Raw genomic sequence first — 457,745 nt, 5'->3', positions numbered from 1 at the left:
CACCCTCGTCGGCACGGACTCGCACACCACGATGGTCAACGGCCTGGGTGTCCTGGGCTGGGGCGTCGGCGGCATCGAGGCCGAGGCCGCGATGCTCGGCCAGCCGGTCTCCATGCTCATCCCGCGTGTCGTCGGCTTCAAGCTGACCGGCGAGCTGCCGGCCGGCACCACCGCCACCGACCTGGTCCTCACGATCACCGAGATGCTGCGCAAGCACGGCGTCGTCGGCAAGTTCGTCGAGTTCTACGGCGAGGGCGTCGCCGCCACCTCGCTCGCGAACCGCGCCACCATCGGCAACATGTCGCCGGAGTTCGGCTCCACCGCCGCGATCTTCCCGATCGACGACGAGACGCTGAACTACCTGCGTCTGACCGGCCGTGACGCCCAGCAGGTCGCGCTCGTCGAGGCCTACGCCAAGGAGCAGGGCCTCTGGCTGGACCCGGCCGCCGAGCCCGACTTCTCCGAGAAGCTGGAGCTCGACCTCTCCACGGTCGTCCCGTCGATCGCCGGTCCGAAGCGCCCGCAGGACCGCATCGTCCTCGCGAACGCCGCCGAGCAGTTCAAGACGGACGTGCGCAACTACGTGGCGGACGACGAGGAGGCGGGCAAGGAGTCCTTCCCCGCGTCCGACGCCCCGGCCGCCACGAACGGCGTTCCGTCGAACCCGGTCACCGTGACCGCCCCCGACGGCTCGACGTACGAGCTGGACCACGGCGCCGTCACCGTCGCCGCGATCACCTCCTGCACCAACACCTCGAACCCGTACGTGATGGTGGCCGCCGCCCTCGTCGCGAAGAAGGCGGTCGAGAAGGGCCTGACCCGCAAGCCGTGGGTCAAGACCACGCTCGCCCCGGGCTCGAAGGTCGTCACCGACTACTTCGACAAGTCGGGTCTCACCCCGTACCTCGACAAGGTCGGCTTCAACCTCGTCGGCTACGGCTGCACCACCTGCATCGGCAACTCGGGCCCGCTGCCCGAGGAGGTTTCGAAGGCCGTCAACGACCACGACCTGGCCGTGACGTCCGTCCTCTCCGGCAACCGGAACTTCGAGGGCCGCATCAACCCCGACGTCAAGATGAACTACCTGGCGTCCCCGCCGCTGGTCGTCGCGTACGCCATCGCCGGTTCGATGAAGGTCAACATCACCAAGGACGCCCTCGGCGTCGACCAGGACGGCAAGCCCGTCTACCTGGCCGACATCTGGCCGACGGAGGCCGAGGTCAACGACGTCGTCGCCAACTCCATCGGCGAGGACATGTTCAACAAGTCCTACCAGGACGTCTTCGCGGGCGACGCCCAGTGGCAGGCCCTCTCGGTCCCCACCGGCAACACCTTCGAGTGGGACAGCGAGTCGACCTACGTCCGCAAGCCCCCGTACTTCGAGGGCATGGAGATGCAGCCGGCCCCGGTCGAGGACATCTCCGGCGCCCGCGTCCTGGCCAAGCTGGGCGACTCGGTCACCACCGACCACATCTCCCCGGCCGGTGCGATCAAGGCCGACACCCCGGCCGGCAAGTACCTGTCGGAGCACGGCGTCGAGCGCCGCGACTTCAACTCGTACGGCTCGCGCCGCGGCAACCACGAGATCATGATCCGTGGCACGTTCGCCAACATCCGTCTGCGCAACCAGATCGCGCCGGGCACCGAGGGCGGCTACACCCGCGACTTCACGCAGCCCGACGCCCCGGTGTCGTTCATCTACGACGCCTCGCAGAACTACCAGGCGCAGGGCACCCCGCTCGTCATCCTGGGCGGCAAGGAGTACGGCTCCGGTTCGTCCCGTGACTGGGCCGCCAAGGGCACCGCGCTCCTCGGCGTCAAGGCCGTCATCACCGAGTCGTACGAGCGCATCCACCGCTCGAACCTCATCGGCATGGGCGTCCTGCCGCTCCAGTTCCCGGAGGGCCAGTCGGCCGAGACACTGGGCCTGACCGGCGAGGAGACCTTCTCGATCTCCGGCGTGACCGAGCTCAACAACGGCACCACGCCGTCGACGGTGAAGGTCACGACCGACACCGGTGTCGAGTTCGACGCGGTCGTCCGCATCGACACCCCCGGTGAGGCGGACTACTACCGCAACGGCGGCATCCTTCAGTACGTGCTGCGCAGCCTGATCAGCGAGTAAGCAGGTCGGCCGCAAGGCAGTCGAGGGCCGCATCCCCTGGTTCGGGGGTGCGGCCCTCCGCCCGTTCTAGGAGGCGTCCGGGCCCTGCGCCCGCACCCGCCGCACCTGTTCGAGGGACTCGCTCAGCTCGCTCAGCCAGTCGTCGGCATGGCGCTGCACGAGCCGCACGCACCACCCGAGCGCGTCGCTTCGGCTCCGCGCCACGCCCCCGGCGACCAGCGTGTCGAGCACCTGCCGCTCCGGCTGCCGAAGGCGGGTCATCACCGGGGCGGACACGTGCGTGAACAGAGCCTGCTCGGTGCCGCAGCGCACGCCCCACGACACCTTCTTGCGGAAGCGGTGCTCGGCTTCGCGTGCGACGCCGACGCGGTCCTCTCGCGTGCGCTCGCGGAATTCCTGGATACGGCCCTCGACGGCGGCGGACCGCTCCGCGTCGGAGGCGTCCTCGGCGAGGGGCGGCTCGGCGACGGGCCCGACGACGGTGATCTCCTCGCGGTCCACGGTGATGTCGACGGGCCCGTCGAAGAGCCCGTCGGGCAGACGGCCGGCGAACCAGCCGCGCAACTTCTCGTGCTGTTCGGCTGTAAGCATGTAATCAACGTTGCACCAAGGGGAGTTGGCGGCAACCCCCGGCGCCCGTCAGGATGCGCGCGGTCGCTCCGCGGGCAGCGGGGCGAGCTTCGGCCAGCGGGTGAGCATGGTGGCGCGCAGGTCCGCGGCGAGCCGCCCGAGCGCCGGGAGCCCGTCGCTGTCGGCCACGATCCCCAGCCGGTGCGCGAGGCGCTGCCGGGCCGTCGCGGTGCCCCACTCCCAGTCGCCGGCCGCCACGCGGGCCAGGTGGTCGACGGTGCCGCGCTCCGCCCTCGGCACCAGCGCGTCGCCGCGCAGCAGCCATCCGGCGCACGCGTCCGTGACCTCGCCCCGCACCTCGGTGCCGGTGGCCTCCCGCCACGCCGCCCGGTACGCGGCCTCCGCCTCGGCGAGTTCTTCCGGGGGCGGGGACGTGGAGCACCAGCAGGTCGGGAAGCCGATCCGGAGATAGGCGAGTTCGACGAGGCCGTCGCCGAGTGCGGCCTGCTCGAAGTCGATGAACCGTATGCCGTCGGCGCCGTGCAGATCGTTGCCGGGACACGGGTCGCCGTGCAGCAGCGCCCGGTTGGCGGCCCCCGCGAGGCGGCCCACCAGGGCCTCCAACTCCGTTCGTACGCCGCCGGGTTCGGGTACGCCGAGCGTGGCGGCGAGCCGGAGGAACGCGTCGACGTCGTCGCCGGTCGGCCCCGCCCACACCGGCAGGGCGCGGGTCTCGGCCTCCGTGGCGGTGTGCCCCGCCGCGTGCAGCCGCGCGAGCGTCGCCGCGTAGTCGACCCGCCAGTCCGGGCCGGGGTGCCGGTGCTCCACGTACTCCAGGACGAGTACGCGTTCGTCCGGGTCGGTGTCGAGGAGGCGCGGGACGACGGGCGGGTCCACGGTGGCGGCGAGCCGCAGGGCGGCCACCTCGCGGGCGTACCGGTCGGCGGCCTCCGGGGCGTCGACCAGTTGCTTGACCATCACCGGGGCGCCGCGGAACTCGGCGCGCCAGAGCCGCGACCGGGGACCTTCCAGCTCCCGGACCCGCCGGACGGAGTCAAGGCCGAACGGCTTCAGCCTCGACCGCCGTCGAGGAACGCGGTCCACGCCTCGGGCGCGACGGTGAAGTGCGGGCCGCCGTCGGCGTTCTTGGAGTCACGGACGTGGACGGCGGTGGGTTCAGTGGCGACCTCGACGCAGGCGCCACCTTCGCTGCTGCTGTAGCTCGACTTGAACCAGGTAAGTGCGGTGCTCATGGCTCTCCTAGGAGGCGATCCAGAAGGCCCTTGGTGGCTTTCGGGGTGAGGGCCTGAGATCGCAGCATCGCATACTTGCACGCCAGGATGGACACCTCGTCGGCGTCGGAAACCCACTGGCTGCCGCGCTGCGACTCGGTGTAGGCGAGGTGCTGGTGTTCCGGTGTCTCCAGGAGGATGAACGGGCCCGCATCTCCGGAGTTCTCCGGCGCGTCCAACGGCAGCACCTGGAACGACAAGCCAGGCAGGTCCGCGCACTCGCGCAGAGACCTCAACTGCTGCGAACGCACCAGCGGTTCGGCGAACGCCATCTTCAGCGCTGGCTCCCACACCACGAAGCTCATCGTCGGCGGAACCTTGCGGTGAAGGATCACCTGGCGGTCCACACGGGCCGCCGTCTTCGCCTCGACCTCGTCCTCGCTGTACGCGGGCACGCGCTGCCCCAGCAGCGTCCGGGCGTATTCGGCGGTCTGGAGGATGCCGGGCACGACCAGCGCGTCGTACCACGACAGGGCGATGGCCTCCCGCTCGTGCTGGATGTACGACTCCGCCCACAACGGAAACTGGTCCACCTCCGGCATCGCCGCGACGGCCGTCGCCAGCGCCCCCTTGGTGTCCAGGAGTTGGTCCATCGACGCCGCCAGCTTCGGCACCAGTGGGCGCCGGGCCTGCTCGATCGCCGCGATCGTCGACTCGGCCACTATCAGCCGATCCGCGAGCGCCGCCTGGGTGTAACCGGCGGCCTTCCGGAAGAGGGCGACGAGGTCGGCGACCAGCCTCATCGCCGACGGATTCCTCGGCGGATGTTGCGCAGGGCTCATGACGGGCAATCTCCCCGCCCCCGTTCCTTCTTGACCCCACTCGGACCCCGACAAAAAATCTGTCGGGGTCGGCTCACTGTCGCCAGTCAATCACTCTCCGCGACATTCCACTCGTGAACCACGAACCCCGCGAGCGCTTCTTCCGCCGCGAACGTCAAACCGTCCCCGCCGCCCGGGAGTTCGCCCGCGCCGCGCTCGCCGACTGGGGCGTGGGCGCCGACCGGGCGCACGACATCACGCTGTGTGTCAGCGAACTCGCCACGAACGCCCTGCTGCACGGCGTCCCGCCCGGCCGCGGCTACCTTCTGCGCCTGCTCCCCGCCGAGGAGGCGCTCCGCGTCGAGGTCCACGACAGCGGCAACGGTGTGCCGCGCGTGGTGCGGCCCGACGACGGTGGCCGCGGACTGATCCTCGTACAAGCGCTCGCGGACGCGTGGGGCGTGGGGGAGCGGGACCCCGGCAAGATCGTGTGGTGCGAGTTCGGGCACCTGTCGCTCCGGCCTCGTACACGTATGGTGGAGGACACGTGGGCGACGGGGGTGAGCGGTGGAACTGGGCGCAATGGGGCTGAAGCTCGCGTCCTCGGTGGTGGTGCCGCTGCTGAAGCGGTTCGTGCTGCCGCCGGCGAAGGCGGCGGGCGCCGAGTTCCCCGGTGAAAAACCCATCCGCGTACGGTCGTTGCTCTCCTTCGTGGGCGATCACCCCGCTCTCAGCCGCGACGACATGCACCGGCTCTCGCGGGAGCTGGTGCGCCGCGCCGTGCGGGCCGCGCCGCCGCGCGAGGCCAGGCTGCCGGACGACGAGCACGACGCGGTGGGTCAGGCCCTGACCCGTACGCTCTTCGCGCTCGGTCAACTCGACATGAACGACGTCGACCTGGTGCTGCTCGGGCCCGAGGAGCTGGCCGCCACGCTGTCCAGCGCGGCGGAGCGGGACATCAAGGGGCTGCTCACCGCGGACGCGGCCCGCTTCCACGACGCGCTGCTCGTCACCGCCTGCGTGCACCTCGTGCGGTTCTTCACCGAGCGGCCCGGCTTCGAGGCCCGCGCCCAGCTGTCGAACTCCCGGCAACTCCGCGAACAGAAGGAGCAGTTGGACCGCGTGGTGCGGATCATTACCGGCGAGGACCACCAGGCCGCCGACCTCCGCTTCGAAGAGGCGTACGCCGACTATGTCGTCAAACGGCACGGGCGGCTCACCATCTACGGCGTCGACCTGCGCGACCCCGCGGGCCCCGAATGGCCGCTCGACGACGCCTACTTGAGCCCCACCGCCGTACCGCTCGCGGCGGCCGAGGAGGAGGACGGCGACTATGAGACCGTGCCCGAGGAGAGCGTCGAGACCGCGCTCGCCGGGCGCGGCAAGATCGTGCTGCACGGCCTCGCCGGGACCGGCAAGACGACGCTCGTGCAGTGGCTCGCCCTGACCACCGCACGGCAGGAGGCCGTGCCCGTCGCGCTCCCGCAGCTGATCGGGCGGGTCCCGTTCGTGCTGCCGCTGCGCACCCTCGCCCGGCAGGGGGCCGAACTGCCCATGCCGGAGCAGTTCCTGGAGTGGATGCGCTGCGGACTCAGCGGCAGCGAACCCGACGGCTGGGCCGTCCGCGTCCTCCAGAACGGCCGCGCGGTGCTGCTTGTCGACGGTCTCGACGAGATCCCCAAGGCGGACCGGCGCCGCGCCCGCCAGTGGCTGCGCGACCTCGTGAACGACTTCCCGGGCAACCTCTGGCTGTGCACCACCCGGCCGTCCGCCCTTGAGCCGGGCTGGCTGCGCAGCGAGGGCTTCTACGAGCTGAGCCTCAACCCGCTCAGCCCCGCCGACCTGCGCCGCTTCATCGAGCGGTGGCACATCGCGGCGGACGCGCCCGAACGGCTCGCCGAGGAGCTCGTCGAATCCCTGCGCTCCAACCCCGAACTGAGTCGCCTCGCCACCAACCCCCTGATGTGCAGTCTCATCTGCGCCCTGCACCGCGAACGCCGGGGCTTCCTGCCGAACGGCCGGGCCTCCCTCTACCGGGCGGCCCTGTCCATGCTCCTGGAGCGGCGCGACGTGGAGCGGGACCTGTACGGGCGGGGCGACGACCGGCCCCGGCTCGACGAGGAGTCCGCGACCGAGCCGCTCAAGCGCCTGGCGTACCGGCTGATCCGCAACGACGACACGCAGATGGAACGCGACGACGCCATCCATGAGCTGCGCAGACTCCAGCCGCAGGTGCCGAGCCTGGAACGGCTGGGCGGACCCGAGCACGCCCTTGAGTACCTGCTGGAGCGCTCCGGGCTGCTCCGCGAGCCCGCGCCGGGCACCGTGGACTTCATTCATCGTACGTTTCAGGACTACCTGGGTGCCAAGGCTGTTCTTGAGGACCGTGACTTCGGCATGCTGGTGAAACACGCTCACATGGACCAGTGGGAGGACGTGGTGCAGATGGCCGTCGCGCAAGCCGATCACAACGGGCGGGCCGACCTGCTGATGCGCCTGAGCGACCGCGGAAAGCGCGAGAAGGACGTGACCGTCCAGGCCAGGATCCGCCTCCTGGCGCTCGCCTCCCTCGAACAGGCCACCCGGCTGGAACCCGTCGTACGTCAGACCATCGAGGCCGAGGCCGCGAGCATGCTCCCGCCGCGCAGCCTGCGCCAGGCCCGCGTCCTCGCGCGCACCGGACCGCTGCTCCTCGGGCTGCTCCCGAGGGCCGACGAGCTGGACGGGGACGCCGAGCTGGCGACCGCGCACGCCATCTGCCAGATCGGCGGCGACGCGGCCATCCCGCGGCTGCGCGAGTTCCTCACCACCTCGCAGTCCACCGTGCGCGCCCAGCTCCTCGGCCACTGGGACCGCTTCGACACTGAGACGTACGCCCGCGAGATCATCGCCCCGCTCCTCGAACGCGCGCCCGGCGAACCCGTCACCGTCCGCTCCCGCGCCGAACTCGACGCCCTGTCCCGGCTGCCCGGCTGCGAGCGCGTCGGCATCCACGGCGACTTCGACCCCGATGCCGTCCGCGCCGCCCTGTCCCCCGAGCACCTGCGCGAACTGCGGCTGCGCGGCGCGCTGGGGATCGACGACCTCTCCCTGCTGCACGACTTCCAGCACCTGGAGAGCCTCACCCTCCAGGGCTGCCGCAACGTCAAGGACCCGGAACCGCTCACGGGCCTGCCCCGGTTGCGCAGCCTCGTCCTGGAGAACGTGCCGCAGTTCGAACCGCTGGAGCAGCTCGACCAGTGCGCGCGGCTCGAAACCCTGCACATCGGCGCGGGCGTCCCCTGGCGCGGCGTCGGCGAACTGCCCAGGCCCGGCCGGCTCAGGATGCTGTCGCTGCCGCCCGGCACCTCTGACCTCTCCGAGATCACCCGGTGCGTGGCCCTGGAGGAACTGCACCTCCAGGACGCGAGCAGCCGGCTGCTCCCCGACGGCTGGGGCGGGCTGCTCGGCCGCCTGCCCGCGCTGCGCACGCTCTGCCTGTCCGCCGAGCAGCTCAGCACGCTCCTGTTCAACCCGGCCAGCCAGATCCCGCAACTGACCAAACTCTTCGTCTACGCCCAGCAGGGCACCCCGCTGCAACTGCGGCGCATGTCCCGTCGCCTGCAAGGACTCGAGGAGCTGCATGTGACGCAGGGCGGCGACATCGACCTCTCCCCGCTCAAGGGCATCACGTCGCTGCGCCGGGTCCGGATCGCCTACCCGGGCGGCGTCGTCCAGGGCGCCGAAGAGCTGCCCGAGGGTGCCGAGCTGGAGATTTATCCGCAACCGTGAAGAGGTCCGCGGCCTTGCGGACCATCTGGCAAGAGATCGGCGCCACCGGTAAGTTCTGGGGTTCACAAAGAAGTTGACGATCCCTAGGGAAGCAGGACAGCCGAAGATGGCCCGGCCCAAGGCGCCCTTTCTGTACGGGCGCGAACCCCTGGTGGGATCGCTCGTTCCCTCGCTCACCGGGCTTGCGTTCCACGAACGCGCCCGCGCCAAGCGGGAATTCGGGTCCGACGTGCCCGTCGTGCTGCTCACCGGCGAGCACGGTACCGGACGCAGCGCCCTCCTCGACGCCCTCGCCCGCGGCTACCGGGGCCGCCTCCCGCTCGCCCACGTGCGTGCCGTCGTGCCGGGCTCACCTGCCGCATCCGGCCTCGCCGAGGAGGTCCCCGAGGGCAGCGTGCCGCCGCAGACCGCCGCGTCGCCCGCCGAGATCCTGGAACGCCTCGTGTGCGCGCTCACCCCCGCGTACGGCACCTTCCGCACGCTGATGCCCGCCCTGTTCGCGGTGTCGGGCTGGCACCTGGGGCAGACCGACGAGCGCGACGAGGTGTGCCGCAGGCACGCCCGGATGCTCATCGCGAGCGGACTCGCGCGCGGCACCGAGCGGGAGGTCGCCCGCGACTGGGCCACCCAGGTCGAGACCTCGCTCAGCGAGGCCGCCGCCCGCAACGGCGACCCCGACGACCCGGACGGGACACAGCCCGTCACCGCCGCCGTGCTGCGCCAGCTCGCCGCCAGGATGCCGCTCACCGCCTCCCGCGCCTGGTTCCGGCAGCGGCACACCACGCCCGACGGCACCATCGCGCAGGAGGACCCGCTGTGGCTGCTGTCCCGCCGCTTCCACCGCGGCGGCGACTACCTGCACGCCGCCGAACAGGCCCTGACCGCCGCCTTCCTGGAGGAGACGGCCCACGCGCACGGCCTGGTGCGCCGGCTCAACCGTGAGCCCTGGCCGCTGATCCTGCTCGACGACGCGCACACCCCGGCGGGCGCCCGGTTCCTCGAACTCCTCCTGGAGCAGCGGTCCCTGGGGAACCGCAAGTACGACGACCGGATCGTGGTCGTCGCCACCCGGCTCGGCGACCTGCCGCGCGAGGACGCGCCGCACGCCGTGCGCCGGGAACTCGTCGACCTGCTGCCGCCCGGCGGCGTCAGACGCCCCGGACACGCCGCCACCCTGTGGAAGCGGACCGGGCACGAGCCGTCCGAGGGCCTCCTCGTCCTCCCGCTCACCCCGCTGACCAGGGACGACATCCTGTCCATGCTCGACAGGGCGTCCTCGCGGCTGCTCCACCCGCACCTCGCCTCCGCGCTGCACGCGCTCACCGGCGGCCACCCCTCGGCCAGCACCGTCCTCGCCGACGCCGCCGTCGAGACCGCCCGGCAGAACCGCACCGTCGTCCCGCGCGACCTCCTGGACCTGCGCGTCGAGGGCGGCCGCGCCGTCACCGAGGTGCTGCTGCGGGACCTGCTGCCCGACCGCAGGCAGCGCGACCGCCTCGTCAAGCTCTGCCTCGCCAGGGACTCCAAGGCGGCCGAGGCGCTCGCCCAGGACCTCGGCCTGGTCGGCCCCGAGCAACTGCCCGCCACGGCCGCCGCGCAGTACCTCGTCGAGCGCAAGTGGCAGGAACTCCCGGACGCCGAGAGCCCGCTGGTCACCAGCGGGCTGCTGCGCACCCTCCTCGTCCACGAGGCACGGCGCACCCTGCCGCAGGGCGACGAGCCGCACAGCTGGCGCTCCATCCATGCCTTCCTGCACCTGCACCACGTCCAGCGCGCCGAGACCGAGGAGGCCGACGCCCTGCGCCACAACCTCGCCGCCGGAAACCCCCGGCAGGTCGTCGCGATGCTCGCCGACGAGTTCGACGCCGAGGAGGCCGAGCAGAGCGTCGAGCACTGGCTGCTGTGCCTCAAGCGGTGCGCGAGCGCGCCCGTGCCGCCTGCCGACGAGAGCTGGCGCGACCAGCGCGTCGAGATCGCGGACGGCGAGCACGCCGCCCGCTACGCGGACCTCGACCCCTCGGGCCGCAGCATCAACCGCCTGCTGCACGCCCTGTGGTACCTCTCCGAGCCGTACGCCGACGCAGCGCTCGACCCGGACGCCGACCGGATGTGCCGTGCGGTGGGGGAGGAGCTCGGCTTCCTCGCACGACGCCACCCGACCTGGTACGCGGCCCTCGGGCAGGCGGCCCGCGACTGGCCGACGGCCGCCCGCAAGAGGCAGGAACTGCCGGTCCCCGCAAGCACCAACTCCGTGGAGGGAGGCTGATGTTCGGCAGCAGGATCAGGGAGTGGGGGCCGCTGGACTGGTGCGTCGCGGTGCTGGTCGTCCTCGCGCTCGTCGCGGGCGGGATCTACGGCGGCTCGAAGCTGCTGCGCAGATGCGACGACGGGCTGAGCGACATCGACGGCCAGTGCATCGGCGTGACCACGCAGTCCTTCGAGGCGGACCCCGACATCGGCTCGCTCCTCGACGCCATCGCCGACGAGAACGACCAGGTCGCCTCCGAAAGCGGCACCCCGTACGTCCGCGTCGCCCTGATGATGGCCTTCACCTCGGGGGACAAGAGCGCGATGACCGGCGACATGATCCGCCGCGCGCTCGCCGGCTCCCTCGCCGCGCTCAAGGAGGCGAACGCGGGGTCGGGCGGCCCGCAGGTCCAGCTGATGCTCGCCCCGATCGGCCAGCAGCTCGACCAATGGGAGCCGGTGGTACGGCAGTTGGGCGACCTGGCCGCCGACGGGAAGCACCCTCTCGTCGGCGTCACCGGCATCCCCAGCAGCCAGACGGACACCAAGGACGCGCTCCGCGACCTGACCGCACGCAAGATCCCCACGGTGGGGCCCGTGATCAATGCCTCGTCGATGAACTTCGACTACTTCTTCAAGACCTCGCCGGACGACAAGGAATTCGCGAACGCCCTGAAGCACTACCTCGACGCCTACCCGCAGGGGAAGAAGAAGGGGCTGCTGCTCCTCGACCGGCACACCGGTGACGTGTATGCGAAGGATCTGACGACGACCCTCGAGCAGCGCTTCGGCAAGGGCTACGGCCTCACCACCAGCTCGTCCCTCTTCACCGGTTCCTCCGGCAGCGACGAGGGCGAGCCGGGCATCTTCGTCGACGCGGTCAACAAGATCTGTAGCGAGGGCACCGACACGGTCTTCTTCGCAGGCCGCGACCAGGACCTCCCGGGATTCATCGACGCCCTCTCCGACGCGGGAAGCTGCGAGCGCGAGGGACCGCTGCGCATCATGAAGACCGGCATCGGCCTGGAGCCCACCCTCACCAGGCCGGAAGTGAAGCGCGACCTGGACAAGGCGCACGCCACGATCGTCGACGCGGCCTCCTTCGACCCGCGCTGGGAGAAGCAGGGCTCCACGGACCGCCCCGCGGGCGTCGACGACTTCCTCGACCAGTTCAACAAGCTCAGGACCGCCCATACCCTCGGCGAGAAGCCCCTGGCGGACGGCTATGCCGCCTCGTACTACGACGGCCTGCGGCTGCTCACCGAGGCGACGAAGCGGACCTTCGCCGAGATGAACCAGGGCAAGAACACCGAGCTGCTCCCGACCCGGCAGGAGCTCTACACGACGCTGTCGCAGTCCACCGTCAACAGCGCGGGCATGCTCCAGGGGGCCACGGGGACGTACGGCTTCGCCGGCCAGGGCACCCACAACCGGTGGTCGACGTGCAAGCCGGTCCCGGTCGTCGAGTTCCCCGCCAAGCCCCACGACCGCAAGCTGCCGCTGTACCGCACGTACGACAGCGGGGACTGTCCCGGGTGACGTGCCGCGCGCGGCACGTCACCCGGGACCGGGTCAGGACAGCAGTTCCACCTCCGCCACCGTCGCCGCGCCGCCGGTGAACACCAGCCGGTAGTGCTTGTGCGCCGCCGGGGACGGTACGGAGAACGCCCGCGTCTGCTTGTCCCAGGCGAAGGACTCGCCGGAGCGTTCGTCGACGGTCTTCCAGTCCTTGCCGTCGTCCGAGGCCTCAAGGCGCCAGCCCTTCGGCGCCTTCGCCTTGTCCTCGGACGTCAGCGTGTACTGGATCGCCTTCGCGCCGTCCGCCCCGACTGGCAGCTCCACCGACTCCGTACTCGCGGACGTCGCCGAGGAGTTGTCGAAGAGCGCGCCCGTTCCCGTGATCGCGTCGGAGCGCGGCGCGGGCACCTTGTCGTCGTTCGTGATGGACGTCGGCGCGGCTCCCGCGCCCGTGCCCCACTTCGACGGCTTGTCGCCCATCGCGAACTCGATGACGCCGCCCTTGGCGATGGCCGAGTGCGGCAGCGACGTCTTGTTCCACGTCTTGCCGTTGACCTTCACGCCCTGCACGTAGATGTTCTTCGCGCTGTTCTTCGGCGCCTTGACGACGAGGTCCTTGCCCCCGTCCAGATGCAGCGTCATCTTCGTGAACTGCGGTGAGCCGATGGCGTATTCGCCGCTGCCCATGACCAGCGGGTAGAAGCCCAGCGAGGAGAACAGGTACCAGGCCGACTGCTCGCCGTTGTCCTCGTCGCCGTGGTAGCCCTGCCCGATCTCGCTGCCGGTGTAGAGCCGCGACATGACCTCGCGGACCTTCTCCTGCGTCTTCCACGGCTGACCCGCCGCGTCGTACATGTACGTGACGTGGTGTGCGACCTGGTTCGAGTGCCCGTACATGCCCATCCGCACATCGCGCGCCTCGGTCATCTCGTGGATGACGCCGCCGTACGAGCCCGCGACATCGGCGGAACCGGTCTCCGGAGTGTCGAAGTACGTGTCGAGCTTCTTGGCGAGTCCGCCCCGGCCGCCGTACAGATTGGCGAGGCCGCGGCTGTCCTGGACGGCGGTGAAGGCGTAGCCCCAGGCGTTGGTCTCGGTGTAGTCGTAGCCCCAGATCGCCGGGTCGAAGTCGGCCGACTTCACGCGCCAGTCGCCATTCTTGTCCTTGCCCTGGAAGAAGCCGGGGCTCGAACTCCCGCCTGCCGCCTTGTCGTCGAACATGTTGACGTAGTCACGGGCGCGGTTCAGGAAGTACTCGGACTCCTCCTTGTAGTGCTTCTCGCCGGTCTTCTTGTAGAGCTTCTGTCCCATCTCGGCGATGCCGTAGTCGTTGAGGTAGCCCTCAAGGGCCCACGACATGCCCTCGTGCGTGTCCGACGACGTGTAGCCGAGGAACGGGGACGTCTCCATGCCCTTGCGGCCGACACCCGCCGAAGGCGCCACCACGGTCGCGTTCTTCACGGCTGCCTTGTACGCCGACTCGACGTCGAAGTCGTCGACGCCCTTCACGTACGCGTCCGCGAATGCCACGTCGGACGAGGTGCCGGTCATCAGGTCCGCGTAGCCGGGCGAGGACCAGCGGGAGGTCCAGCCGCCGTCCCGGTACTGCTGCACGAAACCGTCGACCAGCTCACCCGCCTTCTTCGGCGTCAGCAGCGAGTAGGCGGGCCACGTCGTGCGATACGTGTCCCAGAAGCCGTTGTTCACGTACGGCTTGCCCTCGACGATCTTCGCCCCGGTGTGGGTCGGGGTGTCGGGGCCCGGCATCGGCGAGAACGGAGAGGCGTACTTGTACGTCGCCTTCCCCGCGCCGCCCTGCGAACGGACCTTCTCGAAGGCCGAGTTGGGGTACAGGTACAGCCGGTACAGCGAGGAGTAGAGGCTGGTGCGCTGGTCCTCCGTCGCGCCCTCGACCTCGACCTTCTTCATCAGCGTGTCCCACTGGGCACGCGCGGCGTCGCGTACGGCGGAGAACGAGCGGTTCGCCGGAAGCTCCTGCGCCAGGTTGTCCTTCGCCTGATCGATGCTGATGAGGGACGTGGCCAGGCGCAGCGTCACCGTGCGGTCCTTGCCCGCGTCGAACGTGAAGTGCCCCTTCACGCCCGCCGATTCGGCGTCCTTCACCGGCTTGTCGAAGGTCCCGTAGACGAACAGCCGGGTGGCACCCGCCGACAGGCCCGACTTCACGTCCGAGTAGCCGGTGACGACCCCGTTCTCCTTGTCGAGCGTGAGACCGCCCTGGTCGGAGACGTTGTCGAAGACCACGCTCGCGTCGTCGTCCGGGTAGCTGAAGCGCAGCGCCGCCGCATGGTCGGTCGGCGTCATCTCGGCCTTCACGCCGTTCTGGAACTTCACGCCGTAGTACGAGGGCGTCGCCGTCTCGTCGTCGTGCTTGAACGGCAGCGCGCGCCCCGAGCGCGAGGTGTCCAGCGCGTCGCCCGCCTTCGCCGAAGGCATCACCTGGAACGTCTGCCGGTCACCCATCCACGGACTCGGCTCATGGCTCGCCGAGAACGCCTCAAGGGTGGGCAGGTTGTCCGCGTTGTTGTCGCGCGCGTAGTCGTACAGCCAGCTCAGCGAGCCCGCGTTGGTGACCGGCGTCCAGAAGTTGAAGCCGTGCGGGACGGCCGTCGCCGGGAAGGTGTTGCCGCGCGAGAAGCCGCCCGTGGAGTTCGTGCCCCGGGTCGTCGACGCGTAGTCGCTCAAGTGCGCCTTGGGCTTGGCGGGTCGGGCCTTCGCGATGCTGATGTCGTCGAGCCAGCCGCGGAACTTCGTCGGCCCCTTGGGGGAGTCGTACGCGACGAGGACCCGGTCGACCGTCTTGCCGGCCGCGACGGACCCGATCCCGGACTTCACGGCGTTCCACTGGTTCACGTAGAGACGCTTGGCCGCGCCCTGCCCCTGTGGCGTGAGCAGCCCGCCGTAGGAGTCGACGGCCTTGAGGTCGCTCAGGTACGTGCCGTCGGTGAAGGCGAGGTCCACGGAGACGTTCGTGGCGTCGTAGTCGCGGTCGCCGTCCGCCATCGACGGGAAGATCTTGTACGCCAGCTCGGTGTCCTTGGCCACCGCCACGTCGACGTCGAAGACCTTGTTGTACGAGTAGGCGTGTCCTTCGCCCTTGTGGCTGCCCGCGTAGCGCAGCGCGCGCGTCCCGGTGAAGCCGACGCCCGCCTTGGCGGTCGGCGAGGCCGTCGGTCCGCGGTCCACGAGCGAGAGCATGTCCTCGGGGGCCGGGGTGGAGGCATCGCCCGTCGAGAGCTGGAGGTCGGCGAGCTGCGTGGCGTCGCTCGCACCGTTGTTCTTCGTGAACTCGACGCGGAAGTGGGCGTACTCCGCCGGGCTCTGGATGTCGTACGACTTCAGCTGCTGACGCTTGTCGAACGTCTCGCCGGAGCGGGAGTCGAGCGTCTTCCACTCCTTGCCGTCGGCCGACCCCTTCAGGGTCCAGTCCTTCGGGTCCCGCTCGTCGTGGTCGTTGGCCGACGTGAGCGCGTACTTGGAGATCTTGACCGGCTCGTCGAGGTCGAACTCGACCCAGGCGGTCGGCGTGAACGCCAGCCACTTCGTCGTCGGCTCGCCGTCGACGAGGTTCTCCTTGGTCTCACCGCCACCCTGGTTCTCGTCGCTGGCCCGGACGTCGGTGACATGGCCGTTCACATTGCCCGGCATGCCACTGCTGTACGCGCCGTCGACGCCGCTCGCCCGCTTCTTCCCGTCGGCGTCGGTGTCGACCGTGTTCAGCCAGTCGGGGGCGGGCTGACCGGCCTCGAAGGAGGAGCGGAACTCCGGCTTTCCCCCGGCGGCGTGGGCGGTGGTGGCAGGGGTGAGTCCCTGGCCCGCCGCCGTGAGCACGAGTACGGCCGCGCCCAGCGCGGCCGTACCACCGAGTCTGTGTCTGGATCTGCCTCGCATAAAGGGGCTCACCCTCCCGCTGCTGGACAACGTTGTCAGTTGCTGAGCAGAGTCCAGTAGGGGCTCAAGTGCCCGGTGGTGTCAAGGGTGTTGAACCCTTTCCGCGCTTCGGGCGGGGCGGGCGGGCCCGACACGCCGCGTGCGCCCCGCTCGACGGGCTGTGATCGCCCGGCCGGTCGGTCGAATCGCCGATGTACAGTGGCAAATCTTGGCAAAAGAACCTAAAAGGTCTGATTTATGGACCTTGCTTTGACGGCCCCAGGAGGCCTCGTGCGCGCTCCCGCGTTCCCCGCGTGGTCCACCGCGATCTGTCCCGGCCTCGTCGCCGCGGTCGGTGTCGCGGCGCTCGACGTGGTGCTCGGCGCTGAGGTCGGGCTGCTGCCCCTGTTCGCGGTCTGCCCCGCGCTCACCGCCTGCTGCGCCCCGGCCCGCAAGGTGATCACCTGCGGCTTCGTCGCGCTGCTGCTGTGTGCGGCCGTGGCCGCGTACGACGACCTGCTCTTCACGCGGCGCGGCGTGGTGGCCCTCATCAGCGTGGCCGCGGTGACCGCCGCCTCCGCCGTCGCCGCGCACGCGCGCGTGCAGCACGAGCGGCGGGCGACCCGGCACCGGCTGATCTCCGAGTTCGTGCAGAGCGTGATCCTCGCGCCGGTGCCGCAGGACACCGCCCCCGCCCGGATCGCCGCCTCCTACGTCTCCGCCACCGAGGACGCCCGGATCGGCGGCGACTTCTACGAGGTGGTCCCGGCGCACGACGGTCGCGTCCGCGCCGTCATCGGCGACGTACAGGGCAAGGGGCTCGGTGCGGTGCGCACGGCCACCGTCATGCTCAGCGCCTTTCGCATGAGCGCACACGACTCCGACGACCTGGACGAGGTCGCGGCCAAGATGTCCGGGGCGCTGGGTCGCAGGGGTGTCGACGAGCAGTTCGTCACCGCGGTCCTCGCCGAACTCGACCGGGCGGGGCGGCTGACGCTGCTCTCGTTCGGGCACCCGCCGCCGCTCGTCGTACGGGCCGACGGCAGCCATGAGCTGGCCCATCCGCCGTGCCCCGCCCTGCCGTTCGGGCTCGACTGGCTGGGGTCCGATCCGCCGGAGCCGAGCCGCGTCGACCTCGCGGACGGCGACCGGGTGCTGCTCTACACCGACGGGCTCGCCGAGGCCCGCGACGCGGAGGACGCCTTCTATCCGCTCGTCCAGCGCGTTTCCTTGCTGCGCGGCGATTCCCTCGACGACTGCCTCGTGCGGTTGCGCGGAGATGTGCAGATGCACACGGACTCCGGCGTCGACGACGATTCCGCTCTGCTGCTCATGGAATACAACGCGGTATCGGAGTAAGCGGCCCGCGCGGTTCCGCTACGTCGCCGCACTACACCCTTTGTAGACAAGGAAGTTGGAAAGATCGGTTCGTCGCTCGTGCGACGTATTTCCGGGAGGTCTCAACTCGGAAAAGACCGATACCCAAACCTGCATTCGATCTTGCCCCCCTCACAGGGAGTGGACTATACCTGTCGCCACCGCCCCGGCCTGTTCTCGATCCGGGCGGGCACCACCCAGCTCCACCTGCGTTACGCAGCACATCACCGCGGTGCCGGGGAGGATCCGGTTCACCGCCTGAGTCCTGGAGAAGGCGAGGACTTGAGCATGGGATCCACCTCGGGACAGGCCTTTTCCGACATCGCTCAGCTGATCACCATCGGTGATGCAGCAAACCGGTAGAGATCCAATCGATCAGTGAGGATGCAGAGATGACCATTCGTGCCGGCTCTCTCGACAGGCGGACGCTCCTGCGCGGGGCGATCGCGACCGCAGCCATGGGTTCATTCGCCGTTGCGTGCGGCTCCCCTTCCAGCGACGACAGCAACGACGGCGGCGCGAAGAACAAGGGCAGCGAAAAGAACCCGTTCGGTGTCGCCAAGAACTCCAAGGTCGAGGCGGCCATCTTCGACGGCGGTTACGGGACCGACTACGTCGAGTACGTCAACAAGGTCATCGGTACTCAGATAGCCGGCACGAAGGTCCAGGTCAAGCCGGTCGTCGACATTGCTCCGGAGCTCCAGCCGCGGTTCGTCGGCGGCAACCCGCCGGACCTCATCGACAACTCCGGTGAGGACCAGATCGGGTTCCTCGGCATTCTCGACCAACTGGAGGAGCTCGACGACCTCTTCGAGGCCAAGACCTACGAAGGCAAGAAGATCGCCGACATCGTCTACCCCGGCGTCAAGGACCCCGGGACGTACAACGACAAGTTCGTCGCGCTGCGCTACGTGATGACGGTGTACGGCGTCTGGTACTCGAAGACGCTGTTCGAGGAGAACAACTGGACCCCGCCGAAGACCTGGGACGAGGCGCTCGACCTCGGCCAGAAGGCGAAGAAGAAGGGCAAGTACCTCTTCGTCCACGGCAAGGAAGCCGCCACGTACTACCAGACGATGCTGTTCGCTTCGTCGATCAAGGAGGGCGGCGACGAGGTCCGGCTCGCCCTGGGGAACCTGGAGAAGAACGCCTGGTCCCACCCGGCCATCCAGGGTGTCCTCAAGGTCATGGAGACCATGATCAAGGAGAAGATGTTCGTCCCCGGTGGCTCCGGCACCCAGTTCCAGAAGGCGCAGGCGATCTGGAGCAACGATCAGAAGGCGCTGCTCTACCCGTCCGGTGGCTGGATCGAGAACGAGATGAAGGACGCCACCAAGAAGGACTTCCAGATGACCGGCTTCCCGGAGATGACGCTCACGGACAAGCCGAAGCTGCCCTACGAGACGCTGCACGCGGCCTCGGGCGAGCCGTTCATCGTGCCCAAGCAGGGCAAGAACCCGGCCGGCGGCAAGGAAGTCCTGCGGGCGATGCTGTCCGCCAAGGCGGCCGCCAACTTCTCGAAGACGAAGCTGGCCCCGACGGTCGTCAAGGGCACCGTGCCCGCCGACGGCTTCGGATCGTCGGCGTTGGTCTCCCAGACGAAGTTGCTCGACGCCGCGGGCGACAACATCTACGACATGCGCAGGTTCGTCGAGGCCTACGGCATGAACACCGACCAGTTGGTGCCGTGGAACTCGTTCCTCTCCGGAGACCTCGACCGCGCGGGCCTGACGAAGGCTCTGCAAAAGATCTCCGACAAGGTCCGGGACGACGACTCCGTCGACAAGATCAAGATCAAGTAAGACGGCCATGAGTGAAACGATCTCCAAATCCGCAGCCGCGAGCGACCGGCCCGCGCCGGCCGCTCGCGGCGGGCGTCCCCGACGCCGCAAGCTCACGTTCGACCGGGTGACGTTCTTCCTCGCGTTCCTCGGCCTCCCGCTGGCCGTCTTCGTGCTCTTCGTCCTGTACCCGTTCGCCCAGGCGATCTTCTGGGGCATGACGAACTGGCGTGGTTTCAGCCCGGATTACGACTTCGTCGGGCTCGACAACTTCGTCAAGATCTTCCAGGACGACATCTTCCTGAAGGCGTTGACCAACGTCGCGCTGCTGGCCGCCTTCGTACCGTTGATCACGCTGACGCTCGCCCTCGGGGTCGCGGTGGCCATCACCCTCGGCGGGCCCAGCATCGGCCCCGTGAGGGGGATCGGGTCCGCCTCCTTCTACCGGATCGTCTCGTTCTTCCCCTACGTCGTGCCGGCGATCATCGTCGGCCTGATCTGGGCCCAGATGTTCGACCCGAACGCCGGTCTGGTCAACGGCATCCTCACCTCGCTCGGCCTCGACGGCTTCAAGGAATTCGCCTGGCTGGGCGAGACCTCGACCGCGATGCCGGCCCTGATGTTCGTCTTCGTCTGGGGGCTCGTCGGGTTCTACGCAGTGCTCTTCATCGCCGCGATCAAGGGAGTCCCCGCCGAGCTGTACGAGGCGGCCAGGATCGACGGGGCCGGCCGGTTCCGGATGACGATCGCGGTCACGCTGCCCGCGATCCGGGACAGCGTGCAGACGGCGTACATCTACCTGGGCATCGCCGCGCTCGACGCGTTCGTCTACGTACAGGCGATGTTGCCGAACGGCGGCCCGAACAACTCGACCCTGACGATCAGTCAGCGGCTGTACCACATGGCCTTCACCAAGCAGCAGTTCGGCGTCGCCACCGCGATGGGCGTCGTCCTCGCCGTCGTCACCCTCGTGTTCGCGGCGCTCGTGTTCACCGTCAACCGCCTGACCGGCGGCGGCGAGAACGAGGGCAAAGCGAAAATGCGTGGACTGAAGGCCCGGCGTTCCGGAGCCAAGGGAGGTGCCCTGTGAGCGCCGTAGCCGCCGACCGCAAGGTGACGAGCGACCGGAAGCTGACGAGAGCGGTCGTGAGCAGCGACCGCAGGTTCGCGGTGCTCTCGCACGGCTTGCTGATCCTGTGGTCCGTGATCGTGATCGTGCCCATGCTGTGGGTGGTCCTGTCGTCGTTCAAGTCGACCGGCGAGATCCTGTCGTCACCGTTCGATCTGCCGACGCACTGGCGGGTCGAGAACTATGTGAACGCGTGGACCGACGCGAACATCGGGAAGTTCTTCCTGAACTCGGTGATCGTCGTGGTCTCCGCACTGGTCCTGGTGATGTTGCTGGGCTCGATGTGTGCCTACATTCTGGCCCGGTTCGAATTCCCGGGACGCCGGGCGATCTATTACCTGATGCTGGCCGGGCTGACCTTCCCGGTCTTCCTGGCGATCGTGCCCCTGTTCTTCCAGCTCCAGAACTTCGGGCTGCTGAACACCCGGCCGGGACTGATCCTCACCTACGTCGCGTTCGCGCTGCCGTTCACGGTGTTCTTCCTCTACTCGTTCTTCCGGTCGCTGCCGCACGACGTGTACGAGGCCGCGCTGATCGACGGAGCCGGGGACTGGCGGGCGTTCTTCCAGGTGATGCTGCCGATGGCCACTCCGGGCATGGCCGCGGTGGCGATCTTCAACTTCCTGGGGCTGTGGAATCAGTTCCTGCTGCCGGTGGCGCTCAACACCGACCAGGACAAGTGGGTGCTGACCCAGGGGATGGCCGCCTACGCCTCTTCGCAGGTGTACGACATCGACTACGGCGCGCTGTTCGCGGCGATCGTGGTCACGGTCGTGCCTGTACTGGTCGTATACATCATCTTCCAGCGCCGGATCGCGGGATCGGTGTCGCAGGGCACCTTCCGCTGAGGTTCATCCGTCGCGCGACAGGGGTCGGGCCCCGGAGAGACCGCTCTCCGGGGCCCGACCCCTGCGGGCGTCGGGAAGAACCGATCTCCGTCAAGGGCTTGACGCCGGAGACACCTTCAGCGGAGCTTGGAGTTCATAACTTGTACAAGGTCTGGTCACATAGGGTGACGTGGGCCAAGGGACTAAGGGTGGGTCAATGGAGACTCCGGGGTCGCAGTCCTCGCTGCACCGGGCCAATCTCGAGCGGGTCGTGCGTGCCGTACGCCTTGCCGGGTCGCTCACGCAGGCGGAGATCGCGAGGGCGACGGGCCTGTCGGCCGCGACGGTCTCCAATATCGTCCGCGAGCTCAAGGACGGCGGAACGGTCGAGGTCACGCCCACGTCCGCCGGTGGCCGCAGGGCCCGCAGCGTCTCGCTGAGCGGCGACGCCGGCATCGTGATCGGCGTCGACTTCGGCCACACCCACCTGCGCGTCGCCGTCGGCAACCTCGCCCACCAGGTGCTCGCCGAGGAGTCCGAGCCGCTCGACGTGGACGCGTCCGCCGCGCAGGGCTTCGACCGGGCGGAAGAGCTGGTCGAGCGCCTCATCGTGGCCACCGGCGTGGACCGGGCGAAGGTCGCGGGCGTCGGGCTCGGCGTGCCGGGCCCCATCGACGTGGAGAGCGGCACGCTGGGCTCCACCTCGATCCTGCCGGGCTGGTCCGGCACCAAGCCCGCCGAGGAGCTGGCCCGGCGCCTGGGCGTCCCCGTGCACGTCGACAACGACGCCAACCTCGGCGCGCTCGGCGAGCTGGTGTGGGGCAGCGGCCGGGGCGTGAAGGACCTCGCGTACATCAAGGTGGCCAGCGGTGTCGGCGCGGGCCTCGTGATCAGCGGGAAGATCTACCGCGGGCCCGGCGGCACGGCGGGGGAGATCGGGCACATCACGCTCGACGAGTCGGGTCCCGTGTGCCGCTGCGGCAACCGCGGCTGCCTGGAGACCTTCACCGCGGCCCGGTACGTGCTGCCGCTCCTCCAGTCCAGCCACGGCACCGACCTCACGATGGAGAAGGTCGTGCGGCTCGCGCGCGACGGGGACCCCGGCTGCCGTCGCGTGGTCGCGGACGTGGGCCGGCACATCGGCTCCGGCGTCGCGAACCTGTGCAACCTGCTCAACCCCAGCCGGGTCGTCCTGGGCGGCGATCTGGCGGAGGCCGGTGAGCTGGTCCTGGGGCCCATCAGGGAGTCCGTGGGGCGCTACGCGATCCCCAGCGCCGGGCGCCAACTCTCGGTCCTCCCAGGGGCCTTGGGCGGCCGCGCGGAGGTGCTCGGGGCGCTGGCCCTCGCGCTCAGCGAGATGGGCGATTCGATGCTTTTGGACGGTTCCGGTGCAGGGTCTGTGCCCGCAGCCACACCTGCCTTCACTTAGAGAACGCATGACACCGTTGCCAACCCGTTAAGGATTTACTCCTTGACGCTGCGGTTGCGGCCGAGTTGACTTCCAGCCACCTCGGCCGCAACGACGCGGCCTCGTCAGGGAGGTTTCTGAAGTGAACACGCGTATGCGTCGTGCCGCCGTTGCGTTCTGTGCCACCGCCATGGCCGTGTCCCTCGCCGCCTGTGGCAGCGCCAAGGAGTCCAAGGGCGAGGGCGACAAGACCGCCGGAAAGAAGACCGACGCGCTGAAGATAGGTCTGCTCCTTCCGGAGAACCAGACGGCGCGTTACGAGAAGTTCGACAAGCCCATCATCGAGCAGCAGGTCAAGAAGCTGACGAATGGCAAGGGCACGGTCCAGTACCTCAACGCCAAGCAGGACGCTTCCGTCCAGTCGCAGCAGATCGACACGATGATCACCAACAAGGTGGACGTGCTGATCCTCGACTCGGTCGACTCCAAGGCCGTCGCCGGGGGCGTGAAGAAGGCCAAGGAGGCGGACATCCCCGTCGTCGCCTACGACCGCCTGGCCGAGGGCCCGATCTCCGCGTACACCTCCTTCGACAACGAGGAGGTCGGCAAGGAGCAGGGCAAGGCGCTCCTGAAGGCCCTGGGCGACAAGGCCAAGCCGAGCAACGAGATCGTGATGATGAACGGGGCCGCCACGGACCCGAACGCCGCCGACTTCAAGCGCGGCGCGCACTCCGTCCTCGACGGCAAGGTGAAGATCGCCAAGTCGTACGACACCAAGGAGTGGAAGGCGGAGAACGCCAACGCCAACATGGAGGGCGCCATCTCCGCCCTCGGCAAGGACAAGATCGTCGGCGTCTACTCCGCCAACGACGGCCTCGCGGGCGGCATCATCACCGCGCTCAAGGGCGCGGGCGTCACCAAGCTTCCCCCGGTCACCGGCCAGGACGCCGAGCTCGCCGGTGTGCAGCGCATCGTGACCGGCGACCAGTACATGTCGGTCTTCAAGTCGTACCCGCAGGAGGCCGAGACCGTCGCCAAGATGGCCGTCTCGATCGCCAAGACGGGCAAGATCGACAGCTCGCTCCAGACCACCAAGGTCGACAGCGGCACCGAGAAGGGCATCCCCTCCGTGATCGTCCCGATCGTCTCCCTGACGCAGGACAACATCAAGGACACGGTCATCAAGGAGGGTTACTACACGGTCAACGACATCTGCACGGCCAAGTACAAGAAGGCCTGCGACAAGATCGGCCTGAAGTAACCCGAGTGAACCGGGAGCGCGCAGTCGCCTCCCCTGCGGCCCTGACGGGCCCCTGATGCACGTCCGGCGCCCCGCCGCCAACAGCCCCGCAAGCTCAACGGCCGGGCGCCGGACGGAACACCAACACCCCCCTCATTCTTCTGAGTTCAACCTCCCGCCGGGTCAGGCCTTGGCGGTGAAGGAGATGGTTCACGTGTCCGCTACGCCCGTGCTGGCGTTGCGCGGGGTCTCCAAGCGATTCGGTGCCGTGCAGGCGCTCACCGACGTAGAGCTTGAAGTCCACGCCGGTGAGGTGGTCGCCCTGGTCGGCGACAACGGTGCCGGAAAGTCCACCCTGGTCAAGACGATCGCCGGCGTGCACCCCATCGATGACGGTGTCATCGAATGGGAAGGCAAGGCCGTCGCGGTCAACCGGCCGCACGATGCCCAGGACCTGGGCATCGCGACCGTCTACCAGGACCTCTCGCTGTGCGACAACATCGATGTCGTCGGCAACCTGTTCCTGGGCCGCGAGATCAAGAAGCGCGGCATCCTCGACGAGGTCGAGATGGAGCGCCGCTCCCGCGAGCTGCTCGAGACCCTGTCGATCCGGATACCCAGCGTGCGGATCCCGGTCGCCTCGCTCTCCGGCGGTCAGCGCCAGGTCGTGGCCATCGCCCGCTCCATGCTCGGCGAGCCCAAGCTGGTGATCCTCGACGAGCCGACCGCCGCCCTCGGCGTCGAGCAGACCGCCCAGGTCCTCGACCTCGTCGAGCGGCTGCGCGAGCGCGGTCACGCGGTCATCCTCATCAGCCACAACATGGCCGACGTGAAGGCCGTCGCCGACAAGGTCGGCGTGCTCCGGCTCGGCCGCAACAACGGCGTGTTCGAGGTCAAGAACACGTCCCAGGAAGAGATCATCTCCGCCATCACCGGCGCCACGGACAACGCCGTGACCCGACGTGCGGCGCGCGCGAACGGGGGGGCTCAGAAGTGAGCATCGACAAGACCAAGGCCCCCGTGGACGAACCGGGCGTCGCCGCCGGTGCCGCCGTGACCGCCGTCGACCCCCGCCTCCTCGTGCGAGAGCAGGGCTTCGCGGGCTACATCAGCGAGTTCAAGCGCAAGGTCAAGGGCGGTGACCTGGGTGCCATCCCGGTCGTCATCGGCCTGATCGTCATCGGCGCGATCTTCCAGAGCCTGAACTCCGCGTTCCTGGGTGCGGAGAACCTCAACAACATCTTCGTGGCGATGGTCGCGACCGGAATGATGTCGGTCGGCATCGTCTTCGTGCTGATGCTCGGCGAGATCGACCTGTCGGTCGGCTCCGTCTCCGGTGTCTCCTCGGCGATCACCGCGGTGCTGAGCGTCACGCACGGGATGAACGAGTGGCTCGCCGTCCTCATCTCGCTCGCCGCGGGCGCGCTCATCGGCGCCCTGCACGGCTTCTTCTTCGCCCGGCTCGGCGCCCCCGCGTTCGCCGTCACCCTGGCGGGCCTGCTGTTCTGGAACGGCTTCATGCTCCAGATCCTGGGCTCCAACGGCACCATCAACATCGACGGCGACGGCGTGGTCGGCAAGCTCACCACGTACTACTTCTCGGACGTCGCCGCCGCCTACGGCCTCGCCGTCATCGCGGTCCTCGGCTACTTCGTGCCGACCTTCCTCGGCAACAGGCGCCGCGAGGCCGCCGGGATCCCGTCCCGGCCGCTCAGCGACATCGTGCTGCGCACGGTGCTGCTCGCGATCGCCCTCTTCGGCGTCGCGATCATCTTCAACCAGTACAAGGGCCTGCCGCTCGCGGTGCTGCTGTTCGGCATCGTCCTCGTCGGCACCGACTTCCTGCTGCGCCGCACCTCGTACGGCCGCAAGGTCAACGCGCTCGGCGGCAGCGTCGAGGCCTCCCGGCGTGCCGGCATCAACGTCACGGCGATCCGGATCTCGGTCTTCTCCCTCGCGGGCCTGTTCGCGGCGGTCGGCGGCCTCTTCTGGGCCTCCAAGATCGCGGCGGCCAACCAGAGCGCCGGCGCCGGCGACCTTCTGATGAACGTCATCGCCGCGGCCGTCATCGGCGGCACCAGCCTCTTCGGTGGCCGGGGCCGCACTTGGAACGCCCTGCTCGGTGTGCTGGTGATCACGTCGATCCAGTACGGCCTCGCCCTGGAGGGCATCGCCACCCCGATCCAGTACATGATCACCGGCGGCGTGCTCCTCGCCACGGTCGTCATCGACTCGATCACCCGTAAGACCCAGAAGACGGCCGGCCGCGCCTGACCCCTTCTGGCCTGGACCGACTGTGCCCGGCGTCAATGGTGACGCCGGGCACAGTCCTGCGTACGGGCCGTGCGCCTGGTTCTGTTTCGTGACGAGGGCGTGACGAGGAACGCACGGCCCGCACGCCGTCGCGAGTGACGGAACATTAGAATCGACAGGCCCGGCAAGCTCGACAGCTCAACCAGCTACTCACAGCTCTATCGCAAGGAGGCACGGGTGCCGCTGCTGACCCGCATCACGGGACCGCGCGATCTGGACCGGCTCAGCCTGGAGCAGCTGGACCAGCTGGCAGGCGAGATCCGGACCTTTCTCGTCGACGCGGTCTCCAAGACCGGCGGCCACCTCGGCCCGAACCTGGGCGTCGTCGAGCTGACGATCGCCCTGCACCGCGTCTTCGAGTCCCCCCAGGACAAGGTCCTGTGGGACACCGGCCACCAGTCCTACGTGCACAAGCTGCTCACCGGCCGCCAGGACTTCGCCAAGCTGAAGCAGAAGGGCGGCCTGTCCGGCTACCCCTCGCAGGCCGAGTCCGAGCACGACGTGATCGAGAACAGCCACGCCTCCACCGTCCTCGGCTGGGCCGACGGCCTGGCGAAGGCGAACGAGATCCAGGACCGCGACGACCACGTCGTCGCGGTGATCGGCGACGGCGCCCTCACCGGCGGCATGGCCTGGGAGGCGCTGAACAACATCGCCGCGGCCAAGGACCGCCCCCTCGTCATCGTGGTCAACGACAACGAGCGCAGCTACGCGCCCACGATCGGCGGCCTCGCGAACCACCTGGCGACCCTGCGCACCACGGACGGCTACGAGCGCTTCCTGGCCCGCGGCAAGGACCTCCTGGAGCGCACCCCCGTCGTCGGCAAGCCGCTCTACGAGACGCTGCACGGCGCCAAGAAGGGCCTCAAGGACTTCATCGCCCCGCAGGGCATGTTCGAGGACCTGGGCCTGAAGTACGTCGGCCCCATCGACGGCCACGACATCGAGGCCCTGGAGTCCGCGCTCACCCGCGCCAAGCGCTTCGGCGGCCCGGTCATCGTGCACTGCCTCACCGAGAAGGGCCGCGGCTACAAGCCCGCCCTCCAGGACGAGGCCGACCGCTTCCACGGCATCGGCCCCATCCACCCCGACACGGGCCTGCCGATCAAGGCCTCCGGCGCCGACTGGACCTCCGTCTTCGGCGACGAGATGGTCAAGCTGGGCCGCGAGCGCGAGGACATCGTGGCGATCACCGCCGCGATGCTCCAGCCGGTCGGCCTGAAGAAGTTCGCCGAGGAGTTCCCCGAGCGGGTCTACGACGTCGGCATCGCCGAGCAGCACGCGGCGACCAGCGCGGCGGGCCTCGCCCAGGGCGGCCTGCACCCGGTCTTCGCGGTCTACGCGACGTTCCTCAACCGCGCCTTCGACCAGCTCCTGATGGACGTCGCCCTGCACAAGTGCGGGGTCACCTTCGTCCTGGACCGGGCGGGCATCACCGGCACCGACGGCGCCTCGCACAACGGCATGTGGGACATGTCCCTCCTCCAGGTCGTCCCCGGCGTCCGGATCGCCGCGCCGCGCGACGCCGACCAGGTCCGCGCGCAGCTGCGCGAGGCGGTCCAGGTCGACGACGCCCCGACCGTCGTCCGCTACTCCAAGGGCGCGGTCGGCCCCGCCGTCGAGTCGGTCGGCAAGGTGGGCGGCATGGACGTCCTGCGCAAGCCGAAGTCCGACAAGCCGGACGTGTTGTTGGTGTCCGTGGGCGCCCTCGCCCCCATGTGCCTGGAGATCGCCGACCTCCTCGACAAGCAGGGCATCACGACGACGGTCGTCGACCCCCGCTGGGTCAAGCCGGTCGACGAGGCGATGGCCCCGCTGGCCGAGCGCCACCGCGTGGTCGTCACGGTCGAGGACAACTCCCGCGTGGGCGGCGTCGGTTCGTCCATCGCGCAGGCGCTGCGCGACGCGGGCGTCGACGTCCCGCTGCGCGACTTCGGCATCCCGCCGCGCTTCCTGGAGCACGCCTCCCGCAAGGAGATCATGGCCGAGATCGGCCTCACGGCCCCGGACATCGCGCGCCAGGTCACGGGCCTCGTCTCCAAGCTGGACGGCCGCTACGAGGAGACTCCGTCGGCCACGGTGGAACCGGCGCGGGACTGACACCCCCCTGCGGGGTGACCGGCCATTTCAATCCCCGCCGAGCGGCTGGGCCAATCAAGCCCCGCTGTGCGGTGGGGCTCGGTAAATCAAGCCTCGCTGTGCGGTGGGGCTCGGTAAATCAAGCCCCGCCGGCGATTGAGGCGCGGGGTCCGGGGCAGAGCCCCGCGGCCGTAACCCCGTCCGGGGCCGAGGACTCGGGGCTCCGCCCCGGACCCCGCTGCTCAATCGCCGCAGGGGCTTGATTGGGGCGGCCCGGTACCCCCTTCTGGGGGGCCGGGCCGCCCCATTCGTATGAACGGGGAGGATTCACCCGCGCGCCGGAGGCCACTCGTCTCGATCATGGGACGAAGAAGCCTACGGAGGTAGCCGGTGAGCACCACGCCAGACACGGGCCCGGAGCGGAGCCGCAACGGCCTGTTCCGGACCAAGTCCATCGAGCAGTCCATCCAGGACACCGAGGAACCCGAGCACCAGCTCAAGAAGACCCTCTCCGCCCTCGACCTCACCGTCTTCGGCGTCGGCGTCGTCATCGGCTCGGGCATCTTCGTCATCACCGGCACGGCCGCCACGGACTACGCGGGCCCGGCCGTGACCATCGCCTTCGTCGTCGCCGCGGTGGTCTGCGCCCTCGCGGCGCTCTGCTACGCGGAGTTCGCCTCGACCGTCCCGGTCGCCGGATCGGCGTACACCTTCGCCTTCGCCTCGCTCGGCGAATTCCCGGCGTGGATCATCGGCTGGGACCTGATCCTCGAACTGGCCCTCGGCTGCGCGACGGTCGCGGTCGGCTGGTCCGGCTACGTGCAGTCCCTGCTGGACAGCTGGGGCATCCCGCTCCCGGCGGGGCTCCAGGGCCCGGGCTCGGGCGACGGCTTCAGCTTCAACATCGCCGCGTTCCTGCTGGTGATCGCCGTGATGACGGTCGTCGTGATCGGCATGAGGCTGTCCGCCTGGGTGACGTCGGTGGTCGTGGCCATCAAGGTCACGGTGGTCCTGATCGTGATCGCGGTCGGCGCCTTCTTCATCAAGACCAGCAACTACACCCCGTACATCCCGCCCGCCCAGGACAACAAGAGCGGCTCGGGACTGAGCGCCACGCTCCTCGAAGGCATCGCCGGCTTCACGCCCTCCAGCTTCGGCGTGATGGGCATCTTCACCGCCGCGGCCGTCGTCTTCTTCGCGTTCATCGGCTTCGACGTCGTGGCGACCGCGGCCGAGGAGACCCGCAATCCGCAGAAGGACGTCCCGCGCGGCATCCTCGGCTCCCTCGCCATCTGCACGGTCCTGTACGTGGCCGTGGCCGCGGTCGTCACCGGCATGCAGAACTACAAGGACCTGGACCCGGGCGCCCCGCTCGCGGAGGCGTTCAAGTCGGTCGGGCACCCGTTCTGGGCGGGCCTGATCTCGTTCGGCGCGGTGATCGGCCTGACGACCGTCTGCATGATCCTGCTCCTCGGCCAGAGCCGCGTCTTCTTCGCGATGAGCCGCGACGGACTGCTGCCCCCGGTGTTCAGCGCGGTGCACCCCAAGTTCCGCACGCCGTACCGCTCGACGATCATCCTGGGCCTCCTGACGGCCCTGGTGGCAGGCTTCATCTCCCTGGAGGAACTCTCCAAGCTGGTCAACATCGGCACCCTGTTCGCCTTCGTCGTGGTGGCCCTCGGCGTCCTCATCCTGCGCCGCACCCGCCCCGACCTCCCGCGCGCCTTCAAGGCCCCGTGGGTGCCGTTCCTGCCCATCGCCTCGGTGGCGTGCTCGGTGTGGCTGATGCTGAACCTGTCGGTGGAGACGTGGCTGCGGTTCGCGGTGTGGATGGTGGTGGGCGTGGTGATCTACTTCGTCTACGGCCGCCGCCACAGCCGCGCGGCGCGGGGCGACGCACGGTAATCACCGGAGGAACCGCCATCGAAGCCACTGCCCCCGTATGTCGTCCCTAAATAGGACATACGGGGGCGGATAGTTTGGCGCCCATGCTCACCGAGGCGCGCCCGTCACGACCGTACGTAGCCGAAGACCGCGACGGCCCCTCAAGGCGCGGCCGCGCCCGCACCCCTCACTACTGGCCCCGCCTGCTCCTCACTCTCACCGCCCTGGCCTGCGCCACCCGCATCCCGTCCTTCACCCGCCCGCTCTGGAACCCGGACGAGGGCTATCTCGCCGTCCAGGCGCGGATACTGGCGCACGGCGGCACGCTCTACGAGACGGTCGTCGACCGCAAGCCCCCACTCGTCCCCTGGCTCTACGAGGCGGTGTTCGCGCTCTTCGGCTCGGACTCGCTCGCGCCGGTGCGGGTGTGCGCGGTGGCGGCGCACGTGGCGACGGCGCTCTTCCTGGCCTCGCTGGCCCGCCGTCGCTGGGGCGACACGGCGGGCGCCACGGCAGGCGTCCTGTACGTCGTGCTGTCCATCGGCCTCAACCCGGAGGACACGCAGGCCGCGACCTTCGAGGTCTTCATGCTGCCGTGGACGGCGGCGGCGCTGTGGTGCGCGGACCGCCGCAGATGGGGCTGGTGCGGGATCGCGATCGCGGGCGCGTTCCTCACGAAGCAGACCGGGGGAGCGGTGCTGGTGCCGGCGGTGTGGATGCTGTGGCGGGCGGGTTGGTCGCGAAGTGGCGTGCTGCGGTGCGGTGTTGGGGCACTCGCGCCCGTCGCGGCGGCCGCCCTGGCCACGAACCCCACGGGCTTCCTCTTCTGGACGGTGACGGGCTCGGGCGCGTACGCCTCGATCACCGGCTCCGAACTCCACGTCCTGCTACGGGGGTTGACGAACGCGGCGCTCCTGTCGGTGGCCTGCGCGGGCGTACTCCCGCCGATCGTCCGCGTGCTGAGGATCGCGCGGACGGGCTGCGGCGACCTGTGGCTGTGGCTCGCGTCATCGTCCGTGGCGGTCGCCACCGGCTTCCACTTCTTCGGCCACTACTACCTCCAACTGGTCCCGCCCCTGGCCCTGTTGGGCACGCTGGCGCTCCACATCCTCCCGCGCGAGCACCTGCGTCGCTCCCTCCTCGCCACGGCCTGCTGCGGCACCCTGTTCCTCTCCTGGGGCCTGCTGGCACCCCACACCGAACTGACCCACGCGGAGCGGGTGGCCGCGACCCTGCGCGAACGCTCCTCCCCGACCGACCGGGTCCTGGTCTGGGGCATGCACCCGGAAACGTACTGGCTCTCCCACCGCACCCCGGCAACCCGCTTCCTGACGGCGGGCCTCCTGACGAACTACAGCGGGGGCCGGGACGGGGGCAAGGTGGGGGAGCGGTACGGGGTCCCTGGCGGCTGGCCCACATTCCGCACGGAGGTCCGGCACCGGCCCCCGGCGGTGATCGTCGACGATTCGCGGGGGGAGGCGTACGGGCCGGGACGGGTGGGGTCGCTGAGACGCATCCTGGAGGGGTATCGCGAAGTGGCCCGTGTGGACGGGGCCGTGGTCTACGAACGCGTCCACACGGGCCGGGGCCGGGCGTAGCCGGCCGCCGGTCAGCCGCCCTGTGCCGGGGACTTCTTCGCCGACTCGGGGATCTCGCGGTCGCCGCGGAGGGCCTTCCACAACGTGTCGGCCTGCGGCTGCGCGGCCACGACACGGTTGGGGTCGGTCTTGTCGTACGCGACCGGAAGCATGATCGTCTCCATGCTCGCCGGGTCGACGCCCCGCATGCTCCGCCCGAACGTGGCGAGCTTGGTGAGCGAGGCGAGCCCGTCGTCGGTCGTGAGCGAGGCGGTGAGGCTGTCCGCGATCTTGTACGTCTTGGTGGGGCTGCCGAGCAGGTCCTGCTGCTTGATCTCGCTCAACAGCGCGATCATGAACTGCTGCTGCAACCCGATGCGCCCGAGGTCGGAACCGTCGCCGACGCCGTGCCGGGTCCGCACGAAGGCCAACGACTGGGTGCCGTCCAGCTTGTGCGTACCCGCTTCGAGGTCGAGTCCGCTGGACTTGTCGTGGATGGGCTTGTCGACCGTGACGTTCACCCCGCCGATGGCGTCAACGAGGCCCTTGAACCCGGCGAAGTCGATCTCCACGAAGTGGTCCATGCGCACGCCCGACATCGCCTCGACGGTCTTCACGACACAGGCCGGACCGGCGAGCGAGTACACGGAGTTGAACATCACGCGGTCCGCCGACGGAGTCTTCGTCCCGTCCGCCTTGGTGCACCCGGGCCGGGTCACGAGGGTGTCGCGCGGAATGCTCACGGCGGTCGCCCGGGACCGCCCCTCCGGGATGTGCAGCACCATCGCGGTGTCGGACCGGGCCCCGGCGACCTTGCCGGTCCCGAGCGAGGCGTTTGCGCCCGCGCGGGAGTCGGAGCCGAGGACCAGGATGTTCTGCCCCGACGTCGGCAACTTCTCGGGCCGGTCACCGCCGATCGCCTTGTCGAGGTCGACGCCGTCGATGTTGCCGTTGAGATCGCTGTAGAGCCAGTAGCCGGTGCCGCCTGCGGCGAGGACGAGGACCAGCAGCACGAGGAGCACGATCCGGCCCTTGCGGCGTTTCTTCTTCGGGGCCTTGCGGCTGCGCCGTGTACTGGACTCGGCTCTGTGGGATGTGGGTACAGGTGTACCCAGGTCATGGCTCACGACGGGTCCTCGCAACTCGTGCCCAGAGGGGCAGGAGCAGCAGGCCGCTCCCGTGAGGGGCCGGGTCGGTGCTGCTCGGCTGACGCTTGGTAGCACCGAACTATAGACATGTCATCGAAAATTCGTATGACTGAAGTGCCCGGTTGGTCGTGCGACTTGGGCCCGGCGAAGCGTCTTCTTGCATGTCGCCGCAGGTTGGGTGGACCAGTCAGCGACTTGTTCAAGTGTGCATATGATGTGGCGAATTCTGGAGCCACTTGTGGACACCGGGGCTGGCGTGGGAGGGGCGGCAGACATGCGCGGCAGAGATGCGCAGGCGTTGGGTCGGCGGTCCTCGATCGATGTTGAGGCGGAAGTTCGCCCTGCGCGGGGGGCCGCGACAGCCGTGGCCACGGGCTCGTGGCTGGTCCGGGGGGACGACGGCCGCCTCAGCGTGTTCGCCCTCGTCGAGGGCGGGGTGCGCCGCTGGACGGAGGCCGCTGTCGGCAGCGGGCGGTGGAGCGGCCCGGACTTCTTCCGGGTCGAAGGTCTCATCGGGCTCGCTGTCGGTCAGGGTGCCAACCGCTACGTGCACTTCGTTGGCCGCAGGGTGAGGCGGCAAGGGGTGGGTGCGCCGAAGGCCGACCTGCTCTATGCCGTGCAATACCAGACCGGTCGCACGCTCGGCGACTGGCGCTCTCTGGGAAATCCGTACCGCGACCCGAAGGGCGCGGCGACGCTGGGCGACCCGACTGTGGCCATCGACGGGCAGGGCACCGTTCACGTCTTCGTCTCCGGCGGGCCTGGCGGAGTGCTGCTGCGTCGAGAGTCCAAGAGCGGTGCCTGGGAGGCATGGAGGGATCTGCGCGGCGGCGAGGTCGCCGGTGGGATGGCCGCCGCGGCCAACTCGGCCGGACTCGTCCAGGTCCTCGCGCCCGGGCGCCGGTCGATCATGCACTGGGTGCAGCCGGAGCCGGGGGCGGAGCTGCGCCGCGCGCAGGATCTCGGGCCGGCCCCCGTGCCTGGTTCGGCGGCGCTTCTCGAGACCGCCCCGGGAACCTTCACCGCGTACTGGTCCGAGCAGACCGGTACGGGCATGTACGCGCAGCGGCCCGGCGAATGGGCGTTCCCGCTCGGTGGCGCTCCTGGTGAAGGGGGCCACGCCGTGCTGCGCGCCTGTGTCGACGGCTACGACTGCACCGTCGTCGCCCATCGCGGGCGCACGGGCACCGCCGTGTTCGGCATCTGCGGCACGGGCGGCGAGTCCGCCGGACTGTGGTGGACCGACACGGGGGTGGTCTGCGCAGGAACCCCCGCGCTCGCGCTGGACGGGCGGGGGCGCGTCGTCATGGCGGCGGTCGCCGCGGGCGGCGAAGTCCTGGTGGGTCGTCAGCGTTCGGAGCCCGGACTCGTGTTGTCCGACTGGGATCGCCTGCCGGGCAATTGAGCCCGAGGCGAGTCGCCCCTTTACCTCATGTCGCCCTGGGAGTCCAGGGTTTGAAAAGGTTGTACGCGTGTCACGTGGTGATTCTCACGCGACTGCAAGTGATCGTCAGGTGTCCAGGTCTGGACTTCCAAGAAACGATTATGTGAAGGTTTCATGGATCCCCGTTGTGTGGGTGATCGCCGTGATGTGCGGGCAAAGGGCCCTTGCACGAGTAAGAGCGGATCCAAGCGGTTCAGGGGGACACACGACGCGGTGTGCGCTCCCTGGAGTGCGCGGGCCGCTGGGGGTGGATGGTTCGTGGGGGGCTCGGACAACCCTGAATCCGGTGCGCTGATTTCCGCGTACCGGTCGACAGTCCCGGTGGGGGCTCGGAAGCGCATCGTCCGCGGGGTACCCACCCCCGTGCGCAAGGTCGTGAAGTCCTCGCTCACCGCTGCCGACTCCATGCGTTCCGCCACGGTGGTCTGGGCGATGGGCGGCAAGCGCAAGGCGCCCCGGCACAGCGCCGCGCACAGCCGCCGTGTCGTCCGTGTCGGCCGCCGCCACATGCACGCGCTGATGGTCGAGGGCGCGACCGACTGGGCAGCACGGGCCCGCAACCTGAGTATCACCGTGTCCGTCCTGGAAGCGGCTGGTGTGGACTACTTCTGCGTGCGGGGCACGAGCAGCGGACTGCCTGCGGTGGCCATCCCCGCGGCCGCCCGACGCCGGGTCGAGGAGATGCTGCAGCTCGCCTTCGAGCAGGCCCCCGGATATGTCGGCCCGGCGGGCGGCAACGAGGCCCGCATGGAGCCCGGCGACGACGAAAGGTCGTGGCGACAGCTGCGCAAACACAGGGTGCTGCGTCTGGCCTGGTACGTCTGCGACCCTTCGGAGCAGTTGGTGTTCGGCGCGGCCACGGGCTGCGACCTCGAGGTGTGGACGGAGCGGGACGGGGAGCTGCGGGCACCGCGCCCCAATCGGGTCATCGACGCGGTTCCGACGGGGGCCGCCCGCAAGTCTGCGCCGCAGAGCCTCTTCAGCACCATTCCGCCCGCCTACCACACGGGGGACGCGCAGACCCTCGCCGAGTTCGCGGTGCCGCTGCCCGAGGACCACCAGTTCCCCATTGATGTCGTCTACACCTGGGTCGACGACTCGGACCCCGTCTGGCGGGCCTCACGCGACCGTGTGCGCGGTGGGCTGGACGGGCCCGCGCTGCACGAGCAGGCGGCGAACGACTCGCGATTCACCAGCCGCGACGAACTGCGCTACTCCCTGCGCTCGTTGCATCAGAATGCGCCCTGGGTGCGGAACATCTACCTGGTGACCGCCGGGCAGATCCCCTCCTGGCTTCATCAGGGGCACCCGAACTTGCGCGTGGTGGACCACCGAGAGATCTTCTCGAATCCCGAGGCGCTGCCCACGTTCAACTCGCACGCCATCGAGAGTCAGTTGCACCACATCCGGGGCCTGTCCGAGTGCTTCCTCTACCTGAACGACGACGTGTTCTTCGGGCGGCCGGTGACGCCCGCGCAATTCTTTCACCCCAACGGCATCAGCAAGTTCTTCACCTCGCCTGCTCTCATACCGGGCGGTGGCGTGTCCCTGGCCGACCTGCCGGTCAACGCCGCCGGCAAGAACAGTCGCTGGCTCATCGCGCAGAAGTTCGGTGTCGCCATCTCCCAGAAGATGAAACATACGCCGCACGCGCTGCGCAGGAGCGTGCTCCAGGAGATCGAGGACACCTTCCCCCGGGAGCACTCGGACACCCAGCGCTCACGCTTCCGCTCGACCGGAGACGTGCCCATCGCCTCCTCGCTGCACCACTACTTCGCCCACCACTCGGCGCGGGCCACCGTGGGGGAGATCCAGTACCGCTACATCGACCTCTCGGCAGAACTGGCCGACCGGCGCCTGAACACGCTCCTCGCCAACCGGGACATGGACACCTTCTGTCTCAACGACACGGTGGAGGCCGCCGACCCCGTGGCGCAGCGGGGCATGCTGGCGCGATTCCTCGACGCCTACTTCCCCGTGCCGAGCCCGTACGAAGTGGCCGGGCACGCGCACGTCCTGGAGCGGCAGGCCGAGCCGGAGCAGATCCTCGCGAGTGAGTCCCGGCACGCATGAATCCTTATGACGTCACGCTGGTCGTGCCCGTTTACAACGTGCAGGAGTACCTCCCGGAGTGTCTGAACTCCATCGCGCAGCAGACGGCGTTCGGCCGCTGCGAGGTGATGCTCGTCGACAACGGCAGCACGGACGAGTCCTTGCGGATCTGCACGGACTTCGCGCGCGAGTACGCCAATGTGAAGGTCCTTGTCCGCCCCGGGGGAGGCGCCGGCGCAGCGCGGAACTTCGGGATGGACCGTGCGAGCAGCGCGCGCATCACCTTCTGCGACTCCGACGACGTCCTGCCGGCCACCGCCATCGAGCGCATGCTGGACGCCTCGCTGGCGACCGGTGCTGAGGTCGTGGTCGGCGCGATGGAGACCTTCCCGAAGGCGACCAACTGGGCCTGGAAGGAGCACTTCGGCAAGGGCGACCGAACCTGCGCGGGCGTGGCGGAGGTGCCCGAGCTGGTGCACAGCGCGAGCGCCTGCAACAAGCTCTTCGACCTTGCCTACCTGCGTTCGCACGGCATCCGCTTTGCGGAGGGGGTGCACTTCGAGGACGCCTATGTCGGCGTGCCCGCGCTCGTCTTCGCCACCCGCCTCGCCCTGGTCGATGCCTGCGTCTACCGGTACCGCAAGCGTGCCGCGGGCGACTCCACCATGGACGCGATCTGGACGCGACGGCAGAACTATTGGGACCACCTCCAGCTGGTTGAGTACCTGCACCACCTGGGGACACGACTCCCGGCGGACTCGCGCGCCGTGCTCGACCTGTTCCTCGCACGGAGCTACCAGGGCTTCGCGCTCCGGGCCCCGGACCTCTTCCAGGGTGCGGAGCTGGAGGAGATCTACGCGCGATGCCGGGCCGTCTACTGGAACATCGCACCGGACGTGATCGCCCGTGCCACGGCCGACGCTCGGCACCGGGTGGCCTACCTTGCGTTTCTCACCGATGACTTCGGTCTTTTCGCCGACCGCGCGGCACGGCTGCACGAGGTGTCGGTGCGCCAGGGACGCCCGTACATCCTGGGTGAACTCCCGGCCAGTCTGGCCGTGTTGGCGCAGGCCACACCGTTTACCGCGCACCTGGAACATGTCCGGCGGGTACCGGGGACCGCGACGCTGCGGATCTCGGGGCGCTTCGAGGTGGGCGGCATGCCGCTGGTCAGGCCACTGCCCGCGCGCCTCGGACTGCGGGTGCGGGGGAGCCGCCTCAGCGTCGCTGCCACGCAGGTCCGCCGCAGGGACCTGCGCAACACCCGCCCGGACACGGAGTGGGGCGGGTTCACCGCGGACCTGCCCCTCGACTCGCTGCGCCGCGGTGTCCACGCGCTCGAGTTCGTCCTCGACACCGACAGCGGGCAGACCGTCACCCCGTGCCTGGTCGCGGCCGGCTATCTGCGCGGGGCACGCGTCATACGGCATCGCGGGATCCGCGTCGTGCCGCACTGGAAGGGGAAGAACCGGGCGATCCTCATGGTCCTCGGCGCCGCACGCCGCCCCGGACGGCGGGCGGTCCTCGGCGGGTTGATCGCCAAGGACGCCAAGCACGTCCTGCGCCGTCGGCCCTTCTGGAAGCAGCGTCTCCTCCGGCTGTTCACCAAGCCGCTCAAGCCGTTGCTTCTCGGCCGGGACATCTGGCTGTTCGGAGAGCGGGGCGACACCGCCCAGGACAACAGCCGCCACCTCTTCCGGCACGTGCGCACCATCGAGAAGCGGCGGGGCGCGTACTACGTGATCAGGAAGGGGGCCTCGGACCGTGCCCACCTGAAGGGACTCGGGCACGTGGTGGCGCACAGCTCCTGGAAGCACAAGCTGCTGATGCTGCACGCCTCCGCGCTGATCAACGCCTACGACATCGACACCTACATGCTGCCGGACGGCTGGGACCGGACCCGTTTCCTCAAGCACCTGAACTGGCGAGTGGGCGCCCGCCGGGTGTTCCTCCAGCACGGGGTGACGGACAAGGACGTCAGCAAGGGCCTGCACCGCAACCGCACGGGCGTCGACCTCATCCTCGCGGTGAGCCGGCACGAAGGCTGGTTCCTGTCGGAGGAACTCGGCTATGAGGGGCAGGTCGAGGCGGTCGGCTTCCCCCGCTTCGACGCGCTGGTACCCGAACGGGGCGGACGGCGCATTCTCTTCATGCCGACATGGCGTGCCTATCTCGCCGTCGCCTCCTATGCCCGGGACGGCGGCGGACGCGAGGCGCGAAAGGCGGCCCGCGACCGCTTTCTCGCCTCCGGCTACCGGGAGTTCATGACCCGGTTCCTGAATCACCCGCGGCTCCTGGACGTGCTGGCCCGCTACGACTACTGCCTGGAGTTCCTGCCGCACTACGAAATGCGCTCGATGGTCGGGGACATGGCGCCCGACCACGACCGGGTCCGGCTCCTCGACCAGGAAGCGATCAGTGTGCAGGACGCCATGCGGCGTTGCGAACTGTTCGTCACGGACTGGTCGTCCACGGCCTTCGACGTCGCATATCTCGGCACGCCCCTGGTTTACGCCCAGTTCGACGCGGCGGAGTACTGGGACGGCCACTACCAGAAGGGGTATTTCGATGCCCGCCGCGACGGGTTCGGCCCCGTGGGGGAGACCGTCGACGAGGTGGTGGACCAAGTGGTCGGTTACGTGCAGCGCGGGTGCGAAAGGGAGCCCGAATATCTGCGGCGGGTGGAGAAATTCTTCGAGTACCGGGATCAGCAGAACAGTAAGCGGGCGTTTGAAGCGATCGACCGACTCGTCCGAGGAATCGATCAGTGAAGTGGTGTGCCAGGAGGAATCATGTCCCAAGCCAATCGTGATGTGACCGTTGTCGTTCCGTTCCGCGACGTCCAGAACTACTTCGCTGAGTTTCTGGCCTCGGTGGCCGCGCAGACGGCTTTCGAGCGTGCGCACGTGATCCTCGTCGACAACGGCAGCAGCGACCAGTCGGTGGCAATCGCCGGTGAGTTCGCCGCGCGGTACGCGAATGTCGATCTGCTTTCGCAGCCCCAGGGGCGGGCGGGGGATGCCCGCAACATGGGCATGGATATGGCCACCACGCCGTACATCGTCTTCTGGGACGCGGACGACACCGTCCCCGAGCGATCCCTCCAGGTGCTGCGCGACACCATCGTCAAGACCCGGGCGACGATCGTGGTGGGACGGGAGAAGCACCTCCCGAAGCCGGTCAAGTCGCCGTGGCACAAGTATTTCGGCAAGAACGTGAAGACAGTCGGCAGTGTCGTCGACATACCGGATCTGATCCACTCCGCATCCTGCTGGAACAAGATTTTCGATCTCGACCTGCTGCGCTCCCAGGGGATCCGGTTCGGCACCGGGACCGCCTTCGAGGACGCCTACGTCTCGCTTCCCGCCCTGCTGCTGTCCGAGCGCATCTCGATGGTCGACGCCCCCGTCTACCAGTACCGCAGGCGCGGCGACGGAACCTCCGTCATGGACACCATCTGGGACCTCCCGCAGAACTACGTCGACCAGTTGGTGATGCTGGAGTATCTCGCCGCCATGCGGCAGAGACTGACGCCGTATCAACAGGAGACGCTGGAGCGGTTCCTCATCCGCAGCGTCCAGGGTTTCCTGTTGAGGGCCCCGCGCGTGCTCTCCGAGAGCGACTGCCGGCAGCTCTTCGAGCGCTGCCGACAGCTGTACTGGGGGATCAGCGCGGAACAGTTCGCCCGGAGCACGCACGACACCAGGCACCGCATCGCGTATCTCGCGCTGCACTTCGGGGACTTCGACCTGTTCTACCGGCCGGCCGTCGTCCTCGGGTCGGTCTTCGGCCGGGAGGGCGACCTGTACGTCGACTACCCGGGGACGTCCTGGGGGCTGCCGCTCACCAAGGTCACGGCGGTTCCCGCCCGGATCGAGGGGATTTCCGCGGGCGACAGCGGTACGGCCGTCGTCCATGGCCGATTCTCGGTCAACGGGCTCCCCGACGAGCTGCTCACCAAGCTGGAACTGCAGGTCTGGTTCGAGCGCAGCGGCAAGACTCTCCCGGCGGTCAACCACGGGCAGGCGCACGACCGGCCGGGCGAGTCGGGTGCCGTCTTCAGTGTCACCCTCGACCCGCGTGAGTTCCCGGCGGGGTCCTTCCCGGTGCGGTTGGTGGTGTGCACCGGGGGCCGGGACGTCTCGCGCCCCTGCACTGTGTCCCCGGCGCTTCTTCAGCAGCCACCGGTCGGCGGTTTCCATGGGCTCACCCGCGTCACGGCCGACGGCGGAAACGCCCAACTCGTCGTCGAGTCCCCCCAGCACTGATCACTGTCCCCTCCAGAAATGGAGTATTCGGTAGAAAACAGGAGTCACGCGTGTTCGATCCCGTCTACGACGTCGCTGTCGTCGTCCCCATCTTCAACGTGGAGAGATATCTCCAGGAGTGCCTGGACTCACTGGCCCGTCAGACGATGTTCGACCGCTGCCAGGTGATTCTGGTCGACAACGGCAGCAGCGATGATTCTCCCGCTGTCGCCGCTGCTTTCGCCGCGCAATACCAGAATGTCTGGGCATTCGTGCATCCGCAAGGAAAGGCCGGCGGGGCGCGGAACGCGGGAATGGATCTGGTCAGTGCCCGCTACATCACGTTCTGCGACTCGGACGACGTACTGCCCCCCGACGCCCTCGAAACCATGTGGCGCACCGCGGTCAAAGAAGGCGTGCCGCTCACCATCGGGCGCATGGAGACGTTCCCCGAGGAGACCAGCTGGCCCTGGCTTCGCTATTTCGGGTCGAGCACCCAAGTGCATCCCGGAATCGACAACATTCCGGAGATGATCCACGGCGGGAGCGCCTGCCACAAACTCTTCGATGTCGAGTTCATCCGCGCGAACAATATTCGGTTCCGAGAGGGCGTGCACTTCGAGGACGCGTTCTTCTCGGTCCCTGCCATGTTGCTCGCGGACCGGATCGCGATGGTGCCGCACACGGTCTACCAGTACCGCAAGCGCGCCGCGGAGGACTCCACGATGGACAAGCTCTGGGAGCGCACGGCGAACTACTGGGACCACCTCCTGCTGGAGGAGTACCTGCTGACGCTCCGTCCCCGGCTCTCCGGTCACCGTGTGGAAGTCCTCAACCGCTTCCTCGTGCGCAGTTACCAGGGCTTCGCGCTGCGCGCACCGGAAGTGCTGCCCGAGGCGGAGCTGTTCCAGCTATTCCAGCGCGCCCGCGCCGTCTACACACAGCTGACGCCCGATGCGATCCTCAACTCCACCCACGACACCCGCCACCGTGTGCCGTTCCTGGCGATGTACATGAACTGGTTCGAGCTGTTCGCGCGCCCGGGCCAGGAGATCACCGGGGTGTACGGGCGAGGTGGGGACCTGTATCTCGACCTCGCGGTGCCCAGCGCGCTGCTTCCCCTGACGAAGGTCTCCTCCACCAGCGTGCACGTGGAACGTGTGCAGGCGGCGCCGGAAGGGGACGGGGTCCTCGTCGCGGGTCGCTTCGTGCTCAATGGGCTGCCAATGAGCCGGCCCATGCGCAACCCCATGCAGCTGTGGCCGGAGAAGAGCGGCCAGATGGTGCCTGCGCGGCAGGTGTGGCGCAGCGACCTGAAGGCCACCCGGGACGATCTCGAATGGGGCGGATTCGAGGCGGTGCTTCCGATGCGCTCCGTGAGCGACGGGGAGTTCCCGCTGAAGCTGGTCTTCTGCACGTCCGGCCGTGACGTCTCGCGCCCCTGCATGACCACGACCGCGATGCTCCGCGGCGCACGCGGCATCCCGGTCGCGGGCCGGTGGGTGCTGCCGCTGTCGAAGGGTAAGGACAACGCCGTGCTGGTGGTCCGGGAAGCGCGGGCCAAGAAGGGCGAGAAGGACTGGGAGGAGTTCCTCCAGGGGCTGGACGCGGACCAGAAGAAGCGCAAGGCCCCGTTCTGGCGCGCCCGGGCCATCCGGCGCATGACCCTCCGGTTCTACCGCCGCAAGGAGATCTGGCTGATCGGCGAGCGCACGGACACCGCCCAGGACAACAGCCTGCACCTGTTCACGTACCTGCGAAAGCACGAAAGACGCCGCAAGGCGTACTACATCATCGACAAGGCCAGTGCCGACCGGGCCAAGCTGAAGCGGCTGGGGAACGTGGTCGCGCACGGGTCCTGGAAGCACAAACTGCTCCTGCTGCACGCGTCGTTGCTCATCAACGCCTACGACATCGACTCGTACATGCTCCCCGAGGAGTGGGACCGCACGAAGTACCTCAAGCATCTCAACTGGCGGGTGGGCGCCCGCCGGGTCTTCCTCCAGCACGGGGTCACGGACGAGGACGGCAGCAAGGCCCTGCACCGGAACCGCACCGGCGTGGACCTGGTGTTCGCGACCAGTGACAGGGAGGCCGCCTACTTCTCGGATCACATGCACTACGGGGAGCAGGCACAGGCCCTGGGCTTCCCGCGCTTCGACGCGCTTCAGCCGGACCGGGGCGGACGCCGCATCCTGCTGATGCCCACCTGGCGCAAGTACCTGACCGTCCCCTCGTATCTTCAGGGCGACGGGGCCGACCAGGAAGCCGTCAAGGAGATCTTCCAGGAGTCCACCTACCGGGACTTCATGGTGCGGCTGCTCCGCGATCCCCGACTTATGAAGGCGCTCGAGTACTACGACTTCGTACTCGATTTCCTCCCGCACTACGAGATGCGGAACATGATTGACGGCGTTGTGCCGGACCACCCGCGAGTCCAGCGCCTGGACCAGACGAAGGTCAGCGTGCAGACCGCGCTGCGCCAGTGCGACCTGTTCATCACGGACTGGTCCTCGGTCCACTTCGATATGGCCTACCTCGGCACGCCGTTGGTCTACGCGCGGTTCGACCCGGACGAGTACTGGGCCAAGCATGCGAGGAAGGGGTACTTCGAGGCGGAACACGACGGGTTCGGGCCAGTCTGCGGCACCGTCGACGAAGTGGTGAACGAAGTGATCCGCTACTTGAGCACGGGGTGCAGGCGGGAACCTGAGTACGACTACAGGGCGCGCGCCTTCTTCGCCTTCGAAGACCGCAACAACTGTGCCCGAGCCACCAAGGCGATCGCGCAGCTGGCGGCCTCGTCAAGGTGAGACGGGCGGGGGCGTGCGGAGGTCGTCAGCCGGGCCACACGGTGCGCGGTCCCGCGCACTCGGCGCCCAATGCCCCCACTCTGCGCCGCAGTTCCCGATCCGCCGTGACGACGGTGCAGGGGCGTCCCAGTTCCGCCACCAGCTCCACGATGTGGTCGTCCCCGCTCCCGGCCGCCGACTCGACCCGTACGCCGGGGACGGACTCCACGCCGCGGGCCGCGCCCTCGACGACGAGGATCACCTCGTCGTTGGAGTGTTCCGCGCGTTCGGCCAACCGGTCCCGCAGCCGCTCCGCCGCGCCGCGCCGGTCCCGCCACCATCCGTCCGGCACGGAACCGACCACGTTCGCGCCGTCCACCACCAGGAGCGTCGTCATGGTCGCTCGCCCTTCTGCCACAGGTTCGTGACCCGGCCGAGCGCCGCGACGGCGGCTGCCGTGCGCTGTTCGTCCGTACGGATCCGGTTGCTGAACTCGATGTGCAGGAACGCTACGTGTTCCTCCGCCGCCTTGCGGCCCTGCACATTCGTGCGGCCCTCCAGGGGGCAGGAGGCGGACCAGGCGCGGCACACGGGGAAGCCTCGGTCGTGCAGGGCGTCGGCGAGGAGCCGGCCCTCGGGGCGGGCGACCGTGCCGCGGCCCGTGGAGACGACGGCGTCGCGGCCCGGCGCGGAGGAGTCGGCGAAACCGTGGACCTGCACGGCGGGCAGACCGCGCTCGGCCAGCGCGGCGCAGACCGCGTCGAACACGGTGTCCGTGCGGTGCGCGACGTCCGCGGCCCTGCCCTCGCCCGCCTCGCGGTGCGCGCCCGCGATGACCATGATTCCGCCGCGCGTGCCGCGCAGGACGCCGACACCGAGGCGTTCCGTGTTCCGGTCCGCGACCGGGTGCGGCACCTGGACCGTCCAGCGGTCGTTCGCGGGCGTGGAGTCCTGCGCCAGGTAGATCCGGCCCCAGCCGCGAGGTGCGGGCCCGGCGTCGCTGCGGTCGGCGACCTCCGTGTAGCGCCGCCCCGTCGCGCTGTCGGACAGTGCGCGGACGGTGAAGTCGATGTCGGCAAGGGCGCGTCGCGCCCCGGTGCGGTCCCCGTCGAGCAGCAGCCGCACGCCCCGCGCCACCGTGTCGCGGTCGCGGCGGGACGGTTCCTGGTAGCCGGAGCCGGGCCTGAAGCGGGCCGTGTAGTCGTCGACGCGGGCCATCAGGTCGACGCCCGAGCGGCTGTCGGAGCGGGCGCGGGTGTCCGGCTCCCGCTCACCGCCACAGGCCGTCAGCAGGCCGGCGGCAGTCGTGACAACGACAAGGATTGTTGCAATTGTGACCGTCTTCAGCTGGTTGGCCGTCATAGTTGTATAAAACTATCCCGGTGATCAGACGCCCCTCCCGTGTTCCCCGCCGGCCCCGCTCGACCAGCAGGACGCGCCTCGCGATATCCGGTGCCTCCCTGGCCGCCCTCCTGGCGGGCGCCACCGCCTGCGGGCCGTTCGGCCAGGATGACGACAAGGCCGCCACCGACGGCCCCTCGTTCACCGTCGCCGCGGCCGGCGACATCCTCATCCACCCGGAACTCACCGATCAGGCCCGCAAGGACGCGAAAGCGACGGGCAAGGGGGAGAAGGGCATCGACTTCGGTCCGATGCTGGCCGCGGTCGAACCGGTCATCAGCAAGGCCGACCTGGCCGTCTGCCACTTCGAGCCGGTCGCGGGCAAGCCCGGCGGGCCCTTCGAGGGGTTCCCCGCCTTCCGGGTGCCGCCGCAGATCGCCACGACGATCAAGGACGTCGGATACGACACCTGCTCCACCGCCTCCAACCACACCCTGGACCACGGCGCCGCCGGCGTCACCGACACGCTGAACGTGCTCGACAGGGCGGGGCTCAAGCACACGGGTTCGGCCCGCAGCGCCGCCGAGGCCGCCAAGCCGCTGATCATTGACGTCAAGGGCGTCAAGGTCGCCCAGCTCTCGTACGCCTTCGGGTTCAACGGCAACGAACTGCCGAAGGGCAAGCCCTGGCTGGCGAACGAGACCGACTTCGACGCCATCGCCGCCGCGGAGAAGCGGGCCCGCGAGGCCGGTGCGGACGTGGTGATCCTCTCCATCCACTGGGGCCGCGAGTACCACTCCGACCCGAGCCGCTCCCAGCTCGCCCTCGGCCGCAGAATCGCCGAGAAGACCGGCATCAACCTGGTGATCGGCCACCACGCGCATGTCGTGCAGCCGATGGAGAAGGTGGACGGCACCTGGATCGCGTACGGGCTCGGGAACCAGGTCGCACGGCACGAGGTGCCCACGGGTCTGACCGAGGAGGGGGCCATCGGCTGGTTCGAGTTCAGTAAGCGGGGCGGTGACTGGGACGTGCGGGCCAAGTACGTGCCCACTCTCACCGAGATCCCGCCGGACCCGGACGCCTCGGGCGCGGTGCCGGACGGCGCGATCAAGGACCACCGGCTCGTCGACGTGGCCGCGGCCCTCAAGGGCGACGAGGTGACCGGGCAGGAACGCGCCCGCTATCGGCTGGCGTTCCAGCGCACCGAAGGCACGTTGCTCAATCGCGGCGCCGCCCAGGACGGCCTGGAGGCGCTGGAGCCGCTGCCCAACTGAGCGCTCCCCGTCATCTCCTCGAAGGGCCCGGTGGGGCATGTGGGGCTCGCGTGAGGTGTGAGTCACACTCCCTCTGATTCGTACAACCATTTGACTCCCGGTCGGGTCAGAAGCATCCGGATCGCCGGAATCTGCCCGTGGTCCCGCGCCTGCGCGCGCTCTGACCCGCCCGAGAGGAGCCCTCCCTTGGCCGCTTCGCGTACGAAGCGGCGGCACAAGGTCCGCCGACGATCCGACATGTCCCTTCTGGGAGGCATTCGCCCGCCCATCGCGGTGCTGTCGGTTCTGCTTCTCGTCCTCGCGGGGGTCACGGCCCTCACCCTCGGGCGTCTCGACAACGCGGGCCTGCCGAAGGCGGTGATGACGTCACAGCAGCACTTCGCGGAGGACGGCGCGATCGCGCTGCGCGCCTCCGTCGACGAGGGCGTCACCGACCTGACGCGGACGGCCGCGCTGTTCAACGCCGGAGACCCGGTGCCCGCCGACGCCGTCCTCGACAAGATCGGCAACGTCTACCAGAAATGGAACGGCAGCGCCGTCGTCGAGATCAAGTCCGGCAAACTGCTCGCCGCCCGCGGCGAGAACGTCCCGCTGACCGCGATCGACCGCGGCAAGCTCGCCGCCGAGGACGGACTCGCCCCGCGCATGGTGCGCCTGGAGAACGGCGAGAGCCGACTGCTCTCCTTCGGGCTGCTCGCCTGGAAGGGACGCCCGCAGCAACTGATCGTCACCTCGGCGAGCCTCAAGTTCCCCGGCATCAGCCTCGGCAAGTTCCGTTCCATCGCCGTCGTCGACTCCGCCGGCACCGTGCTCAGCAGCGACGGCGTCCCCGAGCCCGAGCAGGTCCGCACCGACACCCAGCGCGAAGAGGCCAAGGAGTCCGACCGCCAGCTCAAGGCGTTCGCCAAGACCGCCGCGCGCAAGGCCGAACAGAACCCCCTCCAGTCGAAGGAGCCCGGCTCCGGCGGCTTCACCGGTGTCAGCGGCAGCCTCACCGGCGACCGCTACCTGGGTGAGCGGCAGATCGCCGGATACGCAGCGCTGGCCGCGCCCGAGGCAGGCGAGACCACCGTCGCCACCTCGCTCGGCCTCAGCGTCGTCGCCATGACGAAGGTCGCCGAGAACCCGCTGACCACGAGCAGCCCCGTCTTCGGCCTGCTCGCCGCGGCCGCCCTCCTCGTCATCGGCGGCCTCACCGTCGCTTTCCTGCTCGGTACGGTGCAACGCCCGCTCATCCGGCTGTTCCTGGAGAGCCGCCGCCTCACCCGTGGTGACCTCGCCCGCCCGGTCGCCGTGCCCCGGCGCGGCGAGGCGGCGCGGATCGGCGTCGCCCTGGAGCGGCTGCGCCGACAACTCCTCGGCCGGAGCCCCGAGGAGAGTGCGCACGATGCCCCGGCGGTACGCCGCCGTCGCGGCGCCCGAGCTCTCGTGGGCGTGGCCGGGGTACTGCTGCTCGTGTGGTGCGCCCCGCTGTTGCTCCTGCTCAACCGGGCCGGCGACACCGTCGTCGTACCGCAGCAGATGGTCAACGACCAGCGCGAGCGCACCGACACCCTCAGCGACCGGGTGCGTCGCGCCCTCAACGAGGGGCAGGCGGACCTCGCTTCGGTCGCCTCTTTGATCGGCGACCGCACCCGCCCCGCGGACATGGCCGAGGTGCTGGAACGCACCATGAGCGAACACACCCGCTACCAGTCGATCTACGTCCTGGACGCCGAGGGAGACGTCCTCGCGAAGGCCGGCGGCGACGTGCACAGTCCGAAGGGCAAGGCCCCCTCGACCAAGGCCGTCCGGGTCCTCGACGACCACGGCAAGTCGCCTGTCATCCTCGGCACCGCCGAACTGCCCGGCCGCGGCGGCGCCGCGGTGGTCGGCGAGATCCGCGTCGACTTCCTCAACTCCATGCTGAAGCGGCCCGGACTCGGCGATGTCAGGGTCGTCGACGCCGAGCACCGCATCATCGGCGGCAACACCGGCTACCTCGCCTTCCACGGCCTCCCCGGCAGCCGCCTCGACGAACTGGTCGACGGCAGCAACCAGAAGGTCGGCCTGGCCCCGCGCCCCAGCGGCGTGATGTACCGCGACGGCGGCGACGTCCGGATCGCCGCGGCGGCGCCCTTCGTGGGCGGCGGAGCCGCGAAGTCCCTCGGCTGGACCGTGGTGAGCTGGCAGCCCGCGTCCGGCCTCGCCATCCCCGCGTACACGTACCAGGACCGCACCGTGCTCGCGGGCCTGCTCGGTGCCACGGCCGCCGCGGCGTGCCTGGGCTGGCTGCACATCGTCGTCGTGCGGCCGCTGCGCGAACTGGCCCGCCAGGCAGAGCGCCTGGCGGACGGCGACCGCAAGACGGTGCTCTTCCCCCGTCACCACGACGAGGTCGGAGCCGTCGCCCGCAGCCTCGAACTCGTACGCCAGCAGTTGCAGGGACAGCGGCAACAGCAGCGACGGCAGGGCGCGCCCCCGCGCACGCCTGCCGGAGCCCGTAAGAACTAGGAATCATCGTGCTCTTCCTCTACACCGTGCTCGTGGTGTGCGGAGCCGTCCTGCTGATCGCCGGTGTGATCGAACAGCGACGACACTTCGTCAACCTCGAACACATACCGACCCGCGTGCTCGTCAACGGCATCCGCGGCAAGTCGTCCATCACCCGCCTGTGCGCGGGCGCCCTGCGCGGCGGCGACCTGACCACGGTCGCCAAGACCACCGGCACCGCCGCCCGCTTCATCCACCCGGACGCCACCGAGGAGCCGGTCTACCGCAAATTCGGCATCGCCAACGTCGTCGAGCAGATCGGCATCGTGCGCCGCGCCGCCGCGTACCACCCGGACGCACTGGTCATCGAGTGCATGGCCGTCATGCCCGCCCTCCAGGAGATCAACCAGTCCAAGCTGATCCGCTCCACGATCGGCGTGCTCTGCAACGTCCGCGAGGACCACCTCGCCGAGATGGGCCCCACCCTCGACGATGTTGCCCGGTCGCTGTGCCGGTCCATGCCCGAGAACGGCATCTGCGTCACGGCCGAGGTGGACCGCTTCCACATCCTCCAGGAGGAGGCGGACGCCCGGAACTGCGAGCTGGTCTACGCGGACCCGGAGATGGTCAGCGACGAGGAGCTGCGCGGCTTCAGCTGGTTCACGTTCAAGGAGAACGTGGCCATCGCCCTCGTCGTCGCCGACCTCCTCGGCGTCGACCGGCAGACCGCGCTCCAGGGCATGTACGACGCGCCGCCGGACCCGGGCGTCCTCTCCGTCGAGCGCTACATCGCCCCCGACGACAAGAAGCTCCGCTTCGCCAACGTCTTCGCGGCCAACGACCCCGAGTCGACGCTGATGAACATCAACCAGCTGCTCGACCTGGGTGCCATCCACCGCCCCCTCAACGTCGTCATCAACTGCCGCCCCGACCGCGTCGAACGCAACGGGCAGATGGGCGAGATCATCCCCGAGCTCGACCCCGAGCACGTCTTCGTCATCGGCCACCCCGCCAAGTCCGCGATCGACGCGATACCCGCGGCCTACCGCGACCGGGCCGTCGACCTCGGCGGCGACCGCCGCGACCCCGACGAGTTCATGGGCCGGTTGCTGGGCCGCCTCGGCCGCGACTCCTCGCTCGTGGCCATCGGTAACATCCACGGCCAGGGCGAGCACCTCCTGGAGTACCTCGCAGAACTCCCGGCGGACGAGACGCCGGACGAGGCCGCCCGGGACACCGCGACCGAGATGCCGCAGCACGTCGAGACGGTCCAGCTGTACGCGCCGCGCATCGACCCGTACCAGCAGTACTCGCCCGCGTACGAGGAGCGGTACGCCGCCCCGCCCGCCGTGCCCGTGCAGCGGACCGACAGCCAGTACCACCACCCCGTACCGCGGCTCGAACCGGTCCGCCCGCGCGGCATGTTCGACCCCGTCGTACCCCCCGCCCCGCCCGCCGACGACTTCGAGCAGTGGCACAACTCAGCAGGAGAGCAGCACCGTTGATCCCCACCGTCCTCACCCCCGAGATCGCCGCGGTCGGCATCGCCATCGGGCTGCTGTTCTCCCTGATCTGCTACCTGACCACGAACCTGTCGCCCGGCGGCATGATCACGCCCGGCTGGCTCGCCCTCACGCTCGTCGAGGACCTCCAGCGCGCGGCGATGGTGCTCGGTGTCACCGTCCTGACGTACGTCGGCACCCTGCTGATGCAGAAGTTCGTGATCCTCTACGGCAAGCGGCTGTTCGCGGCCGTCGTACTGCTCGGCGTCACGCTCCAGGCGACGGTCATGATCGTCCTCTCCCTGGAATTCCCTCTGATGTACGCGAACCAGACCCTCGGCTTCATCGTGCCCGGGCTGATCGCCTACCAGCTGGTCCGCCAGCCCAAGGGCCCCACCCTCCTCGCGACTGGCTCGGTGACGCTGATGGCCTACGTCGTCCTGACCGCAGGCATCCTCCTCGGCTTCATGCCGTCCGCCTGACCCCACCTGTTCCCAGACCGGAGCCGAACTCCCATGCCTCCCAAGAAGAAGCGCCCCGTCCTGCACACCGTCACGGTCCTCGCCCTGCTCGGCGCGAGCGGCTACCTCACGGTCGAACTGAAGAAGGACACGGACGCCAAGGCCCCCACGGTGCAGGCGGTCACCGACTCCCCGCTCCTGGAGACCAGCGGTGGCGAGCGGAGCGGCAAGCAGACCTGGGAGCGCCTGAAGAACCCCGAGCGCTCCGTGCTGCGCGGCGAGGGCGGACAGGTACTCGCCACGTTCACCGACGGCGCCCGCACCGCGACTCTCAAGGGCCCCTCCCGCACCTTCAGTGAGCCCACGAACACCAAGTCCAAGGTCGTGACCGAGGACTGGGTGCGGCTCATGCCCGAGGCCTGGCGCAAGGGCGCCGAGAAACAGCAGTGGTTCAAGGACTGGTTCAAGCAGTACTACGGCAGCGAAGAGGGCGACCTTTTCTCCTACGCCTTCCAGTACGTGGAAGGAGCACCCGTCAAGAAGGACGACGAGGGACTCCAGTACGCGGGCGACGCCTTCTTCGGCCCGTTCAAGAAGGACGGTGTGGACCGCCTCGAACAGAACGATTTCTACGACTACTTGGGCATCCCCTACACCTTCCGCAACGGAACGACCATGCAGCCGCACGCGGACCGCCTGCACTCCTTGGACTGCTCCGGATTCATGCGCATGGTGTTCGGCTACCGTGCCCGCTTCCCGCTGGCGGCCACCAACAAGGTGGGCGACGGCCTGCCACGCACCGCGGACGGCATGGCCCGCTCCAAGGTGGGCGTCGACATCATCAAGATCCAGGGGCCGGCGCCCTGGTACACGCGCCCGACCAACATCGACAAGCTCCAACCCGGCGACCTGCTCTTCTTCAAGATGGACCACCGTACGGGCAACCACATGGACCACGTCGCCCTCTACCTCGGCCTGGACACCAACGGCCACCGCGTCTTCGTCTCCAGCCGCAAGGAAGTCAACGGGCCGACCATGGGCGACCAGGGCGGCACCTCACGGGTCGACGGCAACGGCTTCTACGCCGGGCTGTTCCGCAGCGCCAAGCGACTGTGACGCCCGGGCCGCGGGAGAGCCCGAGCGCCCCGCCTAAACTGGCCCCCGTGAACGGCGACTGGCTGATCCATGGGCGCGGCGGCGTCCTCTGCGCGTACGCGTACGCCCCCGAGGAAGGCGCGGTCGTCTGCCGCGTCGAGCGGCACCCCGAAGGTCCCTGGTCGCCACCCCGAACCGTCGGTGGCGAGCAGCGCGTGCACCCGGGCGGGGCCGTCGCCCGCAGTGCGCAGGGGTACGCGCACCTCGTCGCCTGGCGGCCCACCGTTCCCGGTGAGGCCGGGCTCGTGCACTCGACGCACTTTCAGCCGCACCTGTCAGCCCTCGACTGGCTCCCCATCGGTCACCCGAACAAGAAGGGCGACCGCACCGGGCCGCCCGCCGTCGCCGTCGACGCGCAGGGCCGTGCCCACGTCTTCGTACGCAACAACGGCGGCGGGGTGAGCCTGCGGATGCAGGAGGAGAAGGGCGGCTGGGGGCCCTGGCGGGACCTCAAGGGGGAGGACGTGCACGGGGAACTCGCTGCCGTGACAGGGGAGTCGGGCCTGATCACCCTGTACGGGGTCACGGCCGACGGGGGCATCCTGCGGTGGCGTCAGGAGAAGGCGGGGCAGACCCTCGTACGGGACGAGAAGCCGGAGCCCGCTGCCGCCGGGCCCGGCACCCTGTGTGCCCTCGCCACGTCCGCGGAGCACACCACCCTGTTCTTCACGGATGAGGACGGTGCCGTGTGTGCCTGGCGCGGGAGCGAGGCGCCGGTGCGGGTGCTCGACGCGGCCGGGCCCGGGGCCGTGTCCGCCGTACGGTGTCAACTGGGCGGTGTGGACTGCACGTTGCTCGCTCAGCGCACGGCCGGCGGGCGGGTCGCCTTCGCCGCGTATCCCACCGAGACGGAGTCCGCGGGGGCCTGGTGGGCGGAGTCGGAGGCGGGGCCCGAGGTGCCGCAGGACGCGCGCGTCGCGCTCGCGGAGGACGGCAATGGGCGCGTGGCGGCCGCGAGTTGGGCGCCGGGGGAGTCGGGGAGGCTGTGGCTCGCGCGGCGGAAGCGGGATGAGGCCGGGCTTGCGATGGGGGCTTGGCGAGAGGTGGGCCCGCCCCACAAACTGTGACGGCTGCCCACGAATACTTCGTGGGCAGCCGTCACAGTCACGTCAGCAGCGCACCATTACGCCGGGACCGAAGCCACCCCGGCCTCCAGGAACTTCTTCCCGATGACCCGCTCGGAGACGCCCGCCCGGTCCAGGTACGGCGTGATGCCGCCCAGGTGGAAGGGCCAGCCGGCGCCCGTGATCAGGCACAGGTCGATGTCCTGGGCCTCGGCGACGACGTTCTCGTCGAGCATCAGGCCGATCTCCTGGGCGACCGCGTCGAGGACGCGGTCGCGGACCTGCTCCTCGGACAGGACCACGTCGCCCTGCTTCAGCAGCGCCGCGACCTCCGGGTCCAGCTCCGGCTTGCCGGAGTCGTAGACGTAGAAGCCGCGCTTGCCGGCCTTCACCACGGCCGCCAGGTTCGGGGACACCGTGAAGCGGTCCGGGAAGGCGGTGTGAAGGGTCTCGGACACGTGCAGGCCGATGGCCGGGCCGACCAGTTCGAGGAGGACCAGCGGGGACATCGGGAGGCCGAGGGGCTCGACGGCCTTCTCCGCGACCGCCACCGGCGTGCCCTCGTCGATGACGTTCTGGATCTCGCCCATGAAGCGGGTCAGGATGCGGTTGACCACGAACGCCGGGGCGTCCTTGACCAGGACGGCCGTCTTCTTGAGCTTCTTCGCGACGCCGAACGCCGTGGCCAGCGCCGCGTCGTCCGTCCGCTCGCCGCGGACGATCTCCAGGAGCGGGAGGATCGCGACCGGGTTGAAGAAGTGGAAGCCGACCACGCGCTCGGGGTGCTTCAGCTTCGAGGCCATCTCCGAGATGGAGAGGGACGAGGTGTTCGTGGCGAGGATCGCGTGCGCCGGGGCGACCGCCTCGACCTCCGCGAACACCTGCTGCTTGACGCCGATCTCCTCGAAGACGGCCTCGATGATGAAGTCGGCGTCGGAGAAGCCGTCCGCCTTGTCGAGGACACCGGAGACCAGGCCCTTGAGGCGGTTCGCCTTGTCCTGGTTGATGCGGCCCTTGCCGAGCAGCTTCTCGATCTCGGCGTGGACGTAGCCGACGCCCTTGTCCACGCGCTCCTGGTCGATGTCCGTGAGGACGACCGGGACCTCGAGGCGGCGCAGGAAGAGCAGGGCGAGCTGCGATGCCATCAGGCCTGCGCCGACGACGCCGACCTTCGTGACCGGGCGGGCCAGGTTCTTGTCCGGGGCGCCCGCGGGGCGCTTGGCGCGCTTCTGGACGAGGTTGAACGCGTAGATGCCGGAGCGGAGCTCGCCACCCATGATCAGGTCCGCGAGGGCCTGGTCCTCGGCGTCGAAACCGGCCTGGAGGTCACCGGACTTGGCGTTCGCGATGATGTCGAGCGCGCGGTACGCGGCCGGGGCAGCACCGTGCACCTTGGAGTCGGCGATGAACTTGCCGCGCGCGACGGCCTGGTCCCAGGCCTCCCCGCGGTCGACGTCCGGGCGCTCGACCTTGACGTTCCCCTTGAGGACGTCCGCGGTCCAGATGAGCGACTGCTCCAGGAAGTCCGCGCCCTCGAACAGCGCGTCCGCGATGCCGAGTTCGTAGACCTGCTTGCCCTTGAGCTGCTTGTTCTGGTTGAGGCTGTTCTCGATGATCACCGAGACGGCCTTGTCCGCGCCGATCAGGTTCGGGAGCAGCGCGCAGCCGCCCCAGCCGGGAACCAGGCCGAGGAAGACCTCGGGGAGCGAGAAGGCCGGGAGGGCCTTCGAGACGGTGCGGTAGCTGCAGTGCAGGCCGACCTCGACGCCGCCGCCCATCGCCGCGCCGTTGTAGTACGCGAACGTGGGGACCGCGAGGGCGGAGAGGCGCTTGAAGACCTCGTGGCCGCCCTTGCCGATGGCGAGCGCGTCGTCGTGCTTCTTCAGCAGCTCGACGCCCTTGAGGTCGGCGCCGACCGCGAAGATGAACGGCTTGCCGGTGACACCGACGCCGACGATGTCGCCCTCGGCGGCCTCCTTCTCGACCTGGTCGATCGCCGCGTTCAGGTTGGCGAGCGAGGCCGGGCCGAAGGTGGTCGGCTTGGTGTGGTCCAGGCCGTTGTCCAGCGTGATGAGGGCGAACTTGCCCGCGCCGTACGGCAGGTCGAGGTGGCGTACGTGCGCCGACGTGACGACCTCGTCGGGGAAGAGGGCGGATGCGCCCTTCAGGAGCTCAGCGGTGGTGGTGCTCACTTGTCGCCTCCGGCGTCCTTGTGGTGCGGGTTCTCCCAGATGACCGTGGCGCCCATGCCGAAGCCGACGCACATGGTCGTGAGGCCGTAGCGGACCTCCGGCTGCTCCTCGAACTGGCGGGCCAGCTGCGTCATCAGACGGACGCCGGAGGAGGCGAGCGGGTGACCGTACGCGATGGCGCCGCCGTACTGGTTGACGCGCGCGTCGTCGTCGGCGATGCCGTAGTGGTCGAGGAAGGCCAGGACCTGGACGGCGAAGGCCTCGTTGATCTCGAAGAGGTTGATGTCCTCGATGGACAGGCCCGCCTTGGCGAGGGCCTTCTCCGTGGCCGGGATCGGGCCGTAGCCCATGACCTCCGGCTCCACGCCCGCGAAGGCGTAGGAGACGAGGCGCATCTTGACCGGGAGGTTGTTCTCGCGGGCGAAGTCCTCGGAGGCGATGATCGAGGCCGTCGCGCCGTCGTTGAGACCGGCCGCGTTGCCGGCCGTGACGCGGCCGTGCGTACGGAACGGGGTCTTGAGGCCCGCGAGGCTCTCCAGGGTGGTGCCCGGGCGCATCGGCTCGTCGGCCGTGACCAGGCCCCAGCCGGTCTCGCCGACCTCGGAGTTGGTGTTGCGCACGGAGATCGGGACGAGGTCCTGCTGGATCTTCCCGTTCGCGTACGCCTTCGCCGCCTTCTCCTGCGAGCGCACGGCGTACTCGTCGGCGCGCTGCTTGGTGATGTGCGGGTAGCGGTCGTGCAGGTTCTCGGCGGTCATGCCCATGAACAGGGCGGACTCGTCGACCAGCTTCTCCGATACGAAGCGGGGGTTGGGGTCCACGCCCTCGCCCATGGGGTGGCGGCCCATGTGCTCGACGCCGCCCGCGATGACGGCGTCGTACGCGCCGAAGGCGATGGAGCCCGCGGTGGTGGTGACGGCCGTGAGTGCGCCCGCGCACATGCGGTCGATGGAGTAGCCGGGGACCGACTGCGGCAGACCGGCGAGGATGCCCGCGGTGCGGCCGATGGTCAGGCCCTGGTCACCGATCTGCGTGGTCGCGGCGACGGCGACCTCGTCGATCTTCGCGGGGTCCAGGTTCGGGTTGCGGCGCAGCAGCTCCCGGATGGACTTCACGACCAGGTCGTCGGCGCGGGTCTCGTGGTAGATGCCCTTGGGGCCCGCCTTGCCGAACGGGGTGCGGACGCCGTCGACGAAGACGACGTCCCTGACGGTACGAGGCACGATGGCTCTCCTCCAGGTGCGGGAATGCGCTGCCGCGCGGCGCGGGCGTCCGGTACGGATCCGTTTCCGGGTACGCGGACGGCGCGCTGCGAATACCGCCATGCTACTTGCGAGTAACCAAGTCTTGAAGCCCCCTCGGCCGGAGCGGCGAAGGTCACATTTGCGGCGGGGCGGCTGACGGTGCCGGTAAATCAAGCCCCTGCGGCGATTGAGCAGCGGGGTCCGGGGCGGAGCCCCGTGGCGTGGGGACGGTTGCGCACGCCAAAACGCCCCCCGGCCGTGGGCCGAGGGGCGTACGTGGCGGAGGGTACGGGTCAGCCGCGGGACGCCAGCGCCGGGAGGAGGATCGGCGTCACCTGTTCCACCTGCCAGCGCCGCGCCCCGTGCGAGGCCAAGGCGTCCGCCACGGACTCCGCGTCGATCGACTCCGGCGGCTCCCAGCACACCCGGCGCACGGTGTCCGGCGTGATCAGGTTCTCCTGCGGCATGGAGAGCGTCTCGGCGAGTGCCGTGACGGCCGCGCGCGCCGCCGAGAGGCGGGCCGCCGCGGCGGGGTCCTTGTCGGCCCAGGCACGGGGCGGGGGCGGGCCCGTCGTGGGCTGGCCCGGCTGCGGCAGCTCGGCGTCCGGCAGGGCCCGCGCCCGGTCGACCGCCGCCTGCCACTGCTCGAGCTGGCGCCGCCCCATGCGGTGGCCGAAGCCGGGCAGGGCGGACAGCGCGTGCACATTGGGCGGCACGGCGAGCGCGGCCTCGACGATCGCCGAGTCGCCGAGCACCTTGCCCGGCGAGACGTCCCGCCGCTGCGCGACCTGGTCGCGCGCCGTCCACAGCTCGCGGACGATCGCCATCTGACGTCGGCGCCGCACCTTGTGCATGCCGGACGTGCGCCGCCACGGGTCCTTGCGCGGCGGCGCGGGCGGGGCCGAGGCGATGGCGTCGAACTCCTCGTGGGCCCACTCCAGCTTGCCCTGCCGGTCGAGCTCCTTCTCCAGCGCGTCGCGCAGGTCGACGAGGAGCTCGACGTCGAGCGCGGCGTAGCGCAGCCAGGGCTCGGGCAGCGGGCGCGTCGACCAGTCGACGGCGGAGTGGCCCTTCTCCAGTACGTAGCCGAGCACGTTCTCGACCATCGCGCCGAGGCCGACCCGCGGGAACCCGGCGAGCCGTCCGGCCAGCTCCGTGTCGAAGAGCCGCGCGGGCCGCATGCCTATGTCGCGCAGGCACGGCAGGTCCTGCGTCGCGGCGTGCAGGTCCCACTCGGCGTCGCCGATGGCGGTGCCGAGCGAGGAGAGGTCGGGGCAGGCGACCGGGTCGATGAGCGCGGTGCCCGCGCCCTCGCGGCGCAGCTGCACCAGATAGGCGCGCTGCCCGTAGCGGTAGCCGGACGCGCGCTCGGCGTCGACGGCGACGGGGCCGGTGCCCGCGGCGAAGGCCGCGACGACATCGGCGAGCGAGGCCTCGTCGGCGATCACCGGCGGGATGCCCTCGCGCGGTTCGAGGAGGGGGGTGGGCGCACCGTCGACTGAACCAACAGATCCTTCAGCAGAAGATCCGCCGTCGTCCAGAGGGGCGCCTCCGGTGGTGCGCAGTGAACTGTCTGCTGCGGTCTCTTGGGCGTCGGTCACCTGTCAAGAGTATCTGTGAACGCACGACGCCCGTCGACGGAACGTTACGTCGACGGGCGTCGTGCTGTAGTAAACCGGACGAATCCGGCCACAGGTCGATCAGTGGATGATGCCGGTGCGCAGCGCGACGGCCACCATCCCGGCCCGGTCACCCGTGCCGAGCTTGCGCGCGATACGGGCGAGGTGGCTCTTGACGGTCAGGGCGGACAGTCCCATGGAGACGCCGATGGCCTTGTTCGACTGGCCCTCGGCGACGAGCCGGAGCACCTCCACTTCGCGTCCTGAGAGTTCGCGGTAGCCGCCCGGGTGGCTCGGGGCACCCGGGGGGCGACGGTGCATACGGGCGGCCGCGGCGCCGATGGGGGCGGCGCCCGGCCGGGTGGGCAGGCCGATGTTCGTACGGGTGCCGGTGACGACATAGCCCTTGACGCCGCCCGCGAGGGCATTGCGCACGGCACCGATGTCGTCGGCGGCGGAGAGGGCCAGGCCGTTGGGCCAGCCCGCGGCTCGGGTTTCGGAGAGGAGCGTCAGGCCGGATCCATCGGGGAGGTGGACGTCGGCGACGCAGATGTCGCGGGGGTTGCCGATGCGGGGACGAGCCTCCGCGACGGACGAGGCCTCGATCACGTCACGAACACCGAGCGCCCACAGGTGGCGGGTCACGGTGGAACGGACGCGGGGGTCGGCCACGACCACCATCGCGGTCGGCTTGTTCGGGCGGTAGGCGACCAGGCTTGAGGGCTGCTCGAGGAGAACGGACACCAGGCCTCCTGGGGTGCGGGACGGGGCCGGCTCGGGGATGAAGCCGGGATGAACCGTGCTTTCAAGGTCACTGGGTCCTTCGGCACCAAACCCGTCCGCCTTTAGAGAATGATCACGATTTGGTGAGTAACAATGCGAGCAATTCGGACACAGTAGCGATCATTCGAAAGGGTGCCGAATAGTCACGAGTCGCATCCAATCGAACCAAATCCGACCGTCCGGAGCCATTTCGAAAGGACCCGAAACATGAGAAGGCCGCGTCGGAGCTGCTCCGACGCGGCCGAAAAGCGACCCTGCGAATCGGGGATCAGGAAGGCCGCGGCCCCCGCCGCTGCGGCAGCGTCACCACCGCGCCGTCCGGCCCCTGCGGCCCCGCCGCCACCGGCGGCAGCCCCGCGACCTGGCACAGCACCTCGCACCACGCCGCGAGATGCGCCGCCGTGTCCGGGACGCCGCCCAGGCCCTCGCGCGGCGTCCACGACGCCCGGATCTCAATCTGTGAGGCGGGCGCCCGGTCGCCGAGCCCGCCGAAGTAGTGCGAACTCGCACGGGTGACCGTGCCCGAGGGCTCTCCGTACGAGAGGCCGCGGGCCTGCAGCGCGCCCGTCAGCCAGGACCAGGAGACGTCGGGGAGGAGGGGGTCGGCGGCCATCTCGGGTTCGAGCTCGGCCCGGACCAGGGTCACGAGCCGGAAGGTGCCGTGCCAGGCCTCGTGCCCCGCCGGATCGTGCAGCAGGACGAGCCGGCCGTCGGCCAGGTCCTCTTCACCGTCGACGACCGCGGCCTCCAGCGCGTACGAGTAGGGGGCCAGGCGCTGCGGCGGCCGTGTCGGGTCGATCTCGATCTCGGGGCGGAGCCGCGCGGACCGCAGGGCGTCGACCGCCGTACGGAAGGCGGGCGGGGTGGGGTCGTGCTCCTGTGCAGCGTTCATGTCCCGAGCGTTCTGCCCCTCCCGCACCGATTCACTCATCCCGCCTGTGCCGTTGTGGTCGTCGCGCTCGTCGTCCGACCGTCGTCCCTGAGCCGCAGCCATGCCGGGAAGGTTAAGGGGAGCGAGCCCCGAGCGCGGGGAGGGACACCCCTGAGGGAGCCCCCTTCCCCATGTCCTTCACAGGCGGCGGCGCGGGCGTGCGAAACTTTCGGGTGTGAGTGCCAATACCGAGGCCACGGGCCAGCAGCCGTCAGCGACGTACGAAGCCACGAAGGCGGCGGAGACCACCAGGGATTCAGCCTTCATCAAGGCGTGCAGGCGCGAGCCCGTGCCGCACACGCCGGTGTGGTTCATGCGCCAGGCCGGCCGCTCGCTGCCCGAGTACCACAAGGTGCGCGAGGGCATCGCGATGCTGGACTCCTGCATGCGGCCCGAGCTGGTCGCCGAGATCACGATGCAGCCGGTGCGCCGGCACGACGTCGACGCGGCGATCTACTTCAGCGACATCGTCGTGCCGCTCAAGGCCATCGGCATCGACCTCGACATCAAGCCCGGTGTCGGCCCGGTCATCGCCAACCCGATCCGCTCGCGCGCCGACCTGGCCCAGCTGCGGGACCTCACTCCCGAGGACGTCTGGTACGTCACCGAGGCCATGGGGCTGCTCACCGCCGAGCTCGGCGAGAAGCCGCTGATCGGCTTCGCGGGCGCCCCGTTCACGCTCGCCAGCTACCTCGTGGAGGGCGGCCCGTCCCGCAACCACGAGCACACCAAGGCGCTCATGTACGGCGACCCGCAGCTCTGGGCCGACCTGCTCGACCGGCTCGCCGAGATCACCTCCGCGTTCCTGAAGGTGCAGATCGAGGCCGGCGCCAGCGCCGTCCAGCTGTTCGACTCGTGGGTGGGGGCGCTCGCGCCCGCCGACTACCGGCGCTCCGTGATGCCCGCATCGGCGAAGGTCTTCCAGGCCGTCGCGGAGTACGGGGTGCCCCGGATCCACTTCGGTGTGGGCACGGGTGAGCTGCTCGGGCTCATGGGCGAGGCCGGCGCGGACGTCGTCGGCGTCGACTGGCGCGTCCCGCTCGACGAGGCCGCGCGCCGCGTCGGCCCCGGCAAGACGCTCCAGGGCAACCTCGACCCGGCCATCCTCTTCTCCACCCCCGAGGCCGTCGAGACCAAGACCCGCGAGGTCCTCGACGCCGCCGCGGGCCTGGAGGGCCACGTCTTCAACCTCGGCCACGGCGTGCCGCCGAACACCGACCCGGACGCGCTGACCCGGCTCGTGGAGTACGTGCACACGCAGACCGCCAAGTAGTACGCGCCGCGGCCCGCGGGGACCCTTCGGAATCACCGAAGGGTCCCTGCGGAAAGCGGCCATTGTTCGCGCCCGCCACCTCCGATTGCCTGTGCGGTGCGCCACCCCATCCGGTGGCGCGGGACCGTGGAGGTGGACGTGACCGCGCATGCAGCGTCGCAGGCGGCGGCAGGGGCCGGGACGGCGAAAGCGCCCGGGTTCCGTCGAGGGGTGTCCTCGACGGACTGGTGGATCATCGGCCTGCTGCTGGCCTTCTTCACCCTGAACTTCGCCGACAAGGCGGCCATCGGGCTCGCCGCGCCCGACCTGGAGAAGGATCTCGGGCTCACCGCCGCCCAGTACGGCCTGATGTCGAGCGCCTTCTTCTGGCTGTTCGCGGCGGGCGCCGTCGTCCTCGCGCTGTTCTTCCGGCGGATCGGCTGGCGCTGGTCCGCGGCCGGGCTGATGATCGCGTGGGTGGCGAGCATGGCGCCCCTGACCGTGCCCACCACGGTGGGCGTGGTGATCGCCTCGCGGATGGTGCTCGGCTTCTTCGAGGGCCCGGCGCACGCCCTGTGCCAGTCCGTCGTCGCGGACCGCTTCCCGTCCGAGCGGCGGGCGTTCGCGGGAGCGGTCGTCAATGCGGGCTCGTCGGTCGGGCCGCTGGTGGCCACGCCGCTGCTCACCTGGGTCATCGTCACCTGGACCTGGCACGCGGCGTTCGTGGTGCTCGTCGTGACCGGCGCCGTATGGGCCGTGCTGTGGCTGATCGTGACACGGAGGGAACCGGGGATGGGGCCCCGGGGCTCTGCCCCGGACCCCGCTCCTCAATCGCCGGAGGGGCTTGATAGCGGTGACATCGACGTGCCGCTGACCTCGCTCCTGCGCACCGGCAGCTTCTGGGGGCTCGCCCTGCTCTCCTTCGCCGGGTACCTCATCTCCTCGCTCAAGGTGTCCTGGCTGCCGTCGTTCCTGCACGACGGGATGGGCTACTCGCGCGGCACCGTCGGGCTCCTCGCCACGCTCCCGTACGGGCTCGCGATCGTCGTGCTGCTCACCGCCGGGCTGATCTCGGGGCGGATGCTGAAGGCCGGACGCTCGGCGCGGGCCGCGCGCGGGTTCCTGACCATGGGCTACCTGTGCTTCGCGGGCGTCGCCATGATCGCCTTCACGCAGGTGCCGCCGGGCGGGCTCCAACTGGCCCTGGTGGTCGCCGCGTTCTCCATCAACAGCGTGGCCTTCTCGGTCGCGTTCGCGGGTGCCGCCGACTTCCTGCCGCGCAGGCACCGGCCCGGCTTCTTCGGCTGCATCATCGCCGCGTACAGCGTCGCGGGGATCGTCGCGCCGTGGCTGCTCGGCGTCATCGTGGACGCCGCCGACACCGTCTCGCAGGGGTACGCCGACGGGTTCCTGGTCGTCGGCATCACCATCTGCGTCTTCGCCGTCGCGGGCGGGCTGCTGCTGAACCCGGCGCGCTCGCGGGAGGCGCTGCTCGCCGAGACCGCGCGCCGCAAGGCCGCCACCGCCGAGGTGGGCCGATGAGCGCAGACCGCCCCCTGAACGGGCTCCGCGTCCTCGACTTCGGTCAGTACATCGCCGCGCCCGGAGCCGGGCAGAACCTCGCCGACCTCGGCGCCGACGTCATCAAGGTGGAACCCCTCGCGGGCGACCAGGCGCGTGGCATCGGCCCCTTCGGCACCGCGATGGTCCGCGCCAACAACCGCGGCAAGCGCAGCATCGCCGTCGACCTGCGCGCGCCCGAGGGCGCGGCCGTGGTCCGCGAACTGCTCGGCACGGCGGACGTACTGCTGCACAACTTCCGGCACGGCGTCAGCGAGCGGCTCGGCCTCGGCCCGGACGTGCTCCTCGCCCGTCACCCGAGGCTCGTCTACGGCTTCGTCACCGGATTCGGCACGCGGGGCCCCTCGGCGTACCGGGTCGGCCTCGACATCGCGGCGCAGGCCGAGTTCGCCGTCATGGACCTCACGGGGGCGGCGGACGGGGACCCGCAGCGAGTGGGCTTCGCGGTGGCGGACGTGCTGGCGGCGCAGGCCCTTACATCGGGTGTCCTCGCCGCGCTGCTGCAACGCGCGAGCACCGGCCGGGGGGACGTCGTGGAGACCTCGCTCATGGAGGCCGTCGTGCACGCCCAGGCGTCCACCTGGGCCGAGCACGAGCTGAGCGGCAGCGTGCCGACGCGGCGCGGCAACGGGCAGGCGCTGGCGGCGCCCGCCGCGGACCTGGTGCGCACCCGGGACGGCGGGGCGCTGGTCCTCTCCGCGTACACGGGCGAGAAGTTCGCGGCGCTGTGCGAGGTGATCGGGCGGCCGGAACTGGCCGGTGATCCGCGGTTCGCGACCAACCCCGCGCGGGTCGAGCACCGGCCCGAACTCCTCGACCTGCTGCACGACACCCTCGGTCGGCTCGACCGCGACGAGGCCCTGGAGCGGCTGCGCGGCGCGGGGATCGTGTGCGGGGCCGTGCGGCGCTTCGACGAGCTCGCCGACGATCCCGATGTACGGGCCTGTGGCCTGATCGCGGACTGCGGCGACGGACACACCGCGCCGACCACTGCCTTCTCGGTGGGCGGGCGGCGCCCCACGAGCACGCCGCCGGCACCGCGGGTCGGTGAGCACACGCGGCGGATCCTCGCGGAACTCGGGCGCGGCGAGCGGGAGATCGGGGCGCTGGTCGAGGGCGGGGTGGTGGTTGCGGCGGACGTCGCCCCGGTCGAGCAGCCCACGCGTGCTCGTACCCCTTAGCCATCGTTGCGCGGCACCGGGCGCCGCCTTGCCCACCCTGCCGCCCAAGGCGGCAGATTGCCCAAGGCGGGGGCGTGCCTCGTTGTCGGCGCTTGCCAAGGCGGGGGCGCGCCCCGTCGTCAGCACGTGCTCAGGCGGGGGCGGCCCCTCGTCACCCGTCATCACCACCCCGTAGGAGGAACCCCCATGATCGACCCCGATGTGTTCGAGCTCGGATTCGAGGCGTACCTGGAGCGCGTCGCCCGGCTCACCGACGACGTTCTCATCCCCGCCGAACAGGAGATGGTGGAAGCGGGGGAGGTACCCGGGCACGTGATGGCGGCGCTCGTCCGGAACGGGCTGTTCGGTGTGTCGATACCTCGGCGGCTCGGCGGGCTCGACTGGTCCATGAGCCAACAGGTGCGGCTGACCATGGAGTTCACCCGCGCGTCGTGCGTGTACCGGTCGCGGTTCTCCACCGTCATCGGGCTGTGCTCGCAGGCCATCCTCGACCACGGCACCGAGGCGCAGCGCGAGAGCATGCTGCCGAAGATGGCGGCAGGGGAGCACGTCACGGCGTTCGCGCTCACCGAGCCCGGTGCCGGTTCGGACGCCGGGTCGCTCACCACGACCGCTCGCCGCGTCGACGGCGGCTGGGTCATCGACGGGCACAAGCGGTACATCACCAACGCCCACTGGGCCGACGAGCTCGTGGTGTTCGCCCGGACCGGAGAGCCAGGCGAGGGGGCCGCGGGCGTCTCCGCGTTCCTCGTGCCGCGCGAAACCGAGGGCGTCACGACCCGGCTGCCCACCCGCATGAACGGGCACGCCGAGGCGCCGGTCGCCGAGATCGACCTGGTCGACGTCCGGGTGGCCGACTCCGCGCTGCTCGGCGGCGAGACCGGCGCCGGATTCAAGGCCGCGTTGCGCGGCATCAACCACGCCCGGCTGCACGTCGCCGCCACCTGCGTGGGCCAGGCCACCCGGATGCTGGAGGAGACCTCACGGCACCTGTCGGGGCGCGAGCAGTTCGGGGCGCCCCTCGCCGACCTCGGCGCGGTCCAGGCCGACCTCGGTCGCTGCTTCGCCGACCTGGAGGCCGCTCGCGCACTGACCGTGGAGGCGGCGCACGCCTTCGACTCCGGCACTGTGCCGCGCCACCGCATCGCCGCGGCCAAGCTGTTCGCCTCCGAGATGGCGAGCCGCGTCGCGGACCGCTGCGTCCAGCTCCTCGGCGGCGAGGGCATCGTCGGCGACCACCCCGTGCCGCGCATGTGGCGCGACGTACGGGCGCTGCGGATCTACGAGGGGTCGTCGCCGGTCCACGAGCGCAACCTCGGCCGGGCCGTGACCAGGCAGGTCGGCGTGGACGGGACGCTTCCGGACACTTACCGTGTCACCCGCGGAGCGGCCGTAGGGGCCTGATGCGGCGAGGGGGACCCGGTGGAGCTGAGGCAGCTGGAGCAGTTTCTGGCCGTGGTGGACCACGGAGGCCTCGGGCGTGCCGCCGAGCGCCTCTACCTGTCGCAGCCCACCGTCTCCGGGTCCATCCGGGCCCTGGAGCGCGAGCTGAAGGTCGAGTTGTTCCACCGCACCGCGCGCCGCCTCGTCCCCACCTCCGCGGGCCGGCAGCTGGTGCCGCTGGCCCGGCGGGTGCTCGACGACGTGGTCGCCGTCCAGGACGCGATGCGCAGCGCCCGGGAGGTGGGCGGGGGCGTGCTCACGGTGATGTGCACGCCCGACATGTCCGGGGAGGCGGTGGCGTCCTGGGCCGGCGGGTTCACGCGCGCGTACCCGGCGGTCCGGCTCGACATCAGCGAGGTCGGCTCCCGGCACGAACTCGTGGCGGCGGTCGCCGACGGGCGGGCCGAACTGGGCTTCACGCTCGCCCCCGACGCACTCCGCGGCGATCTCGACTTCATCGAGCTGGGGGTGCAGCGGCTGCTGCTGGTACGCCCCGAGGGACACGCACCCGCGACGCGCGCGGGACGTGTGCCCCTCGCCGAGATCGGTGACCTGCCGCTCGCCCGCCGCCAGGGCACCCGCAACGAGGAGGACGCCGTGCAGGCCGCGCTGGCCGCGCACGGCGTCGACCCGACGACCGGCGCGACCGTGCCCAGCAGGAACGCGCAGCTGACCTTCGTGCTCAGGTCCGGGTTCCAGGCGTTCCTGCCGTTGCGGATGTGCGCGGCGGCGCTCGACGCCGGGGCCGAGGTCGTCGAGACCGACCCGCTCATCGAGTCGCCGTTCGGTGTCGTGCACCGCGCCGGTGAACTCGCCCCCGCCGCGCAGCAGTTCGTGGACGACGTGCGGCTGGCGCTGCACTCCTGGTTCGATGCCATCACGGCGGGGACCGAGTCCGGACTCGGCCTGGTGGACGCGGTCGCCGCGGCGCGGGATGCGGCGCTCTGAGCCGGTGCGCCGAGCCGTCGTCAGCCCGCCCGCACCGCCGCCACCGCCTTGCGGGCCGCCACCAGGACCGGGTCCCAGACCGGGGAGAACGGGGGTGCGTAGCCCAGGTCCAGGGACGTCATCTGTTCCACCGTCATGCCGGCGGTCAGGGCGACCGCCGCCACGTCGACGCGCTTCGCCGCGCCCTCGCGGCCCACGATCTGGACGCCGAGCAGCCGGCCCGTGCGCCGCTCGGCCAGCATCTTCACCGTCATCAGGGCGGCGCCGGGGTAGTAGCCCGCCCTGCTGGTCGACTCGATGGTGACGGTCACGAACTGGAGGCCCGCGCGGCGGGCGTCCTTCTCGCGCAGGCCCGTGCGGGCGATCTCCAGGTCGCACACCTTGCTGACGGCCGTGCCGACGACGCCGGGGAACGTCGCGTAGTCCCCGCCGACGTTGGAGCCGATGATCTGGCCGTGCTTATTGGCGTGGGTGCCGAGCGCGATGTGCCGTTCGCTGCCCGACACCAGGTCCAGGACCTCCACGCAGTCGCCGCCCGCCCAGATGTCCTCGTGGCCGCGCACCCGCATAGACCGGTCCGTCAGCAGCCCGCCGGACGCCCCGAGCGGCAGCCCGGCGTCCCGTGCGAGGGCCGTCTCCGGGCGCACGCCGATCCCCAGCACCACCACGTCCGCCGGGTACTCGGCGTCGTCCGTGGCCACCGCGCGGGCCCGGCCGTCGTCCCCGGTGAGGATCTTCGTCACCTCGGCGTCGTCGACCATGGTGATGCCCATGCCGGTCATCGCCTCGTGCACGAGCCGGCCCATGTCCGCGTCGAGCGTCGACATCGGCTCGGCGCCGCGGTTCACCACCGTCACCTCGTACCCGCGCAGGATCAGCGCCTCCGCCATCTCCACGCCGATGTACCCGGCGCCCACCACCACGGCGTGCCGGCCCTCCGTCGCCCGCAGCGTGTCGAGCAGCGCCTGGCCGTCGTCGAGGGTCTGCACGCCGTGCACGCCCGGCGCGTCGATGCCGGGCAGGTCGGGGCGGACGGGCCGGGCCCCCGTCGCGATCACGAGCTTGTCGTACGAGGTCCAGGACCCGGCCCCGGTCCCGCCGTCGACGTCGCGGGTGTGCACGCGGCGGCCCGCCACGTCGATCTCCGTCACCTCCGTCCGCGTCCGCAGGTCGATGTCGCGGGCCCGGTGCTCCTCGGGTGTGCGGGCGATCAACTCGTCCCGCTCGGCGACCTGTCCGCCCACCCAGTACGGGATGCCGCACGCCGAGTACGACGTGAAGTGGCCGCGCTCGAAGGCCACGATCTCCAGCTCGTCGGGGCCCTTGAGGCGGCGGGCCTGCGACGCGGCGGACATGCCGGTGGCGTCGCCGCCGATGATGACGAGGCGCTCGCGTGCGGTGTCGGTGCTCATCTGTTCACGCTAACCCGGGGTTGCGGTCGCGGGGCTCTGCCCCGGGCCCCGCTGCCTCTCGTCCGAAGAGCGGGCTTGAAAGATCGGGGCTCTGCCCCGGACCCCGCTCCTCAATCGCCGGAGGGGCTTGATTTGGCGGATGCTTGATTGCGCGACCGGACGAATCGCGTGGTCAGGAATGCCAGCAGTGCCAGCACCGTCGCGAACGGCAGGATCGCCGCCAGGGCCATTCCGATCCACTTCAGGGCGGTGGTGAAGGCGTTCCAGCCGCCCGCCAGGGCGTCCAGGAGGCCGGGGGCCTCGTCCTTCGCGGGGGCGGGCGGAGGTGTTTCGGTCAGGCGGAGGGTGATGGTCGCGAGGGTCGTGCGGTTCTTGAGCGAGTCCTGTTGGGCGAGCAGTGCCTCCAGCTCCGACTGGCGCGTGCCCAGTTCGCCCTCCAGGGTCACCACGTCGCTCAACTTCACCGCCCGGTCCATCAGTTCCCGCACGCGCGCCACGCTCGCCCGCTGCGACTTGATCCGGCTGTCGACGTCCACGACCTGGTCCGTGACGTCCTTCGCCGTCACGTTCCGTTCCAACAGGCGGCCGCTGCCCGCGAGTTGGTCGAGGACCTCCTCGTACGACTCCTGCGGTACGCGCAGGGTGACGCGGGAGCGTTCGTGGCCGTGGCTGTCGCGGTCGGTCGTCTCGTCGCCGATCATGCCGCCCGCGTTCTCGGCGGCGGTACGGGCCCTGTCGAGTGCGTCCGGGACGTCCTTGACGCGTACGGAGAGGTGGGCCGTGCGGATGATGTGGACGCCGGTGAGCTTCGGCGGCTTCTTGGCCTGTTGGCCGGTGGAGGAGCTGGACTTGCCGCCCGCGCCGGCCTCGTTCGGGGCCGCCACGTCCTTGTTGTCGGCCGCGCTCTTGTCGCCCGCGTCGCCGCCCGCCCCCGAGCAGCCCGTCAGGGCGAGCACCAGCGCGAACAGCGCCGCGGCGAGCAGGACCAGCGGGTGGCGTGGCCCGGTGGTGTGTGTCTTCGTACTGGGAAAGCGCATGGACGTAACCCCCGAGGGACGTGCCGGTGATCGGACGTCCCTTCGACGCGCGAGTCCCCCGAACGGTGGTTGCCGAGCGGTCCCGAAGCGGTCACGGTCGGGACACGTCCACAGGCGTCAATCACACGCTGACGTTCTGACAAAGTGGGGGCATGCGTGAAGCGGACACTGTGACGAAGACGGGTCGGGGCAGGCGGGGCAGGAAGGTCCTCGTCATCGGTGGCGGGATCGCCGGCCTCGCGGCCGCCCACCGGCTGCTCGCCGGGAGCGAGCGGGGCGGGCCGGTGCACGTGACCGTCCTGGAGGCCGGCGAACGGCTCGGCGGCAAGCTGCGCACGGGCGAGATCGCCGGGGCGCGCGTCGACCTGGGCGCCGAGTCGATGCTGGCCCGGCGGCCCGAGGCGGTCGGCCTCGCCCGCGAGGTGGGTCTCGGAGACCGGTTGCAGCCACCGTCCACGGCGACCGCCTCGATCTGGACCCGAGGTGCCCTGCGCCCCATGCCGAAGGGGCACGTCATGGGCGTGCCCGGCACCGCGGAGGCGCTCGCGGGGGTGCTGTCCGACGAGGGCCTGCGCCGCATCCGCCGGGACGACCACCTGCCGCCCACTCACCTCGGCGAGGACGTCTCCGTCGGCCGGTACGTCGCCGCGCGCCTGGGCCGCGAGGTCGTCGACCGGCTCGTCGAACCGCTGCTGGGCGGTGTGTACGCCGGCGACGCCGACCTGATCTCGATGCGCAGCGCCGTCCCGCAGCTCTTCGAGGAGGCGGGCCGCCATGTGTCGCTGACGGAGGCCGTTCGTGCCATCCAGGAGCGCGCCGCGGCCAACCAGCAGACCGGCCCCGTGTTCATGGGCATCGACGGCGGCATCGGCACGCTGCCGGGCGCCGTCGCCGACGCCGTGCGCGCCAAGGGCGGCGAGATCCTGCTCGGCGAGCGCGCCACGTCCCTCACCACCCGGGACGGGCTCTGGCGGCTCGGCACCGAGTCCGGCCGCACCTTCGAGGCCGACCAGGTGATCGTGGCGCTGCCCGCCCCCGCCGCCGCGAGCCTGCTGCGCACCGCCTCCCCGATGGCCTCCCAGGAGCTGCGCCGCATCGAGTACGCCTCCATGGCCCTGATCACGATGGCGTTCCGCACGTCCGAGGCGGACCTCCCCGAGGGCAGCGGCTTCCTCGTCCCGCCGGTCGACGGCCACACGATCAAGGCCGCCACCTTCGCCTCCCGCAAGTGGGGCTGGATCGCCGAGCAGAACCCCGAGCTGCTCGTCGTGCGCACCTCGGTCGGCCGGTACGGCGACGAGAAGGACCTCGCCCGTGAGGACACCGACCTCATCGACCTGTCCCGCCAGGACCTGCGCGAGGCCACCGGTCTCAACGTCGCGCCCGTCGACGCGCACGTCACGCGCTGGAAGGACGGACTGCCCCAGTACCCCGTCGGGCACGCCGCCCGCGTCGACCGGATCCGCGAGCACATCGCCGCCGTGCCCGGCCTCGCCGTGTGCGGGGCCGCGTACGACGGCGTCGGCATCCCGGGGTGCATCGCCAGCGCCTACGCCGCCGCGGACATGCTCGGCGGCGACACCGCGGCCCTCGACGAGCTGAAGGCCGACCCGGTGCAGAGCATGCACGGCGGAGCAGGAGAATGAGGACATGAGCGACGACACCCCCAACACCGACGCCGCGCGCGTACCGAACAAGGGCAAGCTGGCGAAGGATCTCAACGAGACCATCCGCTACACCCTCTGGTCCGTCTTCAAGCTGAAGGACGTGCTGCCGGAGGACCGCGCCGGTTACGCCGACGAGGTCCAGGAGCTGTTCGACCAGCTCGACGCGAAGGACGTGACGATCCGCGGCACGTACGACGTGTCGGGTCTGCGCGCCGACGCCGACCTCATGATCTGGTGGCACGCCGAGACGGCCGACCAGCTCCAGGAGGCGTACAACCTGTTCCGCCGCACCAAGCTGGGCCGCGCGCTCGAGCCGGTGTGGTCGAACATGGCGCTGCACCGCCCCGCCGAGTTCAACCGCTCGCACATCCCGGCGTTCCTCGCCGACGAGAACGCGCGCGACTACGTCTCGGTCTACCCGTTCGTCCGCTCCTACGACTGGTACCTGCTGCCCGACGACGAGCGCCGCAAGATGCTCGCCGACCACGGCAAGATGGCGCGCGGCTTCGCGGACGTGCGGGCCAACACGGTGGCGTCGTTCTCGCTCGGCGACTACGAGTGGATTCTGGCGTTCGAGGCGGACGAGCTGCACCGGATCGTCGACCTGATGCGGCATCTGCGGGCGTCCGAGGCGCGCAGGCACGTCCGTGAGGAGGTTCCGTTCTTCACGGGGCGCCGGAAGTCCGTCGCGGATCTGGTGGCTGGGCTCGCGTAGCCCTTTTCAGCCCCTGCGGCGATTGAGCAGGCGGCGCCGTGGCTGGGGCCTCGGGGCTCCGCCCCGGACCCCGCGCCTCAATCGCCGGCGGGGCTTGATTTGGGGCTCTGCCCCGGACCCCGCGGGCTCTCGTCCAAGAGCGTGGCTGGATTTACCGGCCCGAACCCAAAGGTTTCGGCTCCTTGTGGGGCGCGCACGCCGCCGCCCCACCCTCCGGCAGCTCTCCGCTGAGGAGATACGCGTCCAGGCGGCCGTTGACGCACTGGTTGGGGCCCCCGCCGATGCCGTGCGTTCCCGCCTTGCGTTCGGTCACCAGGGCGGAGCCCGCCAGGCGGCGGTTCAGTTCCTGGGCGCCCTTGTAGGGGGTCGCGGCGTCCCGTTCGGCCGCGAGGATGAGCGTCGGCGGGAGTTCGCCGGGAGCGGTGTGCACGTCGAGCGGCTGCTGCCGGGGAGTGGACCAGTACGCGCACGGCAGGTTCATCCACGCGTTGTCCCACGTCTCGAACGGGGCGCGCTTCGCGAGGGCCGTGTTGTCGCGGTCCCAGGTGCGGAAGTCCGTCGGCCAGGACGCGTCGTTGCACTGCACGGCCGTGTACACGGCGTTGCTGTTCTCGTCCTCCTTCGCGGACTCCTTGATCGGCGCGGCCTGGTCGACGAGCGGCTTCGGGTCGCCCTTCACGTAGGCGGAGAGCGCGTAGGCCCGCAGCGGCCAGTAGTCGTCGTAGTACCCGGCCTGGAGGAACGCGGACTGCAACTGGGCGGGTCCGACCTTGCCGCCGGCCGGCTCGCGGGACAGTTCCGCGCTCACCTTCTCGTACGCGGCCTGGACCTTCTCGGGCGTCCCGCCCAGGTGGTACGTCTCGTCGTTGCGGGCGACCCACGCCTTGAAGTCGGCCCAGCGGCGCTCGAAGGCGGCCGACTGTTCGAGGTTGTTGGTGTACCAGATCCCCTTCGGAGAGGGGTCGACGGCCGAGTCGAAGACCATCCGCCGCACGTGCGAGGGGAACAGCTCCGCGTACACGGCCCCGATGTACGTCCCGTACGAGGCGCCCAGGAACGTCAGCTTCCTCTCGCCGAGCGCGGCCCGCAGCACGTCGAGGTCACGGGCGTTGTTGAGCGTCGTGTAGTGCTCGATGTCCGGGTTCCGCTCGGCGCACCCGCGCGCGTACGCCTTCGCCTGCGCGATCCGCTTCTTCTTGTACGCGGCCGAGGGGTGGACCGGCGACTGCGTCGGGCCCTTCCGGGACTTCTCCGGGTCCTCGCAGGACAGCGGCGCCGAGCGGCCGACACCCCGCGGGGCGTAGCCGATCAGGTCGTACGCCGCGCCGATGCGCCGCCACTCCGACTGCGTGCCGGCGATCGGGAAGTACATGCCGTTGCCGCCCGGACCGCCGGGGTTGAAGACGAGCGATCCCTGCCGCGCGACCTTCTGTCCCTCGGCCTTGTTCTCGCCGGTGTCCTTGCCGGTGTTCTTGCCGGTGGCCTTCGCGCGGCTGACGGTCAGCTTGATCTGCTTGCCCATCGGGTGCGCGTAGTCGAGCGGGACGGTGACGGTGCCGCACTGGACCGGCTTCGGCAGGTCCTCCACCTTGGGGCAGGCGCCCCAGTGGATCCCCGCGTCCGCGGCGCGCAGCGCGGCGACGGTGCTGCCCGCCGTCTCCGCGGCGGGGCGGGGAGAGAGGGGCGCGGCGGCGCTCGCGTCGGCCGCGGGGGCGGTGACCAGAGCCGAGAGGATCAAGGATCCCGCGGTGGCGCAGAGGGCTGGGGCTGCTCGCATCGCTCGATTTTTGGGGCGGCGCTCGGCGAAGTAAAGGACCAGGTCGTGGGTGTCGGAACCATGACCCTGATGCGTGGTGACTGCCGACTTCGGCGTGCGGGGCGGCTCAGTCGGTGGTATGCCGACCCGTATCGGTCAGCGCCGCGCGCAGTTGCGGATCGTCGACCGCCCGTACCCCGCGCACCGCGACCGCGAGCAGACTGCCCGCGCCAAGGGGCCGGCCCGCGAGCAGCCGCTGCCCGGTCGGTGAGGCCCAGCGCGTGTACGGGTGGATCTCGACGCGGGCGAGCGTCAGACAGCTCAGCGTGAGCAGCAGCGGAAGCCCGAACCACAGCGCCACCGGGCCGCTCTGCCGCGCGCTCTCGCCCGGCAGCAGGACCGCGAGCGCGCCGAGCACCAGCACGGCCGCGGCCGCCTGCCGCACCTGCCGTATCGCGCCCGTGAGCGTCGTCCGCTCCCGGTCCGGCACCGCGAGCCCGGCCGCGACCAGGCGTTCGGCGAGTGCCCGCACCGCGTCCCCGGCCGCGGCCGTCGCCCGCAGCGGCGCGATCCGGGCCTGCCCCTCGGGCCCGATGGCGCGGAGCACCGACCGCTCCATGGCGTCCTCGCCGACCGGGTCGACGACGGTCGCCCAGCCGGTGTGCGCGAGCAGCAGGCGCCGGCTGCGGGCCATCGACACGAGCGTCACCTCGGCGACCCGCTCGGGGCCGCCCGACAGGAAGGCGGTCTCGTACAGGGACAGCTCGTGGTCCGGGGGCGCGGCGACGTACGTGTCGCGGCCCGTCGCGCGTTCGCTCTCGGCGGCGCGCACGGCCGCGAGACACAGCCGTCCACAGGAGACTCCCGCGACGGCACAGGCGACGAGGAAGAACAGGACCCACAACATGCGCAGTTTCTACGACAGTTGCCCGGATACCGCTACGCCTCGCCCACGATGTGGACGGCCTGTTATCGCGTCGTGACGTTCGGGTGCCGCGAGTTCGGGCTCTGGGTCTCGGCCTTGGTCCTGGTGTCGGCCTTGGACTCGGCCTTGGACTCGGTCTTGGTCTCGGTCTTGGACTTGGGCTCGGGTTTGGCGGTGGCCTTGGGTTTGTTCTTCGGCTTGGTCTCCGGTTTTGGGCTGGACACCGCGGGCGGCAGGGGGAACGAGGAGGTGGGCGTCGGGGAGACCGGGGACGGGGAGCCGGGCGCGGAGGTCGGGCCCGGTGGGGCGGGGGAGCGGGTCGCGGGCGGCGGGCTCGCGGTGGCGCCGTCCCGGGCGAGTGCGTCGAAGTCGACGAGCCCGGTGGCCTCGAGCACCTTGATGTGGTCGAGAACCGTGGTGTTGGCGTCGTCCGCGAGTTCCCGCACGAGCGCGTTGCGGGTCGAGGCGCGCACCTGGGCGACCAGTGAGAAGACCTGGCCGTGGGCGCGGCGCAGAATGTTGGCGAACCTGCGCTCGTAGTCCGCGCCCCTCGCGGCCGTCAACTCCCGCAGCCAGCCCTGCTGTTGGGCGTTCGGCTGGCTGGGCAGCTCCAGGTTCATGCGGGCCGCGACCTCGCGCACCCGGGCGTCCAGGAACGTGTGCCCCTCGACGAGGTGCTCGCCCGCCGTCTCGACCGCCTTGCTCGGCGCCCGTTCCTCGGCCTGCTGCCCGGCGGGCAGCTCCCACAGCCCGGCGAGCCGTACCTTGGTGATGAACAGGCGGTCGGTGGCGGAGAGCGGCCCGAATCTGGTGGACACGGTCTGGGCGTTGAGCTCGTCGAGGCCGGTGCCGGAGCGATCCGCGTACGACCACAGGGGGAAGACGAGCGCGGCCAGTGTCGCCACGAGTCCCGTGACGATGAGGGCGGTGCCGGGGCCTGCGGCGCGGGGTCGGAACGGTTGCATGTTGCCTCCTGGTGCGACGTCGCACGCTAGCGGGGCGCTTGCGCGGGGTGTCGGGGATCGCTCAGGAGTACGTCAGCTTCGGTAGCCGTCGGGCCGCGCCGGTGTTGCGGTCGCGGGGCTCTGCCCCGGGCCCCGCTGCTCAATCGCCGCAGGGGCTTGATGTGCAGGGGCTTGGTCGGCTACCTGTGGCGCAGGGTGAATGCCGCTGTGCGCAGGGCTCGGGTCAGGGGGCGGCCCGTCAGGGGTTTGGGGCCCGACCGGTCGAGCCACCAGTGGGTCAGCTCGCGGCGCGCGGTCGTGGCCCGGACGCGTTGTGCGAGCAGCAGGTCCTCGGCGAAGTCGAGCGCGTCGCGTCGGTAGCCGCTCGTCATCGGGTGCCGTCGTGCGTAGCCGAGGAAGAGCGACCGGTAGGCGGACTCCCCGAGGATCAGGGGCAGTTCGGGTGCCACCTTCGCCACGACGTCGGCCCGCTTGGCCGCGAGCGCGCGGCTCTGCACGGCGAGTCGGGTGCGGTCGAAGCCCTCCGGGGCCGGGGTGCCGACGACGAGCGCGGACAGCAGGGCGGCCTGGTCGAGCGCGAGCCGCTGGCGGGCGGCGTCGTCGACAGAAGGGGCGGGGGGCGTCGCGCGCAGGTCCGGGGCCTGCGCGCGGGGCCCCGCCCCGGCCGCGACGGTCTCCCGGATGACCTCCACCTCGCGGCCCAACTCACCGAGATCCTCGGGGAAGTTGTCGTCGCGCTCGAGCAGAACTCCCGGCGGGGTCACGCGTGAGGCCAGTTCGGCCAGTACGTCGAGGACGGGGCGCGGCACCGGGTGGGCGTGGCTGTCGTGCCAGACGCCGTCGCGTTCGAAGCCGCCCGCGACATGCACGTACGCGATGGCCTCGACCGGCAGTTCGGCCAGCGCCTTCGCCGGGTCCTCGCCGCGGTTGACGTGGTTGGTGTGGAGGTTGGCCACGTCGATGAGGAGCCGTACGCCGGTCCGCTCCACCAGCTCGTACAGGAACTGACCCTCCGTCAGTTCCTCGCCGGGCCAGCCGAACAGCGCCGCGATGTTCTCCACCGCGAGCGGTACGGGCAGCGCGTCCTGGGCGATCCGCACGTTCTCGCACAGCACGTCGAGCGCGTCGCGGGTGCGCGGCACGGGCAGCAGGTGCCCCGCCTCCAAGGGGCGCGTGGCGGTGCGCTCGCCCCCGGCCCGTACGAACGCGATGTGCTCGGTGACCAGCGGGGCGGCGAGTGCCTCGGCGCAGGCGGCGAGGTCGGCGAGCCGGCCCTCGTCGGGGCGGTCGGCGCCGCCGAGGCCGAGCGAGACACCGTGCGGCACGACGGTGACACCGCGCTCGCGCAGCCGCAGCACAGAGTCCGGCAGATGTCCCGGACACAGATTCTCGGCGACGGCCTCGACCCAGTCGATGCCCGCCATGGCCTCGACCGCGTCCGCGATCTCGGGCCGCCAGCCGATCCCGGTACCCAGCTCCATGGAACTCCCCCTCCTGCGCCCCGGCTTCCTGGACTTCTGACCGCGGCGACGCGCCCCGAACCCCTGAGCGGGCACGTTCAGAGCAACATTTGAGGTTTCACCCACGCGTACGGGGGCGGCGCGCCCCGCCCGGCAGCGCGGGACCGGGCCACAGGGGGAACGGACCCGTCCTCTCGCGGAGTGGGGTAGCCTTCCGAGTGGCCCCGGCCGTCCGTCATCCCCCGTGCGGACGGGCGGGGTTTTTCGCGTGCCCGAGCGCTCAGAGGTGGGCCAGGCCGGGCAGGAAGCCGCCTGTCCTGGGGCCCTCGGACACGACGGTGTCGCTGGGCGGGATCTCCGTGAACCCGGCGTCCCGTACGACGGGCAGCCCGCCCGTGGTCAGCGCGGGCCAGCGCTCCGGGTCCGCGGTCCGCACCGACAGCGGGAAGCCCGCGTCGCGCCACTCCTTGCGCTCCGCGTCGGACAGCTCCCACCAGGCGAGCTGGGCCCCGTGTCCGGCCTGCGCCATGGTCTTGCCCGCGGTCATGCCGAGGTCCGGGTTGAGCCACATGACCGGGGCCGACGGGTCGGCGGCGGGCGGCGGTTCCGGGTCGTCGAGATCCGTGCCGGAGACCTGGAGGCGGGCCAGGTCCTTGGGCCAGCCGTCGAGGGGGACCGGCGGGAAGACCCGTACCTCGGCGGAACCGGTGGTCACCGTGATCCCGTCGAGGGCCTCCGCGCGCCGCCACTCCGCGCCCCTCGCCCGCCGCACCACCTTGCGGATCCGGGCGTCCTGCCAGTCGCGCATCGCCTGCGCCCACTCGCCTTCGCCGACGGACCGCTCGTCGGAGAGGATCACCAGTACGGCGCGCGCCGCGGCCTCCAGGGCGTCCGTCCGCGTCGGGGGCGCGGCCCTCTCGATGCGGACGACGAGCGGCAGCACGAACTGTTGCGCCTCGTCGCGGGAGGTCGGCTCGGTCCGGAAGGGACTTTCGGCGCCGTCGGCCGTGTCGGTCCGGGTGGTGTCGTCGGTACGGGAGTCGTCGCTGGTCACGCACTCCAGTTTGCCAGCACCCCCCCGTGCCTCCCGCCCCGAGCGTGGGGCGCCGGACGTGTACGGGAACATGACCGCATGCACGTCACGCTCCGCGGCGCGGGCCGCCGCTACGGACTCGGTGGGCCCTGGGTGCTGCGCGGGGTCGACCTGGACGTGCCCGAAGGGGCCGTGTTCCGGGTGCGGGGGCCCAACGGCGCGGGGAAGTCCACGCTGCTGCGCCTCGTCGCAGGGGTCGACGCCCCCTCCGAGGGCCGGGTCGTCGGCCGTCCGCGCACCGCCTTCGTCCCCGAACGCTTCCCGCCCGCCCTGCCGTTCACCGCCCGCGCCTACCTCACGCACATGGGCCGCATCCACGGCCTGCCCCGCCCGAAGGCCGCACGCCGGGCGGGGGAGTGGCTGGAGCGGTTCGGCGCCGCTCAGTATCTGGGGACGTCACTCGCCGAGCTGTCCAAGGGCAGCAGCCAGAAGGTGGCGGTGGCCGCGGCCCTGCTCGCCGAACCGGAGCTGCTCGTCCTCGACGAGGCCTGGACCGGGCTCGACACCGCGGCCCGCGACACCCTCGACGGCGCCGTCGCCGAACGCGCCGCGGCCGGCGCCGCCGTGCTCTTCGTCGACCACGACCCGCGCCGCCTCGCCGCCACCGCCGACGCGACGTACGAGGTGGAGGGGGCGACGGTCGTGCGGAGCACGGCGGCAGGCGGCGCCGCCGTGGTCGTCGACGCCACGGGGCCCGCGGGGCACGAGCCCGCGCTTTTGCACCCGCACACCCACGTCCGCCTGGACCCGCGCACGGTACGGATCACCACGGACGCCGCGCACTCCGACGCCGTGCTGCGCACGCTGCTCGCCGCCGAGCCGCCCTGGCACATCGTCGCCGTCCGCGCGCCCGGGCCCACGGAACACCTCCGCACCCCCGAGTCCACGGAGAACGACGGATGACCACGGCCCTGCTCGCGTACCAGTCGGCCCTGCTGCTGCGCTCGCAGCGCTGGCTCGCGCCGGTCGTCCTCTACGCCGCGTTCGCCGCCGTCGGCGTGCAGGCGGGGCAGCCGGTGCTCGACTCCCTCGCGTACACCGCCGCCGCCCTGCTCCCCGTGGGGGCCTGGCTGGCGCGGATCTGTGTCACCAACGAGCCGCCCGCGGCCCGCAGTTGCACCGCCGCGGCGACGGCTCCGTGGCGCGCCCATCTGGCGAGCCTGGCCGCCGCGTTCCTCGCCACGATGGCCGTCGGCTTCGTGGCGACCGTGGTCGTGGCGCTGATCAGCGACGGGGTCAGCACCGACCGCCTGGTGCGCGTGTCCAGGTGGCCGGCCGCCGGGGCCGGGCTGCTCGCCGTGCTGGTGTGCGCCCTGGTCGGCGCCGCCGTCGGGGCCGTCACGACGTGGCCCGTGGTGCGCGGCACGGGGCTCGGCGTGGCCGGCCTGGTGCTGTGCGCGCTCCTCGCGCTGATCGCCCCCGGGTCACCGGCGAAGTCGGTGGTGAGCGCCCTGGTGACCGGGTCGCAGGACGGGGCGGTGCCCGTTCTGCTGCTGCCGCTGGTGGGGGCGGTGGCGGTGGCCGGGATCTGCGCGGCCGCCGCCTGTGCCCTCGCGTCGCGCCGCTGACCGGGCCGGGTCCGGCCCGTTGGCCGTTAGCCGGAGCAGGCCCCGCGCTGCGCCTCCTGCCACTCACAGACCGGGCACAGCGTGACGCCCTTCGTCGACTCCGGGTACTCCGTGGGCTCCCGGCACAGCACGCACTCGGCGAACCGTTCGTCCGCCGCCGCGGGTGCCGCGCGCTCCTCGGGGCCACCGGCGCAGTAGTCGCTCATGCCCCCAGCGTACGGACCCGCGCCCGCGCTCACGCCCCGCGTGCGGCCCCCACCAGGTCCGACACCCGCACGAACCGGTAGCCCTTCGCCCGCAGCCTCGGCACGACCGCCCGCACCACCCGCTCCGTCGTCGGCGCCGCGCTGCGCGTGCAGTGCATGACGACGACCGAACCGGGCCGCACCCCGTCGAGCACCTGCTGGGTCACGGCGTCCGCGTCCGTGGCGAACGCGTCCCCGCTCACCACGTCCCACTGCACCGCGGTCACCCCGGTCGGCGCCAGCGCCCGCAGCGCCGCCCGGTCGTAACAGCCGCCGGGGAACCGGAAGTACGGCACGACGTGCTCGACCCCCGCCTTGCGGAACGCGCCGAACGCCCGGTCGACATCGGCCCGCATACCGCGCTCCGGCACGCTCGGCAGCCCGTAGCAGTCCCCGGTGAAGGCGTAGTGGCTGTACGAGTGGTTGGCGACCTCGAACAGCCGGTCCCGGCCGATGTCCCTGGCCTCGGCGGGGTACTCCTCGGCCCAGCGCCCGGTCATGAAGACGGTGGCCGGGACCTTCAACTTCCGCAGAGTACCGATCAGTTGAGGATTGTCGAAGCGCTCTCCTGCTCCCGCCCGCGCCCCCTGGTCGGCCGTCATGTCGGCGTCGAAGGTGAGCGCGACGGTCCGCCCCTTCGCCGACGCGCCGCGCTCGAAGACGGGGGTGGTGCCGCCCGGCCCGGGCGCGAGGGTGGGCTTGGTGGTCGGCGTCGGTGTCGGTGTCGTCTTCGCCTTCGGGGAGCTCTCCGGGAGCCCGGCGGACCGCGTCGCGCCCGGGACTCCCGACGAGGTGGCCCCGCCGCATCCGGCGAGGCCGAGAGCGAGCGCGCCCAGGACACAGGTCGCCGTCGCGCGGCGTACATGTCTGATCACTCACCGAAGGTATCGTCGGATTCTCCGTAAATCGTGCAAATCGGACCGATGGGGGCGTGATCCCGTGCTGCGGGGTACCCGGCACCCATGACGACACCAATGGCTTTCCCCGACCTCTCGACCTCGGTCGTTCCGTTCGTCGCGGGCCTTGTGGTCGCGCTGGCGCTGATCTGGGCGGTCTGGATGGGCATCAGGTTCCGCCGCCGGGAGCCGGGTCCGCCCGACCCGGCCGACCAGCCGAAACTGCCCCGTACGGGCCCGGTCCAAGAGGTCCGCGAGATGCGGGAGCCCGACGAGGTCCCGCAGACGGACGACGGCTCCCGGCTGACCCCGCACGAGCTGAACGGTCACGGCAGCGCGACGAGCAGGCGCAGCAAGGACCAGCGGCCGCGCCGCTGGGGTGGCGGCAGCAGCGGCGCGTTCGGCAGCGGCGGCCCGGGCCGCACCTGAGGCGCCGAATGGTGCCGGGCGGGCGTGGGGCGGCGTGCCCTCAGTGCATGGCCCGGGCGCGTCGGCGCTCGGCCCGCAGCAGGTCGGCCCGCTCGCTCTCCGACGTGCCGCCCCACACCCCCGTCGTCTGTCCGGTGGCGACGGCCCACCGCAGGCAATCCATGATCACCGGGCAGCGTCGGCAGACCTCCTTGGCCGCCTCCACGTCGTCGACCGCGGGCCCGGTGGTGCCGACGGGGAAGAACAGGTCCGGGTCCTCCTCGACACACGCCGCCCTGTCCAGCCACTCCATCTCCGTATTCCTCACTGGCAACGGCATGCGGCGGCGGGTGCCCACAACACCCGTGCGGAAACGCGGAGTTTGGGTGCCGCGGGCAGGGGGACCCGGGTCGCGGCCGAGAGGTCAGGGGAGCGAAGGGAAGCCGGGGCCGGGGGTGCACACCCCCCGGCCCCGGCGGCGTCGCCCTGCGACATGGGGCGGGAGGGGCTACAACGGAAAGGGAAGGGAGTGAGCCGCATGCCGAGCGGATCGAATGCGAAGCGTGAGCGTCAGTACGAGAAGATCAAGCAGAGCGCCCAGGAGCGGGGTGAGAGCACGTCGCGGGCCAAGGAGATCGCCGCCCGCACCGTGAACAAGGAGCGCGCGAGGAGCGGCGAGTCGAAGAAGGCGAGCCGCACGTCGACGCAGGACATCTCCTCCGGCAGGCGCGGCGGCCTGCGCTCCCACCAGGGCGCCGGCGGTCCGACGAAGGACCAACTCTACGAGGAGGCCAAGGACCGGGGCGTCGAGGGCCGCTCGAAGATGAACAAGTCCCAGCTCGCCAAGGCACTGGGGCGCTGATCGGCTGATGGACAGGGAACCGGACGCCGTCCCGAGGGACCTCCCCGACCAGCAGGCGGACCCCGAGGAAGAGACCGGGACCGCGAAGCCCGGGCCGGAGGACGGGCCCGAGGACGGGCCCGAGGAGCCCGAGGCCGGACCCGATGCCACCGTCCCCGACTCGGACGTGGCGGGCACCGGCCGCGCCGGGGCGCCGCACGCCCCGGGAGTCCGCCCCGACCAGCCCGTCCCCGACGAGCCCGCCGACTGATCCGTCAGAAGGGGGCCTAGCGCCCCCGCAGCGCCCCCGCCACCTGGTCGTAGAGGGCCGCGTGGGCGCGGGTGCTGGCGGGGACCTCCGGGTTCCACGCCAGTACCCGGGCCCGTTCGGCGACGGACGTCCAGTGCGGGTCGGCCGCGTACTGCTCGCGCGGCGCCGCGTTGGCGCGCGCGTCCGACAGGATGACGTCCGGCGCGAGTTCGGCGACGTCCCGCCAGGTCCCGGTGTACCAGTTGGCTCCGGGGCCCTCGGGCGGCGCCACCATGCCCACGCCGAGACCGCCGAGCGCGCTCAGGTCGGGCCACTTGGCGGGCCGCGCCAGGTGCACCGCACCCTCCGCCGCGGCCGACAGCGCCAGCACCCGGACGCCCCGCGCCCCGCGGGCGGCGACCCCCAACTGCCGTTCCGCTCGCGCCAGTTCGTCCCGGGACTCCGCGGGTTCCGAGGCCCCGAGCGAGCGGCCGAGTTCCGCGAAGCGCTCCCGCACCCCGCCGAGCGTCCGGCCCTGCCCCACGTCGATCACGGCGACGGGGATGTGCTCCTCCAGATGCTTCGCCGTGTCCGGCTCGATGCCGTACACCTGCCCGCCGCCGTAGGTGAGGGCCACGACCAGGTCGGGGCGCGCCGCGAGCACGTCGTCCAGGCCGAGCCCCGCACCGGCGCCCAGATACGTGACGTCGTCCAGTGGCAGCGCGCCGGACTTGGCGCGGTCGGGCTCCGCGCCGTCGTGGAACGATCCGAAGATCCCCACCGGGCGTATGCCCAGATCCCACAGGCTTGCCCCGGCCTGTATATAGGCGACGACGCGCTGCGGCGCCTCGCTCGCGGACGTGAGGTGTCCGCGGTCGTCGGTGAACTCCCAGGCTGTGGTTGACCGTTCTTCCATGGGGGGACCTTGCCCAGGGCTTCCGCCCGGCACGCGGTGCGCCACCCGCGAAAACCGGCCAGGCGAACGGCCGTCCCCTCGAACGAGGGAACGGCCGGCCGGTCACCCCGGATGTCTAGTGCCAGGGCCCCGTCACGGCGAACGTCGTCCCCGGCGTGTAGCAGTTCACGAACATCGTGTCGCCGTCCGGCGAGAACGTGACGCCGGCGAACTCGCCCCACTCGGGCTTGTCGGCCGTCCCGATGTTCTGGCGGCCGCGCGCCATGGCGTACACCTCGCCCTTGCGCGTCACGCCGAACACATGCTGCGCGCCCTCGCCGTCCTCGCACACCATCAGGCCCCCGCTGGGTGCGAGACAGATGTTGTCGGGCTCCTCGCCGGGCAGCTGGACGTCGGTGTCGGGGCCGAACACGATGACGAGCGTCAGGCGGCGCGACGACGGGTCGTAGCGCCAGATCTGCCCGAAGTGGTCGGCGGCCGAGCCCTCGCGGCTGCGGGCGTACGACGAGACGAAGTAGACGCTGGAGCCGCCCCAGTAGCAGCCCTCCAGCTTCTGCGCGTGGGTGATGCCCTTCGGGCCGAAGTCCTGGTTGCGGATGGGCGTCCGCGCGGCCAGCGGGTCCGGCACGTCGACCCACTCGATGCCGCTGAACGTCGCGCCCGTCTCCTGGACCGCCGAGAGGTCCGGCACGCCGGGCACCCGCATCGCCTGGAGCTTCCCGCCCGCGCGCAGCGAACCGAGGCCGCCCTTCGGGTTCTTGGGCAGGAAGCGGTAGAAGAGGCCGAAGGGCCTGTCGAAGGCGTCCTCCGTCTCGTACACGATCCCGTTCCTGGGGTCGACGGCGATCGCCTCGTGCTGGAAGCGGCCCATCGCGGTCAGCGGGACGGCGCCGGAGCGGTGCGGGTCGACCGGGTCGACCTCGAAGATGAAGCCGTGGTCCTTGGTGTAGCCGTTCGTACCGGCCTTGTCCTCGGTCTCCTCGCAGGTCAGCCAGGTTCCCCAAGGGGTGGGCCCGCCCGCGCAGTTGACCGCCGTGCCGGCGATGCCGACCCGCTCGGACACCACGTCGTTCTTCCGGTCCACGGAGAGCACGGTGCAGCCGCCCTTGCCCATCGGGTCGTACGTCAGACCCTCGACGGTCGGTACCGCGATCTTTCCGGTGACCCGGTTCTCGTGGTTGCGCACGAGGTGTACGCGGCCCTGTCTGCCGGCGAAGGCGGCCATCCCGTCGTGGTTCGAGGGCACCTTGCCCTCGCCGGAGCGCAGTGGCTCCCCCTCCCGCGACAGGACCTTGTAGCGGAATCCCTTCGGGAGGTCGAGCAGCCCGGCCGGGTCGGGCACCAACGGGCCGTATCCGGCGCGTCCTTGGGCGGCGGCGGAGCCGGCGAACAGCTCGGAGAGGTTCCCCGCGAAGGCGATGCCCACTCCCAGGGCGCCGGAGCGGGCGAGGACTTGGCGGCGGGTCGCGGACTGTCGTGCGTCAGCGGTGCGTGACATGGGTGCAACCTCCTGCTGGCGGACAGGAACTGTGACCCGGCTGTGTTTATCACGTGCCTTTCGCCTCGGGAACCACGCGCGTAGCGCACACAATCCGTGCACTGCCCACGTATCGGCTCACCTGCGGCGTGCCCGTGATTACTCGTGTACGAGGCCCTTCGCGTCGCGCGCGAGCGCGGTCAGCCGGGAGATCGCCCGGTAGTACTTCTTCTTGTACCCGCCGTTCAGCATCTCCTCGCTGAACAGCTTGTCGAACGGCTCGCCCGAGGTGAGCACCGGTATCTCCCGGTCGTAGAGCCGGTCCGCCAGGACGACGAGCCGCAGCGCGGTCGACTGGTCGGGCACGGCCGCCACATCGGTGAGGCAGACGGCCTTCAGGTCGTCGGTGAGCGCCCCGTACCGGCTGGGGTGCACGCGCGCGAGGTGCTCGAGCAGGTGCGGGAAGTCGTCGAGCGAGGCGCCCTCGGTGGCGTACGCCGCCTTGGTGACCTGCTCGTCGGTGAACGGCGCGGGAGCCTCGGGGAGGCCGCGGTGCCGGTAGTCCTCGCCGTCGATGCGCAGCGGCCGGAAGTGGGCGGACAGGCCCTGGATCTCGCGCAGGAAGTCGGCGGCGGCGAACCGGCCCTCACCAAGCTTGCCCGGCAGCGTGTTCGAGGTCGCGGCGAGCGCGACACCCGCCTCGACCAGCTTCCCGAGGAGGGACGACACCAGCACCGTGTCCCCGGGATCGTCCAGCTCGAACTCGTCGATGCACAGCAGCCGGTGCCCGCTGAGCGTCTTCACGGTCTGCTGGAAGCCGAGCGCGCCCACCAGGTTCGTCAGCTCGACGAACGTGCCGAACGCCTTGTACTCGGGCTCGGCCGGGGTCGCGTGCCACAGGGAGGCGAGGAGGTGGGTCTTGCCGACGCCGTAGCCGCCGTCGAGGTAGACGCCGCGCGGACCGGTCGGAGCGGCGGGCTTCTTGGCGAACCAGCGGCGCTTGCCGGAACCGGACGCGTGCGCCCCGCCGAGACCGGCCGCGAAGCCGCTCAGGACCTGGACGGCCTCGGTCTGGCTGGGCTGCTTCGGGTCCGGAATGTACGTGTCGAAGCGGGCGGAGCCGAACCGCGGCGGCGGCACCATTTCGGCGACCAGGTGCTCCGCGGGTACGTGCGGCTCACGGGCGCACAGGGACAGCGGCGCAGCGTCGGGTATGGGGCTGATGCCCATCTGGCTGGACTCCCGGGAGTCGGCGGCTTCGAGGGATGACGACACAACCACTCAGCTTAGTCGCCGTGCCACACTGCACGACATGCGACGCCTGTTCCCTGTGACGTACGAAACAGCAGATGGCAAGGGGTACGAGGGGAGGGAGGCGAGCCCGAAGGGGCGTGAGTGGAGCCTCGACGAACTCGCCGACGCCTACGCCTACCCGCCCGAGGCCGGGCCCGCGCCGTGGCTGCGGGCCAACATGGTCTCCACGCTCGACGGGGCCGCCCAGCACGACGGCCGCTCCCAGCCCATCTCCTGCGACACCGACATGCGGATCTTCGGCACGCTGCGCGCGCTCGCCGACGTCGTCGTGGTCGGCGCGCAGACGGTCCGCCAGGAGGGCTACCGGCCCGCCCGCGCGCGTGAGGCGTTCGCGGAGCGGAGGAAGGCCGCCGGGCAGGGACCCGCCCCGCAGATCGCCGTGATCAGCGCGAGCCTCGACCTCGACTTCGGCCTGCCCCTGTTCACCGACCCGCTGGTGCCGACGCTGCTGCTCACCGGCGCGGGCGCCTCGGCGGACCGCGTCGCCGCGGCGCGCGCGGCGGGCGTGGAGGTGCTGATCGCGGGCGACGGCGCCGCGGTCGAACCGGACCGTGCGGTGGCGATGCTCGGCGAGCGGGGCCTGCGGCGCCTGCTCACCGAGGGCGGGCCGCGGATGCTCGGTCAGTTCGTGGCGGGCGGGGTACTCGACGAGCTGTGCCTGACCGTGTCCCCGATGCTGACCGCGGGGGACGCCCAGCGGATCGCCGGCGGCCCGACCCTGGCCGTCCCGGCACGGTTCGAACTGGCGTCCCTATTGGAGGAGGGAGGGTTCCTCTTCAGCCGTTATGCCCGGCAGCGGGCCGGGCATTGACCGCTACCGCGGGCAGCGCGGCGACATTCGGCGGAATGAGTCGTTCCGTTTAGCGTTGGCTGGGCACACTACATCTCGCAGACCCCGTGCGAATGCGGGGCAGGATGGTTTCCGCAGGTCCGCTGGTCCACCCGGAGGGTCGTCGTCAGTCGGCCCACGGTAGGAGAAGAAGGGCGCCCGTCGTGTTCACGAGCGTATTGATGATCGAGAAGGCTCTGACCTCCGCCGACGTGGAGTTCGTCACCACGTTGCACGGAGAGGAGGAAGTCTCCTTCCACGTGCTGCTCCAGCCCCGCGGGGACCAGGCCGACCGCCTGCTGCGGGCCATCGACGACGTCGCGATGGGGGAGTTCGACGAGGCGGGCAAGGAGAGCGAGGTGCCCGAGGGCGACGAGGCCAAGGGCCCCGCGGAGAAGGCCCTCGCCGTCTCCCTCGCCGCACTGCACCAGGCGGGCAGCGAGGCGGTGGGCCGACTCATCGAGGACCACCCGCTGGACGCCCTCAAGGCACTCGTCGGCGAGGTGAAGGCGGACGAGGTCATCGTGCTGACCGATCCGCACTACGTCGAGGAGTTCTTCCACCGGGATTGGGCCTCGCGCGCCCGCCACCAGGTCGGCGTACCGGTCCTGAAGCTGTTCTCGCACAGCAAGGCGTAACGGGGAGAGGTGCGGGGCGGCGCGGGCCGAGGCAATAGGCTGGGGCCCGTGCCGTGGTCGCCCGGACCACGGATCAGGACATCCGAGAACCCCAGGGGAGACCACGCATGGCACCCGGCCTGCCGCATTCCGCCGCCGACATGGACCGACCGCACTTCATCGGCATCGGCGGCGCCGGCATGTCGGGCATCGCCAAGATCCTCGCCCAGCGCGGCGCGCGGGTGGCGGGCAGCGACGCCCGTGAGTCCGCCACGGCGCAGGCGCTGCGCGAGCTCGGCGCGACGGTGCACATCGGCCACGACGCCGCGCACCTCGCCTCCGACGCCACCTGCGTGGTCGTCTCCTCGGCCATCCGCGAGGACAACCCGGAGCTGGCCCGCGCCAAGGAGCTCGGCGTCCCGGTCGTGCACCGCTCGGACGCCCTCGCCTCCCTGATGGACGGCCTGCGCCCGATCGCGGTGGCGGGCACGCACGGCAAGACGACCACGACGTCGATGCTCGCGGTGTCCCTGAAGTCCCTCGGCCTCAACCCGTCCTACGCCATCGGCGGCGACCTGGACGTCCCCGGTTCCAACGCCGATCACGGCGAGGGCGAGATCTTCGTCGCCGAGGCCGACGAATCGGACCGCAGCTTCCACAAGTACGCGCCGGAAGTCGCGATCATCCTCAACGTCGAGCTCGACCACCACGCGAACTACGCGTCCATGGACGAGATCTACGAGTCCTTCGAGACGTTCACGCGGAAGATCACCCCCGGCGGCACCCTCGTCATCGCCGCGGACCAGGCGGGCGCGGCCGAGCTGACCCGCCGGGTGAGGGACACGACCTCCCTCAAGGTCGTCACCTACGGTGAGTCCGAGGGCGCGGACATCCGCATCCACAAGATCACCCCGCGCGGCCTGGCCAGCGAGGTGACCGTCCTCCTGGACGGCAAGCTGCTGACCTTCACGGTCTCGGTCCCCGGCCGCCACTACGCGCAGAACGCGGTGGCGGCGCTCGCCGCGGGCGTCGCGATGGGCATCCCGGCCCGGAACCTCGCCTCGGCGCTCAAGTCGTACACCGGTGTCAAGCGCCGCCTCCAGCTCAAGGGCGAGGAGGGCGGCGTCCAGGTCATCGACTCCTACGCCCACCACCCCACGGAGATGACGGCCGACCTGGAGGCCATGCGCTCGGCGGCCGGCGACGCCCGCATCCTCGTGCTGTTCCAGCCCCACCTCTTCTCCCGCACCCAGGAACTGGGCAAGGAGATGGGCCAGGCCCTCGCGCTCGCGGACTCCTCGGTCGTCCTCGACATCTACCCGGCCCGCGAGGACCCGATCCCCGGCATCACCAGCACCCTGATCATCGACGCCGCGCGGGACGCGGGCGCCGACGTGCAGGCGGCCGACGACAAGGACGCCGCGGTCGCGGCGGTCGCGGGAATGGCCAAGCCCGGAGATCTTGTTCTCACCATGGGCGCGGGCGACGTCACGGACCTCGGCCCGCGGATCCTTGATCAACTGAAGGGATGAGGCACATGTCGTACGACGTCGAGAAGCCGGACGAGCAGTGGCGCACGGAGCTGACCCCGGCGGAGTACGCGGTGCTGCGCCAGGCCGGTACGGAGCCCGCGTTCCGCGGTGAGTACACCGACACGAAGACGAAGGGCGTCTACGCCTGCCGGGCCTGCGGCGCCGAGCTCTTCACGTCCACCGAGAAGTTCGAGTCGCACTGCGGCTGGCCGTCCTTCTACGACCCGAAGAACACCGACGCCGTGGAGCTCATCGAGGACCGCTCCCACGGGATGGTCCGCACCGAGGTGCGCTGCGCGCGCTGCGGCTCGCACCTCGGCCACGTCTTCGAGGGCGAGGGTTACCCGACGCCCACGGATCAGCGGTACTGCATCAACTCGATCTCCCTCACGCTGACCCCCGAAGGGGAGTGAGGGCCGGCGGCCGCGGCGGCGCTCAGCGCGTCGCCGTCGCCGCCGTCACCGGGTGGAAGCCCGGGTTGCTCACGCAGTCCGACATGCGTTCGGTGTTGGTCTCCTTGTTGATGGGGCAGGCGCCGATCACGAAGCGCGAGGAGACCCCGCCGGGGAAGGCGACCTCCACCTGATCGGCGTACTTGTGCGTGTCGCCGATGGTCTCGTTCACGTCGATGCCGTTCGGGGCGTCGATGTAGTAGTTGTACGCGCCGCCCTTCATCCACTTGGTCCACTTCTTGAAGAGGTCGTGGTCACGCGTGGTGGAGACGAACGGTGACGGCTGGTTCCTGAGGACGTACTGCTCCAGGTCGTACTGGCCGTTCACGGTGTCCTTCGGCGCGAAGCCCTCCTTGAAGATCACCGCCGGGGCGCGGCCGTCCGCCCGGTACAGCGTCTGACAGTCGTTGCGGTACTCCGGTTCCGGCGAGATCCGCTCCAGGGGGACGCGGTCGATGGCCGCGTACAGGCGGTCCGGGACGACGGGGCAGGAGGAGGGCGCGGCCTTCGCGACGGAGGCCGTGGACTTCGCGGTGTCGGCGTCCGGGGCACTGGCCGTGGCCGACGGAGCGGAGGCGAGGGCCAGCACGGAGACCGCGGCGGCGGGCAGGGCGGCGAGGCGGCGCACGGTACGGGGAAGCTTGTTGATCATCATGAGCAGAACCTTCGGGGCCCACGACCAAGATCCCCGCCAATCACCGGATCGTGGGCGTGTGCGGGCGCGTGTCCACCCGGAGTTCCTTGATCCCGTTGATGAAGTTCGACACCAGGCGCTTCGGCGGTGCCGCGAGCGTCAGGGCCGGCAGCGCCCGGCCCACCTCCTCGTACAGCGCCCGGAGTTGGAGGCGGGCGAAGTGGGCGCCCAGGCAGACGTGCGGGCCGTCGCCGAAGGAGACGTGGGGGTTGGGGGTGCGTGCCAGGTCCAGGGCGAACGGGTCGGGGAAGACGCGTTCGTCGTGGTTGGCGGAGGCGTGCAGGACGACCACCTTGTCACCGCGCCCGATGCGGGCGCCCGCGAGGGTCGTGTCCTCGGTCGCCGTGCGGCGGAAGGTCAGGACCGGCGGGTGGCGGCGCAGCAGCTCGTCGAGCGCGAGCGCCGAGTCGGCCTTCCCTGTGCGGAGTTGCTCGTACGCGGACGGGGTCTCGGCGAGCAGGGCCAGGCCGCCCGGGGCCGCGCTGCGGACCGTGTCGTTGCCCGCGATCGTCAGGAGGAAGAAGAACATCTGGCGTTCGGGCGGCGTGAGATCGCGGTCGGCGGCGAGCGTCGTCATGATGTCGTCGGCGGGGTGGGCGCGCTTGTGGGCCGTCAGTTCGTCGGCGTACGCGAACATGTCGGCGAGCGCCGAGGGCGAGCGCGGGTTCACCGGCGGGCCCGTGCCTTCCGCCGTCGCCTCGTCCGGGTCCTGGTAGCCGATGACGCGGCGCGTCCAGTGCAGCAGCAGCGCGCGGTCGGACTCCGGGACGCCCAGGAGGTCGGCGAGGTTCAGGAGGGCGTAGTCGTCGGTGACCGTGGCGACGAGGTCCACCGTGTCCGCGTCCGTGTCCGCGGCCTCGTCGAGTGCCTTGCGCAGCAGGGTTCTCGCCCGGTCGCGCACCGATTCGCCGAACGCCTCCACGCGGCGCGGGGTGAACGCCCGGCTCACCAGGCGGCGCAGTCTGCCGTGGTCCGGCGGGTCCTGGTTGAGCATCATGCCGCGGATGAACGGGAGGTCCGCCGGGTCCGGATCGCGGATCTGGGTCGCGCCCAGGTACGAGGAGTACGCCGACGCGTCCTTGAGGACCCGGACCACGTCCGCGTGCCGGGAGACCGCCCAGAAGCCGGGGCCCTCCGGCCAGCCGAGGACCGCGGGCTCTTCCTGCCAGGCCACCGGGTGGTGCTCGCGCAGCGTCCGGTAGCGCTCGTGCGGGACGCCCGCGGCGTACAGGCGGGGGTCGAAGACGTCGGGGACGGCAGGCGTCACGAGCGGTCCGCCCGCAGGAAGTCCTCCATGACGCGGATCAGCGAGAGCGGCGCCTCGTCCATCGCGTAGTGGCCGCACACGGGGAGGTCGACGAGCTCGCCGCGGGTGAACCAGGTCAGCCACGTCGAACGCATCAGGGGCGCGGACAGGGCCGGGTCGAGCTGCCCGGTGACCGCGAGCGCGGGGACCGTACAGGGCTCCAGGTCCGTGTGGAAGTCGTCGCCGGTCCACGAGTCGAGCCAGGCCCGGAACGCCTTGGCGTCGCTGCACGCGAGCGAGCGCTCCACCATGCGGTCCAGCCATGCGGCGGGGCGCACACCGCCCGTGGTGACGTCGATGATCGCGCGGCGGTTGGCGGGGGAGGAGTCGGCCGTCACGAACAGCTCCCACTGCTCGGGCGGCATGGGAAGCCCGGACGCCGGAACGGGCGAGATGCCCACGATGCGGCGCACCCGGTGCCGCGCGTTCGCCACCACGCGCTGCGCCACGCTGCCGCCCATGGAGTGCCCGATCAGCGAGAACCGCTCCCAGCCGAGCCGGTCCGCGAGGTCGAGCACGTCCGCCGCGGCCTCGGCCGTCGTGCACGCGCCCGGCGTCTGTTTCGCCTCCCCGTAGCCGCGCAGGTCCACCAGCGCGTACTGGAAGGAGACGCGGTCGAGGTCGGGCACGATCGGCGCGTAGGCGGCGCGGTCGGCGAACCAGCCGTGCACCGCGATCACCTTGTGCGGGCCGTCACCGTGCAGTTCGTACGGCAGGACGAAGGACGAGGCCACGTCGACTCCCCAGGGTGTGGAACTTCAGCGGTGCCGGACGTCTCCACGGTGGCGCGGGGCCGGGCCCGGCCACAAGAGGGCGCACGCGCGCGTGGTCGGGTGCGCCGTGCCCCATCGGCGACAATGGACGGGTGACCTCCCCGCAAGCCCCTCTCGACCGTCCCGACCTGCGCGCCGACTGCGCGAACTGCTTCGGCCTGTGCTGTGTCGCCCTCCCCTTCGCCAAGTCCCACGACTTCGCGCACAACAAGAACGCGGGCACGCCCTGCCGCAACCTCCAGGACGACTTCCGCTGCGGCATCCACGCCGTGCTGCGCGACGAGGGCTACCCCGGCTGCACCGTCTTCGACTGCTTCGGCGCGGGGCAGCAGGTCTCCCAGGTGACCTTCGAGTGCGTCGGCTGGCGCGAGCGGCCCGAGAGCTCCAGGGCCATGTACGAGGTCTTCCCCGTCATGCGGCAACTGCACGAACTGCTCTGGTACTTGAGCGACGTACTGGAGCTGGACGCCGCCTCCGCGGTGCACGGCGACGCCCGGCGGGCCCGCGAGGACATCGAGCGGCTGACACGCGCGCGCAGCGACGAACTCGTCGCCGCCGACGTGCCGGCCGTCCGAGGCGAGGTGAACACCCTTCTACTGAAGGCGAGCGAACTGGTGCGCTCCGGTGTGCCCGGCGCCCTGGGCCGCAAGAAGAACCACCGGGGCGCCGACCTGGTGGGGGCCCGCTTCAAGAAGGCCGACCTGCGGGGCGCCAATCTGCGCGGCGCCCTGCTCGTGGCCGCCGACCTCACGGGCGCCGACCTACGCTCGGCCGACCTGATCGGCGCCGACCTGCGGGACGCCCGGATCGAGGGCGCCGACCTCACCGGGGCGCTGTTCCTCACCCAGGCGCAGGTGAACGCGGCGCGCGGCGACGCCGCCACCCGCATCCCTGCGGGCCTGCGGCGCCCCGCGCACTGGGCGTAGCGCCGCAGGCCCGTCGGATCAGGCGCAGACCGAAGGCAGCGCCCGCGCAAGCGCCTTGAGGTGCAGCGCGTCGAACCCGCGCGCGTGGGCGTCGTGGAGCGCCGCAGCCGTCAGCAGCGGCGTGCAGGCGGGGGACGTGCGGGTGGCGGCCACCTCCCGCAGCGCGCCCAGGAGGCGCGTCGTGATCCGGTCGAGCTGCGGCCTGACCTCCTTGGCGAGGTCGGGGCGCTCGGTCGGTCGCTGCTCGGGGTGGGCGTCCCAGCGGGCGTAAAGGCCGCGCTGCACCACCTTGTTGGCCTCGATCTGGTCCCGGAAGACGGGCCGCGCGAACGCCGGGTCGATGCCGAGGTCCGCCGAGCGCCCCGCCACGTCGTCGAGGATCTGTTGCTCGCGCGCCGGGTCGTCGATCGGCGCGTCCGTGCCGTACTTGGCCGCCGCGACCTTGTCCGCGAGGGCCAGCCGCTCTGTCGCGAGCGAGGTGATCGCGGCGAGCGCGCGCGGGTCGGCGTGGGCGGCCCGCGCGGCGACGGGTGCCGCCGGGGCCGCGGTCGCCGGGAGGGCCGCACCGCCGAGGGCGAGCGCGGTGGCGGCCCCCAGGGTGACCAGGCGGCGGGCAGTGATCGACGTGGTCCTGATGCGCAAGGCGGGTCCTTCGGCTCGTACGGGCAACGGGCATGCGTTTCCCCGAACGTACGTCGAACAATCCCGGTTCACGCGATGGTGCGATCATGTACCGCCCCGTGGATGCCGGTTGACGGCCACGGGTAGGGCCGCGCCCATGACACACGAGTCCGCACAGCCCTTCCAGTTGCCGCGCTTCTACATGCCGTACCGGGCCCGGCTCAATCCGCACCTGGACGAGGCGCGGGCCCATTCCACGGTGTGGGCCCGCGAGATGGGGATGCTGGAGGGCAGCGGTGTCTGGGACCAGGACGACCTCGACGCGCACGACTACGGCCTGCTGTGCGCGTACACGCACCCCGACTGCGAAGGGCCGGCCCTCTCCCTGATCACCGACTGGTACGTGTGGGTCTTCTTCTTCGACGACCACTTCCTGGACATGTACAAGCGCACGAACGACCGTGCGGCCGGCAAGGCGCACCTGGACCGGCTGCCGCTGTTCATGCCGATGGAGCTCGACACGCCCGTGCCCGAGCCCGAGAACCCGGTCGAGGCGGGCCTCATCGACCTGTGGCGGCGCACCGTGCCCGCCATGTCCATGGACTGGCGGCGGCGCTTCGCGGAGTCGACCGAGCACCTCCTGAACGAGTCGATGTGGGAGCTGTCCAACATCAACGAGGGGCGGATCGCCAACCCCGTCGAGTACATCGAGATGCGCCGCAAGGTGGGCGGCGCCCCGTGGTCCGCGGGCCTGGTGGAGTACGCGACGGCCGAAGTCCCGGCGTCCGTCGCGCAGTCGCGGCCACTGCGTGTCCTCATGGAGACGTTCGCCGACGCGGTGCACCTGCGCAACGACCTGTTCTCCTACGAGCGGGAGGTCAGGGACGAGGGCGAACTCTCCAACGGAGTCCTGGTGTTGGAGACCTTCTTCGGCTGCACGACCCAGGAGGCCGCGGAGGCCGTCAACGACGTGCTGACCTCACGGCTGCACCAGTTCGAGCACACCGCGCTGACCGAGGTGCCCGCCCTCTCCATGGAGAAGGGCCTCACTCCGGACGAGGTCGCCGCGGTCGCCGCGTACGCGCGCGGGCTTCAGGACTGGCAGTCCGGCGGCCACGAGTGGCACATGCGCTCGAGCCGCTACATGAACAAGGAGGCCGCCGCGCGGTCCGAACCGGCCCTGGGCGGGCCGAGCGGCCTCGGGACCGGCGCCACGGACGTCCGGGCGCTGCTCGCCGACGTCGGTGCCGAGCGCCTGCGCGCGTACACGCACGTGCCGTTCCAGAAGGTCGGCCCCTCCCTGATCCCCGACATCCACATGCCGTTCGCCCTGAGCCTCAACCCGGAGCTCGACGGGGCCCGCGAACGGCTGCTCCCCTGGGCGCACCGCATGGGCATCCTCGGCGAGGGCGTCTGGGACGAGGACAAACTCCGCGCCTACGACCTGCCGTTGTGCGCCGCGGGCCTCGATCCGGACGGCTCGGCGGAGGCGCTCGACCTCAGTTCCCAGTGGCTCGCCTGGGGCACCTACGGGGACGACTACTACCCGCTGATCTTCGGGCACCGCCGCGACCCGGCCGCCGCCAAGGCGTGCACCGCGCGGCTCTCCGACTGCATGCCCGTGAACGGCGAGGAGATCCCGCCGCCCGCGGGCGCCATGGAGCGCGGCCTCGCCGACCTGTGGCGGCGCACCACGGCCGCGATGACCCCGGAGCAGCGGCGCACCCTGAAGGACTCCGTGGAGGTGATGACGGAGAGCTGGGTGTGGGAGGTCGCGGGCCAGCTCCAGAACCGCGTCCCCGACCCCGTCGACTACCTGGAGATGCGCCGCGCCACCTTCGGCTCCGACCTCACCCTGAGCCTGTGCCGGATGGGCCACGGGCCCGCCGTGCCGCCCGAGATCTACCGCACGGGCCCGGTGCGCGCCCTGGAGAACTCGGCCGTCGACTACGCGTGCCTGCTCAACGACGTGTTCTCGTACCAGAAGGAGATCGAGTACGAGGGCGAGATCCACAACGCGGTCCTGGTCGTGCAGAACTTCTTCGGCGCGGACTATCCGACGGCCGTCGGCATCGTGAACGACCTGATGACGAAGCGCATGCGGCAGTTCGAGCACATCGTCGAGCACGAACTCCCCGTCCTGTACGAGGACTTCGCACTCGACCGGGAGGCGCGCGCGGCGCTCGACGGCTATGTCGAGGACCTGCGGAACTGGACGGCCGGCATCCTCAACTGGCACGCGAACGTGGACCGTTACCGCGACGCGTGGCTCGGGCGCCGCGCCCACGGCTTCGTCCCCGGCCGTGTTCCGGCGCCTCCGGTTCCGATTGGTTTCAAGAACTGCACGTCCGGATTGGGTGATTCGGGGAACTTTGCTGGGGCACCAGCCGTCTTGTGAGGTGAGACGGCCGTTCACGGCCGCGACAGGACGGCCGTCCGCGGCCGTGCAACGGGGACTTTGCAAGAACACACGGGGGTGTTCTTTTCATGACCGAAATCTTCGAGCGCATCACGGACAAACTCACCGGGGTCGAGGAGGCCGCGAGCGAGATCGCCGCGGCCGCCGTGGGGGAACTGGCGCCGTACGTGGCGCCGTTGACGGTGCCGCCGGTGCTGCGGCCCGGCTCCGGTGACGTCCGGCAGGAAACGGAGATCGCGCTGCGGCCCACGTGGCAGCGGCTCCACCCGCAGCTCCCGCCGACTCTGATGTGGGGATACGGCGTCGAGACGGCCTCGGTGCCGGGCCCGACCATCGAGGTGCGGCGTGGCGAGCGCGTCCGCATCGCCTGGACCAACCGCATTCCCCAGGGCAGCGAGTACCCGGTGACGTCGGTGGAGGTGCCCAATCCGCCGGCCGAGCCGGGGCAGGACCCGCCGCCCCCGCCGACCACGCTGCCCGGCCGCGGCGGCGTCGCGGCGAACGCGGACGTGGCCGCGCTGCCCGCCTGGACCGTGACGCACCTGCACGGCGCGCAGACGGGCGGCGGCAACGACGGCTGGGCGGACAACGCGGTGGGCTTCGGCGACGCCCAGCTCTCCGAGTACCCGAACGACCACCAGGCGGTGCAGTGGTGGTACCACGACCACGCCATGAACATCACGCGGTGGAACGTGTACGCGGGCCTCTACGGCACATACCTGGTCAGGGACGACGAGGAGGACGCCCTCGGGCTCCCCTCCGGGGAGCGGGAGATCCCGCTGCTGCTCGCCGACCGGAACCTGGACACGGACGAGGACGGCAGGCTGAACGGCAGGCTGCTGCACAAGACCGTGATCGTCGACCCGGCGAACGAGGAGACGGGCAAGCCCGTCAGCATCCCGTTCAGCGGCCCGTACACGACGGTCAACGGGCGGATCTGGCCCTACGCGCAGGTGGACGCGGGCTGGTACCGCTTCCGCCTGGTGAACGCGTCGAACGCGCGGATCTACAACCTCGTCCTGATCGACGAGGACGGCGACCCGGTGCCCGGCGTCGTGCACCAGATCGGCAGCGACGGCGGACTGCTGCCGCGGCCCGTCCCGATCGACTTCGGCAGCGGCCCGTCGGCGCTGCCGACGCTGCCCGTCGCGCCCGCCGAGCGCATGGACCTGCTCATCGACTTCGCGTCCCTCGCGGGCAAGCGGGTGCGGCTGGTCGACAAGGGCCGCAACGCGGCGCCGGGTGAGCCGGACGTGCCCGGCGACGTGCGCTACCCGCACGTCATGGAGTTCCGGGTGGGCGAGTGCGGCGACCCGGACCCGTTCGTGCTGCCCGAGGTGCTGTCCGGGTCCTTCCGCAGGCTCACCCACGACATCGAGCACGGCCACCGGCTGATCGTCCTGACGCCGCCCGCGACCAAGGGCGGCGGCGGACACCCGGAGATCTGGGAGATGGCGGAGGTCACCGAGGGCGCGGCGGGCGCCGAGGACATCCAGATCCCCGGCGACGGCGTCATCCAGCTCGTCGACGACAAGGGCGCGTTGAAGACGTACCGGCGCATCGCCCGGACCTTCAACGACGGGCTCGGCTTCACCATCGGCGAGGGCACCCACGAGCAGTGGAGCTTCCTCAACCTCGCCGTGAACCCGCCGGTCGTGCACCCGATGCACATCCACCTCGCCGACTTCCAGATCCTCGGCCGGGACGTGTACGACGTCTCCGGGTTCGACGTCGAGGTGGGCGGCACGGTCAAGCCGGTCGCGTTCGACCCGACGCAGGTGGTCCCGCTGCCGCCCAACGAGCAGGGGTACAAGGACGTGTTCCGCGCCCTGCCCGGCCAGATGCTGCGGGTGATGGGCACCTTCGACGGGGCGTACGGCCGGTTCATGTACCACTGCCACCTTCTGGAGCACGAGGACATGGGCATGATGCGGCCCTTCGTGGTGCTGCCGAAGGAGGCCCTGAAGTTCGACCACGGGGCCGGGCACGGCGGTGGTCACGGGGGCCACACCGGCTGACCGGTCGGAAGCGGGGAGTCGCACGGGGTGCCGGGCGCCGGCGTTCGAGCCGGCCCCGGCACTCTCACTCGTTCGTGGATCGTCGTGGGCGTACGCGGAGGGTAGGGCTCTGGCCGTGGCCGAGTGAGCCAGGGACCGGAGGCGGGCGACCCCATGGAACAGACTGCGTTGCGTCCCAAGTCGATGCCCGGATCCGGGGGCCGGGCCGCGGCCACGGCGTCGGGGCCCGAGGGCGCGGCCGACCCGCCGAAACGCCCCGGGCCGCCGTCCGGGCCCGGCAGGCCGGGCGCCGCCCGGCGACGCGGCGGGCGCCTGTGCAGCGTGCTGTGCGGGCTGCTGTGCGCCGTCGTCCTTGTCCTCGCGGGCATCGGCCTCGGCACCGTGGGAGCCACCGTCATCGGCATGAGCAAGCTCGCCGAACTGAAGCGGCAGGCCCCGCCCGCGGCGCGGCCCGCCGCCCCGCCGCCGAGCAGCCCCGCCCCCACACCGGGCCCCACCAGGGCGCCCGCGCCGCCCGAGTCGCCGCCGGTGAGGGGCGGGCTCGGAGTGGAGGTCGTCGACGCCCCCAAGGCGTCCGGCGCGCTCGTCGTGGCCGTGCACGTCCCGGGCCCCGGCTACACCGGTCGTCTGGTCCGCGGCGACGTCCTGGTGGGCCTCGGCGCCCGGCGCGTCGGCTCCGCGCTCGACCTGGCGGCGCACGTGGCCGACGTGGCGGAGGCCAGGCCCGGACGGCAGGTCGTGGTCACCGTCCGGCACGCGAACGGGGAGCTCCAGAAACTGGCGGTCACACCGGGGGTGGTCACATGACGTCCGCGTTCGGCGCGCGCCCCGCCCACGGCGCCTGAAATCATGGGCAGAGGTCGGTCTCGCGCCGCCCCGCGCCGCCGGGCAGGATGGCTGCTCGTACGACGCCCGCGCCCATCCGTACGAAAGGTCAGGACATGACGACCGGTACACCCGCGCCCTTCACCGCCGCCGACTACAAGGCCCGCATGGACCGTGCCGCGCAGTCCGCCGCCGACGCGGGGCTCGCAGGGGTGCTGGTCGCGCCGGGCCCCGACCTCGTATGGCTCACCGGCTACCACGTGCCGGCCGACACCGAGCGGCTCACCCTGCTCGTCCTCGCGGCCGGCCAGGAGCCCACGCTCGTCGTGCCGACCCTGGAGGCACCCGACGCCGCGAAGGCCGCGGGCGCCGACGCGATGACGCTGCGTGACTGGACCGACGGAAAGAACCCGTACGACGTCACGGCCCCGCTGCTCCGATCGGTCGGGGGCCCGGGCCGCTTCGGGGTGAGCGACAACGCCTGGGCGATGCATCTGCTGGGCCTCCAGCAGACCCTGCCCGAGTCCTCGTACGTCTCGCTCACCGAGGCCCTGCCGATGCTGCGCGGCGTGAAGGACGCCGCCGAGCTGGAGCGGCTCGCCGCTGCGGGCGCCGCGGCGGACGCCACGTACGAGGAGATCAAGAAGGTCGCCTTCGCGGGCCGCAAGGAGAACAACATCGCCCGCGAACTGTCCGACCTGCTGAAGCGGTTCGGGCACTCGCAGGTCGACTTCACCGTCGTCGGCTCGGGCCCGAACGGCGCCAATCCGCACCACGAGGCGAGCGACCGCGTCATCCAGGACGGCGACATGGTGGTGCTCGACTTCGGCGGCCTCAAGCACGGCTACGGCTCCGACACCACCCGCACCGTGCACGTCGGCGAGCCGACCGACGAGGAGCGCGAGGTCCACGACATCGTCCGGGAGGCGCAGACCGCTGCCTGCGAAGCGGTGAAGCCGGGCATCGCCTGTCAGGACGTCGACCGGGTCGCCCGCAAGGTCATCACGGACGCCGGGTACGGCGAGTACTTCATCCACCGCACCGGGCACGGCATCGGCGTCACCACCCACGAACCGCCCTACATGATCGAGGGCGAGGAGCAGGAGCTGGTGCCCGGCATGTGCTTCTCCGTCGAACCCGGCATCTACCTGCCGGGCCGGTTCGGCGTCCGCGTCGAGGACATCGTGACCGTCACCGAGGACGGCGGCAGGCGCCTCAACGCGACGGCGCGCGAGCTGGCGATCGTGGGCTGAGGGGCCATGCCGTCGACGCCGCGGCAGCCCACTGCCGACGCCGTGCGCCGCGTCCTGGAGGCGATGCTCCCGGACGGTGGCGCACCCGAGGCGCGCCCCGTCACCGAGGGCGGCGAACACTCCACGTGGTGGGTGGGCAGGACGCATGTGCTGCGCCTCGCCACCGACGGGGCGATGTCCGCGCGGCTGCGGCGCGAGGTGCGGCTGCGTGAACTCGTCCGCCCGCATGTCCCGGTCGCCGTGCCCGCCTCCGTCGCGACGGGGGAGTGGGCGCCCGGCCTCGCCTGCACGCTCGACAAGCGGTTGCCCGGGGAGTCCGCCGAGGTCAGGGACGTCACCGCGGCCGGCGAGGAGGATCTCGCCGGGCTGCTCGCGGGGCTGCGGGCGGTGCCGGTCGCGCGGACCGGGCCGCTCGGTGTGCCGAAGGTGGCGCCGCGCTCCCTGGAGAGCCTGCGCCGCGAGGCGGGCGCCGCCGCCCTGAAGCTCGACGCGGACGGCGAGTTCGAGGCCGAGCGGCTCGATCAGCTCGCCGCGCGGGCCGTCGCGCAGCTCGTCCCGCAGCCCGACACCGTGTTCGTCCACCACGACCTCAAGGGCGAGCATCTGACGGTGTCGGCGGACGGCCGGGTGCGCGGCGTCCTCGACTGGGCCGACGCGGCCGTCGGCGACGCGGCGGAGGACATCGCCGGGCTCACGATCGCCGTGGGCGCCAGGGCCGCGGTCCGCTCCGCGACGCTCGCGGGGTACGGACCGCGCTCGTGCCTGCGGGGTCTGTGGCTGGCCCGGTGCGATGTCCTCGTGCGGCTCGGCGACCGGCTGTACGGCGCCGACGACAGCCCCGTGGGGCTGCTGCGGGTGCAGCTGGAGCGGGCGTGGGAGGCGATCCTGCTGGAGCTGGTGTCGGAGGGCTGAACCGCCTCCTGCCCGCTGCCGCGTCCCTAGGGCGCCACGGCCACCACGCAGGACTCCGCCGGGACCGTCAGCACGCCGTCCCTGCCCGGCAGTTCCACCGGCTCCCACGCGGCGAGCAGCCGCGCCACCGGACGTCCCAGCGGAATCGACACCGGCACGTCCGACAGGTTCACCGCCACCCGCAGGTCACCGCGGCGGTAGGCGATCCACCGGGCCCGCTCGTCGTAGGCGACCTTGACCGCGGCCAGATCGGGGTCCTGGAGGTCGGGGCGGGCCCGGCGCAGGGCGATGAGCTCGCGGTACCAGGCGAGCACGCGCGCGTGGTCGCCCGTTTCCCGCTCGTCCCAGTTCAGACAGGAGCGCTCACGGGTCGCCGCGTCCTGCGGGTCGGGGACGTCCTCCTCGGCCCAGCCGTGCGCCGCGAACTCCCGCCGCCTGCCCTTGCGCACGGCGTCGGCGAGCGCCGGGTCGGTGTGGTCGGTGAAGTACTGCCAGGGCGTGCTCGCGGCCCACTCCTCGCCCATGAAGAGCATCGGCGTGAATGGGCCGGTGAGCACGAGCGTCGCCGCGCACGCGAGCAGCCCGGGGCCGACGAGCGCGCCGAGGCGCTCGCCCTGCGCCCGGTTGCCCACCTGGTCGTGGGTCTGCGTGTAGGCGAGCAGCCGGTGCGCGGGGACGGTGGCGCGGTTCAGCGGGCGGCCGTGGTGGCGGCCGCGGAACGTCGAGTACGTGCCGTCGTGGAAGAAGCCGCGCGTGAGCGTCTTGGCGAGCGCGGCCATCGGCTGCCGCGCGAAGTCCCCGTAGTAGCCCCGGCGTTCACCGGTGACGGCCGCGTGCACGGCGTGGTGCACGTCGTCGTTCCACTGCGCGTGCAGCCCGAGTCCGCCCTCGGCGCGCGGGGTGATGACGCGCGGGTCGCCGAGGTCGGACTCGCCGATCAGGAACAGCGGCCTGCCGAGGTGCTCGGCGAGCGCGTCCACGGCCGCCGACAGCTCCTCCAGGAACGTCAGGGCGCGCCGGTCGTGGAGTTCGTGGATCGCGTCGAGCCGCAGCCCGTCGATCCGGTAGTCGCGCAGCCAGGCGAGCGCGCTGCCGATCAGGTACGCGCGCACCTCGTCGGAGCCGGGCGCGTCCAGGTTCATCGCGCTGCCCCACGGCGTGTGGTGGGTGTCGGTGAAGTACGGGCCGAACGCGGGCAGGTGGTTGCCGGAGGGGCCCAGGTGGTTGTGGACGACGTCGAGCACGACACCGAGGCCGTGCTCGTGCGCGCTGTCGACGAAACGCTTCAGCGCATCGGGCCCGCCGTACGGCTCGTGCACGGCCCACGGGCCGACGCCGTCGTAGCCCCAGCCGTGCCGCCCCGGCATGGGGGACAGCGGCATCAGCTCCACGTGTGTGACGCCCAGCTCCGCGAGATGCCCGAGCCGCGCCGCGGCGGCGTCGAGCGTGCCCTCCCGCGTGTACGTGCCCACATGGAGCTCGTACAGGACCGCCCCGGTCAGCCCGCGCCCGGCCCAGCCGCCGCGCCACGCGTAGCGCCTGTGGTCGACGACGGCGCTCATCGCGTCAGGTCCCTCGGGCTGCCGCCGCGAGCGCGGGTCCGGCAGCACGGGCCCGCCGTCGACCGCGAACCCGTACCGCGTGCCGTCCACGGCCTCGGCGCGGCCGGACCACCAGCCGTCGCCCCGGTACGGATCGCGCGACAACGCGCGCGTGGTGTCCTGTTCGTCTTCGGCGCCCCGTATGTGGAGCGTTACCTGCTCGGCCTGTGGTGCCCACACCTCGAACTGCACGGACCGTTCCCCCTCGTGACCGGATGCCTGCCGACAGTGACGGCTGGCATCCATGGTGCGTCAGTTGTGATCCACGCGGGGCGATTTCGCCTCGCTGGGGCCTGTGTCACACGAAGTTCCGCCCGTGCGGTCCCACGCTCGCGGTTTTCTGGACACTTCGGCCTTCGCTGCCCGACAATTCCCTGTGTGACGTCCTCTTTTGAACACCACACGTACCCGGCTCGGCTCTCGGACGCCGAGCGGGACCGTGCGCTGAAGGTGCTCAGGGACGGCGTCGCCCTCGGGCGGCTCTCGCACGACACGTTCGTGCGCCGTATGGAGCTGGTGTTCGCCGCCCGCAGGACCGAGGACCTCGACCGGCTCACCGCCGATCTGCACCAGGAGAACCGCTGGTCGCGGGCGCTGTTCGGCACCGTGGGAGCGGTCTCCGGGTTCACGGTGCGGCTGCGCAGGGCGTGGACCGTGGAGCGGCTGCCGAAGCTGCTGCTGCCGCCGGCCACCTCCCCGTACCCGCTGCGCATCGGCCGCGACCCGGCCAACGGGCTGCGGCTGAGCCACGACACGGTCTCGCGGGTGCACGCCGAGCTGAGCCGGCAGGCCGGCCTGTGGGTGCTGCGCGACCTCGGCTCCACCAACGGCACGTCGGTGAACGGGCGCAGGGTGATCGGCGCCGCGGTCGTCCGGGACGGCGATCAGGTCGCTTTCGGGCGCATGTCGTTCCGGCTGTCCGTCGACTGACCCGGCGGCGCGTGCTCACCCGCGCGCGTGCCGCACCGCCGCCACCGTCGTCCGTGCCTGATGCTCGATCTGGTGGGCCACCGGCACCCACCGCGCCCCGAACCGCTCGGCGTACGCCTCGCACCACCGCGTGACGAGGGAGTCGAGCCGGGGCGCCGCCAGGTCCTCGGCCTCCTCCAGGACCCGCAGCAGCATCGCGGCGGCCCGCAGCGGAAGCCGTCGCGCGAACGCGTCGATGCTGCCGACGTACGCCATCGTGGCGCCGGGCGGGGGCGGTTGGACCCAGTCGTCCGCGAGCCCCGGCACCAGGCTCAGGGCCCAGCAGGCCGCGCCGAGCAGCGGTCCTTCGGTGTTCGGCAGCCGGGGCATGGCCTCCGCGAGGATCTCCTCGACGAGCCGGGTGTCGCGGCTGAGCCGGGCCGACAGGCGCCGCAGCGCCCGCTCCGGCGCGGGGTGCGGCGCCGGGTCGTCCACCAGGTCGCTGGCCCACATCGGGACCTCCACGATCGCCGTGGAGCCGCCGTAGCGGTGCGCGTGGTGCCACGTCGACAGGCGGGCGTCGTCGGGCAGGCTCGGGAACGCCGCCTGCGCGTCCAGGTCCGGCATCACATGGACGCCGCGCCCCGACGTCGGCCAGCCCGCCGCGTCCGACGCCCCGGTCTCCACCGGTATGTGCAGCTCGGCGGCCGACTTGGCGAAGGGCTCGGCGAGCCCCGGTATGTCCCGCGTCAACTGCACCCAGCTGCCGCCCAGTTCGGTGCCGTGCAAGGACACCTGGAGGTAGGGCCGCACCTCGTCGATCACACCGACCAGCGTCCTCGTCTCCGGCGGAAGCCGGTCCGGGGGCAGCACGGAAGGCGACCACTCGGGCTGCTCCGCCCCCGTGGGCCGGAAGAACCCCCGGTGGTAGTCGAGCAGCGAGTGCGGCTCAGGGGCGTTGTGCAGGGCCGCGCCGTCCGGGTCCGCGCACAGCAGGAAGTGCCACGACCGGTCGGTCCGCAACTCCTGGTCGAAGAGCGCCTTTTCGGCCAGGTGCAGCGCCGTGGGGCCGCCCGTGGGTTCATTGGCGTGCGCCCCCGCGACGATCAGGACGGCGCGCCGGTCGTGCCCGACGGAGAGCAGATGCAGGGGGCGTCCCCCACGCGACGTTCCGACCTGGCGCAGACGACACAGGTCGGGTCGGTGAGACGCCAGCTCCCGCGCTGACTGGGCCAACTCGGCCGAGGTGGGGTACCGCTGCTCCGTCAGGTGACTCACCCCCGTTGGTGCTCCCGGCGTCAGCAATCCGCAGTACCCCATGCTCCGCTCCATGTGTCAAGGAGGCCTGTAACGCGGCCCCGGGCCGCTCGGCAGGGGGAGAGTTCACGCCACCGCGGCCCCGCGCAGGTCAGACCCGTACGTCACCCTGAGTCACCGCTGTCACTCGCACGGTGGAACGGAGGCTGCGTGACGAAGGCCTCGGTGGTGCGCTGGGAGGAGCCGCGCGCAGCGACCGGTGCGCGCCCCGGTGCAGAGTGGAGTCCCGCCGTGCTGTGCCCTTCCGGACCGGTCTCGTATCCCGACGCATCGGGCTACTACCCGCGCGCGGGGGCCGCGACGCCGCTCCCGAGCCTCGCGGCGCCGCGGACCGTCCGAGACCCCTTCCCGCTGTACCGGACGCTGCGGTCCGCCCACCCGCTGCACCTTGACGAACCCTTCGGCGCGTGGCTCCTCAGCCGCTACGCGGACGTACGCGCGGCGCTCGCCGACCCCCGGCTGGTCGCCCCGCCGCCCGGCCGCACCTTCACCCATCTCGAATCGGACACGCACGCCGCCCAGCGCGAGCTGCTCGCCCCCGCCCTCCAGGGGCGCGCGCTGGCCACCCTGAAGGCGAGCCTCGAACGCACCGCCTACGTACTCGCGCGCCGCCTCGCAGGGCGCCACGAGGCCGACCTGGTCGAGGAGTTCTGCCACTGGCTGCCCGCCGTGGCCGCCGTCCGCGCGCTCGGCCTGCCCTACCAGGGCACCGCCCACGTCGCCGCGTTGTGCCGCGCGGGGCTCACCCACCTGGGCGGCGCCCCGGCGGCCCTGGACGCCTTCCTGCGCCCGCAGATCGCCCGCCGCCGCGCGCACCCGACGGACGACCTCCTGAGCGCCCTGTGCGCCGGGCGGGACGGCGGGCGGCCGCTGTCCGACGACACGGTCTGCGGGCTCGCGGCGACGCTCCTGGGTGCGGGCGGGGACGCCACCGACCGGGCCCTCGCCGCGCTCCTCGCCAACCTCCTCGACCACCCCGAGCAGTTGGCGCTGGTGCGGGCCCGCCCCGAACTCGTCGGTGCCGCCTGGGCCGAGTCGCTGCGCCGCGACCCCGCCGCGCACGTCGTCCTGCGCAGGGCCCTCGCGCCGGTCCAGGTGAGCGGCGGCACGATACCGGCGGGCGCCACCGTCGCATGCCTGGTGGGGGCGGCGGGCAGGGACGCGTCCCGGTTCCGCGACCCCGACCGCTACGACCTGTTCCGCGCGGCCCCCGGGCAGCTGGCCCACGGCACCGGGCGGCACCGCTGCCCGGGTGTCCAGCTCGCCCGTCTCACCGCGGAGGCGGGCCTGCGCGCCCTGCTGACGGCGCTGCCGTCGATGACCTGGGCGCCGGGCTTCAGGCCCGCCTACGAGGGCCTGCTCACCCGCTCTCCTGGCGCTCTCCACGTACGTCTGCGATGAGGGCCTTCAGGTCCTCGCCGTTCGCGCCGGCCTGGTCGGCGCGGACGAGGAGTGCCACGGGGAGGTGTTCGAAGAGTTCCGCTGCGCGCGCGTGCCCGCTGAATTGCCGCTCTGGTCCGAGGAGTTCGATCCATTCGCCCTCGGGGAGCGGAAGTCGGGTGGTACGCCATCCGCCGGCCTCGGCCAGCCGCAGGGAGAGCCGGGTGGCCGCCGCGACCACGCGGCCCGAGCGCGTGTAGGCGACGCAGTGTGCCTCGCCGGGGCCCTGGGCGGGCAACGGCTGGTAGCCGGCCGCGTCGCCGAACCATTCGGGACGTGCGCGGCGCAGGCGCAGCGTGCGCCGGGTGAGCTCGGCCTTGGCGTCGTGTTCCTTGGGGGTGAGGTGCGCGGGGGCGCGATTGTCGGGGTCGACCAGGGCGCGGTATTCGTGTTCGGTGTCCTGGTAGAGGTCGGGCACGCCCGGCATGGTGAGGTGGACGAGGGCGGCGCCCAGGATGTTCGCGCGCACGTGGGGTTCGAGGCCGTCCATGAAGCGCAGCACCTCGTGGCCCGGCGGGCCGCACGGCCCTGATGCCACGAAGTCGGTCACCGCGCGTTCGTAGTCGGTGTTCTGTTCCGTCCAGGTCGTGAACAGGCCCGCCTCGCGCGCGTGCTTGAGCATCGCGGTGCGCAGCCGCTCCGGCTCGGCGGGGCCGAGCCCGGCCACGGTCTGCCAGGCGGCCCAGGCCAGCTGCGGGTCGGGGGCGCCGGCGCCGCCGCCGTGCGCGGTCCGTCCGGTGACGTCCGCGAGGAGCGTCTCCCACCGTTGGGGGCACTGGGTCAGGACGGAGACGGCGGCCCTTACGTCGGCGCTGCGTTTGGTGTCGTGCGTCGACAGGACCGTCGACGTTCCCGGCCAGTCGCGCTGTACGCGCGCGCAGTACGCGTGGAAGGCCGCCGCGGACACCGCGGGGCTCTCGGGCGAGCCGCCCACCTCCAGGGCGGACAGGAGCGGCGTGTACCGGTAGAACGCGGTGTCCTCCACCGCCTTGGCGTGCAGCGCGGAGGCGGTCTGCGCGAACCGCGCCCGGAACGCGGTGTGAGTGGGGCCCGTGCCGCGCCGCCCCAGCGCCAACTCCCGTACGGTGTCGACCGCGCGGGCCTCTTCGGGCACCGCGAACACGGCCTTCGCCTCGCCCGCCGCGGAAGCCGTCAGAACCGTCTCAGGGGGTACGCCACCGGTCGGATAGGGCCGGTAGACCGGAACCCGCACGAGAAGCTCGCACAGCGCCGTACGCAGCGCCCAGGGGGCATGGTCGCGCAGCGCCGGATCCTCGGCGCACAGCGCGGTGGCCTCCCGCGTCAGCCGATCGACCTCGGCGGCCAGCTCATGCGTGACGACCTGGTGCGCGGCGCGCCGCACGGTGGCGGCCCACTGCCCGCCCCGGTCCTCCGCCGCCCCCGTGAACCGGCGGAACAGGCCGAGGAGATCGTCCGCCCCGGCCGGGTCGGAGAACAGGCCGTCGATGTGGCGCAGCGCGTCGTACCCGGTGGTGCCGGCCACCGGCCACGCGGCGGGCAGCCGCTCCTCGTCCTGAAGGATCTTCTCCACGACGGTCCACCGGCCGCCCGTCGCCCCGCTCAGCCGCTGCAAGTAGGCGCCGGGGTCGGCGAGTCCGTCCGGGTGGTCGATCCGCAGCCCGTCGACGACCCCCTCGCGCAGCAACTGCACGATCTTTCCGTGGGTGGCCTCGAAGACCTCCGGGTCCTCCACCCGCACCGCGATCAGGTCCGAGATCGTGAAGAAGCGCCGATAGTTGAGCTCGGTGCGGGCCAGGCGCCACCACGCCAGTCGGTACCACTGGGCGTCGAGCAGCTCGACAAGCGGCAGGGAGGCGGTGCCCGCGCGCAGCGGAAACACGTGCTCGTAGTAACGCAGTACGTCGCCGTCCACCTTCACGTGGGGCAGTTCCTCGCCCAGATGGCGGCCCAGGACCGGCAGCAGCACCCGGCCGCCCTGCGCCTGCCAGTCGATGTCGAACCAGCGCGCGTACGCAGACGAGGGGCCTTCGCGCAGCACCTCGCGCAGCGGCCGGTTGTGCGACACGGCCGCCGCCATGTGGTTGGGCACGAGGTCCACGACCAGGCCCAGACCGTGCCCGCGCGCCGTCCGTGCCAGCTCCCGCAGGCCCTCCTCGCCGCCCAGTTCGCCGCGCACGCGCGTGTGGTCCACCACGTCGTAGCCGTGCGTGGAACCCGGGACCGCTTCAAGGACCGGCGACAGGTGCAGATGGGAGACCCCCAGGGAGGCCAGATACGGGACCGCGGCCGCCGCGGCGGCGAACCCGAAGTCCGGTTGCAGCTGGATCCGGTACGTCGCCGTGGGCGTCGCCGGTGGCGGCTTCGCGGGCGGCATCGGGGCTTGAGGTGTCATGTGAAGCTACGTACCCGCACCGCCGCCTTTCGTGTCATCAGCGCATGCGTAAACGCACGTGTGCCTCGTTAACGTCGGACGATGCCTGGTACATCCAACAAGGCCGGTGGCACGCTCGACGCCTACCGCAGGGTGCTCGCGGCGACGGGGCGCCCGCTGCCCGTCGTGTCGTTCCTCGGGCGGCTGCCGGTCGCGGTGATCCAGTTCGGCAGCGTCCTCCTGGTGACGCGGACCAGCGGCTCGCTCGCCACCGGAGGCGTCGTCGCATGCGCCCTCGCGCTCGGCCAGGTGGCCATGGGGCCCTTCGTCGGGCGGCTCGCGGACCGGCGCGGCCAGCGGCCCGTCGTCCTCGCCTTCGCGCTGCTCAACGGCCTCGCGATCGCCGCCTACACGCTGGCCGCCCTCGCGGGCCTGCCGACGGCCGCGCTGATCGCCCTCGGCGTCCTCGCGGGCGCCACCGTCCCCGGCATCGGCCCGCTCGCGCGCGCCCGCGGCGTCGCCCTCGTGCGCAGGGAGGGCGGCGACGAGCGGGTGGTGAACGCCGTGCTGTCCCTGGAGTCCACCATGGACGAGCTCAGCTTCGTCCTCGGCCCCGCGCTCATCGGGATCGCCTCCGTGGTGGCACATCCCGCCTACGCGTTCGGAGCGGCGGCGCTTCTGGTCGCGGTCTGCGGCGCCGCGTTCGCGCTGCACCCGACCGCCACGGCGGTACCGTCCGCCCCGGCCCACACGCGGCCACGCGCGCGCGGCGACCGGCCCCGGCTGCCGCGCCAGGTCCATGTGGTGCGCGCCGGACTCGTCCTCCTGGGCATCCTGCTCGGCGGCTGCGGCGCCGGGATCACCGCGCTCACCGAGGAGATGGGCCACGGCGACCAGGCAGGTCTCGTCTACGCCGCGATGGGCGTCATGAGCGCCGTCGTCGGCCTGTCCATGGCGGCGGTGCCCGCCCGGTTCACCCTGCGGGCCCGCTGGCGGGTCGCCACCGCGGCCGCCGCCGTCCTGTCGCTCCCGCTCCTCGTCACGCACTCCATGGCGGCCCTCTACGTCGCGGTGACCGTCTTCGGTGCCCTGTTCGCCCCCAACCTGATCACCGGGTTCGGGCTCACCGAACAGGCCGTGCCGCGCGAACGGCTCGGCGAGGGCATGACGGCCGCCGTGAGCGCGTTCGTCGGCGGACAGGCCGTCACGCTCGCCGCGGCGGGCCGCCTCGCCGAGGCCCACGGTCCCGCTGCCGCCTTCGCGGTGGGCAGCCTGGCCGCCGGGGCCGCCTTCCTCGTCGCGCTGCGCGTACGGCCCCTCCAGGCGCCCGGTGGGACGGCTACGCCGGCCGTTGCAGCACCATGAGGCTGCGGCCCTGGACCGTGATGCCGTCGCCCGCCTGCACCTTCTGCCCCTCGCCCGCCGCGAGGCCCTCCGGCAGCGCCGTGTCGACCACGGCCTGCCACTGCCGCCCGTGGTCGACCGGCACCACGAAGTCCGTGGGCTCCGGCGAGGCGTTGAACAGCAACAGGAACGAGTCGTCCTGAATGCGCTCGCCGCGCGGGCCGGGCTCCGAGATCGCATTGCCGTTGAGGAACACAGACAGGGCGCGCGCCTGCGCCTCCCCCCAGTCCCGCTGCGTCATCTCCTCGCCCTCCGGGGTGAACCACGAGATGTCCGACAGGTCGTCGTGCGTGCCCTCGACCGGTCGGCCGTGGAAGAACCGCCGCCTGCGGAACACCGGGTGGCTGCTGCGCAGCCGCACCATCGCGCGCGTGAACTCCAGGAACGGGTCCGGCGCGGCGTCGGGGTCGGCCCAGCGCACCCACGCCACCTCGTTGTCCTGGCAGTAGGCGTTGTTGTTGCCGCCCTGGGTGCGCCCGAACTCGTCGCCGTGGCTGAGCATCGGGACGCCCTGCGACAGCATCAACGTGGCGATGAAGTTGCGCATTTGGCGGGCCCGCAGGTCGAGCACCGCCGGGTCGTCGGTCTCGCCCTCGGCGCCGCAGTTCCACGACCGGTTGTGGCTCTCGCCGTCGCGATTGCCCTCCCCGTTGGCGTCGTTGTGCTTGTCGTTGTACGACACCAGGTCGCGCAGGGTGAAACCGTCGTGGCAGGTCACGAAGTTTATCGAGGCCAGCGGGCGGCGGCCGTCGTCCTGGTAGAGGTCGGACGAGCCGGTCAGCCGGCCCGCGAACTCGGCGAGCGTGCGCGGCTCGCCGCGCCACAAGTCCCGTACGGTGTCGCGGTACTTGCCGTTCCACTCGGTCCACAGGGGCGGGAAGTTGCCCACCTGGTAGCCGCCCTCGCCGACGTCCCAGGGTTCCGCGATCAGCTTCACGCGGGAGACCACCGGGTCCTGCTGGACCAGGTCGAAGAACGACGACAGGCGGTCCACCTCGTGGAACTGCCGGGCCAGCGTGGCGGCCAGGTCGAAGCGGAACCCGTCGACGTGCATCTCCTCGACCCAGTAGCGCAGCGAATCCATGATCATCTGGAGTACGTGCGGGGACCGCATCAGCAGCGAGTTCCCGGTCCCCGTGGTGTCCATGTAGTAGCGCGGATCGTCGGTCAGTCGGTAGTAGGACGGATTGTCGAGCCCCTTGAAGGACAGCGTCGGGCCCAGGTGGTTGCCCTCGGCCGTGTGGTTGTAGACCACGTCGAGGATCACCTCGATGCCCGCCTGGTGCAGCGCCCGCACCGCGGACTTGAACTCCAGGACCTGCTCGCCCCGGTCGCCCCACGACGCGTACGTGTTGTGCGGAGCGAAGAAGCCGATCGTGTTGTAGCCCCAGTAGTTGCTCAGCCCCATCTCGACCAGCCGCTGGTCGTTGACGAACTGGTGCACCGGCATCAACTCCAGCGCCGTCACCCCCAGTTCCGTGAGGTGGTCGATGATCGCCGGATGCGCCAGCGCCGCGTACGTGCCGCGCAGCTCCTGCGGCAGCGACGGGTGCCGCATCGTCAGGCCCTTCACATGGGCCTCGTAGAGCACCGTCTCGTGGTACTCCGTGCGCGGCAGCCGGTCGTCGCCCCAGTCGAAGTACGGATTGACCACCACCGACGCCATCGTGTGCGGCGCCGAGTCCAGATCGTTGCGCTCGTCCGGTGCGTCGAACGGATAGCCGTACACCGACTCGTTCCAGTCGATCCGTCCGCTGATGGCGCGCGCGTACGGGTCGAGCAGCAGCTTCGCCGAGTTGCAGCGCAGGCCGCGCGCGGGCTCGTACGGGCCGTGCGCCCGGTACCCGTAGCGCTGCCCCGGCATGATCCCCGGCAGATAGGCGTGCCGCACGAAGGCGTCGGCCTCCCGCAGCTCCACCGCGGTCTCCGAGCCGTCGTCGTGCAACAGACACAGCTCGATACGGTCGGCGGCCTCCGAGAAGACCGCGAAGTTCGTCCCGGCGCCGTCGTACGAGGCACCCAGTGGATACGCCTGTCCAGGCCAGACCTGCATGCTGACGACTCTTCCAGTTCCCGCCCGGCCGTCCGGGCGACATCGGACAGTCTCTGCCCGAAAGTGAGGCAACCACACGGGAGTTGGAAGGCTCTAACACGACGACCATGTCGGACCGGCACGCCCTCGACCGGGGCTGCCGGGGAAGTTGGGGGAAGATGTGCGCACTACTGCAAGACGCCATCTCGGGAAGCTGATGGCGGTGGTGGCGCTCGCGGTCGCGGGCGTCGCCGTCGCCGTGGGGGTGACCCTGCCGGATTCCGGCGGGAGCGACATGACCAGGGCGGGGACCGCACAGCAGGACGCGGTGGCCCCGGAAGGCACTGTGGAGCCCGCGCCCGCCGAGGACGCGAAGGGGGTGGGGCGCGATCCGCTCACGGACGCCGAGACGGACCGCGCCGAGAAGCTGGCGACCGCGGGGAACGCCCTGCGGATGGACGCACGGGACGTGGAGGGCGACCGGGGCCCGCAGCACCTGTCGACGAACCTGACGGAGGTCGACCCCGGTCTCAGCGGCACGGCCGCCGACCAGCGGCGCGCCGACGTCGTGTACTACGACTACAAGAGCGACTCCGTCGTCACGAAGACGGTGAACCTCGACACGGGGAAGGTCGAGGACAGCAGGACCGACCAGGGCGTGCAGCCACCGCCCAGCCGGGACGAACTGACCGAGGCGGCCCAGCTGTTGATCGCCGACCCGCTGGGCGCGGACCTGAAGGGCGACTACAAGGACGCCACCGGCAAGCAGCTCACGAAGCCGGACCAACTTCAGCTGAGCGGCATGGTGTTCCGCAAGAAGACCGTCGCGAACGTGCCCGCAGGCCTCAAGGAATGCGGCGAGCACCGCTGCCTGCGCGTCATCACCAAGGTCGTCAACGGGCCGTGGGTCGACACCCGCGCCCTCGTCGTCGACCTGAGCGCCCGCTCCGTCTCCCGCCTCGGCTGAGGCCCCGCCGCCCACTCCTCCATGAAGGAGCGCTTCCGTATGCACGTCAACAGAGTTCCGCGCGCCCGCAAGAGGCCCGCACTCGCGGTCACGGGTCTCGCGGTCACCGCGCTGCTCACCGGCCTCTTCGCCACCGCACCCGCCGCCACCGCCGCCCCGCCCCGCGCGCCCGAGGCCGCCGCGCCCGCCTGCTCGGACGCGTACCGCATCGAGCAGACCCTCGACGGCGGCACCACCTGGCGCATGTGCTGGCACTACAACACGCTGTCCGGGCTCGTCCTCGACGACGTCAGCTACCAGCCCAAGGGCGAGGCCGCGCCGATCAAGGTGCTGACCAGCGCCCGGCTCGCCCAGGTCCACGTCCCCTACGACGACGGGGAGGCCGAGTACGACGACGTCACCGGCACCGACTTCGGGCAGGCCCTCCAGAACCTGAAGCCCGCCGAGTGCCCCGGCGGCACCATCAAGACCGTCAAGGTCCCCGACACGGGCAACGTGAAGGGGCTGTGCACCACCACGCGTGCGCGCGGGCACGCTTACCGCCTGAGCGACGACTACTCGACCGGCGGCAGCGGCAAGGTCTACAGCGCCCAGGGCAAGGACCTGCTCGTCTACACGGTCAACAAGGCGTCCTGGTACGAGTACATCACCGAGTGGCGCTTCACCTCCGACGGCACCATCACGTCGAACGTGGGCGCCACCGGCAGCCTCTCCCCGTACGACTACGACGGCACCGACGGCAAGGGCTGGCCCATCGGCAAGGGGGCGAGCGCCTACGCCGAGAGCCACAGCCACAACGTCTTCTGGCGGCTCAACTTCGGCCTGGACGGCTCGCCCAAGGCCAAGGTCGAGCAGTACGACTCCAAGGTGACCCCGCCGAACGGCGACGGATCGCCCAAGACGAAGACGACCCGCACGCCCGTCACCAAGGAACTCGCGGGCGACGTGAAGGACATGCGGTGGTGGCGCGTAGTCTCCACGGCCGGCAAGAACAAGGACAACCACCCGAGGTCGTACGAGTTCGTACCCGGCCGCTCCAACCGGTTCCCCGGACGTGCCTTCACCAAGCACGACGTCTACTTCACCGAGTACAAGAAGTGCGAGCAGTACGCGAGCGACAACCCGGCGGCGAACTGCGGCGGCACGAGCGTCAACAAGTGGGTGAACGGTCAGACGCTCAAGCACCCGATCACCTGGGTCAACATCGGGTTCCACCACATCGCCCGTGACGAGGACCAGCAGCCCATGCCTGTGCACTGGCAGGGCTTTTCGCTGGCCCCCAGGGACGTGACCGCTATGAATCCGCTCACTCCGGCCGACCTGGCGGGGCAGAACGGGCTTCCCCGAAACGGCAGTTGAGAAACCGGCGGCCTCATCCGGCTGCATCGCCACCCGCTCCCGGAGTACCCTTCCTTGATCGTTGCTGGGGGGCCGTGCTCCACAGTTCGGGCACGACATACGCGGGGGAGCGGAAGGCGGTGCGGAGCGGGTGAGCTCGGGAGGGCTGGAGCTGCCCCCTGGTGACGACGGTCGCGAGGGCCAGGACAGCCAGGAGGCAGCCTCCACGGAGATCCCGCCCCAAGCGGTGTCGCTGGCCAGGCCCATGGACGTCGCGTCCCAGATCGGACCGGAGCTGGACTGGGGCGCCGACGCCTGGAGCGAGGTCCGTACGCGCGCACAGCGCGCGGGGCGGGCCTACATCTGGCTGAACCTGGTGGAGCAGCGGCTGCGCGCCGTCGTCGCCGCCGTGCTCCGCCCCGTCTACGCGCCCGTGCACGGCGAGGACTGGGTGGTCGCGGCGGCGGGGCCCGCGGGCCAGGAGTGGGTGCAGCGGGCCGTCGCCGTGCGCGAGGTCAGCCGCCGCAAGGGCTACCTCCTCGACCCGGCCGACGACAACGTGCTGTCGTTCCTGACCCTGCCGCAGCTGCGCGAGCTGATGGTGCAGCACTGGCCGTGCTTCGAGCCGTACTTCGACGACCGCCGCGACGTCGAGCTCGCCCTGGACGAGCTGGAGGTCACGCGCAACGTGGTCTCCCGCAACCGCGCCCTCTCCGAGACGGTCCTCGCCCAGGCCGAGCGCGCCTCGGGGCGCCTCCTGGACATACTCGGCGCCGGCTCGGACGTCCCCTCGGCCCGCCGGCTGCCCATCGACGCCGTCGAGGACCTGGTCGGCGACCGGTACGCGGACGTGGTCGGTGTGCACCCGGACCGGGTCAGGCTGCTGCGCCAGTTCCCGGCCGAGGACCTCTTCGGCGGGGCGCGGCGCCTGGACGCCGTCGGCATAGGCCTCAACCTGCTCGCTCAGAACTTCTCGGGCCGCCGCCTGGTCCGCCTCGCCGAGTCGGGCTGCCGCATACGGCTGCTCTTCCTCAATCCGGCGTCCAGCGCGGTCAAACGGCGCGAAAGGGAACTGGGGATCAAAAGGGGCGAGTTGAGTCGCTCCGTCGAGATGAACATCCTGCACATGCGCCGGGTCAGGGCCCGGCTCAAGGACCCCGGCGCGTTCGAGATCCGGGTCTTCGACGAGACGCCCCGCTTCAACGCCTACCTCGTCGACGGCGACGGCTCGGACGGCATCGCGGTCGTCCAGACGTATCTGCGCAGGACGCGCGGGATGGAGGCGCCGGTCCTCGTGCTGCGCGGCGGGGGCCGCATCGTCAGGGCGGGCGCGTCGGCGGACACGGGGGAGAACGGGCTTTTCGTGACCTATCGCGACGAATTCGAGCAGGCCTGGGCGGACGCGCGACCGGTGTCGTAGCGGCGGGCAGCGGGTCGGGGCGGGCGCCCGGTCGGATTGTCAGTGGGGCGTGCGAAGGTGTTGGTCATCGGGGGAACGCACCACGAGAAGGGGGCTGCCATGGGCTGGCACCGCGAGCTGCTGATCGGCTTCGACCTGGAGACGACCGGGACCGATCCGCGCGAGGCGCGCATCGTCACCGCCGCCGTCATAGAGGTGAAGGACGGCGCGGTCCTCGGTCACCGGCAATGGCTGGCCGACCCCGGGGTGCCGATCCCCGAAGAGGCCATAGCGGTGCACGGTGTCACCAACGAACGGGCGGCCGCCGAGGGCGAGCCGGCCGACCGGGTCGCCGACGCCCTCGCCGAGATCCTGGTGGGCTACTGGCGCACGGGCGTACCGGTGGTCGCGTACAACGCGACGTTCGACCTCACCCTGCTCTCCGCCGAGCTCGCCCGGCACGGGCTGCCGTCGCTGCGCGAGCGCCTCGCGGGCGTCGAGCCGGGGCCGGTCGTCGACCCGTACACCATCGACCGCACCGTCGACCGCTACCGAAAGGGCAAGCGGAACCTCGAAGCGGTCTGCACCGAGTACGGCGTGCCGCTCGACGCCGCGCACGACGCATCGGCGGACGCCCTGGCCGCGGCGCTGCTCGCCCGCGCGATAGGCGAGCGGCACGCGAAGGTCGCACAGCTCGGCGCGGCCGAACTGCATCGCAGACAGGTGGAGTGGTACGCCGAGTCCGCCGTCGACTTCCAGAACTTCCTGCGCAGGAAGGGCAATCCGGACGCCGTGGTGGACACGGTGTGGCCGATGCGAGTGCTCGACACACCGGCCACCACCTGACGCGCCGCGCTGGGCGGACCCGTTCAGAACGGGTACCAGCGCACCTCCGGGTCCCCGTCCCGCAGCGAGGCGACCCGCCGCCGGAACTCCGCAAGCGCCTTCGGGTTGCTGGGGGCGTGCTGCGAGACCCACGCGCAGGACGCGGTCTCCCGCGCACCGCGCAGCACCGCGCACCCCTCCCATTCGCGCACGTCCCAGCCGTACGCGGACACGAAGCCGTCGTACGCCTCGGCGGGCAGCCCGTACCGGTCCCGCGACAGGGCCATCACGACCAGATCGTGTTCCCGCAGATCGGAGGAGAACGTCTCGAGGTCGACGAGGACGGGGCCCTCGGGCCCGATGTGCACATTGCGCGGCAGGGCGTCGCCGTGGATCGGCCCGGCCGGCAGGTGCGGGGTCAGCGCCGCGGCGGCGGCAGCGAACCCGTCCCGCCGCTCGCGCAGATAGTCCGCGTCGGCCGGGTCGATCGCGTCGCCCGCGAGCCGCAGCCAGCGCTCGACCCCGCCGAGCAGTTCACGGCGCGGCAGCTCGAAACCGGTCGGCGCGGGGAGTGCGTGCACCAGCTTGAGCAGCTCCGCCAGATCGCGCGGCTCGGCCGGGCGGACGGCCGCCGGGATCCGGTGCCACACGGTCACCGGGTGTCCGTCCACCACCAGCGCCTCGTCCTTCGCGGCGCGCACCGCGGGGACGTCGTGCGCGGCGAGGTAGGAGGCGATGGCGACCTCGCGGCGGGCGCGGTCGAGGAGTTCGGCGCCGCCCTGCTCGATGCCCCGGCCGATCTTGACGACGAGGTCACCGGCCGCGAACACCGCGTTCTCACCGAGCGCGAGCAGCTCCGCCGCGCCCGCCGCCTTGGCGCCGCCGTCCACGACGTCCGCCCGCGCCAGCACCTCCCGTGCCCGTGCCTCGTCCATGCTGTGCCTCCCGCGTTCCCGCGTCTCACCTGGTAGGAGGCCCAGTCTCGCACCCGGCCCGTGGCGCGCCGCGGCCGGTGAGCGGAAATTCGGTGGACGGGTCCGCGGGGTCCGGCCAGCATGTGGGGCATGTGCAGCGCAGCCATGATGGCCGTCTCGGTGACCCGCCAGGTTCAGGGCTGCGCGCATGCCGTTCGGCTGCGCGTCGGCCCGGCGCTCTGACCGGTTCCGACGTCGCGAACTGTAGGAACTCCGCGAACCGTGCGCCCGCGAGCGCGCGCGGCTGATCGCGGTCCCGGTCAGCGCCTTCATCCGCCCTCTTGCCGTACGGATGACAAGGACCACAGGCCATGGCCGCCCGCTCCACCGGCACGTCGCGTTCGCGTGCCCTCTCGCAGAACTTTCTCGCCGACCGTGCGGCCGCGCGCCGTTTCGCACGGTTGGCGACGCCTGATCCCACCCCGCTGCTCCTCGAAGTGGGCGCAGGGGGTGGCGCGTTGACCGCGCCGCTCGCCCGGCGCGCCACGGACCTCGTCGCGTACGAGGTCGACGGGCGGCTCGTCGCCCGGCTGCGCGAGCGGTTCGCCGCGCAGGCCCACGTGCGCGTACGGCACGTGGACTTTCTCGCGGTGCGGCCGCCCAGGGACCCGTTCGCCGTCGCGGGGAACGTGCCGTTCTCGCGGACGGCCGACGTCGTGGACTGGTGCCTGCGCGCCGACGCGCTGACCCGCGCCGTGCTGCTCACCCAGCTCGAGTACGCCCGCAAACGCACGGGCGACTACGGGAGTTGGACCCGCCGCACCGTCCTGACCTGGCCGCACTTCGAGTGGCGGCTGCTCGGCCGGGTGCCGCGCACCGCGTTCCGCCCGGCCCCACGGGTCGACGCGGGCGTGCTCCGCATCGAGCGCAGGGCGGAGCCGCTGCTGACCCGGGCCGAGTACCCGGCGTACGAACGGCTCGTCACGCTCGGCTTCTCCGGGGTCGGCGGCAGCCTGAGCGCCTCGCTGCGCCGCGCCCACCCGCGCCGACGGGTCGACGCGGCGCTGCGCGAGGCGGGAATCCGGCCGGGCGCGCTCGTGGGGGAGGCGGCACCGGAGCAGTGGCTGCGGTTGTGGGCCGAACTCAACCGGTGACCGGCGGCCCCTGAGCAACACCCGTCAACCAGTTGCACGAGACGTCTCGTCTCGCTTACGGTGGGGAGCATGACGAACCCGAACCACGGCAAACGTGCCCACATCGCCATGTTCTCCATCGCCGCCCACGGGCACGTGAACCCGAGCCTCGAAGTGATCCGGGAGCTCGTCGCCCGTGGGCACCGCGTCACGTACGCGATCCCGCACCTGTTCGAGGAGAAGATCGCCGAGACCGGCGCCGAGCCGGTCCTCTACCGCACCACGCTCCCCGGCCCCGACGACGACCCGGCGGCGTGGGGGACGACCCTGCTCGACAACGTGGAGCCGTTCCTGGACGACGCGATCCAAGCCCTCCCGCAGCTCATCGAGGCCTACGAGGGCGAAGGCGGGGCCGGCGTCCCCGACCTCGTCATCCACGACATCACCTCGTACCCGGCGGGCGTCCTCGCCCACCGCTGGGGCGTGCCCGCGGTCACGCTCTCGCCGAACCTCGTCGCCTGGGAGGGCTACGAGGAGGAGGTCGCGAAGCCGATGTGGGAGGAGCCCCGCAAGACGCCGCGCGGCCAGGCCTACTACGAGAAGTTCGACGCGTGGCTCAAGGAGTCCGGCGTCCCGAGGACCGCCGACGAATTCTGGGGCCGCTACGACCGCACCCTCGTACTCATTCCGAAGGCGCTCCAGCCGAATGCCGACCGGGTCGACGAGAAGAAGAACACCTTCGTCGGCGCCTGCCAGGGCGACCGTTTCGCGCAGGGCGACTGGGAGCGCCCCGCCGATGCCGAGCGCGTCCTGCTCGTGTCGCTCGGCTCGTCGTTCACCAAGCAGCCCGATTTCTACCGGGAGTGCGTGAAGGCGTTCGGCGATCTGCCGGGCTGGCATGTCGTGCTCCAGGTCGGCAAGCACGTCACCGCCGAGGACCTCGGGGAGGTTCCCGGCAATGTGGAGGTGCGGCAGTGGGTGCCGCAGCTGGCGATCCTCAAGAAGGCGGACGCCTTCATCACGCACGCCGGGGCGGGCGGCAGCCAGGAAGGCCTGGCCACGGCGACGCCGATGGTCGCCGTGCCGCAGGCCGTCGACCAGTTCGGCAACGCCGACATGCTCCAGGGGCTCGGCGTCGCCCGGCACGTACCGATGGAGGAGGCGGACGCCGAGACGCTCCGGGAGGCGGTCCTCGCGCTGGTCGACGACCCGGAGGTGGCGCGCCGACTTGCCGGGATCCAGCAGGACATGGCCGCGGAGGGCGGAACACGACAGGCGGCCGATCTCATCGAGGCCGAGCTGCGCACCTGAGGGCGAAGGGGCGGTGACGCGATTCTTCACGGAACGGTTCCGCCGTTCCGTGAAAAGCGTGTGCGCAAGAGATAACGAATTCGACTCGCCTGGGATGTACGACCGATACCCCCCGGTAAAGGTTGCGTTCGTACGTTCTTGAACTTATTCAGAACGGATTCTTACGGTGAGGTGAACCTACTTTTGAACAAAGAAAGCTGGCGCGCCTCATGCCCCGAGACATACCGTCGTTGCCCGAAGTGCGGCGCATCACCCAGAAGAAGCGCGACGCGTGGTGGACCGTGCTGCTGGTCGACCCGATCGCCACACCTCTCGTACGGGTCACGGCGCGCTGGACGCGCATCACGCCGAACCAGATCACTTGGGGAGCGCTGATCCTGGGGCTCGGCGCGGCCGGCTGTTTCGCGATGGGGGACTGGCGCTGGCTGATCGCCGGTGCGCTCATCTACCACCTGAGCTTCGTGCTCGACTGCATGGACGGCAAGGTCGCCCGGCTGACCGGGCAGGGCTCCGTGTTCGGCGCCTGGCTCGACTACATCTTCGACCGCGTCCGCGTCATGGCCTGTGCCGTGGCGCTGATGGGCGGCCAGTTCCAGCGCACCGGCGACCTGATCTACATCTGGCTCGCCGTGGCCGTCGTCTTCCTCGACGGGCTGCGCTACATCAACTCGCTGGAGATCTTCAAGACCCGGCACACGATGCGCAAGCAGATCAAGACCCGGATGCGAGCCGCCCGCCGCGCGCAGAACGCGGAGCGCGTCGCGTTCATGGAGGACCTGCTGCGGGCCAACCCGTCCGCCGACATCGAGCAGGACCTGAACGGGGCGGCCACCGCGGAGGCCGCCGCGGACGACGAGGCGGCCGCGGAGGCGGAGGGCGCCGAGGGGCCGGCGCCGCGTCCCAAGGTCGTCGACCTGCACCAGGAGTTCCGCAGCCGCTTCCCGGTCTATCTGCGTTTCCGGTCCTTCCTGCTGCGCCACCGGATCCGTACGCACCTGGTGAGCGGCATCGAGTTCCAGATGGCCGTCTTCATCGTCGGGCCGCTGCTCGACCAGGTGATCGGGGCGACCGTCGCGGCCGGTGTGCTGCTGCTCGTCTTCGAACTCGCCATCGTCTACAAGCTGCTGCTGTCCACGCGCGACTTCGGCCGCACGCTGGAGGCCTTCGAGAAGGACGCTGCCGAGCGGGAGGCCGCGGAGCAGGAGGCCGCGGAGCAGGGCGCCCTGTACGAGGAGAACGAGAAGGGCCTGTCCACCGTCGCGTGACGCGGGCGGTGAACAGGCCGTGGGCCGGTCGTGCGGCGCGTCGTCAGACGCGCACCTCCTCACCGCCCTCGCGCGGGACCGGGGCGGGCTCGATGCCCGCCTCGTCGTGCGTCAGGTCCGGCAGCCGGCGCAGCCACCTCGGCAGATACCAGTTGCGCTCCCCGAGCAGCGCCATGACGGCCGGGAGCAGCACGCCGCGGATGACGGTCGCGTCGATCAGGATCGCCGCCGCGAGGCCCACACCCATCTGCTTCATGGACTGCATGGACAGCGTCCCGAAGATGCTGAAGACGGCGACCATGATGACGGCGGCGCTGGTGACCACGCCCGCGGTCGTGACCACGCCGTGCCGGATGGCGTCCAGGTTCGTACGTCCCTGAAGCCGCGCCTCCTTGATCCTCGACACCACGAACACGTGGTAGTCCATCGACAGGCCGAACAGGATCACGAACAGGAACAGCGGCAGCCACGTGATGATGGCGCCCACGCCCTCCGCGCCGACCAGGGACGCGCCCCAGCCGTGCTGGAAGACGGCGACGAGGATCCCGTAGGCGGCGCCCACCGACAGCAGGTTGAGCGCGATCGACGTGATCGCGACCGTCAGTGAGCGGAACGAGAGCAGCATCAGCAGGAAAGCGAACGCGACGACGAACGCGAAGACGGGGACGACGGAACCGACGATCTGGTCGTTGAAGTCCTTCGATCCCGCGACCTGCCCGGTGACCGGCGCCTCGACGCCGTCGACCTTGCCGAGCGTGTCGGGCCGCACCTCGTCGCGCAGCAGCGCCAGGCTCTTCTCCGCCTTGTCCTGATCGGATCCGCCCACGAGCGGTACGTCGACGATCGCCACGTTCTCGTCCCGGTGCACGGTGACCTCCACGGGCCCGCGCGAGGCCCCCGAGCTCACGGCCTTCGTCCGGAAATCGGCGAGGGCGCCGCGCACATCGGCGGCGTCGATGTCGTCGGCCTTCACGACCACCTCGGCCGGGTCGGAGCCGCCGGGGAATGCCGCGTTGACCCGGTCGTACGTCGCCACGATCGGCAGCGAGTCGCCGAACTCCTGGTCAAGGGTGAGGTTCTGGGTCTTCATGCCGAGCGCGGGCGCCGCGATGGCGAGCAGCGCGCCGACCGCGACGACGACGGAGACGGCGGGCCGTGCCAGGACGACGGTCAGCACCCGACTCCAGAAGCGGCTGCCCGAACCGGCGTCCCCGTTCCCGCCGCCCCGCCTCTTCGTCGGGTGCAGGAACGGGATGCGTCCCTTCTCCACCCGCTCCCCGAGCAGCGAGAGCAGCGCCGGGAGCACGGTGACGGAACCGACCATCGCGACCGCCACCACCATCAGCGAGGCGAGGCCCATCGCCTGGAACTCGGCGAGCCCGGTGAACAGCATCCCCGCCATCGCCACGCACACCGTGACACCGGAGACGATGATCGCCCGGCCGCTGGTGGCCGCCGCGACGCGCAGCGCCGTCTGCGGATCGCGCCCCTTCATCCGCTCCTCGCGCTCGCGCCGCAGATAGAACAGGCAGTAGTCGACGCCGACCGCGAGGCCCACGAGCAGCATGACCGAGTTGGCGGTCTCGCTCATCGGCTGGAGATGGCTGACGAGGCCCATCAGGCCCATCGTCGCCATGATCGCGGTGACGGCGAGCGCCACCGGGAGCAGCGCCGCGACGAGCGCGCCGAACGCGATCAGCAGGATGCCGAGCGCCACCGGCACCGCCGAGTACTCGGCGCGCTGGAAGTCGTCGCCGAACGCGTCGTCGAAGGTCTTGTTCATGCTCGCGGCGCCGATCTCCTCGATCCGCAGCGCGTCATGGTCGTCGGCGACGCCCGCGACGGCCTTCTGGACCGGCTCGACCCGGTCGGCCGCGGTGTCGGGGTCGCCCCGCATGTCGAACTGGACGAGCGCGGTGCGGCCGTCCTTCGAGACCGTCCGGGTGTCGGCGGCGTACGGCGAGCGCACGGCGGTCACCTCGCCGGTGCCCTCGACGGCCTTCACCACGTCGGCGACCGCGGCCCTGAACTCCGGCGCGGTGGCCCGCAGCGCGCCGTTCCTGCTCTGGACGAGCACGGTCTCGCCCGCCGGTTCGTCCACGCCCGCGTCGTCGATGATGCGGGCGGCCTGGCTCGTCTCGCCCTTGAGCTGGTCGTCCTCCGACACGTCCACGCGCCCCGCGACGGACCCCAGGCCCATCGCCACCACGACGAACAGCACCCAGATCCCCACCGCCGCCCACCTGTGCCGGGCGCTCCAGCCACCGGCCCGCGCGGCGAATCCGCGCACCCGGTGCTCCTGCCGTTCCCCGTTCCTCGCCATCAGGTCACCTCCGGAATCGAAGGTATGGGCGGGATAAGGGCGGTTCGTCGTGCTGTTCGGTGAAGTGCGGGCGGCCCGGGTCCGCGCGCAGGATGACCCGAGTCCCCTACATCTATCGGGGGTTGAGACGCCGAGGTATGAACCGGCGGACCTTGATCCGAACCTCCGGGAACCGCCCGATTTGTTATTACGAAACCTTGTTGAGCACGTCACAGGTTCATGTAGGTCTTGATCTGATCGCGTCAATCGGTCAGGGTTTCGTCTCAACCCCCGGACATCTTCCGGAGTTTGACAACCTTCGCGGAGGTTCGTCCTGGGGCGCTGGCATTCCCCCCACACCACTGAGGAGACCCCTCTTCATGGCAACAAACCAGCATGCGCGCACGATGAAGCTCACCGCGGCGATAGCCACGGCGGCTACCGCAGTGGGCGTCACCATGTTCGGCGGCTTCTCCGCCACCGCGGCCCCCGCCGAGGGCAAGGTCTACGGGCAGGACGCCAAGGGCGCCGTGTCCGGCAGCTACATCGTGCTGCTCGACCAGAAGGCGAACGCCTCCGCGAAGAAGGACCTGGCCAAGGAGTACGGCGGCACGATCGAGCGGAACTACAGCTCGGCGGTCAACGGCTTCTCGGCGAGCGGTCTGTCGGACACCGAGGCCAAGCGCCTTGCCGCCGACGGCTCCGTGTCGAAGGTCGTCCAGAACAAGAAGTTCCACATCGACGCCACCCAGGACAACCCGCCGTCGTGGGGCCTGGACCGCATCGACCAGGCGGACACCGCGGGCGACAGCAAGTACACATACCCGGACAGCGCGGGCGAGGGCGCGACCGCGTACGTCATCGACACCGGCGTGCGGATCAGCCACAAGGACTTCGGCGGCCGCGCCTCCTACGGCTTCGACGCCGTCGACAACGACGACAGCGCCGACGACGGCAACGGGCACGGCACGCACGTCGCCGGCACCATCGCCGGTGACGCGCACGGCGTCGCCAAGAAGGCGAAGATCGTCGCCGTCCGCGTCCTCGACGACCAGGGCTCCGGCACCACCGAGCAGGTCGTCGCGGGCATCGACTGGGTGACCGAGAACCACCAGGGCCCCTCCGTCGCCAACATGTCGCTCGGCGGCGGCGTGGACGAGGCGCTCGACGCGGCGGTCAAGAAGTCCATCGACTCCGGTGTCACCTACGCGGTGGCGGCGGGCAACGAGTCGGCGGACGCCTCCCAGTCCAGCCCGGCCAGGGTCCCGGAGGCCATCACGGTCGCCTCCTCGACCAAGGACGACGAGCAGTCGGACTTCTCCAACTTCGGCTCCGTCGTCGACATCTACGCGCCTGGATCGGACATCACGTCCGACTGGAACACCGGGGACGACGCCACCAACACCATCTCCGGTACGTCGATGGCGACGCCGCACGTCGTCGGCGCGGCAGCCGTCTACCTGGCCGGGCACAAGGACGCCGCCCCGGCCGACGTCGCCAAGGCGCTCACCGACGGGGCCACCCCCGACGCCATCAAGAACGCGTCGGACGGCACCGCCAACAAGCTCCTGAAGGTCGTCGAGTAAACGTTCCGGCTCGATGACCGGCGGCCGCCGTGCCCACCCCCACGGGGAACGGCGGCCGCCTTATCGTGTGCGCATGACACAGGGGACCTCGACCGAGGGATACGCGGCGCTGCTGCGCGGCATCAACGTCGGCGGCAAGAAGAAGGTGCCGATGGCCGGGCTGCGGCCGGTGATCGAGGGCCTGGGCCTCACCGACGTACGCACCTACCTCCAGAGCGGCAACGTCGCCTTCACCGCGCCCGACGGCGGCGACGAGGAATCGCTCGCCGCCGCGCTCACCAAGGCGATCGCCGCGGAGTTCGGCTTCACCGTCGACGTCCTCGTGCGCGGCCACGCCTACCTGAAGGCGGTCATGGCGGACTGCCCCTTCCCGGCCGCCGAACTGGAGGCCAAGCAGCTGCACGTCACCTACTTCTCGGAGCCCGTCACCGCCGAGCGCTTCGCCGCCGTGGACCCGGCCGACTACGCCCCCGAGGACTTCCGCCTCGGCGACCGCGCCCTCTACCTCTACGCTCCCCAGGGCCTCGGCGTCTCGAAACTGGGGGCCCAGCTGTCCCGCCCGGGGCTCAACAAGGGCCTGATCGCGACGAGTCGCAACTGGAACACCGTGACGAAACTGGTGGAACTCACGGCCCCACACCGAGCGCGTCCGTGAAATGGTCGGCCCATGCGCTACATCATCATCGGAGCAGGAGCGGTCGGCGGCGTCATCGGCGGACGACTCGCGCAGTCCGGGCACGGTGACGTCGTGCTCGTCGCGCGCGGCAGCCAGTACGCGGCGCTGCGCGACAAGGGGCTGCGCGTCGAGACGCCGGACGGCCCACACACCCATCAACTCCCGGTCGTGGACGGCCCGGAGGCGCTCGGCACGCTGCGCGCCGACGACGTGCTGATCCTCGCCGTGAAGACCCAGGACAGCGCGGCGGCGCTCGCCGCGTGGGGCCCGCGCCCCGTCGAGGGCGGCGGCACGGCGGCCCTCCGCCTCCCGCTGGTCTGCGCGCAGAACGGCGTGGAGAGCGAACGCCTCGCCCTGCGCACCTTCCAGCGGGTGTACGGGATGTGCGTGTGGCTGCCCGCCACGTTCGTCGAGCCGGGCGTCGTCCGCGCCCCGGGCACCCCGCTCTCCGGCATGCTGCACCTCGGCCGCTACCCGGAGGGCAGCGACGACACCGCGCGGGCGATCTCCGCCGACCTGGAGAAGGGGCTCCTCGAAGCGCCCGTCGTCGACGACGTCATGCGCTGGAAGTACGCCAAGCTCCTCTCCAACCTGGCCAATTCGATCGAGGCGATCTCCGGCGTGCTCACCAGCGAGGAGGGCATCGCCCTCTTCCGCAGGGCCCGCGCCGAGGGCGAGGCGGTGCTCGAAGCCGCCGGTGTCGCGTACGCGAGCCAGGACGAGGAGAAGGCCACCCGCGCCGACAAGATCACCTTCGAGCCCTTCGACAGTTCCCCGCGCGGCGGCGGCTCCTCCTGGCAGTCCCTCCAGCGCGGCGCGGGCAGCATCGAGGCCGACTACCTCAACGGCGAGATCGCCCTCCTCGGCCGCCTGCACGGCGTGCCCACCCCGGTCAACGACGTCCTCCAGGAACTCGCCAACGAGGCGGCGCGCGAGGGACGTTCGGCGGGGGAGACGAGCGTGCCGGACCTGGTCGCGGCGGTGGACGCGCGCAGCGCCTCGTAGTCCCCCGCCCGCCTGTCGCGTTTGTTCAAGAGGTGCGGGTACCGGTCGCCGTAGCGTCACCGGCATGAACGAACTCCGCATGGACACCGTGTACCCGTACCTCACCGAAAGCGCCGCCGAGGCCGCCCGCGTCGCGGCCGGCGTCAAGCCCGACCGGCTCGACGCGGCCTCGGGCTGCGGCGACTGGGACGTGCGGACGCTTGTGAACCACTGGACCGTGTACACCTCGCACGGCATGGAACACCGGGCGCTGCGCACCAAGATGCCCGAGGAGCTGACCGCTCGCGACCTCACGGCCGACGAGGACTGGGCGGCGACGTACGCCGCCGACCTCGACCGGGCGGTCGCCGCCTGGGCCGAACCGGCCGTCTGGGAGGGCGAGGTCGACCTCGGCTTCGCCCAGCAGCCCGCCCCCGAGGTCGCCGCCCTGCTGTGGGCCGAACTCGTCCTGCACGGCTGGGACGTGGCCCACGCCACCGGACAGGAATTCCGCGTCTCGGACGGCGCGGCGGCCCTGCTCCTCCAGGTCGTGGCGGCGAACGCCGAGCTGTACCGCCAGTACGAGGGCTTCGCCGCCCCCGTCGACGTGGGCCACGACGCTTCGGTGTACGCGAAGGCCCTCGCCCTCAGCGGCCGCGATCCGCGCTGACGGGGCCGGGCTCACTCGCCGCGCCACTGGGAGTCCCGCCGTGCCCACCGCACGGCGGGCCCCACGCCGAGGCCCGCCACCACGAACAGCGCCCCGAGCACCGCCCAGCCCGCCGTGCCGTGCCGGATCGCGGTGACGGTCACCAGGGCGGGCGCGGCCATCGTCGCCGCGGCCTGTCCGGAGTTGAACACGCCCTGGTAGACGCCCTGCGCCCGCGAGTCCGCCAGGCCGTAGCCGACCGTCCAGCCGCCCGCCGCCTGCAACACCTCGGCGGACACCTGCACCACCGCGCCGAACACCAGGACCCCCAGCGCCCACAGCGGGGAGAGCCCGGCCGAGAACGCGAAGAACGCGCAGGACAGGGCGAGGAGCAGCCCCGAGCGCCGCATCGCCCGCACCGCACCCGGCAGATCCTCCACCCCACGCGTCGCCCGCACCTGAAGCAGCGCCACCAGCACACAGTTGAGCACCATGACGAGCGCCGCCGTCCACCGCGGCGCCTCGGTGTGCTCCGTGATCCACAGCGGCAGCCCGACCTCCAACAGGCCGTATTGCAGGGCCAGTACGGCGTTGAGGAAGGTCACCGCGAGGAACGGCAGATCGCGCACCGCCCGCCACCGGCTCTCCGCCGGGGTGTCGGCGACCGGCCGCCGCCCCGCGCCGCCCGGCAGCCGGTGCACCATCAGCGCGGAACCGACGAACGCCAGCGCGTCGACGAGGATCAGGGCCGTGTAGCCGGCCCGGCTGTCGAGCTGGAGCGCGAGCGCCCCGAAGGCGCCGCCCACGCCCATGCCCACGTTGGTGACCATCCGCAGATGCGCCCGGCCCTCCACGCGCTCCCCGGCGGGCAGTACGTCCGCGTACAGCGCGTTGCGCACGCCCATGCTGCCCTGGCTCAGCGTGGCGTAGCAGACCGCCGTCACCAGAAACGAGGCGTAACCGCCGATCAGCGTGTACGCCCCGAGCGCCGCGCCGCACCCGATCCACAGGCCGGTCAGCACCGGCCGCCGCCCCCACCGGTCAGAGGCCCGCCCGGCCGGCACCCCCGCCGCGAGCCCGAACACCCCGGCCACCGTGAGGCCCACACCCACCGAGGTGGCGCTCAGCCCCACGAACCGGGTGAAGTACAGGACGCTGACCGGGAAGAACAGCCCGCGCCCGAACGCGTTCAGGAGCGTGAGCAGGGACAGCCGGCGCAGGACCGGCACGGTGGGCAGCAGTCCGGCGAGGCGCGTGGTCGCGGAAGCGGTGGGGCGGGGCGGTGAAGTGGTCATGGCCATAGGGAAGCGGGGTTCCGGGCGCCGCGACATTCCTTTAGCCTCCAGCTAAAGCGTGAGGGAGGGCGGCGTGATCGAGTTCCGCTTCGTCGTCGGCGACCTCGCCCGTACGTCCTTCGCGTACTCGCCCCTCCAGGAGGCCGTGTATTCGCTGCGCGCCTGGCGCGACCCCGCGCGCTATCCGCACCAGCGGCCCTGGCTGCGCCGCCTCGGCCCGGCGTTCCGGCGCCAGGACACCGAGCTGCTCACCGCGCTGATCGCCCCGCGCCTGTGGATCCCGGACTTCCTCACCCCGCGCCCCGACCGGCCGCGTCCCGCCTTCACGGCCCAGCTCGACGCGCTGCGCCGCACCCCGCCGAACCTGCTGGAACCCGAGATCACCGCCGCGTACGGCACGGACCCGCTGCCCGCCGCCCTGCGCCGGGGCCTGGCCGACCCCGCGGCGCTCCTCGACCGGATCGCGGACGCCCTGTCCGGGTACTGGTACGACTGTCTCGCGCCCGACTGGTGGCCGCGCGTGCACGCCGTCCTGGAGGCCGATCTGGCGCACCGCGGCAAGGTGCTCGCGGAGGAGGGTGCGGGCGGACTCTTCGCGAGCCTCGACCCGCGCCTCACCTGGAACGGCGAGGTGCTCACCCTGGTCAAGAAGCTGGACCGGCACCCGTGGCCGGAGGCCGACATCCGCATCGGCGGCCGGGGTCTGGTCCTCGTCCCCACGCTCATCGCCCAGGGCGCCCACACCATGATCGACCCCGAACTGCCGCCGCTGCTCAGCTATCCGGCCCGGGGCCGCGCCACCATCTCGGAGACCCCGCCCCCGGCGACCAGCGAGGCACTGACCCGGCTGCTCGGCGCCGCCCGCGCCCGCATCCTGCGCCTCCTCGAGGAACCCGCGTCGACCACGGAACTCGCCCACCGCCTCGACGTCACACCGGGCGCGGTCAGCCAGCACCTGTCGATCCTGTACGACGCCGGGCTGTTGCTGCGCACGCGCGGCGGGCGGAGCGTGCGCTATGCGCGCAGTGAGCTGGGGGAGCGGTTGTGCGGGTGAGCGCCGCTCAGGCGCCGACCGCCACCAACTCCCGTACGACGGCCGCCTCGTAACGGCTCATCAGGACGCGCGCCACCTCCGGAGCCGCGCCCAGGACGTCCGCGAGGACGTCGGCCTCCGCCGCGCCCGCCGCGATCCGGTCGGGGAGACGGCCCGGGGCGAGCACGTACGGGGCGACCGCCACGCGTGCGCAGCCGAGCGCCCGCAGTTCGCGTACGGCGTCGGCCGTGCGCGGAAGGGATGCGGAGGCGAACGCAGGCCGCACGGCGCACCAACCGGTGTGCCGCCACTCCCGCGCGATTTCAGCGATCACTGCGATCGCCTCCGGGTCCGAGGAGCCCGCCGAGGCCAGGACGACCCCGGTCGTGGGCTTGTCGGCGGGGGTCAGCCCCGCCTCGTACAGGCGGCGTTCGAGGGCCGAGACCAGGAGGGGGTCGGGGCCCAGGACGTCCGCCTGGCGGATCCGCATGCCGCGCGGCGCCTCGCGCAGCACCGCGGGGATGTCCGTCTTCGCGTGGAAGGCGCGGGTGAGCAGGAGGGGGAGGGCGATCACATCGCGGACCCCCTCCGCCGCGAGAGACTCCAACACCCCGTGCACGGAAGGGATGTTGAAGTCCAGGAACGCCGTCTCCACCCGCACACCGGGGTTCTGCGCCCGCACCTCGCCCACGAGGGCGTGCACGGTCGCGGCATGGCGCGGGTCGCGGCTGCCGTGGGCTATCACGAGAAGGGCGGGGGAGTGGCTCATCATCGCTCAGTTCTTGACGAGGAGTTCGCGGCCGCGCAGTGCACGGCGCTCCAACGGGCTGAGGATCAACAGGTCGACGGCGATTCCGATGGTCAGGACGAGCAGGGCCGTGAGCACGACCGCCGGAACGGAGGCGGTGGCCTCGGGCGTCGCGGAGGCGATCAGCACGGCAGCCAGCAGGGCGCGCCAGGTGAACGCCCAGCCCTGCTTGACGCCCGCCGGACGGCCGGGCGGCGACGAGGCGAGGCCCTGCGCGATCGGTGGGGCCGCGCCGAGCAGCAGCACCGCGCACAGCACCGGAGCGTTCAGGCCCTGCCACAGGATCACGGCCGGCACCCACACCACCGACGGCAGCCACCGCAGACCCGACAGGACGGGACCGGCCACCGCACGCACGGACGGCAGGCGGGACATGGCGAGCCCGAGGAGCGTGCCGACCGCCAGGGCGAGCAGGAAGCCGAGCAGCCCGCACGAGACGCTCGTCCGGATCAGACCCGGGAACGCCTCCTGCCAGGCCGCGGCCACCATGCTCGCCCTCATGCCGGTCCGGGACTCAGAAGTCCCAGCCCTCCTCGTCCACCAGTGCCTTGGGGTCCTCCGCCGAGGCGAAGGACTCGCCGGCCATGCCCGCCGCGAGCGTCGTGCCGTCCGAGGGGTCGACCAGCAGGAACGATCCCGTGCGGCGCGAGTCCGCGTAGGAGTCGATGGCGAGCGCCTCCGCGAGCCGCACCTTCACCCGGCCGATGTCGTTGGCGACCAGCTGACCCGGCTCCGGGTGCTGGGAGAGGTCGTCGAGCGTGAGCCGCGACGGGATCTCCTTGACGATCGCCTTGACCGTACGGGTGGTGTGCTTGAGCAGCACGCGCTGGCCGACGCCGAGCGGGGTGTCCGCCACGTGGCACACCGTCGCCTCGATGTCCTGCGAGGTGGCGGGCGCGTCGTGGCTCGGCACGATCAGGTCGCCGCGCGAGATGTCGATGTCGTCCTCCAGGCGCAGGGTGATCGACTGCGGCGTCCACGCCACGTCGACCTCCGTGCCCAGCAGGTCGATCCCGACGACCTTCGACGTACGGCCCGAGGGCAGCACCGTGACGGACTCGCCGACGCGGAACGTTCCTGCCGCGATCTGACCCGCGTAGCCCCGGTAGTCCGGGTGCTCGGCGGTCTGCGGGCGGATCACGTACTGGACGGGCAGGCGGGCGTGGCAGCTGGTGAGGTCGTGGCTGACCGGCACCGTCTCCAGGTGCTCCAGGACGGTCGGGCCGCCGTACCAGTCCATGTTGGCGGACGGCTCCACGACGTTGTCGCCCGCGAGCGCCGAGATCGGGATCGCGGTGATCTCCGGGACGCCCAACTGCCCGGCGTACGCGGTGAATTCCTCGGCGATCCGCGCGAAGACCGTCTCCTCGTAGTCGACGAGGTCCATTTTGTTGACGGCGAGGACGACGTGCGGGACGCGAAGCAGCGCGGCGACGGCGGCGTGCCTGCGGGTCTGCTCGATGACGCCGTTGCGGGCGTCGACGAGGACCACGGCGAGGTCGGCGGTGGATGCGCCGGTCACCATGTTCCGCGTGTACTGCACGTGGCCCGGCGTGTCCGCGAGGATGAAGCGGCGGCGCGGGGTCGCGAAGTAGCGGTACGCGACGTCGATGGTGATGCCCTGCTCGCGTTCGGCGCGCAGGCCGTCGGTGAGCAGCGCGAGGTCGGGCTCGGCGGCGCCGCGCGACTTGGAGGCCAGCTCGACGGCCTCCAGCTGGTCCGTGAGGACCGACTTGGAGTCGTGCAGCAGGCGGCCGACCAGCGTGGACTTGCCGTCGTCGACGGAACCGGCCGTGGCGAACCGCAGCAGGGTCGTCGCCGAGAGATCGGCCAGCTCTTCGGCGGCGGCGGCGGAGGTGGTGGAGCTCATGTCTAGAAGTACCCTTCGCGCTTGCGGTCTTCCATCGCGGCCTCGGACATCTTGTCGTCGGCGCGGGTGGCGCCCCGCTCGGTGAGCCGGGACACGGCGATCTCCGCGATGACCTTCTCGATGGTCGTGGCGTCCGAGTCGACGGCGCCGGTGCAGGACATGTCGCCGACGGTGCGGTAGCGGACCTGCCGCGTCTCGACCGTCTCGTCGTCCTTCGGGCCGCCCCACTCGCCCGCGGTCAGCCACATGCCGCTGCGCTTGAAGACCGGACGCTCGTGCGCGTAGTAGATCTCCGGCAGTTCGATGTTCTCGCGGGCGATGTACTGCCACACGTCCAGCTCGGTCCAGTTGGAGAGCGGGAAGACGCGGACGTGCTCGCCGGGGGCGTGCCGGCCGTTGTACAGCTGCCACAGCTCGGGGCGCTGGCGGCGCGGGTCCCACTGGGAGAACTCGTCGCGCAGGGAGAACACCCGCTCCTTGGCGCGGGCCTTCTCCTCGTCGCGGCGGCCGCCGCCGAAGACGGCGTCGAACTTCTCCTGCTGGATCTTCTCGGTCAGCGGCACCGTCTGGAGCGGGTTACGGGTCCCGTCCGGACGCTCGCGCAGCTTGCCGGCGTCGATGTACTCCTGCACCGACGCGACGTGCAGGCGCAGGCCGTGCTTCTCGACGGTGCGGTCGCGGTACTCGAGGACCTCGGGGAAGTTGTGCCCGGTGTCGACGTGCAGCAGCGAGAAGGGGATCGCGGCCGGGGCGAAGGCCTTCAGCGCCAGGTGCAGCATGACGATGGAGTCCTTGCCGCCGGAGAACAGAATCACCGGCCGCTCGAACTCGCCCGCCACCTCGCGGAAGATGTGCACGGCCTCGGACTCCAGGGCGTCCAGGTGGCTGAGCGCGTAGGGGGAGTCGGTGTCCTCGGTCACTGTGGCTACGGTCGTCATGCGGCGAGACCCCTCTCGGTGAGCAGCGCACGGAGCGCTGCCGCGGACTCCTGCACGGTCTGGTTCTGCGACTCGATGCGCAGGTCGGGCGATTCGGGTGCCTCGTACGGGTCGTCGACGCCGGTGAGCCCGGACAGCTCACCGGCGGCCTGCTTGGCGTACAGGCCCTTCACATCGCGGTCGGAGCACACCTCCACGGGCGTGGCGACGTGCACCTCCAGGTAGCCGGTGCCGCCGGCCTGGTGGCGCTTGCGGACGGCCTCGCGGCTGTCCGCGTACGGCGCGATGACCGGGACGAGCGCCAACACGCCGTTGCGGGCCAGGAGTTCGGCGAGGTAGCCGATGCGCTGGACGTTCGTGTGCCGGTCCTCGCGGCTGAAGCCGAGGCCCGCCGAGAGGTACTCGCGGATCTCGTCGCCGTCGAGCACCTCGACCTTGCGGCCCTCGGCGCGCAGCGTGTTCGCCAGCTCGTACGCGATGGTGGTCTTGCCGGCGGACGGCAGACCCGTGAGCCAGATCGTGGCTCCGGTCACTTGGTTCTCCAAAGTCCGTGTTTCGTTCATGAGTTCAGGCCCGGTCAGCCGTGCAGTCCGCACTCGGTCTTGGCCCGGCCTGCCCACCGTCCGGCGCGCGCGTCCTCGCCCTCGAGGAGGCGGCGGGTGCAGGGGGCGCAGCCCACGGAGCCGTAGCCGTCCATCAGGAGCGGGTTCGTGAGCACGCCGTGCTCGGCGACGTAGGCGTCGACATCGTCCTGCGTCCAGCGGGCGATCGGCGAGACCTTGACCTTCTGCCGCTTCTCGTCCCAGCCGACGACCGGGGTGCCCGCGCGGGTCGGGGACTCGTCGCGGCGCAGTCCCGTGGCCCACGCGGTGTAGCCGGCGAGGCCCTCTTCCAGGGGCTTCACCTTGCGCATCGCGCAGCACAGGTCGGGGTCGCGGTCGTGCAGCCTCGGGCCGAACTCGGCGTCCTGCTCGGCGACCGTCTGCCGGGGCGTGAGCGTGATGACGTTGACGTCCATCACGGCCTCGACGGCGTCCCGCGTGCCGATCGTCTCCTCGAAGTGGTAGCCGGTGTCGAGGAAGACGACGTCCACGCCGGGCATCGCGCGGGAGGCGAGGTGGGCGACGACCGCGTCCTCCATGGACGAGGTCACGCAGAACTTCTTCCCGAAGGTCTCCGTCGCCCACTGGAGGATCTCCAGCGGGGACGCGTCCTCCAGGTCGCGCCCGGCCTGCTCGGCTAGCGCCTTCAACTCATCCGTGTCCGTGGGGGCCTGAGCTGTCGTCATATCTGTTCCCCTCCACCGTCGTTGCGCTGAACCCCGCGGGCGAGCAGCCCGCGGAACTTCAACGTGAAGGCTCGATTGCAGGCCGCGCATTCCCAGGCGCCGTGACCTTCTTCGCCGGGGCGAAGATCCTCGTCGCCGCAGTAGGGGCAGAAGAACGGGGCCGCGCGCTCGCTCATGCTGTGTCCTTTGATTCGCTCGCCGCGCTCACGAAAGGGCCTCCGCGGATGCACGCGCGGCCCAGGTCGCGAACCGCTCTCCGTCCTCGCGCTCGGCCTCGTAGTTCTTGAGGACGCGCTCGATGTAGTCCGGCAGTTCGGCCGACGTGACCTTCAGGCCTCGCACCTTGCGGCCGAACCCGGCCTCAAGGCCGAGCGCGCCGCCGAGGTGCACCTGGTAGCCCTCGACCTGGTTGCCGTCCTTGTCGAGGACGAGCTGGCCCTTGAGACCGATGTCCGCGACCTGGATACGGGCGCAGGCGTTCGGGCAGCCGTTGAGGTTGATGGTCAGCGGCTCGTCGAACTCCGGGAGGCGCTTCTCCAGCTCGTCGATCAGCTCCGAGCCGCGGGCCTTGGTCTCGACGATCGCGAGCTTGCAGAACTCGATGCCGGTGCAGGCCATCGTGCCGCGGCGGAACGGCGAGGGCTTGACCTGGAAGTCCAGCGCCTCAAGGCCCGCGACGAGCGAGTCGATCTGGTCCTCGGCGACATCGAGGATGATCATCTTCTGCTCGACGGTGGTCCGCAGCCGGTCCGAGCCGTGCGCACCGGCCAGTTCGGCGATCTTGGTGAGCGTGGTGCCGTCCACCCGGCCGACGCGCGGCGCGAACCCGACGTAGAAACGGCCGTCCTTCTGCTGGTGGACGCCGATGTGGTCGCGCCACTTCTGCGAGGGCTCCGCGGGGGCGGGCCCGTCCACCAGCTTCCGCTCCAGGTACTCGTCCTCCAGGATCTGGCGGAACTTCTCCGGACCCCAGTCGGCCATCAGGAACTTCAGGCGGGCGCGGGTGCGCAGGCGGCGGTAGCCGTAGTCGCGGAAGATGCCGACCACACCGGCCCAGACGTCGGCGACCTCGTCCAGCGGCACCCAGGCGCCGAGACGCTGCGCGAGCTTGGGGTTGGTGGACAGGCCGCCGCCGACCCAGAGGTCGAAGCCGGGGCCGTGCTCCGGGTGCTCGACACCGACGAACGCCACGTCGTTGATCTCGTGGACCACATCCTGGACAGGGGAGCCCGAGATCGCGGTCTTGAACTTGCGCGGCAGGTTGGAGAATTCCTTGTTGCCGATGTAGCGGTCGTGGATCTCGTCCACGGCGGGCGTGCCGTCGATGATCTCGTCGGCGGCGATCCCGGCCACGGGGGAGCCGATGATCACTCGGGGGCAGTCGCCGCAGGCCTCGGTCGTGGACAGGCCCACGGCCTCCAGCTTGTCCCAGATCGCGGGGACATCCTCGATGCGGATCCAGTGCAGCTGGATGTTCTGCCGGTCGGTGATGTCGGCGGTGCCCCGCGCGTACTGCTCCGAGACCTCGCCGATCGCCCGCAGCTGCGGAACGGTCAGGCGGCCGCCGTCCACGCGCACGCGCAGCATGAAGTACTCGTCGTCCAGCTCCTCCGGCTCCAGGACGGCCGTCTTGCCGCCGTCGATGCCGGGCTTGCGCTGGGTGTAGAGCCCCCACCAGCGCATGCGTCCGCGCAGGTCCTGGGGGTCGATGGAGTCGAAACCGCGCTTGGAGTAGATCGTCTCAATACGTGTCCGTACATTGAGACCGTCGTCGTCCTTCTTGAACTGCTCGTTGCCGTTGAGCGGAGTGAAGTGGCCCACGGCCCACTGGCCCTCGCCACGGTGACGGCTCACCTTGCGGCGGGGCGTGACGGGGGTAGGCGTATCCGGGGTGGCAGCCATGGATGTGTGTCCTTCAGGCAGGCTTAAGGCGGGTCTGACCAGCGCACTTCGCGCAAAGGGCGCGGCGGTGCGCAGGGGATCAGATGTGACGAGAGATCGGCGGTGCTGGAGAGATCAGCGCGCCGGACAGATGGCGCTGGACATGCGGCCGAAGTCGACGTGGCGTCGACTCACCAAGGCGGTTCCAGCTGTAGACATGACGAAAGCGTGTCACGGGACTTTGGGCCCGGTCCACCATTATCCGCGATGTGGACGCCATCGTCCCACATCGCGGACAATCGTGGTCTCGGTCACACTGCGGGGAAGGCCCCGGGCCACGGCCCCGCGGTCGGAAGGTCCTGCTCCTCGTCGGTCGCCGTGTGGAACAGCTTGAAGCCGCGCCGCTCGTAGTTGGCCATCGCGTGCTCGCCGTCCTTGCTGCACGTGTGCAGCCACACCCGCTTCGTCGGCTCCCGGTCGGGCCACCGCTCCGCCAGGTCCCACGCGCGCGCGACCGCGTACGACAGCAGGTGCCCGCCGATCCGCCGCCCCCGGAACGCCGGGATCAGGCCGAAGTAGACGATCTCCACCGCACCGTCGTCCTGCGCGTCCAGCTCCACGTACCCGGCGGGCGTGCCCTTCTCGTACGCGACCCACGTCTCGCCGCCCGGACGCGACAGCTGCTCCTGCCACTGCGCGTAGGTCCAGCCGAGCCGGTCGAGCCAGCGGATGTCGCTGCCCACGGACGCGTACAGGAAGCGGCTGAACTCCGGGGAGGGGACCTCGGAGCGCACGATCCGCACGTCGTCGCCCTCCGGCGGGACCGCGGGGCGAAGGTCGGAGGGCGCGGTCTGCTCCAGCGACCACGTGGTGACGGTGATGGTGTTGCTGCTGCTCATGCGGCTCATCGGATCACGCCCGACGGGCTATGGCCAAGGCTGCCCGCAATGCGGGAAGATCCCGCAGCGCGCAACAGCGCCACCCCCCTCTGCGCCATCCGTATCAGCCCTACCGGAGGTTGTACCGATGTCACGTCGCTTCACCCGTGGTGCCCTCGCCGCGGCCACCCTCACCGTCGCCCTCGCCACGCTCGCCGCACCCGCTCTCGCCGCGCCCGGATCGGCGCAGGCCCGGGTCTTCATGGTCAACCCGGTCCAGTCGTCCGGCGACCAGTCCCTCACCGACGCCAAGGACTCCGCGACGGCCGTCCCGAGCGCCCAGTACGCCACCGCCGCGCTGCGCAACCTCGACGGCAGCGGCGGCCTGTCCGGCAAGTGGGCCTACGTGAGATCCGAGACCGGCGCCGCCGCCAAGGTCGCGGACGCCGGGACGTACACCCGCCACGACGACCAGTTCGAGCAGGTGATGGCCTATTTCTGGGTCAACGAGGCGCAGGAGTACCTCCAGTCCCTCGGCTTCGGCACCGAACTGCGTGGCGCCAATGACCGCGCCCAGCCCGTCCGCATCAACCAGTGGGGCGCCGACAACTCCTTCTTCACCGACAAGAAGGCCGAGATCCGGTTCGGCAAGGGCGGTGTCGACGACGCGGAGGACGCCGAGGTCGTCGTCCACGAGTACGGGCACGCCGTGCACAACGCCCAAGTGCCCGGATTCGGCACCTCGTTGGAGGCCGGCTCGATCGGTGAGGCGTTCGGCGACTATCTGGCCGTGGAGGTCGGCGCCGCGGCGGACGCCCGGTACGGCTGGCCGATGAAGACGGACCTGGCGTGCGTCGCCGACTGGGACTCCGTCTCGTACACCTCCTCGGCCCCGCACTGCCTGCGCCGCGTCGACACCGACAAGACGTACGCGGACCGGGTCGGGGAGGTGCACGCCGACGGCGAGATCTGGTCGCGCGCCCTGTACGACATCCGCCGCGCCCTCGGCGCCCGCACGGCCGACCGGATCATCGTGAACGCCCAGTTCGGCTTCGCCCCCGACACCGACTTCTCGGCGGCGGCGAGGACGACGGTCGCGACGGCGCGGCAGATGTACGGGGCGGGGGCGGAGACGGCGGTGCGCAAGGCCTTCGCCGACCGGGGGATCCCGGGCGTCTAGACCTCGCGCACATGGTCGGGTGTCTCAGTCGCGGCCGCGGCTGAGGCGTCCCGGCCACCACGACTTCGGGCCGATGTCCCGGACCAGCGCGGGGACCAGGAGCGAGCGCACGACCAGGGTGTCAAGCAGGACACCGAAGGCCACGATGAACGCGATCTGCACCAGGAACGCGAGCGGGATCACGCCGAGCGCGGCGAACGTCGCGGCGAGCACGACACCGGCCGACGTGATCACGCCGCCCGTCGCGACGAGCGCCCGCAGGATCCCGTCCCTGGCCCCGTGCTCCAGGGACTCCTCGCGGGCCCTCGACATCAGGAAGATGTTGTAGTCCACGCCGAGCGCGACCAGGAACACGAACCCGTACAGCGGCACGGACGCGTCGGTGCCGCCGAAGCCGAACACGTGCTCAAAGACGAGCGACGAAATGCCCAGCGTGGCGACGAAGTTGAGCGCCACCGTCGCCACCAGCAGCAGCGGCATCATGAGGGACCGAAGGAGCCCGACAAGGATCACCAGGATGATGGCGAGGACCACGGGAACGATCAGCATGCGGTCGCGTTCGGCGGTCTGCTGGGTGTCGTACTGCTGCGCGGTGTAGCCGCCGACGAGGGCGTCCGCGCCGTCGATGGAGTGCAGCGTCGTGCGCAGCCCGGCGACCGCCTCCTTGGCGGCGTCGCTGTCGGCCGGGTCCTTCAGTGTGACGTCGACGCGGACCTTGCCGTCCACCACGCGGGGCGAACCGCCGCCGGGACGGCCCCGCTCGCTCAGGACCGCCGCGCTCGCGACGCCGTCGGCCTTCTCGGACCGCGAGACGACCTCGTCCGCGTGGCCGGCGTCCGCGATCACCACGGCCGGATTGCCGGAGCCGCCCGGGAAGTGCTCGGCCAGGGTGGCCTGCGCGGCGACCGAGGGGGCGTCGTTGACGAAGATCTCGTCGAGCGGCACGCCCTTGGAGTCGAGGGTGGGCGCGAAGGCCGCGCACACCAGCAGCCCGGCGAGGGAGACCGCCCAGATCTTGCGCGGCGCCCGCTCCACGGCGCGCGCGACGCGCCGCCACAGGCCGTGCCCGGCCCCGGAACCGTCATCGGCCCGCACCTTCGCGGGCCAGTACGCGGCGCCGCCGAGGAGCACCAGGGCGGCGGGCAGGAACGTGAGGGTGCTCAGGACGGCGCAGGCGATGCCGATGGCGCCGACGGGGCCGAGCGCGCGGTTGTTCGTGAGGTCGCTCAGCAGCAGCGCGAGCAGGCCGAGGGCGACGGTCGCGGCGCTGGCCACGATCGCCCCCGTCGAGCGGCGCAGCGCGGCCCGCATCGCGGTGAACCGCTCGGCGCCCGTGGCGAGTTCCTCGCGGTAGCGGGCCGTGAGCAGCAGCGCGTAGTCGGTCGCGGCGCCGATGACGAGGATCGACAGGATGCCCTGCACCTGTCCGTCGACGCGGACGACATCGTGGTCGGCGAGGACGTAGACGACGGCGCAGGCGGCGCCGAGCGCGAACACCGCGCCGAAGATGATCACGAAGGGCAGCAGCACGCTGCGGTAGACCAGGATCAGGATCACCAGGACCGCCAGCAGGGCGACCGAGAGCAGCAGCCCGTCGATCCCGGCGAAGGCGTCGGACAGATCGGCCTGGCTGGCGGCCGGTCCCGCGAGGGCGACCGTCGTGCCCGGCACCCCGGACGCCGCGGACTCGATCCTCTGGAGCGTCGGCGCGAGTTCGTCCCCCAGATCGGGCCGTAGCTGGACGACCCCCTGAAGGGCCTCGCGATCGTCCGACGGCAGGGCCGGCGAGGCCTGCCCGACCACGCCGGGCTCGCCCTTCAGGGAGGCCAGCGCACGGGTGGCGGCGGTCCGTTGGCCGTCGGCTATGGGGCCGTCCCCGTCGGCGGCGGTCCACACGACCACCACGGGGAGCGTCTCGTCCTCGCTGAAGGCGCGCTGCGCGTCGATCACGCGGGTGGACTCGGCGCCCTGCGGCAGAAAGGCGGCCTGGTCGTTGGTGGCGACCTCGCCGAGCTTCCCGGCGTAGGGGCCGAGCGTGCCGCCGACGGCGAGCCAGCCGAACAGCAGGACGATCGGCACGAGCCAGCGGGCGCGTCGGTGGGTGCGGGGCATGGTTCTCCCAAGGAAGGCGGCCGGAAAGCTCAATCAGAAAGTATCTCAATGATTGAGCTAAACGGATGGTGGCATACGTCGTTCCTTCGGACGCACCCGCCCCGGTGGATGCAGCCGACTCGGGGTGGGAGGGGGCTTATGTGCGGGGGCTCTCCACCGCGGCGAGCTGCTGGTTGAGCGAACCGAGGAACCGCACGACGACGTCCAGTTCCGTCGCGCTGAAGTCGCCGCGCACCTGGTCGGCGGCCTCCGCGAGCGGCCCGAAGTACTTGCGCGCCCGCGCCTGCGCCCCCGGCACGTACTGGAGGTGCACCACCCGCCGGTCCGCGCTCTCCCGCACCCGCCGCAGATGCCCGGCGCGTTCGAGTCGGTCCACGCAGGCGCTCACCGCGCCCGACGTCAGGCCGAGGCGGCGGCGCAGCACGCTGGGGGTGACGGGTTCCGTGGAGTCCAGGACGACGGCGAGCGCCTGTACGTCCGTGGGGTGCAGGTCCTGGCCGGAGGCGAAGCCGTGCACGACGCGGGTCAGCTCCCCGTTGAGGCGGCGCAGCTCCACCGCGAGGCGCCGCAGGTCCGACGACGCGGACGCGGCCCCTTCGTCGGTCTCCCCGGTCTGTCCACCCACGCCCACCACGACTTCTCTTCCACTTGAACCTGTACGAGGGTGCGCCAGCTTACTCGGGCCGCAGGTCCGGGCGGCGGATGACGTCCAGCGGCGCCCGGCGCCACGGGCTCTTGCGGTTTCCCGGGTCGAGCAGGGACTTCACATGCGCGTCGGCGACGTCCTGCGCGGGAAGCAGGGCCTCGGAGGACGTGCCCCGGGCCCCCTCGCGCCACACCGAGAGACCGAGGAGGTAGTGCTCGCCGTACTCCTGCCAGGTGTCGTACGTGCCCGCCACCCGCGGCACCACGTTCTTCAGCAGGTTCCAGGTGTCCGCCTCGGTGAGCAGTCCCGCGGCGAAGCCGCACCGCGCCATGTCCGCGTACAGCGCGATGTCCCAGGCCAGCGGCTCGACGCCGAGCCGGGCCCGGGCCTGCTCCCGGAACCCCGCCCGCGCCAGCGCACCGAGCCGCCCGATCAACTCGTCCCGGGTCCCGGTCTCCCACTGCTCGGCCAGCCGGCGCCGCGCCTTCTCCTCGTCGACCCGGGTGAACGGATGGAGCGTGCCGCGGGACTCGCCCTTCCCCGGCCGCACGGGCGCGCTCAGCGACACCATCCAGAGCTGGTGCGGCGTGAGGGGCGTCCGATATATGCGCCGTGTCCTCGGCTTGATGAGTGTGAACACCATGGGCGCGGACTGTACCGAAGGCGTGTACACGCAATTCAAGCCCTCCCCGGGTGGGCAAGGCCCGGTGCGGCAAGGGGCGCGCCGCGAAGGTCGCCGCCATCACCACGTACGAGCAGGAGGACAGCGCGTGAGCCGCTGGATCGGGACCAGCTTCAAGATGACCAAGACCCGTTCCGAGGCCGCGACGTACGCGGCGCGCGTACGGGCAGCGGTCGGCGACGGCATCGACGGCGTGCAGCCCTTCCTGATCCCCTCGGCGACCGCCGTCTCCGTCGTCGCCGACACCCTCGGCCCCGGCTCGCCCGTGCTCACCGGCGTGCAGAACGCCCACTGGGACGACGAGGGCGCCTGGACCGGCGAGATCTCCGTGCCGCAGGCCGCCGACGCGGGTGCCCGGCTCGTCGAGATCGGGCACTCGGAGCGGCGCGCCCACTTCGCCGAGACCGACGACACGGTCCGCCTCAAGACGGCGGCGGCCCTGCGCCACGGACTCACGCCGCTGGTCTGCGTCGGCGAGTCCGCGGCGGCCAGGGACGCGGGGCGCGGCGCCGACGTCGTCCGCGCCCAGGCCGAGGCGGCGCTCGAAGGCCAGTCGGACCCGGGCGCGGTGCTGCTCGCCTACGAGCCGGTGTGGGCGATCGGCGCCCACGGCCGACCGCCCCGCCCCGAGGAGATCGCCCCCGCCCTCGCGGCCCTCGCCGAACTCCCGGTGCGCGCCGTGCTGTACGGGGGATCGGTCGACCTGAGGAACGCGCCGTGGCTGCTTGAACTTCCGGGGGTGCAGGGGCTGTTCGTGGGGCGTGCCGCCTGGGATGTGGACGCGTTTTTGAAGTTGGTCGCGCTGGGACTGTGACGTCTGACGACGCTTCCTGCGTCGTTAGGCGTCACAGTCCGCCGCGGAACTCACGCCGGAACTCACGCCGCGGAACTCACGCCCCGGCCACCCGCGCCGCCACCACCGCGGGCGCCACCGAATGCGGAAGCAGGCCCCGCGGATCCTCCGGCAGCACCACGCCCACCTCCGCGTCGTCCGCGAAGCGGTAGGGGCGGTGCGCGAGGAGGGCGCCGAGGTAGCGGCGGACGCGGGACATCTCGGCCCGCACCGTCACCGTGCGCGCCCGGTCGCCGAACAGGTCCTCGGCCAGTTCGGAGGCGCTGCGGCCCGCCGGGTGCAGCGCCAGGATGTAGAGCAACTCGGCGTGCCGCGGGCTCAGTTCATGGGTCCAGGTCGCCGCCTCCCCGGACACCTCGAGGGACCAGCGGCGCGGGCGGCTCACGTCGAGCGCTATTCGGGTGGCGTCCAATGGCTGCGGTTCCTCGTCCACCATCAGGAGCCAGCCGCCGGCCAGCGCCATCACTCGGCACGAGCCCAGGGACGGCACCCAACAACAGCCTTCCGCCAGCGCTTTGGGCAGGGCGATCCGGTCCACCGGCGGCATCCCGGTGACCGCCGCGGTCCAGCCGAACCGGTCGACCGCAAGGGCCCGGCCGGTCAGCCTGGCAAGCACCGGCGCGGCGACCGAACGCAACCGCTCCAGGCCCGCCTGCCACTGTTCGCGCAGCCGTGCCTCGGCGAGCTGGGCGACCGAGTGCACCCACGGCAACGTTGCCGGATGCATCGTGTCCAGCGGGCCGCTGATGTCCACGACACCGAGCAGCCGCCCGTCGCGCGGGTCCTTCACCGGGGCGCCCGTACACATCCACGGATGCAGCGACTGCACGAAGTGCTCGGCGGAGAAGACCTGTACGGGGCGACGGGTCACCAGCGGAGTGCCTATGCCGTTCGTGCCGACGACGTCCTCCGCGTAGTGCGTGCCCAGTTCCAGACCGAGCCTGTCGGCCATGCGCAGCACGCCGTGATGCCCCTCGCGCCACAGGATGCGACCGTCCGCGTCGCTGATCACCATGATGTGCTGCGTCGCGTCCGCGACCGTTACCAGCGCCTCGCGCAGCATCGGCAGGAGCGGCAACAGCGGCGAGGCCTGGCGCTTCTCTTCCAGCTCCTCCGCGGTCAGCATCCCGGAGCGGACGTCGTGATCGGGGTCGACGCCGCCCAGCAGCATCCGCCGCCAGGAGTCGTCGATCACCGGGCGTGGTCGCACGCGCGGCGGCAGCCCCGCGAGGGTCGCCTCGCGCACCCCCTTGAGCAGCCGGGACGAGCGCTTCACGTCCATGGCGGCCAGCCGCGCGATGTCGATCGTCGAGTCCTTGTTCATGCGGCGGATCCTCGGTTGTGGGCAGTTGTGCCCATCCTGCACCTGAGAGCCCGGCAAGGGGGGGTCTTCCCGAGGAACGTTGCAACCCCCTGCAACCCTGGTGAACACGCGTGCGGCGTTTGAAACTGAGAGCAACGCCGTCGCGACGGCGTTCAAGCTCCTCTAGGGGCCTGATGAGCGGGGATGGTGCCGTGTCGGCGCAGCACCATCCCCGCGTCAGTTCCGGAAGCGACCGGAACCCGGCCGGTGTCCGCGAGTTCAGAGCTGCGGACGCGCCCGTTCCGCCAGCGCCGCCAGGTCCAGCGTGTGCGGCAGCGTCCCGAAGCCCGCGCCCCGATCGCCTCCGAACCGCGCCGCGCAGAACGCGTCCGACACGTCGTCAGGACCGAACCGCGCGAGCAGCGAACCCTGGAGAACCAGCGCGATCCGCTCCGCGAGCCGCCGCGCCCGCGCCTCGATGCCGTCCAGGTCGCCGAGTTCGGTCAGCAGGTCCTTCACCGCCGCGTCGAGCCGGTGATCGGCGCCGCGCGCCTTGCCTACCTCGACCAGGAACGCATTGAGCGCCCGCGGCTCCCGCTGCAACGCCCGCAGGACATCCAGGGCCTGCACGTTGCCCGCGCCCTCCCAGATCGAGTTCAGCGGCGACTCGCGCAGCAGCCGCGGCATGCCGGACTCCTCCACGTACCCGTTGCCGCCGAGGCATTCGAGGGCCTCCGCCACCAGCGGCGTACAGCGCTTCGTCACCCAGTACTTGGCCGCGGGCACCGCGACCCGCAGGAAGGCCCGCTCCTGCTCGCCCCCGTCCTCGTACGCCGCCGCGAGCCGCAGCGCGAGCGTCGTCGCGGCCTCCGACTCCAGGGCCAGGTCCGCCAGGACGTTGCTCATCAGCGGCTGGTCGAGCAGCTTCGCGCCGAACGCCTCGCGGTACGCGCAGTGGTGGGTCGCCTGCGCCACCGCCTGCCGCATCAGGGCCGCGGACCCGAGCACGCAGTCGAGCCGGGTCGCCGCCACCATCTCGATGATCGTGCGCACCCCGCGGCCCTCCTCGCCGACCCGGCGCGCCCACGTGCCGTCGAACTCGACCTCCGCCGAGGCGTTGGACCGGTTGCCCAGTTTGTCCTTCAGGCGCTGGAGGGCGAACGGGTTGCGGGTGCCGTCGTCCAGGACGCGGGGGACGAGGAAGCACGTGAGGCCATCGTCCGTCTGTGCGAGGACCAGGAACCCGTCCGACATCGGCGCGCTGCAGAACCACTTGTGACCGGTGAGCGCGTACGTCCCCGCCTCGGACAGCGGTACCGCACGTGTCGTATTGGCCCGTACATCGCTGCCGCCCTGCTTCTCCGTCATCGCCATGCCGAAGAGCGCGCCGGCCTTCTGCCCCGCGGGGCGCATCCCGGAGTCGTAGACCGCGGAGGTCAGCAGGGGCTCCCACACGGCGGCGAGTTCCGGCTCCGCGCGCAGTGCGGGCACCGCCGCGTGCGTCATCGAGAGCGGGCACAGGTGCCCCGCCTCCACCTGGGACCACACCAGGAACGCCGCGGCGCGCCGAAGATGACCGCCCGGCCGCGTCCACGCCGATGTGAGCCCCGCCGACACACCCTTGCCGAGCAGCCGGTGCCAGGCCGGATGGAACTCCACCTCGTCGATCCGGTGGCCGTAACGGTCGTGGGTGCGAAGGCGTGGCGGGTTCTCGTTCGCGAGCCTGCCCCACTCCTGGGCCTGCGCGGAGCCGGCGGTGCGACCGAGAAGTGAGAGGTCCGCGAGGGTCTCGTCCAGAAGTGCCGGGTCCAGATGCCGCTTCAGACCCCGCGTCAGGGCGACGTCCGCGGAGAAGACGTCGTACCCGACGAGCGGGGGGACCTGGTTGGTGACGGTATGCGTGCTGCCTGCCATGTCTGTCGAACCTACCCGCGCCACCGCAAACCCCACCACAGGCCGGGCCTGACGTCGGACGCCGTCCCTCCCGACGGATACCGTTGAGGTGTGCAGCCAGCAAGTGAATCCCCCGAACCGCCGTCCGGACGTCTCCACCGGGCGCGTGTCCTCTATCACAACGTCTCGAAACGGAAGACGGCCTGGCTGCTCCTGAAGGACACCGTCAACTCGTGCATGGAGTACCGCATCCTGGGCCTCGCGGCCGAGGCGGCGTTCTTCACGCTCCTGTCGGTCCCGCCGCTGCTGCTGTCCCTGGTGGGACTGCTCGCGTACGTCGACACCTGGACCGGCGCCGACACCATCGCGGGTGTCCGCGACAACATCCTGGAGGCCTCCCGCACGGTCCTCACCGACCAGGGCGTCAAGGAGATCGCGCAGCCGATCCTGGACGACGTCATCAAGGGCGGCAGGCCCGACGTCATCTCCATCGGCTTCCTGCTCTCGCTCTGGTCGGGCTCGCGCGCGGTGTCGACGTTCGTGGACACGGTGACCGTGATGTACGGACTCGACGGCGTGCGCGGCATCGTGAAGACGCGGCTGCTCGCCTTCCTGCTCTTCCTGGTGGGTCTTGTCGTCGGTGCGATAGCGCTGCCGCTGATGATCGCGGGCCCGGACGCGGTGATCGGCCTGGTGCCCTGGTCGCAGTCCCTCGTCCAGATCTTCTACTGGCCCGTGGTCCTCGTCCTGTCCATCGCGTTCCTGACGACGCTGTACCACGTGTCCGTGCCGGTGCGTTCGCCGTGGATCGAGGACGTGCCGGGCGCCCTCGTGTCGCTCGCGATGTGGATCCCCGGCAGCTTCCTGCTGCGCCTCTACCTCACCAACACCATCGAGGGGCCGACCATCTACGGCTCCCTCGCCGCGCCGGTCGCCGTGCTGCTGTGGATCGGTGTCTCGGCGTTCGCGGTGCTCGTCGGCGCCGCCGTGAACGCGGCGATCGACCGGGTGTGGCCCTCGGTCGCGACGGCCGCGGCGCGCGCCGCGAACGAGCGGCTGCGCACGGCGGCGGCCGCCGAGCAGGTGGCGCGGGCGGCCGCCCTCGACCTCCCGGACGACGACGAGGACCTGGAGGACGGCGACGACCCGGGCATGCCCTCCGAGTTTCCCGAGCGCTGGTCGAAGTTCCTGCCCCCGGAGGACGTCACGTCCCGCCTGCGCACGCACGTCCGCAAGAACGGTGAAGGCCCGGGGGACGAGGAGGACTGACCGGGGCCCGTCGGCCCCGGTCGGCCCCGGCTACTTCCAGGCGCCGGCCGCCGCCTCCCGCTCCGCGAACTCCCCGAACGCGCGCGGCCCGCGCCCGAGCACCCGCTCCACGTCACCGGTGACCGAGGCGTTCCGCCCGTCGAGCAGCGTCGCGAACAGCTCCACCAGGAACGCCACTTCCTCCTGGGGCACCCCGAACCCGGCCAGCGCGGCCCCGTACTCCCGCACCGGCACCGGCACATAGCGCTTCTCGGTCCCGGTGGCCGCGGCGACGGCCGCGAGCGCCTCGCCCCACGTGAGCAGCGCGGGCCCGGTGAGATCCAGGACCTCGCCCGCGTACCGCCCCGACGGCTCGGCGAGCACCGCCACCGCGACCTCCGCGATGTCCGTCACGTCGATGAACGGTTCGCGCAGGTCCTGCGGTGCCGCGAACGCCAGTTCCCCGCCGCGCACCTGGTCCGCGAGCGGGCCCTCGCTGAGGTTCTGCTGGAACCACGCGCACCGCAGCACCGTCCACTCGGCCCCCGACTCCCGCAGCGCCCGCTCGGCGGGCAGCGCCTGGTCCTCGCCGCGCGCCGACAGCAGCACAAGGCGTCGCACCCCGAGTTCCACGGCCCGCCGTGCCAGCGCACCCACCAGGTCCGCGGCGTCCGGCGCCCCGATGTCCGTGGGGAAGGCCAGATACGCCCCGTCGGCGCCGCGCAGCGCCTCGTCCCAGGTCCCGGGCTGCTCCCAGTCGAACCGCACCGCGCCCGACCGGGAGGCCGCCCGCACGCTCAGCCCGGCGGCCCGCGCCGCGTCGGCGACCCTGCGCCCCGTACGACCGGTGGCCCCGGTCACCAGTACCGTCCGTGTGTTCCGCTCCGTCTGTGTCATGCCTCCACTCAACCGCCGCGCGCCTGCCACCGACATCGTCGAGCCGCTCACCGCCATACGCGCCCGTCCAGCTGCCTCTACGCTGCCCCCATGGACGTACTCGCAGGGCTCCTCGAAGGGCCGAGGGCGCGCGGGGCCTTCATGATCCGGGCCTGCTTCGAGCCGCCGTGGGCCGTGCGGATCGCCGACGAGGCACCGCTCTCCGTGATGATCATGGTGGAGGGCGAGGCGTGGATCCTGCCCGACGGCGAGGACGGCAAGCCCCGGCACATCCGCCCCGGCGACATCGCCATCGCCCGCGGCCCGGACGCGTACGTCTGCTGCGACGACCCGGCCACCGCACCCCGTGCCGAGATCGGCCCCGGCCAGGTGTGCCGCCCGCTGGGCCCCGCGCACATCGGCCGCTACAAGGACCTCGGCGTACGGGAGTGGGGCGAGTCCCCCGACGCCCCGGCGAAGATGCTCATCGGCACCTACCAGCTGCGCGGCGAGCTGACGGCACGCCTTCTCGACGCGCTTCCGGCGCTGCTCGTGCTGCCCACCGAGGTGTGGCACTGCCCGCTCACCCCGCTGCTCGCGGAGGAGCTCGGGAAGGACGGGCCCGGCCAGGACGTCGTCCTCGACCGCCTCCTCGACCTGCTGCTGATCACCTCCCTGCGCGCCTGGTTCTCCCGCCCGGAGGCCGACGCGCCCGCCTGGTACCGGGCCATGGGGGACCCGGTCGTGGGCCGCGCGCTGCGCCTCATCCAGGACGATCCCGCCCACGCCTGGACGGTCGTCGGGCTCGCCGAACGCTCCGGGGTCTCGCGGGCCGCGCTCGCCCGCCGCTTCACGGAACTCGTGGGCGAGCCCCCGATGACGTACCTGACCGGCTGGCGCCTCGCGCTCGCCGCGGACCTGCTGCGCGAGGGGGAGGCGACGGTCGCGGCGATCGCCCGGCGCGTCGGGTACGGCAGCGCGTTCGCCCTGTCCACCGCGTTCAAGCGGGAGTACGGGGTGAGCCCGCAGGAGTACCGGACATGACCGGGAGCTACGCGGAGCGGGCGGCATCGCGGGTGCCCGGGGCGACCGTGTGGACCCGGACGGTGGCGCGTGACGGGCGAGCGGCCTCCCCGGTCCTGCCCGACGGCTGCATGGACCTGATCTGGAGCGAGGGCCGGCTCTTCGTCGCGGGACCCGACACCCGCGCCCACCCCACGGGCCCCGGCGAGGGACGCCACTACGCGGGCATCCGCTTCGCCCCCGGCACGGCGCCCGGCTACCTGGGCGTACCGGCACACGAACTGCGGGACACCCGGGCCGAGTTGGCGGACCTTTGGCGCGGCGCCGACGCCCGGCGGCTGACCGAGCGCCTGGACGCGGCCGCCGACCCGGCGGCCGAACTGGAGGCCCTGGCGGCCCGCCTCGCCGACACCGCGGGCCCGCCCGACCCGCTGCTCACCCACGTGGCACGGGCGCTCGGCGCGGGCCGCACCGTCACCGAGGTCGCCGACGAGACGGGCCTCGGCGCCCGCACCCTGCACCGCCGCTCGCTGGCCGCGTTCGGCTACGGCCCCAAGACCCTCGCCCGCGTCCTGCGGCTGCAACGGGCCCTGACGCTGGCGCGCGCGGACGTCCCGTTCGCCGAGGCCGCGGCCCGCGCGGGCTACACGGACCAGGCCCATCTCTCCCGCGACGTAAGGGAGTTGACGGGTACGACACTCGGACGGCTGCTGCTCAGGTGAGAGGCGCGAACAGGTCCACCTGATTCCCGTCGGGATCGAGCACGACGGCGTACCGCTGCCCCCACGGCGCGTCCCACGGCTTGGCCTCGCCGCGGTGCCCCCGCCCCGGTCAGCTCCTCGTACGCGGCATCGACCCCCGCGGCCTCCCCGCAGTGGAACGCGAGCCCGATACGGCCCCTGCCGCGCTCCTCGGCGTCGGGGGCCGGATCGAACATCAGTCGGATGCCGCCCGCCAACTCCGCCTCCACGTGCGGAAGTTGCTCGGCGCCCTCGGGAAACGTGAGGCCGAGGCGGCGGTAGAAGGCGAGCGAGGCGGACAGGTCGGTGGTGGCGACGCCGATGGCGTCCATACGGATACGGGTCTCGTTCATGGGGCCCACCGTAGGAAGCGCGACCGTGACCCGTCTTGTACGAAACGGACACCGCGCCTCTCCTTGTGCACGTCCCGAAACCGCCGTACACGAGGCATATGGCCTATAACGAGACTCCCGTAGCGACCGCGCGGCCCGCGAGCCCCGTCACCCTGGAAGCCGATTACGACCCGGCCGTCTCCCGGTGGCTGTGGCTGGTGAAGTGGCTGCTCGCGCTGCCGCACTACCTCGTCCTGGCGTTCCTCTTCGTGGGCTCCGCCCTCACCACCCTCGTCGCCCTGTTCGCGATCCTGTTCACGACCCGCTACCCGCGCCTCCTCTTCGACTTCAACGTCGGCGTGATGCGCTGGACCTGGCGCGTCGGCTACTACTCGTACGGCGCCCTCGGCACCGACCGCTACCCGCCGTTCACGCTCGGCCCGGCCCCCGACTACCCGGCCCGCCTCGACGTCGCCTACCCCGAGCACCTCTCGCGCGGCCTGGTGCTGGTCAAGTGGTGGCTGCTCGTGCTGCCCCAGTGGCTGCTCGTCTCGCTGCTCGTGGGCGGCTCCAGCACGGCGGGCGGCGTCGCGGGCGTGCTCACGTTCTACGCGGCCGTCGCCGTCCTCTTCACCGGTACGTACCCGCGCGGCATGTACGACCTCAACATCGGCCTGCACCGCTGGGCGGCGCGCGTGGCGGCGTACGGGGGGCTGATGACGGACACGTACCCGCCGTTCCGCCTCGACCAGGGCGAGCGCGAGCCCTACTGACCTGCGGGCATGCGACCCGGCCTTCCGGACCCACCTGCCGGGGCGATCCACGGGACGGCACACCGGGCCTAGTGACTCAGCGCCTCGGCGATTCCCGCCACCGCCTCCGGCCCGACCCGGCAGCAGCCGCCGATGAGCCGGGCCCCGGCGTCCCGCCACGCGGCCACCTGGTCCGGCGCGAACGTGGCACGGCCCGCCCAGGCGCGCGCCTCGGCGTCCCACTCCTCGCCGCTGTTGGGGTAGACGACGACGGGCTTGCCCGTGACCCGCGCGGCGATCCGCACGGCGCCCGCCACGTCCCCCGGGGCGCAGCAGTTGACGCCGACCGCGACGACCTCCTCGGCGTCCGCCGCCACCGCGAACGCCTCCTCCAGCGGCTGCCCGGCGCGCGTGAGGACCCCGTCCACGCTGTACGAGAGCCAGGCCGGCACCCCGAGCCCCCGCACCGCCCGCACCAGCGCCCGCGCCTCGTCCGCGTCGGGCACGGTTTCCAGGGCGAACGCGTCGGGCCCCGCCCCGGCGAGCACTTCGAGGCGCGGCCGGTGGAACGCGTACAACTCCTCCTCGCTCAGCCCGTACCGCCCCCGGTACTCGGACCCGTCGGCGAGCATCGCCCCGTACGGCCCGGCGGACGCGGCCACCCACAGGGGCCGGTCGAAACCGGTGGCCGCCTCGCGCGCCAACCCGACACTGGAGGCGATGAGTTCACCGGCCCTCCCGCGCCCGATGCCGCGCCGCGCGAACCCCTCGAAGGTCGCCTGATAACTGGCCGTGATGGCGACGTCCGCGCCCGCCTCGTAGTACGCCCGGTGCGCCGCGACGATCGCCTCCGGCTCCTCGGCGAGCAGCCGCGCCGACCACAGCTCGTCGCTCAGATCGTGCCCGGCGGCCTCCAGTTGGTTGGACAGGCCGCCGTCGAGGACGAGCGCGCCGGAGGCGACGGCGCCGGTGAAGGAATCGCTGGTCATGGTGGTGACGCTATCCGGGACCGGCCGCCTACCGCACCGTGAGCACGAGCTTGCCCGTCACCCGCCCCGTGTCGCCCTCCGCGTGCGCCTTGGCGGCCTCGGCCAGCGGGTAGGTGTCCGCCACGTGCACCGCGAGCTTCCCGGACGTGACGAGGTCGGTGACCGCCCGCATCCCCGCCTGGTCGTGCTCGACGAGCATGGCGGTGGCTCGTACGCCCAACTCGCGCGCACGCGCGGTGACTTCATCGAAGTCGACCGGCAGCAGCGAGACGAGGATGCCGCCCGGCCTCAGGACGTCCAGGGAGCGCAGCCGGTCCGCGCCGCCGAGGGTGTCGAGGACGACGTCCAGGTCACCGGTCTCGGCCGCGAAGTCGGCGGTGCGGTAGTCGATGACCTCGTCGGCGCCCAGGCCCCGGACGAACTCGTGCTTGGCGGCCGACGCGGTCCCGATGACGTACGCGCCGCGCGCCTTCGCGATCTGTACGGCCACATGCCCGACGCCGCCGGCCGCGGCCTGCACCAACACCCGCTGGCCCGGCTGCACTTGCGCGACATCGACGAGGGCCTGCCAGGCGGTGAGCCCGACGAGCGGCAGCGCGCCCGCCTCGACGTGACTCAGCCCCGCGGGCTTCGGCACGAAGGCGCGGGCGGGCCCGGCCACGTACTCGGCGTGCGAACCGGCCCCGTACGGGTAGGGCAGCATGCCGAACACCTCGTCGCCCGGCTGGAACAGTGAGACGCCGAGCCCCACGGCCTCGACGACCCCGGACACGTCCCAGCCGAGTACGAACGGCGGCTCGCCGAGGAACATGCCGAACGCGCGGTGCTTGTAGTCGGTCGGGTTGAGGCCCGCGGCGTGCACGGCGACCACGATCTGCCCGATGCCCGGCTTCGGCCGAGGAACGTCGATCTCATGGAGCACCTCGGAAGCCCCGAGGGTGTCCTGGCCGATGGCCTTCATGGTGGCGGTCGCGGAGGTGGTCACGGTGGTGTCGTTGTCGCTCATGGGACCAGCCTGCGCCCACGGGACCGGCAGCGACAATGGCAAGATGGTCATTCAGCGATAGGATCGTGCCATGAGTGGAACCTCCGAAAGCTCGCCCCACCGCGTGGTCGTGCTCGCGCTCGACGGGGTCTACCCCTTCGAGCTCGGCATCCCGAAGCGGGTCTTCGGCTCGGCCGGCGCCGCCTACGAGGTGCTGACCTGCGCCGCGACCTCGGCCCGCACCGTACGCACGGACGCCGACTTCACGATCACCGTCGCGCACGGCCCGGAGGCGCTGGAGAGCGCGGACACCGTGATCGTCCCGCCGTACGACATGGCGCGCATCGCCGAGCCGCAGCCCGCCGAGGAACGGGCCGCGCTCGCCCGGATCAGGCCCGGCGCCCGCACCGTCTCCATCTGCACGGGAGCGTTCGCGCTCGCCGAGGCCGGGATGCTCGACGGCCGGCGCGCCACCACGCACTGGGCGCTCGCGGACCGCTTCCGCCGGATGTTCCCGCACGTCGCCCTCGACCCGGACGTGCTGTTCGTCGAGGACGGCGACGTACTGACGTCCGCGGGCGCGGCCTCGGGACTCGACGTCTGCCTGCACCTGGTGCGCTCCGACCACGGCAGCGCCCTGGCCAACTACGTGGCCAAGTGCTGCGTCGTCCCGCCGTGGCGCGAGGGCGGCCAGGCCCAGTACATCGAGCAGCCCGTCCCCGAGGAGGGTGACAGCGGCACCGCGCCCGCCCGCGCCTGGGCCCTGGAGCGCCTCGACCGGCCGCTCGGCTTGCGGGAGTGGGCCGCGCACGCCCGGATGAGCCCGCGCACCTTCGCCCGCCGCTTCCAGGAGGAGACGGGCACGAGCCCCGGCCGCTGGCTGATCCTGCAACGCGTGCACCGCGCCCGCCATCTCTTGGAGTCGACGGACCTCCCGGTCGACCGCATCGCGGCGGAAGTCGGCTTCGCCACCGGCACGTCCCTGCGCCAGCACCTGCACGCCACGATCGGGGTCACCCCGCAGGCGTACCGCCGCACGTTCCGGGCGGGTCCGGTGGGCGCGGTGTGAGAGAGGGACTGTGACGCCTGGCCACGATATTTTCGTAGTCGGGCGTCACAGTTCCGGGATCACACCCCCTCGGGCCACTCCCACCGCTCCAGGTCCCGCAGCCACACCCGCGCGTTGCCGTCGGACGGCGCGCGCCAGTCGCCGCGCGGCGAGAGCGAACCGCCGGCCGACACCTTCGGCCCGTTCGGCATCGCGGACCGCTTGAACTGCGCGAACTGGAAGAAGCGCCGGCAGAAGTACTCCAGCCAGTGCTTGATCTCCGCGAGGTCGTACGCGCCCCGCTTGTCCTCAGGGAAGCCGGGCGGCCACTCGCCCGCCGCCACGTCGCGCCAGGCGTGCCACGCCAGGAACGCGATCTTCGAGGGCCGGAAGCCGTGCCGCAGCACGTAGTAGAGCGTGAAGTCGTGCAGCGCGTAGGGGCCGATCTTCGACTCGGTGGACTGGAGCTCCTCGCCGGGCACCAGCTCCGGGCTGATCTCCGTGTCGAGGATCGCGGTGAGGATCTTCCCGGCCTCGTCGCCGAACTGGTCGCTGCTGACGACCCAGCGGATGAGGTGCTGGATGAGCGTCTTGGGCACGCCGCCGTTGACGTTGTAGTGGCTCATCTGGTCGCCGACGCCGTACGTGCACCAGCCGAGCGCCAGCTCGGAGAGGTCGCCGGTGCCGAGGACGATGCCGCCGCGCTGGTTGGCGAGGCGGAACAGGTAGTCGGTGCGCAGGCCCGCCTGGACGTTCTCGAAGGTGACGTCGTAGGCCGGCTCGCCGTTCGCGAACGGGTGCTCCATCTCGCGGAGCATCAGGCGCGCGGTGTCCGTGATGTCGAGTTCGGCGGCCGTGACGCCGAGGGACTTCATGAGGGCGTGCGCGTTGGACTTCGTGTGCTCGCCCGTCGCGAAGCCCGGCATCGTAAAGGCCAGGATGTCGGTGCGGGGGCGGCCCGCACGGTCCATGGCGCGGGCCGCGACGATCAGGGCGTGCGTGGAGTCGAGACCGCCGGAGACGCCGATGACGATCTTGGGGTTGCCGATCGCCGACATTCGCTGGACCAGGCCCGAGACCTGGATGTTGTAGGCCTCGTAGCAGTCCTGGGCGAGGCGCTCGGCGTCGGCGGGCACGAACGGGTAGCGCTCGACGCGGCGCTTGAGGCCCAGGTCGGTGCTGGTGGGCGGGTCCAGGTGGAAGTCCACCCGGCGGAAGTCACCGGTGCGCGCGGTGTGCGTGCGGCGGTTGTCGTCGAACGTGCCCATCCGCTGGCGCTCCTGGCGCAGCAGGTCCAGGTCGACGTCGGCGACGGCGTGCTGGTCGCCGAGCGGGAAGCGGTCCGTCTCGGCGAGCAGCACCCCGTTCTCGAAGATCATCGTCTGGCCGTCCCAGGAGAGGTCGGTCGTCGACTCTCCCGCTCCGGCCGCCGCGTACACGTACGCGGCCAGGCAGCGGGCCGAGGCGGAGCGGCACAGCAGCTTGCGGTCCTCGGCGCGGCCGACCGTGATGGGGCTGCCGGAGAGGTTCAGCAGGACGGTCGCACCCGCGAGGGCGGCCTCCGCGCTGGGCGGCACCGGGACCCACATGTCCTCGCAGATCTCCGCGTGCAGGACCAGTCCCGGCACGTCCTCGGCGGAGAAGAGGAGGTCCGTGCCGAAGGGCACCTCGGCGCCCCGGATCCGGATCGTGCCGCCGCGCTCGTCGTCGCCCGCCGCGATCTGGCGCTTCTCGTAGAACTCCCGGTAGGTGGGGAGGTACGACTTGGGCGCCACCCCGAGGATCCGGCCGCGGTGGACGACGACCGCGCAGTTGTAGATGCGGTTGCGGTGGCGCAGGGGCGCGCCGACCACGAGCACCGGCAGGAGGTCCGCGGAGCCCGTGACGATGTCGGCGAGCGCGTCCTCCACCTCGTCGAGGACCGGGTCCTGGAGCACCAGGTCCTCGATGGAGTAACCGCACAGGCCCATCTCGGGGAAGAGGGCGACGGCGACTCCGTCCTCGGCGCAGCGGCGGCCCTGGCGCAGGACTGCCTCCGCGTTGGTGCGCGGGTCGGCGATGGCGGCGTGGCCGGTGCACGCGGCGACCCGCGCGAAACCGTGACTGTAGATCGACCGGAAGTTCACCCACCCATGATGTCAACCGGGCCGTGGCCGTGCGCGGCGGGGCTCGGCCGCAACGGCTCGAACGTGAACGAGAACTCGGCCGGCCCCGGCGTGAGCCGGTACCGCGGCAGCACCCCGGGGCCGCACGACTGTGAGCCGATGCCCTGGTGCGCGTGGTCGAGATGCACCCACAGCGTGTCGCCCGGTGTCAGGTCCGTGCGGTGGGTGGCCGCGTCGAGCTGCCGTGTCGTCCAGCGGCGGGCCGTGAGCGCGTAGGCCGGCTCGCCCTCGATGCGCAGCCCGCCGAGCTCCGCCCAGCGGACGTCGACCCGCGCCCCGTTCTCCTGCGGCCGCACGTACGGCGTGTGCAGCGCCGCCACGTCCGACTCCCAGCGGCCGAGCCGCGCCGCCTCGCGGGTGTCCGGGTACGCCTCGCCGGGCCCGCCGCCGAACCAGCGCACACCCAAGTCCCCCACGGGCAGCCCGAGCCGGACGCCGAGCCGGGGGAGCGGGAGCCGCCAGTCGCCCTCCGGGACGACGGACACGGTCAGCCGCAGCCGCCGCTCGTCGGCCGTCCACCGGTAGCTCGCGCGCAGCCCGATGTCCCGGCTCGCCGGACCGACCCGGGTGCGTACGGTCAGGGCGTCGCCCTCCAACTCGACGCCGTCCACGCGGTGTTGCATGCGGTGCAGGCCGAACTTCCGCCACAGCGGCCCGAGCCGCTCGTCGTTCTGCCAGCTCGCGCCGTCGTCGTTGTCCGTGGGGGCGCGCCACACGTCGAGCCGGGGAGCGGAGGCGAGGGACACGTCGCCGATGGCGCGCAGGTCCCCGGTGCGGGCGTCGAAGGTGGCGGGGCCGAGCGTGAGCACGCCCTCGGCGGTGCGCGGCGCCGCGCCAACGACCGTGCTGACCAAGGACGTTCGCGATTGCGGGACGCTCTGCCCCCACGCCACCTCATGGCCGTCGCCGTCCAGGGCCCGGATCGTCCAGTACCCGTCGCCCGCGGCGGGCGCCGACAGCTTCACGTCGGCGGACTCGCCGGGGCCGAGCGGCGGAACGGTGAGGGTGCCCCGCTCGGCGGCCTCGCCCTCCACCTCGTACGCCCAGTCGAAGGCGAGATGGGACAGGTCGCGGAAGTCGTAGCGGTTGGTGACGCGCACGGCGCCGGCCTCCCCGTCGACGTCGATCCGTACGGGCTCGATCACCTTCTTGAACTCGACGAGCCCCGGCGACGGCGTCCGGTCGGGGAACAGCAGCCCGTCGCAGACGAAGTTCCCGTCGTGCAGCTCCTCGCCGAAGTCGCCGCCGTACGCGTACCCGTACCGCTCGTCGGCGATCCCGTGGTCGATCCACTCCCAGACGAACGCGCCCTGGAGCCGGTCGTACTTCTCGAACAGTCGCTGGTAGTCGGCGAGTCCACCGGGTCCGTTGCCCATGGCGTGCGCGTACTCGCACTGGATGAAGGGCAGACGGCGGCGCCGCTCAGGGCCGCCGTCGAGGCCCTGGCCGATCCGCTCGACCTCCGCGTGGTCGGCGTACATGCGCGAATAGACGTCGGTGTCACGGCAGTTGATGTCGCCCTCGTAGTGGACGAGGCGCTCGGGGTCGCGCGCGCGGATCCACTGGGCCATGGCGGTGAGCCCGCGCCCGGTGCCCGCCTCGTTGCCGAGCGACCACAGCACGACGGACGGGTGGTTCTTGTCGCGCTCGACCATGCGGGCGGCCCGGTCGAGCAGCGCGGGGGTCCAGCGTTCGTCGTCGACCGGGTTGTCGCGCCAGCCCTGCTCGACGAAGCCGTGGGTCTCCAGGTCGCACTCGTCGACGACCCACAGCCCGTACTCGTCGCAGAGCGAGAGGAAGGCCGGGTGCGGCGGGTAGTGGGAGGTGCGGACGGCGTTGATGTTGTGGGACTTCATCAACTCGACGTCGCGGCGCATGGTGTCGAGGTCGAGCGCGCGGCCGTGCTCGGGGTGCCACTCGTGCCGGTTGACGCCCTTGAACAGGACCGGCGTGCCATTGACCTTGATCAGCCCGTCCGACAGCTCGACCGTACGGAAGCCGATCCGCAGCGGCACCCGCTCGCCGGCCGTCGCGAGCTCGCCGTCGTACAGGCGCGGCGTCTCGGCCGTCCACGGCTCGACGGCGACGGTCACGGGCTCCCCGGTGGCGACGTCGACCCCCAGCTCGGGCACGGTGATCCGACCCGCCACGTCACTGTCGACGCGGAGTGTGCCGAGGCCGGTGGTGTGGTCGTACGAGGCGTGCGTGAAGAAGTCCCCGACGCCTCCGACGGGGCGGTGCAGGAGGGTCACGTCGCGGAAGATGCCGGGCAGCCACCACTGGTCCTGGTCCTCCAGGTAGGAGCCCGCCGACCACTGGTGCACGCGGACCGCGAGCACATTGCCGGTGGGGGCGAGGAGATGGCCGACCTCGAACTCGTGCGGCAGCCGGCTCCCCTTGAACTCACCCAGCTCGGTCCCGTTCAGCCACACCCTGGCGCAGGACTCGACCCCGTCGAAGCGGACCACGGCCGAACCGTCACCCGGCCAGTCCCCGGGCAGGTCGAAGACGCGCAGGTGATCCCCGGTGGGGTTCTCGTCGGGGACGCGCGGCGGATCGACGGGGAAGGGGTAGAGCACGTTCGTGTAGGCGGGCGCACCGAAGGCCCCGTCACCCTGCATCACCCAGTGCCCCGGGACCGTGACCTCGGCCCAGTCCGTGGAGTCGTAGCCGGGGGCGGCGAAGGACGCGTCGTGGGTGTCGGCGGACGGGGCCACCCGGAACCCCCACGTCCCGTTGAGCGACAGGGACTTCGCGGAGGACCGGGCGTACCAGGCGCGTGGTGGCAGGCTGCCGGTGCCGGGGGACGGGTCGGTTACGTAGGCGATGGACATGAGGTCTCCCTGATTAAGCCCCGCCGGCGATTGAGGCGCGGGGTCCGGGGCGGAGCCCCGAGGCGTCGACTCCGGTGCGCCCCACGAATCCCTCCAGCGCGAACGTCGCCGCGCCCAGACTCACCGGATCCGTAGGAACAGGCGAAAGAACGATCTCGGTCGCGGCGAACGGCCCCGCGAGCGAATGCCGGGCCACGGCCGACCGCACCTCGTCGAGCAGGGGCCCGCCCCACGCCCGCGCAACCCAGCTGCTGAGCACCACAACCTCGGGGTTGAGCAGATTGACCAGGTCACCGACCGCCGCACCGAGATACCGCGCGGTCTCCCGCACCACATCCAGCGCCTCGGCGGAGCCCTCCGCCGCGGCCCGCCCGACCGCCGAGACGGTCGCGGTCTGATCGTCCGGGTGCAGCAGCGACGAGCCGGGGCACAGCTCCCGCAAGGTGCGCATGATGCCCGGCGCCCCCACGTACGCCTCCACGCACCCCCGGTCCCCGCAGTGGCACGGCCGCCCGTCGAGCACGAGCGTGGTGTGTCCCCACTCGCCGGCGCTGTTGGTGACACCCCGGTGCAGCGCCCCGCCGAGCGCGAGCCCCGCGCCGACACCGGTGCCGAGGTTGACGACGACCGCGTCGTCCCGCCCGCGCGCCGCCCCGAACCACAGCTCGGCGACGGTGGAGGCGCGCAGCGGATTGTCCAGGTACAGGGGGACGTCGAGGTGCCGGGCGAGCAGTTCGCGCAGCGGCACCGCGCCGTGCCAGCCCCAGTTCGGGGCGAACACGCTGATGCCGCCCTGCCGGTCGACGAGCCCCGGCATGCAGACTCCGGCGCCGAGCACGGGCCCGCCGGTGGCGGCGTCGAGCACGGACCGGACCGCGTCGGCGATCACGGCGGCCACGCGCTCGGGCTCGTGCGCCCCCGGCCGCAGTTCGCGGTCGGCGCGGGCGGTGACCCGCAGGTTCAGGTCGAACAACTCGGCGTGCACATACGTCTCCGCGACGTCCACGCCGACGAGCGAACCGTGCCCCGCGTCCACGGAGACGAGGCCGCGCGGCCGCCCGCCCGCCGAGTCCACGAAGCCGTCCGCGACCAGGATGCCCAGGTCGAGCAGCTCCCCGACGAGGGTGGCGACGGTCGCCGAGCTGAGGCCCGTCTCCGCGGCCAGCTCCGGCCGGGAGACGGCGGATCGGCCGAGGCAGTGGCGCAGCACCTCGTACCGGTTCGCCGTCCGTATGTCGCGAGACGTGCGCTTCATGACGTCAGGCTAGGAGCGCCGGACGGGCTTCTGCAAGGGGTTGGAGAAAGGGCTTTCAAAAGCCCGGTCACGCACCTCGCGGCAGCAGCCCCCGCACGAACGCGTTGCTGAACTTCCCCTCCGGGTCGAGCCGTTCGGCCAGCGCCACGAAGTCCGCCGCCCGCGGATACCGTTCGGCGACCCGCGCCGGATCCGCGGTGAACACCTTCCCCCAGTGCGGTCGCGGCCCGAACTCCCGCAGCCGGTCCTCCACCAGCGAGACGACCGGCAGCGCCCGCTCCGCGTCCGCCACCCACGTGAAGTGGAACGCGACCGTGTCCCGGCCGTACGCGGGGCTGAGCCACTGCGTGTCCGCGGCGACCGTGCGCACCTCGCAGACCTGCACCACCGGGGCGATCCGCTCGCGCACCGCGTCGAGGGAGGTCAGCGCGGCGACGGCGTGCTCGCGCGGCAGCAGGTACTCCGACTGCAACTCGTCGCCGTTGCTGGGCGTGAACTCGGCACGGAAGTGCGGCAGCCGCTCGTGCCAGGGCCCCGGCACCCCGAACTGCTCGGTGCAGTGCACGGCGGACATCCCCGGCACCGGATGCTGCGCCTCGACGGCGGACCCGGCCCACGGGAACTCCAGCGCGTCCGGCATCCGCCGCTTCACCCACACCTGGTCGAAGCGCGGCCCGCGCCAGCCGGTGAACAGGCTGACGCTGTACGCGGCGGCCGACACGGCATCGAAGTCGAGCCCCTGGAAGGGAAGTTCACGGAACACGTACTGTGCGACATCGAAGGACGGCTCCACGTCCAGCGTCAGCGACAGCACCACGCCGAGCGCGCCCAGCGAGACGACCGCCCCCTCGAAACCGGCGTCCCCGCGCGCGAGCGTGACCAGCTCCCCGTCCCCGGTCAGGATCTCCACGGCCCGTACCGCCTCGGCCAGCGACCGGTTGCCGTTGCCCGAGCCGTGCGTGCCGGTGGCCACCGAACCGGCGACGGAGATGTGCGGCAGGGAGGCCATGTTCGGCAGCGCGAGCCCGTGCGTGTGCAGGGCCGCGGCCAGCTCGGCGTAGCGCACGCCGCCGCCGACCCGCACGGTGCGCTCCGCGGTGTCGACGTCGATCCGGTGCGGCAGGTCCGCGAGCGACACGAGCGCGCCGCCGCGCCCCGCGTCCACATCGGCGATCCGGTTGAACGAATGGCCACTGCCGAGCACCCGTATGTGCTCGCTCTTGGCGACGACCGCACGCAACTCGTCGACGGTGACCGGCCGGTGCAACCGGTCGGCGGAAAAGGTGATGTTGCGAGCCCAGTTGGTGACAGCCGACACGGCACGCCTCTCTTCGAGAACAGACTGCTCTTGGGGAACGGACTGTCGAGAATTTGACCACGGACCATCAAGCCCCTGCGGCGATCGAGCAGCGGGGCCCGGGGCAGAGCCCCGCGACCGCGACATCACGCCCACCTCATGAACGCCCGGCACCCCCACGGGAGTACCGTGCCTGCGCATGACGTACACCGACGACCACCGCGCCACCCACCGGCAACCGCGACAGCACCCCCGCGCCGACCTGGAGGCGATCCTCGACGCGGGCTTCGTGTGCCATCTCGGTGTCATGGTCGACGGCGCGCCCGTCGTCGTACCGACCGTCTACGGGCGTGACGAGTGGTCGCTGTACGTGCACGGCTCCGTGGCCGGCCGCAGCCTCGTGGCCGACCCGGAGGCGGCGGTGTGCGTGACGGTGACCCACGTCGACGGCCTCGTCCTCGCCCGCTCCGTCTTCGAGCACGGCGTGAACTACCGCAGCGCCATGGTGCACGGCGTGCCGCGCGTGATCACCGACGAGGCCGAGAAGCTGGAGGGCCTGCGCCGCCTCACGGAGCACGCGACCCCCGGCCAGTGGACGTACGCGCGGCAGCCGAACCGCGAGGAGCTCGCCGCCAGCACGCTCCTCGCGCTCTCCCTCGAAGAGGCCTCGGTGCAGATCCGGTCCGGCGCGCCCGACGACGGGGAATCGGCCGACGCGGAGCTCGGCCTGTGGGCCGGGACCCTGCCGCTGAACGCCCGCTGGGGCGCTCCCACGGCCGATCCGCTGCTGCCCGTCGGCATCACCGCGCCCGCCCACATCGTGGCCCGAGCGGGGACCCGGCACGGCTGACCGGCGGCCGGGGCGTACCGTGAGGAGTCGAGAAACCGTAGAAAACGCTGCACAGCAGAGGGTCGAGGAGTAACGGGATGCAGAGCCGTACGGCGCTGGTAGAGGACCTGATGGAGCGCTTCCCGCACGTTCCGAAGGAAGCGGTCTTCAAGGAGGACCTGCTGCGCGGCGGCGTCGCCTTCGACGCGTCGGCGCTGAGTGACAACGAGGACGGCGAGGTCAAGCCGAAGTCGTACTTCATCTTCTCCTTCGACCACGGCACCCTGCCCGAGCTGGGCGAGGCCGCGCTGCGCCGCCCGCCGGAGGAGATCGTCCTCACCGGCGGCCCCTACGACCTGCGCCGCACGGTCGTCTCGGTCCGCGTGAACCCGAAGTCGCCGTACCGCGTGGCGGCGAACGAGGACGGCATGCTCGGCCTGTACCTCGACGGCAAGCGCATCTCCGACGTGGGCGTGCCGCCGATGCCGGAGTACTACCGGCACAAGCTCTCCAACGGGAAGTCGGTCATGGAGGTGGCGCCCACGATCCAGTGGGGCTACCTGATCTACCTGACCGCGTTCCGGGTCTGCCAGTACTTCGGCGCCAAGGAGGAGTGCCAGTACTGCGACATCAACCACAACTGGCGCCAGCACAAGGCGGCCGGCCGTCCGTACACGGGCGTGAAGGACGTCGACGAGGTCCTCGAGGCCCTCGAGATCATCAACAAGTACGACACCGGGAAGACGTCGACCGCGTACACGCTCACCGGCGGCGCGATCACCTCGAAGGTCCAGGGTCTGGACGAGGCGGACTTCTACGGCCGGTACGCCAAGGCCATCGAGGAGTACTTCCCGGACCGCTGGATCGGCAAGGTCGTCGCCCAGGCGCTGCCCAAGGACGATGTGCAGCGCTTCAAGGACTACGGCGTGCAGATCTACCACCCCAACTTCGAGGTGTGGGACGAGTACCTGTTCAAGATGTACTGCCCCGGCAAGGAGCGCTACGTCGGCCGCGACGAGTGGCACAAGCGGATCCTCGACTCGCGCGAGGTCTTCGGCGCGCGCAACGTGATCCCGAACTTCGTGGCGGGCGTCGAGATGGCCGAGCCGTTCGGCTTCAAGACGGTCGACGAGGCCATCGCCTCCACCACCGAGGGCCTGAACTTCTTCATGTCGAACGGCATCACGCCGCGCTTCACCACGTGGTGCCCGGAGCCGACGACGCCGCTCGGCAAGGAGAACCCGAACGGCGCGCCGCTGGAGTACCACATCCGGCTGCTCGACGCGTACCGCAACGCCATGGACGAGCACGGGCTCTCCTCGCCCCCCGGATACGGTCCGGCGGGCGCGGGCCGGGCCGTGTTCTCTGTCAGCTCGTTCATGGACAGCCTCGCGCCCAACGAAGAGGCCTTGGAGTTCTGAGCTACGCGGCCGCCTGCTCGCCGGACGCCTCGGCGTCGGCGGGCAGCGGCTGCGGCGCGTCGATCAGCCGCCGCAGCAGGTCGGTCCTGCTCGCGGGCGCGGCGTCCGCGAGCAGCGCGGCCAGGACGGCGATCCGGGTCTGGCCCGCGCGCAGCGTGCCGCTGAGCACGGCCCCCGCGGCGACCAGGTCCACGGCGCCGCCGCCCGTGTAGATCTCGGCCAGCGGGCCCGCGGATACGCGCGTAGAAACGGCGACGAGGACTCCGCGGCGTACGGCTGAGGACACCGCGTCGACCAGCTCGGGCGTCGCGTTCCCCGCGCCCGTGGCGACGAGCACGATGCCGCGCGCGCCCGCCGCGACGGCGGCCTCGAAGAGCGTGGCGTCGGCGTCGCTGTGGTGCATGACGATGTCGACGCGCGGTATCGCCGTGCCGGGCTGCGGCTGAGGCAGCGGGGCCGGGCGGCTCGGCTTGTGGCGCACGTCGACGCGGCCGAAGCCGAGGCGGCCGAGCGGTCCCGCGGACGGGTCGGCGAAGGCGTCGGCCGCGAGGGTCTGCGTCTTCACGGTGCCGCGGGCCGCGTGCACCTTCCCGTCGAAGGCGACGAGCACGCCCATGTCCCGGACGTTCCCGGCGACCTGCAAGGCGTCGTACATGTTCCCCGGGCCGTCGCCCTCGGCCTGGCCGAGCGGCTTCTGGGCGCCGGTGAAGACGACCGGGCGCGGGTCGTCGTGGTGCAGGTCGAGCAGGAACGCGGACTCCTCCAGGGTGTCCGTGCCGTGCGTGACCACGATGCCGTCGACGGCCGGGTCGGCGAGCACCTCGCGCACCGTGCGCAGCAGCGTCAGCTGGAGCTCCGTCGTCATCCGCGAGCTGTTCACGTTGAACAGGTCGACGACGTCCACCTCGACCCCCTCCGGCAGCGCGGCCGTCGCCAGCACGGTGTCGCCGCCCGCGTCGGCGGCGTAACCGGTGCCCTGCCAGCGGCTGGCGATGGTGCCTCCGGTGCTGATGAGGGTGATGCGTGCCATGTGACCTGCCTCGCCAAGAGTCGGTGCCCCCGCGCGCGCGTGGAGAGCGTATGTTCGATCTACAGCAAGGATAAATCGTGATCTGCGCAATCGGATTGCGAATCCTGGCCGACGATCGCGCAAGGCGTGGTGCATGATTGCGCCATGGACCGGATCGATCTGCATATCTTGCGCGAGCTCCAGGAGGACGGCCGCCTGAGCAATCAGGACCTGGCCGCACGCGTCGGCCTCAGCCCGTCCCCGTGCATGCGCCGCGTGCGGCAGCTGGAGAAGGACGGCGTCATCCAGGGCTATCGCGCGATCGTCGACCCGGAGGCCGTCGGCCGCGGCTTCGAGGTCCTCGTCTCCATCGAGGTGCGCCGCGACCGCGCCTCCGTCGAGGCATTCGAGCACGCGCTCCAGGACATCCCCGACGTCATCGAGGCCTACCGCCTCTTCGGCAGCCCCGGCTGCATGCTGCGCATCGCGGTCGCCGACCTCGCCGCGTACGAACGCCTGTGGATCGAGCGGCTCACCGCGCTCGACGGGGTCACCGAGGTGAACTCGCAGATCATCATGAAGCGCATCAAGGAACCGAAGGGACTGCCGGTGTAGCCGACAGCCCCTCCGCGCCTACTGCTCCCGCAGGTTCAGCACCAGCTCGCGCGGCAGCCCGTGCGTGTCGTGCAGATAGTGCAGGTCCTCCTCGGTCAGCGAGCCCTGGAACCGCGGCCTCGACAGCAGCTTCCTGCCGCGCTCCAGGAGCCGGTCGAAGCTCAGCTCCTCGTCGAGCAGCACCTGGCGCACGGACGACGGGTCGACGTCCTGGCGGAAGTGCTCCAGCGTGTGCCGGACCAGCTCGACCGGCAGGTCCCCGAGCGTGTGGGTCGGGTTCTCGCGGCGCAGCACGGTCAGCACCCGCCGGATCAGCCGGCGCAGCACGTAACCGCGCCCGGTGTTCGACGGCCGCACGCCGTCGCCGACGACCACGACGGACGAGCGCAGATGGTCGCTCACCACCCGGAACGACGGCTCGTCCAGCGGCCACAGGCCCGGAAGGAGCCGCCGCCACGGATCGAAGACGTCGCACTCGAAGACGGACGAGCGCCCCTGGAGCAGCGAGGACAGCCGCTCCAGGCCGAGCCCCGTGTCGACGTTGCGCTGGGGGAGCGGCACCAAGGAGCCGTCGTCGAGGCGCCGGTAACGCATCGTCACGTGGTTCCACACCTCCACCCAGCGTTCGTCCTTGGTCGGGCTCGACTCCGGCGGGGTGTCACCGGTCCACAGGAAGATCTCCGAGTCCGGGCCGCACGGGCCGGTCGGCCCGTTGTCCCACCAGTTGTCCTCGACGGTCTCCTCGACCGGCACCCCGCGCCGCTCCCACACCTCCCGGGAACCGGTGTCGGGGCCCACCTGTCCGTCGCCGCCGAACACGGTCACATACAGCATCCGGGGATCGATGCCGAAGCCCTCGGTGAGCAGCTCGTACCCCCACTCCAGGCTCCGCGGCCCCTCGTAGTCGCCGAGCGACCAGGTGCCGAGCATCTCGAAGACCGTCAGATGCGTGGGGTCGCCGACCTCCTCCAGGTCCGTGGTCCGCAGGCATCGCTGTACGTTGACGAGCCGTCGGCCGAGCGGATGGGGGCGGCCCTCCAGGTACGGGGTGAGCGGGTGCATCCCGGAGGTGGTGAACAGGACCGGGTCGCCGGGCGGCGGCAGCAGCGTCGAACCGGTGACGCGGCGGTGGCCGCGGTCCTCGTAGAACTCGGTGAACGTGCGGACGACGTCGTCGGTGCGCATGGGGTGACTCCTTCGCGTGATGCGGGCGAAAGGCACCGGAAGCGGCCGGGCGGAACGTACTGCGACAACGAAAACACCGGCGGCCGTTTCCGGTCGCCGGTGGAAAGGTGAATACGTCAGGCGGCGGCAACCGGCGAGCTGGTCGCTCGCGCGGTCGCGGTGGTCGGGCGGTGCCCCATGACGTTCATGAGGCCGAGGGTAACGCGGCCCGGCCCGCAGGGGCCAGGCAATTTCCGGGGCCCGGTCAGTAGCGGCGCACCGCGCCCCGCGCCACCGAGGACAGCAGGGAACCGATGGCGATGCCGATCACGAGGTACACCCCGGCGGTGCCGAGCTTCGCCTGCCACGTCAGCCCCGTCGTGAACGGGAGCAGCACCATGACCGCCGTCGCGAGGCCGATGATCCAGGCGAAGAAGCGCTCGGGCCGCGGGGTCGCCACGATCAGCAGGTGCAGGAGGACGGTCGCGCAGAGGGCCGCCACCGCGGCGCCGCCCGCGAGCGCGCCCGTGGTCGCGTTGCCCATCAGGCCGTCGCCCTCCGGCGCGAACACGGGGACGTCGAGCACGCCCCGTACGAGGAGGAGCGCGACCACGGCCGTGAGCGCGGCGATCACGGCGGTCATCAGCCCGCCCGCCCACAGCTTTCCGGCGTCGAGGCGGGGCTGTGGCCGCGGCTGTGGCTCGGGCGCGTAGCCGGGTTCGGCCTGGCCGTACGACTGGCCGTAGGACTGGCCGTAGGACTGGCCATAGGACTGGTGCCCGTAGGGCGAGTTCTGTGGATCCACGATGAGGCTTTCCGGTCGAGTTCCGGGTACGGCGGATGTCCGGTGCAGTCTTGCTCGCCGTACTCGTCCCCGCATTTCGGGCGAACCATCCGGGGCACGCCGGTGCCCTCGCCGTTCACCCGCCTGGCGCCGTCCGCTCGCCCGGCGGCGGCGCAGCGGTTCCCCTGGCATTCACACCGCGCGCGCTCGCGCGTCGACAAGGAGGCAACGGTGGCGGAGGACACGGTGCCCATGGGCCCCGCCGAACAGGCCGAACTCGCGCGGCTGCGAGGCCGGGTGGCCGAGCTGGAGGCCGAGCGCGGGGGCGGGCGGCGGCGCCACCGGGGGCGGTCGTTCCTCGCCGTCGTACTCATCGTGATCGGCTGTGTCCTCGCGCCGCTCGGCATCGTCGCGTCCTGGGCGGCGGACCAGGTGGGCGACACCGACCGCTATGTCGACACCATCGGCCCGCTGGCCTCGGACCCCGACATCCAGAAGGCCGTCGCGAACCGCGCCACGAACGCGATCATGCAGCGGATCGACCTCCAGTCCCTGCTCTCCGAGGTGCCCACCGACGACCGGCCGCTCGTGGAGAAGTCCCTGGGCAAGCTGGGCGACTCCCTCGAAGACGCGGTCCGCAGCTTCGTCCAGGACAAGGCGCAGGGCGTCGTCGCCTCCGACGCCTTCGAGAACATCTGGAAGCAGACCAACCGCACGGCCCACGGCGCCCTCGACAAGGCGCTGACCGGCAGCGGCGGCGGGGCGGTCAAGCTGGAGGGCGGCGACACCGTCACCCTCGACCTCGGCCCCGTCGTCGAACAGGTCAAGCAGCGCCTCGTCGACTCCGGCCTCACCGTCGCCGCGAAGATCCCCGAGGTCCACACCGACCTCACGCTCGTCACGAACGACAACATCGGCAAGGCCAAGACGTACATGCGGCTGTTGCAGGTGATGGGCAACTGGCTGCCGCTCCTCGCCCTCGTCCTCGTCGCAGCGGGTGTGCTGGTCTCCGTACGCCGCCGCAGGTCGCTCGTGGCCGCCGCGCTCGCGGTCGCCGTGAGCTGCGGGCTGCTCGGCATCGGGCTGCGCGTCTTCCGCGTGATCTACCTCGACCGGCTGCCCGCGAACGTCTCGCAGGGCGCGGCGGCAGCGGTCTACGACACGATGACGCACTTCCTGTTCACCATGGTCCGGATGGTCGTCGCGCTCGGTGTGGTCGTCGCGCTCGGCGCGTGGCTCACCGGGCGCGGGAAGCGGGCGGGCGTGGTGCGCGGGCTGTGGGTCTCCGGCATCGACGGCGCGCGGCTCGCCGCGGACCGGGCCGGATTCCGCACCGGTCCGGTCGGCCCGTTCGTGCGCCGCCACCGGACGTGGCTCGTCTGGATCCTTGTCGTGGGCGCGCTCCTCGTCTACCTGTTGTGGTCGTACCCGACCGGGTGGGTCGTCGTCGGGATCGCCCTGTGCCTGCTGTTCCTGCTGGCGGTGGTGGAGTTCCTGGCGGCGGAGGGGGGTGGGGACGACGTGGCGGACGCGCCGGTCGGGACCCCGCCCACGCCGACCGCGCTCTGAGGCGGGAGCAGGGGATGGTGAGGGTGATGGGAAAGGTCGACGCGGCCACGGTCGGCCGCATGACGGACGCCCTGTTCATCGAGCGCTCGTGGAAGAGCCCGAGCTCGACCCGGTTCTGGGGTCTGCTCGTGCTGGCGGCGGTGATCGCGAGCGCGGGCGTGGTCGGCGACTCGACGGCCACGGTCATCGGCGCGATGATCGTCGCCCCGCTGATGACGCCGATCCTCGGCAGCGCGCTCGCGCTGGTCCTCGCGGACCGCTCCCTGGTCGTCCGGTGTGTGCTGCTCGTCCTCGGCGGGGCGCTCGCGGTCGTGGCGATCGGGATGCTGCTGGGGTGGATCGCGGCGCCGCCCGACGACTTCGCGTCCAACTCGCAGGTGTCGTCCAGGATCAGCCCGCGCCTCATCGATCTGCTCGCGGCGCTCGCCACGGGCACGGTGGGCGCGTTCGCGCTGGTCCGCGCGGACATCTCCGACACGTTGCCGGGCGTCGCGATCGCCATCTCGCTGGTGCCGCCGCTGGCCGTCACGGGGCTGCTGATCACCGTGGGCCGCTTCCACGACGCGAGCGAGTCCGCGCTCCTGTTCGCCACGAACGTCGCCGCGATCGTGGCGACCGGGACCGTCGTGTTCCTCGTGTACGGGATCCGGGGCGCGGCCCGGGAATCCGCGCGGTACGTGGGGGAGTTCCACGGCCGCACGCTGGTGGCGGTGGTCGGGGTCCTGGTGCTGATCGCGGTGCCGCTCACCACGGGGACGGTGTCGGTGTGGCGGGACCGGGTCCTCGCGGCGGACGCGCGGCCGGTCGCGGAGGGGTGGGCGGGGGCGGGGAAGTGGCAGATCGCGTCCGTGGAGGCGCGCCAAGGCGTGGTGGTGATCGGCGTCCTCGGCCTGCCGCCCCAGCCGGCCCCCACGGCGCTGCGCACCGCACTCGACGAACACGGCATGTCCGACGCGGACCTGGAGCTCCACCTGGTGGGCGGCCGCACGCACTGGTGCGCGGCGGGCGGCACGACCTGCGAGGTGCGGGGTACGGGCGGTTGACGCCGGGATCCCTGTCACGCGGCGCCGGGGGCCACCGTGCCGTGGCGGGGCCCCGCCGTCCTGATCGCGCGGCATCGGGGTTCACCGTGCCGTGGCCGGACCCCGTCGCCCTGATCGCGCGGCACCGGGGGCCGGGGCTCTTGCCGGGGTCGGCGCCCGTTGCCATGGTTGCGCGGCACCGTGCGCCGCCTTGCCCACCCTGCCGCCCAAGGCGGCAGATTGCCCAAGTCGGTAGCGGCCGACCGCCAGGGGCGGGGAGCCGTGGTGGTGGAGGTTGGCCTAGGCGGTAGCGGCCGACCGCCAGGGGTGGGGAGCCGTCGTGGCGGAGGTTGGCCAAGGCGGTGGCGGCCGTCCGTCAGGGGTGGGGAGCCGTGGTGGTGGAGGTTGGCCAAGGCGGTGGCGGCCGTCCGCCAGGGGTGGGGAGCCGTCGTGGCGGGTGGGCAATTCAAGCCCCTGCGGCGATTGAGCAGCGGGGGCCGGGGCGGAGCCCCGAGGCCGTAACGCCGGTGCGGCGGAATCAGCCCCGCCGGCGATTGAGGCGCGGGGCCGCGGAGGTCAGGCGGGGAGCCGGGACAGGATCGCCGCGAAGTCCGCCGCAGGCGGGATCGTGCCGAAGGCGAGGCCACGGTCCCCGGCCAGGCGGGTCGCGCAGAACGCGTCGGCCACCGCGGTCGGTGCGTGGCGGACCAGGAGAGAGGCCTGGAGGACGAGTGCCGCCCGTTCGATCAACCGACGCGCACGAAGCTGCGCGTCCTCGGGCGAGGCCAGCTCGCCCTGAAGCTCACGCCACGCCACATCAAGCCGCGCATCCGCCCCGGACGCCGCCTCGACCTCCGCCCGGAACGCCTCCAGCGACTCCGGCTCACGGGTCAACGCCCGCAACATGTCGAGGGCGTTGACGTTCCCGGACCCCTCCCAGATCCCGTTGAGCGGCGCCTCCCGGTACAGCCGCGGCATGCCTGACGCCTCGTCATAACCGTTGCCCCCCAGGCATTCCAGCGCCTCCGCGACCGCGACCGGCTGCCGCTTGCACACCCAGTACTTGCCCACCGCCGTGGCCAGTCGCAGAAACGCCCGCTCACCCGCGTCCCCGCGCTGCGCGCGGTCCGCCGCCCCCGCGAGCCGAAGCCCGAGCGTCGTCGCGGCCTCCGACTCCAGGGCCAGGTCCGTGAGGACGTTGCGCATCAGCGGCTGGTCGATCAGCTTCGCGCCGAACACCGAACGGTGCCGGGAGTGGTGCGCCGCCTGCGCGAGCGACTCGCGGACGTGCGCCGCCGAGCCGAGGACGCAGTCGAGCCGCGTCATCGTCACCATGTCGATGATGGTGCGCACCCCCTTGCCCTCGTCACCGACGAGCCACGCCACCGTGTCGTCGAACTCCGGCTCGCTGGACGCGTTCGAACGGTTCCCGAGCTTGTCCTTCAACCGCTGGATACGGAACGTGTTGCGGCTGCCGTCCGGCAGCACCCGCGGCACGAGGAAACACGAAAGACCGCCCGGCGCCTGGGCCAGGACCAGGAACACGTCGTTCATGGGCGCCGACGTGAACCACTTGTGGCCGCGCAGGCGCCATGTGCCGTCCGGCTGCTCGACCGCGGCCGTCGTGTTCGCGCGCACGTCCGTGCCGCCCTGCTTCTCCGTCATGCCCATCCCGGCGAGCAGTCCGCGCTTGCCGGCGAGGGCGCGGAGCCCGGGGTCGTACACGGTGCTGGTGAGCAACGGCTCGTAGACCTTGGCGAGTTCGGGCGCGCGGCGCAGCGCGGGCACCACCGCGTACGTCATGGAGACCGGGCACATGTGCCCCTGCTCCAGCATCGTGGCGAGCATGAACGTGCCGGCCCGCGCCACGTGTGCGCCCGGCCGCTCGTCCGCCCACGCCGAACCCGCCGCGCCCGCCGCCACCGTCGCGCGCATCAGCGAGTGGTACGAGGGGTGGAAGTCGACCTCGTCGACGCGGTTGCCGTAGCGGTCGTGGGTGCGCAGCTCGGGCTCGTGCCGGTTGGCCTGGTCGGCCCAGAGCCGGGCCTCCTCGCTGCCGACGTAGTGGCCGAAGCGGTGCAGCTCGTCGATGTGCCACTCGGCGCCCTCGCGGCGGACGCCCTCCAGGAGGACCGGGTCGTCGGCCGCGTCGTGCCCGGTCAACGGCGGTGCCTGGTTGGTGACTTCGTGTGTCACCGAGGGGTTCGAGTGCATCAGGGGCTCCTCCCATGAGTACGGGTCAGGCAGTGGCCGGCGCGCCCGCGCAGCGCAGCGCCATGGCGGTGAGTTCGGCGATCAGCTCGCCGCCGCCCGCCTCGTCGTGGGCGGCGAGCGGGTCGGCGAGCACCTCGCCGATCGCGCCGGTGAGCGCGGCCGCGGTGATCCCGCCGTTCTGTTCCGGCAGCAGGCCCGCCGCCATGCCCTCGTGCACGACCTCGGCGAACAGGGTGTGGTAGCGGCGCCGGTAGTCGATGCGCTCGGCGCCGACCTTGGGGTCGGCGGGGGCGACGAGCAGGGCGTGCGCGAGGCCGCGGTTCTCCAGGGCGCGCCGGGCGAACACCTCGACGCCGCGACGCAGCCGCAGCACCGGGTCGCCGTCGCCGTGCAGCACCTCGCCGATCACCGTCACCTCCCGCGCCGCCGCGCGCCGGAACACCTCGACCGCGAGCGCCGCCTTCGACGGAAAGTGCTGGTAGACCGAGCCCGCCGCGATCCCGGCCGCGTCGGCGACCGCCGTCACGGACGCCTGCGCCCAGCCCACCTCGGCGACGACGGAGGTGGCGCAGGCGACGAGGTGCTCGCGCGCCGCTTCGAGGCGGCGGATTTCGGCGGGGGTCTTGCGGTAGGCCATGCAAGCAGTGAACCATCATTCAGAGTTTCCCGCCATGGTCGGTCCGCACCGGCACGGCACTCGTCAGGAGCCGGCCAGGCTCTCGTCAGGAGAACGTGATGCACCTCAGTGCCCTGCTGGACAGCGCGGTTCGCTCGGGCAGTACCAAGGAAGCCGTCGTATACCGCGAACAGCGGTGGAGCTACCGGGAGTTCGGTGCCGCCGCGCGGCGTGCCGCCACCGTGCTGAACGAGGCCGGTCTGGGTCCCGGCGACCGGCTGGCCGTGATGACGTACAACACCCCGGCCTTCCTCTTCGCCGCCTTCGGCGCCTGGTACCTGGGCGCGACCCTCGTGCCCGTCAACCACAAGTCGCAGACGGCCGAGGTGGCGCGCCAGCTGGAGCACTGCGGGGCGCGCGTCGCCCTCGTCGACGCGGAGATCGGCGAGCGGGCGACCGCCGCGGGCGGGAGCGTGCGGTGGCTGATCAGCCACCCGGACACCCCGGCGGGCGCGTTGCCGCCCGGCTCCTTCGAGGCGCTGCTCGCCGCCGCCGGGCCGTGGACCGGCGAGGACCGCCCGGACGGCGACGTGGCGGAGATCCTCTACACGTCCGGCACCTCGGGCGCGCCCAAGGGCTGCGTCCACTCGCACCGCACCGCCGCCCTGACCGCCGCGTACTCCGCCGCGACGATGTCGTTGCGCGGCGACGAACGCTTCCTGGTCTGCATGCCGATCTGGCACGCGGCGCCGCTCAACAACATGACGCTCGGCACCCTGTTCGCGGGCGGCACGGTGGTGTTGCAGCGCGAGTACGAGCCGCGCGGCATGCTGGAGACGATCCAGCGCGAGCGCGTCACGGCCCTCTTCGGCGCGCCCATCGCGCTCATCGCCCCGACGCAGGTGGTCCCGGACCACGCCGACTACGACGTGTCGTCCGTCCGCGTCTGGCTCTACGGCGCGGGCCCGCTCGACGCGGACACGGTGCGCCGCCTGATGAAGGCGTACGGCACCGAGAACTTCCAGCAGGTGTACGGGATGAGCGAGACCGGGCCCGCGGGTGCCTCGCTCACCGCGGCCGAGCACGCGGACAAGGCGGGCGCGATCGGGCGCGGCGGCATGCCGGGCGTGGACCTGCGCGTCGTACGCCCCGACGGGAGCGACGCCGGGGCGGGGGAGAGCGGCGAGATCTGGCTGCGCACCGACACCCGGATGCTCGGCTACCTGGACGACGAGGCGGCCACCGCCGAGGTGTTCGCCGGTGACTGGTACCGCAGCGGTGACCTGGGCCGGATCGACGAGGACGGCTATGTCACGCTCGTCGACCGGATGAAGGACGTGATCATCACCGGCGGTGAGAACGTCGCGTCGCAGGAGGTCGAGGGCACGCTGCGGGGCCACCCCGACGTGCTCGACGTCGCCGTCGTCGGCCGCCCGCACCCGCAGTGGGGCGAGACGGTGGTCGCCTTCGTCGTGCCGCGCGAGGGCGCGGGGCTCGACCTGCCCGGGATGCGCGAGTGGCTGGAGGAGCGGATCGCCCGCTACAAGGTGCCCCGCGAGCTGATCCTGCGCGCGGAACTGCCGCGTACGCCCTCCGGCAAGATCACCAAGCATGTGCTGCGGGCCGAACTGACCTGACGGGCCCCGCTGTAGGGTCTCGGCATGGCCGATGAGCAGGTACAGCAAGCGCGCAGGGGGCCGGGCCGGCCGCGCCAGGAACACGTCACCGGGGCCGTGCTCGAAGCCGTCGTGGAGCTGGTGGCGGAGGAGGGCATGGGCGCCCTGACCATGGACGCCGTGGCGACCCGCGCGGGCGTGAGCAAACCGGCCATGTACCGGCGCTGGCCCACCAAGCAGGACCTGATCATCGCCGCCGCCGAGTCCCGCGTCGGGGCGCTGACGGTGCCCGACATGGGCGACTTCCGGGCCGAACTGCGCGCGGTCCTCATGGAGCGGGTGCGCGCCTACCGGCAGCCCGGCGTCGGCCGGCTGCTCGCCGGTGTCATCAGCGCGGCGGCGGAGGTGGGCGCGGGGCGCGAGGCCTTCCAGGCGTACGTGACGCGGGTGACGAGCGAGACCCGGCACGTGCTGGAGCGCGGCATCGAGCGCGGCGACGTGCGCCCCGACGTCCCGATCGTCGATGTCACGACCCTCATCGCGTCCTCGCTGATCTTCCGGATGGTCGCCGAGCAGCGGACGCCGGACAAGGAGCTGGTCGACTCCGTGGTGGAGCTGATCGGCAGGGCGGTCGACGTCCGCCCGTGAGGGGCGTGACCACCCGCCGACCCTCGTTCATCTCCCGTACGCGCCGGGCACGTTGATGCCCGGCGCGGCTTTCGTGCTGCCCGGGAGGCGACCCGCGACCCCCGCGGAACTTTCCTGAAATCCATCACTCCAGACCCCTTGCCCCGCCGCACATCAATATCGATACTGCCGGTTACGTAATAACGTTCGCTGTTGGGAGGACCCCCCATGCACGACGTCGCGACGGTCCCCGTCGAGAACCCCGAGCCGATCCTGGACAAGCCCCTGATGCGCTACGGGCGCCGAGTCCTCGACCGGCTCGCGCCGGGCGCGGAGCAGGTGGCCTACAAGCTCTTCGAGGTCGACCCGCTCACCCCGCACTTCGGGGCCGTGCTCAGCGGCGTCGATCTGACGAAGCCGATCACCGAGGAGCTCGCCGACGAGCTGCGCGCGGCGCTCCTGGAGTGGAAGGTGATCTTCTTCCGGGGGCAGGCCGGCTTCACCCCGGAGAACCACCTCGCGCTCTCGGCCGTCTGGGGCGAGCCGGAGCCCAACCCGTTCTTCCCGAAGACCGGGACCGTGGGCCTGTCCCGGCTCGCCAAGGACGCCAAGGCCGCGGGCAACAAGAACATCTGGCACAGCGACCACTCCTTCATGGTCAACCCCTCGCTCGGCGCCGTGCTCCGCGCCGTCGAGGTGCCCGCCGCGGGCGGCGACACCATGTGGTGCGACATGGGCGCCGCCTACGACAACCTCCCCGACGACCTCAAGGAGCGGATCGAGAGCCTCACCGCGGTCCACGACTGGGAGGCCAGCTGGGGCGCGCTCATGAACGACGAGCAGAAGGCCGCCTTCCGCGCCGACTGGCCGCAGGTCGAGCACCCCGTCGTGGTGCGCCACCCGCGCAGCGGCCGCAGGACGCTGTACGTGAACGAACCGTTCACCCGGTACATCAAGGGCCTGTCCGAGGAGGAGAACCGCGAGCTCCTCGACATCCTCGTGCTCCAGGCACGCATCCCCGAGTTCCAGATCCGCTTCCACTGGGAGCCGGACTCGATCGCGATCTGGGACAACATCGCCGTCCAGCACTACGCGGTCAACGACTACTTCCCGGCCAAGCGCGTCATGGAGCGCATCGCCATCGCCGGAGTGCCGCTCTCCTGAGCCGGTTCCGGCTCGCACCGCCCGCCGGCTGTGGTGCGGGCCGGTCCACCCAACGCCCCTGCCCTTTCCTCCTGGAGGCCCCATGACCGCGGCACCGACCCTGCCCCAGCAGCCCGCTGGGGACGTCGAGGTCCCCCGTGGCAGCACTGCCCGCGCATGGACGGTGACCGCGCTCCTCGTGGTCTTCATGATGGTCAACTTCGCGGACAAGTCCGTGCTCGGCCTCGCCGCCGACGAGATCCGCGCCGATCTGCACTTGAGCGCCACTCAGTTCGGGCTCGCGAACAGCGCGTTCTTCCTGCTCTTCTCCGTCGCCGCGATCGTCGTGGGGATGGCGGCGGACCGGGTGTCGCCGAAGCTGCTGCTCCTGGTGATGGCCGTGCTCTGGTCGGTGGCGCAGGTGCCCGCGGCCATCGGCGGGGGCCTTGCCGTGCTCATCGGCTCGCGGATCTTCCTCGGCGCCGCGGAGGGCCCGGCGTTCCCCGTCGCCCAGCAGGCCACGCTCTCCTGGTTCCCCAACGACAAGCGGAACCTGCCCGGCGCGCTGATCACCATCGGCATCACGCTCGGCGTGATCATCTCCGCGCCGGGCCTGTCCTGGGTGATCCAGCACCACGGTTGGCGCTCGGCCCTGTGGGTGCTCGCCGGGATCGGTGTCGTATGGGCGGTGTTGTGGTCCCTGTTCGGCGCGGACAGCCCGCGGGCCCGCGCCACGGTGACGACGAAGGCGGCCGACGACGGTGCGCCCAAGGTCCCGTACCGGAAGATCTTCGCGAGCCGTACGTGGATCGGGACCACCCTCGCGTACTTCATGAGCTACTGGTCCGTGGCCCTGATGCTGGTGTGGATGCCCTCCTACCTGCGCAACGCGCTGGACTACTCGGCGGCCACCGCGGGCAGGCTGGTCGTCCTGCCCTGGGCCGTCGGCGCCGTCGTCCTGCTCGGGCAGGCCGCGCTCACCGGTCGGCTCATGCGGCGCGGCGTCGTCAGCAGGAAGGCCCGCGGCTGGGTCGGCGGCTTCATGCTCGTCATCGGCGCCGTCTGCTGCCTCCTGACGCCGTTCGTCGGCTCGGTGCCCGCGCAGACCGTGCTCGTCGCCCTCGGCTTCGGCTTCAGCGGCTCGTACGCCACGGTGGCCGCGACCACCGTCGCCGAACTCGCCCCGGCCGCCCGCAGCGGAGGCGCGCTCGGCCTCATGAACGCCCTCGTCACGGTGTCCGGACTGCTCGCGCCCGCCGTCGTCGGCGCCCTCGTCGACGCGCAGGGCGACGCCGGGTACCAGCACGCCGTGCTCGTGACGGGAGTCCTCGTCGCGATCGGCGCCGTCCTCGCCTTCGCCCTGATCGACCCGGAGCGCGACCGCGCCCGGTTGACGGGCTGAGCATCCGTCACGCAGCCTGCCCTTACCGGTGGTTACCCCCGGATGACATGATCGTCGGACGAACACCCCCACTTTCCCAGCCCTCTTCACCCCCACCCGCGTTCCCAAGGAGTTGACCGTGAGCGCCGCAGCAGCACTCGACACCTCACCGCTGGACCAGGCCGTCCGCGACCTGCGCGAGCACGCACCGTCCTGGACCGCGACGCCGCTGGACGAGCGGATCGCGCTCCTGGAGCGGACGCTCCCGCGGATCGCCGAGGGCGCCGCCGCGATGGTCGCCGACGCGTCCGCGGCCAAGGGCTACGCCGAGACCTCCGAGTGGGCCGCCGAGGACTGGATCACCGCTCCGTGGGCCCTCGCCCAGACGATCACCGCGTACCTGCACGTCCTGCGCCGCCTCGCCGCGGGCAAGGAGCCGCTCGACCCCAAGTCCGTGCGCAGCCACGAGGGCCGCACCGTCGTCGACGTCTTCCCCACCCTCGCCTCCGACCGGCTGCTGCTCAACGGCTTCACCGCGCAGGTGTGGACGCTGCCCGGCACCACCCGCGAGCAGGTCCTGGCCCGCGCGGCGGGGGAGTACCGGGGCCGCCCGGGCGAGCCGGCCGTGTCCCTGGTGCTCGGCGCCGGCAACGTCGCGTCGATCACCCCGCTCGACATCCTCCAGAAGCTGTACGCGGAGGGCGAGGTCGTCATCGCCAAGATGAACCCCGTCAACGCCTATCTGCGCCCGCACTTCGAGAAGGTCTTCGCCGAGTACGTCGAGCGCGGCTGGGTCCGTTTCGTCGACGGCGGTGCCGCCGAGGGCGCGTACCTCACCGGGCACGAGGACATCGACACCATCCACGTCACCGGCAGCGAGCGCACCCACGACGCGATCGTGTGGGGCACCGACGAGCAGGCCGAGCAGCGTCGGGCCGAGGACACCCCGCTCAACACCAAGCCGTTCACCAGCGAGCTCGGCGGCGTCAGCCCCTGCATCGTGACGCCGGGCCCGTGGAGCGACGCCGACTTCCGCTTCCAGGCCGAGCACATCGTCACCAGCAAGCTCAACAACTCGGGCCACAACTGCATCGCCACGCAGGTCCTCGTCGTACCGCGCGAGTGGGACGGCACGGAGAAGCTCCTCGCGGAGATCCGCAAGGTCCTGCGCGAGCTGCCGGCCCGCCCCGACTACTACCCGGGCGCGGCCGACCGCGTCGCCAAGGTCACGGACGCCCACCCGACGGCCGAGAAGCTCGGCATCGACGACTCCTGCCGCGTCCTCGTCCCCGAGATCGAGGGCATGGACGACGTCCTGATCACGGACGAGGTGTTCGCGAGCACGCTCGGCGTGATCCGCCTCCCGGGCGCCGACGCGCCGCACTTCCTCGCCGCCGCCACGGAATTCGCCAACGACAGGCTCCCCGGCACCCTCGGCGCCACGCTGCTCGTCCACCCGAAGACGGAGCGCGCCCACGCCGGAGCGGTCTCCGACGCCGTCGCCGCGCTGCGCTACGGCACGCTGGGCGTCAACGTCTGGTCGGCCTTCGGCTTCCTGCTCGGCTACACGCCGTGGGGCGCCTTCCCGGGCAACACCCGGAAGGACATCGGCAGCGGCATCGGCTTCGTGCACAACGCGTTCATGCTGGAGGACATCGAGAAGACGGTGGTCCGCGCCCCCTTCGCCCCGTCCCCGCGCGGCCTCTTCACCGGCTCGCCCTCGCTCTCCCCGCGCCCGCCGTTCTACGTCACGAACCGCACGGGCCTGACCACGATGAAGCGCCTCACGAACTACACGACGTCCCCGTCAGCAACAAAGCTCCCGGCCATCTTCGCGTCGGCACTGCGCGGCTGACCCAATTCAAGCGTCTGTCTGCGGTTCGGGGCTGCGCGGGCGACCAATTCAAGCGTCTGTCTGCGGTTCGGGGCTGCGCGGCTGACCCAATCAAGCCCCGCCGGCGATTGAGGCGCGGGGTCCGGGGCAGAGCCCCGTGACCTGCGGACGGTCGACCGCAACAAAAACTCCGGCCGGCTCACCGTGTGGGGCGGTGGGCCGGCCGGTGCCACTCACCCGTTGAGAACGCGCGCCTTCTCGCGCGCGAATTCCTCATCCGTGAGCAACCCCTGCGCCTTCAACTCCGCAAGCGCCTGAAGCTGCGAAACGCGGTCCGTCCCACCGGCGACCGGCGCCGCCTGCGGCACCGGCTGCATCGGCGGAGCCATCTGCGCCTGCGCATCCATCTCGCGGCGCATGTCGCGATCGGCCATCCTGCGGTTCACCCGCCCCGAGACCGCGGACGCCGTGCCGGAGATGACCGCCGTACGGGCGATGGTGCCAAGGAGTCCGGGCCGTCCGAATCGTTGCGGCATGCTGACCGTCCTCTTCGTTCTCTTGCGTCGATGTGTCGATGAATCGCTGTGCCGTCAGGCCGTGGCGAGGGCCTCGATGGCCTCGTGGACGGTCTCCCTCGGGATCCGCTCGAGCATCAGCACCTGGCCGTTCGAGTCGCGCACGGCCGTACCGAGGCGGGCGGCCCAGGTGTTCTCCCAGGCCAGGACGAGCGCGGAGGACGAGGCCGGAAGGTTGTCGGAGACCGTCTTCAGGTCCTCGTCGCTGAGCAGGTCGAAGCGCACGTCCGCCACCTGCTGGAACAGCTCGGTGACCTCGGGGTCGCCGAGCTCGACGACATCGACGGACCCGTCTGCCGCCTTCCGGATGAAGCAGAGGTCGAGGATCCGAACGGTCCCGTCCTTCTGAAGATCCCGCAGCGCGGGCGCGACATCGCCGCTGAAGCGATTGCCGTCGAAGGCGAGCACGGCGACGTCCACCGGACCGACGGTGTCGGTGTTGAGGCCACTGGTCACGGGTGAGCCCCTTCCCTGGATTGCTGTATGGGACATAGACGGGCGAAACGTCTGAAACGGATACTAGGGTGAGCGTACTGCGAGAGCGAGCCCGGCGGACCGGGTCGTTCGGCCCTCCGAGGGGCCGAACGACGGCTCACGGCCGTGACGCATACGCGGAGTGCGAGGCCTGCGAGGCCAGGAGCTCGGCGAGACCACGACGAGTGGCGGCGAGGATGACACGGTCGGTCGGCCGAAGTACGTAGTCGGGGTCCAGCTTCCATACGAGTCCCGGCTCCCGCTCCTCGCCGTCCTCCTCCGGACCGGCCGCGGGGCCGGACCGCCGCTCGTCCGGCGCGGTCGAGTCCGCGGCGATCACCCGCCAGGACCCGGCCCGGAACGACGCCGCGACCGTACGCCCCTCCAGCTCCGGATGGCCCGCCACATCCAGCGCGGCGAACAGCAGCACCCGGCGCTCGACCGGGATCGCGCCGAGGACCTGGCGGCCCATCATCGCCCCCGCGAAGGCCGGTGCCGCGAGGGTCGTGACGCTGCGGCTGCGGGTGAGGGCGAGCGGATGGGCGGCGCGCAGCGTGCGGTAGACGGCGGTGGCGAAGGCGTCGTCGTACAGGCGCAGACTCACCTGGAGGTCGGGCTTGACCGAGCGGGCGTACAGGGCGGCCTCGAGGTTGGTGGTGTCGAGGCTGGTGAGGGCGAGGAAGGCGCGCGAGCGGCTCACCTTCGCGGCCTCCAGGACACCCTCGTCGCGTACGTCGCCGACGACGGTCGGCACGCGCAGGCGGCGGGCGAGCGGGATGCCGCGGGCCTCCGGGTTCTCCTCCACGCACACCACGGGGACGCCGAGTTCGTGCAGCCGCGCCAGGACGCGGGTGCCGATCTTGCCGAGCCCGAGCAGCACGACGTGTCCGGACAGGCCGCGCGGCGGGCGGCGCAGCGCGGAGGCGGTGCGGAAGGTGCCCATCGCCTCCAGGACCGCGGCCATCAGGACCGGCAGCAGCAGCAACCCGGCGAATCCGGTGAGGAGTTGGATGATCTGCCGGGCCGCGGGCTCGCCGATCGCCGGGTCGTCGATGGCGAACAGGTCGAGCATGGTGAGGTATCCGGCCCGCCACGGATTCGACTCGGTCGTCGCCCAGGTGGCGAGTGCCAGGCCGAGCACGCACACCACGAGCACCGCGAGCGACCAGCGCACCCGGCGCGAGAACAGCGAACCGAGCGGCAGTGCCCGCGCGGCGAGGCGGCGCGGCGGCAGCGCGGGCTCCGACGGTGTGACGGTGTCGAGGGCGACGCTGCCGCGGCCGACCGCCGCCGCGATCTCCCGGTCGTCCGGCAGCAGCACCGGCTCCTCCTGGCCCGAGGTGTCCGAACCCTCCGTGTCCGACGGGTCGTTGTTCGACGACGAGAGGATCGCGAGCGTGCACAGGCCGGGGGCGGCGGGGGGCCTGCCCCGGCCGCGCGGGGCGCGCTCCACCGCGCGCAGCAGCAGCCCGTCGGCCTGCACCACCTTGCCGGTGCCCGCCACGGCGGTCGCGGCGAGCGCGGGCGCGGCCGTGTCGGCGTCGGACAGGATCGTGGTGGAGGTGTCGAGACCCTCCCCGATGAGCTCCGGCCGCGCCAACGCGGCGGCCTGGTCGAGGAGTTGGGCCAGGTGCTGGCCGAGCTTGCGGTCGAAGAGCCGGATCACGAGGCGCAGGCGGGGATTGAGACGGCGGGCCGCGAGCGCGGCGCGGATATTGGTCTCGTCGTCGTCGTGCACCAGGGCCAGCGCGTCCGCCCGCGCCACGCCCGCCTCGGTCAGCACGTCCTCGCTGAGCACCGCCGCCTCCATGACGCGCGGCGCCTGACCGGCGAGCGAGTCGTCGTCGGACGGCGCGAGCCGGCCCATCGCGGCCTGCACCCGGCTCAGCAGCGCGGCGGCCCGCATCCGGCCGCCGCCCTGCGCGGGTTCGCCCGCGGTGCGCGTCGACGGTACGACGATGGTGACCTGGGCGCGGTACAGCTCACGCAGCTCGGTGCCGAGCCGCTCGGCCAACGCGTCGTCGCCGCACACCACCATGTGGCGGGGCAGGGGCGTCTGTTGGGACGGCTCGGGATCTTCGGGCTGCTGGGGCTGGTGGGGGAGTGACACCGTGTCATGGTGCGTGTTCGATGTGTGTGGCGTCCACCGACACCGGGGGTGACCACGTGAAAAACCGGTGGCGGGTGGATGGGGGCGGGGTTATCGTCGTCGGCGTTGGGGCGGCCAAGGCCGCCGTGGAGTGCGCCGAGCGCGTGATCGAGGAGGTGTCGACCGATGGCTGTCGTCGAGACGGGCGTTGCCCGCATCCGGAAGTTCGTCAAGTCCACCTCCGTGGCCACCGGCTGACCTCAACCTTTCTTCGCGTTCTGCGCGTTCTCTGCGTTTCCTGTGCCGGGGCCACCCTTTGAAGGGTCACCCCTTGTCCTCCTCGTCCTCCTCGTCCTCCTCTTCTTCTGGTTCCATTTCCGGTTCCACCACCTCCGGTCTCGACGCGTACGGCTGGGACGCCGACTGGGCGGATGCGTTCGCCTCCTTCGCCGAGCGCGGACTCGTGCCCGGCCGGGTGCTGCGCGTCGACCGCGGGCGGTGCGACCTCGTCACGCCGGAAGGGGTCGTGCACGCCGACACCGAGTACGTCGTGCCCCGCGACCCCATGAAGGTCATCTGCACCGGCGACTGGGCCGCCGTCGACCCGGCCGGCGCCGACCCCCGCTACGTACAGGCGTATCTGCCGCGCCGGACCGCCTTCGTGCGCTCCACGTCCTCCAAGCGGTCCGAGGGGCAGATCCTCGCCGCGAACGTCGACCACGCGATCATCGCGGTGTCGCTCGCGGTCGAGCTCGACCTCGGGCGGATCGAACGGTTCCTCGCCCTGGCCTGGGAATCGGGCGCGCAGCCCCTGGTCGTCCTCACCAAGGCCGACCTCGTGCCGGACCCGGTGGGCCTGTCGTACCTCGTCTCCGACGTCGAGACGACCGCGCCCGGCGTTCAGGTGCTGCCCGTCAGCGCGCTCGACGGGGCCGGTACGGAGGTGCTGCGGGCGGTCGTCGCCGACGGTACGTCCGTGCTGCTCGGCCAGTCGGGGGCCGGGAAGTCGACGCTGGCCAACGCGCTGATGGGCGCGGACGTCATGGACGTCCGGGCCGTCCGCGACATGGACGGCAAGGGGCGTCACACCACGACCACCCGCAATCTGTTCGCCCTGCCGGGCGGCGGCGTGCTCATCGACACGCCGGGGCTGCGCGGGGTCGGCCTGTACGACGCCGAGGGCGGCGTCGGGCAGGTCTTCGCGGAGATCGCTGGGCTCGCGGAGGACTGCCGGTTCCACGACTGCGCGCACACCGTCGAGCCGGGGTGTGCGGTGCTGGCCGCGCTGGCGGACGGGTCGCTGCACGAGCGGCGTCTCGACAGCTACCGGAAGCTGCTGCGGGAGAACGAGCGGCTCGCGGCGCGGACGGATGCGAGGTTGCGGGCCGATATGCGGAAGGTGTGGAAGCAGCGGGGGGCCGAGGGCCGGGCCGCGCTGGAGGCGAAACGGGGGCGCCTCCGCTAGCTCGTTCGGCCTGCCCCGGGGTTGCGGCCTCGGGGCTCCGCCCCGGGCCCCGCGCCTCAATCGCCGGCGGGGCTTGATTTGCCCACCCGCGGACGGGGCGCGACAGGTCCGGTCCCGCCTTGGGCAATCTGCCGCCTTGGGCGGCAGGGTGGGCAAGGCGGCGCCCGGTGCCGCGAAAGCAGGCCGGGTGGCCGCCGCCCCGGGGTTGCGGCCTCGGGGCTCCGCCCCGGACCCCGCGCCTCAATCGCCGGCGGGGCTTGAGTTGCCACGGCCTCGGCGTCCGAAAGCCGCCAGCTCGCGGAGCGGTCGCACGGCACACTTGAAGCGTGATGACCGATGAGGACACGCGATACGAAGCCGTGCGGAGCCGTGACGCGCGGTTCGACGGGGAGTTCTTCTTCGCCGTCGAGACGACCGGGATCTACTGCCGGCCGAGCTGCCCCGCGGTCACCCCGAAGCGGCACAACGTCCGCTACTACGCCACCGCCGCCGCGGCCCAGGGCTCCGGATTCCGGGCCTGCCGCCGCTGCCGCCCCGACGCGGTACCGGGCTCCGCCGACTGGAACGTGCGCGCCGACGTCGTGGGCCGCGCGATGCGGCTCATCGGCGACGGGATCGTCGACCGCGAGGGCGTCGGGGGGCTCGCCACCCGGCTCGGCTACAGCGCCCGCCAGGTCCAGCGCCAGCTCACCGCCGAGCTGGGCGCGGGCCCGGTCGCACTCGCCCGTGCCCAGCGCGCCCACACCGCGCGCGTCCTGCTCCAGACGACCCCGCTGCCGGTCACGGAGATCGCGTTCGCGGCCGGATTCGCGAGCGTCCGGCAGTTCAACGACACGATCCGCGAGGTGTACGCCCGCACCCCCACCCAGTTGCGCGCCGAGGCGCCCGACAAGCGCCGTGCCGCCGCCCCCGCCGCCGGAATCCCGCTGCGCCTCGCCCACCGCGGCGCCTACCAGGCGGGCCCCGTCTTCGACCTGCTGGGTTCCGAACTCCTCGACGGGGTCGAGGAGTTGACCGGGCGGCCCGGCGCCCGCACCTTCCGGCGCGCGCTGCGCCTCCCGTACGGCACCGGTGTCGTACGCGTCGACGAGACCACGCACGCCCAGCCCGGCGCGCAGGCCGAGCACCGGGGCGGCTGGCTGAACGCCCGCCTCCAGCTGACCGACCTGCGGGATCTGACGACCGCCGTCGGCCGCCTGCGCCGCCTCTTCGACCTCGACGCCGATCCGTACGCGATCGACGAGCGCCTCGCCCTCGACCCGCGGCTCGCGCCGCTGGTCGCCGCCCGGCCGGGACTGCGTTCGCCCGGCGCCGCCGACCCCGACGAACTGGCACTGCGCCTGGTCGCCGGACCCGAGCGGGCCGCGCGGCTCGTCGAGCGGTACGGCAAGCGGCTCGACGCGCCCAGCGGCGCCGTCGACCGGCTGTTCCCCGCCCCGGACGACCTGTCCGACGAGCCCGGCACGCTCGGCGCACTCGCCCGCGCCCTGCACACCGGCGCGCTCCGCCTCGACCCGGGCGCCGACCGCGACGACGCCGAAGCGGCGCTGCGCGCGGTGCCCGGCATGTCCCCGCGCACCGCCGCCCTGATCCGGCTGCGCGCCCTGGGCGACCCGGACGTGGGCGTGCCCGAGGACTCCCCGACCGATGACGCGTGGCGCCCCTGGCGCTCGTACGCGCGTCAACACCTCATCGTAGAAGGACAGTTGTGACCACAGAACGCCGTACGGCACACCCCACGGCCTACACGACTCTGCCCAGTCCGCTCGGTGAGCTGCTGCTCACCGCCGACTCCTCCGGCGCCCTCACCTCCCTCTCCGTACCCGGGCAGAAGGGTGGCCGGGTCGTCGGCGAGGGATGGGTGCGCGATCCCGCGCCGTTCGCCGAGGCGGAGCGGCAGCTCGCCGCGTACTTCGCCGGTGAACTCAAGGAGTTCGAGCTGGAGTTGAGGCCCGAGGGCACCGAGTTCCGGCGGCGGGTCTGGGACGCGCTCGACGACGTGCCGTACGGGGCCACCACCACGTACGGCGAAGTGGCCGCCCGCATCGGCGCCCCGCGCGCCGCCGTCCGGGCCGTCGGTGGCGCGATCGGCGCCAACCCCCTGCTCGTCGTGCGGCCCTGCCACCGGGTGATCGGTGCGAACGGCTCGCTGACCGGATACGCGGGCGGCCTGGAGAAGAAGGTGGAGCTGCTGACGCTGGAGGGCTCCCTCTGACGGCGGTGCGCGGGAAGCCCGACGGCGTTCACGGGGCGAGCGCCACCGCCGCCGTGTACCCCTCCGGTACCGGCACGTCCCGCAGCGTCCAGCCCTCCGGTGCGCCGGGGGAGTGGGCGAGCACGCCGACGTAGTCGCGGTTGGTGCCGCGGGACAGGCCCGTGCCGAGGCCCTTCAGGTAGGCCTCCTTGCGGACCCAGGCGCGGGCGACCGCGAGGCGCCGTTCCTCCGGTTCCGCGAGGGCCGCCAGCTCCGCGCGCTCGCGCGGGTGCAGCACCGCCGTGAGCTCCCCGGCGACCTGGGACGACGGGAGCTCCTCCACGTCGGCCCCGACCGGCGCGGGCGCCAGCGCCACCAGGGCCAGGTCGCCGCTGTGGGAGAGGGAGAAGTGCAGGCCGGGGGTGTCCACGAGGGCCGGGCGGCCGTGCGGGCCGCCGCAGCCGGGGCAGGGCAGGCGCGTGAACCGTACGTCGCCCGGGTCGCGGCCCAGTCGTTCGCCGAGGACGGTGCGGAGCGCGCGATGCGCGGCGACGTAGCGCACCCGGTGCCGGTCGAAGTGGAAGGCGGCGGCGCGCCGCCTCTCGTCGGCGTCGAGGATGTCGAGCCCGTCCGTCGCGCCCGTGCCGGAGGCCTCCGCCGCCGTCTCCACCAGCCACAGCCCGGCCGCCCCCGCAGCGGGCAGTTCCTTCACGCCGCCGTCCACTCCGTCCCCTCCACCCGTTCGTTCCTACGCGTCGTGCTTCGCGCGGCTCCGCACGCGCACGATCACATACGCCACGAGCGCGATCACCGCCGCCCCGAGCACCACCTTCGAGAGCACCCCGACGTATTGCTCCACGAGGTCCCACTGGTCGCCCAGCCAGTACCCGGCCAGGATCAGCGCCGCGTTCCAGGCCAGCGAGCCGACCGCGGTGAGCGTGAGGAACACCGGAAGGCGCATCCGCTCCACGCCCGCCGGGATCGAGACGAGGCTGCGGAAGACGGGCACCATTCTGCCGAGCAGCACCGCCTTCGTGCCGTGCCGCTGGAACCACGCCTCCGTGCGCTCCAGGTCGGAGACCTTCACCAGCGGCATCCGGCCCCACAGCGCGTACATCCGCTCCCGGCCGATGACCCGGCCGACCCAGTACAGGACCGCCGCGCCGGCCACCGAGCCGAGCGTCGTCCACACGATCGCCGAGACGAGCGTGATCGAGCCCATGCTCGCGGCGAAGCCGGTCAGCGGCAGGATCACCTCGCTCGGCAGCGGCGGGAACAGGTTCTCCAGGGCGATCAGGAATCCGGCGCCGGGGCCGCCGAGCGTGCCGATGAGATCGGCCGCCCATCCGGCCAGGCCGCCGGTGGGCTCGGCCGTGGCGGCCTGGGTCAGGGAATGCATACGAGGCGTGTCTCCAGCGTGGACGATTCCCCGATGGTAATGGTTCGGCAAAGTCCGCCGTTCAGCCCCAGATCACCGCGCCCAGCCACGCCCCCACGATCAGCAGGCACGCGAACAGCTCCACCAGCACGTTGGACCCGCCGGCCCGCATCGCCGTGCGCGTCGACGCGAGCGCGTCCCCGTGGCTCCCGAGCCGCAGCCGCTCCGACACGTAGATCCCGCCCATGAACCCGGGCACCGCCCCGACCACCGGCACGACGCAGAACCCGATGACCGCGCCCGCGCCCGCCCAGAACTCCAGGCGGCGGGTGGCGCCCGCCTGCCGGAGGCGGCGCGGCGGCAGCTGCCAGCGCAGCACCTGGGAGGCGAGCAGGACGACGGTGGCGCCGACGAGGACACCCCAGGCCAGGCCGTCCGGCTCCCGCAGCGCCCACACGGCGACCGCGGCCCACACGAGCCACGATCCGGGCACGCCCGGCACCAGCACCCCGCACAGGCCGAGCGCCATCACGGCACCGACCAGGAGGAGTTCCCACGCTCCCATGTGGACAGGGTCCCCCAAGTGCGGCGAAAGCGCAGGTCAAAAGAGTCCCCACGGGCCTCAGCGGGCCACCCAGCCCCGTTCGTACGCATGCCACCCGAGCTGTAGCCGCGTCGTCACGCCCGCCAGCTCCATCAGCCGTTTCACCCGCCGCTGCACCGTCCTGAGCCCGAGGTCCAGCTGCTTGGCCACGCTCGCGTCGGTCAGACCGGCGAGCAGCAGCGAAAGGATCTCCAGGTCGAGGCCGTCGGGCCCCTCCGCCGCGACCTCCTCCACCTCGCCGGACGCCCCGAGCCGCAGCGGCAGCGCCTGTCGCCACACCGCTTCGAAGAGCCCGTTCAGCGTCTCCAGCAGGCCGCTCGCGTGCACCACCAGGGCGGCGGGCTCCGCGGCGTGCCGGGTCAGTGGCACCATCGCGAGCGCGCCGTCGGCGATCACCAGCTTCGTCGGCACCCGGTCCACGACCCGTACCTGCTCGTCCCGGCCGATCGCCGCCGACAGCTCGGTGAGCCCGGCCGGCATGGAGAGCACCTCGCGCTCGATGACGACCCGGTAGCCGACGCCCCGGCTGACGGCCCGCTCCTCCGCGTCGTTCTCCGTGGCGGGCACCGCGATCGGATTGCCGGTGACGAGCGCGCACACCTCGTCGGCCGCGCCGAGCTGGATCTGGAGGAACCGCTGGGCCGCGGCCGCCGATCCGGTCACCACCTCGACCAGATCGTGCGCGGCGGGCTCGGTGGCCTGCGCCCGGAACTCCGCGGCGAGCCGGGCCGCCGCCAGCTCCGCCTCGTCCAGCTCGTGCCGCCGCTGGGTGAGCAGCGCGCCGAGCGCGACCCCGGGCGGCGCCGCGACCCAGCGTCCGGGCCGCGCCGACGACTGGGCGGCGAGCCCGTGCTGCTCCAGGCGGCGCAGCGCGTGCTCGGTCTCGGGCTCGGCGCGGGTGAGCCGGCGCGCCAGATCGGGGACGTCGGCCGCGCCGACCGCGACCAGCGCCCGGTACGCCGCCTCGTGCCCCTCGTCCAGACCTATCGCGTGCAGCATGCGGCGATCCCCTCCCCAGTGAACCGTTCCAACACCCCCCCGTGGCGGGAAACAGCCACGGCACATTCCCGCCGCACCCATCTTCCCTGTACCGGCCATCACTCTGCCAATGTGGCGCCACCGCAGCACCAACACCCGCCGGGAATACGGCCTTTGGCCCGTATTCACCCGTGCTTCTACTTGGGGAGAGCGATGCGCCCGATATCGCGTGCGGCCCTGGGCACGGCGACCGCCGTCGCCCTGGGCATCACCGCGGCCGTCCCGTCCGGGGCCGTGGAGGGGAGTGCCCCGGACGGCGGCAGGCCGCTCGTCGGCAGCTCCGCCGCTGCCGAGAGCTCCGCCGCCAACGACTCCGCGACCACGGTCACGCTGGTCACGGGCGACCGCGTCGTCGTCACCACCGACGCGAAGGGGCGCCCCGCCGCGGCCGCCCTGCCCGGCGCCGACGGCGGCACCCCGTTGCTCCAGACCAGGCAGTCCGGCAAGGACCTGTACGTGTACCCGGACAGCGCGGCGAAGGCGCTCGCCGCCGGCCGCGTCGACGAGGAACTCTTCAACGTCACCGGCCTGATCCGGCAGGGCTACGACGACCGGCACAGCGCGACGCTTCCGCTCATCGCCACCTACGACACGTCCGTCGACGTCGCCCGGGCCGCGCCCGCCGCGCCGCGCGGCGCGAAGCGCGGCCTCGTCCTCGACCCGGTCGACGGTGTCGCCCTGAAGGCCGACAAGAAGAAGGCCGCCGAGTTCTGGGACGACGTCTCGAGTCCCCGCTCCCGCGCGGCCGGGGACCTGAAGAAGCTCTGGCTCGACGCCAAGGTGAAGTCGCTGCTCGCCGACTCCACGAAGCAGGTGCACGCCGACCAGGCGTGGGCCGCGGGCTACGACGGCAAGGGCACCAAGGTCGCCGTCCTCGACACCGGCGTCGACGCCGAGCACCCCGACCTCAAGGGCCGGGTGGCCGAGTCGAAGAACTTCACCGACTCCGCCGACGCCGACGACCACCAGGGCCACGGCACGCACACCACGTCCACCGTCGGCGGCTCCGGCGCGGCGAGCGGCGGCAAGGAGCAGGGCGTCGCCCCGGGCACCACCCTGCTCAACGGCAAGGTCCTGGACGACGGCGGTTCCGGCGCCACTTCGTGGATCATCGCCGGCATGCAGTGGGCCGTCGACCAGAAGGCCGACGTGGTGTCCATGTCGCTCGGCAACCCCGACGAGCTGGACTGCTCCGACCCCATGTCGCAGGCCACGCAGGAACTCGCGCGGTCCTCGAAGGACACCCTCTTCGTCATCGCGGCCGGAAACTCGGGCCCCGCCCTCAACACGGTCTCCTCGCCGGGCTGCGTGCCCGAGGTGCTCACCGTCGGCGCCGTCGACGGCGCCGACGGGACCGCGAGCTTCTCCAGCCGCAGCCCCGTGCGGCGCACCCACACCCTCAAGCCCGAGATCGCCGCGCCCGGCGTCGCCATCAAGGCCGCCGCGGCGGGCGGCCGGGGCGTCTACGCGTACCAGTCCATGAGCGGTACGTCGATGGCGACGCCGCACGTCGCGGGCGCCGCCGCCCTCGTCAAGCAGCGCCACCCCGACTGGGACGCCCAGCGGATCAAGCAGGCGCTCGTCGCCTCCGCCGACTCCGGCATCCCCGGTGACGTACGGGAGACCGGCGGCGGGCGGCTCGACGTGAAGGCCGCCGTCGACCAGCGGATACTCGGCGCGGGCGCCGTTCAGGGCGGCACCTTCAACTGGCCGCAGGACAGCAGCGACCGCACCACCGTCCAGGTGCCGTACACCAACACCACCGACAAGCCGGTGAAGTTGAGCCTCGCCGTCGACGGGGTCACCGGCAACGACGGCTCCGCCGTGAAGTCCTCCGTCGCCCGGATCGGCGCCCGTACGGTCACGGTCCCCGCGGGCGGCACCGCCCAGGTCCCGCTGGCCGTCGACCCGACCGCGTCGCTCAAGAAGGCCCAGTACGGCGACGTCACCGGCCGGATCCTCGCCACCGGGCCCGGCGGCACGCACCTGAGCACCCCGTTCTCGCTGTACGTCCAGCCGGAGACGGTGACCCTGCGCGTCAAGGTCGTCGACCGGCAGGGCAGGCCGGCCGCCGCCGGTTCCTCGATCGACCTCGTCGGCACCGACGTCGCGACCGGCGAGCGGCGCGCGAACGAGGGCGCCACGGACCAGACGTACCAGGTCAGACCCGGCGCGTACGCGCTGTCCGCGTTCGTCGCGACGCCGGAGACCGAGGGCACGCAGATCAACTCGGCGACGTTCATCGGCCGTCCGCAGCTCAACCTCAGCAAGGACACCACCGTCGTCCTCGACGCCCGCAAGGCCCACGAGTTGAGCGTGCGGACGGACCGGGACAGCGAGACGCGCGGCGCCACCCTCGGCTTCGCCCGCACCTTCGGCAAGGACAACTGGCTGCACGCGGCGAGCATTCAGGGTTCGCGCACCGTGCGCGGCTACTACGCCGACGTCCAGGGCGAAGTCCGCGACGGCGACTTCGAGTTCGACAGCTTCTGGCGGGCCGCCGCGCCGCAGATCAGCGAGTTCGGCGTGGTCGACGGGCCGGCGCTGCACCCGGTGACAGGCTCCACGAACTCCTCCAACCTCGACGGGACGGGGACCTCGGAGATCGTCTCCGCGGGAGCGGGTACGGCCGATGAACTGGCCGCTTCCAAGGGCAAGTTGGCGCTCGTGAAGCTGCCCGACGGCGGCTCCGCGAGCACGGTCGCGCAGGCCGCGGTCAAGGCGGGCGCCAAGGGTGTCGTCCTGTACCGGGAGGCCGCGGGCCGCTGGTACCCGGCGGTCGGCTTCGTCGGCGCGCCGATCCCGGTGCTCGCGCTGGAGACGGCGGAGGGCGCGGCGCTCGCCGGGCGGATCGCGGCGGGCGCCACGACGCTCCACTGGAAGGCGACGGCCAAGAGCCCGTACGTCTACACGCTGGCGTTCCCCGAGACCGGGCAGATCCGCGACGACCGCGCCTACCGGGTGTCGGACAAGGATCTCGCCGTGAACAAGGCCACCTACACGGCGATGGGCGCCGCCACGGACTACATCGACCTGCCGTCGGTGTCCCGCCCGAACGGCCTGGCCACCTCGTTCGGTGACCTCGCGCTCGTCGCCGCGCCGACCACCCGCACCGAGCTGTACTCGCCCGGCACGACCGGGTACGGGCATCAGGTGTCCAGCAGCTTCCCCTGGGGCGAGTTCATGATCGACCCGGTGCGGAGCTACGAGAAGGGCGAGAAGCGGACGGAGCGGTGGTACGGCGGCGCGATGGCCCCCACCACCCCGCTCGACGGCTCGGGCGGGCAGGCGCTCGCCGCGGAACGCCAGGGCAATCTGATCGGCGTCGCGCCCGGGTTCTGGGGCGACGGCGAACACCTCGGCGTCCAGGGCTCGTTCGGCGACATCGGCAACGTCGCGCTGAAGCGGAACGGCGAGGAGCTCGGCTCCAGCGGGTGGCCGTACGGCGTGTTCACGGTTCCCTCCGGGGACGCGGCCTACGAACTGACCCTGAACACGATGAAGCTGAACGGCGGCAAGACCTGGCTCCGTTCGCCGCAGACCACGACGACGTGGTCGTTCCGCTCGCACGAGGAGGCGGACACGTACTCGCAGGGCATCCCGCTGCTCTTCCCGCGGACGACGTTCCCCGAGGACGGCATGAAGACGCTCGCGGCGCGGGACGGCCAACGGATCGACCTGACGGCGACGGGCCACGCGGGCTACGAGCCGGGCGCCCTGACGAAGGCCGCGCTCTCGTACTCGTACGACGGCGGGGACACCTGGACCGAGGCGCGGACCTCGAAGCGGGACGGCAAGTGGACGGCGACGGTCGACCACGCGGGGGCCACCGGCGAGCAGGTCACCCTCAAGGTCCAACTGACCGACTCGAAGGGCAACTCGGTCACGCAGACCGTCAACAGGGCGTACGACGTGCGTTAGTTCGGACGCTCACCCGATCCGGTTCGCCGGGCGGTCCTCCCGTGGGGGGTGGGGCCGTCCGGCGGGCCCATTTCGGTGGGGTTTTCCCGAGGCCCCGTTTTCGTACGGGCCGTGCCGTGGACAATGAGGGCATGAGCCAGCAGGGGGAGAGGCACACCGGTCGGCCGGCCCAAGGGGACGACTGGTGGGGGAAGTTGTACGACAACGAGGCGGCCGCCGAGGACACCGGGCCCACCCCGACCCCGGACACCCTGGACGACCGCTTCACCTCCGCCGGAGCGGTGGCCGCTCCGCGCGCACCGGGCGACTCCGGGACGGAGCCGGGCCCTCGGGCCCCGCGTTCGCAGGAGCCCCCGCGAGCCGAGGGCGACACACCCGTCCCGGAGCCCCGCCACGCCGTGTACCCGCAGACGCGGCACGTCTGGGGCGCCGCGGGTCTTCCTTCCGGGGAGCCCGGAACCGCCGCACCCCTTCCGGAGCCCACGCCGGGGACGAGCACGCCGCCGCTGCCACCGGAACCGGACCCGGCCGCTGCGACGCCCGCGGCGGACGCCGGCGCCGAAGAGCCTCTGCGCGAGCCGCCGCCGCCGGGAGACCCGCGCATCGATACCGGCATGGCTGCGGTGGAGGCCCCTCGACGCGAAGCCGCCCCACCTCTGCCGAAGGCGCCCCCTCCGCCTCCGGAGGCGCCCCGGCCCGAAGCCGCTCCACCGCCGCCGCAGGCGACCCACGCCGAGCCCGCCCCGTCACCGTCGGACGCGCCCGGGACCGCAGCGGTCCCGCCCCTGCCTGAAGCACCTCCCGCCCCGCCGGATGCTCCCTACGGAGAGGCCGGACCGCCTCCGCCCAAGGCCCCGCGCGCGGACGCCGCTCCGCCCCCGGCAGGGGTGCCCGACCCGGCAGCCGCCCCGGACGCGGCTCGCGCGGAGAATGCCCCGCCCCCTGCGGGCGCCCTCCCGGCACCGCCCGGGACACCCTCCGTCATCTACGTAGGCGACGGTCCCCCCACCTACGAGGCCGAGCCCACCGCGTTGCCGCTCGCCGACCCCGAGGATCTGGACGAGCTCGTCGCGGACACCGTGCTCGACGGGGCGCGGTGCGGGGTCTCGACCCTGCGGGCCGTGTCCGTGCGGGGGGATTCCGCGCGGTACCGGGGGGAGCCGCGCAGGGACAGCCTGCTCACCGCCCGGTTCGGGAACGGGCCGGGCGCGCTGATCCTCGTCGCGATGGCCACCGGCGCCCGCGCCACGCCCGGCGCGCACCGGGCCGCCGCCGAGGTCTGCGAGTGGATCGGGCGGGCCGTCGGGCTCAGCCACACGCGGCTCGCCGAGGACGTGCGGGCGGGGCGCCGCGGCGACCTGAAGTCAGGGCTGCACCGGCTCACGGACCGCAGCCTCGGCAAGCTCCGGGCCGGCGCCACCGAGCAGGGCCTCGACCCGGAGGAGTACGCGGCGACGCTGAGGTGCCTGCTGCTGCCCGCCGACCCGGCCTGCCGCACCCGCGTGTTCTTCGGCGTCGGCGGTGGCGGCCTCTTCCGCCTGCGGGACGGCGAGTGGCGGGACATAGAGCCCAGCGTCGCCGAGCAGAGCGGCGCCCCCGTCGTGGGCTTCGGCTCGTCGCCGCCCGCCGAGACCCCGGACGGCGACCGGCTCACCATGGACCTGAGCATCACGACACCCCCGAGCCCCTACGAGCCGGCGCCCCCGCCACCCCGTGACGCCTTCCGGTTCCGCGCCTCGGTCGCCCGACCGGGGGACACGCTGCTGCTCTGCTCCCCGGGCCTCGCCGAACCCCTCCGCGGCGAGCCGGACCTCGCCCGCCACCTGGCGAACAGGTGGGCGGACGCCGATCCTCCGGGCCTCGCCGCGTTCCTCGCGGACACCCAGGTCCGGGTGAAGGGATACGCGGACGACCGAACGGCTGCCGCCGTCTGGGAGGCGTGAGCACGCCCCGTATGAATTCATGGAACCCACAAGAGTCGGGAAGCACAGCGGAGACCGGGTTCCGAAAGGGCGCGTGAGTCATGGCCAAGCAGAACGTCGCCGAGCAGTTCGTCGACATCCTCGTCCGCGCGGGCGTCGAGCGCATGTACGGAGTCGTGGGCGACAGCCTCAACCCGGTCGTGGACGCGATCCGGCGCAACGACGCGATCGACTGGATCCACGTCCGGCACGAGGAGACCGCCGCCTTCGCCGCGGGCGCGGAAGCACAGATCACCGGCAGGATGACGGCGTGCGCAGGGTCCTGCGGGCCCGGCAACCTGCACCTCATCAACGGCCTCTACGACGCCCACCGCTCGATGGCCCCGGTCCTCGCCCTCGCCTCGCACATCCCGTCCAGCGAGATCGGCCTCGGCTACTTCCAGGAGACCCACCCCGACCGGCTCTTCTCGGAGTGCTCGCACTACAGCGAGATGATCTCCAGCCCGAAGCAGATGCCGCGCGTCCTCCAGACCGCCATCCAGAACGCCGTCGGTCAGTCCGGCGTCAGCGTCGTGACGCTCCCCGGCGACGTGGCCGACGAGCCCGCGCCCGAGAAGTCCATCGAGACCGCGATCGTCACCTCACGGCCCAGCATCCGCCCCGGCGATGCCGAGATCGAGAAGCTCGTCGAGCTGATCGACGAGGCCGACAAGGTCACGCTCTTCTGCGGCAGCGGCACCGCCGGCGCGCACGCCGAGGTCATGGAGTTCGCCGAGAAGATCAAGTCGCCGGTCGGCCACGCCCTGCGCGGCAAGGAGTGGATCCAGTACGACAACCCCTTCGACGTCGGCATGAGCGGGCTCCTCGGGTACGGCGCCGCCTACGAGGCCACCCACGAGTGCGAGCTGCTCATCCTGCTCGGCACCGACTTCCCGTACAACGCCTTCCTGCCGCAGAAGGACGTCAAGATCGTCCAGGTCGACGTGCGGCCCGAGCACCTCGGCAGGCGCTCGAAGCTGGACCTCGCGGTCTGGGGCGACGTCCGCGAGACGCTGCGCTGCCTCACCCCGCGCGTCAAGCCGAAGTCGAACCGCAAGTTCCTCGACCGGATGCTGAAGAAGCACGCCGACGCGCTCGAAGGCGTCGTCAAGGCGTACACGCGCAAGGTCGAGAAGCACACGCCCATCCACCCCGAGTACGTCGCCTCCGTCGTCGACGAACTCGCCGCAGAGGACGCCGTGTTCACGGTCGACACCGGCATGTGCAACGTCTGGGCGGCCCGCTACATCTCGCCCAACGGGCGGCGCCGCGTCATCGGTTCGTTCTCCCACGGCTCGATGGCGAACGCGCTGCCGATGGCGATCGGCGCCCAGTTCACCGACCGCAACCGGCAGGTCGTCTCGATGTCGGGCGACGGCGGGTTCTCGATGCTGATGGGCGACTTCCTCACCCTCGTCCAGTACGACCTGCCGGTGAAGGTCGTCCTCTTCAACAACTCCTCCCTGGGAATGGTCGAGTTGGAGATGCTGGTGGCCGGTCTGCCCTCCTACGGGACCACCAACAAGAACCCCGACTTCGCCTCCATCGCGCGCGCCGCGGGTGCCTACGGCGTCCGCGTCGAGAAGCCGAAGCAGCTCGCGGGCGCGCTGAAGGACGCCTTCAAGCACAAGGGCCCCGCGCTCGTCGACGTCGTCACCGACCCCAACGCCCTGTCCATCCCGCCGAAGATCAGCGCCGAGATGGTCACGGGCTTCGCCCTCTCCGCCTCGAAGATCGTGCTCGACGGCGGAGTGGGCCGGATGGTGCAGATGGCCCGCTCCAACCTCCGCAACATGCCGCGCCCCTGATCACACGGGCCGCAGCCGCAGCGTCAGGATCTGGAACGGCCGCAGCGACAGGGCGAGTCCCGCGGCGGACGTGTCGGCCGGGCGCTGCGGCCGCTCCAGGAGGTCCGTCTCGTCGGCGCCCGCCACCGGGAACGCCGCCGTCAGCGTCGCGTCCGCGCGCCCGCCCCGCGACTCGTAGAGCCGCACCACGACGTCCCCGCTGCGGTCCTCCGCGAGCTTCACCGACTCCACCGTCACCGCCGGGTCGTCGACCGCGATCAGCGGGGTCACGGCGGGCGCGGGCGCGACCCGCAGCGGCAGGTTCAGGGCGAGCCCCTCCGCCACCGCGTCGCCGGTCGTCGCGCCGGGGCGCAGCGCGTACGTGAAGCGGTGCGTGCCCAGGTCCGTCTCCGGGTCGGGGGAGTGCGGGGCGCGCAGGAGCGTGAGGCGGACCGTGGTGCCGAGGCCCTCGTCGTGCGCGGCGCGGGTCACGTCGTGGCCGTACGTGGAGTCGTTGACGAGCGCCACCCCGTAGCCCTCCTCCGCCACACGCAGCCAGCGGTGCGCGCAGATCTCGTAACGGGCCGCGTCCCAGCCGGTGTTGGCGTGCGTGGGCCGGTTCACGTGGCCGAACTGGATCTCGGCGGAGGACCGCTCCGCGTGCACGTCCAGCGGGAACGCCGCCTTGAGTACCTTCTCCGACTCCTGCCAGTCGATGTCCGTGACCACGTCGAGGCGCCTGCTGCCCGCCGCGAGCCGGTACTCCTGCGTGATCCGGGACTTCCCGAACGAGCGGGTGACACGCACGGAGACCCGCAGCGGCCCCTCCTCGACCAGCTCCACCGACTCGGCCTGTGTGAGGTCGGTGCGGGTGTGCCGGTAGTGGGCGTCCAGGTCCCAGGCGTCGTACTGGGTGGGGTGGTCGGGATGCAGTTGGAGGAGGTTGCCGCGACTCCCGGGGGCCAGCGCCTCCCGGCCGCCGCTGTTCAGGTCCCGTACGGACGTGAGGAGGCCGTCGCTGTCGATGGCGACCGTGAGGTGTTCGTTGGCGAGGACGATCGAGTCCGTCTCCCGCGTCGCCGCCGCGTGCGCGCCGGGCCCGCGGGTGTGCGCGGCGGCCTCGGCGAGCGAGCGGGTGCCGAGGCCGTCGACGTTCACATGGATCAACTCGCCGTTGTGCTCGACCACTTCGCTGCGCCGGTACGGGGAGGCGTTGAGCGCGGACGGCTCGCTTCCGCCGAGGTGGCGTACGGCATCGGTGGTGATCCCGTCCAGCTCCGCGAGCACCTGGGCGTAGGTCTCCCGCGCCTCCCGGTGGACCCACGCGATCGACGAGCCCGGCAGGATGTCGTGGAACTGGTGCAGCAGCACCGTCTTCCAGATCCGGTCGAGGGCGTCGTACGGGTACGCGTACGACGGGTCGTGGAGTGCGGCGGCCGTGCACCACAACTCGGCCTCGCGCAGGGCGTGTTCGGAGCGCCGATTGCCCTGTTTCGTCTTGGCCTGCGTGGTGTACGTGGCGCGGTGCATCTCCAGGTACAGCTCGCCGGACCACACGGGGGCCCTGGCGCCGTACTCCTCGTGCGCCGCCTCGAAGAACGCCGCGGGCTTCTCGATGTCGACGCGCGGCGACCCCTCAAGGGAGCGCAGCCTGCGTGCCTTCTCCAGCATCTCGCGGGTCGGCCCGCCCCCGCCGTCGCCCCAGCCGAACGGGACGAGGGAGCGGGATGCGCCGCCCTTCTCCGCGAAGTTCCGCTCCGCGCGCGCCAGTTCGTTCGCGTGGAACTGCGCGTTGTACGTGTCCACGGGCGGGAAGTGGGTGAACACGCGGGTGCCGTCGATGCCCTCCCACCAGAAGGTGTGGTGCGGCATCTTGTTCGTCTGGTTCCAGCTCAGCTTCTGTGTCAGGAACCACTTGGCGCCCGCGAGTTTCGCCAACTGAGGGAAGGCCGCGGTGTAGCCGAAGGAGTCCGGCAGCCAGATCTCCTCCGTCTCCACGCCCAGCTCGTCCTGGAAGAACCGCTTGCCGTGCACCAGTTGGCGCGCGAGGGCCTCGCCGCCCGGCATGTTGGCGTCCGACTCCACCCACATCGAGCCGACGGGGGACCAGTTCCCGTCCGCGACCGCCTTCTTGATGCGCTCCCAGATGTGCGGCTGGTGCTCCTTCACCCACGCGTACTGCTGCGCCTGCGAGCAGGCGAAGACCAGCTCCGGGTAGTCGCGGGCGAGCGCCGTGACGTTCGCGAACGTACGCGAGGCCTTGCGGACCGTCTCGCGCAGCGGCCACAGCCACGCCGAGTCGATGTGCGCGTGCCCGGCCGCCGAGATCCGGTGCGCGCTCGCGTGGGCGGGCCTCGACAGCACCTCGGCCAGCTCGGCGCGGGCCGCCGACGCCGTGCCGGAGACATCGTGCAGATCGAGGGCGTCGAGCATCCGCTCCAGGGCGCGCAGGATGTCGTGGCGCCTGGCACGGTCCGCGTCCAGCTCGTGCATCAGCTCCGAGAGCACCTCGACGTCCAGGACGAGGTGCCAGACCTCCTCGTCGAGTACGGCCAAGTCGGCAGAGCGGAATCGGTAGTTGGGGCGATCTCCTGCGGTCAGTACGTCGCCGAGGAAGGTGGGCTCGAAGTCCCTCAGGACCGTCGGATTGGCCGCCGCTTCGAGGAGCAGGCTCACCGGCTCCCCGCCGGCGGCGCGCGCCGCGACCGTCAGATGCCGGTTGCGCGGATGGATGCCCTTGAGCGGCACGCCCGAGGCGTCGTACAGCAGACCCTCCGCCTGGAATCCGGGCCCCTGTCCGGAGAAGCCGGGGTCGACGACCGCCTCGACGTGCCGCCCCTCCCACTCCTCGGGCACCCGCCCCTCCAGCCGGAACCAACTGGTGGACCACGGCTTTCCCCATGCGGTGCCGGGCTCGAAGGGCTCGTACGTGCCCTCCAGGGCCTCGGCCACCGGCACCGGCTCCCCGGGCGCGTGCCACACGCTCATGCTCAGCGGTACCCGCGCCCCGTACTGCGCGGGCCGCACGAACTGGCGCATCGCCCGCTCCAGGCGGCCTTCCACGAGGTGTCGGTCGTCGTGCACGGCGGCTCCTTCAGTGCTCCTGCGGTGCGTGTCGGTGCTCGTACTGTGCCGGTCCCGGCGGCATCCCCACGCTTCCTTCCCCGGCGCGGCGCCGAGCACCCCGCAAGTGGTGGACCAATCAACAAGCGTGCCGATCAGGCAGCGGGGCATTCATCCCCGTGTACGCGTTCGAAGAGCAGGCCGAGCAGAAGCACTCCAGCCGGAAAGGCAGTGGATCGGCGTGTGGGCGGGGGCCATGAAACGGCAGTCACGAGGGGGCGCCCCTATGGGCGACACGGGCTCAATGACGTACGAGAAGGGGGTCGCGGCGGCACGCGCGGATCCGGATGACGAGCCGCCGCGACAACTCAAGCGCAAGCTCGGCAAGGCGGATCTGCGGGCCGTCCCGGAGACGAGGCGCGCGCTGCGCGAACTCCTGCATCACTGGGGCAGGCCCGGAAGATCGGAGGTGGCCGAGCTGCTCACCAGCGAAATCGTGACGAACGCGCTGGTGCACACGGACTGCGAGGCGGAACTCACGGCCACGGTGGGGCCCCGGTCCCTGAGAGTGGAGGTCCGTGACTTCGTCTCGCGCCGGCCCAAGCCACGCGTACCGCACGCCGACGACGGTACGCACGGCACCAGCGGGCGCGGCCTCATCCTGGTGCAGTCCCTCGCGGACGCCTGGGGCGTCGCGGCGCTCGGCCCGGGGGCCACGGGCAAGGTGGTCTGGTTCGAACTGGACGGCGGCGTCATTTGAACGGATGACGCCGCCGTACCACGGACGGGCTCAACCGAGCTGCTGCTCAAGGTCCTTGAGCTTCTGCTCCAGAGAGTCGAGCCGGGGCAGCGCCTGCGTGTCGTCCTCCGCCGTCAGATCGACGGTGACGGGCGCCTTCTGGTCACGGGACTTACGGATGCCCTTGACGGCCTGGAGGGAGGGCCGGGAGCGCACCGGAAGCTGTTCCGGCGCCGGTGCGGCCCCCGGCAGTCCGGACGGCGAGGAACCCGCCGATATGGCGGACTCCGGGCCGGGCTGCCCGGACGTGCCGGCCTCCACCTGCCGGGGTTCGCGGGTGCCGAACCCCCGGCTCAGCGCCTTGAGCTGGGCACGCTCCAGCTTCTGGTGCTCGCGCTGGCGCATCCGGTTCTCGGTCTTCTCCCGCTTGTCCTCGCGCACCTCGTCCACGGCCTCGTCGAGGGTGCGCACGTTCTCCAGGAGCATCAACGACCAGGCGCTGTACGTCTCCAGGGGTGCGCGCAGCCAGCGCACGATCCGGATCTGCGGCAACGGCCTCGGGACCAGGCCCTGTTCGCGCAGCGCGGCGCGGCGCGTCTGCTTCAGGGCGCGGTCGAAGAGGACGGCGGCCGAGAGGGACATCCCCGCGAAGAAGTGCGGGGCACCCGCGTGGTCCAGGCCCCGCGGCGCGTGCACCCAGTTGAACCAGGCCGCGGCGCCGGCGAAGGTCCACACGAGTATCCGGGAGCCGAGCGCGGCGTCGCCGTGGCTGGCCTCGCGCACGGCGAGCACCGAGCAGAACATGGCGGCGCCGTCGAGCCCGAAGGGGACGAGGTACTCCCAGCCCCCGGACAGGTTCAGGTTCTGCTTGCCGAAGCCGACCAGTCCGTGGAAGGAGAGGGCGGCGGCGACGGCCGCGCAGCAGAACAGCAGCACGTACGAGGCGGTGCCGTAGACGGCCTCCTTGCGCCTGCGGCGCTCCTCGCTGCGTTCCCACGAATCGTCGGAGAACATCCCCGCGTCCTTCTTGGCGCCCCCGGCGCGCCTGCCGCGCGCGAGCACTGCGACCGCCGCCAGCATGCCCAGGAGCAGTACGGCGCCCGGCAGCAGCCAGTCCAGCGATATGTCGGTCAGTCTCATCTGGGGTCCCTTGCATCGCGATAGGGCGTTTCGGCCGCCATATTGGCCCAGCCGTCCGAGCCCGCAGGGGGGTTTCGGGGCAAGAGAACGCCATTGGTGTGCAAGGGGGCGCGTAAAGCGGCCGTACGCTCGAACTCCCGCCGTAATAAGGGAAGTTGAGTTCGAATTACGTCACTCGTACGGGTGGTTCAGGCTGCTGCGGTCGCGGTGAGCCTGCTGACCCGGTCCGCGTCACAGGTGCGCGGACACGTCACACAGGTGTCCTGCGGGCGCAGCGTGTAGAACATGCAGCAGCTCGCGCGGTCGCGCGTGGGCAGCAACTCCCCGCCGGGGCCCGTCAGTTCGCGGAACGCGGCCTTCCCGACGTACGGCTTCGTGGCGCCGGGCAGCAGCGCCTCCAGGTCGGACATGGCGCGCCGCTCCTCGCCGAGGAGGTGGCCCAGGTACCAGAGGGACTCGACGATCTCGTCCGTCGCCATGCCCCACAGGGCACGCGGGCCGCGCCGCATCCGCGGCCCGAAGCCGGCGAGGACGGGCTGAAGGTGCTCGGAGACGGCCGCGCGGACCTCGGCGCGCAGGGCCTCCTCGTCGGGGACGACCCGGGCGCCGGGCAGGCTCGCCGCCGGGTCGCCGGGGAGGCAGGCGAACTCGGTGACGTGCACCGCGAGCCGGCCGAGCGTGCGCTGGAAGGCGACCTCGGAGGCGGGGAAGCGGGGCACGCGGCGGTGCAGGAACCAGGGGATCGTGATGAGCAGGCAGGCGGGCCAGGCGTAGCGGTGCAGGCCGAAGCTGGCGATCACGTCGGGGCGGGCGGCGGTGCCGTAGTCCTTGAGCACCTGTGCGTTGTCCCACGCGAGGAAGGCGTCGAGCGCGGCGCCGCCCTCGGCGAGCCGCTCCGTGTGCACCCAGCCCGCACCCTCGGGCAGCGCCTCACCCGCGGGAACCTCGGTGATGCCCAGGCCCGGGAACACCTCGGTGAGGCGGGCGTACGCGGCCGAGACCGCGCTGGGGGGCGCGCCGAGCGTCGACGTGGTGAAGGGCATGCGAGGGCCACCGATTCACGATCGTTTACAGGTAAGCCTTACCTTACCCGAACGGGGTGGGGTTTGAACTGTCGGCCGGGCCCTCTATCGTCGTCGTTGAGCTTCGGACAAACGGCAAGGAACGGCGGCGAAGGGGATGACCGGGGTGGAGCGGACGAGACCACGCGCGGCACGCGACTCCTCCATTGGGGTGCCGGAGCAGCGGTCGACGTCGGTATGGGCGCCGCGGTCCGCCGCGCCCGTGCCCGCACCGTCCTCCGTTCCCGAGCAGAGCCGCGGTGAGCACACCCACAGCGAGCCCCCCGCGCCGGGGCTCGTGGCGCGCGGGGCGGTCGAGCGGACGTCCGTGCGCGGCCAGGTGCTCGACGCGCTGCGGGCCGCGCTGGTCTCCGGCGACCTCAGGCCCGGCGAGGTGTACTCCGGGCCGGCCCTGGGGGAGCGCTTCGGGGTCTCCGCGACGCCCGTGCGCGAGGCGATGCAGCAGCTGGCCCGGGAGGGTGCGGTCGAGGTCGTGCCCAACCGGGGGTTCCGGGTGACCCGGCGCTCCGACCGTGAGCTGGCCGAGCTCGCGGAGGTGCGGGCGCTCGTCGAGGTGCCGGTGGTGACGCGGCTCGCCCGTACGGTGGCGCCCGCGCGGTGGGCCGAGCTGCGGCCGCTGGTCCGTGCGACGGCGGTGGCCGCGGCGGCGGGGGACCGGGCGGGGTACGCGGAGGCGGACCGTGCCTTCCACCGGGCGCTGCTCGCGTTCGCGGGGAACGACCAGGTGGTCCGGGTGGCCGACGATCTGCATCGGCAGGTGGGGTGGTCGACGTCCGACCTGGCGCTCGACGCGAGGCAGCACGGTGCGTTGCTGGATGCGTTGGAGGCGCAGGACGCCGGTGCGGTGGGCCTCTTGGTGCGCGAGCACATCGGAGGGTGACGGCCGCCCGCCCTTAGGCCACGGGGCTCTGCCCCGGCCCCCGCGCCTCAATCGCCGGCGGGGCTTGATCATGCCGACCGAGCCTTGGGCAATCTGCCGCCTGGGGCGGCAGGGTGGGCAAGGCGGCCCCCGGTGCCGCGCACCCATCACGACGGGCCCCGCCCCGGGGATTACGCCGCCGCGGGCAGCACTCCCGCCAACCACGTAGGCACCCCGTCCAGCAGCCGGAACAACCTCGCCGCCTCCGCGCGCAGCCGCGCCTTCGTGTCCGGTTCGGGTTCCGCCTCCGCCAGGGAGGCCAGCGCCGGGGCCGTGCCCACCAGATAGCCGAGCTCCTCGCGGATGCGCAGGGACTCCGTGAAACCGTGCCGTGCCTCCTTCAACTCGCCCTCCCGCAGGGCGAGTCCGGCGAGGTGCCGCCAGGTGAAGGAGAGCAGCAGCGCGTCGCCGTGGGCCGTCGCGCCCGCGTGGGCCCTGCGGTACGCCGCACGGGCCGCCTGCGGCGAGTCCGCCAGGTTCTCCGACATCAGGCCGCGCCGGAAGTCGAGCAGCGCACGGCCGGCCCCGCCAGGGGCGATGAGCGCCGCCGCCCTGCCGAACGCCGAGCGCGCCTCGTCGGACCGGTCCCGGGTCTTCAACAGCGTGGCCGCATAGGCGAGTTGACCCCGCTCGCAGGCCGCCGCGCCCCGCTCCTCGTCCGTGTGGGCCAGCGCCTCCGCCGCGCGCAACGCGTCCTCCGCGTCCGCCCACCCCTGCTCCGTGTAGAGACACCGCTCCACCAGCAGTGCCGCCCGTTGCAGGGCCGCCCCCGCTTCGGTGTCCGCGTGATGGTCGAGCAGCGCCGCCGCGTCGGCCCAGCAGCCGCGCGAACGCAGCCGCCATACCGCGGTCTGGAGTGGATCGTCCGCTGTGTTCGTTCCGGTACCAGACATGGCGGTATGCGCCACATTGCCCTCCCGAGCACGCCATCGAGCCGAGTTGCCGTGGGGCATCTCAGCACGGATCAAGGTGCCCGGCCAAGGGGGTGGGTGAAAGATTTCACAAAGGGTTGGGCTTCCCAAGCGCCCCCAAGATCGCTAAGGGGACACTCGGCGGGTGCCCATGGGGTTGATGGGGTCTCAGCTCATCCGCAGGGCCAGGAAGAAGTCCAACTTGTCCTCCAGGCGCGACAGATCACGACCCGTCAGCTGCTCGATCCGGCCCACGCGGTACCGCAGCGTGTTCACGTGCAGGTGCAGCCGGGACGCGCAGCGGGTCCACGAGCCGTCGCAGTCGAGGAACGCCTCGAGCGTCGCGATCAGCTCGGCGCGGTGCTTGTGGTCGTAGTCACGAAGGGGATCCAGGAGGCGGGCCGTGAACGCGCGGCGCACGTCGTCCGGGACGAACGGCAGCAGGAGCACGTGCGAGGCCAGCTCCTGGTGGCCCGCCGCGCAGACCACGCCCGTGCGGGCGGCCGCCACGCGCCGTGCGTGCCGCGCCTCCTCCAGGGCGCCGCGCAGCCCCTCCGCGGAGTGCACCGCGGCGCTCACGCCGATCGCCAGGCGTCCGTCGTCGCCGAGCCCGGCCGCGAGGGGCTCGCGCACGGCGGTCAGCAGGGTGTCCGCGAGCAGGCCCTGCTCGGAACCGTCGTGCTCCGCGGCCACGGCGGGCAGCGGGACCAGGGCGATCGCCTCGTCCCCGCTGTGCGCCACGGCGATCCGGTCGGACGGCTCGGCGGTGTCGGGGTGCGCCCCGGCCTCCGGGGCGATGAGGATCTCCTCGAGGAGCGACTGGGCCACGGCCCCGCCCTCGGTCTTCTCGCCCTGCTGGTCCGTCCACTCCACGCGCGCCACGACGACCTGCCAGTGCGGGGCCGCGCCGAGCCCCGGCAGCAGCACGGGCGCGGCGACGCGCAGGCGTGCCGCGATCTCCGCGGGGGCCGCGCCCGCCTGCACCAGCTCAAGGACCTCCTGCGCGAGCCTGCGCCGCACCGTGCGCGCCGCGTCCCGCCGCTCCCGCTCCACCGAGATCAGCTGCGTGACGCCCTGGAGCAGGTCGAGCCGCTCCTCGGGCCAGTCGCCCGCGTCCGCCTCGACGGCGAGCAGCCAGTCCGAGAGAACGCTCGCGCGCCGGTCGACGGGGGCCGCGGCCGGCGCGTCCTTCGGCGCCGAGCCGATCGGGAACAGCGAGTACGTGACCCCCTCCACCGTCACCCGGTGCGGGCTGCGCCGCCCCGTGCGCAGGGCCGACAGGTGCTCGGCCGCGAGCCGGGTGCGGATCTGCGGGGGCAGCGCGGGCCCCGCGGCGGCCGAACCGGCGATCGCGCGTCCGGTCGGGGAGAGCACCCAGGCCCGCAGGTCCAGGTCGCTGCCCAGCAGGTCGAGGACCACGTCGGGGCCGCCGCCCGCGGGCCCCGAGGTCATCAGGCGCCGATGCCGGTCCACGACCGCCGCGAGGTCCCCGGCGCGCTCGCCCGAGACCTGCCGTACGACGTGCTCGGTGATCGTCCCGAACGCCACCGACTGGGCGACGGAGAACAGCGGCACGCGGTGCCGGGCGCAGGCCTCGACGAAGTCGTCGGGGACGTAGCCGAACTCGGCGGTGCCCGCGGCGACCGCCGCGACGCCCGCCGCGGCCATCAGCCGGGCGAAGGGCTCCGAGTCGGCCGGCTCCCGGTGCCAGGCCAGGCCCGTGAGGACCAGCTCGCCTCCGGACAGATAGCGGCTGGGGTCCCGCAGGTCCGTCGTCATCACGCCGCGGACGGTGCGGTCGAGCTCGTCCTCGCCGCCGAGGAGCCTGAGGCCCAGCGCGTCCGTGTCCAGCAATGCGCGCAGCCGCATGTCGTCGTCGCCGCCGATCTGTCTCGAAGTCGTACGTACAGGGAGCCCCACGGACCTGTGTCCCGGGTTTCCTGGGGAAAACGGTGAGGTTACTGATGCCACCCGTTCATACGAATCTACAAGACACCCCGGCGGGCCAGCCAACGCGTTCATGTTTTCCGTGACTGACACTGCCGGAGCAGCAGGCGGTGTACTGGCCTCACTCCGCGTGAACAGCACATGAACGAGCCCCTGTGATCCGCACATCCCGTGGCTCGAACGCATCGCATCGACCCCGCACGACACGACGCACGAACCACGCACGATCCCTGCCCGATCCACGAACCTCACGGAGAAGAGAGCCGTTATGGACTTCCTTCGCCCCGGCAGCTGGGAGGAGGCGCTCGCCGCGAAGGCCGAGCACCCCACAGCCGTGCCGATCGCAGGCGGCACCGATGTCATGGTCGAGATCAACTTCGACCACCGCCGCCCCGAGTACCTGCTCGACCTCAACCGCATCGGTGAGCTGAACGAGTGGGAGGTGGGCGAGGGTCAGAACGACACCGTCCGGCTCGGCGCCTCCGTCCCGTACACCAAGATCATGGAGCACCTGCGCACCGAGCTGCCTGGGCTCGCCCTCGCCTCGCACACCGTCGCCTCGCCGCAGATCCGCAACCGCGGCGGCGTCGGCGGCAACCTCGGCACCGCTTCCCCGGCCGGCGACGCGCACCCGGCGCTGCTCGCCTCCGGCGCCGAGGTCGAGGTGGAGTCGGTCCGCGGCTCCCGGCGCATCCCGATCGACGAGTTCTACACGGGGGTCAAGCGCAACGCCCTCGCCGAGGACGAGCTGATCCGCGCCGTGCACATCAAGAAGGCCGCGGGCCCGCAGCAGTTCTCCAAGGTCGGCACGCGCAACGCGATGGTCATCGCCGTGTGCGCCTTCGGCCTCGCCCTGCACCCGGAGACCAGGACCGTGCGTACCGGCATCGGCTCGGCCGCGCCCACCCCGGTTCGTGCCAAGGAGGCCGAGGAGTTCCTCGCCGCCGCGCTCGAAGAGGGCGGGTTCTGGGACAACGGCAAGATCATCACCCCGTCGGTCGCCAAGCAGTTCGCCACGCTGGCCTCCGGCGCCTGCAACCCGATCGACGACGTCCGGGGCACCGCCTCGTACCGCCGTCACGCGGTCGGCGTCATGGCGCGCCGCACGCTGACCTGGGCCTGGGAGTCGTACCGCGGCTCGGCCACTCGCACGGAGGGAGCCGCGTAATGCGCGTCAATGTCACGGTCAACGGCCGTCAGCAGGAAGCCGACGACGTCTGGGAGGGCGAGTCCCTTCTGTACGTCCTGCGCGAGCGGATGGGGCTTCCGGGCTCGAAGAACGCGTGCGAGCAGGGCGAGTGCGGATCCTGCACCGTCCGGCTCGACGGCGTACCGGTGTGTTCGTGTCTGGTGGCCGCGGGACAGGTCGAGGGCCGCGAGGTCGTCACCGTCGAAGGGCTCGCCGACCACGCCAAGGCCCGTTCCTGCGGTTCCCACGAGGGCGGCACGACGCTCCAGGACGCGCAGGGCTGGTCCGCGAAGGGCACCGACTCGCAGACCGGCGAGGGCGGCGAACTCGCCCCGATCCAGCAGGCGTTCATCGACGCGGGCGCCGTCCAGTGCGGCTTCTGCACGCCCGGCCTCCTTGTCGCGGCCGACGAGATGCTGGAGCAGAACCCGAACCCGTCCGACGCGGACATCCGCGAGGCGCTGTCGGGGAACCTCTGCCGCTGCACCGGCTACGAGAAGATCATGGACGCGGTCCGGCTCGCCGCCGCGCGCCAGTCGCAACCCGAAGGGGTCTGAGCAGCATGGGTACGACAGGAATCCCCGGCAAGGTCACCCAGGGATCGCAGACCAAGGGCGGCATCGGCGAGTCCACGCTCCGCCCGGACGGCACCCTCAAGGTCACCGGCGAGTTCGCGTACTCGTCCGACATGTGGCACGAGGACATGTTGTGGGGCCACATTCTGCGCTCCACCACGGCGCACGCCGAGATCGTGTCCATCGACACGGCCGAGGCGCTGGCGACTCCCGGTGTCTACGCGGTGCTCACCTACGACGACCTCCCGACCGCCGTGAAGAACTACGGCCTGGAGATCAAGGACACCCCGGTCCTCGCGCACGGCAAGGTCCGCCACCACGGCGAGCCGGTCGCCTGCATCGCGGCCGACCACCCGGAGACCGCGCGGCGCGCCGCCGCCAAGATCAAGGTGGAGTACCGCGAGCTGCCCGTCATCACCGACGAGGCCTCCGCGACCGCGCCCGACGCGGTCCTGGTCCACGAGAACCGCGACGACCACCACATCGGCCACGTCCCGCACCCGAACATCGTGCACCGCCAGCCGATCATCCGCGGAAACGCCGATGAGGCCGCCAAGAAGGCCGACTTCGTCGTCAAGGGCGAGTACACCTTCGGCATGCAGGACCAGGCCTTCCTCGGCCCCGAGTCAGGACTCGCCGTGCCGGCCGAGGACGGCGGCGTCGACCTCTACGTCGCCACGCAGTGGCTGCACTCGGACCTCGGCCAGATCGCCCCCGTCCTCGGCCTGCCCGAGGACAAGGTGCGGATGACGCTCTCCGGCGTCGGCGGCGCCTTCGGCGGCCGCGAGGACCTGTCGATGCAGATCCACGCGTGCCTGCTCGCGCTGCGCACCGGCAAGCCCGTCAAGATCGTCTACAACCGGTTCGAGTCCTTCTTCGGGCACGTCCACCGCCACCCGGCGAAGCTGTACTACGAGCACGGGGCGACCAAGGACGGCAAGCTCACGCACATGAAGTGCCGCATCGTCCTGGACGGCGGCGCCTACGCCTCGGCCTCCCCGGCCGTCGTCGGCAACGCGTCGTCCCTCGCGGTCGGCCCGTACGTGCTCGACGACGTCGACATCGAGGCCATCGCGCTCTACTCCAACAACCCGCCCTGCGGCGCCATGCGCGGCTTCGGCGCGGTCCAGGCGTGCTTCGCGTACGAGGCGCAGATGGACAAGCTGGCCGACAAGGTCGGCATCGACCGAGTCGAGTTCCGGCAGCTCAACGCCATGGAGCAGGGCACGATCATGCCGACGGGCCAGCCCGTCGACTCGCCCGCCCCGGTCGCCGAACTGCTGCGGCGCGTCAAGGCGATGCCGCTGCCGCCCGAGCGCCAGTGGGAGTCCAGCGAGGGCGCCGACGTGCGCCAGCTGCCCGGCGGCCTGTCCAACACCTCGCACGGCGAGGGCGTCGTGCGCGGCATCGGCTACGCCGTCGGCATCAAGAACGTCGGCTTCTCCGAGGGCTTCGACGACTACTCGACGGCCCGTGTCCGTATGGAGGTCGTCGGCGGCGAGCCGGTGGCCACCGTGCACACCGCGATGGCCGAGGTCGGCCAGGGCGGCGTCACCGTGCACGCGCAGATCGCGCGCACCGAGCTGGGCGTCACCCAGGTGACCATCCACCCGGCCGACACCCAGGTCGGCTCGGCCGGTTCGACCTCCGCCTCCCGCCAGACGTACGTCACCGGCGGCGCCGTCAAGAACGCCTGCGAGCTGGTCCGCGAGAAGGTCCTGGACCTCGGCCGCCGCAAGCTGGGCACCTACCACCCGGCGTGGGCGACGGCCGAACTCCTCCTGGAGGGCGGCAAGGTCGTCACCGACGGCGGCGAGGTCCTCGCCGACCTCGTCGACGTGCTGGAGGGCGAGTCCGTCGAGGTCGAGGAGGAGTGGCGGCACCGCCCCACCGAGGCCTTCGACCTGCGCACCGGGCAGGGCAACGGACACGTGCAGTACTCCTTCGCCGCGCACCGCGCCGTCGTCGAGGTCGACACCGAGCTGGGCCTCGTCAAGGTCGTCGAGCTGGCCTGCGCCCAGGACGTCGGCAAGGCGCTCAACCCGCTGTCCGTGATCGGCCAGATCCAGGGCGGCACCACGCAGGGCCTCGGCGTCGCGGTGATGGAGGAGATCGTCGTCGACCCGAATACCGCCAAGGTCAGGAACCCGTCCTTCACGGACTACCTGATCCCCACGATTCTCGACACGCCGACCATCCCGGTCGACGTGCTCGAACTTGCCGACGACCACGCCCCGTACGGGCTGCGCGGCATCGGCGAGGCCCCGACCCTGTCGTCCACCCCGGCCGTCCTCGCGGCGATCCGGAACGCGACGGGCCTGGAGCTCGACCGGACCCCGGTCCGGCCCGAGCACCTGACGGGAACGGCCGCCCAGGCCTAGACCCGCCTCCCCGCGGGGTGGCGGTCAGCCACCGTCACCCCGCAGTACCTCTGCGTCTCGGGCCGTCCCCCGGGTCGTGCAGCCATCCCAAAACCCGTGTGCCGTACGGCAGTTCACGGGAGCCCCTATGAACCTTGGGAATCGAGGCACCATGACCCAGCAGTCCGTGGAGCCGAAGACCACCGCCGACGACGCGGGCGCGGGCTCGCGCCAGCCCGCCGGCAGGTCTTGGCTCGACCGCTACTTCCACATATCCGACAGAGGGTCGACGTTCGCGCGCGAGGTGCGCGGCGGCATCACCACCTTCATGGCGATGTGTTACATCCTCCTGCTCAATCCGCTGCTGCTCGGCGGCCCCGACGCCGCGGGCAACAGGCTCAGCCACGCAGGGCTCATCACGGCGACCGCGCTCGCCGCCGCCGTGTGCACCCTGCTGATGGGCTTCCTCGGCAAGGTCCCGCTGGCGCTCGCCGCCGGCCTGTCCGTCTCCGGCGTGCTCGCCACCCAGGTGGCGCCCAACATGACGTGGCCGCAGGCCATGGGCATGTGCGTGATGTACGGCGTCGTGATCGTGCTGCTCGTCGTCACCGGGCTGCGCGAGATCATCATGAACGCGATCCCGCTCGCCCTGAAGCACGGCATCACCATCGGCATCGGCATGTTCATCGCCCTGATCGGCCTGGTCAACGCCGGGTTCGTCGGCAAGGGCGCCCCGGTGACCCTGGGCACCGGCGGCCAGCTCAAGGGCTGGCCCGTGCTGCTCTTCGCGGTCACCCTGCTCCTGATCTTCATGCTCCAGGCCCGCAACGTCCCCGGCGCGATCCTCATCGGCATCGTCGTCGGCACCGTCCTCGCGGTCATCGTCAACGCGGTCTTCGACCTCAGTCCGAAGGTCTGGGGCGGCAGCCCGCCCGAGCTGACCGGCAGCGCCGTCTCCATGCCCGACTTCTCGCTCTTCGGCCATGTCGAGTTCGGCGGCTGGGACTCCATCGGCGGCATGACCGTCGGCATGATCGTGTTCACGCTCGTGCTCGCCGGGTTCTTCGACGCGATGGCCACCATCATCGGCGTCGGCACCGAGGCCAAGCTCGCCGACGACAAGGGCCGCATGCCGGGTCTGTCCAAGGCGCTGCTGATCGACGGCGCCGGCGGCGCCATCGGCGGTGTGGCCGGAGCCTCCGGGCAGACCGTCTTCATCGAGTCCGCCACGGGTGTCGGCGAGGGCGCGCGCACCGGCCTGTCGTCCGTCGTCACCGGCTTCCTCTTCGCGCTCGGCCTGTTCTTCACGCCGCTCGCGCAGATCGTGCCCGGCCAGGTCGCCGCCGCCGCGCTCGTCGTCATCGGCGCGATGATGATGCAGAACGCCCGGCACGTGGACTGGTCCGACCGGGCCGTGGCCGTGCCGGTGTTCCTGACCGTGGCGCTGATGCCGTTCACGTACTCCATCACCGCCGGCGTCGGCGCCGGAGTCATCGCGTACACGGCGATCAAGGCGGCGCAGGGGAAGTTCCGCGAGATCGGCGCCTTCATGTGGGTGCTGACGCTCGTCTTCCTCGTGTACTTCGGCCTGCACCCGATCGAGAGCTGGCTGGGCGTCAAGTAGCCCTTCCGGACGACCGTTCCATGAACCGTTAAGGAGACCGAGACATGCTGGACATCGCCGATGAGCTGAACCGGTGGGTCGAGCAGGGACGCGACTTCGCCGTGGCCACCGTGGTGGCCGTCGGCGGCAGCGCGCCCCGGCAGCCGGGCGCGGCGCTCGCCGTCGACAGCGAGGGCACCGCGATCGGATCGGTCTCCGGCGGCTGCGTGGAAGGAGCGGTGTACGAGCTGTGCGCCCAGGCCGTCGAGGACGGGGAAACGGTCCTCGAACGGTTCGGCTACAGCGACGACGACGCCTTCGCCGTGGGGCTCACCTGCGGCGGTGTCATCGACATCCTCGTCACGCCGGTCCGCGCGTCCGACACGGCCGCACGCGAGGTGCTCGCTCGGGCGCTCGGCGCCGCCGCCACGGGGGAGGCGGCGGCGCTCGCGCGCATCGTGTCGGGGCCGGGGGAGCTGCTGGGGCGGGCGCTGCTCGTCCGCCCCGACGGCTCGTACGAGGGCGGGTTCGGGGCCCACCCCGAGCTCGACCGCACCGTGGCGGGGGAGGCGGCGGCCTTCCTCGACGCGGGGCGTACGGGCACCCTGGAGATCGGTGAGCAGGGCTCGCGGTGCGGGTCACCGCTCACCGTCCTCGTCGAGTCGTCCGTGCCCGCGCCCCGGATGATCGTGTTCGGCGCGATCGACTTCGCTTCGGCGCTGGTGCGGATGGGTGCGTTCCTCGGCTACCGCGTCACCGTGTGCGACGCGCGGCCGGTGTTCGCGACGGCCGCGCGGTTCCCCGAGGCCGACGAGATCGTCGTCGAGTGGCCGCACGAGTACCTGGAGCGGACCGAGGTCGACGGCAGGACCGTGCTGTGCGTCCTGACCCACGACGCCAAGTTCGACGTGCCGCTGCTGCGGCTCGCGCTGCGGCTGCCGGTCGCGTACGTGGGGGCGATGGGCTCGCGGCGCACGCACCTCGACCGCAATGAACGCCTGCGTGAAGTCGGCGTCACCGAGCTCGAGTTGGCGCGCCTGCGGTCCCCGATCGGGCTCGACCTGGGGGCCCGCACGCCGGAGGAGGTGGCGGTGTCCATCGCCTCCGAGATCGTGGCGGACCGCCGGGGCGGCACGGGGGTGTCCCTGACCGGGGCGCACACGCCGATCCACCACGAGCAGGGGGCGGCGCGGCGGATCGACTCGGTGGCCTGAGCCGGGCAGATCAAGCCCCGCTCTTGGGCGAGAGCCGGCGGGGTCCGGGGCGGAGCCCCTCGGCGGTGGAACGTGTGGCCGGGACCGGCTGTGTGGCCGGGGGGGGCGGGCCCTCACGTGGCGACATCAACACATCGACCACGTCGCGCACTTGACGTTCCGGTGGGCTCGGTCGACTCTCTGTGGGAGCGCTCCCGCAAGGCCGACCGTCACCCGCCCGACCGGACCCCAGGAGTCACCGTGCGAAGACCTCTCAGCCGTGCCGCCGCCGCGGCCGCCGCAACGCTCGCCCTCCTCGTCGCCGCACCGCAGGCCCTTGCCGCGGAGCCGTCGGCACAGGCCATCGTCACCGAGCCGACGGCACCGGGCGGGCACGGCACCGGGCTCTACACGCCCGACCCCAACCCGGACGCCGTCCGGCAGATCGCGGGCCTCGTCAAGGCGGGCCAGTACCGCGACGCCGCCCGGATCACCGCGATGATCGCCACCCCGCAGGCCGTCTGGTTCGGCGACCAGAGTCCGGCCGAGGTGGAGAAGCTCACCCGCGAGGTCGTCAGGGACGCCGACCGGCGCGCCGACCTCCCGGTGTTCGCGCTCTACAACATCCCCGGCCGCGACTGCTCCAACTACTCCGCGGGCGGCGCCGCCACCACCGCCGAGTACCAGGCCTGGATCGACGCCGTCGCCCGCGGCATCGGCTCCCGCGACGCCATGGTCGTCCTCGAACCCGACGCGCTCGCCCTGCTCCCCGCCGACTGCGGCCAGGACGACGCCCAGGGCACCAGGACCGCCGCGCGCTACACCGAGGTCAACTACGCCGTCGACCGCCTGGAGCCGCTGCGCGGCACCCGCGTCTACCTCGACACCGGCCACCCCGGCTGGCACAGCGTCAACTCCATCGTGCCGCGCCTGATCAAGGGCGGCGTCGGGGACGCGGCCGGTTTCTACACCAACGCCTCGAACTACTTCACCGACGACGCCAACTCCTGGTACGGGAAGCTGATCTCGTCCTGCCTCGCGTACGTCGAGGAGGCCTCGGGGGACGCCGCCGACTGCCCGAACCAGTGGACCCCGCGCGCCGACGCGCAGACCTGGATCGACGCCCATGTGCGCGTCCCGGCCTCCCGGATGGCGCACTTCGTCACGGACTCCAGCCGCAACGGCCAGGGCACCTGGACCCCGCCCGCCGGCAAGTACACCGACGCCCAGGACTGGTGCAATCCGCCGGACCGCGGCCTCGGCGCCCGCCCGACCCTGCGCACCGGCGATCCCTTGCAGGACGCCCGCCTGTGGATCAAGACTCCCGGCGAGTCGGACGGCCTGTGCCTGCGCGGCACCGCGGGCCCCGAGGACCCGGAGCGGGGCACGGTCGACCCGAAGGCGGGCGACTGGTTCCCGCAGCAGGCGCTCGAACTGGTGCGGTACGCCAACCCGCCGCTGCTGCCCGGGAAGTGACGCTCACCCGCTCACAACCTGTGCGGTGACGTTTCTCCCGAGGTTCCGTCCCCGGGGCTGTCGTCCCCGGAGCCGTCGTCTCCGGTGACCTCGTCCCCGGCGTCGTGCAGCAGCCCGTCCACCGCCCGTCCGAACACCCACCGCCCCGCCGCCGCGACCACCCGGTCCGCGGCGCGGGGCACCCCGCGCACCCGCAGCTCCTCGCGCCACTCGACGCGCGAGCCGCCGTCGCCGAGCGCCCGCACCTCGAACTCGGCCCAGCCGGTGACGACCCGGCCGCGCTTCTCCATCCGGCAGCGGCGCGGCGGCTGCCAGGCGACGATCTCCATCGGGTCGTCGAAGCCGCACCGGCCGACGCCGGTGCGCGCCACGAACACCGTGCCCGCCGCGTCCGGCGGCGGGGTCGTCACCGTGACACGGGTGAGCGGCACGGAGTCCCCGTGCCGCTCCCAGTCGGTCAGCCGCGCCCACGCCTCGGAGGCGCGCAGCGACGTGTCACGGACGATACGGATTTGGGCCGTCATGTCGTGATGGTAGGCACACGTCCGGGTCCGGTGTCCGTGCCGGAGGCCGGGCGGCGTGTCGCGCGGGACCCCAACTGGGAGCCCCGCGCGCACAGTTGTCCTGCCGCGGCCCGGTTAGGCCGCCTTGTACGCCGCGGCCAGCTTCTTGAGCGCCCCCTGGTAGTCGCCGGTGAGGGCGAGGTGCTCGGCCTCGGCGAACGGCTTGGCCCACGCCGCCGTCACCCTGCCGCCCGCCTTCTGCTGGACCTTGAGCCGCTCCTTCGCCACGAGCGCCTGCCCGCCGCCGTCCTTGCCTGCCGCCTTGGTCGTGAGCCCGTAGCCGTACGGGAACTGCGGATCGTACGAGGCGTCGCCGACGTTGATGGGCAGCTGGGCCTCGGACTTCGGCCAGGTCACCGGGAGCCGCCCGGTGAAGGACCGCTTGCCGTAGAGGACGTCGGCGACGCCGTCGCCCTCCGTGCCCGGCAGCCAGGACGCGACGAGCCCGTCGATGTCGCCCAGCCGGTCGCCGATCAGCTGCGGCCGGCCGGAGACCATCAGCACCACGCACTTCATGGCGCCGCAGACCTTGTCCACCGCGGCCTTGTCCGCCGCCGACAGTTCCAGGTCGTGGCCGTTGCCGACGTCGCCGACGCCCTCCGCGTACGGGGTCTCGCCGACGACGACCACGCCGACGTCGTACCCGGAGATGGGCGCCGAGGCGTCCTTCGAGTAGTCGACCTTCGCGCCGGGGGCGGCCTTCTTCATGGCCTGGAGGATCGTGGTGCCGTCCGTGATCTTCCCGGAGGAGCCCTGCCAGGAGACGGTCCAGCCGCCGGCCTGGTTGCCGATGTCGTCGGCGTTGGACCCGGCGACGTACACCTTCTGGGAGCGCTTGAGCGGCAGCACGTTCCCGTCGTTCTTCAGGAGGACCTGCGACTTGGCCGCCGCCTCGCGGGCCACGGCGCGGTGTGCGGCGCCGCCGATCTCGTCGATGTCGCTCGTGTCGGCATACGGCTTCTCGAAGAGGCCGAGCTTGAACTTCTGCGTGAGGATGCGGGAGACGGCGTCGTCGACGCGTGCCTCCGTGACCCGGCCCGAGGTGGTCTCGGCGAGCAGGGTCTTCTCGAAGTCGGCGTAGGCGTTCGGCACCATGATCATGTCGAGGCCCGCGTTGATCGACGTCCTGACGTCGGAGGCGTAGTCGCCGGGGATCTGGTCGATGCCCGCGTAGTCGCTGATCACGAAGCCGTCGAAGCCCATCTTCCTCTTCAGCTCGTCATTGATCATCGCCGCGTTCGCGTGCATCTTCACGGGGCCCTGGTCGTCTCCGATGATGTCGAGCGAGGAGTACGAGGGCATGACCGTGCCCACCCCGCGCTTCACGGCGTCGCCGAAGGGCGCCAGGTGCACGGCCTCCAACTCCTGCCGCGTCACCTTCGTGACCCCCTGGTCGATGGTGTACGAGCCGGTGGTGGAGGAGCCGTACGCGGTGCCGCCGTCGCCGACGAAGTGCTTGGCGGTGGCGAGGACCTTGTCGTTCCTGTCCAGGTCGCTGCCGTTCGCGCGGCCCTGGAAGCCCTTGATCACGGTCTCCATGGACTCGACGAGGGCCGGGTCCTCGCCGAAGGACTCGTAGGAGCGGCCCCAGCGTTCGTCGCGGCTCACGCACAGGCAGGGCGCGAAGTCCCACGGGACGCCGGTCGCGCGCACCTCGGACGCGGTCACCGCCCCGGCCCGCTCGGCGAGCCCGGGATCGCGGGTCGCGCCGATGCCGATGTTGTGCGGCATGATCGTGGCGCCGACGACGTTGTTGTGGCCGTGCACCGCGTCCACGCCGTAGATCAGCGGGATCTGGAACCGCGTGGCCTGCGCCCGCAGTTGGTAGCCGTCGATCATCTTGGCCCAGGCCTCGGGCGTGTTCGGCGTCGGCACGGAGCCGCCGCCGGAGAGCAGGGAGCCGAGTCCGTGGCTCGCGATGTCGCCGGGCGACTTGAGGGCGGCCCGCTCGGCCTGCGTCATCTGGCCGACCTTCTCCTCCAGCGACATCCGCGAGACGAGGTCGGCGACCCGCTTCTTGATCGGGGCCTTGGTGTCGAGGTACGGCAGGCCGTGCGCGTCGATGACGACCTGCGGGGACTCGGCCGGCGGCTTGGCGCCGGTGACGGTCAGCTTCAGCGGGATCGTCTCGGCGGTCTCGGACCTGGCGGAGTCCTTGGAGGTGGCGACCGTGACCGTCCTGGCCGCGCCGGACGCGGTGCCCGCGGGGAAGGTGACCTTGCCGCTGACCGGGGTGTAGTCCTTGCCGGGGTCCGCGGAGCCGCCCTCGGTGGCGTACTCGATGGTGACGGGGTCCTCGATCGGCACGTTCCCGGTGGTGGTGACGGACAGCTTCACCGCCGCCGAACCGCCCTCCTTCACCGGGTACACGGCCGCGTCCGTCGCCACCTGCGCCCGCAGCGACTGGTCGGCCTTGCCGTACAACTCGACGCCGTCCATGGCGAATTGGCTCTTCGTGCCGGTGGGCAGCGTGACCGCATAGCCCCACATCTTGTCGAGCCCGAGGACGTGGTCGATGCCGCCGACGGGCTGGTAGTCCGTGCGGTACTCGAACCGCGTGAACGGCAGCTCGACCTGCTTCCAGCCCGTGAAGTCGTCGGCGAACGACGTCGTCCACAGCTCGGACGCCTCGCCGTGCGCGCCGCCGTCCTTGATCTCGAAGGTGAGCTTGCGGCCCGAGTCGTCGCCGTACCACCACAGGCGGATGCCCTTGTGGGCCGACCAGTCGTGGGCCGGCTTGTCGGCGGCGTAGTCGTGGCTGAAGCCGCCGTAGCCGCTGATGTCGTAGGCGCCTTCGAGGACCTTGGCGCCCTCGGGGGCGTCCGCGCGCTCCTTGAGTTCGAGTTTCGGGTTGTCGTCCGTGTCGCCGCCCCAGGTGAAGATGCCCTCGGCGGGCTGTGTCGCGAAGGGCACCTCGCCCTCGAAGCGGTCGACGGGGGTGGGCGCGGGGTCGTCGGCGGCTGAGGCCGCCGAGGTGCCGGTCAGCGGCAGCAGGCCTGCCGCGAGCGCCGACACGGCGAGTAAGGCCGCGCGTCTGCGGCGGCTTCGGCGGCCCGATCTGGTGGTGGAGTCGGTGTGACGCAAGGTTCCCTCCGGGTGGTCCCGTTGCGGGTGCTTGTGGTGCGTCGTGCCGTTCTAAATTCAAGCCTTGAGTTAAAGGGGGAGGGGTGGGGGCGTCAAGAGTTCGGAACGTAAAGGGAGTTGGCGGTGGAGCGGGGCCGAGTCGGGCCCTTGCAACCGATTGACAGGCGGGGTCCCGCCCCCGATCGTTTGCTTCGGGGTGTGACACCTGACGGTTGGGGGACCGCGATGAGGTGGCAGGGGGGCGCGTCGTCCGGCGACGCGGAGCACCAGGGGAGCGGCGGGTTCGGCCCGCCTCCGCGGATGCCGTCGGTTCCGCCGATGCCTCCGGGACCGCCTGCGCCTCCAGGGCCGCCGCCTCCGGGACCGCCCGCGCCTCCAGGGCCGCCGCCTCCGGGACCACCTGCGCCTCCCGGACCGCCGCCTCCGGCCTTCGGTCCCGCGCAGGACGTCGCGTTCGGGCCGCCCGGCCCACCCGCTGCCAGGCCGCCCGCCGGGCCGGCCGATCCGGCGCGCGCCGTCGCCGCGGGGCTGCTCAACCTCAGCGGGCTCGGCCTGGGATACGTCCTCGTGCGCCGCCGCCTGCTCGCCCTGCTGTGCGTCGCCGCGACGGCCGCCCTGCTCACGCTCGCACTGCCCGCGGATCCCGACGGGGTGCCCGGGTGGGCGCTGATCGGGTACGCGGCGCTGCTGCTCGTCGCGGTGGCGGACGGCGCGCGGCGCGGACTGCGCGCGTCGTCAAGTTCCGTACGGATCAAGCCCGTTGTGGCGATTCTGCTCGGTGTCGCGCTGCTCGCCGTGCCCGCCGGGGGCGCCTTCGCGTACGGCGGTCTGCGCGACGAGGCCGTCGAGGAGATGCTGCTCGACCGGCTGGACGGTGCCGACGCCCTCGTCCGGAAGGCCTCGGTCCGGGACTTCGCCGAGGCGCGCGCCGACTATCGCACGGCGCTGGGCCGCTACCGCGACCTCGCGGAGGACCACCCGGGCTCCCGGGCCGCCCACCGCGTGCACGACAGCCTCGACGCCTACTACAAGGCGGTCTCCGCGCCGTACGCCGACGGTGCGCCCTGCGCCGCCGTCGCGCCGCTCGAACATCTGCGGTCGGTGCCGGACACCATCGACCGTGCCGTCCTCGGCTCCCTCGCGACCTGGCCCGACAGGCCGCTCGCCACCTCGCTCCTGAAGTGCGGCACGGGCAGGCTCGGCACCGCCGGGTCCGACGGCAAGGGCGGCGAGCTGGGTCAACTCCTGCGTACGTTCCCCGGGTCGACGCAGGCGCGGCAGGTGGAGCCCGCCGTGCGCGCGGCCGTCGAGCGGCGCGCGGGTGCGCTGAAGGGCGAGGACCCGTGCGCCGCCACCAAGGCGCTGCGCCGCATCGGTGACACCGCGAAGAGCCTGCCCGCGCCCGCACCCGCCCACCTGCGCGGCGGGGTCGCGACGGCCGTGCGGGACGGGGCGTACGCCTGCGGCGTCGACCAGTTCGAGGACAAGAAGTTCGGCGCCGCCCGCACGTCGCTGACGGACTTCGCGCGCACGTACAAGGACGACAAGCGGCGGGCCCGCGCCCAGCAGGTCGCCACCGCCGCCGAGATCGCGCAGCTGCGTCCCGCCGCGGGCGACCGGCTGCCGCCGAAGGGCGAGCCGGGCGGTGCCCGCATGGAAATGGTGATCAGCAACGACGGGCCCGACCCGGTAGAGATCCTTTACACGGGACCGGTCACCGGCCGGGTCACCATCGCCGCCTGCGGATCCTGCACGACGTATCCGACCGAGGCGGCGGGCCGCGCCAAGGCGTGCAAGGCGAGCGGCAAGGGCTACCCGAAGAAGACGCTGCGGCTGCCCGCGGGCACGTACCACTTCCTGCACAAACCGGGCGGCCGTGACGCGACGGCGCTCGGGCGCGCGGCGGGCGGCCGGATCCAGTCCGGATACTCGTACACGCAGTGCAGCTATGTGGTCAGGAGCGAGCTGGGGGCCGATCTGTAGGGCCGTCGGCGCGGCCCGCCGCGAGGCTCTTGACCGAGGCTTGACCCCCATTTGACCTGCGCAAATACCCTTGTGCCCCCTGGGTGAGGCACCCAGGAAAGGGGGCTACACTCACTTGCTCGATACAAGCTTGCTCGATACAAGCAACTGAAGTGCGAATCCGGGAGGCGGTCGTGGACAAGGGGACGGTCCATGACCGTGAAGCAGCGGACGACCACCTGGAGACGGGAAGCGCGAGTGCCGAGGACGCCGCGGCGGGACTCGGCACACAGCTGGTGCGGTTCTCGAGACTGCTGACTGCCTACCGGCAGAAGGCCAGGTTCGAGAGCCGGGCCGGTGAACGGGTACTCCTCGCCAAGCTGGTGCGCGACGGCGAACGCCGCGCCACCGACCTGGCCGCCGCGACCTTCCTCGACCTGTCGACGGTCAGTCGTCAGGTGCGGGCCATGGTCGACAAGGGACTCGTCGAACGGCGTCCCGACCCGGAGGACCGGCGGGGCGCGCTGCTGCGCGCCACCGCCGCCGGGACGGCCGTGTTCGAGGAGTACCGGCGCCAGCGCGACGCGGGTTTCGCCCGCCTCCTCGAGCCCTGGCCCGAGGAGGACAGGTACCAGCTGATCCGGCTGCTCTCCCGCCTCAATGACGATCTGGAAGAGTTTGAATACGCGCGTCACGAGCCCGGCCACGTGCCCGGGCCCGGTGGCGAGCAGGGAGCAACGCAAGAATGACTGAGGCCGTGTCCGCGTCCCGCGGAGACACCGCTACCCAAGCCATATCCACCCCCCAACAGACCCCCATGTCCGGCGGCCTGAGCCACCGGCAGATCCTGACGATCCTCAGCGGCCTGATGCTGGGGATGTTCCTGGCCGCTCTCGACCAGACCATCGTCTCCACCTCGATCCGCACCATCGCGGACGACCTCGACGGCCTCAGCCAGCAGGCCTGGGCGACGACGGCGTACCTGATCACTTCGACGATCTGCACGCCGCTGTACGGCAAGCTGTCCGACCTGCACGGCCGCAAGCCGTACTTCCTGGCCGCGATCAGCATCTTCATCGTCGGCTCGGCGCTGTGCACCTTCTCGACGTCGATGCCGGAACTCGCCGCGTTCCGCGCGGTGCAGGGCATCGGCGCCGGCGGCCTGATGTCGCTCGCGCTCGCGATCATCGGCGACATCGTGCCGCCGCGCGAACGGGCCCGCTATCAGGGCTACATGCTCGCCACCTTCGCCACGTCCAGCGTCGCGGGGCCGCTCATCGGCGGCGCCCTCGCCGGACAGGACAGCATCCTCGGCGTCACCGGCTGGCGCTGGGTGTTCCTGGTGAACGTGCCGATCGCGATCGTCGCGCTGTTCGTCGTCGCCAAGGTGCTCAACATCCCGCACGTCCGCCGCGACCGGAAGATCGACTGGTGGGGCGCGGTCACCATCGCGCTCGGCGTCGTCCCGCTGCTGCTCGTCGCCGAACAGGGCCGCGAGTGGGGCTGGGGCTCCACCGGCTCGATCGTCTGCTACGTCATCGGCGGCGTCGGCATCGTCTCGTGGATCTTCGTGGAGCGGGCGGTCGGTGACGACGCGCTCATCCCGATGCGGCTGTTCCGCAACGCCATCTTCAGCAAGACCAGCTTCCTGTCCGTGCTGATCGGCGCGGGCATGTTCGGCGGCATGCTGATGATCCCGCAGTACCTCCAGATCGTGAAGGGCGCGAGCCCCACCAAGTCCGGTCTCGAGATGCTGCCGCTGATGGCGGGCATGATGATCGCGTCGATCATCTCCGGCCAGATCACCGGGAAGACCGGCCGCTACAAGATCTTCCCGACCCTCGGCACCCTCTTCATGGTCGCGGCGCTGCTGCTCTTCCACTTCAAGGTCGAGTGGGACACCCCGCTGTGGGAGACCATGCTCTACATGGGGCTCTTCGGCCTGGGCCTCGGCTGCTGCATGCAGACGCTGGTGCTCGCGGTGCAGAACGCCGTGCCGCCGCAGGACATGGGTGTGGCGACCGCGTCGTCCACGTTCTTCCGGCAGATGGGCGCCACCGCCGGTACGGCGATCTTCCTGTCCGTCCTCTTCTCGAACGTCGGCGACAAGATTGCCGACGCCTTCAAGTCTGCCGCGAAGACCCAGGACTTCCAGGCCGCGCTGCACGACCCCTCGGTCGTCCACGACCCGGCCAACAAGCCGGTCTTCGACATGCTCAAGGGCTCCGGCGGGGGCGGCAGCGGGGTGCTGAGCGACTCCTCGTTCATCCAGCATCTCGACCCGCGCCTCGCGGAGCCCTTCAAGCAGGGCTTCGCGGACGCCATGCACGTGGTGTTCCTCATCGCCGCGTGCGTCATCGTCCTCGCGTTCCTGATGGTCCTGTGGACCAAGGAGGTCCCGCTGCGCACGATGTCGGGTCTCCAGGCGCGCGAGGCGGCCGAGAAGGGGGAGGCGGGGCAGACGGCCCCCGAGTCCGCCCCGGCCCCCGCACCCACGCCCGCCGTACCGGCCGACGCCGTGTCCGCGGACGCCTCGGCGGGCATCAGGGGCTACGCCCGTGAACGCGACGGCTCGCCGCTCGTCGGCGCGGTCGTCACGCTGATCGACCTGAGGGGCGGCCAGCTCGGCCGTACGACGACGGGGCCCGACGGCGCGTACCTGCTCCCGGCCCCCGCCGGTGGCACGTACGTCCTGATCGGCTCCGCGGGCTCCCGGCAGCCGCAGGCCAGCACGCTGACGGTCGGCGAGGGCTTCCTCGACTTCGACCTGATGCTGGCCGGGGCCGCGGGCCTGACCGGAACCGTCGTCGAGGCGGCGGGCGAACTCCCCGTGCCGGGTGCGCTGGTGATCGCCACCGACGTGCGCGGTGAGGTGCTCGCCTCCGCGGCCGCGGACGCCACGGGCGCCTTCGCCTTCGGCGACCTGGCTCCCGGCGGTTACACCCTCGCGGTGAGCGCGGAGGGCCACCGGCCCACGGCCCTCGCGGTCGAGGTGGTCAGCGGCGGCCCGAACCGCTGCGAGGTCCGCCTGGTCCCCGGTGCCCGCGTCCACGGCGTGGTCCGCGCCTCCGGCGAGCCGCTGAACGACGCCCGCGTCACCCTCCTCGACGCGGCGGGCAACACGGTCGGCACGGCGGTCACGGGCATCGACGGCGCCTACGCCTTCGACGACCTCGACGCCGGCCAGTACACCGTCGTCGCCAGCGGCTACGCCCCGCAGGCCCTCCCGCTGACCCTCAACGGCAACGGCAGGAACGACGCGGACGTGGAGCTGAGCCACTGACGCGCTGAACTCAGGCGCGGCGAAGGCCGTGGCCCGATACCCGGGACGACCGGGGGCCGGGTCACGGCCTTCGGCATGCGCCCATCCGCACGGACTACGTCCACGCGACGGCCACCACGGCCGCGGCCGCCGTGAACGTCCCCACGCCGTAGAAGGCCCACGGCCGCTTGCCGCGCATGCCCACCACCGCGATCACCGCCACCAGGACGTCCAGGCCCAGCTTCACCGCCGTCTTCGCTTCGTCCACCGGCAGGTCGAGCGACATCCGGGTCCACACGAGCCCCGCGCCCGTGACCAGTTGCACGACCGCGCTGCTCACCATGTAGCCGCCGGCCACCGGGTCCTTGCCGCGCAGCTGGAAGAAGATGCCACCCAGGAGCGCGGCGAACCCGAAGAGGTGGAAGACGAGGAACACGTACCGCAGGATCTCCATGCCAGTGGTCTCTCTGTAGGGACGGACTTCGGGTACTGCCGTTCATCGGGTACTGCCGTTCACGGGACGAGGCAGCCCGCCGACCTGTGACACGAGCGGTGGCAGACGTCGCGCGCGGGAGAGGGGGAGGATGGGCTCCCAGTTCCGCCGAACCGCCGCCGGGGCCCGCCCCGGGGAGCCATGATCAGGACGGGCGGGCCGCACACCGGGTGCGGGCGGCCGGACGCGGGGGAGAGTCGACGTGGCCAAGGTGGAGGAGTTCGAGGAGCTGCGGCCGCTGCTGTTCTCGATCGCGTACCGGATCCTCGGCAGCGTGAGCGAGGCGGAGGACGCGGTGCAGGAGAGCTGGCTGCGCTACGACGCCTCGACCGCCAGACCGGAATCGACCAAGGCGTACTTGTCGACCGTCGTGACCCGGATCGCGATCGACGTCCTGCGCTCCGCCCGCGTGCGACGCGAGCAGTACCCCGGAACGTGGCTGCCCGAGCCGCTGCTCGACGATCCGTACGAGGACCCGGCCCGCGCGGCGGAGTTGTCCGACTCGGTGTCGATGGCGGCGCTGCTGCTCCTGGAGCGGCTGAGCCCCCTGGAGCGTTCGGTGTTCGTGCTGCGGGACGTCTTCGGCTTCGGCTACGACGAGATCGCCGAGGCCGTGGACCGCTCGGAGGCGGCGTGCCGTCAACTGCTCGTACGGGCCCGTCGCCACATGCGCGAGGGGCGGCCCCGCTTCGAGGCCGACGTCCGGGAACGGCAGGAGCTCGCGGAGCGGTTCTTCGACGCGCTGTCGCACGGCGACGTGGACGGACTCCAGAGCCTGCTGGCCGCCGACGTCCAGCTCGTCGGGGACGGCGGGGGCAAGGCCCCGCAGCTGGCCAGGGCCGTCGCCGGCGCGGCGAACGTGGCCCGGCTGCTCGCCACCGTCCACCCGCTGATGGCCCTGACCGGCATCACCTGGGAGCCGCGCGAGATCAACGGCCGTCCCGGAGCGCTCTTCCGCGACCGCGACGGTAAGGTCCTGCGCGTCTTCGTCCTCGACATGCGGGGCGGGCGGATCGAGATCATCCGCTCGGTCCTCAACCCGGACAAGCTCGGCCACCTGGGCCCGGTCGCCGATGCCTGGGCCGTCGACCGGGAGATCCGGGAGGTACGCCGCAACCAGCGGCAGGCGCGGGCCTAGGATCCGTCAGAAGGGCCCTGGGGCCGGCCCTCAGAGCCAGTCCCGCCTCTTGAAGATCACATACAGGCTGACGCAGACCACGCCCATCAGACCGATCGCGAACGGGTACCCGAAGCCCCAGCCCAGCTCCGGCATGTTCTCGAAGTTCATGCCGTAGATCGTGCCGACGAGGGTCGGGGCGAAGAGGATGGCCGCCCAGGAGGAGATCTTCTTGATCTCCTCGTTCTGCTCGAAGCCGGCCTCCGCCAGCGCCCGCATCTCCGCGTTCTGCTGCTGGGTGACCAGCGTCGCGTTCACCGTGAGGATGTCGGCGAGGGCCTGGCGGAAGGAGTCGACGCGTTCGCTGGTGTGCGTGACATGGTCGGCCACGTCGCGGAGGTAGCGCTGGAGCTCCTCGTCCGTGCCGTACTTCGCGAAGCCCGCCATCAGGGCGTGCAGCATGCCGACCAGCGGGCGGGTCGCGCGCTGGAACTCGACCATTTCGCGGGAGAGTTCGTAGATGCGGCGGGAGACGGCGGGGGCGCCGGAGAAGACCTCCGTCTCGATCTCGTCGACGTCGTTCTGGACGCCGGACACCACCGGCGCGTAGCCGTCGACGACCGCGTCCAGGATGGCGTAGAGGACGGCCTCCGGGCCGAGCCGGAGCAGCTCGGGCGTCGCCTCCATGCGGCGGCGGACCGCCGAGAGGTCGGGGGCCGCGCCGTGCCGGACCGTGATGACGAAGTCGGGGCCCACGAACACGTGCAGCTCGCCGAAGTCGACCTCCTCCGGCGCGTCCAGGTAGCGGGCCGCGCGCAGGACGACGAAGAGGGTCTCGCCGTAGCGCTCCAGCTTCGGACGCTGATGCGCCTCAAGCGCGTCCTCGACCGCGAGGCCGTGCAGGTCGAACTCCGCCGCCAGCGACTTGAGTTCCGAGTCGGAGGGGCGGGCCAGGCCGATCCACGCCATGGTGCGCGGCTTCTCGCGCAGTTGCCGGTAGGTGTCCGTGAGGGTCTCGGGGGTCGCCACCCGCACCCCGTCCCGGTACAGCGCCGCGTTCACCACGCTGACCTGCTCCTGCGGCGCCGGGTCGGTCGCGGGCGCGGCGGCCGGTTCGGAGGACGGGGGCGCCGGGGCGGCCGCGCGGCGCCAGGAGTAGCGGCGCGCCCCATTGTGCTCGCTTCGGCCGGCTCGGCCCTGCCTTCGTGGCATCGCCGCCTCCCTCCGTGATCGAATGACTGACGCTGACGGGTCCCCGGCAGGGTAACCAGCGAAGATGACGGCAGGGTGCAGCGCATCGCGGACAGCACCTGACCTACTTTCCCGTTACGTTCCCCGTATGACGACGAAGCCGCTGACCGCCCGCGCCCTGGGACGCGCCACCCTGGAGCGCCAACTCCTGCTCGACCGCCGCCCGCTGAGCGCCGAGGACGCCGTCCACCGGCTCCTCGGGCTCCAGGCGCAGGAGGTCAGGCCGCCGTATCTCGCGCTCGCCGCCCGCCTCGCCGACTTCACCCCCGCCGCGCTCTCCACCGCCCTGGAACAGCGCCGCGTGGCCCGCCTCGTCACCATGCGCTCCACCATCCACCTGCACACCGCCGACGACTGCATGACGCTGCGCCCCCTCGTGCAGGCCGCCCGCGACCGGGAGTTGCGGATGTTCCGCAAGGGCCTCGCAGGGGTCGACCTGGACCGGCTCACCGACCTGACCCGGCGCTACGTCGAGGAGGAGCCGCGCACCCCGAAGGAGATCCGGGAACTGCTCCTGAAGCACTGGCCCGAGGCCGACCCGCAGGCCCTCACCATCGCGGCCCGCGGCCGCCTCCCGCTCGTCCAGGTCACGCCGCGCGGGCTGTGGCGGCGCAGCGGCGGGGTGCGCCTGACCACCGCCGAGCAGTGGTTCGACCGGCCCACCGAGCCGGCGCCCGCCCCCGACGACACGGTCCTGCGCTATCTCGGCGCCTTCGGGCCCGCCTCCGTGAAGGACTTCCAGCAGTGGGCCGGCATCACCCGCACCAAGGAGGCCTTCGAGCGGCTGCGGCCCCGCCTGGTCACCTTCCGCGACGAGCACGGCGTCGAGCTCTTCGACCTGCCCGACGCGCCCCGCCCCGACGAGGACACGCCCGCGCCGCCGCGCCTGCTCGCCGAGTTCGACAACCTCCTCCTGTCCCACGCCGACCGCACCCGCGTCATCCACGAGTTCGACCGGGGCCGCAACTGGCAGGTGAACACCGCCTACTTGACCTTCCTCGTCGACGGGTTCCTCGCCGGTCTGTGGACCTTGAAGGAGAGCAAGGAGGGAAAGAAGAGCGGCGGGGACGCGGGCAGTGTGCTCACCCTCGAACCCTTCCGGAAGCTCACGCGCGCCCAGCGGGACGAACTCGTCGCCGAAGCGGAGCGCACCGCCGCCGTCCTGGAGGCTCCGGGGCCGCTCTCCGTGGACTTCGGCACCGTCCGCACGTGAAGGCGGAGGTCAGTCCGCGCGGCCCGTCGCCGCCACCGTCACACCGAGGCCTATCAGCGCGAAGCCGCCCGTACCGCCGATCAACGACAGTCGCCGGTCCGAACGCGCGAACCAGGCGCGGGCCGCCGACGCGGTGAGCCCCCACAGCGTGTCCGTGACCAGGCCTATGGAGATCGGGATCAGGCCCAACAGGAGCATCTGCGCGGTGACATGACCCGCCTCGTGGTTCACGAACTGGGGGAGCACCGCCGCGAAGAAGACGATGCCCTTCGGGTTCGTGACCCCCACCAGCACCCCGTCGCCCACCGTGCGCAGGTCGCCGCGCGGCGGTCCTGCCGGGCCGCGGATGTCCGAGGCCCTCAGGTCCCGCCGGTGCCGGAACGCCTGCACCCCCAGGTGCACGAGGTACGCCGCGCCCGCCAGCTTCACCGCCAGGAACAGCCCCGCCGACCGCTCGACCAGCGCGCCGATCCCCAGCGCCACCGCCACGACCAGCAGATACGAGCCGACGACATTGCCGAGCGCCGTCGCCACCGCCGTACGCCGCCCGTGCGCGAGCGCCCGCCCGATCACGAACAGCACGCTCGGCCCCGGAACCACGATCACCAGCAGCGACATCGCCGCAAACGCCAAGTACCGGTCCATGGACACCATGCCCGCCACGCGCCCCGCCCCCTCTCGGTCCGCTCCCTCGCGACCTCGTCCTCATCCCACGTGGACCATTGAAGCCCACGCCACCGACAATCGCCCGGGCTCCGGCAGACCTACGGCAGCATCCCCGCCCGCCGGGCCGCCACTACGGCCTCGCCGCGCGTGTGCGTCCCCAACTTCCGCATGGCCGAGCGCAGATACCCCTTCACCGTCTCCGGGCGCAGGCCGAGCCGCTCGCCCGCCGCCGCGTTCGTCGCGCCCGCCGCCACGCACGCCAGCACGTCCACCTCCCGGGGCGCGAGCGTCACCGGCGCCTCCGCGGGGGCCGGCACCGGGTCGGAGGCGGCCGCCAGCCTGCCGCACACCGCGAGCAGTTCGCGGCGCAGCGCGGGATCGGCGAGCTTCGGGGCGAGGGCCCGCAGCGCCCCGTGCGCCTCCCTGACCTCCTCCCACGCCCCGGCGTCCGCGCTCGCCGGGGCCTGCGTCACGGACAGCAGCGACTGCACCTCGTCGCGCACCAGAAGCGCCTGCTCGACGTCGCGCGCCGCCGCCACCGCCGCGTCCAGCGCCCGGTCACCGAGCGGCCGGGCCGTACGCAGCGCCCCGTACAGGACACCCCGCACCCGGCGCCGTACGACGACGGGCACCGCGAGGACCGAGTGCAGGCCCTCGGCCGCGACCGCGGCGTCGTACTCGTGGCTGATGTGCCGCGAGCCGTGGTAGTCGGTGACGGCGCACGCCCTGGCGAGCGTCAGGGCCTTGCCGCCCAGGCCGTTGCCCGCCGCGACGCCGAGGCCGCGCAGCGCGCCCGTCGCCGCGCCGCTGAGCTCCGCGATCCGCACCTGCCCCGCCGTCCGCCCCGCGCCGGCGGTCAGCCCGCCGAACGCCACCGGGAGGCCCGTGCCCCGGCGCAGCCGCACCAGGGCCGCGCGCATCTCGACCGCCTCGGCGGTTGCCGTGCTCACCCGTCCATCACCTCGCCGCGCACTGTTCACCCCCGTATGGGGGTGGTGAGACCTGCGTCACCCCCTACACGATGGCAGAAACGGTCCGCGACAGTACGACTGTGAAGAGGCGACGATGCGTGTACCCATGACGATCACGGACTTCCTGGAGCGGGCGGAACTCGGCTTCCGGGACAGCGTTGGCGTGGTGGACGAGCCGGACCAGCCCGCGCCCGCCGTTCCCACGGCGACGTACGGGACCTTTGCCGAGCGGGTCAGGGCCTGGCAGGCCGGGTTCGACGCGCTCGGCCTGGGGGAGGGCGAGCGGGTGGCGGTGGCGAGCCACAACTCGGCCCGCCTCCTTGAGCTGCTGTTCGCGCTGCCGATGAGCGGGCGGATCTGCGTGCCCCTCAACTTCCGGCTGAAGCCGGACGAGGTCGAGTACATGGTGCGGCAGAGCGGGGCGTCCGCCTTCCTGGTCGATCCGGAACTGGACGGGGCGCTGTCCGGCGTGAAGGCGCGGCACCGCTTCGTGCTCGGCGAGCAGACCGAGACGGAGCTGATGCGCTTCGGCGTCGAGCCCCGCCCGTGGTCCGCGCCCGACGAGGACGCGACGGCGACGATCAACTACACGTCCGGCACCACCGCCCGCCCGAAGGGCGTGCAGCTGACCCACCGCAACATCTGGGTCAACGGCCTGACCTTCGGCCTGCACACGCGGGCCTGGGAGCGGGACGTCTACATGCACACGCTGCCGATGTTCCACTGCAACGGCTGGGGGATGCCGTACGTGATGGCGGGCCTGGGCGTGAAGCAGGTGGTGCTGCGGAAGGTGGACGGCGCCGAGATCCTGCGCCGGATCGACGAGCACGGGGTCACGCTGATGTGCGGGGCGCCCGCCGTGTGGAAGGCGGCCCTGGACGCGGCGGCGGACTGGCAGGGTCCTGTGCCGGGCCGCGACCGGGTGCGGGTCGTGTGCGCGGGCGCGCCGCCGCCGAGCAGGCTGATCCAGCGTGTGGAGGAGGAACTGGGCTGGGAGTTCACGCAGATCTACGGCCTGACGGAGACCTCCCCGCTGCTGACCTTCAACCGCACCCGCCCGCAGGACGCGCATCTGCCCGGTGAGGAGCGGGCGCGCAAGCTCGCGCGGGCGGGGCTGCCAGCGCTCGGCGTGAAGCTGGACGTGTCCGGCACGGGCGAGGTGCTGGCCCGGTCGAACACGGCCCTGGAGGGCTACTGGGAGAAGCCCGAGGAGAGCGAAATCGCCCTGGAGAACGGCTGGTTCCACACCGGCGACGGCGGGTCGCTCGACGAGGAGGACGGCCACCTGACGATCTCGGACCGGAAGAAGGACGTGATCATCACCGGCGGCGAGAACGTCTCGTCCATCGAGGTCGAGGACGTGATCTTCCGGCACCCGGCGGTGGCCGAGGTGGCCGTGATCGGCGTGCCGAGCGAGAAGTGGGGCGAGACGATCAAGGCCCTGGTGGTCCTCGCGGAGGGGCAGTCGCTCACCGAGGCGGAGATCGTCGCGCACTGCAAGGAGCGGATGGCCGGCTACAAGGCGCCGACGAGCGTGGAGTTCCGGGAGTCGATCCCGCGGACGGCGACCGGGAAGATCCAGAAGTTCAAGCTGCGCGAGCCCTACTGGGGCGGACTCGAGCGGGGAGTGAACTAGCGGCTCGGCGGGGCGGGTGCCGCCGCGGCGGACTCCCGCCGACCGCGCTCCCGCAGTTCCTTCAGCTCTGCGAACACCCGCTCCCCGCGCCCGTCCGAGAGGTCGGTGGAAGCGAGTACGGACGACAGGACCACACTGGGCAGCACGTGGCGCAGCATGACGGAGATGCGGTGCTGTAGATCCTGGTAGTTGCACAGGGCCTGGGACATGGCCTGGATGCCGGCGAAGGAGCCCACCATCACGTCGGCGGTCTCCTTCGGCCGCACGTGGGGGAGGAGTTCACCCTGCGCGTGGGCGGCATCGAGGGTCTGGGCGATCGACTCGGCCCAGCGCTCGAAGGCGCCGCTGCGATCGAGGCCGAGCGCCTGCTGGTCGAGCGAGAGCCGCACTCCGGCCCTGACGATCGGGTCGGTCTGCAAGCGGTAGGCGTGCAGCATGCCCATGTCGACCAGTTGCTGCACCTTGCAGGCGCGGGACACGGTCACGTCGCCGTCCTGCGCCGACAGCACGCCCTGGGCGAGGTGCTCCTTCGACTGGAAGTGGAAGTAGAGCGCGCCCTTGGTCACGTCGGCGGCCGTCAGGATCTCGTTGATGGTGGCCGCCTGGTAGCCCCGTTCCTCGAACACGACGGCGGCCGCGGAGAGGATCGCCTGTCGTGTACGGATCGCGCGGTCCTGCATCGCCATCTTCGCTCTCCTTGTACGTGCCGCTGAGGCAGCACTAAAAAAACCGTCCAGTTTGTATTGTGTGAGCGTACGTCATCGCCTTCGCGCCCCGCATCCCTGAAGTGTGCCGGTGAGTGCCCTGGTGTGCGGGTCGGGTGAGGTCGGCTCGCCAGTCGATTGACAAACCGTCCGTGCTGTTTTTTTATCGAGGGGGGGTTCGGATGCCACAGTCACCTGGGGAGACACGATGGACATTGAAGTGCTGGGTTCGCTGTCGGTGCGCGAGAACGGCGTCCAGATCGCTCCCACCGCGCCGAAACCCCGGCAGGTGCTGGCACTGCTCGCACTCAACGCCGACCGCATCGTCCCTGTCCCGATGCTGATCGAGGAGCTGTGGGACGGGCATCCTCCGCGCAGCGCCCGCACCACCCTTCAGACCTACATCCTCCAGCTGCGCGAACTCACCAAGGACGCGCTGCTGCGCGGCGGTGACACGACCACGCGCGCCAAGGACATCCTGGTCACGCTCCCCGGCGGCTACTGCTTGCAGACGCGCGGCGGCACCATCGACTTTCAGGAGCTCGAACGCCGGGCGGGCGCCGGGTATCGCGCGATGGATGCCGAGGACTATCCGGCGGCGGCCCGCAAGCTGCGCGACGCACTCGCGCTGTGGACCGGTTCGGTGCTCGCCGACGTACCCGCGGGCAGCCGGATCGCCCTGGAGGTCAGCCGGCTGGAGGAGACCCGCCTGTATGTCCTCGATCAGCGCATCGAGGCCGATCTGCGTCTGGGCCGCCACCGTGCCCTGCTGGCCGAACTGACCGTGCTGGTCAAGCAGTTCCCCCTGCACGAGAGCCTGCACGGGCAGTTCATGCTCGCTCTCCACCGCTCGGGTCGCCGCGGCGAGGCCCTCGATGTCTACCAGCGCCTGCGCACCACCCTCGTGCGTGAACTGGGCCTCGAGCCCTCCGCGGCCCTCGGCAGGCTCCAGCGCGGCATCCTCATGGCACAGCCCGACACCGGCGTCCTGCCCTCCCCCGAGGCCGACTCCGGCCGCCTCCCCGTGCGGGCCGGTTGACCACCTCCCGCGGTCCCCGGGTTCGCCGCCCCCGTCCGCCCGCCGTCAGCTCACGGCGCGCTTGACCAGGTCCGCGATGCGCTCCTCGTCGGCCTTCGTCAGCTCCGTGATCGCGAACGCCGCCGGCCAGACATGGCCGTCGTCGAGAGCGGCCTGGTCGCTGAAGCCAAGGGTGGCGTACCGCGACTTGAACTTGGCCGCGCTCTGGAAGTGGCACAGCACCTTGCCGTTCTTGGCGTAGGCGGGCATCCCGTACCAGAGCTTCGGGGTCAGCTCGGGGGCGGCGCTCGTGACGACGGCGTGGACGCGCTCGGCGAGCAGACGGTCGGCCTCCGCCATGTCGGCGATCTTCGAGAGCACCTCCTTCTCCGTGTCCGCCCTCGAGGTGCGCGAGCCGCGCTTCGTCTCCTTGGCGCGGTCGTTCATCGCCTCGCGTTCCTCGGCGGTGAAACCCTCGTGCTTCTCGTCGGCCTTCTTCGTGGTGGCCATGTCGGGTGCCCTTTCGTGGTGGGGAACGGTGTCGCGTGCCGGTGGGCGCGGAGGTCAGGCCCCGGTCTCCCAGGCGAAGCCGTCGGGGTCGGTGAAGGCGGCGCCGGTGCTGCCCAGGACGATGCAGTGGGAGCCGGAGCCCTCGGCGTCGACCCCGAGGTCCTTGGCGAGACCCCGGCGCTTGTAGAGCGCCAGCTTCACGGGGCTGGAGTCGTCGGCCTTGAACTCGGTGTACGTGCCGCCGAAGCTCTTGCCCGCGGTCAGGCCCTGCCCCACGTAGAACTGCTTGCTCGCCTTGACGTCCTCGACGCCGAGCAGCAGGACGGTCTCGTCGATGTTCCGGGTGGCCGGGCCGCTGTCCTTCTTCGCGGAGGTCGCGACCTTCCAGATGGTTCCGTCCGGCGCCCGCAGCACCCCGCCGTAGCCCCACAGGGACTTCTCTGCGGGCTTCAGGGCGGTGGCACCGGCGGCGAGCGCGGAGGCGAACAGGGCGTCCACGTCGGCCGGCTGAGAGACCGTCAGCGCAAGGGTGAAGCCCCGGAAGCCCGCGGACGCCGACTCGGAGGCCCGCAGGCGCAGGGTCGAGGCGTCCAGGCCGAACGCCTCCTTGTGGAACTGGGCGGCCGCCGAGGGGTCGGTCACCTCAAGGGTGACGGATGCGAGGGAGGTCATGGCGTTCAAGCTAAGTCCGCGGGGCCCGGCACGGCTTCTTCGTTCGTGCCCGATACGAGAGGCCGTGGACGGGCTCTGCGGCGGTTCACGAGCGATTCTCCAGCGGGCCGCGACACGGTGGCATCCGGTGGGGCAGGTGTGTACCGAAGGGGCGACGGCCGGGCGGCGGTCAAGGCATGCTGGAGCCGATGCAGCGAGCGGCCACCGCCGAGGAGGCGGCCGCCACGTACCACGAGGAGGACCTCAGGTGACCGCACTCTCGTACGCGCACGGGACCAGCGAGGTGCCGCTCCTCGGTGACACCATCGGGCGCAATCTGCGGCGGGCCGTCGAGGCCTGGCCCGAGCGCGAGGCACTCGTCGACATGGCCGACGGGCGGCGCTGGACGTACGCGGAGTTCGGCGCGGCCGTCGAGGAGCTGGCGCGCGGGCTGCTCGCGCGCGGCATCGCCAAGGGCGATCGTGTGGGCATCTGGGCGGTCAACTGCGCCGAGTGGGTGCTCGTGCAGTACGCGACCGCGCGGGTCGGCGCGATCCTCGTGAACATCAACCCGGCCTACCGGGCACACGAGTTGGCCTTCGTGCTCAAGCAGTCGGGCATCTCGCTCCTCGTCTCGTCGACCGAGCACAAGGGCACGGACTATCGCGAGCTGGTCCGGCACGTGGCACCCGAGTGCCCCGAGTTGCGCGACCAGGTCTTCATCGGCACGGACAGCTGGGACGCCCTGATGGCGTCCGCCGGCGGCGCCACCGCCGAGCAACTGGCGTCCCGCGAGGCCGAGTTGTCGTGCGACGACCCGGTCAACCTCCAGTACACCTCCGGCACGACCGGCTTCCCGAAGGGGGCCACGCTCTCCCACCACAACATTCTCAACAACGGTTACTGGGTGGGGGAGACGGTCGGCTACAGCGAGCAGGACCGGGTGTGTCTGCCCGTGCCCTTCTACCACTGCTTCGGCATGGTGATGGGCAACCTCGGAGCCACCTCGCACGGCGCCTGCATCGTCATCCCCGGCCCGTCCTTCGAGCCGGCCGCCACCCTGCGCGCCGTCCAGCAGGAACGGTGCACCTCGCTGTACGGCGTACCGACGATGTTCATCGCCGAGCTGAACCTGCCGGACTTCGCGGAGTACGACCTGGGCAGCCTGCGCACGGGCATCATGGCGGGCTCGCCGTGCCCGGTCGAGGTGATGAAGCGGGTCGTCTCCGAGATGCACATGGCCGAGGTGTCCATCTGCTACGGCATGACCGAGACCTCGCCCGTCTCCCTCCAGACGCGCCGCGACGACGACCTGGAGCGCCGCACCGGCACCGTCGGCCGCGTCCTGCCGCACATCGAGGTCAAGGTGATCGACCCGGTCACCGGCGTCACCCTGCCGCGCGGCGAACCCGGCGAGCTGTGCACGCGCGGGTACGGCGTGATGCTCGGCTACTGGGACGAGCCGGAGAAGACCGCCGAGGTCATCGACGCCGGCCGGTGGATGCACACGGGCGACCTGGCGGTCATCCGGGAGGACGGGTACGCGCAGATCGTCGGGCGCATCAAGGACATGATCATCCGTGGCGGCGAGAACATCTCCCCGCGCGAGATCGAGGAGTTCCTCTACGGCCACCCGAAGATCGCCGACGTGCAGGTCGTGGGCGTGCCGCACGAGAAGTACGGCGAGGAGGTGCTCGCCTGCGTGATCCTGCGGGACCCGGCGGACACGCTGACCCTCGACGACGTGCGCGAGTTCTGCCGCGACCGGCTCGCGCACTACAAGATCCCGAGCCGTCTGCGCCTTCTCGAACGATTCCCGATGACCGTCAGCGGGAAGGTCCGAAAGGTGGAACTCCGAGAGGGGTACGGAGAGTTGTAGAAGGTACAACAGGAAAGAGGGGGCTCACGGCTCCCTTCGCATGCACACCCTGGGCCACCGGTCCAGGCCGTGCTCCGCCTCCGCCGCGCGGATCGCGCGCAGGCCGGGCGTGAGCTCGGCCTCGGTGAGCCGCCGGAAGCCGAGGCGCTCGTAGTACGGGGCGTTCCACGGCACGTCGGCGAACGTGGTCAGGGTGAGACCGGTCAGGCCCTGGCCGCGTGCGCAGTCGGCGGCGCGCGCGATCAGGGTCTGGCCCACACCCCGGCGGGCGGCGTCGGGGTGCACGGTGACCTGTTCGATGTGGAAGGCGCCGTCGACGACCTCGGCGAGCAGGTAGGCGACGACGGTCCCGGAGTCCTCGGCGGCGACCCAGGCGTGCCCCGCCCGCCGGAACCGCTCGAGTTCGGCGATCGTGGGCGGCGCGTCGTCGGCGATGGCGGCCATGCCGAGCGTACGGAAGATCTCGCCCCCGGCCGTCTCGATCGCCTGGAGGCGGGGGAGGTCGGCGGGCTCGGCGCTACGGATGATCACTCGGCAAGTATGCCGAGCCGACCCGGGCCGCTCACGTGCATTCATGCCCCGCTCCGCGCACGGCCCCGCGCTACGCCCCGCCCGCGATCAGCTCGTCCGCCGGGCTGTTCACCGGCTGCGGCACCCCGGCCAGGTCGAGGACGAAGAGCGGGACGCCGAGGGCGCCGGCCCGGGTGCTGGCCTCGTCCGCGTATCCGGCCAGCGAGAAATAGGCGCAGGCCGCGGACTCCGTCATCGACTGGAGCCACAGGCACTCCACGTCGCGCAGTGTCACGGGCCGCACCGACGGCTCGACCTGGGCGACGACCCCGCTCGCCGCGAGCCCGATGCCGGAGGGCGGGCGCTGGTCGGCCCTGCGCACGTCGTCGTAGCCGAGCCAGCGCAGATACAGCGCGACGGCCGTCACGGCGTCGCGCGCGGTGCGGATGGCGACGGGCTGGAACGCGGGGCGCGGGGGCGCGGCGGTGCGCGGCAGCGGGATGTGGGCGGGCGCGGGCGCCTGGTCGTCGTGGACCGGGACGCGCAGCACCGAGCCGCAGGCGCAGCCCAGCTCGGGGCGGGGCCAGCGGTCGTGCCGGCCGCACATGGGGCAGCGCAGCGTCACCCAGTCGTCGTCCCAGGTCCGCTCGGAGACCGGGACGGGGCTGGCGCCGCGCACCATCGGGGGCGCGACGGGCGCTCCACAGGCGCAGGGCAGGGCCTGGGGCGCGTACAGATGCTCGCGCCGGCAGGTGGGGCAGCGCAGGTGGGCGGGCTCGGCCATGGCAACTCCCCCTCGGTCCTGCCCCGGGAACGGATCGACGTCAGTCTCATCATCCACCTTGACGGCCTCCAAAGAGCCCCTCTACATTGCTTCCATATAGCAGAACCTGGTTTCCGCATTATGGAAACAACGGAAACTGGGTGACGGAATTCAGAGCTCGCCGCGGGGCGCGACGGGAGCGCGAATCCGACAGCCACAGCCGTAGCCGTAGTCGTGCAGCTGCACAGCAGCCGTACACAGTCACAGCAGGAGTCGGGAGCACTCATGGCTCGAATGACCGCCGCCCGCGCGGCCGTTGAGATCCTCAAGCGCGAGGGCGTCACGAACGCGTTCGGCGTGCCCGGTGCCGCCATCAACCCCTTCTACAAGGAGCTCAAGGAGAGCGGTGGCATCGACCACACGCTCGCCCGCCACGTCGAGGGCGCCTCGCACATGGCCGAGGGCTACACCCGGACCAACCCGGGCAACATCGGTGTCTGCATCGGCACGTCGGGTCCCGCCGGGACCGACATGATCACCGGCCTGTACTCCGCCACGGGCGACTCGATCCCGATCCTGTGCATCACGGGTCAGGCGCCGAGCCACCTGCTGCACAAGGAGGACTTCCAGGCCGTCGACATCGCCACGATCGCCAAGCCGGTCGCGAAGATGGCGGTCACCGTCCTGGAGGCCGCGCAGGTTCCGGGCATCTTCCAGCAGGCCTTCCACCTGATGCGCTCGGGCCGTCCGGGCCCGGTCCTCATCGACCTGCCGATCGACGTCCAGCAGACGGAGATCGAGTTCGACCCGGAGACGTACGAGCCGCTGCCGGTCTACAAGCCGGCCGCGAGCCGCGCCCAGATCGAGAAGGCGGTCAAGCTCCTCGTCGAGTCCGAGCGGCCGCTGATCGTCGCGGGCGGCGGCATCATCAACGCGGACGCCGGCGACCTGCTCGTCGAGTTCGCCGAGGTCACCAACACGCCCGTGATTCCTACGCTGATGGGCTGGGGCACGATCCCCGACGACCACGACCTGAACGCGGGCATGGTCGGCCAGCAGACCGGTCACCGGTACGGCAACGCCACGTTCCTGGAGTCGGACTTCGTCCTCGGCATCGGCAACCGCTGGGCCAACCGCCACACCGGTTACAAGCTCGACGTCTACCAGGGCGAGCGCAAGTTCGTGCACGTCGACATCGAGCCGACGCAGATCGGCAAGATCTTCGCGCCGGACTACGGGATCACCTCCGACGCCAAGTCGGCCCTGGAACTCTTCGTCGAGGTCGCCAAGGAGCTGAAGGCCGCGGGCAGGCTGCCGGACCGCTCCGCGTGGGTCGCCTCGCACCTGGAGCGCAAGGAGACCCTCCAGCGCCGTACGCACTTCGACGACATCCCCATGAAGCCGCAGCGCGTCTACGAGGAGATGAACAAGGCGTTCGGCAAGGACACGCGGTACGTCACGACGATCGGCCTGTCGCAGATCGCCGGTGCGCAGATGCTGCACGTCTACAAGCCGCGGCACTGGATCAACTGCGGCCAGGCGGGCCCGCTCGGCTGGACGATCCCGGCGGCGCTCGGTGTCGCCAAGGCCGACCCGGACACGCAGGTCGTGGCGCTCTCCGGTGACTACGACTTCCAGTTCATGATCGAGGAGCTGGCGGTCGGTGCGCAGCACCGCATCCCGTACGTCCACGTCCTGGTGAACAACGCGTACCTGGGCCTGATCCGCCAGGCGCAGATCGGCCTGGACATCAACTTCCAGGTCAACCTGGAGTTCGAGAACCAGAACAGCCCCGAGCTGGGCGTCTACGGCGTCGACCACGTCAAGGTCGCCGAGGGCCTCGGCTGCAAGGCGATCCGCGTGACGGACCCGAACGAGCTGGGCAACGCGTTCGAGCAGGCCAAGAAGCTCGCGCAGGAGCACCGGGTGCCGGTCGTCGTGGAGGCGATCCTGGAGCGCATCACGAACATCTCCATGAGCCCCACGGCGGACATCAGCGCGGTCAAGGAGTTCGAGGAGGTGGCCACGGAGCCGGCCCACGCCCCGACGGCCATCCGCCCCCTGAAGGTCTGACCCGTACGTCCCCCAGGGCGGGCCCCCGGTTCACACGAACCGGGGGCCCGCCCTTCGGTCGTACCGGGGGCGTCGGGTGGCTACGGGGACACGGCCGTCGTGATCGAGCGGCTGGGGAGAGGGCTGGAGTAGACGATGCTCGTCGTGACGGAGCCCAGTGCGGCGATGCGGCCCGTGGTGTGCTCCAGGTCGCGCATGGAGCGGGCGACGACCTTGAGGACGAAGCAGTCCTCGCCCGTCACATGGTGTGCCTCCACGATCTGGGGTGTGGTGTCGAGCAGGTCGTGGAACGGCTTGTAGTTGCCGGTCGGGTAGCGGAGGCGGACGAAGGCGAGGATGTCGAGCCCAAGGGCCTCGGGGCTCACGACCGCGGAGTAGCCGGTGACGACCCCGCTCTCCTCCAGCCGCCGGACCCGTTCCGTGACGGCGCTCGGCGACATGGAGACGCTGCGGGCCAGCTCGGCATAGCTGGCCCGCCCGTTGCGTTGCAGGGCTTCCAGGATGCGTATGTCGGTGGGGTCGAGGGAATCAGCGGCCATGGCAGATGGATACCACGGAGTCCACGGCGAAGCGGGGCGAGGGCCGTGGATCACGGGTTCTGGGGGAAGGGGCGCGGCGCATAGCGTTCAGGGCATGACCACCACGCAGATCAGCGCCGCCCTTCGGGTGCCGCCGGCGGCACCCGCCGAGGCGGCCGCCCACTTCAGCGCACGCCTCGCCTTCCAGGCGGACGTGTCCGATGTCCGTGCCTCGCTGGAGTCCGGAGACCCGGGCTTCGTGCTCGTCGACTCACGGGCGGACGCCGCGTGGGCGCAGGCGCATGTGCCGGGTGCGCTGCACCTGCCCACCGCCGAGATCCCGGCGCGGGCGGCGGGCCTGCTGGATCCGGCGGTGCCGGTCGTCACGTACTGCTGGGGGCCCGGCTGCGACGGCGCGACCCGCGCGGCGCTCGCCCTCGCCCGGCTCGGCTACCGCGTCAAGGAGATGATCGGCGGCATCGAGTACTGGATCCGCGAAGGGCTCCCCGTCGAGGGGGCGAACGGCGTCGAGCAGCGGGCGGCCGACCCGTTGACGGCACCGGTCGGGTCCGTCCACTGCGCTTGCTAGCGGCCCACCGGGACACCGAAGAGCCCCGGATACGGACCGTCGTATCCGGGGCTCCGGCATCGGTGGGAGGAGAGTTGTTGCCGTCCGACGGCGCGCGACTGGCGGAACATGCATGCGCGCCACCGGACGGAGACCGAGGAAACCCCAACGGGCGGACCCCGTCGGGGAATTGGCTGGGACCGCGGCGGCTGTCGTACGACGGTTCTCCGTTTCCTCTCCCTCAGGTCGAGAGAGGAGCGGCGAACCTTCACCACCGCACTGGCTCGTACGCTGCACAAGCCGCCGCGGTCCTCGTCCTCCCGCGACCGCCGGCCAGACCACCCCTCATCCGGGTCGTGGCAGGCGGCGCGGGCCATTGCGTACGGGGGAAGACCTCCCGCCAACCCTCGTACGCAGTCTGGGTGTTGCCCTGAGGACTCAGTCCTCGCGCAGGGCGCGGACCGCTTCCTCCACGCGCTTGCCGTAGTCGGCGTCGGCGGCGTGGAAGTGGGCCAGGTTCTTCTCCACGATGTCGTCGCGCGAGACCTGGGAGAGGCCGCCCGCGATGTTCGCGACCAGGCGTCCCTTCTCGTCCTCCGACATGAGGCGGTACAGCTCGCCCGCCTGGAAGAAGTCGTCGTCCTTCGTGTGGGCCGGGGCCTCGTGGGTGCCCGTGTGGCCGTTGATCGCGAGCGGCGCGGCCAGCGGGCGGCCGGTCTCGACGGGGCCGTCGAAGGAGTTCGGCTCGTAGTTCTTGCGGGTGCGGCCGTAGGCGTTGGTGGCCATGACGCCGTCGCGGCCGTAGTTGTCCGCCTCGGTCGCCTTGGGCGCGTTCACCGCGAGCTGGGTGTGGTTGACGCCCAGGCGGTAGCGGTGCGCGTCCGCGTACGCGAACAGGCGGCCCTGGAGCATCTTGTCGGGCGATGGACCGATGCCCGGAACGAAGTTGTTCGGGGAGAAGGCGGCCTGCTCGACCTCGGCGAAGACGTTCTCGGGGTTGCGGTCCAGGACCAGGCGGCCCACCCGCTGGAGCGGGTAGTCCTTGTGCGGCCACACCTTGGTGAGGTCGAACGGGTTGAAGCGGTAGTCCGCGGCCTCGGCGGCCGGCATCAGCTGGACGTACAGCGTCCAGGACGGGTTCACGCCGCGCTCGATGGCCTGAAGCAGGTCCGTCTGGTGCGAGTTGGGGTCCTTGCCCGCGATCTCCGCGGCCTGGTCGGACGAGAGCGAGCGGACGCCCTGGTTCGTCTTGAAGTGGTACTTGACGAAGAAGGCCTCGCCCTTGTCGTTCGTCCACTGGTAGGTGTGCGAACCGTAGCCGTTCATGTGGCGGTAGGACGCCGGGATGCCGCGGTCACCCATCAGCCAGGTGATCTGGTGCGTCGCCTCCGGGGCGTGCGCCCAGAAGTCCCAGACGTTCTCCGGCTCCTGCTTGCCCGTGAACGGGTCGCGCTTCTGGGAGTGGATGAAGTCGGGGAACTTCAGCGGGTCCTTGATGAAGAAGACCGGGGTGTTGTTGCCGACGAGGTCGTAATTGCCCTCTTCGGTGTAGAACTTGAGCGCGAAGCCGCGCGGGTCGCGGACGGCGTCCGCGCCACCGAGGTTGTCGGCGACGGTCGAGAAGCGCAGGAAGACCTCGGTGCGCTTGCCGACCGACTTCAGGAAGTCGGCGTACGTGTAGTCGGTGACGTCGTCCGTCACCTCGAAGTAGCCGTACGCGCCGGAGCCACGGGCGTGCACCACGCGCTCCGGGATGCGCTCGCGGTTGAAGCGGGCGAGCTTCTCCAGGAGGTGCTGGTCCTGAAGGAGGATCGGGCCGCCGACGCCTGCGGTGGCGGAGTTCTGGTTGTCGGCGACAGGGGCGCCGGACTCGGTGGTGAGCACACGCTTCGGCATTCTTCGAGGCGACCTTCCGTGCAGTGGCTGCTGACGATGAGAGCGGTTTACGGGGGCGATGGTGTGGAGCGTAAGGACCCCTGAACAGCTACGTCAACAGTTTGTTGAAGTTATGGGTGCGCGAATGAGGGTTCCGGGCCGCGGCGGCGCCTGGGCGCGACAGGACAGGTGTCAGCGCCGCCACGGCCCGGAAGTCTTGGGGTGTTGCCGGGCTCGGTCCTACTTGGGCTGGTCGCCCGAGAGGCGCTCGACCGCGCGCAGCAGCGCCGAGTGGTCGAGGCCGCCGTCGCCCTGGGCGCGCAGCGAGGCGACCAGCTGGGCGACCGTGGCGCCGACGGGCAGGGAGGCTCCGACATTGCGGGCGGCGTCGGTGACGATGCCCATGTCCTTGTGGTGCAGGTCGATGCGGAAGCCCGGCTTGAAGTCCCGGTTCAGGAAGTTGTCCTTCTTGCGGGTCAGCACGGTGGAGCCGGCGAGGCCGCCGTTCAGCACGTCCAGGGCGGCCTTCAGGTCGACGCCGGACTTCTCCAGGAAGACCACGGCCTCGGCGCACGCCTGGATGTTCACGGCGACGATCAGCTGGTTGGCGGCCTTCACGGTCTGGCCGGAGCCGTGCGGACCGCACAGCACGATGGTCTTGCCGAGCGCGTCGAGCAGCGGCTTGGCCTCGTCGAACTCGGCCTGCTCGCCGCCGACCATGATGGACAGGACGGCCTCGATCGCGCCGGCCTCGCCACCGGAGACGGGGGCGTCCAGGACGCGGATGCCCTTGTCCTTGGCGGCCTTCGCGAGGTCGACCGAGGTCTGCGGGGTGATCGAGGACATGTCGATGAGCAGCGCGCCGCTCCTCGCGTTCTCCAGGATCCCGTCCGGGCCGTAGGCGATGGCCTCGACCTGCGGGGAGGCCGGAACCATCGTCACGACGACATCGGCGTCCTTGACGGCCTCGGCGATCGACTTCGCGGCGGTGCCGCCGGCGGCCGTGAGGCGGTCGAGCTTGTCCTGCTCCAGGGTGAAGCCCGTGACGTCGTAACCGGCCTTGATCAGGTTCTCCGACATGGGGGAGCCCATGATGCCGAGACCGATCCATGCGACCTTGGGAAGGTTGTTGCTCATGAGGGTGACTCCAAATGCCTTGATACGTCGATGAGTTGGCGTCTGCCGAAAGGTCGCCGCGGGCTCAGGCCGCGCGGTGCTCGCGCGGCAGCCAGTCGAAGGCTTCGGCGCTCGGGGCGTCGCCCGGCTTGTACTCCAGGCCCACGTAGCCCTCGTAGCCGGCCTTCTTCAGCTGGTCGAGCAGCTCGGCCAGCGGCAGCGAGCCGGTGCCGGGGGCGCCGCGGCCCGGGTTGTCGGCGATCTGCACGTGCGCCGTCTTGTCGGTGTACGCGTCGATGATCGCCGTCAGGTCCTCGCCGTTCATGGACAGGTGGTACAGGTCCATCAGGAACTTGGCGTTGCCGAGGCCGGTCGCGGCGTTCACCTTGTCCACGATCTCGATCGCCTTGGGGGCGCTCACGATCGGGCACTTCGGCGACTCGGGCGCGTTCAGCGCCTCGATAAGGAGCACGGCGCCGACACGGTCGGCCGCACGGGCGGCGAGCACCAGGTTCTCCAGGGCAAGCTCGTCCTGCTCCTGCTCGGAGACGCCGTCGACGCGGTTGCCGTACAGCGCGTTGAGCGCCGTGCAGCCGAGGGACTGCGCGAAGTCGGCCGCGACGTCGATGTTCGCGCGGAACTTCTCGCTCTCCTCGCCGGGGATCGACAGGGCGCCCCGGTCCGGGCCCGGCAGCTGCCCCGCGTAGAAGTTCAGGCCGGTGAGCTGGACTCCCGCGTCCTTGATCGCGGAGCGCAGGGCGTCGAGCTCGGACTTCTCGGGGGTGGGGGCGTCGACCCAGGGCCACCACAGCTCGACCGCGTTGAAGCCCGCCGCGGCGGCGGCCGCGGGGCGCTCCAGGAGCGGGAGCTCGGTGAAGAGGATCGACAGGTTGACGTTGAAGCGCTGGTCTGTGAAGCCCATCAGGGTCGGCGCTCCCTTCAGGTTCGTGATGGCCGAGCTTCCGTATTGCGGAAGTTCGTTTCTACTTGATGGAAGATTGCCTGTAAGGGCTCGTGGCTGTCAAGAGGGGACGTCGAAATTCGCCGCGCCCGCGCCCGGGCCGGGGTATCGAGAAACCGGCTCGTGACACGTGTCCGACCTTGAAGTTCGGGGAAGGTGAACGCCCGTTGCCGGTCACGGGAGTTGGGGGAGATGGGCGGATCCCGGTCAGTGCCGACGAACGGCCTCTCGCCGGTCTACGACGAGACGGGGGCCGCCTCGGCGCGGTTCTTGCGCTGGCTCGTCGAGCAGACCGGCACGGGCGGGGCGAGCCGCGTGGCCAGCGCCGATTTCGCTCCGCACGAGCGATGCAGCGTGGACCTGGTCGCCGATGCCGTGGGGCGGCTCGGCGCGCTCGGCTGGCTCACCGAACACAACGACTCGGGCGCCGACCCGCCCCTGGTCAGCCCCACCGCCGCCGGGCTCGCCGAGGTCGCCGTCTGGGACGAGGCCTACGCCGACCGGGAGGCCAGGCGCCGCTACGCCAAGGCCGCCCTCTTCGCGTACTGGGACCGGGCCGGGCAGCACCGCAGCGGCGAGGAGTCCCACCCCGAGAACTTCCTGTGGGCGAGCGAGGCCTTCTACTGCGGCCGCCAGCTCCTCCTGGAGGACCTGGAGTTCGCCAGGAACCACCTGGAACTGCCGGCGCCCGTCCACGTCAGCGCGGCGGAACAGGGCGAGGGCGTGGTGATCTCGTACGAGCAGCTGGCCCAGCTCGTCCGGGCCTCCCTGCCGGAGGCGACCGAGAGCGACAGCGAGCTGCACCAGGTGCGCGCGCTCGCCGACGAGCTGACCGAGACCATCGACCGCGGCGGCCGGCCCGACGAGGGCCTGGTGCGGCGCTTCATGGAGCGCGTCCCGGGCGTGCTCCAGAGCCAGGGGGTCGGGGTCGGCAAGGAGGTGGTGGTCGGCTTCCTCGCCGACTTCGTCCGGCAGACGCTGAGGCTGCCATGACCGACCACGGGGGTCACGGGGGCGGGAGCCCGGCGACCGAATCCGACGAGCAGATACCCGAGGTGTACGCGCGCCAGCCGCTCCTGAGCCAGCTGGTGCCGCGCCTCATCGGCCTGGAACGCGACCGCCACCGGCGGCACCGCCGCGAGGAGTTCGCCGACGACCTCCCGGTCGTCCTGCTCAGCGGGCGGCACGGCACCGGCAAGAGCGCCTTGCTCAACGACCTCCAGCGCGCCTACGCCCCCGACACCGGCCCCTGGTCAGGACCGCGCGTGCCCTTCGCCCGCATCAACTGCACCGACCTTCAGGAGCGGGCCAGGGTCGGCCCCGAGATCGCCAACAACTCGTACGTCGTCGAGCTGCTGGTCGAACTCGTCCGCCAGCTCTCGCACCCCGTCGCCGGGTTCGGGCGCCTGCGCTTCCCGAGGACCACCGCGGGACTGCTCGCCGTGATCTCCGCCAGGCGCCCCGGCATCGACGACGAGCTGGCCGTCGCCGACCGGCACGCCGCCGCCCTGATGGGCCCCTGGCCGGCCGGCGAACCCCCGCCCACCTGGGACGCGCTGTTCCGCCCCGCGCTGCCCGCGCCCGCGGACGGCGGCTCGCCCGACCCGGCCGAGTTCCCCGAGGCGGCCGTGCGCACCTACCTCGCCCGGCAGCTCCGCCGCCGCACGCGCGGGCTCGGCCCCCGCGGCCTCGTCAGCTGGTACGAGAACCACCGCAGCGAGAGCGACAACCGGCTGCGCGGGATGCCCCCGGACGCGGCCGTCGAGCCGCCCCGCGTACCGGCCGCGCAGCGCGCGCGGGCCGTGGCCCGGCTCTGCCAGGAGTTCCACCAGGGCCGGGGCTTCAGGCGCGGCGTCGAACGCATGCTGGTGGCCGCGTTCCTCAGGGACGTGCGCTACGGCAGGCTGCGACGCGGCAACCGGGCCCCGCGGCCGCTGATCCTGCTCGACAACGTGCACACCGACCCCGGCCGCGACTTCCTCGAACTCCTCCTGGAACACCGAGCGTTGCAGGAGCGCGGCGCCCGCGACCCGCTCGTCGTCCTCGCCACGGAGCTGCGCGGCGACGCGGGCGCCGCCATCGACAACGACGCGACACCCGAGGAGGAGCAGGAGACCGCCCCCTACCACCGGGCCACCCGACAGCCCCTCCAGGAGGTCGGCGCGCGCACCCGCTGGAGCCGCGACAGCGCGGAGCCGTCCGAGGGAGTGCTGCTCCTGCCGCTGCCGCAGCTCGACACGGAACACGTGGAACGCATGCTCCGCAGCGACGAACGGGTCACCTTCGACCCGTACATCGCGACGGCGCTGCACGATCTGACCCGCGGCCACCCCATGGGGGCCCGCAGGATGTGCGACGCCGTCGTGCACAAGGCGCGCGGCGAGGAGTGGGTCGCGGCCGAGGAGCTGCTCGACCTGGACCATCCCGGCGGCGCCGGGGAGTCGGTCGTCTGGCGGCTGCTCGACACCCTCGTCGGCAGCGAGGACCACGACGAGCTGTGCCTGCTCTCGCTGGCCTGGGACCGGGAGGCCGCCGAACAGCTGGCCGAACGGTGGGTGCCGCGGCGCATCGACGACCTGGCCGCCGCCGACGGCGTCGCCGCCCAGCTGGAACGGGAACGCTGGTCGCGCGGGCCCGGCAGCCGCCCGTTCATCACGGACCGCTTCCTGCGCGCCCTGCTCGTGCACCAGATGCGCAGCGGGCGCGGCGCGGGCGGCGTGGGCTGGGGCGACGCGCACGGGCTGCTCGCGCAGCACCACAGGCGCCGGGCCGAGGGCCGTGCGGGCCGGGCCGGGCGCGACGAGTGGGCCCGCTTCCTGTGGCACCGGCTGGCCGGGGGAGAGACCCAGGAGGTCGTCGACCGGCTGCACACGGAGTTCGGGCGCCCCGAGGGCGACGCCCTGGAGTGGCTGCGGGCGCTGCGGACGGTGGCGCACGCGCCGCGACCGCCCGGCGACCTCTGGTTCGAGCAGTGCCAGGAGATCGGCAAGGGGCGCAGGGACCGGCCGCAGCTGCGGGCGGACCCGGAGGCGAGCCTGGAGAAGCAGGCGGTCTTCCGGCTGCTGCACGCCCTCTGGTACTCCGCCGACGAGCTCGCCGAGGCGGACCGGCTGCTGGCCGCGCGGATCGGGCAGGACCTGTCGTTCCTGTCCGCCCAGCACCTGACCGGTCGGGCGGTCCTCGCCCAGGCCGCGGTCCGCTGGCCCCGGGCCGTACGGGACGGCGACGACTGGCCGCTGGAGCGCAGCTGGGGAGGGGCGGCATGAGGGGCCGCTGGACGGACCGCAGGAACTGGCGGTGGCTGCCGCGGCGGCTCCGGTTCCGGGTCCTCGGCCTGATCGACGTGATCGCGCTGTGGGTGCTCGTCGGGGCGCTGCTCGTGGGCGGCACGTGGTGGGGCGTCGGCACGTACCTCGACCAGCGCAGGTACTGCACCGACAGCCACGAGCTGCGGCGGACGGGCCCCGACGGCGAGTGCGTCGGTGTGACGGAGCGGCCCCAGGCCCTGGGGGACCCGGAGCTGAAGGACGTCCTGGGGCGGATCGCGCACGAGAACGAGACGGCGAGACGCTCCGGGAAGCGGCAGGTGAGCGTCGCCGTCGTCATGCCGTACACCGCGAAGAACCCCGGTGCCGCGATGTCGCCCGAGCTGATCCGGCACTCGCTCCAGGGCGCCTACGTCGCGCAGCGCACGTACAACCACGGCCCGACCACCAAGGACGCCGCGGTCCGGCTCGTGTTCGCCAATGTGGGCGAGTACCTGAACCACTGGGCACCCGTGACCCGCGAACTGGCGGCCAGAACCAAGGACCAGGACGCGCCCCTCGTCGCCGCCATCGGCTTCCCCAACAGCGACAGCAGGACCCTGGACGCCGTGCGCAGCCTCGCCGAGCACCGGATCCCGTCGGTGAGCGCCGCGCTGAGCGCCAACGGCATGGAGAACCCGTACCTGTACAAGGTCTCGCCCTCCAACCGGCAGTTCGCCGAGGCGCTGAAGGGCTACGTGGACGCGAACGGGATGAACCGCGCGAAGGCCTTCATGATCGCCGACAGCAGGAAGGGCGACGACTACGTCTCCAATCTGCGCAATGTCTTCTACGAGGAGTTCGGCGCGGACTACGGCATCGACCACGACCCGGTCGACGGCCGGATCGGCAGGTACCAGGGCAAGAAGGGGCCGCAGCGGGGCAAGACGGGCGTCTTCGGCCAGGCCGTCGAGGCGATGTGCCTGGCCGATACCCGGACGGTGTTCCTCGCGGGCCGCGACGCGGACCTGGAGCCGTTCCTGCGGTCCATCCGCCTGACCACGTCCTGCGGCGACTATCCGAAGGACGATCCGCTGCGGATTCTGCGCGTCAGCACCGGGCGCGACCCGAGCACCGAGTCCCCGGAGGTCCGCGGGATCGCCGAGAGCATGAACATCCGGATCGTGACGGCGGCCGCGGTGGACGCGCCCCGCTGGGGCCGGGGCGGCACGCAGGCGCCCGGGCGCTTCCCGGACTTCGCGGCCGCCTACCGGGACGGCTTTCCGCACGAGCCCGGGAACGCGCTCAACGACGGCTACGCGGCGATGTTCCACGACGCGCTCTCCGCGGTGAACCGGGCGGTGTACGAGGCCTACGAGGACGGCGGCCCGCCCCTGACCCAGGACGACGTCAACCGGCAGCTGGGCCAGGGCTCGCCCGCCGACCGGTGCGCGCAGTGCGTACCGGCCGCCACGGGCGATTTCACGTTCGCGGACGAGCTGGAGGGGCCGAAGGGGCACTGGCCCGTGTGCAAACCCGTACCCATCGTGACGTTCCCGGAGGCGAACCGGAGCAAATCTCCGCTCTACCGGACCTACGAGAGCGCGAGCAGCGAGTGCCCCGCGCCCTGAGTCCCGTCCGGATCCCCGCGGTGGCTCCCGGTAACCGCTTCATGCGGGTTAGGTTGAACGCGTGCGATTGAGAGTGGAGTTCACGACGGAGCCCTTCGACCTGGAGGAGGCGCCCGAGCACGCGCTCGCGGCGCGCCGGGTCATCGAGGCGGCCGATCTCGACGAGGTCGACGTGGGGCCGTTCGGCAATACGGCGGAGGGCGGCGCGGACGCGGTCCTGACCGCGGTCGACGCCCTGCTGCGCAGCAGCCTCGAGAGCGGGGCGACGCGGATCTCGCTCCAGGTCAACGTGGTGGGGGACCCCCAGGGGAAGGGTGACGACGCGTGAACGACACCGGGGACGCCTTCATCACGGCGGTGAAGCCACTGGTCGACGCGATGGGCGGGGAGCTGATGCCGCCGGAGGGGGCGGGGCCCGACGACGTGGTGCTGGCGTGGCAGGGGGCCGATGTCGTGGCCGTGCGCCTGCCCCAGCTGGCGGACTCGCTCGATCACATCCTGGCGGCCATGGAGCGCACCAAGGGGATGCCGCTGTCCGCGCTCGACCGCCGGCAGAAGCAGGAGGTCGTACGGCTCCTGGAGGCGCGCGGAGCGTTCTCCGTACGTCACGGTGTGGAGACGGTGGCCGGTGCCCTCGGCGTTTCCCGCTTCACCGTCTACAACTATCTCAACCGGGACAAGACCCCCTGACCTGGGACGATACCGAGCCGAGCGTGCGCCTCCACACCGCCGTCCGATATCCGGACGGCGGTTTTTTGTAACTCCGAGTTTTCAACAAAGTGTTGACGTGATGTTTCCGGGGGCGTTAGCTATCTGCAGCCCGTCCAGCACAAGGCCACGGAGGCACCCCGTGACTTCAGGTTCGACGCCGGGACTCTCCCGGTTCAACACCTCGGACGAGAGTGCGGCCCAGGCCGAGCTCCACGAGGTGTGTGCTTCATCGGCGTGGGGGAGCAAGCTTCTCGCCCAGCGCCCCTTCGCTTCCGCAGAGACCCTCTTCACCGCCAGTGACGCCGCGATGGCGGAACTGACCGCGGACGACCTCGCCGAGGCGATGGCGGGGCACCCGCCGATCGGCCGCCCGAAGCCCGGCGACCCGACGTCCTCGCGCGAGCAGCGCGGCATGGCGGGGGCCTCCGAGGAGCTCAAGAAGGAGATGCTCGAGCTCAACCTGGAGTACCAGGACAAGTTCGGTCACGTCTTCCTCATCTGCGCCACCGGCGCCACCGGGGAGCAGATGCTCGATGCGCTCAGGACCCGGATCGGCCACACCGCCGAGCAGGAGCGGGAGATCGTCCGCGCCGAACTGGGCAAGATCAACCGCATTCGCCTGGCCCGCATCGTAGAAGCACCGTAAGAACAGGAAGCGAACGCCTGATGAGCACCGAGACCACGGCATCGGTGTCCACGCACATTCTGGACACCAGCATCGGACGCCCCGCCGAGGGCGTCGCCATCTCCCTTGCGGCGCGCGCCGGTTCGGGCGCCGAGTGGCAGGCGCTCGGCGGCAGTGCCACCGACGCGGACGGGCGCTGCAAGGACCTGCCGGCGCTGCCGGAGGGCACCACCCACGTACGCCTCGACTTCGAGACCGAGGCGTACTTCGACAAGAAGCAAGCCGATGCGCAGCAGGACGCCCCCGCGAATCGGGACAGCGACACGAACGGAGCGTTCTTCCCGGAGGTGGCGATCACGTTCGCCGTCAAGCCGGGCGAGCACTACCACGTGCCGCTGCTGCTCAACCCGTTCGGCTACTCCGTTTACCGAGGGAGCTAGCAGACATGCCCACGATCCTGGGACACAACCAGTACGGCAAGGCCGAGAACCGAGTCGTAAAGATCACGCGGGACGGCGACACCCACCACATCAAGGACCTGAACGTCTCGGTCGCCCTCAGCGGTGACCTCGACGACGTCCACCTCACCGGGTCGAACGCCAACTGCCTGCCGACGGACACCACCAAGAACACCTGCTTCGCCTTCGCCAAGGAACACGGCATCGAGTCGGCGGAGCAGTACGGGATCGAGCTGGCCCGGCACTTCGTCGAGAGCCAGCCGTCCATCCACCGGGCGCGCATCCGCATCGAGGAGTACTCCTGGGAGCGCATCGCGGGATCCGACGCGGGCTCCAAGTTCATCGGCGCCGACGAGGTCAAGCACTCCTTCGTCCGCAAGGGCCAGGAGACGCGGCTCGTCCAGGTCACCTATGACGGCGAGAAGTTCGAGGTCCTCAGCGGACTCAAGGACCTGACCGTCATGAACACCACGAACTCCGAGTTCTGGGGCTACATCAAGGACAAGTACACGACGCTCAAGGAGGACTACGACCGCATCCTCGCGACGTCGCTGTCCACCTGGTGGCGGCACAACTGGACGGGCGTGGACGACGAGCGCACGCCCAACTGGAACAAGTCCTACGAGCAGTCGAAGAAGCACATCCTCCAGGCCTTCGTCGAGACGTACTCGCTGTCGCTCCAGCAGACCCTCTTCCAGATGGGTTCGCGCGTCATCAACAACCGCAGCGAGATCGACGAGATCCGCTTCTCCGCGCCGAACAAGCACCACTTCCGGCAGGACCTCTCGGCCTTCGGCCTGGAGAACGAGGCGAAGGACGGCGCCGTGTACTGGGCCGCCGACCGCCCCTACGGCCTGATCGAGGCCACCATCCTGAGGGACGGCGCGGACCAGCGCATCCCGGTCGACATGACCAACCTCTGACGCCCCAGGCGTAGTTGACGCGGCAGCGTGCCCCCGCCCACCCGCAGGCGGCGGGGGCACGCAGCACCCGGAGGGAACATAAAGCAATGGCAGTGCCAGCAAAGGGGCCGGCTGAAGCCGAGGGCCCGTGTTCCACCCCACCGGAGAGCAGCACCGCATCGCAGGTGCATCCGGTGGACGAAAAGCTCCACCCGTCGCGGCTCGCGCCCGCGGCACTCCAGCACATAGCCGCCATGTACGCAGGCGTCGTCACCCCGCCGCTCATCATCGGCCAGGCCGTCGGGCTCGACACCGCGGGCCAGACCCGGCTGATCGCCGCGTCGCTGCTCATCGCTGGTCTCGCCACCCTGCTCCAGACGCTCGGCGTCAAGGGCTTCGTCGGCAACCGGCTGCCCTTCGTCAACGCCGCGTCCTCCGCGGGCATCGCACCGATGCTCGCCATCGCCGAGACGAACGCCAAAGGCGACCAACTCCCCGCCATCTATGGGGCCGTCATGGTCGCGGGCGTCTTCTGTCTCGCGGTCGGGCCGTTCTTCGGACGGCTCCTCAGGTTCTTCCCGCCGCTCGTCACCGGCGTCGTCATCACCCTCATCGGTGTGACGCTGATGCCCGTGCCGGTCGGCTGGGCCCAGGGCGGCGACAAGACCGCCGCCGACTACGGCGACATGCGCTACCTCGCCCTCGCCGCCTTCACGCTCGTCGTCATCCTGCTGATCCAGCGCTTCGGCAAGGGCTTCGTCAAGCAAGTCGCCCTGCTCTTCGGCATGTTGGTCGGCACGCTCGCCGCGATCCCCTTCGGCATGGCCGACTTCAGCTCCCTCAAGTCCGCGCCCGTGGCCGCGCTCCCGACGCCGTTCGCCTTCGGCGCGCCGGAGTTCCAGCCCGCCGCGATCATCTCGCTCTGCCTCGTCATGCTCGTCCTGATGACCGAGTCGAGCGCCGGCATGCTCGCCATCGGCGAGATCTGCGAGCGCGAGTGCGACGGAAAGACCATCACCCGGGGTCTGCGCACCGACGGCATCGCCACCTTCATCGGACCGATCTTCGGCGGCCTGCCGACCTCGGCGTTCGCCCAGAACGTCGGCGTCGTGTCCCTGACCAAGGTGCGCAGCCGCTACGTCGTCGCCGTCGCCGGCGCCACCCTGCTGATCCTCGGCGTCTTCCCGATGCTCGGCGCGGTCGTCTCCATGGTCCCCATGCCGGTCCTGGGCGGCGCGGGCATCGTGCTGTTCGGCTCGATCGCCGTCAGCGGCATCCGGACGCTCTCCGAGGCGGGCCTCGACGACAGCTCCAACATCATCCTGGTGGCCGTCTCGCTCGGCGCGGGCATCATCCCGCTCGCCGCACCGAGGTTCTACGCCGACTTCCCGGCCTGGGCGCAGACCGTGCTCGGCTCCGGAATCAGCGCGGGCGCGCTCGTCGCCGTCTCGCTCAATCTGTTCTTCCACCATCTCGGCACCCGTGGCGCACCTGCCGCGGCACTCAAATCTTCCTAGGGTCCTGCCGTGCCCACACGTCACACCGACTGAAGGAAGCACCATGGCTCCTGCCACGGCAAACCGCATCGTCATCGAGAACGTCGCCATCGCGACGGTCGACGCGCACGACACCGAGTACGCCTCGGGCCACATCGTCGTGGCGGACAACAGGATCGAGTCCATCGGCGCGGGCAGCGCGCCCGAGGGCCTCGAGAACGTCGTCCGCCGGATCGACGGCACCGGCCACCTGGCCACACCCGGCCTCGTCAACACGCACCACCACTTCTACCAGTGGATCACCCGTGGCCTGGCGACGGACCACAATCTGTTCAACTGGCTGGTGGCGCTGTACCCGACGTGGGCGCGCATCGACGAGCAGATGACGTACGCGGCGGCGCAGGGCTCCCTCGCGATGATGGCCCGCGGCGGTGTCACCACCGCCATGGACCACCACTACGTGTTCCCGCAGGGCTCCGGCGACCTCTCCGGATCGATCATCCGGGCGGCCGCCGAGACCGGAGTGCGCTTCACCCTGGCGCGCGGCTCCATGGACCGCAGCGAGAAGGACGGCGGACTGCCGCCGGACTTCGCCGTCGAGACCCTCGACGGCGCGCTCGCCGCGACCGAGGAGACGGTCAAGAAGCACCACGACGACTCCTTCGACGCGATGACGCAGGTGGCCGTGGCCCCCTGCTCGCCGTTCTCGGTGTCCACGGAACTCCTCAAGCAGGGCGCCGAGTTGGCGCGCCGCCTCGGGGTGCGCCTTCACACCCACGGCAGCGAGACCGTCGAGGAGGAGAAGTTCTGCCACGAGCTGTTCGGCATGGGCCCGACCGACTACTTCGAGTCGACGGGCTGGCTCGGCGAGGACGTGTGGATGGCGCACAGCGTCCACATGAACGACTCCGACATCGCCGCGTTCGGCCGTACGAAGACGGGCGTGGCGCACTGCCCGTCCTCCAACGCCCGCCTCGCGGCGGGCATCGCCCGCGTGCCCGACATGCTGGCGGCCGGTGTCCCGGTCGGCCTCGGCGTCGACGGCACCGCCTCCAACGAGTCGGGCGAACTCCACACCGAACTGCGCAACGCCCTCCTCATCAACCGCCTCGGCGCGCACCGCGAGGCGGCCCTGAACGCCCGTCAGGCGCTGCGCCTCGGGACGTACGGGGGCGCGCAGGTCCTCGGCCGGGCGACCCAGATCGGGTCGCTCGAAGCCGGCAAGCTGGCCGACCTGGTGCTGTGGAAGATGGACACCCTCGCCCACGCATCGATCGCCGACCCGGTGACCGCGCTCGTCTTCGGCGCGGCCGCACCGGTCACCCTCTCCCTCGTGAACGGCAAGCCGGTGGTCGAGGACAGCCGCCTGCTGCACGTCGACGAGGACGCCATCGCCCGCTCCACGCGGGCGGAGGCGCAGCGCCTCGCGCGGATCACCGCCGAGAGCTGACCTTTTGAGACTCCGGTCAGGGGGGACGGCCCCTGGCCGGGGACTCGATCGAGCTGCCGAGCGGGCTGTTCGACCGAGTGCCGCCCCGGAACGTGGCCCAAAGCTTCACGTTCCCGGGGCGGCCAGTAATACCTGGGCGCACAACAACTGAACAGCACCACCAGCACGACCTTGCACCTTGCACCACCTCCCAGAAGCGAAAAGCGCCGGCGGCCTGCCGGGGCTGGAAAACAACCGGAGGAGCCGCAGTGGCGACGAAGCCCAGGTTCACCAAGCAAGGCACGACCCCCGCCGACGAGTCCGCGGGGCATACCAAACATCCGGTAGACGAGAAGTTGCCACCGCTGAAGATGGCGACGACGGGTCTCCAGCACGTGGCGGCGATGTACGCGGGCGTGGTCGCGCCCCCGCTCATCGTCGGCGCGGCGATCGGGCTCAGCCCGAAGGAGCTGACCTTCCTGACGGGCGCCTGCCTGTTCACGGCGGGTCTCGCGACCTTCCTCCAGACGCTCGGCATCTGGAAGATCGGCGCGCGCCTCCCGTTCGTGAACGGAGTGACCTTCGCGGGCGTCGCCCCGATGCTCGCCGTCGTCGGCTCGACGAAGGACAAGGACGACGCGCTGCCGATCATCTTCGGAGCGGTGATCGTCGCGGGTGTGCTCGGCTTCATAGCCGCGCCGTTCTTCTCGAAACTGGTGCGGTTCTTCCCACCGGTCGTCACCGGCACGGTCATCACCCTCATCGGTGTCTCGCTGATGCCGGTCGCCTTCGGCTGGGCCCAGGGGCCCGACGTCAAGGCGCCCGACTACGGCTCGATGAAGAACCTGGCGCTCGCCGGCGTCACGCTCGTGATCGTGCTGGTCATCCGCCGCTTCACGAGCGGCTTCGTCAAGCAGATCGCGGTCCTGCTCGGCCTGGTGATCGGCACGGTGATCGCGATCCCGTTCGGCGCCACGGACTTCTCGCCGGTCGGCGACGCCGACATCATCGGCTTCCCGACCCCGTTCCACTTCGGTGCCCCGCAGTTCGCGGGCGCGGCCATCGTCTCGATGATCGTCGTCATGGTGGTCTCGATGACCGAGTCGACCGCCGACATGCTCGCCCTCGGTGAGATCGTCGGCCGCCCCGCCGACGAGAAGACGATCGCGGCCGGTCTGCGCGCCGACACCCTCGGCTCCGCCGTCAGCCCGCTGTTCAACGGCTTCATGTGCAGCGCGTTCGCCCAGAACATCGGCCTCGTCGCGATGACGAAGATCCGCAGCCGGTTCGTGGTCGCGGCCGGCGGTGGCTTCCTCGTCCTGATGGGCCTGTGCCCGATGGCGGCCTCGCTGATCGCGGTCGTGCCGCGCCCGGTGCTCGGCGGCGCCGGTGTCGTGCTGTTCGGCTCGGTCGCGGCCAGCGGTATCCAGACCCTGGTCAAGGCCAACATGGACAAGGACAACAACGTCCTCATCGTCGCCGTCTCGCTCGCCGTGGGCCTGATCCCGATCGCGGTGCCGGAGTTCTACCACGCATTCCCGGAGAACGCGAAGATCATCCTGGACTCGGGCATCTCGACGGGCTGTGTCGCGGCGGTCGTGCTCAACCTGCTGTTCAACCACATCGGCAAGGGGCGCGACGCCGACGACGTCACGTCGCCGATGGAGTCGGGCGGCGACATCGCGGAACAGCGCACCCAGCCGACGGCGGCGGGGGCGCACTGAGCGGCGCGGCGGGGGTGGCGCGGTCGGCGGCGCCACCCCCGCCGCGTCTCACCCGCCGCACACGCGCGCCGACTTCAGGTATCCGCCCAGATTCTCGTCGTCCGTGCCGAGCAGCGCCCGGCCGTCCGCGCCCGGCACGCACTCGACCGCCTCGATCTTGCGGCCGTCGAACCTGTCGGGGACGCCGCGCCGCTCGGCGATCCGCAGGGTGGCCGCGGTTCCCGACGCGTTCAGCGACACCCGGCCCGCCTCGCTCACCGCCGAGGCGAACGGCCCGTCGTCCCCGGCGTCCGAGGCCGAACCCACCATGATCCGGCCGGACTTGGTGACTGACATGTCGGAGACGTGCCGCACATCCCCCTTCGGATAGGCCGCGCGGAACTCCGCCTGCTCTACGCTCCCGAACTCCGCTTCCCCGTACTCGTTGAAGGAGAACGGGGCCGCGAACACCGTCGCCGGGCGGTCCGCGCCCGCGCCCCGGTCCGCCCACACCGCGACCGTCCTCCCGTGCGCCGCCGTGCCGAGCGCGAAGCCCTCGAAGTCCGCGCCCTCGGGGATGGCGGGCAGCGGCGCCAGGTCGAGCACGCGCGCGGTGCCCCCTTCGACGTGCAGCCGGTACACGAGGCCCCTGCTGGCCAGCGCCATGAACTCGCCGTCCTTGCCCGGCACCGCCTCGATCGCCTCCAGGTCCTTGGGCTCCATGCCCTCCCACGCGACCGGGGCGACCTTCGTGTCCTTCGGCGCGGCGGGGTGGAAGGTGATGCGGCTGATCCGCGACTGGCCGGGCTTCTTGTTGTCGTGCACGACGAGCGCCTCCACCGCGCCGTCGGCCGCCTTCTCGCCGGTGAGCGCGAGCCCGCTGACCCCGGACGTGGCGTCGTCGCCGACCTGCTGCCAGTCACCGGTGGGCGGCGCGGACCGCGCCGGGGCGCCCGCACGGGCGGGTGCGGCGAGGGCCAGCGTGACAAGGGCGGCGGAGAGCAGGGACTTGTGGCGCAACTGCATGGGCGGGGCCTCTCGCATGGGGGCGTTCGGATGGTGCCGTGAACGAGGTCGACGCGCGTAGAAAGGCGGGTCGAACCGGACCGTAGCGATCTTCGCGGGAGGAGGCAAGGGGTGTGCGGCGCTCGTCCGGCCCGGATCCGTTGGCGGGCGCACAATGCTCAAGTACGGTCACAACAGGGCGAGTTGGACGGGGCGCGGGACGGATCGGGGTGGGGGAGCATGAACGGTCCGAAGGGGCACGGAAGCGGCGACCCGGGGCGCCTGGAAGCCTTCAGCGACGGCGTCTTCGCCATCGCCGTCACACTCCTGATCCTGGAGATCAAGGTGCCGCACGTCGAACACGGCGAGAGCCTGTGGCGCGCGCTCGGCGAGCAGTGGCCCTCGTACGCGGCGTACGTCGTCAGCTTCCTGGTCATCGGCATCATCTGGGTCAACCACCACCAGGTGTTCGGCCATGTGGCGCGCGTCGACCGCACGTTGATGTTCCTCAACCTGCTGGTGCTGCTGATCGTCGCGGCGCTGCCGTGGCCCACGGCGATGCTCGCCGAGTACCTGCGCGGCGACGACGCCGCCGCGCACACCGCGGCCGCCGTCTACAGCCTCACCATGGTCGCGATGTCCTTCTCCTTCCAGGCCCTGTGGTGGCACCTGACCCGCAGCGGGCACCTCTTCCACCCGCGCGTCGACCCCGAGGGGGCCAGGGGCACCCGGGTCCGCTTCGCCCTCGGCTCCCTGGGGTACCCGGCGACCGTCGGCCTCGCCTTCGTCTCGGCGCCCGCGACGCTCGCCGCGCACGGGGCGCTCGCGCTGTACTACGGCTTCAACCAGGTCCAGGTGCCGACCCGTCAGGACCCGGAAGCGGCGGGCCCGATGAGGGACTTGGCGTAGAAGCGGCTGTCGTCGTACTCCCGGAACGGGCCGAACGGCGGCGTCGGACGGTAGCCGTCGGCCTCGTACAGGCCGATCGCCTCGGGCAGGTGCACGCCCGTCTCCAGGACCATGCGCGTACGGCCCGCCTCCCGCGCGCTGTCCTCGAGCGCGGTCAGGATCCGCCGGGCGAGGCCCCGGCCGCGCGCCCGCTCCACGACGAACATGCGCTTCAGCTCGGCGTCCCCGTCCGCGTAGCCCGCGTCGTCGCGCTCCTGCGCCCGCCAGCCGCCGCAGGCGACCGGGACCCCGGCGTCGTACGCGACGAGGAACAGGCCCCGCGGCGGGTCGAAGTGCCCGGGGTGCAGCTCGGTGAAGTCGTCGTAGCCGAAGCGCTTGCGGTACTCGGCCTGCACCTGCTCGCTGAGCGAGACCGCGTCGGGGTGGCCGTAGGAACGGCTGTGGATGTCCATGGCGGGGGAGCGGCGGCGCGGACGGTCAGAGGCCGAGGACGGCCGGGGCGGAGGCCAGCTCCTTGAAGATCTCCCCGGGGTTCTTCACCAGCTTGCGCTCCGTGAGGTCCATGACGCCGCTCACCGCGGTCACTTCGGCCGCCACCGAGCCGTCGGCCCTGCGGAGCGTCTGGTGGACGCGGAACACCTTGCCGTCGCCGAACTCGAAGGCGCAGCTCACGTCGACGACGTCGCCGGCGCGCAGCTCCCGCAGATAGCGGATGTTCGTCTCCAGGACGACGGGGCCCACCCCGCGGCCGAGCAGGGCGTTCTCGTCGAGACCGGCGTGGCGCAGGAACGACCAGCGGGCGTGCTCCGCGTATTGCAGATAGACGGCCTGGTTGAGGTGTCCGTTGACATCGATCTCGTACCCGCGGACCTCGACCGGTACGGAAAACTGCTCTGCCACGACGTTCCTCTCGATGGCTCGATGATGGGGCGTTGTGCCGATCATGCCAACAGGCGGGTGGGGTACGGCATTCCGGCCGCCGTGAGCTGCGTTACGCCCGTCTGGGCGAGGCCAGCAGATAGCGGGGTCCGCCGCGCGCCCCCGCGTGCTCACTGACCTGCCAGCCCGCTTCCCGCAGCGCCGCCGCGCACGCCGCGAGCCCGGCAGGGTCCGGGTGCCGCACGGCGACGGCCTCCGGCTGCGGGGTCTCCTGCACGCGATAGCCGGGACTGTCCCCGTCCCCGTCCCGGCCCCCGGTCGCGGGCGCGCAGCCCGCGGCCTCCAGGGCGAGCGCGGCGGACGGGGCGAGCCGGCCGCGCTCCCAGACGCACGGCCGGTCCGTCGCGCCGTCCGGGTTCGTCATCCGGCGTATCTCCAGCAGGCCCTGCCAGGCGGTGCGCACCTCGCGCGCCCGCGCGGGCCCCCCATCGCCGGGCGGCTCGCCGCCGAGCCGCGCGGCGAACACCCCGCCGGACTCCGCCGGTCCAGGACCGGCGGCCGGGGGCTCGTCCGCGGCCTCCCGCAACCGGTGGCCCGCCGGGGTCAGGAAGTGCTCGTGCGGGGGCCGCGGGTGCCGGAACGCCAGCTTCAGCACGATGAGCCGGTCGAGCTGGGCGGGCGTGCCGGAGATCCGGCCCGTCTCCGGATCGGCGGCCTCGATGATGCGGCGCTGCGCGGCCGTCGGCGGTCTGGTCATGGCGTGCCTCCCGTCTGGAACCGATGGTGCACGACGGGACTGACAACGGGCCGGTTCGTCCGGGGTGGATGCCCTCAGGGCCGCAGGTTCCAGCCGGAGATCACCGGTCTGCCGTGCTCGAAGGTGAGCCGGCTGACCGTGCCCGTCGCCAGCAGGAAGTGCGAACCGCCCGAAGGCGGCAGTCCGAGGCGCCGCGCCGTCAGGACCCGCAGGAAGTGGCCGTGCGAGACGAGGACGACGCTGCCCTCGTTGTTGGAGAGCGCCGCGTCGACCTTGGAGAGCATCCGGTCGGCCCGCTCGCCCACCTGCTCCGGCGTCTCGCCGGGATGCTCGGGCGGCCCCGGCGGCACCCCGTCGTCGAACAGGTACCAGTCGGGCCGGGTGCGCTGGATCTCCCGCGTGGTGACGCCCTCGTACCCGCCGTAGTCCCATTCGTGCAGGTCGGAATCGACGGTGTAGCGCTTGAGGCCGGCCAGCTCGGCGGTCTCCCGGGTGCGCTGGAGGGGGCTCACGAAGACCGCCCCGATGTGATAGCTGCCGACGAGGGGAGCGACGCGGCGCGCCTCCTCCCGGCCGTTGTCGGTGAGCGGGATGTCGGTGAGGCCGGTGTGCTGCCCGGTGAGGGCCCATTCGGTCTCGCCGTGCCGGACGAGAAGCAGATCACCCAAGGTTCGCGCCTGTTCGCTAGGAGATGGGCAGAGGCACGGCCATTGTCCCCGGGCGGCGGCGGGCGGGCCCGGCGGGAGGGGCGGATCGGGCGGCCAGGGCGGACCGGACGCGGGGCACCGGGCATGGGATCAAGGATTGTCAGACCCGGCCCGTAAGGTCTTAGGGGTCGTCGAGGCCTGAGCGGAGAGAGGGAAGGGAGGTGGCGCGACCGTGCCGGAGCTGTCGGGTGTCCCCCTGAGCGCTGCCGCCGTCTTCCTGCCCGATCCGCTGCCGCGCGCCGGGCGGATCGCGTTCTGGTCCCCGGACGCGCCGGAGGGGCCGGGCGGGCCGGACAGGTCGGGCCTTCCGGGAGCCGACGGCGAGCTGACCCTCGTGCGGCCGCACGGCTCCGGGGTGCGCGGCCAGCGGGTTCCCGCCCTCGTCCTGCCGGTCCTCGACGCGCTGCCGCTGCTGCTGCGGGCCCGCCGCACCCGGAGCGCCCACCCCGCGGCCGCCGCCTGGGGAGCGGCCGCCGCGCACGCCCTGCACCTGGTGGCGCGGGGCCGCCTGCTGCCGGGCCTCACCGCGTCCGACCACGACGCATGGCGCGCGGGCCCGCTCGACGAGGACGACGTGGCGCAGGTGCGGGGCATCGCCGCCGCCCTGCCGCCCGAGGGGTACGCGACACCGGTGCCGGGGAGCAGGCCGCTGCGGGTCCCGCAGCCGGAGGCCCTGGTGCGGGCCCTGCTCGACGCCGTGGCCGACGCGCTGCCGCGCACCCCGGCCGCGGCGCACGCGGCGGGCGCGCCGTTCGCCGCCGCTGCTGCCCAGCACATTCCCCGGGCCCGCCCCTGGGCGGTCGAGGCGGCGGCCGGGCTCGACGCGGGCGTGAAGGTGTCGCTGCGGCTCGATCTGTCGCAGTACGCGTTGTTCGACGCGGAGGGAGACGGCGAGGCCGAGGGGGACGCCGGTGCCCGCCGCGCGGGCGCCGCCATCGTCCAGGTGCACAGCCTCGCCGACCCCACGCGCGTGGTCGACGCCGCGGGCCTGTGGGCGGGGGAGGCCGGGGACCACTTCGGGCCGCGCACCCGGATCGACGCGGTCCTCGCGGTGCGCCGCGCCGCGCTGGCCTGGCCGCCGCTCGGCCGCCTCCTGGAGCAGGACGTGCCGGACGTCCTGGCCCTGTCCGAGAGCGAGCTGACGGACCTGCTCGGGCCCGGCGCGGCCCGCCTCGCCAAAGCGGGCGTGACCCTGCACTGGCCGCGCGACATCGCCCGCTCGCTGACCGCGACCGCCGTGGTGCGCGCGCAGGCCGCGCCCGGCTCGGCCACCGACGGGACGCCGTTCTTCGACAGTGACGAGCTGCTGAGGTTCGACTGGCAGGTGGCGCTCGACGGGGACCCGCTGACCGAGCGCGAGATGGACCTGCTCGCCGAGTCGCACCGCGCGGTGGTGCGCCTTCGCGACCAGTGGGTGGTCGTCGACCCCGACCTCGTCCGCAAGGCCCGCAAGCGGGAACTGGGCCTCCTCGAGCCCGTCGACGCGCTGGCGGTCGCGCTGACCGGCGAGGCCGAGGTCGACGGGGAGCGGGTCGCGGCCGTGCCCGCGGGCCGCCTCGCCGAGCTGCGCGACCGGCTGACCCGGGGCATCGACACGGTCGAGCCGCCCGAGGGCCTGCACGCGACGCTGCGCGACTACCAACTGCGCGGCCTCGCCTGGCTCGACCTCATGACCTCGCTCGGCCTCGGCGGCTGCCTCGCCGACGACATGGGCCTCGGCAAGACCGTCACGCTCATCGCGCTGCACCTGCGCCGCGCCAGGACCGCGCCCACGCTCGTCGTCTGCCCGGCGTCCCTGCTCGGCAACTGGCAGCGGGAGATCGAGAGGTTCGCCCCCGGCGTTCCGGTGCGCCGCTTCCACGGCGTGGACCGCGCCCTGACCGGCGTCGAGGGCGGCTTCGTCCTCACCACGTACGGCACCTTGCGCACCCGCGCCGCCGAACTCGCGGGACACACCTGGGGCATGGTCGTGGCGGACGAGGCGCAGCACGTGAAGAACCCCAACTCGGCGACGGCGAAGGCGCTGCGCACCATCGAGGCCCCCGCGCGCGTGGCGCTCACGGGCACACCGGTGGAGAACGACCTGTCCGAGCTGTGGGCCCTGCTCGACTGGACGACACCCGGGCTGCTCGGTCCGCTCAAGGCGTTCCGCGCCCGGCACGCGCGCGTGGTCGAGGGCGAGGTCCCGCTCCAGGGCCAGGGCGGGACGAACCCGGAGGCGATCGAGCGCCTCGCCCGCCTGATCCGCCCGTTCATCCTGCGCCGCAGGAAGTCCGACCCCGGCATCGTCCCCGAACTGCCCCCGAAGACCGAGTCCGACCACCCCGCGCCGCTCACCCGCGAGCAGGTGTCGCTCTACGAGGCCGTGGTGCGCGAGTCGATGGCGCAGATCGAGGAGGCCGAGGGCATCGGCCGCCGCGGTCTGATCATGAAGCTGCTCACGTCGCTGAAGCAGATCTGCAACCACCCGGCGCAGTACCTCAAGGAGGGCCAGAGCGACGGCTCCCGCCCCCGCCTGGCGGGCCGCTCCGGCAAACTCGCCCTCCTGGACGAGCTGTTGGACACGATCGTCGCCGAGGAGGGGGCGGTCCTCGTCTTCACCCAGTACGTGTCGATGGCCAAGCTGCTCGCCACACATCTGACCACCCGCGGCATCCCCAGCCAGCTCCTGCACGGCGGCAGCACGATCGTCGAGCGCGAGCGCATGGTCGACCGCTTCCAGTCCGGTGAGGTCCCCGTCTTCCTGCTCTCCCTGAAGGCGGCCGGCACCGGACTCAACCTCACGCGCGCGGGGCACGTGATCCACTTCGACCGGTGGTGGAACCCGGCGGTGGAGGAGCAGGCCACCGACCGGGCGTACCGCATCGGGCAGACCCAGCCCGTGCAGGTCCACCGGCTCATCACCGAGGGCACGGTGGAGGACCGGATCGCCGAACTGCTCGCGACCAAGCGGGCGTTGGCGGACGCGGTGCTCGGCACCGGCGAGGCGGCGCTCACCGAACTGACCGACCGGGAGCTCACGGATCTCGTGACGCTGCGCAGGGAGGCGACGCGATGAGCCCGACGCGCAGGCCCCACAGGACGCACCGGCCGCACGTGCCGAGCCGCGCGGGCGCCGACGAGCAGGCGAAGGCCCGGCACCTGGACACGCGGCGCACGTTCCCGCCGCTGCCGCCGCGCGCCGAGCCGGGCGGCAACTTCGCCCTCACCTGGTGGGGCAACGCCTGGGTCGACGCCCTGGAGGACTCCGCCCTCGACCAGGGCCGCCTCGCCCGCGGCCGCGCCTACGCCGACCGTGGGCACGTCGACGCGATCACCGTCACCCCGGGCCGCGTCGTCGCCTACGTGCACGGCTCGCGCCCCCGCCCCTACCGGGCCGAACTGCGCCTGCGGGAACTGCCGGACGAGGCCTGGGACCGCTTCCTGGACACGGCCGCGGCCCGCCCCGAACACCTGGCGTCACTCCTGGACAAGGACGTGCCGCACGCGCTGGCGGCGTCGGCCGACCTCCTGCCCACGGTCGACGACGTCAGCCCCGAGTGCACCTGCCCGGACCGCGGCCACCCCTGCAAGCACGCGGCGGCGCTCTGCTACCAGACGGCCCGGATCCTCGACGAGGACCCGTTCGTGCTGTTCCTGCTGCGCGGGCGCGGCGAGCAGGAGCTGCTGCGGGCGCTGACCCGGCGCAGCTCGGTGCACGAGGCGGCGGAGCGCTCCAAGGCGCGGGCCCCCGAGCTCGACTCGCTCCCGGCGAAGGACCTGTACGCGAGCGCCGGCGGTCAACTGCCGCAGCTGCCCCCGGAGTTCCCGGCCCCGCCGCACCCCGAGCGCCCGCCCTCCTACCCCCAGGCGCCCGACGCCCCCGACCCGCTCGCCCTCGACCTCCTCGCCACGGAGGCCGGTGTCCGCGCCCACGAGCTGCTCACCACCGGCACGGACCCGATCGCCGCCCTCACCCCTTGGCAGGACGCGGTCCGGCTCGCCGCCGCGCACCCCGGCTCCGGGCTCACGGCGGCGACCCGCGCCCTGTACTCCTCGCTGTCGCGTGGCACGGGCCGTACGCCCACGGATCTGGCGCGCGCCGTCGCGGCCTGGCGTCAGGGCGGGCTCGAGGGCCTCTCGGTCCTGGAGGAGGAGTGGGACCCGCCGGCGGGACCCTTCGACCGCGCACGCCCCGCGCTCCTCGCCATGGGGCACCCGGAGTTCCGCCCCCACCGCAACCACCTGTCGACCCGCTCCGTCCAGCTCCGCCTGGGCCGGGACGGCCGGTGGTACGGCTACGAGTCCGATCCCGGCCGGGACGAGTGGTGGCCCCGCGGGGAGCCGGGCCGGGACCCGGTCTCGGCGTTGGACTCCGTCCTGGACCCGTCAAGCCCCTGCGGCGATTGAGCAGCGGAGCCCCGCGGCCGGGGCACGGGGCTCCGGGGTGACCGGCCGGGCTGTCAGCGGACGCTCGGTGCCGCCGCCTCCACGAAACGGGTCAGCGCCTCCTTGCTGCGCTGCGAGCGCCGGTCGCGGTCCGCCTCGTCCGTCGCGTCGTGCAGACAGTGCGTCAGCTCGAAGGCGTGCTCGGCGAGTTGGCGCAGCCGCGGGTCGTCGCAGATCAACTGGACGCGGACCAGGGCCTGCCGCGCGCCGATCCTGGCCTCGTACGAGGCGAAGCGGGAGGCCTCCGCCTCGGAGGTGCCGGGGCTCTCCTGGGCGCGGAACCAACGGTCGTTCTGGCCGCGCCGGTAGTCGTGCACGGCGCCCGCGAACGCGCTGTAGCTGGAGATGCGTTCCTGGCGCAGCTGCTCGGCACGGGCCAGCTCCGCGCCGCGCACCGCCGCCCGGTTCTGGAAGAAATGGGTGACGACCGAGCCGAGCAGCGTGCCGAGCACGGCTATGAGGGCCGCGGTCATCGTCCCGCCCCCACGGCCAGGGACATGCCACGCCCGGCGAAGAACTCCTCGAAACGCTCCACCGGAAGCTCCGCGGTGCGGGTCGCCGCGTCCGTGCCCGAGGGGTTGTGGAAGTGGTACCCGGAGCCGTCCCGCGTGCGGGCCGTGACGAGGACCAGATGGCCGCCGCGGCCGGGGGACGGCTCGTGCGGGCGGCGGATCGCGTAGTGCACGGAGGCGATGACCAGGCGGCCCGCGTCGAGCAGTTCGCCGATCTCCTGCGCGCCGAGCGTGCGGTGCACGTCCGCGTCGACGCCGTGCACCTCCCGTACGTACTCCACCGCTGGAGCGTAGATCATGCCGCGGATCTCGCCCTCGGCGTCCACCCGGTACGCGCCGAACTTCAGCGCCCCGTCGCGCAGTTCGAAGAGTGAAGGGGCGCCGGGGCCGAGCGCCATGCGCAGGCACGTCGCCCCGCACAGGTGCCCGCACCAGCGCGCGTAGTCCTCGACCGTCGCCGCGCCCGACTGTCGCCACGCCGGGTCCCGGGCCCGGTCGAAGCGTCCGGACACGATGGGCCCGACCAGCTCGGGGGACGCGAACTGTGTGTGACTCGAGTGCCCACAGGCACCGCACGTTGTCGAAGTGATCACGTCACTGACGGTATCCGCTCAGGAAGCGCCCGATCCGGCTGATCGCGGCATCGAGGTCGTCGGCGTAGGGGAGCGTGAGGATGCGGAAGTGGTCCGGGCTCGGCCAGTTGAAGCCGGTGCCCTGGACGACCTGGATCTTCTCGCGCAGCAACAGGTCGAGGACGAACTTCTCGTCGTCCACGATCTTGTGAACCTTGGGGTCGATGCGCGGGAAGGCGTACAGCGCGCCCTTGGGCTTCACGCAGCTGACGCCGGGGATCTCGTTCAGCTTCTCCCACGCCTTGTCGCGCTGTTCGAGCAACCGGCCGCCGGGCCGGGTGAGTTCGTGGATCGACTGGCGGCCGCCGAGCGCGGCCTGGATGGCGTACTGGGCGGGGGCGTTCGGGCACAGCCGCATGGAGGCCAGCATGGTCAGCCCCTCCAGGTAGCTCTTCGCGTGCTGCTGCGGGCCCGTGACCACCATCCAGCCGCTGCGGAACCCGGCCACCCGGTACGTCTTCGACAGGCCGGAGAAGGTGAGGACGACGAGGTCGGGGGCGAGGGTGGCGGCGGTGTGGTGCACCGCGTCGTCGTAGAGGATCTGGTCGTAGATCTCGTCGGCGAACACCATCAGGCCGTGCCGGCGGGCGAGATCGAGGATGCCCTCGACGATCTCCTTCGGATAGACCGCGCCGGTCGGGTTGTTGGGGTTGATGATGACGACCGCCTTCGTGCGGTCGGTGATCTTCGACTCCATGTCGGCGAGGTCCGGATACCAGTCCGACTGCTCGTCGCAGAGGTAGTGGACGGCCTTGCCGCCGGACAGCGTGGTGACGGCGGTCCACAGCGGGAAGTCCGGCGCCGGGATGAGGACTTCGTCGCCGTCCTCCAGGAGCGCCTGGATCGCCATCGAGACCAGCTCGGACACGCCGTTGCCGAGGAACACGTCGTCCACGCCGACGTCGAGGCCGAGCGCCTGGTAGCGCTGGGCGACCGCGCGGCGTGCGGAGAGGATGCCGCGCGAGTCCGTGTACCCGTGTGCCTGCGGGAGCATCCGGATCATGTCCTGGACGATCTCCTCCGGCGCCTCGAAGCCGAACAGCGCCGGGTTGCCGGTGTTCAGGCGCAGCACGCTGTGGCCCGCCTCCTCGAGCGCGTTGGCGTGCTCGATCACCGGGCCGCGGATCTCGTAACAGACCTCGCTCAGCTTGCTCGACTGCCGGAACTCCATGCGCTTGCCCTCCAGGCGGACCAGGTGCCACTGTGCTGAACCGTTGTTGCTTGGTTTTACCAAGTGGGTGCTTGGAAAGTCCAACAAGTTGCATAGACTGCGCGTCATGCCACGCCGAAGTTACGACCAGTACTGCGCCGCAGCCCGCGCCCTCGACGTCGTCGGGGATCGCTGGACCCTGCTGATCGTGCGCGAACTCCTCGCCGGGGCGCGCCGCTACACGGACCTGCATGCCGATCTGCCGGGTGTGAGTACGGACATGCTGGCCACGCGCCTGAAGGGCATGGAGCGGGACGGGATCGCCGTGCGCCGGAGGTTGCCCGCGCCCGCTTCCGTGTACGTGTACGAACTGACCGAGCGGGGCCGCGGACTGCTGCCCGTGCTCCGGGCGCTCGGGGAGTGGGGCGCGCCGGAACTCGCCGAGCGGCGGCCCACCGACGCGGTGCGGGCGCACTGGCTTGCGCTGCCGTTGTCGCGGCAGTTGGAGGCGCTGGGGGAGCCGGGCGCGGTGGAGGTGCGGGTCGACGAGGGGGTCTTCCACGTAAGGGTGGGCGCGGAGCCCGTGTACGGGGACGGGGCGTACCCGGACGGGGAGCCGGACGCGCGGCTGACCCTGGACGCGGAGGTGTGCGCGGAGGTGGCCCGCGGCGCGCTCGGCCTGGTCGAGGCGGCGCGCTCCGGACGCGTCGCCGTGGCGGGGGAGGGGGCGCTGGCGAAGGCCCTGCGCGTCGGCACCTCTTGAGCCGGGCCCCCGTCGCGGGGAACGGCACCTCCTGAAACCTCTCCTCATGGGCGTCCCGCGAGGAACAGCGGCAATGTCCGGACCGTCCCGAGGCGCGGCGTGACAAGAGTCGCAACCGCACCCTCGGTCACAGGACGCGCCACTTTGTGAAGGCCCCATGAACTCGGGCTCTACCAGTCGGTAACCCCTCTGATTCGGGCCATTCACCGCTCTGATCAAGCCGTCACATGCGTGTTAGCGTCCCGGTCGGTCGGGGGGCCGATGCCAATCCTTGTGAAGAGTGAGAGGAAAACGTGGGGCACATGCACCACATGACAGGCGGCTGGATCACCCCCGTCCTGTCCTATGCGATGGCGGTCGTGGGATCCGCACTGGGCCTGCGCTGCACCGCCCGCGCCCAGGCCGCGGCACAGCGGTCCAAGCGCAACTGGCTGTTCACCGCGTCCGTCGCGATCGGCGCCGGCATCTGGACGATGCACTTCATCGCGATGCTCGGCTACGCCGTCGACGGCACGGCGATCCGCTACGACATCCCCCTGACGCTCCTGAGCCTGCTCGTGGCGATCGTGGTGGTCGGCGCGGGCGTGTTCTTCGCCGGATACGGGAAGTCGCGCGCGCTGTCCGTGCTGCTCGGCGGCCTCGGCACCGGGCTCGGCGTCGCCGCGATGCACTACATCGGCATGTCGGCCGTGCGGCTCAACGGCTCGCTGTCCTACGACCCCGTGCTCGTGGCCGCCTCCGTGGCCATCGCCGTCGTCGCCGCGTCCGCCGCGCTGTGGGCCGCGCTGTCCGTGCGCGGACCCGTGATCGCGGCCGTCGCCGCCCTCGTGATGGGCCTCGCGGTGAGCAGCATGCACTACACCGGAATGGCCGCCGTGAAGGTCGCCGTGCACCCGGGAACCGCGCCGCTGTCCGGCGCCACCGCGACCGCGTTCATCCTGCCGCTGGCCGTCGTGCTCGGCTCGTTCCTCTTCCTCACCTGCGCCTTCGTCGCGCTGTCGCCGACGGCCGACGAGCGTGCGCGCAGCGAGGCCGCGGCCCGCCCGCTGCACGAGGTCGAACTGCCCGCCGCGTAGCCGCGTTTCCCACCCCCCTCACACCACTCAGGCCCGGCCGAGGAGCTGTCCCATGCCCGCGCGCTTTGCGCTGCCCGAACGGCTGCGCTCCAAATCGATCAGAGCCAAGGTCGTCACCCTGCTCACGGTCCCCGTCGTCTCCGTGATGGCGCTGTGGGGCCATGCCGCGGTGACCACGGCGTCCCAGATATCCGACAAGGAGCAGCTGAAGGAGGTGAACTCGGCGCTCGTCACGCCGATCTCACGGTTCACCGTCGCCGTGCAGGACGAACGCGCGGCCGCCATGAAGTACCGCGCCGCCCACGACGCCGCCGCGCGACAGGACTTCACCGCGTCGACGGCCCGTACCGACAAGGCGGTCGACGCCCTCACCGCGGGCCTGCGCTCCATCAGCACCGACCTCGCCGACCTCGACGCGTCGCTGCCCGACCGCATCCAGAAGCTGAGGTTCAGCGCCGACTCGCTGTCCGGGCCGCGCCAGAAGGCCGCGGCCCGGGGCGGCACGGCGGCCATCGGCGGCTACGACACCGCGATCCAGCGGGCCCTGTCCGTACGGGCCAAACTCGCGGCCGCCGACAGCGACACGGCGCGTACGCTCCTCCAACTCACCCGCGCCCGGGACGCGTTGAGCCGCCAGGACGCGCTGCTCGGTGCCGCGCACGCGGCCGAAGGGGGCATGACGCCCGGCCAGTACCGCGACTTCGTGGGCGACGTGGCGGTGCAGCGCAGCCTCACGGAGGCCGCGCTGCCCGACCTGCCGGGCCGGGACGCCGCCGCCTTCCGCGCCGCGCTCGGCACCGCGGGCGCCAAGGACCTGAGCCACGTGCAGGACATGGTCCTCGCCGCGGACTCCAGGAACGCCGCCGACGCGGTGCCCGCCGGGCGCTGGCAGTCGGACGCGCGGACCACCCTGACCGCCCTGGACAAGGCCGAGTCGCGCGCCATCGACGAGGCCGCGGGCGCCGAGCCGTACTCCCTCTCCTCCTTGGGCAGTTCAGGCATCGCCGTGATCCTCGGTCTCGTCGGTGTGATCGTGTCGCTGTTGTTGTCGGTACGGATCGGGCGCGGTCTCGTCGCCGACCTCACGGGCCTGCGCAACGCCGCGCTCGACATGGCGGCGAACCGGCTGCCCGCCTCCATGCGGCGCATCCACAACGGCGAGGACGTCGACCTCGACAAGGAGGCGCCGCTCGACGAGACGCCGCACAGCGACGAGGTCGGACAGGTCGGCGCGGCCCTCACCACCGTGCAGCGCGCGGCGCTGCGCGCGGTCGCGGACCGGGCCGCAGTCCTCACGGGCGTCTCCGGTGTGTACGTGTCGCTGGCCCGCCGCAGCCAGGTGCTGCTGCACCGGCAGCTCGACCTCCTCGACGCCATGGAGCGCCGCACGGAGGACCCCACCGACCTCGAGGACCTGTTCCGCATCGACCACTTGACGACGCGCATGCGCCGGCACGCCGAGTCCCTGCTCATCCTCTCCGGTTCGGCCCCGGGGCGCGCCTGGCGCAACCCGGTGCCGCTGATCGACGCGGTCCGGGCCGGGCTCGCGGAGACGCCCGACTTCGACCGGGTCCAGCTCCAGGACATCCCCGAGCTGTCCCTCGCGGGGTCGGCCGTCGCCGACGTCGTGCACCTCGTCGCCGAACTCGCCGAGAACGCCTCGGCGTTCTCGCCGCCGCACACGCCCGTGGTGGTCCGGGGCGAACCGGTCGGTGCGGGTGCCTGCCTGGAGATCGAGGACCGGGGGCTCGGCATGAGCGACGAGGCGCTGGCCGATGCGAATGCGCGGATCACGGCCAGTGACATCGACCTGCTCGATTCCCGCAAGCTGGGGCTCTTCGTGGTCAATCGGCTCGCGGAGCGGCAGCGGTTGGACGTCACGCTGCGGCGTTCGGTCTACGGGGGCATCACCGCGGTCGTCTTCATCCCGCAGCACCTTTTGGTGAATCTGTCGGTCGACCGTCCTCCGCTCCGGGGCTCCGCCCCGGCCCCCGCTCCTCAATCGCCGGAGGGGCTTGAATTGCCCACCCGTCGCGGCCCCGGAGGGGAGCCGTCCCGCCTTGGGCAATCTGCCGCCTTGGGCGGCAGGGTGGGCAAGGCGGCACCCCGGCGCGGCGCACCCGATACGGGAGGCGTCGACCACGGCATGGCGGAGACCCCGGCGCAGCGCGCCGACAACCAGGACGCCGGCCCCGGTACCGGAGAGGACCTGCCGCGGCGCGTGCGGCAGGCCAATATCAGCCCCGAGTTGCGGGACGCCGCGCCCGCGCAGGGCGAGCGGGCCGGGGCCGGCGGACGGTCCCCTGAGGCCGCCCGCGCCACCATGACCTCGCTGAGCTCGGGCCGCCGCCGCGCCCGCGCCGCCCGCGAAGAAGACGGAGGACACCGATGACCCCGACGTACAACGTCACCGGCCTGGCGGGCGGCCAGGACGACCACCCCATGGGCATCGACTGGCTCCTCGACGAGCTGGCCGCCCGCGTCCTCGAAGTCCGGTACGTGGTCATGCTCTCCGGCGACGGCCTCTGCGTCGGCGCCTCCACGGGCCTCGGCCGCGACGAGTCGGAGCGCTTCTGCGCGATCGCCTCCGGCTTCCACTCCCTCGCCAAGGGCGCGGGCCGCCACTTCAACGCGGGCGGCGTCGTCCAGACGATGGTCGAACTCGAGGGCGGCTTCCTGTTCGTGGTCGCCGCCGGCGAGGGCTCCTGCCTCGCCGTGTTCACCGACGGACACGCCGACATCGGCCTCGTCGCGTACGAGATGGCGCTGCTCGTCGACCGCGTCCGCGAACACCTCGGCGTCCCGAACCGCTCGGACGGCGATACCGCGTGACGTCACAGCCCCCCGACCGCATGGACGCCTGGTCCGACCGTTACGACGAGGACGCGGGGCCCCTGGTCCGGCTCTACGCCATGACCGCGGGCCGCGCCCGCACCGGCAACGGAGCGGAACGCATGGACCTCATGGCCATCGTCGGCCCCACCCGCACCAGACCGCACGGCCCGCTGCCGCCCGAACAGCGCGAGCTGCTCGCCCTGTGCCTGCGGGGCCCGCGACCCCTGGCCGATCTGGCCTCCGACTCCGGCCTCCCGCTGGGCGTCGTCCGCGTCCTGCTCGGCGACCTGGCGGCGAAGTCGCTCGTCACCGTCGTGCCGCCGCGGGCCTCGGCCCCGGACCCCGACACGGGTGAACCCGCCGCCTATGCCCGTCCCGACGCCCACCTCCTCCGAGAAGTGATCAATGGCCTTCGCGCACTCTGACCCGACCTCCCGCGCCGACTTCACGGCCCTGAAGGTGCTGATCGCGGGCGGCTTCGGCGTCGGCAAGACCACGATGGTGGAGTCCGTCAGCGAGATCCGTCCGCTGCGCACCGAGGAGGACCTCACGGTCGCCTCGCGCGGAGTGGACCACCTCGACGGCGTCACCACCAAGTCGACGACCACCGTGGCCATGGACTTCGGCCGCATCACGCTGCGCGAGAACCTCGCGCTGTACCTGTTCGGCACGCCGGGCCAGGACCGCTTCTGGTTCCTGTGGGACGAGCTGGCGACGGGGTGCCTCGGCGCGGTCGTCCTCGCGGACACCCGCAGGCTCGCCGACTGCTTCCCCGCCGTCGACTACTTCGAGAGCCGCGGCATCCCGTTCATCGTCGCCGTGAACTGCTTCGACGGCGTACGTTCGCACTCCTCGGAAGCGGTCTCCCGCGCCCTCGACCTCGGCCCGGACACCACGGTGCTGCTGTGCGACGCCCGGGACCGGGAGTCCGGCAAGGAGACGCTGATCTCGCTCCTCGAACAGGTGCTGCGCCAGGACGCGTGAGTGCCCGAATGAGCCTGACCCGGTGCCCAGGCAGTCCGCCATCTGACCCCGCTGAACAGGGCAGTTGCGTCAAAGGCGTCCCCTGACCCGCGCGGACGTGTCCTTCCGCACCCGCTGCGGAAGGACGCGTCCGCGCGAACACCGTCGGGGTCCTCGCCGGCGGCGGGATCGTCCGTTTCGCCGGTTGGATCGACGGCGTACCGGGGTCCTGGTGGGTTGGTTGTCCGGCCGGGCAGGCGACTCGGCCACCGCCGACCTCCCGTTCGGCCGGGCCAACCCGTCAGGCCGGGCGTCCCATTGACGCTTTCATCGCGCGCGTATATGAATTCGCACATAGGTGAAGGTGCACATGGTCACGCTCATCCCGAGGAGTCCGCGCCCGTGAAGTTCGAGTACGTCCTGCTGGGTCTCCTGACCCGTCGCCCCTACAGCGGCTACGACCTGCGCAAGTGGCTGGAGACCGAAGGGCAGTTCCTGTGGGCGCGGGCGCACCACAGCCAGATCTATCGCAAGCTCGCCCAGATGGAGGCCGACGGCTGGGTGCGCCACGAGGTCGACGCGCGCGAGGGCCGCCCCGACGCCAAGGTGTACCGGCTCACGCCGCGCGGCCACGAGGTCCTTCTGGAATGGGTGCGTTCGCCCTACGAGCCGCCGAGCCGCTTCCAGGAGATCGACTTCGTCGCCCGCTTCAGCGTCACGGGGCCGCTCGACAAGGCGGCGGCGATCCGGCTCGTCGAGACCGAACTCGAACACCGCCGCAAGCAGATCGCCGAGAACCGGGACCGGGACCGCACCCTGCGCTACGAGGATCCGGCGTCCGGACTCGACCGGGAGCTGGACCTGGAGATCCACAACGCACTGCACAGGCTGGGCGCGGCGGCCGTGGACCGCTGGGTCGCCTGGCTGGAAGAGACCCTGCGCAGCCTGACCGAAGGGAAGCCCCTGCGATGAGAGCCGTCATGGTGATGTTCGACAGCCTCAACCGGCACATGCTGCCGCCCTACGGGGCCGACTGGACCCACGCGCCGAACTTCGCCCGGCTCGCCCGGCGGGCCGTCACCTTCGACAACGCGTACGCGGGATCCATGCCCTGCATGCCGGCCCGCCGCGAGATCCACACCGGGCGCCACAACTTCCTGCACCGCAGCTGGGGTCCGCTGGAGCCGTTCGACGACTCCATGCCCGAACTGCTCAAGCAGAACGGCGTCTACACCCACCTCGTCAGCGATCACCCGCACTACTGGGAGGACGGCGGCGCCACCTACCACGGCCGCTACAACACCTGGGAGTTCTTCCGCGGTCAAGAGGGCGACCCGTGGAAGGGGCAGGTCACCGACCCCGTCATACCGGAGGACCTGAAGAAGGTGCGCTTCGGCGCCTACCGCCAGGACTGGGTGAACCGTCCCCACATGGCCACCGAGGACCGGCATCCGCAGACCCTCACCTTCGACGCCGGACTCGACTTCATCCGCACCAACCGGGAAGCCGACCGGTGGTTCGTCCAGATCGAGACCTTCGACCCGCACGAACCGTTCTTCAGCCACCAGCCCTATAAAGACCTCTACCCCCACGACTACGAGGGCCCGCACTTCGACTGGCCCGACTACAAGCGGGTCGTGGAGAGTGACGACCAGGTCGCGCACGGCCGGTTCGAGTACGCGGCCCTCCTGTCGATGTGCGACCACTCCCTGGGTCGCGTCCTGGACACCATGGACGAGCTGGAGCTGTGGGACGACACGCTGCTGATCGTCTGCACCGACCACGGACTGCTGCTCGGCGAGAAGGGCTGGTGGGGCAAGAGCGTCCAGCCGTGGTTCAACGAACTCGTCCATCTGCCGCTCTTCGCCTGGGATCCGCGCGCCGCCACCGCCGGCACGCGGCGCGAGGCGCTCGTGCAGACCATCGATCTGGCCCCGACGTTCCTGGAGTTCTTCGGGGTCGACCGTCCGCGCGGCATGCGGGGCGAGCCGCTGCCGATCGCCGAGGACACCCCCGTACGAGAGGCGGGCCTCTTCGGCATCCACGGCGGGCACGTCAACGTCACCGACGGCCGGTACGTCTACATGCGGGCACCCGCCTCGCCCGACAACGCGCCCCTGTTCGAGCACACCTTGATGCCGACGCACATGCGGGGCCGCTTCTCGCCCGCCGAACTCTCGGATCTGGAACTGGCCGAGCCGTTCACCTTCACCAAGAACGTCCGCACCGTGCGCGTGCCGGGCCGCACCCTGGTCAACCCCTACCACCACGGCACGCTCCTCTTCGACCTGGAGACCGACCCCGAACAGAACTCACCCCTGGTCGACGAGGTCGCCGAACTGCGCATGGCCACCTTGATGGTGGAGCTCATGCGGGCCGAGGACGCGCCGCCCAGCCAGTACGAACGCCTCGGGCTGCCCGCCGAAGGGCCGGTGACGCGGAAGCACCTCCTGGTCCGCTCCCAGCGCGAACAGGCGGAGCGGGCCGCCCTGCCACTGCCCCGCGCCGAGGACTACCCCGAGGGGCGCCTCTCACTGCGTACGCCTCTCAAGTCGCTGCTCTCCGACCCGGTGGCCGGCGAAGTGCTGCGCAGGCACCTGCCCGGTGTCGTCGACTCCGAGCTCCTGCAGATGCTGGGCCCCACGCCGCTCATCGACGTCGCCGCGATGGCAGGGGCGATGTTCCCTGTGCCGGATCTCCGCCGCGTTGCCGAAGAACTCGCACGACTCTGATTCCTCTACGGCCGTTCGAGCCGGTGACGGGGTTGCCGCCCCGTCACCGGCAGTCGGCCTTCACCTCCCCGTGGATCTCCCGCCAGGAAAATCGCAGAGAAATGAGAGGGCCCGATGACCGAGCTTAGCCAGAGCCCCGTCATGCCCACGGCCGCGGTCCCGGTGAAAGGGCGCTGGCGGCAGCTGTACCTGCTCGGCGGCACCATGCTGGTCGACAGCACCGAGGCGAGTCTGGTCAGCAGCCTGTTCCCGCTGATCCGGCAGTCCCTCGGCGTCTCGCTCGGCGCACTGGGCATCCTGACCGCCTCCAGCAAGATCGTGGGTGCGTTCACCGGGCCCTTCTGGGTGTGGGCCGCGCAGCGCTGGTCACGCAAGAGCGTCCTGGTCGTGGCGACCGGGCTGTGGGGAGTCTGGGGCGTGGCCGCCGGCTTCTCCCGGAACTTCGCCCAACTCCTCGTCCTCTACACGGTCCTGGCGGCGGGCTACGCCGCCGCCCACCCCATCATCACCGAGTTGATCGGCGACCTTTTCGGCGGCTCGTCGCGCGGCCGCGCGGTCGGTGTGGTCTACGGTGCCGTCTCGCTGGTCAGTGCCGGGATCGGCCCGCTCAAGGGGCAGCTGGCAGGTGTCGACGAGGGCTGGCGCTGGGGACTGTGGGGCATCGGCACTTTCAACATCGTGCTCGGCATCGCCCTGTGGATCTGGTTCCGTGATCCGGGGCGAGGAGCGGCCGAGCGGCAGCTGGCCGACCTCGACCGCGTCACGCGGGACGCCCACGCGAAGCTCACCTGGGACAAGGCGCTCTCGCTGCTCAAGATCCGCAGCCTGGTCCTCCTCCTCGTCTCACGACTCCTCTCGGGCCACCTCCTGGTGGGCACCTTCGGGGTGGTCTTCCTGGTGGACGTGTACGGCTTCAGCACCCAGGAGGCGGCGATCGTGCTGCTGCCCTTCGGCATCGGGTACTTCCTCGGCACGCTGCTGGGCGGCGTCATGGCCGACTGGGCCGTCCGCCGCAGCCCGCGCCGCGGACTGGTCGCGGTACTTCAGGCGGCCCAGTTCGTCTTCGCGCTGGTCGCCTTCTTCGGCACGCAGTTCGACTACGGCAGCATCGCCCTGTTCGGCATCTTCTTCGCCCTCATGGGCGCCGCGCAGGGAGTCAACCCCAGCGTCAACCGCCCCATGGTCATGGCCATCACCCCACCCGAGCTGCGAGGCGCCGCCTTCGCGCTCTACGTCTCCATATTCGAGGCGATCGCCTGGGCCGCGTACAGCCTCGGTGCCGGTTTCCTCGGCGACGCCATCGGCCTGCGCACGGTCTTCCTGTGGGCCCTCGTGATCCTCATGCTGATCAACGGTGCGTTCCTGACGCTCCTCCACCGCACGTACGCCGACGACGTGGCCGGCGTCCAGCGGGATCTGCAAGCCCGACGTGACCAGGCGCTCGGGCACACCTGACCAGGGCATTCCCGCGACTTGCTCAAGCCTGCCGGGCGGTCGACTGCTGGTCATGCGGGCGACCGCGCCGGTCAGGGGCGAAAGCCCTGGATCGCGAGTTCCATCAGGCGCCGGGCCTGGGCGGCGCCGGCGTCGGTCGGGGGAGTGCGCCACAGGCAGCTCAGGAGCATGACGACGTCGACGGGGTCGATGCCGGGGCGGATCGCCCCGGCACGTTCGCACGCCTGGAGGAGTTCGCCGACGGCGGCGCTCACGGGGGGCCAGGAGGCGCTGACGACTTCCTGGGCCGCGGCGGAGTTGAGCGCGTCCCCCAGTCCGTGCTTGATGCGTACGTAGCCGGTGAGGTCGGTGAACCAGCGGCGCAGTGCGTCCAGCGGGTCCATGGCGTCCAGCAGCCGAGGGACGGAGGCGACCAGGCGGCTGATGTCGTGGCGGTAGACCTCCAGGATCAGCGCCTCGCGGGTGGGGAAGTGCCGGTAGAGCGTCCCTGGGCCGATACCCGCGCGCTTGGCGATGGAGTTCAGGGAGGCGTCGGGAGTCTCGGCAAGGGTGTCGTGGGCGACCTGCAAGATCGCCTCCCGGTTCTTCAGCGCGTCGGAGCGCTGTGGTCGCGCGTCGGCCATGTGGCCTCCACTCTGCTCGGCATGGACGGCTCCGGTTGATAAGCGGAGAGTTCTCCGTTAGCGTCGAAGCGAAACGGAGAACTCTCCGTTCGTGTTCCATCATAGGAGCCTCCGCATGCGTTACATCAAACTCGGCCGCACCGGTCTCGACGTCTCCCCGGTCGCCATCGGCGCCATGACCTACGGCGAGCCCGACCGCGGCCACCCCGTCTGGTCCCTCGACGAGGAGTCCAGCCGCCCGCTGATCAAGCACGCGCTCGAAGCGGGCATCAATTTCTTCGACACGGCCAACATGTACTCGTACGGCTCCAGCGAGGAGATCCTCGGCCGGGCGCTGCGGGACTTCGCCGACCGCGACGACGTGGTCATCACCACCAAGGTGCGGCACGACATGCGACCCGGCAGGCCCAACGGCGGCGGACTGTCCCGCAAGGCGATCATGAGCGAGATCGACGCCAGCCTGCGTCGGCTCGGCACCGACCACGTCGACGTCTACATGATCCACCGCCTGGACAGCGACACCCCGCTGGAGGAGACCCTGGAGGCGCTGCACGACGTGGTGAAGGCCGGCAAGGCCCGCTACCTCGGCGCCTCGTCCATGCACGCCTGGCAGTTCGCCAAGGCCCTGCACCTCCAGGAGCGCAACGGCTGGGCCCGCTTCGTCACCATGCAGGACCACTACAACCTGCTCGCCCGCGAGGAGGAGCGCGAGATGCTCCCGCTCTGCGCCGACGAGGGCGTGGCCACCATGGTGTGGAGCCCGCTGGCCCGCGGTCGCCTCGCCCGCGCCTTCGATCAGGCGAACGCCGGGGCCCGCGCGGCCACCGACGGCGGCTTCGCCGACCTGCTCTACGCGGCGAACGCCGACAGCGACCGCGAGATCATCGAGGCGGTCGGCGCCGTCGCCGAGGCCCGCGGCGTTTCCCGCGCCCAGGTCGCCCTGGCCTGGCTGCGCCGCAACCCCGTCGTGGCCGCCCCCCTGGTCGGCGCCCGCACCATCCGGCAGATCGACGAGGCCGTGGCCTCCCTCGATGTGGACCTCACCCACGACGAGGCCCGTCGGCTGGAGGCCCCCTACACCCCCCGCCACGACTTCCAGGGCATCTCCGATCCCGCGGAACTGGAACGCATCAAGGCTTCCGTCCCCGGCTACGCCAACGTCTGAAACAAGCGGGGGGCCGGGCACGACCATCGAGCATGACCGTCGAAGAGGACAGGAATCATGGCTGAAGTGCTGGTGACGGGCGGGTCGGGGTACATCGGCAGTTGGTGCGCCCTGGCCCTGCTGGAGGCAGGGCACACGGTGCGCACCACCGTCCGCGACCTGTCCCGCGAGACGGATCTGCGGGCGATGCTCCGGCGCGGCGGGGCCGCACAGGACGCACCCCTGCGTGTCGTGGCCGCTGATCTGACCCGGGACGCGGGCTGGCCGGAGGCGGTGCGGGGGTGCGACGCCGTCCTGCACGTCGCGTCACCGACGCTGACGAGCGTTCCGCGGTCGGACGAGGAGATGGTCGCCCCGGCCCGTGACGGCGTGCTGCGGGTACTGCGGGCGGCCCGCGACGCCGGGGTGCGACGCGTGGTGCTCACCTCGGCGATCGGTGCCATCGCCTACGGCCACCCCGACCGGGACACGCCCTTCACGGAGGACGACTGGACGAACGTCGACGCGGGCATCGAGCCCTACCAGAAGTCCAAGACGCTCGCCGAGCGCGCCGCGTGGGACTTCATCAGGACGCGGGGCGGCGGGCTTGAGTTCGCCACGGTGAACCCCACCGGTGTCCTGGGCCCGGTACTGGGTCCCGACTACTCCCCGTCCCTCGGCCTGATCGAACGCATGCTGGACGGCTCGATGCCGGTGTCCCTGAAGTTCGCCTCCGGCTACGTGGACGTCCGGGACGTCGCCGATCTGCATCTGCGTGCGATGACCGACCCGGCCGCCGCGGGGGAACGGTTCATCGCGACCTCGGGGAAGAGTCTGTGGGTCCGAGAGGTCGCCGCGATCCTCCGCGAACGCCTCGGCGAACGCGCCGCAAGCGCGCCCACGCGGGAGATGCCCGTCTGGGCCGCCCGCACCCTCGCCCTGGTCGACCCCGACCTGCGCACCCTGCGGAAGCTGCTCGGCAAGAACCTCGACGCCACCTCCGAGAAGGCCCAGCGCCTCCTTGGCTGGAAGCCGCGCCCCATCGAGGACACCATCGCCGAAACCGCCGAGAGCCTTCTCGCGCTCAAGGCCACCTGAGCAGATCTGCCCGGTCTCCCGGCCCGCCCCCGGCGTCAGTGCTCATGCGGCGGGACGGGGCGCGTGGACGTCGAGCACCGTCGCGCGGAGGACAGCGGCCACGCGCGTCACGGCCTGGGACGGCGGGTCGGGCAGGCGGGCCAGGAGCAGGCGCCGCTGTTCCTGCGGGCCGCCGCGGACGGGGAGGATCCGCACTCCGGGGGGTACGGCGTCGACGAGCGAGGCGGGCAGAGTGGTCAGTCCGCACCCTGCGGCGACGAGGTGGAGCTTGGCCAGCCAGTCGCGGGCGGTGTGGGCGATCTCGGGACGCTCGTCCAGGCCGGGCCACACGCCCATCAGGCGGTCCTCCCCCGATGAGGACCCGGCGATCCAGCGCTGCCCCCGCAGATCGGCCACGTCCACGTATGTGCCGCGGGCCAGGGGGTGCGTGGCGGGCACCGCGAGACACAGGGGTCGTTCGGTGAGTGTTTGCAGGGCCAGTGGGGGCGACTCGGTGTCCGGCGCGCGAAACGGCGGCGCCGAGCCGAGCAGGGCCAGATCCAGGCTGCCCGCCCGCAGGGCACGGACCAGTGCCGGGGTGCCGCCCTCACGGCCGACGACTTCGAGCCCGGGGTCGGTTTCGCGCAGTGCGGCAAGGAATCGGGGCACCAGCACGGCGCCGGCGCTGGGCACCCAGCCCAGACGGACCGTCCCGGTCTGCTCCGGCAGGCCCGACAGTTCCCTGGCGGTCGCGGCGATCTCGTCGAGCACGACCGTCGCGCGGCGCATGACGACACGGCCGGCGGGCGTGAGCCGGGCCCCGTCGCGCCGCCGCTCCAGCAGTTCCGTGCCTGCCGCGCGCTCGATCGCGGCGATCTGCCGGGAGACCGCGGACTGGGTGTAGCCGAGCGACGCCGCTGCCGCGGTGAAGGTTCCCTGTTCCGCCACGGCCCGCAGGACGCGCAACGCCGTCAGTGACACATCGGTGAAGTCCATGATGTTTACGCATGCTAGCTGTTCCAAACTTTCGTTGGACTCATGGGCGGCGGGTTTCTAGCGTGGACGCATGACCACTTCGCGCATCGCCCTCGTCACGGGCGCCAACCAGGGGCTCGGCCGTGCCTTCGCCGAAGGGCTCGCGGCCCGCATGGATCCGCGGGACCTGGTCCTGCTCACCGGCCGCAGTCAACGGCGCGTGGCGGACGCCGCCCGGGAAGTCGCCCGGCTGTCCGCCACCCGTGCCCGGGTCGAGGGCCGCGTCCTGGATGTCACGGACTCCGACGCCATCGCCCGTCTCGCCGAGGAGCTGCGGGTCCGCCACGGAGGGGTGGACGTCGTCATCTCCAATGCGGTCACCCGGCTGCTCCCCGAGGAGTCCCAGTCGGAGCGGGCCGATGAGTTCATCGACGTCTCCAACACCGCCACGCACGCGATGCTGCGCTCCTTCGGCCCGGTGCTGCGCCCGGGTGGCCGCCTGCTCGTCGTGGCCAGCAGCCTGGGGACGCTCGGTCACCTCGACGGTCGGCTGCACCACTTGTTCGACGGCGCGAGCCTTGAGCAGGTCGAGTACGCCGTGGAGACGTGGCGCAGCGCCATCCACCACAAGACCGCACAGGAGGCCGGCTGGCCGCTGTGGTTGAACGTGCCCTCGAAGGTGGCCCAGGTCGCCGCCGTTCGCGCCGTCGCCGCCGAACGCCGCGCCCGCGACCTGGCGGACGACACGCTCGTCGCCGCGGTCTGTCCCGGCATGGTCGACACGGCGACCTCGCGCCCGTGGTTCAGCGACTACAGCCAGGCCCAGTCGCCCGCCCGGGCCGCTGAGGCCGTCCTCGATCTGGTCTTCGCCGAGCACGTCGACCCCACGCTCTACGGCGAACTGGTGCGCTTCGGCAAGGCCCTGGCCTGGCACGACGGCACGCCGCCGGTCGAGCAGGACGCGATGCTCGTCCCCTGACCGCACCGGACCTCACCGGCCGCCGCCCGTGCGCAGCCCCCGTGGCCACTTCACCATCCAGCCTTTCAACAAGGAGTCCCCTCATGAGTGCCCTCACCACCCCGTTCGGTTTCGCCAGCACCGCCGGTGAGGTCGTGTCAGGAATCGACCTCACCGGCCGCCGCGCGGTCGTCACCGGCGCCTCCTCCGGCATCGGGGCGGAAACGGCCCGCGCCCTGGCGGCCACCGGTGCGGCCGTCACCCTCGCCGTGCGGGACGTGGCGGCGGGCGAACGCGTCGCCAAGGACATCACCGGATCGACCGGCAACCAGGACGTGCGGGCCGTGCGTCTCGACCTGACCGACCCCGCGTCCATCACGGCCTTCACCGCCGCCTGGCAGGGCCCGCTGCACGTCCTGGTGAACAACGCGGGCGTCATGGCCTGCCCCGAGCAGTACACGGAGCAGGGCTGGGAGTGGCAGTTCGCCACCAACCACCTCGGCCATTTCGCCCTGGCCACCGGCCTGCACGGCGCGCTGGCCGCCGACGGCAACGCCGGCGTCGTGATGGTGAGTTCCACCGGCCATCAGCAGTCGCCGATCGTGTGGGACGACGTCAACTTCGCCTTCCGCCGCTACGACCCGTGGCTCGCCTACGGGCAGTCCAAGACGGCCAACGTCCTGTTCGCGGTGGAGGCGACCCGCCGCTGGGCCGACGACAACATCACCGCCAACGCCTTGATGCCGGGCGCCATCTACACGAACCTGCAGCGGCACACCGGCGGCCGGGGCAGCGGCCGCGTCCCCGCCGAGCTCATCAAGACCGTCGAGCAGGGCGCCGCCACGTCAGCGCTCCTGGCCACCTCGCCGTTGCTCGAAGGCGTCGGCGGCCGCTACTTCGTCGACTGCAACGAGACCGAGATCGTCGACCGGCGCTCCGGCACGCTGCACGGCGTCGCCCGCTACGCCGTCGACCCGGCGGGCGCGCGGCGCCTGTGGGACCTGTCGCAGGACCTGATCACCGGCGCCGCGTGATCGGTACGCCTCCCGCACACAGGTCCGCGCAGCTCCTGTGCCCGGCGGCTCGGCCACGCCTCGCCGATGATCACCCTTGGTTACTATGCTCACAAGGCCGGACGCCGAGGCCGGAAGCTACGGGCGAACGGCCGTTGACTGACCGCTGGGGAGGCACGGAGATCTGCATGCCGGCCAGAACTCCCCAGATTCTCCCCAGGGGTGAGAACGGGCGATTGGTGCTGCTGGACCCCTCCGAGGTGACCCTTGGGTTGCAAGGCAAGTGGAGGGGTGAGGCGAGGAAATGCTGAGAGAGATCACCGCGACCCGCTACGTGAACCCGCTGCGCACCGGCGGTTCCGTGCCCGGTGTCGTCGAGGCGGACGACCTGGGCACGTACGTGCTCAAGTTCACCGGGTCCGCGCAGGGCGTGAAGGCGCTCGTCGCGGAGATCGTCGTGGGCGAGCTTGCGCGCGCGTTCGGGCTGCGCTTCCCGGAGCTGGTGCTCGCGCACTTCGATCCGGCGCTCGGTGCGGACGAGCCGCATCAGGAGGTCAAGGAGCTGCTTGAGGCCAGTCCGGGTCTCAACCTCGGGATGGACTTCCTGCCGGGGGCGGTGGACTTCACGCCGGAGATCGCGGAGACCTTCCCCGTCGACCCGCTGGAGGCGGGCCGCATCGTCTGGCTCGACGCGCTCACCGTCAACGTGGACCGTACGGTGCACAGTTCGAACCTCATGGTCTGGCCCACGCTCGGCGTCGCCCCGCCGAAACTGTGGCTCATCGACCACGGCGCGGCGCTCGTCTTCCACCACCGCTGGGACGGCGCGGACCCGGCGAAGGCGTACGACTTCCGGCACCACGCGCTCGGCGGGTACGGGCCCGACACGCGCACGGCCGACGCGGAACTGGCGCCCAAGGTCACCGAGGACCTGCTGCGCGAGATCCTCTCGCTGGTCCCGGACGCGTGGCTCACGGACTTCGCCACCCCCGACGAGGCCCGGGACGCCTACGTCACCTACCTCCTGGCCCGCGCCCGTACCTCCGCCGCCTGGCTGCCCACGGACTTCCCGTCCCGCGACGAACTGGCGGCGGCGGACGCGAAGCGCGCGGCCGCGACGGAGCGGGGCCGCCCCGCCTGGCTGAAACGCGTCCCCGACCTCCACGGAAAGCCCCCGGCGGAACAGGACTGGTCCCGCCACGTGGGCTGACCCACGCTGTGCGCGGGGCCGCGGGCCGTGCGGCCGGCAGCCGCGGCGTACGTCTACGGCGTGCGGTGCAGCGTGAACCAGAAGGTCGGGAACGGGTTCGTGCCGGGGCTGATGTCGGTCAGCCGCCATCCGCCGAACCGGTCACGGAGTTCGTCCGCCGTGACCCCGGAGAACGTGGTGTCAAGGACCCCGGGCCCGTAGCCGAACATCAGCAGGCGCGCTCCCGGTGCGGCCCGTGCCGTGAGCCCCGCCGCGTAGGCGTCGCGGCGGTGCGTCGGGATGCCGCAGTAGCAGCTCAGGTCGAAGAACAGGTCGTACGGGCCGCGCACGCCCACCTCGTCGAGCCGAGTGGCGTCCGCGCACAGCACGGTGACATCCACCCCCGCCGCGGTGACCTTCTCCCTGGCCTGCCGGACCGCGCGGTCCACGAGATCCACGGCCGTCACCCGCCAGCCGTGGCGGGCCAGGTACACCGAGTTGGTCCCGGTGCCGCAGCCGAGTTCGAGGGCGCGGCCGGGCGGCAGCGCACCGGGCCCCTCCACCACGTCCACCAGCTCGGGCGGTGTGACGCCGGAGTCCCACGGCGGCCTGCCGTCCCGGTAGTAGTCCTCCAGTGCGCGGCGCACCGCCGCCTCTTGGTCGAGCTCCGCAGTCGTCCAGGTCCCGGTCTCGCGCATCGTTGCCCCCAAGAACTTAGAGTCGAACTCTAGTGTCTGACTCTAGAGATAGACTCCCGGCATGGCCGCGGTCAAGGGATCCGAAGGAAGCGCCGAAAGAAGCGCTGAAAGAAGCACCGCCAAGCGCCCCGACAAGCGGGCCGAGCGCTCGCGGCGCACCCGCGAGAAGGTCGTCGCGGCCGCGCGGGACCTGTTCGTCGCGCAGGGGTATGGGGCGACGAGCCTTCAGGAGGTCGCGGACCGCGCGGGCGTGGCGGTCCAGACGGTGTACTTCGTGTTCGGCAACAAACGTGCGCTGTTCAAGGACGTCGTCGACACATCCATCGCGGGTGACGCCGAACCGGTCGCCACGATGGAGCGGGACTGGTTCCGCGAGGCGTGCGCCGAGCCCACCGCGGCGGGGCAGCTCCGCGCCCACGTGCGGGGGGTGCGCGAGATCCTCGGCCGGGTCGCCCCGATCATGCCGCTGATCGCGGCGGCCGCGGCCACGGACCCGGAGATCGCCGCGCAGTGGCCCGCGAGCCCGGACCCGCGCTACACCGTCCAGTACGCCGCGGCCGAAGCACTGATCACCAAGCCCGACGCCCGCACCGACGTCGACGTCACCCGCGCCGCCGATCTGCTCTACGGGCTGCTCAGCCCGGAGCTGTACCTGGTTCTCGTCCGCGACCGCGGCTGGTCGCCCGACGCCTGGGAGGAGTGGGCCCGCGGGGCCCTGGCGGCCGACCTCTGTTCCAGGCACGCGTAAGGGCCCGGCGCCACCCCGGCGCCGGGCCCCACACACCGCGAGACGTCAGCCGAGCTGCTCGTACGCCGGCAGCGTCAGGAAGTCCGCGTAGTCCGCGTCCAGGGAGACCTGGAGGAGGAGGTCGTGGGCCTGCTGCCACTTGCCGGCGGCGAACGCCTCTCCGCCGACCTCGGCCTTGATGCTCGCCAGCTCCTCGGCGGCGACCTTGCGGGCCAGCTCGGCGGTGACGGGCTCGCCGTTGTCGAGGACGACGCCCGCGTTGATCCACTGCCAGATCTGGGAGCGGGAGATCTCGGCGGTGGCCGCGTCCTCCATGAGGTTGAAGATCGCGACGGCGCCGAGGCCGCGCAGCCACGCCTCGATGTAACGGATGCCGACCTGGACGGCGTTGACCAGGCCGTCGTAGGTGGGCTTCGCGTCGAGGGAGTCGATGGCGATCAGGTCGCCGGCCGCGACGGAGACGTCCTCGCGCAGGCGGTCCTTCTGGTTCGGCTTCTCGCCGAGGACCTTGTCGAAGGACTCCATGGCGATCGGGACCAGGTCCGGGTGCGCGACCCAGGAGCCGTCGAAGCCGTCGCCGGCCTCGCGGTCCTTGTCGTCGCGGACCTTCGCGAAGGCCACCTTGTTGACCTCGGCGTCCTTGCGGGACGGGATGAAGGCCGCCATGCCGCCGATGGCGTGCGCGCCGCGCTTGTGGCAGGTGCGCACGAGGAGTTCGGTGTAGGCGCGCATGAACGGGGCCGTCATCGTCACCGCGTTGCGGTCCGGCAGGACGAACTTCTGGCCGCCGTCACGGAAGTTCTTGACGATGGAGAAGAGGTAGTCCCAACGGCCCGCGTTCAGACCGGAGGCGTGGTCGCGCAGCTCGTAGAGGATCTCCTCCATCTCGTACGCGGCCGTGATCGTCTCGATGAGGACGGTGGCGCGGACGGTGCCCTGCGGGATGCCGACGTAGTCCTGCGCGAAGACGAAGATCTCGTTCCAGAGGCGGGCCTCCAGGTGCGACTCCGTCTTCGGGAGGTAGAAGTACGGGCCCTTGCCGAGCTCGATCAGCTTCTTCGCGTTGTGGAAGAAGTAGAGGCCGAAGTCGACGAGCGCGCCGGGGACGGCCTTGCCGCTCTCGTCCACGAGGTGGCGCTCGTTCAGGTGCCAGCCGCGCGGGCGCATGACGACCGTGGCGAGTTCCTCGGCGGGCTTCAGCGCGTACGACTTGCCGGAGCGCTCGTCCGTGAAGTCGATGGCGCGGTTGTAGGCGTTGGTGAGGTTGAGCTGGCCGCCGATGACGTTCTCCCACGTCGGGGCGGAGGCGTCCTCGAAGTCGGCGAGCCAGATCTTCGCGCCGGAGTTCAGCGCGTTGATCGTCATCTTGCGGTCGGTCGGTCCCGTGATCTCGACGCGGCGGTCGTTCAGGGCGGCCGGGGCCTCGGCGACCTTCCAGGTGTCGTCCGCGCGGACGGCGGCGGTCTCCGGGAGGAAGTCGAGCGTGGAGGTGCGGGCGATCTCGGCGCGGCGCTCGGCGCGGCGGGCGAGGAGCTCGTCACGCCGGGGCGTGAAAAGGCGGTGCAGCTCGGCCACGAAGGCGAGGGCCGCTTCAGTGAGCACCTCGTCCTGCCCGGGCAGGGTCTCGGCGTCGACGATGGCCAGCGGGGACGGCGCTGGTGCGGACATGTGGCTGTCACTTCCTTCAGCGAGCGAACGACCCGTACGGCACTGGGTGCCGGGGCCGCCTGGGTATGGCTGCTGGCCCCGCTTCGGGGGACCGGCCCTTCTCAGCAGTGGATATTAGTTTCCTCATTGTGGAAGTTCAAGGTTTGTTGACGTCGAGATTCTCAGAGTCGACAGAACGTGGCCCCGGGTGCCACGCTCTGTTACTCAAGGTGCTTCAGATCCGCCTCCGTGTCGATGTCGTACGCCTCGGCGATGTCCCCGCACTCCACGAGCTCCAGCACCCCCGCGCGCTCCTTGAGGTACACGCGCGCCCCGCGGTCTCCGTCGGCGCTCGCCGCGATCCCCGCCCAGTGGTCCCGGCCGAACAGCACCGGATGCCCGCGCTCCCCGCCGTAGGCGGCCGCCGCGAGCGAGGCGGGGGAGTCGTATGCGGCGAGCACCCGCGCCACCGCCTCGGGGCCGATCCCCGGCTGATCCACCAGTAGCACGAGCGCGGCCTCCGCCACCGTGTCCGCAAGCGCTTCGAGCCCCGCCCGCAGCGAGGACCCCATGCCGTCCTCCCAGTCCGGATTCCGTGTCACCCGGCACCCCTCCAGTACGGCCCGCTCCCGTACGTCGCGGGCCGCCGCCCCGAGTACCACGTGCAGCGGATCGCATCCCCCCGCGCGCAGGGTGTGCACCGCGTGCTCCACGAGCGGCCGCCCGCGGTGCTCCAGGAGCGCCTTGGGCCGGCCGCCGAGCCGTCTCCCGCCACCTGCCGCGAGCAGGAGTCCCGCAACCGCGCCAGTGCTCTTTGTCGTCATGCCCCCTGCATATCGCACGCAAGGCGCGATCGAAGTCGTTCGGATTTTCACAGTTGCCTTGCGCAACGGACTGGCGAAACGCTTGCGCGTGGCGTTAACTGGGCGGCCACAAACCCGAGTTGGACGCCCGACCGACGCTCCGGCCGGGTCGCGCGGTAGTAGGAACCCAGAAGTACCTGAGCAGGACAACACACGCACAAGGACGTGCGAGGGGGAGAGCTGTGTTGCGGAGCGTGGAGCAGAGGCTTGTGACCGGGAGCGACGAGGACCCGCGGGTGGACGAGCTGCGCACCGCCGTGTCCCGGTTGCGCCGGGAACTCGCCGCGCATCCGGCCGAGTTCCCCGACCGGGGGATCGCCGAGGACGAGCTCGCGGCGCTGGACGCGATGGCCGGCGGGGGCCGGCCCGAGGTGCCCAGGCTGCGTCGTTCCCTGCTGCTGGTCGCGGGGGCGATCGGCTCGGTGAGCGCGCTGTCCGGGGCGCTGTCCCAGGTCAGGGGCGCCGTGGAGCTGTTCGGAGGACCGCCGACGAAGGGCTGACGTCCGCGTGAAGGAGGGGAGTCGGGCCTTACGCCACCCAGTGCGGCCTTCCCGGCTCCTCGCCCGCCCCGCCGAGCCCACCGTCGAGCGCCGCCGCGATCCGCCGCACCGCCTCCTCGGCGACGTCGACCGGCTGGACGTACGGGACGCGCAGCCTGTGCTCGAACGTCCCCGGGTCCGCGCCGAACCGCGACCCGCCCTCGATCCGCACCCCGTGGCGCAGCGCGGCCCGCCCGAGCGCGGAGGCGATCGGCCGCCCCAGGTCCACCCAGAGGGACAGCCCACCGGGCGGCACCTGCCAGCGCCAGTCGGGGAACTCCCGGCCGAGCGCCTCCGCGAGCCGGTCGCGGCGCTCGCGCAGCACCGGGATCCGGCCGCGCAGAATGCTGTCCTCCCGCATCAGCAGCCGCCCCGCCACCAACTGGTCGAGGACCGAACCGGACATGTCCGCGGTCACCCGCAGCGCCGTCAGTTCGGTGATCAGACGGGTGCCGGCGCGCACCCAGCCGACCCGCAGCCCGCTCCAGTGCCCCTTGCTCAACGAACCGACGGTGACGATCTGTTCGCCCCCGCCGGGCGGGGCGAGCGAGGCGAACGGCGGCTCGCTCACCCCGTCGAGCGCGATGTCGGCGATGGTCTCGTCGATGACCAGCCAGGTGCCGGTCGCCCGCGCGGCGGCGATGACCTGCCGTCGCTGCTCGCTCGGCATGAGCCGGCCCGTCGGGTTCTGGAAGTCCGGGATCAGATACGCGAGCCGGGGCGCCGACTGCCGCAGCGTCGCGCCGATCAGCTCCACGTCCCAGCCGTCCTCGGTGACCGGCACCGGCGCGGTCCGCAGCCCCAACTGCCGGATCACCGACAGGGCGTTGGCGTACGACGGGTTCTCCACCACGATCCGGTCGCCCGGCCTGCCGAGCAGCGTGAGGGTGAGCGACACGGCCTGCTGGGCGCCCGAGGTGACCAGGATCTGCTCGGGCAGCGTGGGCAGGCCGCGCCGCGTGTACCGCTCGGCGATCCGGGCGCGCAGCTCCGGCAGCCCGTACGGGTGGTAGCCGTTGGTCACCGCGTGCCGGGCGACGTCAGGGGCCGCGGCGGCGTACGCGGCCGACAGTTCGTCCTCCAGGAATCCGGGCGCCGCGACCGCCAGATCGATCACGTCCTCGCCTGCCGCGGGCGTCGCCACGACCGTCGGGCGCGCGCCCTCCGGCAGCTCGGTCCACGTCCCGGCGCCGCGCCTGCTGCGCGCGTACCCGCTCTCGCGCAGCAGGTCGTACGCGGCCGTGACGGTGGCCCTGCTGACCCCGAGCGAGGAGGCGAACTCGCGCTCCGCCGGCAGCCGCGTGTGCAGCGGGATCCGCCCGTCGAGCAGCAGCGTCCGCACGCCCTGCGCGAGCGCGCGGTAGCCGGGGCGCTCCCCGGCCACACCGGTCACGAGCGCGCCGAGCCGCCTGCCGCCGAGCCCGCGCCCGCCGCCGTCCACGCTGCGGACCACCGCACCATCGCCCATGCCACATCTCCGTAATTGGCCCTGCTGTCCAGGCCAATCAGCCTACAGAGTGGGACTCGATCGGCGAGGAGTGGCCTGGAGGAGGCCACCGGTGAGGAGGGGGTTGTCATGGACGGCGAGCGGCTCGGTGGGCGCGTGGTGGTCGGGGTCGGCGGATCCCCGGCGAGCCTGGCCGCTGTGCGCGCGGCGGTCGCCGAGGCCCGACGGTCCGGCCGGCCCCTGGTGGCGGTGCTCGCGTGGGAGCCGCCGGAGGGCGAGGCCATGTACCGGCGGTGGCCCGACACCGCGTGGGCCCGGCACTGGTACCAGGAGGCCCGCGCCCGGCTGGCGGCGGCGTTCGAGGAGGCGCTCGGCGGCCTTCCGCCCGGCCTCGACGCGACGCTCCGCGTGGTGCGCGACCGCCCGGGACCGGCCCTGGTGGAACTCGCGGCGCGCCCCGACGACCTGCTGGTCGTCGGCGTACGGCCCCGGAGCCTGCGCCGCGCCGCCCACCGCCACGTACGGCGGCACGCGCTGTGCCCGGTCCTGACCGTGCCGGTGCGACCGCTCCAGCGGGCGGAACTGCGGGCGCTGCGGCGGGTACGGGCGGCGGACTTCGAGGTGACGGGCTGACGGTGGCGGCTAGCGGCTAGCGGCTAGCGGCGCCGCAGCAGCCCGTCCCGCGTCGCCCGGGCGACCGCCGACGTACGCGAGTCGACGCCCAGCTTCGCGTAGATGTGCACGAGGTGGGACTTGACCGTGGCCTGGCTCAGGAACAGCTCGCGGGCGATCTCCGCGTTGGAGAGGCCGTCGCGCACGTGCCGCAGGACCTCCAGCTCGCGCCGGCTCAGCGCCTCCGCGGGCGCCCGCATCCGGTCCATGAGCCGGTCGGCGACGGCGGGCGCGAGCGCGGAACGCCCGGACGCCGCCGTGCGGACGGCCGCCGCGAGCTCCTGCGGCGGCGCGTCCTTCAGCAGATAGCCGGAGGCCCCCGCCTCCACGGCCGCGAGGATGTCCGCCTCGGTGTCGTACGTGGTGAGGACGAGGACGCGCGGCCCGTCGTCGAGGGCCGCGATCCGGGCGGTGGCCTCGGCGCCGTGCATCGTCCCCGCGCCGAACTGAAGGTCCATGAGGACGACGTCCACGTCCCCCGCCAGCTCCACCGCCCGCTCGGCGGTCGCGGCCTCGGCGACGATCGAGAAGTCCGGCTCCGCGTCGAGCACGGCCCGCAGCCCGGCGCGTACGACGGGGTGGTCGTCGGCGAGCAGCAGCCGGATCACCGGGCACCTCCGGCGGGCGGCGGCGTCTGCACGGCGACGGGGGTGGCGACGCCCGGTGTCGAGTACACGGCGACGGGCGTGCCGACGCCGAACACGGCCCGCGGCCCGCCGCGCCGGATCACGCCACACCCCCGGAGGGCAGCGGCAGTGTCACCGCGACGGCCGTGCCGCGGCCCGGCTCCGACTCGACGGTGAACGTGCCGCCGAGCTCGCTCACCCGCGAGCGCATCGCGACGAGTCCGAACCCGCCGTCGCCGCCGCCCGGCGCCCGCTCGGGGTCGAAGCCCGCGCCGTCGTCCACCACGTCCAGGGCCACCGAGGTCTCCATGAAGCTGAGGGTGATCTCCGCGCGGCGGGCGTCCGCGTGCAGAACCGTGTTGGCGAGCGCCGACTGGGCGATGCGCAACAGCGCCACCTCGTACGGCGTGGGAAGTTCCTGCGGGGTGCCGCTGACCGAGAAGCGGGCGGTGAGACCGGGCGCCGTGGCGCACAGCCGGTCGAGCGCCCCGGCCAGCGAGCCGACGTCCAGGTCGGGCGGCGCGAGCGCGCGCACGAAGCGGCGGGCCTCCGCGAGGTTGTCCTGCGCCGTGGCCCGCGCCTGCTCGACGTGCCCGGCGGCGGGGGAGCCGGCGGGCAGTTCGCGCCCGGCGGCGACCAGCAGCAGCTGGATCGAGGACAAACCCTGCGCCAGCGTGTCGTGGATCTCGCGGGCCAGCCGTTCCCGCTCGGCGAGGGTGCCGGCGGTGCGTTCGGCCTCGGCGAGTTCCGCTCGGGTGGCGACCAGCTCGTCGATCAGCTGCTGCTTGCGCTCGCTCTCCCGGTACAGGGTCTGATAGCCGAGCACGGTCGCCACGGCGACGGCCGCGCCGAGCAGCGGCCCTATGAACGCCCCCGGATTCACCGCCCCGTCATGACCCACGTAGGAGGCGATGGCCGCGCCCGCGGCGATGCCCACCGCGGGGACGCCCCAGCGCGCGGGCAGCAGATGCAGCAGCAGGAAGTACAGCGGGAACGCCAGCCACAGCGCGTCCGGCGAGAGCACGAGCAGCAGCGCCCACACGATCCCAAGGACGGCGAGCCACCACGCGGCGCCCGCGCGCGTGGACCGTACGACGGGCAGCGCCGCGCCCACCGCGTAGACGACGCCCAGCGCTCCGGCCACCGCCACCACCGCCGCGACCGGCTCCTCGGACCGCCCCGTCAGGGCCCGTACGAGAACGAGCGCGAGCAGGCCCGCCGTCAGCAGATGCAGACAGAGGCGCAGGGCGCGAAGGGCGGGGGTGAGCGAACGTGGGTCCATACCCTCACCAGCGTACGGAGCCGGGGGACGGAACCGGTCAACCGAAAGTTTGAAAGGCACGTCCCCCCTTCGATTCGAGTGAAGCGTGCTGTGGCGCGATGCCCGCGACGGCCCCGGAGCAGCAGTCTTGACCGCATGTTCGTCGCATGGAGAGATCTACGGTTCGCCAGGGGAAGATTCGCCCTGATGGGCAGCGTGATCGTGCTGATCACGCTGCTCGTGGGACTGCTGTCGGGACTGACGGCGGGGCTCGCTCGGGACAATACGTCGGCGCTCACCGGGCTGCCCGCCGACCACCTCGCCTTCGCCCGGCCCGCCGACGGCCAGTCGGTGTCGTTCACGGCGTCCGCGGTCCGCCCCGAACAGTGGCGCGACCTCGCGGCGCGGGACGGTGTCGAGAGCGCGGAGCCGATCGGCATCGGCACGGTGAACGCCGAGGCCGGCCGGCAGACCGCGGCGGTCTCCGCGTTCGGCGTGCGCCAGGACTCCGGCCTCGCGCCCGACGCGACGGAGCCCGGCACGGCGGTCCTGTCCGGCAGGGCGGCGAAGGAGCTGGGGGCCGCCACGGGCGACGAGCTCACCCTCGGCGGCACCCGCCTCACGGTCGCGGCGGTCTCCGGCGACGCCTCGTACAGCCACACCCCCGTCGTCTGGACGCACCTCGACGACTGGCAGCACATCGCGCCCGCCGGAGGCGGTGGCGGCGAACGCGCCACGGTCGTCGCGCTGCGCACCGCGCCGGGCGCCGACCTGCCGGCCGCCGACAGGGCCGCCGGCACGGACACGAAGACCATCGACGGCGCCCTGTCCGCCATAGGGTCCTACCAGGCGGAGAACGGTTCGCTCCAGCTGATGCGGGGCTTCCTCTTCGTCATCTCCGCGCTCGTCGTCGGCGCGTTCTTCACGGTGTGGACGATCCAGCGCAGCGCGGACATCGCGGTCCTGAAGGCGCTCGGCTCCTCGACCCGCTACCTGCTGCGGGACGCCCTCGGGCAGGCGGTGCTCATGCTGGTCGCGGGCACGGCGGTCGGCACGGGTCTCGCGACCCTCATCGGCGCCTTCGTCCCGGACACCGTGCCCTTCGTGCTCGACCCGCTGACCGCGCTCGGCCCGGCCGCCGTCATGACGGTCCTCGGCCTCGCGGGCGCCGCCCTCTCCATCCGGCGGATCACCGCCGTCGACCCCCTCACCGCACTTGGGAGCGCCCGATGACCCTGCTGCTCGACGACATCACCCTGACCTACCCCGACGGGGACGGCCGACTCACGGCCCTCGACCGGATCGCCCTCCGGGTCCCGGCCGGCGGACTGACGGCAGTGGTGGGCCCGTCCGGCTCCGGCAAGTCCAGCCTCCTGGCGGTCGCGGCGACGCTCGTGACCCCCGACAGCGGCCGCGTGGTCGTCGACGGCACGGAGGCCACGGCCCTGACCCGTACGGAATCGGCGGAACTGCGCCGCCGCGCCATCGGCATCGTCTTCCAGCAGCCGAACCTGCTGCCTTCGCTGACCGCGCTGGAACAACTTCAGGTGATGGCCCACCTGGAGGGCCGCAAGCCGCGGGAAGTACGGGAGCGGGCGGGCGAGTTGCTGGACGCGGTCGGCCTGTCCGCCCAGTCCCACCGCCGCCCGCACCAGCTCTCGGGCGGTCAGCGCCAGCGTGTGAACATCGCGCGGGCCCTGATCAACGAGCCCCGCGTCCTCCTGGTCGACGAACCGACCAGCGCCCTCGACCACGAACGTGGCGCGGCAGTACTGGACCTGCTCCGCAAGCTGACGAGGGAGCGCGAAACGGCAACCGTCCTGGTCACGCACGACCGCGACCACCTGACGGTGGCGGACGAGGTGCGAGAGATGCGGGACGGCGGGATTGATGTGCCCGTTGAGTCAAGCCCTGGTGCGGCTTGAGTCTCGACGGGCCTCGGGGCGGGTGAGCATGTCAAGCCCCTGCGGCGATTGAGCAGCGGGGCCCGGGGCAGCGCCCCGCGACGTCAACCACTGTGGCCGGAACTGGCCAACGCCACCGACAACTCGCGGGCGACCTGCTGAAGCACCGGCACGATCTTGTCCGTCGCCGCCTCGGTCACCCGCCCCGCGGGCCCGGAGATCGAGATCGCCGCGGCGGTGGGGGAGTCCGGCACGGACACCGCGAGGCACCGCACCCCGATCTCCTGCTCGTTGTCGTCGACGGCGTACCCGGACCGCCGCACGTCCTCCAGCGCGTCGAGGAATCCCTCGGGCGTGGTGAGCGTCTTCTCGGTGGCGGCGGGCATCCCGGTCCGCGCGAGCAGCGCCCGCACCTCGTCGGCCGGCGTGTAGGCGAGCAGCGCCTTGCCCACGCCGGTCGAGTGCGGCAGCACCCTGCGGCCGACCTCGGTGAACATCCGCATGGAGTGCTTGGACGGCACCTGGGCGACGTACACGACCTCGTCGCCGTCGAGGAGCGCCATGTTCGCGGTCTCGCCTGTCTCCTCGACGAGGCGCGCGAGGTACGGGCGCGCCCACGTGCCGAGCAGCCGGGAGGCGGACTCGCCGAGCCGGATGAGCCGGGGGCCGAGCGCGTAGCGCCGGTTGGGCTGCTGGCGTACGTAGCCGCAGGCGACGAGCGTGCGCATCAGGCGGTGGATCGTCGGCAGCGGGAGTCCGCTGGTGGCGGAGAGCTCGCTGAGGCCGACCTCACCACCGGCGTCGGCCATGCGCTCGAGCAGATCGAAGGCGCGCTCGAGGGACTGGACACCGCCGGTGGGTGCGGACTTGGCGGCATCAGTGGTGCTGGCGTCGGGCGTCGGCACAGCGCGTTCCTTTCGGGTGGCAGGCAGATACGCAGCCTACCGGCGGGTTCTCGATCAGTGATCCCTTGACCGACAAGTTCGTCGGTAGCTACGTTCTGCGTGTCGGAATCTTAATTCCACTTTGTGGAAACGTCCAGGGTCCCCGGGTCCGCCGTGCGGGTCTTGACGGTTTCCGAAGTCTGAGTGAAAGTCCTTCAACAGAACGTTGAAGCTTGAGGAGGCCCACGTGTCGGACCCCGACGTCCAGATCGAACTCGTGCTGCGCTCGACGCGCGTCATCACTCCCGAAGGTACGCGTCCGGCCTCGGTCGCCGTCGCCCAGGGGAAGATCGTCGCGGTGCTCGCGCACGACGCGGAGGTCCCGGCCGGGGCCCGCCTTGAGGACTTCGGTGACGACGCGCTGCTGCCCGGCATCGTCGACACGCACGTCCACGTGAACGACCCGGGGCGCACCGAGTGGGAGGGCTTCTGGACCGCCACCCGCGCCGCGGCGGCCGGCGGCATCACGACCCTCGTCGACATGCCGCTCAACTCCCTGCCGCCGACCACGACCGTCGACAACCTTCGTACGAAGAAGGATGTCGCCGCCTCCAAGGCGCACATCGACGTCGGCTTCTGGGGCGGTGCGCTGCCCGACAACGTCAAGGACCTGCGCCCGCTGCACGACGCGGGGGTCTTCGGCTTCAAGTGCTTCCTGTCGCCCTCCGGCGTCGACGAGTTCCCGCACCTGAACGCCGACCAGCTCACCGCCTCCATGGCGGAGATCGCCGGCTTCGGCGGACTGCTCATCGTGCACGCCGAGGACCCGCACGAGCTGGACGTGGCGCCCCACAACAGCGGCCCCAAGTACGACGACTACCTGGCGACCCGCCCGCGCGTCTCCGAGGACGTCGCCATCAAGGGCCTGATCGACACCGCCAAGCGGATCGGCGCCCGCATCCACATCCTGCACCTGTCGTCCTCCGACGCGCTGCCGCTGATCGCCGCCGCCAAGGCCGAGGGTGTCGAGCTGACCGTCGAGACCTGCCCGCACTACCTCACGCTCACCGCCGAGGAAGTCCCGGACGGGGCAAGCGAGTTCAAGTGCTGCCCGCCGATCCGCGAGGCCGCCAACCAGGACCTGCTGTGGCAGGCGCTCGCCGACGGCACCATCGACTGCGTCGTCACCGACCACTCGCCGTCGACCGCCGACCTGAAGACCGACGACTTCGCGACCGCCTGGGGCGGCATCTCCGGCCTCCAGCTCAGCCTCTCCGCCATCTGGACCGCGGCGCGTCAGCGCGGCTACACCCTTGAGGACGTGGTCCGCTGGATGTCCGAGCGCACCTCGAAGCTGGTCGGCCTCGACGACCGCAAGGGCGCCATCGCGGCCGGCCACGACGCCGACTTCGCCGTCCTCGCCCCCGAGGACACCTTCCAGGTCGACCCGGCCGCCCTCCAGCACCGCAACCGCGTCACCGCCTACGCGGGCAAGACGCTGCACGGTGTCGTGAAGTCGACCTGGCTGCGCGGTGAACGCATCGTTTCCGACGGTGAGTTCACCGCCCCGCAGGGGCAGCTGCTCGAAAGGGCCAAGTAGCTCGCCGACGGACCAGGGTGAGTCCCAACTGGCGACCCACCACGCGGAGTTGGGGCGGTGACCCGCTACTCTGCTCGACTTGCGGGGCACACCGGCCTGACAGCACCGGTGTGCCCCGCATCCTCATTTCCGGAATTACGCGGCGTGCCCGCCGTCCACCGCGAACTCGGCGCCCGTCACGTACGAGGCCCCGTCGCCCGCCAGATAGGCGACCGTGGACGCCACCTCGTCCGCGGTGCCGTAGCGGCCGAGCGCCGTGGCCGCTGCCTGCGCCCGCGCGTACGGTCCGTCGGCCGGGTTCATGTCGGTGTCCGTCGGGCCCGGGTGCACGATGTTCGCCGTGATGCCGCGCGCGCCCAGCTCGCGGGCGAGCGCCTTCGTCAGGCCGATCAGGGCCGCCTTGCTCGTGGCGTAGAGCGTGCCGCCGGGGCCCGGCACGTGCTGGGCCATGCAGGAGCCGACGGTGACGATCCGGCCGCCCTCGGGGAGTCTGGCCGCCGCGGCCTGCGAGGTGAGGAAGACGCCGCGCACGTTCACGTCGAGCGCGCGGTCGACGTCCGCGAGCGAGAACCCGTCCAGCGGGCCGAGCGCCCCCACGCCGACGTTGTTGACCAGTACGTCGATCCGGCCGAGCCCCGCCACCGTCCGTTCCACCGCCTCCGCCGCCTCGTCCGCGTCCGCCGAATCGGCCCGCACCGCGAGCCCCCGCCGCCCCAGCGCCTCGACCCGTCGCACCACCTCGTCGGCGGCCTCCTTGCCCTGTACGTAGGTGAGCGCCACGTCGAAGCCGTCGCGGGCGAGCCGCAGCGCCGTCGCCGCGCCGATGCCGCGGGAACCGCCGGTCACCAGAGCCACCTTGCCGTTCATGTCGCCTCCTGTGGGGAGCGGATGGTGTGGCTTCAAGTACAGCGATCCACCGGGGCGGGAGCTGGCGGCAAACGGACGTCGATGTCGCCACCGGCATGTGACACCAGTGAACTGAAGGAAAACAGACGCGAGTTGGTGTTGACATGCCCACCTCTACGCGCGTCACACTATGAGGCATGAAGACTCCCCCACGCTTCATCAGTGCCGTCGCCGTCGCAGCCGCCCTCCTCCTGGGCGGCGTGGGCGGCTCCACCGCGATCGCCGCACCGGCCGCGCAGGCCCCGGCCGTCGCCTCCCACACCGTCTCGGCCGCCGACGTCGGCGACATCTGCTCCTCCGCGCTGCCCGCCGAGGCGCACGACACCCTGGACCTCATCGAGCAGGGCGGACCGTACCCGTACGAGCAGGACGGCACGGTCTTCTCCAACCGGGAGGGCATCCTCCCCGACCAGTCGTCCGGCTACTACCACGAGTACACGGTGATCACCCCGGGCTCGGACGACCGCGGTGCCCGCCGCATCGTCACCGGTGAGTCCGACAAGGAGGACTACTACACGGCGGACCACTACGCGTCCTTCGACCTGGTCGACTACGGCTGCTGAGCCTGCGCGACCACTCCTGCCGGGCCCTCCCCGGCCCGGCAGGGGTCAGCTCTTGCGCTGGGCCTCGACGGCCGCGAACACGGCGATCGCGAGCACGATCAGCGCGATGCTGCCGTACACCTCGTGGCCGTCGAGGAAGCCGATGTGCCCGATCAGCCCCCAACCACCGGGCAGGCCGGTGAACTCGTTCAGGATGCCGATCGCCCCTTGGAGCAGTGCGACGGCGCCGACGACCTCGATGACCCGCAACCACTGATTCTTGTTCATGCACAGGACTCTCGCCCCGTGGACCCCCCACTCGCATCGGCCACGGGGCGAGCCCCGTACGACTCCGGTAGCGGGGCGCGGGGGCCGGCCGCGACCAAAGTCGACGGGGGTACGACTTTGGTCGCGGAAGCGGCGCTCGGGGCGGTGCGGGCCGCCCCGGGTGCGTAGATTTGTCGACCATGGAAGCAGCGCGGCAGACCGGAACCCCGCAGGTGGCGGACACGCCCGCCGAGCGATGGCGTCGACGGCTGCTGCCCTCGGCCGTCGCCGACGAGCTGGACCTGGACCCCGAGGGGCAGCCGGGCCGCAGGCGGCGCACCGCCCGTGACTGGATCGTCGACTTCAGCTGCTTCGGCATCGCCGTCTTCCTCGGCCTGATCTTCGCCGAGCAGGTCTGGGACGACCCGAACACACCGCCCGCCCTCGCCGTGCTCGACCAGGTGCTCGGCGCTGCCGCCTGCGCCGGGGTCTGGCTGCGCAGGCGCTGGCCGCTGGGCCTCGCCATCGCCATGATCCCGATCGGCTTCCTGTCCAACACGGCGGGCGGCGCGTCCATGATCGCCGTGTTCACGCTCGCCGTGCACCGCCCGTTCCGCTACATCGGCTGGGTGGCGGGCATCTCCATCGCGCTCATCCCGCTGTTCTTCTGGCTGCGGCCCGACCCCGAGTCCTCCTACCTGCTGTCGGTCTCGTTCACGGTCATCATCACGATCACGGTCGTCGGCTGGGGCATGTTCGTCCGCTCCCGGCGCCAGCTCCTGATGTCGCTGCGGGACCGGGCGCGCCGCGCCGAGACCGAGGCCGTGCTCCGCGCCGAGCAGGCCCAGCGGCTCGCCCGCGAGGACATCGCGCGCGAGATGCACGACGTGCTCGCCCACCGCCTCACCCTGCTGAGCGTGCACGCGGGCGCCCTGGAGTTCCGCCCCGACGCGCCCCGCGAGGAGATCGCCCGGGCCGCGGGCGTCATCCGGGAGAGCGCGCACGAGGCCTTGCAGGACCTGCGCGAGATCATCGGCGTGCTGCGCGCGGCGGACCACGGCGAGGAGTCGGGGCGGCCGCAGCCCACCCTCGCCGCGCTCGACGTCCTGGTCGCCGAGTCCCGCGAGGCGGGCATGAAGGTGGACCTCGACAACCGGGTCCCCGATGCCGGGGCCGTGCCCGCCTCGACCGGGCGCACCGCCTACCGCATCGCCCAGGAAGGCCTGACCAACGCCCGTAAGCACGCCCCCGGCGCCGAGGTCGCGGTCACCGTGGAGGGCGGCGCGGGGGACGGCCTCACGGTCACCGTGCGCAACCCGCCGCCACCGGGCGAGGTGCCGCACGTCCCCGGCTCCGGGCAGGGCCTGATCGGCCTCACCGAACGCGCCACGCTCGCGGGCGGCCGGCTCTCCCACGGGCGGGAACCGGACGGCGGCTTCGCGGTCCGCGCGTGGCTCCCGTGGCCGGAGTGAGCCCCGGGGAGGACGCCGGTATGGACACGACGATGATCGTCCCTCGCTACGGTGGCGCCATGACCACGATCCGCCTGCTCATCGTCGACGACGACCCCCTCGTGCGCGCCGGGCTCACCTTCATGTTCGGCGCCGCCGAGGACATCGAGATCGTCGGCGAGGCCGCCGACGGCAGCGAGGTGGCGGAGCGGGTGGCCAGGCTGCACCCCGACGTCGTCCTCATGGACCTGCGCATGCCGACCCTGGACGGTCTGTCCGCCACGGAGGAGCTGCGGGCCCGCGAGGGCGCACCCGAGGTGATCGTCCTGACCACGTTCCACGCGGACGAGCAGGTGCTGCGGGCGCTGCGCGCCGGGGCCGCCGGGTTCGTCCTCAAGGACACCGCGCCGGGCGAGATCGTCGAGTCGGTACGCCGGGTGGCGGCCGGTTCGCCCGTCCTCTCGCCGACCGTGACCCGGCAGCTCATCACCAAGGTCTCGGGCGACGACCCCGCCCTGGACCGGCGGGCACGCGCGCGTACGCGCATGGCCGAACTGGCCGAGCGCGAACGGGAGGTGGCCGTCGAGGTGGGCCGCGGCAGGTCGAACGCGGAGATCGCCGCGACGCTCTACATGAGCGTCGCCACGGTCAAGACCCACGTCTCCCGCATCATGGCCCGGCTCGGCCTCAACAACCGCGTGCAGATCGCGCTGCTCGCCCACGACGCGGGCCTGCTGGACGAGGACTGATCTCCTGGCGCGCCCACAGGAGCGTCGGTACCGCAGGGTAAATTCGCACCGTTCAACCATGTGATCGGTGCGAAGGGGTGGGGATGGCGGCACCACGCCGGCGGACGGTGCGCGACCTGCGGCGCGGCAACCGGTCCCTGGTCCTGACCAAGCTGTACTTCGACGGACCGCTCAGCAGACAGGAGTTGGGCCCGCTCACGGCGCTCAGCTCGGGCTCCATCAGCAACGTGGTGGCGGAGCTCGTCGCCGACGGCCTCCTGGAGGAGGCGGGTTCGGTCGACTCCGACGGCGGCCGCCCCCGCACCCTGCTGCGCGTCGCCCCGCGCAGCGGCCATCTCGTGGGCGTGGACGTCGGCGAGACCCGCGTGCGCGTGGAGCTCTTCGACCTCGCCCTCGGTGAACTCGCGCGCGTGGACGAGCCGTTGCCGGATTCGGCGCGCGACGGCCGCTTCGACGCCAAGGACGTCGTACGCCTCGTCACCTCCGGCCTGACGCGGGTGCTCGCCGACGCGGAGGTGGACCCCGCGTCGGTCCTCGGCGTCGGCATCGGAGTGCCCGGCATCGTCGACGCGTCCGGCGGGGGCGGCGCGGTGGTGCACGGCCAGACGATCGGCTGGGACGCGGTCCCCCTGGAGGCCCTGCTCCGCGCGCCCGACGGCCTGCCGCCCGGACTGCCCCCGGACCTCCCGCTCTTCCTCGACAACGGCGCCAAGACCCTCGGCCGCGCCGAGATGTGGTTCGGCGCGGGCCGCGGCGCCCGCAACGCCGTGATCGCGCTCATCGGCTCCGGCGTCGGCGCCTGCGTCATCGCCGACGGCCAGCCCTACCGGGGCGCGTCGAGCAGCGCGGGGGAGTGGGGCCACACCACGCTGCGGGTCGGCGGCCGTACCTGCCGGTGCGGGGCCCGCGGCTGCCTGGAGGCGTACGCGGGCGCGGAGGCGCTCCTCGCACGCTGGCGGGAGGCGGGCGGCAGCTGGACCTCGGCAAACGAGGAGGGCGCCCTGGCCGAACTCCTCGAAGCCCCCTCCGCGGCCGCCCTGTTGGACGAGGCGGCGGAGTTCCTCGGCGCGGGCATCGCCGACCTGGTCAACCTGTTCAACCCGGAACGGATCGTCGTGGGCGGCTGGGCGGGCCTCATGCTCGGCCCCCGCCTGCTGCCCCGCATCCGCGCCGCGGCCGCCTCCTACGCCCTGCACCACCCCTTCGCCCAAACCACCCTGACCCTGGGCCACCTGGGCCCGGACGCGGTCACGGTGGGCGCGGCGACACTGCCACTGGCCAGATTCCTGGAGGCGGGGGGCCACAATCGAGCCCCTGCGGCGATTGAGCAGCGGGGTCCGGGGCGGCGCCCCGCGTCGTAGGGAACGCACCTGGTCACCTCCCGATCAAGCCCCTGCGGCGATTGAGCAGCGGGGTCCGGGGCAGAGCCCCGCGGCGTAGGAAACGCACCTGGTCACCCCCGGGACGGGAACGTACGGGTGGCGCCCGGAGTTGACCCAGAGGGAAGCCGGAACCGGGCAACGGGAGGCACGACATGACGGGCAGCGCTGAGATCGTCGACCTGGGTGAACTGGCCGGGGGAGCAGCGGAGTTCCACGCCGACCCCTACCCGGTCTACGAGCGCCTGCGCACCCGCGGCCCGGTCCACCACGTCCGCACTCCTGGCCCGGGCCCGACCGAGGACCTCTACCTGATCGTCGGCCACGAGGCAGCCCGCGCCGCGTTCACCGACCCCCGCCTGGTCAAGACCCCGCCGTGGGGCCTTGAGGGCGACATGATGGGCCTGCACCTCCTGTTCGCGGACCCGCCGGAGCACGGTCGCCTGCGCTCCCTGGTCACGCGGGAGTTCACCCCGCGCCGGGTCGCGGCGCTCGCACCACGCATCCAGAAGCTCACGGACGAGCTGCTCGACGACATGGTCCCGCGCGGCGGCGCCGACCTGATCGGCTCCCTCGCCTTCCCCCTGCCCTTCGCGGTGATCTGCGAACTGCTGGGCGTGCCGGACATCGACCGCGAGCGGTTCCGCCGGATGTCGACGCAGGTCGTGGCGCCGACCAGTGAGGAGGAGGCGTACGCGTCCCACGTCGAACTGGTCGGATTCCTGGACGAGTTGATCGAGGCCAAGCGCGGCGCGGCCCCCGCGGACGACCTGCTGAGCGCGCTGATCCGGACCACGGCGGAGGACGGCGACCGCCTCTCGCCCAGCGAACTGCGCGGCATGTCCTTCCTCCTGCTGATCGCCGGCCACGAAACCACGGTGAACCTGATCGGCAACGGCGTCCGCGCCCTGCTCCGGCACCCGGACCAACTCGCCGCCCTGCGCGCCGACATGACGCTTCTGGACGGCGCCGTGGAGGAGATGCTGCGCTACGACGGCCCGGTGGAGACGGCCACGCACCGCTTCGCGGCGGAGCCGGTGGACATCGAGGGGACGGTGATCCCGGCGGGGGCGCCGGTGCTCATCGGCATCGCCACGGCGAGCCGTGACCCGCACCGCTTCGTGGAGCCCGACCGCTTCGACATCCGCCGCGACGCCCGCGGCCATCTGGCCTTCGGCCACGGCATCCACTTCTGCCTGGGCGCTCCGCTGGCTCGGCTGGAGGGGCGGATCGCCATCCGGTCTCTTCTGGAGCGGTGTCCGGAGCTGGCGCTGGTCGAGGAGCCGGATGGGTGGATGCCGGGCATGCTGATCCGGGGGACCAGGAGCCTGCCGGTACGTTGGTGAACGTCTCGGGGCTCCGCCCCGGACCCCGCTGCTCAATCGCCGCAGGGGCTTTAAAGGGCCTGCTCAATCGCCGCAGGGGCTTTAAAAGCCTGCTCAATCGCCGCGGGGGCTTGAGCGGCTCGATTCGGAAAACCCTTGACACCCCCGCCCTCCCGATCCCATAGTTCTCGCCGCTGAGCGCAACGGCGTTGCGCTCAGCGCACCGATCAGGGGTCAGGAGAGGAGCGAGGCGATGGTCGAGGCACACGACACGGAGGACCTCGCCCCACCCGCGCCCGGCGTCCTTCAGGGCGCCGACCGGGCCCTGCTGGCGCTGCTCTGCTTCACGGAGCGGCGCCCGGAGTGGGGCGTGAGCGAGATGGCGCGCCGGCACGGCTGGGACAAGGCCGTCGCCCAGCGCATCCTCACCACGCTCGCCTCCCGCTCCTTCCTGATCTGCGACAGCACCACCCGCCGCTACCGGCTCGGACCGGCCGTCTCCCGGCTCGCCCGGGCCGGCGAGCACAGCGGCGTCCTGCCCTCACTGGTCCGCCCGATCCTCGCGGGACTGCTGCGCGAGACCGGCGAGAGCGTCGTCCTGAACGTGCCGCAGGGCGCGGGCTACCGCTGCGCCGCGGCGGTCGACGGCACGGGCCCGATCCGCTACACCGCGATCATCGGCGCCGTCATGCCGGGACACGCGGGCGCCTCCGGCCACGCGATCTTCGCCCACTACCCCGAGGCCGAGATCCGCCAGCTGTTCGGAGCCACCCCGCTCCAGCGGTTCAACGACCACACGGTCACCGACCTCGACACCCTCCAGGACCGGTACGCCGAGGTGCGCGACCGGGGATACAGCGTCAGCCACGGCGAGTACGACGAGGCCGTCGCCGCCGTCTCCGCCCCCGTGTTCCAGGCCGGCGTCGTCGCCGCGTCCCTCACGGTCATCGGCCCGGCGGCCCGTGTGTCGCGCGCCGCCGACCGCATCATCGAACTCGTCCTGTCGGGAGCCGAGGAGGCCACGGCCGCCTTCGGCTCCTGACAGCCCCCGAACCGACCCCGCCCTTCCCGCCCGTACGGCGCGAGACCCACCACCCGCCGTACGCGGATCCCCCCTGCCCACAACAGCCCTGCCCCGCCCCCGGGCCGGGCCCGCCCACCAAGGGGTGCCCCCGTGTCGCACCACACCTCGCCTTCCGCCACCGCACCGCCTCCGCCGTCAGGGCCGGGCAAGGCCGCCCCCGGCGCCGGGCACCCGCGCGTGCGCGAGCCCGTCGTGTTCGTCGTCCTCGCCGTGCTCTCCGTCGTCGGAGCCGTCATCGGCGCGGATCTCGTCGCCAAGCTGGGCATCTCCGCCAACACCTCGGTGGTCGGCGCCCTCATCGCCATGCTGATCGGCCGCATCCCCCTCGCGGGCCTGCGCTCGATGCGCTCCGTGCACCGGCAGAACCTCGCCCAGAGCGCGATCTCCGCCGCCACCTTCGCCTCCGCCAACGCCCTGCTCACCTCGATCGCGGTGCCCTACGTCTTCGGACGCAAGGACCTCGTCTGGCCGATGCTCATCGGCTCCTTCGTGGGGCTGCTCATCGACACGTGGGTCCTGTACCGGTCCTTCGGCTCGCGGCTGCTGCCCGCCGACGGGGCCTGGCCGCCGGGAACCGCCGCCGCGGAGACCATCAAGGCCGGTGACAAGGGCGGCAAGCGTGCCCTCGTGCTCGGCGCGGGCACCGTCGTCGGCGTCGTGGGCACCCTGTTCAGCCTTCCGCTGTCCGCCGCCGGCGTCGCCTTCCTCGGCAACGTATGGGCCCTGGGGATGTTCGGCGTCGGGCTCGGCCTGCGGGAGTTCAGCCCCGACCTGTTCCACACGGACCTCGGCGCGGGCTACGTACCGCACGGTGTGATGGTCGGCGCGGGCGTCGTCGCGCTCGGCCAGGCGGTGTTCATGCTGATGCGCCGCCGCACGGCCGCCAAGGCCGAGTCCACCGCCGCCGCCACCGAAGCGCCCGCCGACCCCACCACCGCGTACACCGTCGACGAGACGCAGCTGCGCCGCTCCCTGGTCCGCGGCTACGCCCTGTTCGTGGCGGGCGCCGTGCTGCTCGCCGTACTCGGCGGACTGATCGGGGACATGAGCCCGCTCGGCCTCGTCGGCTGGGTCCTCTTCGCCGCGTTCGCCGCCCTGGTGCACGAGCTGATCGTCGGACTGGCCGCCATGCAGTCCGGCTGGTTCCCGTCCTTCGCCGTCACTCTGATCTTCCTGGTCTTCGGGCTGCTCATCGGCATCCCGTCCGTCCCGCTCGCCCTGCTCGTCGGTTACGTCTCCGCCACCGGACCCGCCTTCGCCGACATGGGCTACGACCTCAAGGCGGGCTGGCTGCTGCGCCGCGACCACCAGCCCTGGGACCCGTTCGAGCGCGAGGGCCGCCGCGAGCAGTTCCGCGCCGCGCTCATCGGCTTCGCCGCCGCGCTCGTCGTCGTGGCCGTGCTCTGGCAGTCGTACTTCAAGCAGGGACTGATCCCGCCCGTCGCCAAGGTCTACGCCGACACGGTCAAGAACGGCCTGGGCGAGCCCGGTGTGCTGCGCACGCTGGTGATCTGGGCGATCCCCGGCGCCCTCATCCAGCTGATCGGCGGCACCAAGCGGCAGATGGGCGTGATGCTCGCGACCGGCCTGCTGATCCTCACCCCGCACGCCTGCTGGCTGGTCCTCGCCGCCCTCGCGGTCCGCGTCGGCTACCGCAAGTGGCGCGGCCCGCGCGCCGACGAGGAGCTGAACCTGGTCGGCGCCGGACTCATCGCGGGCAGCTCCCTGGGCGACTCCGCCCAGATCGTCAAGGCGGGCTGACCCCCTCCCGAGGAACAGCCGGCCACCCGCCTTCGCCCCACCCAAGCCACCTCTCGTACAAGCACCACCGCAAGGAGAAGGATTCACCATGGAGATGTTCAGCCGCCTCGAACCCCGCGCCGAGTACCTGAGCTACGAACTCGCCCTCGCCGCACGCAAGTTGGTCGAGCAGGTCATGCTCGTCAAGCCCGGCGAGCACGTCGTGCTCACCGGCGACACGAGCAGCGACCGGCGTGTCGTCGACGCCACCGCGCAGGCCGTCGCCGCCGCGGGCGCGCACCCCGTCGTCGTCTGGTCCGAGACCATGCCCAGCTCCTCCATGGAGCCGCCGCGGCCCGTCGCGGGCGCCATCGCGGACGCCGACGTGTGGATCGAGTTCGCCGTCTCGTACGTGATGCACTCCGACGCCTTCCGCCGCGCCATGGCCAACGGCTGCCGCTACACCAACCTGACCGCCATGGACGTCCACATGCTCGTCGCGACGGTCGGCCGCCCCGACTTCGAAGGAGTCATCAAGCTCGGCAAGGCCCTGGTCCGCCTCCTGGAGCAGGCGGACGAGGTGCGCATCACCTCCGCCAACGGCACCGACATCACGGGCCGCAACGGCGACCGCCCGATCAACCTGCGCGGCAAGCCCGCCGAGAAGCCCGGCGAGACCGTCATGCTCTCCGGCCAGATCTCCTGGAACCCCCTGGAGGAGACCCAGGACGGCGTCCTCGTCTTCGACGGCGCCCTGTGGCCGCCGGACCAGCTGGGCCTGCTGCGCAACCCGGTGCGCTGCGTCGTCGAGAAGGGCGTCGTCACATCGATCGACGGCGAGGGCCAGGACGCCGAGATCTTCCGCCGCTGGATGGAGTCCTGGGACGACCCGAACATGTTCCGCGTCGCCCACTGGTCCCTCGGCTTCAACCCGGGCGTGCCCGCGCCGACCGGCCGCATCGTCGAGGACGAGCGGGTCTTCGGCTGCGTGGAGCTCGGCATCGGCACCAAGGGCGCGTGGATCGGCGGCGAGCCGTGGGTGTCCGCCGCCCACACCGACGGCTCGATCCTCGGCCCGTCCATCTACCTGGACGGCGAGTGCATCGAGAAGGACGGGGTGTACGTGCACCCCGAACTGGTGGAGATCTGCCGTGAGTTGGGCGTCGCCGGGTACTGATCACGTTCGTGGGGCGGCCGTCGGCCGCCCCACGGCCCCGTCGTCACCCGCACCGGAGTCCAGGAGCCGACCAGCATGACCACCTACCGCCACAACGGCCTCGTCTGCACCGACCACACCCTCGACGTCCCCCTCGACCACGCCCGGCCGGAGGGCCCCCGCATCGGCGTCTTCGCCCGCGAGGTCGTCGCCGAGGGCATGGAAGGGCGTGAACTGCCCCGCCTGCTCTGGCTCCAGGGCGGACCCGGCGGCCGCGCCGAACGACCCAACGCCTCCGGCGCCTGGCTGCGCCGCGCCCTGAAGGAGTACCGCGTGGTCCTCCTCGACCAGCGCGGCACCGGCCGCTCCACCCCCGCCGACCGCACGACGCTCGCCGCCCACCAGGACCCGGCGACGTACCTCACGCACTTCCGCGCGGACGCCATCGTGCGCGACGCGGAACTCCTGCGCCGCCACCTCCAGGGCGACCGCCCCTGGACCGTGCTGGGCCAGAGCTTCGGCGGCTTCAGCACCCTGACCTACCTGAGCCTCGCCCCCGAAGGCCTCGACCGGGCCCTCGTCACCGGCGGCCTCCCCACCCTCACCGGTCACGCCGACGACGTCTACCGGGCCGCCTACCGGCGCACCCTCGAAGCCAACTCCCGCTATTTCGCGCGCTATCCACAGGACCAGGCCCTGGCCGAACGGGTGGCGGACCACCTCACGAAGCACGACGTACGCATGCCGTCGGGGGAGCGGCTGTCGGTGCGCCGCTTCCAGACCCTGGGCATCACCTTCGGCACGTCCTCCGCCTTCGACTCGCTGCACTACCTCCTGGAGTGCGCGTTCGTGGCAGGACCGAACGGCCCCGTCCTGTCGGACCCTTTCCTGCGCGGCGTCGACGCGGTCGTCTCCCTGGCCCCGCGCCCCCTCTACGCGGTCCTGCACGAACCGATCTACGCCCAGGGCGGCCGCGCCACCGACTGGTCGGCCCACCGGATCAGGGCGGAGTTCCCGGAGTTCGACGCGGACGGCGCGGGGCCGCTGCGCTTCACCGGCGAGATGATGTACCCGTGGATGTTCGACGAGGACCCGGCGCTCGTCCCGCTCAAGGCCACGGCCGATGCGCTCGCCCGCCGTACGGACTGGCCCGCGCTGTACGACCTCGACCGGCTCGCCGTGAACGAGGTCCCGGTGGCCGCCGCCGTCTATCACGACGACATGTTCGTCGACCGTGAGCAGTCGCTGGAGACCGCCTCGCTGGTGCGCGGCCTGCGCCCCTGGGTGTCCGACCAGCACCTGCACGACGGCGTCAAGGCGGACCCGGCGGTCCTGGACCGCCTCCTCGCGATGACGCCGATGACGTCGTAGCCCGTCGTTCAGCCCCCGTCGATCTCCCCCATCCGCACCACCCGCCGCTCCGCCCGCGACAGCTCGCACGCCTCCGCGACCCGCAGCGCCCGCAGGGCCTCCCGGCCGTCGCAGGGGTTGGGACGTTCGCCGCGGACGACGTCGACGAAGGCCTTCAGCTCGGCCTCGTACGCGGGGGCGAAACGCTCCAGGAAGCCGGGCCACGGCTTCGTGGCGGCGCGGGGGCCCTCGGGTTCCGTGGAGGCGATGGGGGTCCGGTCGTCGAGGCCCACGACGACCGTGTCCCGGTCCCCGGAGAGCTCCATGCGCACGTCGTAGCCGGCGCCGTTGCAGCGCGTGGACGTGGCGGTGGCCAGGGTGCCGTCGTCGAGGGTCAGGAGCGCCGCCGCCGTGTCCACGTCCCCGGCCTCCCGGAACATCGCGGGCCCGGCGTCGGACCCGGTCGCGTACACCTCGACGACCTCGCGCCCCGTCACCCACCGCAGCATGTCGAAGTCGTGGATCAGGCAGTCCCGGTAGAGCCCGCCGGAGAGCGGGAGATACGCGGCCGGGGGCGGCGCCGGGTCGGAGGTCATCGCGCGCACCGTGTGCACCCGGCCGAGTCTCCCGTCCTGTACGGCGGCCCGCGCCGCCGTGTACCCGGCGTCGAAGCGCCGCTGGAAGCCGAGTTGGAGCACCGTGCCCGCCGCCTCGACCTCCGCGAGCGCGGCCAGCGTGCCCGGCAGGTCGAGCGCGATCGGCTTCTCGCAGAAGACCGGGAGCCCGGCCCGCGCCGCCCGCCCGATCAGCTCGGCGTGCGCCGCGGTCGCCGCGGTGATCACGAGCGCATCCACGCCCCACGTGAAGATCTCGTCGACACCGGGCGCGGCCGTCGCCCCGATCCGGTCGGCGAGCGCGACCGCCCGCGCGGGCTCCGCGTCGGTGACGACCAGCGAGCCGACCTCCCGGTACCGCTCCAGCACGCCTGCGTGGAAGGTACCGATGCGGCCCGTTCCGATGAGTCCGATGCGCATGGTGTCCCACGGTGCCGGGGCACGGGGTGGGTGTCAATCGTTTGTCCTGACAAACCCACGTGTCTCACGTCGCGGGGCTCCGTCCCGGACCCCGCTGCTCAATCGCCGCAGGGGCTCAAATACCCGAACCCAGGCCACGGCCCCTTTGTCCTGACAACCTGACCTCCGGACTTCCCGTCAACATCTCACCCCCGCTACCCTCGCCCCGTGGCCAAACCCCTAGCTGACCCGACCGTCGACCTCGGCCTCAGCGTCGATCGCAGCAGCCCGGTGCCGCTGTACTTCCAGCTGTCCCAGCAGCTGGAGGCGGCGATCGAGCGCGGCGCCCTGACCCCCGGCAGCCTGCTCGGCAACGAGATCGAGCTGGCAGGCCGCCTCGGCCTGTCCCGGCCCACCGTCCGCCAGGCCATCCAGTCCCTCGTCGACAAGGGGCTGCTCGTGCGCCGCCGCGGCGTCGGCACCCAGGTCGTGCACAGCCAGGTCAAGCGCCCCCTCGAACTGTCGAGCCTGTACGACGACCTGGAGGCGGCCGGACAGCGCCCCGAGACCCGGGTCCTCGGCAACACCCTCGTACCGGCCTCCGCCGAGATCGCCGCAGCGCTCGGCGTCGCACAGGGTGAGGAGGTGCACCGCGTCGAGCGGCTGCGGCTCGCACACGGCGAACCGGTCGCGTACCTCTGCAACCACCTGCCCACCGGACTGCTCGCACTCGACGACGAGCGGCTCGCGGCGACCGGCCTGTACCGCCTGATGCGGGCCGCCGGCATCACCCTGCACAGCGCCCGCCAGTCCGTGGGTGCCCGCGCCGCCACCGCCGTCGAGGCCGAGCGGCTCGGCGAGCGGGAGGGCGCGCCGCTGCTCACCATGCAGCGGACCACGTACGACGACACGGGCCGCGCGGTCGAGTTCGGCTCGCACACGTACCGGGCCTCGCGCTACTCCTTCGAGTTCCAACTCCTCGTACGTTCCTGAGAGTTGTGAACCCGGCGGCGGACGCGTACGCGGTCCGAATGTTCTGACAAAGTCATTGACGCTGCGATGGGACCCCGCTACAAACACCTCCAGCCGCACCGGGCGGCCGGAGGAGAGGTGGCTCCACGATGCGCACGAACCGCACAGGCCGTACGGCCGCAGGCTGCCTAGTCGTCATGTCCGTGATCGCGCTCGCCGTCGGTTGCAGTGGCTCGGGCGGCAAGGACTCCGAGGACAAGGCCGACGGCGGCGGAGGCGGCGGCAAGGCCGTGAACACGCCCCGTATGAAGATCGCGATGGTCTCGCACTCGGGCGAGGGAGACACCTTCTGGGACATCGTGCGCAAGGGCGCCCAGCAGGCCGCGGACAAGGACAACGTCCAGTTCCTCTACTCCAACGACAAGGAGGCCAAGGGGCAGGCCGAGCTGGTGCAGGCCGCGATCGACAAGAAGGTCGACGGGATCGTCGTCACGCTCGCCAAGCCGCAGGCCATGGAGCCCGTGCTCGCGAAGGCGAAGGCCGCGGGCATCCCGGTCGTCTCGATCAACTCCGGCTCGGAGTTCTCGCAGAAGTTCGGCGCGCTCAGCCACATCGGCCAGGAGGAGGGCGTGGCGGGCGAGGCGGTCGGCACCGAGCTGACGAAGCAGGGCAGGAAGAAGGCCATCTGCGTCATCCACGAGCAGGGCAACGTATCGCTAGAGCAGCGCTGCGACGGCGTCCGCAAGACTTTCAAGGGCAGCGTCCAGAACCTCAACGTCGAGGGTACGAACGCGCCCTCCGCTCAGTCGTCCATCGAGGCGAAGCTCCAGGCCGACAAGGACATCGACGCGGTCGTCGCGCTCGGCGCCCCCATCGCGGCGCTCGCCGTGAAGGCCAAGGACGACGCGGGCAGCAAGGCGGAGATCTCCACGTTCGACCTGAACGCCGAGGTCGTGCGCCGCCTCAAGGCGAAGGAGGTCACGTTCGCCGTCGATCAGCAGCCGTATTTGCAGGGCTATCTGGCGGTGGACGAACTGTGGCTCCACAAGACGAACGCGAACGTGCTCGGCGGCGGCAAGCCCGTCTTCACGGGCCCGGCGATCGTCACCGAGAAGGACGTGCCCCAGCTGGAGAAGTACACCGCGCGCGGTACCCGGTGAATGGATGCATGATCCCCGTGACCCATACTTGTGCGTTTGGGACCGGAATGGGGTCCTTCAGGACCGACATCCGGTCCGCCGGGGTCGGCCCGCCGATCCCGGTCGACGACGCAGCAGACCAAGAAGGGCACGGCCTCGTGGCACGGTTTCGGACCTGGGTGAGCATCGCGGTTGCGGGGGCTCTCGGCCTCTCGCTCGCAGGGTGCAGCAGCACCGGCGGCAAGCGGGCGGAGGACGCCAGGAAGTCCCGGGCCGCGCAGGGCAGGGCCGCGGTGGACACGCCCCGCTGGACCTTCGCGATGATCACCCATTCGGGCGATGGCGACACCTTCTGGGACATCGTCCAGAACGGTGCCAAGCAGGCGGCCACCAAGGACAACATCAACTTCCTCTACTCGCACAACGAGGAGGCGAACCAGCAGGCGCAGCTCGTCGACGCGGCCATCGACAAGAAGGTCGACGGAATCATCGTCACGCTCGCCAAGCCGGACGCCATGAAGTCCGCCCTGGCCCGCGCGAAGAAGGCCGGCATCCCCGTCATCACCGTGAACTCGGGCTCCGAGATCTACAAGAAGTACGGCGCGATCACGCACATCGGCCAGGACGAGACCATCGCGGGCGAGGCCGTCGGCAAGGAGCTCAACAAGCGCGGCAAGAAGAAGGCCCTGTGCGTCCTGCACGAGCAGGGCAACGTCGGCCATGAGCAGCGCTGCGAGGGCGCCAAGAAGACCTTCGACGGCAAGATGACGAACCTGTACGTCGAGGGCACCAACATGCCCGACGTGCAGTCCTCCATCGAGGCCAAGCTCCAGTCCGACGCGTCCATCGACTCGGTCGTCACGCTGGGCGCCCCGTTCGCCGCCACCGCCGTGAAGGCCAAGGAGGACGCGGGCAGCAAGGCCGAGATCGAGACCTTCGACCTCAACGACAAGGTCGCGCAGGAGCTCCAGGACGGCGACCTCGGCTTCGCCGTCGACCAGCAGCCCTACCTCCAGGGATACGAGGCGGTGGACCTGCTCTGGCTCTACCGGTACAACGCCAATGTGCTCGGCGGCGGACAGCCGGTCCTGACAGGACCCGAGGTCGTGACCAAGGACCAGGCCGCCAAGCTTCAGGAGTACGCGAAGCGGGGGACCCGATGAGCAGCGCGACAACCACTCCGGAGAAGGCCGACGAACGGCTGGTCAAGACCTCGCCCTGGAAGAAGCTCCTCGGCCGGCCCGAACTGGGCTCGGTCATCGGCGCCGTCGCCGTCTTCATCTTCTTCGTGATCTTCGCGGACAGCTTCCTGCGCGCGACCAGCCTCGCGACGGTCCTGTACGCGTCCTCGACGCTCGGCATCATGGCCGTGCCGGTGGCGCTGCTGATGATCGGCGGCGAGTTCGACCTGTCGGCGGGCGTCATGGTGACGTCCTCGGCGCTGATCTCGTCGATGTTCAGCTACCAGATGACGGCGAACACCTGGGTGGGCGTCGGCGTCTCGCTCCTGGTGACGCTCGCCATCGGTGTCTTCAACGGCGTCATGCTGACCCGCACCAAACTCCCCAGCTTCATCATCACGCTCGGCACGTTCCTGATGCTGACGGGCATGAACCTGGGCTTCACCAAGCTGATCAGCGGCACCGTCTCCACGAAGTCGATCGCCGACATGGAGGGCTTCGACTCGGCCAAGTCCGTCTTCGCCTCCACGTTCAGCATCGGCGGCGTCGACTTCAAGATCACGATCCTGTGGTGGCTCGCCCTCGTCCTCGTGGCGACCTGGATCCTGCTCCGCACCCGCGTCGGCAACTGGATCTTCGCGGTCGGCGGCGACCTCGACGCGGCCCGCGCGGTGGGCGTCCCGGTCAACAAGACGAAGATCGGCCTCTACATGGGCGTCGCGTTCGGCGCCTGGATCTCGGGCCAGCACCTGCTCTTCTCGTACGACGTCGTGCAGTCAGGCGAGGGCGTCGGCAACGAGCTGATCTACATCGTCGCTGCCGTCATCGGCGGCTGCCTGATCACCGGCGGCTACGGCTCCGCGGTCGGCGCGGCCATCGGCGCGCTGATCTTCGGCATGACCAGCAAGGGCATCGTGTTCGCCGAGTGGAACTCGGACTGGTTCAAGTTCTTCCTCGGGGCGATGCTGCTCCTCGCGACCCTGCTCAACGCGTGGGTCCGCAAGCGCGCGGAGGCGAGCAAATGACGACGACGGACACGGCCACACCCCTGGTGGAGCTGGACGGGGTCAGCAAGTTCTACGGCAACATCCGCGCCCTCGACGACGTCTCGCTCGTCGTCAACGCGGGCGAGATCTCCTGCGTCCTCGGCGACAACGGCGCCGGCAAGTCGACCCTCATCAAGATCATCGCGGGTCTGCACCAGCACGACGGCGGCCGGTTCGCGATCGAGGGCGAGGAGACCCGGCTCAGCAACCCGCGCGACGCCCTGAACCGGGGCATCGCCACTGTCTACCAGGACCTCGCGGTCGTCCCGCTGATGCCGGTGTGGCGCAACTTCTTCCTCGGCTCGGAACCCACGAAGGGGACCGGCCCCTTCAAGCGCCTGGACGTCGAGCTCATGCGGCGTACGACGCACGAGGAACTGGCCCGCATGGGCATCGACCTGCGCGACGTCGACCAGCCGATCGGCACGCTGTCCGGCGGCGAGCGGCAGTGCGTCGCCATCGCCCGCGCCGTCTACTTCGGCGCGAAGGTCCTCGTCCTCGACGAGCCGACGGCGGCGCTCGGCGTCAAGCAGTCGGGCGTGGTGCTGAAGTACGTCGCGGCGGCACGTGACGCGGGCCTCGGCGTGGTGCTGATCACGCACAACCCGCACCACGCGTACCTCGTGGGGGACCGGTTCGTGCTGCTCAAGCGGGGCGGGATGTTCGGCAGCCACGTGCGGGACGACATCACCCTCGACGAGCTGACCCGGCAGATGGCGGGCGGCTCCGAGCTGGACGACCTCCGGCACGAGCTGGAGCGGGCGCCAGTGCCTACGCATTTGGGCGGGCATACGGCCGACGGGGCCGAGAAGTAGGGCCTCCGTTACGCGCGGGCGGGTGCGGTTTCCGGTTTTTTCGGGCGGCTGCACGTCGCGTCGTTGGTTGCGTTCGCGCAGTTCCCCGCGCCCCTTTCAGGGGCGCGGGGAACTGCGCGAACGGGAGCCGGGCGGCCGTAAGACGCGGCACCGTTCAGGCAACGCGCAGCGTCGGCGGACGCGCCGCGCCGGGGTGGGCCCCACCCCGGCGTGGCGCAAAACCCGGTATGCGGCGGAGCCGATGCGTGAGGCAGAATCGCCGCAATGAGCACCTACCGCGACCTCGCACACCGTGGCAGCGCACGGGCCACCGTCCTGCGGACGGTCGGCACCCGCGAGCGCCGCTCGCACACGACGGCTCCGCGCGTACCCACCGTCGGCATCGACATCGGTGGCACGAAGGTGATGGCCGGCGTGGTCGACGCGGACGGCACCATCCTGGAGACGCTCCGCACGGAGACCCCGGACAAGTCGAAGAGCCCCAAGGTCGTCGAGGACACGATCACGGAGCTGGTGCTCGACCTCTCCGACCGGCACGACGTGCACGCGGTCGGCATCGGCGCGGCCGGCTGGGTCGACGCGGACCGCAACCGCGTCCTGTTCGCCCCCCACCTGTCGTGGCGCAACGAACCCCTCCGCGACCGCCTCGCCGGCCGTCTCGCGGTCCCCGTGCTCGTCGACAACGACGCGAACACCGCTGCCTGGGCGGAGTGGCGCTTCGGCGCGGGCCGCGGCGAGGACCACCTCGTCATGATCACGCTCGGCACCGGCATCGGCGGCGCGATCCTCGAGGACGGACAGGTCAAGCGCGGCAAGTTCGGCGTCGCCGGCGAGTTCGGCCACATGCAGGTCGTCCCCGGAGGGCACCGCTGCCCGTGCGGCAACCGCGGCTGCTGGGAGCAGTACAGCTCCGGCAACGCCCTGGTCCGTGAGGCCCGCGAGCTGGCGGCGGCCGACTCCCCGGTCGCGTACAACATCATCGAGCGGGTCCAGGGGCACATCCCCGACATCACCGGTCCGCTCATCACGGAGCTGGCCCGCGAGGGCGACGCCATGTGCGTCGAGCTGCTCCAGGACATCGGCCAGTGGCTGGGCGTCGGCATAGCGAACCTCGCGGCGGCCCTCGACCCGTCGTGCTTCGTCATCGGCGGCGGTGTGTCGGCCGCCGACGACCTGCTGATCGCGCCCGCCCGCGACGCGTTCAAGCGCCAGCTCACCGGCCGCGGCTACCGCCCCGAGGCCCGCATCGCCCGCGCCCAGCTCGGCCCCGAGGCCGGCATGGTCGGCGCCGCGGACCTGGCCCGCCTCGTCGCCCGCCGCTTCCGCCGCGCCAAGCGCCGCCGCGTGGAGCGCCACGAGCGGTACGAGCGCTACGCCCGCACCCGCAGCACGACGGGCGCGCCCGTCGACGGGGCCGAGCAGGGCTAGGGCAGCCGCAGATGCCGCAGAAAGTGACAGGAAATCCAGCCATGACCGTGCCCCGCCAGCCCCCGTCCGCGGACGAAGAGCCGCGCCCGGCCGAGGGCCGCGGCCATGTGATCAAACGCCGCGTCCTCACGCTCCTGACCATCGTGCTGCTCATCGGCATCCCCGCCGGGTATCTGGTGATCTCCGCGGGCCAGAGCCGGGACAGCGGCAAGGACAAGGAGGCGAAGTACTCGGCGACCGGCCTCACCGTCGGCTGGCCGTCCAAGGTGCAGCGCCGCCTCTACCAGATCCCGGTCCCCCCGCACTCGCGCAACGTCGCCTACTACGAGACGAACAACTACAAGGTGAGCCGCCTGTACGCGCAGTTCCTCACCAGCAACAAGGGCCTCGACCAGTTCCTGGAGGAGGTCGACGCCGGCTACACGGTCGGCGACCTGGCGACCGACGACATCGCGATCAGCGACCGGGACCAGAGGATCGCGGGCTGGGACTTCACGGGCCCGGGCCCCTGGTACGGCCTCACCCACGAGCAGGAGGACCCGTCGCCGACCCAGACCGTCGTGGTGAACCGCTCCAACCCGGACCACCCCATGGTGTACGTGGTGTCGATGACGCACCCGTGATCGTTCCCGGCCCCTGACCGGCGCGCGGGTGCCCGCTCTTCACGCCGTCCCCACGCCTGATCCACACCAGGAACCCGGAGTGAACACGTCACGTCCATTGTGGGGACCCGCCACCAGATCGCTCAGGCACAGTGGCTAGCGTGGCGGGTGTGAGTGACACGAAGACCCCGCGCCTGCAGTACCGATTCGACGGCCGTGACGACGACTCCGCCCCGGTGCTCATCCTCGGCCCGTCGCTCGGCACGACGTGGCACATGTGGGACCGCCAGGTGCCCGAGCTGGCCCAGCACTGGCGGGTGTTCCGCTTCGACCTGCCCGGCCACGGCGGTTCCCCCGCCCACCCGGCGGGCTCCGTCGAGGCGCTCGCGGAGCGGCTGCTCGCCACGCTCGACGAGCTGGGCATCCAGCGCTTCGGCTACGCGGGCTGCTCGCTGGGCGGCGCGATCGGCGCGGAGCTCGCGCTGCGCCACCCGGAGCGCGTCGCGTCGCTCGCCCTGATCGCGGCCTCGCCGCGGTTCGGCACCGCCGACGAGTTCCGCCAGCGCGGCGTCATCGTGCGCAGCAACGGCCTCGACCCCATCGCCCGTACGGCGCCCGAGCGCTGGTTCACGCACGGCTTCGCCACCGCGCAGCCCGCGATCACGGACTGGGCGGTGCAGATGGTCCGCACGACGGACCCGGGCTGCTACATCGCCTCGTGCGAGGCGCTCGCGGGCTTCGACGTCCGCGAGGAGCTGAGCGACATCGGCGTCCCGACGCTCGTCCTCGTAGGCTCGGAGGACCAGGTCACGGGCCCCGCCGAGGCCCGCACGCTGGTCGCGGGGATACCGGACGCCCGGCTCGCGGTGGTGCCCGGCGCCTCCCACCTGGCCCCGGTCGAGCAGCCGGCCGCCGTCACCGACCTCCTCGTACGGCACTTCACCTCGGCCTGGCCCGCCGCGCACGAGAAGACCGGGCAGACCGCCATCCAGGCCGCCCCGGTCAAGCCGGTCATCGCGCCGCCGCCCCCGTCGGCCCCGCCGCGCGCGGAGATAGCGGCCGCTCAGCAGCCGGAGGCCGCGACCCGGCCGGACCCGCACGACGCGGGCCTCAAGACGCGCCGCGAGGTCCTCGGCGACGCCCATGTGGACCGGGCCCTGGCCACGGCCGACGACTTCTCCGGCGACTTCCAGGAGTTCCTCACGCGCTACGCGTGGGGCGAGATCTGGTCGCGTCCCGGGCTCGACCGCCGCACGCGCTCCTCGGTGACCCTGGCGACCCTGGTCGCGGGCGGCCACCTCGACGAGCTGGTGTTCCACACGCGGGCGGCGCTGCGCAACGGCCTCACGGCGGCGGAGATCAAGGAGATCCTGTTGCAGACCGCCGTCTACTGCGGCGTACCGGCCGCGAACGCGGCGTTCAAGGTGGCCCAGCAGGTCATCCGCGAGGAGACCACGCCCCAGGAGTGACGCGGGGCTGAAACGGCGCGGGAGCGGGAGCAGGATGGGACGTATGAAGCTGACGAAGAAGACCCACGCCTGCGTCCGGCTCCACAAGGACGGGCAGACGCTCGTCATCGACCCGGGCGGATTCTCCGAGGAGGACGCGGCCGTCGGCGCCGACGCGATCCTCGTGACGCACGAGCACCCCGACCACTTCAACGAGGACCGGCTGCGCGCCGGGATGGAGGCCAACCCCGGCGCGCACATCTGGACCCTGAAGTCGGTCGCGGAGCAGCTCTCGGCGGCCTTCCCGGGCCGCGTCCACACGGTGGGGCACGGCGACACGTTCACGGCCGCCGGCTTCGACGTCCAGGTGCACGGCGAGCTGCACGCGGTGATCCACCCGGACATCCCGCGCATCACGAACGTCGGCTATCTCGTCGACGGCGGCACGGTCTTCCACCCCGGCGACGCGCTCACCGTCCCCGACCACCCGGTCGAGACGCTGATGCTGCCCGTCATGGCGCCCTGGAACAAGATCGCCGAAGTGATCGACTACGTCCGCGAGGTCAAGCCGCGGCGCGCGTACGACATCCACGACGCGCTGCTCACGGACCTCGCCCGGCCGATCTACGACAACCAGATCGGCGCGCTCGGCGGCACCGAGCACCTGCGCCTGGCCCCGGGCGGCTCGGCGCAGGTCTGATCCCCGCGGCCTACTTGCCGAGCAGTTCGACGACCTCGTCCGTGGAGCCGATCTCCGCGAGGCGCGGGAAGATCTTGCCGAAGCTGTGCTCGTGGGAGTCGGCGTCCGTGTCGGTCGTCGCGTCGTCCACGAGCACCAGGTTGTAGCCCAGCTCCCACGCGGAGCGGGCGGAGGACTCGACGCCGATGGACGTCGAGATGCCGCAGAGCACGATCTGGGTGACGCCGCGGCGGCGCAGCTGGAGGTCCAGCTCGGTGCCGGTGAAGGCGCCCCAGTGCCGCTTGGTGATGACGATGTCGTCGCCGACCGGGCCGAGCTCGTCGGGGAACTCGGAGAACGCGGGCGGCGGCGCCTGCGTCATGGCGCCCGCGGCGGCCCGGCCCGTCGGGAGGTCGCCGCCGTCCTGCGACCAGGCGACCTTCACGCGCACGACGGGCAGGCCCTTGGCGCGGAAGGCCTCGGCGAGCTTGACGCCGTTCTTGAGGACGTCGGCGGAGGGGTGCACGGTCGGCAGGCCGAGGATGCCGTTCTGGAGGTCGATGAGGACGAGGGCGGGGCGCTCGTCGAGGGGGCTGTTGATCGTCATGTTCGGCAGGCTAACTGTTTAACAGAAAAACTTGCAAGATTGCCTGTCGATCGCGGGCGCGGCGCCCGGCACACGGGCCGTCCCCGGCGGGCGCGTCACGCTGTCAGTGGTGCCGGGTAGGTTGTGGGACATGCGCATTGCTACCTGGAACGTGAACTCGATCACCGCGCGGCTGCCGCGCCTCCTTGCCTGGCTGGAGAGCAGCGGCACGGACGTGCTGTGCATCCAGGAGACCAAGTGCTCGGCGGACCAGTTCCCCACGGAGGAGCTGCGGGAGCTGGGCTACGAGTCGGCGGTGAACGCGACCGGCAGGTGGAACGGGGTGGCGCTGCTCTCCCGCGTGGGCCTGGAGGACGTGGTCAAGGGCGTCCCCGGCGACCCCGGCTACGACGGCACGGAGGAGCCCCGCGCGATCTCCGCGACCTGCGGCCCGGTCCGCGTCTGGTCGGTCTACGTGCCGAACGGGCGGGAGGTCGACCACGCGCACTACGCGTACAAGCTCCAGTGGTTCGAGGCCCTGAAGGCGGCGGTCGCGGGCGACGCGGCGGGCTCGCGCCCCTTCGCGGTGATGGGCGACTACAACGTGGCGCCGACGGACGACGACGTCTGGGACATCTCCCTCTTCGACGGTGCGACGCATGTGACCCCGGCCGAGCGCGCGGCGCTCACGGCACTGCGGGAGACGGGCCTGAGCGACGTCGTGCCGCGCCCCCTCAAGTACGACCACCCGTTCACGTACTGGGACTACCGCGCCCTCGGCTTCCCGAAGAACAAGGGCATGCGCATCGACCTGGTCTACGGGAACGAGCCGTTCGCCAAGGCCGTCTCCGATGCGTACGTGGACCGCGAGGAGCGCAAGGGCAAGGGCGCATCGGACCATGCGCCGGTCGTGGTGGACCTGGACGTCTGAGGGCGGCCCGGGGCGATTGTCAGTGGCGGGCGCTAGCGTCTGCGCCCGTGACGGATCTGACGACGTACCTGAACTCGACCCAACTGGCCTACGACACCGCGGCCGGCGCCTACGCCGAGATCGTGCCCCCGCTCTTCCCGCAGGACCTGTACGCGCACGCGATGTTCGGCGTCTTCGCCGAGCGGGTGAAGCGGGCGGGCGGCGGGCCCGTGGCCGATCTCGGATGCGGGCCCGGGCATGTGACGGCCCATCTGGACTCGCTCGGCCTGTCCGCCTTCGGCGTCGACCTCTCGCCGAAGACGGTCGCCGAGGCCCGTCGCGCCCACCCCGGACTGCGGTTCGAGGAGGGCACGATGACCGGGCTCGACCTGGCCGACGGCTCGCTCGGCGGCATCGTCGCCTGGTACTCGACGGTGCACACGCCGCCGGAGCTGCTGCCGACGGTGTTCGCCGAGTTCCACCGCGTCCTCGCCCCCGGCGGCCATCTGCTGCTCGGCTTCAAGGTGGGCGACCTGCTGCGCCACCTGGACCACGCCTACGGGCACGACCTCTCGCTGGACGTCTACTGGCTGGACCCGGAGCACGTCGCCGGGCTCGTGGCACAGGCCGGTCTCCCGGTGGAGGCCGAGCTGGTCCGCGAGCCCGAGGAGTACGAGCGGGCGACCCAGGGGCGGCAGGCCGTCCTGATCGCCCGCAAGCCGGTGGACGCTACGGCCTGAGGAGCTCCAGGTCGATCGAGTCGGCCAGCGCCTTCAGGCCCGGATCGCCGGGATGCAGATGGTCCCCGCTGTCGTAGGCGGGGAGCATCCGCGCCGGGTGGGCGGGGTCCCGGATCACGGCGTCGAAGTCCAGGAAGCCGTCGAAGCCCGAACCGGGGCCGCGGACGAAGGAGTTGATTGCCTCCCGCTGCTCGTCGGCGGCCGCCGTGCACAGGGCCTCGCCCTCGCACGGCGTGATCGTCGCCCCGATCACCTTCAGGCCCCGCGCGTGCGCCCGCGCCACGATCTCCCGCAGCCCCGCCTCCACCTGCGCGGCGCTCGCGCCCCAGCGCACGTCGTTCACGCCCTGGAAGACGACGACCGTCTTCGCCGAGGTCTGCGCGAACACATCGCGGTCGAGGCGGTGCAGCGCGCTGACGCCGCCCGTGTCGGTGGAGAGCCCGTCGCCGGGGTAGCGGTCGGCGACGACCCGGTTCGCGGAGATGCCCTCGTTCAGCACCCCGTAGTGCGGCACCTTCGACTGCGCGAGGAGTCGCGTGGCGAGCACGTTGGGCCAGCGGTGGTTCGCGTCCAGCGTCGACTTCACGCCATCCGTGATGGAGTCGCCGAGCAGCACGACGGAACCCGGGCCGCCGCCCACGTCGACGCCGGTGAGCAGGGGCCAGTACGAGATCGTCGAGCTGTACGAGGCGCCGTCCGCCTCCGTCGCGTGATCGCCCGCCGTGCTCACGTAGCTGCGCTGGATGGCCTGGCTGTGCACGGGCGCCGCGGTGACGGGCTCCGGCAGATGGAAGCTCACGAGAAGGTTGGAGCTCTCCGGTACGTCGAAGTCCACCGGATCGCTGAACGCCTGCCCGCCGGCCGGGAGTTGGGTGCCGCTCTTGCCATGGAACGTCAGCGGCACCGGCTTCCCGCGCGCCGCGGCCCCCGCCCCCTGCACCGCCACCGAGGCGCTCCCGATCCGCACCGGTGTCGCGGCGAAGGTGTTCTCCAGGCGGATGCGGACCTTCGGCCCGCCCGTGCTCGTGTGCACGACGAGCCGGATCGTACGGTCCGCCCAGGGACCCACGGCGGTGTACCCGGCGGGCGAGGCCGACCAGCTGCCCGTCCACCCGGACGTCGCCGCGCGCACGGAGAGGCCGAAGACGTGCAGCGTCCCGCCGCTCGCCTTCGGCAGGTCCACGGAGGAGATCTGCCGGCCCTTGCGCACCGGCACGGTCACGGCGTACAGCCGGGTCTTCTCGGCGACCTGCCCGGCCGCCGTGTTCCGGTGCGGCAGCGCCACCGACTTGGTGGCGAGCGGACCGGTGCGCCAGTCCGGCGCGGTGAGGGAGTACGTCGAGCGCGATCCGTCCGCGTACCGGACGACGCCGGTGCCCGCCGCGTCCCCGCCGGTGCCGGCGACCAGGAAGGCGAGCGCGTCCCCCCGCCCGCTCACCCGCACGGACTGCCCGTTCGCGCGTACGTTGTCGGGCCCGGTCCCCGCGGTCCGCGGCCAGGTCAGCCGGGCCCGGTCGATCTCCATGGCGCGGCCGGGGGTCCACCCGGCCGCGGTGAGGTCCTGCGCGGACAGGGAGCTGCCCGCGCCGTCGAGGTCCGCTTCACCGGGGCGCGTGTCGTCGCTGACGCCCCGGTTGTCGAAGAGCCGCTCCAGAGGGAGCGGCCCGGGTCTGGCGGGTGCGGCGTGGGCCGCGGCGACCGGGGTGACCCCCGCGCAGACGGCCAGTATGAACGCGGCTCCCCAAATGCGTCGGCGCAAGACCGACTCCCTCCGCTTGTGTGTCCGCCGTGGTGGTTGCGCCATGAAGCTAAGGATGGGGTGATGGCCCGTCAATGTGTCGCGAGGCAACCGGGGGAGAAAGGCCGGTGTCCGGTTCCCGAACTCGGCGCGGCGCCGCCTCCGCGCGCCTGTGGTGCGGGCAGGTGGGGGGATGTCAATCTGGGCGATATGAAGATCCCTTTCGCGGCCAATTGGCACAAGAAGCGCGGTCCGGCCCACGGTGTCGCCGTGTTCCCGACCGGCGAGGAAGGCGACGAGAGCGAGAGCGGGCTCGTCGAACTGCTCGCCGAGTGCGAGCTCTTGCGGTCCCACGCCGACGACGCGGGGGTCGAACTCGACGAGTCGGTGCGCTCGTTGGAGGCGCTCGACCAGCTCGTGCCGCGCTGGCGGGAGGACGAGGACACGCTGCACTGGCTGGGCAATGACGCGGGTCTCTACCTCGGCTCGGTCATGGTGCGGCACGTGTCGGGCGCCAGTTGGGTGATCTGGGACAACGGGCAGCCGGTGGTGCGGCTCGAATCGGGCCGGGAGATCGACGTCGTGGAGGCCGGGCACGCGTGGGCGGCGAGCGGGGCCCCGGAGCTCTCCCAGTTCTACGCGGAGGCCGCCGAGTCGTAGGCCGGTGCGCGCCGCCACGTAGTTGAGCCTCAAATACGGTTAATGCCCATAAGTGCGTGTCGTCTGTTAAGTCCCATGTAAGCGTGGATAGTTTGCGCGGACCGACACCGCTGAAAGTGGGCAGGGACTGCCGATGGCCGTCGATCCGTTGATCGAGCTGCGAGACGTGAACAAGTACTACGGGGAGCTGCATGTCCTTCAGGACATCGACCTCACCGTCGGCAAGGGGGAGGTGGTGGTCGTCATCGGCCCTTCGGGGTCGGGCAAATCGACGCTCTGCCGGACGATCAATCGCCTGGAGACCATCGAGTCCGGTGTGATCCGGCTCGACGGAAAGCCACTCCCCGAGGAGGGGAAGGCGCTCGCGGGGCTGCGGGCCGAAGTGGGCATGGTCTTCCAGTCGTTCAACCTCTTCGCGCACAAGACGGTGCTCCAGAACGTCTCACTGGCCCAGCTGAAGGTCAGAAAGCGCAAGAAGGACGAGGCCGACAAGCGCTCCCGCGAACTGCTCGAACGGGTCGGACTCGCCGCCCACGCCGACAAGTTCCCCGCGCAGATGTCCGGCGGACAGCAGCAGCGCGTGGCCATCGCCCGCGCGCTCGCCATGGACCCCAAGGCCCTCCTCTTCGACGAGCCGACCTCGGCCCTCGACCCGGAGATGATCAACGAGGTCCTCGAGGTCATGCAGCAGCTCGCGCACGACGGCATGACGATGGTCGTGGTCACCCACGAGATGGGCTTCGCGCGCACCGCCGCCGACCGCGTCGTCTTCATGGCGGACGGAAAGATCGTGGAGGACCGCAACCCCGAGGAGTTCTTCACCCACCCGGAGAGCGAGCGCGCCCGGGACTTCCTCTCCAAGATCCTGAAGCACTGACCGGGGGAGCGCACCACCACATGATCGCCAAGTCGCTACGGCTGCTCGCCGCGCTCGCGGTGACCGCCCTGGCCGCCACCGCATGCGGCAAGGAGGGCAGCCCGCCCGTCAAGGGGCCGTCGGCCGCCGAGCTCCCCCAGTACAAGATCGCCCAGGGCTTCTCGCTGCCCGACTCCCCGACGTGGAAGAAGGCGCACAAGCGCGGCCACTTCATCGTCGGGGCCAAGGAGGACCAGCCCTACCTCGGCGAGAAGAACCCCGCGGACGGCTCGTACACGGGCTTCGACATCGAGATCGCCAAGATGGTCTCGGCCTCCCTCGGGCTCGACCCGAAGAGGATCCGCTTCAAGACCATCGCGTCGGCGAACCGCGAGACGGCCCTCCAGAACGGGCAGATCGACTACTACGTCGGCACGTACACGATCAACGACATGCGCAAGAAGCTCGTCGGCTTCGCGGGCCCGTACTACATGGCGGGTCAGTCGCTGCTCGTGCGCAGCGACGAGAAGGACATCAAGGGACCCGACGACCTCGCGGGCAAGCGCGTCTGCTCGGCGGCCGGTTCCACCCCGTACCAGCGCATCAAGTCCGACTACCCGAAGGCCGAGCTCGTCGCGTACGACACGTACTCGATCTGCGTCGACAACCTGCTGACGTACCAGGTCGACGCGGTCACCACCGACGACGCGATCCTGCTCGGCTACGCGGCCAAGGTGCCCGAGGAGATGAAGCTCGTCGGCAAGCCCTTCTCCGAGGAGCCGTACGGCATCGGCGTCCCGAAGAAGGACAACGCGCTGCGGTTCGCCATCAACGACGCGCTCGAGGCCCGCCAGAAGAACGGCGACTGGAAGAAGGCCTACGAGGCGACGCTCGGGCTGTCCGGCGAGCCGGCCCCGAAACCGCCCGCCATCGACCGCTACCCGGCGAACTGAGGAGGCGTCCCATGAATGTCCTGACCGACAACATCGAGCTGTACTGGAAAGGCTTCCTCGGCACCGTCGAGCTCACCGTCTTCGCGTCGGTCCTGGCGCTGGTGCTCGGCTTCCTCATGGCCTCGTTCCGCGTCGCGCCCGTCGGCTCCTTCCGGGCCTTCGGCACCGCGTGGGTCACCGTGCTGCGCAACACCCCGCTGACGCTGCTGTTCTTCGCGGTGCTGCTCGGCCTGCCGCGGTTCGGCCTGGTCCTGCCCTTCACCGTCTTCGCGATCCTCGCGCTCGGCTGCTATACCTCCGCGTTCATCTGCGAGGCGGTCCGCTCCGGCATCAACACGGTGCCCAAGGGGCAGGGCGAGGCGGCCCGCAGCCTCGGCATGACCTTCGGCCAGACCCTGACGCACGTGATCCTGCCGCAGGCCTTCCGCTCCGTGATCCCGCCGATCGGCTCCACGCTCATCGCGCTCGCCAAGAACTCCGCGATCGCGGGCGCCTTCAGCGTCGTCGAGCTGCTCGGCACCTACAAGACGCTCAGCGAGCTCGGCTACAACATCATCTGGACCTTCGTCTGGATCGCGATCGGATACCTGATCATCACGCTCGCCATCAGCGCCCTGTTCAACTTCCTCGAGAAGCGCTGGGGGTTCGCCCGATGAAGGCCCTGCGGCACGACGCCACCGCCCTCTACGACATCCCGGGCCCGAAGACCGAACGCCGGCACAAGCTGTACGGGCTGCTCTCGACGCTCATCGTGCTCGCCCTGGTCGCCTGGATCCTCTATCTGCTGTTCGACACCGACCAGTTCACGTACACGAAGTGGATGCCCTTCCAGTACACGGGCATCCAGGAGCTGCTCCTGCGCGGGCTCGGCAACACGCTCAAGGCCTTCGCCATGGCGGCCGTCCTGTCGCTCGTGCTCGGCACGCTGCTGGCCGTGGGGCGGCTCTCGGACCACAAGCCGGTGCGCTGGCTCGCGACGCTGTTCGTCGAGTTCTTCCGCGCCATGCCGGTCCTGGTAATGATCTTCTTCATCTACGTGGCACTGAAGATGGAGCCGCTGGCCGCGCTCGTCGCGGGCCTGACGCTCTACAACGGCTCCGTGCTCGCCGAGGTGTTCAGATCGGGCATCAACGCGGTGGAGCGCGGACAGCGCGAGGCGGCGTACGCGCTGGGCATGCGCAAGACGCAGGTCATGACGCATGTGCTCGTCCCTCAGGCGGTGCGGGCCATGCTGCCCGCCATCATCAGCCAGTTGGTGGTGGCCCTGAAGGACACGTCGCTCGGGTATCTCATCACCTACGAGGAGTTCCTCCACGCCGGAAAACTGATCGCTTCCAACCTCGACTACGATTTGCCCTTCATCCCTGTGGTGATGGTGATCTCGCCGATCTACATCGGGATGTGCATGGTGCTGTCCTGGTTCGCCCAATGGGTGGCCAAGCGCCAGCGGCGCAACCCCAAGACGGAGGCGGCCGATGTCGCCCCGGCCGAGCCAGGGACGCTGCTGCCAGGTACGCAGTAGCCGAAACGAAAGCATCGGCCCGTCCCCGCCCAGCGGCAGCCGGAGATCACTGCTTCACGAAGTTCGTGTGTTCGTGGGGGAGAAGGTCAGCTGCAGCGTGCCGGTCGGGACGTGCCTGCTTGCCGAGGATGAGCGGGCCCTTGTCGCATTCGTACGCGACGAGGGTGCCGCTCTCCTTGGTTTTGGGCGCCCTTCGACAGCGTCTACTTGGCGCGGTGCGCGGCGCGGCCGTTGCCGTTCGCCGGCGCGGCGGGCAGCGGGGCCTCCGCCGCCTTCGTGACATCGGCCACTACCTCGACGACGTCGGGCCCGTACGCCCCGGAGTTCACGACCTTCAGCAACAGGACGAAGGAGTTGTTGCCGTGCTTGCGGGCGAGCCGCTCGTGGTGGCGGGCGAGATAGCGCGTGGCGGCCTGGTTGGTGATCGGCAACTGCCCGCAGAACAGAAAGACCGGTCTCGCCTCGGGGGTGGCGGGACCGGCGGTCAGGCGGGCCAGGAGGACGTACTCGGTTCTGCTCGGCTCCAGACGGTAGCGCTCGGAGCCGATCTGGAAGGCGCCGCGGTCCGGGCCCGGCTCGGGGTCGGTGTTCACGCGGATGCCGGGCAGCAGGCTGACCATGTGCGCGGCCATGCGTCTGTTGGAGGCGGGGCCGCCCACGCAGAACTCCGTACGCTCCCCGAAGCCCTGCTGGGCGGTGTCGTGGGCGACGACCTGCGCGTGCGCGTTGCAGTCCTTGATGAGCGCGGAGAGTTCGAGGAGGGCGAAGACGTCGTGGCGCTTCACCGTCAGCTCGGGGCCGCCCGCGTCGCGGTTCACGACGAGCAGCGACTCGGAGTTGTCGGGCAGCCCGAAGAAGGCCTGCTTGCGGCGGAGCTTGCGCCGCCACAGGTAGGTGCGGGCGAGCCAGCCCAGCGAGGCGCTGATGCCCGCCGCGATCAGGCCGAGGACGATGTTGCGCACGTCTTCAGTCATGGGGGCGCACTCTAGCGGGATGTTCGACCGGGGTTCGAGGGGGTCCTGACGGGGCGGGCCCGTCAAGTTACGCTGCGCTGACGCCTGTTGACCGGAGGTACTGATGAGACGTTCAGTTGTACGGAATCTGTCGGTCTTCGCCGCACTTGGCAGCATGGTGGCGGTGGGCGCCGCCGCTCCGCCTTCGTCCGATACGCCCGCGTCCGCTCCGCGCACGCCCGTGAAGGAACCGGTCGCGGTCGGCTCCGGCGGCGCCGTGGCGAGCGTCGACAAGGACGCCTCCGCGGCCGGTATCGAGGTGCTCAGGAACGGGGGCAACGCGGTGGACGCCGCCGTCGCCACCGCGGCCGCCCTCGGCGTCACCGAGCCGTACTCCTCCGGGGTCGGTGGCGGCGGCTACTTCGTCTACTACGACGCCAAGTCCCGCAAGGTGCACACCATCGACGGCCGCGAGACGGCGCCGCTGACGGCAGGGTCCGACCTCTTCCTGGAGAACGGCAAGCCGCTCGCCTTCAACGACGCGGTCACCAGCGGGCTGAGCGTGGGGACGCCGGGGACGCCCGCCACCTGGCAGTCGGCGCTCGACGCGTGGGGGAGCAGGGGGCTCGGCTCCGTGCTGAAACCCGCCACGAAGCTGGCGAGCGACGGGTTCACCGTCGACGACACGTTCCGCTCGCAGACCGCGTCGAACGAGGCGCGGTTCCGCAACTTCCCCGACACGGCGAAGCTGTTCCTGCCGGGCGGGAAGCTCCCGGAGGTCGGCTCGACGTTCAAGAACCCCGACCTGGCGCGCACCTACCGGCAGCTGGGCCGGGACGGGGTCGGGGCGCTGTACCGCGGCGACATCGGCAAGGACGTCGTGAGGACGGCCAACAAGCCGCCGGTCGACCCGGCGTCCGGGTACAACGCGCGCCCGGGGAAGCTGTCGGCGAAGGACCTCGCGGCCTACGGCACCAAGCTCCAGGCGCCGACCCGGACCTCGTACCGCGGCCTCGGCGTCTACTCCATGGCGCCGTCCTCGTCCGGCGGCACGAGTGTCGGCGAGGCGCTCAACATCCTGGAGAACACCGACCTGTCGAAGGCGTCCGACGTCCAGTACCTGCACCGCTTCATCGAGGCGAGCCGGGTGGCCTTCGCCGACCGGGGGCGCTGGGTGGGTGACCCGGCGTTCGAGGACGTGCCGACGAAGGGGCTCCTCTCGCAGCGGTTCGCGGACTCGCGCGAGTGCCTCATCAAGGACGACGCGGTGCTCAAGAGCCCGCTCGCGCCGGGGGACCCGCGAAACCCCGGGAAGTGTGGCGAGGCCGAGGACAAGGCGGCACCCACCACGTACGAGGGTGAGAACACCACGCACCTCACCGCGGCCGACAAGTGGGGCAACGTCGTCTCCTACACCCTCACCATCGAGTCGACCGGCGGCAGCGGCATCACGGTGCCGGGGCGCGGGTTCCTGCTCAACAACGAGCTGACGGACTTCTCGTTCGCGCCGGCGAATCCGGAGGTGCACGACCCGAACCTGCCCGGTCCCGGGAAGCGGCCGCGGTCCTCGATCTCGCCGACGATCGTGCTGGACAAGTCGGGCAGGCCCGTGGTCGCAGTGGGTTCGCCGGGTGGCGCCACCATCATCACCACGGTGTTGCAGACGCTGACGGGGTTCCTCGACCGGGATCTGCCGCTGGTCGACGCGATCGCGGCGCCGCGGGCGAGTCAGCGCAATGCGGCGCAGACGGAGTTGGAACCGGGCCTTTACGACAGCGCGCTCCGCGCGAAGCTCGAGGCCATCGGCCACTCGTTCAAGGAGAATCCGGAGATCGGGGCGGCGACGGGTGTGCAACGCCTGCCGGGCGGGAAGTGGCTCGCGGCGGCGGAGAAGGTGCGCAGGGGTGGGGGCTCGGCGATGGTCGTTTCGCCGGACAAGTAGCTCGGGGTGGTCCGGGGGCACGGCCTCGGGGCTCCGCCCCGGCCCCCGCGCCTCAATCGCCGGCGGGGCTGTAAAAGACCGGGGCTCCGCCCCGCACCCCGCTGCTCAATCGCCGCAGGGGCTTGAAATACCAAGCCCTGCGGGGGTCGAAATGCCAAGTCCCGCGGGACGTGATCTGCCAATCGCCGCGGGACGTGATCTGCCAATCGCCGGCGGGGCTTGATTTATCAAGCCCCGCCGGCGATTGAGGCGCGGGGTCCGGGGCGGAGCCCCGAGGGCGTAACGCCGGTGCCGCGGGGACTACCGGGCCGTCAGGATTCGTGGGCCGGCCTCCGTGATCGCCACGGAGTGCTCCGCGTGGGCGGCGCGGGAGGCGTCGTTCGTGCGGAGGGTCCAGCCGTCGGGGGCCTCGTGGTAGCCGTCGCCACCGCCGCCGATGACCATCGGCTCGATGGCCAGCGCCATGCCGTGGCGCAGCTTCATGCCCCGGCCCGCCCGCCCCTCGTTCGGCACCGGCGGGTCCTCGTGCATCCGGCGCCCGATCCCGTGCCCACCGAACCCTTCGGGGATCCCGTACCCCGCCTCCCGGCACACCGTCCCGATGGCGTGCGCGATGTCCCCGATCCGGTTGCCGACGACCGCCGCCGCGATCCCGGCCGCGAGCGCCCGCTCGGCCGTCTCGACCAGCCGTACGTCCTCGGCGCGAGCCTTGCCGACCACGAAGCTGATCGCCGAGTCGCCCGCCCAGCCGTCCAGCTCCGCCCCGCAGTCGATCGACACCAGGTCCCCGTCCCGCAGCCGGTACCCGGTCGGGATGCCGTGCACGATCGCGTCGTTCACGGAGGCGCAGATCACCGCGGGGAAGGGCGTCGGCGCGAAACTCGGCCGATAGCCGAGGAACGGCGACGTGGCCCCCGCCTCGCGCAGCACCGCGCGCGCCACCTCGTCAAGGTCCAGCAGGCTCACGCCCACGGCCGCGTGCTCCCGCACCGCGGTGAGCGCGTCGCCCACGACCCGCCCCGCCTCCCGCATCGCGTCGATCGATGTGTCCGTCTTCAGTTCCACCATGCCAATTACTATACCGGTATTTAAATCCGGTACAAAAATTGGGGTCTCGGGTAGCATGGGGTCATGGTCCGAACCCCCTTGACCCCCGAAGAGCGCGAGCGCGGCGAGCGACTCGGCCGGCTGCTGCGCGAGGCGCGGGTCGGGCGCAGCATGACGGAGGTGGCCGCGGGTGCGGGCGTCTCCGTCGAGACGCTGCGCAAGATCGAGACGGGCCGGGCGCCCACCCCCGCCTTCTTCACGGTCGCCGCGCTCGCCCGGGAGCTGGGGCTTTCCATGGACGAGCTGGTGACGCACTGCGCGCTGGTGCCCGCCTGACGGACGCCGGTGTCCACCCCGAAAAGCGCGCGTAGCACCCCCGTAACACGCGAGGTGTTTGCTTCCGGAGCGTAAGGCTCCAAGAAGGCGGCAGGGCGCGACGATCGGCGGGGCGCGTGGCGGAAGTGGGACAACTCCCGGACCGGGTGAAGGACTTCGCGGCATATCTGCAAGGCCTCAACGCCCGGCTCGACCAGCGCGCCGGTTGGTGCGGCGTCTTCTGGCAGCGGGATCCCGAAGGCATGCGAGCCTGTCTCGACGGCAGCGAGGTGCCCCCGTGGGACGTGGTGGAGGCGCTGCTGAAGGACCTCGCCGCGGCGCTCGGCACCGAGCACGCCGAGCGGGAGGCGGCCCGCGCCCACGCCCTGTACCGCGCGTCCGCGCGCGCCCACGACACCGGACCCGGCGGGCGTGCACTGCTCGCCGACCGGATCGACGTGATGGCCCGCGAGCGGCGGTACGCGGCGCGGCGCCTCGAGGAGCTCGGCGCCCGCCTCGACTCCGTCGTCGACCAGGAGGAGGCCGACGCCGTCCGCCTCGACCTGGCATGGGCGCACGACGACCACGAGCGGGCGACCGCGCGGCTCGCCGAACTCGGCGCCAGGCTGGCCGAGTTGGGCCCCGACCCCGCGCTCTCCGGCGTGGGAGTGTCCGCGTCGCCCGCCGCTCCCGCGCCCTCGCCCTCGCCCGCCAAGGGGCGCAAACGCCGCCCCCGGGGCAGCGCCCGCTTCGCGGGCATGTCGACGGACGAGATGGAGGGGGCGGAGGGGACGGAGGCGGCAGGTGCCGCGGCCGCGTCGGCGCCTTCGCCCGCAACCCCCACCGGCGCCCGTTTCGCCGGTGCCGCGCCCGAGCGCGAGGAGGTGGCGGCCCCCGCCCCGCCCCCGGTCGACGCCACCGCGCACGCCGACGTCGCGGCCACGGTCGACCTCCTCGCCCGCCATCGCGCCGAGGGCCGCAGCGGCGAGGCGCACATGGTCCTCGTGGGCGCGGCCACCGGGCCCGCCGCCCATCTCCCGCTGTTCGCACGGGAGTTGGCGCGCTCCGGGCTCGGCGCCGACTGGGCCACCCTGCTGTGGGAGGTCGCGTCGCTGCCGCTGGACCGGCTGGTCGCCGCCGCTGACGCTCTGGTCGCGGCCGGCCGCACCGGTGACGGGCAGCAGCTGCTGCGCCAGGGCACGGGCAAGCCGCCCGCGGAGTTCGGCGCCTCGGTGCACCGGCTCGACGAGGAGGGCCGGCACCGCGAGGTCCGCACCCTCCTGGACGCGTACGTTCGCGTCCGCACCCCCGAGGAGGCCGCCCACAGCGTGCGCGACGTCCCCGATCGGCTCGTCCCGCTGCTCCTTGACGCGGCCCGCCGGGTCTCCGACGGGCGGTACCGGGACGTGGTGCACGCCCTGCGCGTCGCGGGCCTCGTGCACTGAACCGTCACCCGCACGAGTGTCGGGGCCGCCCCGATCCAGCGGGTTGCCGACGATGCCCTTGGCAAGGCCTCCCGTGAGGCTTACGTTCGACCCTCTGGTGCCGTTCTACGTGCGTAGAGGGTGCCAGGCGGGGATGTACCCGCGTAGAGACGTACGGAAGAAGGAGTGCTGCCGATGACCACCCCCTCCCGAGCCTCTCTGCACGACCGCCACCGCGAGGTCATGCCGGACTGGCTGGCCCTGTACTACGACGATCCGATCGAGCTCACGCACGGCGAGGGCCGGCACGTCTGGGACGCCGAGGGCAATAAGTACCTGGACTTCTTCGGCGGCATCCTCACGACGATGACGGCGCACGCGCTGCCCGAGGTCACCAAGGCGGTGAGCGAACAGGCCTCCCGCATCGTCCACTCGTCGACGCTCTACCTGAACCGGCCGATGGTCGAACTCGCCGAGCGCGTCGCCCAGTTGTCGGGCATCCCGGACGCCCGCGTCTTCTTCACCACGTCCGGCACCGAGGCCAACGACACGGCGCTGCTGCTCGCCACCGCGTACCGCCGCTCGAACCAGATCCTGGCGATGCGCAACAGCTACCACGGGCGTTCGTTCTCCGCGGTCGGCATCACCGGCAACAAGGGCTGGTCGCCGACGAGCCTGTCACCGCTCCAGACGCTGTACGTGCACGGGGGCGTGCGCGGCCGCGGCCCCTACGCCCAGCTGTCCGACGCCGAGTTCATCGAGGCCTGCGTCGCGGATCTGCGGGACATGCTCGGCCAGACCCGGGGGAACGTGGCGGCGCTCATCGCCGAACCCATCCAGGGCGTCGGCGGCTTCACCTCCCCGCCCGACGGCCTGTACGCCGCCTTCCGCGAGGTCCTGCGCGAGCACGGCATCCTGTGGATCTCGGACGAGGTGCAGACCGGCTGGGGCCGCACGGGCGAGCACTTCTGGGGCTGGCAGGCGCACGCGCAGTCCGGGCCGCCGGACGTCCTGACCTTCGCCAAGGGCATCGGCAACGGCATGTCGATCGGCGGTGTCGTCGCCCGCGCCGACGTCATGAACTGCCTCGACGCCAACTCCATTTCGACGTTCGGCGGCTCCCCGATCACCATGGCGGCGGGCCTCGCCAACCTCTCGTACCTGCTGGAGCACGACCTCCAGGGCAACGCCCGGCGGGTCGGCGGACTCCTCGTCGAGCGGCTGCGCGCCATCGCGGCGAGCGCGCCCGGGGTACGGGAGGTGCGGGGGCGCGGCCTGATGCTCGGCATCGAGCTGGAGAGCCCGGGCCCCGGGCCCGATGCCGCGCAGGTCATCGAGTCCTGCCGCGAACAGGGGCTGTTGATCGGCAAGGGCGGAGGCCACGATTCGAGCGTTCTGCGGATCGCTCCGCCGATGACCTTGACGGTGGCGGAGGCGGAGGAGGGGGCGGCGATTTTGGAGCGGGCGTTGCACGGTTCGGCCTGATCCAGCCCCGCCGGCGATTGAGGCGCGGGGTCCGGGGCGGAGCCCCGAGGCCGTTCGCCGGGTAGCCGTTCCGCAAGAGGGAGCCCCAGTCATGACCACGCACACCCTCTCCGTCCGTCAAATACTCGACCTGGACCGCATCGCCGCAGGACAACCGGAGGTGGTCGCCGGGGCCGAGCACCTCGACCGCCCCGTCCGCTGGGTGCACGTCGCCGAGGCCGCGGACGTGGGGGTGATGCTCAGCGGCGGCGAGATGATCCTCACCACGGGGGTCCTGCTCGCGGCCGACGAGCGGCTTCAGGCCGAGTACATCGACTCCCTGCACCGCGCGGAGGCCGCCGCCCTCGTGCTTGGCCTCGGCCGCGCGTTCCCGTCCTCCCCGGAGGGCATGCGGCGCGCCGCCGAACGGCACGGCCTGCCCATGGTGGTGCTGCACCGCCCCTTCCCCTTCGCCGAGTTGACGGAGGAGGTGCAGTCCCGGCTCGTACGGAGGAAGTTCGCCGCCGTCAGCCTCTCGGAGGGCATCCGTACGGCGCTGACCTCGCTCATCACGTCCGGCGCCCCGCTGCAAGGGCTGCTCGACGAGATCGCCGCGCACAGTGGCTGCCCGGTCGTCCTCGCCAACCTCGCGCACCGCGTCCTCGCCACGGCCGGTGAACACCCCGCCGTGGACGACGTGTTGCGCGACTGGGGCCGCATCGCGCGGCAGCCCGGCGGGATCGACGGGGAGGGCTGGATCCGCGCGGAGCTCGGCGGACGCGGCGAACGCTGGGGCTCCGTCGTGCTGTGCGGGTACCGCGGCGACGGCGCCTCCGGGCGGCTGCTCGCGGACCGTGCGGCGGAGGCCCTCGTCCTGCACCATCTGCTGGCGGGGTCCGGGCCGAGCTGGGAGGAGCAGTCGGCCCGCTGTCTGCTCGCCGATCTGCTCTCGGGCGGCGCTCCGGCCCGGCTACTGCCCCGCGCACGCGCGGCCGGCCTGCCGGTGAACCGCCGCACCTTCCTGCCCCTCGTCGTGCGCGACACGACAGCGGCCCAACTCGACCGGTTGCTGCGTCTGTTGGGGCTCACCGGTCTCGTGGCGGAACTCGCCGAGCGTTCCACGGCCGTCTTGCTCAGCCTCGCCCGCGACCAGGCGCCCGAGGCCCTCGCCGCGCACTTCGCCGACCGGCTGCGGGCGGAGACCGGCGACGCGCGGGCCCTCGTCGCCGCGGGCCCCGCGGGCACCGCCTGGGACGACGTGCCGGAGGCGCTGCGCGAGGCACTGCACGTCGCCGACGCCGCCACCGGCGCGCCGCTCGGACTCCCGCCGGTGGTCCGCATGGGTGACGTACGACTGCGCGGGCTCGTACGGCAGTTGCGGGACGATCCCCGCGTACAGGCCTTCTCCGAAAGGGAGTTGGACGCCATCCTGGCCTCCGAGGACGCCGCCGAGCTCCTCCCGGTCCTGCGCGCCTACCTCACCACCGGCCGCAACAAGTCCCGCACCGCCCAGCTCACCCATATGAGCCGCCCGGCCCTCTACCGCCGCCTGGAGTCCATCGAGAAGCTGCTCGGCGTCGACCTCGACGACTTCGAGCAAGCCGCGTCCGTCCATCTGGCCCTGCTCGCGCACGACGCGCAGTCGGGGCCGTGACACGGTGCAACGCCCGCGGCCCCGCGCGTGACACGCTGCGACTCGGCCGGCGGGCCCCCGCCCCCTACCGTCTGAGCCAGCACCGCCCGAGCCATCGAAGAACCTTGGAGGTCCCGATGAGCCCCGTGATCCGCGCCGCGATCTTCCAGACCGCATGGACCGGCGACAAGGAGTCCATGATCAAGGTGCACGAGCAGGCGGTCCGCGACGCCGCCGCCCAGGGCGCCCAAGTCCTCTGCTTCCAGGAGCTGTTCTACGGCCCCTACTTCTGCCAGGTGCAGGACGCGAAGTTCTACGAGTACGCGGAGTCCGTCCCGGAAGGACCGGTCGTCCAGCGCTTCCAGGCCCTCGCCCGCGAGCACGGCATCGTCCTCGTCCTCCCCGTCTACGAGGAGGAGCAGCCGGGCGTCCTCTACAACACGGCCGCCGTGATCGACGCCGACGGCAGCTATCTCGGCAAGTACCGCAAGACCCACATTCCGCAGGTCAAGGGCTTCTGGGAGAAGTTCTACTTCCGCCCGGGCAACAGCGGCTGGCCGGTCTTCGACACCGCCGTCGGCAAGATCGGCGTCTACATCTGCTACGACCGGCACTTCCCGGAGGGCTGGCGCGCGCTCGGCCTGGAAGGCGCCCAGATCGTCTTCAACCCGTCGGCGACGAGCCGCGGCCTGTCCCGCTACCTGTGGCAGCTGGAGCAGCCGGCGGCGGCCGTCGCCAACGAGTACTTCGTCGGCGCCATCAACCGGGTCGGCGTCGAGGAGTACGGCGACAACGACTTCTACGGGACCTCGTACTTCGCCGACCCCGAGGGCCGGTTCGTGGGCGAGGTCGCCGACGACAAGGCGCCCGAGCTCGTCGTCCGCGATCTCGACATGGCGAAGCTGCGCGAGGTCCGCGACCGCTGGCAGTTCTACCGCGACCGCAACCCGCAGGCGTACGAGCCCCTGACCCGACCCTGACCAGCTGTCCTTGGAGGAGCACATGAGCGCCGTCCGTACGGTCATCCGCGGCGGACTCGTCGTCACCGCCGCCGACGAGATGCACGCTGACGTCCTCATCGAGGACGGCCGTGTCGTGGCCCTCGCGGCCACGGGAAGCGACACCGCCGCGTCCTGGACGGACGCGCGCACCATCGACGCGTCGCAGAAGTACGTCATCCCCGGCGGCGTCGACGGGCACACCCACATGGAGATGCCCTTCGGCGGCACCTACGCCGCCGACACCTTCGAGACCGGCACACGGGCCGCGGCCTGGGGCGGCACCACGACCATCGTGGACTTCGCCATCCAGACGGTCGGCCACTCCCTGCGCGAGGGCCTCGACGCCTGGTACGCCAAGGCGGACGGGCAGTGCGCCATCGACTACGGCTTCCACATGATCGTCTCCGATGTCCACGACGAGACGCTCAAGGAGATGGATCTCCTGGTGGGGGAGGGGGTGACGTCCTTCAAGCAGTTCATGGCGTACCCGGGCGTCTTCTACTCCGACGACGGGCAGATCCTGCGGGCGATGCAGCGGGCCGGTGAGAACGGCGGCCTGATCATGATGCACGCGGAGAACGGCATCGCGATCGACGTCCTGGTCGAGCAGGCGCTCGCCCGCGGCGAGACCGACCCCCGCTACCACGGCGAGGTCCGCAAGTCCCTCCTGGAGTCGGAGGCGACGCACCGCGCGATCAAGCTGGCGCAGGTGGCGGGGGCGCCGCTGTACGTGGTGCACGTGTCGGCGCAGGAGGCGTTGGGGGAGATCGCGCGGGCCCGCGACGAGGGACTGCCGGTCTTCGGTGAGACCTGTCCGCAGTACCTGTTCCTGTCGACGGACAACCTGGCGGAGCCGGACTTCGAGGGCGCGAAGTACGTGTGCAGCACACCGCTCCGCCCGAAGGAGCACCAGGCGGCCCTGTGGCGTGGCCTGCGCACGAACGACCTCCAGGTCGTCTCCACCGACCACTGCCCGTTCTGCTTCAGCGGGCAGAAGGAGCTGGGCCGCGGCGACTTCTCGAAGATCCCGAACGGGATGCCGGGCGTCGAGAACCGTATGGACCTGCTCCACCAGGCCGTGGTGGACGGACACATCACCCGCCGCCGCTGGATCGAGATCGCCTGCGCCTCCCCGGCCCGGATGTTCGGCCTGTACCCGAAGAAGGGCACGATCGCGCCGGGCGCGGACGCGGACATCGTGATCTACGACCCGGCCGTCGAGCAGACGATCTCGGCGGAGACGCATCACATGAACGTCGACTACTCGGCGTACGAGGGCAAGCGCCTCACAGGTCGGGTGGAGACGGTGCTGTCGCGGGGCGAACCGGTGGTCAGCGAGCGGGTGTTCACGGGGCGTGCGGGGCACGGTGTGTACATGCCGCGGGGGACCTGCCAGTACCTGGCCTGACAGGGGGCGGCGTCACGTGAGGCGGACGCCGTGCCGTGCCAGATAGGCGACCGGGTTCACGTCCGAGCCGTACCCGCGGCGTGCACGGATCTCGAGGTGGAGGTGTGGGCCGGTGGCGCGTCCTGTGCTGCCGCTGTCCGCGATGCGCATGCCAGGGGTGACCCGGGCCCCCGGGCGGGTTCGGATGTGGCTGAGGTGTCCATAGACGGCGTAGTGACCGTCCGACATCCGGATGGTCACCGCCTTGCCGTAGTCGCCCGACCGCTTGGCCAGCACCACGGTGCCCGCGCGGACGGCGAAGACCGGCGTCCCCTCGGGAACCGCGAGGTCGATCCCCGTGTGGTGCCCCGCCTGCCAGTTGCCGCGCACTCCGTAGCGGGCGGAGACGCGGTAGCGCCGATGGAGGGGCATGGCGGCCGGCCGGGGCGGCCCCATGGGAACAGGGGAGTGGGCGGCGGCGTCGGGCGCCAGACACGTGGTGAGCGCACCGCCGATCAGGGCCGTGGACAGGCCGAGGACGCGACGCCGTGTGGAGTCCGCGGCCGGTGTGCTGTGCTCGTGAGAAGCCATGACCGACAGATCACCCTCGTTGGGGACCACCCGCATCTCCGCGGGAACCATACAGGTGAGCGGGTGCCGCTAACGGGCGATGCGCTCCGTTCGTGTGTGGCGGTACGCGTGCCGGTAGTCGGAGGTCTCCGGGTCCACGGTGTACGCGTCGGTGACCACGCGGTCGGCGTCGATCGAGAGCATCATGAAGCCGAGGGTGTCGTAGGCCGCCCAGAACTCCGTGTTGTCGGCCTGGTTGCCCTTCCCGCCGGTCTTCGCGGCCGCGCCGCAGACGATCTGCTGGGTGCCGTGGTGGTCGGCGCCGGTGTCCAGGATCTGGAGCGTGTGGTCGTGGCCGGAGAGGATGAACTCGGCCTTGCCGCAGACCACTTCCTCGTACAGCTCCTTGACGTGCTTCCCGCTCATGTAGTCGCCGCAGGTGACACCCTCGTACGCGCCCGCGTTGCCGTGCGCGCCGTTGTTGCGCAGCGGGTGGTGGGCGAAGACGAACTTCCAGCGGGCGCGGGAGGCGGCGAGTGCGTCGGCCAGCCAGGCGCGCTGCTTGTGGGCGAAGGGGCCGTCCCAGTGGTACTCGGGGTCGGTCTGAAGGACATACGAGGAGAGTGGCGTCGTGTCGATGGCGAAGAACTCGGCGACGGGGGCCTGTTGGGGGACGGCCACGCGGTAGTGGCGGTCGGGCATGTTCCAGCGGGCCGAGTGCCGGTGGTAGGCGATCTCGTGGTCGCCGCGGGACGGGCGGCCACCGCTGCCGGGGATGACGCCGCTGGTGTCGTGGTTGCCGAGCACCATCAGCCAGGGGACGTCGATGCCCTTGTTGGGCTCCTCGAACTTGGTGGTGAACTCGTCGTCCAGGTCGTCCTCGGGGCCGTTCTCGTAGATGTTGTCGCCGAGCCCGATCGCGAGGTCGACACCGCGCTGCGCGCACAGCTTGCGCGCGGCGGCCGCGACGGCGAACTGGTCGCGCGTGCCGGTGCCGGCGTCGCCCGTGATCAGCACGTTCAGCTCGGCCTTGTCCGGCATCGGGAGCTTGGCCACGCCGTTCTCGGCCGCCAGCGCCTGCCGGCCGAACGCGCCAAGGGCGACGGCGGTGCCGACGCCGCCGACCCCCGCGAGCATCGCGCGCCTGCTGATTGCCTGCGACTGCATCCTGTGTCTCCGTCTCCGGGGTCCGGACGGGCTGGGGAGGTGCAGTGAATCCCGGCGGCACCGCGAGAACCAGGTTACTCGCCGGTTACTTACGTCACACTCGCTGGTTACCGGATGGTAAGTCCGCATAAGCTCCTGCGAGTTTTGCCTGCTGTCCGACAGAGAGGACCCCCGTCCGGATGAGCGCCGTACGCAGACGCCGCAGGACACTGCTTCCGCTGGCCCTGGCCTTCGTCACCGCCGCCCTGGGAACCGCGGGCTCCGCGGCCGCCGCCCAGGGTGCCGCCCCCGCCGAGGAGTCCGGTCATCAGCGCCCCACCTGGGCCATCGCCCACCGGGTCCTCACCACTCAGGGGGTGACCGCGGCTCTCCGGGACGGCGCCAACGCGCTGGAGATCGACGCCACGGCCTGGAAGGAAGGCTGGTGGGCGGATCACGACGGCACGCTCACCAGCTACGGCGACACGATGGCCGCCATGTTCGACCAGGTCGCGAAGGAGCACCGGACGGGGCGTCAAGTGTCGTTCGTCTGGCTGGACATGAAGAACCCCGACTGGTGCGGGAGCAGCGACCCTGACAGGAAGCAGTGCTCCGCGGCCGCCCTGCGGGACCTGGCCCGCGCCAAGCTGGAGAGCCAGGGCATCCGGGTGCTCTACGGCTTCTACGGGACCGAGGGCGGCAGCGGCTGGAAGGACGTGACGGGCGGCCTGAACAGCAAGGAAGGCGTCGCCTACAGCGGCACCTACGCGGACGTCCGGGACGGCTACGCCGAGCACGGGGCGGCCATCGCGCGGAACCGGCGGGTGATGGACGACGGCCTGTTCGACATGGCGCTCAAGTTCGGCGGCATCCGCGAGGAGTTGCAGGCCGGCGGCCGGGCCCGGGACCGCGGAGAGCTCGCCGGCACGGTCGGCTGGACCGTGGGCACCGGCGACCGGGAGCGCACCGAAACCCTGCTCTCCGACTCGGCCGACGGCGCCGCCGTGGACTCCCTGATCTACGGCAACCGGATGTCCTGCTACCCCGACGGCGTCAGCGGCCCGAAGGGCTGCGGAACGAACGACAGCGGCGCGCGGGAGGCCCTCTCGTACATCCAGGACTACGTCAAGGCCCACCCGGACACCCGCCGGATGGCCACCAGCCAGGACGTCCCCTTCGGCAGCTGAGAGGGCAACCGCCGTCAGGGCTTCGTCAGTGTCACCTGGTCGGGCCGCGCCGAAGGGCCGGCTTCGGACGAGGCGATCACGTCGGAGCGGCGGGCGCCGCGGTCCATGAAGCCGCCCGCGAAGGCCAGGGCGAGGCCTGCGACGGCGAGCGCCGCGCCCACCAGGTTGGGGGAGGTCCAGCCCCAGCCCGCGGAGATGGCCAGGCCGCCGAGCCAGGCGCCGCCCGCGTTGGCGAGGTTGAAGGCGGAGTGGTTGGAGGCGGCCGCCATGGTCGGCGCCGCCTCCGCCTTGGCCATCAGGAGCATCTGCACGGGCGTCGTGATGAGGGAGCCGAGGGCGCCGACGAGGGTGATGACGATGAGCGCCGGCACCGTGCTGTGGACCGCGAAGTAGAACGCCACGAGCGCCGCGGCGAGCAGCGCGAGGCCCCCGTACAGGGTGGGCCGCAGGGCGCGGTCGGTCAGCGGGCCCGCGATCAGCGTGCCCAGCGTCATGCCGACGCCGTACAGCGCGAGCACCAGGGTGGTCGAGGAGTCGGAGATGCCCGTGACGTTCGTCAGCATCGGCACCAGGTAGCTGTAGACGGCGAAGAAGCCGCCGAACCCGACCACGGCCGTGGCGAGGCCGATGACCACCTGCCGGTTGCCCATCGCGCGCAGCTCGTGCCGGATCCCGGTCTGCCCGCTCCGCGGCTGGTGCGGCACGAAGAGGGCGAGCGCCGCGAGGGCGACACCGCCGATGACGGCGACCGCCCAGTAGGCGGAGCGCCAGCCCAGGTGCTGGCCGAGAGCCGTGCTCGCCGGGACGCCGACGATGTTCGCGACGGTGAGGCCGAGGAACATCTTCGAGACGGCGCGCGCGGCCCGGTCGGGCGTGACGAGCCGGGACGCGACGACGGCGCCCACACCGAACAGCGCGCCGTGCGGCAGTCCCGCGAGGAAGCGCGCGGCGAAGAGCAGGCCGAAGTTCGGGGCGAGCGCGGACGCGACGTTGCCGACCACGAAGAGGCCGGACAGGAGCAGCAGCAGCCGCTTGTGCGGGATGCGCGCGCCGATGCCCGTCAGGACGGGGGCGCCGACGACGACACCGAGCGCGTACGCGGAGACGAGATTGCCGGCGTGCGGCACCGACACGTCGATGCCGTCGGCGATCTGGGGCAGCAGCCCCATCGTGGCGAACTCGGTGGTGCCGATGCCGAACGCGACAACAGCCAGGGCCAGCAGGGCCAGCGGCATGGTGCAGGAAGCCTTTCGAAGAACGGGGAGGCCGGTCCCAGGGACAGGGATCGGCCGACAACCCGTGCAGCAGCGGGACGGACCCGCGCATTCCGCGTTCGCCCCGTGCGCCCCCGTGACCTCCGTCACCCCGCGCCCCGCCTCCGGGCGCCGTCGGTCTTGATCCTCGAGGGTGGGCGTACGAAGGTGGGGCGGTGGGCACGTCGGGGACACGGCCCCGTCGTGCGCCGAGGCCCGGGGAGGACCAGCATGCGGCGCGACCACTGGACCCGACAGATCCGGCGGCTCGATCCCGAGAAGGACTTCCAGGAGATCTACCGGATCAGCGCCACCTACGAGTTCCCCTGGGACACCATGCAGGCCCTCGGGTTCGCCCTCTACCGCACGTACGCCGTGCCGAGCATCGGCCAACTCCTCGGCCGCACCGGCGAGTTCACCCGGCGCACCCAGAAGCGGTACGACGACACCGCGCTCATCCTCGACGCCGTCGGCGAGCACGGCATGGACACGGAGGAGGGGCGCGAGGCGATCCGCCGGATGAACCAGATGCACCGCGCCTACGACATCCCGAACGACGACTTCCGCTACGTCCTGTCGACCTTCGTCGTCGTCCCCAAGCGCTGGATGGACGACTACGCGTGGCGCCCGTACTCGCCGCACGAGATCCGGGCGACCACGAACTACTACCGGGCGCTCGGCCGGCGCATGAACATCCAGGACATCCCCGAGACGTACGAGGACTTCGAGCGCCTCATGGACGACTACGAGCGGCGCCACTTCGGGTACGACGCGGGCGGCCACGCCGTGTCGGAGGCGACCCTCGACCTGATGGCCTCCTGGTACCCGGGGCCGCTCGGCGCCGCGGCGCGCCGGGCGTCGCTGTGCCTGATGGACGCGCCGCTGCGGGCCGCGTTCGGCTACCCGGACCCGAACGCGGCCGTCGAACGAGTGGTGCGCGGCGGCCTCCGGCTGCGCGGCCGGTTCGTCCGCCTCCTCCCGGCCAGGCGCACCCCGCTCCTCGGCCGGCAGAGCCCCAACATCCGCAGCTACCCGGAGGGTTACCGCATCGGCGAGCTCGGCACCTTCCCCGGGAGGGAGAGCGAGCGGACCGCCGGCTGACGGTTCCTGTACGTCGACCCGCCCCTTACCCGCACGGGCGACGGATGCTGGACGCGCGTAGAGCTCATCCGGCGGGCCTCTTGCCAAGCCTCCCCGGGAAGTCCACGATTGTGCCCTTCAATGGCGGCTCGGCACCCGGCACTCGGCACACGACACGAGGGGCTCCCCATGGATTTCGGACTCGTCCTCCAGACCGACCCGCCCGCCTCCGCGGTCGTGGACCTCATGAAACGCGCGGAGGCCTCCGGCTTCACGTATGGCTGGACGTTCGACTCGGCCGTGCTGTGGCAGGAACCGTTCGTCATCTACAGCCGGATCCTCGCGGAGACCGAGCGGCTGACGGTCGGTCCGATGGTCACCAATCCCGGCACCCGCACCTGGGAAGTCACCGCCTCGACCTTCGCGACGCTCAACGACATGTACGGCAACCGCACGGTGTGCGGCATCGGGCGCGGCGACTCCGCGATGCGGGTGGCCGGGCGCAAGCCGAACACGCTGGCCCGGATCAGCGACGCGATGAAGGTGATCCGCGCGCTGGCCCGCGGCGAGGAGGCCGACCTGGGCGGCGGCTCCGTCGTCCGCTTCCCCTGGGTGCGCGAGGGCGCCGAACTCCCCGTCTGGATGGCGGCGTACGGGCCCAAGGCGCTCAAGATGGCCGGCGAGGAGGCCGACGGGTTCATCCTCCAGCTCGCCGACCCGTTCCTCACCGAGTGGATGATCAAGGCGGTGCGGGACGCGGCGCGGGCGGCGGGCCGCGATCCCTCCGCGGTCAAGATCTGCGTCGCCGCGCCCGCCTACGTCACGGCCGACGACTCGCCCGAGGCGCTGGCCCACGCGCGCGAGCAGTGCCGCTGGTTCGGCGGCATGGTCGGCAACCACGTCGCCGACCTCGTGGCCAAGTACGGCGCGCACTCCGGCATGGTCCCGGACGCCCTGACGGACTACATCAAGGCGCGCGAGGGCTACGACTACGCGCACCACGGCCGCTCCGGGAACCCGGACACGGCGTTCGTGCCCGACGAGATCGTGGACCGCTTCTGCCTGCTCGGCCCGCCCGCCGCGCACCTCGAAAGGCTGGGCGCGCTGCGGGAGTTGGGCGTCGACCAGTTCGCCGTGTACGCGATGCACGACGCGAAGGAGGCGGTGATCGAGGCGTACGGCAGGGACGTGATCCCCGCGCTGCACGCCTGACGCGACCGCACTCGATCGACCACGGAGCAACACCCGTACCAGGCAAGGCAGTTGACGACACAGCACCCCGCACGGCCGCTGTCCCCGTCTCCCTGAAGCAGAACGGACTGCCCCATGACCGACACCGCCCCGAGAGCCCCCCGGCACGAGGTGGAGCTCGCCGCCGACGCCTATCCGGCGGGCAGCCGCTACGCCAATGAGGACCTGCGCCCCGTTCCGCTCGCCGACCGCCGCTGGACCACGTACAACTTCGTGGCCCTGTGGATCGGGATGGCGCACTGCATCCCGTCGTGGACGCTCGCGTCCGGGCTCGTCGCCCTGGGCATGGACTGGAAGCAGGCGGTCCTCACCATCGCCCTGGCGAACGTCATCGTCCTGCTCCCGATGCTGCTCACCGGGCACGCGGGGCCCAAGTACGGCATCCCCTTCCCGGTCCTCGCGCGGGCCGGCTTCGGCGTCCGCGGCGCCAATCTGCCCGCGATGGTGCGGGCCGCGGTCGCCTGCTGCTGGTTCGGCATCCAGACGTGGATCGGCGGCCAGGGCATCTTCGTGCTCCTCGGGAAGATCTTCGGAGGGTGGACGGGGGCGGCCGAGGTCGGCGGCTACCCGTGGACGCTCTGGCTCTGCTTCTTCGTCTTCTGGGTGCTCGAACTCGCCATCATCTACCGGGGGATGGAGACGCTGCGCCGCTTCGAGAACTGGGCGGCGCCGTTCGTGCTCGTCGGCGCGGTGGTGCTGCTGATCTGGATCGCGAACAAGGCGGGCGGCTTCGGTCCGCTGCTGCACGAGCCGTCGAAGGTCGGCTGGGGTCCGGACTTCTGGAAGGTCTTCTTCCCCGGCCTGATGGGCATGATCGGCTTCTGGTCCACGCTGTCGCTGAACATCCCGGACTTCACCCGCTTCGGCAAGGGACAGCGCGCGCAGGTCTGGGGGCAGACCCTCGGACTGCCGACGACCATGACGCTCTTCGCGCTGATGTCGGTCCTGGTGACGGCCGGTTCGGAGAAGGTGTACGGGGTACCGATCTGGGACCCGGTGGCGCTGGCGGGGAAGACGGACAACGTGTTCGGTCTGCTCTTCGCGCTGATCACGGTGTTCGTGGCGACGATCTCCGTCAATGTCGCGGCGAACGTGGTCTCGCCCGCGTACGACCTGGCGAACCTGGCCCCGAAGCTGATCAGTTTCCGCACGGGCGCGATCATCACGGGTGTGGTGGGCGTCCTCGTCATGCCGTGGAAGCTCACCTCGACGCCCGAGCTGTACATCTTCACGTGGCTCGGCGTCGTCGGCGGGCTGCTCGGCACGGTCGCGGGCATCCTGATCGCCGACTACTGGATCGTACGGCGCACGGTGCTGCACCTCGCCGACCTGTATGTACGCGAGGGGCGTTACTGGTACCGCGGCGGCTGGAACTGGCGCGCCGTTCTCGCCTTCGCGGTCGGCGGCGTCCTGGCCGTGGGCGGCTCGTACTCGACGCTGAACGCGAAGGGCGAGAAGGCGGGCCCGTTCCCCGTGGACGGCCTGATCCCCGTCCTCAAACCGCTGGCCGACTACGGCTGGGCGGTGGGGCTCGCGGCGTCACTCGTCCTCTACACGGTGCTCATGCTGGGGGAGCGGAGGTCTCAGTAGGCGACGGGCCACCCCGAGCTCCAGTCGAGCAGGTTGACGCCGAGCTTCGGGGTGCCGTTGTCCTGGCCGTCGTAGTAGTGGTAGACGATCAGGTCCCCGTCCACGTCGTTCATGATCGACTGGCCGCCGGGTCCGATGTAGCGGCCGTGCGACTCCAGGACGGGGGTGCCGCCGTTGTTCGTCATGGCGACGCCGTTCTTGTCGTAGTACGGCCCGGTGACACGGGTGGCGCGGCCGACCTTGACCTTGTACGTGGAGCCGGTGCCGGCGCAGCAGGTGTCGTACGAGGCGAACAGGTAGTAGTAGCCGCCGTGTTCGACGACGTACGGCGCCTCGACGGCCTTGGTGCCGGTGGGGCGCGCGGCCAGTGAGTAGCGCTTGGTGTTCGTGGCGAGCTGCTTGCCGGTCGACGGGTTGATCTGGATCATCTTGATGCCGGACCACCAACTCCCGAACGAGAGCCACCACGTGCCGTCGCCGTCGACGAACAGGTTCGGGTCGATCGCGTTGTAGTCGCTGGACGTGGTGGAGGTGTAGACGGTGCCGTGGTCCGTCCACGAGCCCGGCTCGCCGGTCGTCGAAGTGGCCAGGCCGATCGCGGAGTTGTTGGAGCCGAAGGTCGAAACGGCGTAGTACATCAGGTGCTTGCCGCCGTGGTACGAGATGTCGGGCGCCCAGGCCTCGGTCGCGTACGAGGACCACCACGAGGGCTTGGTGGTGAAGGCGTCGCGGCCCGCGGTGAAGGCGGTGCGGTCGGTCGACGAGCGTTCGGCGAGGCCGCCGCCCCTCGCGTAGAGCAGGTACTTGCCCGACGAGGTGCGGATCATCGTGGGGTCGTGGACGACGGTGGCGCCGGTGACGGTGCCCGGGTTCGGGTAGGCCGAGGCCGTCGAGGGGATCAGGGCCAGCAGGGCGGCGGCGGGGAGGGCGAGTAACGCGGTTCTTCGTGAAGCGCGCGGCATGGGGGGCTCCTTCGCGTCGAATGGGGCAAGCGCGTCCGATATCTCGGACGGTGGTCGTGTGTCCGGACGGGAACGTAGGGTCGAAGGCCTTGCGCGTCAATGAATCGCGCACCCTTCCCCCGATTTGCTTTTTGTGACCCGTCTCCCATTGACGGATCCACCTCCCATCAGGTTTGGTATACCAAACTGGAGATGCGGGCGCTGTGCGCACTGTGTGCGCTCGGCCCCCAAATGTCCGAATCGGGCGGCCGGTTGGCCCGTGAGGAATCGGTGTTTTCTTCGCGTACACCTCTTGATTACCGCAAAACCGGCCCGTAGCGTCTTCCCGCCAAGAGGAAACCAGATTCCTCATCGCGGAAATTGTGGACTTCCCCCAGGAGCGCGTCATGACTGCCGTGCACGAACAGACCCCCACCGCCGGTGTCGACGGGCCCGCCCGCACCAGTCCGGGTCTCTACAGTCCCGATCTGGCCCCCACCAAGAAGGAGGGGCGCCGCTGGGGCGCGTACAACGTCTTCACGCTGTGGGGCAACGACGTGCACAGCCTCGGCAACTACGCCTTCGCCGTGGGCCTGTTCGCGCTCGGGCTCAGCGTCTGGCAGATCCTGATCGCCTTCGCCGTCGCCTCGTTGCTGCTCTTCGGGCTGCTCACGCTCTCCGGCTACATGGGGCAGAAGACGGGCGTGCCGTTCCCCGTGATGAGCCGGATCGCCTTCGGCATCCGCGGGGCGCAGATCCCCGCCGCGGTGCGCGGGGCCGTCGCCATCGCCTGGTTCGGCATCCAGACCTATCTCGCCGCCGTCGTGCTCGGCGCCGTGATCAAGAAGCTGGCGCCCGGCGCCGCCTCGCTCGACCACAACTCGATCCTGGGCCTTTCCACCCTCGGCTGGATCACCTTCCTGATCCTCTGGGTCGTCCAGGTCGTGATCGTCAGCTACGGCATGGAGCTGATCCGCAAGTACATGGCGTTCGCCGCGCCGACCATCCTCATCACGATGTGCGCGCTCGCCGCCTGGATCTTCATCAAGGCGGACATGTCCATCGCGGTCTCCACCGGCTCCGCGCCCACCGGGTTCGACGCCTGGCGGCAGATCTTCGAGTCCGCCGCGCTGTGGGTGGTCATCTACGGCACGTTCGTCCTGAACTTCTGCGACTTCACCCGCTCCGCGAAGAGCCGGCGCGCCATCGTGGCGGGCAACCTGGTCGGCATCCCGCTCAACATGCTCTTCTTCGCCGGCATCGTCGTCGTGCTCTCCGGCGGGCAGTTCGCGATCAACGGGAAGGTCATCGCGGGCCCCGAGGACATCGTCGCGACCATCCCGAGCACCCCGCTGATGGTCCTCGCCTCGCTCGCCTTCATCGTCCTGACCATCGCGGTCAATCTGCTCGCGAACTTCGTCGCGCCCGTCTACACGCTGGTCAACCTGTTCCCGCGCAAGCTCGACTTCCGCAAGGCCGGCGTCGTCAGCGCCGTCATCGGCCTCGTCATCCTGCCGTGGAACCTCTACAACAGCCCGACCGTCGTGAACTACTTCCTCGGCGGGCTCGGCGCCCTGCTCGGCCCGGCCTTCGGTGTCGTCATGGCCGACTACTGGCTCGTCCGCAAGACCCGGGTCAACGTCCCGGACCTCTACACCGACGCCGCCGACGGCGACTACCACTACCGCTCCGGGTTCCACCTGCGGGCCGTCGCCGCGTTCGCCCCGTCCGCCGCCGTCGCGGTCGTGATCGCCCTCGTGCCCGCGTTCACGTCGCTCTCCGGCTTCTCCTGGTTCATCGGCGCCGGCCTCGCCGCGCTGCTCTACGTTGTCCTCGCGGACCGCAGCCGTATCGCGAACGACAAGGACGGCGAGGAGATCGCGGTCCCGGCCGCCTGACCCCCGCTCCCGCACCACCACGAAGCACAACAAGAAGAAAGCTGTAGCCCGCCATGCGCATTCTCGTCTGCAACGTCAACACCACCGAGGGCATGACCGAGAGCATCGGCGCGCAGGCCAGGGCCGTGGCCTCGCCGGGCACCGAGATCGTGCCCCTCACCCCGGCGTTCGGCCCCGACTCCTGCGAGGGCAACTACGAGAGCTACCTGGCCGCGATCGCCGTCATGGAGACGGTCCGCGCCTACCCGGAGCCCTTCGACGCCGTCGTGCAGGCGGGCTACGGCGAGCACGGCCGCGAGGGGCTCCAGGAACTCCTCGACGTACCGGTCGTCGACATCACCGAGGCCGCGGCGAGCACCGCGATGTACCTCGGCCACAAGTACTCGGTGGTCACCACGCTCGACCGGGCCGTGCCGCTCATCGAGGACCGCCTCAAGCTGGCCGGGCTCACCGACCGGCTGGCCTCGGTGCGCGCCAGCGGCCTCGCCGTGCTGGACCTGGAGCGCGATCCGGACGCCGCCGTCAAGGCCATCGTCGAGCAGTCCGCGCGGGCCGTCGAGGAGGACCGGGCCGAGGTGATCTGCCTGGGCTGCGGCGGCATGGCGGGCCTCGTCGACGAGGTCAAGGCGCGCACGGGCGTGCCCGTCGTCGACGGCGTCGCCGCGGCCGTGACCGTGGCGGAGTCGCTGGTCCGGATGGGCCTGAGCACGTCGAAGGTGCGCACGTACGCACCGCCGCGCCCCAAGACGTTCAAGAACTGGCCGCCGCGCCAGGGCTGAGTCAGGAGCCCTTGCCGGTGCCGAGCGAGGCCGCCGCGTCCCCGGCGGCCTTGCGGGCGCCTCTGATCACGGTGTCGTTCGACGGGGCGCCCTTCGACTCGAAGTCGCTGCCGTTGTAGGTGACCGTCAACAGCATGTTCCCCGTGCGGACCGTCACGACGGACTCGCGGGTGTCCTGCTTGTCCTTCGTCGTGAGCGAGCTCGTCACGCGCGCCTCGTCCCCGAGGCCCTTGAGCGGACTGGCCCGCTTCTCGCCGTCCCCGGCCGCGAACGCCTTCTTCGCCAGGTCGTCGGAGTCCTTCACCTCGAAGGAGACGTCGAGCCAGCGGTAGTCGTACCCCTTCAGGGCGCTCCACGAGCAGCCGCGGCGGACCGACTCGTCGGTGGCCGACAGCTCCTTGCCCGCCGTCTTGGCGTCGGGCACGAGGGACGTGATCGTCGAGGCGGGCAGCGCCTCACAGGGGGCAGGGGGCTTGGGATAGGTCTTCGAGGCCACGGTCTCGCCGGGTTCGTCGGGAGCCGAGGAGGACTGCGGAGCCGATTCGGAGCGGTCCTTGCTCGCGGACTGCTCCGCCATGGGGCCCGAGTAGGCCCAGCCCGCGCAGGCGAGCACGGCGACGGGCAGCAGGCGTGCGGCCAGGGTGACCGGGAGCGGGAGAGAACGCACCGCGTACGTCCCTTACGTCAGGGTGGGCGGGGGACGCCAGTCTCACATGAGTTGCTGTGTGCGGAAACCGCCACTTCCGTCACTGTGACATCACGCTGGGGCGTCGCCGCGGTGGGTCCGCGGGTTCGCGGGGGCGGACCGGTAGGATCCGCAAACGTTGTTGGAGGCTGCGGGCACCGGGCCCGCCGAGGTGGTTGGGGGTCGGCGTGGTAGCTGGTCGTGTGGTGCGCTTCGACGGAGCGCGTGGTTATGGGTTCATCGCGCCGGACGACGGCGGCGAGGACGTCTTCCTGCATGTGAACGACCTCCTGATCCCCGAGTCGTACATCCGCACGGGCCTCAAGGTGTCCTTCGACATCGAGGACGGCGACCGCGGGCCCAAGGCCTCGTCGGTGCAGCTCGCCGAGGGGGCCTCCGCCCCCACGTCCGGACGGCACGCGGCCGACGGCGACGACGTGCTCTGCGATGTGCTGCGCGTCGACGAGTTCACCAACGAGGTCACGGAGCTGCTGCTGCGCTCGGCGCCCTCCCTGACGGGGGAACAGATCCTGGCCATCCGCCGGGAGTTGGTGCAGAGCGGCCGCAAGCACGGCTGGGTGGACAGCTGATCACCACGGTTTTTCCGACACCTCGGCGGTGAGCACCGCCACCCCCGCGTCGACCAGGTCGGCCGCGAGCAGGTGCGGCTCGCCGGGGTCGGCTCCGGCCTGGCGCACCCGCTCCCGCTGGGCGAGCGTGTGCAGCAGCAGACCGATGAAGAAGTCCCACCGGTTCTCCCGTACGCGGTCCGGGAGTTCGGGCATGCAGCGCGTGATCCGGGAGTGCAGCAGGAGCAGGCCGCGCGTCCACGGGTGCGCCCGCAGATCGGTCGGCGCGATGCCCTCGACGTACATGGCGTTGACGACGAACCGCAGGAACCAGCTGGGCTGCTCCGGGTCCTCCAGGCGCTCGACCATCGGACGCACCAACACGCCGGTGAGCGCCCGCAGTTCCATGCCCCGGCCCTGCTCGTCGACCGCTTCGAGCAGCTCCAGCTGGCGCGCCGTGGTGACCGTGAGCCGGTCCTCGTAGATCGCGTCGATCAGGCCCCGCTTCGTGCCGAAGTGGTAGGCGACCGCGGACGTGTTGCGCTGGTCGGCGGCCGCGGCGATCTCCCGGAGTGACGTGGCGTGGATGCCCTGTTCGGCGAAGAGCCGCTCCGCCACGTCGATGAGGCGGCGTCGTGTTCCGATCGGGTTCGCGGGGGCCATGGCGAGGAGTGTCGCGTGTCTTGCTTGTTTAACGCAAGCGCGTTAAGACGTCGGTGTGACCGACACGTCGCGACTCGAAGGCCGCAGCACCGCCGCGTACGTCCTGCGGCTGGTCCCGCTGATCCTGCTCACCGAGGTCGTCGCGCTCGAACTCTCGCTGGTCTACCCGGCGTTGCGGCAGATGGCGGCCGAGTTCCGCACCCCGTCGATCGGCTGGACGCTCACCGTCGTCAGCCTTGTCGGGGTGGTGGCGCAGCCGCTGCTCGGCAAGGTCGCGGACGGGCACGGCAAGAAGCGGGTGATCGTGTGCGCGGCGGGCGCCTTCGCGGCCGGCTCGCTGGTGTGCGCCCTCGCGCCGAGCTTCCCCGTGTTCCTCGCGGGCCGGGGCGTGCAGGGTGTCGCCATGGTGATCGCCCCGGCCGCGTACGGGCTGATCCGTGATGTGTTCCCGGTGCGCATCGTGCCGGTGGCGATGGGCGCGATCACCACCGGCATCGGGTTCAGCGTCATCGTGGGTCCCGTCGTCGGCGGGGCGCTGACACAGGCCTTCGGCTTCCGGGCGATCTTCTGGTTCTGCCTGCTGTACGCGGTGGTGCTCACGCCGCTCGTCGTCGCCACGTTCCCGGAGTCGGGGGTGCGGCTCCGGCGGCGCGTGGACGTCGCCGGGGGACTGCTCTTCGGGTGCGGCGCCGCGGGGGTGCTGCTCGCGGTGGGGCAGGGCGGCCGGTGGGGGTGGGGCTCGGGGCGGCTGCTCGCGGTGGCCGTCGGCGCGTGCGTGCTGCTCGCCCTGTTCGTGGTGTGCGAGCTGCGCGCCGCGCACCCGCTGATCGACCTGCGGCTGCTCGCCGGGCCCGCGCTGCGCTGGACGCTGCTCGCCGCGTTCGGCGGATCCGTGGCGATCGGCGGGCAGGCGCTCGCGCTGCCGCAGCTCGTGCAGACACCGAAGGACACCGGGTTCGGGCTCGGGATGGCGCCGCTCGGCGTCGCCGTCTTCCTTGTCCCGCAAGGGCTGTTGAGCGCGGTGGGCGGTCCGCTCGGCGGGCTGCTCGCGCGGCGGCACGCGCCGCGCACCGGACTCGTGGTCGCGCTCGGCTGCCTCGCCACGGGCGCGGTCCTCCTGTCGGTGCTGCACACCCAGGTGTGGCACATCCTGCTCGCGGCCGTGTTCGCGGGCGTCGGCTTCGGCTTCTTCTTCGTGTCCGTGTCGAACCTGGTCGTCGAGGCCGTGCCCGCGACACACACCGGAGTCGGCGCCGGAATGATGGGCGTCGCCAACAACCTCGGCAACGCCACGGGCGTCACGGTACTCGGCGCCGTCCTCGCCCAGCACGTCCTCGACGGACCGGCGGCGGGCGACGGGATCCTCTACGCCGAGTCGGGCTATGTGTCCGCGTTCCTGGTGGCGGCGGCCTTCGCCGTCATGGCCCTGCTCGTCGCCGTCCTCATGCGGCACGGGCGGACTCCGGCGACCGGTGGCGTCGGGGCGGCCCCGCGCGAGAGCAACTCCCTGGCGAACAAGGAAGGTTGACATGCAGCGACCTCATCGGCCCAATATCCTCCTCGTCGTCTCCGACCAGGAGCGCCAGCGCGACTGGCTGCCGGCCACGGTCGAACTCCCGTGGCGCGAGCGGCTGCTGACCGAAGGCCTGGAGTTCACCAACTATTGGACGCACTCCTCGCCCTGCTCGCCGTCGCGGGCCACGATGATGACGGGCCAGTACGTCACCCAGCACCAGGTCGCCGAGAACGTCATCTTCCCCTGGCAGCCCGAGCTCGATCCCGCCGTCACCACCATCGGCGGCGCGCTGCGGGGGGCCGGCTACCGGTCCTCGTACATCGGCAAGTGGCACCTGTCCCGCTCGGCGCGGCCCGACATGGAGGCGTACGGCTACGGGGACTGGGACGGCAACGACCACCACTTCATGGGGCTCGCGGGCACCGGAGTGCACTTCGACCCGGTCATCGCGGACAACGCGGCGCACTGGCTGCGGCGCAACGCCGACGCCCCCGACCCCTGGTTCCTGACCGTCGCGCTCGTCAATCCGCACGACGTGATGTGGTACCCGATCGACCAGCCCGAGTACCAGCGCACGCACCCCCGCACGATGGAGTTCATCCGCCAGTTCCTCGACGGCGACTGGGGCGGCGGGCAGGCGATCCCGCCGTACGAGCGGCCCTACGACGAGGTGTTCAGCGAGCTGCCCGCGAACTTCGACGACGATCTGCACACCAAGCCGGACACCCAGCGGCAGTGGCGCCACGACCAGCAGCACAGCCTCTACGGCCGCATCGACCCCGCCGACAAGGGCGCGTGGCTGCGCCAGCTCGACTACTACGCCCAGTTGCACCGCCTCGCCGACGAGTCCCTGGGCAAGGTGCTCGGTGCCCTGGAGGAGTCCGGTGGCTGGGAGGACACGGTCGTGATCTTCACGTCCGACCACGGTGACATGTGCGGCGGCCACGGCCTGCGCTCCAAGGGGCCCTTCGTCTACGACGAGATCATGCGTGTGCCGTGCTACGTGAAGGCGCCGGGGGTCACCCGCCCCGGGACGGTCAGCGACTCCCTCGCCTCGCACGTCGACCTCGCCTCGACGGTCTGCGCGCTCGCGGGGGTGCCCGCGCCCGACTCGTTCCGCGGGGTGGACCTCACGCCCGTGTTCCGGGACCCGGCCGCCTCGGTGCGCGACTACGTCCTGTTCGCGCACGAGGCGACGCACACCCGCCGGATCCAGCGGACGCGGTACGCCGTGCGCGGCATGTTCGACGGCCGGTTCAAGTACGCCCGCTACTTCGGCGTCGGCGGCGGACTCCCCGCCGACCTGGGCGAGAAGCCGGAGCCCTCGACGATGCTCTACGGCCCGGACGCCGACTTCGACGACAACGACCACGAGCTGTACGACCTCCAGGAGGATCCGGGCGAGTTGGTGAATCTCGCCATGGACCGGGCGCGAAGGGTGGAGCTCAGGGAGCGGTTCGGGAAGCTGCGCGAAGTGGAAGGGGAGGAGTTCGCTCCGCCGGCCTGACCGGCGGGTCGGTGGGCGGGGCAATTTGTGGGCGTGGAATCCCTTTTGCCGCTTGGGGTTATCCAATCTTCACCAAGGGTTGTCCGGATCCCGGACAACCCCCTTGTGTGCGGACTGTATGCGAAATACGTTCTGCCGTATTCCTTGATCGCTCACCGATCGCCCACCCCTCATCCCTGGCGGAGGTACGCCCTCGTGCGCCGAACAGCGGTTGCCCTGACGGCAGTTGTCCTGGCGATGTCCACTTTGTCGGGCTGCGGCTCCTTGCAGTCCTCGGCCACGGAGGTGGGCGGGGAGCGGATGACCGACGACCGGCCGGTCCGTGACGGCGGAACGCTGACCGTGGCCCTCAACGCCGACCCCGACAAGCTCGACCCGACCCTCGCCCAGACCCTCGTGGGCCGCACCGTCTTCGCGGGCATGTGCGAGAAGCTCTACGACGTCAACGAGCAGGGCAAGGTCGTCCCGCAGCTCGCGACCCGGCAGCCCGAGGTGTCGAAGGACGGCCGCACCGTCCGCTTCGACGTGCGCAAGGACGCCAGGTTCAGCGACGGCACGAAGCTGAACGCCGACGCCGTCGTCACCTCCCTGCTGCGCCACCGCGACCTGTCGGGCTCCGCCCGCGCCACCGAGCTGACCCCGCTGAAGTCGGCGGAGGCCACGGGCCCGTACAGCGTGAAGCTCACCCTGAAGCAGCCGTACGTGCCGCTGACCGCGGTGCTCGCCGACCGCTCCGGCATGGTGATGTCGCCGACCGCGCTCAAGAAGTACGGCAAGAACTTCACCAACCACCCGTCCTGCGTGGGCCCCTACCGGTTCGTGGAGCGCGTCGGCGGCGACCGCATCGTCGTCGCCAAGGACCCGAACTACTACGACGCCAAGGACGTCCACCTGGACAAGGTGATCTACAAGCCGATCCCCGACGGCAGCGTCCGCCTCGCCAACCTGCGCTCCGGCGACGTCCAGGTCGGCGACCAGATGGTCCCGGTCGACGTGAAGAGCGCGCTCACCGACAACAAGCTGCGGCTCTTCAACTCGCCCTCGCTGGGCTACCAGGGCATCGGCATCAACGTCGGCAACGTCAAGGGCCTCGGCCAGGCGCCCGGCAAGGTCGACACCCCGATGGCGAAGGACGTCCGCGTCCGCGAGGCCTTCGAGCTGGCCATCGACCGCGACCTCATCAACAAGGTCGCCTTCCAGGGCATGTACGAGCCCGCCTGCGGCCCGATGTCCCCGGCCTCCGCGATCGCGCCCGGCGTCAAGGCCTCCGAGTGCCCGAAGCGCGACGTCCCGAAGGCCAAGCGGCTGCTGAAGGCGGCGGGCGTCAAGGGCGCCGTGCACGTCGAACTGAAGATCCCCACGACGCCCGAGTGGAGCCGCATCGGCCAGGTGATCCAGGCGATGGTCAAGGACGCCGGCTTCGCGCTCACCCTGCGCCCCACCGAGTACGCCACCATGCTCGAGGAGACCGACGACGGCCACTACCAGGCCTTCCAGAGCGGCTGGTCCGGACGGCTCGACCCCGACGGCAACATCGCCAGCTTCCTCCAGACCAAGGGCGCGATGAACGCCTACGGCCTCGGCAATCCCGAGATCGACGAGCTGATCAGGCGCGGCCGCACCGAGTCCGACCCCGCCACGCGCGACAAGATCTACGCCGAGCTGATCCGCAAGGTGAACGCCGAGCACACCCTGATCTACCTCTACCGCCAGAAGAACTACGTCGTCACCGGGCAGGACGTCGCGGGCCTGCGCGTCTACGGCGACGGCCTCGTCCGAGTCAAGGATGCGGGGTACGTCAAGTGACGACCGCTCAAGTGGCTGTCAAGAAGCCCACGTTGAAGAAGTCCGGGCTGCTCGCCGGGCACCCGATGGCCAAGTACGTCCTCACCCGGATCCGGCAGTCCGTCATCACGATGTTCCTCGTGTCGGTCGTCGTGTTCGCCGGCATCCGCGCGCTGCCCGGCGACCCGGCGCTCGCCCTCGCCGGGGAGGAGCGCAGCCCGAAGGCGCTGGCCGCGATCCGCGCCGCGTACGGGCTCGACGACAACATCGTCGTCCAGTACGGCCGGTTCATCGGGCACGCCCTTCAGGGCGACCTCGGCACCTCCTCGCGCACCGGGCTCCCGGTCTCCGACGCCATCGCGCAGGCGCTGCCCGTCACCCTCGAACTCGCCGCGCTGTCGCTGCTGTTGGCGATCGTCCTCGGCGTCGGCGCCGGAGTCGTCGCGGCCGTGCGGCGGGGCAAGGCCGCCGAGTGGATCGCCAACGCCCTTGCTCTGCTCGGCCTTTCGGTGCCGACGTTCTGGCTCGGGATCGTCCTGGTCCTCGCCTTCGCCATCGCCGTACCGGTCTTCGCCGCCTCCGGCTTCGTCCCGTTCGGCACCGACCCGATCGACAACCTGCGCCGCATGGTGCTGCCCGCGATCGTCCTCGGCTCCGGGCTCGCCGCCGTCGTCATGCGCCAGACCCGCGCCGCGATGCTCGACTCGCTGTCCGCGGACTACGTGCGCACCGCCCGCGCCAAGGGCCTGTCGCGCCGCGAGGTGGTCGGCGGGCACGCGCTGCGCAACTCGCTCGTCACCGTCGTCACCGTGCTCGGCCTCCAGCTCGGCCACCTGATCTCCGGCGCGGTCGTCACCGAGCAGATCTTTGTGCTCCCCGGCTTCGGCAAGCTCACCATCGACGCGGTCTTCACGCGTGACTACGCGACGCTGCAAGGCGTGGTGCTGTGCACGTCGTTCGCGTACATCTTCATCAACCTGCTGGTCGACGTGGCGTACTCGGTCATCGACCCGCGCATCCGGCTCGGAGGTGCCCGGTGACCACGCTGGCTCTCACAGGAATACGCGCCCGGGCCGCCGGGAACGCCAAGCTGCGCGCCCTGCGCAAGAACAAGCTCGCCATGACCGGCGCCGTCATCGCCGCCGTGTTCGTGCTCGCCGCGCTGTTCGCGCCGCTCGTCGCCCCGTACGACCCGTCGCGCGCCAACTTCGACGACGTGCTCGCCGCGCCGAGCTGGGCGCACTGGCTGGGCACCGACGACCTCGGGCGCGACCAGCTGTCCCGCGTCGTGTTCGGGGCCCGCGCCTCGATGCAGGTCGGTGTCCTCGCGGTCGTCCTCGCCTTCGTCGTCGGCGTCCCGCTCGGGCTGCTCGCCGGGTACTACGGCAAGGTCGCCGACAGCGTCGTCTCCCGCGTCACCGACACGATGCTCGCCTTCCCGTTCCTGGTCCTGGCCGTCGGCCTCGCCGCCGTCCTCGGCCCCTCGCTCACCAACGCGACCATCGCGATCGGCATCTCGCAGATCCCGGCCGTCATCCGCATCTCCCGCGCCGAGACGCTCCGCCTCAAGCACGTCGACTACGTGGCCGCGGCCGTCGCCAACGGCGGCGGCGACGGCACCGTCCTGTTCCGGCACATCCTGCCCAACGCCACCTCGGCGCTGATCGTGCAGGCCACCGTGGGCATCCCCACCGCCATCATCGGCGAGGCCCTGCTCAGCTTCCTCGGCCTCGGCGTGCAGCCGCCCGAGCCGTCCCTCGGCGTGATGCTGTCCTCCGCCCAGTCCTTCCTCGCGCAGGCGCCCTGGATGGCGGTGTTCCCCGGCCTCGCGGTCGTCGCCGCGACGCTGGCGTTCAACCTGCTCGGCGACGGCCTGCGCGACGTCCTCGACCCCCGTGGAGCGACCCGATGAGCGACCTTGTTTCCCCGGAGTCCGAACCCGTCCTCAGCGTCCGGGACCTGTCGGTCTCCTTCCGCTCCGACACCCGCACCGTGCACGCCGTCGACCAGGTCTCCTTCGACCTGCGCGCCGGTGAAGTACTGGCCGTGGTGGGGGAGTCGGGCTGCGGAAAGTCCGTCACCTCCATGGCCGTCATGGGGCTCCTGCCGCCCACCGCGCACATCACGGGGTCCGTCAGGATCGGCGAGAAGGAACTCGCGGGCGCGGACGACAAGGCGTACGGGAAGATCCGCGGCAACGACATCGCGATGATCTTCCAGGAGCCCATGACGTCCCTGAACCCGGTGCTCACCATCGGGCGCCAGATCGGCGAGGTGCTCCGCCGCCACCAGGGGCTGAACAAGAAGCAGGCACGCGCGCGTGCCGTCGAACTCCTCGACCTCGTGGGTATCCCCGCCCCGGCCGAGCGCGTCGACGAGTACCCGCACCAGCTGTCCGGCGGCATGCGCCAGCGCGTCATGATCGCCATCGCCGTCGCCTGCGACCCCGCCGTCCTCATCGCCGACGAGCCGACGACCGCGCTCGACGTCACCGTGCAGGCGGGCATCCTGGAGGTGCTGCAATCGCTGCGCGAGCGGCTCGGCACCGCCATCGTCCTGATCACGCACGACCTCGGCGTGGTGGCCGACACCGCCGACCGGGTGCTCGTCATGTACGCGGGCCGCCCGGTCGAACAGGCCCCGGTGGACGAGCTGTTCGACGACCCCAAGCACCCGTACACGCGCGGGCTGCTCTCCGCCGTCCTTCGCCCCGGCGGCGAGGGCAAGCGGCGGCTGCCCGAGATCCCCGGCCTCGTGCCGAGCCTCGACTCCCAGCCCGACGCCTGCACGTTCGCGCCGCGCTGCGCCCGCGCCGACGACACCTGTACGTCGAGCCGTCCCGGCCTCAAGGCCGTCGCCGCGGACGCCGGGGCCGACGCCCCGCACCGCGCCGCCTGCTGGCACCCGCACACCCTCCAGGAGACCGCGTCATGAGCCCCGAGCCCGTGCTTGAACTGATCGACCTGGAGCGGCACTTCGCGGGTTCCGGCGGCACCGTGCGCGCCGCCGACGGCGTCTCCCTGGCCGTCGGGCGCGGCGAGGTCGTCGGCCTCGTCGGCGAGTCCGGCAGCGGCAAGTCGACCGTCGGGCGCTGCGCCGTCCGCCTCGACGAACCGACCGGCGGCACCGTGCGCATCAACGGCACCGACGTGACCACCATGTCGCGGCGCGCCCTGCGGCCGCTGCGCAAGGACTTCCACCTGGTCTTCCAGGACCCGTCGTCCTCGCTCGACCCGCGGATGACGGTCGGCCAGATCATCGCCGAGCCGCTCAAGCTGCACGGCATCGCGAAGGGCGAGGCGGCACGCGCGCGTGTGGCCGAACTCCTCGACCAGGTGGGGCTGCGCCCCGAGCACGCCGACCGGCACCCGCACGAACTCTCCGGCGGTCAGCGCCAGCGCATCTCCATCGCGCGCGCCCTGTCCGTCGAACCGGACCTGCTGATCGCCGACGAGCCGACCTCCGCGCTCGACGTCTCCGTGCAGGCCTCGGTCCTCAACCTGCTGGCCGATCTTCAGCGCGACCGCGGCTTCGGCTGCCTGTTCATCACGCACGACCTCGCGGCCGTCGAGTACCTCGCCGACCGCATCGCGGTCATGTACCTCGGCCAGATCGTCGAACTGGCGCCGACGCGCGAGCTGTTCGCCGATCCCAAGCACCCGTACACGCAGGCGCTGCTCTCGGCGGCGCCCGTCCCGGACCCGGCCACGCAGCGCAGCCGCGAGCGCATCGTCCTCAGCGGCGAGCTGCCCAGCCCGCTGGCCCCGCCCGCCGGCTGCCGCTTCCACACGCGCTGCCCGCTCGCCGTCGACCGCTGCCGCACCGAGGTCCCCGCACTGCGGGTGCTGGAGGGCGGCCGCGAGGTCTCCTGCCACCTCGTCGCCGAGGACGGCACGGCCCCGGACGCCGCCTCCGCGCCGCCGGAGGCGCTGTCGGCAGCGTCTCGTACGATCCCCAACACCCGCACCGCCACCAGCTAGGAGCCTCCTTGTTCACCACCCGCCCGACCCTCCAGGGCACCTTCGGCATGGTGTCCTCCACGCACTACCTCGCCTCCCAGTCCGCGATGGCCGTCCTGGAGGACGGCGGCAACGCGTACGACGCCGCCGTCACCGCCGGTTTCGTTCTGCACGTCGTGGAGCCCCACCTGAACGGGCCCGCGGGCGAGGTGCCGATCATCCTGGCGCCGACCGGGGGAGAGGTGCGGGTGCTGTGCGGGCAGGGCGGGGCCCCGGCGGGCGCCACCGTCGCGCACTACAAGTCCCTCGGCCTGGACCTCGTCCCCGGCACCGGACCGCTCGCGGCCGCCGTGCCCGGCGCGTTCGACGCCTGGATGCTGCTCCTCAAGGACCACGGCACCAAGACCCTCGCCGAGGTCCTCAAGTACGCCATCGGGTACGCCGAGGACGGGCACGCGCCCGTGGAGCGCGTCGGCGAGACCGTCGAGACCGTCCGCGAGCTCTTCGAGACCGAGTGGCCCTCGTCCGCCGAGGTCTACCTCGTCGACGGCAAGGCCCCCAAGCCCGGTGAGCTGCTGCGCAACCGGCAGCTCGCCGCCACCTGGAAGCGCCTCATAGCCGAGTCCGAGGAGACCGGCGGGGCCGACCGTGTGGCCCAGATCGAGGCCGCCCGGAAGGTGTGGAGCGAGGGCTTCGTCGCCGAGGCCCTGGTCCGCCAGTCGCAGCGGCCCACGATGGACACCAGCGGCGAGCGCCACGTCGGCACGCTGACCGCGGAGGACCTCGCCGGCTGGTCGGCGTCCTACGAGGCCCCGGCGACGTACGACTGGAACGGCTGGACGCTGTGCAAGGCCGGCGGCTGGAGCCAGGGCCCCGCCTTCCTCCAGCAGCTCTCCCTGCTCCCGCCCGAGCTGCCCGCCTACGGGTCCGCCGACTACGTCCACCTGCTGATCGAGGGCTGCAAGCTCGCGATGGCGGACCGCGAGGCCTGGTACGGCGACGCGGCGGAGGTCCCGGTGGACGCGCTCCTTTCGGACGCGTACAACGCCGAGCGCCGCGCGCTCGTCGACCCGGACAAGGCCTCCCACGAGCTGCGTCCCGGCAGCCCGCTCGGCGCCGAGCCGCGCCTGAGCGCGCACGCCCACGCCGTCGCCTCCGGGGAGGAGGGCTTCGACGCCATGGGGGTCGCGGGCGCGGGGGAGCCCACCGTGCAGAAGTCGTCCTCGGACGAGGAGGTGTCCGCCAACGGCGCCACCCGCGGTGACACCTGCCACATCGACATCGTCGACCGCTGGGGCAACATGGTCGCCGCCACGCCCTCCGGCGGCTGGCTCCAGGCCAACCCGGTCGTCCCCGAGCTGGGCTTCCCGCTCGGCACCCGCCTCCAGATGGCCTGGCCGGAGGAGGGGCTGCCGAACTCGCTCACGCCCGGCAAGCGCCCCCGCACCACGCTCACCCCGTCGCTCGCCCTGAAGGACGGCGTTCCGGTGATGGCCTTCGGCACCCCCGGCGGCGACCAGCAGGACCAGTGGCAGGTGCACTTCTTCCTGGCGGTGGCGCTGCGCGGGGCGGTGCGCGGCGGGCTCGACCTCCAGGGTGCCATCGACGCCCCGAACTGGCACAACGACTCGTTCCCCGGCTCCTTCTTCCCGCGCGGCATGCGGCCGGGCTCGGTCACCGTCGAGTCCCGCATGGACGCGGAGGTCGTCGCCGAGCTGCGCCGCCGCGGCCACGACGTGACGGTCGGCGACGCCTGGTCCGAGGGCCGGCTGTGCGCCGTCGCCCGCGACCCGCGCACGGGCGTCCTGTCGGCCGCGGCGAACCCGCGCGGCATGCAGGGATACGCGGTCGGTCGCTGACCGGTCACGCGGAGTGCGGCCCCCGGAAATCATCCGGGGGCCACCTCCCGTTCATCCGCCGTGGGGGCGTTGTCAGTGGGGTGTGTTCTCATGGAGTCATGATCGAAACGAAGACGGAAAGCATCGAAGACTTTCTGACCCAGAACATCAACCACAAGCTCCTGACCGACGTCGAGGACGTCGTCCGCGCCGCCGCCGCAGCCGAGATCACCCCGCGTTTCCGGCGGCTCGACGCCGCCGAGATCGAGGAGAAGAGCGCGCCGCACGACCTCGTGACGGTCGCCGACAAGCGCGCCGAGGAGTTCCTCACCCGCGAGCTCGCCGCCCTCCTGCCCGGCTCCGTCGTGGTCGGCGAGGAAGCGGTCGCCGCGGACCCGGCCTCGTACGAGACGATCCAGGGCTCCGCCCCGGTGTGGATCGTCGACCCGGTCGACGGCACCCGCCAGTTCGTGCACGGCGACCCCGGCTTCTGCACCCTCGTCGCCCTCGCGCTCGACGGCGTGGTGCTCGCCTCCTGGACGTACGCGCCCGCGCTCGACGAGATGGCCGTGGCGGTCCGCGGCCGCGGCGCGCGGCTCAACGGCGAGGTGCTGCACGCGGGGCCCCCGGCGCCCGGCGCCGACCTGCGGGTCGCGACCTCGCACCCCGACTTCACGACCGAAGAGCAGAAGCGCGCGCTCCTCGGCCTGCGCACGGACGGTGTCGCGCCGCGCCCGTGCGGTTCCGCGGGCCTGGAGTACCTGGGCATCGCCCGGGGCGCCGTCGACGCCGTCGCGTTCAGCTGGGAGCTGGCCTGGGACCACGCGGCCGGGATCCTGCTGGTCGAGGAGGCCGGTGGCGCACACCTCACGCGTGACGGGATCCCGTTCTCGATCCGAGGTGGGAACGCGCTGCCGTTCACGGCGGCGCGGGACGCGGATGCCGCGCGGCGGGTGGCGGGGCTGTTGGCGGGCTGAGCCGGGTCTGTCGACCGGCGCCGTGGTTGCGGACTCGGGGCGCTGCCCCGGACCCCGCGCCTCAATCGCCGGCGGGGCTTGATATGTCTCAACCACCGGCGGGGCTTGATTTGTCGGCCGGGCCGCACGGTGACCCGCGGAGCGGCGTTGTCGGTGGCCCGGCATATCCTGTGCGAGCAGTGGCCATCGGCTGACGAAGGAGTCCGAAGGTGCCGTCGATGCTCGATGCCGTCGTGGTGGGTGCGGGGCCGAACGGGCTGACCGCAGCCGTTGAACTGGCCAGGCGCGGCTTCTCCGTTGCCGTGTTCGAGGCCGAGGGGACGGTGGGCGGCGGCGCGCGCACCGAGGAGCTGACGCTCCCCGGCTTCCGTCACGACCCGTGCTCGGCCGCGCACCCCCTGGGCATCAACTCCCCGGCGTTCAGGAACCTGCCCCTGGAGCGCTACGGCCTGGACTGGGTCCAGCACGAACTGCCCATGGCACACCCGTTCCCCGACGGCAGCGCGGCCGTCCTCTCCCGGTCCGTCGCCGAGACCGCCGCGTCCTTCGGGCCGCGCGACGCGGGCACCTACCGGCGCCTGATCGAACCGCTGCTTCCGCACTGGGACACGCTGGTGAAGGACTTCATGTCCCTGCCGCTCAGCGCGCTGCCCCGCGACCCGGTCACCCTCGCCCGGTTCGGCCTCGTCGGCCTGCCGCCGTCGACCTGGATGATGCGCCGCTTCCGCGACGAGAAGGCCCAGGCGCTGCTCTCGGGCCTCGTCGCCCACGTCATCGCGCCGCTGTCCGGCTTCGCGACGTCCGCGATCGGCCTCGTCTTCGCCCTCGCCGCGCACGCGCGCGGGTGGCCGGTCGCGCGCGGCGGCTCCCAGGCGATCTCCGACGCGCTCGCCGGATACCTGAAGGACCTCGGCGGCGCCGTCCACACCGACTACGAGGTGAAGCGGCTCGACGACCTGCCGCCGGCCCGCGCCTACATCTTCGACACGTCGCCGACGGCGGTCGCCCGGATCGCCGGGCTCGGCCGCTATTACGACCGCTTCCGGTACGGGGCGAGCGTCTTCAAGGTCGACTACGCACTCGACGGACCGGTGCCGTGGACCGCGAAGGAGGCCCGCACGGCCGGGACGGTACAGGTCGGCCCGTACCGCTCGGACATCGGCCGGGCCCTGAACGAGGCCTCGCGCGAGGGCCGCGGCCCCGAGGCGCCGTTCCTCATCACGGTGCAGCCGACGGTCGCCGACCCCTCGCGCGCGCCCGAGGGCAAGCACACGTTCTGGGCGTACGGCCACGTGCCGAACGGCTGGGACGGCGACCTCACCGACGCCATCGAACGCCAACTGGAGCGCTTCGCCCCGGGGTTCAGGGACCTCGTCCTCGCGCGCGCGACGGCGGGCCCGCCCGAACTCGCGGTCCGCAACGCCAACTACGTGGGCGGCGACATCGCCTCCGGCGCGGCCAGCGGCCTCCAGCTCCTGCTGCGCCCCAAGCTCTCCCTCTCCCCGTACACCACCCCGCACCCCGCCGTGTACATCTGCTCCTCGGCGTCCCCACCGGGACCGGGAGTGCACGGCATGTCGGGCCACAACGCCGCGAAGGCGGTGTGGAGGAGGCTGCGCGCGTCATGAGCGCTCAACTCGTGCTGGTCCAGGGCGACATCACCGCCCAGGAGGTGGACGCGATCGTCAACGCGGCCAACTCCTCGCTGCTCGGCGGCGGGGGAGTGGACGGAGCGATCCACCGCAGGGGCGGCCCGGAAATCCTGGCGGCCTGTCGTGACCTGCGCGCCTCCGGCTACGGCAAGGGCCTCCCCACGGGGCAGGCGGTCGCCACGACGGCCGGCCGCCTCCCGGCCCGCCACGTGATCCACACGGTGGGCCCGCGCTGGTCCCCCACGGAGGACCGCTCGGCCCTCCTCGTCTCCTGCTACCGCGAATCGCTCCGCGTGGCCGACGAGCTGCACGCGCGCGTGGTGGCGTTCCCGGCGATCTCGACGGGGATCTACGGCTGGCCGCTGGAGGACGGGGCGCGGATCGCGGTGGAGACGGCCCGCACGACACCCACGTCGGTGCAGGAGATCCGCTTCGTCCTCTTCGACGACGGGGCGCGTGAGGCGTTCGAGCGGTCCCTTTCGGGCGGCTCCGGCCAATCAAGCCCCTGCGGCGATTGAGCAGCGGGGTCCGGGGCAGAGCCCCGCGACCGCAACCACGGTCGACGTACATGTCGAATTTCCGCCAGCCAAGCCGCCCACCTTGCCCGAACCTAAAGGCATGCACACCGACACCGATCGCTGCGTACGCGCCGTGCAGGCCAAGGACACCCGTTTCGACGGAGTGTTCTTCACCGCCGTGGTGACCACTCGCATCTACTGCCGCCCCGGCTGCCCGGTCGTGCCGCCCAAGCCGCGCAACATGCGCTTCTACCCCAGCGCCGCCGCCTGCCAGCAGGCCGGATTCCGGGCCTGCAAGCGATGCCGCCCCGACACCAGCCCCGGCTCCCCGGAGTGGAACCAGCGCGCCGACCTCACGGCCCGCGCCATGCGCCTCATCGGCGACGGCGTCGTGGACCGAGAGGGTGTCCCCGGACTGGCCCACCGCCTCGGCTACAGCGCCCGCCAGATCGAGCGGCAGCTCCTCGCCGAGCTGGGAGCGGGCCCGCTCGCCCTGGCCCGCGCGCAGCGCGCCCAGACGGCGCGCATCCTGATCGAGACGACCGGACTCCCGCTCTCGGAGGTGGCGTTCGCCGCCGGATTCTCCTCGATCCGCACCTTCAACGACACGGTCCGCGAGGTGTACGCGCTGTCGCCGACGGAGCTGCGGACGCGCGTGCCCCAGGGGCGGACGAGCACCCAGGGCGTACTCGCCCTGCGGCTGCCGTTCCGCAAACCCCTCAACCCCGACAACCTCTTCGGCCACCTCGCCGCGACGGGCGTACCCGGCGTGGAGGAGTGGCGCGACGGTGCGTACCGGCGCACGCTCCGCCTCCCGTACGGTCACGGCATCGTGGGTCTGACGCCCGGCGCGGACCACATCGCCTGCCGCCTGATCCTCACCGACCAGCGTGACCTCACCGTGGCCATCAGCCGCTGCCGCCGCATGCTGGACCTCGACGCGGACCCGGTGGCGGTCGACGAGCAGCTCCGCACCGATCCGCTCCTGGCGCCACTGGTCGACAAGGCGCCGGGACGCCGCGTGCCGCGCACCGTCGACGAGGCCGAGTTCGCCGTACGTGCCGTGCTCGGGCAGCAGGTCTCCACGGCCGCCGCCCGCACCCACGCGGCCCGCCTGGTCCTCGCCCACGGTGAGCCCGTGGAGGACCCCGAGGGCGGCCTCACCCACCTCTTCCCGTCCCCGGCGGCCCTCGCCTCCCTCGACCCGGAATCGCTGGCGCTGCCCCGCAGTCGCCGGGCGACCCTCACCACCCTGGTACATCAACTGGCCGACGGGCGGCTGAAGTTGGGCCCGGAATCCGACTGGGAGGAGGCCCGCGCCCGGCTCGCCGAGCTGTCCGGCTTCGGTCCGTGGACCATCGAGGCGATCGCCATGCGCGCCCTCGGCGACCCGGACGCCTTCCTGCCCACCGACCTCGGCATGCGCCGCGCGGCCCAGGGGCTCGGCCTGCCGCACACCCCGGCGGCACTGACCGCCCGGGCGGCGGCCTGGCGGCCCTGGCGCGCGTACGCGACCCAGTACCTGTGGGCGACCGAAAGCCACCCGATCAACTTCCTTCCCGCGTAAGGAAATCCACTCATGCAGCAGATCCACCACACGGTGATCGACAGCCCCTACGGCGCCCTCACCCTCGTGGCCACCGACGACATGCTCTCCGGCCTCTACATGACAGACCAGCGCCACCGCCCGCCGCAGGAGACCTTCGGCATCCGCGACGACCGCCCGTTCGGGCGGGCGATCGACCAGCTGAACGCCTACTTCGAGGGCGAGCTGCGGGAGTTCGACCTGCCGCTCGACCTCCACGGCACCCCGTTCCAGCGCTCGGTCTGGGCGCAGCTCCAGCGGATCCCGTACGGCGAGACCCGTACGTACGGGGAGCTGGCCGAGGCGCTGGGCAAGCCGGCCGCCTCCCGGGCGGTGGGCCTCGCCAACGGCAAGAACCCCGTCGGCGTCATCGTTCCCTGCCACCGCGTCATCGGCGCGAACGGCGACCTCACCGGCTACGGCGGCGGCCTCGACCGCAAGCGCCGCCTGCTGGCCTTCGAGCGCCACGGAAGTCCGGCAGACGCCCTGTTCTAGCTCTCGTACACCCCGTACGCCGGCATCCCGGCCGTCTCGAAGACGTGCACGGACAGTCCGCTTGCCGTCGAGCGCTGGCTGATCAGGTGCAGGCCCGCCGGGGTGCCGCCGTCCGGGAACAGGCGGCGGCCCCGGCCGATCACGACCGGGGCGATCGCGAGGCGCAGCTCGTCGACGAGGCCTGCCGCGAGCAGTGACTGGGCGAGCCGTGAGCTGCCGTGGATCTGCAGCTCACGGCCGGGCTGCCGCTTGATCGCGTCGACCTCGGCGGCGATGTTGCCCGCCAGGATCGTGGTCGGATTCCAGTCGGCCCCGGCCGGGCTCTGGGTGGCGACGTACTTCGGCAGACCGTTCATGATCTTCGCGAAGGGGTGGTCGGTCATCGTCGGCCAGTCCCGCGCGAAGTTCTCGTACGTCCGGCGTCCGAACAGCAGCCCGTCCGCCCGGCCGAGCCAGTCCTCGGCGATCCCCATGAACTCCTCGTCCACGTACGGCACGAACCAGCCGCCGCGCGTGAATCCGTCACTGGTGTCCTCGTCGGGGAAGCCGGGCCCCTGCGACACCCCGTCCAGCGTCAGGAACTGCTGCACCACCAGCTTCATCGAGCACCGCTCCTTCGTAGGTCGGCAGGTCGCTGCCTCAGCCTGCCGGACGGACGGGGCGCGCGCACCGCGATCCGCGTTTCAGTCCGTGGCCTCCGCGTGCACCGGCTTCGGGATCAGCAGCGACGTGAACAGGGCCGCCACGATGAGCACGAGCCCCGCCACGACACCGGCGCTGTAGCCGCCGACCGAGGTGGCGTCGGCCGGGGCGACGGAGTCCATCGCCGCGTACAGGACCACGAAGCTGAGGCCCGCGCCGAGGTTGAAGCAGCCCGCGTTGAGGCCCGGCAGGAAGCCGGGGTTCTCGGGCGGGGAGAGCACGATGCCGAGGCCGTTGAGCATGATGTTGGCCATGCCCGCGTAGGTGACACCCAGCAGGATCGACACCGCGAGGAGCAGTGCCGACGAGTCCGTCTGGAGGGTCAGCAGCGCCAGGACCGTGGAGACCGCCGTGGCGATCAGGCCGGTGCGCAGGATGCGGCCGTAACCGAACGTCGCCGCGAGGCGCCCCGAGATCGGGCCCATGGCGAGGCCCGCGAGCGCGTACGGGGTGAGCGTCCACCAGGTCGCGCCCTCGGCGCCCAGGCCGAGGCCGACCGAGGTGTCCTGCGCGAAGCCGGGCAGCAGCCCGTTCATGATCGCGAAGACGCCGGTCATGGTGAGCATCGTCGACAGGAGCAGCGACCAGGTGGCGCGCCGCTTCAGCAGATGCGTGGTGACCAGCGGGTGCGAGGAGCGGTTCTCCATGCGCCAGAACGCCCAGAACGCGAGCGCTGCCACGACGAGGAGGCCGATCGCGAGCGGCCAGTTCGCTGCGGCCAGCTTGCCCGCCTCGTTGAAGGCGATCAGGAGCGCGCCGACGGAGATCACCAGGAGCAGCACGCCCGGCCAGTCCATGGGTGGCCGCTCGCTCGCGCGGGACTCCGGAGCGAAGGCGCGCACGAGCACGGCCGAGAGCACCGCGAAGGCGGTCATGACCCAGAAGATCGACGCGTAGCCGTAGTGCTCGGCGAGCGAGCCGCCCGCGAACGAGTCGACGCCCGCGATGCCGCCGTTGACGGCGGTGACGACGCCCATGAGGGTGCCGTACCGCTTCGGGTCCGGGACCTCGACGCGCAGCATGATCAGCGCGAGCGGGATCGTCGGGCCCGACGCGCCCTGGATGACACGGCCCACGGCGAGCATCCCGACGGAGGTCGCGAGCGCGGAGATCACGCAGCCGACGGCCATCAGGACCATCATCCCGGTGAGCACCTTGCGGCGGCCGATCAGGTCGCCGAGGCGCGGCAGGAAGAGCGAGAACAGCGCGGCGGCCGTGAAGAACGCGGTCTGCGTGACACCGATCGCGGACGCGGTGGTGTCCAGCTCGTCCGCCATCGTCGCGAGCGCCGGGCTGAGCATCGAGGCGTTGAGCTGGAAGGCGAAACTGGCCGCGAGCAGCGCGACCATGAGGGCGCCGATCCGGACCGGGCGCCGCGCGTCGGGGCCGCCGGCCGAGGAGTGGGGGGAGGCGGCGACGTTCATGCTGCGGGCGCCCCGTTCCCGTCGGGCTCACCGATACGGGCGAGCGCGTCGACGACGAGGTTCCAGAACTTCTCGTGGTCGAGGTCGACGGCGACCTGGGTGTGGCAGTCGTCGGGCGCGGGCGCGCGCAGGTCGGTGACGGTCATGCCGAGCGTGAGGGAGCCGCGCAGCTCGATGTCGACGGGGGCCTTGCGGACGGTCATGACGCTCGGGTCGATGACGTACGCGACGGCGCACGGGTCGTGCACCGGCGGGTGCTCGAAGCCCTGGTTCTCGCGGTAGGCCTCGCGGAAGAACTCGAGCAGTTCGAGGACGAACCGGGCGGGCTTGGTCCCCACCGCGGCGATCTTCTTCTCCACCTCGGGGGTGGCGAGCGCCTGGTGGGTGAGGTCGAGGCCGACCATGGTGACCGGCCACGGCTCGTTGAAGACGATGTGCGCGGCCTCGGGGTCGATCACGATGTTGAACTCGGCGACCGGGCTCCAGTTGCCCTCGTGGTAGCCGCCGCCCATGAGGACGACCTCGCGCACCCGCTCGACGATGCGCGGCTCCTTGCGTGCGGCCATGGCGATGTTCGTGAGACCGGCCGTCGGCACGATGGTGATCTCGCCCGGCTCGTGCGCCATGACCGTGTCGATGATCAGGTCCACCGCGTGCCGCTCGTCGAGCTCGAAGAGGGCGTCCTGGAGCGCGGGTCCGTCGAGGCCCGTGTCGCCGTGGATCTCGGGCGCGGTCTCGATCGTACGGATCAGCGGCCGCGGGCAGCCCGCCGCGAACGGCACCCCGGTGATTCCGGCGATCGCCGCCACGGAGAGGGCGTTGCGCGTCACCTTCTCCAGGGTCTGGTTGCCGACGACGGTGGTCACGGCGACCAGGTCGATGTCGGGATTGCCGTGCGCGAGCAGCATCGCGACCGCGTCGTCATGACCCGGGTCGCAATCGAGGATGATCTTCCTGGCCACCGGTACGAGCCCCTTTGCTCTGGTTACGAAAACTGTCCACGGAAACATCCCTCCCCGCCACAGGAGATGTCAACGCGCGTAGACGTGAGGAGCGTAGAGGATCGCGGACGGAAAGGATGGCACCGGCCTCAGTGCTTCGCCAACCCCGCGGTCCGCGCCGCGAGTTCGCTGATGCGGGCGCCGTCGAAGCCGAAGACCGCGCTGCGGAGCCGGTCCTCCAGGGGCTCGGTCCACTGCGGAGGGATCGCGGCGGCTCCGCACAGCACCCCCGCGAACGAACCGGCCGTCGCGCCGTTGGAGTCCGTGTCCAGGCCGCCCCGGACCGTCAGCGCCACGGTGCGGGTGAAGTCCCCGTCGCCGTACAGCAGCCCCGCGGTGATCACGGCGGCGTTCGGGACGGTGTGGATCCAGCCGAGGCCCGCCGTCTCCTTGGCGACCGTGGACAGGGTCTCCTCCCAGGTCAGCCGCGAGTCGTGCAGGGAGGCCGTGCGGCGTACGACGCGGGCCAGGCGGCTGCTCGCGGGGATCACGCAGAGCGCGGCGTCGAGGGCGGCGCGCGGGGTCGGCGCGGTGAAGGCGGCGGAGATCAGGGCGGCGGCCCACATCGCGCCGTAGACGCCGTTCCCGGTGTGCGAGAGGACCGCGTCGCGACGGGCCAGGGAGGCGGCGCGGCGCGGGGCGCCCGGACTGGTCCAGCCGAAGACGTCCGCGCGGATCAGGGCGCCGATCCACTCCTGGTACGGGTTGTCGTACGTCGCCGTGAGCGGGGGTTTGAGGCCGTTCGCGAGATTGCGGTAGGCGGAGCGCTCCGCCGTGAACGTCTGGAGGTAGGGCAGGCGCAGCAGCCACAGCTCGCCGACCTGCTCCGTCGTGAACGCGAAGCCGTGGGTCTCCAGGAGGTGCAGGCCGAGCACCGCGTAGTCCACGTCGTCGTCGCGGCAGCTGCCGTGGATGCGCCCGCGCACGCACTGGCGCCACTCGGGACGCAGCGCCGACGCCACCTCGTCCGACGGCGGCTCGGGCAGGTAGTCGGTCAGCGGCAGGGCCTCGGCCTGCCGCAGATACCGGTCGATGCGCTCGCGCGTCCACACCTCGCCCTGCTCGACCGGCTTGCCGAGCATGTTGCCTGCGATCCGGCCGAGCCAGCCGCCGAGCACACGGTCGGAGAGGGCGCGTTCGGTGAGGTCGGTGACCCGGGGGCCGGTTGGCGTCATGAGACCGGTGTACCCGCTTTTGAAGATCAACGGTCGTGCGGGTTTGCGGCTCTTTGTGCGAATATTCCGGCCGCGATCGCCGGTCCGGGGACCGGACGACCATGGGCAGCGGACCCCTCCTGCGGTTAAGGTCGCAGCGGCGCGACTGCCTTGCCTCGAGCAAGGCGCAACAGCAAGGGGAGAGCAAGGTGGCGGACGCTGCACACACCGCGCGGCACGTGTTGATCGCGGCGGACAAGTTCAAGGGCTCGCTCACCGCGGTGCAGGTCGCACAGCGTGTGACGGCGGGTCTGCACCGGGTCGCGCCCGAGGTCACGGTGGAGTCCGTGCCGGTCGCGGACGGCGGCGACGGGACGGTGGCGGCCGCGGTCGCGGCCGGGTTCGAGCGCCGCGAGGTCCCGGTGACGGGGCCGCTCGGCGAGCCGGTCGTCGCCGCGTACGCGCTGCGCGAGGGCACGGCCGTCGTGGAGATGGCGGAGGCCTCCGGCCTCCAGCTGCTGCCCGAGGGCGGGTTCGCGCCGCTGACGGCGACGACGTACGGGTCCGGCGAGGTGATCACCGCCGCGCTCGACGCGGGGGCGCGCTCGATCGTGTTCGGCGTGGGCGGCAGCGCCACGACGGACGGCGGCGCGGGCATGCTGTCCGCGCTCGGCGCGCGGCTCCTGGACGCGGACGGCAAGCCGGTCGGACCGGGCGGCGGGGCCCTCGCGGATCTCGCCTCGGCCGATCTGTCCGGGCTCGACGCGCGCCTCGCCGACGTCGAACTCGTCCTGGCGAGCGACGTCGACAACCCGCTCACAGGCCCGAAGGGCGCGCCCGCGATCTACGGGCCGCAGAAGGGCGCCACTCCGGACGACATCGCGGAGCTGGACACCGCGCTCGCCCACTTCGCGAAGGTGCTCTCCGAGTCGATCGGGCCGAAGGCGCTCGAGTACGCGGAGTCTCCGGGCGCGGGCGCCGCGGGCGGCATCGGGTACGGGGCGCTCGTCGGGCTCGGCGCGAGCTTCAGGCCCGGCATCGAGGTCATGCTCGACGTGCTCGGCTTCGCGCCCGCCCTTGAGCGGGCCGAGCTCGTGATCACCGGTGAGGGCTCGCTGGACGAGCAGACACTGCACGGCAAGGCCCCGGCGGGCGTCGCCGCGGCGGCGCGGGCGGCGGGCGTCGAGGTCGTCGCCGTGTGCGGACGCCTCGCGCTGGCGCCTGAGGTGCTGGGCCGGGCCGGTATCCGTCGCGCGTACGCGCTCACCGACGTGGAGCCGGACGTGGCGCGCTGCATCGCCGAGGCGGGGCCGATCCTGGAGGACGTGGCGGAGCGCATCGGGGAGGACTTCCTGCGCTGAGGCGGGGGGGGGGGCGGGACTCGTTGAGCCCCTGCGGCGTTTGAGCAGCGGCGTCCGGGGCGGAGCCCGGATCTTCGAGCCCTGCTCTCGGACGAGGGCCGGCGGGGTCTTTCAAGCCCCGCCGGCGATTGAGGCGCGGGGTCCGGGGCGGAGCCCCGTGGCGTGGGGCAGGGAGCGCGCCTCGCCGCCCCGCGAGCGGTCCCTCACCCCGGCGACAGCCGGTACGCGTCAAGGGCCAGTGTCATCTCCATCAGATCCCGTGGCCGCGACAGCGAACGCGACGTCAACTGCTCCAGCCTGCGCAGGCGGTTGAAGACCGTGTTGCGGTGGCAGTACAGGCGGCCCGCCGCCCGCCCCGCCGAGCCCTCGCACGCCAGCCACGCGTCCAGCGTCTCCAACAGGACGGCACGGTCGGCCGGTTCGAGCGACAGGAGCCCGCCGAAGACGCCCGCCACCAGGCGCTGCGCCAGGTCCGGCTGGCTCACCACCAGGGCCGTCGGCATCCGCTCGTCCAGGCGGACCACGCCCGTCGTGTCCGGAGGGCAGGTACGCAGCGCGAGTTCGGCGAGGCGGCGGGCGTGCCCGAGTTCGGCGAGGCCCTTGACCACGGGGCTGACCCCGCCGGGGCCCGGACAGCGGCCGTCGAGCAGCGCCGCCAGATCGTCCAGCGTGCGGCCCGCCCCGAGCGCCGCGACGCCCACCTCGCAGTCCGCCCGCATCCGCCACACGAACCGGAACCGCTCGTCCTGGAGCCGCCGGTGGAACGCCTCGCGCCCGCCCTGCCGCTCCACTCGGAGCACGACGACCGCGTACGGGCCGTGCTCGGGCAGATCGAGGCCCGCCGCCGCGCGCGCCGCGAGGCCCGGCGCCGGACGGCCGTCCAGGAGCGCGTCGAGCAGCGCCTGGGTCTGCTCGTCGGTGCGGCGGCGCAGCTCCAACTCCGTTGCCCGGTACGCCTCGGAGGCCGCCTCGGCCTGCGCGTCCACCGCCGCCCACACCATCGTCGCCGACCGCATCAGCGCCTTCAGGCGGGCCGGTTCGCCGCCCGCGCTCTCCATCAGCGCGTCCCAGACCAGATAGCCCGCGTTGCGATAGGCGTGGATCAGGAGGTCGAGCGGCAGGCCCTGGCCCGCCCTGCGCCGACCGGCGTCCTCCGCGTACTCCAGGTCCCTGCGCGGCGAGTCGCGGGGCGCCGAGATCGTCTCGATGCCGATCCGCATCGCCTGCTCGGCCTCCCGCCACTGGTCGTCGTACGGCAGCACGCGCGCGTAGACGTCCGAGAACGCGAAGAGCTGCCGCAGGTGCTCGTCGACGAGCTCCGGCACCCGGTCGAGCAGCGTGCCGCATGCCTCCTTGAGCAACTGCCAGTCCTGGCCCGTGCGGTGCTTGCGTGTGCCCATCGCCCCTCCCCAACGAGCCGTAAAGCGACGGCAAAGAGCTCACCCGCTTGTGCGGAGGATGCCACCCGCCCCGCGTCACCGGCAGGCCCCTGACACGCGGTCTTGTGCGCGGGCACAACCGGGGCGGGCGGGCGCTGGGCCCGCGCAGCGATTCCCGGGCCGCCCGTGGACGGGCCGTCCGCGCGGTGCTGTCGTGAGCGCCACCGGTCCAGGGAGGGACGCACACAGTGACCGATGTGAGCAAGGCAAACGAACCAGGGCTCGTCGTCGACGACGTGTCCGTCGGCTACGGGCCCGTCCGCGCGCTGCGCGGCGTGACCCTGGAGGTGCCGGCGGGCTCCGTCGTCGCCGTGCTCGGCGGCAACGGCGCGGGCAAGACGACGCTGCTGCGCGCCGTCTCGCGCACCCTCGGCTTCCACGGCGGGGCGGTGACGTCCGGCACCGTGGACTTCGGCGGGCGGCCGATCGGCAGCCTGTCCGCCGACCGCGTGGTGGCCGCCGGGGTCTGCCAAGTACCGGAGGGGCGGCGGGTGTTCGCGCGGATGACCGTCGCGGACAATCTGCGGGCCGGCGCGCTCGGCTCGCACGGTTCGCGGGCCGACAAGGCGGCGGCGCTGCGGCGCGTGCACGAGCTGTTCCCCGTGCTCGCCGACCGGGCGCAGCAGCGGGCCGGGCTGCTGTCCGGCGGCGAGCAGCAGATGCTCGCCGTGGGCCGCGCCCTGATGGCCGCGCCGAAACTGCTGCTCCTGGACGAACCGTCGCTGGGCCTCGCCCCGCTGATGGCCGCCCGGATCGCGGACACGATCCGCGAGATCAACGCCCAGGGTGTTTCCGTGCTCCTCGTCGAGCAGAACGCGGCGCTCGCCCTGCGGCTCGCCTCGCACGCGTACGTCCTGGAGGTCGGCGAGATCACCCTGCACGGCCGCGCCGAGGAACTCGCGGGCTCCGACGAGGTGCGCCGCCGCTACCTGGGCGTGGTCGACGAGACGGCCGCCTCGGACGCCGCCGCCGCGACCGGCGGGGCCGCGCACGCGCCGACGCTGAGCCGTTGGGGAGGCGCGCGATGACCGACGTACCGCCCCTGTACGTCAGGGACCTGACCGTACGGTTCGCCGGCCTCACGGCCCTCGACGCCATCGGCCTGACCGTCGAACCGGGCACCGTGCACGCCGTCATCGGTCCGAACGGCGCGGGCAAGTCCACCACCTTCAACGTCCTCTCCGGCGTCTACCGGGCCACCTCCGGCACCGTCCACCTCGGCGAGCAGGAACTCACCGGGCTGCCCCCGCACCGCATCGCCGAACTCGGCGTCGCCCGCACCTTCCAGAACCTCGCGCTGCCGCCGCACACCACCGTCGCCGACAGCCTGCTGCTCGGCCGGCACCGGCTGACCCGGGCGGGCTTCGTCGCGGCGGGCCTGCGGCTGCCGTCGGCGGCCCGCGAGGAGCGCGCACACCGCGAACGGGTATCGGAGATCGCCGAGTTCGTCGGCATCGCCGATCAACTGACCACACCCACCGGCTCGTTGCCGTACGGCGCGCAGAAGCTCGCCGAACTGGCCCGCGCCCTGTGCATGGAGCCCAAGATCCTCCTCCTCGACGAACCCGTCGCCGGCATGACCGCCGACGAACGCCGCCGCACCGCCGCCGTCATCGCGGGCGTCCGCGACAGCCTCGGCATCTCCATCGTCCTGGTCGAGCACGACATGGGCGTCGTCATGCGGCTCGCCGACGAGGTGACGGTCCTCGACTTCGGCCGCCGCATCGCGGGCGGGCCCCCGGAGCGGGTGCAGAACGACCCGGCGGTGGTCCAGGCGTACCTGGGCGCCCCCGAAGAGCCGGAGGCCACCGCATGAACGAATTCTCGACGTTCCTCGAACTCCTCATCAACGGCGTCTCGATGGGCTCCGTCTACGCCCTCATCGCCCTCGGCTTCGTCGTCATCTTCCGGGCCACCGAGGTCGTCAACTTCGCCCACGCCTCGCTGCTGCTCGCCGGCGGCTACGTCATCGCGTCGCTCCACGACGACCTCGGGTTCTGGCCCGCGGTCGGCGTCGGCATCGCGGCCGCGGCCGTCGTCGGCGCCGCCGTCGAGTTCCTCGTGATGCGGCGCTACCGGGGGCGCGACCACAGCGTCCTCGCCATCGTCACCATCGGCGTCGACATCCTTTTGACCACCGAACTCACCCGCCGCCTCGGCACCGACGTGCTCGCCATGGGCGACCCGTGGGGCGACGCCGTGCTCACCGTCGGCGGGGTGTCGATCGCGCACACCCGGATCGCCGCGCTCGCCGCCGCGGCCCTGCTCATCACCGCGTTCCTGCTTACGTTCCGCTACACCTCGTGGGGCGTCGCGATGCGCGCCGCCGCCGAGAGCAGCGAGACCGCCGCGCTGATGGGCGTGCGGCTCGGGCGGGTGTCGCTCGGCGCGTGGGCCGTGGCGGGCGGGCTCGCGGCCGTCGCCGCGCTGTTCCTGACCGTGTTCCCGACGCCGGGCCTCGAACGGGCCACGTCGCTGGCCGCGCTCAAGGCCTTCCCCGCCGCGATCCTCGGCGGCCTCGACTCCACGACCGGCGCGCTCGTCGGCGGGCTGATCGTCGGCGTCACCGAGTCCCTCGCCGCGGGCTACCAGAGCGAACTCGCCTTCATGGGTCGCGGACTCGGCGATCTCGCGCCCTATCTCGTGATGACCGTGATCCTGCTGCTGCGGCCCTCGGGGCTCTTCGGGACGAAGGAGCTCGCCCGTGTCTGACGTACTCGCCTCGGATGCCCCACCCGCCAAGTCCCGTTCAACGTACGGCAGGTCACTGCGCGCGCTCCTGTCGCGCCGCCGTACGTACGTCATCGCGGCCTGCGCCCTGCTGCTGCTCGCCCTGCCGTTCTACCTGGAACGCTTCTGGCTGCAAGCCGGACTGTTCGCCATGGCCGCCGCCATCGGTGCCATCGGTCTCAACCTGCTGACCGGCGCCACCGGCCAACTCTCCATGGGACACGCCTTCTTCCTCGCCGTCGGCGCCTACGGGTACTGCGTGTTCGCGGGGGAGCGGGGGCAGGCGCTCGACGGGCTCGGGCTCCCGCCGTGGCTCGCCGCCGTGCTCGCGGTGCTCGTCGCGGGCCTCGCGGGCGGCCTGTTCAGCCCCATCGCGGGCCGTCTCAAGGGCGCGTACCTCGGCATCGCGACCCTCGCGCTGATCTTCATCGGGCAGCACGTCCTGTTCAACGCCGAGGACCTGACCGGCGGCGCCAACGGACGCGACGTACCCGCCATGAGCCTGTTCGGCCTCACCTTCGACGAGAGTGAACTCGCCGTCGCCGGCGTCCCGTTCGGTGCCTCCGAGAAGCTCTGGTACCTCGGCCTGCTGCTCACGCTCGGCTGCGGTCTCTTCGCCCGCGGCGTGCTGCGCGGACGGCCCGGGCGTGCCCTCAACGCGATCCGCGACCACCGCATCGCGGCCGGGGTGCTCGGCGTGCCGGTCGCCCGCTACCGCGGCTTCGTCTTCGTGCTCTCGTCGATGTACGCGGGGCTCGCGGGCGTCCTGCTCGCCCTGGTCTTCCAGCGCACCGTGCCCGACTACTTCGGCATCACGCTCTCCCTCGAATACCTCGCCATGATCGTCATCGGCGGCCTCGGCTCGGTGGCGGGCGCCGTCGTCGGCGCCGCCTTCGTCTCGCTGCTGCCGCAACTGCTCACCCGGTACAGCGACGCCCTGCCCCTCGTCTCCGCGCCCGGCACCGGCGGCGTGGCCCCCGGCGAGGCGTCCCGCTATCTGTACGGCGCCGCCGTCGTGGCGGTCGTCCTTTTCCTACCCGGCGGACTTGTGCGGCTGACCGCCCAGCGAGCCAGAAAACACCCTCAGGAGGACGCATGAACCCAAGGAACGGCCGCACCCGCGCGCTCACGGTGACCGCTGTCGCCACCCTGCTCGCGCTGACCGCCGCGTGCAGCTCCAAGGCCAAGGACGACGACGGCGACAAGCAGAGCGCGGGCGGCGTCAAGACCGGCAAGGGCATCACCGGCAAGACCATCAACCTCGGCGTCCTCACCGACATGACCGGCGTCTACGCGACGCTCGGCAAGTCCGTCACGCAGGCCCAGCAGCTGTACGTGAAGCAGTTCAACGCAGCGGGCGGAGCCTGCGGCTACAAGGCCAAGCTGACCGTGCGCGACCACGGCTACGACCCGCAGAAGGCCGTCGCCGCCTACACGGAACTGGCGCCCGACGTGCTCGGCTTCCCGCAGTTCCTCGGCTCGCCGTTCGTCGCCGCCGTCAAGCAGCGCATCGACGGCCAGGACAAGGCGGTAGTCCTTCCGCAGGCCTGGTCGGCCCATCTGCTCGGCAGTAAGTACGTGCGTGTCATCGGCTCGACGTACGACATCGAGACGATCAACGCGATCGACTTCCTGATGAAGGAGAAGGGCCTGAAGAAGGGCGACAAGCTCGGCCACGTCTACTTCGAGGGCGACTACGGCGAGAACGCGCTCCAGGGCTCGACGTACATGGCGAAGGAGGCCGGGCTCACCGTCGTCGAGCAGAAGATCAAGCCGACCGACAACGACATGACCGCCCAGGTCGCCGCCCTGAAGAAGGCCGGAGTCAAGGGCGTCGTGATCAGTGCGGGTCCGCGCCAGGCGGCTTCCCTCGTCGGCGTCGCGGCGGCGGCGAAGCTGAACGCGCCGATCATCGGCAACAACTCGGCGTACTCGCCGCAGCTGCTCGGCACCCAGGCGGCCCCGGCGCTGCTGAAGAACTACTGGGTAGCCTCGCCCTCGCTGCCCATCGGCGCGGACACCCCGGAGGCGAAGAAGCTGGTCGCCGACTACAAGAAGGCCTATCCGAAGGACGCGCTCGACAACGGCGTCGTCGCGGGCTGGACCGCGGCGGCCGTCTTCGGAGAGGCCCTGAAGAAGGCCTGCGAGAGCAAGGACCTCACGCGCGAGGGTGTCGACAAGGCGCTGCTGTCGCTGAGCGACTTCGAGAACGGCTTCGGCGTCACCCAGGACTTCTCCGACCCCAAGGCCCCGTCCTCGCACGGATCGGTGATCCTTCGGCCCGACAAGTCGGCGGTCGGCGGCATGAAGGTCGTGCGTCAGCCGTCCGAGTCGGAGGAGGCCAAGGGCTTCACGCCGCAGGTGAGTTGACGCCAGTACGCGTCGGCGGGCGCCCGCAGCGCCCGCCACGCGTCGACGAACAGCCGGGTCGCGGCGCGGCCCGGCCAGTCGTGCGGAAGCAGCGTGTCGGGCAGTCGTGGATCGCGCTCGAACGTGGACCGCCAGGCGTGCACGAGCCGCGTCCGCGCGACGAACGCGGCCTCCGGCCCCCGCACCTGCCCGACACGGTCCCCGAACCGCGCCAGGAACTCCTCATGAGCGCGCCGTACGTCACTCAACTCCCACGTCTGGCGTACGAGTTCGTCGTCGTCCTCCTTCCCGGCACGGGCCTGCACGGCGCCTGACATGACTTGCCCGACCCGGCCGATACGCATGCCATGACTCCGAAAACGTGTGGACCGACCACCCTCCGTCACGGGACACTCCGATTCCCGGCCCCCACCGCGGCCGGAAGCCCACACCCTCCAACACCCAAGGGACGGGATCGGATTGACCTCATTGCGCGAAGTGCCACCGAGTCGCGGCTCGGTACTGCTCGCACTCCGCTACTACGGACGTGAACTGGCCGACGCACGCCGGTTCGCGATCCCCGCGATGCTGCTGCCCGCGCTCGGCAACATCGGCATCTTCTACCTCGCGCCGCTCGTCGTCGCCAAGCTCGTCGGCCACCTCGCCGACGGCGGCGAGCGCGGCACTCACGCACTGCTGCCGTACGTCCTCGCCTTCGCCGGTGTGCTCCTGGCCGCCGAGGCGCTGTGGCGCATCGGATTCCATTGCATCAACCGGCTCGAGGCGCGTGCCATCTCACGTCTCTACGTGATCGGCATGGACGAGCTGTACGCGAAGGACGCCACGTTCTTCCACGACAACTTCGCCGGCGCGCTCACCAAGCGCGTCCTGAGCTTCGCCGCCCGCTTCGAGGAGTTCGCCGACGTACTGATCTTCAACGTGATGGCCAGCTTCGTGCCGATCATCTTCGGATCGGTGGTGCTGTGGCGCTACGAGCCGTGGCTCGTCGTCGTGCTCCTGGCGATGATCGCGATCACCGGCCTGTGCGTGCGGCCCCTGATCCGCCGCCGCCAGAAGCTCGTCAACGCGCGCGAGGCGGCCTTCACCCACATGTCGGGGCACGTCGCCGACAGCCTGATGAACATGGAGACGGTCCGTGCCTTCGCCGCCGAGGAGCGCGAGGCCGCCGAGCACCGGGAGCGGGTCGCGGACGCCCGCGGCCACATACTGCGCGCCTGGGACTACGGGAATCTGCGCGTGGACACCCTCGTCGCCCCGCTCTCCGTGCTGACCAACGCCCTCGGACTGCTCCTCGCGGTCACCCTCGCGGGCAACGGCCGGGGCGTCGAGGCGATCGTCGTCGCGTTCACGTACTTCACCAACGCGACGCGGATCATGTTCGAGTTCAACCAGATCTACCGGCGTCTGGAGCGCGCCATGACGGAGGCGGCCCAGTTCACGGAGCTGCTGCGGGACAAGCCGACGGTGCTCGACCCGGCCGAGCCCGAGGAGCCGCAGAAGACCTCGGCCGCCGCGGTCCGCTTCGAGCGGGTCGCGTACACGCACGCCGGCGCGGAGCCGTTGTTCACGGGGCTCGACCTGACCGTGCCCGGCGGCACCAGGCTCGGCCTGGTCGGCCGCTCGGGCGGCGGCAAGACCACCCTCACCCGCCTCCTCCTGCGGATGATGGACATCGACGGCGGCCGCATCCTCATCGACGGCCAGGACATCTCCCGACTCCGCCAGGCCGACCTGCGGTCCCTGATCGCGTACGTCCCCCAGGAACCGGCCATGTTCCACCGCAGCCTGAGCGAGAACATCGCCTTCGCCCGGCCGGGGGCGAGCGCGGCGGAGGTCAGGCGGGCGGCGGAGGCGGCGCACGTCACCGAATTCGCCGACACCCTGCCGGAGGGCTTCGACACGATGGTCGGGGAGCGCGGCATCAAGCTCTCCGGCGGCCAGCGCCAGCGGGTCGCGCTCGCCCGCGCGATCCTGCGGGACGCGCCGATCCTGCTCCTGGACGAGGCGACCAGTGCGCTCGACTCGGAGAGCGAGCTGCTCGTGCAGGAGGCCCTCTGGCGTCTCATGGAGGGCCGCACGGCGCTGGTGGTCGCCCACCGCCTGAGTACGGTGGCGGGCATGGACAGCCTGGTCGTCCTGGACCACGGCCGCATCGTGGAGCAGGGCAGCCACACCGAGCTCCTGGCCGCCCACGGCACCTACGCCAAACTCTGGCAACACCAATCGGGCGGCTTCCTGGAGGAGGCGGCCTGAGCCGTTCAAGCCCTCTGTGGGTGACCAAATCAAGCCCCTCCGGCGATTGAGGAGCGGGGTCCGGGGCGGAGCCCCGAGAGCGCAACCACGGCGCCGGTGACACGCACAAAAAGCGGTGGGCCCGAGCCAAAAGGCTCGGGCCCACCACTCACACGTTCCGCCGGGCTACGGCAGCTGCGCCGCACGCGCCTCACGCCGGTTGCCCCGGAAATTGTTCACACGCCGCGCCGTCGCGAACAGCGGGATCACGGCGCCGAGCACGACCTGGAGCGTGCAGCCCATCGCCAGCAGCAGCTGCCCACCGGGCGCGTCGAACGCCCAGGCCGCCAGCATGGCCATGCTCACCACGATCCAGCCCAGCATCGCGACCGCGAGCCGCCCCCGCGGCTTCGGGTACTCGACCCGGCTGACCATGAGCCACGCCGTACCGATGATCGCGAGGAGCGTCGCCACGAAGGGCAGCTCCAGGAGCACGATCGAGACGACGGTCAGCGCGCCGAACGGCGACGGCATCCCCTGGAACGTGCCGTCCTTCACGGTCACGCACGAGAACCGCGCAAGCCGCAGCACCACCGCCAGCAGCACCACGATGGCACCCACCGCGGCGACTCTCTGGTGCGCGTCGTCGGCGACCATGCCGTAGACCAGCACGAAGTAAGCAGGAGCCAACCCGAAGCTGATCAGGTCGGACAGGTTGTCCAGCTCCGCGCCCATCGGCGAGGACCGCAGCTTGCGCGCCACCAGACCGTCGAACAGGTCGAAGATCGCGGCGGCGAGCATCAGGATCACGGCCGTCGCGGCGGAGTGCCGCGCCATGCCGGAGTCCGCGCTGCCCTGGATGTGCGGGATCAGGATCCCGGTCGTCGTGAAGTAGACGGCCATGAAGCCGCACGTGGCGTTGCCCAGCGTCAGGGTGTCCGCTATCGACAGCCGGAGCGACAGCGGCATCTCTTCCGCGTCGTCCGCCAGGTCGTCGTCCGCCCAGGCCGGGGTCTCGTGGTCAGTCACGGTCAATTCGGGTCACCCCAGCCACCGTCTTCTGGCCGACCTCGACGTCGGTCTCGACGCCCTCGGGGAGGTAGATGTCGACACGCGAACCGAAGCGGATCAGGCCGATCCGCTCGCCCTGCTCGACCTTCGTGCCCTGGGGGATGTACGGCACGATGCGGCGGGCGACGGCGCCGGCGATCTGGACCATCTCGATGTCACCGAGCTCGGTGTCGAAGTGCCACACCACCCGCTCGTTGTTCTCGCTCTCCTTGTTGAAGGCAGGAACGAAACCACCGGGGATGTGCTCGACCGAGGTGACCGTGCCGGCGAGCGGCGCGCGGTTCACGTGCACGTTCAGCGGGCTCATGAAGATCGCGACGCGGGTACGCCCGTCCTTCCACGGCATGATGCTCTGCACCACACCGTCGGCCGGGGAGATGACCCGGCCATCGGCGATCTCGCGCTCGGGGTCGCGGAAGAACCACAGCATGCCGGCCGCCAGAGCGGTGGTCGGGACGGCGAGTGCTGCTGCCTTCTTGGAGCGACGCGAGCGCGCCAGGCTGAGAGCAGCCGTGGCGACGGTCGGGAGAAGCCACGGCGAGGCTCCGCGCGCAAGACGTCCCTTGAGGACGCCGTCGCGTGGTGCAGAGATTTGGCTGTGGGGCATGGATGACCTTCGTAGCGGATGAGGCCGCGCAGTTTACGGGGGGACGGCGGCTTTTCCGGGGATGCTATCGGTTGCGAGCCACAACTGGGCAAGCCAGGAAGCCACATCGGACGACAGGCATCCCCCGGAGCGCGCCTACGGGGTGTGATCTTCTTCGCGAAGAAACACCCCGTAAACGGACATCTGGCCCAGGATCAGCCTTGGGATCGATACTCCTCGAGGAGTCGACGACCAATGATCATTTTCTGGATCTCGGCGGTACCTTCGCCGATCAACAGCATCGGTGCCTCGCGGTAGAGGCGCTCGATCTCGTACTCCTTGGAGAAGCCGTAGCCGCCGTGGATCCGGAACGCGTCCTCCACGACTTCCTTGCAGTATTCGGAGGCCAGGTACTTGGCCATCCCTGCTTCGAGGTCGTTTCGCTCCCCGGAGTCCTTTTTGCGTGCTGCATTGACCATCATCGCATGGGCGGCCTCGACCTTGGTGGCCATCTCGGCCAACTTGAACTGGATCGCCTGGTGCTGCGCGATGGGCTTTCCGAAAGTGTGCCGTTGCTGCGCGTAATCGACACCCAGCTCAAATGCACGCTGTGCGACGCCGCAGCCACGCGCCGCGACATTCACGCGGCCGACTTCCACCCCGTCCATCATTTGGTAAAAGCCCCGGCCGGTCTCCCCGCCCAGTACGCGATTGGCCGGAATGCGCAGGTCATCCATGATGAGTTCGGTCGTGTCGACGCCCTTGTAACCCATCTTGTCGATCTTCCCGGGGATCGTCAGGCCCGGACGGACTTCACCGAAGCCCGGTTCCTTCTCCACGAGGAACGTCGTCATCGACTTGTGCGGCGCGGAGCCCTCCGGGTGACCTTCATCACTTCGCGTGAGAACCGCCACAAGCGTTGACGAACCGCCGTTCGTCAGCCACATCTTCTGGCCGTTCAGAACGTAACTGTCGCCGTCCTTAACCGCCTTTGACGTGATGGCCGACACGTCGGAGCCAAGTCCCGGTTCGGACATGGAGAATGCGCCGCGCACCTCGCCCAGGGCCATGCGGGGCAGGAAGTGGTCCTTCTGCTCCTGCGTGCCGTGCTGCTTGAGCATGTAGGCGACGATGAAGTGGGTGTTGATGATGCCGGAGACCGACATCCAGCCGCGCGCGATCTCCTCCACGCACAGCGCATAGGTGAGCAGTGACTCGCCCAGACCCCCGTACTCCTCGGGAATCATCAGCCCGAACAGGCCCAACTCCTTGAGCCCGTCGACGATCTGTTGCGGGTACTCGTCGCGGTGCTCGAGTTCGGTCGCGACCGGGATGATCTCTTTGTCGACGAAGTCTCTGACCGTGGAGAGGATTTCCTGCTGCACATCGGTCAGGCCGTGGGTCTGCGCGAGTCGGCTCATGGCTACTTCTCCTGCGACTTGAGAGAGGGGCGGCCGGGCTGCTCGCCGCCGCGCTCCTTGATGTACGTCTCGGTGGGCACCATCACCTTGCGGCGGAAGACGCAGACGAGCGTGCCGTCCTGCTTGTAGCCCTTGGTCTCCACGTAGACGATTCCACGGTCCGACTTCGACTTGGACGGGGTCTTGTCCAGGACCGTCGTCTCGCCGTAGATGGTGTCGCCGTGGAAGGTCGGCGCCACGTGCTTGAGCGACTCGATCTCCAGATTGGCGATCGCCTTGCCCGACACGTCCGGCACGGACATCCCGAGGAGCAGCGAGTAGATGTAGTTCCCGACGACGACGTTCTTGCCGAAGTCCGTCGTCTTCTCCGCATAGTTCGTGTCCATGTGGAGCGGGTGGTGGTTCATCGTCAGAAGACAGAAGAGATGGTCGTCGTACTCGGTGACCGTCTTTCCGGGCCAGTGCTTGTAGACGTCCCCGACGGTGAACTCTTCGTAAGTGCGGCCGAACTGCATGAGTCGCTACGCCTCCGGGATCTCGAACTTGGACGTGCGCTGCATGCCGGCCGCGCGTCCCTTCCCGGAGATGACGAGCGCCATCTTCCGGCTGGCCTCGTCGATCATCTCGTCGCCGAGCATCGCGGAGCCCTTCTTGCCGCCGGCCTCGGACGTGCAGTAGTCGTACGCGTCCAGGATCAGCTCGGCGTGGTCGTAGTCCTCCTGGGACGGCGAGAAGACCTCGTTGGCGGCCTCGACCTGGCCGGGGTGCAGCACCCACTTGCCGTCGAAGCCGAGGGCCGCGGCACGCCCCGCGACCTCGCGGAAGCCGTCGACGTTCTTGATCTGGAGGTACGGGCCGTCGATCGCCTGGAGGTCGTTGGCGCGGGCCGCCATCAGGATCTTCATCAGGATGTAGTGGTACGCGTCGGCGCCGTAGCCGGGCGGCTGCTCGCCGACGACCAGGGACTTCATGTTGATGGAGGCCATGAAGTCGGCCGGGCCGAAGATGATGGTCTCGGTGCGCGGCGAGGCCTCGGCGATCGCGTTGACGTTGTTGAGGCCCTGCGCGTTCTCGATCTGCGCCTCGATGCCGATCTTGCCGACCTCGAAGCCCATCGTCTTCTCGATCTGCGTGAGCAGGAGGTCGAGCGCGACGACCTGCTCGGCGTTCTGCACCTTCGGCAGCATGATGCAGTCGAGGTTCTGGCCGGCGCCCTCGACGACGGTCACGACGTCCCGGTACGTCCACTCGGTCGTCCAGTCGTTGACCCGCACGACGCGCGTCTTGCCCGTCCAGTCGCCCTCGTTGAGGAACTTGACGATGGTGTGCCGCGCCTCGGGCTTGGCGAGCGGGGCGCAGGCGTCCTCCAGGTCGAGGAAGACCTGGTCGGCGTCGAGGCCCTGGGCCTTCTCCAGGAAGCGCGGGTTCGAGCCGGGTACGGCCAGACACGAACGGCGCGGGCGAAGGCGGTTGACCTGGGTCATGCGGGGACCTCCAGTGGGTCGAGGTGGTTCGCTGTGCGGATCTCGTCGACGATACGGCCGATGATCTCCGTGATGCCGAAGTCCTTGGGGGTGAAGACGGCGGCCACACCCGCCCGCTTCAGGTCCTCGGCGTCGGCATTGGGGATGATGCCGCCGACGATCACGGGGATGTCGGTGGCGCCCGCCTCGCGCAGGCGGGCGAGCACGTCGGGCACCAGCTCGGCGTGCGATCCGGACAGGATCGACAGGCCGACGCAGTGCACGTCCTCGGCGAGAGCCGCGGAGACGATCTGTTCGGGCGTGAGCCGGATGCCCTGGTAGACCACCTCGAACCCGGCGTCGCGGGCCCGTACGGCGATCTGCTCGGCGCCGTTGGAGTGTCCGTCCAGGCCCGGCTTGCCGACCAGCAGGCGGAGCTTGCCGCCCAGTTCCTCGCCGGTGCGGCGGACCTTCTCGCGGACCTCGGCGAGCGGGGTGCCCTCCTCGGCCGCGACCGCGACCGGCGCCGACGAGACGCCCGTGGGGGCGCGGAACTCGCCGAACACCTCGCGCAGGGCCGCCGCCCACTCGCCGGTCGTGACCCCGGCGCGGGCGCATTCGAGGGTGGCCTCCATGAGGTTCTCCGTACCCGCCGCGGCCTCCTTGAGGCGCTCCAGCGCCTGCCGGCTGGTCGGGTAGAGGAACGGATCGCCCATGCCCTGACGGTCGGTCGACTCCTCACGGGTCGTGCGCCACTCGCCGATGGCCGCCACGACCCTGGCCTCGACGTCGTGGTCCACCGTCATGATCGCGGTGTCCAGGTCGGCGGTGAGCGGGTTCGGCTCGGTGCCCTCGTAGCAGTTGACGCCGACGATCTTCTCCTCACCGGCCTCGATCTTGGCCCGGCGCTCGGCGTGCGAGGAGACGAGTTGCGACTTGAGGTAGCCGGACTCGACGGCGGCCAGCGCGCCGCCCATCTCCTGGATCCGGTCGATCTCGGCGAAGGACTCGGCGACCAGCTCGTCGACCTTCTTCTCGATGACGTGCGAGCCCGCGAAGATGTCCTCGTACTCCAACAGGTCGCTCTCGTGGGCGAGGACCTGCTGGATGCGCAGGGACCACTGCTGGTCCCAGGGCCTCGGGAGGCCCAACGCCTCGTTCCAGGCGGGGAGTTGGACGGCGCGGGCGCGCGCGTCCTTGCTGAGGGTCACGGCCAGCATTTCGAGGACGATCCGCTGGACGTTGTTCTCCGGCTGGGCCTCGGTCAGGCCGAGCGAGTTGACCTGCACCCCGTACCGGAAGCGGCGCTGCTTCGCGTTCTCGATGCCGTACCGCTCGCGCGTGATCTGGTCCCAGATCCGCCCGAACGCCCGCATCTTGCACATCTCCTCGATGAAGCGGACTCCCGCGTTCACGAAGAAGGAGATGCGGGCCACGACGTCCCCGAACTTCTCGGCGGGGACCTGCCCTGAGTCGCGTACGGCATCGAGAACAGCGATGGCGGTGGACATCGCGTAGGCGATCTCCTGGACCGGAGTGGCCCCCGCCTCCTGGAGGTGGTAGCTGCAAATGTTGATCGGGTTCCACTTCGGCATGTTCGCCACCGTGTACGCGATCATGTCGGTGGTCAGGCGGAGCGAGGGCCCCGGCGGGAACACATGGGTGCCCCGCGACAGGTACTCCTTGACGATGTCGTTCTGCGTCGTGCCCTGGAGCGCGGCGAGGTCCGCGCCCTGCTCCTCCGCGACCACCTGGTAGAGCGCCAGGGTCCACATGGCGGTGGCGTTGATCGTCATCGAGGTGTTCATCTGCTCCAGGGGGATGTCCTGGAACAGCCGCCGCATGTCACCGAGGTGGGACACCGGGACGCCGACGCGGCCGACCTCACCTCGCGCGAGGATGTGGTCGGGGTCGTACCCGGTCTGGGTCGGCAGGTCGAAGGCGACCGACAGGCCCGTCTGCCCCTTGGCGAGGTTGCGGCGGTACAGCTCGTTGGACGCCTCGGCCGTGGAGTGGCCGGCGTACGTGCGCATGAGCCACGGCCGGTCCTTCTGGCGCTCAGTCATCTGCACTGTCTCCTACGGGAGTTCAGAAGGTCTCAGACGTTCCGGAACCGGTTGATGGCGTCGATGTGCTGCGCCCGCTTCTCGTGGTCGCGCACGCCGAGGCCCTCCTCGGGGGCGAGCGCGAGGACGCCGACCTTGCCCTGGTGGAGGTTGCGGTGCACGTCGTAGGCGGCCTGGCCGGTGTCCTCGAGCGCGTACGTCTTCGACAGCGTCGGGTGGATCTTGCCCTTGGAGATCAGGCGGTTGGCCTCCCACGCCTCGCGGTAGTTGGCGAAGTGCGAGCCGATGATGCGCTTCAGTGACATCCACAGGTAGCGGTTGTCGTACTCGTGCATGTAGCCGGAGGTGGAGGCGCAGGTGGTGATCGTGCCGCCCTTGCGCGTCACGTACACACTGGCGCCGAAGGTCTCGCGGCCGGGGTGCTCGAAGACGATGTCGATGTCCTCGCCGCCGGTGAACTCGCGGATGCGCTTGCCGAAGCGCTTCCACTCCTTCGGGTCCTGGGTGCGCTCGTCCTTCCAGAACTTGTAGCCCTCGGCGCTGCGGTCGATGATCGCCTCGGCGCCCATGGCCCGGCAGATGTCGGCCTTCTGCTCGCTGGAGACGACGCAGATGGGGTTGGCGCCACCGGCGAGCGCGAACTGCGTGGCGTACGAGCCGAGTCCGCCCGACGCGCCCCAGATGAGGACGTTGTCGCCCTGCTTCATGCCGGCGCCGTTGCGGGACACGAGCTGGCGGTACGCGGTGGAGTTCACGAGGCCGGGAGCGGCGGCCTCCTCCCAGCTGAGGTGGTCCGGCTTCGGCATCAGCTGGTTGGACTTGACGAGCGCGATCTCGGCGAGTCCGCCGAAGTTCGTCTCGAAGCCCCAGATGCGCTGCTCGGGGTCGAGCATCGTGTCGTTGTGGCCGTCGCTCGACTCCAGCTCGACGGAGAGGCAGTGCGCGACGACCTCGTCGCCCGCGTGCCAGGCGTTGACGCCGGGGCCGGTGCGCAGCACGACGCCCGCGAGGTCGGAGCCGATGACGTGGTACGGCAGGTCGTGGCGCTTGGTGAGTTCGCTGAGCCGGCCGTAGCGCTCCAGGAAGCTGAAGGTGGACACCGGCTCGAAGATCGAGGTCCACACGGAGTTGTAGTTGACCGAGGAGGCCATCACGGCCACCAAGGCCTCGCCCGGGCCGAGTTCGGGAACCGGCACGTCGTCCAGGTGGATCGACTTGCGCGGGTCCTTCTCGCGGCTGTCGAGCCCGGCGAACATCTCCGCCTCGTCCTTGTGCACGGTGATCGCGCGGTACGAGTCGGGGAGCGGCAGGGCGGCGAAGTCGGCAGACGTGGCGGTCTGCGACTGAATCGCGTCCAGGATGTCCTTCACGGTGGTGCCTCCGGCGTTGAGCGTTGAGGGAAACGCTGAGTCGGGTGTGGCTGCTGAGGGTTTTTGAGGGTGTGCCGTCGGTTCGGCGGGGGTGGTGCAGTGGCAGCGCTTGGTGTGGCGCGGAAGGTTGCCTGTGACGCAGGCGCCCGGGCGCACGAACCACGGTCGTTCGCGGTTCGCGGGGACAGCCCTCGCACGGAAGTTCTCTGTGCGCCGGCCGCCCGGACACCTTCAACGTATGGCACAGCGTGACAACGCACAAGGCACTGCGTGCCATCAATTTCGCTCAGGTGAATTTTCTGGCCTCAAGTGAGCGATGATCGATCAGGCGAGGTCAGGGGCGGGTTCCCGGACATGGAAAGGATCGATGATCGATCGCCGGGGCGAGGAGTGGCGCGCCGGAGGAATGAAAAAGGCGCCTCACCTGGCACTGCGTGCCAGGTGAGGCGCCTTGTGAAGCGGCGGCCCCGCTACCGGTTCCTGAGAGCCTCTTCGATCGTGCGCATGACCTCCGGCAGCGGCGCGTCCGTGCGGGCCACCGTGACGAGGACCTCGCCGTTCTGCGAGACCTGCGCGGGGGGCGAGGCGGCGGCCGGGGTACGGCCCGCCCCGATGCCGGTGCCGAACGTGCGGCGCACGATCGCGAAGGCGTGGTCGAGCTGGGTCTCCACGTCGCCCTGGCCGTCCGCCCGCAGCCAGCGCCGCAGTACGTGGTTGTGGGCGGTGACGACGGCGGAGGCGGCGACCTCGGCGAGCAACGGGTCGTCGTTGCCGTCGTGGTGCGCCTGCTCGTCGAAGTGGCCGAGGAGGTAGCGGGTGAACAGTCGCTCGTAGCGGGCCACCGAGGCGATCTCCGCCTCGCGCAGCGTCGGCACCTCGCGGGTCAGCTGGTAGCGCGCCACGGACACCGCGGGCTGCGCGGCGTACATCTTCATGACTTCCTTGATGCCCCGGCACACCGTGTCCAGCGGGTGCTCCAGGGCCGGCGCCGCGTTCAGCACGGCCTCCGCGCGCACCAGGGTGTCGTCGTGGTCAGGGAAGATCGCCTCTTCCTTGGAGCGGAAGTGGCGGAAGAACGTGCGTCGGGCGACCCCGGCGGTCGCGGCGATCTCGTCGACCGTCGTCGCCTCGTACCCCTTCGTGGCGAAGAGTTCCATCGCCGCGGCCGCGAGTTCGCGGCGCATCTTGAGCCGCTGGGCCGCGGCCCGATTGCCCGCGGCGCTCTCCGGCGCGTCGGGCGTGGCGGAGGTACGAGAGGACTGGTCGGCCTTGGACATGCCCCGAACGTACTGCATGTACGTGCCCGGTGGTGCCCCGGTCAGCGGGCCGCCCGGCTCCCCGAGCAGCCCGCCCCAACCGGATTCGGCCTCACCGACCGAATCAGCGCTTGGCATATTCGCGGAAACCACGGCCCGTCTTGCGGCCGAGGCAGCCCGCGGCCACCAGGTGCTCGAGGAGCGGTGCCGGTGCGAGGCCCGGGTCGCGGAACTCGCGGTGCAGCACGCGCTCGATGGCGAGCGAGACGTCCAGGCCCACCACGTCGAGCAGTTCGAACGGGCCCATCGGGTAACCGCCGCCGAGCTTCATGGCGGCGTCGATGTCGTCGAGCGAGGCGTAGTGCTCCTGGACCATCTTGATCGCGTTGTTCAGGTACGGGAAGAGCAGCGCGTTCACGATGAAGCCGGCGCGGTCCCCGCAGTCCACGGGGTGCTTGCGGACCTTGCGGGTCAGCTCGCGGACGGTGGCGTGCACCTCGTCGGAGGTGAGCACCGTGCGCACGACCTCGACCAGCTTCATGGCGGGCGCCGGATTGAAGAAGTGCATCCCGATGACGTCCTGCGGGCGCGAGGTGGCGCGGGCGCAGGCGACGACGGGCAGCGAGGAGGTCGTGGTCGCGAGGATCGCGCCGGGCTTGCAGACCTTGTCGAACGTCGCGAACAGCTGCCGCTTCACGTCCAGGTCCTCGGCGACGGCCTCCAGGGCCAGGTCGACCTCGGCGAACGCGTCGTAGGAACCGGCGGGGGAGATGCGCGCGAGCGTCTCCTCGGCGTTCTCCGCGGTCATCCGGCCCTTGTCGACGGATCGCTTGAGCGACTTGCCGATACGGGCCTTGGCCGTCTCCGCCTTCTCCTCGCTGCGGGCCGCGAGCACCACGTCGTACCCGGCCTTCGCGAACACCTCGGCGATCCCGGAGGCCATCGTTCCCGAACCGGCGACGCCGACGGAGCGGACGGTGCGGGCGGGACCGGTGAGCGCGTCGCTGAGCGGCGTCAGCGCGTCGCGCACCACGACGGCGCTGCCCGGCGCCTCGTACGTGTAGAAGCCGCGGCCGGCCTTGCGCCCGGTCAGACCCGCCTCGCTGAGCTGCTTGAGGATCGGGGCGGGGGCGTGCAGCCGGTCGTGCGACTCGGCGTACATGGCGTCGAGGACGGTACGGGCCGTGTCGACGCCGATCAGGTCGAGCAGGGCGAGGGGGCCCATCGGCAGTCCGCAGCCCAGCTTCATCGCGGCGTCGATGTCCTCGCGCGAGGCGTACTTGGCCTCGTACATGGCGGCGGCCTGGTTGAGGTAGCCGAAGAGCAGCCCGTCCGCGACGAAGCCGGGGCGGTCGCCGACCGCGACCGGGTCCTTGCCCAGCTCGATGGCGAGATCGGTGACGGTCGCGACGGCGGCCGGCGCGGTGAGCACCGACGACACCACCTCGACGAGCTTCATGGCGGGCGCCGGGTTGAAGAAGTGCAGGCCGAGGACGCGCTCGGGACGCGCCGAATCGGCGGCGAGGCGGGTCACCGAGAGCGCGTTGGTGCCGGTCGCGAGGACGGTGTCGGGGCGCACGATGCCGTCGAGTTCGCGGAAGACCTGCTGCTTGATCTCGTACGACTCCGGGACGACCTCGATCACCAGGTCGGCCTCGGACGCGGCCTGGAGGTCGGTGAACGTACGGAAGCGGGCGAGCAGCTCCGCGCGCTGCTGCTCGGTGAGGTGCTCGCGGCGCACCGCACGCGCCGTCGAGGCCTCCAGGGACGCCACGGCCTGGGCGGTGGCGGACTCGCTGATGTCGATGCCGATGACCTCGCGCCCGGCACGGGCCAGGACCTCGGCGATGCCGGTGCCCATGGTGCCGAGGCCGACGACGGCCACAGTTGAGATACGGGACAGGGGAGCGTCCATCTGGGAACTCCAGAAAATGAGGGGTGACGGCTGAGGCGACTGAGCGCCGCACACGCGCGGACAACCGGCGCGGGAGGTGCGGGAGTTGAGCCGAACCGGCAGGCCCTGTCCCGGGGCCGAGCCGTACTGCGGTACACACGGGTACCGAACCGACTGACACTCACGACGGCTGCGTCACCAGGCCGCCGCGAGCGGTGCTGCGGGAAGTATGCCCCGCTCACCTGAGCTTAACCAGCGAGTAACGAGCGCGCCAGTCCTCGCCGTTGAAAGGTCGCTGTGATCTACGTCGCCGCAGGCGGTGCCCGTCTACCCTCGACGTCATGGACGAAGAGTCGCGAACGGTAACGGAACGCATCCGGAAGGAATCCGGTGGAACGCCCGCGTTCGAGCAGTTGGTCGCCTCCCACGACAGGGACGAGCTGGCGGCGGTGCTCACCGCGCCGCAGCAGCCGCTGTGGGCGCGGGAGCTGGCGGCGTATCGGCTGGGCATGGCGGGCGACGGCCGCGCCTTTGAGTCCCTCGTCCTGCTGCTCAACCACCGTGACCCGGAGCGCTGCGCCGCGGCGGCCGAGGCCCTCGCCGCGCTCGGCGACCCGCGCACCGCACGGGCGGCCGCGGCCCTGGCGACGAACGAGCTGCGCGTCGCCTACGCCCTGTACCCCGTCCGCCTGCTCACCCAGCTCCGCGCCCCGGAGTCGGCCCCGGCCCTGATCGCCACGCTCCGTCGCCGCCTCGTTCCGCACGACCCGTACCGGAAGGTGGCCCTCGCCTGCGTCGAGGGCCTGGGCAGCCTCGCCGACCCCCGGGCCCGCGAGGTCCTCAAGGAGGCCGCCACCCACCCGCGCCTCGCGATGGCGGCGGAGGCGGCACTGGCGCGGCTGCCGCGGACGTGAGGCGGCCGTCCGGCTCTGGCGGTGGATCGGCCCGTCGGCCGTCCGCCGTCACTCCGGCGTGACGGCGAGCGCCTCGATCTCCATCAGGAAGTCCGGCGACATCAGCGCGGCGACCTGCACCGCGGAGGCGGCGGGCAGCCGCGCGGGGTCGAGAAACTCGTCGCGGGCCCGGCGCACGGCGGGCATGTGGGTGAGGTGCGTCATGCGGGTCATCCTCACAGCAGGGTCAGCTGTGTCGGGGTCTCGGGGGTCGGGGTTTCCTCGCGGGCGGGGATGCGGCGGGGTGTGGCTGCCCGGCTCGGGCCGATACCGAATTCCTCCGCCAGTTCGTGGACCTGGCGGGTCACGCGGCGTTGGTACCACTTCGGGGCGTAGGCGCCCTCCGCGTAGAGGCGTTCGTAGCGGCGGACCAGGTGCGGGTGGTGTTGCGCGAGCCACCCCATGAACCACTCGCGGGCGCCGGGGCGCAGGTGCAGGACCAGCGGGGTCACGGAGGTCGCGCCCGCCCGGGCGATGGCGCGGACCGTCGCCCGCAGCTGGTCCGGGTGGTCGCCGAGGAAGGGGATCACCGGAGCCATCAGGACCCCGCAGCCGATCCCCGCGTCGGAGAGGGCGCGTACGACGTCGAGGCGGCGCTCCGGCGCGGGCGTGCCCGGCTCGACGGTGCGCCACAGCTCCCGGTCCACGAAGCCGACCGAGACCGAGATCCCGACGTCCGTCACCTCGGCCGCCTGCCGCAGCAGCGGCAGGTCCCGCAGGATCAGCGTGCCCTTCGTCAGGATCGAGAACGGGTTCGCGTAGTCGCGCAGCGCCTCGATGATGCCGGGCATCAACCGGTAGCGGCCCTCGGCCCGTTGATAGCAGTCGACGTTCGTGCCCATCGCGATGTGCTCGCCGTGCCAGCGCCGCGAGGCGAGGTGGTGGCGCAGCAACTGCGGCGCGTTCACCTTCACCACGATCTGGCTGTCGAAGCCGAGCCCCGTGTCGAGGTCCAGATAGCGATGGGTGTTGCGGGCGAAGCAGTAGACGCACGCGTGTGTGCAGCCCCGATACGGGTTGACGGTCCACTCGAACGGCATCCGGGACGCCCCCGGCACCCGGTTCACGATCGACCGGGACCGGATCTCGTGGAACGTCACACCTGCGAATTCGGGGGTGTCGAAGGTCCTGCTCACCACCGTGTCCGCGCCGAACAGCGCGGCGTCCCGGGCCCGCCCGTGGTCGACGGGCTCGTCCGTGAGGTTCTCCCAGCGCATGACGCCTCCTCGGTAGCACTGACCACAGAATAGAACACATGTTCCCTTGATCGTGCGAACCCCGTGCGAACGCGTTCCGTAGCAGGTGTGGCCGGGGTCCGGCCCCGATTTGGGCGGCCGGTACGGAGGGTGGTTGGCTTGACACCGCCCCAGGGCCGGTCGTCGCCCAGGCGGCGGTCCCTGAAGAACCGATTGCTGGAGGAAGTGTCATGGCGCAGGTCGAGGCCACCACGGAACGTGTCGTCGCCGCGAAGCCGGACGACGTCTTCGACGCCCTCGCCGACTACAGCGGCACGCGCGCGAAGATGCTGCCCGAGCACTTCAGCGAGTACGAGGTGCGCGAGGGTGGCGACGGCGAGGGCACGCTCGTGCACTGGAAGCTCCAGGCCACCAGCAAGCGCGTGCGCGACTGCCTGCTCGAGGTGACCGAGCCGACCGAGGGCGAGCTCGTCGAGAAGGACCGCAACTCCTCCATGGTCACGACGTGGCGCGTCACGCCGGCAGGCGACGGCCAGTCGCGCGTCACCGTCACGACCGTGTGGAACGGTGCGGGCGGCATCGGCGGCTTCTTCGAGAAGACCTTCGCCCCCAAGGGCCTCGCCCGCATCTACGACGCCGTGCTCGCGGGCCTCGCGACGCAGGTCGAGAAGTGACCCGCGTGCGCGGGCAGTTGTAACGCCCGCGCACTGATCCGCCGCTCACCGTTTCGAGTGGTTTTCGTTCTGCCGCCGTTGTACGCCGTAGGGCTCCCACCGGCGGATACGTCGATCCGGCCCACCTGAACAGCGATTCTTCGCGCTTGCCCCCAGTTGTCGCGTAATGCGAGAAATGGCCGCGCAAGGGCGACGAGGGGAGCTGCAGGTGGGCACGGTGACGCTGGTGACCGATCCGGTCGGGGAACCGGTGGCCCCGCCCGACCTCCCGCCGGAGCCGCAACGGCCCGCGCAACCGGCCCAGTTGCCGGGACACGGTCTCAGTCCCAGCCGTGTGCGCATGGTCTTCGTCGGCCTGATGCTGGCGCTGCTGCTCGCCGCCCTCGAGCAGATGATCGTCGCCACGGCGCTGCCCCGGATCGTCGGCGAACTTCACGGCCTGGACAAGATGTCCTGGGCGATCACCGCCTACCTGCTGACCTCGACCGTCGGTCTGCCGATCTACGGAAAGCTCGGCGACCTCTTCGGCCGCAAGGGCGTCTTCCAGTTCGCGATCGTCGTCTTCATCATCGGCTCCGCGCTCGCGGGGCGCGCGCAGACGATGGACCAGCTCATCGCCTTCCGTGCCCTCCAGGGCGTCGGCGCGGGCGGGCTCATGATCGGCGTACAGGCGATCATCGGTGACATCGTGCCGCCGCGCGAACGCGGCCGCTACATGGGCCTGATCGGCGCCGCGTTCGGCCTCGCCTCCGTCGCGGGCCCGCTGCTCGGCGGCTACTTCACCGATCACCTCTCCTGGCGCTGGTGCTTCTACATCAACGTCCCGTTCGGCCTGCTCACCCTCGCCGTGACGGCCGTCGTCCTCAAGCTGCCCAAGCCCACGAAGAGGCCCCGACTCGACGTGCTCGGCGCCCTGTTGCTGGCGGCAGCCTCAACATGTCTGGTGCTGCTGACCAGTTGGGGCGGCACCGAGTACGAGTGGGGCGACCGCGTCATCATCGGGCTAGGGGTCGGCGCCCTCGCCTCGACGCTCCTGTTCCTCATCGCCGAGAAGTTCGCCGCCGAACCCCTCATCCCGCTGCGGCTGTTCCGCGACTCGGTGTTCAACGTCAGCGGGCTCGTCGGCATGGTCGTGGGCGTCGCCCTGTTCGGCGCGGCGAGCTATCTGCCGACGTTCCTCCAGATGGTCGACGGCGCGTCGGCGACCGAATCGGGACTGCTGATGCTCCCCATGATGGGCGGAGTGGTGGTGGCCTCCATCGTGTCCGGCCAACTCATCAGCCACACAGGCACATACAAGCTCTACCCGATCCTCGGCGGCGCCCTGTCGACGGCGGGCATGTACCTCCTCTCCCGCCTCGAAGCCGACACCCCACGCCTCGAATACAGCGTCTACATGGCAGTCCTCGGCGCGGGCATCGGCCTGATCATGCCGGTCCTCGTGCTCGCCGTGCAGAACTCCGTACGGGCATCTGACCTCGGCACGGCCACCAGCGCCAACAACTACTTCCGGCAGATCGGCGGCAGCGTCGGCGCCGCGATCTTCGGCACGCTCTTCGCGGACCGGCTCACCGACTCCCTCGCCGACCGGGTCCCCGCCACCGGGCAGGGCCTGCCCGACGCCGAGTCCATCACCCCGCAGCTCGTGCACGCGATGCCCGCCGCGCTGCGCACCCCGTACATCGAGGCATACGCCGACGCGATGCCCCGGATCTTCCTCTACTTGGTGCCGGTCCTCGTCCTGGGCCTGCTCCTCGCCTTCTTCCTCAAGGAGACCCCTCTCTTGTCCAGTTCCGCCGGTTCCGTCGGCTCCGACACCCACGCCATCCCCTCGCAGGAGCGCGCCTCCGCGTTCGCCGCCGGGGTCCCGGTCTGCGGGACCGTACGGCACTCCGACGGCACGCCGGTGCCGCGGGCCGCGCTCACCCTCATCGACGTGGGCGGCACCCAGATCGGCCGCGGCGCGAGCGGCGACGACGGCCGGTACGCGCTCGCGACGCCGGGCACGGGCTCGTACGTCCTGATCGCGGCGGCGGGCGGTCACCAGCCGCAGGCCGTGACGGTCACGGTGGGCGAGCGTCCGGTGGACCTGGACGTGGTCCTCGGCGGTGCGGGACGGCTCGCGGGTGCGGTGCTGACGGCGGACGGAACTCCCGTACGCGAGGCGATCGTCACACTCACGAACGTGCACGGCGAGGTGGTCGCGACGACGCGCAGCGGCCGTGAAGGCTCCTACGTCATCACGGAGTTGGTGGCGGGCGAGTACACCCTGGCGGCCAGCGCCCCGGCGTTCCGGCCGGCCGCGATGCCGGTGACGGTGATGGCCTCCCGTGAGACCCGCCAGGACGTGGAGCTGGCGGGCGGGGCGATGCTGCGGGGGACGGTGCGGGCGGGTGGTGGCCGCCCGGTGGAGGACGCGCGCGTCACGCTCCTCGACGTGGCGGGCAACGTGGTGGACACCCTGACGACGGGCCCGGACGGCACCTTCCGCTTCCTGGACCTGGCCTCCGGCGAGTACACGGTGATCGCCGCGGGCTACCCGCCGGTGGCCACGGTCCTCCAGGTGGCGGGAGGCGGCCGCACGGACCGCGACCTCCAACTGGGCCACGAGGACTGACCGGTGCCGTGGCCGGGCCCGTCCGCCCCTGTTGCGCGGCACCGGGCGCCGCCTTGCCCACCCTGCCGCCCAAGGCGGCAGATTGCCCAAGCCGGTGGCGGCCGACCGCAGCGGGTGGGGAGGCGTGCTGATGGCGGGTTGCTCAAGTCGGGGACGGGTGGGCAATTCAAGCCCCTGCGGCGTTTGAGCAGCGGGGTCCGGGGCGGAGCCCCGAGGGCGCAACGCCGGTTCGGCGATGACAGCCCCGCCGGCGATTGAGGCGCGGGGACTGGGGCGGAGCCCCGAGGGCGCGACGCCGGTTCGGCGATGACAGCCCCGCCGGCGATTGAGGCGCGGGGACTGGGGCGGAGCCCCGAGGGCGCGACGCTGGTTCGGCGATGACAGCCCCGCCGGCGATTGAGGCGCGGGGGCTGGGGCGGAGCCCCGGGGCGGGGGACGGGCGGCCGCAACAAGGGAAGTCAAGCCCCGCAAGGCAATTACCGCCAAGAAGCCACCCGCCAACCGGCGGAGCCGTACCGTGGAAGAGGCGGCGCGCACCCCCGGCGCGCCGGAGGGAAGGAACGCGGCGATGCACGGCACCGGTCAAGCCCCGCAGGGCCGCGTCCCGCTTGCCGTCGTGGTCATCGACCACGCGGGCCGCGTATCGCACTGGAGCAGCGGCGCCCGCCGCCTCTTCGGCCCGCCCAAGGAGGACGCGGTGGGCCGCCCCGCCGCCGACCTGCTCCCGGTCTCCGGCGTACTCCCCCAAGAGGGCCCCGCCCCGCACGACTTGGAGGAATCCCTCGGCGGCCGGCTGTCCTACCCGGCCGCGGGCCGCGCCCGCCTCGACACCAGCACGGAGCCCCGCGACCGCATCGACGTCCTGTGGTGGGCCTACCCCCTGGTGGGCCCGGGGCCGGAACGGCTGCTCGTACTGGCCGCCGACGCCAACAGGCTGGGCGGCGACGAGGGGCCGGAGGTCGAGCGGATAGCCCCCGCCTTCGCGCTGCACACGGACTTCCCGGCGGCCGACGAACTCGCCCGCAAGCTGCCCGAGATCCTGCCGAGCATGAGCGTCTCCGAGAGCGCCCGGATCGTCTCCCAAGTGCTCGAACTCGGTTACCCGGTCCTGGAGTTCAGCCAGCACGACCGGGTCCCCGTCACCGCCGACTGGGGCGTGTCCCGGCGCACCGAGCGCAAGGAGCGCCGCGCGGAGGCCGCCCGTGCCACGGCCCTCGGCGTGCCGTCCCCGCGCGCCCCTCTCGACGACGCCGACACCGCCGAGGACCTCGAGTACGCGGCCGTGCGCGACCGCCTCGAATTCCTCAACGAGGTGAGCGGGCGCATCGGTTCGTCCCTCGACCTGTCCCGCACCATCGTCGAGGTCAGCCGTGCGGTCGTGCCGCGCTTCACCGACGTCGCGGGCACCTACCTCCGTGAACAGGTCGTCGCGGGCGAGGGCTTCCCCGAGGGCGCGCCCGACGCCACCACCATGTGGCACCGCGTCGCCCTGGAGCACACCGACGAACCGGGCCGCTGGGACGATGTCGTACCGGTCGGCGAGTCCATGCCGTTCCCGGTGCACACCCCGTTCTTCCAGTGCATGACCAGCGGCGAACCGGTCCTCGTGCCCTACATCTCGGAGGAGATGGGCAACGCGATCGCGTCGCAGTTCGAGAAGCGCGACATCCGCCCGCTCATCAACCACCGTTCGATGCTGGTGGTGCCGCTCAAGGCGCGGAACGTCGTCCTCGGCTTCATGATCCTCCTCCGCCACCAGGAACGCCCCGTCTTCAACGACATGGACCGCGCGACCGGCGCCGAACTCGCCGCCCGCGCAGGCCTCGTACTCGACAACGCGCGCATGTACACGTACCAGGAGGCCGTCGCCGAGACGCTCCAGGACAGCATGCTGCCGCAGATCGAGCCGCACATGCCGGGCGGCGACATCGCCACCCGCTATCTGCCGGGCACGCTGCTCGGGCGGGTCGGCGGCGACTGGTTCGACTCCATCAAGCTGCCGGGCGCGCGTACGGCGCTGGTGGTCGGCGACGTGATGGGGCACGGGCTCAACTCGGCGGCGATGATGGGCCAGTTGCGCACCGCCGTGCAGACGATGGCGGCGCTCGACCTCCCGCCCGCCCAACTCCTGCGCAACCTGGACGACCTGGCGCAGCGCCTCGGCGACAACTACCTGGCCACCTGCCTGTACGCGGTCTACGACCCGATCGCGGGCGAGCTGCACCTCGCCAACGCCGGGCACATCCCGCCGGTCCTCGTGCGCGCGGCGGACGGCGGCAGTGAACTGCTCGAACTGCCCACGGGCGCGCCGATCGGCGTCGGTGGCGTGCCCTTCGAGTCCGTACGGATCCCGGTCGCGCCAGGTGACCGCCTGGTGATGTGCACGGACGGCCTGGTCGAGGTGCGCGGGGAGGACATCGGCGTGGGGCTCGCGACGCTCTGTGAGTCCGCCGCCCATCCGGCCGCGTCCATGGACGACGCCTGCGACACCATCATCCGCTCGCTGGCCACCAGGGGTGGCCGCAAGGACGACGTGGCGCTGCTGCTGGCCCGGCTCAACGGGTTCGAGAGCGCGGACGTCGCCCACTGGACGTTCGACCCGGAGCCCTCCGAGGTGCCACGCGCGCGTGCGCTCGTGAGTGAACAGCTGGCGCTCTGGGGCCTGTTGGGCATCGCCGACGCCGCCGAACTGATCGTGAGCGAACTCGTCACCAACTCCGTGCGCCATGCGCGCGGCGGCCCCGTGCAGCTGCGTCTGGTGCGCTCCGGAACGCTGCTGTGCGAGGTCGAGGACACCGAGCATGCCCTGCCGACGCTGCTCAACGCGGGGCCCGGCGACGAGTTCGGGCGCGGCCTGCGGGTGGTGGCGCGGCTCTCGCGCGCGTGGGGCACGAGCCGTACAGCGACGGGAAAGACCGTGTGGTTCGAACTTTCCGCGTCGCCCCGGTGAAGGTGCGCACGGAGTTCTTGTGGGGCGTGCCCCGGAGCGGTACACCGATCTGACACTTCGGCTGCCGCACCCTGGGGAGGGGTCCATGAGCGTGAGCGAGCGCTACAGGGAAGCGTGGGAGAGTTTCTGGGAGGACGCGTCGGCGGAGCCGGGCGGTGTCTTCTGGGATTCCGAGCCCGCACTGACGGCGGGCATCCATCTCGCCCTGTTCGAGCCCGAGTTGGCGGCACCCGATCTGCCGATGGTGGACCTCGGCTGCGGCAACGGCACGCAGACCCGCTACCTCGCCGACCGCTACCCGAGAGTCGTCGGCGCCGACCTGTCGGCGGCCGCCCTCGGCAGGGCCCGCGAGGCCGACCCGGCCGGACAGGCCGACTACCGGGAGCTCGACGCCACCGACGACGGTCAGATGGGCTTTCTGCACGCCGAGTTGGGCGACGTCAACGTCTATATGCGGGGCGTGCTGCACCAGAGCGAGCCCGCGGACCGGCAACTGCTCGTCGACGCCGTCGCCGCGCTCGTCGGCGAGCGCGGTCGCGGCTTCGTGGTCGAGCTGTCGGAGCGGGCGCGGCCGATCCTGGAGGAGCTCGCGGCGGGCCCCTCGGGTCCGCCGCCCAAACTGGGCGAGGTGTTCTCGCACGGCATCGCGCCGGGCGAGGTCTCGGACGAGGCGGTGCCCGGGTACGTGGCGTCGGCGGGGCTCTCGGTCCTCGCGGCGGGCGAGCTACCGCTCGTGACGACGGACTTCTCGCCCGACGGCGGGCGCATCGAGCTGCCCTCGACGTGGTTGGTGGTGGGACGCGCGGGCTGATTCCCGCACCGACCCCCGACCGGACACCCCGAGCGGCTCCCCGGGCCGGCCCGCAACGCGCTGACGAGCGAGAACTCCGCTCTTCGAGTGGGAAATTGGTCTACACCACTGGGAGTTATCCACAGGTCTGGTGCGTCCTGGCCGGATCCGCGTACGGTTCTGGCCATGAAGATCCTCATCAGCGCCGACATGGAGGGGGCCACGGGCGTCACCTGGCCCGCGGACGTCCTGCCCGGCACACCGCAGTGGGAGCGCTGCCGTTCGATGTTCACGTCGGACGTGAACGCGGCGGCGCTCGGCTTCTTCGACGGCGGCGCCGACGAGGTGCTGATCAACGAGGCGCACTGGACGATGCGCAACCTGCTGCTCGAACAGCTCGACGAGCGGGTGCAGATGCTCACCGGGCGGCACAAGTCGCTGTCCATGGTGGAGGGCGTCCAGCACGGTGACGTCGACGGCATCGCGTTCATCGGCTACCACGCGGGCGCCGGCATGGAGGGTGTGCTCGCGCACACCTACCTGGCCAACCAGATCACGGGCGTCTGGGTCAACGACGTACGGGCCAGCGAGGGCCTGCTGAACGCGCACGTGGTGGCCGAGTACGGGGTGCCCGTCGTCCTCGTCACCGGCGACGACCACGCGTGCGACGACGCGCTCGGGTACGCGCCCGAGGCCCGCAAGGTCGCCGTCAAGGACCACGTCTCCCGGTACGCGGCCGTGTGCCGCACCCCCGCGCGGACCGCGGCCGACATCCGGTCCGCCGCCAAGGACGCCGCGTCCGTCGCGGTCCGCCACGAGCCGGTTCAGGGCGGCCCGTTCACGATCCAGGTGGAGTTCGACGCCGAGCACCTCGCGATGGCCTCGACCGTCGTGCCCGGCGTGCGCCAGGTCGGCGAGCGGAAGATCGCGTACACCCACGAGACCATGTACGAGGGCATCCGCACCTTCAAGGCGGTCACCACGATCGCCTCGGCCGCGGTGGAGGAACAGTATGGCTGAGCAGGCCCACAGCGCGGCATCCCTCGGGACCGTGGACCAGCAGGCGCTCGACGAGGTCGTCGCGTTCACCTCCGAGCTGATCCGCATCGACACCACCAACCGCGGCGGCGGCGACTGCCAGGAGCGGCCCGCCGCCGAGTACGCGGCCGAGAAGCTGTCCGAGGCGGGACTGAAGCCGACGATCCTGGAGCGCACCCCGGGCCGCGGCAATGTCGTCGCCCGCATCGAGGGCACCGACCCCACCGCCGAGGCCCTGCTCGTCCACGGCCACCTGGACGTCGTACCGGCCGAGGCCGCCGACTGGAGCGTCGACCCGTTCTCCGGCGAGGTGCGCGACGGCGTCGTGTGGGGCCGCGGCGCGGTCGACATGAAGAACATGGACGCGATGATCCTGGCGACCGTACGCCAGTGGGCGCGCGCCGGATTCCGGCCGCGCCGGGACATCGTCATCGCCTTCACCGCCGACGAGGAGGCCAGCGCCGAGGACGGTTCGGGCTTCCTCGCCGACCAGCACCCCGGCCTGTTCGAAGGCTGCACCGAAGGCATCAGCGAGTCCGGCGCCTTCACCTTCCACGACGGCGGCGGCAGGCAGCTGTACCCGATCGCGGCGGGCGAGCGCGGCACCGGCTGGCTGAAGCTCACCGCGCGCGGCAAGGCAGGACACGGCTCCAAGGTCAACAAGGCCAACGCGGTGGGCCGGCTCGCCGCCGCGGTCGCCCGCATCGACGCGCACGAGTGGCCGGTGCGCCTCACGCCGACGGTGCGCGCCGCGCTCACCGAGATGGCCGCGCTGTACGGCATCCGGGCCGACGTGGACGCGCCGGACTTCGACGTGGACGCGCTGCTCGCGGCGCTCGGCCCGGCCGCCGACCTGGTCGCGCCGACGGTGCGAAACAGCGCCAACCCGACGATGCTGTCCGCCGGTTACAAGATCAACGTGATTCCGGGGGAGGCCACGGCGCACGTCGACGGCCGCTACCTGCCGGGCGGCGAGGACGAGTTCAAGGCCACCCTCGACCGGCTCACGGGTCCCGACGTCGACTGGGAGTACCACCACCGCGAGGTCGCGCTCCAGGCTCCGGTGGACGGACCGACGTACGCGAAGATGCGCGCGGCCGTCGAGGAGTTCGCGCCCGAGGGCCGCGTCGTCCCGTACTGCATGTCGGGCGGCACCGACGCCAAGCAGTTCTCCCGGCTCGGCATCACCGGCTACGGCTTCGCCCCGCTCAAGCTGCCCGAGGGCTTCGACTACCAGGCGCTGTTCCACGGCGTGGACGAGCGCGTTCCGGTGGAGGCGCTGCACTTCGGGGTGCGCGTGCTCGACAGATTCCTGCGCACGGCCTGAACCGCCCGTACACGTATCAGTAGAAACACCCGCAGGGACACGGACTAGGAAAAGATGGCGGACGCGAAGAACATGGGGGCCACCGGACAAATGCGGGGCGGGGACGACATGCTGCACACGCGAGAGTACGGATCCTGGCCGTCGCCGATCGACGCCGAACTGGCGGCGGCGCACGACGGGCAGCCCGAGTACGTCGGCTTCGTCGGCGCCGAGGCCTGGTGGACCGAACCCCGGCCCACCGAGGCGGGCCGCCGCGCCCTGGTGCGCCGCCTGGCCGACGGCACGGAGCGCTCGGTACTGCCCGCGCCGTGGAACGTGCGCAGCCGCGTCATCGAGTACGGCGGCCGGCCCTGGGCCGGGACCGAGCGCCCCGACGACCCCCGCGGTCCCCTCGTCGTGTTCGTGAACTTCGCCGACCAGCGCCTGTACGCGTACGAGCCCGACGCCCCCGGCGCCGAGCCGCGCCCGCTCACCCCCGTCTCGGACATCGGCGGCGGGCTGCGCTGGGTCGACCCGCACCTGCACATCGAGCGCGGCGAAGTGTGGTGCGTCCTGGAGGAGTTCACCGGCGGGGGCCCCGGCGACCTGCGGCGCCTGGTAGCGGCCGTGCCGCTCGACGGTTCCGCGGCCGAGGACCGGGCGGCGGTGCGCGAACTCTCCGACGACGCCCACCGGTTCGTCACGACCGCCCGGCTCTCGCCCGACGGGCGGCGCGCCGCGTGGATCGCCTGGGATCACCCGCGGATGCCGTGGGACGGCACGGAACTGCTGCTCGCGGAGGTCACCGACGACGGCGCCTTCGGCCCGGCGCAGACCGTCGCGGGCGGCGCCGAGGAGTCCGTCTGCCAGGTCGAGTGGGCGCCGGACGGCGGGCTGCTGTTCTCCAGTGACCGCAGTGGCTGGTGGAACCTGTACCGGCTGGACGTGCGCAGTGGCTGGGAGGTCGCGCCCGGGGGAGCGAAGCCGCCGTCCCGGGGCGCCGACGTCCGCGGGGCCGCCGCCCTGTCCGTGCCCACCACGCCGCAGGGCGCCCTCGCGCGGCCGACGCTCGCCGCCGCCCGGCCGCTGTGCGCCCGCGACGAGGAGTTCGGCGGGCCGATGTGGAAGCTCGGCCTGAGCTGGTTCAAGCCGCTGGAGGCCGGCCTCATCGCCGTCGTGCACGGCGTCGGCGCCACCGCGCTCGGCATCCTCGACCCGGAGACCGGCGAGGTCGTCGACACGGCGGGGCCCTGGACGGCCTGGTCGTCGACGCTCGCCGTGCACGGCAGCCGCGTCGTCGGCGTCGCCGCGAGCCCGCGCACCGCGCCCGAGGTCGTCGAGCTCGACACCTTCACCGGGCACACACGTGTGATCGGCGCCGCGCACCACGACCCGGTCGACCCCGCGTACTACCCGGAACCCCAGATCCGCACCTTCGACGGCCCCGACGGGCGGGACATCCACGCCCACATCTACCCGCCGCACAGCCCCACCCACGTGGCCACCGACGGCGAGCTCCCGCCGTACGTCGTGTGGGCGCACGGCGGCCCCACCAGCCACGCGCCCCTCGTACTCGACCTGGAGATCGCCTACTTCACCTCGCGCGGCATCGGCGTCGCCGAGGTCAACTACGGCGGCTCGACCGGCTACGGGCGTGAGTATCGCAACCGGCTGCGCGAGCAGTGGGGCGTCGTCGACGTGGAGGACTGCGCGGCCGTCGCGCTCGCCCTCGCCGAGGAGGGCACCGCCGACCGCGAGCGGCTCGCCATCCGCGGCGGCAGCGCCGGAGGCTGGACCAGCGCGGCATCCCTGACCAGCACGGACGTCTACGCCTGCGGAACGATCATCTACCCCATCCTCGATCTGACCGGCTGGGCCGAGGGAGAGACCCACGACTTCGAGTCCCGCTACCTGGAGTCGCTCGTCGGACCGCTCGCCGATGTGCCCGCCCGCTACGCGGAGCGCTCGCCCGCCGAGCACGCGGACCGCCTCTCGGTCCCGTTCCTGCTGCTCCAAGGGCTCGACGACGTGATCTGTCCACCCGTCCAGTGCGAGCGGTTCCTGGAGCGGGTGGAGAGCGAGGGGCGGCGGGTGCCGCACGCGTACATCGCCTTCGAGGGCGAGGGCCACGGGTTCCGCCGGGCGGACACGATGATCCGCGCCCTGGAGGCGGAACTCTCCCTGTACGCCCAGGTGTTCGGCCTCCAGCCGGGTGGCGTCCCCGCCCTTGAGCTGACGAAGTGAGACCACTGCGCCGCCCGGAGCGGCTGGGCCCGGGCGCGCGGGTCGCCGTCGTCGCGCCCAGCGGCCCGGTCCCCGAGGACGCGCTCCAGACCGGTCTCGACATCCTGCGCGGCTGGGACCTCGAACCGGTCGTGCTGCCCCATGTCCTGGACGTGCACGCGGAGTTCGACTACCTGGCGGGCGCGGATGCCGACCGGGCGGCGGACCTCCAGCGGGCCTGGTGCGATCCGGACGTCGACGGGGTGTTGTGCGCGCGCGGCGGGTACGGGGCGCAGCGCATGGTCGGCCTTCTGGACTGGGAGGCGATGCGGGCCGCGCCGCCCAAGGTGTTCGTCGGCTACAGCGACATCACCGCGCTGCACGAGGCGTTCGCGGTGCGGCTCGGGGTGAGCACGCTGCACGGGCCGATGGTCGCCACGGCCGACTTCCTCAAGAACCCGCGGGCGCAGGGGCATCTGCGGGCGACGTTGTTCGAGCCGGAGACGGTGCGGGTGATCTCCGCGGTGGCGGGTGGCGGCGGAGCTCTGATGCCCGGGACCGCGCGCGGTGTGACTCTGGGCGGCTGCTTGTCGCTGCTCGCGGCGGAGCTCGGTGCGGCGGGAGCGCGGGGTTCGGCGCGGGGTGGCCTGTTGTGCCTGGAGGACGTGGGGGAGGAGGCGTATCGGGTGGACCGGTATCTGACGCAGCTCCTGCGCGGGGGGTGGCTGGACGGGGTGACCGGGATTCTGCTCGGCTCGTGGGCGGACTGCGATCCACTGCGCGGGCTGCTGGAGGAACGGCTGGGCGGGCTCGGGGTGCCGGTGGTGGAGGACTTCGGGTTCGGCCACTGCGAGGGAGCGCTGACGCTGCCCCTGGGGGTGGCGGGTGAACTGGACGCCGACGCCGGGACATTGACGCTGGACGTGCCCGCGCTTCGGTAACTCGTTGCCGGAGCCCCCGCAGCGTTGCGCGGCACCGTGCGCCGCCTTGCCCACCCTGCCGCCCAAGGCGGCAGATTGCCCAAGGCGGAACCGGCACCTCAAGCCTCGCGGCGGGTGGGCAATTCAAGCCCCTGCGGCGATTGAGCAGCGGGGTCCGGGGCGGAGCCCCGTGGCGTCGACCACGGCTCCTGCCACGAACACCCGCTTCACGAAACCTCCGCCCCACCGCACAGATTCACCCCGCACGGTCCTTGCCCCCTGATGACACGTGCCACACGATGGCTCCGCACTTACCGTTACCCGCCGGTAAGGCACACCGTGGAGGTCGCCGTGCCCAGATCCCGCACCACGCTCGCCGCCGCCCTGTCCGTGATCGCCGCCGCCACCCTGGCCGCCCCCGCCACCGCATCCGCATCCACCGCAGACGCCCCCGAGATCACGCCGACCCCCCTGAAGATCACGGTCCGCACCGCGGAGCGGACCTGCACGGTCGACGCCGACCTCTACCGCCCCGCCGGCGTCGACGCCGCGCACCCCGCCCCCGCCGTCCTGACCACGAACGGCTTCGGCGGCAGCAAGGCGGACGGCTCCACCGACGCGAGCGCCAAGGCCTTCGCCCAGCGCGGCTACGTCGCACTCGCCTACTCCGGCCTCGGCTTCGGAAAGTCCGGCTGCCTGGTCTCCCTCGACGACCCGCGCATCGACGGCAAGGCCGCCTCCGCCCTCGTCGACCTCCTCGCCGGCACCCGCGCCGCCGACGACGGCACGAAGATCGACTACGTCACCGCCGACAAGAAGGGCGACCCGCGCGTCGGCATGATCGGCGGCTCGTACGGCGGCGCCGTCCAACTGGCCACGGCCGCCGTCGACCACCGCGTCGACGCGCTCGTCCCGCTGATCACCTGGAACGACCTCGCGTACTCCCTCGACCCGCAGAACGCGCGGGGCCCGGAGGCCGCCGACGTCCCCGGCGCCTTCAAATGGCAGTGGACCAACGGGTTCTACCTCATCGGCGAGGGCCAGCCGCTGCTGTCCCCGTCCCTCGACCCGTCCCGGATCAACAAGCTCAGCTGCCTGCACTTCGTCGACGACGCCTGCGCCACCATCCGCACGCTCAACTCCGGCCGCTACCCGGCCGCCGAGACCCAGCGGCTGCTCTCCTACGCCCGCAGCGTGTCCCCGGTCTCGTACCTGAAGCAGGTGAAGGCGCCGACGCTCCTCGTGCAGGGGCAGGCCGACTCGCTGTTCAACCTGAACGAGGCCAGGGCGACGTACGACACGCTCGCCGCGCAGGGCACCCCCGCCAAGATGATCTGGCAGTCCTGGGGCCACAGCGGCGGCCTCACCGACCCGGCCGCCGGTGAACTGAACCTCTCCGAGGGCAACCTGGAGACCAGCTACACAGGACGCCGCATCCTGTCCTGGTTCGACCGCTACCTGCACAAGAAGGCCGGCACCGACACCGGCCCCGCCTTCGCCTACTACCGCGACTGGATCGCCGACCCGGACGGGACGTACGCGACCGCCCCGGCCGTCCCCGCCCTCAACCGCACGCTGTACCTCTCCGGCGACGGAAAGCTCGTCGACAACCGGAAGAAGGTCGCCCGCGGCAGCCGCGAGTACCGGAACCGGCTCGTCCCGACCAGCCACTCCGAGTCCTCGCTCGCCGGCCTCATCGGCCTGCCCGACCCCGCCCCGTACGACACCAGGGGCACCTACCTCGACTGGACCACCGAACCGCTGACCGCCGCCACCGACGTCGTCGGCGCCCCGAAGGCGACGCTCAAGGTGATCTCGCCGAAGACGGAGCGCGTGCAGAACTCCGGGGACGCGGCCGACAAGCTGGTGCTCTTCGCGAAGCTGTACGACGTCGCGCCCGACGGCTCGAAGACGCTGGTGCACCGGCTCGTCGCCCCGGTCCGCGTGCCCGACGTCACCCGCCCCTTCACGGTCTCCCTCCCCGGCATCGTGCACCGCTACGAGAAGGGCCACCGGATCCGGTTCGTGATCGCCGCGAGCGACGACGCGTACGGCGGCAACAAGGGGATCAAGCCGGTCACCGTGACCAGCGCGCCCGGCGACACCGGGACGGTGCGGCTGCCCGTCGTGCCGTAGGAGCGACCTGGCGGCCCCGGAAGCCCCCGACAGCCCTGGGGCCGTCACCCGTACGGTCCCCTGACCTGTGCGTTCGTGGCGTCTCCCCGGCCATCCTTGGCAGGGGAGGCGGCGACCGGCCTCCGGGGGAACGACGGAAGGGTCCACCGATGAGCCCCAAGGGCGGTTCGAGTTCCTCGAAGAGCGGCGGCTCCGGCGCGTTCACCCCGGCCAGGATCGGCGTGCTCGTCCTGGCCGTCCTCGGCCTGGTCTTCATCTTCGAGAACACCCGGCACGTGAAGATCCGGCTGCTGATCCCCGAGGTCACGGTGCCGCTGTACCTGGCGCTGCTGATCACGGCGGTCATCGGCGCGATCTGCGGCGGCTACTTCGTGTCGCGCAGGCACAAGTGAGCGACGGGGTCGGCGACCGCCGTCCCCGCCCCCGGAGGTGGCGGCGGACAACCGCTTCCTAAGCTGACCGGATGGCCGACCTCCCCGCTCCGGACGCCCCCACTCCGGACTCGCCCGCTCCGGGCTCTCCCTCTCCGGACTTTCTCGCCACGGGCACTCGCGTGGGCATTCGCCCCTACTCCCTCGACGCGGCCGACGTCGCCGAGTTCACGGCACGCGCCCGCGAGAGCGTCGAGCTGCACCGGCCCTGGCTGTTCCCGCCGACCGGCGCCACCGCCTACACCGAGTACGCGGGGCGGCTCATCGCGGACCCGGCCCGGTACGGGTTCCTGGTGTACGAGCGGAACGGCGGGGCGAGCGGCACCCTCACGGGCTCCCTCGCCGGGTTCATCAACATCAACAACGTGGTGCTCGGCGCGTTCCGCTGCGGTGCGCTCGGCTACGGCGCCTTCGCGCACGCGGCCGGGCGCGGACTGATGTCCGAGGGCCTCGACCTCGTCGTCCGGCAGGCGTTCGGCCCGCTCGGGCTGCACCGCCTGGAGATCAACGTGCAGCCCGGCAACGCGGCGTCGATAGCGCTCGCCCGCCGGGCCGGATTCCGTCTGGAGGGCCTCTCCCCGGACTTCCTCTTCATCGACGGCGCCTGGCGCGACCACGAGCGCTGGGCGCTGACGGCCGAGATGACGAGGCAGGGCGGCGGTCAGGGCCCGTCGTTCGGATCAGGCCCTAGCGGCGCGACTTCCTGTTGATCTTCATGGTGTCCATGTCGGTCACCGTCGAGCGCAGCTCCCCGTGCCCGTAGCCGCGCTCCTTCAGATACGCCTCGGCCTTCTCCTCGGCGAGCGCACCGGCCATCTCCTCGCCGTCGTCCGGGTCGGACTCGACGACGTAGCGCATGGAGAAGTGCTTGAGTGCCTGGTCGTAGGCGAGCGAGCCCTCGGGGCCGAACTTCATGCCCGCGATGCCCTCGTGCTCGGCGGCCTCGGCGAGCAGTCGCTCCCGCGCCGCGTCGGTGAGGTCCTCGAAGACGGCGCGGACGATGACGCGGTAGGTGTGGCTCTCGGCCATGGTGGTGCGTTCTCCTCGGGCGTACGGGGCCGCCGGCCTGGTGCGGCGACGTGCTGAAACCGCCAGCGTATGTCGGGGCGGACGGGACGCCCACGGAATATCGGGGCGCCGGAAGCCGCCCGCGGTCCGGCTTTGCGCAATCCTGACCGGAGGCCACCCTGTTCAGCTCCCGCCTGACCATGTTCCATGGTCATCGGGGCGGGCCGCGCCCCTGGCGACGGGAGGCACACGTGACCGAGATCCGCCGTGCGGTACTGACCCTGCCGGGCGTGCCCCTGGGCCCGGACAATCCGCTGCCGCCGCTGCGACCACTCGACGAGATGCACGAGGTCGACGAGCGCGCCAAGGAGGACATGCCGCTCGACATGGCCCGGCAGGTCGGCTACCGGCCGCTGAGCAGCGTGCTGCCCGAACGGATCCGTGACGGGTACGGGCGCGACCGCGCGCCCATCGACCTCGACACGATCGTGATCGAGAACGACCGGCTGCGGGCGACGGTCCTGCCGGGCCTCGGCGGCCGCGTCGCCTCCCTCTTCCACAAGCCGACCGAACGCGAACTCCTGTACCGCAACCCGGTGTTCCAGCCCGCCGACTTCGCGCTCAACGGCGCCTGGTTCTCCGGCGGCATCGAGTGGAACATCGGCGCGACCGGCCACACCGCCCTGTCCTGCGCACCCCTGCACGCGGCGCGCGTGCCCGCCCCGGACGGCGGCGACATGCTGCGCCTGTGGGAGTGGGAACGCCTGCGCGACCTGCCGTTCCAGGTCGACCTCTGGCTCCCCGACGGCTCCGACTTCCTCTACGTCGGCGTACGGATCCGCAATCCGCACGAGAAGCCCGCGCCCACGTACTGGTGGTCCAACATCGCCGTGCCGGAGGAACGCCGGGTGCTCGCGCCCGCCGACGAGGCCTGGTACTTCGCGTACGAGCAGACGCTGAGCCGCGTACCCGTGCCGGAGTACGAGGGGGCCGACCGCACGTACCCGCGGGGCAGCGAGTTCCCCGCCGACTACTTCTACGAGGTCGAGGACGGGCGGCGCCGCTGGATCGCCGCGCTCGACGACGCCGGACACGGCCTCGTGCAGACCTCGACGGATCTGCTGCGCGGCCGGAAGCTGTTCGTGTGGGGCGCGGGGACGGGCGGGCGGCGCTGGCAGGAGTGGCTGACCGAGCCCGGCACGGGCGGCTACTGCGAGATCCAGGCCGGGCTCGCGCGCACGCAGCTGGAGCACGTGCGTCTGGAACCGGAGGGCGAGTTCAGCTGGCTGGAGGCGTACGGGCCGCTGTCGGCGGACGCGGAAACCGTGCACTCGACCGGGAGTTGGGGGCGCGCGGTCGAAGAGGTGGAGCGACGCCTTGAGGGCGTGCTTCCACGTGCCGACGTCGACGCCGCGTACGAGGCGTGGCGAGGCTGCGCCGATACGGAGCCGGGGGAGCGGCTCGCGGTAGGGTCCGGGTGGGGCGCGCTCGAAGTGCTGCGCGCGGGATGGAAGTTGGCGGGGACGCCGTTCGAGGAGTCGACGCTCGGCGAGGAGCAGGCGCCGTGGCGCGCGCTGCTGGAGACGGGGGCGTTCCCCGAGCAGCGCCGGGTGGGGCCGCCCGGCCCGTCTCTGGTGGCCCCGCCCTGGCGGGACATGCTGGAGACGGCACCGGCCCGCCCGCAGACCGAGTACCACCTGGGCGTCGCGCAGTGGCACGCGGGCGATCGGGCGCAGGCTGTACGCAGTTGGGAACGCGGGCTCGAACTGGCGCCCTCGCTCTGGCCGTTCCTGCGCTGCCTCGCCGTGGCCGACGCGGCGGACGGCAACGTGGAGCGGGCCGCCGACCGCTACGTCGAGGCCTTCGACGACCTGTGCGCGGAGCGCCGCGACGACGGGGAGCCGTGGCGCTCCGCGTGCGGGGCCCTCGGGCGGGAGGCGATCGAAGCGTTGCTCGCGGTGGGGCGGGTCGCGGAGGCGCGACGTGTGTGGGACCGCCTGCGTCCGCCCACGCGGGAGCGGGGGCGCTTTCGGCTGATCGAGGCGCAACTCCTGTGCGCGGAGGGTGAGTTCGGCGCGGCCCGCGCCATCTTCGACGAGGGGTTCGAGGTGGCGGATCTGCGCGAGGGTGCGGAGACGCTCGGCGAGGTGTGGGCGAGGGTGGCTCCGCCGGGGGACCCGGTGCCGACGCGATACGAGTTCCGCATGCGGCCGTCCGCCGCGGGGTAGCGGGTCGGCTGCGCCGTGCGGTGCGGGTAGCGGGGTGGGGTCTGGCTGCGCCGTGCGGGTAGCGGTTGGTGTCCGGCTGCGCCGTACGTTCGGGTAACGGGTCGGGTCTGGCTGCGCCCTGCGGGGTGGCGGTTGGTGTCTGGCTGCGTCGTGCGGTGCGGGTGACGGGTCGGGTCTGGCTGTGCCGTGCAGGGTGGGTAACGGGTCGTGTCCGGCTGTGCCGTGCGGGGTGGCGGTTGGTGTCTGGCTGCGTCGTGCGGTGTGGGTGACGGGTCGTGTTCGGCTGTGCCGTGTGGATCGGTGGGCTGGTCTGGAGCGGGGCGTCGGGTCCGGGTCGTGTGCGGTGTGCGGCTGCGCCGGGCCTCGCCCATCTCCCACCCGCCCGCCCCCTCCGGGGGCTTCGGCCCGTCCGGGGCCCGGTCGCTGTGCCGGGGTTGGCGCCCGTGGCCATGGGTGCGCTGCACCGGGGGCCGCCTTGCCCACCCTGCCGCCCAAGGCGGCAGATTGCCCAAGGCGGTGGGGCTGACCGTAGTGGGTGGGGAGCCGTGTCGGGGCGGGTGCCCAGGGCGGTGGGGCTGACCGTAGTGGGTGGGGAGCCGTGTCGGGGCGAGTGCCCAAGGCGGTGGCGGCTCAGCGTAACGGGCGTGGAGTCGTGCCCGGCGGCACCCCGGGAGGCCGGCGCCCCCGGAGGGGGCGGGGGGAGGGAGATGGGCGGGGGGAGGGAGATGGGTGGGGGCAAGGGCGTCGCCTGCGGGGCGGCGGGCCAAGTCAAGCCCTGTGGCGGCTGGGTAAAACTCAAGCCCTGGGGCGGGTGGGCCGATCACGCACTCGTGCCCCTGGGGCGGGTGGGCCAATTTCAAGCCCCTGCGGCGATTGAGCAGCGGGGTCCGGGGCGGAGCCCCGTGGCCGCAGCCCCGGTTGGGCGTAAGTGGTCCCGCTTTGGGTGAGAGCCCGCGGGGTCCGGGGCGGAGCCCCGAGGCCGTAACCCCGGTTGGGCGTAAGTGGTCCCGTTCTGGGCGAGAGCCCGCGGGGGCCGAGTCCCGTGGCCGGAACGCCGGATGGGTGCAACGGCACCGCTCGTGGGCGGGAGCACGCGGCCCCCCCCCGTGGCGTGGGGACGGACCACCCCCACGCCACAGGTGGCTAGACCAGCTCCCCGTTCCGCGCCACCACGTGCCCCCGGTGAACGACCACGTCCCGCTGCGGCATGTCCACCACCACCTGCGGAACCCCCTCCCCGCGCACCAGCACGAAGTCCGCCGGATCGCCCGCCTTGAACTCCACCCGGGGCAGCCCCATGACATCCGCCCCACCGTGCGCCCCCGCCGCGTAACAAGCGGCCAGCTCATCGTCGAGGCGGATGTCGGTGACCCAGCCGAGGATGTGCGCCCGGTGCAGCATGTCCGCGTTGCCGAACGGGCTCCAGGAGTCCCGCACCCCGTCGGAGCCGAGCCCGACCCGCACCCCGTGCTCCTTCAGCTTGGCGATGGGCAGGACCAGGTCCGCACTCGGCGCGACCGTGGTCAGGGCGATGTCCAGGTCCGCCAAGTCGCCAGCCATCGAGGCCAGTTCGGCGTCCTTCAGGAGCGGCAGGCAGAACACATGGCTCACCGTCACCTTCCCCCGCAGCGACAGCGCCTTGGTGCGCTCGATGATGCCGCGCAGCACCTTCGTGCCCTTCTCGTCGCGGTCGTGGAGGTGGATGTCCACCCCGATGCCGTACCGGTCCGCGAGGCCGAAGAGCAGGTCGAGCTGCTCGTCCATGGCGTTGTCGAAGCTGATCGGGTCGATGCCGCCGACCATGTCGACGAGCCCGTCCCGCGCCGCCGCCTTCAGCAGCTCGGCCGTGCCCGGCGTGCGTACGACACCGTGCTGCGGGAACCCCACGATCTGCACGTCGAGCGCGTCCGCGAGCCGGTCCCGCGCCTGCGCGACGCCCTCGACCCCGGCGAGGCCATAGGCGGGCGCCACGTCCGCGTGCGCCCGCATGGCACGGGTGCCGCGGGTCACCGCGTGCGCCATCAGGCCGTACGCCCGCTCGCCGACCGGGCGCTTCTGCGTACGGAACACCTCGACGTCCTGCTCGCAGTAGTCGGCGATGCCGTCCGCCGGCTTGCGCGAGATCCAGTCGCTGCCCCAGGTCGTCTTGTCGGGGTGGATGTGCGCGTCCACCAGGGACGGCAGGGCGATCCGGCCGCGGCCGTCGACGATCCTGGCGTGGGCGGGCGCGGGCCCGTCCGTGAACTTCCCGTCGACGACGGTCAGATCCACGGACTCCCGGGCGCCGAAGGGACGGACGTCGCGGAACACCACGGCCTTGCCGGGGCTGCGGGACTCCGCGGCCTGCGCCTGCGCCTGCGTCGACGTCGCGCCCAGGGCGGCGCCGCCGATCGAGGCCGCGCCCGCGAGGACACCGCGCCGTGACAGGGGAGGAGTCATGCCGTTCTCCTTCGTTCGAGTTCGAGGGGGAATCCGAGAGAAAGATGAAGGTGGGGAAGGTAGGGAAGGCGGTGAAGATAGGGAAGGCGGTGAAGGTGGTTAAGGCGGTGAAGGTGGTGAAGGTGGTGAAATCGGTGAAGGCGTACGGCGGTCAGACCGCGATGCCCGAACGCACCACGCCCGCCGGCTTCTTGAGCACCGACACATCGGCCAGCGGGTCGCCGTCGACGAGCAGCACGTCGCCCGCGCTGCCGCGGGCGAGGCGGCCCACGGTGCCCTCGAGGCCGAGCAGCTTCGCCGCGCCCGTGGTGGCCGTACGGATCGCGTCGAGCGCGCTGAGGCCCGCCGAGCGCATCAGCTCGATCTCGCCGCCGATGGGGTCGACGGTGCCGCCGGAGGAGTCCGTGCCGGCGGCCAGCGGGACGCCCATCTCGTGCGCGGCGAGGGCCGCCTTCTTGAGCAGCGGCAGGTAGGTGCGGCCGCGCTCGTCGAGGACCGGGTCGTCGGAGCCGATCATGCCGGCGATGGCGCCGAGGGTCGGCGTGAAGAACGTGCCGCGGCGGCGCATCTCGGCCAGCGTGCGCTCGCTGACGTACGCGCCGTGCTCCAGGGAGCGGATGCCCGCGAGCACCGCGTCGTGGCAGCCCTTCTCGCTGTAGCTGTGGCAGAGCACGCCCTTGCCGCCGCGCTTGGCCGCCGCGACGATCACGGACAACTGCTCGCGCGAGTAGACCTGCTCCAGCGGGTCCTGCTCGGCAAGCCCCGCACGCGGGTTGACGCGGGTCTTGATGACGTCGGCGCCGCGCTGGAGGTTCACCTCGACGACGCGGCGCAGCGCCTCGGCGGACCGCACGCCGCCCTTGATGCGGGCCAGCGGGGTGAGGTCCGGGTCGCCGAGGATTGTGTCGCCGAGGTCGGGCGTGACGAAGATGCCGGCGGCCTTCAGGCGGGGCGCGAGTTCGGGGGCCTGGCGGGCCAACTCCCGTACGGCGATGTCCTGGTAGAAGTTCGTGGAGCCGCTGCGCGCGCTGGTGGCACCCTTGCGGACCGCGTCGAGGGCCTCGGTCGCGGTGTTGAGGTGGATGTGCGCGTCGACGAGTCCGGGCAGCACCCAGCGGCCGTGCGCGTCGAGGCGCTCGACGTCGCCGGGGATCTCCACCCGGCCGCGCGCTCCGGCCGCGCGCACCACGCCGTCGCGGATGACGACGACCGCGTCCTCGGTCACCTCGCCGGTGGCCGGGTCGAGCAGGGTGCCGCCGTCGACGACCAGGTCACCGGCGCGGGGCGCGGTGGCCGGGCGGCGGGGTGCGGCGGAGGCCGTGGTCGCGCCGGAGCCGAGCGCGGTCGCGGTGCCCGCGAGCACGGCGGACGCGGCGAGGACACCGCGGCGGGTCAGTCGGCTGGACGGGGGCTCGGCGGGCTCGACGCACATGGGGGCTCCAGGAGGGGTTCTACGAGGATGAGCTGGCCCGCCTTTTTGTATACCAAAGTGGATGGCGCGACAAGGGAGTCCATGCCTATGTAGCTGAATGCCCTGTTTGTGGGGGAGGGGGTGGGGTGCGTCTTACGGGGTCACTCGCCCTCGGTATACAAAGTGGTGTCGCCGAACAGCGACCTCAGGGCGACCGCCCGGCTGTCCCTGACATGCAGCAGCGTGCTCGCCGCCGCCAGCTCCTCGTCGCCCGCCGCGATGTGCCGGAAGATGTCCGCGTGCTGCGCGCGCATGTGGGCCGGCTCCTCGCGCAGCCCGAACAGCAGTTGCAGCTGCCAGCTCAGCTGCTCCATCGTGCGGGCGAGCAGCGGATTTCCGCCGAGCGCCACGATCTCCTCGTGGAACTCGGTGTGCGCGGCCACCTCGCGCGTGCCCTCGTCGGCCGCGGCCGCCCGCTCCGCCCGGTCGAGGCAGGAGCGCAGCGCGTCCAGAGAAGGCGGGTCCTGCGCGGTGAGTGCCCGCGCCGCGAGCCGCGAGGCCTGTACGGCGAGCGGCTCCCACACCTCGTACAGATGCCGCACATCGGTCCGCTCCAGGCGGCGCACCCGCACACCGCTGCGCGGCAGCAGTTCGAGCAGGCCCTCCGCGACCAGCGCCCGCAGCGCCTCCCGCACCGGGACCCGCGACATCCGCAGCTCCTCGGCGACCTCCCGCTCCACGAGCCGCGCGCCCATGGCGTAGCGGCGGTCCACGATGCGCTGCCGCACCGCCTCCCGCGCCTGCGCGCTCAGGGACGCCTTCCCCCGGCGTCCCTCGTCCGACCCCGCCGTGCTGCCCGCCACGTGCACCGTCCTTCGCCCGTCGTGCCCCGGGCGAGGATACGTGCCGCGCCCCCGGTCAGGCCTGTGCGGCGGCCTCTTCGGACGGTGCCTGACGGTCCACGTACTCGAAGACCGAGCCGTCGGGGTGCATCGCGATCAGGTTGCGGCCCGCCGGGCTCGGCACCGGACCCGCGATGACCTTGGCGCCGGACGCGGTGAGCAGCATCGCGGCCTCCTCGACATCGGCGACCGCGATCGTCGCCGCGACCTTGCGCAGCACGTCGATCTCGGCCCTCGGCCCGCTCATCAGGAGGAAGCAGCCGACCGCGGCCACGGAGACCCCGCCGCGCTCGAACCGCAGTGCTTCGCTGCCGGTGAGGTTCTCGTAGAACGTGACCGAGGACTCCAGGTCCTCGACGCAGACGCGCAGCGTGGTTCCCAGGATTTCCATGGGGAGGAGCCTAGTCGGAGGGGCCGGGAGCGCGTGATCGTTTCACGGAAGCGGGTCCATGGGCCGTCGTTACTCGACGCGGCGCCCGGGTACCCGGCGCGCATGGAACGCATGGGCGAACACATCAACGAGCAGCTGACCGACGAGCTGGCCGGACGGGTCACGCACGCCGTCCGCGAGACGCTCCGCGAGGAGTTCACCGCGACCGTGCGGGCGCAGCGCCGCAGGGCCGCCCTGTACGCGGGAGCCGGCGTCGCCGCGCTCTACGCGGGGGCGGCCGTGGCGCTCGCGCTCGGGCTCGTCCTCGCCCTCGGCATGCCGGACTGGGGCGCTGCCCTGGTGGTGGCCGTGGTGCTCGCCGTCGCGGCGTACGTGCTGCGCGGCGCGGCGCGACCCGGGCGGCCCCCGGTGCCCACCGCGCCGCCGATGCCGACCGGACCGCCGACACCCGGAGCGTGAGGACCTTGAGCCGATCCCGAGTCGTCATCGTCGGTGCCGGTTTCGCCGGATACCGGGCCGCCCGCATGCTGGCGCGGGTGGCCCGCGACACCGCCGACGTCACCCTGCTCAATCCCACCGACTACTTCCTGTACCTGCCGCTGTTGCCGCAGGTCGCCGCGGGCACGCTCGAACCGCGCCGGGTGACCGTGTCGCTGTCGGGGACGCTGCCGCACGCGCGGCTCGTGCTCGGCGAGGCCGACGGCGTGGACCTCGACGAGCGGGTCGTCTCCTACACCGACCCGGAGGGCGGCCGCGGCACCCTGGAGTACGACCGGCTCGTCCTGGCCGTCGGCAGCGTGAACAAGCTGCTGCCGGTGCCGGGCGTCGCCGAGCACGCGCACGGCTTCCGGGGCATGCCCGAGGCGCTGTACCTGCGTGATCACGTCACCCGGCAGATCGAGCTCGCCGCCGCGGCGGACAGCCCGCAGGAGTGCCGGGCCCGCTGCACCTTCGTCGTGGTCGGCGCCGGCTACACCGGCACCGAAGTCGCCGCGCAGGGGCAGCTGTTGACCGACGCGCTCGTGAAGAAGCAGCCGCTGCGCCACGGCATCCGCCCGCGCTGGATGCTGCTCGACCTCGCGCCGCGCGTCCTGCCGGAACTCGACCGGCATCTCTCGCGCACCGCCGACAGCGTGCTGCGCCGGCGCGGCGTCGAGATCCGGCCCAAGACCTCCGTGAAGGAGGCCACGAAGGACGGCGTCCTCCTCGACGACGGCGAGTTCGTCGACACCCGCACGCTCGTGTGGTGCGTCGGCGTCCGCCCCGACCCGCTGGTCGCCGAACTCGGGCGGCCCCTGGAGCGCGGCCGGCTGCTCGTCGACCCCGGCCTGAACGTGCCGGGACACCCCGAGGTGTTCGCGTGCGGCGACGCGGCCGCGGTGCCCGACCTGGAGAAACCGGGCGAGTACACACCCATGACCGCGCAGCACGCCTGGCGGCAGGGGCGCGTCGCGGGCCTGAACGTCGCCGCGTCCCTCGGCAAGGGGGAGCGCCGCGACTACCGGCACAAGGACCTCGGCTTCACCGTCGACCTCGGCGGCGCCCAGGCCGCCGCGAACCCGCTCGGCGTCCCGCTCTCCGGCCCGCTGGCGGGCGCCGTCACCCGCGGCTACCACCTGGCGGCGATGCCGGGGAACCGGGTGCGGGTCGCCGCCGACTGGCTGCTCGACTCCGTACTGCCGCGCCAGGCAGTGCAGTTGGGCCTCGTGCGCTCCTGGTCCGTGCCGCTCGACACGGCGTCACCGGAGCTGGCGCGCGTACCCGACGACAGCCGCGACAAGCAGGAGGCGGACCAGCAGGACCAAGGAGGTGCCTCATGACCACCACGTACAGCGACACCGAACTCCGCGACCTCGGGCAGCAGTTGAGGGTCGACTCGGTCCGCGCGGCCGACGCCGCGGGCTCCGGGCACCCCACCTCCTCGATGTCCGCCGCCGACCTGATGGCGGTCCTTTTCGCCCGTCACCTCCGCTACGACTTCGACCGCCCCGCCCACCCCGGCAACGACCGCTTCGTCCTCTCCAAGGGCCACGCGTCGCCGCTCCTCTACTCGGCGTACAAGGCGGCAGGCGCACTCAGCGACGCCGAACTGCTCACCTTCCGCAAGCTCGGCAGCCGCCTTGAGGGGCACCCCACGCCGCGCGGCCTGCCCTGGGTCGAGACGGCCACTGGATCGCTCGGCCAGGGACTCCCGGTCGCGGCCGGTATCGCCTGGTCGGGCAAGCGGCTCGACCGGGTCGGCTACCAGGTGTACGTCCTGTGCGGCGACAGCGAGCTGGCGGAGGGCTCCGTGTGGGAGGCCGCCGAGTACGCCGGGTACGAGCAGCTCGACAACCTCACCGCGATCGTCGACGTCAACCGGCTCGGCCAGCGCGGACCCACCCGGCACGGCCACGACCTCGACGCCTACGCCCGCCGCTTCAAGGCCTTCGACTGGCACACCGTCGTCATCGACGGGCACGACGTGGCGGAGATCGACCGCGCGTACGCGGAGGCCGCGTCCACCGTCGGTCGCCCCACCGTGATCCTCGCCCGCACCCTCAAGGGCAAGGGCGTCGCCGCGGTCGAGGACCGCGAGGGCGCGCACGGCAAGCCATTGCCGGACGCCGCGGAGGCCGTCCGGGAACTCGGCGGCGACCGCGGCCTGCGCGTGTCGGTGCAGGCGCCGCCCGCCGCGCGCGTCCTGCACGCGGTGCGCAGCGGCCGCCTCGACCTGCCGCGCTTCGACGTCGGCGACGAGGTCGCCACCCGTGACGCCTACGGGCAGGCGCTCGTCGCCCTCGGTTCCGCGCGCGGCGACGTCGTCGCGCTCGACGGCGAGGTCGGCGACTCCACGCGCACCGAGATGTTCGCCAAGGAGCACCCCGAGCGGTACGGCGAGTGCTTCATCGCCGAACAGCAACTCGTCGCCACGAGCGTGGGGTTGAGCGCCCGCGGCTGGCTGCCGTACGCGGGTACCTTCGCGGCGTTCCTGACCCGCGCCCACGACTTCATCCGGATGGCGTCCATCAGCGGGGCCGACCTCAACCTCGTCGGCTCGCACGCGGGCGTCGCGATCGGCCAGGACGGTCCTTCGCAGATGGGCCTCGAGGACCTGGCGATGTTCCGCGCCATCCCCGACACCACCGTCCTCTACCCCTGCGACGCCAACCAGACGGCCCGACTCGTCGCGCACATGGCCGAGTCGACCGGCATCCGCTATCTGCGCACCTCGCGCGGCGCGGCGCCGGTGATCTATCCGCCGCACGAGGACTTCCCGGTGGGCGGCAGCAAGGTGCTGCGTTCCGGGGACGGCGACCGGGTGACGGTCGTCGCGGCGGGTGTCACGGTCCACGAGGCGTTGAAGGCGGCGGACGAGCTCGCGGCGGCCGGGATCCCGGTGCGGGTGATCGACCTGTACTCCGTGAAGCCGGTCGACCGCCGCACCCTGCGGGACGCGGCGCGGGCCACCGGGTGTCTGCTCACGGTGGAGGACCACCGTGAGCAGGGTGGCATCGGGGACGCGGTGGCCGAGGCCTTCTCCGACGCGGAACCGGCTCCGCGGATGGCCCGCTTGGGTGTCCGCACGATTCCGGGGTCCGGGACCCCGGCGGAGCAGTTGGCCGCGGCCGGCATCGACGCGGCGGGCATCGTGGCCGCGGTCGGTCTACTGGTGGAGCACGCGGTCACGTCATGACCCCGTGGTTGCGCCCTCGGGGCTCCGCCCCGGACCCCGCTGCTCAATCGCCGCAGGGGCTCGAATTGCTCGACGGGTGAGCAAAATCAGCCCCGCCGGCGATTGAGGCGCGGGGTCCGGGGCGGAGCCCCGAGGCCGTAACGACGTTGCCGCGCAACAGCTAAAAGGAGGCCCTTCGATGACGGACACCCGTACCCCCGACGTCCGGCGACCGGACAAGGTGCTGCTGCCGGACGGCATCACCAAGAAGGACCTCGCCGACTACTACCGCGCCATCGCCCCGTTCGCGCTGCCGCACCTCCGCGGCCGCCCCCTGATGCTCGAACGGCACCCCGACGGCCTCGACGGTCCCCGCTTCATGCAGAAGGACACCCCGGACCACTACCCCGACTGGATCCACCGCGCGGAGGTGCCGAAGGAGGGCGGCACGGTCACGCACACCGTGTGCGACGACACCGCCACCCTGATCTTCCTCGTCGACCAGGCCGCCCTCACCCTGCACCGCTGGCTGTCGCGCGCCGACGACATCGACCACCCCGACCGCCTCGTCCTCGACCTCGACCCGGCGACCGACGACTTCGAGACCGTCCGCGAGGCGGCCCGCCTGACGCACGCGATGCTGGACGACCTGGGCCTGCCCAGCGCCCCGATGACCACGGGCTCACGCGGCGTCCACGTCGTCGTCCCCCTCGACAGGGGCCAGGACTTCGACGAGGTGCGGGACTTCGCGCGCCAGGTCGCCGACACACTCGCCGCCGAACACCCCGACGCGCTCACCACGGCCCCGCGCAAGAAGGACCGCGGCGACCGTCTCTTCCTGGACGTGCTGCGCAACGCCTACGCGCAGACGGCCGTCGCGCCGTACACCGTGCGTGCCAAGCCCGGCGCCCCCGTGGCGACACCCCTGACGTGGCGGCAGCTCGGCGCCCCCGCGATCGGCGCCCGGCACTGGAACATCACGAACGCGGTCGAGCAGGCCCGCACCGACCCGTGGGATGGACTCCTCGGGCGGGGCCGCTCGCTCGGCCCCGCCTGGCGCAAACTCCGGACCCGGCAAGGGAGTTGAGGTTTGTTCCGGACATCTGTGGAGACTCGGTGACCGAGGCTGCCATGACAAACACAAAGAAGACGCAAGCGTCGTCGGAGCGCGAGCCCGGCGACGACAAGACCACCGAGGCGGGCGGCGCGCCGGGCCCCATGGAGGTGCTGCGTGAAGCGCGCGCCCAGCTGGCGGAGCTCACCGGCATGGCGGCCGAGACCGTGTCGTCCTTCGAACGCACCGAGGACGGCTGGGAGTTGGAGATCGAGGTCCTTGAAGTGGCCCGGGTCCCCGACACCATGAGCCTGCTGGCGAGCTACCAGGTGAGCCTGGATCCGCACGGCGTCCTGACCGGCTACCGGCGCATCCGCCGCTACGAGCGGGGGCGCTCCGAGCCGGCACACAGGCAGGGCGGCCAGTAGGCCGTCGCGCCCCGCCTCGAACCGCGTACTACACAGACAGGGAGGACCTGCCTCCATGACCGTTGTCCCCGCACAGCAGTCAGGCGGCGGTGGTGGCACCAGCGGCCTGTACGACGTACTCGAACTCGTCCTGGACCGTGGGCTCGTCATCGACGCATTCGTCCGTGTCTCGCTGGTCGGCATCGAGATCCTGAAGATCGACGTCAGGGTCGTCGTCGCCAGTGTCGACACCTATCTCCGCTTCGCGGAGGCCTGCAACAGGCTGGACCTGGAGACCGGATCCAAGAAGCCGTCCGGGCTGACCGACATGGTCGGCGACAGCATGGAGTCCGGCGCGCGCGGCAAGACCAAGGGTGCGCTGTCCGGTGCGGCCGAGACCATATCCGACGCCTTCGCCCAGGCACGCGAGGAGGGCCAGTCGGAGTCGAGGCGATCCGGTTCCGGCGGCCGCAGGCCCGCCTCGAGCCGCCGGAAGGAGGAGCAGGAGTGAGCAGCACGTACATCTACGCCATCGCGAGCTCCGAACACCCCTCCCTGCCCGTCGGCATGGGCGGCATCGGCGAACCGGCGCGCGAGGTGCGCGTCGTCAAGGAGGGCCCGCTCGTGGCACTCGTCAGCGAGGCCCCCGAAGGGCTGCGGCCCAAGCGCCGCGACCTGCTCGCCCACCAGAGCGTGCTGTCGGAGGCGGGCGCCGGGGGACCGGTGCTGCCGATGCGGTTCGGCTCCCTCGCGCCCGACGACGAGGCCGTCTCCGCGGTGCTCGCCGAGCGCGCGGACCACTACAAGGAACGGCTTCGGGAGCTCGACGGCAAGGTCGAGTACAACGTCAAGGCGCAGCACGACGAGGAAGCGGTGCTGCACCAGGTGATGGTCGACAACCCCGAGGTCCGCTCCCTCACCGAGGCGAACCGGCAGGCGGGCGGCGGCACGTACGAGGATCGGCTGCGCCTCGGCGAGCTGGTCGTGGCCGCCGTGCAGGCCCGCGAGGCCGAGGACGCCGTCGAGCTCCAGCACCTGCTCGAACCGGCGGCCTCCGCGATGTCGGCGGGGCCCGAGAGCACGGGCTGGCTGGCCAACCTCTCGTTCCTCGTCGACAAGAAGGCGGCTGAGCACTTCCTGGCCGCGATCGAGGAAGTGCGCGACAGTCACCCGCACCTCGACCTCACGGTCAACGGGCCGCTGCCCCCGTACAGCTTCGTCGAGCCGGGTCCTTCGGAGCCCGCGACCGCGAAGGACTGAGCCCATGGGCCTGATCTCGGAGCTGCTGTTGCTGCCGCTCGCTCCGGTCCGCGGGTCCCTGTGGGCGGTGGAGCAGGTGCTCGCCGAAGCAGAGCGGCAGTACTACGACCCGGCGGCCGTACGTGCCGAACTCGCTCGCCTGGAAGAGAAGTTGGTGTCCGGTGAGATCGACCAGGAAACGTTCGACCGCGTCGAGGACGAGCTCCTCGACCGTCTGGAGGGACCTTGAACCGAACAGCGCTCGGCCTCGCGATAGGGGCCGGTTACGTCCTCGGACGTACGAAGAAGATGAAGCTGGCGATCGCCGTCGGCACGATGGTCGCCGGCAAGCGGCTGAACCTGAGCCCGCGCGCGCTCGCCGACATGGTGACCACGCAGTTGGAGAACAACCCGCAGTTCAAGGAGATCGGCGACCAGCTCCGCGAGGACCTGCGCGGCGTCGGCAAGGCGGCATCGGGCGCGCTCGTCGAGCGCCAGATCGAGGGCCTCGCGGGACGTCTGCACAGCCGTACGCAGGGTGTCCGCGACCAGATCGAGGGCGTCGCCCCGGACGTGGACGACGTGCGGGACGCGGGGGAGCGGGTCACCGGAGCCGTCCCGGGCCGCGGCCGTGGCCGTGACCGCGGGGACGAAGAGGAGGAGGCCGGGGCCGGCTACGACGAGGAGGACACCGGCTACGAGGACGAGGCAGGGGCCGAGGGCGACGAAGCGGCCGACGAGGAGTCCGCCGATGAGGAGTCCGTCGACGACCGCCGCTCCGCGGAGGCCAGGAGCGCCAAGCAGTCGGCCGCCAAGAAGGCGCCCGCGAAGAAGCGCTCCGCGCGGCCGCAGGGGCCGAAGAAGACGGCGGCGAAGAAGACGACCGCCGCGAGGAAGACCGCCGCGAAGGGAGGCAGTGGCCGTGGCTGACACGACGAAGAACCAGCTCGGTGGCCTCGCCGGGAGCGCGGCAGCCGACCATCTGAAGGCGGAACTCCAGGAGTACCTCGCCGCGCAGGCCCAGCGGCTGCTCATCGGTGCGGGCCGCAAGCTCGGCGAGAGCACTGTGAAGCTGAACGACATCGCGGAGGGCAACAGCCCCGGCTTCGCCAAGCTCGCGCTCGACGGCGGCCGCAAGCTCGCCGAGGGCAAGGGCCCGGTGCGCAGCGCGGTGGAACTCGGCGCGGGCCGGCTCAAGGAGAACGTCGTGGGCGCCTTCAAGGGCCTCGGCGGCAAGGGCAAGCGCAAGGGCGGCGCGGGCAAGAAGCCCACCGTCATCATGGAGTTCATCGACGTCGGCGTCGACCTGCGCACCGCCTACGACCAGTGGACGCAGTACCAGGACTTCAGCACCTTCGCGAAGGGCGTCAAGAACGCGAACCGCGCCGACGACGTCACCTCCGACTGGCAGCTGAAGGTCTTCTGGTCCAACCGGAGCTGGAAGGCGCACACCACCGACCAGCATCCGGACGACCGGATCGCCTGGACCTCGGAGGGCGCCAAGGGCACCACGAAGGGCGTCGTCTCCTTCCACCCGCTGGCCGACCGGCTCACCCGGGTCCTGCTGCTCATCGAGTACTACCCGAAGGGCCTGTTCGAGAAGACCGGCAACATCTGGCGCGCCCAGGGCCGCAGGGCCCGTCTCGACCTCAAGCACTTCGCGCGGTACGTGACGCTGCGCGGCGAGCGGCCCGAGGGCTGGCGCGGCGAGATCGAGGAGGGCGAGGTCGTGCGCTCGCACGAGGACGCGCTCGCCGAGGAGGAGGAGCAGGAGCAGGGCCAGGAGCGCGAGCTGGACAAGCCGTCCGACGCGTACGACTCCGAGGAGCCCGAGGAGGAGTCCGAGGAGCCCGAGGAGTACGAAGACGAGGCCGACGAGGCCGACGAGGAACCGGACGACGAAGAGGAGCCCGAGGCCGAGTACGGCGAGGAGGAGTACGAGGACGAGGAGGGCGAGTACGACGAGGAGCCCGCGCGGGAGCGGGAGCACGCGGGGAGCGGGGCCCGCCGATGACGACGGCGAACCGCTTCCCCGAGTCGTACCGGGGTGACGGCGGGGCCAACCTCGCCGACATCCTGGAGCGCGTCCTCGACAAGGGCATCGTCATCGCGGGCGACATCCGGATCAACCTGCTCGACATCGAACTGCTCACCATCAAACTGCGCCTCATCGTCGCCTCGATCGACAAGGCCAAGGAGATGGGCATCGACTGGTGGGAGGACGACCCGGCCCTCTCCTCGGGCGCCCGCCGCAAGGAACTCGCAAGGGAGAACGCCGAGTTGAAGCAGCGCATCGCCGAACTCGACGAACTCACGGAAGGCCGCACCGAGGAGCGGACCGAGGAACGGGCCGAGAGGCGGAGGGGGTCGGCTTGACGACGGACGAACCGCGCGAGCTGCGCTACGTGTACGCCGTGTGCCACCCGCTCGGCGCCCCGCTCCAGGCCGAACTCACCGGTGTGGCGGGCGCCCCGCCCCGGCAGCTGGAGCACCGGGGCCTCGTCGCGGTCGTCGGCTCCGTGCCGGAGCGGGACTTCGCCGAGGCACCGCTCCGCGCCCACCTGGAGGACCTGGACTGGCTCACGGAGACGGCCCGCGCCCACCAGAACGTGATCGCCGCGCTCACCACGGTCACCAGCCCGCTCCCGCTGCGCCTCGCCACGGTCTTCCGTGACGACAGCGGCGTACGGCTGATGATGGAGCAGGAGGAGCGGCGCTTCCGCGCGGGCCTCGACCGCCTCGCGGGCCGCGTGGAGTGGGGCGTGAAGGTGTACGTCGAGGAGCCGGAGGCCAGGGCCCAGGAGCCGGCGCCCGCGCCGGCCGCCTCCGGCCGTGACTACCTGCGCCGCCGCCGCGCCGAGCGCACCGCGCGCGACGACACCTGGCGGCGCGCCGAACGATTCGCGCAGGAGCTGCACGACGAGCTGTCCCGGCACGCCGCGTACCACCGCCTCCACCCGCCGCAGAACCCGGAACTCTCCCGCGCCGACGGCATGAACGTGCTCAACGCGGCGTATCTCGTGGAGCGTTCGGGCGCGGAGGAGTTCGTGGAGCGGGTCGACGCGACGAAGGACCGCGAGCCGGGCCTGCGGGTCGAGCTGACGGGCCCGTGGGCGGGCTACTCGTTCACCGCCGACGACGAGGAGGGAGCCACATGACGGTCGTCGAACGGCGCGAGATCGCCCTGGTCGACCTCCTCGACCGGCTGCTCGCGGGCGGCGTCGTCCTCGCCGGGGACGTCACCCTGCGGATCGCCGACGTCGACCTGGTGCGCATCGACCTCAACGCCCTGATCAGCTCGGTGAACGAACAAGTGCCCTCGCCCTGGCCGGAGGTGCTGGACGGTGACTGAACGACGGCACGGTGAACGCCGCCGCATCGAACTCGAACCCGACACGGTCGAGCGCGACCTGATGAAGCTCGTCCTCACCCTCGTCGAGCTGCTGCGCCAGCTCATGGAGCGGCAGGCGGTCCGCCGCTTCGACACCGGCGATCTGACGGAGGATCAGGAGGAGCGGGTCGGGCTGACCCTGATGCTCCTGGAGGACCGCATGGAGCAGCTGCGGGAGCGCTACGGGCTGCGGCCCGAGGACCTGAACATCGACCTCGGACCGCTCGGCCCGCTGCTGCCCCGCGGCTGAACCGCCCTGCGGTCAGCGGGGCTTGCGGCAGAGGATCTCCCCGTGCAGCACCCCGAACCACGCGTCCTCGTGCGTGCCCCACTCCCGCCACGCCCGCGACACGGCCGTCAGCTGCTCGGGCGTCGCGTGCCCGCCGCCCGTCGCGCGGTCGGCGTACGCGGAGGCCAGTGTGCGGTCCGCCCACAGCCCGCTCCACCAGGCGATCTCCTCGGGCGTCGAGTAGCACCACGTGCCGGCGGAGCACGTCAGGTCCTCCTGCGCGAAACCGGCCTTCAGGGCCCATGACTTGAGGAACCGCCCGGCGTCCGGCTCGCCGCCGTTGGCGCGGGTGACCCGCTCGTACAGGTCCAGCCAGTCGTCCATGGCGGGCAGCCGCGGGAACCAGGAGAACGCCGCGTAGTCGGACTCCCGTACGGCGATGATCCCGCCCGGCTTCGTCACCCGGCGCATCTCGCGCAGCGCCTGCACCGGGTCGCCCACGTGCTGGAGCACCTGGTGCGCGTGCACGACGCAGAACGTGTCGTCCGGCCAGTCGAGCGCGTGCACGTCCGCCGTCGTGAAGTCGACGTTGGTCAGGCCCCGTTCGGCGGCGGTGGCGCGGGCCTGGTCCAGGATGCCCTCGGCGTGGTCGGCGCCGGTGACATGCCCGTCGGGAACCAGTTCGGCCAGGTCGGCGGTGATGGTGCCGGGGCCGCAGCCGATGTCGAGGATCTTCATGTGCGGCTTGAGCGAGCCGAGCAGATAGGCCGCCGAGTTGGCGGCGGTGCGCCAGGTGTGCGAGCGGAGCACGGACTCGTGGTGCCCGTGGGTGTATACGGCGGTCTCCTGCGGCATGGCTCGATCCCTTCGCGTACGGCGGACCGCGGGGGAACGCCTGCCCCCGACGGTCCGATCACCGTACGCCCGTCAGCCGCATCGTGAGATACCCGTCTTGAATAATGGACTGCGGGGGTGGGTCAGAGCGGCGAGTGCGGCCGGTACACGCGCAGCCCCTCGTGGTCCTTGTCCACCCACAACTCCCCGCCGCACTCGGTGACTTCACCGTCGTAGGCGAGCGGGGTGCCGGGTGCCACGCCGTCCACCCGCAGCCGCGTCAGGCGGGTCGCCGCGTGGAACGGGGAGCGGGACAGCGGTCCCGCCAGGGCCGCAGCGAGCAGCCGCACGCCGGGCAGCCGGCCGCCGTCCACCGTGCGCACATCGAGCAGGCCGTCGGCCAGGCTCGCGCGCCGCCCCGCCGTCAGACCCATCCGCCGGTAGGTGCAGTTCCCGGCGAACAGCAGCCACAACGGCCGCCGCCTGCCGTGGAGTTCGACGCTCAGCGGATGGTCGCGGCGCAGCACGTACAGCGCCGCCACGACATCCGCGAGCCGCCCGCCGACCCGCCCCGACCAGCGCTGCCGCTCCCGCACCAGCTCCGGGTAGGCGCCCAGACTGAGGGTGTTGAGGAAGATCCCGGAGCCGCTCTGGGACGAGAAGCGGCCCACGTCCACGGCGACCGCGTTCCCGCCCTCGACGGCGCCCGCCAGATCGCTGGTGTCCTCGATGCCGAGGTCGTACGCGAAGTGGTTGAGGGTGCCGCCGGGCAGCACCGCGAGCGGCAGATCGTGCCGGAGCGCCACCCGCGCGGCCGTGTTCACGGAGCCGTCGCCGCCCGAGATGCCGAGGGCGCGGGCGCGCGGCGCCGCCTTGTCCAGCTGCTGCTCGAGCTCGTCGCCCGCGCACTCGATGTACTCGGCGCGGGGCAGCGCGTCCCGCAGCGCCCGCACCCGCTCCGGGGTGCCCGCCCCGGTGTTCACGACCATCACCAGGCCCTCGCCGCCCGGCAGCGCCGGCACGTCGTCCACCAGCGGGCGGCCCGGCGACGGCATCTGGTCGCGGGTCGGCACCAGGCCGCGCACCGCGAAGGCCGCGCCCGCGCCGAGGGCGGCGCCCGCGAGGACGTCGGCAGGGAAGTGGGCGCCGGTGTAGACGCGGGAGGCCGCCACGGAGAACGCCACGGGGGCGACGAGCGCGCCCAGGGCCCGGGACTCCAGGGCCACGCCGGTCGCGAAGGCCGCGGCCGAGGCCGAGTGCCCGGAGGGGAACGACGTCGTGAACGGCTGCCGCTTCAGCCGGCGCACCAGCGGCACCGGGTCGAGCGCGGGCCGCGCCCGGCGCACCGAGCGCTTCCCGAGGGTGTTGATGGTCACCGAGGCGAGCGCGAGGGACGCCACTCCGCGCACGGCGGCTCTGCGGGCGCGCGGCGATCCGGTCGCGGCGAGCGCCCCGCCCACGGCGAACCACAGCACGCCGTGGTTCGCGGACCGGCTCAGGCGCGGCAGGATCCGCTCGGCGCCGGGCCAGTGCGCGTTCGCGGCGAACTCGAAGACGCGCAGATCGAGCGCGGCGAGCCGGTCGCGCAGCGTAGGGGGCACCGGCGGCGGCGAATCAAGGGCCGGACCCGGGGAGAACGGCGTCAGCGATGTGAGCGACTTCAGGGGTGACATGGGTGACTGGTACCCCGGCCAGGGGTCCGCATCCGGCGCTCAACGGCCAATTCGTTTGCCCGTCACCCGCACGGGCGTCCAGAATGCGGGATCATGGGACATCTGGAAGCGGCACACCTCGAGTACTACCTCCCCGACGGGAGGGCGCTGCTCGGCGATGTGTCGTTCCGCGTCGGCGAGGGCGCGGTCGTCGCGCTCGTCGGGCCGAACGGAGCGGGCAAGACGACGCTGCTGCGGCTGATCTCCGGCGAGCTGAAGCCGCACGGCGGCTCGGTCACGGTCGGCGGCGGCCTCGGTGTGATGCGCCAGTTCGTGGGCTCGGTCCGCGACGAGACGACCGTCCGCGACCTCCTCGTATCGGTGTCCACGCCGCGCATCCGCGAGGCGGCGAAGGCGGTCGACGAGGCCGAGCACCTGATCATGACGGTCGACGACGAGGCAGCGCAGATGACGTACGCGCAGGCCCTGTCCGACTGGGCCGAGGCGCAGGGCTACGAGGCCGAGACCCTCTGGGACATGTGCACGACGGCGGCGCTCGGCGTGCCGTACGACAAGGCCCAGTTCCGCGAGGTGAGCACGCTCTCGGGCGGCGAACAGAAGCGCCTGGTCCTCGAAGCGCTCCTCCGCGGCACGGACGAGGTCCTCCTCCTCGACGAACCGGACAACTACCTGGACGTCCCCGGCAAGCGCTGGCTGGAGGAGAAGCTCCGCGAGACCCGCAAGACGGTCCTGTTCGTGTCCCACGACCGCGAGCTGCTCGCCCGCTCCGCGGAGAAGATCGTCAGCGTCGAGCCGAGCCCCGGCGGGGCCGACGCGTGGGTGCACGGCGGCGGCTTCGCCACGTACCACGAGGCGCGCCGCGAGCGTTTCGCGCGTTTCGAGGAGCTGCGCCGCCGCTGGGACGAGAAGCACGCGCAGCTGAAGAAGCTCGTGGTCAACCTGCGGCAGGCGGCCTCCGTCAGCCACGAAATGGCCTCCCGGTACGCCGCCGCGCAGACCCGCCTGCGCAAGTTCGAGGAGGCGGGACCGCCGCCGGAGCCGCCGCGCGAGCAGGACATCACGATGCGCCTGAAGGGCGGCCGCACCGGCATCCGGGCGGTGACCTGCGAGAACCTCGAACTCACCGGCCTCATGAAGCCCTTCTCCCTTGAGGTCTTCTACGGGGAGCGGGTCGCGGTCCTCGGTTCGAACGGCTCGGGGAAGTCGCACTTCCTGCGGCTGCTCGCGGGCGACGAGTCGGTGGCGCACACCGGCGCGTGGAAGCTGGGCGCGCGGGTCGTGCCCGGCCACTTCGCCCAGACCCATGCCCACCCCGAACTCCAGGGGCGGCCGCTGCTCGACATCCTGTGGCGCGACCACGCCAAGGACAAGGGGGCGGCGATGTCGCTGCTCCGCCGCTACGAACTCACGGCCCAGGCCGAGCAGAAGTTCGAGCGACTCTCGGGTGGCCAGCAGGCCCGCTTCCAGATCCTGCTGCTCGAACTGGAGGGCGCGACCGCGCTGCTCCTCGACGAGCCGACGGACAACCTCGACCTGGAGTCGGCGGAGGCGTTGCAGGAGGGCCTGGAGTCCTTCGACGGCACGGTCCTCGCGGTCACCCACGACCGCTGGTTCTCCCGCTCCTTCGACCGCTACCTGGTCTTCGGCTCGGACGGTCGCGTCCGCGAGACGGCGGAGCCGGTGTGGGACGAGCGGAGGGTGGACCGGGCGAGGTAGTTGTTGCGACTCCCCGGCGTTGCGCCCACGGGGCTCCGCCCCGGACCCCGCGCCTCAATCGCCGGCGGGGCTTGATGTGCCCACCCGCCGCCGAGAGCTTGAATGGCGGGAGGTGGGCAAAATCGAGCCCCTGCGGCGATTGAGCAGCGGGGTCCGGGGCGGAGCCCCGTGGCCGTGGCGCCGGGTGGGCGGAAGGCTATTCGGACCAGCGCAGGAGCGCGCCGAGACCACCCGCCGGCGCCGCCGAAGGATCCGCGCCGGCCACCGACAACCCACCCGCACCACTCGCGGCAGCACACCGCATGAGCGCATCGTCGGCCCGCGCCGCCACCACGTCACCGCCGCCCAGCGCCTGCGCATCGGTCCGGCGCACACCCAGCTGGTCCGGCCCGTCGCCCACCCACACCTCACGGTGCGCGTCGGGCCCGTCCGAGCGGATCAGAAGCTCGGCGATCCGGTGCTCACGGGCCGCGTCCACCAGCGCGGGGACGCCCTCCGCAGCGGCCTCGCCCTGACCGCGTGCCTCGGCGAACAGCGCCAGATCGTGCGCGGCGCGCCGCGCCACCTGCTCGGCCCTGGCTTGTTCCAGCTCGCTGTCGAGGAGCCGGCTCTCCGCCCCGTGCCGGGCGCGGACGACGGAACCGTGCAGCTCGGTGGGGAGCCGGTCCCGTACGGCGGCGCACTCCCGGTCGTCGCCGACCAGCACGACGAGGTCGGCCCGGGTCTCGGACCGGCAGCGCTCCAACGCCGCGGCGATCTCACCGGCGTTGTGCTCCCAGGTGTTCTCCACGCGGAGCTGGAAATGCCGCTCCGAGGGGTCCGCGGACGCCGTGCGGTGCACCGGCCACTGCTGCCCGGTCACCTTGCCCGCCTCCGACTCGCCACGTGCGGAACGCAGTTCGAAGTCGGCGCCGGTCCGGTCGATGTACGCGACCAGGCACAGCGGGTCCTCGCCCGCGAGGTCGAGCAGCGGCGTCGTGTGCGGCAGCGCCGCCCAGTGCGCCGATGTGCGCTGCGGCGGAGTGCTCAGCGGCGGGTCGAGGACGACCTCGCCGGCACACCCGAAGAAGGCCCGGCCGACGGGTTCGCGCGAGTGCCGCAGGTCCTCGACCGCGGCCCGCATGGCGTGACACGTCGCTTCGTCGGCGCCCGCCGCGGCGAGCGCGCGCTGCACTCCGAGCGCCTCCAACGAGCGTTCGTCGGCGGTGGATTCGTTGTGCCGTGACGTGTCGACGTACACGGAGGCCCAAGGGCCGGGGCGGGTGCATACAGGATTGAGGAACGCGAGGTCCATGTCTGCCTCCCGGAAGTCGTGGGTTCGCTTCAGGTGCCGCTGACCAGCTTGAGCAGCTCGGCGTCGAAGGCCTTGAGGTCGTCCGGGCGGCGGCTGGTGACCAGCACGTTCGGCCCGCCCGTGCAGACCTTGACCTGCTCGTCGACCCAGGTGCCGCCCGCGTTGCGGATGTCGGTGGCCAGGCTCGGGTACGAGGTCAGCGTGCGGCCGCGCACCACGTCGGCCTCGATCAGCGTCCACGGCGCGTGGCAGATCGCCGCGACCGGCAGGCCCCGCGAGAAGAAGTCCCGTACGAAGGCCACCGCGTCGGGGTCCGTGCGCAGCAGGTCCGGGTTGGCCACGCCGCCCGGCAGCACCAGCGCGTCGAAGCCGTCCGCCGACGAGGCGAGATCCGCCACCGTCCGGTCGACGGGGAACTTGTCCGCCTTGTCGAGGTGGTCGAAGGCCTGGATCTCCCCCTGCTTCGTCGACACGAGCACGGGTTCGCCGCCCGCGTCCCGTACCGCCTGCCAGGGGTCGGTCAGCTCCACCTGCTCGGCCCCCTCGGGTGCCACCAGGAACGCGATCCGCATTTTCGTCAACTCCCTTGCTGCACAGTGCTGTTCAGTGTTCTCGGGGTTTTCTGGCCGGTCCTTCCGGGTCGGCCCCGCTGATGTCGGCGAGCGCGGACGCGGGGTCCCGGGTCAGCGCCAGATCGCCCAGGCTGACCATCCCGACCGCCTGCCCGTCCTGGACGACCGGCAGGCGCCGCACCGCGTGCTCGCGCATCAGCGCCACCGCGGCGGACACCTCGTCGTCCGGGCCGACCGCAACGGGATGCGGAGTGCACACCGCCTCGGCGCTCACCGTGAGCGGGTCGGCTCCGTCGGCCACGGCCCGCAGCGCGATGTCACGGTCCGTGAGCACGCCCACGACCTGCGTCCCGTCCGTCACCAGTACATCCCCGATGTCCTGTGCCCGCATCAGCTGGGCGGCCTCGACCAGCGAGGCGTCGGGGCGTACCGCGACCACGCCGGGTGTCATGACTTCCCTGACCACATCGGCCATCGCAATCCGGCCTTTCTGCATCTTCGGGTGCACCGTGATTCCGGCCCATGTACCCGACCGCCCCGGGGCTAACCCCTGTCATCCGTCAGGGCCTTGGCCAGGTCCGAGGCCGTGTGGAACACGGTCCCCGCGGGCAGTTCCGCCACCAGCTCGACGAGCCGGTCGGGGGCGGTCCGTTCGCGCAGCGCGTCCGCGAGTGCCGGGGGCGAGGCCGGGAACGAGGTGCGGCCGAGGAGCCGGCCCAGTTCGAGCCGGACGGCGTCCGTGCGGCCCGGCCCGGGCCCCGGCTCCACGGGTCCGCCCGCCACCTCCGGATCGTCCTCGGCGGCGGGCTCGGGGTCGGTCCACTCCTCGACCCGCGTGGGGTGGCCGGACCGCAGCAGGCCCTCCAGTTCGTGCTTCATCTCGTCGTCGCGATGGGCGCTGAGCCGGTCGCTGCCTCGCTGCATGAATTCCTCCAGTGAGTCGGCGATGCCCGACGCGTACCCGACCCCTTCGCGGTGACACCTGATGGTTTGCCCTGACCGGGCGGGGAGACCCGTGACCGGTCGTTTCCTCTCGGGCGACCGGCCGGAAGGACAGGTCATGGAACTGCTGACGGTCCTCATTCCCGCGGGCATGCTGGGGCTCGTGCTCGTCCTCGGACGGTACGAGGAGTGGCTGCTGCCCCGGCCCAAGGAGGCGGAACCGCGCGAACATGCGGGCCGAGCTCACTGAGCGCACCCTTGAGGTGTCGCAGTGTTTGCGGCGATGCCGCAGGGGCAGGCGAAAGACAGTGCTTCGGACAGGAGGCACGTCCGTGGGAGGGATGCGACCACGTCGCATCCAGTGGATCCGCAGGATCGCCCCGGGTGTGTCCGACTCGTCCTGCGGGCGCGACTCCCACGGTGACCACCGAAACCAAGGCACCCATCAGGGAGTTGCGATCCAATGCGCACGCTTACCAGCGCACCCCAGAACCCGGTGAAGCCCAGTGGACGCCACCCGCACGACGACGCCCCCGACACCGCCGAGGCCTTCGCCCAGCTGTCCGACATGCCCGACGGGCCCGAGCGCGAGGAACTGCGCCAGGAGGTCGTCGAGGCCTGGCTGCCGATGGCCGACCGGCTCGCCGGACGCTTCCGCAACCGCGGTGAGTCCTACGAGGACCTGCGGCAGGTGGCCGCACTCGGCCTGGTCAAGGCCGTGGACCGATACGACCCGGAGCGCGGGAACGCCTTCGAGAGCTACGCCGTGCCCACCGTGACCGGCGAGATCAAGCGGCACTTCCGCGACCACATGTGGACACTGCATGTGCCGCGCCGCGTCCAGGACCTGCGCAACAGGGTCCGGTTCGCGCAGCACGAACTCTCCACGAGCATCTCGGGGCGCGCCCCGACGCTCGCGGAGATCGCCGAGCACGCCAACATGACCGAGGACGAGGCCCGAACCGGCCTTGAGGCGCTGGAGAGCTTCACCGCGCTGTCCCTCGACGCGGAGCTGCCCGGCAGCGAGGACGGCTACTCGCTGTCCGACGCGCTCGGCGAGGCCGACCCCGCGCTCGACGTCGTCGTCGACCGCGAGGCCGTCAAGCCGCGCATAGCGGCCCTGCCGGAGCGCGAGCGGGAGATCCTGTACATGCGGTTCTTCGGCGACATGACACAGAGCCGGATCGCCGAGCGGCTCGGCATCTCGCAGATGCACGTGTCCCGGCTGATCAGTCGCTGCTGCGACCGACTGCGCGACCAGGTGCTCTCGGACGCCGCGTAGGACCGCGCCACCGTGCCCCGGAAGGAGGCCCTATTTCCGCATCGCCAACGCGATGTGACGGGCCATCATGTCGAGCGTCTTCGCCTCCGCCATCGAGAAGGCGAGGCGGCCCGCGGACCGGAACAGGGTGAGCACACCCTGGACCGGTTCGCCGGGCGCGGGGATCAGCGGGACGCACAGCAGCGAGGTGACATCGGCACGCACGAGCACCGGCGCCCCCGACGCGTCGTCGCCCATGGCCCGCAGGTCCTCCGGGCGCACGAGCAGCGCCGGGGCGCCGCCGCGTGCCGCCTCGACGACGAGCGGACCCGCGGCCGGATCCTGCGCGGCGATGTCCCGGACGGCCTCGTCGTCCGCGCCGAGCACCGCGGTGCGCTCCAGGTGCGCCGCGCCCTTGTCGGCCACCACCCAGTCGGCGAACCGGCCGTGCAGGACCTGGGCGGCGCGCCGCAGGGTCTCGGCGGGGTCGCCCACCGGGCCGGCCAGGAGTTCCCGGGCCATCGCGTCGAGCAGATCGGTGAGCGCGGCGTGCCGGGTCGTCTCCGCGAGGTCGGGGACCGGCGCGGACGGCCGCGCGGACGCGGGCCCGACGGTGGCGTCGTCCGCCGGCTGAAGGACCGCGAGGACCGTGGTGCGCCGCTCGGTTCCCGGACGCAGGCCCGTGAGGACCGTGCGGACGGCGGCGTGCGGGTTCTGCTGAAGATGCACGGTCAGTCCGCGGTCCCCCTCGCCGCGGGCCACCGCCGCGACCTGCGAGCGGAACGCGGCCCGGTCGGCGTGTGCCAGGAACCCGGTCAGCGGGCGGCCCGTCGCGTATCCGGCGCGTACGCCCGTGAAGGTCGTCGCCGCGAAGTTGAGGCGGCGGACCACCGCCTCGCGGTCCACGAGCGCCACCGGCAGCGGAAGGCGCTGGAAGACGGCGCGCAGCAGCTGCTGCTCGTGCTTGTCGGCCGCCGCGTTGCGGCTCGGGCCCGAGGCCTCGACCGGCTGTGGCTGCGGCCACAACTTCTGCGCCACATGGTCGAGTTCGAAGAGAGCCGCGTCGAGGACGGCGGGCAGTTCCGCCGTCGACACCGAGCGCGCCGTCTTCAGCTCCGCCACACGGCGCACGAAGTCCGCCAGCTCTTCATCGAATTCCTCCGCCTGCGACATGCTGAGAACGTATCCCGTCCCGCGTTTTCGGGAGCCCGGTACGGGAAGCGAAGCGACAAGGAGGCTTGAACCCGATGCGACAGTACGTGCCGGCCGAACAGCACGACGAAGCGGCCCACGTCGGAATGTATTCGGCGTCGCTGGGCCAACACGCTCTGGGCTCCCCGGAGTCGGGGCTCCCCGCCCGGCGGCTCTCGGAGCTCGCCGAGGGAGCGCTGCGGTGCACCGCGGACTGCTGCGGCGCCGTCGCCACCGCGAGCGACGGCACCGACGAGCGGCCGACCGCGGTGACCCACCCCGATCTCGCCGCGCTCGTCTCCGTGCAGGACCGCTACGGCGACGGGCCCATACCGGCGGCCGAGGAGGGCGGCGACCCGGTCGACGCCAGCGACCTGCTCAACGACCGGCGCTGGCCCGACTACCGGGCGCTCGCCCTGGACTCCGGGGTGCGCTCCAGCGTCACCATCCCGTTCCGCAGCGGCGGCCTCACGGTCACGCTCAGCCTGTACAGCTTCAGGCCCGGCTCCCTGGAGGCCGCGCCGCACGGCCCGGTCCGCGCCCTCGGCGACCTGGCCGCCCACTGTCTGGTGCGCGACCGCTCCTACCAGGCGGCGCTCACCGAGGTCGACCAGCTGGGCTCGGCGCTGCGCTCACGGCCCGTGGTGGACCAGGCCTGCGGCATCGTCATGCATGTGCTGGGGTGCGGCCCGGACGACGCGTTCACCGTGCTGCGCCGAATTTCGCAGAAGACGAACCGGAAACTGGCGGACGTCGCCTCAGCCGTCGTCGAGCGGCGCGGACGCGGCCTGGAGCGCGAGTTCACCGCCCTGGCGGACTGACCGTCCGGACCGCGCCGCGCGCGGACACGCCGCCGAGGTGTGACGCTGGGGGCAGGCCCCGGCGGCCCGCCGCTCCACGGCGGCCGCCCCCGTAGAGCGAGCGGACGGCACGGAGGCAGCATGCGGCAGTCGGAACCCACGGCCGGTACGTCGGGCCCCGGCGCCGCGCGGGCACGGGCCCCCGAGGGCCGCGGTCCCGTGCGGTACGGGCCGCCGCTGCCCGAGCCGGGCCTGCCGGTGCTGCCCGAGCTGGCCGCCGTCGCCGCGGGCGCCGCGGGCCGCCCGGCCTCCGAGCCGCCCGGCGGGCCGCCCGCCCTGCTGGAGGCGGCCTGCGGCTACTGGCGGCGCCGCGGCCTCGACGCCGAACGCGAGCAGCTCGGCGCGGCGCCCGGTGCGGCGCCGCTGCTGCTCGCCCTCACCGCCGCCCTCGGCGGCGACGTGCTGGTACCGCGCCCCTGTTCGGCCTGGTGGGTGCCGCAGGCCCGGCTCCTGGGCCGCGCCGTCTACCACGTGCCGACGCCCGCCGAGTGCGGCGGCGTCCCCGATTCGACGGCCCTCCTGGAGACGGTCCGCCGGGTCAGAGCCGAGGGCGGCGACCCGCGGCTGCTCGTGCTGTCCGTGGCCGACGACCCGACGGCGACCGTGCCGCCGCCCGAGGTGCTGCACGAGGCCGTGGAGGCGGCCGCCGCCGAGGGGCTGCACGTGGTCAGCGACGAGACCTGGCGGGACACCGTGCACCCGGGCGCGGACCCCGTCCTGTTCAGCCCCGCCGAGATGTACCCGCGCGACGTCACCGTCCTGACCGACCTCACCGGCGCGTTCCTGCCGCCCTCGCTGCCCGCGGCCTGCGCCCGGTTCCCCGCCACCGAGCGCGGCGCGCGACTGCGTGCCCGCGTCCTCGACTTCCTCACCGCCACGGGGGCGCTGCTCGCGGCGCCGGTCGCCGCCGCGGCCACGTACGTCCTGAACGAGCCCGAGGAGATCACCGAGCGCCTCGCGGCAGGCGCCGCGCTGCACGCGCAGGTGGCCGGATCCCTGCACCGCGCCGTGCTCGGCACGGGCGGCCTCGCCAGACCGCCACGGGTCGGCCGGCACCTCTACATGGACCTGGAGGAGCTGCGGCCCCGGCTCGCGGCGCTCGGCGTCGGCGACTCCCAGGACCTGGAGGACTTCCTCGGCGACCGGCTCGGCATGCCCGTCCCCGGCGGCCACCGCTTCGGCGACGAGCAGGGCGCACTGCGGGCGCGTCTGTCGACGGGACCGCTGCTCGGGTCAACCCCCGAGGAGCGCAGGGCGTCTCTCACCTCACCGGAGCCCTTGGAATTGCCGCATGTCGCACGGCTGTTGACCATGGTGGAGTCGACACTCCGCGCCCTGGGCGGGGAACCGGCACGCGAAGGATGGGAGACCGAGCGATGACGCAGGCGTCCGAAGCACCCTCGGCCGTACGGCGGGCCGATGCCACCGCGTCCCCGCCGCCCCTCGTCGAGCCGCGGCCGCTCGACGGGGGAGACTCCGGAGCCCCGGACGTACCGCGCCGCTGGCCCAAGTCCTTCGCCCACCGGCTGACCGCGCCACTGCCGGGCCTGCGGGCCTTCGCCAGGTTCGCCCGCGAGGGCGCGCTGCGGCCGCCCGCCGAGAGCCTGGCCGACATCCCGGACCTGCCCTTCGAACCGGGTCCGCTGCCGCGGGTCGACGCCCGCACGGCGGCCGTCACCTGGGTCGGGCACGCCAGCTGGATCGTCCGCATCGGCGGCCTCACGGTCCTCACCGACCCCGTCTGGTCCCGCAAGATCCTCGGCACCCCCGCCAGGATCACCCCCGCGGGCGTCGCCTGGAGCGCGCTGCCCCGTATCGACGCCGTCGTCATCAGCCACAACCACTACGACCACCTGGACTGGCCGACCGTCAAAAGGCTCCCGCGCGACACCCCGGTCCTCGTCCCCGCAGGGCTCGCCCGCTGGTTCACCCAGCGCGGCTTCACGCGGGTCACGGAGCTGGACTGGTGGGAGGCGGCGGAGCTGAAGGGCGTCCGCTTCGACTTCGTGCCCGCCCACCACTGGTCCAAGCGCAGCCTCGTCGACACCTGCCGCACCCTGTGGGGCGGCTGGGTGCTCACCGACTCCGAAGGACAGCGGATCTACTTCGCGGGCGACACCGGCTACGGCCACTGGTTCTCGCAGATCGGCCGCCGCTACCCGGGCATCGACCTGGCGCTGCTCCCCATCGGCGCGTACGAGCCGCGCTGGTGGCTCAAGGACGTGCACTGCGACCCGGAGGACGCGGTGCGCGCCGCGCAGGACGTGGGCGCCCGGCGGATGGCGCCGATGCACTGGGCGACGTTCCTGCTCTCCGCGGAGCCGGTCCTCGAACCGCTGCACCGGCTGCGCGCCGCCTGGGAGAAGGCGGGCCTGCCGCGCACGGCCCTGTGGGACCTTCCGGTGGGCGGCTCGCGCGTCCTGACCTCATAAGCCCGGTTCGGCATGATCCAGCCCCGCCGGCGATTGAGGCGCGGGGCCCGGGGCAGAGCCCCGCGACCGTAACGCCGGACGGGCGCAACGCTACGCGTGCTGGTCGTCCGGCTCCCGCCCCCGCAGCTTGCGCCAAGCACTCGGCACCGCACTGATCAGCACGGTCAGCGCGACGGCCGCGACGACGCCCTGCCACGGCTCCGGGAAGAGGGAGCCGCCGAGGATGCCGATGACCTGGTACGTCGCCGCCCAGGCGAGGCACGCGGGGGCGTTGCCGCGGGCGAACTGCCGCAGCGGCATCTTCGCCATCAGGCAGGCCAGCATCACGGGGATCCGCCCGGCGGGCACCAGACGGGACAGCACGAGCACCATCACCCCGTGGTCGTCGAGCTTCCCCTGCGCCTGCGCGAGCCGCTCCTCCGGAGCCCGCGAGCGGATCGCCTCCAGCCACTTCGACCCGTTCTTGGAGCCCATGCCGCGCCGTCCCAGCCAGTACAGGACGATGTCGCCGAGGAACGCGGCGAGCGCGGACACCGCGAACACGAACAGCAGCGAGAGCGGCGAGCTGTGGTGGAACGCGACGACCGCCGCGGAACTCACGAGCGCGCCGGTCGGGATGACCGGGACGAGCGCCCCGAAGAAGACGAGCAGGAACAACGAGGGGTAGCCGACGGCCTGTTGGGTCGTCTCGGGCGGCACCTGGGTCGCCGCGGAGAGCATCACGGGCGCGCTCCCGGGCGAGGCGTTCCGGGCCGTCTCATCCGGCCACCTCCGGCCGCACGCTCTCGCCCTGGTCGAGCCGGTGCACCGTCACGCCGGGCGCGCGCAGCGCCGCCTGCCGGACGAACTCGTCGCCCGGCGCGTGGAACTCGTGCGGCCGCACCGCGTCCATGCCGATCGGCCAGTACGTCCCGTAGTGCACGGGCACCGCGCTGCGCGGTGCGATCCGGGCGAGCGCCTCGGCGGCCCGGCCCGCGTCGAGATGTCCGGAGCCGAGGTACGGGCCCCAGCCGCCCACCGGGAGCAGCGCCACATCGACCTCGCCCACGGCCTCCGCCATGCCCTCGAAGAGCCCGGTGTCGCCCGCGAAGTACGTACGGGCCTCGCCGCTCACGACGTAGCCGAGCGCGGGGGCCGTGCGCGGGCCCACGGGGAGCCTGCGCCCGTCGTGCTCGGCGCGCACCGCCTCGATCACGACCTGCCCCACCTCGACGCGCTCGCCCGCCTCCACCTCGATGATCTTCAACGTGCTGAGCTTGCGCAGCGCGGGGACGGCGCGCGGGGCGCCCTTCGGCACGAGCACCCGGGTCCCGGGCGCGAGCCGGCCGAGCGAGGGCACGTGCAGATGGTCGGCGTGCAGGTGGGAGACGAGGACGACGTCCGCCTCGGCCGCGCGCGGCGGCGGGGGCGCGCCGCGCCGACGGCGCAGATGCGCGAGGCGCCGCGCGAAGAGGGGGTCCGTCAGAACGCGCGTGCCCGTGTCCTCGACGGTGCAGGTGGCATGACCCCACCAGGTGATCTCCACCGGCACGCGCTCCTCCTTGTGCTCCTTCGGGCGACTCCCTTGAGCCTACGTGCAGGAGTAGGGTCGACGCCGAAAGCTGTGGTGAGGGGGGACGCATGGGGGCATCCGACGGGAGCGGCGAGGCGGTGCGGGTCGCGGCGATCGCCAGCCTGATCCCGCTGGAGGAGCTGGACGCCGACCCGTTCCTGGTGGACTCGCGCAGCCAGCACGCCATGTGCGCGCGCTGGGCCGCCGAGCGCGGCTATGTGGTCACCCGCGAACTCCTCGTCCACTCGGTCCGCCCCGACCACGAGGTGCTGTGGGCGGATGTCGACGCGGGCCTCGTCGATGTGTTCGTCGCCCCCTGCGAGCGGGTCCTGCGGGCGGCCCTGCGTTCGGTCGACGCGTTCTCCGCGGAGTGCGCGCGGCGCGGCATCCGCCTGGAAACGGCCGGCCTCGCGGAACCGTCCTACGACGCGCAGATGAAGGCTCGCGTGCATCGACGGCTGTCGATGCCCACGGCGGGCTACGACGGCTGTTAGCCCGGCTTCCTGTTGCACCCACCTGGCGTTGCGCTCACGGGGCTCCGCCCCGGCCCCCGCGCCTCAATCGCCGGCGGGGCTTACTTGAAGCCCCTGCGGCGATTGAGCAGCGGGGTCCGGGGCGGAGCCCCGTGGCCGTAACACCGTCTCCGGGCAAACGGTATGAAACCCTGACCAGCACGTGACCAAAGAAGGGAGCCGAAAAGTGGCCGGAGGCCGGTGGTGGAGGCGGGCCGGAAGCACCGCTTGGCGCTCGGTCGCCGTCTGGGCGGCCTGCACGGTCACGATGATGATCCTCGCCGGGCTCCTGCCCGACTTCAAGCTCACGTCCGACGACGGCGACAGCATGACCCGCGTCGCCGTCACCGCCGCCCTCGGCGCCGCCGCCTTCGCCCTGCTCTCGGCCCTCGTCTGGCCGATCCTCGTCCGCGCCCTGCTGCTCGTCCCCGCGCTCGTCCTCGGCCTCGTCGTGTTCTTCCTCAACGGCGCCCTGCTGCTCATCGCGCTGCACCTCATCCCGGACGGCAGGGGAGAGGCGGGACCCGAGACCGCGGTGGTCGTGGCCGCGGTCATGTCGGCCGTGGCGTCCGCGGCCGGTGGTGCGCTGGCCGTCCGGGACGACGACGCGTACCGCAGGCGCCTGTACCGGCTCGCCGACCGCAGACGCCGCAGGGGCCCGGACGACGCCGCCTCCTGCCCGCCCACCGCCGGGACCGTCTTCATCCAGCTCGACGGCGTGGGCCACGAGGTGCTGCGCCGCGCCGCGCGCGACGACGTCATGCCGACGGTCGGCGCGTGGCTGCGCGACGGCGGCCACCGCCTCACCCCGTGGCGCACCGACTGGTCGAGCCAGACCGGCGCCAGCCAGCTCGGCATCCTGCACGGCTCCAACCACGACGTCCCGGCCTTCCGCTGGTACGAGAAGGACACCGGCGAGACCCAGGTCTCCAACCGGCCCACCAGCGCCGCCGAACTCCAGCGCCGCGCCGTCGCGCACACCGGCGACGGCGGCCTGCTCACCGTCGACGGCGCCAGCCGCGGCAACCTGTTCAGCGGCGGCGCCGAACAGGTCGCGCTCGTGCTGTCGGTGGCCGCCCGGCGCGGCAAGGAGAACCGTTCGCGCGCCGGGTACTTCGCCTATTTCTCCGACCCGGCGAACGCCGTCCGCACCGCGCTCTCCTTCTTCGCCGAGGTCGGCCGTGAGATCGGCCAGTCCACGCGGTCCCGCCTGCGCAAGGAGCGGCCGCGGATGGGGCGCGGCGGGCTCTACCCGTTCATCCGCGCCTTCGCGACCGTCGTCGAGCGGGACGTCGTCGTCGCGGCCGTCATCGGCGACATGCTCGCGGGCCGCAGCGCCGTCTACGCCGACCTCGTGGCCTACGACGAGGTGGCGCACCACTCGGGACCGTTCGGCCGCGACGCGCAGAAGGTGCTCGAACGCCTCGACCGCTCGCTCGCACTGCTCGTCAAGGTCGCCGAGCACGCGCCGCGCCCGTACCGCATCGTCGTCCTCTCCGACCACGGGCAGAGCCCCGGCGAGACCTTCCGCGGCCGCTACGGGCTCACCCTCCAGGACCTCGTGCGCGCGGGCTGCGGGCTGCCCGTGCCGCGCAAGGCGGGGCGCACCCGCAGCGGCGCCGAGGCCCGCGCCGCGGTCCGGGCCGCGCTGCACCGCCCCGTCGAGGAGGGCGCGGGCAAGGGGAAGCGCAGCGAACCGATCGTGCTGGCCTCCGGAAACCTCGGCCTCGTCTCGTTCCCCGACGTCCCGCACCGGATGACCCGCGAGGAGATCGACGCCCGCAACCCCGCCCTGCTGGCGACCCTCGCCAACCATCCCGGCATCGGCTTCCTCCTCGTGCGCAGCGAGGAGCACGGCGCGGTCGTGCTCGGGGCCCGGGGCGCGGAGGTGCCGCTGGCCGAGCTGGCCGACGGCGAGGGGCCGCTCGCCGACTTCGGTCCGGGCGCCGCCGACGCCGTGCGCCGCACCGACTCCTTCCCGCACACCGCCGACATCATGGTCAACTCCATGTACGACCCGGTGGACGGCGAGGTCCTCGCGTTCGAGGAGCAGATCGGCTCGCACGGCGGCCTCGGCGGCGCCCAGAGCCGCCCCTTCCTGCTCTCCCCGGCGGAACTGTCCGAGCCGGTACCGGAGGGCGACACCCTGGTCGGCGCCGAGCAGGTGCACCGGGTCCTGCGCCGCTGGCTGACCGAGGGCGACGGACCGCAGATCCCGCTGAAGGCGACGCCGCCGCACCTGGACCGACCTGCGACGGAGCCCCTGGAACGGCCCGTGGAGAATTCCCTCCGACGCGACCCCGCCGGTGGATCTTTTGCGGCCACGCCCCCCGAGCCGCAGGACAATTCCGCCTGATTTGGAGCGCGGTGGGAGCCCACCGGACCATGGGCCCCGCCATCCGGCGATCCCGCGGTGGCCCAGCACATATCGAGAGGCACTTCCCCCCATGCTCGACACCGGGACTGCCCCCGCTCCCGAGACGACGCCGACAGCGGACGACCGGAACGCAGAGGGCCGCGACGGCAAGCACGCCCGCAGGTTCGGTCTCCCCATCGCGACGGCCCTGGTCATGGGCAACATCATCGGCGGCGGCATCTTCCTGCTGCCCGCGTCCGTGGCCCCCTACGGCACGATCTCGCTGGTCGCCTTCGGCGTCCTGACGGTCGGCGCCATCGCCCTCGCGCTCGTCTTCGGCCGGCTCGCGAAGCGGCACCCGCAGACCGGCGGCCCCTACGTCTACGCCCGCGAGGCCTTCGGCGACTTCGCCGGGTTCCTCGCCGCGTGGAGCTACTGGATCACCTCGTGGGTGTCGAACGCGGCGCTCGCCGTCGCCGCCGTCGGCTACCTCGACGTGCTGCTGCCGATCCACGGTTCGACGTTCTGGACGATCGTCGCGGCGCTCGCCTGCCAGTGGCTGCCCGCGCTCGCCAACCTCGCGGGCACCCGCTACGTCGGCGCCGTCCAGCTCGTCTCCACCGTCCTGAAGTTCGCGCCGCTGGTGCTCGTCGCCGTCGGCGGCCTGTTCTTCTTCGACGCCGACAACCTCGGCCCGTTCCAGGCGGACGGCGGCTCCCCGGTCGGCGCGATCTCGGCGTCCGCCGCGATCCTGCTCTTCAGCTACCTGGGCGTCGAGTCCGCCTCCATGAGCGCGGGCGAGGTCCGCGACCCGGAGCGCAACGTCGGCCGCGCCACGGTCCTCGGCACCGCGCTCGCCGCCCTCGTGTACCTGCTGTGCACGGTCTCCGTCTTCGGCACCGTCGCCCACGACAAGCTGGTGGACTCCACCGCGCCGATGACCGACTCCGTCAACGTGATGTTCGGCGGCTCCTGGGGCGGCACGGCGGTCGCCGTCGCCGCGGTCGTCTCGATCCTCGGCGCGCTCAACGGCTGGACGCTGCTCTCCGCGCAGGCGCCGTACGCCCCCGCGAAGGACGGCCTGTTCCCGGCCGCGTTCGCCCGCAAGAAGCGCGGCGTCCCGACGTTCGGCGTGCTCGTCGGCGTCGCCCTCGCCTCGCTCCTGACCATCTACAACTACACGGCGGGCTCCGAGGGCGTCTTCGAGTCCCTCGTGCTCATCACGACGTTCACGGCGACGGTCCCGTACCTCCTCGCCACCGCCGCGCAGATCTACTTCCTGCTGTCGGGCCAGGGCCACCGGGTGAGCAAGGGCCGCCTCGCGCGCGACATGACGCTCGCGCTCGCCGCGTTCGGCTTCTCGATGTGGCTGGTCGGCGGCGCCGGCTACGCGGCCGTCTACCAGGGTGTCGTCTTCCTGTTCGTGGGCGTCCTCGTCTACGCGTGGATGGCGGCCCGCAAGAAGCGTGGCGCTGCGCAGGGAACGGGCGACGCGGCGGTGTCCTGACGCGTCGGTCAAGCCCCTCCGGCGAGGCGCGGTCGCGGGGCTCCGCCCCGGGCCCCGCGCCTCAATCGCCGGCGGGGCTTGACCGGGTCACCTACCTGGCCAGCGGTGCGACCACCCAGCGCTGTGTCTTGAACATGCTGTCCCGCGAGCCGATCTCGATCAGCTTGCGGGCGGCCGGGTACGCCTCGTTGCCCTCGATCTCGTAGCCGACCTCGAGGGACCCGGGTACGTCCCTGATCTCCAGCTCGGCCTCGATGTCGGCCGCCGACCGTTCGCTGTCGGCGGCCATCGCCGTGAGATGGCCGATGCGCCGCTGCTGCGCCTCGTCGAGAGCCTGGCGCGGGTCGCGCGAACCGGGCGAGGCCAGCGCCTGCTGACCCTTGCCGGACGGCGGCGCGACCGCGGACGCCGGGGTGCGTGTGTCGCCCGTCGGCGTACGCGTCGACAGGGTCGCCTGGACGACCGTGCCGTCGTTGTCGAGCGCGACGCGGAACTCGCCGCGGCCCGGCGTGATCACCGGTACGCCGTCGAAGACCTGCCGGAAGGTGACGTGCGTCTGGAGGGAGACCGGCTCACCGATCTGCGAGCCGTCCTTCTTGCCGCTGTTCTGCATCAGGTCGTGCACACCGTCCACGACCAGCTCGATGCCGCCGGTGTTGTGCTCCTGCACGAACCGCTGCGCGATCTCGACCGCGCGCTCGGTCGCAAGCTGCCGCGTGTTGCGGTGGTTGGCCTCGGCGAGCTTCACCCAACGCACCGCCTGCGGCGCCGTCGAGATGAACCGGTCGCCCGAGCTCGCGCTGAGCACGCCCTGCCGCTCGACCTGCACCTCTTGCAGCGCCGCGGCCGGGAAGTGCGCGAGCTCGCCGAGCTTCGTGAGCTCCGCGCTCGGGTCGCGCGGCGCCAGCTGCACGGTCTGCGGGGTCTCCGGCGCCTGCGTCAGCGGATCGCGCAGCCCCTGGCGCGCGTAGTACCAGCGCCACGCGTACCAGCTGTCGGGCACGTGGTCCCGGTAGAAGTTGCGCTCGGAGTTCAGCCGGTTCTGCGCCTCCGCCTGGGTCGCACCGGTGGCGCACACCGACGGCGCCTGGCCGTGGTAGATGTCCCAGCTCGCGTTCAGCCACGCGTCGCAGAACGTCTGCCCGGCCCGCCACTTCTCCCAGAACTTCTTGCCGTAGTCCGGGCTGTCGATGCTCGTCGTCTCGAACCCGAAGATCATCCGGGAACCGAGGTTGGGTCCCGCCCACGTACGGACGGGGGAGTGCCCGTCGAGGACGCGCAGCGAGTTGCACGTCGACCAGAACACGTAGTTGGCCTTCTCGTTGCCGAACGCCATCCGGTTGGAGATCGCGTCCGAGCGGTTGTCCCAGGTGCCGCCGAGCGGCGCGAAGAACACCCCGTTGCCGTCCATGCCGCCGTGCCCCGAGTGGTAGACGGCGCACACGGCGTCCACGCCGTACCGGTCCTGCCAGTTGTCGTACGTCTCCTCGTACGCCCAAACCTGTACGCCGTTGTCGGCGAACCAGAAGTTGCGGTCGTAGAACTGCTGGAGGTACGCGAGCCAGCCGGTCGCGTCCTCGTGCGTGTGGGAGAGCGGGTTCTGGTTGACGAACTTCTGGATGCTGAACGCACCCCACCAGCCGAACGTCGAGTCCCGGTCGGTCGCACCCGGCTTCCCGGTCTCCAGTGGTGACGGACCTCGGTCCGCGTAGATCATGCGCATGGTCAGACCCCCTGCGAATCCCCGTGGGACCCCCCTGGGCGGGGGGCCTCAAAGTGTCACCGCGGTGCCGACTTGCCCAGCGCGCTTTCCAGCCACAAAGAAAGCCCCGCCGGCGATTGAGTCGCGGGGTCCGGGGCAGAGCCCCGAATCCGCAACCACGGCTCCCGCAAACAAGACCCCGCCACCCCGTGTGTGGTCGTATGGAACGGCACACGTACACCTACAAACCCGGAAAGGACCCCCCGTGGCAACGACCCGCTCCGCCCACACCGTGTGGGAAGGCAACCTGTTCGAGGGCAACGGCACCGTCACCTTCGACTCGTCCGGCATCGGGCAGCAGCCGGTGTCCTGGCCGTCCCGCGCCGAGGAGGCGAACGGCAAGACCAGCCCGGAGGAGCTGATCGCCGCCGCGCACTCCTCGTGCTTCTCCATGGCGCTCTCCAACGGTCTGACCGGCGCGGGCACCCCGCCCACCAAGCTGGTCACCTCCGCGGACGTGACGTTCCAGCCGGGCGAGGGCATCACCGGCATCCACCTCACCGTCGAGGGCACCGTCGCCGGCCTCGACGAGCAGGGCTTCCAGGCCGCGGCCGAGGACGCCAAGAAGAACTGCCCCGTGAGCCAGGCGCTCACCGGCACGACGATCACCCTCACCGCGAAGCTGGGCGGCTGAGCGTCCACCGCGCTCTTGACGTAGGCCCGCTCACGCCCTGTGCTGGATCCGGACGTGAGCGGGCCTTCGCGGAGAAAGCGGAAAAGGGGACGCGTCATGGGGCGTGCGGTAGGTATCGATCTCGGTACGACGAACTCGGTGGTGGCCGTCCTGGAGGGCGGTGAACCCACCGTCATCGCCAACGCGGAGGGCGCGCGCACCACCCCCTCGATCGTCGCCTTCGCCAGGACGTCGAGCGCCGAGGTGCTCGTCGGCGAGGTCGCCAAGCGACAGGCCGTCACGAACGTCGAGCGGACCGCCCGCTCCGTCAAACGGCACATGGGGGACGGGAGTTGGCGCTTCCCCGACACCGGGGACATCGACGGGCACCGCTACAGCGCCCAGGAGCTCTCCGCGCGCGTCCTGCAAAAGCTCAAGCGCGACGCCGAGTCGTACCTCGGCGAGGACGTCACCGACGCCGTCGTCACCGTGCCCGCCTACTTCGACGACGCGCAGCGCCAGGCCACGAAGGAGGCCGGCGAGATCGCGGGCCTGAAGGTGCTGCGCATCGTCAACGAACCGACCGCCGCCGCGCTCGCGTACGGCCTCGACAAGGGCGAGGAGCAGACGGTCCTCGTGTTCGACCTGGGCGGCGGCACCTTCGATGTGTCGCTGCTCGAGATGGGCGAGGGGGTCATCGAGGTCAAGGCCACCAACGGAGACACCCAGCTCGGCGGCGACGACTGGGACCAGCGGATCGTCGACCATCTCGTGCGGCAGTTCAAGAACGCCCACGGCATCGACCTCGCGGGCGACAAGATGGCCGTGCAGCGGCTGCGCGAGGGCGCCGAGAAGGCCAAGATCGAGCTGTCCTCGTCGAGCGAGACGAACATCAACCTGCCCTACATCACGGCCTCGGCGGCCGGCCCCCTGCACATGGACGAGAAGCTGACGCGGGCCCAACTCCAGGAACTCACGGGAGACCTGCTCGACCGCTGCAAGAAGCCCTTCCATCAGGCGGTCAAGGACGCGGGCGTGGAGCTGAAGGACATCGACCACGTCATCCTGGTCGGCGGGTCCACGCGGATGCCCGCCGTCACCGACCTCGTCAAGGAACTCACCGGCAAGGATCCCCACAAGGGCGTCAACCCCGACGAGGTCGTGGCCGTCGGCGCCACCTACCAGGCGGGCGTCATCCGCGGCGACGTGAAGGACGTGCTGCTGCTCGACGTCACCCCGCTGTCCCTCGGCATCGAGACCAAGGGCGGCGTGATGACCAAGCTCATCGAGCGCAACACGACCATTCCCACCCGCCGTTCGGAGATCTTCACGACCGCGGCCGACAACCAGCCCTCCGTCGGCATCCAGGTCTTCCAGGGCGAGCGGGAGATCGCCGCGTACAACAAGAAGCTGGGCGTCTTCGATCTGACGGGACTGCCCCCGGCGCCGCGCGGTGTGCCGCAGATCGAGGTCACCTTCGACATCGACGCCAACGGGATCATGCACGTCGGCGCCAAGGACCTCGCCACGGGGCGCGAGCAGAAGATGACGGTGACCGGCGGCTCGGCACTGCCGAAGGACGAGATCGACCGGATGATGCGGGAGGCCGAGGCGCACGCCGAGGAGGACCGCACGCGCCGCGAGGCGGCCGAGGTCCGCAACGAGGCGGAGCAGCTCGTCTACCAGACGGAGCGCTTCCTGCGGGACAACGAGGAGCGCGTCCCCGCCGACTCCCGGACCGAAGTCGAGGACGCCGTCAGGGAGTTGAAGACCGTGCTCGAATCCAAGGAGGCCGACACGCGGGAGCTGCGCGAGGGATCAAGGAAGCTCGCGGAGGTCAGCCAGCGGATGGGGCAGGCGATGTACCAGGCGGCCTCCTCGTCCCAGGAGGACGCGCCGCCGTCCGGCGAGCGGGCCTCGCAGGAGAAGGACGCGCACGACGACGTGGTCGACGCCGAGATCGTGGACGACGACAAGCCCTGACCGGTCACCCGAGGGCTTCGCGCTCCCGCTTCAGGATCTCCAGCGTCCGCTCGGCCCCGGCCGCCTGCGCCACCAGGTGGTCGAGGACCTCCAGGTGCATGCCGACCTCGTCCCGCACGTCCAGGTACAGGGCCCCGGTCACGTACTCGCTGTAGACCATGTCCGGCAGTTCCCTCACCGGGAACCGGAACAGGGTGAACGGGCCGAACGTGCCGGGGTGCGGGCCCGAGGCGAACTCCGCGATCTGAAGCGTCACATTGGGACGCCGCACCACCTCGATCAGCCGGTCCAGCTGGCCGCGCAGCACGTCGGGGCCGCCGGGCGTGCGCCGCAGCGCCGTCTCGTCCATGACGACCCACAGGTGCGGCGAGTCCTCCCGGTCGAGCAGTGACTGGCGGGCCATGCGCAGGTCGATGTGGCGGTCGACCTCGTCGGGCCGGGAGCGGCCCACCGTACCGGCGTCGAAGACGGCGCGCGCGTACTCCTCGGTCTGCAACAGGCCGGGCACGAAGTGCGGTTCGTAGGCGCGGATCATCGAGGCCGCGCCCTCCAGGCTGACGTACAGGCTGAACCAGTCGGGCAGCACGTCGTGGAACCGCTGCCACCAGCCCGGCAGGTTCGCCTCCTCGGCGAGCGCCACGAAGGCCTCGATCTCCCGCTCGGGCACCTCGTACTGCTCCAGCAGCATCTGCACGTAGGGGATCTTGAGGGCGACCTCGGCGGTCTCCATCCGGCGGATCGTCGCGCTCGCCACGCGCAGCGGCCGGGCCGCCTCCTCGCGCTTGAGCCCGCGGGCCTCGCGCAGGTCACGCAGCCTGCGGCCGAGGACGACCTGGCCGACGGTGGGCGCGGGGCGACGTTCACTCACCTTGGTACGTCCCCCCCCACGAGTTAGGAGCCGGTGCGCTCCCAACCCCGCCGCTCCGGGCGTGCGCCGAGGCGCCGCGGGTCGCGGCTGCGGTAGACGACGTACGGGCGGAACAGGTACTGCACCGGCGCGCTGAACATATGCACGAGCCGGGTGAACGGTACCAGCGCGATCAGGAGCATGCCCACTACCGCGTGAATCTGATAGAGCACGGGCACCCCGTCCATCAGCGTCACATCGGGGCTCAGCGTGAACAGGCTGCGCGACCACGGGGCGATGGTCTGCCGGTAGTCGTAGCCGTTGCCGCCGGAGTGCGTGAGCTTGGCGACCATGCCGAGGACCAGGGCGCCGAGCAGGAACACGTACATGGCCTTGTCGTTGCGCGTCGTGGCGCGCAGCACCGGCGCCTTGGTGCGCCGCCGGTAGACCAGCATCGCGATGCCCACGAGGGCGAGCACGCCCGCGAAGGTGCCGCCGATCAGCGAGAACATGTGGTACGTGTGCTCGCTGACGCCGACCTTCTCGGTCCACGACTCCGGGATGAACAGGCCGACGATGTGCCCCACGAGCACGAAGAGGATGCCGTAGTGGAACATCGGTGACGCGATGTTGAGCAGCTTCGACTCGTAGACCTGCGAAGAGCGCGTCGTCCAGCCGAACTTGTCGTAGCGGTAGCGCCAGACGGTGCCCGCGATCAGCAGGACGAACGCTACGTAGGGCAGGACACCCCAGATCGCCGTGTTCACCTGGCGTGCTCCGTTTCGAGGAGGGGGAGTGCGAAGGGTTCGAGGCCGACGTTCTCCTGGGGCGGTCCCGAGCGGGCGAGCGCCTGTGCCTCGGCCCGGTCCTTGGGGGAGGGGCCGGGCAGGGCGGCGCACACCGCGTTGAGGACGGTGGCGTACGGGGTGCCGTGGTCGGTGAGGGCGAACCGCAGCAGTTCGAGGCCGGCCCGGTTCTCCTCCAGCAGGAACGTGCCCTCCTGCGCGGAGAATTCGAGGACGGCCGGCAGGAAGTCCGGGAGTTCTTCGCCGGTGAACTCCATGCCGTGCTCCCGGTAGACCTCCTTCATCCGCACCAGGGACATGCCGCGCCTCCGGGTGTCCCCGTCGCGCCACCACGTCAGGTACAGGCTGTGCCGGTTCTTGAAGTCGAAGACCTGGACGTAGTGGGCCGCCAGATCCTGCATCGGCGTGGCCTCGGCGTGCTCGACGAAGGGGGCGAGCGGCGGCGCCGCCGCGCGGATCAGCGGGAGCCGCTGGTAGAACTCCTCGTCGGGGTACGTGAGACACAGCGCCGAGGCCTGAAGGAGCAGGGAGGTCCGGTCGGTCATCAGCTGTCCTCCTGGTGGATGCCGGCTGTGCTGTCCGTACTGTCAGCGGTTTGCCGTTCCTTGCTGAGCTGGAAGTTCTCGACGGAGACGACGGGCAGCAGCTTGCGGCCGTCCGCGACCGTCGACCCGGAGTCGCCGCCGAAGGGCCCCTCGCCGCCCATGCCGGGCCCGCCCTCGTGGTCGAGCGAGCAGGTGTCCGCCGGCAGCGCGGACTCCTCCAGGCGTTGCGCGTCGCCGACCGCGGCGGTCGGGATCACGTACCGGTCCTCGTACTTGGCGATGGCGAGCAGCTTGTACATGTCCTCGATCTCGTCCGGTGACATGCCGACGGACTCGGCGATCGAACCGTCGGGCAGGTCGCCGAGGTTGATGGACCGCATGTGGGAGCGCATCGCGGCCAGCTTCTCCAGGGAGGCACGGACCGGGGTCACGTCGCCCGCCGTGAAGATCTCCGCCAGGTACTCCAGCGGGATGCGCAGCGTGTCGATCGCGCCGAACAGGTTCGCGTGGTCCTCGCCGTCGTGCCCGGTCTCGGTGAGCGCGTCGACGACGGGGGAGAGCGGCGGGATGTACCAGACCATCGGCATCGTCCGGTACTCCGGGTGCAGTGGAAGCGCCACCTTGTACTTGCTGATGAGCGCGTGCACGGGCGAGCGCCGGGCCGCCTCCATCCAGTCGAACGGGATGCCCGCCTCCTCGGCGGCCCGCTGCACCGCGGGGTCCTCCGGATCGAGGAAGATGCCCAACTGCTCCTCGTACAGGTCGTGTTCGTTGGGTGAGGACGCGGCCTGCGTCACTTTGTCGGCGTCGTAGAGGATGACACCCAGATACCTGAGCCGCCCCACACATGTCTCGGAACAGACCGTCGGAAGCCCCACCTCCAGGCGCGGATAGCAGAGCGTGCACTTCTCGGCCTTGCCGGTGCGGTGGTTGAAGTACACCTTCTTGTACGGGCAGCCGGTGACGCACATCCGCCAGCCGCGGCAGGAGTCCTGGTCGACGAGGACGATGCCGTCCTCCACCCGCTTGTACATCGCGCCCGAGGGGCAGGACGAGACGCACGACGGGTTGAGGCAGTGCTCGCAGATCCGCGGCAGATAGAACATGAAGGTCTGCTCGAACTGGAACTTGACCTTCTCCGCGGCCTGTTCGCGGGTCTTCTCCACCATCGGGTCGAGATCGCCGTGCTCGGTCGCACCGCCCAGGTTGTCGTCCCAGTTCGAGGACCACTCGATCTTCATCGGCTTGCCGCTGATGAGGGAGCGGGGCTCGGCGACCGGATAGTCGTCGCCCAGCGGGGCGTCGGTGAGGTTCTTGTAGTCGTAGGTCCAGGGCTCGTAGTAGTCCTTGATCTCCGGCAGCTTCGGGTTGGAGAAGATGCCGGCGAGCTTCTTGAACCGGCCGCCGGCCTTCAGCTTCAGGGCGCCCTTCTTGTTCAGCTCCCAGCCGCCGCGCCACTTCTCCTGGTCCTCGTAGCGGCGCGGATAGCCCTGCCCCGGACGGGTCTCGACGTTGTTGAACCAGACGTACTCCATGCCGTTGCGGTTGGTCCACGCCTGCTTGCAGGTGACCGAGCAGGTGTGACAGCCGATGCACTTGTCGAGGTTCATGACCATCGCGACCTGAGCCATGATGCGCATCAGTACTGGACCTCCTGGGAGCGGCGGCGGATGACCGTGACCTCGTCGCGCTGGTTGCCCGTCGGGCCGAGGTAGTTGAACGCCCAGCTCAACTGGGCGTAGCCGCCGATGAGATGGGACGGCTTGAGGATCAGCCGGGTGAGCGAGTTGTGGATGCCGCCGCGCTTGCCGCTCGCCTCCGCCTTCGGCACGTTGACGGTGCGCTCCTGCGCGTGGTGCATGTAGACCGTGCCGGCCGGCATGCGGTGGGAGACGATCGCGCGGGCGACGACGACGCCGTTGCGGTTCACGGCCTCGATCCAGTCGTTGTCCTTGACGCCGATCGAATCGGCGTCCTGCGGGGACATCCAGATGGACTGGCCGCCGCGGGACAGCGCCAGCATGAACAGGTTGTCCTGGTACTCGGAGTGGATGGACCACTTGTTGTGCGGGGTGAGGTAGCGGACCGTCACCTCCTTCTCCCCGTCCGGGCCCAGCCGTGGCTCGCCGAACAGCCGGTTCATGTCGAGCGGCGGCCGGTAGATCGGCATCGCCTCGCCCAGCTCGTGCATCCAGTCGTGGTCGATGAAGAAGTGCTGGCGGCCCGTCAGGGTGTGCCAGGGCTTGAGGTGTTCGGTGTTGAGGGTGAACGCCGTGTAGCGGCGCCCGCCGGACTCGCTGCCCGACCACTCCGGCGAGGTGATCACCGGGACGGGCGCGGCCTGCGTGTCCGCGTACGTGATGCGCTTGCCCTCGTGCTCGGCGGACAGGTGCGCCATCTCCTGGCCCGTACGGGCCTCAAGGGTGTGGAAGCCCTGCGTGGCGAGGCGCCCGTTGGTGGTGCCGGACAGGGCGAGGATGGTGTTCGCCGCCTTGACCGCCGTGTCCAGGGACGGGCGGCCGTCGGCCGGTCCGCCGCGCACCGTGCCGTTGCGCTCGCGCAGCTCCGTGACCTCCTGGTCGGGCTTGAGCGCGATGCCCTTCGCGGGCAGGCCCAACTGCTCGACCAGCGGGCCGAGCGCGGTGAACTTCGCGCCGATCGCCGTGTAGTCGCGCTCGACGACCGTGAGGTTCGGCAGCGTCCTGCCGGGCACCGGTTCGCACTCGCCCTTGCGCCAGTCGAGGACGACGCCGCCGGGCTGCGCGATCTCCCCCGGGGTGTCGTGCTGGAGGGGCGTCGCGACCAAGTCCTGCTGCACACCCAGGTGTTGTGCCGACAGCTCGCTGAGCTTGTGGGCGAGCGCCTTGAACGTGTCGAAGTCGCTGCGCGCCTGCCACGGCGGGTCCACGGCCGGGGTGAAGGAGTGCACGTAGGGGTGCATGTCCGTGGAGGCGATGTCGTGCTTCTCGTACCAGGTCGCCGCGGGCAGCACCACGTCCGACAGGAGCGTCGAGGACGTCTGCCGGAAGTCGAGGGAGGTGAGCAGGTCGAGCTTGCCCTCGGGGGCCTCGTCGCGCCAGGCCACCGTGGTGGGGCGCTCGTCGGGGGAGGCCTCCTCGGCGCGCAGCGAGGAGTGCGTGCCGAGCAGGTGCTTGGTGAAGTACTCGGCGCCCTTCGCGGAAGAGCCCAACAGGTTTGCCCGCCACAGGGTCATCACCCGCGGCCAGTTCTCCGGTGCATCCGGGTCCTCGCACGCGAACTTCAGTGAACCCGCCTTGAGTTCGGCGACCGTGTCCTCCACGGACTGCGCGCCGAGCGCGAGCGAGCTGCGGTCGAACGTCGGATACGAGGGCATCCAGCCCGAACGCGCCGACAGGGACAGCACATCGGCGCCCGTCATGCCCTCGAAAGCGCCCTTGCCGAGCGGTGACGCCAGTACGTCCGCGCTGAACCGGTCATAGCGCCACTGGTCGGTGTTGAGGAAGAAGAACCCGGTGCCGATCATCTGCCGCGGCGGCCGCGACCAGTCGTTGGCCGAGGCCAGCGAGGCCCAGCCGGTCACCGGCCGGCACTTCTCCTGGCCCACGTAGTGCGCCCAGCCGCCGCCGTTCCTGCCCTGGCAGCCGGTGAGCTGAAGCAGCGACAGGAAGCCCCGGTAGGTGGTCTCGGAGTGGAACCAGTGGTTGGTGCCGGCGCCCATCAGGATCATGCAGCGCCCGCGCGACTTCTCGGCGGTCCCCGCGAACTCCCGCGCGATCTTCACGCACTTGGCGGCCGGGACCGAGGTGTGGATCTCCTGCCAGGCCGGGGTGCCGGGCGTCTCCGCGTCGTCGTACGAGGTGGGCCACTGGCCCGGCAGGCCCGCGCGGCCGACGCCGTACTGCGCGAGCAGCAGATCGAACACGGTCGTCACCAGCGGCCCGCTCTGCCCGCCGAGCCGGGTCGCCGGAACCCCGCGCCGCACGACCTCGCCGCGGCCCTGCCCGTGCGTGCCGCCGTCGGTGTCGAAACGCGGCAGCAGCACCTCGACGCCGCCCGCCACGTCCGATCCGTGCAGGCTCAACTTCGGCTGGATATTGCCCAGTTCGAGGTTCCACTTG

At 71.6% G+C, this 457,745-nt stretch carries 391 protein-coding genes and 4 pseudogenes (2 of these 395 running past the window's edge); 236 read left to right on the top strand and 159 right to left on the bottom strand.

Going from position 1 to position 457,745, the window contains the following annotated elements; translation table 11 throughout:
- Window positions 1-2,125 carry the 3' portion of an aconitate hydratase AcnA gene (gene acnA, locus ACNYS0_RS11390; RefSeq protein WP_422410709.1) on the top strand. Its footprint begins 590 nt before the window's first position, so 2,125 of the gene's 2,715 nt are visible here — the last part of the coding sequence; its start codon lies off the left edge, out of view; the stop codon is at window positions 2,123-2,125.
- 66 nt (window positions 2,126-2,191) lie between these two features.
- Here acnA and ACNYS0_RS11385 read toward each other — a convergent pair whose 3' ends face one another.
- The 4 genes from ACNYS0_RS11385 to ACNYS0_RS11370 all read right to left on the bottom strand — a co-directional run bounded on the left by ACNYS0_RS11385 (window position 2,192) and on the right by ACNYS0_RS11370 (window position 4,730).
- Window positions 2,192-2,716: a hypothetical protein gene (locus tag ACNYS0_RS11385; RefSeq protein WP_422472924.1), complete on the bottom strand. Its 525-nt coding sequence runs from the start codon at window positions 2,714-2,716 to the stop codon at window positions 2,192-2,194.
- A 48-nt stretch (window positions 2,717-2,764) separates the two neighbouring features.
- The gene (locus tag ACNYS0_RS11380) at window positions 2,765-3,673 is read right to left on the bottom strand and encodes a phosphotransferase (RefSeq protein WP_422472922.1); all 909 of its coding nucleotides are present in this window, start codon (window positions 3,671-3,673) and stop codon (window positions 2,765-2,767) included.
- Window positions 3,674-3,765: 92 nt separating this feature from the next.
- Window positions 3,766-3,948 (bottom strand): DUF397 domain-containing protein, encoded by a 183-nt coding sequence (locus ACNYS0_RS11375; protein ID WP_422472920.1) that lies wholly within the window; start codon window positions 3,946-3,948, stop codon window positions 3,766-3,768.
- Window positions 3,945-4,730, bottom strand: a complete 786-nt coding sequence (locus tag ACNYS0_RS11370) for a helix-turn-helix domain-containing protein (RefSeq protein ID WP_422472918.1) — start codon at window positions 4,728-4,730, stop codon at window positions 3,945-3,947. Before ACNYS0_RS11370 ends, ACNYS0_RS11375 begins: the two co-directional genes overlap by 4 nt.
- A 143-nt stretch (window positions 4,731-4,873) precedes the next feature.
- Between ACNYS0_RS11370 and ACNYS0_RS11365 the strand changes: the two are divergent.
- The 4 genes and pseudogenes from ACNYS0_RS11365 to ACNYS0_RS11350 form a co-directional block, all read left to right on the top strand.
- A pseudogene (locus tag ACNYS0_RS11365) lies at window positions 4,874-5,251 on the top strand (ATP-binding protein); the annotation flags it as partial.
- Window positions 5,252-5,330: 79 nt separating this feature from the next.
- Window positions 5,331-8,519, top strand: coding sequence for an NACHT domain-containing protein (locus ACNYS0_RS11360; protein WP_422472916.1), 3,189 nt, complete (start codon window positions 5,331-5,333; stop codon window positions 8,517-8,519).
- A gap of 106 nt (window positions 8,520-8,625) precedes the next feature.
- Window positions 8,626-10,785, top strand: a complete 2,160-nt coding sequence (locus ACNYS0_RS11355; RefSeq protein WP_422472914.1) for an ATP-binding protein — start codon at window positions 8,626-8,628, stop codon at window positions 10,783-10,785.
- A complete protein-coding gene (locus tag ACNYS0_RS11350; protein WP_422472912.1) occupies window positions 10,785-12,305 on the top strand; it encodes an ABC transporter substrate-binding protein in 1,521 nt (506 codons plus the stop codon). Before ACNYS0_RS11355 ends, ACNYS0_RS11350 begins: the two co-directional genes overlap by 1 nt.
- Before the next feature lie 33 nt (window positions 12,306-12,338).
- Here ACNYS0_RS11350 and ACNYS0_RS11345 read toward each other — a convergent pair whose 3' ends face one another.
- Window positions 12,339-16,196, bottom strand: a complete 3,858-nt coding sequence (locus ACNYS0_RS11345; RefSeq protein WP_422472910.1) for a GH92 family glycosyl hydrolase — start codon at window positions 16,194-16,196, stop codon at window positions 12,339-12,341.
- Window positions 16,197-16,466: 270 nt separating this feature from the next.
- Between ACNYS0_RS11345 and ACNYS0_RS11340 the strand changes: the two genes are divergently transcribed.
- The 11 genes from ACNYS0_RS11340 to ACNYS0_RS11290 all read left to right on the top strand — a co-directional run bounded on the left by ACNYS0_RS11340 (window position 16,467) and on the right by ACNYS0_RS11290 (window position 31,811).
- On the top strand, window positions 16,467-17,534 hold the full coding sequence (locus ACNYS0_RS11340; protein WP_422472909.1) for a PP2C family protein-serine/threonine phosphatase: 1,068 nt from the start codon (window positions 16,467-16,469) through the stop codon (window positions 17,532-17,534).
- 410 nt (window positions 17,535-17,944) lie between these two features.
- The gene (gene ngcE, locus ACNYS0_RS11335; RefSeq protein WP_422472907.1) at window positions 17,945-19,354 is read left to right on the top strand and encodes an N-acetylglucosamine/diacetylchitobiose ABC transporter substrate-binding protein; all 1,410 of its coding nucleotides are present in this window, start codon (window positions 17,945-17,947) and stop codon (window positions 19,352-19,354) included.
- Between the two features lie 7 nt (window positions 19,355-19,361).
- Complete coding sequence (locus ACNYS0_RS11330) at window positions 19,362-20,423, top strand: carbohydrate ABC transporter permease (protein ID WP_422472905.1); 1,062 nt, start codon at window positions 19,362-19,364, stop codon at window positions 20,421-20,423.
- Window positions 20,420-21,310 (top strand): carbohydrate ABC transporter permease, encoded by an 891-nt coding sequence (locus ACNYS0_RS11325; RefSeq protein ID WP_422472903.1) that lies wholly within the window; start codon window positions 20,420-20,422, stop codon window positions 21,308-21,310. The genes ACNYS0_RS11330 and ACNYS0_RS11325 overlap by 4 nt, the downstream gene beginning before the upstream one ends.
- Before the next feature lie 196 nt (window positions 21,311-21,506).
- Entirely contained in the window at window positions 21,507-22,718 is a 1,212-nt protein-coding gene (locus ACNYS0_RS11320; protein ID WP_422410721.1) for an ROK family transcriptional regulator, read from the top strand.
- Between the two features lie 121 nt (window positions 22,719-22,839).
- Window positions 22,840-23,958, top strand: a complete 1,119-nt coding sequence (locus tag ACNYS0_RS11315) for a substrate-binding domain-containing protein (RefSeq protein ID WP_422472901.1) — start codon at window positions 22,840-22,842, stop codon at window positions 23,956-23,958.
- 184 nt (window positions 23,959-24,142) lie between these two features.
- Entirely contained in the window at window positions 24,143-24,934 is a 792-nt protein-coding gene (locus tag ACNYS0_RS11310; RefSeq protein ID WP_422472899.1) for an ATP-binding cassette domain-containing protein, read from the top strand.
- Window positions 24,931-26,211 carry a sugar ABC transporter permease gene (locus tag ACNYS0_RS11305; protein ID WP_422472897.1) on the top strand — a complete coding sequence of 427 codons (1,281 nt, stop codon included), beginning with the start codon at window positions 24,931-24,933 and terminating at the stop codon, window positions 26,209-26,211. Before ACNYS0_RS11310 ends, ACNYS0_RS11305 begins: the two co-directional genes overlap by 4 nt.
- 216 nt (window positions 26,212-26,427) lie before the next feature.
- On the top strand, window positions 26,428-28,350 hold the full coding sequence (dxs, locus tag ACNYS0_RS11300; protein WP_422472895.1) for a 1-deoxy-D-xylulose-5-phosphate synthase: 1,923 nt from the start codon (window positions 26,428-26,430) through the stop codon (window positions 28,348-28,350).
- Window positions 28,351-28,719: 369 nt separating this feature from the next.
- Window positions 28,720-30,234 (top strand): amino acid permease, encoded by a 1,515-nt coding sequence (locus ACNYS0_RS11295; protein ID WP_422472894.1) that lies wholly within the window; start codon window positions 28,720-28,722, stop codon window positions 30,232-30,234.
- 83 nt (window positions 30,235-30,317) lie between these two features.
- Complete coding sequence (locus tag ACNYS0_RS11290; protein ID WP_422472892.1) at window positions 30,318-31,811, top strand: glycosyltransferase family 39 protein; 1,494 nt, start codon at window positions 30,318-30,320, stop codon at window positions 31,809-31,811.
- A gap of 11 nt (window positions 31,812-31,822) precedes the next feature.
- On the opposite strand, the gene ACNYS0_RS11285 is transcribed toward ACNYS0_RS11290, so the two are convergent.
- Window positions 31,823-32,917, bottom strand: coding sequence for an LCP family protein (locus tag ACNYS0_RS11285; protein WP_422472891.1), 1,095 nt, complete (start codon window positions 32,915-32,917; stop codon window positions 31,823-31,825).
- A gap of 385 nt (window positions 32,918-33,302) precedes the next feature.
- Between ACNYS0_RS11285 and ACNYS0_RS11280 the strand changes: the two genes are divergently transcribed.
- From ACNYS0_RS11280 to ACNYS0_RS11260, 5 genes are all read left to right on the top strand, one after another.
- Entirely contained in the window at window positions 33,303-34,343 is a 1,041-nt protein-coding gene (locus ACNYS0_RS11280; RefSeq protein ID WP_422472890.1) for a PLL family lectin, read from the top strand.
- Window positions 34,344-34,787: 444 nt separating this feature from the next.
- The gene (locus ACNYS0_RS11275) at window positions 34,788-36,455 is read left to right on the top strand and encodes a stealth family protein (RefSeq protein WP_422482592.1); all 1,668 of its coding nucleotides are present in this window, start codon (window positions 34,788-34,790) and stop codon (window positions 36,453-36,455) included.
- Entirely contained in the window at window positions 36,452-39,205 is a 2,754-nt protein-coding gene (locus ACNYS0_RS11270) for a glycosyltransferase (protein ID WP_422472888.1), read from the top strand. Before ACNYS0_RS11275 ends, ACNYS0_RS11270 begins: the two co-directional genes overlap by 4 nt.
- A gap of 21 nt (window positions 39,206-39,226) precedes the next feature.
- Complete coding sequence (locus ACNYS0_RS11265) at window positions 39,227-40,702, top strand: glycosyltransferase family 2 protein (RefSeq protein WP_422472886.1); 1,476 nt, start codon at window positions 39,227-39,229, stop codon at window positions 40,700-40,702.
- 50 nt (window positions 40,703-40,752) lie between these two features.
- Window positions 40,753-43,494, top strand: coding sequence for a bifunctional glycosyltransferase/CDP-glycerol:glycerophosphate glycerophosphotransferase (locus ACNYS0_RS11260; RefSeq protein ID WP_422472884.1), 2,742 nt, complete (start codon window positions 40,753-40,755; stop codon window positions 43,492-43,494).
- Window positions 43,495-43,519: 25 nt separating this feature from the next.
- Here the strand turns inward: ACNYS0_RS11260 and ACNYS0_RS11255 are convergent, their stop codons facing one another.
- Together ACNYS0_RS11255 and ACNYS0_RS11250 are read right to left on the bottom strand one after the other, a co-directional pair.
- Window positions 43,520-43,870, bottom strand: coding sequence for a PIN domain-containing protein (locus ACNYS0_RS11255; RefSeq protein WP_422472883.1), 351 nt, complete (start codon window positions 43,868-43,870; stop codon window positions 43,520-43,522).
- Complete coding sequence (locus ACNYS0_RS11250; protein ID WP_422472881.1) at window positions 43,867-44,835, bottom strand: hypothetical protein; 969 nt, start codon at window positions 44,833-44,835, stop codon at window positions 43,867-43,869. The genes ACNYS0_RS11255 and ACNYS0_RS11250 overlap by 4 nt, the downstream gene beginning before the upstream one ends.
- Window positions 44,836-44,933: 98 nt before the next feature.
- On the opposite strand from ACNYS0_RS11250, the gene ACNYS0_RS11245 reads away from it, so the two are divergent.
- From ACNYS0_RS11245 to ACNYS0_RS11220, 6 genes are all read left to right on the top strand, one after another.
- Window positions 44,934-46,091 carry a CapA family protein gene (locus ACNYS0_RS11245; RefSeq protein WP_422482590.1) on the top strand — a complete coding sequence of 386 codons (1,158 nt, stop codon included), beginning with the start codon at window positions 44,934-44,936 and terminating at the stop codon, window positions 46,089-46,091.
- A gap of 237 nt (window positions 46,092-46,328) precedes the next feature.
- A complete protein-coding gene (locus ACNYS0_RS11240; RefSeq protein WP_422472879.1) occupies window positions 46,329-48,584 on the top strand; it encodes a HAMP domain-containing protein in 2,256 nt (751 codons plus the stop codon).
- A gap of 8 nt (window positions 48,585-48,592) precedes the next feature.
- Window positions 48,593-50,068, top strand: a complete 1,476-nt coding sequence (pgsB, locus tag ACNYS0_RS11235; protein ID WP_422472877.1) for a poly-gamma-glutamate synthase PgsB — start codon at window positions 48,593-48,595, stop codon at window positions 50,066-50,068.
- Window positions 50,065-50,547 (top strand): poly-gamma-glutamate biosynthesis protein PgsC/CapC, encoded by a 483-nt coding sequence (locus ACNYS0_RS11230; RefSeq protein WP_422472876.1) that lies wholly within the window; start codon window positions 50,065-50,067, stop codon window positions 50,545-50,547. The genes pgsB and ACNYS0_RS11230 overlap by 4 nt, the downstream gene beginning before the upstream one ends.
- Before the next feature lie 33 nt (window positions 50,548-50,580).
- On the top strand, window positions 50,581-51,642 hold the full coding sequence (locus ACNYS0_RS11225; protein ID WP_422472874.1) for a C40 family peptidase: 1,062 nt from the start codon (window positions 50,581-50,583) through the stop codon (window positions 51,640-51,642).
- A 47-nt stretch (window positions 51,643-51,689) separates the two neighbouring features.
- Entirely contained in the window at window positions 51,690-52,748 is a 1,059-nt protein-coding gene (locus ACNYS0_RS11220) for a PLL family lectin (RefSeq protein WP_422472872.1), read from the top strand.
- Between the two features lie 56 nt (window positions 52,749-52,804).
- On the opposite strand, the gene ACNYS0_RS11215 is transcribed toward ACNYS0_RS11220, so the two are convergent.
- The 5 genes from ACNYS0_RS11215 to ACNYS0_RS11195 form a co-directional block, all read right to left on the bottom strand.
- The gene (locus tag ACNYS0_RS11215; protein WP_422472870.1) at window positions 52,805-54,937 is read right to left on the bottom strand and encodes a 3-hydroxyacyl-CoA dehydrogenase NAD-binding domain-containing protein; all 2,133 of its coding nucleotides are present in this window, start codon (window positions 54,935-54,937) and stop codon (window positions 52,805-52,807) included.
- Window positions 54,934-56,160 carry a thiolase family protein gene (locus tag ACNYS0_RS11210; RefSeq protein WP_422472868.1) on the bottom strand — a complete coding sequence of 409 codons (1,227 nt, stop codon included), beginning with the start codon at window positions 56,158-56,160 and terminating at the stop codon, window positions 54,934-54,936. Before ACNYS0_RS11210 ends, ACNYS0_RS11215 begins: the two co-directional genes overlap by 4 nt.
- A gap of 314 nt (window positions 56,161-56,474) precedes the next feature.
- Window positions 56,475-57,782, bottom strand: a complete 1,308-nt coding sequence (locus ACNYS0_RS11205) for an HRDC domain-containing protein (RefSeq protein WP_422472866.1) — start codon at window positions 57,780-57,782, stop codon at window positions 56,475-56,477.
- Window positions 57,783-57,881: 99 nt separating this feature from the next.
- Entirely contained in the window at window positions 57,882-58,544 is a 663-nt protein-coding gene (locus ACNYS0_RS11200; protein ID WP_266602921.1) for a response regulator transcription factor, read from the bottom strand.
- Window positions 58,545-58,851: 307 nt separating this feature from the next.
- Entirely contained in the window at window positions 58,852-59,577 is a 726-nt protein-coding gene (locus ACNYS0_RS11195; RefSeq protein ID WP_422472864.1) for a DUF3000 domain-containing protein, read from the bottom strand.
- 112 nt (window positions 59,578-59,689) lie between these two features.
- Between ACNYS0_RS11195 and hemE the strand changes: the two genes are divergently transcribed.
- The 5 genes from hemE (at window position 59,690) to ACNYS0_RS11170 (ending at window position 65,919) form a co-directional block, all read left to right on the top strand.
- On the top strand, window positions 59,690-60,787 hold the full coding sequence (gene hemE, locus ACNYS0_RS11190) for a uroporphyrinogen decarboxylase (RefSeq protein ID WP_422472862.1): 1,098 nt from the start codon (window positions 59,690-59,692) through the stop codon (window positions 60,785-60,787).
- 138 nt (window positions 60,788-60,925) lie between these two features.
- Window positions 60,926-62,308, top strand: a complete 1,383-nt coding sequence (locus ACNYS0_RS11185; RefSeq protein ID WP_422472860.1) for an MFS transporter — start codon at window positions 60,926-60,928, stop codon at window positions 62,306-62,308.
- A complete protein-coding gene (locus ACNYS0_RS11180; protein WP_422472858.1) occupies window positions 62,305-63,528 on the top strand; it encodes a CaiB/BaiF CoA transferase family protein in 1,224 nt (407 codons plus the stop codon). Before ACNYS0_RS11185 ends, ACNYS0_RS11180 begins: the two co-directional genes overlap by 4 nt.
- A gap of 186 nt (window positions 63,529-63,714) precedes the next feature.
- Window positions 63,715-64,932 carry an acyl-CoA dehydrogenase family protein gene (locus tag ACNYS0_RS11175; protein ID WP_422472856.1) on the top strand — a complete coding sequence of 406 codons (1,218 nt, stop codon included), beginning with the start codon at window positions 63,715-63,717 and terminating at the stop codon, window positions 64,930-64,932.
- Window positions 64,933-64,950: 18 nt separating this feature from the next.
- A complete protein-coding gene (locus tag ACNYS0_RS11170; protein WP_422472854.1) occupies window positions 64,951-65,919 on the top strand; it encodes a LysR family transcriptional regulator in 969 nt (322 codons plus the stop codon).
- Window positions 65,920-65,939: 20 nt separating this feature from the next.
- Here the strand turns inward: ACNYS0_RS11170 and ACNYS0_RS11165 are convergent, their stop codons facing one another.
- Window positions 65,940-67,331 (bottom strand): FAD-dependent oxidoreductase, encoded by a 1,392-nt coding sequence (locus ACNYS0_RS11165; protein ID WP_422410759.1) that lies wholly within the window; start codon window positions 67,329-67,331, stop codon window positions 65,940-65,942.
- Window positions 67,332-67,441: 110 nt separating this feature from the next.
- On the bottom strand, window positions 67,442-68,368 hold the full coding sequence (locus ACNYS0_RS11160; RefSeq protein WP_422472851.1) for a DUF4349 domain-containing protein: 927 nt from the start codon (window positions 68,366-68,368) through the stop codon (window positions 67,442-67,444).
- Between the two features lie 152 nt (window positions 68,369-68,520).
- Between ACNYS0_RS11160 and hemG the strand changes: the two genes are divergently transcribed.
- A complete protein-coding gene (gene hemG / locus ACNYS0_RS11155) occupies window positions 68,521-70,014 on the top strand; it encodes a protoporphyrinogen oxidase (RefSeq protein ID WP_422472849.1) in 1,494 nt (497 codons plus the stop codon).
- Between the two features lie 4 nt (window positions 70,015-70,018).
- Complete coding sequence (gene hemQ / locus ACNYS0_RS11150) at window positions 70,019-70,750, top strand: hydrogen peroxide-dependent heme synthase (RefSeq protein WP_385763827.1); 732 nt, start codon at window positions 70,019-70,021, stop codon at window positions 70,748-70,750.
- 151 nt (window positions 70,751-70,901) lie between these two features.
- Here hemQ and ACNYS0_RS11145 read toward each other — a convergent pair whose 3' ends face one another.
- From ACNYS0_RS11145 to ACNYS0_RS11125, 5 genes and pseudogenes are all read right to left on the bottom strand, one after another.
- Window positions 70,902-72,527: an alpha/beta hydrolase gene (locus ACNYS0_RS11145; RefSeq protein WP_422472847.1), complete on the bottom strand. Its 1,626-nt coding sequence runs from the start codon at window positions 72,525-72,527 to the stop codon at window positions 70,902-70,904.
- A 106-nt stretch (window positions 72,528-72,633) separates the two neighbouring features.
- Complete coding sequence (locus ACNYS0_RS11140) at window positions 72,634-73,413, bottom strand: TIGR04222 domain-containing membrane protein (protein WP_422472845.1); 780 nt, start codon at window positions 73,411-73,413, stop codon at window positions 72,634-72,636.
- Between the two features lie 221 nt (window positions 73,414-73,634).
- Window positions 73,635-74,396: pseudogene (locus tag ACNYS0_RS11135) on the bottom strand (DUF4142 domain-containing protein); the annotation flags it as partial.
- A gap of 179 nt (window positions 74,397-74,575) precedes the next feature.
- A complete protein-coding gene (locus ACNYS0_RS11130; protein ID WP_422472843.1) occupies window positions 74,576-75,877 on the bottom strand; it encodes a multinuclear nonheme iron-dependent oxidase in 1,302 nt (433 codons plus the stop codon).
- A gap of 259 nt (window positions 75,878-76,136) precedes the next feature.
- Window positions 76,137-76,910, bottom strand: coding sequence for a peptidyl-tRNA hydrolase (locus ACNYS0_RS11125; protein ID WP_422472841.1), 774 nt, complete (start codon window positions 76,908-76,910; stop codon window positions 76,137-76,139).
- Window positions 76,911-76,988: 78 nt separating this feature from the next.
- Here ACNYS0_RS11125 and ACNYS0_RS11120 point away from each other — a divergent pair, with 78 nt between their 5' ends.
- Window positions 76,989-77,852 carry an ATP-binding cassette domain-containing protein gene (locus ACNYS0_RS11120; RefSeq protein ID WP_422472839.1) on the top strand — a complete coding sequence of 288 codons (864 nt, stop codon included), beginning with the start codon at window positions 76,989-76,991 and terminating at the stop codon, window positions 77,850-77,852.
- Window positions 77,849-78,517: an ABC transporter gene (locus tag ACNYS0_RS11115; protein ID WP_422472837.1), complete on the top strand. Its 669-nt coding sequence runs from the start codon at window positions 77,849-77,851 to the stop codon at window positions 78,515-78,517. Before ACNYS0_RS11120 ends, ACNYS0_RS11115 begins: the two co-directional genes overlap by 4 nt.
- 26 nt (window positions 78,518-78,543) lie before the next feature.
- Here the strand turns inward: ACNYS0_RS11115 and ACNYS0_RS11110 are convergent, their stop codons facing one another.
- Both ACNYS0_RS11110 and ACNYS0_RS11105 read right to left on the bottom strand, forming a co-directional pair.
- Window positions 78,544-78,723 carry a hypothetical protein gene (locus tag ACNYS0_RS11110; RefSeq protein ID WP_422472835.1) on the bottom strand — a complete coding sequence of 60 codons (180 nt, stop codon included), beginning with the start codon at window positions 78,721-78,723 and terminating at the stop codon, window positions 78,544-78,546.
- A gap of 29 nt (window positions 78,724-78,752) precedes the next feature.
- Complete coding sequence (locus ACNYS0_RS11105; protein WP_422472833.1) at window positions 78,753-79,637, bottom strand: polysaccharide deacetylase family protein; 885 nt, start codon at window positions 79,635-79,637, stop codon at window positions 78,753-78,755.
- A gap of 87 nt (window positions 79,638-79,724) precedes the next feature.
- Here ACNYS0_RS11105 and ACNYS0_RS11100 point away from each other — a divergent pair, with 87 nt between their 5' ends.
- Complete coding sequence (locus ACNYS0_RS11100) at window positions 79,725-80,087, top strand: DUF6479 family protein (protein WP_422472831.1); 363 nt, start codon at window positions 79,725-79,727, stop codon at window positions 80,085-80,087.
- A 40-nt stretch (window positions 80,088-80,127) separates the two neighbouring features.
- On the opposite strand, the gene ACNYS0_RS11095 is transcribed toward ACNYS0_RS11100, so the two are convergent.
- A complete protein-coding gene (locus ACNYS0_RS11095; protein ID WP_422472829.1) occupies window positions 80,128-80,379 on the bottom strand; it encodes a WhiB family transcriptional regulator in 252 nt (83 codons plus the stop codon).
- Between the two features lie 225 nt (window positions 80,380-80,604).
- Here ACNYS0_RS11095 and ACNYS0_RS11090 point away from each other — a divergent pair, with 225 nt between their 5' ends.
- Both ACNYS0_RS11090 and ACNYS0_RS11085 read left to right on the top strand, forming a co-directional pair.
- A complete protein-coding gene (locus tag ACNYS0_RS11090; RefSeq protein ID WP_422472827.1) occupies window positions 80,605-80,928 on the top strand; it encodes a plasmid stabilization protein in 324 nt (107 codons plus the stop codon).
- Window positions 80,929-80,935: 7 nt separating this feature from the next.
- The gene (locus ACNYS0_RS11085; RefSeq protein ID WP_422472825.1) at window positions 80,936-81,178 is read left to right on the top strand and encodes a hypothetical protein; all 243 of its coding nucleotides are present in this window, start codon (window positions 80,936-80,938) and stop codon (window positions 81,176-81,178) included.
- Window positions 81,179-81,194: 16 nt separating this feature from the next.
- On the opposite strand, the gene ACNYS0_RS11080 is transcribed toward ACNYS0_RS11085, so the two are convergent.
- From ACNYS0_RS11080 to zapE, 3 genes are all read right to left on the bottom strand, one after another.
- Window positions 81,195-82,073, bottom strand: a complete 879-nt coding sequence (locus tag ACNYS0_RS11080; RefSeq protein ID WP_422472823.1) for a TroA family protein — start codon at window positions 82,071-82,073, stop codon at window positions 81,195-81,197.
- Window positions 82,074-82,188: 115 nt separating this feature from the next.
- Window positions 82,189-83,571 carry a PhoX family protein gene (locus tag ACNYS0_RS11075; RefSeq protein WP_422472821.1) on the bottom strand — a complete coding sequence of 461 codons (1,383 nt, stop codon included), beginning with the start codon at window positions 83,569-83,571 and terminating at the stop codon, window positions 82,189-82,191.
- A gap of 138 nt (window positions 83,572-83,709) precedes the next feature.
- Window positions 83,710-84,780 carry a cell division protein ZapE gene (gene zapE / locus ACNYS0_RS11070; RefSeq protein ID WP_422482588.1) on the bottom strand — a complete coding sequence of 357 codons (1,071 nt, stop codon included), beginning with the start codon at window positions 84,778-84,780 and terminating at the stop codon, window positions 83,710-83,712.
- An 82-nt stretch (window positions 84,781-84,862) separates the two neighbouring features.
- On the opposite strand from zapE, the gene ACNYS0_RS11065 reads away from it, so the two are divergent.
- The 4 genes from ACNYS0_RS11065 (at window position 84,863) to msrB (ending at window position 88,255) form a co-directional block, all read left to right on the top strand.
- Window positions 84,863-85,675, top strand: a complete 813-nt coding sequence (locus tag ACNYS0_RS11065) for a pyrimidine reductase family protein (protein WP_422472820.1) — start codon at window positions 84,863-84,865, stop codon at window positions 85,673-85,675.
- Between the two features lie 200 nt (window positions 85,676-85,875).
- On the top strand, window positions 85,876-86,331 hold the full coding sequence (locus ACNYS0_RS11060; protein ID WP_422434539.1) for an indole-3-glycerol phosphate synthase: 456 nt from the start codon (window positions 85,876-85,878) through the stop codon (window positions 86,329-86,331).
- A gap of 107 nt (window positions 86,332-86,438) precedes the next feature.
- On the top strand, window positions 86,439-87,842 hold the full coding sequence (murC, locus tag ACNYS0_RS11055) for a UDP-N-acetylmuramate--L-alanine ligase (protein WP_422472818.1): 1,404 nt from the start codon (window positions 86,439-86,441) through the stop codon (window positions 87,840-87,842).
- A gap of 5 nt (window positions 87,843-87,847) precedes the next feature.
- The gene (gene msrB / locus ACNYS0_RS11050) at window positions 87,848-88,255 is read left to right on the top strand and encodes a peptide-methionine (R)-S-oxide reductase MsrB (protein WP_422472816.1); all 408 of its coding nucleotides are present in this window, start codon (window positions 87,848-87,850) and stop codon (window positions 88,253-88,255) included.
- Between the two features lie 22 nt (window positions 88,256-88,277).
- On the opposite strand, the gene ACNYS0_RS11045 is transcribed toward msrB, so the two are convergent.
- From ACNYS0_RS11045 to ACNYS0_RS11035, 3 genes are read right to left on the bottom strand one after another with little or no spacing between them, the layout of a single operon-like run.
- A complete protein-coding gene (locus ACNYS0_RS11045) occupies window positions 88,278-88,946 on the bottom strand; it encodes an ADP-ribosyltransferase (RefSeq protein ID WP_422482585.1) in 669 nt (222 codons plus the stop codon).
- Between the two features lie 43 nt (window positions 88,947-88,989).
- The gene (locus ACNYS0_RS11040; protein WP_422472814.1) at window positions 88,990-90,255 is read right to left on the bottom strand and encodes a cytochrome P450; all 1,266 of its coding nucleotides are present in this window, start codon (window positions 90,253-90,255) and stop codon (window positions 88,990-88,992) included.
- Window positions 90,252-91,028: an alpha/beta fold hydrolase gene (locus ACNYS0_RS11035; RefSeq protein WP_422472812.1), complete on the bottom strand. Its 777-nt coding sequence runs from the start codon at window positions 91,026-91,028 to the stop codon at window positions 90,252-90,254. Before ACNYS0_RS11035 ends, ACNYS0_RS11040 begins: the two co-directional genes overlap by 4 nt.
- A 131-nt stretch (window positions 91,029-91,159) precedes the next feature.
- On the opposite strand from ACNYS0_RS11035, the gene ACNYS0_RS11030 reads away from it, so the two are divergent.
- Entirely contained in the window at window positions 91,160-91,993 is an 834-nt protein-coding gene (locus tag ACNYS0_RS11030) for a pentapeptide repeat-containing protein (protein ID WP_422472810.1), read from the top strand.
- A gap of 18 nt (window positions 91,994-92,011) precedes the next feature.
- Here ACNYS0_RS11030 and ACNYS0_RS11025 read toward each other — a convergent pair whose 3' ends face one another.
- On the bottom strand, window positions 92,012-92,635 hold the full coding sequence (locus ACNYS0_RS11025; protein ID WP_422472808.1) for a chorismate mutase: 624 nt from the start codon (window positions 92,633-92,635) through the stop codon (window positions 92,012-92,014).
- A 136-nt stretch (window positions 92,636-92,771) separates the two neighbouring features.
- Between ACNYS0_RS11025 and cyc2 the strand changes: the two genes are divergently transcribed.
- The 5 genes from cyc2 to ACNYS0_RS11000 all read left to right on the top strand — a co-directional run bounded on the left by cyc2 (window position 92,772) and on the right by ACNYS0_RS11000 (window position 100,041).
- The gene (gene cyc2 / locus ACNYS0_RS11020) at window positions 92,772-95,012 is read left to right on the top strand and encodes a germacradienol/geosmin synthase Cyc2 (protein WP_422472806.1); all 2,241 of its coding nucleotides are present in this window, start codon (window positions 92,772-92,774) and stop codon (window positions 95,010-95,012) included.
- Between the two features lie 89 nt (window positions 95,013-95,101).
- Window positions 95,102-97,051 carry an O-aminophenol oxidase PhsA gene (phsA, locus tag ACNYS0_RS11015; protein WP_422472804.1) on the top strand — a complete coding sequence of 650 codons (1,950 nt, stop codon included), beginning with the start codon at window positions 95,102-95,104 and terminating at the stop codon, window positions 97,049-97,051.
- Window positions 97,052-97,204: 153 nt separating this feature from the next.
- Entirely contained in the window at window positions 97,205-97,858 is a 654-nt protein-coding gene (locus tag ACNYS0_RS11010; RefSeq protein WP_422472802.1) for a PDZ domain-containing protein, read from the top strand.
- Between the two features lie 134 nt (window positions 97,859-97,992).
- Window positions 97,993-99,129, top strand: a complete 1,137-nt coding sequence (locus ACNYS0_RS11005) for an aminopeptidase P family protein (protein ID WP_422472800.1) — start codon at window positions 97,993-97,995, stop codon at window positions 99,127-99,129.
- 6 nt (window positions 99,130-99,135) lie between these two features.
- On the top strand, window positions 99,136-100,041 hold the full coding sequence (locus ACNYS0_RS11000; protein WP_422472798.1) for an aminoglycoside phosphotransferase family protein: 906 nt from the start codon (window positions 99,136-99,138) through the stop codon (window positions 100,039-100,041).
- Between the two features lie 26 nt (window positions 100,042-100,067).
- Here the strand turns inward: ACNYS0_RS11000 and treZ are convergent, their stop codons facing one another.
- Window positions 100,068-101,834 carry a malto-oligosyltrehalose trehalohydrolase gene (treZ, locus tag ACNYS0_RS10995; protein ID WP_422472796.1) on the bottom strand — a complete coding sequence of 589 codons (1,767 nt, stop codon included), beginning with the start codon at window positions 101,832-101,834 and terminating at the stop codon, window positions 100,068-100,070.
- Window positions 101,835-102,020: 186 nt separating this feature from the next.
- Here treZ and ACNYS0_RS10990 point away from each other — a divergent pair, with 186 nt between their 5' ends.
- Window positions 102,021-102,572 carry an FHA domain-containing protein gene (locus ACNYS0_RS10990; protein WP_422472794.1) on the top strand — a complete coding sequence of 184 codons (552 nt, stop codon included), beginning with the start codon at window positions 102,021-102,023 and terminating at the stop codon, window positions 102,570-102,572.
- A gap of 15 nt (window positions 102,573-102,587) precedes the next feature.
- On the opposite strand, the gene ACNYS0_RS10985 is transcribed toward ACNYS0_RS10990, so the two are convergent.
- Window positions 102,588-103,829: a M14 family zinc carboxypeptidase gene (locus ACNYS0_RS10985; protein WP_422472792.1), complete on the bottom strand. Its 1,242-nt coding sequence runs from the start codon at window positions 103,827-103,829 to the stop codon at window positions 102,588-102,590.
- A 189-nt stretch (window positions 103,830-104,018) separates the two neighbouring features.
- On the opposite strand from ACNYS0_RS10985, the gene ACNYS0_RS10980 reads away from it, so the two are divergent.
- Window positions 104,019-105,269 carry a cytochrome P450 gene (locus ACNYS0_RS10980; RefSeq protein ID WP_422472790.1) on the top strand — a complete coding sequence of 417 codons (1,251 nt, stop codon included), beginning with the start codon at window positions 104,019-104,021 and terminating at the stop codon, window positions 105,267-105,269.
- On the opposite strand, the gene treY is transcribed toward ACNYS0_RS10980, so the two are convergent.
- On the bottom strand, window positions 105,229-107,664 hold the full coding sequence (gene treY / locus ACNYS0_RS10975; protein WP_422482583.1) for a malto-oligosyltrehalose synthase: 2,436 nt from the start codon (window positions 107,662-107,664) through the stop codon (window positions 105,229-105,231). The two genes, ACNYS0_RS10980 and treY, sit on opposite strands and share 41 nt — an antisense overlap.
- A gap of 99 nt (window positions 107,665-107,763) precedes the next feature.
- Between treY and ACNYS0_RS10970 the strand changes: the two genes are divergently transcribed.
- On the top strand, window positions 107,764-109,026 hold the full coding sequence (locus tag ACNYS0_RS10970) for an MFS transporter (RefSeq protein WP_422472788.1): 1,263 nt from the start codon (window positions 107,764-107,766) through the stop codon (window positions 109,024-109,026).
- Here ACNYS0_RS10970 and glgX read toward each other — a convergent pair.
- Entirely contained in the window at window positions 109,001-111,118 is a 2,118-nt protein-coding gene (gene glgX, locus ACNYS0_RS10965) for a glycogen debranching protein GlgX (protein ID WP_422472786.1), read from the bottom strand. The genes ACNYS0_RS10970 and glgX overlap by 26 nt on opposite strands.
- 160 nt (window positions 111,119-111,278) lie before the next feature.
- Between glgX and ACNYS0_RS10960 the strand changes: the two genes are divergently transcribed.
- The 4 genes from ACNYS0_RS10960 to ACNYS0_RS10945 all read left to right on the top strand — a co-directional run bounded on the left by ACNYS0_RS10960 (window position 111,279) and on the right by ACNYS0_RS10945 (window position 115,647).
- The gene (locus tag ACNYS0_RS10960) at window positions 111,279-112,064 is read left to right on the top strand and encodes a Tat pathway signal sequence domain protein (RefSeq protein ID WP_422472784.1); all 786 of its coding nucleotides are present in this window, start codon (window positions 111,279-111,281) and stop codon (window positions 112,062-112,064) included.
- Between the two features lie 39 nt (window positions 112,065-112,103).
- Window positions 112,104-113,423, top strand: a complete 1,320-nt coding sequence (locus tag ACNYS0_RS10955; protein WP_422472782.1) for a copper amine oxidase — start codon at window positions 112,104-112,106, stop codon at window positions 113,421-113,423.
- A gap of 130 nt (window positions 113,424-113,553) precedes the next feature.
- Window positions 113,554-114,822 (top strand): SAV2148 family HEPN domain-containing protein, encoded by a 1,269-nt coding sequence (locus ACNYS0_RS10950; protein WP_422472780.1) that lies wholly within the window; start codon window positions 113,554-113,556, stop codon window positions 114,820-114,822.
- 99 nt (window positions 114,823-114,921) lie between these two features.
- Window positions 114,922-115,647 carry a 3'-5' exonuclease gene (locus ACNYS0_RS10945; protein ID WP_422472778.1) on the top strand — a complete coding sequence of 242 codons (726 nt, stop codon included), beginning with the start codon at window positions 114,922-114,924 and terminating at the stop codon, window positions 115,645-115,647.
- Between the two features lie 23 nt (window positions 115,648-115,670).
- Here ACNYS0_RS10945 and ACNYS0_RS10940 read toward each other — a convergent pair whose 3' ends face one another.
- Window positions 115,671-116,561 carry a phosphotransferase enzyme family protein gene (locus tag ACNYS0_RS10940; protein ID WP_422472776.1) on the bottom strand — a complete coding sequence of 297 codons (891 nt, stop codon included), beginning with the start codon at window positions 116,559-116,561 and terminating at the stop codon, window positions 115,671-115,673.
- A 350-nt stretch (window positions 116,562-116,911) separates the two neighbouring features.
- On the opposite strand from ACNYS0_RS10940, the gene erm reads away from it, so the two are divergent.
- From erm to ACNYS0_RS10925, 3 genes and pseudogenes are all read left to right on the top strand, one after another.
- Complete coding sequence (gene erm / locus ACNYS0_RS10935; RefSeq protein WP_422472774.1) at window positions 116,912-117,694, top strand: ErmE/ErmH/ErmO/ErmR family 23S rRNA (adenine(2058)-N(6))-methyltransferase; 783 nt, start codon at window positions 116,912-116,914, stop codon at window positions 117,692-117,694.
- A 32-nt stretch (window positions 117,695-117,726) separates the two neighbouring features.
- Window positions 117,727-118,984 (top strand): annotated as a pseudogene (gene mgt / locus ACNYS0_RS10930) (macrolide-inactivating glycosyltransferase).
- A 209-nt stretch (window positions 118,985-119,193) separates the two neighbouring features.
- A complete protein-coding gene (locus ACNYS0_RS10925; RefSeq protein ID WP_422472772.1) occupies window positions 119,194-120,249 on the top strand; it encodes a CDP-alcohol phosphatidyltransferase family protein in 1,056 nt (351 codons plus the stop codon).
- 43 nt (window positions 120,250-120,292) lie between these two features.
- On the opposite strand, the gene ACNYS0_RS10920 is transcribed toward ACNYS0_RS10925, so the two are convergent.
- Entirely contained in the window at window positions 120,293-122,572 is a 2,280-nt protein-coding gene (locus tag ACNYS0_RS10920; protein ID WP_422472771.1) for an MMPL family transporter, read from the bottom strand.
- 359 nt (window positions 122,573-122,931) lie between these two features.
- Here ACNYS0_RS10920 and ACNYS0_RS10915 point away from each other — a divergent pair, with 359 nt between their 5' ends.
- The 4 genes from ACNYS0_RS10915 to ACNYS0_RS10900 all read left to right on the top strand — a co-directional run bounded on the left by ACNYS0_RS10915 (window position 122,932) and on the right by ACNYS0_RS10900 (window position 126,467).
- A complete protein-coding gene (locus ACNYS0_RS10915) occupies window positions 122,932-124,137 on the top strand; it encodes a S8 family peptidase (protein WP_422472769.1) in 1,206 nt (401 codons plus the stop codon).
- 73 nt (window positions 124,138-124,210) lie between these two features.
- Entirely contained in the window at window positions 124,211-124,792 is a 582-nt protein-coding gene (locus ACNYS0_RS10910; protein ID WP_422472767.1) for a DUF1697 domain-containing protein, read from the top strand.
- Between the two features lie 12 nt (window positions 124,793-124,804).
- Window positions 124,805-125,818, top strand: a complete 1,014-nt coding sequence (locus ACNYS0_RS10905; RefSeq protein ID WP_422472765.1) for a ketopantoate reductase family protein — start codon at window positions 124,805-124,807, stop codon at window positions 125,816-125,818.
- 64 nt (window positions 125,819-125,882) lie between these two features.
- Entirely contained in the window at window positions 125,883-126,467 is a 585-nt protein-coding gene (locus ACNYS0_RS10900; RefSeq protein ID WP_422472763.1) for a TIGR03086 family metal-binding protein, read from the top strand.
- A gap of 11 nt (window positions 126,468-126,478) precedes the next feature.
- On the opposite strand, the gene ACNYS0_RS10895 is transcribed toward ACNYS0_RS10900, so the two are convergent.
- Window positions 126,479-127,741 carry an MFS transporter gene (locus ACNYS0_RS10895; protein ID WP_422472761.1) on the bottom strand — a complete coding sequence of 421 codons (1,263 nt, stop codon included), beginning with the start codon at window positions 127,739-127,741 and terminating at the stop codon, window positions 126,479-126,481.
- A gap of 73 nt (window positions 127,742-127,814) precedes the next feature.
- Between ACNYS0_RS10895 and ACNYS0_RS10890 the strand changes: the two genes are divergently transcribed.
- Window positions 127,815-128,795: an ArsR/SmtB family transcription factor gene (locus ACNYS0_RS10890; RefSeq protein WP_422472759.1), complete on the top strand. Its 981-nt coding sequence runs from the start codon at window positions 127,815-127,817 to the stop codon at window positions 128,793-128,795.
- Window positions 128,796-128,802: 7 nt separating this feature from the next.
- Here the strand turns inward: ACNYS0_RS10890 and ACNYS0_RS10885 are convergent, their stop codons facing one another.
- The 9 genes from ACNYS0_RS10885 to ACNYS0_RS10845 form a co-directional block, all read right to left on the bottom strand.
- Window positions 128,803-129,543, bottom strand: coding sequence for a sirohydrochlorin chelatase (locus ACNYS0_RS10885; protein WP_422472757.1), 741 nt, complete (start codon window positions 129,541-129,543; stop codon window positions 128,803-128,805).
- Between the two features lie 6 nt (window positions 129,544-129,549).
- Window positions 129,550-130,083 carry a hypothetical protein gene (locus ACNYS0_RS10880; protein ID WP_422472755.1) on the bottom strand — a complete coding sequence of 178 codons (534 nt, stop codon included), beginning with the start codon at window positions 130,081-130,083 and terminating at the stop codon, window positions 129,550-129,552.
- A gap of 13 nt (window positions 130,084-130,096) precedes the next feature.
- Entirely contained in the window at window positions 130,097-131,452 is a 1,356-nt protein-coding gene (locus tag ACNYS0_RS10875; protein WP_422472753.1) for a sulfate adenylyltransferase subunit 1, read from the bottom strand.
- Between the two features lie 2 nt (window positions 131,453-131,454).
- A complete protein-coding gene (gene cysD, locus ACNYS0_RS10870) occupies window positions 131,455-132,390 on the bottom strand; it encodes a sulfate adenylyltransferase subunit CysD (RefSeq protein ID WP_422472751.1) in 936 nt (311 codons plus the stop codon).
- Window positions 132,387-132,953 (bottom strand): adenylyl-sulfate kinase, encoded by a 567-nt coding sequence (gene cysC, locus ACNYS0_RS10865; protein ID WP_422472749.1) that lies wholly within the window; start codon window positions 132,951-132,953, stop codon window positions 132,387-132,389. Before cysC ends, cysD begins: the two co-directional genes overlap by 4 nt.
- 14 nt (window positions 132,954-132,967) lie before the next feature.
- Window positions 132,968-133,678: a phosphoadenylyl-sulfate reductase gene (locus ACNYS0_RS10860; RefSeq protein ID WP_422472747.1), complete on the bottom strand. Its 711-nt coding sequence runs from the start codon at window positions 133,676-133,678 to the stop codon at window positions 132,968-132,970.
- Window positions 133,675-133,854: a hypothetical protein gene (locus tag ACNYS0_RS10855; protein ID WP_351331691.1), complete on the bottom strand. Its 180-nt coding sequence runs from the start codon at window positions 133,852-133,854 to the stop codon at window positions 133,675-133,677. The genes ACNYS0_RS10860 and ACNYS0_RS10855 overlap by 4 nt, the downstream gene beginning before the upstream one ends.
- Window positions 133,855-133,882: 28 nt before the next feature.
- Complete coding sequence (locus tag ACNYS0_RS10850) at window positions 133,883-135,580, bottom strand: nitrite/sulfite reductase (protein ID WP_422472745.1); 1,698 nt, start codon at window positions 135,578-135,580, stop codon at window positions 133,883-133,885.
- Between the two features lie 290 nt (window positions 135,581-135,870).
- A complete protein-coding gene (locus ACNYS0_RS10845) occupies window positions 135,871-136,458 on the bottom strand; it encodes a GNAT family N-acetyltransferase (protein WP_422472743.1) in 588 nt (195 codons plus the stop codon).
- A gap of 127 nt (window positions 136,459-136,585) precedes the next feature.
- Between ACNYS0_RS10845 and ACNYS0_RS10840 the strand changes: the two genes are divergently transcribed.
- Window positions 136,586-137,617 (top strand): M4 family metallopeptidase, encoded by a 1,032-nt coding sequence (locus ACNYS0_RS10840; protein ID WP_422472741.1) that lies wholly within the window; start codon window positions 136,586-136,588, stop codon window positions 137,615-137,617.
- Between the two features lie 24 nt (window positions 137,618-137,641).
- On the opposite strand, the gene ACNYS0_RS10835 is transcribed toward ACNYS0_RS10840, so the two are convergent.
- The 3 genes from ACNYS0_RS10835 to ACNYS0_RS10825 form a co-directional block, all read right to left on the bottom strand.
- Entirely contained in the window at window positions 137,642-139,729 is a 2,088-nt protein-coding gene (locus ACNYS0_RS10835; protein ID WP_422472739.1) for an MMPL family transporter, read from the bottom strand.
- Window positions 139,730-139,865: 136 nt separating this feature from the next.
- Window positions 139,866-140,354 (bottom strand): MarR family winged helix-turn-helix transcriptional regulator, encoded by a 489-nt coding sequence (locus ACNYS0_RS10830; RefSeq protein ID WP_422472737.1) that lies wholly within the window; start codon window positions 140,352-140,354, stop codon window positions 139,866-139,868.
- Between the two features lie 49 nt (window positions 140,355-140,403).
- Window positions 140,404-140,946: a DUF1266 domain-containing protein gene (locus tag ACNYS0_RS10825; protein ID WP_422472735.1), complete on the bottom strand. Its 543-nt coding sequence runs from the start codon at window positions 140,944-140,946 to the stop codon at window positions 140,404-140,406.
- A gap of 199 nt (window positions 140,947-141,145) precedes the next feature.
- On the opposite strand from ACNYS0_RS10825, the gene ACNYS0_RS10820 reads away from it, so the two are divergent.
- Window positions 141,146-141,871: a triose-phosphate isomerase gene (locus ACNYS0_RS10820; protein ID WP_422472733.1), complete on the top strand. Its 726-nt coding sequence runs from the start codon at window positions 141,146-141,148 to the stop codon at window positions 141,869-141,871.
- 76 nt (window positions 141,872-141,947) lie between these two features.
- Here ACNYS0_RS10820 and ACNYS0_RS10815 read toward each other — a convergent pair whose 3' ends face one another.
- Window positions 141,948-143,234 (bottom strand): helix-turn-helix domain-containing protein, encoded by a 1,287-nt coding sequence (locus ACNYS0_RS10815; RefSeq protein ID WP_422472731.1) that lies wholly within the window; start codon window positions 143,232-143,234, stop codon window positions 141,948-141,950.
- A gap of 258 nt (window positions 143,235-143,492) precedes the next feature.
- The gene (locus ACNYS0_RS10810; protein ID WP_422472729.1) at window positions 143,493-145,127 is read right to left on the bottom strand and encodes an acyl-CoA dehydrogenase family protein; all 1,635 of its coding nucleotides are present in this window, start codon (window positions 145,125-145,127) and stop codon (window positions 143,493-143,495) included.
- A gap of 90 nt (window positions 145,128-145,217) precedes the next feature.
- Between ACNYS0_RS10810 and ACNYS0_RS10805 the strand changes: the two genes are divergently transcribed.
- Window positions 145,218-146,375 carry a YihY/virulence factor BrkB family protein gene (locus ACNYS0_RS10805; RefSeq protein WP_422472727.1) on the top strand — a complete coding sequence of 386 codons (1,158 nt, stop codon included), beginning with the start codon at window positions 145,218-145,220 and terminating at the stop codon, window positions 146,373-146,375.
- Between the two features lie 30 nt (window positions 146,376-146,405).
- Here ACNYS0_RS10805 and ACNYS0_RS10800 read toward each other — a convergent pair whose 3' ends face one another.
- Window positions 146,406-147,251, bottom strand: coding sequence for an NAD(P)H-binding protein (locus ACNYS0_RS10800; protein ID WP_422472725.1), 846 nt, complete (start codon window positions 147,249-147,251; stop codon window positions 146,406-146,408).
- Between the two features lie 90 nt (window positions 147,252-147,341).
- Here ACNYS0_RS10800 and ACNYS0_RS10795 point away from each other — a divergent pair, with 90 nt between their 5' ends.
- Window positions 147,342-148,274, top strand: a complete 933-nt coding sequence (locus tag ACNYS0_RS10795; RefSeq protein WP_422472723.1) for an AraC family transcriptional regulator — start codon at window positions 147,342-147,344, stop codon at window positions 148,272-148,274.
- Window positions 148,271-148,975 (top strand): helix-turn-helix domain-containing protein, encoded by a 705-nt coding sequence (locus ACNYS0_RS10790; RefSeq protein WP_422472721.1) that lies wholly within the window; start codon window positions 148,271-148,273, stop codon window positions 148,973-148,975. Before ACNYS0_RS10795 ends, ACNYS0_RS10790 begins: the two co-directional genes overlap by 4 nt.
- Here the strand turns inward: ACNYS0_RS10790 and ACNYS0_RS10785 are convergent.
- Window positions 148,968-149,346: pseudogene (locus ACNYS0_RS10785) on the bottom strand (VOC family protein). The gene ACNYS0_RS10790 and the pseudogene ACNYS0_RS10785 sit on opposite strands and share 8 nt — an antisense overlap.
- Window positions 149,347-149,444: 98 nt before the next feature.
- On the opposite strand from ACNYS0_RS10785, the gene ACNYS0_RS10780 reads away from it, so the two are divergent.
- Window positions 149,445-150,098: a DUF4389 domain-containing protein gene (locus ACNYS0_RS10780; protein ID WP_422472719.1), complete on the top strand. Its 654-nt coding sequence runs from the start codon at window positions 149,445-149,447 to the stop codon at window positions 150,096-150,098.
- 68 nt (window positions 150,099-150,166) lie between these two features.
- On the opposite strand, the gene mmuM is transcribed toward ACNYS0_RS10780, so the two are convergent.
- Both mmuM and ACNYS0_RS10770 read right to left on the bottom strand, forming a co-directional pair.
- Window positions 150,167-151,066, bottom strand: a complete 900-nt coding sequence (gene mmuM / locus ACNYS0_RS10775) for a homocysteine S-methyltransferase (protein WP_422472718.1) — start codon at window positions 151,064-151,066, stop codon at window positions 150,167-150,169.
- A 28-nt stretch (window positions 151,067-151,094) separates the two neighbouring features.
- Complete coding sequence (locus tag ACNYS0_RS10770; protein ID WP_422472716.1) at window positions 151,095-152,072, bottom strand: NADP-dependent oxidoreductase; 978 nt, start codon at window positions 152,070-152,072, stop codon at window positions 151,095-151,097.
- A 70-nt stretch (window positions 152,073-152,142) separates the two neighbouring features.
- Between ACNYS0_RS10770 and ACNYS0_RS10765 the strand changes: the two genes are divergently transcribed.
- On the top strand, window positions 152,143-153,120 hold the full coding sequence (locus ACNYS0_RS10765) for a GlxA family transcriptional regulator (RefSeq protein WP_422472714.1): 978 nt from the start codon (window positions 152,143-152,145) through the stop codon (window positions 153,118-153,120).
- 59 nt (window positions 153,121-153,179) lie between these two features.
- On the opposite strand, the gene ACNYS0_RS10760 is transcribed toward ACNYS0_RS10765, so the two are convergent.
- From ACNYS0_RS10760 to ACNYS0_RS10745, 4 genes are all read right to left on the bottom strand, one after another.
- Window positions 153,180-155,225, bottom strand: coding sequence for an NAD(+) synthase (locus tag ACNYS0_RS10760; RefSeq protein WP_422472712.1), 2,046 nt, complete (start codon window positions 155,223-155,225; stop codon window positions 153,180-153,182).
- The gene (locus ACNYS0_RS10755; RefSeq protein WP_422472710.1) at window positions 155,222-158,098 is read right to left on the bottom strand and encodes a glycoside hydrolase family 2 TIM barrel-domain containing protein; all 2,877 of its coding nucleotides are present in this window, start codon (window positions 158,096-158,098) and stop codon (window positions 155,222-155,224) included. The genes ACNYS0_RS10760 and ACNYS0_RS10755 overlap by 4 nt, the downstream gene beginning before the upstream one ends.
- Before the next feature lie 13 nt (window positions 158,099-158,111).
- A complete protein-coding gene (locus ACNYS0_RS10750; protein ID WP_422472708.1) occupies window positions 158,112-159,353 on the bottom strand; it encodes an ROK family protein in 1,242 nt (413 codons plus the stop codon).
- A 67-nt stretch (window positions 159,354-159,420) separates the two neighbouring features.
- Entirely contained in the window at window positions 159,421-160,671 is a 1,251-nt protein-coding gene (locus ACNYS0_RS10745; RefSeq protein WP_422472706.1) for an FAD-binding protein, read from the bottom strand.
- A 178-nt stretch (window positions 160,672-160,849) separates the two neighbouring features.
- Here ACNYS0_RS10745 and ACNYS0_RS10740 point away from each other — a divergent pair, with 178 nt between their 5' ends.
- Together ACNYS0_RS10740 and ACNYS0_RS10735 are read left to right on the top strand one after the other, a co-directional pair.
- Window positions 160,850-161,500 (top strand): pyridoxamine 5'-phosphate oxidase family protein, encoded by a 651-nt coding sequence (locus tag ACNYS0_RS10740; RefSeq protein ID WP_422472704.1) that lies wholly within the window; start codon window positions 160,850-160,852, stop codon window positions 161,498-161,500.
- Window positions 161,501-161,577: 77 nt separating this feature from the next.
- The gene (locus ACNYS0_RS10735) at window positions 161,578-162,900 is read left to right on the top strand and encodes a radical SAM protein (protein ID WP_422472702.1); all 1,323 of its coding nucleotides are present in this window, start codon (window positions 161,578-161,580) and stop codon (window positions 162,898-162,900) included.
- A gap of 1 nt (window position 162,901) precedes the next feature.
- On the opposite strand, the gene ACNYS0_RS10730 is transcribed toward ACNYS0_RS10735, so the two are convergent.
- Window positions 162,902-163,930: an asparaginase gene (locus ACNYS0_RS10730; RefSeq protein WP_422472700.1), complete on the bottom strand. Its 1,029-nt coding sequence runs from the start codon at window positions 163,928-163,930 to the stop codon at window positions 162,902-162,904.
- A 144-nt stretch (window positions 163,931-164,074) separates the two neighbouring features.
- On the opposite strand from ACNYS0_RS10730, the gene ACNYS0_RS10725 reads away from it, so the two are divergent.
- Window positions 164,075-164,524, top strand: a complete 450-nt coding sequence (locus tag ACNYS0_RS10725; protein WP_422410934.1) for an Lrp/AsnC family transcriptional regulator — start codon at window positions 164,075-164,077, stop codon at window positions 164,522-164,524.
- 18 nt (window positions 164,525-164,542) lie between these two features.
- Here ACNYS0_RS10725 and ACNYS0_RS10720 read toward each other — a convergent pair whose 3' ends face one another.
- Both ACNYS0_RS10720 and ACNYS0_RS10715 read right to left on the bottom strand, forming a co-directional pair.
- A complete protein-coding gene (locus ACNYS0_RS10720; protein ID WP_422472698.1) occupies window positions 164,543-165,709 on the bottom strand; it encodes an alanine--tRNA ligase-related protein in 1,167 nt (388 codons plus the stop codon).
- A gap of 244 nt (window positions 165,710-165,953) precedes the next feature.
- Window positions 165,954-166,493, bottom strand: a complete 540-nt coding sequence (locus ACNYS0_RS10715) for a DUF6069 family protein (protein WP_422472696.1) — start codon at window positions 166,491-166,493, stop codon at window positions 165,954-165,956.
- A gap of 231 nt (window positions 166,494-166,724) precedes the next feature.
- Here ACNYS0_RS10715 and ACNYS0_RS10710 point away from each other — a divergent pair, with 231 nt between their 5' ends.
- The gene (locus ACNYS0_RS10710; RefSeq protein ID WP_422482581.1) at window positions 166,725-168,041 is read left to right on the top strand and encodes a hypothetical protein; all 1,317 of its coding nucleotides are present in this window, start codon (window positions 166,725-166,727) and stop codon (window positions 168,039-168,041) included.
- A gap of 26 nt (window positions 168,042-168,067) precedes the next feature.
- Window positions 168,068-169,084 (top strand): TIGR00341 family protein, encoded by a 1,017-nt coding sequence (locus ACNYS0_RS10705; protein WP_422472694.1) that lies wholly within the window; start codon window positions 168,068-168,070, stop codon window positions 169,082-169,084.
- A gap of 555 nt (window positions 169,085-169,639) precedes the next feature.
- On the opposite strand, the gene ACNYS0_RS10700 is transcribed toward ACNYS0_RS10705, so the two are convergent.
- Together ACNYS0_RS10700 and ACNYS0_RS10695 are read right to left on the bottom strand one after the other, a co-directional pair.
- On the bottom strand, window positions 169,640-171,277 hold the full coding sequence (locus ACNYS0_RS10700; RefSeq protein WP_422472692.1) for an acyl-CoA dehydrogenase family protein: 1,638 nt from the start codon (window positions 171,275-171,277) through the stop codon (window positions 169,640-169,642).
- Window positions 171,278-171,302: 25 nt separating this feature from the next.
- Complete coding sequence (locus ACNYS0_RS10695; RefSeq protein ID WP_422472690.1) at window positions 171,303-171,914, bottom strand: TetR/AcrR family transcriptional regulator; 612 nt, start codon at window positions 171,912-171,914, stop codon at window positions 171,303-171,305.
- A 98-nt stretch (window positions 171,915-172,012) separates the two neighbouring features.
- Between ACNYS0_RS10695 and ACNYS0_RS10690 the strand changes: the two genes are divergently transcribed.
- The 5 genes from ACNYS0_RS10690 (at window position 172,013) to ACNYS0_RS10670 (ending at window position 178,515) form a co-directional block, all read left to right on the top strand.
- Window positions 172,013-173,530, top strand: coding sequence for a class I adenylate-forming enzyme family protein (locus ACNYS0_RS10690; RefSeq protein WP_422472688.1), 1,518 nt, complete (start codon window positions 172,013-172,015; stop codon window positions 173,528-173,530).
- Window positions 173,531-173,554: 24 nt separating this feature from the next.
- Window positions 173,555-174,157: a TetR/AcrR family transcriptional regulator gene (locus ACNYS0_RS10685; protein ID WP_422472686.1), complete on the top strand. Its 603-nt coding sequence runs from the start codon at window positions 173,555-173,557 to the stop codon at window positions 174,155-174,157.
- Between the two features lie 207 nt (window positions 174,158-174,364).
- The gene (locus ACNYS0_RS10680; RefSeq protein ID WP_422472684.1) at window positions 174,365-175,300 is read left to right on the top strand and encodes a TauD/TfdA dioxygenase family protein; all 936 of its coding nucleotides are present in this window, start codon (window positions 174,365-174,367) and stop codon (window positions 175,298-175,300) included.
- A gap of 82 nt (window positions 175,301-175,382) precedes the next feature.
- Window positions 175,383-176,681: an MFS transporter gene (locus tag ACNYS0_RS10675; RefSeq protein ID WP_422472681.1), complete on the top strand. Its 1,299-nt coding sequence runs from the start codon at window positions 175,383-175,385 to the stop codon at window positions 176,679-176,681.
- Between the two features lie 118 nt (window positions 176,682-176,799).
- A complete protein-coding gene (locus tag ACNYS0_RS10670; RefSeq protein ID WP_422472679.1) occupies window positions 176,800-178,515 on the top strand; it encodes an aldehyde dehydrogenase family protein in 1,716 nt (571 codons plus the stop codon).
- A 212-nt stretch (window positions 178,516-178,727) separates the two neighbouring features.
- On the opposite strand, the gene ACNYS0_RS10665 is transcribed toward ACNYS0_RS10670, so the two are convergent.
- The 3 genes from ACNYS0_RS10665 to ACNYS0_RS10655 all read right to left on the bottom strand — a co-directional run bounded on the left by ACNYS0_RS10665 (window position 178,728) and on the right by ACNYS0_RS10655 (window position 181,581).
- The gene (locus ACNYS0_RS10665; protein WP_422472677.1) at window positions 178,728-179,030 is read right to left on the bottom strand and encodes an SHOCT domain-containing protein; all 303 of its coding nucleotides are present in this window, start codon (window positions 179,028-179,030) and stop codon (window positions 178,728-178,730) included.
- Between the two features lie 54 nt (window positions 179,031-179,084).
- Window positions 179,085-179,525, bottom strand: a complete 441-nt coding sequence (locus tag ACNYS0_RS10660; RefSeq protein WP_422472675.1) for a DUF6325 family protein — start codon at window positions 179,523-179,525, stop codon at window positions 179,085-179,087.
- A 136-nt stretch (window positions 179,526-179,661) separates the two neighbouring features.
- A complete protein-coding gene (locus tag ACNYS0_RS10655; RefSeq protein WP_422482579.1) occupies window positions 179,662-181,581 on the bottom strand; it encodes a potassium channel family protein in 1,920 nt (639 codons plus the stop codon).
- A gap of 424 nt (window positions 181,582-182,005) precedes the next feature.
- Here ACNYS0_RS10655 and rsgA point away from each other — a divergent pair, with 424 nt between their 5' ends.
- The 3 genes from rsgA to ACNYS0_RS10640 all read left to right on the top strand — a co-directional run bounded on the left by rsgA (window position 182,006) and on the right by ACNYS0_RS10640 (window position 185,312).
- Window positions 182,006-183,097, top strand: coding sequence for a ribosome small subunit-dependent GTPase A (gene rsgA, locus ACNYS0_RS10650; RefSeq protein WP_422482577.1), 1,092 nt, complete (start codon window positions 182,006-182,008; stop codon window positions 183,095-183,097).
- Window positions 183,098-183,426: 329 nt separating this feature from the next.
- Window positions 183,427-184,809, top strand: coding sequence for a bifunctional transcriptional activator/DNA repair enzyme AdaA (locus ACNYS0_RS10645; RefSeq protein ID WP_422472673.1), 1,383 nt, complete (start codon window positions 183,427-183,429; stop codon window positions 184,807-184,809).
- Window positions 184,806-185,312 carry a methylated-DNA--[protein]-cysteine S-methyltransferase gene (locus ACNYS0_RS10640; protein ID WP_422472671.1) on the top strand — a complete coding sequence of 169 codons (507 nt, stop codon included), beginning with the start codon at window positions 184,806-184,808 and terminating at the stop codon, window positions 185,310-185,312. Before ACNYS0_RS10645 ends, ACNYS0_RS10640 begins: the two co-directional genes overlap by 4 nt.
- 28 nt (window positions 185,313-185,340) lie before the next feature.
- Here ACNYS0_RS10640 and ACNYS0_RS10635 read toward each other — a convergent pair whose 3' ends face one another.
- The 4 genes from ACNYS0_RS10635 to ACNYS0_RS10620 all read right to left on the bottom strand — a co-directional run bounded on the left by ACNYS0_RS10635 (window position 185,341) and on the right by ACNYS0_RS10620 (window position 188,272).
- Entirely contained in the window at window positions 185,341-186,003 is a 663-nt protein-coding gene (locus tag ACNYS0_RS10635) for a 4'-phosphopantetheinyl transferase family protein (protein WP_422472669.1), read from the bottom strand.
- Between the two features lie 36 nt (window positions 186,004-186,039).
- Complete coding sequence (locus tag ACNYS0_RS10630; protein ID WP_422472667.1) at window positions 186,040-186,690, bottom strand: DedA family protein; 651 nt, start codon at window positions 186,688-186,690, stop codon at window positions 186,040-186,042.
- 61 nt (window positions 186,691-186,751) lie between these two features.
- On the bottom strand, window positions 186,752-187,234 hold the full coding sequence (locus ACNYS0_RS10625) for a DUF456 domain-containing protein (protein WP_422472665.1): 483 nt from the start codon (window positions 187,232-187,234) through the stop codon (window positions 186,752-186,754).
- A gap of 57 nt (window positions 187,235-187,291) precedes the next feature.
- Window positions 187,292-188,272: a helix-turn-helix transcriptional regulator gene (locus ACNYS0_RS10620; RefSeq protein WP_422472663.1), complete on the bottom strand. Its 981-nt coding sequence runs from the start codon at window positions 188,270-188,272 to the stop codon at window positions 187,292-187,294.
- A 192-nt stretch (window positions 188,273-188,464) separates the two neighbouring features.
- On the opposite strand from ACNYS0_RS10620, the gene ACNYS0_RS10615 reads away from it, so the two are divergent.
- The 3 genes from ACNYS0_RS10615 (at window position 188,465) to ACNYS0_RS10605 (ending at window position 196,001) form a co-directional block, all read left to right on the top strand.
- Window positions 188,465-192,232, top strand: a complete 3,768-nt coding sequence (locus tag ACNYS0_RS10615) for a S8 family serine peptidase (protein WP_422472661.1) — start codon at window positions 188,465-188,467, stop codon at window positions 192,230-192,232.
- A gap of 131 nt (window positions 192,233-192,363) precedes the next feature.
- Entirely contained in the window at window positions 192,364-194,175 is a 1,812-nt protein-coding gene (locus tag ACNYS0_RS10610; RefSeq protein ID WP_422472659.1) for a protein phosphatase 2C domain-containing protein, read from the top strand.
- A gap of 80 nt (window positions 194,176-194,255) precedes the next feature.
- On the top strand, window positions 194,256-196,001 hold the full coding sequence (locus tag ACNYS0_RS10605) for a pyruvate dehydrogenase (protein ID WP_422472657.1): 1,746 nt from the start codon (window positions 194,256-194,258) through the stop codon (window positions 195,999-196,001).
- On the opposite strand, the gene ACNYS0_RS10600 is transcribed toward ACNYS0_RS10605, so the two are convergent.
- A complete protein-coding gene (locus ACNYS0_RS10600; protein ID WP_422472655.1) occupies window positions 196,002-199,064 on the bottom strand; it encodes an alpha-mannosidase in 3,063 nt (1,020 codons plus the stop codon).
- 283 nt (window positions 199,065-199,347) lie between these two features.
- Here ACNYS0_RS10600 and ACNYS0_RS10595 point away from each other — a divergent pair, with 283 nt between their 5' ends.
- Window positions 199,348-199,803: an ATP-binding protein gene (locus ACNYS0_RS10595; RefSeq protein WP_422472653.1), complete on the top strand. Its 456-nt coding sequence runs from the start codon at window positions 199,348-199,350 to the stop codon at window positions 199,801-199,803.
- Window positions 199,804-199,833: 30 nt separating this feature from the next.
- Here the strand turns inward: ACNYS0_RS10595 and ACNYS0_RS10590 are convergent, their stop codons facing one another.
- A complete protein-coding gene (locus ACNYS0_RS10590) occupies window positions 199,834-200,922 on the bottom strand; it encodes a DUF2637 domain-containing protein (RefSeq protein WP_422472651.1) in 1,089 nt (362 codons plus the stop codon).
- 188 nt (window positions 200,923-201,110) lie between these two features.
- Window positions 201,111-201,965 (bottom strand): (2Fe-2S)-binding protein, encoded by an 855-nt coding sequence (locus ACNYS0_RS10585; RefSeq protein ID WP_422472649.1) that lies wholly within the window; start codon window positions 201,963-201,965, stop codon window positions 201,111-201,113.
- Window positions 201,966-202,101: 136 nt separating this feature from the next.
- Here ACNYS0_RS10585 and ACNYS0_RS10580 point away from each other — a divergent pair, with 136 nt between their 5' ends.
- The gene (locus tag ACNYS0_RS10580) at window positions 202,102-202,884 is read left to right on the top strand and encodes a GntR family transcriptional regulator (protein WP_422472647.1); all 783 of its coding nucleotides are present in this window, start codon (window positions 202,102-202,104) and stop codon (window positions 202,882-202,884) included.
- A gap of 170 nt (window positions 202,885-203,054) precedes the next feature.
- Here ACNYS0_RS10580 and ACNYS0_RS10575 read toward each other — a convergent pair whose 3' ends face one another.
- Both ACNYS0_RS10575 and ACNYS0_RS10570 read right to left on the bottom strand, forming a co-directional pair.
- Window positions 203,055-203,831 carry a hypothetical protein gene (locus ACNYS0_RS10575; protein ID WP_422472646.1) on the bottom strand — a complete coding sequence of 259 codons (777 nt, stop codon included), beginning with the start codon at window positions 203,829-203,831 and terminating at the stop codon, window positions 203,055-203,057.
- Between the two features lie 171 nt (window positions 203,832-204,002).
- A complete protein-coding gene (locus tag ACNYS0_RS10570) occupies window positions 204,003-205,703 on the bottom strand; it encodes a PucR family transcriptional regulator (RefSeq protein WP_422482575.1) in 1,701 nt (566 codons plus the stop codon).
- Window positions 205,704-206,049: 346 nt separating this feature from the next.
- On the opposite strand from ACNYS0_RS10570, the gene ACNYS0_RS10565 reads away from it, so the two are divergent.
- The 6 genes from ACNYS0_RS10565 (at window position 206,050) to ACNYS0_RS10540 (ending at window position 214,177) form a co-directional block, all read left to right on the top strand.
- Window positions 206,050-206,949: an FAD binding domain-containing protein gene (locus ACNYS0_RS10565; RefSeq protein ID WP_422410986.1), complete on the top strand. Its 900-nt coding sequence runs from the start codon at window positions 206,050-206,052 to the stop codon at window positions 206,947-206,949.
- Window positions 206,949-207,527, top strand: coding sequence for a (2Fe-2S)-binding protein (locus ACNYS0_RS10560; RefSeq protein ID WP_422472644.1), 579 nt, complete (start codon window positions 206,949-206,951; stop codon window positions 207,525-207,527). Before ACNYS0_RS10565 ends, ACNYS0_RS10560 begins: the two co-directional genes overlap by 1 nt.
- Window positions 207,528-207,532: 5 nt before the next feature.
- Entirely contained in the window at window positions 207,533-209,926 is a 2,394-nt protein-coding gene (locus tag ACNYS0_RS10555; protein ID WP_422472642.1) for a xanthine dehydrogenase family protein molybdopterin-binding subunit, read from the top strand.
- A gap of 151 nt (window positions 209,927-210,077) precedes the next feature.
- Window positions 210,078-211,529, top strand: a complete 1,452-nt coding sequence (locus tag ACNYS0_RS10550; protein ID WP_422472640.1) for an NCS2 family permease — start codon at window positions 210,078-210,080, stop codon at window positions 211,527-211,529.
- A 44-nt stretch (window positions 211,530-211,573) separates the two neighbouring features.
- Entirely contained in the window at window positions 211,574-212,722 is a 1,149-nt protein-coding gene (locus ACNYS0_RS10545) for an XdhC family protein (RefSeq protein ID WP_422472638.1), read from the top strand.
- A 240-nt stretch (window positions 212,723-212,962) separates the two neighbouring features.
- Window positions 212,963-214,177 carry a glycoside hydrolase family 6 protein gene (locus ACNYS0_RS10540; RefSeq protein ID WP_422472636.1) on the top strand — a complete coding sequence of 405 codons (1,215 nt, stop codon included), beginning with the start codon at window positions 212,963-212,965 and terminating at the stop codon, window positions 214,175-214,177.
- A gap of 11 nt (window positions 214,178-214,188) precedes the next feature.
- On the opposite strand, the gene ACNYS0_RS10535 is transcribed toward ACNYS0_RS10540, so the two are convergent.
- Both ACNYS0_RS10535 and ACNYS0_RS10530 read right to left on the bottom strand, forming a co-directional pair.
- Window positions 214,189-214,701 carry an SRPBCC family protein gene (locus tag ACNYS0_RS10535; protein WP_422472634.1) on the bottom strand — a complete coding sequence of 171 codons (513 nt, stop codon included), beginning with the start codon at window positions 214,699-214,701 and terminating at the stop codon, window positions 214,189-214,191.
- A gap of 114 nt (window positions 214,702-214,815) precedes the next feature.
- Window positions 214,816-217,755 (bottom strand): glycoside hydrolase family 3 protein, encoded by a 2,940-nt coding sequence (locus tag ACNYS0_RS10530; protein ID WP_422472632.1) that lies wholly within the window; start codon window positions 217,753-217,755, stop codon window positions 214,816-214,818.
- Between the two features lie 636 nt (window positions 217,756-218,391).
- Between ACNYS0_RS10530 and ACNYS0_RS10525 the strand changes: the two genes are divergently transcribed.
- From ACNYS0_RS10525 to ACNYS0_RS10515, 3 genes are all read left to right on the top strand, one after another.
- Window positions 218,392-219,807: a hypothetical protein gene (locus ACNYS0_RS10525; protein ID WP_422472630.1), complete on the top strand. Its 1,416-nt coding sequence runs from the start codon at window positions 218,392-218,394 to the stop codon at window positions 219,805-219,807.
- Window positions 219,808-219,980: 173 nt separating this feature from the next.
- Window positions 219,981-220,535, top strand: coding sequence for a MarR family winged helix-turn-helix transcriptional regulator (locus tag ACNYS0_RS10520; RefSeq protein ID WP_422472628.1), 555 nt, complete (start codon window positions 219,981-219,983; stop codon window positions 220,533-220,535).
- Complete coding sequence (locus ACNYS0_RS10515) at window positions 220,532-223,069, top strand: MFS transporter (RefSeq protein WP_422472626.1); 2,538 nt, start codon at window positions 220,532-220,534, stop codon at window positions 223,067-223,069. The genes ACNYS0_RS10520 and ACNYS0_RS10515 overlap by 4 nt, the downstream gene beginning before the upstream one ends.
- A gap of 94 nt (window positions 223,070-223,163) precedes the next feature.
- Here the strand turns inward: ACNYS0_RS10515 and ACNYS0_RS10510 are convergent, their stop codons facing one another.
- Window positions 223,164-223,502, bottom strand: coding sequence for a hypothetical protein (locus tag ACNYS0_RS10510; protein WP_422472624.1), 339 nt, complete (start codon window positions 223,500-223,502; stop codon window positions 223,164-223,166).
- A gap of 241 nt (window positions 223,503-223,743) precedes the next feature.
- On the opposite strand from ACNYS0_RS10510, the gene ACNYS0_RS10505 reads away from it, so the two are divergent.
- Window positions 223,744-224,679, top strand: coding sequence for an RNA polymerase sigma-70 factor (locus ACNYS0_RS10505; RefSeq protein ID WP_422472622.1), 936 nt, complete (start codon window positions 223,744-223,746; stop codon window positions 224,677-224,679).
- Between the two features lie 30 nt (window positions 224,680-224,709).
- On the opposite strand, the gene ACNYS0_RS10500 is transcribed toward ACNYS0_RS10505, so the two are convergent.
- Complete coding sequence (locus ACNYS0_RS10500) at window positions 224,710-225,870, bottom strand: magnesium and cobalt transport protein CorA (protein WP_422472620.1); 1,161 nt, start codon at window positions 225,868-225,870, stop codon at window positions 224,710-224,712.
- Window positions 225,871-225,997: 127 nt separating this feature from the next.
- Here ACNYS0_RS10500 and ACNYS0_RS10495 point away from each other — a divergent pair, with 127 nt between their 5' ends.
- Window positions 225,998-227,122, top strand: coding sequence for a winged helix DNA-binding domain-containing protein (locus ACNYS0_RS10495; RefSeq protein ID WP_422472618.1), 1,125 nt, complete (start codon window positions 225,998-226,000; stop codon window positions 227,120-227,122).
- Between the two features lie 9 nt (window positions 227,123-227,131).
- Here the strand turns inward: ACNYS0_RS10495 and ACNYS0_RS10490 are convergent, their stop codons facing one another.
- Together ACNYS0_RS10490 and ACNYS0_RS10485 are read right to left on the bottom strand one after the other, a co-directional pair.
- Window positions 227,132-227,776, bottom strand: a complete 645-nt coding sequence (locus ACNYS0_RS10490; protein ID WP_422482573.1) for a LysE family translocator — start codon at window positions 227,774-227,776, stop codon at window positions 227,132-227,134.
- Between the two features lie 110 nt (window positions 227,777-227,886).
- Window positions 227,887-228,708, bottom strand: coding sequence for a helix-turn-helix transcriptional regulator (locus tag ACNYS0_RS10485; protein WP_422482571.1), 822 nt, complete (start codon window positions 228,706-228,708; stop codon window positions 227,887-227,889).
- A gap of 145 nt (window positions 228,709-228,853) precedes the next feature.
- Here ACNYS0_RS10485 and ACNYS0_RS10480 point away from each other — a divergent pair, with 145 nt between their 5' ends.
- Window positions 228,854-230,395, top strand: coding sequence for an AMP-binding protein (locus ACNYS0_RS10480; protein ID WP_422472616.1), 1,542 nt, complete (start codon window positions 228,854-228,856; stop codon window positions 230,393-230,395).
- On the opposite strand, the gene ACNYS0_RS10475 is transcribed toward ACNYS0_RS10480, so the two are convergent.
- Window positions 230,392-231,081 carry a ScbR family autoregulator-binding transcription factor gene (locus ACNYS0_RS10475; protein ID WP_422472614.1) on the bottom strand — a complete coding sequence of 230 codons (690 nt, stop codon included), beginning with the start codon at window positions 231,079-231,081 and terminating at the stop codon, window positions 230,392-230,394. The genes ACNYS0_RS10480 and ACNYS0_RS10475 overlap by 4 nt on opposite strands.
- A gap of 226 nt (window positions 231,082-231,307) precedes the next feature.
- On the opposite strand from ACNYS0_RS10475, the gene ACNYS0_RS10470 reads away from it, so the two are divergent.
- A complete protein-coding gene (locus ACNYS0_RS10470) occupies window positions 231,308-232,138 on the top strand; it encodes an AfsR/SARP family transcriptional regulator (RefSeq protein ID WP_422472612.1) in 831 nt (276 codons plus the stop codon).
- A 45-nt stretch (window positions 232,139-232,183) separates the two neighbouring features.
- Here the strand turns inward: ACNYS0_RS10470 and ACNYS0_RS10465 are convergent, their stop codons facing one another.
- Together ACNYS0_RS10465 and ACNYS0_RS10460 are read right to left on the bottom strand one after the other, a co-directional pair.
- Window positions 232,184-232,627 (bottom strand): iron chaperone, encoded by a 444-nt coding sequence (locus ACNYS0_RS10465; RefSeq protein WP_422472610.1) that lies wholly within the window; start codon window positions 232,625-232,627, stop codon window positions 232,184-232,186.
- Window positions 232,628-232,681: 54 nt separating this feature from the next.
- Complete coding sequence (locus ACNYS0_RS10460; RefSeq protein ID WP_422472608.1) at window positions 232,682-233,299, bottom strand: VOC family protein; 618 nt, start codon at window positions 233,297-233,299, stop codon at window positions 232,682-232,684.
- Window positions 233,300-233,546: 247 nt separating this feature from the next.
- On the opposite strand from ACNYS0_RS10460, the gene ACNYS0_RS10455 reads away from it, so the two are divergent.
- Window positions 233,547-235,157, top strand: coding sequence for an AMP-binding protein (locus ACNYS0_RS10455; RefSeq protein WP_422472606.1), 1,611 nt, complete (start codon window positions 233,547-233,549; stop codon window positions 235,155-235,157).
- A 24-nt stretch (window positions 235,158-235,181) separates the two neighbouring features.
- Here ACNYS0_RS10455 and ACNYS0_RS10450 read toward each other — a convergent pair whose 3' ends face one another.
- On the bottom strand, window positions 235,182-235,688 hold the full coding sequence (locus ACNYS0_RS10450; RefSeq protein ID WP_422472604.1) for a GNAT family N-acetyltransferase: 507 nt from the start codon (window positions 235,686-235,688) through the stop codon (window positions 235,182-235,184).
- 70 nt (window positions 235,689-235,758) lie between these two features.
- The gene (locus ACNYS0_RS10445) at window positions 235,759-236,451 is read right to left on the bottom strand and encodes a hypothetical protein (RefSeq protein ID WP_422472602.1); all 693 of its coding nucleotides are present in this window, start codon (window positions 236,449-236,451) and stop codon (window positions 235,759-235,761) included.
- A 273-nt stretch (window positions 236,452-236,724) separates the two neighbouring features.
- Here ACNYS0_RS10445 and gcl point away from each other — a divergent pair, with 273 nt between their 5' ends.
- On the top strand, window positions 236,725-238,503 hold the full coding sequence (gene gcl / locus ACNYS0_RS10440) for a glyoxylate carboligase (protein ID WP_422482569.1): 1,779 nt from the start codon (window positions 236,725-236,727) through the stop codon (window positions 238,501-238,503).
- 80 nt (window positions 238,504-238,583) lie between these two features.
- Here gcl and ACNYS0_RS10435 read toward each other — a convergent pair whose 3' ends face one another.
- Window positions 238,584-239,042: an Lrp/AsnC family transcriptional regulator gene (locus ACNYS0_RS10435; RefSeq protein WP_422472600.1), complete on the bottom strand. Its 459-nt coding sequence runs from the start codon at window positions 239,040-239,042 to the stop codon at window positions 238,584-238,586.
- Window positions 239,043-239,136: 94 nt separating this feature from the next.
- Here ACNYS0_RS10435 and ACNYS0_RS10430 point away from each other — a divergent pair, with 94 nt between their 5' ends.
- Window positions 239,137-239,610: a rhodanese-like domain-containing protein gene (locus tag ACNYS0_RS10430; RefSeq protein ID WP_422472598.1), complete on the top strand. Its 474-nt coding sequence runs from the start codon at window positions 239,137-239,139 to the stop codon at window positions 239,608-239,610.
- A gap of 417 nt (window positions 239,611-240,027) precedes the next feature.
- Here ACNYS0_RS10430 and ACNYS0_RS10425 read toward each other — a convergent pair whose 3' ends face one another.
- The 3 genes from ACNYS0_RS10425 to ACNYS0_RS10415 form a co-directional block, all read right to left on the bottom strand.
- Window positions 240,028-241,485: a catalase gene (locus ACNYS0_RS10425; RefSeq protein WP_422472596.1), complete on the bottom strand. Its 1,458-nt coding sequence runs from the start codon at window positions 241,483-241,485 to the stop codon at window positions 240,028-240,030.
- A gap of 219 nt (window positions 241,486-241,704) precedes the next feature.
- Window positions 241,705-242,601: a 2-hydroxy-3-oxopropionate reductase gene (locus tag ACNYS0_RS10420; protein WP_422411153.1), complete on the bottom strand. Its 897-nt coding sequence runs from the start codon at window positions 242,599-242,601 to the stop codon at window positions 241,705-241,707.
- A 64-nt stretch (window positions 242,602-242,665) separates the two neighbouring features.
- Window positions 242,666-243,502, bottom strand: a complete 837-nt coding sequence (locus ACNYS0_RS10415) for a TIM barrel protein (RefSeq protein WP_422472594.1) — start codon at window positions 243,500-243,502, stop codon at window positions 242,666-242,668.
- A gap of 249 nt (window positions 243,503-243,751) precedes the next feature.
- Here ACNYS0_RS10415 and ACNYS0_RS10410 point away from each other — a divergent pair, with 249 nt between their 5' ends.
- The 11 genes from ACNYS0_RS10410 to ACNYS0_RS10360 all read left to right on the top strand — a co-directional run bounded on the left by ACNYS0_RS10410 (window position 243,752) and on the right by ACNYS0_RS10360 (window position 255,762).
- Window positions 243,752-244,534 (top strand): hypothetical protein, encoded by a 783-nt coding sequence (locus ACNYS0_RS10410; RefSeq protein WP_422472592.1) that lies wholly within the window; start codon window positions 243,752-243,754, stop codon window positions 244,532-244,534.
- Window positions 244,531-246,807 (top strand): hypothetical protein, encoded by a 2,277-nt coding sequence (locus ACNYS0_RS10405; protein WP_422472590.1) that lies wholly within the window; start codon window positions 244,531-244,533, stop codon window positions 246,805-246,807. Before ACNYS0_RS10410 ends, ACNYS0_RS10405 begins: the two co-directional genes overlap by 4 nt.
- The gene (locus tag ACNYS0_RS10400) at window positions 246,804-248,417 is read left to right on the top strand and encodes a type 1 periplasmic-binding domain-containing protein (protein ID WP_422472588.1); all 1,614 of its coding nucleotides are present in this window, start codon (window positions 246,804-246,806) and stop codon (window positions 248,415-248,417) included. Before ACNYS0_RS10405 ends, ACNYS0_RS10400 begins: the two co-directional genes overlap by 4 nt.
- Before the next feature lie 61 nt (window positions 248,418-248,478).
- Entirely contained in the window at window positions 248,479-248,745 is a 267-nt protein-coding gene (locus tag ACNYS0_RS10395) for a hypothetical protein (RefSeq protein WP_385762172.1), read from the top strand.
- Window positions 248,746-248,795: 50 nt separating this feature from the next.
- Window positions 248,796-249,107, top strand: coding sequence for a helix-turn-helix domain-containing protein (locus tag ACNYS0_RS10390; RefSeq protein ID WP_422482567.1), 312 nt, complete (start codon window positions 248,796-248,798; stop codon window positions 249,105-249,107).
- A gap of 160 nt (window positions 249,108-249,267) precedes the next feature.
- Window positions 249,268-249,774 (top strand): 2-oxo-4-hydroxy-4-carboxy-5-ureidoimidazoline decarboxylase, encoded by a 507-nt coding sequence (gene uraD, locus ACNYS0_RS10385; protein ID WP_422472586.1) that lies wholly within the window; start codon window positions 249,268-249,270, stop codon window positions 249,772-249,774.
- 20 nt (window positions 249,775-249,794) lie between these two features.
- Window positions 249,795-250,193 (top strand): hydroxyisourate hydrolase, encoded by a 399-nt coding sequence (gene uraH, locus ACNYS0_RS10380; RefSeq protein WP_422472584.1) that lies wholly within the window; start codon window positions 249,795-249,797, stop codon window positions 250,191-250,193.
- Between the two features lie 5 nt (window positions 250,194-250,198).
- On the top strand, window positions 250,199-251,134 hold the full coding sequence (gene pucL, locus ACNYS0_RS10375) for a factor-independent urate hydroxylase (RefSeq protein WP_266715277.1): 936 nt from the start codon (window positions 250,199-250,201) through the stop codon (window positions 251,132-251,134).
- A gap of 86 nt (window positions 251,135-251,220) precedes the next feature.
- Window positions 251,221-252,630, top strand: a complete 1,410-nt coding sequence (locus tag ACNYS0_RS10370; protein ID WP_422472581.1) for a nucleobase:cation symporter-2 family protein — start codon at window positions 251,221-251,223, stop codon at window positions 252,628-252,630.
- 43 nt (window positions 252,631-252,673) lie between these two features.
- Window positions 252,674-254,059: an 8-oxoguanine deaminase gene (locus ACNYS0_RS10365; protein ID WP_422472579.1), complete on the top strand. Its 1,386-nt coding sequence runs from the start codon at window positions 252,674-252,676 to the stop codon at window positions 254,057-254,059.
- A gap of 350 nt (window positions 254,060-254,409) precedes the next feature.
- Window positions 254,410-255,762 (top strand): nucleobase:cation symporter-2 family protein, encoded by a 1,353-nt coding sequence (locus ACNYS0_RS10360; protein ID WP_422482565.1) that lies wholly within the window; start codon window positions 254,410-254,412, stop codon window positions 255,760-255,762.
- A 48-nt stretch (window positions 255,763-255,810) separates the two neighbouring features.
- Here the strand turns inward: ACNYS0_RS10360 and ACNYS0_RS10355 are convergent, their stop codons facing one another.
- Window positions 255,811-256,767, bottom strand: coding sequence for a hypothetical protein (locus tag ACNYS0_RS10355; RefSeq protein ID WP_422472577.1), 957 nt, complete (start codon window positions 256,765-256,767; stop codon window positions 255,811-255,813).
- Between the two features lie 219 nt (window positions 256,768-256,986).
- On the opposite strand from ACNYS0_RS10355, the gene ACNYS0_RS10350 reads away from it, so the two are divergent.
- Window positions 256,987-257,655 (top strand): TMEM175 family protein, encoded by a 669-nt coding sequence (locus ACNYS0_RS10350; RefSeq protein ID WP_422472575.1) that lies wholly within the window; start codon window positions 256,987-256,989, stop codon window positions 257,653-257,655.
- Here the strand turns inward: ACNYS0_RS10350 and ACNYS0_RS10345 are convergent.
- The 4 genes from ACNYS0_RS10345 to ACNYS0_RS10330 form a co-directional block, all read right to left on the bottom strand.
- The gene (locus ACNYS0_RS10345; RefSeq protein ID WP_422472573.1) at window positions 257,613-258,107 is read right to left on the bottom strand and encodes a GNAT family N-acetyltransferase; all 495 of its coding nucleotides are present in this window, start codon (window positions 258,105-258,107) and stop codon (window positions 257,613-257,615) included. The two genes, ACNYS0_RS10350 and ACNYS0_RS10345, sit on opposite strands and share 43 nt — an antisense overlap.
- Window positions 258,108-258,132: 25 nt before the next feature.
- A complete protein-coding gene (locus tag ACNYS0_RS10340) occupies window positions 258,133-258,555 on the bottom strand; it encodes an acyl-CoA thioesterase (protein WP_422411172.1) in 423 nt (140 codons plus the stop codon).
- 91 nt (window positions 258,556-258,646) lie between these two features.
- Entirely contained in the window at window positions 258,647-259,291 is a 645-nt protein-coding gene (locus ACNYS0_RS10335; RefSeq protein WP_422472571.1) for a hypothetical protein, read from the bottom strand.
- 74 nt (window positions 259,292-259,365) lie between these two features.
- Window positions 259,366-259,959 carry a histidine phosphatase family protein gene (locus ACNYS0_RS10330; RefSeq protein ID WP_422472569.1) on the bottom strand — a complete coding sequence of 198 codons (594 nt, stop codon included), beginning with the start codon at window positions 259,957-259,959 and terminating at the stop codon, window positions 259,366-259,368.
- Between the two features lie 211 nt (window positions 259,960-260,170).
- Between ACNYS0_RS10330 and ACNYS0_RS10325 the strand changes: the two genes are divergently transcribed.
- The gene (locus ACNYS0_RS10325; RefSeq protein ID WP_422472567.1) at window positions 260,171-263,056 is read left to right on the top strand and encodes a DEAD/DEAH box helicase; all 2,886 of its coding nucleotides are present in this window, start codon (window positions 260,171-260,173) and stop codon (window positions 263,054-263,056) included.
- Window positions 263,053-264,387, top strand: coding sequence for an SWIM zinc finger family protein (locus ACNYS0_RS10320; protein WP_422472565.1), 1,335 nt, complete (start codon window positions 263,053-263,055; stop codon window positions 264,385-264,387). Before ACNYS0_RS10325 ends, ACNYS0_RS10320 begins: the two co-directional genes overlap by 4 nt.
- A gap of 53 nt (window positions 264,388-264,440) precedes the next feature.
- On the opposite strand, the gene ACNYS0_RS10315 is transcribed toward ACNYS0_RS10320, so the two are convergent.
- The 3 genes from ACNYS0_RS10315 to ACNYS0_RS10305 are packed head-to-tail and all read right to left on the bottom strand — an operon-like array spanning window position 264,441 to window position 266,741.
- Window positions 264,441-264,899, bottom strand: a complete 459-nt coding sequence (locus ACNYS0_RS10315; protein ID WP_422472563.1) for a hypothetical protein — start codon at window positions 264,897-264,899, stop codon at window positions 264,441-264,443.
- Complete coding sequence (locus tag ACNYS0_RS10310; RefSeq protein WP_422482563.1) at window positions 264,896-265,528, bottom strand: peptidase; 633 nt, start codon at window positions 265,526-265,528, stop codon at window positions 264,896-264,898. The genes ACNYS0_RS10315 and ACNYS0_RS10310 overlap by 4 nt, the downstream gene beginning before the upstream one ends.
- Before the next feature lie 4 nt (window positions 265,529-265,532).
- Window positions 265,533-266,741 (bottom strand): pyridoxal phosphate-dependent aminotransferase, encoded by a 1,209-nt coding sequence (locus ACNYS0_RS10305; RefSeq protein WP_422472561.1) that lies wholly within the window; start codon window positions 266,739-266,741, stop codon window positions 265,533-265,535.
- A 106-nt stretch (window positions 266,742-266,847) separates the two neighbouring features.
- Between ACNYS0_RS10305 and ACNYS0_RS10300 the strand changes: the two genes are divergently transcribed.
- From ACNYS0_RS10300 to ACNYS0_RS10260, 9 genes are all read left to right on the top strand, one after another.
- Window positions 266,848-267,483, top strand: coding sequence for a winged helix-turn-helix transcriptional regulator (locus tag ACNYS0_RS10300; RefSeq protein ID WP_422472559.1), 636 nt, complete (start codon window positions 266,848-266,850; stop codon window positions 267,481-267,483).
- 293 nt (window positions 267,484-267,776) lie between these two features.
- Window positions 267,777-268,559, top strand: a complete 783-nt coding sequence (locus ACNYS0_RS10295) for an MHYT domain-containing protein (protein WP_422472557.1) — start codon at window positions 267,777-267,779, stop codon at window positions 268,557-268,559.
- Between the two features lie 52 nt (window positions 268,560-268,611).
- On the top strand, window positions 268,612-270,951 hold the full coding sequence (locus ACNYS0_RS10290; RefSeq protein WP_422472555.1) for a sensor histidine kinase: 2,340 nt from the start codon (window positions 268,612-268,614) through the stop codon (window positions 270,949-270,951).
- Window positions 270,948-271,391, top strand: coding sequence for a roadblock/LC7 domain-containing protein (locus tag ACNYS0_RS10285; RefSeq protein WP_422472553.1), 444 nt, complete (start codon window positions 270,948-270,950; stop codon window positions 271,389-271,391). The genes ACNYS0_RS10290 and ACNYS0_RS10285 overlap by 4 nt, the downstream gene beginning before the upstream one ends.
- Window positions 271,388-271,819 carry a DUF742 domain-containing protein gene (locus ACNYS0_RS10280; protein ID WP_422472551.1) on the top strand — a complete coding sequence of 144 codons (432 nt, stop codon included), beginning with the start codon at window positions 271,388-271,390 and terminating at the stop codon, window positions 271,817-271,819. Before ACNYS0_RS10285 ends, ACNYS0_RS10280 begins: the two co-directional genes overlap by 4 nt.
- On the top strand, window positions 271,800-272,378 hold the full coding sequence (locus tag ACNYS0_RS10275; protein ID WP_422472549.1) for a GTP-binding protein: 579 nt from the start codon (window positions 271,800-271,802) through the stop codon (window positions 272,376-272,378). The genes ACNYS0_RS10280 and ACNYS0_RS10275 overlap by 20 nt, the downstream gene beginning before the upstream one ends.
- Window positions 272,379-272,759: 381 nt before the next feature.
- Window positions 272,760-273,329 (top strand): PadR family transcriptional regulator, encoded by a 570-nt coding sequence (locus tag ACNYS0_RS10270; RefSeq protein ID WP_422472547.1) that lies wholly within the window; start codon window positions 272,760-272,762, stop codon window positions 273,327-273,329.
- Entirely contained in the window at window positions 273,326-275,089 is a 1,764-nt protein-coding gene (locus ACNYS0_RS10265) for a sulfatase (protein ID WP_422472545.1), read from the top strand. The genes ACNYS0_RS10270 and ACNYS0_RS10265 overlap by 4 nt, the downstream gene beginning before the upstream one ends.
- Before the next feature lie 114 nt (window positions 275,090-275,203).
- Entirely contained in the window at window positions 275,204-276,544 is a 1,341-nt protein-coding gene (locus ACNYS0_RS10260) for an MFS transporter (protein WP_422472543.1), read from the top strand.
- A 71-nt stretch (window positions 276,545-276,615) separates the two neighbouring features.
- On the opposite strand, the gene ACNYS0_RS10255 is transcribed toward ACNYS0_RS10260, so the two are convergent.
- Entirely contained in the window at window positions 276,616-277,167 is a 552-nt protein-coding gene (locus tag ACNYS0_RS10255; RefSeq protein WP_422472541.1) for a TetR/AcrR family transcriptional regulator, read from the bottom strand.
- Between the two features lie 115 nt (window positions 277,168-277,282).
- Here ACNYS0_RS10255 and ACNYS0_RS10250 point away from each other — a divergent pair, with 115 nt between their 5' ends.
- Together ACNYS0_RS10250 and ACNYS0_RS10245 are read left to right on the top strand one after the other, a co-directional pair.
- A complete protein-coding gene (locus ACNYS0_RS10250) occupies window positions 277,283-278,332 on the top strand; it encodes an aldo/keto reductase (protein WP_422472539.1) in 1,050 nt (349 codons plus the stop codon).
- 57 nt (window positions 278,333-278,389) lie between these two features.
- Complete coding sequence (locus tag ACNYS0_RS10245; protein ID WP_422472537.1) at window positions 278,390-279,409, top strand: SDR family oxidoreductase; 1,020 nt, start codon at window positions 278,390-278,392, stop codon at window positions 279,407-279,409.
- Window positions 279,410-279,451: 42 nt separating this feature from the next.
- Here the strand turns inward: ACNYS0_RS10245 and ACNYS0_RS10240 are convergent, their stop codons facing one another.
- On the bottom strand, window positions 279,452-280,384 hold the full coding sequence (locus tag ACNYS0_RS10240) for a LysR family transcriptional regulator (protein WP_422472535.1): 933 nt from the start codon (window positions 280,382-280,384) through the stop codon (window positions 279,452-279,454).
- Between the two features lie 70 nt (window positions 280,385-280,454).
- Between ACNYS0_RS10240 and ACNYS0_RS10235 the strand changes: the two genes are divergently transcribed.
- From ACNYS0_RS10235 to ACNYS0_RS10225, 3 genes are all read left to right on the top strand, one after another.
- On the top strand, window positions 280,455-281,342 hold the full coding sequence (locus ACNYS0_RS10235; RefSeq protein WP_422472533.1) for an SDR family NAD(P)-dependent oxidoreductase: 888 nt from the start codon (window positions 280,455-280,457) through the stop codon (window positions 281,340-281,342).
- Between the two features lie 83 nt (window positions 281,343-281,425).
- Window positions 281,426-282,355, top strand: a complete 930-nt coding sequence (locus ACNYS0_RS10230; RefSeq protein WP_422472531.1) for an SDR family NAD(P)-dependent oxidoreductase — start codon at window positions 281,426-281,428, stop codon at window positions 282,353-282,355.
- A 283-nt stretch (window positions 282,356-282,638) separates the two neighbouring features.
- Window positions 282,639-283,544 carry a HipA family kinase gene (locus ACNYS0_RS10225; RefSeq protein WP_422472529.1) on the top strand — a complete coding sequence of 302 codons (906 nt, stop codon included), beginning with the start codon at window positions 282,639-282,641 and terminating at the stop codon, window positions 283,542-283,544.
- Window positions 283,545-283,597: 53 nt separating this feature from the next.
- Here ACNYS0_RS10225 and ACNYS0_RS10220 read toward each other — a convergent pair whose 3' ends face one another.
- Window positions 283,598-284,221, bottom strand: coding sequence for a class I SAM-dependent methyltransferase (locus ACNYS0_RS10220; RefSeq protein ID WP_422472527.1), 624 nt, complete (start codon window positions 284,219-284,221; stop codon window positions 283,598-283,600).
- 61 nt (window positions 284,222-284,282) lie between these two features.
- Between ACNYS0_RS10220 and ACNYS0_RS10215 the strand changes: the two genes are divergently transcribed.
- Window positions 284,283-284,969 (top strand): TetR/AcrR family transcriptional regulator, encoded by a 687-nt coding sequence (locus ACNYS0_RS10215; RefSeq protein ID WP_422472525.1) that lies wholly within the window; start codon window positions 284,283-284,285, stop codon window positions 284,967-284,969.
- A 45-nt stretch (window positions 284,970-285,014) separates the two neighbouring features.
- Here ACNYS0_RS10215 and aceB read toward each other — a convergent pair whose 3' ends face one another.
- Both aceB and ACNYS0_RS10205 read right to left on the bottom strand, forming a co-directional pair.
- Window positions 285,015-286,637: a malate synthase A gene (gene aceB, locus ACNYS0_RS10210; RefSeq protein ID WP_422472523.1), complete on the bottom strand. Its 1,623-nt coding sequence runs from the start codon at window positions 286,635-286,637 to the stop codon at window positions 285,015-285,017.
- Window positions 286,638-286,837: 200 nt separating this feature from the next.
- Window positions 286,838-287,440, bottom strand: coding sequence for a nucleotidyltransferase family protein (locus ACNYS0_RS10205; protein WP_422472521.1), 603 nt, complete (start codon window positions 287,438-287,440; stop codon window positions 286,838-286,840).
- A 221-nt stretch (window positions 287,441-287,661) separates the two neighbouring features.
- Between ACNYS0_RS10205 and ACNYS0_RS10200 the strand changes: the two genes are divergently transcribed.
- On the top strand, window positions 287,662-287,979 hold the full coding sequence (locus ACNYS0_RS10200; RefSeq protein ID WP_422411200.1) for a DUF5955 family protein: 318 nt from the start codon (window positions 287,662-287,664) through the stop codon (window positions 287,977-287,979).
- Window positions 287,980-288,007: 28 nt separating this feature from the next.
- Here the strand turns inward: ACNYS0_RS10200 and yczR are convergent, their stop codons facing one another.
- Window positions 288,008-289,486 (bottom strand): MocR-like transcription factor YczR, encoded by a 1,479-nt coding sequence (gene yczR, locus ACNYS0_RS10195; protein WP_422472519.1) that lies wholly within the window; start codon window positions 289,484-289,486, stop codon window positions 288,008-288,010.
- A 108-nt stretch (window positions 289,487-289,594) separates the two neighbouring features.
- Between yczR and ACNYS0_RS10190 the strand changes: the two genes are divergently transcribed.
- Window positions 289,595-290,098: a universal stress protein gene (locus tag ACNYS0_RS10190; RefSeq protein WP_422472517.1), complete on the top strand. Its 504-nt coding sequence runs from the start codon at window positions 289,595-289,597 to the stop codon at window positions 290,096-290,098.
- Window positions 290,099-290,121: 23 nt separating this feature from the next.
- Here the strand turns inward: ACNYS0_RS10190 and ACNYS0_RS10185 are convergent, their stop codons facing one another.
- Genes ACNYS0_RS10185 through ACNYS0_RS10175 form a run of 3 tightly spaced genes read right to left on the bottom strand, consistent with a single transcriptional unit; the run spans window position 290,122 to window position 292,045 of the window.
- Window positions 290,122-290,745 (bottom strand): response regulator, encoded by a 624-nt coding sequence (locus ACNYS0_RS10185; protein ID WP_422472515.1) that lies wholly within the window; start codon window positions 290,743-290,745, stop codon window positions 290,122-290,124.
- The gene (locus tag ACNYS0_RS10180) at window positions 290,742-290,867 is read right to left on the bottom strand and encodes a hypothetical protein (RefSeq protein ID WP_422472513.1); all 126 of its coding nucleotides are present in this window, start codon (window positions 290,865-290,867) and stop codon (window positions 290,742-290,744) included. Before ACNYS0_RS10180 ends, ACNYS0_RS10185 begins: the two co-directional genes overlap by 4 nt.
- Window positions 290,864-292,045, bottom strand: a complete 1,182-nt coding sequence (locus ACNYS0_RS10175) for a sensor histidine kinase (RefSeq protein ID WP_422472511.1) — start codon at window positions 292,043-292,045, stop codon at window positions 290,864-290,866. The genes ACNYS0_RS10180 and ACNYS0_RS10175 overlap by 4 nt, the downstream gene beginning before the upstream one ends.
- A 135-nt stretch (window positions 292,046-292,180) precedes the next feature.
- On the opposite strand from ACNYS0_RS10175, the gene ACNYS0_RS10170 reads away from it, so the two are divergent.
- A complete protein-coding gene (locus tag ACNYS0_RS10170) occupies window positions 292,181-293,257 on the top strand; it encodes an ABC transporter permease (protein WP_422472509.1) in 1,077 nt (358 codons plus the stop codon).
- A complete protein-coding gene (locus ACNYS0_RS10165) occupies window positions 293,254-293,949 on the top strand; it encodes an ABC transporter ATP-binding protein (RefSeq protein WP_422472508.1) in 696 nt (231 codons plus the stop codon). Before ACNYS0_RS10170 ends, ACNYS0_RS10165 begins: the two co-directional genes overlap by 4 nt.
- 83 nt (window positions 293,950-294,032) lie before the next feature.
- Here ACNYS0_RS10165 and ACNYS0_RS10160 read toward each other — a convergent pair whose 3' ends face one another.
- Window positions 294,033-294,833: an IclR family transcriptional regulator gene (locus ACNYS0_RS10160; protein WP_422472506.1), complete on the bottom strand. Its 801-nt coding sequence runs from the start codon at window positions 294,831-294,833 to the stop codon at window positions 294,033-294,035.
- Window positions 294,834-295,059: 226 nt separating this feature from the next.
- On the opposite strand from ACNYS0_RS10160, the gene allB reads away from it, so the two are divergent.
- The gene (allB, locus tag ACNYS0_RS10155; protein ID WP_422472504.1) at window positions 295,060-296,412 is read left to right on the top strand and encodes an allantoinase AllB; all 1,353 of its coding nucleotides are present in this window, start codon (window positions 295,060-295,062) and stop codon (window positions 296,410-296,412) included.
- A gap of 135 nt (window positions 296,413-296,547) precedes the next feature.
- Here allB and ACNYS0_RS10150 read toward each other — a convergent pair whose 3' ends face one another.
- The gene (locus tag ACNYS0_RS10150; RefSeq protein ID WP_422472502.1) at window positions 296,548-297,279 is read right to left on the bottom strand and encodes an SDR family oxidoreductase; all 732 of its coding nucleotides are present in this window, start codon (window positions 297,277-297,279) and stop codon (window positions 296,548-296,550) included.
- Between the two features lie 176 nt (window positions 297,280-297,455).
- On the opposite strand from ACNYS0_RS10150, the gene ACNYS0_RS10145 reads away from it, so the two are divergent.
- Window positions 297,456-297,881 (top strand): guanyl-specific ribonuclease, encoded by a 426-nt coding sequence (locus tag ACNYS0_RS10145; RefSeq protein ID WP_422472500.1) that lies wholly within the window; start codon window positions 297,456-297,458, stop codon window positions 297,879-297,881.
- A 45-nt stretch (window positions 297,882-297,926) separates the two neighbouring features.
- On the opposite strand, the gene ACNYS0_RS10140 is transcribed toward ACNYS0_RS10145, so the two are convergent.
- Window positions 297,927-298,148, bottom strand: coding sequence for a hypothetical protein (locus ACNYS0_RS10140; protein ID WP_422472498.1), 222 nt, complete (start codon window positions 298,146-298,148; stop codon window positions 297,927-297,929).
- 179 nt (window positions 298,149-298,327) lie between these two features.
- Between ACNYS0_RS10140 and ACNYS0_RS10135 the strand changes: the two genes are divergently transcribed.
- The 8 genes from ACNYS0_RS10135 (at window position 298,328) to ACNYS0_RS10100 (ending at window position 308,382) form a co-directional block, all read left to right on the top strand.
- The gene (locus ACNYS0_RS10135) at window positions 298,328-299,599 is read left to right on the top strand and encodes a sensor histidine kinase (RefSeq protein WP_422472496.1); all 1,272 of its coding nucleotides are present in this window, start codon (window positions 298,328-298,330) and stop codon (window positions 299,597-299,599) included.
- Between the two features lie 59 nt (window positions 299,600-299,658).
- Window positions 299,659-300,327: a response regulator gene (locus ACNYS0_RS10130; protein WP_422472494.1), complete on the top strand. Its 669-nt coding sequence runs from the start codon at window positions 299,659-299,661 to the stop codon at window positions 300,325-300,327.
- 83 nt (window positions 300,328-300,410) lie between these two features.
- Window positions 300,411-301,688: an ROK family transcriptional regulator gene (locus ACNYS0_RS10125; RefSeq protein ID WP_422472492.1), complete on the top strand. Its 1,278-nt coding sequence runs from the start codon at window positions 300,411-300,413 to the stop codon at window positions 301,686-301,688.
- Window positions 301,689-301,861: 173 nt separating this feature from the next.
- Window positions 301,862-303,052: a cytochrome P450 family protein gene (locus tag ACNYS0_RS10120; RefSeq protein WP_422472490.1), complete on the top strand. Its 1,191-nt coding sequence runs from the start codon at window positions 301,862-301,864 to the stop codon at window positions 303,050-303,052.
- Between the two features lie 232 nt (window positions 303,053-303,284).
- A complete protein-coding gene (locus ACNYS0_RS10115) occupies window positions 303,285-304,073 on the top strand; it encodes an IclR family transcriptional regulator (protein ID WP_422472488.1) in 789 nt (262 codons plus the stop codon).
- A 132-nt stretch (window positions 304,074-304,205) separates the two neighbouring features.
- Window positions 304,206-305,876 (top strand): OPT/YSL family transporter, encoded by a 1,671-nt coding sequence (locus ACNYS0_RS10110; protein WP_422472486.1) that lies wholly within the window; start codon window positions 304,206-304,208, stop codon window positions 305,874-305,876.
- An 88-nt stretch (window positions 305,877-305,964) separates the two neighbouring features.
- Complete coding sequence (locus tag ACNYS0_RS10105; RefSeq protein WP_422472484.1) at window positions 305,965-307,032, top strand: 2,5-dihydroxypyridine 5,6-dioxygenase NicX family protein; 1,068 nt, start codon at window positions 305,965-305,967, stop codon at window positions 307,030-307,032.
- A gap of 75 nt (window positions 307,033-307,107) precedes the next feature.
- Window positions 307,108-308,382, top strand: a complete 1,275-nt coding sequence (locus ACNYS0_RS10100; protein WP_422472482.1) for an alpha/beta fold hydrolase — start codon at window positions 307,108-307,110, stop codon at window positions 308,380-308,382.
- Between the two features lie 8 nt (window positions 308,383-308,390).
- Here the strand turns inward: ACNYS0_RS10100 and ACNYS0_RS10095 are convergent, their stop codons facing one another.
- The gene (locus ACNYS0_RS10095; RefSeq protein ID WP_422472480.1) at window positions 308,391-309,395 is read right to left on the bottom strand and encodes a Gfo/Idh/MocA family protein; all 1,005 of its coding nucleotides are present in this window, start codon (window positions 309,393-309,395) and stop codon (window positions 308,391-308,393) included.
- A 207-nt stretch (window positions 309,396-309,602) separates the two neighbouring features.
- On the opposite strand from ACNYS0_RS10095, the gene ACNYS0_RS10090 reads away from it, so the two are divergent.
- From ACNYS0_RS10090 to ACNYS0_RS10050, 9 genes are all read left to right on the top strand, one after another.
- Entirely contained in the window at window positions 309,603-310,367 is a 765-nt protein-coding gene (locus tag ACNYS0_RS10090; RefSeq protein WP_422472478.1) for a GntR family transcriptional regulator, read from the top strand.
- Between the two features lie 128 nt (window positions 310,368-310,495).
- Window positions 310,496-311,506, top strand: a complete 1,011-nt coding sequence (locus tag ACNYS0_RS10085) for a sugar ABC transporter substrate-binding protein (RefSeq protein ID WP_422472476.1) — start codon at window positions 310,496-310,498, stop codon at window positions 311,504-311,506.
- A 137-nt stretch (window positions 311,507-311,643) separates the two neighbouring features.
- A complete protein-coding gene (locus tag ACNYS0_RS10080; RefSeq protein ID WP_422472474.1) occupies window positions 311,644-312,648 on the top strand; it encodes a sugar ABC transporter substrate-binding protein in 1,005 nt (334 codons plus the stop codon).
- Window positions 312,645-313,691 (top strand): ABC transporter permease, encoded by a 1,047-nt coding sequence (locus tag ACNYS0_RS10075; RefSeq protein WP_422472472.1) that lies wholly within the window; start codon window positions 312,645-312,647, stop codon window positions 313,689-313,691. Before ACNYS0_RS10080 ends, ACNYS0_RS10075 begins: the two co-directional genes overlap by 4 nt.
- Window positions 313,688-314,527, top strand: a complete 840-nt coding sequence (locus ACNYS0_RS10070; protein ID WP_422472470.1) for an ATP-binding cassette domain-containing protein — start codon at window positions 313,688-313,690, stop codon at window positions 314,525-314,527. The genes ACNYS0_RS10075 and ACNYS0_RS10070 overlap by 4 nt, the downstream gene beginning before the upstream one ends.
- Before the next feature lie 264 nt (window positions 314,528-314,791).
- A complete protein-coding gene (locus tag ACNYS0_RS10065; RefSeq protein WP_422472468.1) occupies window positions 314,792-315,955 on the top strand; it encodes an ROK family glucokinase in 1,164 nt (387 codons plus the stop codon).
- Window positions 315,956-315,996: 41 nt separating this feature from the next.
- Window positions 315,997-316,578, top strand: a complete 582-nt coding sequence (locus ACNYS0_RS10060) for a sugar kinase (protein WP_422472466.1) — start codon at window positions 315,997-315,999, stop codon at window positions 316,576-316,578.
- 149 nt (window positions 316,579-316,727) lie between these two features.
- Window positions 316,728-318,026 (top strand): bifunctional 3-oxoadipate enol-lactonase/4-carboxymuconolactone decarboxylase PcaDC, encoded by a 1,299-nt coding sequence (pcaDC, locus tag ACNYS0_RS10055; protein WP_422472464.1) that lies wholly within the window; start codon window positions 316,728-316,730, stop codon window positions 318,024-318,026.
- A 43-nt stretch (window positions 318,027-318,069) separates the two neighbouring features.
- Window positions 318,070-318,705: an MBL fold metallo-hydrolase gene (locus ACNYS0_RS10050; protein ID WP_422472462.1), complete on the top strand. Its 636-nt coding sequence runs from the start codon at window positions 318,070-318,072 to the stop codon at window positions 318,703-318,705.
- Window positions 318,706-318,715: 10 nt separating this feature from the next.
- Here ACNYS0_RS10050 and ACNYS0_RS10045 read toward each other — a convergent pair whose 3' ends face one another.
- Window positions 318,716-319,291 carry a hydrolase gene (locus ACNYS0_RS10045; RefSeq protein ID WP_422472460.1) on the bottom strand — a complete coding sequence of 192 codons (576 nt, stop codon included), beginning with the start codon at window positions 319,289-319,291 and terminating at the stop codon, window positions 318,716-318,718.
- Window positions 319,292-319,421: 130 nt separating this feature from the next.
- On the opposite strand from ACNYS0_RS10045, the gene ACNYS0_RS10040 reads away from it, so the two are divergent.
- Both ACNYS0_RS10040 and ACNYS0_RS10035 read left to right on the top strand, forming a co-directional pair.
- Window positions 319,422-320,201: an exodeoxyribonuclease III gene (locus ACNYS0_RS10040; RefSeq protein ID WP_422472458.1), complete on the top strand. Its 780-nt coding sequence runs from the start codon at window positions 319,422-319,424 to the stop codon at window positions 320,199-320,201.
- A 47-nt stretch (window positions 320,202-320,248) separates the two neighbouring features.
- On the top strand, window positions 320,249-320,920 hold the full coding sequence (locus ACNYS0_RS10035; RefSeq protein WP_422472456.1) for a class I SAM-dependent methyltransferase: 672 nt from the start codon (window positions 320,249-320,251) through the stop codon (window positions 320,918-320,920).
- Here ACNYS0_RS10035 and ACNYS0_RS10030 read toward each other — a convergent pair.
- On the bottom strand, window positions 320,910-322,724 hold the full coding sequence (locus tag ACNYS0_RS10030) for an SGNH/GDSL hydrolase family protein (protein ID WP_422472454.1): 1,815 nt from the start codon (window positions 322,722-322,724) through the stop codon (window positions 320,910-320,912). The genes ACNYS0_RS10035 and ACNYS0_RS10030 overlap by 11 nt on opposite strands.
- A gap of 144 nt (window positions 322,725-322,868) precedes the next feature.
- On the opposite strand from ACNYS0_RS10030, the gene ACNYS0_RS10025 reads away from it, so the two are divergent.
- From ACNYS0_RS10025 to ACNYS0_RS10005, 5 genes are all read left to right on the top strand, one after another.
- Window positions 322,869-323,318, top strand: a complete 450-nt coding sequence (locus ACNYS0_RS10025; RefSeq protein WP_422472452.1) for a DUF6278 family protein — start codon at window positions 322,869-322,871, stop codon at window positions 323,316-323,318.
- Between the two features lie 133 nt (window positions 323,319-323,451).
- Complete coding sequence (locus ACNYS0_RS10020) at window positions 323,452-324,195, top strand: amino acid ABC transporter ATP-binding protein (RefSeq protein WP_422472450.1); 744 nt, start codon at window positions 323,452-323,454, stop codon at window positions 324,193-324,195.
- A 20-nt stretch (window positions 324,196-324,215) separates the two neighbouring features.
- Entirely contained in the window at window positions 324,216-325,127 is a 912-nt protein-coding gene (locus ACNYS0_RS10015; RefSeq protein WP_422472448.1) for a glutamate ABC transporter substrate-binding protein, read from the top strand.
- 11 nt (window positions 325,128-325,138) lie between these two features.
- Window positions 325,139-325,783: an amino acid ABC transporter permease gene (locus ACNYS0_RS10010; protein WP_422472446.1), complete on the top strand. Its 645-nt coding sequence runs from the start codon at window positions 325,139-325,141 to the stop codon at window positions 325,781-325,783.
- Complete coding sequence (locus ACNYS0_RS10005) at window positions 325,780-326,649, top strand: amino acid ABC transporter permease (RefSeq protein WP_422472444.1); 870 nt, start codon at window positions 325,780-325,782, stop codon at window positions 326,647-326,649. The genes ACNYS0_RS10010 and ACNYS0_RS10005 overlap by 4 nt, the downstream gene beginning before the upstream one ends.
- Window positions 326,650-326,852: 203 nt before the next feature.
- Here the strand turns inward: ACNYS0_RS10005 and ACNYS0_RS10000 are convergent, their stop codons facing one another.
- On the bottom strand, window positions 326,853-327,623 hold the full coding sequence (locus tag ACNYS0_RS10000; RefSeq protein WP_422472442.1) for a hypothetical protein: 771 nt from the start codon (window positions 327,621-327,623) through the stop codon (window positions 326,853-326,855).
- Window positions 327,624-327,726: 103 nt separating this feature from the next.
- Here ACNYS0_RS10000 and ggt point away from each other — a divergent pair, with 103 nt between their 5' ends.
- Window positions 327,727-329,544: a gamma-glutamyltransferase gene (gene ggt / locus ACNYS0_RS09995; protein ID WP_422472440.1), complete on the top strand. Its 1,818-nt coding sequence runs from the start codon at window positions 327,727-327,729 to the stop codon at window positions 329,542-329,544.
- A gap of 300 nt (window positions 329,545-329,844) precedes the next feature.
- On the opposite strand, the gene map is transcribed toward ggt, so the two are convergent.
- Entirely contained in the window at window positions 329,845-330,612 is a 768-nt protein-coding gene (map, locus tag ACNYS0_RS09990; protein ID WP_422472438.1) for a type I methionyl aminopeptidase, read from the bottom strand.
- A 63-nt stretch (window positions 330,613-330,675) separates the two neighbouring features.
- On the opposite strand from map, the gene ACNYS0_RS09985 reads away from it, so the two are divergent.
- The 6 genes from ACNYS0_RS09985 (at window position 330,676) to hydA (ending at window position 337,836) form a co-directional block, all read left to right on the top strand.
- Complete coding sequence (locus ACNYS0_RS09985) at window positions 330,676-330,927, top strand: helix-turn-helix domain-containing protein (protein ID WP_385766579.1); 252 nt, start codon at window positions 330,676-330,678, stop codon at window positions 330,925-330,927.
- A 125-nt stretch (window positions 330,928-331,052) separates the two neighbouring features.
- On the top strand, window positions 331,053-332,351 hold the full coding sequence (locus ACNYS0_RS09980; protein WP_422482561.1) for a hypothetical protein: 1,299 nt from the start codon (window positions 331,053-331,055) through the stop codon (window positions 332,349-332,351).
- Between the two features lie 174 nt (window positions 332,352-332,525).
- A complete protein-coding gene (locus tag ACNYS0_RS09975; RefSeq protein WP_422472436.1) occupies window positions 332,526-333,815 on the top strand; it encodes an aspartate aminotransferase family protein in 1,290 nt (429 codons plus the stop codon).
- Window positions 333,816-333,906: 91 nt separating this feature from the next.
- A complete protein-coding gene (locus ACNYS0_RS09970; protein WP_422472434.1) occupies window positions 333,907-335,448 on the top strand; it encodes a PucR family transcriptional regulator in 1,542 nt (513 codons plus the stop codon).
- Between the two features lie 116 nt (window positions 335,449-335,564).
- A complete protein-coding gene (locus ACNYS0_RS09965; RefSeq protein WP_422414797.1) occupies window positions 335,565-336,407 on the top strand; it encodes a nitrilase-related carbon-nitrogen hydrolase in 843 nt (280 codons plus the stop codon).
- Between the two features lie 22 nt (window positions 336,408-336,429).
- Window positions 336,430-337,836, top strand: a complete 1,407-nt coding sequence (gene hydA, locus ACNYS0_RS09960; protein ID WP_422472432.1) for a dihydropyrimidinase — start codon at window positions 336,430-336,432, stop codon at window positions 337,834-337,836.
- 12 nt (window positions 337,837-337,848) lie between these two features.
- On the opposite strand, the gene ACNYS0_RS09955 is transcribed toward hydA, so the two are convergent.
- Both ACNYS0_RS09955 and ACNYS0_RS09950 read right to left on the bottom strand, forming a co-directional pair.
- Window positions 337,849-338,406, bottom strand: a complete 558-nt coding sequence (locus ACNYS0_RS09955) for a M23 family metallopeptidase (protein ID WP_422472430.1) — start codon at window positions 338,404-338,406, stop codon at window positions 337,849-337,851.
- Between the two features lie 69 nt (window positions 338,407-338,475).
- Complete coding sequence (locus tag ACNYS0_RS09950; protein ID WP_422472428.1) at window positions 338,476-339,552, bottom strand: metallophosphoesterase; 1,077 nt, start codon at window positions 339,550-339,552, stop codon at window positions 338,476-338,478.
- A gap of 179 nt (window positions 339,553-339,731) precedes the next feature.
- Here ACNYS0_RS09950 and ACNYS0_RS09945 point away from each other — a divergent pair, with 179 nt between their 5' ends.
- Window positions 339,732-340,718: a PI-PLC domain-containing protein gene (locus ACNYS0_RS09945; RefSeq protein ID WP_422472426.1), complete on the top strand. Its 987-nt coding sequence runs from the start codon at window positions 339,732-339,734 to the stop codon at window positions 340,716-340,718.
- A gap of 14 nt (window positions 340,719-340,732) precedes the next feature.
- Here ACNYS0_RS09945 and ACNYS0_RS09940 read toward each other — a convergent pair whose 3' ends face one another.
- Window positions 340,733-341,953 carry an MFS transporter gene (locus ACNYS0_RS09940; protein WP_422472424.1) on the bottom strand — a complete coding sequence of 407 codons (1,221 nt, stop codon included), beginning with the start codon at window positions 341,951-341,953 and terminating at the stop codon, window positions 340,733-340,735.
- 249 nt (window positions 341,954-342,202) lie between these two features.
- On the opposite strand from ACNYS0_RS09940, the gene ACNYS0_RS09935 reads away from it, so the two are divergent.
- From ACNYS0_RS09935 to ACNYS0_RS09925, 3 genes are all read left to right on the top strand, one after another.
- Complete coding sequence (locus ACNYS0_RS09935) at window positions 342,203-343,072, top strand: oxygenase MpaB family protein (protein ID WP_422472422.1); 870 nt, start codon at window positions 342,203-342,205, stop codon at window positions 343,070-343,072.
- A gap of 168 nt (window positions 343,073-343,240) precedes the next feature.
- Window positions 343,241-344,263 (top strand): TIGR03842 family LLM class F420-dependent oxidoreductase, encoded by a 1,023-nt coding sequence (locus ACNYS0_RS09930; protein WP_422472420.1) that lies wholly within the window; start codon window positions 343,241-343,243, stop codon window positions 344,261-344,263.
- Window positions 344,264-344,377: 114 nt separating this feature from the next.
- A complete protein-coding gene (locus ACNYS0_RS09925; RefSeq protein WP_422472418.1) occupies window positions 344,378-345,892 on the top strand; it encodes an NCS1 family nucleobase:cation symporter-1 in 1,515 nt (504 codons plus the stop codon).
- Here ACNYS0_RS09925 and ACNYS0_RS09920 read toward each other — a convergent pair.
- Window positions 345,886-346,854, bottom strand: a complete 969-nt coding sequence (locus ACNYS0_RS09920) for an arabinan endo-1,5-alpha-L-arabinosidase (RefSeq protein ID WP_422472416.1) — start codon at window positions 346,852-346,854, stop codon at window positions 345,886-345,888. The genes ACNYS0_RS09925 and ACNYS0_RS09920 overlap by 7 nt on opposite strands.
- A 386-nt stretch (window positions 346,855-347,240) precedes the next feature.
- On the opposite strand from ACNYS0_RS09920, the gene ACNYS0_RS09915 reads away from it, so the two are divergent.
- Window positions 347,241-348,731, top strand: a complete 1,491-nt coding sequence (locus ACNYS0_RS09915; RefSeq protein WP_422472414.1) for an NCS1 family nucleobase:cation symporter-1 — start codon at window positions 347,241-347,243, stop codon at window positions 348,729-348,731.
- Window positions 348,732-348,784: 53 nt separating this feature from the next.
- Window positions 348,785-349,510, top strand: coding sequence for an aspartate/glutamate racemase family protein (locus ACNYS0_RS09910; protein WP_422472412.1), 726 nt, complete (start codon window positions 348,785-348,787; stop codon window positions 349,508-349,510).
- A 1-nt stretch (window position 349,511) separates the two neighbouring features.
- On the opposite strand, the gene ACNYS0_RS09905 is transcribed toward ACNYS0_RS09910, so the two are convergent.
- Window positions 349,512-350,177, bottom strand: coding sequence for a hypothetical protein (locus ACNYS0_RS09905; RefSeq protein ID WP_422472410.1), 666 nt, complete (start codon window positions 350,175-350,177; stop codon window positions 349,512-349,514).
- Between the two features lie 206 nt (window positions 350,178-350,383).
- Between ACNYS0_RS09905 and ACNYS0_RS09900 the strand changes: the two genes are divergently transcribed.
- Window positions 350,384-350,785, top strand: coding sequence for a cold-shock protein (locus ACNYS0_RS09900; protein WP_422472408.1), 402 nt, complete (start codon window positions 350,384-350,386; stop codon window positions 350,783-350,785).
- On the opposite strand, the gene ACNYS0_RS09895 is transcribed toward ACNYS0_RS09900, so the two are convergent.
- The gene (locus ACNYS0_RS09895) at window positions 350,786-351,427 is read right to left on the bottom strand and encodes a TetR/AcrR family transcriptional regulator (protein WP_422472406.1); all 642 of its coding nucleotides are present in this window, start codon (window positions 351,425-351,427) and stop codon (window positions 350,786-350,788) included.
- Between the two features lie 55 nt (window positions 351,428-351,482).
- Here ACNYS0_RS09895 and ACNYS0_RS09890 point away from each other — a divergent pair, with 55 nt between their 5' ends.
- The 13 genes from ACNYS0_RS09890 (at window position 351,483) to ACNYS0_RS09830 (ending at window position 367,259) form a co-directional block, all read left to right on the top strand.
- The gene (locus tag ACNYS0_RS09890; RefSeq protein ID WP_422472404.1) at window positions 351,483-352,955 is read left to right on the top strand and encodes an MFS transporter; all 1,473 of its coding nucleotides are present in this window, start codon (window positions 351,483-351,485) and stop codon (window positions 352,953-352,955) included.
- 1 nt (window position 352,956) lies between these two features.
- Window positions 352,957-354,450: a sulfatase-like hydrolase/transferase gene (locus tag ACNYS0_RS09885; protein WP_422472402.1), complete on the top strand. Its 1,494-nt coding sequence runs from the start codon at window positions 352,957-352,959 to the stop codon at window positions 354,448-354,450.
- Window positions 354,451-354,687: 237 nt separating this feature from the next.
- Window positions 354,688-356,256 carry an ABC transporter substrate-binding protein gene (locus tag ACNYS0_RS09880; RefSeq protein WP_422472400.1) on the top strand — a complete coding sequence of 523 codons (1,569 nt, stop codon included), beginning with the start codon at window positions 354,688-354,690 and terminating at the stop codon, window positions 356,254-356,256.
- Between the two features lie 65 nt (window positions 356,257-356,321).
- Window positions 356,322-357,275: an ABC transporter permease gene (locus ACNYS0_RS09875; RefSeq protein WP_422482559.1), complete on the top strand. Its 954-nt coding sequence runs from the start codon at window positions 356,322-356,324 to the stop codon at window positions 357,273-357,275.
- 5 nt (window positions 357,276-357,280) lie between these two features.
- Window positions 357,281-358,147 carry an ABC transporter permease gene (locus tag ACNYS0_RS09870; RefSeq protein ID WP_422482557.1) on the top strand — a complete coding sequence of 289 codons (867 nt, stop codon included), beginning with the start codon at window positions 357,281-357,283 and terminating at the stop codon, window positions 358,145-358,147.
- A complete protein-coding gene (locus ACNYS0_RS09865) occupies window positions 358,144-359,169 on the top strand; it encodes an ABC transporter ATP-binding protein (RefSeq protein ID WP_422472398.1) in 1,026 nt (341 codons plus the stop codon). Before ACNYS0_RS09870 ends, ACNYS0_RS09865 begins: the two co-directional genes overlap by 4 nt.
- A complete protein-coding gene (locus ACNYS0_RS09860) occupies window positions 359,166-360,215 on the top strand; it encodes an ABC transporter ATP-binding protein (protein WP_422432740.1) in 1,050 nt (349 codons plus the stop codon). The genes ACNYS0_RS09865 and ACNYS0_RS09860 overlap by 4 nt, the downstream gene beginning before the upstream one ends.
- Window positions 360,216-360,223: 8 nt before the next feature.
- On the top strand, window positions 360,224-362,053 hold the full coding sequence (locus ACNYS0_RS09855) for a gamma-glutamyltransferase family protein (protein ID WP_422472396.1): 1,830 nt from the start codon (window positions 360,224-360,226) through the stop codon (window positions 362,051-362,053).
- A 98-nt stretch (window positions 362,054-362,151) separates the two neighbouring features.
- Window positions 362,152-363,009: an inositol monophosphatase family protein gene (locus ACNYS0_RS09850; RefSeq protein ID WP_422472394.1), complete on the top strand. Its 858-nt coding sequence runs from the start codon at window positions 362,152-362,154 to the stop codon at window positions 363,007-363,009.
- A gap of 209 nt (window positions 363,010-363,218) precedes the next feature.
- A complete protein-coding gene (locus tag ACNYS0_RS09845; protein ID WP_422472392.1) occupies window positions 363,219-364,637 on the top strand; it encodes a phytoene desaturase family protein in 1,419 nt (472 codons plus the stop codon).
- A complete protein-coding gene (locus tag ACNYS0_RS09840) occupies window positions 364,634-365,179 on the top strand; it encodes an O-acetyl-ADP-ribose deacetylase (RefSeq protein WP_422472390.1) in 546 nt (181 codons plus the stop codon). The genes ACNYS0_RS09845 and ACNYS0_RS09840 overlap by 4 nt, the downstream gene beginning before the upstream one ends.
- Before the next feature lie 100 nt (window positions 365,180-365,279).
- Window positions 365,280-366,746: an AlkA N-terminal domain-containing protein gene (locus ACNYS0_RS09835; RefSeq protein ID WP_422472388.1), complete on the top strand. Its 1,467-nt coding sequence runs from the start codon at window positions 365,280-365,282 to the stop codon at window positions 366,744-366,746.
- Between the two features lie 12 nt (window positions 366,747-366,758).
- Complete coding sequence (locus tag ACNYS0_RS09830) at window positions 366,759-367,259, top strand: methylated-DNA--[protein]-cysteine S-methyltransferase (protein ID WP_422472386.1); 501 nt, start codon at window positions 366,759-366,761, stop codon at window positions 367,257-367,259.
- Here ACNYS0_RS09830 and ACNYS0_RS09825 read toward each other — a convergent pair.
- The 4 genes from ACNYS0_RS09825 to ACNYS0_RS09810 all read right to left on the bottom strand — a co-directional run bounded on the left by ACNYS0_RS09825 (window position 367,256) and on the right by ACNYS0_RS09810 (window position 371,561).
- Window positions 367,256-367,861: a dihydrofolate reductase family protein gene (locus ACNYS0_RS09825; RefSeq protein ID WP_422472384.1), complete on the bottom strand. Its 606-nt coding sequence runs from the start codon at window positions 367,859-367,861 to the stop codon at window positions 367,256-367,258. The genes ACNYS0_RS09830 and ACNYS0_RS09825 overlap by 4 nt on opposite strands.
- Window positions 367,862-367,942: 81 nt before the next feature.
- A complete protein-coding gene (gene uriT / locus ACNYS0_RS09820; protein ID WP_422472382.1) occupies window positions 367,943-369,385 on the bottom strand; it encodes a uridine transporter UriT in 1,443 nt (480 codons plus the stop codon).
- On the bottom strand, window positions 369,382-370,347 hold the full coding sequence (gene uriH, locus ACNYS0_RS09815) for a uridine-preferring nucleoside hydrolase UriH (RefSeq protein ID WP_422472380.1): 966 nt from the start codon (window positions 370,345-370,347) through the stop codon (window positions 369,382-369,384). Before uriH ends, uriT begins: the two co-directional genes overlap by 4 nt.
- Window positions 370,348-370,475: 128 nt before the next feature.
- Window positions 370,476-371,561, bottom strand: a complete 1,086-nt coding sequence (locus ACNYS0_RS09810) for an ADP-ribosylglycohydrolase family protein (protein ID WP_422472378.1) — start codon at window positions 371,559-371,561, stop codon at window positions 370,476-370,478.
- Window positions 371,562-371,779: 218 nt separating this feature from the next.
- On the opposite strand from ACNYS0_RS09810, the gene ACNYS0_RS09805 reads away from it, so the two are divergent.
- Window positions 371,780-372,901 (top strand): glycerate kinase, encoded by a 1,122-nt coding sequence (locus ACNYS0_RS09805; RefSeq protein WP_422482555.1) that lies wholly within the window; start codon window positions 371,780-371,782, stop codon window positions 372,899-372,901.
- Window positions 372,902-373,104: 203 nt separating this feature from the next.
- Here the strand turns inward: ACNYS0_RS09805 and ACNYS0_RS09800 are convergent, their stop codons facing one another.
- The gene (locus ACNYS0_RS09800) at window positions 373,105-374,301 is read right to left on the bottom strand and encodes an RsbRD N-terminal domain-containing protein (protein WP_422472376.1); all 1,197 of its coding nucleotides are present in this window, start codon (window positions 374,299-374,301) and stop codon (window positions 373,105-373,107) included.
- Window positions 374,302-374,537: 236 nt separating this feature from the next.
- Between ACNYS0_RS09800 and ACNYS0_RS09795 the strand changes: the two genes are divergently transcribed.
- Genes ACNYS0_RS09795 through ACNYS0_RS09775 form a run of 5 tightly spaced genes read left to right on the top strand, consistent with a single transcriptional unit; the run spans window position 374,538 to window position 379,440 of the window.
- The gene (locus tag ACNYS0_RS09795) at window positions 374,538-375,368 is read left to right on the top strand and encodes an ABC transporter ATP-binding protein (RefSeq protein WP_422472374.1); all 831 of its coding nucleotides are present in this window, start codon (window positions 374,538-374,540) and stop codon (window positions 375,366-375,368) included.
- The gene (locus ACNYS0_RS09790) at window positions 375,365-376,156 is read left to right on the top strand and encodes an ABC transporter ATP-binding protein (protein ID WP_422472372.1); all 792 of its coding nucleotides are present in this window, start codon (window positions 375,365-375,367) and stop codon (window positions 376,154-376,156) included. The genes ACNYS0_RS09795 and ACNYS0_RS09790 overlap by 4 nt, the downstream gene beginning before the upstream one ends.
- Window positions 376,153-377,052: a branched-chain amino acid ABC transporter permease gene (locus ACNYS0_RS09785; protein ID WP_422472370.1), complete on the top strand. Its 900-nt coding sequence runs from the start codon at window positions 376,153-376,155 to the stop codon at window positions 377,050-377,052. Before ACNYS0_RS09790 ends, ACNYS0_RS09785 begins: the two co-directional genes overlap by 4 nt.
- Window positions 377,045-378,169 carry a branched-chain amino acid ABC transporter permease gene (locus tag ACNYS0_RS09780; protein WP_422472368.1) on the top strand — a complete coding sequence of 375 codons (1,125 nt, stop codon included), beginning with the start codon at window positions 377,045-377,047 and terminating at the stop codon, window positions 378,167-378,169. Before ACNYS0_RS09785 ends, ACNYS0_RS09780 begins: the two co-directional genes overlap by 8 nt.
- A complete protein-coding gene (locus tag ACNYS0_RS09775; protein WP_422472366.1) occupies window positions 378,166-379,440 on the top strand; it encodes an ABC transporter substrate-binding protein in 1,275 nt (424 codons plus the stop codon). The genes ACNYS0_RS09780 and ACNYS0_RS09775 overlap by 4 nt, the downstream gene beginning before the upstream one ends.
- Here ACNYS0_RS09775 and ACNYS0_RS09770 read toward each other — a convergent pair.
- Entirely contained in the window at window positions 379,389-379,757 is a 369-nt protein-coding gene (locus ACNYS0_RS09770) for a PaaX family transcriptional regulator C-terminal domain-containing protein (RefSeq protein ID WP_422472364.1), read from the bottom strand. The two genes, ACNYS0_RS09775 and ACNYS0_RS09770, sit on opposite strands and share 52 nt — an antisense overlap.
- Window positions 379,758-379,908: 151 nt before the next feature.
- On the opposite strand from ACNYS0_RS09770, the gene ACNYS0_RS09765 reads away from it, so the two are divergent.
- The gene (locus ACNYS0_RS09765) at window positions 379,909-381,693 is read left to right on the top strand and encodes an ABC transporter ATP-binding protein (RefSeq protein WP_422472362.1); all 1,785 of its coding nucleotides are present in this window, start codon (window positions 379,909-379,911) and stop codon (window positions 381,691-381,693) included.
- 165 nt (window positions 381,694-381,858) lie between these two features.
- On the opposite strand, the gene pssA is transcribed toward ACNYS0_RS09765, so the two are convergent.
- The 9 genes from pssA to ACNYS0_RS09720 form a co-directional block, all read right to left on the bottom strand.
- Window positions 381,859-382,641, bottom strand: a complete 783-nt coding sequence (pssA, locus tag ACNYS0_RS09760; RefSeq protein ID WP_422482553.1) for a CDP-diacylglycerol--serine O-phosphatidyltransferase — start codon at window positions 382,639-382,641, stop codon at window positions 381,859-381,861.
- 52 nt (window positions 382,642-382,693) lie between these two features.
- On the bottom strand, window positions 382,694-383,350 hold the full coding sequence (locus tag ACNYS0_RS09755; RefSeq protein ID WP_422414765.1) for a phosphatidylserine decarboxylase: 657 nt from the start codon (window positions 383,348-383,350) through the stop codon (window positions 382,694-382,696).
- Between the two features lie 194 nt (window positions 383,351-383,544).
- Window positions 383,545-384,750, bottom strand: a complete 1,206-nt coding sequence (locus ACNYS0_RS09750; protein WP_422472360.1) for an acyl-CoA dehydrogenase family protein — start codon at window positions 384,748-384,750, stop codon at window positions 383,545-383,547.
- A 2-nt stretch (window positions 384,751-384,752) separates the two neighbouring features.
- On the bottom strand, window positions 384,753-385,265 hold the full coding sequence (locus ACNYS0_RS09745) for a MaoC family dehydratase (protein WP_422472358.1): 513 nt from the start codon (window positions 385,263-385,265) through the stop codon (window positions 384,753-384,755).
- A 6-nt stretch (window positions 385,266-385,271) separates the two neighbouring features.
- Window positions 385,272-386,234, bottom strand: coding sequence for an HpcH/HpaI aldolase/citrate lyase family protein (locus ACNYS0_RS09740; RefSeq protein ID WP_266715415.1), 963 nt, complete (start codon window positions 386,232-386,234; stop codon window positions 385,272-385,274).
- The gene (locus ACNYS0_RS09735) at window positions 386,231-388,279 is read right to left on the bottom strand and encodes a protein meaA (protein WP_422472356.1); all 2,049 of its coding nucleotides are present in this window, start codon (window positions 388,277-388,279) and stop codon (window positions 386,231-386,233) included. Before ACNYS0_RS09735 ends, ACNYS0_RS09740 begins: the two co-directional genes overlap by 4 nt.
- A gap of 32 nt (window positions 388,280-388,311) precedes the next feature.
- Window positions 388,312-389,649, bottom strand: coding sequence for a crotonyl-CoA carboxylase/reductase (gene ccrA / locus ACNYS0_RS09730; protein ID WP_422472354.1), 1,338 nt, complete (start codon window positions 389,647-389,649; stop codon window positions 388,312-388,314).
- 470 nt (window positions 389,650-390,119) lie between these two features.
- Window positions 390,120-390,944, bottom strand: coding sequence for a TetR family transcriptional regulator (locus ACNYS0_RS09725; protein ID WP_422482551.1), 825 nt, complete (start codon window positions 390,942-390,944; stop codon window positions 390,120-390,122).
- An 85-nt stretch (window positions 390,945-391,029) separates the two neighbouring features.
- Complete coding sequence (locus ACNYS0_RS09720) at window positions 391,030-392,820, bottom strand: 3-hydroxyacyl-CoA dehydrogenase family protein (protein ID WP_422472352.1); 1,791 nt, start codon at window positions 392,818-392,820, stop codon at window positions 391,030-391,032.
- Window positions 392,821-393,140: 320 nt separating this feature from the next.
- Here ACNYS0_RS09720 and ACNYS0_RS09715 point away from each other — a divergent pair, with 320 nt between their 5' ends.
- A complete protein-coding gene (locus ACNYS0_RS09715; protein ID WP_422472350.1) occupies window positions 393,141-393,713 on the top strand; it encodes an adenylosuccinate lyase in 573 nt (190 codons plus the stop codon).
- Between the two features lie 48 nt (window positions 393,714-393,761).
- Here ACNYS0_RS09715 and ACNYS0_RS09710 read toward each other — a convergent pair whose 3' ends face one another.
- Together ACNYS0_RS09710 and ACNYS0_RS09705 are read right to left on the bottom strand one after the other, a co-directional pair.
- Window positions 393,762-393,917 (bottom strand): Rid family hydrolase, encoded by a 156-nt coding sequence (locus ACNYS0_RS09710; RefSeq protein ID WP_422472348.1) that lies wholly within the window; start codon window positions 393,915-393,917, stop codon window positions 393,762-393,764.
- Window positions 393,918-393,928: 11 nt separating this feature from the next.
- Window positions 393,929-394,969 carry an Rv2578c family radical SAM protein gene (locus ACNYS0_RS09705; RefSeq protein ID WP_422472346.1) on the bottom strand — a complete coding sequence of 347 codons (1,041 nt, stop codon included), beginning with the start codon at window positions 394,967-394,969 and terminating at the stop codon, window positions 393,929-393,931.
- Window positions 394,970-395,178: 209 nt separating this feature from the next.
- Here ACNYS0_RS09705 and ACNYS0_RS09700 point away from each other — a divergent pair, with 209 nt between their 5' ends.
- From ACNYS0_RS09700 to ACNYS0_RS09650, 11 genes are all read left to right on the top strand, one after another.
- Entirely contained in the window at window positions 395,179-395,622 is a 444-nt protein-coding gene (locus tag ACNYS0_RS09700) for an SRPBCC family protein (RefSeq protein ID WP_422472344.1), read from the top strand.
- A gap of 208 nt (window positions 395,623-395,830) precedes the next feature.
- Entirely contained in the window at window positions 395,831-398,239 is a 2,409-nt protein-coding gene (locus ACNYS0_RS09695) for an MFS transporter (RefSeq protein WP_422472342.1), read from the top strand.
- A gap of 568 nt (window positions 398,240-398,807) precedes the next feature.
- Window positions 398,808-401,189: an ATP-binding SpoIIE family protein phosphatase gene (locus ACNYS0_RS09690; RefSeq protein WP_422482549.1), complete on the top strand. Its 2,382-nt coding sequence runs from the start codon at window positions 398,808-398,810 to the stop codon at window positions 401,187-401,189.
- An 85-nt stretch (window positions 401,190-401,274) separates the two neighbouring features.
- A complete protein-coding gene (locus tag ACNYS0_RS09685; RefSeq protein WP_422472341.1) occupies window positions 401,275-402,000 on the top strand; it encodes a class I SAM-dependent methyltransferase in 726 nt (241 codons plus the stop codon).
- A 165-nt stretch (window positions 402,001-402,165) separates the two neighbouring features.
- Window positions 402,166-402,999 (top strand): M55 family metallopeptidase, encoded by an 834-nt coding sequence (locus tag ACNYS0_RS09680; protein ID WP_422414753.1) that lies wholly within the window; start codon window positions 402,166-402,168, stop codon window positions 402,997-402,999.
- Window positions 402,992-404,344, top strand: coding sequence for a M20/M25/M40 family metallo-hydrolase (locus tag ACNYS0_RS09675; RefSeq protein WP_422472340.1), 1,353 nt, complete (start codon window positions 402,992-402,994; stop codon window positions 404,342-404,344). The genes ACNYS0_RS09680 and ACNYS0_RS09675 overlap by 8 nt, the downstream gene beginning before the upstream one ends.
- 108 nt (window positions 404,345-404,452) lie before the next feature.
- On the top strand, window positions 404,453-406,567 hold the full coding sequence (locus ACNYS0_RS09670) for a prolyl oligopeptidase family serine peptidase (RefSeq protein WP_422472338.1): 2,115 nt from the start codon (window positions 404,453-404,455) through the stop codon (window positions 406,565-406,567).
- Window positions 406,564-407,487, top strand: coding sequence for a S66 peptidase family protein (locus tag ACNYS0_RS09665; RefSeq protein ID WP_422472336.1), 924 nt, complete (start codon window positions 406,564-406,566; stop codon window positions 407,485-407,487). Before ACNYS0_RS09670 ends, ACNYS0_RS09665 begins: the two co-directional genes overlap by 4 nt.
- Window positions 407,488-407,748: 261 nt before the next feature.
- Complete coding sequence (locus tag ACNYS0_RS09660) at window positions 407,749-409,602, top strand: CocE/NonD family hydrolase (RefSeq protein WP_422472334.1); 1,854 nt, start codon at window positions 407,749-407,751, stop codon at window positions 409,600-409,602.
- Window positions 409,603-409,751: 149 nt separating this feature from the next.
- A complete protein-coding gene (locus ACNYS0_RS09655) occupies window positions 409,752-409,994 on the top strand; it encodes a LapA family protein (protein ID WP_422472332.1) in 243 nt (80 codons plus the stop codon).
- 71 nt (window positions 409,995-410,065) lie between these two features.
- Complete coding sequence (locus ACNYS0_RS09650; protein WP_422472330.1) at window positions 410,066-410,743, top strand: GNAT family N-acetyltransferase; 678 nt, start codon at window positions 410,066-410,068, stop codon at window positions 410,741-410,743.
- Here the strand turns inward: ACNYS0_RS09650 and ACNYS0_RS09645 are convergent.
- Window positions 410,721-411,062: a DUF6204 family protein gene (locus ACNYS0_RS09645; RefSeq protein ID WP_422472328.1), complete on the bottom strand. Its 342-nt coding sequence runs from the start codon at window positions 411,060-411,062 to the stop codon at window positions 410,721-410,723. The two genes, ACNYS0_RS09650 and ACNYS0_RS09645, sit on opposite strands and share 23 nt — an antisense overlap.
- Before the next feature lie 230 nt (window positions 411,063-411,292).
- Here ACNYS0_RS09645 and ACNYS0_RS09640 point away from each other — a divergent pair, with 230 nt between their 5' ends.
- On the top strand, window positions 411,293-413,269 hold the full coding sequence (locus ACNYS0_RS09640; RefSeq protein ID WP_422472326.1) for a DUF5107 domain-containing protein: 1,977 nt from the start codon (window positions 411,293-411,295) through the stop codon (window positions 413,267-413,269).
- Window positions 413,270-414,412: 1,143 nt separating this feature from the next.
- Here ACNYS0_RS09640 and ACNYS0_RS09635 read toward each other — a convergent pair.
- From ACNYS0_RS09635 to ACNYS0_RS09620, 4 genes are all read right to left on the bottom strand, one after another.
- Window positions 414,413-415,708: an amidohydrolase gene (locus tag ACNYS0_RS09635; protein ID WP_422472324.1), complete on the bottom strand. Its 1,296-nt coding sequence runs from the start codon at window positions 415,706-415,708 to the stop codon at window positions 414,413-414,415.
- A 151-nt stretch (window positions 415,709-415,859) separates the two neighbouring features.
- Window positions 415,860-417,140, bottom strand: a complete 1,281-nt coding sequence (locus tag ACNYS0_RS09630; protein WP_422472322.1) for an amidohydrolase family protein — start codon at window positions 417,138-417,140, stop codon at window positions 415,860-415,862.
- A 140-nt stretch (window positions 417,141-417,280) separates the two neighbouring features.
- On the bottom strand, window positions 417,281-417,982 hold the full coding sequence (locus tag ACNYS0_RS09625) for a GntR family transcriptional regulator (RefSeq protein ID WP_422414742.1): 702 nt from the start codon (window positions 417,980-417,982) through the stop codon (window positions 417,281-417,283).
- A 55-nt stretch (window positions 417,983-418,037) separates the two neighbouring features.
- Window positions 418,038-418,412: a VOC family protein gene (locus ACNYS0_RS09620; protein WP_422472320.1), complete on the bottom strand. Its 375-nt coding sequence runs from the start codon at window positions 418,410-418,412 to the stop codon at window positions 418,038-418,040.
- Window positions 418,413-418,514: 102 nt separating this feature from the next.
- On the opposite strand from ACNYS0_RS09620, the gene ACNYS0_RS09615 reads away from it, so the two are divergent.
- From ACNYS0_RS09615 to ACNYS0_RS09550, 14 genes are all read left to right on the top strand, one after another.
- Window positions 418,515-418,871: a phage holin family protein gene (locus ACNYS0_RS09615; RefSeq protein WP_422414740.1), complete on the top strand. Its 357-nt coding sequence runs from the start codon at window positions 418,515-418,517 to the stop codon at window positions 418,869-418,871.
- Between the two features lie 5 nt (window positions 418,872-418,876).
- Window positions 418,877-420,232 carry an NAD(P)/FAD-dependent oxidoreductase gene (locus tag ACNYS0_RS09610; RefSeq protein ID WP_422472318.1) on the top strand — a complete coding sequence of 452 codons (1,356 nt, stop codon included), beginning with the start codon at window positions 418,877-418,879 and terminating at the stop codon, window positions 420,230-420,232.
- Complete coding sequence (locus ACNYS0_RS09605) at window positions 420,229-422,088, top strand: transketolase (protein WP_422472316.1); 1,860 nt, start codon at window positions 420,229-420,231, stop codon at window positions 422,086-422,088. The genes ACNYS0_RS09610 and ACNYS0_RS09605 overlap by 4 nt, the downstream gene beginning before the upstream one ends.
- 178 nt (window positions 422,089-422,266) lie before the next feature.
- A complete protein-coding gene (gene ligD / locus ACNYS0_RS09600; protein WP_422472314.1) occupies window positions 422,267-423,154 on the top strand; it encodes a non-homologous end-joining DNA ligase in 888 nt (295 codons plus the stop codon).
- A 44-nt stretch (window positions 423,155-423,198) separates the two neighbouring features.
- Window positions 423,199-423,549 carry a gas vesicle protein GvpO gene (locus ACNYS0_RS09595; protein WP_422472312.1) on the top strand — a complete coding sequence of 117 codons (351 nt, stop codon included), beginning with the start codon at window positions 423,199-423,201 and terminating at the stop codon, window positions 423,547-423,549.
- Between the two features lie 55 nt (window positions 423,550-423,604).
- Window positions 423,605-424,039 (top strand): gas vesicle structural protein GvpA, encoded by a 435-nt coding sequence (locus tag ACNYS0_RS09590; protein WP_422472310.1) that lies wholly within the window; start codon window positions 423,605-423,607, stop codon window positions 424,037-424,039.
- Window positions 424,036-424,788: a GvpL/GvpF family gas vesicle protein gene (locus tag ACNYS0_RS09585; RefSeq protein ID WP_422472308.1), complete on the top strand. Its 753-nt coding sequence runs from the start codon at window positions 424,036-424,038 to the stop codon at window positions 424,786-424,788. Before ACNYS0_RS09590 ends, ACNYS0_RS09585 begins: the two co-directional genes overlap by 4 nt.
- Before the next feature lie 4 nt (window positions 424,789-424,792).
- Complete coding sequence (locus tag ACNYS0_RS09580; RefSeq protein ID WP_385770101.1) at window positions 424,793-425,017, top strand: gas vesicle protein GvpG; 225 nt, start codon at window positions 424,793-424,795, stop codon at window positions 425,015-425,017.
- Window positions 425,014-425,697 (top strand): DNA primase, encoded by a 684-nt coding sequence (locus ACNYS0_RS09575; RefSeq protein ID WP_422472306.1) that lies wholly within the window; start codon window positions 425,014-425,016, stop codon window positions 425,695-425,697. The genes ACNYS0_RS09580 and ACNYS0_RS09575 overlap by 4 nt, the downstream gene beginning before the upstream one ends.
- Window positions 425,684-426,781, top strand: coding sequence for an SRPBCC family protein (locus ACNYS0_RS09570; RefSeq protein WP_422472304.1), 1,098 nt, complete (start codon window positions 425,684-425,686; stop codon window positions 426,779-426,781). Before ACNYS0_RS09575 ends, ACNYS0_RS09570 begins: the two co-directional genes overlap by 14 nt.
- A complete protein-coding gene (locus ACNYS0_RS09565) occupies window positions 426,778-427,143 on the top strand; it encodes a gas vesicle protein (RefSeq protein ID WP_422472302.1) in 366 nt (121 codons plus the stop codon). The genes ACNYS0_RS09570 and ACNYS0_RS09565 overlap by 4 nt, the downstream gene beginning before the upstream one ends.
- Window positions 427,140-427,925 carry a GvpL/GvpF family gas vesicle protein gene (locus tag ACNYS0_RS09560; RefSeq protein ID WP_422472300.1) on the top strand — a complete coding sequence of 262 codons (786 nt, stop codon included), beginning with the start codon at window positions 427,140-427,142 and terminating at the stop codon, window positions 427,923-427,925. The genes ACNYS0_RS09565 and ACNYS0_RS09560 overlap by 4 nt, the downstream gene beginning before the upstream one ends.
- Window positions 427,922-428,119, top strand: a complete 198-nt coding sequence (locus ACNYS0_RS09555; protein WP_385770091.1) for a gas vesicle protein — start codon at window positions 427,922-427,924, stop codon at window positions 428,117-428,119. Before ACNYS0_RS09560 ends, ACNYS0_RS09555 begins: the two co-directional genes overlap by 4 nt.
- Window positions 428,112-428,408 carry a gas vesicle protein K gene (locus tag ACNYS0_RS09550; RefSeq protein ID WP_422414730.1) on the top strand — a complete coding sequence of 99 codons (297 nt, stop codon included), beginning with the start codon at window positions 428,112-428,114 and terminating at the stop codon, window positions 428,406-428,408. Before ACNYS0_RS09555 ends, ACNYS0_RS09550 begins: the two co-directional genes overlap by 8 nt.
- 12 nt (window positions 428,409-428,420) lie before the next feature.
- On the opposite strand, the gene ACNYS0_RS09545 is transcribed toward ACNYS0_RS09550, so the two are convergent.
- Complete coding sequence (locus ACNYS0_RS09545) at window positions 428,421-429,242, bottom strand: class I SAM-dependent methyltransferase (protein ID WP_422472298.1); 822 nt, start codon at window positions 429,240-429,242, stop codon at window positions 428,421-428,423.
- 122 nt (window positions 429,243-429,364) lie between these two features.
- The gene (locus ACNYS0_RS09540; protein WP_422472296.1) at window positions 429,365-430,894 is read right to left on the bottom strand and encodes a bifunctional phosphatase PAP2/diacylglycerol kinase family protein; all 1,530 of its coding nucleotides are present in this window, start codon (window positions 430,892-430,894) and stop codon (window positions 429,365-429,367) included.
- Between the two features lie 93 nt (window positions 430,895-430,987).
- On the opposite strand from ACNYS0_RS09540, the gene ACNYS0_RS09535 reads away from it, so the two are divergent.
- Window positions 430,988-432,610, top strand: a complete 1,623-nt coding sequence (locus ACNYS0_RS09535; RefSeq protein ID WP_422472294.1) for an ABC-F family ATP-binding cassette domain-containing protein — start codon at window positions 430,988-430,990, stop codon at window positions 432,608-432,610.
- Between the two features lie 196 nt (window positions 432,611-432,806).
- On the opposite strand, the gene ACNYS0_RS09530 is transcribed toward ACNYS0_RS09535, so the two are convergent.
- From ACNYS0_RS09530 to ACNYS0_RS09515, 4 genes are all read right to left on the bottom strand, one after another.
- Complete coding sequence (locus tag ACNYS0_RS09530; protein WP_422472292.1) at window positions 432,807-433,904, bottom strand: baeRF2 domain-containing protein; 1,098 nt, start codon at window positions 433,902-433,904, stop codon at window positions 432,807-432,809.
- 29 nt (window positions 433,905-433,933) lie between these two features.
- Entirely contained in the window at window positions 433,934-434,476 is a 543-nt protein-coding gene (locus ACNYS0_RS09525) for a type 1 glutamine amidotransferase domain-containing protein (RefSeq protein ID WP_422472290.1), read from the bottom strand.
- Window positions 434,477-434,507: 31 nt separating this feature from the next.
- Entirely contained in the window at window positions 434,508-434,951 is a 444-nt protein-coding gene (locus tag ACNYS0_RS09520) for a CBS domain-containing protein (protein ID WP_422472288.1), read from the bottom strand.
- A gap of 68 nt (window positions 434,952-435,019) precedes the next feature.
- Window positions 435,020-435,400, bottom strand: coding sequence for a DUF2795 domain-containing protein (locus ACNYS0_RS09515; protein WP_422472286.1), 381 nt, complete (start codon window positions 435,398-435,400; stop codon window positions 435,020-435,022).
- Window positions 435,401-435,536: 136 nt separating this feature from the next.
- Here ACNYS0_RS09515 and ACNYS0_RS09510 point away from each other — a divergent pair, with 136 nt between their 5' ends.
- Complete coding sequence (locus ACNYS0_RS09510; protein WP_422472284.1) at window positions 435,537-435,668, top strand: hypothetical protein; 132 nt, start codon at window positions 435,537-435,539, stop codon at window positions 435,666-435,668.
- Window positions 435,669-435,881: 213 nt separating this feature from the next.
- Window positions 435,882-436,700: an RNA polymerase sigma factor SigF gene (locus tag ACNYS0_RS09505; protein ID WP_422472283.1), complete on the top strand. Its 819-nt coding sequence runs from the start codon at window positions 435,882-435,884 to the stop codon at window positions 436,698-436,700.
- 30 nt (window positions 436,701-436,730) lie between these two features.
- Here the strand turns inward: ACNYS0_RS09505 and ACNYS0_RS09500 are convergent, their stop codons facing one another.
- Window positions 436,731-437,852, bottom strand: coding sequence for a PAS domain-containing protein (locus ACNYS0_RS09500; RefSeq protein WP_422472281.1), 1,122 nt, complete (start codon window positions 437,850-437,852; stop codon window positions 436,731-436,733).
- A 125-nt stretch (window positions 437,853-437,977) separates the two neighbouring features.
- Here ACNYS0_RS09500 and ACNYS0_RS09495 point away from each other — a divergent pair, with 125 nt between their 5' ends.
- The 3 genes from ACNYS0_RS09495 (at window position 437,978) to ACNYS0_RS09485 (ending at window position 441,162) form a co-directional block, all read left to right on the top strand.
- Complete coding sequence (locus ACNYS0_RS09495; RefSeq protein ID WP_422482547.1) at window positions 437,978-438,691, top strand: ANTAR domain-containing response regulator; 714 nt, start codon at window positions 437,978-437,980, stop codon at window positions 438,689-438,691.
- Between the two features lie 120 nt (window positions 438,692-438,811).
- Entirely contained in the window at window positions 438,812-440,110 is a 1,299-nt protein-coding gene (locus ACNYS0_RS09490) for an aminotransferase class I/II-fold pyridoxal phosphate-dependent enzyme (protein ID WP_422472279.1), read from the top strand.
- The gene (locus tag ACNYS0_RS09485) at window positions 440,107-441,162 is read left to right on the top strand and encodes an MBL fold metallo-hydrolase (RefSeq protein WP_422472277.1); all 1,056 of its coding nucleotides are present in this window, start codon (window positions 440,107-440,109) and stop codon (window positions 441,160-441,162) included. Before ACNYS0_RS09490 ends, ACNYS0_RS09485 begins: the two co-directional genes overlap by 4 nt.
- Window positions 441,163-441,252: 90 nt before the next feature.
- Here the strand turns inward: ACNYS0_RS09485 and ACNYS0_RS09480 are convergent, their stop codons facing one another.
- Together ACNYS0_RS09480 and ACNYS0_RS09475 are read right to left on the bottom strand one after the other, a co-directional pair.
- Window positions 441,253-441,882, bottom strand: coding sequence for a DedA family protein (locus ACNYS0_RS09480; protein WP_422482544.1), 630 nt, complete (start codon window positions 441,880-441,882; stop codon window positions 441,253-441,255).
- A gap of 37 nt (window positions 441,883-441,919) precedes the next feature.
- Window positions 441,920-442,693: an MBL fold metallo-hydrolase gene (locus ACNYS0_RS09475; RefSeq protein ID WP_422472275.1), complete on the bottom strand. Its 774-nt coding sequence runs from the start codon at window positions 442,691-442,693 to the stop codon at window positions 441,920-441,922.
- Between the two features lie 89 nt (window positions 442,694-442,782).
- Here ACNYS0_RS09475 and ACNYS0_RS09470 point away from each other — a divergent pair, with 89 nt between their 5' ends.
- The 3 genes from ACNYS0_RS09470 to ACNYS0_RS09460 all read left to right on the top strand — a co-directional run bounded on the left by ACNYS0_RS09470 (window position 442,783) and on the right by ACNYS0_RS09460 (window position 447,089).
- The gene (locus ACNYS0_RS09470; RefSeq protein WP_422472273.1) at window positions 442,783-443,208 is read left to right on the top strand and encodes a hypothetical protein; all 426 of its coding nucleotides are present in this window, start codon (window positions 442,783-442,785) and stop codon (window positions 443,206-443,208) included.
- 286 nt (window positions 443,209-443,494) lie between these two features.
- Complete coding sequence (locus tag ACNYS0_RS09465) at window positions 443,495-445,582, top strand: alkaline phosphatase family protein (RefSeq protein ID WP_422482542.1); 2,088 nt, start codon at window positions 443,495-443,497, stop codon at window positions 445,580-445,582.
- Between the two features lie 91 nt (window positions 445,583-445,673).
- Window positions 445,674-447,089, top strand: a complete 1,416-nt coding sequence (locus tag ACNYS0_RS09460) for an amino acid permease (protein ID WP_422472271.1) — start codon at window positions 445,674-445,676, stop codon at window positions 447,087-447,089.
- Between the two features lie 91 nt (window positions 447,090-447,180).
- On the opposite strand, the gene ACNYS0_RS09455 is transcribed toward ACNYS0_RS09460, so the two are convergent.
- Complete coding sequence (locus tag ACNYS0_RS09455; protein ID WP_422472269.1) at window positions 447,181-448,812, bottom strand: DUF6345 domain-containing protein; 1,632 nt, start codon at window positions 448,810-448,812, stop codon at window positions 447,181-447,183.
- 244 nt (window positions 448,813-449,056) lie between these two features.
- Here ACNYS0_RS09455 and ACNYS0_RS09450 point away from each other — a divergent pair, with 244 nt between their 5' ends.
- Window positions 449,057-449,485, top strand: a complete 429-nt coding sequence (locus tag ACNYS0_RS09450; RefSeq protein ID WP_399239590.1) for an OsmC family protein — start codon at window positions 449,057-449,059, stop codon at window positions 449,483-449,485.
- 96 nt (window positions 449,486-449,581) lie between these two features.
- Entirely contained in the window at window positions 449,582-451,447 is a 1,866-nt protein-coding gene (dnaK, locus tag ACNYS0_RS09445) for a molecular chaperone DnaK (RefSeq protein WP_422472267.1), read from the top strand.
- Window positions 451,448-451,451: 4 nt separating this feature from the next.
- Here dnaK and ACNYS0_RS09440 read toward each other — a convergent pair whose 3' ends face one another.
- The 5 genes in view from ACNYS0_RS09440 to ACNYS0_RS09420 are tightly spaced (at most 23 nt apart) and all read right to left on the bottom strand, a layout consistent with a single transcriptional unit that may run on beyond the window.
- The gene (locus ACNYS0_RS09440; protein WP_422472265.1) at window positions 451,452-452,315 is read right to left on the bottom strand and encodes a helix-turn-helix domain-containing protein; all 864 of its coding nucleotides are present in this window, start codon (window positions 452,313-452,315) and stop codon (window positions 451,452-451,454) included.
- Between the two features lie 23 nt (window positions 452,316-452,338).
- Window positions 452,339-453,061 carry a respiratory nitrate reductase subunit gamma gene (gene narI / locus ACNYS0_RS09435; protein ID WP_422472263.1) on the bottom strand — a complete coding sequence of 241 codons (723 nt, stop codon included), beginning with the start codon at window positions 453,059-453,061 and terminating at the stop codon, window positions 452,339-452,341.
- The gene (gene narJ / locus ACNYS0_RS09430) at window positions 453,058-453,645 is read right to left on the bottom strand and encodes a nitrate reductase molybdenum cofactor assembly chaperone (RefSeq protein WP_422414709.1); all 588 of its coding nucleotides are present in this window, start codon (window positions 453,643-453,645) and stop codon (window positions 453,058-453,060) included. Before narJ ends, narI begins: the two co-directional genes overlap by 4 nt.
- Window positions 453,645-455,285, bottom strand: coding sequence for a nitrate reductase subunit beta (gene narH / locus ACNYS0_RS09425; RefSeq protein ID WP_422472261.1), 1,641 nt, complete (start codon window positions 455,283-455,285; stop codon window positions 453,645-453,647). The genes narJ and narH overlap by 1 nt, the downstream gene beginning before the upstream one ends.
- Window positions 455,285-457,745, bottom strand: the 3' portion of a protein-coding gene (locus tag ACNYS0_RS09420) for a nitrate reductase subunit alpha (RefSeq protein WP_422472260.1). Its footprint extends 1,226 nt past the window's final position; 2,461 of the gene's 3,687 nt are visible here — the last part of the coding sequence; its start codon lies beyond the right edge, outside the window; the stop codon is at window positions 455,285-455,287. The genes narH and ACNYS0_RS09420 overlap by 1 nt, the downstream gene beginning before the upstream one ends.

Source organism: Streptomyces anthophorae (assembly GCF_049310305.1).
GTDB lineage: Bacteria > Actinomycetota > Actinomycetes > Streptomycetales > Streptomycetaceae > Streptomyces.
Note: the sequence above shows the minus strand (reverse complement) of the source record. Positions and strands in the feature narration are given on the sequence as shown.

Bases quoted from the DNA above. Each gene is read 5' to 3' on its own strand.
- ACNYS0_RS10060 (WP_422472466.1), top strand. From the start codon at position 315,997: ATGACCGTGCCCCGCCAGCCCCCGTCCGCGGACGAAGAGCCGCGCCCG.
- ACNYS0_RS10920 (WP_422472771.1), bottom strand. From the start codon at position 122,572: ATGGCGAGGAACGGGGAACGGCAGGAGCACCGGGTGCGCGGATTCGCC.
- ACNYS0_RS10580 (WP_422472647.1), top strand. From the start codon at position 202,102: ATGACCGGGGTGGAGCGGACGAGACCACGCGCGGCACGCGACTCCTCC.
- ACNYS0_RS10590 (WP_422472651.1), bottom strand. From the start codon at position 200,922: ATGAGACTGACCGACATATCGCTGGACTGGCTGCTGCCGGGCGCCGTA.
- ACNYS0_RS11005 (WP_422472800.1), top strand. From the start codon at position 97,993: ATGACGACCGGTACACCCGCGCCCTTCACCGCCGCCGACTACAAGGCC.
- ACNYS0_RS10265 (WP_422472545.1), top strand. From the start codon at position 273,326: ATGAGAGCCGTCATGGTGATGTTCGACAGCCTCAACCGGCACATGCTG.
- ACNYS0_RS10620 (WP_422472663.1), bottom strand. From the start codon at position 188,272: ATGCTGCACGCGATAGGTCTGGACGAGGGGCACGAGGCGGCGTACCGG.
- ACNYS0_RS10415 (WP_422472594.1), bottom strand. From the start codon at position 243,502: ATGGGCTTCACAGACCAGCGCTTCAACGTCAACCTGTCGATCCTCTTC.
- ACNYS0_RS10130 (WP_422472494.1), top strand. From the start codon at position 299,659: ATGACCACGATCCGCCTGCTCATCGTCGACGACGACCCCCTCGTGCGC.
- ACNYS0_RS09580 (WP_385770101.1), top strand. From the start codon at position 424,793: ATGGGCCTGATCTCGGAGCTGCTGTTGCTGCCGCTCGCTCCGGTCCGC.
- ACNYS0_RS11140 (WP_422472845.1), bottom strand. From the start codon at position 73,413: ATGTTGTGGGTCCTGTTCTTCCTCGTCGCCTGTGCCGTCGCGGGAGTC.
- ACNYS0_RS11270 (WP_422472888.1), top strand. From the start codon at position 36,452: ATGAATCCTTATGACGTCACGCTGGTCGTGCCCGTTTACAACGTGCAG.
- ACNYS0_RS10485 (WP_422482571.1), bottom strand. From the start codon at position 228,708: ATGCGCGCGGCCCTGGTGCGGCTGCGCCGGGGCACGGGCCTCCCGGTG.
- phsA (WP_422472804.1), top strand. From the start codon at position 95,102: ATGACCGAAATCTTCGAGCGCATCACGGACAAACTCACCGGGGTCGAG.
- ACNYS0_RS11120 (WP_422472839.1), top strand. From the start codon at position 76,989: ATGCACGTCACGCTCCGCGGCGCGGGCCGCCGCTACGGACTCGGTGGG.
- ACNYS0_RS10025 (WP_422472452.1), top strand. From the start codon at position 322,869: ATGAAGATCCCTTTCGCGGCCAATTGGCACAAGAAGCGCGGTCCGGCC.
- ACNYS0_RS10705 (WP_422472694.1), top strand. From the start codon at position 168,068: ATGGGAAAGGTCGACGCGGCCACGGTCGGCCGCATGACGGACGCCCTG.
- ACNYS0_RS09945 (WP_422472426.1), top strand. From the start codon at position 339,732: ATGAGCGCCGTACGCAGACGCCGCAGGACACTGCTTCCGCTGGCCCTG.
- ACNYS0_RS09515 (WP_422472286.1), bottom strand. From the start codon at position 435,400: ATGCAGCGAGGCAGCGACCGGCTCAGCGCCCATCGCGACGACGAGATG.
- ACNYS0_RS10735 (WP_422472702.1), top strand. From the start codon at position 161,578: ATGCAGAGCCGTACGGCGCTGGTAGAGGACCTGATGGAGCGCTTCCCG.
- ACNYS0_RS10875 (WP_422472753.1), bottom strand. From the start codon at position 131,452: ATGAGCTCCACCACCTCCGCCGCCGCCGCCGAAGAGCTGGCCGATCTC.
- ACNYS0_RS10240 (WP_422472535.1), bottom strand. From the start codon at position 280,384: ATGGACTTCACCGATGTGTCACTGACGGCGTTGCGCGTCCTGCGGGCC.
- ACNYS0_RS10855 (WP_351331691.1), bottom strand. From the start codon at position 133,854: ATGAGCGAGCGCGCGGCCCCGTTCTTCTGCCCCTACTGCGGCGACGAG.
- ACNYS0_RS09810 (WP_422472378.1), bottom strand. From the start codon at position 371,561: ATGACGCCAACCGGCCCCCGGGTCACCGACCTCACCGAACGCGCCCTC.
- ACNYS0_RS10010 (WP_422472446.1), top strand. From the start codon at position 325,139: ATGAATGTCCTGACCGACAACATCGAGCTGTACTGGAAAGGCTTCCTC.
- ACNYS0_RS11355 (WP_422472914.1), top strand. From the start codon at position 8,626: ATGGCCCGGCCCAAGGCGCCCTTTCTGTACGGGCGCGAACCCCTGGTG.
- ACNYS0_RS09930 (WP_422472420.1), top strand. From the start codon at position 343,241: ATGGATTTCGGACTCGTCCTCCAGACCGACCCGCCCGCCTCCGCGGTC.
- ACNYS0_RS10490 (WP_422482573.1), bottom strand. From the start codon at position 227,776: ATGGTGTCCATGGACCGGTACTTGGCGTTTGCGGCGATGTCGCTGCTG.
- ACNYS0_RS10075 (WP_422472472.1), top strand. From the start codon at position 312,645: ATGAGCAGCGCGACAACCACTCCGGAGAAGGCCGACGAACGGCTGGTC.
- ACNYS0_RS09680 (WP_422414753.1), top strand. From the start codon at position 402,166: ATGAAGATCCTCATCAGCGCCGACATGGAGGGGGCCACGGGCGTCACC.
- ACNYS0_RS10350 (WP_422472575.1), top strand. From the start codon at position 256,987: ATGAACGGTCCGAAGGGGCACGGAAGCGGCGACCCGGGGCGCCTGGAA.
- ACNYS0_RS10255 (WP_422472541.1), bottom strand. From the start codon at position 277,167: ATGGCCGACGCGCGACCACAGCGCTCCGACGCGCTGAAGAACCGGGAG.
- ACNYS0_RS10430 (WP_422472598.1), top strand. From the start codon at position 239,137: ATGACCACCACGCAGATCAGCGCCGCCCTTCGGGTGCCGCCGGCGGCA.
- ngcE (WP_422472907.1), top strand. From the start codon at position 17,945: ATGACCATTCGTGCCGGCTCTCTCGACAGGCGGACGCTCCTGCGCGGG.
- ACNYS0_RS11350 (WP_422472912.1), top strand. From the start codon at position 10,785: ATGTTCGGCAGCAGGATCAGGGAGTGGGGGCCGCTGGACTGGTGCGTC.
- ACNYS0_RS09735 (WP_422472356.1), bottom strand. From the start codon at position 388,279: ATGACTGAGCGCCAGAAGGACCGGCCGTGGCTCATGCGCACGTACGCC.
- ACNYS0_RS10655 (WP_422482579.1), bottom strand. From the start codon at position 181,581: ATGGTGGTGTGCGGCGACGACGCGTTGGCCGAGCGGCTCGGCACCGAG.
- ACNYS0_RS10000 (WP_422472442.1), bottom strand. From the start codon at position 327,623: ATGACTGAAGACGTGCGCAACATCGTCCTCGGCCTGATCGCGGCGGGC.
- ACNYS0_RS10565 (WP_422410986.1), top strand. From the start codon at position 206,050: ATGGACTTCCTTCGCCCCGGCAGCTGGGAGGAGGCGCTCGCCGCGAAG.
- ACNYS0_RS10245 (WP_422472537.1), top strand. From the start codon at position 278,390: ATGGCTGAAGTGCTGGTGACGGGCGGGTCGGGGTACATCGGCAGTTGG.
- ACNYS0_RS11165 (WP_422410759.1), bottom strand. From the start codon at position 67,331: ATGAGCACCGACACCGCACGCGAGCGCCTCGTCATCATCGGCGGCGAC.
- ACNYS0_RS09655 (WP_422472332.1), top strand. From the start codon at position 409,752: ATGAGCCCCAAGGGCGGTTCGAGTTCCTCGAAGAGCGGCGGCTCCGGC.
- ACNYS0_RS09775 (WP_422472366.1), top strand. From the start codon at position 378,166: ATGAACCCAAGGAACGGCCGCACCCGCGCGCTCACGGTGACCGCTGTC.
- ACNYS0_RS10585 (WP_422472649.1), bottom strand. From the start codon at position 201,965: ATGCCCTTCACCACGTCGACGCTCGGCGCGCCCCCCAGCGCGGTCTCG.
- ACNYS0_RS09935 (WP_422472422.1), top strand. From the start codon at position 342,203: ATGCGGCGCGACCACTGGACCCGACAGATCCGGCGGCTCGATCCCGAG.
- ACNYS0_RS10645 (WP_422472673.1), top strand. From the start codon at position 183,427: ATGACCGATGAGGACACGCGATACGAAGCCGTGCGGAGCCGTGACGCG.
- ACNYS0_RS09710 (WP_422472348.1), bottom strand. From the start codon at position 393,917: ATGACGCACCTCACCCACATGCCCGCCGTGCGCCGGGCCCGCGACGAG.
- ACNYS0_RS11225 (WP_422472874.1), top strand. From the start codon at position 50,581: ATGCCTCCCAAGAAGAAGCGCCCCGTCCTGCACACCGTCACGGTCCTC.
- ACNYS0_RS09700 (WP_422472344.1), top strand. From the start codon at position 395,179: ATGGCGCAGGTCGAGGCCACCACGGAACGTGTCGTCGCCGCGAAGCCG.
- ACNYS0_RS09650 (WP_422472330.1), top strand. From the start codon at position 410,066: ATGGCCGACCTCCCCGCTCCGGACGCCCCCACTCCGGACTCGCCCGCT.
- ACNYS0_RS10125 (WP_422472492.1), top strand. From the start codon at position 300,411: ATGGCGGCACCACGCCGGCGGACGGTGCGCGACCTGCGGCGCGGCAAC.
- ACNYS0_RS11250 (WP_422472881.1), bottom strand. From the start codon at position 44,835: ATGACGGCCAACCAGCTGAAGACGGTCACAATTGCAACAATCCTTGTC.
- ACNYS0_RS10050 (WP_422472462.1), top strand. From the start codon at position 318,070: ATGAAGCTGACGAAGAAGACCCACGCCTGCGTCCGGCTCCACAAGGAC.
- ACNYS0_RS10905 (WP_422472765.1), top strand. From the start codon at position 124,805: ATGCGCTACATCATCATCGGAGCAGGAGCGGTCGGCGGCGTCATCGGC.
- ACNYS0_RS09630 (WP_422472322.1), bottom strand. From the start codon at position 417,140: ATGTGCGTCGAGCCCGCCGAGCCCCCGTCCAGCCGACTGACCCGCCGC.
- ACNYS0_RS10405 (WP_422472590.1), top strand. From the start codon at position 244,531: ATGACCGACCACGGGGGTCACGGGGGCGGGAGCCCGGCGACCGAATCC.
- ACNYS0_RS09495 (WP_422482547.1), top strand. From the start codon at position 437,978: ATGTATTCGGCGTCGCTGGGCCAACACGCTCTGGGCTCCCCGGAGTCG.
- ACNYS0_RS09950 (WP_422472428.1), bottom strand. From the start codon at position 339,552: ATGCAGTCGCAGGCAATCAGCAGGCGCGCGATGCTCGCGGGGGTCGGC.
- murC (WP_422472818.1), top strand. From the start codon at position 86,439: ATGGCACCCGGCCTGCCGCATTCCGCCGCCGACATGGACCGACCGCAC.
- ACNYS0_RS09540 (WP_422472296.1), bottom strand. From the start codon at position 430,894: ATGTCACCCCTGAAGTCGCTCACATCGCTGACGCCGTTCTCCCCGGGT.
- ACNYS0_RS09885 (WP_422472402.1), top strand. From the start codon at position 352,957: ATGCAGCGACCTCATCGGCCCAATATCCTCCTCGTCGTCTCCGACCAG.
- ACNYS0_RS10230 (WP_422472531.1), top strand. From the start codon at position 281,426: ATGAGTGCCCTCACCACCCCGTTCGGTTTCGCCAGCACCGCCGGTGAG.
- ACNYS0_RS11310 (WP_422472899.1), top strand. From the start codon at position 24,143: ATGGTTCACGTGTCCGCTACGCCCGTGCTGGCGTTGCGCGGGGTCTCC.
- ACNYS0_RS10015 (WP_422472448.1), top strand. From the start codon at position 324,216: ATGATCGCCAAGTCGCTACGGCTGCTCGCCGCGCTCGCGGTGACCGCC.
- ACNYS0_RS11095 (WP_422472829.1), bottom strand. From the start codon at position 80,379: ATGGAGTGGCTGGACAGGGCGGCGTGTGTCGAGGAGGACCCGGACCTG.
- ACNYS0_RS10390 (WP_422482567.1), top strand. From the start codon at position 248,796: ATGGGCGGGGAGCTGATGCCGCCGGAGGGGGCGGGGCCCGACGACGTG.
- ACNYS0_RS11075 (WP_422472821.1), bottom strand. From the start codon at position 83,571: ATGTCACGCACCGCTGACGCACGACAGTCCGCGACCCGCCGCCAAGTC.
- ACNYS0_RS09670 (WP_422472338.1), top strand. From the start codon at position 404,453: ATGCTGCACACGCGAGAGTACGGATCCTGGCCGTCGCCGATCGACGCC.
- pucL (WP_266715277.1), top strand. From the start codon at position 250,199: ATGCCCACGATCCTGGGACACAACCAGTACGGCAAGGCCGAGAACCGA.
- ACNYS0_RS09660 (WP_422472334.1), top strand. From the start codon at position 407,749: ATGACACGTGCCACACGATGGCTCCGCACTTACCGTTACCCGCCGGTA.
- narJ (WP_422414709.1), bottom strand. From the start codon at position 453,645: ATGACCGACCGGACCTCCCTGCTCCTTCAGGCCTCGGCGCTGTGTCTC.
- ACNYS0_RS09485 (WP_422472277.1), top strand. From the start codon at position 440,107: ATGACGCAGGCGTCCGAAGCACCCTCGGCCGTACGGCGGGCCGATGCC.
- ACNYS0_RS09715 (WP_422472350.1), top strand. From the start codon at position 393,141: ATGGACGAAGAGTCGCGAACGGTAACGGAACGCATCCGGAAGGAATCC.
- ACNYS0_RS09705 (WP_422472346.1), bottom strand. From the start codon at position 394,969: ATGCGCTGGGAGAACCTCACGGACGAGCCCGTCGACCACGGGCGGGCC.
- ACNYS0_RS11375 (WP_422472920.1), bottom strand. From the start codon at position 3,948: ATGAGCACCGCACTTACCTGGTTCAAGTCGAGCTACAGCAGCAGCGAA.
- ACNYS0_RS09860 (WP_422432740.1), top strand. From the start codon at position 359,166: ATGAGCCCCGAGCCCGTGCTTGAACTGATCGACCTGGAGCGGCACTTC.
- treY (WP_422482583.1), bottom strand. From the start codon at position 107,664: ATGCCGCCCGCGAAGCCGCCACCGGCGACGCCCACGGCGACGTACCGG.
- ACNYS0_RS09615 (WP_422414740.1), top strand. From the start codon at position 418,515: ATGGAACGCATGGGCGAACACATCAACGAGCAGCTGACCGACGAGCTG.
- ACNYS0_RS10345 (WP_422472573.1), bottom strand. From the start codon at position 258,107: ATGGACATCCACAGCCGTTCCTACGGCCACCCCGACGCGGTCTCGCTC.
- ACNYS0_RS09750 (WP_422472360.1), bottom strand. From the start codon at position 384,750: ATGAGCCGACTCGCGCAGACCCACGGCCTGACCGATGTGCAGCAGGAA.
- ACNYS0_RS11100 (WP_422472831.1), top strand. From the start codon at position 79,725: ATGACGACACCAATGGCTTTCCCCGACCTCTCGACCTCGGTCGTTCCG.
- ACNYS0_RS10700 (WP_422472692.1), bottom strand. From the start codon at position 171,277: ATGCACTCGAACCCCTCGGTGACACACGAAGTCACCAACCAGGCACCG.
- ACNYS0_RS09975 (WP_422472436.1), top strand. From the start codon at position 332,526: ATGACCACCCCCTCCCGAGCCTCTCTGCACGACCGCCACCGCGAGGTC.
- ACNYS0_RS09755 (WP_422414765.1), bottom strand. From the start codon at position 383,350: ATGCCCCACAGCCAAATCTCTGCACCACGCGACGGCGTCCTCAAGGGA.
- ACNYS0_RS09510 (WP_422472284.1), top strand. From the start codon at position 435,537: ATGGAACTGCTGACGGTCCTCATTCCCGCGGGCATGCTGGGGCTCGTG.
- ACNYS0_RS11065 (WP_422472820.1), top strand. From the start codon at position 84,863: ATGCGACGCCTGTTCCCTGTGACGTACGAAACAGCAGATGGCAAGGGG.
- ACNYS0_RS10610 (WP_422472659.1), top strand. From the start codon at position 192,364: ATGAGCCAGCAGGGGGAGAGGCACACCGGTCGGCCGGCCCAAGGGGAC.
- ACNYS0_RS11240 (WP_422472879.1), top strand. From the start codon at position 46,329: ATGTCCCTTCTGGGAGGCATTCGCCCGCCCATCGCGGTGCTGTCGGTT.
- ACNYS0_RS09505 (WP_422472283.1), top strand. From the start codon at position 435,882: ATGCGCACGCTTACCAGCGCACCCCAGAACCCGGTGAAGCCCAGTGGA.
- ggt (WP_422472440.1), top strand. From the start codon at position 327,727: ATGAGACGTTCAGTTGTACGGAATCTGTCGGTCTTCGCCGCACTTGGC.
- cysD (WP_422472751.1), bottom strand. From the start codon at position 132,390: ATGACGACCGTAGCCACAGTGACCGAGGACACCGACTCCCCCTACGCG.
- ACNYS0_RS09725 (WP_422482551.1), bottom strand. From the start codon at position 390,944: ATGCAGTACGTTCGGGGCATGTCCAAGGCCGACCAGTCCTCTCGTACC.
- gcl (WP_422482569.1), top strand. From the start codon at position 236,725: ATGACCGCCGCCCGCGCGGCCGTTGAGATCCTCAAGCGCGAGGGCGTC.
- ACNYS0_RS10365 (WP_422472579.1), top strand. From the start codon at position 252,674: ATGGCTCCTGCCACGGCAAACCGCATCGTCATCGAGAACGTCGCCATC.
- ACNYS0_RS11080 (WP_422472823.1), bottom strand. From the start codon at position 82,073: ATGGAAGAACGGTCAACCACAGCCTGGGAGTTCACCGACGACCGCGGA.
- ACNYS0_RS09830 (WP_422472386.1), top strand. From the start codon at position 366,759: ATGCAGCAGATCCACCACACGGTGATCGACAGCCCCTACGGCGCCCTC.
- ACNYS0_RS09620 (WP_422472320.1), bottom strand. From the start codon at position 418,412: ATGGAAATCCTGGGAACCACGCTGCGCGTCTGCGTCGAGGACCTGGAG.
- ACNYS0_RS11265 (WP_422472886.1), top strand. From the start codon at position 39,227: ATGTCCCAAGCCAATCGTGATGTGACCGTTGTCGTTCCGTTCCGCGAC.
- ACNYS0_RS09865 (WP_422472398.1), top strand. From the start codon at position 358,144: ATGAGCGACCTTGTTTCCCCGGAGTCCGAACCCGTCCTCAGCGTCCGG.
- ACNYS0_RS09685 (WP_422472341.1), top strand. From the start codon at position 401,275: ATGAGCGTGAGCGAGCGCTACAGGGAAGCGTGGGAGAGTTTCTGGGAG.
- ACNYS0_RS09920 (WP_422472416.1), bottom strand. From the start codon at position 346,854: ATGCCGCGCGCTTCACGAAGAACCGCGTTACTCGCCCTCCCCGCCGCC.
- ACNYS0_RS10500 (WP_422472620.1), bottom strand. From the start codon at position 225,870: ATGCCACGAAGGCAGGGCCGAGCCGGCCGAAGCGAGCACAATGGGGCG.
- ACNYS0_RS09790 (WP_422472372.1), top strand. From the start codon at position 375,365: ATGACCGACGTACCGCCCCTGTACGTCAGGGACCTGACCGTACGGTTC.
- ACNYS0_RS10445 (WP_422472602.1), bottom strand. From the start codon at position 236,451: ATGGCCGAGCCCGCCCACCTGCGCTGCCCCACCTGCCGGCGCGAGCAT.
- ACNYS0_RS10770 (WP_422472716.1), bottom strand. From the start codon at position 152,072: ATGAGCGACAACGACACCACCGTGACCACCTCCGCGACCGCCACCATG.
- ACNYS0_RS10480 (WP_422472616.1), top strand. From the start codon at position 228,854: ATGCGTGTACCCATGACGATCACGGACTTCCTGGAGCGGGCGGAACTC.
- ACNYS0_RS10040 (WP_422472458.1), top strand. From the start codon at position 319,422: ATGCGCATTGCTACCTGGAACGTGAACTCGATCACCGCGCGGCTGCCG.
- ACNYS0_RS09690 (WP_422482549.1), top strand. From the start codon at position 398,808: ATGCACGGCACCGGTCAAGCCCCGCAGGGCCGCGTCCCGCTTGCCGTC.
- ACNYS0_RS09925 (WP_422472418.1), top strand. From the start codon at position 344,378: ATGACCGACACCGCCCCGAGAGCCCCCCGGCACGAGGTGGAGCTCGCC.
- ACNYS0_RS11380 (WP_422472922.1), bottom strand. From the start codon at position 3,673: ATGGTCAAGCAACTGGTCGACGCCCCGGAGGCCGCCGACCGGTACGCC.
- ACNYS0_RS09800 (WP_422472376.1), bottom strand. From the start codon at position 374,301: ATGGGCACACGCAAGCACCGCACGGGCCAGGACTGGCAGTTGCTCAAG.
- ACNYS0_RS11195 (WP_422472864.1), bottom strand. From the start codon at position 59,577: ATGGCTGCGGCTCAGGGACGACGGTCGGACGACGAGCGCGACGACCAC.
- ACNYS0_RS10115 (WP_422472488.1), top strand. From the start codon at position 303,285: ATGGTCGAGGCACACGACACGGAGGACCTCGCCCCACCCGCGCCCGGC.
- ACNYS0_RS10175 (WP_422472511.1), bottom strand. From the start codon at position 292,045: ATGGACCCACGTTCGCTCACCCCCGCCCTTCGCGCCCTGCGCCTCTGT.
- ACNYS0_RS09785 (WP_422472370.1), top strand. From the start codon at position 376,153: ATGAACGAATTCTCGACGTTCCTCGAACTCCTCATCAACGGCGTCTCG.
- ACNYS0_RS10840 (WP_422472741.1), top strand. From the start codon at position 136,586: ATGTCACGTCGCTTCACCCGTGGTGCCCTCGCCGCGGCCACCCTCACC.
- ACNYS0_RS10005 (WP_422472444.1), top strand. From the start codon at position 325,780: ATGAAGGCCCTGCGGCACGACGCCACCGCCCTCTACGACATCCCGGGC.
- ACNYS0_RS10120 (WP_422472490.1), top strand. From the start codon at position 301,862: ATGACGGGCAGCGCTGAGATCGTCGACCTGGGTGAACTGGCCGGGGGA.
- narH (WP_422472261.1), bottom strand. From the start codon at position 455,285: ATGCGCATCATGGCTCAGGTCGCGATGGTCATGAACCTCGACAAGTGC.
- ACNYS0_RS10145 (WP_422472500.1), top strand. From the start codon at position 297,456: ATGAAGACTCCCCCACGCTTCATCAGTGCCGTCGCCGTCGCAGCCGCC.
- ACNYS0_RS09840 (WP_422472390.1), top strand. From the start codon at position 364,634: ATGAGCGCTCAACTCGTGCTGGTCCAGGGCGACATCACCGCCCAGGAG.
- ACNYS0_RS10740 (WP_422472704.1), top strand. From the start codon at position 160,850: ATGACGTACACCGACGACCACCGCGCCACCCACCGGCAACCGCGACAG.
- ACNYS0_RS10925 (WP_422472772.1), top strand. From the start codon at position 119,194: ATGCCCCGAGACATACCGTCGTTGCCCGAAGTGCGGCGCATCACCCAG.
- ACNYS0_RS11275 (WP_422482592.1), top strand. From the start codon at position 34,788: ATGCGTTCCGCCACGGTGGTCTGGGCGATGGGCGGCAAGCGCAAGGCG.
- ACNYS0_RS10335 (WP_422472571.1), bottom strand. From the start codon at position 259,291: ATGACCAGACCGCCGACGGCCGCGCAGCGCCGCATCATCGAGGCCGCC.
- ACNYS0_RS10675 (WP_422472681.1), top strand. From the start codon at position 175,383: ATGACCGCGGCACCGACCCTGCCCCAGCAGCCCGCTGGGGACGTCGAG.
- ACNYS0_RS11060 (WP_422434539.1), top strand. From the start codon at position 85,876: ATGATCGAGAAGGCTCTGACCTCCGCCGACGTGGAGTTCGTCACCACG.
- ACNYS0_RS11360 (WP_422472916.1), top strand. From the start codon at position 5,331: ATGGGGCTGAAGCTCGCGTCCTCGGTGGTGGTGCCGCTGCTGAAGCGG.
- ACNYS0_RS09740 (WP_266715415.1), bottom strand. From the start codon at position 386,234: ATGACCCAGGTCAACCGCCTTCGCCCGCGCCGTTCGTGTCTGGCCGTA.
- ACNYS0_RS10665 (WP_422472677.1), bottom strand. From the start codon at position 179,030: ATGCCGCAACGATTCGGACGGCCCGGACTCCTTGGCACCATCGCCCGT.
- cysC (WP_422472749.1), bottom strand. From the start codon at position 132,953: ATGAACGAAACACGGACTTTGGAGAACCAAGTGACCGGAGCCACGATC.
- ACNYS0_RS10885 (WP_422472757.1), bottom strand. From the start codon at position 129,543: ATGAGCCACTCCCCCGCCCTTCTCGTGATAGCCCACGGCAGCCGCGAC.
- ACNYS0_RS10135 (WP_422472496.1), top strand. From the start codon at position 298,328: ATGGAAGCAGCGCGGCAGACCGGAACCCCGCAGGTGGCGGACACGCCC.
- ACNYS0_RS10065 (WP_422472468.1), top strand. From the start codon at position 314,792: ATGAGCACCTACCGCGACCTCGCACACCGTGGCAGCGCACGGGCCACC.
- uriT (WP_422472382.1), bottom strand. From the start codon at position 369,385: ATGAACGTCGCCGCCTCCCCCCACTCCTCGGCCGGCGGCCCCGACGCG.
- ACNYS0_RS10235 (WP_422472533.1), top strand. From the start codon at position 280,455: ATGACCACTTCGCGCATCGCCCTCGTCACGGGCGCCAACCAGGGGCTC.
- ACNYS0_RS10140 (WP_422472498.1), bottom strand. From the start codon at position 298,148: ATGAACAAGAATCAGTGGTTGCGGGTCATCGAGGTCGTCGGCGCCGTC.
- ACNYS0_RS10730 (WP_422472700.1), bottom strand. From the start codon at position 163,930: ATGGCACGCATCACCCTCATCAGCACCGGAGGCACCATCGCCAGCCGC.
- erm (WP_422472774.1), top strand. From the start codon at position 116,912: ATGGCCGCCCGCTCCACCGGCACGTCGCGTTCGCGTGCCCTCTCGCAG.
- ACNYS0_RS09825 (WP_422472384.1), bottom strand. From the start codon at position 367,861: ATGAAGCTGGTGGTGCAGCAGTTCCTGACGCTGGACGGGGTGTCGCAG.
- ACNYS0_RS10815 (WP_422472731.1), bottom strand. From the start codon at position 143,234: ATGAACAAGGACTCGACGATCGACATCGCGCGGCTGGCCGCCATGGAC.
- ACNYS0_RS10630 (WP_422472667.1), bottom strand. From the start codon at position 186,690: ATGCATTCCCTGACCCAGGCCGCCACGGCCGAGCCCACCGGCGGCCTG.
- msrB (WP_422472816.1), top strand. From the start codon at position 87,848: ATGTCGTACGACGTCGAGAAGCCGGACGAGCAGTGGCGCACGGAGCTG.
- ACNYS0_RS09595 (WP_422472312.1), top strand. From the start codon at position 423,199: ATGACAAACACAAAGAAGACGCAAGCGTCGTCGGAGCGCGAGCCCGGC.
- ACNYS0_RS11385 (WP_422472924.1), bottom strand. From the start codon at position 2,716: ATGCTTACAGCCGAACAGCACGAGAAGTTGCGCGGCTGGTTCGCCGGC.
- ACNYS0_RS10045 (WP_422472460.1), bottom strand. From the start codon at position 319,291: ATGACGATCAACAGCCCCCTCGACGAGCGCCCCGCCCTCGTCCTCATC.
- ACNYS0_RS09590 (WP_422472310.1), top strand. From the start codon at position 423,605: ATGACCGTTGTCCCCGCACAGCAGTCAGGCGGCGGTGGTGGCACCAGC.
- hydA (WP_422472432.1), top strand. From the start codon at position 336,430: ATGAGCGCCGTCCGTACGGTCATCCGCGGCGGACTCGTCGTCACCGCC.
- ACNYS0_RS10020 (WP_422472450.1), top strand. From the start codon at position 323,452: ATGGCCGTCGATCCGTTGATCGAGCTGCGAGACGTGAACAAGTACTAC.
- ACNYS0_RS10215 (WP_422472525.1), top strand. From the start codon at position 284,283: ATGGCCGCGGTCAAGGGATCCGAAGGAAGCGCCGAAAGAAGCGCTGAA.
- ACNYS0_RS10615 (WP_422472661.1), top strand. From the start codon at position 188,465: ATGCGCCCGATATCGCGTGCGGCCCTGGGCACGGCGACCGCCGTCGCC.
- ACNYS0_RS10780 (WP_422472719.1), top strand. From the start codon at position 149,445: ATGGCCTATAACGAGACTCCCGTAGCGACCGCGCGGCCCGCGAGCCCC.
- ACNYS0_RS11090 (WP_422472827.1), top strand. From the start codon at position 80,605: ATGCCGAGCGGATCGAATGCGAAGCGTGAGCGTCAGTACGAGAAGATC.
- ACNYS0_RS10595 (WP_422472653.1), top strand. From the start codon at position 199,348: ATGACGTACGAGAAGGGGGTCGCGGCGGCACGCGCGGATCCGGATGAC.
- ACNYS0_RS09965 (WP_422414797.1), top strand. From the start codon at position 335,565: ATGAGCCCCGTGATCCGCGCCGCGATCTTCCAGACCGCATGGACCGGC.
- ACNYS0_RS10190 (WP_422472517.1), top strand. From the start codon at position 289,595: ATGGACGGCGAGCGGCTCGGTGGGCGCGTGGTGGTCGGGGTCGGCGGA.
- ACNYS0_RS09745 (WP_422472358.1), bottom strand. From the start codon at position 385,265: ATGCAGTTCGGCCGCACTTACGAAGAGTTCACCGTCGGGGACGTCTAC.
- ACNYS0_RS10755 (WP_422472710.1), bottom strand. From the start codon at position 158,098: ATGTCCATCGCCTACGTAACCGACCCGTCCCCCGGCACCGGCAGCCTG.
- ACNYS0_RS09645 (WP_422472328.1), bottom strand. From the start codon at position 411,062: ATGGCCGAGAGCCACACCTACCGCGTCATCGTCCGCGCCGTCTTCGAG.
- ACNYS0_RS11160 (WP_422472851.1), bottom strand. From the start codon at position 68,368: ATGCGCTTTCCCAGTACGAAGACACACACCACCGGGCCACGCCACCCG.
- ACNYS0_RS10835 (WP_422472739.1), bottom strand. From the start codon at position 139,729: ATGCCCCGCACCCACCGACGCGCCCGCTGGCTCGTGCCGATCGTCCTG.
- ACNYS0_RS10545 (WP_422472638.1), top strand. From the start codon at position 211,574: ATGCTGGACATCGCCGATGAGCTGAACCGGTGGGTCGAGCAGGGACGC.
- ACNYS0_RS10625 (WP_422472665.1), bottom strand. From the start codon at position 187,234: ATGGGAGCGTGGGAACTCCTCCTGGTCGGTGCCGTGATGGCGCTCGGC.
- ACNYS0_RS11115 (WP_422472837.1), top strand. From the start codon at position 77,849: ATGACCACGGCCCTGCTCGCGTACCAGTCGGCCCTGCTGCTGCGCTCG.
- ACNYS0_RS09545 (WP_422472298.1), bottom strand. From the start codon at position 429,242: ATGCCGCAGGAGACCGCCGTATACACCCACGGGCACCACGAGTCCGTG.
- ACNYS0_RS11010 (WP_422472802.1), top strand. From the start codon at position 97,205: ATGGAACAGACTGCGTTGCGTCCCAAGTCGATGCCCGGATCCGGGGGC.
- ACNYS0_RS10795 (WP_422472723.1), top strand. From the start codon at position 147,342: ATGGACGTACTCGCAGGGCTCCTCGAAGGGCCGAGGGCGCGCGGGGCC.
- yczR (WP_422472519.1), bottom strand. From the start codon at position 289,486: ATGGGCGATGGTGCGGTGGTCCGCAGCGTGGACGGCGGCGGGCGCGGG.
- ACNYS0_RS10895 (WP_422472761.1), bottom strand. From the start codon at position 127,741: ATGACCACTTCACCGCCCCGCCCCACCGCTTCCGCGACCACGCGCCTC.
- ACNYS0_RS10315 (WP_422472563.1), bottom strand. From the start codon at position 264,899: ATGACCGCGGCCCTCATAGCCGTGCTCGGCACGCTGCTCGGCTCGGTC.
- ACNYS0_RS09605 (WP_422472316.1), top strand. From the start codon at position 420,229: ATGACCACCACGTACAGCGACACCGAACTCCGCGACCTCGGGCAGCAG.
- ACNYS0_RS09910 (WP_422472412.1), top strand. From the start codon at position 348,785: ATGCGCATTCTCGTCTGCAACGTCAACACCACCGAGGGCATGACCGAG.
- ACNYS0_RS09455 (WP_422472269.1), bottom strand. From the start codon at position 448,812: ATGCGCATGATCTACGCGGACCGAGGTCCGTCACCACTGGAGACCGGG.
- zapE (WP_422482588.1), bottom strand. From the start codon at position 84,780: ATGGGCATCAGCCCCATACCCGACGCTGCGCCGCTGTCCCTGTGCGCC.
- ACNYS0_RS10220 (WP_422472527.1), bottom strand. From the start codon at position 284,221: ATGCGCGAGACCGGGACCTGGACGACTGCGGAGCTCGACCAAGAGGCG.
- ACNYS0_RS10860 (WP_422472747.1), bottom strand. From the start codon at position 133,678: ATGACGACAGCTCAGGCCCCCACGGACACGGATGAGTTGAAGGCGCTA.
- ACNYS0_RS10555 (WP_422472642.1), top strand. From the start codon at position 207,533: ATGGGTACGACAGGAATCCCCGGCAAGGTCACCCAGGGATCGCAGACC.
- ACNYS0_RS09530 (WP_422472292.1), bottom strand. From the start codon at position 433,904: ATGGACCTCGCGTTCCTCAATCCTGTATGCACCCGCCCCGGCCCTTGG.
- ACNYS0_RS10810 (WP_422472729.1), bottom strand. From the start codon at position 145,127: ATGGCAGGCAGCACGCATACCGTCACCAACCAGGTCCCCCCGCTCGTC.
- ACNYS0_RS11145 (WP_422472847.1), bottom strand. From the start codon at position 72,527: ATGCGAGCAGCCCCAGCCCTCTGCGCCACCGCGGGATCCTTGATCCTC.
- ACNYS0_RS09915 (WP_422472414.1), top strand. From the start codon at position 347,241: ATGACTGCCGTGCACGAACAGACCCCCACCGCCGGTGTCGACGGGCCC.
- ACNYS0_RS10570 (WP_422482575.1), bottom strand. From the start codon at position 205,703: ATGCGGCTGCGCGCATTGCTGGACACGGACGCGCTGGGCCTCAGGCTC.
- ACNYS0_RS10105 (WP_422472484.1), top strand. From the start codon at position 305,965: ATGGAGATGTTCAGCCGCCTCGAACCCCGCGCCGAGTACCTGAGCTAC.
- ACNYS0_RS10225 (WP_422472529.1), top strand. From the start codon at position 282,639: ATGCTGAGAGAGATCACCGCGACCCGCTACGTGAACCCGCTGCGCACC.
- ACNYS0_RS10900 (WP_422472763.1), top strand. From the start codon at position 125,883: ATGAACGAACTCCGCATGGACACCGTGTACCCGTACCTCACCGAAAGC.
- ACNYS0_RS10550 (WP_422472640.1), top strand. From the start codon at position 210,078: ATGACCCAGCAGTCCGTGGAGCCGAAGACCACCGCCGACGACGCGGGC.
- ACNYS0_RS10800 (WP_422472725.1), bottom strand. From the start codon at position 147,251: ATGACACAGACGGAGCGGAACACACGGACGGTACTGGTGACCGGGGCC.
- ACNYS0_RS10695 (WP_422472690.1), bottom strand. From the start codon at position 171,914: ATGGCCTACCGCAAGACCCCCGCCGAAATCCGCCGCCTCGAAGCGGCG.
- mmuM (WP_422472718.1), bottom strand. From the start codon at position 151,066: ATGACCAGCGATTCCTTCACCGGCGCCGTCGCCTCCGGCGCGCTCGTC.
- ACNYS0_RS10910 (WP_422472767.1), top strand. From the start codon at position 124,211: ATGACACAGGGGACCTCGACCGAGGGATACGCGGCGCTGCTGCGCGGC.
- ACNYS0_RS09770 (WP_422472364.1), bottom strand. From the start codon at position 379,757: ATGTCAGGCGCCGTGCAGGCCCGTGCCGGGAAGGAGGACGACGACGAA.
- ACNYS0_RS11085 (WP_422472825.1), top strand. From the start codon at position 80,936: ATGGACAGGGAACCGGACGCCGTCCCGAGGGACCTCCCCGACCAGCAG.
- ACNYS0_RS09565 (WP_422472302.1), top strand. From the start codon at position 426,778: ATGACGACGGCGAACCGCTTCCCCGAGTCGTACCGGGGTGACGGCGGG.
- ACNYS0_RS10400 (WP_422472588.1), top strand. From the start codon at position 246,804: ATGAGGGGCCGCTGGACGGACCGCAGGAACTGGCGGTGGCTGCCGCGG.
- ACNYS0_RS10710 (WP_422482581.1), top strand. From the start codon at position 166,725: ATGGGCCCCGCCGAACAGGCCGAACTCGCGCGGCTGCGAGGCCGGGTG.
- ACNYS0_RS10605 (WP_422472657.1), top strand. From the start codon at position 194,256: ATGGCCAAGCAGAACGTCGCCGAGCAGTTCGTCGACATCCTCGTCCGC.
- ACNYS0_RS10300 (WP_422472559.1), top strand. From the start codon at position 266,848: ATGCCACGCCGAAGTTACGACCAGTACTGCGCCGCAGCCCGCGCCCTC.
- ACNYS0_RS10030 (WP_422472454.1), bottom strand. From the start codon at position 322,724: ATGGCGCAACCACCACGGCGGACACACAAGCGGAGGGAGTCGGTCTTG.
- pssA (WP_422482553.1), bottom strand. From the start codon at position 382,641: ATGCCGCTGTCGCTCCGGCTGTCGATAGCGGACACCCTGACGCTGGGC.
- ACNYS0_RS10725 (WP_422410934.1), top strand. From the start codon at position 164,075: ATGGACCGGATCGATCTGCATATCTTGCGCGAGCTCCAGGAGGACGGC.
- ACNYS0_RS09490 (WP_422472279.1), top strand. From the start codon at position 438,812: ATGCGGCAGTCGGAACCCACGGCCGGTACGTCGGGCCCCGGCGCCGCG.
- ACNYS0_RS10260 (WP_422472543.1), top strand. From the start codon at position 275,204: ATGACCGAGCTTAGCCAGAGCCCCGTCATGCCCACGGCCGCGGTCCCG.
- ACNYS0_RS09525 (WP_422472290.1), bottom strand. From the start codon at position 434,476: ATGCGGATCGCGTTCCTGGTGGCACCCGAGGGGGCCGAGCAGGTGGAG.
- ACNYS0_RS09480 (WP_422482544.1), bottom strand. From the start codon at position 441,882: ATGCTCTCCGCGGCGACCCAGGTGCCGCCCGAGACGACCCAACAGGCC.
- ACNYS0_RS10165 (WP_422472508.1), top strand. From the start codon at position 293,254: ATGACCCTGCTGCTCGACGACATCACCCTGACCTACCCCGACGGGGAC.
- ACNYS0_RS09720 (WP_422472352.1), bottom strand. From the start codon at position 392,820: ATGGACGCTCCCCTGTCCCGTATCTCAACTGTGGCCGTCGTCGGCCTC.
- ACNYS0_RS11180 (WP_422472858.1), top strand. From the start codon at position 62,305: ATGAGCGCAGACCGCCCCCTGAACGGGCTCCGCGTCCTCGACTTCGGT.
- ACNYS0_RS10515 (WP_422472626.1), top strand. From the start codon at position 220,532: ATGACTGAGGCCGTGTCCGCGTCCCGCGGAGACACCGCTACCCAAGCC.
- ACNYS0_RS10845 (WP_422472743.1), bottom strand. From the start codon at position 136,458: ATGAGCAGCAGCAACACCATCACCGTCACCACGTGGTCGCTGGAGCAG.
- ACNYS0_RS11110 (WP_422472835.1), bottom strand. From the start codon at position 78,723: ATGAGCGACTACTGCGCCGGTGGCCCCGAGGAGCGCGCGGCACCCGCG.
- ACNYS0_RS10170 (WP_422472509.1), top strand. From the start codon at position 292,181: ATGTTCGTCGCATGGAGAGATCTACGGTTCGCCAGGGGAAGATTCGCC.
- ACNYS0_RS09970 (WP_422472434.1), top strand. From the start codon at position 333,907: ATGACCACGCACACCCTCTCCGTCCGTCAAATACTCGACCTGGACCGC.
- ACNYS0_RS09850 (WP_422472394.1), top strand. From the start codon at position 362,152: ATGATCGAAACGAAGACGGAAAGCATCGAAGACTTTCTGACCCAGAAC.
- ACNYS0_RS09635 (WP_422472324.1), bottom strand. From the start codon at position 415,708: ATGACTCCTCCCCTGTCACGGCGCGGTGTCCTCGCGGGCGCGGCCTCG.
- ACNYS0_RS10970 (WP_422472788.1), top strand. From the start codon at position 107,764: ATGCCTGGTACATCCAACAAGGCCGGTGGCACGCTCGACGCCTACCGC.
- uraH (WP_422472584.1), top strand. From the start codon at position 249,795: ATGAGCACCGAGACCACGGCATCGGTGTCCACGCACATTCTGGACACC.
- ACNYS0_RS10720 (WP_422472698.1), bottom strand. From the start codon at position 165,709: ATGCGCACCGACGACGTCGTCCGCACGTTCACCGAGTTCTACGAGGAC.
- ACNYS0_RS10285 (WP_422472553.1), top strand. From the start codon at position 270,948: ATGACCCCGACGTACAACGTCACCGGCCTGGCGGGCGGCCAGGACGAC.
- ACNYS0_RS11130 (WP_422472843.1), bottom strand. From the start codon at position 75,877: ATGGAGCTGGGTACCGGGATCGGCTGGCGGCCCGAGATCGCGGACGCG.
- ACNYS0_RS11320 (WP_422410721.1), top strand. From the start codon at position 21,507: ATGGAGACTCCGGGGTCGCAGTCCTCGCTGCACCGGGCCAATCTCGAG.
- ACNYS0_RS10470 (WP_422472612.1), top strand. From the start codon at position 231,308: ATGGACATTGAAGTGCTGGGTTCGCTGTCGGTGCGCGAGAACGGCGTC.
- ACNYS0_RS09675 (WP_422472340.1), top strand. From the start codon at position 402,992: ATGGCTGAGCAGGCCCACAGCGCGGCATCCCTCGGGACCGTGGACCAG.
- ACNYS0_RS10355 (WP_422472577.1), bottom strand. From the start codon at position 256,767: ATGCAGTTGCGCCACAAGTCCCTGCTCTCCGCCGCCCTTGTCACGCTG.
- ACNYS0_RS10095 (WP_422472480.1), bottom strand. From the start codon at position 309,395: ATGCGCATCGGACTCATCGGAACGGGCCGCATCGGTACCTTCCACGCA.
- ACNYS0_RS09500 (WP_422472281.1), bottom strand. From the start codon at position 437,852: ATGTCGCAGGCGGAGGAATTCGATGAAGAGCTGGCGGACTTCGTGCGC.
- ACNYS0_RS10680 (WP_422472684.1), top strand. From the start codon at position 174,365: ATGCACGACGTCGCGACGGTCCCCGTCGAGAACCCCGAGCCGATCCTG.
- ACNYS0_RS11345 (WP_422472910.1), bottom strand. From the start codon at position 16,196: ATGCGAGGCAGATCCAGACACAGACTCGGTGGTACGGCCGCGCTGGGC.
- ACNYS0_RS11330 (WP_422472905.1), top strand. From the start codon at position 19,362: ATGAGTGAAACGATCTCCAAATCCGCAGCCGCGAGCGACCGGCCCGCG.
- ACNYS0_RS09555 (WP_385770091.1), top strand. From the start codon at position 427,922: ATGACGGTCGTCGAACGGCGCGAGATCGCCCTGGTCGACCTCCTCGAC.
- ACNYS0_RS10460 (WP_422472608.1), bottom strand. From the start codon at position 233,299: ATGACCTCCCTCGCATCCGTCACCCTTGAGGTGACCGACCCCTCGGCG.
- ACNYS0_RS10290 (WP_422472555.1), top strand. From the start codon at position 268,612: ATGCCCGCGCGCTTTGCGCTGCCCGAACGGCTGCGCTCCAAATCGATC.
- ACNYS0_RS10360 (WP_422482565.1), top strand. From the start codon at position 254,410: ATGGCGACGACGGGTCTCCAGCACGTGGCGGCGATGTACGCGGGCGTG.
- ACNYS0_RS10435 (WP_422472600.1), bottom strand. From the start codon at position 239,042: ATGGCCGCTGATTCCCTCGACCCCACCGACATACGCATCCTGGAAGCC.
- ACNYS0_RS10955 (WP_422472782.1), top strand. From the start codon at position 112,104: ATGCACGTCAACAGAGTTCCGCGCGCCCGCAAGAGGCCCGCACTCGCG.
- ACNYS0_RS10560 (WP_422472644.1), top strand. From the start codon at position 206,949: ATGCGCGTCAATGTCACGGTCAACGGCCGTCAGCAGGAAGCCGACGAC.
- ACNYS0_RS09955 (WP_422472430.1), bottom strand. From the start codon at position 338,406: ATGGCTTCTCACGAGCACAGCACACCGGCCGCGGACTCCACACGGCGT.
- ACNYS0_RS09465 (WP_422482542.1), top strand. From the start codon at position 443,495: ATGATGATCCTCGCCGGGCTCCTGCCCGACTTCAAGCTCACGTCCGAC.
- ACNYS0_RS10420 (WP_422411153.1), bottom strand. From the start codon at position 242,601: ATGAGCAACAACCTTCCCAAGGTCGCATGGATCGGTCTCGGCATCATG.
- ACNYS0_RS10475 (WP_422472614.1), bottom strand. From the start codon at position 231,081: ATGGCGATGCAGGACCGCGCGATCCGTACACGACAGGCGATCCTCTCC.
- ACNYS0_RS10825 (WP_422472735.1), bottom strand. From the start codon at position 140,946: ATGGTGTCGCTGAGCGCGCCCGTGCGGCCGGGGAAGGGCGAGTCCCGC.
- ACNYS0_RS10465 (WP_422472610.1), bottom strand. From the start codon at position 232,627: ATGGCCACCACGAAGAAGGCCGACGAGAAGCACGAGGGTTTCACCGCC.
- ACNYS0_RS11175 (WP_422472856.1), top strand. From the start codon at position 63,715: ATGATCGACCCCGATGTGTTCGAGCTCGGATTCGAGGCGTACCTGGAG.
- ACNYS0_RS10070 (WP_422472470.1), top strand. From the start codon at position 313,688: ATGACGACGACGGACACGGCCACACCCCTGGTGGAGCTGGACGGGGTC.
- ACNYS0_RS10275 (WP_422472549.1), top strand. From the start codon at position 271,800: ATGGCCTTCGCGCACTCTGACCCGACCTCCCGCGCCGACTTCACGGCC.
- ACNYS0_RS09520 (WP_422472288.1), bottom strand. From the start codon at position 434,951: ATGGCCGATGTGGTCAGGGAAGTCATGACACCCGGCGTGGTCGCGGTA.
- ACNYS0_RS10765 (WP_422472714.1), top strand. From the start codon at position 152,143: ATGAGTGGAACCTCCGAAAGCTCGCCCCACCGCGTGGTCGTGCTCGCG.
- ACNYS0_RS10100 (WP_422472482.1), top strand. From the start codon at position 307,108: ATGACCACCTACCGCCACAACGGCCTCGTCTGCACCGACCACACCCTC.
- dnaK (WP_422472267.1), top strand. From the start codon at position 449,582: ATGGGGCGTGCGGTAGGTATCGATCTCGGTACGACGAACTCGGTGGTG.
- ligD (WP_422472314.1), top strand. From the start codon at position 422,267: ATGACGGACACCCGTACCCCCGACGTCCGGCGACCGGACAAGGTGCTG.
- ACNYS0_RS10085 (WP_422472476.1), top strand. From the start codon at position 310,496: ATGCGCACGAACCGCACAGGCCGTACGGCCGCAGGCTGCCTAGTCGTC.
- ACNYS0_RS10150 (WP_422472502.1), bottom strand. From the start codon at position 297,279: ATGAACGGCAAGGTGGCTCTGGTGACCGGCGGTTCCCGCGGCATCGGC.
- ACNYS0_RS10535 (WP_422472634.1), bottom strand. From the start codon at position 214,701: ATGACGGCCCAAATCCGTATCGTCCGTGACACGTCGCTGCGCGCCTCC.
- ACNYS0_RS10250 (WP_422472539.1), top strand. From the start codon at position 277,283: ATGCGTTACATCAAACTCGGCCGCACCGGTCTCGACGTCTCCCCGGTC.
- ACNYS0_RS11045 (WP_422482585.1), bottom strand. From the start codon at position 88,946: ATGATCAACAAGCTTCCCCGTACCGTGCGCCGCCTCGCCGCCCTGCCC.
- ACNYS0_RS09895 (WP_422472406.1), bottom strand. From the start codon at position 351,427: ATGGCCCCCGCGAACCCGATCGGAACACGACGCCGCCTCATCGACGTG.
- ACNYS0_RS09535 (WP_422472294.1), top strand. From the start codon at position 430,988: ATGGGACATCTGGAAGCGGCACACCTCGAGTACTACCTCCCCGACGGG.
- ACNYS0_RS10915 (WP_422472769.1), top strand. From the start codon at position 122,932: ATGGCAACAAACCAGCATGCGCGCACGATGAAGCTCACCGCGGCGATA.
- ACNYS0_RS11370 (WP_422472918.1), bottom strand. From the start codon at position 4,730: ATGAGGCTGGTCGCCGACCTCGTCGCCCTCTTCCGGAAGGCCGCCGGT.
- ACNYS0_RS10940 (WP_422472776.1), bottom strand. From the start codon at position 116,561: ATGGACGAGGCACGGGCACGGGAGGTGCTGGCGCGGGCGGACGTCGTG.
- map (WP_422472438.1), bottom strand. From the start codon at position 330,612: ATGGTGGAACTGAAGACGGACACATCGATCGACGCGATGCGGGAGGCG.
- ACNYS0_RS09880 (WP_422472400.1), top strand. From the start codon at position 354,688: ATGTCCACTTTGTCGGGCTGCGGCTCCTTGCAGTCCTCGGCCACGGAG.
- ACNYS0_RS09470 (WP_422472273.1), top strand. From the start codon at position 442,783: ATGGGGGCATCCGACGGGAGCGGCGAGGCGGTGCGGGTCGCGGCGATC.
- ACNYS0_RS10205 (WP_422472521.1), bottom strand. From the start codon at position 287,440: ATGACGACAAAGAGCACTGGCGCGGTTGCGGGACTCCTGCTCGCGGCA.
- ACNYS0_RS09835 (WP_422472388.1), top strand. From the start codon at position 365,280: ATGCACACCGACACCGATCGCTGCGTACGCGCCGTGCAGGCCAAGGAC.
- hemG (WP_422472849.1), top strand. From the start codon at position 68,521: ATGCGTGAAGCGGACACTGTGACGAAGACGGGTCGGGGCAGGCGGGGC.
- hemQ (WP_385763827.1), top strand. From the start codon at position 70,019: ATGAGCGACGACACCCCCAACACCGACGCCGCGCGCGTACCGAACAAG.
- cyc2 (WP_422472806.1), top strand. From the start codon at position 92,772: ATGACACACGAGTCCGCACAGCCCTTCCAGTTGCCGCGCTTCTACATG.
- ACNYS0_RS09460 (WP_422472271.1), top strand. From the start codon at position 445,674: ATGCTCGACACCGGGACTGCCCCCGCTCCCGAGACGACGCCGACAGCG.
- ACNYS0_RS10510 (WP_422472624.1), bottom strand. From the start codon at position 223,502: ATGGAGATCCTGCGGTACGTGTTCCTCGTCTTCCACCTCTTCGGGTTC.
- ACNYS0_RS10370 (WP_422472581.1), top strand. From the start codon at position 251,221: ATGGCAGTGCCAGCAAAGGGGCCGGCTGAAGCCGAGGGCCCGTGTTCC.
- glgX (WP_422472786.1), bottom strand. From the start codon at position 111,118: ATGCAGGTCTGGCCTGGACAGGCGTATCCACTGGGTGCCTCGTACGAC.
- ACNYS0_RS09940 (WP_422472424.1), bottom strand. From the start codon at position 341,953: ATGCCGCTGGCCCTGCTGGCCCTGGCTGTTGTCGCGTTCGGCATCGGC.
- ACNYS0_RS10320 (WP_422472565.1), top strand. From the start codon at position 263,053: ATGAGCCCGACGCGCAGGCCCCACAGGACGCACCGGCCGCACGTGCCG.
- ACNYS0_RS10690 (WP_422472688.1), top strand. From the start codon at position 172,013: ATGCACCTCAGTGCCCTGCTGGACAGCGCGGTTCGCTCGGGCAGTACC.
- ACNYS0_RS11290 (WP_422472892.1), top strand. From the start codon at position 30,318: ATGCTCACCGAGGCGCGCCCGTCACGACCGTACGTAGCCGAAGACCGC.
- ACNYS0_RS10880 (WP_422472755.1), bottom strand. From the start codon at position 130,083: ATGAGGGCGAGCATGGTGGCCGCGGCCTGGCAGGAGGCGTTCCCGGGT.
- ACNYS0_RS09875 (WP_422482559.1), top strand. From the start codon at position 356,322: ATGGCCAAGTACGTCCTCACCCGGATCCGGCAGTCCGTCATCACGATG.
- ACNYS0_RS10425 (WP_422472596.1), bottom strand. From the start codon at position 241,485: ATGCCGAAGCGTGTGCTCACCACCGAGTCCGGCGCCCCTGTCGCCGAC.
- ACNYS0_RS11000 (WP_422472798.1), top strand. From the start codon at position 99,136: ATGCCGTCGACGCCGCGGCAGCCCACTGCCGACGCCGTGCGCCGCGTC.
- ACNYS0_RS10495 (WP_422472618.1), top strand. From the start codon at position 225,998: ATGACGACGAAGCCGCTGACCGCCCGCGCCCTGGGACGCGCCACCCTG.
- ACNYS0_RS11255 (WP_422472883.1), bottom strand. From the start codon at position 43,870: ATGACGACGCTCCTGGTGGTGGACGGCGCGAACGTGGTCGGTTCCGTG.
- ACNYS0_RS10790 (WP_422472721.1), top strand. From the start codon at position 148,271: ATGACCGGGAGCTACGCGGAGCGGGCGGCATCGCGGGTGCCCGGGGCG.
- ACNYS0_RS09985 (WP_385766579.1), top strand. From the start codon at position 330,676: ATGGTCCGAACCCCCTTGACCCCCGAAGAGCGCGAGCGCGGCGAGCGA.
- ACNYS0_RS10305 (WP_422472561.1), bottom strand. From the start codon at position 266,741: ATGGAGTTCCGGCAGTCGAGCAAGCTGAGCGAGGTCTGTTACGAGATC.
- ACNYS0_RS10685 (WP_422472686.1), top strand. From the start codon at position 173,555: ATGGCCGATGAGCAGGTACAGCAAGCGCGCAGGGGGCCGGGCCGGCCG.
- aceB (WP_422472523.1), bottom strand. From the start codon at position 286,637: ATGTCCGCACCAGCGCCGTCCCCGCTGGCCATCGTCGACGCCGAGACC.
- ACNYS0_RS10945 (WP_422472778.1), top strand. From the start codon at position 114,922: ATGGGCTGGCACCGCGAGCTGCTGATCGGCTTCGACCTGGAGACGACC.
- ACNYS0_RS10750 (WP_422472708.1), bottom strand. From the start codon at position 159,353: ATGAAGCGCACGTCTCGCGACATACGGACGGCGAACCGGTACGAGGTG.
- ACNYS0_RS10850 (WP_422472745.1), bottom strand. From the start codon at position 135,580: ATGGCTGCCACCCCGGATACGCCTACCCCCGTCACGCCCCGCCGCAAG.